The sequence below is a fragment of the Nitrospira sp. genome (genome assembly GCA_029194675.1).
GTDB lineage: Bacteria > Nitrospirota > Nitrospiria > Nitrospirales > Nitrospiraceae > Nitrospira_D.
The window spans coordinates 922,402-1,276,149 of the sequence record JARFXP010000002.1; the positions used below are offsets into that span (position 1 = coordinate 922,402).

The window sequence follows — 353,748 nt, forward strand, 5'->3', positions numbered from 1 at the left end:
TAAGCGAACATCGATGCCCGGACTTTGGGCTGGTTTTGCGGCCGGCAAACTGGATGTCGATTTCTCGTTACCTGGTGGTGCCACCTTGTGACCAGAGGGACGGTCGGTCGGATCGGAGGATTTGGGCGGTGAGGCTTGGTCACGATTGTTCTGGGTTGCGAGCCCATCGGGGTCAGGGGTCGGTGAAGCCGGAGGATTCTGAGACTCACCCAGGCCTTCTGCCTGTGAAAGCGGCGTAAGGCTGAACTCGCTCTGACTTGCCGGCGGCTCCGTGGCCGATTGCGGTTGGCCACATGGTTCAGGGGATTTGCCGGAGGCTTGCTCCCCGGCACCAGGCGGGCAGTTCGCGCTATCGTTTGAGGCGGATGGCCACAGGGGCAGTGTCGATGCACCCCAGATCAGCGCGATGATGAACAAGGCCCAATGAAGCAGCCGGCGTCTCAGGATCGTTCGATCGCTGGGCGGCACCAACACGAGTCCAGGATAGCCTTTCTTGGCCATGCCTTCTCCCGAAGGAATCCTTGGTCGGAGTATATCAGTGTGTCAAAAAGCTGTCTCGTGCTCTGGATTTTCACCGCAGCTGTCGTGGTGAGGGAACCGCGGAGCTCTGAATACTGAGCCAAACGGTCGTCCTCAGCTGCGTTGCCATTATAGATAGCCTCTTGTCCTTCCCAACTTCAAGCTCTTATAGTAGGTCGACAGGGAATATCATTGTCACCCAGGAGGGCGAGCGAACCATGCCGTCGGCTGAAAGTGCTTTCGCCATTGTGGACATCAACGGTCCATTTCGTGAGCCGCGTGAGCAAGTATTTTCCTACGATTATTCGATTCAACGGTCCACGTGGGCGACGCCACATGGCGTGCGCGTGAAGGTATCAATACCGGATGAACTGGAGGTGCTGAAGCGTCGCCTCTTCGGGATGGTTGTCGGCTCGCCGGGCCAACAACTGGTGGTGAGCAACATCCTCTCAAAAACGATTGCCGACTGGAAGATGCGGGTGGCTGAAGGGGAGGGAATGCTGACGGAACGACGCGACGTGATGCTGGCGCCATTTATCGGGCCGCTCGCGCATCTGTTCCCGAAGCTAGAGGTGTTGTTTGAGGCGAATCAATCGGTGATCCGGGAAGAAGTGAGGAGACGCACAGGCATCTGACTCCTTGCGGGAAAAGATGTGAGCCGGATTCCTCAGAAAATTCTTCGGTAGTGTTTCGAGTGGACGCCTGATTCGTCCGCGAAACCGAGCGATCCCTTGTCCGGGCTACCGGTATCATTCAGGTCGATACGGTAGTGGCCGCGGACTTGCTCCATGGCCACCTCGAACGGAACGGCGTTCGGGTAGAGCGTCCCAGGTGCATGGGCCCCTCGCGCCAGCGTACGGATCGTATCCTCTCCCGCGAACTGCTTATCTGAGAAGATAAAGATGTCGGCGATGGCGTGATCGCCGAGTTTGTGGCCTGGTGTGGTCGAGGGGAGCTGTTCACTGAGTGCACCATCCAGACGTGCTTGTTTGAGGCGTTTCAAGAGGCCGACGATCTGACTATCCGTCGCTTGAGAGGGAACGACCAACCCCAGGGTGTTCATATCCAGGATGGTCGTCTGGACTTTGAACATGACAGGCGCCGCTTCCGGATCCTCGATGACTGGGACATTGGGACCTTCAGTGCCGGTCGCCTGTTTGTTCTTCGAGCTGGGGACGATCAGGGCGACGAACAACCAGAGTCCGATGAGGATGCCGAATACCACGAGTAACGGATGGGCACCGGCACGTTTGCCCTCTTCGTAGGGCTCTTGGTTTTTCGTCATGGAACGCGATCTCCGATGTGCGGTGTGGCGTCCGACTGTGGGCTCTGCAGCCGTCGTTTGGCTTCATCCCACAGCTCGTCCATTTCGGCCAGCGTCATGTCTGTCAATGACCGGCCCTTATCTGCAGCTTGTGCCTCCACCAGATGGAACCGATCGATGAAACGGTTCGTGGATCGACGCAGGGCATCTTCAGGATTTGCCTTCAGAAAACGGGCGAGATTCACGAGGGAAAACAGAATGTCTCCCAGTTCTCCTTCGATTGCCTCCCGCTCGCTGGGCTGATGAGACACCGGTTCGGTCTCGGTTGGAATCTGGGCCAACGCCTCCCGCAGTTCGCCGATTTCCTCGACCACTTTTCCGAAGATCTGTTCCAGACCGGCTTCACTCTGTGGCCAGTCGAAACCGACTCGGGATGCCCTTGCTTGAATTTGATAGGCCCGCAGCAATGCCGGCAAGGTCTTCGGCACTCCTTCGAGTGCGGACTGCTTTGTCCCCGCAGCTTCCCGTTCGGCACGCTTGATCTCTTCCCATTGACTCAAGACCTGGTCGCTGTTCGAAACATCCCTCGATTGGTCACCATTCCCGAATACATGGGGATGTCTGCGGATCAGTTTCGTAGCGAGCGTATCGAGAACATCCTCGATGGTAAACGATCCAGTTTCCGAGGCAATCTGACTGTGAAAGATGACTTGTAAAAGAACATCGCCGAGTTCCTCTCGCAGTTTCTGCTTGTCACGCTGGTCGATTGTCTCGAGGACTTCATAGGCTTCTTCTAGCAGATAGGGTTTCAGTGACTCGTGTGTCTGCTTGCGATCCCACGGACATCCGTCCTGAGCGCGAAGCGCCGCCATGATCTCAATCACCTTGGTAAATCGCGTCGACATCGGCTGTGGACCTGTCCAAACGTCTGGGGAAAATTGAAGGTTCTCGCCACTCTATACCGAGAACGGCTGTTGCTTCAATGGCGGCTATCTAGAGGAGGCCTTGACGGTGGGCATGAGTAGACTGAAAATGTGCGCGTGTTGTTCTTGTGCCTTATGCGCCGGGATGGGATGTGAGCCCGTGCAAGGATGGGCGTTATGCTGATCCGCATAAGAACCCGTCACAAATGGTCACACAGTCGTGGCCAATTGAAAATGCAGCTATTGTTGCGTATTGTTCACGAACAGTTGTGGCGTGTTATGCGGCTAGAAATTGGCAGATCCAGCTCTTATGCGGATCGGCCTAAACATTGTTAGAGCGCTGGTTCACCGGAATGAAGATCCGAGCGCACTGGAGGTTTTCGCTATGAGCTTCCTCAAACGCCTCTTCGGAGGCGAGTCTGCCCGAAAGATACCTGGCGCTGTGTTTTCGGTGTCTTCGGCCTCGGTACGTAGCCATAATATCCAGGCCGTGCCGCAGCTACTCGACTCGCTTGCAGCGCTCACTGCAAAACACAGTACGCCGCACTTCGCCGAAGTCACTTTTGATGGCTTTGATCATGACCCTCGCCCGATTGATGAGATTCCAGAGGTAGCCGCATGGGCACGGCTGGTTCAGGAAACATACCCCGACTGGCTCCAGTGGCTGACTCCAGGAGCTATGCTGCGACATCTTATGTGCATCGTTCCGGGGCTTGCGGAGCATCTGCCGAATGGGCAGGTCTCACTCAACTTCGGTGCTCCAGGATTTCAGGCTTTGCTACCAGCAGGGGCAAACGCCGCCGCTAGCCGACTCAGGAACCTAGGGTGTACTGAACCATTGATCTTGGAAGTGTTCCTTCCTGCCATCAATCTGAATCGTACATCGGCCCTCTTGGGGCAGAATCAGCTTGGGAAGCACTATCAAGTTGTGGCTTTGTAAACGTCTTTGACTTTCCCGGCGCTACCCAGCAAGGCTGGCCAGTGCTCTAACTACCGGTTGCACCGATCGCGCGTCTACCGTAGGTTCTCCACCGTATGGTCGAGCAAGCTCCAGAGATGAAGTGCCTTCGTTGTGCGGCATCCCTGCCGCGCGTCGGTGACCCGGACCGTTCGGCAAAGAAGTATGAAAATATTTCTCGCTCCAATTCTCACTATGGCCTTTCGTGAAGCGTTTCAACGCTGATCACCGTCGCATGTCTTCGTGCGATCGCCTACGAGGTACCAAAGACGGCAGCGCACCGAACATCTCGTCCATCGGCATGCTCGTCAAGAGCACCAAGTTGAGCTGGTGCGGAGGCTCATAAAACTTGCCCCTTAAAGAGTGATGGTATAGACTGACATCATGATTCTCATACGCTTTCCAAATCCGGAATCAAAACGCGCCGCACTTGGTCGACTTGCCGGTCGTTTCCGTTTCAAGAGTTGGGCGAGTGGCGAAATGTTGGTGCCGGAGGATGCTCTGCCGTTTCTCGCGGTGGAGGGGATCGTATTCACCGCCGAGGGACCGCCCACTTATGAGCAGAATGGTTCGGCGTTTCGAGGTTCTCCTGCCGCTGCGTTTTAATGACGGTTCCGCAGTTCCCGACAACGCGATTGCCGACACATTGCTTGAATTGGAACAACAATTCGGGGCCGTGTCGTGCGACACTCAAACCATTCGCGGACAGTGGCGGCACGAGAGCCAGAGTTATCGGGATGACCTGATTCGTGTCTATGTCGATGCGGACGATGAACCGAAAAATCGGCAGTACTTCATCGAATGCAAAGAACGGCTCAAGATCAGATTCCAACAGATCGACATTTGGATGACGACCTATTTGATTGAAGTGATTTGACGAAAGAGATTTTCGCCTCACCATTCGAGACAGTCGCCCCACTTTCCAGCAGGAGACGTCCTTTCTTCGTCGGTCTCCACCAGCGAATTCAAACCGCGCCGCAATTGAAGCTTGTGCCGCAGCGCCCGTAACCACATGAGAAAATCAACGGGTTCCTCGCGAAGGACCACACCACGCATCTGGAGGTCCGTCACGGCTTGCGACCGAATAGACCCTATGATAGGGTACCGGCACCATCTAGGAATGTGGGGGAGAGAGGAACATGGCAGAGGAAGAGCACGGATTTGTCATTCGCGATCGGCGGGCCAGCGGAGGAGCCGAGGCCGCTCCAACGGCAGCTTCGCCCTCAAAAGAGACAAAGCCTTCGGCTGCAGCACCGACCGAGCCATCCCAAACACCTCCGTCACCTCCGGTCACGTTCTCGTCCTTTGTCATCTCACTGGGCTCGTCATCGCTCATGCTCATGGGCGAGCAATTGGATCCTCACCAGGCAACGATACCCGTCAATCTGCCGCAGGCCAAAGAAATCATCGATCTCTTGTCTGTCTTGGAAGGCAAGACAAAAGGCAATCTGACCTCTGATGAGCAAACGGTCCTGCGCGACATGCTGTACGCCCTTCGTATGAAGTATGTCACGCTGGCCCCACCAAAGTAGAATCCTATCGCTTGATTCTCCGTCCCGCGAGCTCTCTGACTGCTGCAAATTGTGCAGCAGGCTTTGAGACTGTCTCGCAAGTCGGTTATAGTGCTAAAAACCCCTGTTTCTTGTGCCGACGGTGGCCGAAGGACGAGTGAATGTCTGAGCTGAATCATCCCATACCGACAGTAGGATCTGCTTCCGAAGGAAGTGCCGCAGGTCACCTCATCCCAGTCGGCAGTCACCGGCGTCGTGCTTCGGACAGCCAACTCAAGCAGCCTGACCGGAAACCGCGCCATCTTCGCCCTGTCTGGATCGTCTTGATTCTTCTCGTACCCTGCGTGGCCCTCACGCTGTATTACTCACAAGTTGTTGCGCCTGGCTCCGAAGAGAGCGGTTTCTTCCTACCGACGACCAGCTACGCACTGGTTCTCCTCCTGGTCAATTTGGATCTGATCGGCTTCGTGGTGCTGGTACTTCTATTGTCCAGGAATCTGATCAAGGCGTATTTCGAACGGCGGCACCGTCTCGTCGGGTCAGGATTTCGTACCAAGCTCATCGCTGCGTTTATCGGGTTCTCACTGATTCCGACGCTGCTCCTGGCCTTCGTCGCGAGCGGGCTGGTCAACAAGGCTGTCGATGTCTGGTTCAGCGAGCACATCGAGAAGGTCATGAAAGACTCGTATGAGGTGGCTCGTATGCAGCACGCGGGGCATGTCGCGCTCGCGGTCAACAGCGCACGAGCCATCGCTCAGGAACTGTTCCGCGAAGACATGCTGACCTCGGTACAGCGTGATCTCTTGATCGCCGCGATGGCTCGGAAACGGATGGAATACGGCGTCGCCGGGATCGAGGTGTTTTCGAGCAAGATGGAGACTCTCACCAAGACACTTGATAGTGAAATTCCGTCGGGGGTGTTGGATCTGCCGATCAGTCAGCTGGTCTTACAAGTCATTAACGGCAAGCAAGAGTTTACCTCTGTCCAGGAGGCCCAGACGGGACGGTTGGTGCGCGCCGCCATCCCGGTGGCCTCCGGAAGCCGACGCGGTGAGTTAGAGGGCGTCGTGGTCGTGGAAACCTACGTCCCTGAATCCCTGTTGACCAAGATGGAAGGGATCGGTCGTCAATACACGGCGTACAAACAGATCAAGGCGATGAAAAACCCCATTAAAGCCGGGGCGTACTTTTTTGTTGCCGTCGTGGCGGTGTTGATTCTCTTCAGCGCGACCTGGTTCGGCTTCTATGTGGCGCGCGGGATCACCGTTCCGATCCAACGATTGGCGGAAGCGACCGAAGCAGTCGCCCAGGGCGATCTGTCGGTGCAGATCGATGCCAAGGCTACCGATGAGATTGGGACGTTGATCGAGTCGTTCAATCGGATGACGCAGGATCTGCAGGGGAGTAAATCGGAGCTGGAGGAAGCCAACCTGACGCTGCGGAACACCAATGTCGAGCTGGATCGGCGCCGCGCCTATATCGAAACGGTGGTGGATACGATTGCTGCCGGTCTTTTGTCCATCGATCGGAACGGAATGATCACCACCTTCAACCCTTCCGCAGAGCGAATCTTAGGGTTGGATGCCGACCGCTTCAGAGGACGGTCGGCCAATGAGGTGTTCAAGGAGTTCGGTCTCGACTCGTTCCAGACCGCCTATGATCGTATGCTGGCCGATGAGCGCGACGACTTGGACCTGGAAGGACAATTGGATATCCAAGGGAAACTGATCACGATTGGTCTGAAAGGGTCTCGTATGCGGGATGAAGCGAACAAAGACTTAGGGTTTGTGTTGGTCTTTGAGGATCTGACCGAGTTGATTAAGGCGCAGAAAGTTGCGGCTTGGCAGGAGGTCGCGAAGCGCGTCGCTCATGAAATCAAGAACCCACTGACTCCTATTCAACTATCGGCTCAGCGGTTACGCAAGAAGTTCTTCGAACAATCTCCCGATCTTGACCGGGTGTTTGATGACGCCACCAATGTCATCATCAACGAAGTCGGGAGCCTGAAACAGATGCTGGACGAATTTTCAAAATTCGCCCGCCTGCCTGCTCCGCAAATGACGCGACAATCGTTGCACGAGGTGGTACGGGAAGTGGCGACCCTCTATCGCGAGGCCCAGAAGGATATTGAGTTGATGGTGGACCTCGACGAGGATCTGCCGTCCATCAATTTCGATCGGGAACAACTGAGACGTGTGTTCGTCAATCTCTTCGACAACGCGGTTCAAGCGATGAATCAGAAGGGGCGGCTGTGGGTCGGCACAAAGTATGATACGAAACGCCGCCGCGTGATCGTCACCGTGGCGGATGAGGGGCCCGGCATTGCTCCTGAGGATCAGGAACGGTTGTTTGTGCCGTATTTTACTCGTAAGAAGACGGGAACCGGGTTGGGGCTGGCGATCGTCCGTCGGATCATCACGGACCATGAGGGACAAATCCATGTCGGAAACAATCACCCGAAGGGCGCCGTGTTTACGTTTGACTTGCCCGTATAGGGTAGACCGCTGGGGATAGGGGTAAGGAGCGAGGGGTTATGTCGGCATCGATTCTAGTGGTGGACGACGAGGAAGCGATTCGCACGTCCCTGCGAAGCATCCTGGAAGATGAAGGGTATGACGTGTCGGTAGCCGCCAATGGGGTTGAGGCGCTGAAAATATATGGAGCCGACCCGCCGGATCTCATGATTCTGGACATCTGGATGCCGGAGATGGACGGGCTGGAGACCCTACGGCGGGTGAAAGAATTTGTGCCCACCACGCAGGTCATGATGATCTCCGGGCATGGATCCATCGAAACGGCCGTGAAAGCCATCAAGCTGGGTGCATACGACTATATCGAGAAGCCTTTATCGTTGGAAAATGTCACGCTCCGTGTCAGGCACGCGCTGGAGCAGTTCCGATTGGCGCAAGAGAATCGGTCGCTGCGGACCAAGGTCCAACAAAAGTTCGAGTTGGTCGGGCAGTCTCCGGCCATGCAGCGGCTACGGGAGCTCATCGAAACGGCAGGCCCGACGAACAGTCGGGTGCTGATCGGAGGCGAGAATGGAACTGGGAAGGAATTGGTCGCTCGAGCCATTCATACGCACAGCACCAGATCGGACCATCCGTTCGTGGCAGTCAATTGTGCGGCCATCCCTGAGACATTGATTGAGAGCGAATTGTTCGGTCACGAAAAAGGCTCCTTCACCGGAGCCACATCCATGAAGCGCGGTCAGTTCGAGCAGGCCGATGGAGGGACGCTGTTTCTGGATGAAATCGCCGACATGAGCCTCAATACGCAGGCGAAAGTGCTGCGGGCGTTGCAGGAACAGCAGTTCACGCGAGTCGGCGGGACCAAATTGATGAAGGTTGATGTGCGGGTGCTGGCGGCTTCCAACAAGGACTTGGAAAAGGAAATCGGCAAGGGACAATTTCGGGAGGATCTGTACTATCGCCTCAACGTGGTTCCGATCGTCGTGCCTCCACTGCGGGAGAGGCGAGAAGATATCCCGGCTCTTGTTCGACATTTCATGAAGACGCATGTCGAGGAGCAAGGGTTGCGGATGAAGGAAGTCTCGCCGGAGGCGATGGCCGTGTTTCAGCAGTACGAATGGCCCGGGAATATTCGTGAGCTGAGGAATTTGATCGAACGGCTCATGATCATGGTGCCGGGGTTTGTGATCGACGCCTCACAAGCCACTCTGTCGTTACAAGGACGAACCGTCGGCGTGATCCCGGCAGGCAATCAAACGCCTAGCTTGGTTCTTACAAAATCCTACGACTCGCTTCGAGATGCCCGGAATGCCTTCGAAAAAGAATACATCGGTCGAAAACTTCGGGAACACCACTGGAATATTTCACGGACCGCTGAAGATCTCAAGATCGAGCGAAGCCATCTTCACCGGAAGATCAAGTTGCTCGATGTGGAGATGCGACCTGAGAGCTAGGACGGCGACGGGACAGGATCAGCGTCCCGCGCACGTGGGGCAGATGAGATCCTGGAACTTCGTCTGAGGATGAGCCTGCACGTACTCGTTCAGGGCGGCCTCGGACATGTGCGTGGGATGAGATGTTCTACATGATGGGCACACGGGTATCAGTTGTTGTAATGTGGCGATGTCGCGAACGGTGCGGTCGAGGTCAGTGATGGTTTTTGTGACCTCTTGTTCCCAGCACCTTCTCGCATCCGTTTCTTGCTTGAGCTTGAGAGCAGATTTCACTCGTGCAAGGAGCTCTACCTGCTCGACCGGCTTTCTGATGTAGTCCGTCGCCCCGGCATCGAATGCCGCCTGGAGCCAATCCCTTTGGTTCCGTGCCGTCACGATGATGATCGGAACCCCTACAAACGCATCGATGGCCTTGATGCGGCGGCAGGCCTCGACGCCATCCATGTCCGGCATCTTGATGTCCATCAAAATCAGATCTACCGCGAGACCATTTGCGCCGCGATGGTCGAGGTCCAAATGCGTAAATGCATCGCGAGCGGAAGAGACGGTGATCAAGTCCCGATACCCGGAGCTCTTCAGGAGATGATGGAGCAGTAGCCGCTCGTCAGGCGAGTCATCGACGATCAAAATGGCCACCACACCCTCCTTCGCCAGCTCGTATGCTCGAAGAGTCCACGCTGATACGTATAACAGTATAGGACGTATTCTTACAGCGGCAAGGAAAAAACAGAAGGCAGGGAACAAGGAAGTGTCTTCGAAACGATTCCGATGGGTGCGTGTAATCCCAAAATGATAATGTCCGGTTTCACCAAAGTAGAAATGTCCTCTTCGTTGATAGACTGCCCGTTCTTCAAAGGAGGACGGGATGGTGGGAGAGGACAGGGTGATGATGAGTGCCAAGGAGTTGCGGCGGATCCATGTGATTCGCCAGGTGCGGGACAAGCGGATCACACAACAGGAGGCGGGCACCATGTTGCGGCTGACGGAGCGTCAGATCCGGCGCCTTCTTGGGCGGGTAAAGGAGGAGGGCGACCAGGGACGTGTCCATCGGGGACGGGGGAAGCCGTCGAATCGGCGCATCGCGGAGCCGGTCAAGGCGAAGATGCTGCGGCTGTATGAGACACGCTATGGAGACTTTGGGCCGACGTTGGCGGCGGAGAAGTTGACGGAGCGGCACCGACTCGAGGTCAGCGACGAGACTCTGCGGCGCTGGTTGCGGGAGCGGGGGATTGATCATTTCGCACGCCGGAAGCGACCGCATCGCGCGTGGCGTGCGCGCAAGGCGCATGTCGGGGAACTGGTGCAACTGGATGGGTCCCATCATGATTGGTTGGAGGGGCGCGGCCCGTGGGGTGTCCTGATGGCCTACATCGACGATGCGAGCAGTCGCGTCTTTGCTCGGTTCTATGAGTACGAGGGCACGATCCCGGCGATGGACAGCTTCCAGCGCTACATTCGGCACCAGGGGATTCCGCTGGCCATCTATGCGGACAAGCATACGACCTACCAGTCGCCAGCTGAGCCCACGGTGGCGGAGCAGCTGGCCGGGGAGGCACCCCAGAGTCAGTTCGGACGGGCACTGGATGAGCTGGGGGTTGAGCTGATCGCGGCGCACTCCCCACAGGCCAAGGGGCGGGTGGAGCGGCTGTTTAAGACGTTCCAGGATCGACTGGTCAAGGAGTTGCGCCTCGCACGGATTGGGACCTTCGAGGCGGCGAACCGATTCCTGGAGGGCTATCTGCCGGTCTACAACCGCCGGTTCGCGGTGCGGCCGGCGCACGCAGTCAATCTGCATCGGCCGAAGCCGACGGCCCAGGTGCTGGAGCGAAGCCTGTGTATCAAGACATCCCGGTGTCTGCGGAAGGACTTCACCATTGCTCATGAAGGGCGGCTCTATCAGGTTCACGACAATCTCCGCGCCACTCGTGTGGTGGTCGAAGAACATGTGGATGGGACGATGCGGCTCACGCACCACGGACGGGCGCTCGCCTTTCACGCGATCGCGGCGCGACCTGTGTCGGCGGCAGCGGTCACGGCGGTGTCCCGATCGCAGCGCCCGATCAAACCGCCGGCGGATCATCCATGGCGCAAGCGATGGCGGCAGGAACGAGGACACCACCCGGCGGCGGCCGGAACATAAACCGGACATTTCTATTTGGGCTTGACACGATTCCGATGGGTGCGTTGACCTCCGTCGGACGCTCCGTTAAGATGCGCCCCCGAAGTAGGTTAAAGTTGCGGTTAAAGCTGAGTTGAAACGTAATTGCCGCGTTTCCCGCTCAGCCTCGGCCTAGGCTCAACTTCCCTTGTCTTTATGCTATGACGACCTATCGTGATGCAGGCGTGGATATCGATGCAGGCGATGAGCTTGTCGATCGCATCAAGCCGCTTGTTCGATCGACGTTTCGATCCGAGGTCCTGACCGACTTAGGAGGCTTTGGCGGCCTCTTCGGCTTCCAAGCCGGCAAGTACAAAGAACCAGTGCTCGTCTCTGGAACCGACGGGGTCGGGACAAAACTAAAGATTGCCTTCATGATGGATAGGCATGACACCGTCGGAGTCGATCTGGTGGCGATGTGTGTCAATGATATTGCCGTGAGCGGAGCGGAGCCGCTGTTTTTCCTGGACTATTTCGCGACCGGGAAGTTGTCTGTGTCGAAGGCGCAGAAAGTGGTCGCCGGCATCGCCGAAGGTTGCCGCCAAGCCGGGTGCGCCTTGATCGGCGGGGAAACTGCCGAAATGCCGTCATTCTATCCTGATGGGGAATATGACCTGGCTGGTTTTGTCGTCGGCGCAGTCGATCGACCGAAGATCATCGATGGTCGACACATTGTGCCTGGAGATGCAGTCATCGGCTTGGCCTCTACGGGCCTCCATAGTAACGGTTACTCGCTGGCCCGGCGAGTGCTGTTTGAACAAGCCAAACTGACCGTTGCCAGCCGTCTTTCTGAGATTGATGGGCCCATCGGCGAGGTTCTCCTGACACCCACCAGAATTTATGCGAAGCAGATTTTGGCGCTCGTCGAGCAATTTCCGATCAAAGGCATCGCGCATATTACCGGAGGCGGCATTACGGAGAATTTGCCACGCGTGTTTCCTAAGCGTGTGCGGGCGAGGATCGCTCGATCAACCTGGTCAGTGCCTCCAATCTTCGACGTGATTAGCCGTCTTGGGCAGGTCGATCGGGAAGAGATGTACCGGGTTTTTAATATGGGCATCGGGTTGATTCTCGTGGTACCGCCCGATTCAGTGTCCGGAGTGCTGGCTCGCGCCACAGCGTTGGGCGACCGAGGCTGGCAGATCGGCGAAATCGTTTCCTCCACCGGGGAGGAGCCGGAGGTCGAGTATGTCGATTAGCCGAACGACCCCATTGCGAGTGGCGGTACTGGCATCCGGTCGAGGCTCCAACCTGCAAGCCATCGTCGATGCGATCGAAGCGGGTCAGGTACAGGCTCAGATTGTCGCTGTCATCAGCAATAAGAAGGACGCGGTCGCACTGGAACGGGCTCGGAAGCACGGACTAACCGATATTTTCGTCGATCCCAAACCCTTTGTCGGACGTCCAGACAGTCGTGAAGCATACGACCGGTCACTACTGGAAATACTTCAGCGACACGAAGTCGAACTTGTCTTGCTCGCAGGCTACATGAAAATCGTCACGGCGGTGCTGGTCAATGCCTATGCCAACCGCATGATGAATATTCATCCCTCGCTGCTGCCGTCATTTCCTGGATTGGACGTACAGAAGAAGGCCATTGACTGGGGCTGTAAGCTGGCCGGATGTACCGTGCACTTCGTGACGGAAGGCGTGGACGAAGGGCCGATCATCATCCAAGCAGCCGTGCCGATCCTCGACGATGACACACCCGAAACACTTGCCGCCAAAATCCTCGTGCAAGAACACAAGATCTGTCCCCGCGCCGTACAACTCTTTGCCGAGGGGCGACTTCGTGTCGACGGTCGGCGGGTCTTCATCGATGATGCCAAGCCGGACGGAGAGGCACTCATCAGTTCTGCGTAATGGATCTCGTATGACTATGACCATTACTCTTCATGGCCATGGCCTAGGCAACCTGCAAGGGCTTGCACCGTCAATGGTGCATTCCCTTCCGAGCGATTGTTGACCAAGACATAGGCTCGTCGGTTTTCGCTTACCGCCTGCTGGATGAGAGTTACAGTCTCTTTTCGCATCTGAGGCAACACCCCCACGGTCTTGTCATAAGGCTCGGCTCGTCTTTTGGCTGCTTCGTAACTCATCTTGAGCGGCGTGAGCAGACGGATGACAGTGAACGGCGCTGTGAAACGCTCTTCCATCCGTTTGTGCTGGTGCAGCAACGGTGGCATGTAGGACCAGTGATTATAGACGTGTGCTATACCATGGCTGTCTAAAACTTTCCGATAGTCCAGTCCGAGCAAACCAGGATTGCGGATCTCGATCGCATACCGAAAGTCATTTGGTAGCTGACCGAAGAACCGATCGAGCCGTGAGCAAAACTCGCCTGTGGACATCCCGTGTTGTTGGAACTCGAAGAGGAGGGGGCCCATGTGCGGCTCAAACTTAGCCTCGCGGTATGGCGTCAGGACCAGTTCGTTGAATAGCTTCGCATCGAGAAATCGTGGATTCGGTTGTCCGGCTTTGAGGCCGTAGCGGGCTTGTCTGGAGAAGCTGGGAATGGTGATTTCCTCCCAGACTTTGAAACACATCTGGAAGTCTTCTGGAATCTGGTTTAGGTAATGCCGAAGCTGATTTGCGGTCGGTGGGCGATAGAAGGTTGAATCATTCCCGACCGTGCGAAAGAGCGGTTCGCCGTTGTAGAGGTATTGACAATACTCTCCTAGACATTCCCTCGCAAAAGTCGTCTTGGTGTACTGTCGTCGATAAACCTGGCCTTGCCAGCCTTCGTAGGTCCACGTTGAAGTACCGAATCGAATCAAGGAAGAGAGAGGCATGAGGGCGCGATTGTACTGAAGAAGTGTGGAAGAAACTAGAATTAACCTGGAGTCCTGAAACGCAAGCGGTTCCTTGGTCTGAGATCCAACTTGATCCCATGGTCTCAGCGGCTCGTGAAACAAAAACGGGCAGGGTCATCCTTCCCTGCCCGTCATACAGTCCCTTGGGTTTTTGATACCTTATTTGACTTCGGTCAGATGCGTGAGAGCAGTTTCGGCATGCTGCGTGGCAACGTCGGCGTGGCCCGCTTTCCCATGCTCAATGGCTTCGTTCAGATGCGTAATCGCTTCGTTCAAATGGGGGTTTTTGCCTCCCCTCTCGGCATAGTTCCGCGACTTTTCCGCATGTGTCACAAGCGCATCAGCATGGCCCTGTTTGCCGTGGTCCACCGCTTCCTTCGCGTGCGCGACGGCGTCCTTGACGTTACCGGCTGGGGACGGCTGAGCGTTCAACGTAGGCACACTTGCGAACGTTGCTAGCGCAATAATAACGATACCGCGGTAGAGTGTACTGGTCATCTTCGCCTCCCTTTTGGTTAGACTCACTGCCTGACAGTACCGCACTTAAACTCAACGCACCTTGTCGCGGTTCACCTCTCTGAGATCACTGGCGTGAGACTGTGAGATGGTATTTGGTGGAGGGCAGGGGAGTTGAACCCCCGACCCCTACGTTGCGAACGTAGTGCTCTCCCAACTGAGCTAGCCCCCCACCCGTGGGATGTTTGGGACCGTGACCAAGAGTCCCGCAGGGTTTGCTGCATAGGAGCATGCAGTCTTGTTGCTGCGGTCGAAGAACGGGGAGGAATAGAAGGTCACGCTTCCCGTGGGGCATTATACACAACCCGTTACTGAGACTCTACCAGTACCTTGATCGCACACGAACGAGGAACCGGTCGAACGTGTGCCGATCTGGGACCTGCTGTCGGAAGCCGATGCAGATCGCGGGTCGGTCGGACCAGGCCGCTTGCTCTCTCCTTTAGCGGTAGATAACGGTCACGCGCTTGAGGAAGTCTTCCAGCTGTACGATGTGCTGTTCGATCGTCAAGCGGTCCTCCAGTTTTGCCGCGCGTTCCATTGCCGCTCCGATTTCGGTAATTCGATCGAAACCGAAGCCGCCTCCGTCGCCTTTCATGCGATGGCCCAGAGTCTGAACGGTCCTGAAGTCCTGCTTCAGCAGCGCATCTCGAATTGTCCGGACATCCCTCCTCCGGTTATCTAAGAAGATCGGCACAATACTTTCAAGATCGCGACTGATCTCCATCGTAAGTCGGTCTGTTGGTTCCGGATGTGAGGCGTGCATCGCTAGACGACGTGTTCCTTGTACGCCCGAAGCACTTCCAATAAAGTGGATTTTTTGACGGGCTTCGTGAGGTGTGTGTTGCAGCCAGCTTCAAAGATGCGGGCTCCTTCTTCCTTGAGGGCCAATGCAGTGAGGGCGATAATCGGCGTGGGTGGGAGATCATGATCCCGTTCCCATGAGCGGATTGCTTTTGTCGCGGCATAGCCGTCCATCACGGGCATTTGCACGTCCATCAAGATGACGTCGTAATGCACGGACTTGAATTTGTCCAGCGCGACGGCGCCGTGTTCTGCCACGTCGAGGAAATAGTCTGGCTGTTTCAGGTATGCCCGAACCAGCAGTTGGTTGTCGGGAGAATCTTCAACCAACAATACGCGCAAAGCCCGCGTAGCAGCGGTCGACGGTGGTGCTGTGGCGTCCACACCTGTCGGCGGCGTTCCTTTAGTCCGGCCAAGGGCGATCCCGATTGATTGCACGAGGTCGGCCTGCCGGATGGGCTTAATCAGATAACCGCCAAGGCCGAGGTCATAAGTCCGTGCGATATCATCCGCCCAATGATCGGAGGTCAACATGATGACGGTCGGGCAACTCCCGTTAAGCGCGGATTTCAGCTGTTCCACAACATGGAAGCCGCTCATCTCAGGCATGCGGCAGTCGAGGAGCAATAGCTCGTACGCATGTCCTCGTTCAGATGCATGGCGGAGTTCGTCCAACGCGGTCATCCCGTCGCCTGCTTCCGTAACCTGAGCCCCCCAGGTACTCAGCAGTTCTCGGAGTATGAGGCGGTTGGTGGGGTGGTCGTCCACGACCAGGACTCTGACACCAGCAAGGTTGATCTCGGTTGCGGATTTCTGCTGGGGCGGTTCTGTTTGAGTCTGAAGCAGGATGGAACAGTGAAAGGTGCTCCCTGTTCCGACCGTACTCTCGGCCCAGATCCGCCCGTTCATACCTTCGACGAGGCGTTTGGTGATCGCAAGACCGAGTCCTGTCCCTCCGTACTGTCTGGTCGTTGAGGCATGTGCCTGCGTAAAGGTATCAAAAATCGAGACGAGTTGTTCGGAGGGAATGCCGATTCCCGTGTCACTGATGGAAAACCGAATGGCACCGGCAATATTCCGCTCAGGATCGTTCGTAACACGAACGACAATGGAACCCTTGTCGGTAAATTTGAGGGCATTGCCGATCAGATTGATCAATATTTGCACCAGTCGTGTCGGATCACCGACCAAATGACAGGGTACATTCCGCTCCACATGGCAGGCAAGCTCAAGACCTTTCTCGTTGGATCGCATCGCCAATATATCGATGGTTTTGTCGATGACTTCGTTCAGGTCGAATCCGATGGACTCCAGCTCCAAGCGGCCGGCTTCGACTTTGGAGAGGTCCAGAATGTCGTTGATAAGATTCAAGAGTGTGCCACCCGCACGTCTGAAGATACGTAGGTACTTCCTTTGGTCAGGTGTGAGCGGCGTATCCCAGAGGAGATCGGCCATGCCGATGATGGCATTCATAGGGGTGCGGATCTCGTGACTCATGCTGGCGAGGAACTCACTCTTGGCACGGTTGGCCACTTCGGCGGCTTCTTTGGCGACACGGAGGGCTTGTTCCACTTCACGCCGTTCGGCCGCTTCTAGAGCAAGGGTCGCCGTGGTTGCGAGTAGGCTGACGAGGCGTTGTTCAAATCGACTCCACCGTCGGGGCGCGCCGACGGACTCGGCACAGAGTGCGCCCACGAGCCGTCCATGTTGCCTGACTGGCGCGCTCAACATGGCTTCTATACGGAAACGGGATAGGTACGACGGTGCCAGTTCCATGAATCGTGAATTTCTGAAAGCATGGTGAACTGCGATGGTGTGATACTGACGTGCCGGAGATCGAAGGTAAGCACGCCAGCGCGAGGACTGGAACACGAATGTAGGGTTGGAATGTTGTCGGCGGGATGTGCACACGTCGATCAGTTCGATGGCAGATCGCTCCTTTGTAAACAACCAGATGCTGGCGCGTTTGACTTGCAACAAGCTACAGCACGCCTCTGAAATAGCGCGAAACACACGGGTCATGTTGCCGCCGTTCAAAGCCTGATGCTGCGCCAGTTTGTGCAGGCTGTCTTGATATTGCTTGAGCAGCGTGGTTGCCCTTTGCTCGAATGAGAGGCGCGTTCGTTCGGAGAGTTTCCGCTTGTGGGGAGCGGAGACGCGCCTGGTTGCAGAGCGGGAAGTCCGAGAAAGGTTCCTGGTTACCGCTGCTCGGTTGTGTGGTCTTCCACGTGGATGGCGTGACCGTGACATGGGGCGTCAATAGTCGGGGAACAGCTTTGACCGGTTTTAGTCGTCGTGTGAGTCTCGGACCAATGAGAGAATGCTGGCCGACTTAGTCCGATTGCGTCCATCTTGTTTCGCTTGATAGAGAGCCTGATCTGCGGCTTTGATGAGATCGGTAGGAGAAGCATTTCTATTGGGAATAGTGCAGGCATACCCGACGCTGATTGTCACGAGTTCTTCATCGGCATGCTTCATGCCTAGCGATTCGACTCGACGACGCAGGCTTTCCGCGACTTGTGCCGCGCCGTCGAGGCCGGTGCCGGGCAAGACCGTGACAAACTCATCTCCGCCATAGCGGGCAACCAAATCGCCGGGACGATTCACAGAGCTGGAGATTGCCGCAGCGACCTGTTTGAGACATTCATCGCCGGCCGTGTGCCCCTTGGCGTCGTTATAGGTCTTAAATCGGTCAATATCGAACATAATCAGAGACAACGGCGTTGACTCGCGTGCCGCTCTCCGCCATTCCTGGTCCAGAAAGTCATCGAACTGACGTCGATTGGTGATACCCGTCAATCCGTCCAAGCAGGAGAGACGGAGCAACATCTGATTGGCTTCTTGGAGCTGGCGCATGACCTCGAGGAGTTCTTGTTCACGCGCACGGCGGCGGTCGATTTCGTGGACAAGCCGGAGCACCGACCGCACTCTGGTCAGAAGCTCGACCTTGTTGACCGGTTTGGCGACGTAATCCATGGCTCCGGCGGCAAACGCAAGCTGAAGATCGACCGGATCCGTCTTGACGGTGACCATAATAATCGGAGTATCTCGGAACCGGTCAGCGGCTTTTATCTGGCGACAAGCTTCGATGCCGTTCATCTGCGGCATCAGGATATCCATGAGGATCAAATCGACTCGCGCAGCGCCTTGCTTACCTCCGTCCAGGCCGAGCTGTCCGAACGCGGCGGCGGCCGAATCCGCCGTCAAAATGTTTTCATAGCCGGCAGTCGACAGAATGGCCTGCAAGAGTAACCGATCATCTGCAGAGTCGTCGACGATGAGAATGCTCATACATTCACCAGCCTTTGACAGGGAAGCTTGCGGGATCGTAACAGCTAGTCTTGATAAACACCAGGATAAAGCTTTTTGAGGCAGGGTTGGCAGAGTCCGTGGCTAAACTCAGCTTCGGAATGCTCGCCGATATACTCTTCGAGTTGTTGCCAGAACCCGCCGTCATTGCGGATTTTCTTGCAGGAGGCGCAGATTGGGATCAGCCCGCGAAGCACTTTGACTTCGCGGAGGGCTCGTTGGAGTTCCTCATTGCTGCGGCGAAGCTCCTCCTCCCGTTCCTTCCGGCAATCCATTTCGTTCTTCAGTGTGAGCGCCGAGGACACGCGGGCGAGTAACTCCACCTCATTCACGGGTTTGTTGATGTAATCCATCGCACCGGCCGAGAAGGCTTCTCTCAGATTGTTGAGATCATTCTGGGCCGTCACCATGATGATCGGAATGTCTCGAAGGTGAGCCTGCTGCTTGATTTGTCGGCAGGCCGATACGCCATCGATGGCAGGCATGAGTACATCCATCAGAATCAAATCGATATCAATTGATACCTTCGTGCCGCCAAGGTTCAAAGCCGTAAAAGCTGCCTCGGCCGAATCGGCCACGAGAACATCATGATGACCGGCCTTAGTCAGAATAGACCGAAGTAATAGACGCTGGTCGGGAGAGTCATCAACTATGAGGATCGCCATACCACTACTTAACGGCCAAGAGCGAACGAAACTGAAACTGCCAGGTGATAGGATTCAGTATAGCTGATGATTCAAGAGATGAATCAGGTGAGCTTGCTTTTCACCAGGTCGCTGACTTGCTTGCCGTCGATGGACTGTCCGGCGAGGCGGGCCATAACTGCCTTCATGACTGTTCCCATATCTTTGAGTGAGCGGGATCCGGTCTCCGCGACAGCCGACGCGACAATGGTCTCGATCTCTTGAGGGGAAAGCGGTTTGGGGAGGTACGACTCGATAATTTCGATTTCCTTCCGTTCTTTGGCAGCCAGTTCCGTCCGTTGAGCTTTTTCAAATTGTTCGACGGATTCCCGACGCTGTTTTACGAGGGTCGTCATCACGAGGCTCATTTCCGCATCATCAAGGTCCCGCTTCAGTTCGACTTCTTTGTTCAGGATGGCGGCTTTGATCATACGGATGACATCCATGCGCAGTTGATCGCGTGATTTCATTGCGAGCTTGAGGTCTTCGGTCAGACGGTCGGACAACGACATGGGATGCCTCACGGGTTAGGGACTGAACTGAAGTGGAGCATACGCGCTTGGTTTTAGCGAGTCAACGAGATGAGTTGGAAAGTGTTCAGACCAGAAGTGATATGATGTGGCTCGAATCGTATAGCGATCATGACGAAAGGGAGGAGTAGTATGCCAAAGAAGGTGACATGCCGGACAGGGCAGAGCCATGGGTTGATCGTGACTGGAATGGGTCTGTTGCTACTAGGTACTGGAGGCTGCGCCGGCGAAGCGGCAAAGCCTTCGCCGACAGTGACGCAGGACCAGGTTCGAAGCAATGCCGACAAAGCGTTCGAAAAGCTCAAACAAGAGGAGAAGAATCATGCTGTCGACTCCCGAGCCGTTCCTTACTGAATAGTGTTGATCGCCCGACGTGAGAGTTGTCGCAAGGGTTTCAACAGCGGCAGTTCCCATAACAATCGGTGGTGGGCGCGTTGTTCCACTTCGCGAGGCTCGTGAAAGGTCCTGAGGAGTGTCGCCGAGACGATCAAGCGAAGCAGACCTGACAGAAAGAAGATAAACGGGAGATTGGAGGGAGGATCCAGAGTCAACGCCCCAATTTGCAGGTTGGCTGGGACGGTGCCGATCAGCCAGCTTCCGATGACTGTTCCCATGCTCCACCCGATGGCGTTGACGATGCTTGAAACCGCGACCGCCTTGGCGCGATCCGTCGGCTGTACCGCATCAAAGACATAGTTGTTCAGTCCAAGTCCGAGTCCCGCCCACACCACGCCTCCGAAAAAATTCACTGTGATCAGGAATACCCACGTCGTCCCGCACAGATACAGCATCGGCAAGAACGCGACGAGTAGCCCGGTGAAAGAGAGCAACGCCTTATTCCCAAAGCGATCGCCGAACTGTCCCCAGGCCGGCAAAGTCAGGAATTGCCCGATGATGCCGGCGGCCAGCCAGGTTCCATATTGCCAATGAGCGAGATGGAGATCCTGGAGCAGGTAGATGACAAAGAACGGACCGGCAACCAGCACGGCAGAATGCATGAGCCCAGAAAACAGTAGGAAGCGGCGAAAGTTTTCAGACATGTCGGTACGGAGAAAGACCAAAAAGCCTGTTGGGTTGCTGCTCGACTCATGCGGTGGTAAGTCGCTTACCTTCCTCAGTAAGAGAGCCGACGCGCTACGGCAGAGTCCGGCTATGAGGAACATCACGGCAAAGCCGACCCAAAGGAGTTGCTGTTGCTCGAAAAAGCTCAATAGAGCCCCAGCCAGGCAGAGAGCAACAAAACTGGTCATTGCAATGGTCCGCGCTCGCCTGGCGAAGTACATGCCTCGTTCGTTGGGCTCGAGCAGGTCAGTGATGAGACTATTCCATACAGGAGAGGTGAAATGCGTGAAGGTGAAGTACACGGCGACCGCTGCGATGAGCAGCCACGGTCCTTGATGAGGCCAGAGCAACGGTAGCGCAAGAATGGGGATCCAGGCGACTGATTGCCCGATGATACCCCAAAAAACTTGAGAGGCTCGGCTGGAGAACCAGTGGCAAACTTTGACGGAAACCAACTGAGCCCATGTGCCCAAGAGTTGGGGAATGGCGGAGAGGATGCTCAAGTGGAATGGTGTCGCGTGGAGGAGCAGGGCAAAGGCCGAGAGATACTGCTCACCGGCGCCTTGGGCGACGGCTTGGAACAGCCCGTCACGAACGCCAAATCGCCGACCGGATTCGTGTGGGTGTATGGAAGTAGGATGGTGGTTGCCAGGAACCTGCTCTGACGAATGTAATAATACTGGTTGGACCGTCATAATCCGAAAGCCAAGATCACTCTACCATAGAACAGAAGGCGCACAAGGATTCATCGGAACATGGCGGGTAGCAATTGACCCCTGCAATGCCCCTCAGTACGATACCTCCCTGACTGATGATGTTTCGGCAAGAATATTTACCAAAGGCTCGGTGGCTGATTGAGGCAATAGCCGTATCATGCAGTGAATCAGGTCGGCACGATGCGCGTTACGAGCAAGGATGTTGTGCCTGTCTCGTCTCAGGATGAGAAATAGGTGAGATAAATTCATGAAGAAAGGGACTTATGGGAGAGCGCGTGAGGATTACCGACTCTGAAAAGTTGAGCTTACTGTATGAACGGTTTCGGGATGTCTGTTTGGTTGAAAAGGAGGTTTGGAAGGAAATCTTCATGCCTCGCGATATAGCACAGGGTCCGGTTCGGACGAACATTCAGGATCGATATGAGGTTGAGATTGACGATCCTGAGATCGAGGCTGCTCTTGATGCAAACATTACTCTCGGAGCGGCCGCCCTGTGGGCGGCCGTCCAGGAGTATCGTCAACACATTGAGTTTTACCGAGTGCGTTGATGTTCATTAGGCCGATAGTTGCTGTAAGGCTGCGATCCGCTCCTCAATCGGCGGATGAGTGGCGAACAGGTGCATGAATCCAGATGTCTTACCCGAGATCTTAAAAGTCGCCAGGGGATCCTGCGTGCCGTATTCAGGTTGTGCTCTCGTGACCCACCGATTGATCCCTTCCAAGGCCGAGATCATTGCGCCCTTGCCATACACCCGCGCGGCGAATGCGTCCGCACCAAATTCCCGCCGACGGGAATGCCAGCTGATCACCAGCATGGCCAGAAATGACAAAACAATTTGGAGGAAGATATAAACCACAAAGGCGAGGAAAGGATTTCCCGCACTCCCTTCCTCTCGGTCTCCCTGAGGTTGCCCAACCAGTTGTGCCAGGAAGTTGCTGATATAGTAGACGAACGTGTTCATCAATCCCGCAAGCACGGTTGTCGTAAACATGTCTCCGTTATAGACGTGTCCCATCTCGTGGGCGAGAACCGCCTTGACCTCATCCTCTTTGAGATTCTGCAACAGACCGGTAGAAACAGCCACCATCGAATTGTTCTTACTCGGGCCCGTGGCAAATGCATTGGGGTCCGGCGACTCATACACCCAGACCTCCGGCATGGTGATGTGAAGCCGTTGAGCAATCTCCTGGACGGAGCCGTAAATCACATGCTCGGCATGTGACCGTGGCTGAGTGATTTGCTGACAGCTCAGCATAGCTCGCGCCATCTGCTTGGAGAATGCCAAGCTGATGAACGCGCCACCGAACCCGATCACCAAGGACCAGACCAATAGCTGCTGATTGAAGACTCCCCGCACATCGATTCCGAACGCCGGCAGAACCACGTTTATCAACAGATTGGCCGTGAACGACAGCGTGATATAGATCAAAAAATTTGCAATCAGGAACAGGCCAATACCTTTAAGCCACTTCATTGATATCCTCCTTCGCGATAAGCTTTCGCCTACGCACTCAACCAAAGACAGAACCGGCCATATTATACACAAACTGTTCTTCAGAGTTGCAGTCTTCAGCGATCATTGATTTCATCAAATAAGAACGTGTTGCCGAAAGTCAAGACGTTCGAAGTCGCTGAAAGTACGGGGTAAAGTTGACCCATCTCAGTTGTTCCTGTTAGAAAGTTCTCATGGAGGTTATTCGAAAGTCTTTTGATGCGTTTGGTATGGTGGGATGGTTCATTACTGCGCTCGTCGCAGTCGTGCAGGCCGCTGAAGGCTCAGAGCCTGGCCCACCGACTGTCGTCCCAATTTCGCCTGATGGGGTCCAGCGCGCCACGGTCATTCTTGACAGCTATTCCTATTCGCCGAACCATCTGGTTGTGGAAAAGGGGAAGCCGGTTGAGCTGACTCTGACGAGCGTCACGACCATTACGCCACATAACTTTATCATCAAAGATCCGGCCAACAGCTTGTCGGTTGAACAGGACGTCGGAGCCGGGAGGACTGTCATGGCCAGATTCGTCCCGACTCAGCCTGGCCTCTTTCCGTTCTTTTGCGATAAACGATTGTGGCCCATGCCCAGTCATCGGGACAAAGGGATGGAAGGATTACTGGAAGTCAAGTAATGGCTCTCTCCGCGACGACCGCTACTTCCAAACCTGAGCTGCTTCGCGACCTTCTCAAACAGGTCTCGCGTCTATTCTACACGACATTGGTTGTCGTGCCGGCGAATGTGCGTGATCAAGTGAGTTTGGCCTATCTCTTTGCTCGGGCCGCCGATACGATTGCCGATGCGGAACTGATCGACCGATCGCGTCGTCTAGGTTTTCTCAACCGCCTCAGAGAGCAATTTGTCGGTGATCAGATCGATTGGACACAGATCCTTACGATTCAGCAGGCTATGGGGCCGCTTCAACAAGATTCGGCTGAACGAATCCTGCTCGAGCGGCTGGACGAGTGTTTCCGGCTCTTCCTCGACTTTTCGTCGGACGACCGACGTCGGATTCAGCGGGTGATGACGACCCTGACGCAAGGAATGGAAATGGATCTGGGCACGTTCCCTGGAAATTCCGTGGCGGATCTCACCGCGCTCAAGACGCTCGACGACTTAGACGGCTATACCTATCACGTAGCTGGATGTGTAGGTGAGTTCTGGACCTCCTTGATGTGTGCCCATCGGAAGGCGTTGGCGAACTGGGATATTCAACGGATGTCAGAAGTCGGGGTTCGATTTGGAAAGGGGCTGCAACTGACGAACATCGTCAAAGATATCGCCCATGATCTGCAGAAGGGTCGTTGTTACATTCCCGAAATGATGCTCGCCGAAGCGGGGCTTCGGCCTCGAGATTTATTGGATCAGCACAATCTCCCTCCTTTCAAACCTGTGCTGAGCAAACTCGTTCGTCTGGCGGTCGAGCACCTTGATCAGGGCTGGCTCTATACGATGGCGATTCCGCGTTCTGAAACCCGGTTACGGCTGGCTTGCATGTGGCCGATCCTCTCTGCCGGGGAATCGCTCAAGCTGGTCATGCATTCCCCTGATCTTTTGAATCCCGCCGTAAAAGTCAAAATTCCGCGCAGCAAGGTCTATCAGATCATGGTCATGACGACTGGCACGGTTGCCTGCGGATATGCTGGGACTGCTTACTGGGGATATTTGCGGAAGCAGATTGTGTGAATTGCTGCATCATCTAAGCTCTGCCTTCTTCTGGGGTGGGTGGCCGGATGCTTCTCAACTGCGCCAGCACGAGAGTCTAGCCAGTCTTCTTCTGTGGCTCCAACAGCTTGTCGCCCTTTTTGAAGACGGCATAGATCGCTTGTGAGGGACATGCGTCCAGGCAGAGCCGGCAACTTTCCAGGCAGCGGGATGGATCGAACTTGTAGGGCGGCGTCGAGAGCCAGGCGCCGGTCGGGCAAATGGGGACACAGATTGCCTGGTGTGTGCAGCGGTCGGGATGGCGGACGAGATGATCACGAACGACCAACATGGGTTTGACTCCTTCAAAGAGACCTTGCGAGAAGATCTCGAACATGTTTCTATTCGGGAGGCTGCTCACTTCCAATCCTTCACGAGTTCTTTGAGCCGTTCTTTGAGCTCAGGTATCTGTTCCAGGTTATTGTGAATCGCACCCAGAATCTTTTCCAGCCTGGCGACTCTCAACGTTTCCTTGTCTTTCTTCGCTAATCGATCGTACTCCTCATAAGCTGCTTGGTGTGCCGGTTCCAGTTGTGCGCGAGCATCGACGAGAGCCTGTCCGAGTGTCCAGGGTTCAGGTGAAAGCGCGGAAACAACGGTAAAGGTTGCATCGCTACAAACAATCACGGCGGCACCGGGTTTTCCGGTCAAGGGAATCACAGCCTGGATGGCTTTGCCTTCGAACGATTTCCAGTCCAGCAGCAGCCCTGGAAACCGTTTTGTGAAGGCCACCTTTTCCATGTTGGCCTTCCATTTGTCTTCTGTCGGCATGGAAATGATCGTAGGGAAGTCCTATGGCGTCTTGATGAGGGCCAATCGTTCCGGAACCGGATGATCAGGCATGAGCAATCGCGTGACGATCTCGCCCTTCAGAACATGCCGTTCCATGATCTCGGTGACGTCGGCTTCTGTACCGACCCAGTACCACACTCCCTCAGGATAAATCACCACACTGGGCCCCAGATCGCAATGGTCCAGACAGCCGGCTTTATTGGCTCGAACAAGACCTTTGAGATTCAACCGTTTTGTTTCATTCTTGAAATGCGCGTGGAGTTTTTCCGAGCCTAGGTTTGCACAACAGCCGCGCGGGTCGTCTTTGGGACGCTGGTTTGTACACACGAAGATGTGACGTTGAAATGGTGGCATAGCGATGTAGCAACTATACCCGCATGGTGAGAGTATTGAGCCGTTCCATCAGTAGCATGACATCCCGGCCGTTTAGGAACGGAGATTGCTGTTGGGTTTCCTTCAAGATAGCCATGATTTCCTGTAACCTCAATGACGCGTGTCGGAACTCATCGGCGTTCGAGATCTCCGACCCTTGACCAGCGCTCAGTTTGTCGAACTCGGCCCGGATATCGCGAAAATCCCGCTGCAAGTTCTTGTGAACCGAGCAAGTGACACAATACCATTTCGGGTTCTGCTCTGATGACGGCGACAGACGATCGTAGGGACGGCCGAAAAAGTCTTTCCCCAGCGAAAATTTTGTGAGCGGCCCCCCGGAGGTTCCGCAAGCCTGACACGATCCGTTTCCGGAGTCCATCCACACCTCCATAAGAGACACTGAGAGTTTGTATTTTACAACAGGCCTTTCCAGACTGTCCACGAGCAGATGGTGCGGCAGGCAACTGATTACTCCGGGTATCGAGGTATAATGACATCATCAGGCTTGCAGCACTCCTAGCCGGAAAGGGGGAACCTATATGGTCATCGGCGTCCCAAAAGAAATCAAGGATCACGAGTATCGTGTCAGTCTTACCCCTGAAGGTGCAGCGACATTGTGTCAAATGGGGCATGAGGTCTGGCTCGAACCGTCCGCCGGACAGGGCAGTGGATTTAGCGATGACGAGTATCGCAAGGCCGGTGCCACGATTGCCAATTCGAAGAGCGAGGTATTCAAGAAAGCTGATTTGATTCTGAAGGTCAAAGAGCCGTTGCTTTGTGAGTGCCATCTGTTTCGTCCGGGCCAGGTCCTGTTCACCTACTTACATCTCGCCGCACTGCCGGATGTGACCAAGGCGCTTCTGAGTAGCAAGATTACGGCTATCGCGTATGAAACCACCGAGTCGAAAGACGGCAGTCTTCCGATACTCAAGCCGATGAGTGAAATCGCCGGGCGGATGTCTGTGCAGATCGGCGCACGGTATCTGGAGACAATCCACGGGGGGCGAGGTGTCTTGTTGGGAGGGGTTCCGGGAGTGGATCCGGGCAAGGTCGTCGTGCTTGGTGCTGGCGTAGTGGGAAGCTCGGCGATTCGCATCGCGGTCGGAATGGGAGCTCAGGTGAGGGTGATCAATTTGGATGTTGAACGGCTGCGGTATCTCGATGATCAGTACCAGGGGCGGATTATCACGTGCGCTGTGAGCTCCGCTACCATTGAAGAGGCTGTGTGCTCAGCTGATCTTGTCATCGGCGCCGTGCTGATCCCCGGCGCCAAGGCGCCCAAAGTGGTGTCGCGTTCGCTGGTCTCTCGGATGAAGCCTGGGTCGGTGATCGTGGATGTTTCGGTCGATCAGGGCGGTTGTGTTGAGACGACGAGACCGACGACTCACTCGGAGCCCGTCTATGTCGTCGATAGGGTTGTTCACTATTGTGTGGCCAATATGCCTGGAATCGTCCCTCGTACGTCAACCTATGCCCTCACCAATGCGACGTTGCCGTATCTGCTGCGACTCGCGTCGGAGGGCATAGAGCACGCGATTCACGCTGATCCGGGATTAGCCAAGGGAGTCAATCTCAAGGATGGGAAGGTTACTCATCGAGCAGTGGCGGAAGCTCACGGGTTGCCTTTTACCCCTGTCTTGTAAGACAATCACGCTTCATTTTCTTGCTCGGTCTTGTCGGGGCGTAGCGCAGCCCGGTAGCGCACTGCGTTCGGGACGCAGGGGTCGGAGGTTCAAATCCTCTCGCCCCGACCAAACCAAGCTTGCTCGACCCGGAGCCTATTCTTCCCATTAAGGCGACGGGATAAAAACCTCCAGTCATTCTCAACTTTCCTCTCCCAAACCGCATTTCGCCTGAGTTGCCTGCCCATTAACTCATGTCGTAAATTCCTTGAGTTGGATTCTTCATAAAATCTCTGCCCTGGGCACAGTTCTGGCTTGGAATTGTAAAACGCGTGACGCATCGGCAGAGGTGTGAGAATATCCGCTCAGCAATCTTGTAAGTGGCTGTTTGCGTTAATGGATTTTGGTAGGGCCAGATGACTCAATCGGTTGATGAACCGCCGGTTCGAGTACGTATCCTCGTGCTTGGTCATGTGCAGGGGGTGGGATTTCGTGCGTTTGCGGCAAGGGCAGCGGCAAGGCTTGGTCTATTAGGGGGCGTCCGCAATCTCGACGATGGTCGAGTCGAGTTGGACGTGGAGGGGAGAAGGTCAGTGCTCGAAGCACTTGTACGTGAATTGAAGACCGGTCCTCCTGCCGCCCATGTCACAAAAATTGAGACGGAGTGGAGTGCCGCGACCGGGCGGTATTCCAACTTTAGTATTTGGTATTAGCAAACGAGGAATCATGAGTCGACCGCATGACGAGGACTCCGAGTTGAGCGAAGCTCGAAGGCAACCCGTCGACGACATGGACGCCTCAGAACCTGCGAGCGCACCTGATCAGGGCGAACGGGAAACGGGTCGATCGGAAGGTCTTGACACCCTGAAGAGCTACTTGCGGGAGGTTCGGCGATCGACCCTGCTGACCTTCAAACAAGAACAGCAGCTGGGTAAGCGGGTCATGGCCGGCGATGAGCAAGCTCGGCAACAGATGATCGAATCGAATCTGCGACTGGTCATCAGCATCGGAAAGCGTTACATGCACCGCGGGTTTCCGTTTTCCGACATCGTGGAAGAAGGTAATTTAGGTTTGATCAAAGCCGTCGAAAAATTCAATTACAAGCGTGGGTTCCGGTTCAGCACTTATGCGTCTTGGTGGATCCGTCAGTACATCGAACGGGCGATCATTAATCAAGGCAAGCTGGTGCGGTTGCCGGTGCACGTCGTAGAGCGACTCAATCGCTATCTCAATCGTGTCGAGCAGTTGGTGCAGGAGCTTGGGCGGGAGCCGCGGGCGGCCGAAGTGGCCGTCAAGATGAAGATGTCGGAAGAAGAAGTACTAGATTTGAAACAGTTGGTGCGCACAACCTGTTCACTCGATAGCCCGCTCAACGACCGCACTGATACCTTCCTGCGCGATGTAATCGAGGATCCGGTTGGACTCGCACCCGATGAGACCGCCGACGGGATTCGGCGGAGGACGGAACTGATGGCATGGGTAAGGGAGTTGCCTGAGAAAGAGCAAACTGTTATTGTGTCACGGTTCGGGCTCGACGGAGATGAAGCGAAGACGCTCGAGGAAATCGGACGTACCATGGGGTTGACTCGTGAGCGGGTCAGGCAGATCGAGATGGCCGCGTTGGTTCGGCTTCGCAACACCATCGAGCGAAAGACTATGACACAGGCAGACTTGCTCTAACCCCGTGACCGTCGTCAACTATCAAGCTCTCATTCGAGAAGTGCCGGACTTTCCGAAGCGCGGCATTCTATTTTATGACATCACCACGCTCCTGAAGAATTCTGCCGCGGTTCAGAGCCTTGCCGACCAATTGACGACTCGGTATCAGGATCGAGGGATCACCAAGGTTGTAGGGATTGAGTCCCGGGGGTTTATTTTCGGCGGGATTCTCGCCTCGCGTCTCGGGGCCGGATTCGTCCCGGTTCGAAGGCCTGGAAAACTTCCGGCTGATTGTTATGAAGTAAAGTATAGCCTCGAGTACGGACAGAACAGCCTTACGGTGCACCGTGACTCGATCGAAATTGGAGAGCATGTGTTGATTGTCGACGACCTGTTGGCGACTGGAGGAACGGCAGAGGCGACGGTCCACCTTGTCCGTCAGCTTGGCGGTACGATTGTCGGACTCGATTTTCTGGTTGAGCTGAAGAGCTTGAAGGGACGCGATAAACTCACCGGCTACGATGTCCATTCAACCATCACCTATCCCTAGGTTTTCAACGCATCTTTCGCCGCCTCTTGTTCATAGGGCACAGACCGTGATATAGAAACCGAGGTTTTTGACCCTCCAATTACCTATTCTATTTCTGGAGCCGACCGTCCATGGCAACGAAAACCCAGGCGAAGAAAAAGGGCGAGGCGAAGTCGAAATCTACCGCCAGCACGGACAAGAAGCCTCAGCCGGTGATTGCAGAAGCGGCTGCGGTGCTCAAAGCGACGGCCGAGGGCGAAACAGAGGTGCCGGTGCGGCCAAAGGAGACGGTAAAAGAGCGGGAAGCACGCGAACGGCGACAGGAAGTGCTTCACAAAATGCTCATCGGTAAACGCCAAGAGATTATTAAAGAGATCGAAGAGAGCCTTGGACAGTCCCTGACCGAAGATCAGCAGCGACGCCTGGAGTCTGCGCGTGATGTCGGCGACCAAGCCTTAATGGATCTTGAGCGCGAACTCGGTATTTCCTTGATGGAGATGCGTAACCGACGACGGCAGTCGATCGACGAAGCCCTCACCCGGCTACACGAAGGGACTTACGGGATTTGTGCCGAATGTGGGGTCGAGATCAGCGAGAAACGTCTCCAGGCGGTCCCCTTCGCCAAGCTGTGTGTGGAGTGCCAATCGCGTGTGGAATTGCTGGAGAAGATCGAACGCGAAGAAGAGCGCGACTAGCTCCAAAGAATTTCTCCCCTGCGGCACCCTGCATCCTTCTCTCCCCATCATGAACGGGCAGACTCCACCACGAGCGGTCGTTCTTGCCAGTGGAGGGTTGGACTCCACTGTTACAGCGGCCGTCGCACGGCGTGACGGGTACGCGCTGCATCTCCTCACCATTGCCTACCGACAACGTCACGCAGTGGAGGTTGAGCGGTCGAGACAGGTGGCGACGGCTCTGGGAGCTCACCAACACGTGGTGATCGACGTCGATTTGAGGGCGATCGGGGGATCGGCCCTGACCGGTGATATGTCGGTGCCGAAGCATCGGACTGAGTCTGAACGGAACCGAGATGTGCCCGTTACTTACGTGCCGGGGCGAAACCTGATTTTTCTGTCTCTGGCTGCGGCCCACGCGGAAGCGCTGGAGGCTTCAATCGTCTATTTCGGCGCAAACGTGATTGACTATTCCGGTTATCCCGACTGCCGCCCGGAATTCATCAAGGCCGTGGAAGCAGCACTTCAAGCGGGAACAAAGACAGGCATGCAGGGCATGGGTATCGAGATTCGAGCGCCGCTGCTCCGGATGACCAAGGCAGAGATCATAAGACTTGGCCTAACTTTGAATGTTCCCTTCCATCTCACGCATAGCTGTTATGACCCTATTGGACCGATCGCCTGCGGTCAGTGCGACAGCTGTCTGATTCGGAAACAAGGATTTGCGGAGGCGGGAGTTGTAGATCCGATTCAGTATGCGGTATGTTGAACCGTTCGTTCCTTCGGGTAAGCGGTCAGCTTCTATGAAGTCATCACGGATGTTGTGGGTAAGCCTTGTTGTGCTGGTCGTTGGGGCGGCACCAGCGTGCAGCCAAGACAGGGGAGAACCAAAGGGAACGGGAACCGTGGCCTCTGCTCCGGCTGAGTTGCGGGAAGGGGAGCAGAAATTCAACGCCAACTGTTCAACCTGCCACGGCATGGGCGGAGTCGGAACCACCCAAGGCCCACCGTTTCTTCACAAGGTCTATGAGCCGAATCATCACGGCGACGCGGCCTTTCAGCGAGCGGCGGCCAACGGAGTCAAGGCTCATCATTGGCAGTTCGGCGATATGCCGAGGATCAATGCGGTTAAACCGGAGGATGTGGATCAAATTACCAAATACGTCCGCTGGCTCCAGAAACAAGCCGGCATTTTTTAAACCGCTTGAGTTCTAACTCCAAGTGCAACACTGCCAGCCCAGATGGGCTCTGGTGTTGCCATGCACACGAGATCGTACCGACACCTGAGTGCCGAAGAACGTGAGACCTTGAGCCTGGGGTTGGCCCAGGGGCATTCGCGCCGAACGATGGCGCGGATCTTGGGCCGTGCCCCCAGCGCCGTGAGTCGCGAGGTGGCCCGGAATGCGACACGAGGCCGTCCCTCTCGTGCCTGTACGGCGCAGAGCCACGCGGATACCCGAGTTCCCCATCCCCGGCGACCACGTAACCTCCTAGACCCGTGGCTCTGGCAGTGTGTCCGGACCCACCTGAGCCGAGGCGGTTCGCCTGCACAGATTGACCCCGGTTGTCAATAGTGGACGCCATGAGTTGCCGCCTCACGCCGCCAGCTGTTGACGAGCCCACTGCTGGGCAAACACCGCGGGCGAGCAATTTCCCAGCCTGGAATGCCGACGCTGACGGTTATAGAAGAAGAGCTCGATGTACTCCGTGATCTCTCGCCGAGCCTGCTCCCGTGTTTCATACCGCCGGTGGTGCACCAGCTCATTCTTGAGCGTTCCCCAGAAACTCTCCATCGGCGCGTTATCATAGCAGTTGCCCTTCCGACTCATAGACGGGGTCAGGCCGAACTGCCGCAATTGCGCTTGATAGTCCTGGGCACAATATTGAGAGCCGCGATCAGAATGATGAATGAGCCCCGGGGCCGGGCGCTTGGTGTCGAGAGCGTTCCTGAGCGCCCCCTGCACCAAGTCCGTCGTCATCCGCGCCCCCTCGCATGCCCAACCACCTCACATGTATACAGATCTTTGATCCCCGCCAGATACAACCACCCTTCTGCGGTGGGGATATACGTGATGTCGGTGACCCAGGTCTCGTTCGGGCGCGTGGCGACAAACGTTTGGGCCAAGACATTCTCCGCCACCGGCAGCGAGTGCTTTGAATCCGTCGTGGTCGTGAACCAGCGCACCTGTTTGCAACGTAGTCTCAGTTTCTTGCGTAGCCGTTTGATGCGTCCGACCCCAGCGGGGAACCCATCCTCACGCAATTCCGCTTGGAGACGTTCCGGCCCATAGGTCTGCCGGGTGCGCACATGCGCGGCCTGGATCGCCACTTCTAGGCGCGCGTTCTCCTGAGCGCGCTTCGAGGGACGGCGCGTGCGCCAGGCATAGTACCCACTTCGGGACACCTCCAGCACCCGACACAACACACTCAGGGGATACTGGGGCCGCAGCGTCCTCATGAGCGCGTACCGGGCAGCTGCGCCTTGGCAAAGTACGCGGTGGCTTTTTTTAAGATGTCGCGCTCCATCCGCGCCTCGGCCAGGTCGCGCTTCAGCCGAGAGACCTCGGCCTCCAGCTCTGTCACGGGCCGTCGGCTCTCCCCCAGCGTCGCGAGCTGACCGCGCCGGGCTCGACACACCCAGTTCTCGAGCGTCTTGCCCGACATGGCCAGGCGTCTTGCTACCTCTGGAATCGTCAACTTCTGTTCCAGGACCAGCTGCACCGCTTGCTCACGGAACTCCTTCGTATACTGCTGTCGCGGAACTCGTTCCATCTCACACCTCCAGACCTCAGATCATAGGTTGAAGGCGTCCACTTTTTCGAGCCTAGCACAGACATTGCCGGGCGCCTCCGATACACGTATCCTGACGATAGGCGGAAGCGACTCTCGACGGAGACGATCGATGCGGGCCTGTACGGATTGCCGCGCGGCACCCTGTGCAGCGAACGGCGGGCGGCCCTGCGGCAGGCGCACAAGGCCCGTCGGCCTCGGTCGCGGGGAACTGATCGACGCGGCCACATCCCGCACATGACGCCGATTGCCGTCCGCCCTGCGGAAGTGGCGAGCCGCACCGTCCCCGGCCACTGGGAAGGCGACCTCATCAAGGGGGCCCGACACGCCTCGGCCGTGGGCAGCCTCGTGGAACGAACGACGCGCCTGGTTATTTGGGCCCGCATGGCGGGCACCGATGCGGACAGTGCCCGCGAGGGATTCACCAGGAAACTCCGGCACGTGCCGGCCCCGCTGCGCAAGACGCTGCCCTACGATCGGGGCAAAGAGATGGCGGAACACGAGCGCCGGGCCCAGCGGCTCGCCAGTCACGTGTTCTTTGCCGATCCGCACAGCCCCTGGCAACGCGGGACCAACGAGAACACCAATGGCCTGCTGCGGCAGTATCTGCCCACGGGCACAGACCTCTCGGGCTATACGCAGCGCCAGCTGAACGTCATCGCGCATCGGCTGAACACGCGCCCAAGACAGTGCCTCAACTTCGCCACGCCGCTGGAGGTGTTCACACAGCTGCGTCATCATTCATCCGTTGCACTTGGAACTTGAAACCGCCCCGCGAAACCTTGGCCTATTCCCTTCCTGATCCCCCCTCTGATTGTTCACGGTAAACGCCGGTCAGTTATGCTCGCGTTCATTCGTTAAGAATGAGTACGCATGATCCTATAAACGGCAGTTGAAGCAGCGGCCTGCTCGGGGATAGCCTGGCTGGCAGCGGATTGGGGGCACATTTCTTCGTACGAAGGGAGTCCCCCAATGGGTGAGGCATCACGCAAGGCCGTGGCAGGACAGAAGGGGGCGCTTGCGCTCGAGACGTGTGGGGGGCGAATCCACGTGGAGTGGGACCCTGCTGCAGCCGTGACCCCACTGGGACAACTGCCGTTCTGCATTGAGTGTCTCAAGGTGAGGGGCCTGTTCGAGGCCTGGGTGGCGGACTGCCCGCTCGCCTCCCACAGCCACCACGCATCGGCTACACGCACCGTGCTCGCCACCTTGCTGCTGGCGATCCTCGCCGGCCACCACCGCTACGCGCCTAGCACGGCGATGCGCCATGACGGCATCCACCCGAGGCTGTTGGGTGTTGCCGGATTCGTCTCGGAGGATACGGCGCGACGGGCGCTTGCCCGGATGGACGAATCATCGGGCGTGGCTTGGCTCGATCGGCACCTGGCGAAGACGCCCCACCCGTTGCTGACGACGCCGTGGTTCTGGATCTGGATACAACGGTGAAGGGCCTGTATGGGAAGCAGGAAGGGGCCGTCGTGGGCTACAACCCAAAGAAGCCGGGGCGACCGTCGCACAGCTATCACAGCGCATTCATGGCAAACACCCGGCTGGCCCTGGTGGTGGACGTGCTGCCGAGCGCCCCGATGCATCACCTGCCGAGGCTCTGGGCGTGGCTGGATGCCTTGCCGAAGGAGGCACGCCCCGCCATGTTGCACGGGGACGTGGCCTTTGGCAACGCATCGGTGCTCCGCGCGGCCGAGGCTCGAGATCAGCCGTCTCTCACCAAGCTACGCGTCACGAAGCATGTGAAGGCCTTCATCAAGACGCTCTTCCGCTCCACTGCGTGGGAGGAGGCGGGGCAAGGTTGGGAAGGGGTCGAAGATACGCTGCGGCTGTCAGGCTGGAGCCGAACACGGCGGGTCATCGTGCTGCGCCGCCCCCTTACCGGCGAGCTGCTCATGACCGGGACGGACGCCGATCAATCGCGGTTCGACTTCATGGAGAGCGAGGTGCCGACCAAGCGCTATGAGTATGCCGTGCTGGTCACCTCAACCCGGTCCTGTCAGCGGTCATGCAATAATCCCCAGATGCGGTCAGTGAATTCTCCCCACCCTTATTAAGAAGGAGGAGAGAGATGGAGCTTGACGAGACCAACGAGACAACGATCATGCGGCCCCAGGTGGATCCCGCTGGGGAGGCATGCATGGTGGATGAGGCACGGTGGGCAGAGATCCGACGGTTGTTTGACGAAGCACGAGTCTCTATTTCGGAGATCGGGCGGCGCGTGGACTTGGATCGCAAGACGGTCCGCCGCAGTCTGCGGCAGCCGACATGGCAGCCCTACCAGCGGGCCGTGGTGGCAGCGATCTTGCTGACGGCTCATGCCGACTGTGTGCGGGCCCGGGCGCCGCAGGTCGGGTACTCGGCGCGGATTCTCTATCAGGCACTGCGGGCGCATCACGGCTCCCCTGGCAGTTATGAGACGGTGAAGCGGTTCGTCGCGCCGCTGCGCGAAGTCCAGCTGCAAGCGGACCGGGCGTTGCTCCGGTTTGAGACGCCGCCCGGCCAGCAGAGTCAGATTGATTGGGGCCAAGCCACCGTGCCCTTTCGTGCGGGCCCCGTCGTGATCCACGTGTTCGTGCTCACATTGGGCTTCAGCCGCCGTGGGGTCTATCACGCCTGTGCCGATGAGCGACTGGCGCAATTTCTGGAAGCCCATGAACGGGCCTTTGCGCATTTCGGCGGCCACACGCGGGAACATCTGTATGACCGGCCGCGGACCGTGTGCTACGCGGATGAGACGGGACGACGGATCTGGAACCCCACATTCAACGCCTTTGCCGACGACTGGGGCTTCGAACCCCGTGTGTGTCGGCCCTATCGGGCACAGACGAAGGGCCAGGTCGAATCGGGCGTGAAGTATCTGAAGCGGAATTTCCTACCGGGACGGACGTTCATCGATGTGGTGGACTTCCAGACCCAACTCGATGAATGGACCGCGACGAGCGCCGATCAGCGCCTGCATGGCACGACGCATGAGCAACCGATCGTGCGGTTCGAACGAGAACGCGAGCAGCTCGTCCCCCTGGCGGGTCAGCAGAGTTTTCAGCAGGAAGCCCGTGTCTCCCGGATCGTGGCCGACGACTATCTGGTGAGTCTGGACACGAACCGCTATTCCGTCCCGTTCCGCTTCATCGGGCAGCGGGTGGAGGTGCAGCGACGGGGCGAGCGGGTGCCTATCTTCTCTCGCGATCGCGAGGTGGCGACGCATCCCGTACTCTCAGGCCACCACCAATTTGGCATCCTGCCGGAGCATGGCCCCGGCGCCATCGCGCGGCTCCCGCGCCAGCGGCGCTCGACCATACACGAGCCGGGCCCACGTGCTGGGTCGCTGCCCGAGGTCGAGAGCCGGGATCTGGCCTGCTACGAGGCGCTGTGTGGGAGCGCCGCGGCGCACGAGGTGCAGCCATGAACGCCGCGCCACTGGACCGGCTCCGTGAACAGCTGACGCCGCTGCGGCTCTTGCAGAGCCGCGAACGGCTCGACGCCCTCTTACAGGAGGCGGCGACGAAGGAGCTCTCGTATGCCGACTTCCTGGATCAGGTCCTGGGCGAAGAAGTCGCCGCAAAAGCGGAGAAGAACATCACGATGCGGACCAGTCTCGCCCGCGTTCCGTTCGTGAAGAGCCTGGAGGCCTTCGATTTCGCCTATCAACCCTCGCTGGATAAGAAGCAGCTCCAGCAGGTGGCGACGTGTCACTGCATTGAGCACGGCGAGAATGTCGTGATCCTCGGGCCACCCGGCGTGGGCAAAAGCCATCTGGCGATTGGGGTCGGGCTCAAAGCCATTGCGCAGGGCTATCGCGTGTTATTTACGACGGCGGCCGCGATGATTGCCCTGCTGACTCGCGCGCAGCTAGAGAATCGGCTGGAGGACAAGCTGAAGTTCTACACCATTCCGCGCCTCCTGATCATCGATGCGATTGGCTATTGGCCGATGGACCGCACGGGGGCGAACGTGTTTTTCCAACTCATCTCACGCCGCTACGAGAAGGGGCCGATGATTCTGACCAGTCATCAGAATTTCGGCGCCTGGGGGGAGGTGTTTGGCGACCGCGTGCTCGCGACGGCGATCCTGGATCGGGTCCTGCACCACGCCATCACCATCAATATCCGCGGACATTCGTACCGACTCAAGGACAAACTCAAAGCCGGACTCGTGCGAATGGAGGAGGCTTCAACGACGACGTAACCCCAGTGTGGGGAATTTTCGATGACCATAACTGGGCACATTTGGGTGCCCCTTGACAGACTGCGGAGCAGTGGACCGATGCCGACCGCCTGCGGGCAATTCTCACCCGCGCGTTCGCCAGATTCATGCTCTCACCCGCAGGGCCTCCGACCTTGTTGATCTCACAACCTGCGCCGACAGGACACGTTGACCGCCGTTTTTAGGATGATTGTTCTGTTCATTGTATTGTGCGATGACGTAGGCTCCTAACTCAGGTCTGAGCGAGATGCTTTTTCTCGTCGTACCCTTGTCGATGTGGAGAATCACGACTTCGCCTGTTTCCCGATCTTTTACCGACACGTTCCAGGACTGTGAGGATTGTTCGTCGACTTTCATCACATCCCCTCGGATAATCTTGCCTGACCGTACATCGGGTTTGTCATAGACCGTTCTGTCCGTAGAGAGAGCGAGCGTAGATAGGCTGATACAGAACATGAGGGTAAGACATGTCATTCCTATGGCTTTTGACAGAAGACGCATCATTGAACCCTCCCCTTCACATAAGTAGTCAAAAAAACATCTACTTTTACCAAGAAACGTACCAGATGAAGAGACAATTTGAACCTGGCAGAATCCCTAGTGTAGGCGAGAGGGAATAGTCATCAGTCTTCAAGTCCGCACGCCATCATCACCTCCTTCGGGATTGTGACGGCGCAACCTTCGCGTCTGATCACCGAAAAACCAGGGACTTGACTATTTTTTCTTTGGTGCTGTGTTCTTGAGTCTTTGGAGTTCGGCGTTCTGCTCATCCACCTTCTGCTGGAGCGCTTTCAGTTCTTCCTTGAAGGTTTGCAGCTCGGCGTCATTTTTACCAGGAGGTAGTGTTTGAACAGGGATCGATTGAGGCGGTTGTACGACTGGCGCCATGCCTGAAGGGACCGGCTGAGCCGTAGGAGCAGGAGATGGAGGAGCCGCAAGGATTCTGGCCAGCAGTTGATAATCAATCGCGACAGACTGATCCTCGGACTTGCCGATCCATTTGGATCGGTCATAGACATCCGGCCGTACAGCCGACTCCGGCAAGAAGGTCACTGCTCGGTCACGGAGACCATCGGTGTCCGGAAGCGGGCGTGGGTCTTTTTCTGGGGCTTTAGACTTTTTCCCTGGGTTGTATCGATACTGAGTCAACGTAAAATGCAGCGAGAGGCCGTCCGCGAAGAGGTAGCCGGATGTGGTTTCTCTATTTTGGCTGACCTTCGGGGCCTGTGATATTTCCGGAGCGGAGTAGATTCGGAATCCCACTCGCTGATTAGGAGTCGCTTGAGCGAGAGCGGAGACAATATGAGGAGTGAGGAACTCTATATCAGCCTCGGAGAATGTCCGCACATCGTTCAAGTTCGTAGAACGCGACGCCTTGCCGAATAACAGCAACAGTCCGGTCTTTTCTTTCGTATGCACACCGCGCAAGATATCTGCGACGGTCATCTTCGACAATTTGATGGGATGCGCGGCTTGGAATGAAGTGTCTAAGCCGTTCTCAAGGAACACAGTGCCCAGAGAACTCTCATGAATAGGCGTCTGGACAGGGCGAGAGCCGGCGCAACCAACAACCACGAGACTCAAACTCCCCAGAATCAGAAAGCCCAGAGTCCGCTTGAAGGACGAACGATTAGTGTATCTAGTGTTTCTCATAACCTCGCGGCGAAAGTCGGTTCTTGGCGCGTAGTGTAGCAGGAATATTCAGCAAAACAAAGGATCGTGGTTCCGGTTCTACTGCTCAGCCAAGCCCGGTATTACCAGTGGCGCGATCAATTTTTCACGAACGCTACGAAGGCGTTCGAGGTCACTCGGCGGAGGGACCGCCGAACGCACCGCTGCACGAGCATGCTCGGCTGAAGGACTGGTCGAGGAACTGACGTTCCGTTGGATGGAAACAATCAAGAGCCGGAACCGATCGTCTGGAATCCGGCTCTTGTTGAACAAGTGACGTGCTCGTTCATGTGCGCTGGTTAGTACTGCAACTGCAACGCCACGTGGAATGAAGGGACCCTATTTCCGGTCGCATCCGGACTAAAATTTCCTGTGAGCGCCCCCTTGGTCTCCAAGTCGCCGTACCGGCCGTACACGGCAATCCGCGCATTGTGGCCGGAGACGATGTAGTTCAGGCCATACTCATATTCCTGCCGCATAGCGCTGTACGTCGGACTGATGCTCGTGAACCGAAAATAGGGTTGGAACCGTCCGATGCCGACTTCCTGTGGAATCAGGTACAACCCATACACCGTGTACGAGAGTCCATCGAAGACGCAGAAGCACGTGGTAGGCTGGGTAAATGCATTGGCCCCATAGTTGGCGAAAAACTGCTTGAATTCGCTGTTGAACGTAAACACCCCCAGGTTGTTCGGAAGGACCTTTTCGAACAACACGTCGACGGAAATCCCGGTGAAATCCGACACATTCCCGGTGGCTAAGTTTCCGGCTCCATCCTTTTGATACTGCACGTTCCCGGCGATGGCCAGGATGTCTCCGGCCGTGCCGTAATAGGTGCCGCTCGTGTAGTAGCCGGGGTTGACTTCATCATTGAGCAGGTTCCACTGTAAGCGGCCCGTGTACATCATCGTGTTGCTCGGATTGGGTCCGTTCCGCAACCCTTGCGAGACGCTCGTCACATACAACAGGTGCGTCCCAAAGGAGGGGTGAATCTTGCCCCAGAAGCTGACGCCATTGTCACGCCCATAGAGGCCGGCTCCACCGTTACTGGCGTTCGTTCCGTTGAAATTGGCGCTGTAGTCGGCGGGGAAAAGCGGCGTTCTGAACCCATCGAAGGTGGCATGATAGAAGGGCCCGTTCAACTCGCCGCGCTCGCTCGGGAGCAACAGCCGCCCGACCCAGATGTTGACCTTCTCATTGAACTCAAACTTGCCGATCGCATCGAGCAAACCGATTGAAGAGTTGCCGCCAAAGTTCTGAGCTCCACCTACAAATGGACCAGACCCGCCATTCGTATTACAGTCAAAGCAGTCCGTGTTGAACTCAAATTTCACATACTTATGGATCTGCCCGTTGATGTAGATACGCGCGTTGTTGATGGCGAAATTATTGCTCCAGTCCTGACCGTTCAGTGACCCATTTTCAATGGTATTGAAGCTGGTACGAATACCCATGCCGATGGAGATCCACTTGTCATCATCGGCCTTGATCGTGCCGGCGGCATAGGCATGGGGCAGCGTAGCCCCCATTCCAGCCACCAGGGCTGCGATGACTCCAGCGATTACAAACCTCGCCCACCGCCTTCTACAATGGTTCTTCATACTGATGCCCTCCCTTAGGTGAGTGATAGAAATGGTAGCTCACATCAGTTGAATTACAAAATGAAATGAGAAAGTTGTCGCGGAGTATGGCTAAGTCTTCGCAAGATCGCAAGAAGTTATACGAGCTCGGTAGATTTTTACGTATCGCTCAGGGTGATACCGTCGTTCAGTCAGGGTTTCCCCGATAGAGTGCATTACGGCGTAGCGCAATGATTGCTATCACAGGTGGAAGAATAGAGTACGGACGACGACACCCGCTTCTGGGAGTTGCATGCTCATCCCCGATCACAGTTTTCAGTCGGCAGGCGAAAGCGCTCTTTGCACGGATTTGAAGTCGCTGGGAAACGTATGCAGTGTTTCAAATTACATCCGTCTCATCACCTGTGGGATCCGTGCCCCTGTCATGGTGGCTCTCCTTGAGGGTCCATAACCCGGCCGGATCAGGAGCGACAAAAAGCGGACAGACGATGTGCTGCCTACATCCATTCTCGATCCCGATCCTGATCTGGAGTATCATACAGGGCCGGGCGGCAGAGGCACTTCTGGTTCCATAGGGGCAGCCGTCGTCGAATTACAGACTGTTATGTTGCTTCAGACAGCAGATTGCAATGAACAGTAACTATGTCCGAGCACTGATTCCGCTGATTCTGACTGCGACTTTCCTTCTCGACGTGTTCATGCCGTGGGGTTATGCAGTCTGGGTCGTTGGAGATGTCTTCGGCGTATTATTGACCCTCGGGATTGAGTGGCCGATGGCTCCATATGTTGTTGCGGCCACCGGGACTGTCCTCGCGTACATGGGGCACACACTCTCTCCTCCAGTCATCGCGGTAGACATTGCCGGCTTCAATCGCGTCGTGGGCATAGCCCTTCTGTGGATTACGGCCTGGCTCGTGGCGCGAGCGAGAAGGGCGAAACTCGACGATGCTACCAGACGACTGGGGGCTATCGTGGAGAGTAGCAGCGATGCCATTCTGAGCGTGACGCCTGACGGTTTCGTAACCACGTGGAATGGAGGCGCAGAGCGTATCTTCGGGTATACCGCTAACGAGATGATCGGCCGTTCGATCCTCACGATTATTCCAGCCCATCTCCATCGGGACAGAGCCCGGCTGCTGGCCACGGTGCGCGGAGCCCATGACATTCAAAGCTATGATGCAGTACGGTTGACCAAGGACGGCCGATGCATCGATGTGTCGGTCACATTATCGCCGCTCAAGGATTCCGTCGGTCAGTTCGTGGGGGTCTCGAAAGTCATCCGGGATATCAGCGACCGGAAGAGAGGGGAGGGCCTTCTGAGACAAGCGCACGAAGCATTAGAAATGAGGGTTCAGGAGAGAACCGCCGAATTGAGCGCCGCCAACCATTCCCTACGGATACTTTCTAGCCGACTGATGCAAGTGCAGGAAGAGGAGAGAAGTCGTCTGGCGCGCGATCTGCACGACGAAGTCGGACAGTTGCTGACGGCACTGAAGATCGACCTGCAAGACATCCGGCATGGTGAGGCCGAGAAGGCCCGTTTCGGTTCTCTCACGGATAGCCTAGAGCTGGTGGACCGCCTGCTGACTCAAGTGCGGACTCTGGCGCTGGATCTCCGACCGTCACTGCTTGACGATCTGGGTCTGGTGTCAGCGCTGCGCTGGTATGCGAACCGGCAGGCGGCGCGTAATGGATGGACCCTTTCGCTCTTGGTCGAGGGAATGGGCGGGCGAGTCCCGGTCCCCATTGAGGTCACCTGCTTTCGGGTTGCCCAGGAGGCGCTGACCAACGTCGCAAAATACGCAAGGGCCAAGATGATCGATCTTGCGTTGCGTCGGCAAGATGGGGAAGTCATGCTCATCATTCAAGACGACGGTGTGGGATTCGACGTGCCGTCAGCCAGACGGCGGGCACAGGGCGGAGAAAGCGTCGGGCTGCTCGGTATGGAAGAGCGTGTGCGGTTAGCCGGCGGCAGCTTGGTCATCTCATCAGCCCCGGGGGATGGGACCAGGCTCGAACTGTGCTTCCCGCTCACAGAGCAGGAACAGGCCAAGCCACATGTAGCGGTTGAGGTCATATCGTCATGAGCCACCTCCGGATTCTTCTTGTAGAAGATCATGCATTGGTCAGGGCCGGCATGAAGGCTCTCCTGCAAAAGATCGAGGGTACCGAGGTTGTCGCGGACATGGGCGATGGGCTGGAGGCCGTCAAGTATGTGCAAACGGCCACTCCGGATCTTGTTCTGATGGATATTGCGATGCCCGGATTGAACGGCCTCGATACCACTGCCCGGATCGTCAAAGAAGCGCCGACCACGCGTGTGATTCTGCTGTCGATGCATGCCAATGAAGAATACCTCAGGCAAGCTTTGCAGGTGGGTGCTTCTGGCTATCTGTTGAAAGGCGCAGAATTGGCTGAACTTGAGTTGGCCCTCAAGACGGTCGCCAGGGGTGAGAAGTACCTGACCCCGGCCGTGGCGAAATACGCCATCGAGGCCTACCGAGAAAAGTCTGAAGGTCCGATCGGTCCGCTGGCGAAACTGAGCATGCGCCAGCGCGAAATCCTCCAGCTCATCGCGGAAGGGCAAACCACAAAAGACATCGCCCAACGCTTGAACTTGAGCGTGAAAACCGTGGAAACCCACCGAAGCCAATTGATGGAGCGGCTCGATATTCACGATGTGCCCGGGCTCGTCCGCTTCGCGATGCGTGTCGGATTGATTCAGCCCGATTCCTAGTCATACGGTTGTTGGTTTATTTCGCGGGTCCTGCCATGGCGAACAGCCTCATCGGCTCCCGCCATTTCAGTACACTCGGCGGTCTCTCTCGGGGATCTCCGACCATTCTTTCAGGATTTTCCCGATGGGTGTACGCCCTCTTTTGTGAAATGCTCTGCCCTCGAACATGGGCAAAGTGATTCGCGCGGCATTCTAATGAGGACCAGATGTCGGCGAGGATTAAGAGGATTACATTGAGAAAGGAGAGGAGAGATGAGACGATAGTCTCGCCAGGTCGTCAGGCGTGGCAAGGCCCTTGGTGGCCGGCCTTTTGGCGTAGTGGGTCCGTAAGCATCAGCCGAAAGTTTGCAACTCACAGCATAACACAAGGAGTGATGCCACATGGAAACGAAAGTGCCCGAGGGTTCGAAGGACGTCAAAGAAGCAGAAGTTCCTACCGGAGCAGTTGGATCGTCGCGAAGAGAATTTCTGGGACAGAGCGGGCGAGTCACGGCCGGAATCGGCGTGGCCGCGCTCTTGGGGAACCTGGGCAACTATGCGCTGTCCTATGCGGCCGGCGGACCACCTATCAAAATCGGCGTGCTGCACTCACTGAGCGGCACGATGGCCATCAGCGAAGTGTCATTACGCGATGTCGTGCTGATGGCGGTCGAAGAAATCAATAAGGCGGGCGGCGTGATGGGGCGGCAGATAGAAGCCAAGGTCGTCGACCCCGCGTCGAACTGGGACCTGTTCGCCGAAAAAGCCAAGCAACTCCTCCTGGAAGATAAAGTATCGGTGGTGTTCGGCTGCTGGACATCGGTCAGCCGGAAATCAGTCTTGCCGGTCTTTGAAAAGAACAACGGGCTGCTCTTCTATCCTGTCCAATACGAGGGTGAGGAATGTTCACGCAATGTGTTCTACACCGGGGCGGCGGTTAATCAACAGGCGGCGCCCGCGGTGGAATACTTGATGAGCCCCGAAGGGGGGAACTACAAGAAGTTTTATCTCCTAGGCACCGACTACGTGTATCCTCGTACGACGAACAAGATTCTGCGTGCCATGTTGTTGGCGAAGAAAGTGCCTGCCTCCAATATTGAAGAAGAATATACTCCGTTCCATCACCAAGACTATCAAACCATCTGCGGCAAGATTAAGAAGTTTGCCGCGGGTGGCGGAGCTGCCGTCGTCAGTACTATCAATGGTGACAGCAATGTGCCGTTCTATAAGGAATTCGGTAACCAGGGACTACGTGCAGAAGATGCGCCGATCATGGCCTTCAGCGTCGCCGAAGACGAACTGCGCGGAATGGATACCAGCGCGCTTGTCGGGCATTTGGCGGCGTGGAACTACTATCAAAGTGTGGATACGCCGCAAAACAAGAAGTTCGTGGCGAACTTCAAGGCCTACTGTAAGAGGAATAACCTGCCGGATGGAGAAAACCGCGTCACCGACGATCCGATCGAAGCCGCGTATTTCGGCGTCTATGTGTGGAAGCAGGCGGTCGAAAAGGCTGGTTCTACCGAGGTGGACAAAGTCCGCAAGGCTGTCTATGGGCAAAAGTTCCTGGCCCCCGGCGGCCAGATCATGATGGATGAAGCCAACCAGCACACGCATAAACCGGTGCTGATCGGCGAAATCCTGAAGAACGGTCAATTCAAGACCATTTGGCGTTCCAAAGGATTGGTGAAGCCGGAACCGTGGAGTGAGTATACAAATCCTGAAAAGGGCTGCGATTGGATTAATCATCAAGGAACCTATCAGAAGAAATAAGAATCGAGACGCAGGGCAGCTCCTGTTCCGTGAACCGTTCCGACATGGGGCCTGTCTGTAGGTAAGGGCTGGAATCTCTATAGCGGAGGTTTCAGCCCCCTACCGGTTGTGCCTGTCGTCAAGGTTTCCGTAGGGAGGATTTGGTGATGAGCCTGGCCGGCATCCCGAGAAATCTACCTCTACTGGTTTTATTCCTTCTCTCACCGATCGGGCTTGGTCTCCAGTCGACGTTGGCTGCCGGCGAAACAGACCTTGCAGCTTCAACTGTAGTCTCCTCCCCCGACTCAATCGAACAGGCGCTCCTCGACGTGAAAAGTGAAGATGCGGCGGTCCGCAGCAAGGCGGTCGCGGTCCTGATTGAAAAGGGCGATGCGAGCCTCGTCCCCAAACTTGATGAGATCCGAGCGGAAGCCGACCGGGCGGTCAGGATCGCTATCAAACCGGTGATCGATCTGCTGAAGAACCATGCAAATCTGACCAGTGAACAACCGGATACCAGACGCTCGGCCGCCGCCGATCTGGTAGGGACGGGACGACCGGAGGCCATCACCTGGCTGGAGGAGGCTGCCGCAAAGGAAACAGTCTGGTGGGTGAAGTATACGATGGAAGAGGCCGCGCAGTTGATCCAACTCCGTTCGCAAGATTCCGCCGTTCGTTTGGGGGCAGTCAAGAAGCTGGGTGAGCACCGCAGTCAGAACAGCCTGTCGTCGCTCCAGGAATTTGTCGAAGCGGGCAGGCAAAGTGGGGCGACCGATGAACAACGGACCTTAGCGGCGGCAGCCGAAACCGCGATTGGACAGATTAACTCATGGGGTTGGTGGGCCAACGCTATCGAGACGTTGTTCCGGGGCATCAGCCTCAGTTCGATTCTCTTGATCATGTCCCTGGGTTTGGCCATCGTCTTCGGCTTGATGGGTGTGATCAATATGGCCCACGGCGAGCTGATGATGATCGGGGCGTATGCCACATTCATCACGCAACAGGCTTTCATCGGCTGGTTTTCTCCCGATGTGTTCGATTGGTATTTCCCGGTGGCCTTGCCTGTCGCCTTTCTGTCGGCCGCCTTGTTCGGATGGGTGCTCGAAGCCACCGTGATCCGCTTTCTCTATGGGCGCCTGCTTGAGACACTGTTGGCAACGTGGGGCGTCAGCTTGATCTTGATGCAGGCGGCGCGGGTGTACTTCGGAGATTTGACCGCGGTGATCGCCCCGCAGGCCCTGCGCGGGGGCGCCCAAGTGATGGTGGGGGTCTATCTGCCCTACAATCGAATCTTCATCATCATACTCTCGATCATGTGTGTCCTCGGGATTTACTTCTTGCTCTTCCGATCGAATCTGGGGATTCGGGTACGAGCGGTCACCCAGAATCGCAATATGAGCGCCTGTCTCGGCATCCCGACCAGAAAAGTGGATTCGTATACCTTCGCCTTCGCCTCCGGGCTGGCCGGTATCGCGGGCTGGGCTCTTACGATGGTCGGCAATGTCGATCCAGGGCTTGGGCAGAACTACATCGTCGATGCCTTTATGGTGGTCGTGACCGGAGGGGTCGGCAAGCTCGCCGGGACCATCTGGGCTTCCTTAGGCATCGGAGGGCTGAACAAGCTGATCGAGCCGGTCAGTGGCGCGGTCTACGGCAAAGTCTTTATACTGGTCGGGGTGATTTTATTCCTCCAGTGGCGGCCGCAGGGCCTGTTTGCGGCCAAAGGACGGAGTGCCGATGCCTGAACCAGTGGGCACGCGCCAAGGCAGCCGCGAGACGATGGTGTTTTACGCCGTCGGGGTTTTGTTCCTGATCGTCGTCCCCCTCCTGAACCTGGTGCCTGCTGAAGATTCCTGGTTGCACATTTCTGATTTTCGTCTCAATCAGTTCGGCAAATTTTTGGCCTTTGCCATTCTGGCCCTCGGACTGGACCTGATCTGGGGCTATTGCGGGGTCCTCAGCATGGGGCAGGGAGTCTTTTTTGGGCTCGGCGCCTATTGCATGGGCATGTATCTAGCCCTGCAGATCGGGAAGGAAAGTGTGTACGGCAGCGAACTCCCAGACTTTATGGTGTGGACCCAGGTCAAAGAACTCCCCTTGTTCTGGTACCCGTTCAAGAGTTTCTGGGGTGGGTTCTTAGGGGCCATTCTCGTTCCGGTCCTCTTCGCGACGATCTTCGGGTTTCTCGCCTTCCGTAGCAGAATCAAGGGGGTGTACTTCGCGATCATCACGCAGGCCTTGGCGTTTGCCGCCTGGCTGGTCTTCAATCGGAACGAGACAAGGCTCGGGGGGACGAATGGATTGACGGATTTTAAACAACTGCTCGGGTTCCGGCTCTCGGATCCGTCGACGCAACGGGGGCTCTACATCCTGACGGTCCTAGCCCTGGCCGCGTCCTATCTGTTGTGTCGCTGGATCGTGGCCTCGCGCGCCGGGAACGTGCTGATCGCGATCCGCGACAGCGAGTCACGGGTCACATTTTCGGGGTACACCCCTTGGGTGTACAAGCTCTTCGTGTTTGTCGTGGCGGCAGGGCTTGCGGGACTGGCGGGCATGCTCTATGTGCCGCAGGTGGGCATCATTACCCCGGCTCAGATCGGGGTCCTGCCGTCCCTTGAGGTCGTCATCTGGGTGGCGGTCGGCGGGCGCGGCACGCTGATCGGGGCAATCTTGGGTGCGGTGGCCGTTAACTATGGCCGCAGCGTGCTGACCAACTATTTTCCGGAGGCCTGGCCGTTTATCTTAGGCGGACTCTTTGTGATTGTGGTGACGATGTTCCCGGACGGACTTCTAGGGATGATTCGGAAGTTGACCGAGCGAAAGGAGACACGCCGGCCTCTGATCAAGGCAGAAGGGGGGACGACGGCGTGACGGACGGTGATCTGATCCTCAACTGTGAAAACGTGGTCGTCGACTACGACGGGTTCAAAGCGCTGAACAACTGCAATTTCAGCGTCCACTACAACGAGCTCCGCGTCGTAATCGGGCCGAATGGCGCCGGGAAAACCACCTTGCTCGATGTGATCTGCGGGAAGACCAAGCCGGCATCCGGTAAAGTAATGTTCGGCAAGGGCATCAATTTGGTGGGCAAGAATGCGGAAGACATCACGAAGCTCGGTATCGGGCGGAAGTTCCAAGCGCCATCGGTCTACGGCAACCTGTCAGTTTGGCAGAACTTGGATCTGTCGGTGAAGCGGTCGAGCAGGGGAGTGTTCCCCAACCTAGTTGGAAAATCGTCACCAGCGGAACGAGAGCGGATCAGTGAGCTGTTGAAGACGATAGGATTGACGGAACATGCCCACGACCGCGCCGGTTCCTTATCGCACGGTCAGAAGCAGTGGCTGGAGATCGGCATGGTGATTTTGCAGGACCCGTCGCTGCTGTTGGTCGACGAGCCGGTCGCCGGCATGAGCGACAAGGAAACGGAGCAGACCGGTCAATTGTTGACCAGGCTGTCGGAGCAGCAGGCGATCGTCGTGATCGAGCATGACATGGATTTTGTGAGGCAGATCGCCAGGATTGTCACGGTGTTGGCAGAGGGCACGGTCATCTGTGAAGGTACGGTCGAAAAAGTGCAAGCTGACGACCATGTTCGAGAAATCTACCTTGGCCGGGCCAAGGTCACGCATTAGCTTCAGCACGAAGACGATCGGCTATGGCACAAGAAACAACAAGTTTGACGCTGGCGCTTGACAACGTCAACGCGTACTACGGTGAGAGTCATATTCTTCGGAGCGTTTCGTTTACGATCGAACCGGGAGAGGTGGTGTGTCTGATGGGCCGAAACGGGGTCGGCAAGACGACCACGTTGAAAACACTGACGGGGTTGCTCCCGATACGTGGGGGAAAGATCACGTTCGACGGAGTAGATATCACTCATGACCGCACGGATCTTCGAGCGAGGAAGGGGCTGGCGTACGTGCCGCAAGGCCGAGAGATCATTCCACATTTGACGGTGCATCAGAATCTGCTCCTCGGCTACTGGAATCGGCCAGCTATCAGCGGCGATGTTTCTGAGAAAGAAGCATTCGATGAGGTCTATCATCTCTTTCCCAAGTTGACCCAGATTCTTCACCGGCCAGGCGGGGTGTTGAGTGGCGGCGAACAACAGCAGCTGGCGATCGGAAGGGCGATCTTGTCCAGTCCCAAGCTTCTTCTTTTGGACGAGCCGACGGAAGGGATTCAACCGTCAATTGTCGATCAGATCGAGGACGTCATCATCGGCTTTAAGCATTCACGCCGCTTCGCGATTCTATTGGTAGAACAGGGACTCCACTTTGCCGCCCGACTTGCTGAGAAGTATGTGGTGATGGCCAGGGGAGCAGTGATGGCGCAAGGCAAGAGCACGGAGTTGAATGCCGACATGGTGCGACAACATTTGACTGTATAAACATAAACAGAGGAGGAGAGGCACTGGACACAGTTTCTCGTCTTGTGGTAAATACTGGCCCGTACGGGTAAGAGTTCAATACCATCGCGACAATGTTTTGTCGTGTGGTACACGGGAGAGTAACAATTCCCAACCTAAGAGAGGTGGGGACAACGGGCCTGGTTTTGGGAAATCTGCCCTGTTATAAGAGACACCCCTCTCATCTCCCCCTCTCTGGATGTACTAAGATCAATATCGCCAGAACAATAACGATTTGTTGGATGGAAACAATTTAGACACAAGTCCTAGCCTGACAAAGGAGGTCTTTATGCATCTAAGCCCAAGAGAACAGGACAAGCTGATGATTTATGTGGCGGCGCAGCTTGCGGCTGATCGCAAGAAGCGAGGTCTCAAGCTCAACCACCCGGAAGCGGTTGCGTACATGACTGCGGCAGTGTTGGAGGGGATTCGAGACGGAAAATCTGTGGCAGAGCTCATGACCTATGGGACACAGATACTGTCTCGTAAGGATGTGATGCCTGGCGTGCCGGAGATGATTCCTAATTTTCAGATCGAAGGGACTTTTCCTGATGGGACTAAGCTCGTGACCGTTCACAACCCGATTCCATAGGTTTTGGCACATTCACATGGTACTCCACGTGGATAAAAGACCCATGAAGAAAGCATGAAGAGTGTTCATATTATTGTAGTAGAGCGCACGGGGCATGAAAGGAGTGAAGTAACATGAAAGCGAAAGACCCACAGGACTCTGGAGACGACAAGGAAAAACGAAGTACTTCCGAAAAAACCGGACCGTCGCGGCGGCAATTTCTCGCCCAGAGCGGGCGCGTTGCGGCAGGAATCGGGGCGGTCTCACTATTGGGAAATGCTGGGCAACAGGGCATCGCCTATGCCGCGAATGAATCGCTGATCACAAAGGTCGGTGGGGCAGGAGGAGCGAAAATGAAAAAACATGACGCGCCGCAGAGATCGAAAGAAGCCTTATCGGCCGCGGTGAAAGCCGAGCTGTCTGCCCCGATCGTACCCGGCGAGATTATGACGGTGGCTGGTGATATCGAGATCTTAAGAGGACGAGAGACAAAAGACATGACGGTCAAGAACCTGGGTGATCGACCAATTCAAGTCGGATCTCACTGTCACTTCTTCGAAACCAATCGTGCGCTCAAGTTTGATCGTGAGCAGGCCTTCGGGTTCCGACTCTGCATTCCTGCCGGTACGGCGGTCCGGTTTGAACCGGGTGAGGAAAAAAAGGTGACGCTCGTGGCCCTTGCAGGCAACCGGCTTGCCCAAGGTGTGAACGGATTGACTGAGGGATTGTTGGATGATCCGAAGGTCAAGGCCAAGGCTGTCGGTCTCGCTGCTGAACGTGGGTTTGGGAAAGGAGGCGCACGGTGAAAATTTCACGCAAACATTACGCATCCCTGTACGGTCCCACGGTCGGCGATCGTGTCCGGCTTGGGGACACGGATCTCATCATCGAAGTCGAAGAGGATCGGATCATTCCAGGAGAGGAAGCGGTCTTCGGCGGCGGGAAGACCATTCGTGACGGGATGGGGCAGTCCGCCCGAGCCACGAGCAGCAGCGGCCAGCTGGACACAGTGATTACCAGTGCGCTCATCCTCGACTACACCGGGGTCATCAAAGCCGACATCGGTATCAAGGACGGCCGCATCGTTGGCATCGGTCATGCCGGAAATTCCGACCTCATGCCCAATGTCACGCCCGGCATGGAGATCGGTCCTGGCACGGAAGCGATTTCGGGAGAAGGCCGTATCATCACAGCCGGCGGCATCGACACGCATATCCACTTCATTTGTCCACAGCAATGCTGGGAAGCGCTTTCCGCCGGCCTCACGACGATGATCGGCGGCGGGACCGGTCCTGCGAACGGAACCGCCGCGACGACCTGTACGCCTGGGCCATGGAACATTCATCGCATGCTGGAAGCGTCCGAGGGCATTCCTATGAACCTCGGTTATCTCGGCAAGGGCAACGCGTCTCGGCCTGAAGGATTGAATGAACAGATCGAAGCCGGTGCAATCGGGCTGAAGCTGCACGAAGACTGGGGTACCACCCCGGCCGCGATCGACACCTGTTTGAGCGTGGCCGAGCATTACGATGTGCAGGTGGCGCTCCATGCGGATACGCTCAATGAAGCCGGTTTTGTTGAGGACACCATCAGGGCCATCAAGGGAAGAGCGATCCATAGCTTCCATACGGAGGGCGCAGGTGGCGGTCATGCGCCGGACATCATTAAGATTTGCGGCGAGCCGAATGTGCTGCCCTCTTCGACCAATCCCACGAGGCCATTCACCGTCAACACGATGGATGAGCATCTTGACATGTTGATCGTGTGTCACAATCTGAATCCACGAATCCCCGAGGACGTGGCGTTTGCGGAATCACGCATCCGTCGTGAGACTATTCAGGCGGAAGACATTCTTCATGACATGGGCGCGATCAGCATGATGTCCTCCGACTCGCAGGCGATGGGCCGCATTGGGGAAGTCATCACCAGAACGTGGCAAACTGCTCATAAGATGAAGATGCAGCGGGGACACCTCACCCCCACCAGCGGGAAAGATTCCGCCCAGAACGACAACTTCCGGGCCAGACGTTATGTGGCGAAGTACACGATCAATCCGGCCATCACACACGGTATTGCTCATGAAGTCGGTTCCGTAGAGGTGGGGAAGATCGCCGACCTCGTCATCTGGAAGCCGGAGTTCTTCGGCGTGAAGCCGGAGATGGTGTTGAAGAGCGGCTTCATCGCCCAAGCGCAAATGGGCGATCCCAATGCCTCGATCCCGACGCCGGAACCGACGATCAGTCGACCGATGTTCGGCGCATTCGGTCGTGCTCTGTCCAGCACCAGCTTCACCTTTGTGTCGCAAGCGGCTTTGGACCATGAGATTCCGAAGCGGCTTGGTTTGCAGAGGCGGATCGCCGCGGTCAAGAATATCCGTGGTATGAAAAAGCGCGATCTCAAGCTGAACGATGCGGTGCTGAAAGTGGAAGTGAATCCGGAGACGTATCTTGTGACGGCAGATGGTGTGCCGCTCACCTGCGAACCGGCGATCGTGCTGCCGCTGGCGCAACGGTACAATTTGTTTTAACGAACAGAGCAGCTGGTTCGACTATCGGTCACAAGGGATTGTGATGGTAGTCGGCCGGCTGCTTTTGTTTTTCGATATTCAATATGAATACACCCGCGTTACTGGAAGGGCTTCGGTTCGTCGATACGTTTTTCCCCTCCGGTGGCTATGCGTTTTCCTCTGGGCTAGAAGCGGCCATCCAAGGCGGCGCCGTCAAGACCTCCGATCAGTTCGCCAGATACATTGAAGATTTGCTGCGAGGCGGCATGAGCCGCCGGGAAGCTCTTGCCACAAAACAGGCAAATCGAGCGGCATCGACGGGATCTCTGAATGCAGCGGCCCACATCGATCGGGAGTTGGATGCGACAAAGCTCGGTCGTGAGTCACGGTTGGCGAGTCGTCAGATGGGACGGCAAGTGATCAGGGTTGCGGCGGATCAGATCCTGGCGAAACCGATCCTTAGCGAGTATCGTGATGAAGTAGAAGCTGATCGAGCCCCTGGTCATCTCGCGGTGACGTTCGGGCTCACGATGGGCACGTGTGACTGGAGCCCAGAGGAAACTGCGGCTGCCTTCTTGTACCAAACTGCCGTCGGCTTCATATCTGCTGCCATGCGGCTCTGTCCCATCGGCCAACATGAGGGGCAGCGCATATTGGGCGAATGGCTTCCGTTGATTGAACGGATCAGTCGAGAGGTTGACTTAGATACAGCGATGAACTCGTGGTCGCCTATCCAAGATATTTATGCGATGCGTCATGGCTCTCTGGAGTGGAGGCTCTTTCGGTCTTAATCTGCGAAGCCGACGCGCATCGTTTCTACTAGAAAGGCATAGACCCGCAGTTGATGGCCTTTGGCCTCATCTACCTGGTCGTGGGATTATCATGCATGATCTAAATCGTGAACACAGTCATAATTGGACTCCAACTCAAGCGCGAAAACAAGGTATTCCGGTCATTGGTATTGGAGGCCCCGTTGGATCGGGGAAGACGGCGCTCGTCGAAGCGCTGTGTCAGAGATTGCGTGACCGGTATAGCCTCGCCGCGGTGACCAACGATATTTTCACCAAAATCGACGCGGAAATCCTGACCAAACGCGCGGCGTTGCCGGTCGACCGGATTCTTGGTGTTGAGACCGGTGGATGTCCCCACACAGCCATCCGCGAAGATGCCTCGCATAACCAAGAGGCCATCGATGATCTGCTTCGGCGTCATCCTGATGTTGAGTTGATCTTCTTGGAGAGTGGGGGAGACAACCTTGCGGCGACCTTCAGCCCTGAACTGGTGGATCATGTCATCTATGTGATCGATGTGTCGGGAGGTGACAAGATCCCTCGTAAAGGTGGACCAGGGATCACTCGATCGGACTTCCTGGTCATCAACAAAATGGATTTAGCCCCACATGTGCGTGCCGATTTGTCCGTCATGGATCGGGATACCCGCCGGATGCGCGGTGATCTTCCCTTCGGGTTCACGAATATCCTTTCCGGCGAAGGGTTGGATACCGTCGTCGCCTGGGTGGAACAACGCATACCTCAACGAGCCAGGCGTTCATGACCGTGCCAATTCGGGAGGGGAAACGAAAGAGTGCGTCTCGGAGGACCGCCGCTTCTCCAGAAAGAAAATCTTCTGAGAGAAGAACGCCTTCGCGAAAACGAAATACCCCTGGACGGTTTGCGACGGAATTGGTCGGACGGGTCGGCGAGCTCAAGCTTGCATACGCGAAGCTCGAGCAGCGAACCATTATCTCGTACTCCTATTTCACGACGCCTTGGAAACTGCTCCCTCCCATTTACCTTGATGATACCGGAGCTGCCTACACGCTATTGGTCAATCAGTCCGGCGGCCTGGTTGGAGGAGACCGTCTTTCCATCGATATGAGTTTGGACAAGAAGGCGCATGTGCTGATCTCCGCGTCTTCTGCCAACCGCGTCTATCGGACCGAGGACAAGGTATCTGACCAGCACATCACCATCACTATCGGGCCGGACGCAGTTTTGGAATGGTTTCCCGAACATACGATTCCCTTTGCCGGTTCACGATTTCGACAGATTCTTCACGCCACGCTGGCGCCGGGTGCCACTCTTCTCTTGTGGGACGCCGTCGCTTCTGGACGCATCGCCAGAGAGGAACGATGGGCCTTTACCGATCTGGAGAACGAAATCCGAATCACGACGGCATGCGGCCGCTCTCTGCTTGAGCGATACGTCATTAACCCGGCCACGGACTTAGGTCGTGTTGGACTGGCGGAAGAATGGAACTACGTTGCCTCGTTCTATGTGGTGAACGATGCTATGGCATCTGAGGTCTGGAGCCGATTGGAGTCGAAGATCGTACCTATCTTGGATGAGCGGCCAGGTCATGTCTTGGGAGGAGTCTCAACACCTAGCGTTCCAGGGCTCGCAATCAAATTGCTGGCTCGAAAGGCTCCTGACCTTACCTACATGCTCGATGCCTTATGGGCGGTCATCCGCGAAGAGGTTTTGAATCTCCCGCCTGTGTCGTTGCGAAAATACTAGCCAGCTAACTCGTTTGCAACCGCTATAGTCGCCGCGCTTGGTCGGCTTGGTCGAATGTTCAAGTCGACCAGAATCCGTTAACCTATAAACCTATGAACCTATAAACGGCAGTTGAAGCAACGGCCTGCTCCGGGATAGGCTTGCTGGCAGCGGAGTGGCGGTACATTGTTTCGTACGAAGGGAGTCACCCAATGGGTGAGGCACCACGCAAGGCCATGGCCGGACAGCAGGGGGCGATTGCGCTCGAGACGTTTGGGGGGCGAATCCACGTCGAGTGGGACCCTGCTGCAGCTGTGACTCCACTTGGCCAGTTGCCGTTCTTCATCGAGTTTCTCAAAGTGAGTGGCCTGTTTGAGACCTGGGTCGCGGATTGCCCGCTGACAGAGCTTCAGCACCTGGACGAACAAATCGGCCAGCGCCGTCAGATGCTGTTTCCGAAAGTCGCTGAGCGTCCGGAAATCCGGCCGCTGGTTCGCCGCCAGCACCCGAAAGGCCACATCCTCCAGTTCCCGCGCAATCTACCGCGACGCCGGAACTCCAACAGCGTAGGCATAGAGCAGCACCTTCACCAGCAACTGCGGATGATAGGGGGCCGTGCCGCGCGTCACCCCGCCATAACTCGCCAGGATGGGATCGCGGTTCAAGGTCTCCACCAGATCCGTCACGAAGTCCGCCAGGTGGTCCTCCGGCAACCAGTCGCGCGGCGACGGCGGCAACAGCCACAGGTCGTCGGGTTCGTAGGGGCGAAAGGTCCGAGTCGTCATCATGCAGCCGCCTCATTCCTCACTACGTAGATACACACATTCGTGGCCGCACACAAGTGCGTGAGCTAATGTCGGACAGGCTCCTAGTCTGGATGAGTTGAGCAAAGATGAGGCAGATCGTCTATGGGCTGAGGAATCGCAACGACGATTGGACCAGTATCGTGCAGGCGAGGCCAAGACTGTTTCAGCAGAGGCAGTCCATGCCAAGGTGAATAAGCTCTTGCGATGATGCCGCACGAGAGGGATGGTCATCTAAAACCGATGGACCCGACCGACACTGCTCACAATTACGATGCCATCGCATCATGGTGGCTTCAACAACTGAAAAATTCGACGTACGGTGTGGAGGCGATAGAACGCACGCTTACATTCATCGGGTCAGGGCGACACGCATTGGATATCGGGTGTGGATGTGAGGGGCGATTTCTTAGAATACTCTTGGAACGAGGATTTGATTGCGCCGGACTCGACATCTCGCAGGAAATGATTGCATTGGCAAAGCAACGTTATCCCGCAGTTTCGTTTGTGACGGGTGATGTCTGTACATGGTCACTGCCACGGCAGTATGACCTGATCACGGCATGGGATAGCCTCTTTCATCTTCCGTTGAAATCGCACGAGCCGGTTCTTGAAAAATTATGAGCCGGGTTGACACCGGATGGCGTGCTGCTGTTCACCTGTGGCGATGGGAAGGAGCCAGGATGCATTCAGGGAGAATTCGGCGGCAAACGATTTGAGTACAGCTCGTTGGGTGTTGCTGAGTTTGTTCGATTGCTACATCATGGCGGCTGTACGATCCAACATCTTGAACATGATCAGTACCCGTTGAATCACGTGTACATTGTGGCCAAGAAATTGTAGACCATCAACGCAAATATGACCTCTGTTAGAGTAATGGCGTAAACCTGCAATCTGGATTTGAATGGAGTCTCAATCTCTCCATGCTGCTCGTTCAACGTTATCACTGAAACACTTCTACCGTGCCCTCTGCGGAAAATCTGATGCTGGCGGCTGAGCTGGAGCAGGAGGTGGAGAAGGAAACTGGAATGGCTGACGTGCCCGCTGAGGGAAGTCTGGTGCTGGCGGCTGAGCCGGGGCGGGAGGTGGAGAAGGAAGCTGGAATGTCTGATTGTTCAATTGAAGGGGAGGACCAGTGTTGAACCCAGGACTTACCGGTGGCTGCACCGTGATGATTCGCTCACCATTAGGCAGATTGGTCGTGCTTTCGACGTTTCCTTGATCATCCTTGTACACTTGAGTGCCGCCTTCGGAACCCAATACCTGATTCAAACGTTCCCTGGCGCTAGGCTGCTGAGATGGCTCCTCCCCCCCGCCAAGCAACAGGCTTGGCCATCCGGTTCCGATTATGATAATGAGGCAGACAGCGATTCGATACATTGAGGTCATTATACTACTGACCTGCGATTTATCAAGGCGCCTAAGTTGCTGAGGGAAGGTTTATGACATTAGCGGAAAAATCGGATAGAGAAATTTCGGCTATCGCCGATCCGATCATGGATAATTTGATGGGAGGCTCTACAGAAATTAACCGCAGGCTCGTTCACGAAGGATTGTGATCTATCGAACTACATCGATGACAGAGGGAATGCAGAGACCCCCCTACGTGTCTTGCTACGTTCCGTGCATCGGTTTAGGATTGAGTAAATTGCATGGACAATCAGACCAGGGTTGTGCAGAATCGCTTCTCTGCATTCTTGTTACAAATCCTGATGGTTCGACCAGCGATCTGTTATGAGTCACCCGCTAGATTTTGTCACCGTTGAAGGACTCCTTGCCTATGGTCGTGCCCTTGCTCAACGAGCATCGGAGCGAGGCCTCATCGTTCCTCCTCCGATAGAAGCCTCCGGTGAGGACGTTGGTCGTGTCCACACCAAGATGGAACAACTCCGCTCGTTCGTCGAGCGTTCCAAGTCCGGGTTTGCAACCGCTGGAGACTATCGGTCGGCTCGGGAAGGTTTGATCGATGATCCGCTGGTGTTCTTTGCCGCCTGGAACGTGCTTCTTGCGGAAGGCTCGCTCCAGCAGCTACTCCGATCTACAATCGGGGCGGTAGCCAAACCGACCTATCGGCGCCCTGTTGCCATCGTGCCCCGTGCGCAGCTCACACCCACGCTGGCAGAAGGCCGCATTGTCCTTGAACTGGGCGACGACCGATTTTGGTTATTGCCACGGGATCTGGGCGATCGAACATTGTTCTTCACGATGCGCCACGGTGTCTCGCAGGTGGACAGCAAGACTCATCGCGTCGGATGCCGTCTGCCGAACCAATTGGACCGGGAACGGGGGGTGGCCAAAGCCGACGCAGTGGGGACAGCGCTCGCCCGCATGATCGGCGTTGTGGGACAGCAGCTCGACTTTCTGCACCTTACCAACTACCTCGATCCTCGTACGTTCCTTCATTGCATCAGCCGGAGCCCGAATACCAGACAACTGTACGAACGGGTGTCTACAGCATTGCTGCAAGGAACCTCTCCGTCCGAACCGATCGCCGAGCCGGCTCTCGAATCGTCGGATTTCGGTTGGGTCACGGGATTGGAGAAGTCCCTGGAGGTCGAAGAAGCGGCGCGCGTGTTCGGCGTCGAGATATCCACGGCCAAGCGACTGATGAAAGATCCGCTGTATTGTTATCCGGGTGGTAATTCTTTCTTCGACCTCTATGTCGACGTCATCGATGGTCTCCACCGATTGGGCTATGCGCAAAAGGGCAAAGTGGCCTGTCTCTATACCCACAGTTCCACCCTGCGTGCGTTGATGATCTATTTGGATCCGCGGCCGTTCCATGAAGCGTTCAGCGAGTTCAGCGACTACAAGGAAAGCCAAGACAATGTCGTGCTGCTCACGCTCGAACAGGGCCGCTTATCCGGCTACTCGACGGCGGTTGGGCTGTCCGAGCGAGAGAGGGTTGTGCGCAACACGTGGGTGGCTGTAGAGAATGCGAGGAAAGATCGCGTGACGCTCAAGCCCCGAACACTCAAGCGGATCGTGGCCCTCGTGTCCGGGGGTGATTTCGCCGGGGCCGGTGCGGCATTAAAGGAATTGCACGTGACCGGCCAGCGCTTGGGATTGGAGGTCTATTTCGTCCGGCACGGCTATCTCGGTCTGGCCAACAATTGGATTGAACGAGTCACCGAAGCGCACACCCGCGGCATGAGCAGCCATCCGAGCAGCCCCATCGGCAGCAGCCGTTTTGAGGAATTCAAGCAAGAGACGGTGTTGCAGGTGGCCATGCGGCACCTGGAACCGTACCTGCGTGACGGCGTCTTGGTGGTGTTGGGCGGCGATGGTAGCATGCGGGGCGCTCGAGCCATTTACGAAGGATTCGGAGCGCAGGTGGTCGGCATTCCGGGCAGTATCGACAATAATATTGAAGGTACGATTTCTCTCGGATTTCAGTCCGCCGTGGCGTTGGCGGATCAGTCGATTGAATCCCTCAAAGCCACCAGTGCCGCGATGGGCACGGTGTTCTTTGTGGAGGTCATGGGTGCTGGGTCAGGCCATCTGGCGCTGGCCTGTGCGTATCAGGCAAGAGCCGAAGGATTGTTGGTCAATGAACATCCCGACCCGAATGCCTATATCGATGACGTGATCCTCGGGACGCTCAAGCGGACATTGGGAGTGCCGAACAAGAGCCACTTGTTCGTCGTCGCCGAACGTACGCCGCATCGGCATCACAAGGATGGTGGCGTCCATGGTCTTGTCGACTATGTGGGCGGTGTGATCGCCCGATGGCCGGAGCGGCATGCTTCACCAGGTCACTATCCGCTCACACTCGCCACCAAAGCCACCATCCTTGGCCACACCCTCAGAGGCGCCCGGCCCATACCGGAGGACAAGGTGATGGCCCAACATCTTGCTCATGAGGCGGTGCACCGACTGATCGAGTCACCCGAGGACATCGTCGGATGTCTCTTGGCCTACCGTGAACGGGGATCAATCGGGCCGATTCCACTTCATGCCGTGACACCCAAGCAGTTCGACTGGGACGTCTTCAGTCGGATGCATGGCAACACTCACATCTCATAACCCTCAGCATGCCCCATCGAAGAAGCTCCACCCTCAATGGGTTGACGTGAGTCCATACTGAGAGTCGTTTCCCCCCGGTCGCCATGTCCCGCTCACCGGATATCGAAAACCTTGAAATCAGTTGCCTGAAAACCGATCTCACGATACCCATAATCAGAGCGCTGGTTTCCGGCGTGAGGTACGGTTTCACGATCAACGTCAGGGAGGATGTGTCCATGCATATTGTCATCGTGTCAGCAATCGTCGTCGGGTTGGTCTATCTGCTATGGGAGATCAGACCGTAGCGCTCGTCTCCACGTGAAAGCGCCGAGTGCGCTCCGTCGAGACGCATATTCTTGCAAGGCCTTCAGGGGGCAACTTGCTGAGGGCCAGAGTTTTTCTGCTCCATTTCTTGCCCTGCGCTTCCGTATTCCTGCAGGGTCCCAGAGTCTCAAACCATGAAATAGGTTGTTCGAAACCTGACGTCGCGATAGTTCAGACTGAACACAGGTTTCCGGTGCCGCTCGCGGCAGCGTCAGGCTCGGTTAGACTGCTTGCTCGCAGGGCGGCACAAAGACATGGAGCGGGAAGATGTTACCGTCTTTGACGGTCTCTTGTTCCAATCGAAATCGTGTAAAAGCGTCGATAAGACGGTAGGCCAATTGGTCAGAGACCGCGGCCAGAATCATTCGGTTGGTCGTAGAGGCAAGAAAGAACTGACTGGTGGACCGAAGGGGCTACAAGAACCTGACGTCCGGCTCGACAAGGGCAGAGGCGATACGCTATAAATGATCTGCCCAACGACCTCGTAGGAATATCAACCCAGGACGGTTTATGCAAGAATACGCCGCGTATTACGGGACTGCCTGTCTCATCTTTTCCGTCTATCTCCTCATCAAGGGGTTCATTGCTGCCTCAAGACAGCGAAGTGAAGATCATTCCACGACGCTGGTTCCGGCCTATCTCTACGGAATCTTGGCGTCGATTCTGCTGACCGTTGGTTTGGGATTTTTTCGCCCGAGCTTGCCCTGGTGGGGATATCGATTGATTTTCCCCGGTACGACCATGCTCTTTCCTGCCATCATCTATCTCCGGGGTCGGCGACCTCCGAAACCCAATCTCGATCACGTCGACGCATAACGCCTGTCGCGTTCTTGTCGAACGTGGTGAACACCTTCTCTACTTGGCGATCGTAATGCTCGGTACGCCGGCCCTAGAAATCTCGGTGACGGTCATCTGGAACAGTTGCGACAAGAGCTTGAATGCTTCGCGGTTCCAGCGCGCCTGTGGCCCGGTCGTATTGACGGCGTAATAGTTCCCATGGGATTTCATCACGAGATCCAATCCCGTCGGCGCCGACGGCGACACGATCAGGTCCAGCGTCTTGACGGGATTCTCCGTCACCTCAGGAGTACGGGGATCTTTGTCGACATGGTACTCCGGCTCTTCAGCGATGGATTCCCCAAGAAAGTTCAACATGGCGTTGAAGCTTCGCAATCGAAAGTCGCCTCTGATCGGCCAATCCCCGCCAAAATGCCCCGGGCGAATATCAAAGGTCACGTCGTGACCGAGTCCCTGTTCGTTCTCATGCTGCAAGCGGAGCCGTTCTTCCTTGGACAGCGAATCGGGGTCGTAATTAGTGATCAGCGTGCCGCCTTCAATTTGTTTCCGCAACGTGTACGTCTTGTTCTGCCGGTTATACTCCACCTGGTATTCCTGTTCGAGCGCTTTGAATCCTTCCGCCGTGACCGAGTCGGCGGGGATCGTCCACTTTCGTTCGATCATCATCGGTTCCACATGGAGGCTGTTGTGATCTTGAATGGCCGAGAGATGGAGGACCTCCCGCCGGAACATCTCGTAGCCGATCTTATCGGACGGATCATTTCGATAGGCAACAACTCCGTCATTGTGTTTCACCCGGAGCTCCTTGGCCATCAGTCGGAGGAGGAGATCGATATCGACGCCCTGCCGCAGGAGCAGCGTCAGTTTTGATTCGTGAAACGGGGTGAGCAAGCGCTTGGTAAACTCTTCTCCTTCGATCGGCGCGATGCTGATGGTCGGATTCTCGGCTATGGTTCCCATGATGAGGGGCATGATCTGCGTACTAGCCAAACCAGCGAGAGCCGGGGTGGCGCCGGCCGTGAGACGAAAATCGAAGGTCGCCGCAATGTTGGAGACGCCGGAAAAGTGAATCGGCTGATGGTGCTGCGCTCTGGCGATGTTCACGAGCAGTTGCTTGGATTGTGACTCGGTAATGGCATCATCATAGGCGATCACGGCGCGATTCAAGGTGATAGGCGAGAGACAGCCTGACAGCAGCATCTGACAAGCGACACACACGAAGGCGAACAGCCTAGAGATCGAAATCACTGGTGTCATCGGGGGATGGTCTCGCTTCGAGCAGTGGGCACGACCGGACGTGATTTGTACCATATCCCCTGAGCGATGCCTAGCACCAGATTACAGGCGGACCATCGGAGTCATTTACGTGACGGCGGGATGCGGTTCGGAGCTACCGAGCCGTTGGACAGTCATCAGAATCGGGACATTCTGGCGCAACGTCATGCCTGCCTCCGGCTGGATTGTTTGTTCTTCGACCGAGCGCAAACAAATTTTCGATGCCATGGTGGCCAAAATCAGCAGGCCTTCCAGCTCCGCAAAGGACTCTCCGAGGCAGCGGCGTCCACCGGCACCGAACGGGATATAACTGAACGGTGGGCGGGTGCGGTTAGCCGCTTCTGAAAACCGCTCAGGGTCAAATCGATCGGGATCAGGGAACCATCGCGCATTGCGGTGCAGGCTCCAGGGGCTGATGAACACCCATGCACCGGGCGGAAGCACCGCCCCGGATGGAAGTCGGTCCTCTCCATGGTTGACACGGGTGTGCAAGGTCCAGGCGGGAGGGTAGAGCCGAAGCGACTCGTCCCAGACCATTTTCGTATATCGTAGGCGCGGCACATCCGCGGCGGTTGGAAGGCGGTCACCGACAACCTCGCTCACTTCGCGAGTCAGTCGCTCCCGTACCGGCTGATGTTGCGACAGCAAAAACCAGGTCCAGGTGAGCGCATGAGCGGTGGTTTCGTGGCCGGCCAGCAAGAACGTCACAAGTTCGTCACGGATCTCTTCATCACTCAACGGGCGACCTTCTGCATCTGTTGCAGCGAACAACAGCGACAGCATGTCCTCATTACCTTGACGAGTTACCGTCCGTCTTTCGTCGATCAATCGGCGTATCATCGCCTCTATCGAGCGGAAACCACGGGTGAACCGGCGATGAAGTTTTGTCGGAACCCACAGAGGAGTTAAACTCGCCAGCAGAGAGTCATATTGTCGCTTGATCAAGCTTTGGCCGGCCGCGATGGTCTCCCGTATCGTCGTGGCTTCAGTACCGACTTCGAGTCCGAAGAGTAGACGCCAGATCACCGAGAGGGTGAGCTGTGCCATCGCCTGTCCGATATCGATCGTCGTTCCATCTTGCCACTGTCCCACGAGGTCGTGAGCCTTGCCCGTGATCAGGTCGGCGTAGGCCGTGACATGGTTTCCGTGAAAGAAGGGTAGGAACAGTCGCCGCTGACGATGATGGGTCTCGCCCTCCGTGTGGAGCACGCCCTGACCGAAGATGCGCGATTCGGCCGGGGCGACCGGAGCCTTCCGATAGTTGTCCTGATTCGTCACCAGCACATGCTTGACGTCGGCGGGATGGTTCAGTACATACATGGCGGCATCACGCTGCCGCAACAGCAGTTCGACGACAAGACCCATCGGGAGCTTGACTACGTCGCCGTAGGCCTGACAACGCAAGAGAAAATCGAGCGTGTCACGACGAAGTTCGGGGAAACATCCCCACCAGCGAGAGACCGGTGGACCGGAAAGGGTTGGTGCTGACATCGTCTGATCGATGATGTTGCCTACGCCGCGCTCATGAAAAATACCGTATGTCTGGTTGCCGCTGTCAGTGGGTTCGAGCTGGAACCTCTGCTTCCACTTTCATCTCCTCACGAATCGTGGACAGTGCGATCAAGGACAGCACGGCACAGAGACTGACATACCATCCAGGGGCAAACGCACTTCCGCTCCGCTCCATAATCACCGTGGCGATCAACGGTGCGGTGCCTCCGAACAGGGCCGAGGCAATATTGTAGGAAATCGAGAGGCCTGTGTAGCGGTGCGCGACTGGAAAGAGAGTCGCCACGATGGCAAAGAACGGCCCCATATAGGCCGACACGAACAGCGTAATGAGGACTTGGGCCGTGACGATCAGTGCAAGATGACCGCTGCTCAGCCAAGCGAAGAACGGAACTGTGCCGAGGGCAAGACCTGCGGCACCGGCGGCCAGTACCGATCGATGCCCGACTCGATCGGAGAGCTTGCCCATGAACGGAATCAGCATCGCCAACAGAGCCATGCACATCGTGTTGATCAGCAGTGTCGTTTCCATCGGAAGGTCGGTGACTTTGATCAGATAGCTGGGGAGAAACACATAGAAGATGTAGAACCCGACGCCATGTAACAGAACAAGACCAATCACTTGTAGAAGCGGCGCGCGGTGCGATACAAGCAACTCACGGACCGGTGACGAGGACACCACACCTTCTTGTTGCAGCCGTTCAAAAGCCGGCGACTCGGGAATGCGCTGCCGAAGATACCAGCCGACCAACGCGATCACACTTCCAGCCACGAACGGGATGCGCCATCCCCATTGCTGCAGTGCTTCCGATGAGAGGCTTGCAGTCGCCACGGTGCCGACAGCGGAGCCCAGCAGCGCACCGATCTGTGCACTGAACCCCGCCCAACTGCCGATGTAACCTCGCTCGGTCGACGACGCATGTTCAACGAGAAATGTGACCGAGCCGGTGAATTCGCCGCCGACGGACAGGCCCTGAAGAAAGCGAAGGGCTGTAAGCGCGAGCGGTGCGGCAAGACCGATCTGGACATAGGTCGGCAATAAGCCGACCAAGCAGGTGGGCAACGCCATCAGAATGATGGACCAGGCCAAGGCCGCGCGTCGTCCTCTGGTATCGCCCCAGTACCCGAACAGTAGCGCACCCAGTGGCCTGGCGAGAAAGCCGACGGCGAACACACCGAAGGTGGCGATTAACGACAACGACGGATCCGAAGCAGGAAAAAAGAGACGAGACAAGACCGGTGCGAAATATCCAAAGAGGGCAAAGTCATACCACTCCAGCACATTACCGATCGCACCGGCCAAGACCGTTCTCCGCAATGATTTTGGTCCGTCTGAACCCAAGAACAGGCACCCTCGTACAACAGGGCCACATTGCCGCGGCCACCATAGCATGAATGGATAGTCCGACGCCTGTGAGATGCTTTCACAGTGAGGCGGGGAGACCGGGTTGCTTCGTTTTCATCCCACCAAGTTGGTATCAACCTCACCGGCTCAACGATGGATACTGGTGGGGATCGCTCCGACCGCCAACATGGCAAAGCTACGTTGCATGGCTCTGACTCTCGTGAGGTAAGCTTTCACATCATGGTCACCGCAGCGCTGGTTGGCCAGGAGACGAAAGTTCCGCTTTGCGTAGTCACGGCCCGCCCCGGCACCGCAGAGATGGATGACCGCGGCCAGGTCCTGCTTCTGTTGGAACGTCGCCGGTCGATCTCCAACCGCTTTCGCTACGTGACGGTCAAGATAGGCGGCGGTCATCTCGATTGCGTGGCCCGGCATGACCCTGGTGTAGAGGCTGTTGAACCAGCAGGAGTTGAAGTTGTGCCAAGGCCCGTCTTCGACGACCACATGGTTGTGGATACAATAACGCTTCCCTTCTTGAAACGTGCCGTCGGTGATTTGCAACATGCCCACTGCCGTCGAGGCCGGTTGGTACCAGTCTAGGGGATTCGACGAGACGAATCTCCACCGCCAGTAGGTTCGCGCCACGGGATTACCGGACCCCTCGGCTTGGGCTAAGGCGGCGAGCAGTTCGGGTGTAATAATCGCTGTCGAATGTGCCTCAAACAACACGCCGTATTCTCGCCACGTTTCGCGGGGACTCTTCGTGAGCGCATTCTCCACCGGAAAGAACAATTCTGTCGGTTTGTAGAACGTGTGATAGGCCCAATTGATACCCAACAGGATCACGAAGAGAAGGAGTGCAGTGATTCCCAACCGCGTCATGGGTGGCGTTCGGCCGACGGCCCGGAGAAACAAGCAGAGATTCTGCCACTGCCGGTGAGCGAAGCGCGCCATCGACCTCAATGGATGAGGATGGCGGGGGCGAGGATGGGTGTGGCGGCGACGAGGCATGTCGGCAGAGTAACAGAAAACAGATGAATTCTTCCTGTCAGAGGTGGGGGGTGGATGGATGCAACAGTTCTGTGAGACGCTGAATGTGTGAACAATCTTGCATTGTAGCTTGGACGGCGTCAATATGGCCGAGACATGACTGACTCATCTCATCCACGGTGCGCATGTTTGTTTGTGGGAGGTTTGTATGCAACGACTTGCGGTCTTGAGTGTTGCGTTGGTGGTTCTCCTGATATCGCCATCTGTGTTTTCCCAATCCTTCACTGACAAGGCCAAGAAGGACAGTGCGGTCGAGATGAGTGATGAGGACCCTGCGATGCAGAAGGCCATGGAACGCGCCCGGACGGGCTTGGAAGATTTTCTTCGAAAAGCCGGGTCACCGCCGCCCAACACCGACCAGTATTCGGTCAAGGTCAGAGTGAGCGAAGGCGACAACCATGAATATCTGTGGGTTTCCAATCTGAAAGGACAAGGAGATCTCTGGTCTGGACGGATCGACAACCTCCCGATAATCCGCTCAGTTAAGAAGGGACAGTCGTACTCATTCGCCAAGACGGAGATCGTCGATTGGACGTACATCGATAGGAGTAAGAAGAAGGTTGTCGGCAATTTCACCACCTGCGCGCTCCTCACCAAGGAGCCGCCAGGGGTCGCAGAATCCATTCAGAAGCAATATGGCCTCGAATGCGATCGTTGATGTCGCATATCTAAAATCTCTGACGTTCCATCGTTTCCGATGAGCAGATCTGTTCCGTTAAGCGGCCTGTCCGGCTGATCCCTTCCTCAAGTCATACCAAGCCCCTAATTACCGTCTGCCTGGGGAGGGATGGTGAGAGGATGAAACTCGGTCACGGCGTCGCCATCTCCGCAAGTCCTGATAAGGCTGTGGCTTGAGTTGCCACTCCACTCGTACATCCGGCGACCTGATCGTTCCTCTGCGTGTCCTTACTTCCGACGTATCCAGTCATTTGAATGCGAGCGTAAGTATTGGAAATCACGTGCTGTTATGTCAATCTAGTAACACGGTGTGATGCACGGTATCTCTTGCGTGGATCTATTGATTGATGGAACCGACACGAGTCTATAAACGGTCATCTTCTCCGGCCTCGCCGGGGCTTGTTTCTATCGAGGCTGCCGATCCATTTCAAACGAGGAGTCAGCCCAAGCCGGATGCAAAGAAACAGGCAATCCGCGATCACTTTGATGCCTATGCCGGTCAACGAAGCTTTTGGGAGCAGAAGGCTACGGCCTATCATGAGGATCAGGCTCGCTATTTCAGATTCCTCGTACCCGAAGGCTTGCACGTGTTGGAGGTTGGTTCGGGCTTGGGTACTCTGCTCGCCGCCGTGAAGCCCGCTCGCGGGGTCGGCATCGATTTGAGTTCGGAGATGGTCAAGGAGGCGGCTCGGCGTCATCCCATGCTGGAGTTTCGAGTCGGGGACGCAGAAACCTTGGAGCTTAACGAAACGTTCGACGTAATCATTCTTGCCGATCTGGTCGGCCATTTGATCGATGTCGAGGCTGCGCTACGGCGACTGCATCAAGCCTGTAAGCCGCAAACACGAATCATCGTGTCCTGCTACAACTATCTGTGGGAGCCCCTTCTTCAGCTCTGTGAAAAAGTCGGCATGAAAATGCCGCAACCTGAGCAGAGTTGGCTGTCGCCGGCTGATATCGCCAACCTCCTGTACTTGGCCGATTTCGATGTGGTGAAGGTTGAACGGAGGTTGTTATTGCCCAAGTCCGTTCCGCTTCTTTCTTCTTTATGCAACAACCTGCTCGCCTATCTTCCGGGTTTCCGCGCGTTGTGCCTGAGCCACTATGTGGTGGCACGGCCGCGCCTCCGAAGGCCGGAGCGTCCATACTCGACGACGATTGTGATTCCTTGCCGGAATGAACGTGGAAATATCGACGCGGCGCTCAAGCGGATTCCACGATTCGGCGGCCGCCAACAGATCATTTTTGTAGACGGACATTCGAGCGACGGGACGCCGGAGGAGATTCGACGCCTCATGGCCAGCTATCCGGGCAAGGAAATCAAGCTCTTGGTACAAGACGGCAAGGGGAAAGGCGACGCGGTGCGCAAAGGCTTTGCGCATGCCACCGGTGACGTGCTCATGATTCTGGATGCGGATCTGACGGTGCCACCGGAAGATCTTCCGAAATTTTACGATGCCATTGCAAGCGGAAAGGGCGAGTTCATCAACGGTTGTCGCCTCGTCTATCCCATGGAGTCGCGGGCCATGCGGGTGCTCAACCTGATCGGCAACAAGTTTTTCGGCATGGCCTTCTCTTGGATCTTGAACCAGAGGATCAAGGACACTCTCTGTGGGACTAAAGCCCTGTTCCGACACGAGTATGAACGAATCGCCGCCAATCGGCACTACTTCGGCGACTTCGACCCGTTCGGGGATTTCGACCTGTTGTTCGGGGCCTCGAAACTGAATCTGCATATCGTGGAGATTCCGATTCGGTATCATGCCCGGGTCTATGGCAACACCAATATTCAGCGATTTGCCCATGGATGGTTGTTGTTGAAGATGATGGTCTATGGATTCTTTCGCCTGAAGGCCGTGTGATGTCCGAGAAGATCCTGCATCGGCATCGGGCCGTGTGGCAGCAGAAAGCTGTGCTTCGGCGGTTGTATGAAGGCTGGTATGGGGAGATCATCGCTTGGTTGGTGCCAGGGCGCACAGTCGAGATTGGTGGAGGCACCGGCAATCTGAAAGCTTACGTGCCGGGAGTCTATTGCAGCGATGTGATGACACTGCCGTGGTTGAACGTGGTCGCCGATGCCCAGCGACTCCCATTTCAGTCCAAGTCGTTGGGCAATCTGGTCCTGTTCGACTCGTTACATCATATTGAGAATGTCTCCCTCTTTTTCGATGAAGCGCTGAGAACTCTCCGAATCGGCGGCAGGGTCATCGTCATGGATCCATATGTCTCGTGGGTGTCATGGCCGATCTATCGGTGGTTGCATCAGGAGCCGATGGATCGTACGGAAGATCCTCTCGTCCTCAAGCCTCCGCGGATTGACCGCCGACCGTTTGACGCTAATCAAGCAGTTGCGACGATCTTGTTCGAGCGCGACCAACCTCGCTTCCAGTCACGGTACCCAGGATTCTCCGTCCAACATATCCGACGATTAGCCTGCGTCGCGTACCCACTCAGCGGTGGATTCGACCATCCGTCTTTCCTGCCGGAATGGTTGGTGACACCGATTCTCCAACTGGAACGAACTCTGGAACGGGTGGGTTGGCTTCTCGCCTTTCGGATGCTCGTAGTGATCGAACGTCGATCGTAGAGCTGAATCGGCTTCGATGCCGCGTACTGCCGGGCGGCCACCGGATGCTTGCAAGGTAGAAGAGACCACCTCTATAATGCACCGCGCTGCTGAATGGATGCTTTAACTTTCTGGAGGAAACAGAGTGATCATGAGCGAGCGAACGTTGGCCATCATCAAGCCTGACGCGGTCAAGAAGAACGTCATTGGGGACATTATTCATCGGTATGAACAAGCTGGATTAAAGCCGGTCGCCATCAAGCTGATTCACATGTCTCAGTCGGCGGCTGAAGGATTTTATGCCGTGCACAAATCGCGCCCTTTCTTTGAGAGCCTCTGCACCTTTATGTCTTCTGGACCTGCAGTCGTCCTCGTGTTGCAGGGGGACAATGCCATCAAGAAGAATCGCGAGCTGATGGGGGCGACGGACCCAGCAAAAGCCGATGCCGGGACTATCCGAAAAGCGCACGGGGCGAATATCGAATTCAACGCCGTGCATGGTTCCGACTCGCCGGAAACCGCGCAGTTCGAGATTGGATATTTCTTTCCCGCCATGGAGATTCTCCGCTGACCGTCCGGTGTTAGAGCGCGAGGATCTCCTCGCGCTCTCCGCCTCTGACCGGTACGATCGTTCCTTGACAACGCCAGTCGGCCCCAACTACCATCCGGAAGAATCTTTCAGGTTAAGTTTGAGGCTGAGCAGTAGGTTCCCTTTCCTTAACCTCAACCTCTATCACTGATTTCCCCAAATGGAGCCGACATGATTCCATCCGACTTACGATTTCACAAAGAGCATGAGTGGATTCGCGTAGATGGGAAACAAGCAACCGTGGGCATCAGCGACTTCGCGCAGGATGCCTTGGGCGATATCGTTTTCTTGGATCTGCCCAAGGTGGGCGCCTCAGTCAAAGTCGGTCAACAGATCGGCGAAATCGAATCGACGAAGACGACGTCCACGATTTATACGCCGGTGAGCGGAACGGTGAGCCAGATTAATACCGCCCTTAAAGATAATCCTGAAGTGGTGAATTCCGACCCCTACGGTAAGGGTTGGATCGCCGTGATCGAGCTTGCCGATCCTGGAGAAGTCGATCAACTGATGACGGCCTCGCAGTACGAAGCATTTCTCGCCGACCAGAAGAAAGGTTAAGCTCAGGTTGAGGCTAAGCTTCTACTTCCCCTGCGGACTTCTTGGACCTCAACCTGAACTTCTATCTTTGGCATTTCGTGCCACGCTCACACAGGACTTATAGGGCTTCATGCTCATCCAACGCTTACTGAAGGGGTGATGGGGCGATGGAAGCCGTCGGGGACTGTGCCATTCACCACATTCAGAAGAGGGGAGGTGCATGATCAAATCCCTGCTTCTGAAACTCGGTATGCTGTCCATGACAATCGGTGTGATTTTCTGGGTCCGATGGGCTCCACAACCGCCGATTCAGGGCATCCCATCAGCTGCCGACAAGCAAGTCGTCGCTTCCCTGGCTACGGAATTAGAAGCGCGGGAAGGCCGGACGGAAGGCCCGTCTAGTCGAAATGTACAGGGTCCGAACATTAAGGCTGTCGCACAGAAGGAGCCATCAAAAACGGCGATCCATTCACGTCTCGACCTCAATCGTGCGAGTGCTCGTGAGCTTGAGTCGTTGCCGGGAATCGGAGCGGTAATGGCTCAACGTGTGGTCGCTTTTCGCACATCAGTCGGAGGCTTTCGTACAGTCGAAGATCTCCGTGAGGTTAAGGGGATTGGGGCAAAAACATTTGATCGTCTCAAATCCTTAGTGACGGTCTCGACGGCGAAATCCTAGTAGTGACGGAGCAACAAAGACGATGAAGGTGGTAAACCAGCAAGTGGAGCTGATCCAGCGCGGCGCTGTAGAGGTCATTCAACAGGTTGAGCTGGAGGCGAAGCTCAAGAAGGCTCTTGCCGAGAGTCGCCCGTTACGCGTTAAAGCGGGATTCGATCCCACGGCGCCGGATCTCCATCTTGGGCATACGGTTCTGATTCATAAATTGAAGCACTTTCAAGATCTCGGTCATCAAGTCATCTTCCTCATCGGCGATTTCACCGGCATGATCGGCGACCCCACCGGCGTATCCGAGACTCGCAAAGCATTGACCAAGGAACAGGTGCAGGAGAACGCCAAGACCTACCAACGGCAGATCTTCAAGATTCTTGACCCGGCGAAGACCCTGATTGAGTTCAATAGTCGATGGATGAAGGAGATGTCGGCGGAAGGGTTGATTCAGCTTGCCGCCCACTATCGGGTCGCACGGATGATGGAACGGGACGACTTCCATAAACGCTTTGAGGAGCAGAAGCCGATCAGCGTCCATGAATTCCTCTATCCGCTCGTGCAAGGGTACGATTCCGTCGTGCTCAAGGCCGATGTGGAACTGGGTGGCACGGATCAAAAATTCAATCTGCTGGTGGGGCGTGAATTACAGCGGGACTATGGCCAGGAATCCCAGGTCGTGATCACGATGCCGTTGCTGGAAGGAACGGATGGTGTCAAGAAGATGAGCAAGAGCGTCGGAAACTATATCGCGCTGGAGGACAAGCCGGGCGATATGTTCGGAAAAGTCATGTCGATCAGCGACACACTCATGTATCGGTACTACGATCTGCTGACGACGGAAGATCTGGGCCGAGTCAAAGCCATCCACCCGATGGAAGCCAAACAGGCGCTCGCCGAATTGATCGTGGCGCGCTATCACGGAACGGAAGCCGGGCAACAGGCGAGAACCGAGTTCCAGCAGAAATTTCAAGCCAAGGAGTTTCCGGATACGCCGGATGTGCACGTCGTATTGCAACTGAATGATATGCAGGAGAAAGATCAAGAGTGCGGTCAGATCAGGCTTGCCAAGTTGATTGTGAAAACTGGTTTGATTTCTAGCGGCAGTGAAACGAGGCGATTGATCATTCAAGGTGGAATTGAAATAGACGGCGTGAAGGAGACAAATCCGGATAAGTTAATCGCTTTTGAACTTCATCAACAGCGCCGTCTTAAGGTTGGGAAGAAAAAGTTCGCCGTTGCGGAATTGAGACCTTAAAGCGAAAGAGTCATTTCCTTGACTTGTGATGGAAAGCCAGCGTACGATCCGTCCCAACGAGCGGGTGTAGCTCAGTGGTAGAGTCCTAGCTTCCCAAGCTGATTGAAGGGGTTGCCCAAGTCATTGATGATTTGGGCAATCCCTCCTTGCTTCAGTCACATAGCCAATTTTGTTGTAGTTTGACTTCGTACCAATTCACCTCGATTCAGTCCATTTTGTCGCTCCCATTAACACCGTAATAACACCTCGCCACACCGGCAGGATAGGCAGACCCTGCCCCCGTCATCGGTTTAGGTTCCATATTGGAGTTGTAGCACCAGGAGAAAAGGGACTAATGTCGATTGGTAGCGCATTGCAAGAAACTTTCACTCTGACCAATTGACTTTCTCCGTGCGGCAACCGCCTTAGGAGGCAGGAACGTTTGTCGTGCATTTGTAGCAGCATGGTAGTGGATCCAGATTCAGACAATCACAACTGACAGCCCCCGTGGGGGTCGTAATTTTTCCGACCGGTCCGAGGCTTTCACGTCCATCTGTCAAAATATACAGGGAAAGAAAAGCGGTTGGAGCCGCAAGCACAAACCCTTCCCTCTTTGCGGGTCAGTCATCAGGAGTGTCAGGAGTTCTCAGACAAAACACGGAGCAGTCGATTTTCCTCGGCTATATGCGTATCCTTCCGACGGTTCAAAGATACAAACTAGCTAACCGAGCGGAGGTGAAAGTATGAGCGTGCTCTCAGTATTGAAGCGCGAAGCCAGAAATACAGGAGCCGTTGCTCTCTATCTATTTATTTCCCTTGGGTTCTTTACCACCCTCGGCAAGTTGGTGCTCGCCACCTATCAGATTGAATACTATCCCTTGCTGCCGACGGTGATCGGGACTCTTGCTCTGGCAAAGGTTGTGGTACTCCTCGACCTGACCCCTTTGGCCATGCGTCTTGAGACGGGGCATCCCCTTTGGGTGGCAACATTCTACAAAACGCTGTTCTATTGTGTCATCAGCGCCCCTGTGTTGATCTTGGAAAGGATCTGGCACTTTCACGAAGAGGCCGGTTCGTGGGGAGTAGCGATCGCCCTGACCTGGGAACATGCAGATCACAACCGCGTATTAGCTAAAGTTCTCATTGTCGGCTTCGTCTTTGGCTGCTACCACCTATACCATGGAATAGACCATCGTTTGGGAAAAGGCCAACTCTGGCACATGATCTTTAGCCGAGCAGGATAAAGGCGGATACATATTTATAGGCCCCTCGAATAACGATTCTTGGATAGGGGAAAGTTTCACGGAATGCGGATTGGGCAGTTTGCTCTTACTACCATATTCGGGAGGCGCTTCATCATGCAAAACTCCATCACGAAGACGCTGTGTCGTACTGCCATCTTGGTCATGTTGGCTCTATCAGCGAATTCCCCCTCTGCATTAGCTGGCGAACTGGCCGGCGCAACACTGCCTGACACACTCAAGTCAGGCGACATAACACTGAAGCTGAATGGTTTTGGCTTAAGGAAAAAGGCAATGATCAAGACCTCTGTTGCGGGACTTTACCTCGAGTCACCTCGAAAGATGCAGAAGCAATCCTGACCGCTGACCGGGAGAAAGCCATTCAAGTGCATTTCCTGCGCAACCTGTCAAAAGCCCAACTTGTCGATGCCTTTAAGGAAGGTTTCGAGGCGAATGCGAAGGATAACACAGGGCAAAGAGCCGAATTCGACAAGATGCTCGCGCTGATCACGGATGTGAAGGAAGGCGCCACACGGACATTTGCATACATGCCGGGAAAGAACTCAACGTTGCAGATCGGTAATAAGGGGATGGAGGGATTTCGCTGGAAAGGGCTTTGCCGACGTTGTCTTTTCAATCTGGCTGGGGCCAAAACCGACCTCGGAGGACCTGAAGAATGGCATGCTCGGTATGTAATTGGAAAAGAGTGGAGCCGGTGACCCGGATTGAACGGGCGACCTGCGGTTTACGAATTTCCGTACGTGAGGGAACATCCGTGCTCCTTCAGGGCAGCATCCAGGTGGGTTCGCACATCACGCCACATATCTTCGGAAGGGGCTGTCTCAGCCCAACCAAAAAGACGAGCGCCCGGTTCAAAGGCCCAGCGCTGCCGCTCCTCAACGTAGAGCACTCTAATGATATCCCGAATTACATGTTCAACATCGAGACGGTTCACCGTGAGAATCAGCCGGGACCGATCTTTGTTGTCTTGCAGCTCTTCTTGAGAGGCACCAATAGTCCGTCCAGGCATTGGGATTTCCAACCAGGCGGTCTCAATGCGTCCCCGATCCTTGTCCTTCACGGTGACAGAGCGAGTCTTCACTGCGTCTAGGGCTGCCTCCCAGACATTGTCGAAGGAGCACACCGCATCCCGCGTGTGAACGCCACTCATGGAGGTGCAACTGCAAAGGAGGGCATACGCAACGAGGAGGACAGCGCGATGAGAATTGTAATATTGCATACAGGCTCTCGCGTCAGCTTTTATTTGGTGCCCTTCAACGCGTCCCGCAACGGGCTCGCGGAAATCTTATCACCAGGCGGTTTCAAGTTCCAAGTGCAACGGGTGAATCATGGCGCAAGTGCGCATAGACTTCCAGGGGCGTGGCAAAGTTGAGACATTTGCGGGGGCGCGTGTTCAGCCGATAGGCGATGGCATTCAACTCCCGTTGGGTGTAGCCCGACAGGTCGGTGCCGTTCGGCAAGTACTGACGGAGCAGGCCATTCGTGTTTTCATTGGTGCCGCGTTGCCAGGGACAATGGGGATCGGCAAAGAAGACGCGGATCGTGAGACGCTGAGCCAGCCGTTCGTGGGTGGCCATCTCTTTGCCCCGGTCATAGGTCAGGGTCTGGCGCAGTGCGACAGGCACGTGCTGGAGCTTCTTGGTGAAGCCGCGATAGGCGCTCTCCGCATCCGTCCCCTCCATTTTTGCCAACAGCACCAGGCGGGTTGTCCGCTCGACCAGCGTGCCGACGGCCGATCCGTTGCGAGCGCCTTTGAGCAAGTCGCCTTCCCAGTGGCCCGGCACCGTCCGGGTAGCCACCTCGGCGGGCCGCTCGGTGATCGGCGTCATGTTGGGAATCTGGCCGCGGCGGTCGGCTCCCCGCGTGCGTGGCCGACGCGTCTTGCGTGCCTGAGGCAGGGCCGCCAGCAATTCGGTCCGCAAGGCACCACGCGGCAGCACATACAGGCCAGCATAGATGGTTTCGGCGGACAGCTGCTTCCTTATGTCGCCAGGATAGGCGCGGCGAAGCCGCCCGGCAATCTGCTCCGGCGAGCAGCCCGCCGTCAGCTGCCTCCGTACATACTGCCACAACCACGGATCGAGAAGTTTCCGTGGTTGCCGTGGGTGATGAGCGCGGGTGGCCGCGTGGCTCTGCGCCGTACAGGCTCGATAGGGACGGCCTTGTGTCGTATTGCGGGTCACTTCGCGGCTCACGGTGCTCGGGGCACGTCCCAAGATCCGCGCCATCGTTCGGAGCGAATGGCCCTGGGTCAGGCCCAGACTCAAGGTCTCACGTTCTTCGGCACTCAGGTGCCGGGACGATCTCGTGTGCATGGCAACACCGTAGCCCATCTGGGCTTGAAGTGTTGCACTTGGAGTTAGAACTCAAGGGGTTAAATGTCATACGTGTCGGGGAATGGTTACGAGAGAAGCCTGTCAGGCGTGCGGATGGAAGCGCGAAGATGCCGGTCTGCCGGTTTCTATTCAAACGATTAACCACGATCACATGACGCTCACCCATATGTTCAACGTCGCACGGAGTCCGCAATTCCGACTTGTGACAGATAATCCGGCTGCACACGTGCCGAAGCCCAATCCTCAGAATGAACGGGATCGGATTGCCACTCCTGACGAATGGGAACGGCTCAAGACCACACTCGCCCCCCACCTACGGAGGCTTTTGACCGTGGCTTACGATGTGGGACCACGGAGGGGAGAGTTGCTCAAGCTGGAATGGCCTGACGTAGACCTGCGTCGGAAGGAGTTCACCTTGCAACGGACGAAGAACGGCGAGGTTCGGGTTGTCCCGATGACTCCGGCTGTCCATCAAGTGTTCTTGGAACTAAGGCAGGAGCGACGACTAGACACTAATCGGGTGTTCCTGTATAACGATAAGCCAATCGAACGCATTGGAACGGCTTTTAAAGCCGCCTGTCGTCGGGCAGGGATCACAAACCTGAGAGTTCACGACTTCCGCCATACGGCCAGTACGAATCTGAGGCGGGGAGGGGTGGACACGGCGACTGCGATGAAGATTGTCGGTCACAAGTCGGACCGGATGCATCGGCGGTATAATACGATTGAGCCGGAAGACTTGCACAAGGCTGCTGTGAAGCTCCATATGTTCAGGGCTAACACGGTAATAACACCTGAACCAATGGCTGTCGGTGCCAAAACTGCAAGTGTGCGACATATCGAAGCGAGCGGGCGTAGCTCAGTGGTAGAGTCCTAGCTTCCCAAGCTAGTTGTCGTGGGTTCAAATCCCATCGCCCGCTCCAAACCTGCCATTGTCCTTCACCGGGATTTGAACCCAGGACAAGGGGATTTCGAAAGGGGTGAGCCCCTTTCGTGGAGAGCGTGCGAGGGGGCTGGCCCCCTCTGCAGGAGCCGGGAAGCAAGGTTCAGGGCTGAACCGGCGACGGAGTGCGGTTCAAATCCCATCGCCCGCTCCAAACTTTCAAGTACTTTGGTTATAGTGTCCGCCGCCAAAATTTTCTCCAGCACGGTTTTAGTCACGATTCCGTTGGAAATCCGACCATCCCGTCCAATTTTGAACCAGCTATGAGAAGTTCAATTCTCGTGACCCCATCTTAAGAGGGATTGGAGTTTTCCTGCACAGGCTGTTAGCAATGCCGCGCTACTTTTTCAAGGCTCAGGTCTGGCTTCACTTAGGGAGACACACATGCATTTGAAACGGATTCAGAATCACGTTCTTACCTTATTGCTTCTCGTCGGTCTTTCTGCTTGTAGCGACGGTGGGGACACGTCGACCCCATCTGCTACAGCGCCCCCTGCATCCCCTGCAGAGGGGCTTTGGACCGGGACCACCAACACCAACCGTACTGTGACGGGGGTTGTCCTCGATGACGGCGTCTACTGGTTCCTGTATTCGATGGTTGGCGATCCTTCGCTCATCGCGGGTGTGGTCCAAGGGGAGAGCAGCTCACAAAATGGTACCCTGACGTCTTCAAACGCCACGGACTTCAGTGTGGAGCGAGGAATATCACCAACACTCATTGCCACGGTCGATGGTAGCTATACGATGAAGCAACGTTTGGACGGGACGATTGTCTATCAGAACAACGCGCAGGCGCAAGACTCCTTTACGACGACATACGAGAGGGATTATGAGTCGGCCCCAGATATCAACGCAGTGGCGGGGACTTATACCGGACTGGTGGCTGTAGGTGAAATCGTGTCCGTTACCGTATCCGCCACTGGAGACATCACTGGTCACTCTATTACCGACCTCTCTCCTACTGGATGCACCTTCAGCGGTTTATTTAAGCCGCGAATACACGGAAATGTTTTTGATGTGACTATCACATTCAACGGAGAGGGTGGTTGTAGTAACGGAACCACTACTGTGAAGGGAGTTGGATTTTTTCATGCAGGAAAACTCTACAGCGCCGCATTGAATAGTGACAAGACGAACGGAGTTGTGTTTATCGGTACGAAGTCGTAATCGATAGCGCGCGAAACGGCACGTTCTCTTTTGGCGGCGGGCTCCGCTTCGACGATGCTCATTTTGGAAGCCGCCGCCGGTTTCGTCCTGGGTAACGCACAATCTTCGCGTCAAGGAAGACCAACGGATGTGACCTCCCTCATCGATCAATGCGGTCCTCAGTTTTCGATCTTTCCCAATCAAAACCTACCAGAGCGACAGCTTGTTTGATCCTTGGCGGGCCAGTTGCCGCTGGGCGATACCTCGCATAAGATCCACCGATGTTGCGCCAATGTCGTCGCGCTGACTTCATGAAAGGGGTGACCAGGATGCACAAGCAGATGATTGTGCTTTGCGGGATGGCATTTATCGGTGGGACATTCGGTGGTGTGATTAGTAGTCACTTACTCTCACCAAGACCAGTTGAAGCGCAGAAGCCGAATGGGGTGAACGCCGAGGAGTTCCTATTGTTGGATGCAAAAGGAAGAGCTCGAGCCGGTCTTGGGTTGGATGCGAATGGCGAAGTTGGGCTCGTTCTCAGGAGCAAAGACGGCAACCGTACCCTGACCCTCTCTCCTGACGAGCAGTCGGTCATCAAACTGGTCGAGCGAGGAGGTCGGATCATATGGGCGGCGCCGTAGCCTTTTGTGGAGGGATGAAGCCGTCAGACCGCCTTACGGACAAGCCCTGAGCGCAAACATCGGGTGCACACCCGGATACGCCGATGGCTCTTGCCGACCAGAGCACGAACGGTCTGGATATTAGGATTGAACACTCGCCTGGTTTTATTGTTCGCGTGACTGACATTATTGCCCGATACAGGCTTCTTTTGGCAAATCTCGCATTGTAATGCCACAGTCGTACTCCCTTCTCACTGAGTGGAGCCCACGGATTTACAGCCGTAGCCCTGTTGAATTTCCGGCGACATCTCGCCGTAGGCGGATGAAATCAAAGTTAACGTGCGGATAGTACCATAGCCTGCCGAACGCTCACAAGCGGCAGGCGCTTCTGCGAAGGAGTTGGAATAAAATCTGAGCATGATCAAGCTTGACAAGTTTTGCTGCTCTCTCCTATTGTGCTGCCCATCATAAATAACTCCGAAGTAAGGGAAGAGGGTGTGAATCCCTCGTGGTCCCGCCGCTGTCAATGGGGACGAAACCCGTCATGCCACTGTCTTGAGGCGTGAAAGGTGAAGCGTTACACGTAAGACGCAAGGGAAGTAGATCATCCTTTTACGTCTTATGTTTTACCTCTCATGCTTTAGATGGGAAGGCCGGGGAGTAGGATGAACCATGAGCCAGAAGACCTGCTCGGAGAATTGACCATCGTTCCCTCGAGGCTGGGGAACGGGTGAGGATGAGAAGCGGGTGCAATCCTCAAGGTCTATTCAGGCCTTGGGGATTTTTCTTTTGAGCCGATGGGTCAGATATCGTGGGGTTGCGACAATATGGTTGATGGTTATGCTGGCGGTGTTTTCTGCACAGACTGCTGAATCCGGGCAAGGAGATCACGGTGAAATGAAGCGACGGCAACAGGGAATCCTCACCGGCATGCCTTTTATGGCGCATGTGTCGTCACGATCATTTGTGGACGATGCCGGAAGGAATATCTACTTGGCAAAGCCGCCTGTCCGGATTATCTCTTTAGCCCCCAGCGTTACAGAAATGGTGTTCGCCATCGGCGCAGGAGACCGGCTGATCGCCGTCACGGATTTTTGTGATTTCCCGCCCGAAGCGGCGGCCAAAACAAAAATCGGATACTCCAATCCCAATCTCGAAACGGTTATGGCGCTTCAACCGGACCTTGTCCTGGCGCCGAAGGAATTTCTCAGGCCGGATGTTATCGCGGCGTTGGATCAGCTCAAGGTGCCGGTGTTTGTGATGGCCGCGACGACGATCGAAGATATTCTTTCGCACCTCGGCACACTCGGACGGATGTTAGATCATCCGGCTGCTGCAAACGATTTGACGATGAGTCTGAGACAGGAACTCGTCGCGATCAAGTCACGAACGGAGAAAGCACCGCCGGTCCGCGTGCTGTATGTCCTCAATAGTCAGCCGTTGATCACGGTCGGGCCTGGGAGTTTCATCGATCAGTTGATCAGACTCGCAGGTGGTATCAATGTCGCGGCCAGGAGTGCCACACCTTATCCGCGTCTGAGCATGGAAACGGTGTTATCGGAAGACCCTGAGGTATTGATCTTTCCGGTGGGGCAGGCCGAAGGAATTTCCGAGAGTGAACAGCGAACTTGGCGGCAGTGGACTGGGATGACTGCGGTCAAAGCCGGACGGCTGCGCCAGATTCCCTCCAGTATTGTGAACCGCCCAGGACCGCGTATCGTGCAGGCGCTACGGATGTTAGCCGAGATCGTGCATCCGGAACTGGATCTGTCCTCGTCGGTGAATCGGTAAAGGGGTCATATGGCCACACCGACTTCGCAACTCGCGCCGGCCGATTCGTCCCCGATCGTTTCTCCTCCGTCGACGAAAGACGGGGCCGAGCAGCTGCAGCAATGGAAAAGCAGCGGAGCGATCCTGACGTTTCAGCGGTGGGTTGCGATCATCGGTAGCCTCATCGTAGCGAGCTTGGCTGTGTGCCTGTTGTGCCTTCAGTTCGGGGCGACAAAGCTTGACATGGGGACCGTCCTGTCGGCGTTGAGTGGATGGTCGGGTGGTGGAGCGCTCGATAAGACGGGAACCGATACCTCCGCCGCGATCATGCTCCATATTCGTCTGCCCCGTGTCTTGACGGGTTTTCTCGTCGGAGGCAGCCTTGCGGTAGTGGGTGTGGCGCTGCAAGCCTTGCTCAGAAACCCCCTGGCGGATCCCTACGTCCTTGGCGTCTCAAGCGGAGCAGCATTGGGAGTGTCGTTAGCCATGCTGTTCGGCATCGGCACGACACTGACGTTTCTGCCTGGGCTGCCTCTCTTCGGGTTTGTCGGGGGGTTGTTATCCCTGGGGGCGATGTATCGATTGGCTCGCTCGCGGGGGCGCTTGCCGATTCAGAGCATGTTGTTGGCCGGCGTTATTCTGAATGCCATGCTGACTGCGTTGATCATGTTCATCACATCGATTATGGACCCAAATCGGTCGGCCGGACTCATGGCGTGGTTGATGGGCTCACTGACGGTGTCGAACTACGGCATACTGTCGATGTTCGCTTTGTATGTGGTGGGAGGAGCCTCTCTCCTTCTGCAGAAGGCTCAGATACTGAATATCCTGACCTTCGGCGAGGAGACGGCGCGCTCATTGGGTGTTGAGACGGAGCGAGTAAAAAAGCAATTGTTTTTCCTCGCTGCTCTGTTGACGGGAGCGGTCGTATCGGTGAGCGGCATGATCGGCTTTGTCGGCATGATCGTGCCGCACGCGGTCCGCATGCTGGTCGGGTCCGACCATCGCGTGCTGTTGCCGGCGTCGCTGCTCGCGGGAGGAATGTTTCTCGCGGCTGCAGACACGGTCGCTCGCACCATTCTGGCACCGAGCGAAATTCCAGTGGGGATTGTCACCGCTCTCACTGGTGGCCCGATGTTTCTCTACCTGCTTCTATGGCGAAAGGATCAGTTGGTGTGATCGGCTCGAATGAGCGGCAACTCTCATGGGCAGCATCGACCGATGCGATCGCCCATGGTGCGTCCCGGTTCGCCTATGAAATCGAGTCCGTTCGATTTCGCTATCATGCGGGATGGTCGTCTGGCGCCGACTGGATTCTCAATGACGTGTGTTTTCAGGTCAAGGCTGGAGAAGTTCTCGGCATCGTTGGGCCAAACGGGTCAGGAAAGACCTCGTTGCTCAAAATACTGGCAAACGTCCTCAGTCCACAGCAGGGGATGCTCCGCTTGTTTGGGGACGACCTTGCGACGTTGACTCCACAAGATACGGCTCGTCTCATCGCCCATGTTCCTCAGGATACCCAACAGAGCTTTCCGTTTACCGTCGCGGAGACGGTCGTGATGGGACGATTCGCTCAGCGGAGACACACCTTGTGGTCTGGAGGTTTCGGCTGGGAAGACGAGGCGGATATTGCCGTCGCTGCTCAGGCTATGGCTACTGTCGACATTGCCCATCTTGCGCAGTGTCTGGTGCCGGATCTTTCCGGCGGCGAGCGACAACGGACCGTGATCGCCCGTGCCTTGGCTCAATCTCCGATGGTCCTCTTGCTCGACGAACCCACGGCGTTTCTCGATTTACAGCACCAAATCGACATCTGTCGGGTCATACGACAGCTCAAGGAGGAACGAGGGTTCACCATTGTGTTGGTCTCCCACGATTTGAATCTTGTGAGTCAGTATTGCGACCGAATTCTGTTGTTGGATCGCGGACGAGTGGTACGGCTTGGTTGTCCCGAAGCGGTCATTGAGCCGGAGACATTGGAAGCCGTGTATCGATGCCGGGTATTGGTGGATCGGCATCCGGGAACCGGCTTGCCTCGAGTGACACTTCCTGGACGCTGTCTGTCCAGTGGAGCATGATGTGAGTATAGGCAAAATCGCACTGCTTCATTTGGAGACGGTTCCCGGGGCAGTCGAGCAAAATCGGTACGTGATTGTCGAGGCGATCAAACACGCCGCCGGAAAAGGTGCCGAGTGGATCGTGACACCGGAACTCGCGGTCTGCGGGCTTCAGTTCGCACATACCGTCGGCTCTGATTGGATACAGCCGCAACCCGATCCTTGGATGCAGCAGGTCTGCAAACTGGTAAAGACATTGAAACGAACCGTATTTCTGGGGTGCCCGGAGCGCGACGGCAAGCGGTTCTACAACTCGGTGTTTGTCATCGGCCCGACAGGCGAGATCCTTGGTAAACATCGCAAGATTAACGTAGCGAGCGATTCGCTGTCGTGGTCGAGCCCCGGCGATACTGTCGCTCCGATCGAGTGCGATGGGATCAAGGTTGGCGTACTTGTCTGCAGCGACGTCTACACGTCGAATATCGCCCGTGCGCTTCAATTTGAAGGCGCGGAGATCCTCGTGTCTCCTGCCTCATGGGGCCCGGGGATTCACGGTCCGAATGGGGAATGGGAGCAGCGGACCCATGAAACTGGACTCCCGTTGATCGTCTGCAACCGAACGGGCGCAGAGAAGACCCTGGATTTCTGGAATGCTCCGAGTCTGGTCGTACAGAACGGCACGCGGCTGCTCGCACACACGTCCAAGAAATCCGCCGTGCTGACGTTCAACTGGGATTTCGACAACATGGCCTTGCGTTCCTCACGATACGCCATCGATTATGTCCGAAATTGAGGCAAGGGCTTTCGGATGCGTGACTGATTGTAATTGCCAGGAAGAGAGGCACCCCTCTCCTGCGTAGGAAACTGGGTGCACAACAATTATTCTGGGGGGATTCTTTAAGACTATACCGTCAGCGACGGGGAAGATGGTGCAAATCCATCACGGTGCCGCCACTGTAAGCGGGGAGTGACTCTGCAATATGCCACTGTGTGCCTTGGCACATGGGAAGGCGCAGAGAAACGACGAGCCGCAAGTCAGGAGACCCGACTGTCAGGACTATCGACGCCCTTCGAGTCAAAGGGAGGTTTTCATGTTGCGGTTTTCAGTCCGTCGTGTTTTTCGTGCCTGTGCCTTCATTCCGTGGACAATCGCTCTCGCCTGTCCTGTATCGGCCGAGCAAGTCACCACGAGCGATCATCCGGATGTCGATGTTCCGGAGGTCATCGTCAGCGCGACCAAAACCCCACAGTCGCCCAAACAAGTCACGAGCGCCGTGGAAGTCATCACCGGGGAAGACATGCAGCAGCGAAATATCAGAACTGTTGCAGAGGCGCTGCGTTGGGCCCAGGGCCTTGCCGTCTTTCAAAGCGGAGGCCCCGGCACGCTCGTGAACGTACGGAGTCGTGGAGGCACACCTGAACAGACGCTTGTTTTGATCGACGGGGCGATCGTCAACAGCGGCACGACCGGCGCGTATGATTTTGCCAACCTGACGTCCGACAACATCGAAAACATCGAAATCTTGCGCGGCAGCCAGAGCATGCTCTGGGGATCTGACGCTATGGGCGGGGTCATCAACATTACGACCAAGCGGGGACGCGGCAAGCCCAACATCTCCGGTTTTGCTGAGTACGGCTCGTTCGTTTCGATTCGAGAAGGAGCCGGTCTGACCGGCAAAAAAGGTCCGGTGGATTTCTCCGGAACGATCACCCGTTGGGATACGGCCGGGTTTTCCGCGATCAATTATCGGCGTGGAGCGGCTGAACGCGATGGCTACCACAACTGGCAAGGATCGGTCAGGTTTGGGGCGGATCTTCCCAAGGATGGACGGCTGGAATTTAGTTTCCGCTGGCTGGAGGGCATTGTCAATTTTGATGGATTCGCGTTTAATCCGGTGACCTTTGCATCCGATCCTGCCGATGTCTTAGGAGCACAATCGAACAGTACACAATACATCTTCGGAGGCCACTATGCGCAGCCGGTTACCTCATGGTGGTCGCAACGGCTGACCTTGTCACGAGCGACTGAAAAGCTTGTGAGTTTCGGGGGAACGCTCGAACGGAACGTCGTGACCGACGGCGATTTCGTGCCGATTGGATTCCCGTTCAGCTCTCAAATTGAAACCGCCAGCAACCGGATTGAATGGCAGCACAATATCCAGGTCGGCAAACCGTTGTCGCTGACGGCAGGTTATCAGTTTCGCGAACAGAAAGGTAGCAATACGGATCTGCTCACGCAGACGGCTACCTTTACGGATAAGACCCTCAGCAGCAATGCGGGATTCGGCGAAGCCCAGTTGAATCTTTGGGATCGTGTATTTGGAACCGCCGGTATTCGGTATGACGCGTACAACGTCTTCGGAAGTGCCACAACCTATCGCGTGACTGGGGGGTACTTGCATCGCGAAACCGGCACGAAACTACGCGGCAGCTATGCGACGGGATTTCGAGCACCCACGATCAACGAGTTGTTCTTCCCGGGGTTCGGAAATCCGAACTTGCAACCGGAGAAGAGTCAAGCGCTCGACGCGGCCATCGAACAAACGTTCCCCGATGATCGAGGCTCGATCAGCGTAGGGTACTTTTGGACTCGCTATCGCAATCTCATCTTGACGGTATTCGATCCGACCGAATGCACGGCTCCTGGCTCATTTGGGTTCTGCCCTCAGAATGCTGGATTGGCTAGGGCGGAAGGAGTAGAAGTCAGCACGAAGGTGAAGTTGTTGCGCGACAGACCATGGATGAAAAACTTGGATCTGCTTGTCAATTATACATACGCGGCCACGCAGGATCTCAGCAGTGGTTCGGATACGCGTCTTCCCAAGTGGCCGCTCAACCAAGTTTCGACGATCATCAGCTATCAGCCCATTGAAGGTCTGCTTGCCAGATTGGAGGGGCGCTACGTGGGTCAGCGGTTTAACAACACTGGGAATCAAGGATCGATGCCGTCCTTCGTGGTTTGGAATCTAGCCGCAAGTTACGATGTCACGAAGCAGATCCAGGCATACTTGCGTGCCGACAACATCTTCAACGAAGAGTACGAAGAGATTCTTTACTTCGGCACGCCGATCCGCTCTATCTTTGGGGGTGTGCGGATCTCGTACGATTTGCCCCTGTAGCTTCGCATGAACCATTTGGTGACTGTCAAAGGAGAGTATCCATGATTCTGGCTCGCCGGTCATTGGTATGCCGAGCGTCACCGTGATGCCTTAGGGCGAGGGACGATTCAGATAAAGGCTATCTGAATTTCAACAAGGGTATAGCGAAATGGACGTCCATTCTCAATTGCTTGTCTGGGGGATCGATAGAAAAGCGTGGGCTCATGGCTGGATCTGGTCAGTCGTGAGCCATGCGATCGTGGTTACCACGCTGGTCATGTCGGTTCAATCAATACAAGTGGAGCAGGAGACCTTTCAGTGGAACATAGACATAGTGTCGAGCGGATCATTCGCCTCTCAGCCAGCCAAGGCCTCAACGCCGTCAGTGGAGGCTCAGTCGAGCAAAGAGTCTGTCCAGACATCGTTACAGGAAGACGCCTCCCCTCGGGCGGCGACATCCGCCTTGCGACGAATGGAGCACAAACCGCATACAGAGCAACATATGGTGGCAGTATCGGCGGCGCGATCGAATCTTTCGATTCAGACGCGATCCTCATCCTTGGCGAGTAGGTCGAAGGAGCCGGTGCTGGAATCTTCGGCCATGCGAGAAATGAGAGAGCCTCAGCACGCCGAGGTATCGACCAGCCGGTCCGAAGTCGCTGAGCCGCCCTCGGACTCGGTCCTTTCCGGGCAGTCTGCGGGCGAGACACAGATCGCCTCTGCTCCATCAGACCCGAGTTCCCTTGAATCCAATGAGAAACGACCGTCGTCCGATCCCGCGCAAGGTTCAGAGACGTCTGCATCGCCCCCGCAAGAAGCGTTGTCGAATGAACGTGCTGTGATGGTTTCGCGCTCTTCGTCCGCAGGGGAAGCGAAAAGGTCGGATTATGGATGGTTGGCGGCAGCGATACGAGCACGGATCGAGGAGATCAAGCGGTATTCCGAGCAAGCGCGATCCAACGGGTGGGAAGGCCGTGTGGTGGTGGCAACTACGGTAAAGGCGGACGGCCGCCTCATGGATATCCGCGTGGTAGAAAGTTCCGGCAATGGCAGTCTTGACGAGGATGCCAAACAAATATTGCGAGATACCTCACCGGTGGTTCTCTCCCAGCCGCTGGAAGCCGCGCAAGTGACCGTGAGAGTCCCCATTGTGTTTGGATTGCATCGATGACTGAAGAAGGGGAGACGCCGACATGCTGACCGAATCCCGATTGCCCGGTTGCCGTCGTGCATCGGGCGACATGGCCGGATCAGCACATTCTGGCGGGCACGCTCGGCGATATCCGGGACAAGGTCCGGGCAGCTGGCATTCGCTCCCAGTCGATGGTACTGGTTGGACGAGTGTTGACAACCAGCGATTTTGCCGAATCGAGACTCTCTGATCCCGGCTTCACGCATCGGTTTCGAAAGGCCGTTTCTGAGTTCAGGAAGCAGGTGAAGCCCATGCCGAATAATGTAAGGACGTCGCACGGGAATCAATCCGAGGATCAGGCGGACTGTGAAATGAAACCCCATATGATCTCTCGTCTCGTGATTGCTGGCACATCGAGTCATGTTGGAAAAACCACAGTGACGGTGGGACTCATCCGGGCCTTGCGCGCGCGCGGTTTGCGCGTCGTTGTCTTCAAGTGTGGGCCAGACTATCTGGATCCGACCTATCATGCCCGTGCCGCCGATGACACCTGCCATAACCTCGACGGTTGGATGATGGGGCGCGAGGCAGTGATTGAAACGTTCTTGCGAGTCTCGCGTGATGCCGACATCGCCGTCATTGAAGGGGTGATGGGCTTATTCGATGGGGCGTCGCCGACCGATGACGAAGGATCGACAGCCGAAATTGCCAAGTGGCTCAACGCTCCGGTTCTGCTGGTCTGTGACGCCTCCGGCATGGCGCGAAGTATCGTTCCCTTGTCTCGAGGGTTCGAGTCCTATGACAAGGACCTCCGTTTGGCCGGGATCATCTGCAACCGCATTGGAAGCCGTGGCCATTTGGAGTTGCTGCGCACGGCCATGGCTGGATCGCTTCCGGTTTTTGGAGGTCTACCACAAGAGGACGCATTGGTCTTTCCGGAACGGCATTTGGGTCTGATGACCGCCGCGGAGAACGCGGTGCCGGAGCGCATCTTGTCCGCCTGGGGCGAACGGGTCGCCGCCTGGTGCGATCTCGACGCCATCATGGCCCTATCCCAGGATGCGCCTCTCTGCGCATCTGTCGAAAGACCCGCCGCGGTGGACTCCTGTTCCCGCATTGGACTTGCATTCGACGAAGCCTTCCATTTCTACTATGAAGACAATCTCCGTCGCCTAGAATGCCTTGGTGCCCAGCTCGTGCGCTTTTCTCCCATCCATGATGAAGGGCTTCCTGAGGTCGATGGTCTCTACTTTGGCGGCGGTTACCCAGAAGTTCACGCCGCAGCGCTTTCTGGGAATGCCTCGATGCGCAAGGCTGTCGCCGCCTTTGCGTCGGCGGGTAAACCCATCTACGGCGAGTGCGGGGGGCTCATGTATCTGTCGAGCGGCATCCGGACCCTTGATGGCAAGCGACATGAAATGGTCGGCTTGATTCCCGGTGAGGCCGTGATGCGTGATCGACTCCAAGCCCTGGGCTATGTGGAAGTGGAAACACAAGGCACAACCCTGTTGGGTCCACCCGGCCTGCGATTTCGAGGACACCAATTTCGTTATTCCGACTTCCTTGTTCAAGCGGATGTGGACTGTCTATATGCAATTCGTCGGAGGCGCGGTGGAGAGGTCCTGCGCGAAGGGTATCGGGTCGGCAATACGCTCGCGTCCTATGTGCATGTCCACTGGGCTTCGAACCCCCTGGTCGCAAAGGGCTTCGTTCATGCGTGCCTTGCCCGCCGCAGGGAAGATGTCATGAAAAGGCCGGCCGGAGAATGAAGGTAGGGTGAAATACATGCATCAGGAGCAGTCGGCCAAGGAACATACAGCTCGGATGCAGCGCCTCAAGGCGTCGGTTGATCGGCGCATCGAGGAGGCGCAACGGGAGCAGGGGCTCTTGATCGTCTATACCGGCGCCGGTAAGGGGAAGACGACTGCTGCGCTGGGGATGGTGTTGCGCTGCATCGGCCATGGCCGTAAGGTGGCGGTGGTGCAGTTCATCAAGGGCGCCATCGACACTGCGGAAGAGCGTGCTTTGAAGTTTTTTGGGGATCAAGTCATCTTTCTCCGGATGGGAGAAGGCTATACCTGGGAAACTCAAGATCGTGCGCGGGACATGCAGTTCGCACGACAGGCCTGGAAGACGGCTTGTGAATTCCTGCGCGATGCCTCCTATGCCATGGTCGTTCTGGACGAGTTCAATATCGCGCTGCAGTACGACTATGTCCACCTTGAAGAGGTGCTGTCGATGCTTCATGATCGTCCACCGATGCAACATGTAGTGATCACCGGTAGAGGAGGACCAGCGGCGCTCCTGGAAGAGGCCGATCTGGTGACGGAGATGAAGCAGGTGAAGCATCCCTTCCGAAGAGGCATCAAGGCACAGCCGGGGGTTGAATTGTGAGAGGACCGATCCAGAAAACCTGTGAGCACTGCGGACAAGCGTTTGAATGCGGCGGCTACCAGTGTTGGTGTGGCAAGCTCGGCATTACTGAGCCACAGATGGTTTGGATCGCAACACGCTATAAGGAATGTCTCTGTCCCATCTGTTTGGGAAAAATCGCGACCGGTGAGCTGGGGATTCGGCCATCATGAACGAGCGATGTCACGGAGTGCCCTGAGTCATGCGGGTTGAAGGTCGGTTTTCGAATGCAGAGCGTACGGCGGTGTACCGCGCGATCTTCGAGCGCCGTGATGTCCGCCGCAACTTTCTGCCGACGCCGATTCCGGATCACATTTTGAAGCGTGTGTTGACCGCTGCTCACCATGCCGGGTCGGTTGGATTCATGCAGCCCTGGGATTTTGTGGTGGTCAGGGATCAAACAACCAAGCGTGCGGTGAAAAGATTGTTTCAGCAAGCCAATGCCGAAGCCGCAACACGCTACCAGGGAAAACGCGCTGCGCTCTACCGAAACCTCAAGCTGGAAGGGATCGAGGAAGCCCCGATCAATATCGGCGTGACTTGCAGCCGTCAGCGTGGAGGTCCCCATGTGCTGGGTCGCTCCATGGTGCGTGACACGGATCTCTATAGCACTTGCTGCGCCATTCAAAACCTGTGGCTGGCCGCACGTACGGAAGGTATCGGAATGGGCTGGGTCAGCATTCTCGATCACAGCGCCTTGAAACGCGTGTTGAGAGTGCCCAAGTCGGTCAAAGTACTGGCGTATCTTTGTCTGGGGTATGTATCGAACTTTGCAACACAGCCGGATCTGGAAAGCGCCGGATGGCGAGAGCGGATTCCACTGGACCATCTCATTCACTATGAGTCCTGGGGCCGGACAGTGACTGAACGTAAGGGGAAACGGTGATGCGGATTACGAAGGTCTATACCAGAACAGGCGATGCAGGGAAAACGAGATTAGCCGGTGGACAGCAAGTATGGAAGGACAGCTTGCGCGTCGAAGCCTACGGGGCGGTGGATGAACTCAATGCGTCGATCGGTGTGGTACGGGTCATCAACGCCGACACGAAAGAAGAAGTTCAGGCAGCCCGACAACTCGAAGAAGAGTTACGCTGGGTGCAAAACAAACTGTTCGACGTCGGAAGCATTCTTGCCACGGCGCCAGGTCAGACGTTCAAGAACATGCCGCAAGTGGCGGCGCAGGATGTTTTGCGCTTGGAAAAACTGATCGATCGCTGTCAAAAAGATTTGGAGCCGCTCAAAGAGTTCATTCTGCCTGGAGGTGGAAAAGTGTCCGGTTTTCTCCATCAAGCAAGGACAATCTGCCGCAGGGCCGAGCGGGTCTGTGTCGCCCTATCAAAATCTGAACCGGTCGATTCCACCATCATTAAGTTCGTCAATCGACTGAGCGATACGCTGTTCGTCTTGGGTCGTTGGGTGGCGAAGACGCAGGGTGAGCCGGAGTTCTTATGGGAGCGCGATGTCGCAAAGAAAGCCGAGTAAGCGTCGATCGGCGCGACGAGCAAGAGGCCGCATCATACTCGTGCTTGGTGGAGCGTCGTCAGGAAAGAGTGAGGCCGCTCTCCAACTAGCCGGCTCACGAGGGCCGCGTGCATTCATCGCCACGGGGCAGGGGTTGGATGATGAAATGGCGGCACGGATCGCTCGGCACCAGGTCAGACGGTCGACGGATTGGGAGACCGTTGAAGAGCCGCTCGAAGTGGAGGTCTGGTTTGCCAAGCAGGGCTCTCGGTACCGGACGATTCTCTTCGATTGCGTCACGCTGTGGTTAAGTAATTTGGTCGGAACCGGACTAAAGGAATCGGTCGTTCTCGCCCGAGTTGAAACACTCTTGCAGAGGATGCGTACCGCATTGGCCAGGGTAGTCATCGTCAGCAATGAGTTGGGCCTCGGGCTGGTTCCGGCTGAGCCGTCGGCGCGAGCATTTCGTGATCTTGCCGGACGGGTGAATCAGAAAATTGCCGTCGGAGCGGATGAAGTCCATCTAGTTGTCGGTGGAATATCGCTTCGCTTGAAGTGAGTAGAGGAGCCGTTATGTCGATCCAGGACCTGTGCCGTCGAATTCAGCCGCTCGATGGAAGTTTGTATGCGAACGCAAAGCATCGATTGGATCGATTGACCAAGCCGCCCGGCAGTCTCGGGCGTCTGGAAGAATTGGCGGCGTCCTACGTCGCCATCACCGGCGAGCTGAAGCCAAATGTTCCGCGCGCCGTCGTATTTACCTTTGCCGCCGATCATGGAGTGGCTCTGGAAGGGGTGAGCGCTTATCCGCGGGAAGTCACGCCTCAAATGGTGTTGAATTTTCTACGGGGTGGAGCAGGAGTGAATGTGTTGGCACGGCATGCCGATGTGGACGTGAGAGTCGTGGATATCGGCGTCGATTATGAGTTCGGCGCCGTACCCGGTCTTCTTGATCGAAAAGTCATGAAGGGTACGCGCAATCTAGCGATCGAGCCGGCGATGACGCGTGACCAAGCCGAACAAGCTGTGATGGTCGGAGTCGAGCTGGCGACTGAGGCCGTGCGAGAAGGATTCGGCCTGATTGGGACAGGTGAAATGGGTATTGGCAATACGACGCCTAGCTCCGCTATCACGGCGGTGATGACCGGTCGGCCTACAGCAGAAGCGACTGGACATGGGACCGGCATCGACGAATCAAGCCGTCTACACAAGGTGACGGTGATTCAGCAGGCGCTGGACCTGCATCGCCCTAATCCAGCTGACGCGCTCGACGTCCTGACGAAGGTCGGGGGCCTAGAAATCGCGGGATTGGCCGGGCTGATACTTGGTGCGGCGGAGGCGCGGGTGCCTGTTGTGTTGGATGGATTTATTGCCGGTGCAGCGGCGTTAATTGCCGTCGGGCTTCAGCCATTGTGCCGTGAGTATCTCATCGCCTCCCATTATTCGGTCGAGCGGGGCCATCGCATAGTCTTGGACCATCTGAGATTGAAACCGCTGTTGGATCTCGACTTGCGTCTTGGAGAAGGGACGGGGGCTTGTCTGGGGATGGATCTGGTCTGTGCCGCGATCAAGATCTATACGGAGATGGCAACGTTCGATGAAGCCGGCGTGTCGGAGCGCAACACATGACGACCCTGGTTCGGCCGTTCCTCTTCGCATGGCATTTTTTAACCGCGGTCCCGCTCAGTAGACATCATCATGAACCCACCGCGATGGAATTGGCCTCATCGATGGCCTGGTATTCCACCGTAGGCCTTCTGATCGGTGGGACATTGGTATTGGCGGACACTGTGTTGACGAAGCTGTTTGCGTCGGAGATCGTGAATGTATTGTTGATCGTGCTGCTCATTGCCTTCACTCGCGGGTTACATCAGGACGGCTTGGCCGACACGTTTGACGGTCTTGCCGGTGGAAGAACACCAGCCGATCGCCTGGCTATCATGCGTGATCCGAGGATCGGGGCGATGGGAGCGACCGGCCTTTTTTTGTCGTTGATCCTCCGCTACGCAGCACTCATGGCCCTCCCACATCCTCTCCGTGTGCCGGCTCTTGTCTGCATGCCGGCGCTCGGCCGTTGGGCAATGGTCATCCTAGCCTGGCTATCTCCTTATGCAAGGACAGAAGGTGGCTTGGCGGCACCGTTCCTCGTTCATTTGTCCTTACTTCACGTGCTGGGATCGACATTCGTACTTGCCACAGCACTCATTCTGGCGTTCGGTGTCGCCGGGGCAGTAGTCATATTGGTCGGCAGTAGTGCCGTGGTCGTTACGGTTCAGGCAGGTTGTCGGTCCTTGTTCGGTGGGATTACAGGAGATACGTTAGGCGCGACAAACGAACTTGTGGAGATCATTTTCTTGCTTGTCGTTCCGCTGGTGTTCGTCCTGTCATGACGGGAAGTGAGCTTCTCCTCGCAGCAGGTGTCGATGCCGTCGCCGGGGATCCTCGATGGTTTCCCCATCCCGTTCGTGCGATGGGAATAGTGATTGCCTGGTGCGATGAACATGCGGGAAAGCTCTGTCGTCATTCCTATGCCTTGCGCACATGCGGTCTCTTGCTGGCTCTCGGTTTGCCGTTGGGTGTATTCGCGCTCTCTCGCGAAGCCGTCACCATGGCTGATGGTATAGCCTGGTGGTTTGGAAGTCTCTTGTCGATCGCACTCGGATGGACCACACTTGCTGGCCGGGATTTGTGGGATCACGTTCATGAGGTAAAGAGGCGACTTGATCAGAACGACCTCTCAGGAGCTCGTCAGGCCGTCAGCAGGATCGTCGGGCGGGATACCGAGCGGCTGTCGGAAGAGGAAGTTGTTCGGGCAACGATTGAAACAACAGCTGAAAGCACGAATGATGGAATAATTGCACCGTTGTTTTATCTCGTTGTGGGTGGAGCGCCTCTCGCGCTCGCCTACAAGGCGGTGAGCACGTTGGATTCGATGATCGGACACAAGGACGAACGACATGTCGATTTTGGCTGGGCATCCGCTCGACTCGACGATGTGGCCAACTGGATCCCAGCCCGTCTGTCTGCTGTCCTTATTCTCCTGGCTGCTGGTCTGGTCCTAGGCGGCAGTACGCCTATCAAAACAGGATGGCATGTGCTTTGGCGTGACAGCGGGAGTCATCCTAGTCCGAACAGCGGATGGCCGGAGGCGGCGATGGCCGGCTCGTTGGGAATTCAATTGGGAGGAATCAATTACTACGATGGCGTGCCCAACGAACGACCAGTGATCGGAACAGGCAGACGTCGGCTTGTTTTGAAGGATCTCACAATCGCATCTCGGATCATGATTGTCGCGTGTTTGCTGGGTGTCATCCTTGCGGTAGGAACGGTGTGGCTCGTCTGAAGCGTCGAATTCATGGCGGCAATGTTTACGCAGCCTCGCGTGAACTTGGCCTGGGTCTCGCCAAGCTCATTGACTTTAGCGCCAGTATCAACCCACTGGGGCCATCCCCACGCGTCTGGCGTGCCATCACCAATGCTCGTCACCTACTGACTCATTATCCCGACCCGGATTGTTGGGAACTTCGTCAGACACTCGCCAAGTTGTGGCAACGATCTCCGGCGCACGTTGTGATAGGAAACGGTTCGACGGAATTGATCGATGCGCTTCCTCGCGCACTCCGGATACGGCATCTCCTGGTTGTGCAACCCACTTTCTCCGAATATGCAGCATCGATGGCACGAATCGGTGGCCGTGTCAGCGCTGTATGCGCTACGCGCACTGAGCGGTACGCGCAACCGATCGATGGTCTCTGCCGCCTGATAGAGCAGAGGAGGAATGGATCGGACGCCTTTGATGGAGTCATGCTCTGCAACCCCAATAGTCCTAGTGGCCAAGCATGCTCTGTTGATGATGTTCAACGATTGGCACGAGCCGCTCAACGATGTGGTGTTTGGTTGGTGATCGATGAAGCGTTTGCCGATTATTGCCCAGAACGGTCATTCATTCCCCAAGCTTCCTCATGGCCGCGTGTCGTGATCTTGCGTAGCCTGACCAAGTTCTACGCCTTACCAGGTTTGCGGATCGGCTACGCAGTTGCACGGCCTTCCGTGATCGAGTTGTTACGTAGGCAAGTACCGCCATGGTCGGTGAATGCCCTGGGGCAGGTGGCTGCGCTTGCAGCCTTGGAGGATTCGGCCCATGCTCGAAAGAGCATGCAGTTTATGACAAAAGAACGAGAACGGTTTGGAAAACTGCTTGCTGCCTTGCCCGGCTGTTCAGTGATGCCGACGCACGCCAATTATTTCTTTATGGAGTTGCCTCGTGGCCGGCACGTGCGTGAGGTGACCGAGCAGTTGCGAAATGAGGGACTGCTGATTCGCGATTGTTCATCTGTTCCAGGATGCAACGCTCGTTCGATCCGGCTTGCCGTACGATCCCGACGAGAGAATGACCGGCTCATCCAAGTCTTGTCGAATCTGCTTCACCACGAAGCGTTGTGATGAAGGAGACTTCTACACGCGTCAGCACTCGACATCACGTGATTGGACACACCCTCGTGATCAATCTCGGAGGTCGGAGACGTGTCCTTTCATCCGCACCGCAAGGTGGTGGATTCAGGTCTGCTTCACACATCATCAACCATCAAGTTGAGGCGAACCCAAGCATGAATAAGCACTTTCCCAATCCAGCTCGTTACCTGCGAAAGCTGTCTTCACAGCTCAAGGTTGGATACTGCACTGTCGGACTCATGACCGCCGTACCGATGACACAGCTGGTCACGTCCCGAGTTTCGGCAGGCGAACTCTGGGTAGAATGTTTCGCCACGGTCGGAGTCACGAATGCGGTCCGTGCCGGAGAGTGGCCACAGTACCTCGCTCATCGAAAGGACACAAATTCGACGAGAGTCGGAACGATCAATCTCATCCTCATCACGAATGGTAGTCTCTCGACCTCCGCCATGGTCGGCACGGTGCAGGTTGCCACGGAGACAAAAACAGGCGTCTTGCGTGACCATGCCATACCGAGTTGTAAAGGGAGAGACCTCGCAACCGGGACCGGTACCGATGCGGTTGTCGTTGCATGCCGGTTGCGCGGCGAAGGACTACTACATACCTACAGCGGGACCCACACGATTTTCGGCGCGCTGGTCGGAAGAGCGGTCTCCGATTGTGTCTCCCGCGGCTTAGCCAAGGCAAAGAAGTGGCAGGAGCCTCACCAATGAAGGCGCGAGCGCTTGCAATCCTCGGTACCGGCTCAGATGTAGGGAAGAGTTTGATCACAGCCGGAATCTGTCGCCTGCTTCATCGTACCGGTGTCCGTGTCGCACCATTCAAAGCCCAAAACATGTCGCTGAATTCGTTCGTCACTCCTGAGGGCCGTGAAATCGGTAGAGCTCAGGCTCTGCAAGCAGCGGCGTGCGGCATTCCACCGCATGTCGACATGAACCCGATCCTCCTCAAGCCGGAATCCGACAACTGCTCACAGGTTGTTGTCCTGGGCAAGGTGTTTGGGAAGCGTGAGGCATCGGCGTACTTCGACTGCCGACAAGAGCTCTGGTCTGTGGTCGAAGAAAGCTACGCTCGGTTGGCAAATCAGTACGACGTGCTCGTCATCGAGGGAGCCGGAAGTGCCGCGGAGGTCAATCTCCGTGAGCACGATCTGGTCAATTGGCCAGTTGCCAAATTGGCTGATGCTCAGGTCGTACTGGTTGCCGATATCGATCGGGGTGGGGTCTTTGCGCAAGTTCTTGGAACCTTAGATTTGCTGGACTCGAACGAACGCACCAGGGTCCGAGGGATCATCATCAATAAATTCCGTGGTGATGCCAGGCTATTCGCCGATGGGGTGAAGTTCTTGGAAGCACGAAGCGGGCTGCCGGTCTTGGGAGTTGTCCCGTTTCTTCGTGATCTGATGCTCGATCAAGAAGATAGCCTCGATCTCGATCGGAACTTACAAACACGCTTTGCATCCGACCGACTCAATGTTGCCGTCATTTTACTGCCGCATATGAGCAACTTTACCGATTTCAATATCTTGGCATCTGAAGCAGATGTCGCATTGAAGTATGTGACTTCGCCCTCGATGCTTGCCGAAGCCGACATCGTGATGATCCCCGGGAGCAAAAATACGCTGGCAGACCTTTCCTATTTGAAGGAAAAAGGATATGTCCCCGCACTGGACAACCATCTACATAGGCGGCGAGAACTGATCGGTGTCTGTGGTGGCTATCAAATGCTCGGTCGCCGGATTTCGGATCCTCACGAGGTCGAGCAAAGCGGTACAAGCTGTGGACTGGGTTACTTGAATACCGAGACAGAGCTCAAACAAGTCAAGCGCACCACACAAGTCGAAGCAAGTGCGGAGGGCCGCTTCGCACAAGCGGAGACCGTGGCCCGTGGGTATCAGATCCATATGGGCGTCACGCGACGGGTGAACGAACTTCCATGTTTTAGAGTTCGCAGCCAATCAGTACTGGGTGAGGAAGCCCGCCTGTCGATCTCTACGAGCGAAGAAGAGTTCGATGGAGCCATTCGAAAAGACGGCCTTGTGTGGGGCACGTACATCCATGGAGTGTTTGATGAGCCTGGCTTTCGCCGAGCCTGGCTCAATCATGCTCGTGTCAGGAAAGGGCTTCCGCCTCTCGACGAGCTCGTCTCAAGGACAGTCACGGCACGATCACAGGGTGAACTTGATCGGTGGGCTGATCACGTCTCTCATAATCTCGATTTAACCTGCCTCATCGGATATCTCCACACATAAATTCCGGCAGTAGACAAAGGAACCCCGCTCGACATTTGTCGTCTAGTTCCTTCCAAAATGGTCCACGGATTCCCGCGTCGGTATCGGCTCCAATTTCTCCAAAGGAGTGCCGATATTCACCGTTTTCTTGCCAACTATCAGCAAGTCGCTACACTGCTTGAGAACAGCACGAAATCGGCTTTGTAAGGATAGGGAGAGATGCTTGCACGCGAGAATGTCGCTGATGCCGCGTATCCGGTGTGCCCAGCAAACAAAGAAGCGCGTACGCGTCGGCTGATATGCACAACAGACAGGAGAAGGAGGAGAACCGGCTGTGCAATCGGTGGGGTGATGTCGGTGCATTGAGGACAGCGTGAACATTTGTTGAAGAGAAGGGAAGAGGTTTATGAGCAAAATCATGGTTGTCGACGACTCGTACGCAGAACTGCAGTTGATCGAGTCGTATCTTAAAGCCGCCCAACACACCGTTGTATCATTCACGACCGCGGATGGGCTGGAGGACAAGATCGTCTCTGAAAAACCGGACCTCATCGTCTTGGATGTGGTCATGCCTGGCCGGAATGGGTTTCAGGCATGTAGGGATTTGAAAACCGATGCCCGCTTCAAGAGCATTCCGATCGTGCTCTGCACCTCGAAGGGACAGGCAAGCGACAAGTTCTGGGGGCAGCAACAGGGGGCTAACGGTCATGTGGTGAAGCCCTTCAAATCTGAGGACCTTCTGCAAGCGGTGAAACTTGCGCTGTGTTGAGAGAACCGATATTGTCGGAACCGCGAAACAATGATTTCCATCGATGAGTTGCCTCAAGTTCATTCAGATTCAGTCCTAGTACAGACACCACCCAATAAATCATTGAGGGTTTGCCTGGTTACATTGGGAGGAAAAACCTTCGCCATAGACTTACGCCAGGTTATCGAGGTCTTCGAGCCCGAGTCGGTCACGCCTGTACCAGGAATGCCTGCTTCGCTGGTAGGTGTTACCAATCTACGTGGAACCATCATTCCGCTTGCGGATGTGAGAGCTGCCTTGGGCGTATCCGTTTCCGTCCTTCCGAAATATGCTGTTGTTGTTCGTCATGGGACTCAACAGGTCGGTATCCTGGTCGAAGATGTACCGGAAATTCGCAGCTTCCAATCTGACGATCTAGTAACCCCCTCGGTTCGTACTGCAGACAAAAGACTCCCCTTGTTTTCTGGGCCCTTCACAACAGAGAAGAAACCGAGCGCCTTATTGGAAATGTCGCAACTGTTGGCCTTCATAGAAGAGAGGGCCAATGCCCAAAATCCATAGCGTCATATTATGGACAATTGTGCCGGCAAGGTAAGTCTTATCACGAGCAGCGAGCAGGAGGAGAGTCATGACGAAGGTTAGAAAGACGTGGAAATGGCCACCTCGTGCATGGTTTAAAAACCTGAAAGCCCTGCATAAGATCCTTGTCGGGTTTTCCGTCATCATTCTCGGCATGATGGCAATTGGTCTGATCGGTTTGATGGGTCTCAGCCAACTGAAGGGCCAGCTGAGTTCCATTTATGACGAATCAACCGTGGGGGTTTCGCAGGTCGCGGTGAGTAGTACCAACCTCAGCCTCTATCACAATGCGTTGTTGAGCGTTGCGGAGCAGAGACAAAAGAGTGATTTCGACGAAGCCATCATTCCCCTCGCCGAATTGAAGAGACGCACTATGACGCCGATTGAGACCTATCAGCCGTCCGCGGCGCACGAGACGGCGGATGGCCGCCGTGACGGACAAGAGTTGGACGTCCTCATTTTTGCGTTGAGAGAATACTTCGCATCGGCTGAAACCGCAGTGGGAGCGTTGAACGATAGCTTTGACCCATCGCTCACGGATGAACAACGGCAGTCGATGAGGGAACTGGGGATTACGGTGCTGTCGACGGAAGTGGCGTTGTGGCACGGCCGATCGATATGGCGCTTCCAATGGGTGGCACAGCTCATTCGAGACTTGGCGAGTGAATTGAATGATAGCGGGCAAAGCAGGGCCGTATACCTCACCAAGGTCATGCTCGGTGCAGCAGTTTCGGCACTCCTCCTGGCGATCGCTATAGGATATTTCCTTGCGCGCAGCATTGTAAGAGACATCATCCATGTAGCCGACGTCGCTACACAGGCTGCCGCTGGAAATTTGCGCGCGCGCGCAAGATTGGAAAGCGACGATGAGATCGGTCAGATGGCCGAGGCGTTCAACATCATGTTGGATCGAATCACGACACTGGTCTCGACGGAAGAAGAGCGGGACAGGATGCAAAAACAACTCGTGCAGTTCCTTGTGTTGGTGTCAGATGTCGGGAAAGGGGATTTGACTAAGCGCGGTGAAGTGACAGCCGATATGTTTGGAAATCTGGCGGACGGATTCAATCTCATGATTCAGCGCTTTTCGCAGTTGATGAAGCAAGTGCGCCAGGCAGCGGAACGTGTCAATACCTCTGCGAGCAAGCTGAGGGACAATGCCGGACAGATGGCCGGGACCGCCAAACACCAAGCTGACGAATCGATCAAGGCGCTCGGCGCGGTCGAACAGCTGGCGTCATCGATGCGCCAAGTGACCGAGACAGCGGGAGCGTCGTCCGAAGCGGCCCGCCAAGCCTTACAGGCCACCGAAGCCGGCCGGCTCGCGGTGCAGGAAACTGTTCAAGATATGCAGCGCATTCAATTGGCAGTCCAACGTATGTCGAAACAGATCAAGGCACTCGGCGACCGTTCATTGGAAATTTCACAAATCGTATCAACCATTCGGGATATCGCCAATCAAACCAACCTGTTGGCTCTCAACGCTGCGATTGAGGCTGCCGGTGCAGGTGAGGCCGGAGCACGCTTCGCCGTGGTCGCCGATCAAGTGCGGAAGCTCGCGGAAAGCTCGACGCAGGCGACACGCGAGATCGCGGACTTGGTGAAGGTCATCCAGAGCGAAACGCAACATGCGGTCGTTGCCATGGAGCACGAGACTCAGGCGGTCGAGGCCGGATCGGCTTCGGCCTTGCGTACGGACGATGTGTTTAAGGAAATTTCGGCGATTGCTCAACGGTCCGCAGAACTTGCCCAGCACATAGCGGCATCGGCGGCTGCCCAAACGGTTTCAACCGACCAGGTCGGGCGTTCGATCAAGGACTTTAGCGGAGGTGCCGTTGCAACACAAAAGGCCACCGATTCGGCACGCACGACGGTAGAGGACATGGTGACGTTGGCTGAAGGTCTGACTACTTCGGTATCACAGTTTAAGCTGGCCTGAGAATCTCCCTCATCCGCTGAGCGAGGAGAGCCTTCTGGTGTAACGAGGGACCGATGAGCTCGGAGTTCGACAGGCAGAATCTCATCAGCATTTTTGTCCTTGAAGCATCGGATGGGCTGGATGCCCTGACTAAAGCATTGCACCCTCCCGACGGTGCTGTTCCCACCGCTCAAGACCTTGCCGACCAATACATTGTCGCCCACCGGATTTGCGGAGCCGCTGCGCTGTATGGTTTCAGCGGAGTCGCTCAGCTGGCTGAATACTTGGAGATGCTACTTGAGCAAACGACGCCGATTTTGCCAGCTGAATGGGACCGAACGGTAGACTCGATGCGGAACATTACGCAAAGCCTTCAGAGAATCGTTCGAGCCATCGGACAAGGGGGCGTTGAGGATGCAGAAGCCGTAGAACACTGTTGGGCGTCGATAAAACAACGAGAAGGAAAACCAGACAATGAAGCGGCGTTCATGTCTTCCGCCCCGACAATCGATGGCGACTATCTGTTCCCCGGACTCGATGCCGAAATCTTATCTTATTTCGTACCCGAAGCTGAGGAGTATCTCGGCACCATTGACGAGCTGATTCGTATCCTTCGTGAGAAGCGGGATGATGCAGACTCGATTTACCGGCTCTTTCGTGCGGTACATACCCTGAAAGGCTCAGCCTACACCGTAGGCTTCCAAGCCATTGGAGATGTCGCTCGTCCGATGGAAGATTGCATGGTCGCGGTTCATGAACATCGCCTTCCCCTCAGCAATGACCTTCTTGGCATGCTTGCGAAGGCTGCGGAATTGATTCGGCTCATCCTTCGTCATGAACCAGCGAATGTGCAACTACTTCGGCACGATATACCGCTTGTTCTCAATCGTTTTAGCGAGGTGGCTGACAGTACAGCCGCCCCACCTGCACCGACAACTCCTTCCGACGGCCCAGTTACGGGTAGCCCAAATCCTGTCCAGCGTGAGCCTGTTGTTAGCACAGAAGTGCCGACCGCGGCCTTATCAGATAGATACTTTATTCCGGATTTGGATCCGGAAGTGTTCTCCTACTTTATCCCTGAGGCCCAGGAGTATGTGGAGCTCTTGGAAGCCAATCTCTTACGATTGGACAAGGAGCCTCAGAACAGGGAACTGATCCATCAGCTCTTTAGAACCGCTCACACCTTGAAAGGCTCAGCCTATACGGTTGGTTTTCAATCAATCGGTGATCTTATCCATCACGTCGAAGACTTCATGGGGTCGGTGCGAGATGGGAGCATCAACGTGTTACCCGGGCATACGGATCTTATGCTTCGGGCTATCGATGTTGTACGAGTACTGATGCGAAGAGACCTCAGCAAGGTGGACGACACGGGGCAACGATTCGAGGCTGCGCGAACCGAACTGAGACGATTGGATCAGGGTGCAGCAAGTGAGACGACGCCCACACATCAACCAGATGACGCCTCCAGTTCAGCGACCGCGGGACAGCCCGGAGGTGACGACCCTCGATCGCGGGATGATGGAGTTCCGAACGAAAAATCGCGAGAGGAACGTGAAGTCATCCGTGTCAGTCACGCGCGGCTGGAGCGATTGATGAACCTCGTTGGAGAACTCGTCATTGGACGTGGAAGATTGGAACAACGATTGCGAGTCTTGGAGCAACTGTCACAGCAAGTCTTGGTGTTCAAGAGCCGTTTAGTGGATTCCGTCCAATCCTTCGCCGACAAGCACACCTTTAGCTATCAGGACACATCCAGTACTGTAACCGCGTCTCCGAGTCAAGGACTTCCCGTATTCGGCGATTTCGGCAGTCTTGAGCTGGATAAGTACGATGATTTCAATATTTTGGCTCGGCGTATCGGGGAGGTCACCACCGATATCAGTGAGTCGATGTCGCAGCTGGATGGATCCATCCAAAGCGCCCATGACGAGATGACCCGACTGCAACACTTGACGCTGTTGATGCGAGACGAAATCGCCCGTGCCCGCATGGTTCCGATCGGGACACCGTTTACGAGGTTTCGTCGAGCGGTCAGAGAAATCGCCCGAGTTTCAAACAAGGAAGTGTCCTTGGTCACATCGGGCGAGCAGACGGAAGTTGATACCGGAGTCGTGGAACGATTGGTGGATCCATTGGTGCATTTGGTCAGGAACGCTGTCTATCACGGAATTGAGCCGACGGCCGATCGAATCGCGAAGGGGAAACCGGCCGTTGGAACGGTCTACCTCCACGCGGCTCATCGTGGGAATTCGGTCGTCATCGAGGTGGAAGATGATGGAGCAGGGTTGGATCTGGATAAAATACGGGCAAAAGCCGTCAGGACCGGAATCGCACAATCCCACCAGATACAAGCGATGTCGGATGCGGACCTCTTTCAGTTGATTTTCTTGCCCGGTTTTTCAACAGTCGACAAGGTAGGGGACCAAGCAGGTCGAGGCGTAGGACTGGACGTGGTCAAGCGAGTCATTGAAGGCATGAACGGGCATATCGAGGTGGAGTCTGAGCCTGGTGTCGGCACCAAATTTACTTTGAATCTCCCTCTCACCCTCCTCATCGCCACCGCGTTGTTCGTGCGGGTCGGTACCGAGAAATATGCGATTCCATTGCTGAGCATTCAGGAAGTTACGATGCCGACGCTATCCGCAGTACGGGAGGAAGGTAATCGTAAGCTCTTACAGCTCGACGAACAAGTTATTGAATTACAATCTCTCCATCACATCCTTCGCCGTGAACCGGGAAGCGTCGATTGGACGATGCCGGTCGTGATCGTCCGAACGGCTGCTGGCCCTATGGGCCTTGCAGTCGATGAACTGTTGGGCCGCCAAGAAATCGTCATCAAGCCGCTCGGACCACTGAAACTGTTGGAGCATTCGTTTTTCGGAGGGGCGACCATTGATCCAGAAGGACGGATAGTTCTTGTTATCGATCCAAGCCGTTTGATGTCGAGAGGAACGAAAGAATCGACTGCTCACGCTCCCTTTTCCAAGACCACACCACTTCCGGAACCGTCCTTACTACAACAGGAGATGTCGTCGCATAAGTCCCAAGAGGCCCGTCTGCTCTTGATAGATGATTCGTTAAGCATTCGAAAGTTCGTTGGAAGAATGTTGGAGTCCGCCGGATATCCGTTCGATACGGCCGTTGATGGCGAAGATGGGCTCCGAAAGGCATCGACGACAAATTATCGGATGATCCTCACCGATCTTGAAATGCCGAAGCTCAACGGATTCGAAGTTATTCAAGCTCTCAGAAGTCGTCCGGAAACCAGGCAAACGCCGATCGTTGTCATGACGACGAGGGCACGGGACAAACATCGGCAGATGGCGATGAGCCTCGGTGCCAGTTCATACGTCTCCAAGCCGGTAGATGAACGGATGTTGCTGCATGAGGTTGAACGGTGGCTTGGAAAGGCTCCGGCGCTGCGCAAGTAACCTTGCGGAAATACTTGTATCAATTGACGAAATGCAACTTGTTACTGAAAATGGGCAAGAAGGACTTGGCATGGGCGTCCAGGAAGCGATGACGGGAATTTCGTCGCCAGCTTTTTCATCACGATTTCTCATTGTGACAGTAGGCGAACGGTATCTGGCGTTGAATGCTGAATCTATTTGTGGGTTGATGACTCTCGAAGAGACCGGAAATGTTGAAAACCCGACGGTTCACGGTATGGTGTACGGTGCCATCAATCTCGCCGATCGATTGAGCGTACCGCATGATCAGGATGGGGCGAACGCCCGTGTCGTGCTACTTTCTGAAAGAGAAGCGCGTGCGAGCATTCGAGTCACCACGGTGCAGGGACTTCTTGAATTCCCACTATCTCAAGTCCTGCCGCTTCCTATGCAGTTCCGCGGCCCGGAACGGCACTGGTACCGCGGCATGATCCTATTCTCAAGAAGCATTGCGTTGGTGCTGGACACCACGTGGCTTCTTGATGAGCGGATGTCGGGCTTAGAAGGCAATTGCGGGCCAGAACGGACTCGTGAGCTTGTGGCGGATCCGAAGATTTCGGTGAACCATAGCCCGACATGCTGAGAACCGGCCAAAAGCATCAGCGGGAAACGTCGCGTCAATCATGGCAGCTGTTGGTGTTTTCGGTGGGTGGTAGACGACTTGCCGTGAAGACATTGGATATATCAGGCATTTTTCCGTGGAATGAATCAATCCCGATCGCTGGTCGAACACCTTTTGTCACGGCGGTGGTTCGCCAGGGGCAGACCGTGCTACCGGTATTCGATCTGGCTGCGTCCCTTCACCTTACTGTGCAAGGAAGCAGTCCCTTGTGTCTGAGGGTAAAGCATCCCCTCGGAGAAATGGCGATGTGCATTGATGAGGAGATTCCGGTTCTTCATACCTTTGATCCTGCCGCGCTTCAAACATATCAAGGTAAAGATTTGCCGGCCGAAGGTAGCTATACCAATGGCTTGGACGAGATCCCGATTCTCTCGCTATCACGACTTGGGTCGACTGTGTGACGATTCCCCGTGTTCCGGGACGGACGAAAGGTGCAGGCATGCCGAAGATCTTAATCGCCGATGACAGCATCGCAGTTCGCAAAGTTGCGGAGCGACTGTTGACCGAGGCCGGCCTCGGCGTCACTCTTGCGGCAAACGGAGAAGAAGCATTGGCCTATTTAGCAAAGGAACGGCCGGATGTTGTTGTGTCCGACGTCATCATGCCGGATAAGAGCGGGTATGAAGTCTGTGCCTTTGTCCGTGGAAACGCAACCCTCGCCGCGACGCCCGTACTGCTCATCTCGGGAATCGTGAACGATGAAGTGACCAGGCAGGCCGAGTCTTGCCACGCGAACGGAGTATTGAAGAAGCCGTTTCAAGGTACATCCCTAAAGGATCGAGTCCTCGAACTGATAGCAAAACGGCAGGAACCAGCAGCGGCCACGGTCGCCGAGCCGGCTTCCGTTCCCGCCGCGGCTCCCGCTGAGAAGATGATGCCTATGTCAGACCAACTGCAGCAGAGTCTGCGTCAGGAGACCGGCAAACTCAAAGAGTTTGAAGAACAGTTCCGGGCAGAACGGGTTCGATCAGAGGAACTGACCAGGCAACTGGCTGAGTCCACAGCGCAGCTCGCCAGAGCCAAGGAAAGCGAAGCGCAGTTGGCAACCGAGCGCCAACGCGCCGACGATCTGCAAGAATCACTCGTTAAGGTTGAAGAACAGTTCCAGGCCGAACGAGTTCGATCAGAGGAACTGATCAGGCAACTATCTGAGTCCACAGCGCAGCTCGCCAGAGCCAAGGAAAGCGAAGCGCAGTTGGCAACCGAGCGCCAACGCGCCGACAATCTTCAAGAATCACTCGTTAAGGTTGAAGAACAGTTCCAGGCCGAACGAGTTCGATCAGAGGAACTGACCAGGCAACTATCTGAGTCCACAGCGCAGCTCACTAGAGCCAAGGAAAGCGAAGCGCAGTTGGCAACCGAGCGCCAACGCGCCGACAATCTTCAGCACACACTCGCTAAAGTCGAGCAACAACTATCAAGAATCCCTGAGCTGGAATCGGCACTGAAGGCGGAGCAGGATGCGGTCGAAGCCTTCAAGCAGGAGGCCGTGAACTGGCAAAAAACTTCCGTTCGAATTGCAGAACTGGAGTCTGCTCTGAACGCTGAACGGGCGGCGGAGGAGCAACTTGTGCAACAACTGGTTGATTTGGAGCAGGTGTCGATCAGGGCAAGAGACGTGGAAGCAAAACTCGCGAATGCGGAACAGCAGAATGGTGAACTTCACCAGAAAATTCGTGACCTCGAAGTCGAACTTTCGACGGAACGGCGGAAGAGGGAAGAGACAATGGGACAACTTCAAGATTTGGAGAGAGTGGCGACGAGAGTTCAGGAAATGGAAGGGCTTCTGGCCGCAGAACGAGATCGCAACGGAATACTCGCTCGGCAAGTCGTTGAAGCCGAACAAGCCGCTGAGAGTGCCACAAAACGACTTGAGGAAATGGCACGCAAGTTAAGCGAGATTGCAGGATTGGCTTCCCAACTCGGACATGGGAGGGGATAATCCTGAGCCGGTCATCTGAACATCTAGTGTGGTCTTGTTGAAGGGCCGAAACCGATGTCCGTTGAAAGCGAAAGTGCGTTCCAGAAAGAACTGGTTGAACTGTTCGTTCAAGAGGCACAGGAATGGCTCCAGCAAATTCACGTCGCACTCGATGAACTACAGCAAACTCCCCCTTCAGAACGCCATCGTGTCTTGGCTCAGATGATCAAGGTCGGCATTACGAACCTCGGCGGATCTGCAGCCACGATCAACTTGTGCGATGTCGAGCGCGCCAGCTTCGCGGCCCTTCCCTTCGTTGAAGCCGTCCAAGACCCTTCCGTGCCAATCTCAACTGATGACTTTATCGCCCTGTGCAAACAGCTGGGGCACGTCCATGGAGCCCTGACTCGAGCGACAGGTCTGGAATTTGATGAGGAACAGGTACCGGCTTACGACGAAGACCCTCCAAGAATGATCTCGACGAAAGAATTGCTGATATTGCTCCGTGGATTGCAGGCTCAGCGCACGGCATCCGACACATTCCATCGCAATGTGGTTCAGACGATGGTGGCCCAGACGGAGGGATTGATGGGGTGCGGGGTCGAACAATGCAATGTGGCTTCCATCCGGGAATTTCTTGACCGGTCAGCCGAAGGAGATCAAGGCTTTCTCCAAGTCGTTCGACAAGAACTTCCTCAGCTAACGGCTGTGCTTCAGGCCCTCAAGCATCATAGCGTCGTCCCTGGCCCACTGTCTTCCGACCTGCATAATGCGGTTGAACGTGCCGCGCAGCTATGGTCTGCCGCTCAACAGGTCAATGCCTCCCATGCGATGGTGTTTTTTATGGGATTGCATAGCTTCCTCACGGTTGTGATGCAGCGTCGTGTGGTGGTAAATGCCGACAACTATGACGCAATCCATTCACGTTTGACCCAGAGCGTGAAGGGAATTGAGGAATGGGCGGAAAGCGGTCGGGCTGAGCGGATGGCGATACAAGGCGTATTGCCCCATTGAATGAGTCTCAGATCCGAGGCTTCCCTCCGGCTGGGATGCCGAAACGAAAAAGGACATACGAGTGCCACTTGTCGATGCGCTACAAAATCATAGTCTGATTCAAGATTCCGCCTACGAGACTCATTGGGGACTGCGTCTTCGCCCGTTTGAGAATGTACCGGATCCGAAGTTTTATGTCCCATCGGCCAAACATGAGGCAGCAATGGAACGAATGCTGTACGGGATCCAGGCCCGTAAAGGGATCGTGATGCTCACCGGTGAGATCGGAAGCGGGAAGACCCTCCTCAGTCGTGCCATGATTCTCAAGCTTCCTCGATCCCGGTATGAGATCGGACTGGTATCGAATCCGACTATCCCAGGGAATGAATTTCTCGGTGAGATCTTGTTTCAACTCGGGTTGGATCCCCACGGAACGCGAGTGGAGCAGTTGCGTCGCTTGAACGATCAACTGCTTGCCAACTACCATCGAGAAGTGGACACGGTTGTGGTGGTGGATGAAGCCCAGGCCATTGAACACGATCGCTTGTTTGAAGAGCTGCGCCTCCTTAGTAATTTCCAGTTAAATGATCGGTTTCTCATCACCCTCGTGCTCGTAGGACAGCCGGAACTGCGGGACCGTATCGCCCGCATTCCGCAGCTTGCTCAACGGGTGGCCATACAACACCACATTGAATATTTGGATCGCGCCGAGACGAAAGCCTATATCCTGGCTCGTCTCGCTGCTGCCGGGGGCGAGCTGCCGATATTCTCACCCGGTGCAATTTCCTCCGTCTATCATCGCACCGGTGGTGTGTGCCGATTGATCAACTCACTCTGCGACTTGTGTCTCTACTTCGGGCGTGTTTCAGAAGTGCGTCAGATCAAACGCGCGTTGGTGGAGAAAATCGCGAATGAAGTGCTACATCGACGACACAATACCGGCGCATGGGTGATGTCTTGACGACCTGGTATCAAGAGGCAGAATACGCGTTGGGCGGGATAGCGACCGCTGTTCTGGAACATCGGTCCATATCACTGGAACCACTTGAAGCCCTTGCAACGGGCGTCGTGTCATCGCTGCAGCGCAACGATGAGCTGGTCGTACAAGCCCTAGCGGGAGCATTCGGATCACCTCTCATCACCAATCTGATCAATGTGGCCATACTGGGAACCAAGGTCGGAATCGGTCTCGGGTACTACGGAGAAGAGCTGCACCGGTTGGCCCTAGCGGGATTTGTCCACGATATTGGATTGTTTGCCGTGCCGAAACCCTTACTCACCAAGTCCGGCCGTTTGACCCAGGAAGAGCGGGAACTCATCGAGGGGCATCCTGAGCTGGGATATCAAGTTGTTGAGAAGTGCGGACCGGCGTATCACTGGTTGGCACAATTGACGCGTCAAGCTCACGAACGCTTCAATGGGCAGGGATACCCCAATCGACTCGCTGGAAGAGCGGTCAGTGAAATGGCTCAGATCTTGGGTGTGGTCGACGTATTCGATGCTTTGGTGAGCGAGCGCCCCTATCGCCGTCGTCTGCTTCCGCACGAAGCGATCAAGGAACTTCTGGTCGCTGAACGAAAAACCTTTCCTCGAGAAATCCTGAAGGCGCTCGTCGAGCAGTTTTCGGTGTACCCGCTTGGGACGACAGTGCGATTGACGAGCGGAGAAGTAGGAACAGTGACCAACGTGAATAGCCGTTATCCACTTCGCCCGGTCGTGCGGATGGATGATCAGCGGGAATATGAAGGAAGTGGTGCTTGTGAGATTGATTTGAGCCGCACGCCAGCAGTATCGATTGCGGAGATTCTACAGCCTCCTGTCGTCGGACGTATCACATTTTCGAAAGCACCCCCCAAACCGGTAGCGTCTGTTGTGCCGACCGCTGTTTCTGATTCCTTCACGTCGCTGCTCGAAAGCCTTGACGCGGTTGCGTTGACACTGCAGGGCGTGGTGGACACCAAGAAAACCTCGTTGAAGCCACCGGATGTCGATACGGATATGGATGCCATGACGGGGATCGATCGCCCGTTTCGCTAGCAGATCGACCTCAAAGAGCCCCCCCTCCTTCTACTCTTTGCTCTAGAGATCCGGATGGTTATAATGGCAACCCTAACTTCCGGATGTCTTGACGATCGCGAAGAGAATCAGGTGCCGAAGCTCATCAACGTTCATCATCCACAGCAGGCGATGCAGCTGGCTCAGGAGTACGTAAAAACGTACATCCTCATGCCGTCCAGTCTTCTAGGCCTCATCTGTATGATCGGCGCGATCGGAGGTCTGGGATACCAGTGGCTCTCAACCAAGGGCTATACCTTTGAGACCTTTTATCAGAGTTCGGGGTTGTTTCTATCGGGCGTAGGCTTGGGAACATTGCAGACGCTCTATCAACGGCATCTCTTGCGGGAGTTCCCCGAAGTTCTGGCGGCGCGTATGAAAGAAGGACTGAATCGGCAGAGAGGCACGCTCAAGAAGAGGTCGGATGCGACGACCATCAAGCATCCGGGGCGTCAGTTCGTTCCGCTCGCATATTTGCTGGGCGCGATGGTCTTAATCGGAGGGACCATTGCTGCGTATGTCTACGGCAGCGTGAGCATAGTTCCGGCGCTCTTGATGCCCTGGGCCGGGTTTTATTGGACAAGGCTGTTCTTGTGGCGGAGAGTGATCAAGGTAGGAAAACCCGAGAGGTGAAGTTTTAGCTCTTTTTAGAACGGGCTGCTTTTAATCGAGGAACTCGACCTGCCGAATCTTTCAGCTGCGTTTCAAGGGCCACCACGCGCTGCTCCAAATCCCGCACGAGTTGTTTCAGCTCTGGGAGCCGAAAGATAGTGCCCTGAACTCTCAGTGCTTTTTCCCGCGGCATTGCCGGGATGCCTCCGACGATCTGGTTCGATCCCAAGCTACGATTGACTCCTGATTTCGCCGCAATCATCACTTGATCGCCGATGGTCAGGTGATCGGAGAGACCGGCCTGGCCGCCGATTACCACATGATGGCCGATGGTTGTGCTGCCGGCGATGCCTACCTGCGCGACGAGAATGCTGTGCTCTCCGACTGTGACATTGTGGGCGATCTGGACGAGATTGTCGACTTTGGTGCCCTGCTTTATCAGGGTCCGCCCGAACGTTGCGCGGTCGACCGTCACATTGGCTCCCAGTTCAACGTCGTCTTCGATGACAACGCTGCCGAGTTGCGGGATCTTATGATGCCGGCCTTGATGCTGCACGTATCCGAACCCGTCGGCTCCGATCACGGTTCCGCTGTGCACGATCACTCGCGCACCAAGTGAACAGCTCTCGCGAACGACGACATTAGGGTACAGCACGCAATCGTCCCCGATCGTTGAATCCGATCCTACGAAGACCCCCGGACAGAGTGTGACGCGATTGCCGATCGTCACGCGGTCGCCCAAAGTCACAAAAGGCCAGATAGAAGGATCGGTTCCGATCCGCACATCGGCTCCCTGTATCACCTGTTCGGCAATGCCCCGAGGTGCCTGGTGCCGGACAAAAAAGGTCTGTGCGACGCGCGCGAAGGCCAACATCGGATGGTCCACGACGATTTGCGGCACAGCGAGATCGGGCAAATGGCGATGAACCAGTAGCGCTGCTACACGAAGGGCTGCCGCCGCCTTAGACATTTTGTCGTTGGTGATGAATGACAACGCGTCTGGATTGGCTTCGCCGAGACTTGTTAAGCCGCAGATCGGTGTCTGGCTGTCGCCGTGGAGCGTCCCCCCGACGACCTCTTGGATTTGAGCCAATGTGATCGGAGAAGGCGGTTGGGGCTTGCTCATCGGGTCACGACTTTCTTCTTCCCGGACGTAACGGCGGCTGTCTTCTTCGGCTTCCCGGCGGAGGCGGGCTTTGATGGAGCCGCCTTCTTGGTGGACGAAGGCTTGGCCGCCTTGGTCGTGGTCGACTTGGTTGATTTTGACTTGCTCGCAGCGGTCGCGGGTTTGGCCGACTCTGGCTTGGACTCAGGCTTCAGTTCAGCGAGCCGCCGCTGAACATAGGCGGCCACGGTACCAACGGTACTTAACCCTGGGAGGTCTTGATCTGGGATTTGAAGTTTGAATCGTTCCTCGATCTCGAAGAGCAATTCGATGGTGGCCACTGAGTCGAGGCCCAGATCATCTCGGAGATGATGAGACTCGGTAATCGACGCAGGGTCTCGTTTAAGATAGCTGGCTAAGGCCTGAGTAATTTTAGAGGTAATCGCGGGATCGACGGGTTCAGTCATTATGGGTACTCCTTCAAATGGAATGAGGCTTTTCGCATGTGAATTCCGCGAGTGGTCCTCGATATCGTTCAACTGTTCTTACGCCACAAATTTTTTCAAGACGACCGTGGCATTGTTGCTGCCGAATCCGAATGCGTTCAAGAGGGCGTAACGAATTCTTCGTTCCTGCACGGCATGCCGGATCCCATCCAATTGGCAGGCCGGATCCGGTTCCTCGTAATTCGCAGTGGGATGAATTTGTCCGGTGTGTATTGAAAGGGTCGTCGCCACGGCGCCGATCGCGCCTGCCGCCCCCAAGGTATGGCCGATCAGTGACTTCGTGGCATTGACGGCGATTTTGTCCGCGCGATTCTTAAAAAGAATCCTGACCGCTTTGGTCTCAACGGCATCGCCGATCGTCGTGGAGGTCGCATGGGCGTTGATGTAGTCGACCTGATCAGGACCGATGCCGGCAGAGTCTAGACCGATCTTCATGGTCATGGAGATTTCCTGACCATCCTCCTGCGGAATAACCATGTGATAGGCTTCGCTGGTCGCGGCATATCCGGCAAGCTCAGCATAGACTCTCGCTTTCCGCTTCTTGGCATGCGCCCATGATTCCACGACTAATGCGGCAGCGCCCTCTCCCATGACGAATCCATCTCGGTGTCGATCGAACGGACGTGAGGCTCGTTCCGGAGCATCGTTAAACTCGCTGGAGAGAGCACGCAAGGAACAGAATCCGGCAAAGACCAACGGAGTAATGCTCGCGTCGGCTCCGACGGCGATAATGACATCGGCTTGACCGCTGCGAATGCATTGAAGGGCTTGACCAAGAGCATGGGCACTGGAGGAGCAGGCCGTCGAGATCGTGAGGTTCGGTCCTTTGGCTCCGTGTGCCATCGCGACGATGCCCGAAGCGGAGTTCAGCGTGATCGTAGGAATGAAATTGGGATGGACGCGGTGTGGTCGTTGAGTTTTAAAGAGCTGCGTAATTTCACGCTCTCCCATCACCATCCCGCCCATACCGGCTCCGACGATGACGCCGACGCGATGGGGAGACTCCTTGGCCATGCTCAGATCGGCATCGGCGAGCGCTTCTTTCGTAGAGACCAAGGCGAATTGCGCGTAACGATCCACGCGGCTCGCTTGCGTAGTCGGCAAATACTGCTCCGGTGAAAAATTGTGGACTTGCCCGGCAACTCGCGAACGATAGCCGGACATCGGAAACCACCCTAGGGAAGGGATCGCCGTAATCCCAGAACGGCCCGCGAGGGCCGCCTTCCAGAATTCACTGACGCCGATCCCGATGGGAGATACTACCCCAAGACCGGTAATCACCACGCGCGAGGCCATGTTTCTCCCTCCTTATGGGCGCACACGGCGCCTTTCTTACCGGAAGACCGAGGTACAGTCAACTAGGAAACCTCTCTTCAATGTCTAACCTTCAATAATAGATAAAGCCCGAAGCTGAGGAACAGCGCATTGGCCATCCAACCGGCCAGCATGGGAGCCAAAGCGCCTCCTCGTCCTAGCGCGATGGCGACGGAGTGCGTCGTCCAGTAGCAGAATCCGACGATGAACGCTTGTCCGATACCCATGGCCATATTTCCACCGCGGACTCCGCTTCGCCGCAAACTTAGCGCAATCCCGACGAGCACCATCACGACGGTCACCAATGGGAATGCGACACGGCCGTAGTAATCCGTCAGCAGACGGGCGAACGAGAAACCTTCATGCCGAAAGCGCGCGAGGTAATTCCGGATTTCTTGAAACGTCATGGTTTCTGAGTTCCCCACAAGTGAGGAAGAGAAATCATCGGGAATCAGCGGAAGGTTGATCGCATGTTCCGTAAACAGTGACAGCTCGACGGTATCGTCCGATTGGAATCGGCGATGATTTCCGTTCAGCAGGATCCAGCCCTGAGGAGTATAGCGGGCTTCAGCCGCTTCCGTCATCCGATCGAGCTTAAACGGCGGACGAAAATAAAAGATTCGTACGCCTCGAAGGACTTTGCCCGCGACATCGATCTCATTGACTTCCATCAGGCCGTCGGCGCTGATACGGGTCCAGGGCTGGACGGCTTTGACGGTGACAGGAGCCGGTCTTTGTTCGATTTGGACCACCCGGACTTCTTCGGCTTTCTCCGAAGCGAGCGGAATGACGGTCGAGCTGAAGAGAAAGAGAATTACAGACACGCCGCCGGCAAACAGGAGAAACGGCGAGGTCATCCACAACAAACTGATCCCGCAGCTGCGCATAGCGGTGATTTCGTTGCTGCGGGCGAGAAGACCAATCGTCAGTAGGGTCGCCACAAGAATGGCGAACGGGGCGACTTGAAAGGAAATTGAAGGGATCTTCAACGCAAAGTACGTCAGGATAGGGAGGATGCCGGACTCATACCGAAGAAACCGGCGGACTTTTTCAAAAAAATCAATGACCACGTAGATCGTCACCAAGCCGGAAAAACAGATTCCAAAAATTTTCATGTACTCGCGGAGGATATACCGAAATAGAATCGTCATGATGCTAGCGTTTGCTCATCCGTAAGAAGAGGGCGATGGTGATCACAACGAATATGACATTGGGCAGCCAGGCGCCCCAAAAGGCATGCAGGATCAAGGCTGTCACCAGGAAATCGCAACCGACATTCAGAATATAGAACGCGATGATGATGCCCACGCCAACGGCGAATCCGCCCATACGACCGGACCGTTTCGACACGATTCCGACCGGTACTCCCAGCAGACAGAATATAAGCGATGCGGTTGGGAACGCCAGGTCTTTGTAATATTCCATGAGGCGGCGAAGCGCGCCGGCATCTTTGCCGCCGGTTTCTGCGAGGCGGACCATAATTTGATCGTAGGACGGACGTTCCTCTGTCGCAGAGTAGCTGCTGAGGTTCAGGTTGATCTTGATGTCGTAGCTCGTGAAAGCAATCCGTTGGGATTGATCGACCTGGGGCGGTCGGCTATGAATCATGCCGTTCTCCAATCGGAGTGCGACGTGGTCATGCTCAGAATCCATGAAGATATGGTACTGTTCCGCCACGATGACTCGTGGTTCATTCGGTAGGCGTTCATCCGAGATAAAGATGCCGGGAGCGGGACGTCCCTGCTCTCCTTCTGGGACATAGATCATCATGTTCGGAATCGGCTCGTTGAAGGTCCCACGTTCCAGGGCGAGGGCGAGTTGATCTTTCAACAGATTGAGAGCGACCTTCTTTAGGTTCAGGGAACTCCATGGCTGCCCCCATTGAGACAATATCAATGTCAGCGTAAAGACACACACCGAGAAGAGGAGTACCGGCTGCGAGAGACGAAACAGGCTGAGCCCGGTGGCGCGCATCGCGATCAGTTCCTTGTCAAAAGACAACCGGCCAAATGCCGTAACCGATGCGATCAGGCCCGCGATCGGAAGCGTGAGCACGAGCCCCGAAGGGAGCAGCATGGCGATCACTTTGAGAACTGCCCAGAAACCGACCCCCTTGGACACCAGCAGTTCGACAAGACGCAAGAGTTCCTTGGTCAACATGACAAAGCAGAGCGCGCCGAGGCTGAGACCAAACGGAGAGAGCAGTTCCGTGAAAATGTAGCGATCGAGCAGCGTTCGTAAGATCACAGAATGTCTGGATCGGAGAAATGTTGAATACTATAAGGTGAGTCCTTCTTGCCTGTAAACACAGGAGCAAATCTTCACCTTAAAGATTCGCTTGACACAGCCTGATGCCTATGTTACATGCAGCGCGACTTTCCCTCAAATGATGGGTTCCGTGAGCGATGCATCATTCCTTCAGGTGCCCGTCCCATCAACCATCCCGATTCTTGCCCAATCTATTTTCAACTTTAATGCAGGGTCGATTGAGTGGAGTCGCTACGTAACCAGTCGTAGTTGTTGACAAAAGGAGGGCTTCTGTGAAGACAAAAGGAACGGTCAAGTGGTTCAACGATCGAAAAGGGTTTGGATTCATCCGGCTGGATAGCGGAGAAGACGTCTTCGTCCATTACTCCGCTTTACAAGGAGAAGGTTTCAAGACTCTCAAGGAGGGGGAAAACGTCGAGTTTGACATCGTACAGGGAGCCAAGGGTCCTCAAGCGGCCAATGTGCTCAAGGCGGCGATCGCCGCGTCCTAAGTCGTCAGATCTTCCATTTGGCTCGGTAGAAGGGCCGATCATCCGGCAAGAGTGGTCGGCGCTTCTACGGGAGTGCTGCACTGTCTGATTCAGCCATTTCCTAGACAAAAACCATTGACACTGCTAGCGTTTGGCTGTTCTGTTCCTGGAGGTATCGTTGTGCCATCGGATCGAAGTCGAGTTCTTCAACAAGCTCAGTTCCTGGCGTCCCGCGGACAGTACGAAGCGGCCATAGCCGAATGGAAGCGGTTGGCCACAGAAACCCCCGCCGACGGCACCGTTCATAATACGATCGGTGATTTGCAATTGAAGCGAAACGCTTCAGAGGAAGCTGCCGCTGCATTCTTGCAAGCGGCCTCAGCCTTCCGAGCCGAAGGCGCTACTCTTAAGGCAATCGCTGCCTTTAAAAAAGTCCTTAAATGCGATCCCTCTCGATACGAAGTCTATCGCCACCTTGGAGATCTGAACGTTGAACGCGGACTCATCAGCAGCGCGGTCCAGGATTACCTCACCTTAGGGAAGTACTACCTGAAAGGACGTCGAGGAAAAGACGCGCTCGAAATCTACAAGAAGATCGTCCTCCACGATCCATCGAATCTCGACGCGCAGCAGCGCGTTGCAGAACTCTGTGTCCAGGAAAACCATGGGGATGAAGCGACCAAAGTGTATCTCCAGTTGGGCCGGGAGCGATCGGCGCAAGGGAGGTACGATGAGGCGAAAGACGCCTATCTCGCCGCACTCAGGATCGATCCTGCGAACAACGAGGCCGCCCAATTCGTGGAGAGCATGAAGAAGGGTGGAACCGGGTCGAACAAACCGGTCAAACCAGGATCCACCGCGTCGGTGCAGAAACCATCCGAATCGGTCGATTTGCTGGCCGAGGCCGTTCGCCGCATTGACGAAAAGCAGTATGCCGGCGCGGAAGCGATCTTGAACCAAATGCTCACACGGGAACCAGGGAACCCCCAAGTCTGTCAACTCCTGGCTCGATTGCATTTGCAACGCGGGGATGTGCAAGTGGCGCTGGGGGAATATCGCTTCTTGGCTGGCGCAGCGTTGCGGGCGCATGACAGCACTCTTGCTGAATCGTTGATTCAGGAGTTCTTGTCTGTTGACCCGAACTCCGTCCCCTTACTGGAACTGAACGGGGAACTGCGCGAAGAGCAAGGTGATAGCGGGGGAGCCGCACAGCAGTATGCGAAGGCCATCGAACTCTTGTTGGAGCATCCCGAGCCCGGCATGGAAAGTCTGCATGAAGAGCTCTTCGAAAAGGTACGATCGCTGTCCGGGGATGAGGCATTCGTGAATCGGCTGGCGATGAGGATGAGGGGAGGATCCACGGCAGATCAGAGCGGGCCTGCTCAAAATGAGTCTGTGCCGGAAACGTCGTTGGACCTCGTATCTTCTTTAGCAGACAATGATGAATCTTTTCCGGTTCATCCGGAAGCTATTCAATCGGCTAGTCCAAGTGATCAGGCTCAGGAAGACTCGGAATTCGCTCTGACAGGTGCTGCGCCAGACGACATCGGTCCTTTTGCAGGGATCGACGAGACGCAAAAGGCCGAAGACCCAGTATTGTCGGTTTCACGCTCAGCCGAGCACTCCGTCATTCAGACTACCGTGGAATCGGCTGTTCCCGATCAACCAATTATTCCTCCCAAGCCGGCAATAAAGGAACCGCCGCCGGATTACGAGGCGCACTATGCGTTGGGCGTGGCGTACAAGAACATGGGATTGTACGAAGAGGCAAAAGAAGAGTTTCAGGTGTCGATGAGCAGCGACTCGTTTTATCTCGATTCGGCGTTAATGACGGCAGTCTGTCTCAAAGAGGAGCGCCTCATCGCTCAGGCAATTCTAGGACTAGAAACGGTCTCGGCTGATCCTCGGTGCCAAGGGGCCAAAGGGCAGGCCATTCGTTACGAGTTGGGCTCCCTGTATGAAGCAGAGGAACAGTGGGAAAAGGCCGTGCACGCTTACCAATCCATCCCCTCCTTTCATGACGTCCCACAGCGACTGACTGCGTTAAAGGGAAGACAAGGGGGAAGGGACGACGGTTTTCGATATGCATCGTAGAGTCCGACACCATTCCTCGATCACATCCTAGTGCACTCGATTCGGCGCCGGTCTGCCTCCTAATACGGCTGCAATATTGTCGAGACAGATGAATCCCATGCGAACGCGAGTCTCGAGTGTGGCTGATCCCAGGTGTGGAAGCAGGACCACATTCGGCAGCGATATCAAACGGGCATGGACCGTCGGTTCGTGCTCGTAGACATCCAGCCCTGCACCCGCGATCGTTCTTGCCTCAAGCGCCGACACCAAGGCAGACTCGTCGATGACAGGACCTCGCGACGTATTGATTAGGTAAGCAGTCGGCTTCATCAGGGCCAGCTTGCGTCGCTCGATGAGATGCCGAGTGCTCTCGGTGAGCGGGACATGGAGCGAAAGAAAATCACACTCCGCGACCACTTCATCTAGGGGGCGCCAAACCCACGAGACGCCGGGAGGACTGCAAACACTCTGACAGCCCGCATAGATCACCGGCATCCGAAACCCGGCCGCCCGTTGCGCGACCGCCTGTCCGATCCGTCCCATGCCGACGATGCCCAGCGCCTTCCCGGACACGTCGGCGCCCAGCATCTGTGTCGGTGTCCATCCGGGCCAGTGACCGGTACGAACCCAGGTATCTCCTTCAACAACCCGCCTCGTCAGCGCGAGCAAGAGAGCCCAGGTCAGGTCAGCGGTGGCATCAGTCAGCACGTCTGGTGTATTGGTAACGACGATGCCGTGCTGGGCCGCGGCGGCAAGATCGATATTGTTGTAGCCGACTGCATAGTTGGCGATGACTTTCAATCGTTTGGCCTGGGACAGCAACGAGGCATCGATACGATCCGTCAGTGTGCAGATCACCGCCTGCGCCTGGGCAAAGCCTCGGCACAGCTCTTCCTCCGTCGGCGGCCGATCTGTCGGTTCGGTAAGCATCTGATACTGTCCGGAGATTGCGTTCAGCACCGGGCGAGGCAACAGGCGGGTTACGTATAAGGTCGGGCGTTCCATGAGCCTCTCCATTGTAGGAGAATTCGTAGGCGACCGACAACGACTCTGGTTCTTCGAAGTGTTTGCGAGCTAAGATGCAGAACTATCTATGATGGCTTTACCCACCTTGATATTGCCGACAAGAGCGCACGCAGTCGCCCGTGATCTTCGCGCTCTGTTGGGAGCCGAGAAAGTCAAAGATGACGTGCCCACGATCACGGCCTATGCCGTGGATGCCAGCATCTATCGCGTTCCTCCCCAGGCGGTCGTCCTTGTTGAATCAGAAGAGGACATTGCTGCCACCGTTGCCTATGCGGTGACACGGGGTATCCCTCTTACGCCTCGGGCAGCCGGGACCAATCTGACCGGTTCCGCCATCGGCTCAGGCATCATTCTCGATGTGTCGCGTCTCAATCGAATCCTTGAAGTGAATCAGGAAGAGAGGTGGGCCAGGGTCCAGCCCGGGATCGTCTTGGCGGAGTTGAACAAGCAACTCGGCTTGCAGGGGCTGTTGTTTGGGCCGGACCCGTCAAGCGGGGACATGTGCAAGCTGGGCGGCATGATCGCCAATAATTCTTCTGGACCTCATACCTTGCGCTACGGCTCAGTAAAGGACAATGTCCAGGGTCTCCGACTCTGCCTCACCTCGTCAACGTGGATTGAGGCGCGAGCCTATGCCTTCGATGATCCGTCGTTAGAGCGCCTCCTGACAACCGTGCCGGCCTTGCGTGACGTGCTGGTGATGACACAGACCCATGCAGAACTGATCGCCGTGAAGCGGCCCACGGTCAGCAAGAATAGTTGCGGGTACAATCTCTTTGGGTTGGCCGACGGGCTCGCACGGGGCTCGTTCGATCTCCCGAAGTTATTCGTCGGCAGCGAAGGGACGTTGGGTGTCGTGAGTGAAGCCAGGCTCACGCTGGTCGACAAGCCCAAGGCTACGTTGACCGCGCTCATTCACTTCCGGAGTCTCGATGAGGTCGGTGAGGCGGTGCCCCGACTGCTGACGTTGCAGCCAAGCGCTTTAGAAGTCATGGATGCCAATACGCTCAACTTAATCGGTCGAGGGAAGCATGGCATTCCGGCTGATGCGGCAGCGACATTGCTGGCCGAATTGGATGCCGATTCCCTCGAGATCGATCTTCGAGAGCGGGCTGAAACCATGGCCACCGTCTGTCGGCCGTACAAGCTGGCGGCGGAGCTGACGCTGGCGTTCGATATCGAACGTCGAGAGCAGCTCTGGAAAGCGCGGAAGGCGCTGTACCCGACCCTCTATCGATTTGATCCCAAAAAGAAGCCGATCAATTTTGTCGATGATGTCGTCGTGCCGGCTGAACGCATCAGCGAGCTGATCCGATACCTGGAAGACTTCTTCGAAGGGCAGCGGGTACCCGTGGCGATCTTCGGCCATATAGGAAATGGGAACGCGCACATTGTTCCCCTGTTGGATGTGAACGATCGTGGCGACTTCGAGAAGATGGTGAGCGCCTATCAGGAGATCCATACGACCGTTCTGAATCGGTTCGGCGGCTCGATTTGCGGTGAACATGGCGACGGCCGTGTTCGTGCCGAGTTCGTCAAGACCATGTTTGGTGCGGAACTCTACGATCTCTTTGTGCAGGTCAAGAAGGCATTTGACCCAGGGAATGTGCTCAATCCCGGTATCAAGCTGAGCGAGACCCCCTTCACGGAACATATCGATTACACCAGATTGTCCAAATCCTGCGCGACCTGTGCCAAGTGTAACTCGGTCTGCCCCGTATACGATGTCTTTCAATCCGAGGACATGAGCTCACGTGGCTGGTTCGAGATCGTGACGGCTAGGGATTACAGCTATCTCAATTCCAAACGGGTGGTGGAAGCTTGTCTGAACTGCAAATCGTGCCGCACCATTTGTCCCGCGGGAGTGGACGTATCGGACCTGATTCTTCAGAAGCGGGCAGAGCATCCAAACCGGTTGGCGGGTTGGATCTTCAAACAACAGGCACGCGGAGCAGCCTTTGAACCGTTCTTGCGGTTCCTGGGGAGCACGCAGAACATGTGGGACCGTCCCTTCTTCAGGAAACTGCTGGAACGGATCACGACACCGATCATGAAGGCATTGGCTCCAACGGCACGCTTGCCCCACGATCTTGTGTTGCCGAAACTGGCCTCACGGCAGTTGCGCGAACGGTATGCGCATTTGATTCCCAGTGGAACAGACTCCTTGCCGACTCGTTCCGTGGCCTATTTCCATGGCTGCGCTGCCAACTATTTCGATGACGGAGTAGGGGGTGCCGTCATCGAGGTGTTGAAGAAACATGGGGTAGAACCGGCGCTGCCGCCACAACGTTGTTCCGGGACCCCGGTTCAAACCTACGGGCATGTCGAGCTTGCACGTGACGGGGCCCGATTCAATCTTCAGTCGTTAGCCCCCTACAAAACGGTTGTGACCGGCTGCGCCTCCTGCACGCTGATGCTGAAAGATTACCCCTCGCTTTTTTCAGAAGGGACCGAGCGGCAGCAAGCCGAAGAACTGGCCAAGAAAGTCGTGCATATTTCGGAATTCGTCGCCCGCTCACCGCAGCATCCTTCTATGGCCAAAGCCGACGGGATGACGAAACACGTCACCTATCATTCATCCTGCCATCTACGGGCAGCCGGGGTGACGAAAGAGCCACGACAGGTGCTGTCATCATTGCCCGGGGTCAGTTTTGTTGAAATGCAGGATGCCGACCGTTGTGCGGGAGGCGCGGGCACCTACCTCATAAAAGATTACGATACGTCGAAAAAGATCTTTGAACGAAAGGCCCGCGCGATTGCACAAGCCGGCGCGAACGTTGTGGCGACGAGTTGTCCGGCCTGCATGATCCAGCTCAAGAATGGAGTGAGGGACTCGGTGGAGGTAAAACATGTCGCCCAGCTCCTGCAAGAAGCTTATCAGGCGGCAGAACGTGAACAGAGCTGAGTCCATTCTCCCTGATCGTGTAGAGTACGCGCCAGACTCACAGTGAGAAACGAGAGATTCGGTCAACTCATTGAGGATTAGATGGTTTCGGTACAGATTTTGGGCCAAACCTTACGTGCGGCCGTCGATGAAAACGAGCTCGACGTGCCGGTTACCGACGTGACCACCGTGAAGCAACTCATTGAGGCGAACCAGGCGCAACTGGGCGGGTTGCTTCAATTCCTCAAGAGCCGCGAAACGCTCATCACCATCAACAAGAAGATCGGAACGGAGGATTCCCTCGTCCGAGACGGTGATGTCGTCAAGCTCTCGTTCCAATCCCGCTCGTCCTACGACGGCACTCGGGACATTCCCACGTGAGTACTCACGTCTGCTGGGCCGTTCGCCTCACACAGAAACTCCGTACGCTGCGTTGTGTCGTCCAGCATGACCTTGCATCATCCCGCATTGCTTGAGAACATAGCTGCACCGACTATGAGGTACTGAACCACGAGAGGGGGAAGTGAGATGAGACGGCGCTGCTACTGGTCTTGGTGTATCGCTGTATTCTTGGTCGCCCTCGCCGGCTGCTCGTTCGTCACCACCGCCTATCGGTACGCCGACCGAATCATCCTCTGGAAGCTCGACGACTACTTCGACCTCAATCGTAACCAGCGTCATGATCTAGCACAACGCCTTACCCCTTTACTGAAGAGGCATCGGCACGAGGCCTTGCCGCAATATGAAACGTTCCTTCGAGAGATCGGTCAGCGAGTCGAGCGGGGGCTCACGAGTCCGGATATCGACTGGGCCTATGCCACCTACGATCGTCTGCGCACGGACCTCCTTGAAAGGGTTGTAGACGACAGCGGGATCTTTCTTGCTTCGGTCAATGTTCGGCAGGTGCGAACGTTTGAATCGGCCTTGGAGAAGGATAACGTCAAAGTCATGCGCCTCGTCCAGACTCCTGTGCCGGAGCGTCTGTACAAGCGGGCCGAGTCCATCCTCGATTGGCTGGTAGACTGGTTAGGGCCGCTAGACAAAGAGCAGCGGGCGCAGATCCGCGAATGGAGCCTCGCGCTCCCCGATGGGCAACCGATATGGGTTGCCTACCAACAACAACGCCAGCAGGAACTCTTGACCCTCATACAACAGGCCCAGACTCCCGAACGGATAGCCCGAGAACTTCGTACCATGCTCGTCCACTACGATCAGATCGCTCCCCAGTCCTATAAAGATGCTGTCAGCCAGATGCGCACGGCCGCCAAAACGATGGCACTGGCCATCGATCACAGTGTGACTCCCGAACAGCGCCGCCACGCCGTCGCCAAACTCCAACGCCTCATCGACCAGATCCACGATCTCCAAGCAGAGTAGCCTTTTCTCCTATGGGAAGAGGCTTTCCTTTCATGAGCGCGACAGATCAGGGTCCAGCGGCTGCGCGAGCACACCTCCTTATCCAGGATGGCTGTGCTGTGCCTGTCATTTCTGAACTACTCATGCTCGTCTTTCTCGCTGATCGCGCTTGTACAGACCGAAACCCCGTAATACAGTGGCCTCATACAAAGACATGAGGAGTAGTGATGCCGTTCACCGTCCGCATTGACGTAAAAACTGAACGATTGATTCAACGGCTGGCTCGCAAGCGAGGTCGGAGTAAATCCGAGGTGATCAGAGATGCCATCGATATCCTGGCGAAGCGCGCGCAAGAACAGGAAAAGGCCGAACGTCCTTATGAGGCCGTGCGGGATCTCATCGGCAGTATACGCGGGGGCCCATCCGATTTGTCCGAGCGAACAGGCGATCGGTTCCTGAGGATGCTCCGAGACCGGCATCGCCGGAGCTGAATATGGTGCTGGTAGATGCCGGACCTCTGATTGCTTTGATTCATGCCGACGACCAACATCACGGGCGTTGCGTGGCTGCCTTCCAGGAACTGACCGAGCCCTTAGGGATTGTCTGGCCCGTGCTTACCGAAGCGATGTACCTCCTCAGCTTTTCCTGGAAAGCGCAGGCCCTTCTCTGGGAGATGCTCTATCATGGTGTGATCCGGGTGCTCACTGTGGGGGACAAGGACGTGTCCTGTATGAGAGTACTCATGAAGAAATATAAGGATTTACCGATGGATCTGGCCGATGCCGCGCTGGTGGCTGTCGCAGAACGAGAAAGAATCCAGCGAATCTTCACGCTGGACCGCCGGGACTTCGAGGTGTATCGACCAGCCAAGCTGGGCCGGTCTATTCTGCTACCGAGCTAGCCGCGTCGCAGCAGTCGGGTATCGTCTATCCTTCTCACCCGTGATTTCTTTGAGGGAACCGGGTAAGCTCCGGCGGCCCACACAATTCCGATGCACGACACGACACACCGAAATCCATTTCCACTGTCTGCGCAAGTTCTGGTCGCTGTGGTCTGTGGCGCGACTCTTGGCGTGGTCTTTGGCCAGGAACCTTATCTGATCGGCCTGGGTAACGAGCAGCTTGGGAAACTTGGCCTCTGGGTGGTCTGGATCCTCAAGACACTCGCGGTCCCGCTCATCTTCGTTGCGATCCTCGATTCCTTGATCAAAACGTCGCTTCCACTGCGCCAGGGGATGAAGCTGCTTACGATTTGTTTCATCAACGTCTCCGTGGCAATGATGATCGGTCTTGCCATTATGAACATCTGGCAGCCGGGGAAAGCGTGGCAGGGCCATGTTGAAGACTTGCTCCAGGTGATACCTGGAATGAACCTCACCCCGACATTCACCCCATCGGAGCATCCACTCGAAGACCTGCTGGCTTATATTCCCCGTACGATTGGTGATCCGTTTGCGAGCAATAACATCATTGGCGTCGTGCTTCTCGCTCTCGGACTCGGGCTGGCGCTGCGGTGGGCGCGGAGTACGACCGGCCATGCTGGCGTCGTGATCGATCACGTGGCCGATGCCATTGAGCGCGCCTATGGCCGGCTGGTGACGCTTCTCTGGTGGATCATCCTGGTCGTGCCGTTCGCGGTGTTCGGTGTCGTCGCCCAGGTCGTCGGCAGGTCAGGTATCGAGGTCTTCTCTGTGCTCTGGATCTTCCTCGCCGCCATGCTCCTCGGCCTTGCGGTGCATGCGTTGCTCTACTATCCGCTCGCCGCATGGTGGGTGGGGAAGAAACCGCCGATGGTCTATATCGGGCAGGGGGTCGATGCCATCATGACCGCCATGTCCTGCAATAGTAGTCTGGCGACCGTGCCCATCACGCTTCGCTGTCTCGAACGGATGCGGGTCTCCTCACAATCGGCGCGCCTCGCGGCCTGTGTCGGGACGAACCTCAACAACGATGGCATCACCCTCTACGAAGCGATGGCTGCGCTGTTCCTAGCCCATGCCCTCGGCTACGACCTGCCGATGTCGAAACAAATTGTGATCGTCGTGGCCTCCATCATCGCCGGCGCCGGCGTGGCCGGCATTCCCGAAGCGGGCATGATCGTGCTGCCGCTCGTCCTATCCGCCGCCGGTCTTCCGGACCAAGTCATCCTGGCCGCCATTCCTCTCATCATGACCGTGGACTGGATCATCGCCCGGGCCCGCTCCGGCGTCAACGTTATGAGCGACATGCTCGTTGCCATCCTACTCGACGTCGGACAGTCGAAGCCGGCAGCAGTCCCCAACACAAGATACCATCGCTAAGACAAGCGCTACCGGACCATGCTCATGGCGCGCACCGGTGAAGAACGACTCATCATGGGGTGCGCCATGCGGGATTCTGCGCGCATAATCGTGGAGGCTTCCTTGCGGGCGAGCGATCCCCAGACGACGAATATCACACCCAAGACTTTGAGCGAGTCGTCGCCTTGCGGGCTCGCACGCAGGCGATTGCTCGGCATCTGACCGAGTTTTTGAAAAAGACCGGTCGCTACGCCAAGACAATCGTATTCTGTGTGGATCAGGAACATGCTGCAGAAATGCGCCAAGCCCTGACCAATCTCAATGACGATCTGACCCGGCAGCATGCCGACTATGTCTGCCGGGTGACAGCCGAAGAAGGAGATATCGGACGTGGACACCTCGGACGATTCCAAGAACCGGAAAAGGATACTCCGGTCATCCTCACGACCTCGCAACTCCTGACGACCGGTGTCGATGCACCGACGTGCAAGAACATCGTGCTGGCTCGTGTGGTCAACTCCATGACTGAGTTCAAGCAGATGATCGGACGGGGCACCAGGGTGCACGACGACTATGGCAAGCTTTACTTTAATATTCTGGACTACACCGGATCAGCTACGCGCCTTTTTGCCGATCCGGACTTCGATGGCGATCCGGTTCTGATCACGCAAGAGGAGATGAGTGAAGCCGGCGAACCGAAGACATACAAGATCCTCGAAGAACAGCCGGTCATGGCTGAGACAGAGGAACAATTTCAGATTTCAAATGAGCAGATCGCAGATGACGGAGAAGGGGAGCGACGAAAGTACTACTTTGGCGGAGGGCAACTCGAGATTGTCGCGCATATCGTCCATGAGCTTGATCCAGATGGGAAACACTTGCGCGTGGTCAAGTTCACGGATTACACAGCAGAGAAAGTCCGCACGCTGTATCGGAATGCCTCCGATCTTCGAACGCAATGGGCTGATCCGGAACAGCGGGCTGAAATCATTCAACGATTGGCCGATCGGGGCATCGATTTCGACGATCTGGCACAAGTCGCCGGTCAGCCGGACGCCGATCCGTTCGATCTGCTCTGCCATGTGGCCTTCAATGCACCACTTCGGACCAGACGGGAACGAGCAGACAGGCTCAAGAAGGAGAAGAGAGACTTCTTTGATCAGTACGGATCGCAAGCAAAGGAGATACTCACGGAGCTGTTGGAGAAGTATGCGGAATACGGCACTGCGCAGTTTGTGATTCCCGACGTGCTCAAGGTGCCGCCGATCTCCGATCGTGGCAATGTCGTGGAGATAGCCGGATTCTTCGGCGGACCGGAGCAGCTCCGAGCGGCCGTCAATCAATTGCAAACCTTGCTGTATGCAGCATAATGTATCGCAAATCTTACATCTCAGAATTATCGGCGATCTGAAATTTTGCATTTGAAATCTGAGATTCACCTAGGGCCTGTTGACATTCAGCTCCCCCCCGTGGCATTGGTGTGGCCTTGTTCAACACCCCCCGGAGGGAAGATGGCGAGATGTGAGCTGCGAGATGACCAATGGAGGCGGATTCAAGCGTTGTTGCCGGGCAAGGCGAGCGATCCCGGGCGGACAGCAACTGATAATCGCAAATTTGTGGAGGCGGTGCTCTGGATCGCTCGGACCGGTGCGCACTGGCGTGAGCTACCAGAGCGCTTCGGCGTCTGGAACAGCGTGTTCCAGCGGTACAACCGGTGGTCGAAAGCATGTGTGTGGGAACGGGTGTTCCGCGAACTATCGGGCGACCCAGATTTCGAATACGTGATGATCGATTCCACCATCGTCCGCGCTCACCAGCACAGCGCGGGCGCAAAAGGGGGACTCAAGAGACGGAAGCCATTGGCCGTTCAAAAGGCGGTCTGACCACCAAAATCCACACCGCTGTCGACGGTCTGGGCAACCCGCTGCGCTTTATCTTGACGCCGGGACAGGCGTCGGATTACACACAGGCCGAGCCGTTGCTGCAGGGCTTGCCCGCTCAGCACGTCATTGCCGACAAGGGATACGACAGCAACACGATCGTTGAAACCATCGCGGAGTCCGGCGCGAAAGTCGTCATCCCGCCGCGCTCCTGCGTGAAGGATCCGCGCGCAACCGACTTCGCTATGTACGCCGAGCGTTACCGCATCGAATGCTTCTTCAACAAGCTCAAGCACGACCGTGCCGTCGCAACCCGCCACGCCAAGCGTGCACGCAACTTTGCAAGCCTCATCTATCTCGCCGCGTCCATGCTGTGGATGAAATGAATGTCAACAGAACCTAGGCAACCATGAAATATAAATCCTTCGAAGACCTGCCTGTATGGCAAGCTGCCATTGAATTAGCTCGCGACACATACGCACTGACGGAGCATCAGGCATTCCGTGGTCATGCTGGATTACGGGACCAATTGGAGCGAGCCGCACTGTCCGTTTCGAACAACATCGCCGAAGGCTTCGAGCGCGGCAGCACGAACGAACTCCTTGCCTTTCTTTACATCGCCCGAGGATCGTCCGGCGAAGTCCGTTCCATGTTGTGTCTCGTGGAACGCATTCCAAGCTTCTCCCCGCTGAAATCTGAAGTTTGTAATTTGAGATCGAGCTGCCTCAGCATCTCCAGGCAGCTCTATGGCTGGATTGAGCAACTCAAGAATTCCGATATTTCCGGCCAACGGCATCTGAACGACAAAGTGCGCAGCCGTACTACTGAGCGTAAAGAGCGCGACGCTTTCCTCGACGAACTCGACCGCATCCGTCAATCCAGTGCGAAGCGTTCTGATCTCTGAAATTTGAGATTCCGCCATGCCCAAGACACCTTCTGCTCCTCTGACCACTACCCAACAACTTGGTTCACTCATTAAGTCCGCGCGCGACATCATGCGGAAGGACAAAGGGCTCAACGGCGACCTCGACCGTCTGCCCATGCTCACCTGGATCATGTTTCTGAAGTTCTTGGATGATCTGGAACAGATCCGCGAGACCGACATGAAGCTCGCCGGCAAGCGCTTCCGTCCCGCCATTGAATCGCCCTATCGCTGGCGCGACTGGGCCGCAAAGCCCGACGGCATCACCGGCGACGAGCTGATCAAGTTCGTGAACAATGACGAAGCCATCGGTCCCGACGGCAAGAAAGGCCCAGGTCTCTTTTCCTATCTTCGCAGTTTACAAGGCGCCAACGGCGGCGACAGCCGCGACGTCATCGCAACGGTCTTTCGCGGTACCATCAACCGCATGATCAACGGCTATCTCCTGCGTGATGTGGTGAACAAGGTCAACGGCACCCCACGCGCTGTCGTCCGTTTCATGGTTGCCGTCACCGATCCGAGATTGGGCGAGACCGTCCTCGACCCCGCCTGCGGAACCGGCGGCTTTCTCGTTGAAGCGTTTGAACATTTGAGAAAACAGTGCAGGCGTACTGAGCATCACGCCGTGCTGCAAACAGAGAGCCTCCTAGGCGGGGAGGCAAAGCCGCTGCCCTATCTGCTTGCACAAATGAATTTGCTTCTGCATGGGTTGGAAACGCCGCAGATCGATTCACTTAATAGCTTACGATTTCCCTTGAAGGAGATCGGTGACAAAGATCGAGTGGATATCATTCTTACCAATCCACCCTTCGGCGGCGAGGAGGAACGCGGCATCCTCTCGAACTTTCCCGAAGACAAGCAAACATCTGAAACCACCTTGCTTTTCCTACAACTCATCATGCGTAAACTCAGGCGATTGCCAAAGCCAGGCCGCGCCGGAATCGTTGTTCCTAATGGTACCTTATTCGGTGATGGCGTCTGTGCTCGAATCAAAGAAGAACTGTTGAAGGACTTCAATCTCCACACGATCGTCCGGCTGCCCAACGGCGTCTTCGCGCCTTACACAGGGATTCCAACAAATCTGACGTTCTTCGACCGCTCAAGTCCGACAAAACATGTCTGGTATTACGAACAGCCACTCCCAGAAGGCCGAAAGAACTACACCAAGACTCAGCCGATTCAATTCGAGGAATTTGCCGACTGCATCGCCTGGTGGAATAAACGCAAAGAGAACGACCGAGCCTGGAAAGTCCCAGCCGCCGACATCCTCAAGAACGGCTGTAATCTCGACATCAAGAATCCACGTGGCAAAGTTGACTTAGAGCATCTGCCACCAGAACAACTAGCCGACGATATTCTGAAGAAGGAATTGCGCATAGCCGAGATCATGGGCGAAATCAAGGCTCTTTTGAAACAGGATGGCGTATGAGCAAGTGGTCGATGACGCCTCTATCAGAAGTGCTCACTCCTTATCAAAAGTACATCGAAACTCCAGAGCCAAAGGAATATCCGAAGTTGTCCGTAAAGCTTTACGGGAAGGGGGTTGTTCTGGATGCTCCTGCAGATGGAACCACTCTTAAGATGAAGCGTCACCAGATCGCTAAGAGTGGGCAGGTTATCTTGTCTGAAATATGGGGCAAGAAGGGTGCAATTGGGTTTGTGCCTCCCGAAGGACATGGAGCTCTGTGCACGAGCCATTTCTTCCTTTTTGATGTTAATGAGTCTAGGTTGGAACCAAAGTATCTACACGCCATTTTTACAGCGAACTATCTGCAAGATCAGTTGAATGTTGAAGCCAAAGGAACTACTGGTTATGCAGCGGTAAGGCCAAAGAATCTTCTCGATGCGGAAATCCCTCTCCCCCCGCTTCCCGAGCAGCGGCGGATCGTGGCGCGGATTGAATCCCTGGCAGGGAATATTGAAGAAGCTCGCTCGCTTCGCACTCAAGCAACACAAGAAGCTGAGATGCTCATGGTATCTGAAGAACGTAGAATTTGGCCAGACTCTGTGCTTGGTGAGGCAAGAACGCTTGGGAGCGTCACTGCTTATCTTGCCCGGGGAAGACAGTCGGAGCAGGGCGAATCAAATCACTTTTTGATTAAAACTCAGCATGTTCAGCAAGGACGTTATATCCCATCTCTGGTTCGCCTTGCGGCGCATGTTGCCCAAAAGGTACACCCAGATGCTTTTGTGCAGCCTGGGGACATTCTGATCGCGTGCTCAGCAGCCGGATGCCTTGGACGTGTTGCGCGTTTTTTGGAGGAAGGTCATGCTATTTCGACCGATACGCATGTCGCGATAGCTAGAGCAAACTCGGCCCTTGTTAATGGTGATTACCTCTATAAGTACTTGAATGGGGCGCAGGGCCAGCATCAGTTACGCAGTCGAGAACGAGGAGACTGGCAGCGTGAAAAGATCAGTTTTCGTCTTACCGAATCGAATTTGAATGACCTTCGGCAGGTCCCGGTCCCAATACCACCTCTGTCAGAACAGTGTAGCATCGTAGCCTATCTTGACAGATTGCAAGCCAAGGTGGACACGCTGAAGAAGTTGCATGCCGAAACTGCCACTGAACTCGCTGCGCTTATGCCCTCCATACTCGACAAAGCGTTCAAAGGGGAACTTTAGGATGCCGTGCTTACCTTATGAAATCATGGAGGCAATGATTCAGTGCTTTGGTCGATGCTTTCATTACAAGGATCGCATGGCTGCCTTTCTTAACTACTGTGAGGTTCCACGACCACTTGCCAGCAAACATCGCGAGGAGTTCAAGTTTACGTGGGCGCGCAAGCTATTGACCGAGCTAGGAGAGACTGAAAACGGTCACGTTCTCCAGCGAAAAGTCCTCACCGGTCTATGCCAATTGAGAAATGTTCCAGATGACAAGGTTCTTGACCGCGCGGCCGCTTTGGACGCACTGTGTGTGCTCAAAGACCTAGGGAAGGTCTGATTTATTCTCCTCGCGAGATGTGCTACGGATAGCGCAGCACTGAACGGGAGGCGCATCCGATGCAACAGCAGACATTTGCCGAGGTCACGTTTGAACCGTATCGCAAGCCCACTCGCCGCGAGCAGTTCCTGGATGAAATGAACCGTGTCGTGCCGTGGGCGGACCTGGTGGCGGCCATTGAGCCGGTCTATCCCAAGGCCGAAGGCCCCGGGCGGCCACCGGTGGGCGTCGAGCGCATGCTGCGCCTCCATTGTCTGCAACAGTGGTTCAACCTGTCGGATCCGGCCGTGGAAGAGGCGCTGGACGACTCACGGGCGATGCGGCAGTTCGTGGGCATTGATCTGGGCCGCGAGCCCGTGCCCGATGAAACGACGATCTGCAAGTTTCGGCATCTCTTGGAAGCCCACCAACTGGGCGAGCGGCTCTTTGCACGGATCGGCGCGTATCTGGCAACCCACGGCATAAAAGTCAGTCGCGGGACCATCGTGGATGCCACCATCATCAGTGCGCCCAGTTCAACCAAGAATCGCCAGAAGGCGCGGGATCCGGAGATGCATCAGACGAAGAAGGGCAATCAGTGGTACTTCGGCATGAAAGCGCATATCGGTGTGGACAGCCAGACCAAGCTGATTCATTCAGTGGCCGCGACTGCCGCGAATGTGCATGACAGCCAGGGGTTACCGAAGTTGCTGCATGGACAGGAGACGCGGGTGGGGGGCGATGCCGCGTATAGCGGGCAGCGCGACGTGATTCGACACCACGCCCCCAGGGCTAAGAGCTTTGTGCAGACTAAAGCGCATCGCCATCGGCCCCTGAGTGAGACCGAGCGGGCCCGGAACCGCACGAAGTCGAAGGTGCGGGCGAAAGTCGAACATGCGTTCTTGGTGATCAAGCAGATCTTCGGGTGGGCCAACGTCCGCTACCGGGGGTTGGCGAAGAACACCCACTGGCTGTTCATCAGTTGCGGCTTGGCGAATCTCTATGTGACGCGCCGGCAGCTGCTGGCGGAAGCCTCGTGAGCCCGTGTGCGAACGGAGTCATGGGCAGCCTGACAGAGCGGGCGAGCCCCGAGAAAGACGATCCCGGACCAGCGGATTCCCACCTGATGGCCAGTAGTGATTCCCCCAGGGACAGATTGCTTCGTGCAACTGTGAATTAATCAGACGTTCCCTAGCGATGCAACATGATCTGATTGCTCGGGAGGAGTTGGATAAAGGTATTGTCAAGAAGCGATTAGCTGAGGAGCAGAACCGAGTTGTGCAAGAACGATCAAGAAAGCTGGAAGCTCTTCGGAAATCATTTAACTCTGCTGTTGTTTCATCAAATCGCCAAGAAGCCGGGTATTCTCTTGAAGATATCCTGAAGGATCTGTTTGCTTTATTTGAGGTCGAATATCGCAAGCCATTTAGAACGGTGACCCAGCAGATTGATGGACACTTCAGCTTCCAAGGTTTTGATTACCTTGTGGAAGCCAAATGGCGGCAGAACCAACCTGTAGAGCAAGAGCTTGGCGCCTTTAAGCATAAGATAGATGGCAAGCTGGAAAGCACACGAGGATTCTTTGTTTCGATACCAGGCTTCCGAGAGGAAGTTATCGCTCAATTTAATGGACGGGGAGCTAATGTGATCCTAATAGACGGGCGCGATTTAGTACACATTCTTGAAGGTCGGATTGATCTTCGCGATGCCCTTAAAAGAAAAATTGAGAAGGCTGCGCAGGAGGGAATTGTTTTCGCTCCTCTGTACGAAGGGTAACTGTTTGTCTCGGGAACGGTGGAGTTGGATTTGCATAAGTCGATTCGATAGTCGCTTGTCTCTAAGAACAGTGTTCTATGGCCGAAGTGCTCGTATCAGAACGTCAGCCGCGGAAGAGGTCGTGGATCTGACCGATCGGCTTGAGGCGGTGATCCGTAAGACGAAGATGCAGCTAAAAAAGGATGGGGTCTGATCTTGAACTGTGCCTATGCTTCTCTGATGCAACTCCACAGCTTGTGGCTTCACACGATTCCACGGCGTATGTCGACTACACCAAGGGACGCCGCCTGTTATTCCCGCATCTGAAACCGTCGACGGAAACCATTTCCCTTCGGCTGCCCAAGTCGCCGCTCGACCAACTCGAGACCTTGGCCAACAAGCGCGATGTACCGTATCACCCCCCCTTGAAGCTGTTTGTCCTTGAACGCGTGCAGGCTGAACTTCGCCCGCGACCTGCCAAGACTTCGTGACGTTGGCCCGATGCTCACGCCTAGAAGGCGAGCAATCACCGGCGATCTCGAAGCCGCTTTGTATTCAGTTCGATGATGAACGAGGGTGTGTGAAGGCCGGGCCTATCGCCGTAGGAAGGCGATCCAGCGCCACAGGTTCAACAGACTGGCGAGGGACGCCGCGACGTAGGTCAGCGCGGCTGCGGTGAGAATGCTGCGAGCCCCCTGCTCATCTTCAGGCGACAGATACTGGCCCTGCCGGAGGACGGGAAGGGCACGCTTGAAGCTGGCGTCCCACTCGACGGGAAGCGTGAGGAGATGGACCAGCGTGGAGATTCCCATCGTCGCCATTCCGGCCATCATGACGACCACACTCGCGACCGGCGTTCGAGCCACGGCCGCCGCGACCGGAATCCCCATCATCAGAACCGCTCCGACCTTTTCCGCGCCCTGCGCGACCCGTACGAGCTTGGTGCGCTCTGCGAGCGGCTGGTAACCCAGGTGATCTTGAATGGCATGCCCGACCTCGTGGGCAGCGATCGTAATTGCCGTGAGAGATTTCCCATCGAAGATAGCAGGCGTCAGGCGAACCGCTTTGATGACAGGATCGTAGTGGTCGCCGGTCTCGGTCGGTTCGACTTTGATGTGCTGCAGGTCGAACCGATTGAGCAGATGCCGGGCCAATTCTCCCCCGGTTCCTGGAAAGTCGGCACGGGGCGCACTATGCTTGGCAAACACCCGCCTGGTCCAGAGTTGCGGCCCAACAAGGACCAGGCCGACGACGATCAAGAATAGGACGAGACGCACCATGGATCTTGATCTCCTCACAACGCTTGTCGGCCGAAGCACCCGGCCAAGGCTCTGGGCCAACACGGTTGTGGGATGAGCTCCCTCTTCATACAGGCTAACACAATTGAAGACAGGAACCGAAAATTTGGCTACAATTCCCTCCCATAGAGAGATGAACGAGTTCCTTTTACCCATGCACTGATGATAGGAATTGTTCTCTATGCCTGATCGGTCCGATTTTAGCTTTTTCGAGTCGCTCACCGGTGACCACCGTCGACGGTTCTACGAAGACCATCGGTTGCTCGCGCTGTTCATGATTCTCATCTTGTTGCTGGCGCCATTTGCCGGGCTCTATGTGACGGGCCTGCTCGGATCGGTGGTCGGCGTGCTGTTGTCTGTCGCTGCCTATTATCTGACGCCCCCTCTCTGGATCATGCTCGATCTCCAATAGCCCCATCGCGTCAGAGGGGTTCTGGAGGCAGAAAAAGTAGACCGGACCTTCTTTGAATGGCCATAGGGGCGAAGCATGAACCGCATCTATGACGTCATTGTGGTCGGCAGTGGACCGGCCGGGTCTTGCACGGCATGGCGGCTGGCGAAGGCGGGAGTGTCGGTCGCCGTACTCGAGAAAGCTGCGCTGCCGCGGTACAAGACCTGTGGTGGCGGGATCGTTGGACGGGCCATGAACGCGTTACCACTGGATGTGCGCCACGTGGTCGAACAGGACTGTCATACGGCGCGGTTAAATTTTCTCGATGCAGGACTGTCTTTCACAACGCATCGACCGACTCCCATCGTCTCGATGACAATGCGAGACCAATTCGACTATGCCCTGCTTTCCGCTGCTCAAGAATCCGGAGCTGCCGTTCATCAACGCTGCGCCGTAGAAGACGTCTTGTTCCACGGCGATTTTGTCATGCTCGTCACCAACGGAGGCGCGATGCAGGCCAAGTTTGTCGTGGCAGCCGACGGGGCGCTCAGCACGGTCGTGCGAAAAATGAGTCTGGTAGACGGGCACATCCTGATTCCGGCGCTTGAGTACGAAGTGACGGTTCCTCATAACCGGTTGGACGCATTTCACGGCACAGCGAGATTTGATTTTGGATTGCTCGCCCACGGGTATGCCTGGGCCTTTCCCAAGAAAAATCATCTGTCGATCGGTGTGCTGTCGATGGTCGAACGTGGAAGCGATCTCAAGCGGCCAATGGTGCGCTATCTCGACCTGCTCGGCTGTGGTTCCGTCACGCAGGTCGCGCGTCAGGGGTTTGTCATTCCCATCCGACCACGAGGACAGTTCGTCGAGAAGCGCATCCTGTTGATCGGAGATGCCGCAGGCTTTGCCGATCCTGTCACCGGGGAAGGCATCTCGTTCGCCGTTCGAAGCGGCCTGATGGCAGCCCAATCGTTGATTGACGGGCATCTGGAAGAGGAGCCTGTACGACAGGTGTATACCAGTTCACTGACTGAAACGATCCTTCCTGAACTGCAAAGAGGACGATTGCTGGCCCGACTGCTGTACGATTTTCCGCGCACCAAATCCTGGGCGTTTTCTCAACTGGGGCAGCGCCTCTGTGAAGCGGTGACGGACGTGATGGCCGGGAAGAGGCAGTATCAAGACTTGTCGCTCAAGCCACGAACCCTTCTCCGGCTGCTATCGCCAAAATGGTTGCGGAACTCCGCCCACAGGCCTGCTCGGCCACGCGATGATCGAGCCTGACAGAGGGTCGAGCAGGGACGGGAAGTTTTGTCCTGTCCTTGGAATCAGAAGCGCACTGACAGCCCCGCGATGACGTGATGCGAGTCATAAGTGGTCTTGAATGTTTCAGTGGCGGGGGCCGGCTGGTTGTTCTGATAGTCCAATTGGGTGGTGAAGTGCGTGAAGCGATATTGCGCGAACGCCCCGATTCGTTTCGTGATCATGACGGTTGCTCCGGCGTCGACTTTGGCGCCGACGGAAACGTCGGTAGAGCTTTGTCCGCCCGGCTGAACAAACGTGTTTTGACCAGCGTAGGTAATGAACAGCGTAGGTCCGGCGGCAATATACGGCTGCACACGCCCATGGACGAATTGTTCATCTCGAAGGAGCGGGAGCCGTAGACGGAGCACGTCGAAGCCGATTCCCCATGCCGGCAAGCTCCAATTGGCATCTACCGTGGTGTTGCCTCCGGTACCGGTCACGCCAACCTGTTGTCCCGGGGGCGTCTTGAGGTCGAAGAAGAAGACATCCAACCCGAATCCAAGCCAGTCCATCTTCCTCTTATCCAGCCAGTACCCCCCACGGCCACCGGCCGTCCAAGTGTTGTGTACGTTGAGGTCCTGGTAGGTCGTCGTGGTCCCTAACGTGCTGGTCACGGTCAAGTCCGCGTTTTCGGTCCAGACGGCCCCCGCGTAGGCATCAACATACCATTCAGCTGATCCGTCCGTTGGGCATACCAGAAGCCCCACATACAGCGCGAGACCAAGAAGGCCGATGATCTTTCGATTGATCATGATCGTGCTCCCCCTGTGAGTAAATCCTCTTGGCCACAATTACATACCGATAGCAGTTTCTTGGCCAGCACTATTCAATTTTTTGAACGTGGTTTATGACACGATAGGCGCGTTGTGGCCAGTTTCGCTGAGTGACACAGCAACCGGAGCCCTAGGGAACGTCTGATTAATTCACAGTTGCACGAAGCAATCTGTCCCTGGGGGAATCACTACTGGCCATCAGGTGGGAATCCGCTGGTCCGGGATCGTCTTTCTCGGGGCTCGCCCGCTCTGTCAGGCTGCCCATGACTCCGTTCGCACACGGGCTCACGAGGCTTCCGCCAGCAGCTGCCGGCGCGTCACATAGAGATTCGCCAAGCCGCAACTGATGAACAGCCAGTGGGTGTTCTTCGCCAACCCCCGGTAGCGGACGTTGGCCCACCCGAAGATCTGCTTGATCACCAAGAACGCATGTTCGACTTTCGCCCGCACCTTCGACTTCGTGCGGTTCCGGGCCCGCTCGGTCTCACTCAGGGGCCGATGGCGATGCGCTTTAGTCTGCACAAAGCTCTTAGCCCTGGGGGCGTGGTGTCGAATCACGTCGCGCTGCCCGCTATACGCGGCATCGCCCCCCACCCGCGTCTCCTGTCCATGCAGCAACTTCGGTAACCCCTGGCTGTCATGCACATTCGCGGCAGTCGCGGCCACTGAATGAATCAGCTTGGTCTGGCTGTCCACACCGATATGCGCTTTCATGCCGAAGTACCACTGATTGCCCTTCTTCGTCTGATGCATCTCCGGATCCCGCGCCTTCTGGCGATTCTTGGTTGAACTGGGCGCACTGATGATGGTGGCATCCACGATGGTCCCGCGACTGACTTTTATGCCGTGGGTTGCCAGATACGCGCCGATCCGTGCAAAGAGCCGCTCGCCCAGTTGGTGGGCTTCCAAGAGATGCCGAAACTTGCAGATCGTCGTTTCATCGGGCACGGGCTCGCGGCCCAGATCAATGCCCACGAACTGCCGCATCGCCCGTGAGTCGTCCAGCGCCTCTTCCACGGCCGGATCCGACAGGTTGAACCACTGTTGCAGACAATGGAGGCGCAGCATGCGCTCGACGCCCACCGGTGGCCGCCCGGGGCCTTCGGCCTTGGGATAGACCGGCTCAATGGCCGCCACCAGGTCCGCCCACGGCACGACACGGTTCATTTCATCCAGGAACTGCTCGCGGCGAGTGGGCTTGCGATACGGTTCAAACGTGACCTCGGCAAATGTCTGCTGTTGCATCGGATGCGCCTCCCGTTCAGTGCTGCGCTATCCGTAGCACATCTCGCGAGGAGAATAAATCAGACCTTCCCTAGCCGGGTGGCTTTCCAATCGCGGTCCAGTGCGGTATCCTCCCGGGACGCATGAACGAGAGGAGCCTTGACTGAGCTTCAAGATTTTCTCCTGCGTGTCCCGCATGTTTGGTAGATCTTCGAATCACGTTGCCGGCTGTCTACTTGTAACGTGTAGTGGACTCTGGACTGGATGCAGCACCACCCCTGTGGCTCAATCTGACCGTGACCGAGAGTCACAGACCGTGTTCCATCAGTTGGCCGGTCTGGAGGTCGCGTCGGATCGTTTGTACCAGGCGGTCGCGGACCAAGCCGATGTTGTGGGGTTCAGCCACCAGTTGGAGGTCGAGTCTGACCTTGCCGATCCGTTCACTTCATCAGAGATGGAGCGCATCGCGCAGTCGTTTGTGCGTTCGCTCAAAGTCATGCTGTTCGATCTGGCCCCGGCCAATTTCTGGGAGCACCATCTCGCGCAATACTATGCCTCAACATTGTCGGCTCCAGAAGCCAGGCGGTTGGTCAGGAGATATGGCAGCGAGCTCCTCACCCCGACGTCCAGGGTGCAGGAACTTCGTTGGAATTTTGTGACGCACCGCCTGCCGGACCTTTTGCCGGTGGTGCGGGCACAGTCACAGCGGCTCCACATCTCGAATGAGGCGATGGCACCGACGCTCTTGCCGGGAGACCATGTAATTGCGCATAGGGCTGCGTATCATGCAGCCGAACCTCAGCGCGGAGATATAGTCGTCTATCGCTATCCGGACGAGAATGGAACGCTCTTTCTCCACCGCGTGATCGGGGTTCCCGGCGATCGGATCGATATTCGTGATCAGGTGGTCTCTGTGAACGAAGAAGCCGTCGCCGAATCCTATGTGCAACATACGGACCGATCCAGTATGGTCGGAAACGTCCGTGATAACCTCGGGCCTATGATCGTGTCTCCCGACGCCTATTTTGTTCTGGGTGACAACCGGGAAGAGAGTCTGGATAGTCGCTTCTTGGGACCCGTCAGCAAGGAGCACATTCTAGGGCAGGTGCGGTTCATCTACTGGTCGGTTGATCCCAGCACGAGGACTCCTCGTTGGGATCGTCTCAATCAACCGGTGCAGTGATTGTGGCATGGAGGCCTAGCACGAGATAGATGACACCACTAATCCCAGTGGATCATATCCGACGCTGCCTTGTCGCAATGGTTCAAGATGCTGGCGCTTGCCATAGTGTCTATGACGCCTATTGACGTCACCTGAGTGGGTTTCACCGTGCTCGGAATGTGCGATCCCTTGCTTGCCGCTTGCTCGATGCTGCTTGGTGGAGCGGCTGCCTACGTCATCCTTAGCATCGCCGAACGAATGCGCTCGCCCGACCAAGGACCAGTCAGGGTGCGATGGCTGAGCATCGGTGCCGTCGCAGCCGGCCTTGAAATATGGGCGATCCACTACGTCGGCAATCTGGCGTTCTGTCCGCCGGTCTCGGCAACCCAGGACTCAGCGCTCGCCGTTCTTTCCCTCCTGTCCGCCGGGGCGACAGGAGCCGTGGCTGTGCATATGATCAGCAGTCATGCCGACTGTCGAATGCGGCTCGTCTCCGGAGGGATGCTGATGGGTGCTTGCATGATCCTAACCCATTTCTCCAGCATGCTGGCGGTCCACCAGCCGATCGATCTCCAGCATGACGTGCTGCTCTTTGTGCTGTCGGTTGTCGGAATTGTGGCACTGAGCATCATCGTCCTCGCACTCGGGGCCTGGAATATCGCGTACGGAAACTGGCGGGTGACGGAAAAGGCGAGTGCCATGGGATTTGCTCTTTCCGGCTCTCACCTCATCGGCATGATGCCGACGTACGGTATTTCCAACGTGACGACCAGTGCTCCGCCGCCGGGAATCGAGGTGGATCTACTCGCGGTTGTGGCCGTATCGCTCTCGACACTCCTGGCCATCATCGATCGGCAAGTGACGGCGGCATCCAGTCTGGCGCGTGATAGCCATGCCCGGATGACCGAGGCCATCGAGAGTGTTCCCCAATGGTTTGCTCTGTTTGACCCGGACGACCGTCTGGTCATCTGTAACCGCAAGTATCGCGAAGTGGTGTCGGGGAGAGGGGCCGAGGTACAGCTCGGCGATTCGTTCGAATCGATCATTCGCCGTATGGCCGAACGGGGCGACATCCCCGCTGCGATCGGGGATGTCGAATCCTGGATACGGAAACGCCTCGACATGCACCACAATCCTCAAGGGCTCTACATGCAATACCGTTCCAGCGGCGAGTGGATCCAGATTAACGAACGGAGGACGCACGACGGAGGCATTGTCTTCATCGCCACCGACATTACGGCTCTGAAACGTGCGGAACAGGCTGCCGAAGATGCCAAGGCGCGGTTAGCGGATTCGTTGGCGTTGGTGGAGGCCGCGAAAGCCCGCATGCAGGAAGAACTGAATGTCGGCCGGGATATTCAGCGGAGTATGCTCCCACGCGTATTTCCGGCTTTCCCGGATCGGAAGGAGCTGGAGCTCTATGCGGTGCTCGAACCGGCCTTGGAAATCGGAGGCGATTTGTACGATTTCTTTCTGGTCGATGACCATCGGCTCTGTTTCGTCATCGGCGATGTGTCGGGCAACGGAGTCCCTGCTGCGCTGTTCATGGCGATGACCAAGATTATGGTGAAAACCAGGGCGGCCTCCGATCCCTCACCGGCCAGTATCGTCACTCATGTGAACGATGCGCTCAGCGCGGAGAACGATTCTTGTATGTTTGTCACCCTGTATCTGGGCATCTTAAACCTCCGCGACGGCACACTGCTTACCACGAACGCAGGTCATAATCCTCCTCTGTTGAAGCGACGAGATGGACAGTTCGAATGGTTGACGGCTCAAGACGGACCCCTTGTCGGTCCCATGCCTGGCATCGCATTCAAGGAGAGCCTCATCCAATTGGGACCGGGAGATGAGCTCTTCTTGTACACCGATGGGGTTACCGAAGCAGACAATAGATGGCGCGAATTGTTCGGCAAAGACCGGTTGAAAACGGTTCTCGACCAATCCATGGCTGTTTCAGTGGTCGATCGGATCGGTGATGTCATGAAGGCGGTGAAGACCTTCGCCGGTGATGCGCCTCAGGCGGACGATATCACCATCTTGGGGATACGGTATCTCGGCGTCGCCCCGTCCGATGTGGCGGTCAGCGTGTTTCGTCAGACCATGCTCAACCAATTGGCGTCCATTCCTACGATACAGCTGGCGTTTGAGCGATATGTGGGTCAATGGGAACGGGCCAAGCCGCTGATCCCGACACTCAACATGGCGCTGGATGATCTCCTCAACAACATCGTGCAGTATGCCTTCCCGAATGACCCGACAGAGCACACCATTGTGGTGGAAGGCGAAGTGCGCGATGAGTGCGTGGCCTTGACCATGACGGATGACGGGATTCCCTTCAACCCTTTAACGGTCGCCGCGCCGGATCTGTCGCTGCTCCTGCACGAACGCGAGATCGGCGGTTTGGGAATTCATCTGGTGCGCTCTATGTTCGACGAGGTGACGTACCATCGCAACGTGGGCTGCAACGTCTTGACCGTGAAAAAGAAGTTCGTATCTAAGCCGTCGGTCTCTATGAGACATCCTGATCAAACCGGAATCAGGGTGTTCGAAGGTGGATGGAAGTCGTCACAACCAGGCCGAGACTCAACGAGCATGGCCATGAGCGTCACATCACACCGAAGCGGTGATGTGATGATCGTCACCCCGCAGAACCGCTTCGACACGAGCAGCGCACCGGCGGTCGAGCGCATCCTGACGGAATATATCGAACGCGGGGAACGGCGAATAATCCTGGATCTCTCTCGAATTTCGTACATCTCATCTATTGGACTACGAGTGATCTTGAAAGCCGTCATGACCATGACCCGAACAGGCGGAAGAGTCGTACTGAGTGGAGGGAACGACCACGTCGCCACGGTGCTCCAATTGAGTGGAGCGCTGATGATGAGCCTCCATGCCCCCACGCTGGAAGACGCCGTCTCGAAGGTCCGGGGGCCACGCTAATGGCCCCTTTCGATCGACCAAGGTACAGTGAAGGGTTGACGCCCCGTCCAGGATATCGTCCGGATGGAAGGTGGGAAAGTATCGATGGTATGATGGGGCATCCTATGGCAATAGCGGGTCCAGGTCGAATAAGACAGCCGCTGTGAACGAGATTGTTGGAGGGGAGACAAAGAAAGAAGGAGTGCACCCATGGAACAAGAGACCCGACACACGTTGGCGATGACCTCTCGCGAGAACGCCGGAGTTACCTTCGTCAAGATGCAGGGTAGCCTTTCCGCCACCACGGCCGAACAAGGAATCCAGGAGATGAAAAGGATCCTGGACACCGGTACGAAAAAGGTCGTCATCAACCTGGCTGATGTGGACTATATCAGCAGCGGCGGCATCAGGGTCCTTATTCTGGCGGGCAAGCAGCTCAACAACGTTCAAGGGCAGATGAAAATTGCCGCAGCGAAGGGGATGGTCAAAGAAGCTCTTCAGGCAAGCGGTTTTGATCTGCTAAGCCGCGTGTATGGTGAAAATATTCAATTGTGCAACACGGAAGAAGAGGCTGTGGCCGCTTTTTCAAGCTAGAAGTCTCGATCCTTAAGGAGTCGGGACATTGTGCTCCGTCCTTTCTCTCGCTCGTGCGCATCGGTTCCTCTTTCCCTGCTTCCGACGGCTGTCGCCTCGCTTACGATCGAGCCTCTTCAAATCGTCGATTATTTCAGGTGCTACGTCGTGATCCATGCCCCGCGACGATCCTGACAGGAGCAAATCTTCCCGAGCCGGTGCTCGGCGACTCATCGAACAGACGCCGAAGGCATTAGCCGGATTGGCCGCCATGAGTGGAGTGGCGTATCTTGCCGGATCGATCTACACGAAAGCTTATTTTTCCGAATTTGGAGCCTCATGGATCTTAGAGGAGGTTCCGGCGGCGACCTATTTTAGCCAAAGCTGGGTGCCGTTGTTATTGATGCTCTACTTCGGATATCTGGCTACGACGAATCTCGCGGTGATCGGGAGTCAAGATGACGTGACGGAAAGCTTTCAGTTCAAGCTCTCCGTGGTCTTGGTTCGGCATGGTTCATGGTTCTTGTTCGCGCTCATAGTGATAACCCCGTTCCTGAGCACATTCGGCTATGTCATGGCTGCTATCGTTCTGTCGATTATCGGTGTTGTCGCGATTCTGCTCTTGTTCAGTTCAGCGCTCGAGCTGGTCGTGGTACGGTTCAATACAACGGGCCGGCTCATTGATCTGTCGATGGCGTACATCGCATTCGCCGTGGTTGCTGTCGCTCTGTATGTGGTCCCTGGGCAGCTCGGTCTGAATTGGGCACGGGTCGACCAACAACCAACATCCTCGCTGCTCACAGTATACCTGCGTAATGATCCTGAAACGGAGTATCGGCTGTTGTTCTCGGTCGGGGAACGCCTGTACGTGTTTCCGTCGAGATTCGAAGAGGCCTATCCCCCTGTCCAAGCCACTGCCATCGCCAATGTCGGCTTCGTGCCTCCTCAGCGGTAAAGATCAGTTGTACAATCGAACCAGTGGAGATTACACTTCTGTTCCATGGTTAATCTGCATCTCCTTGCATCAACACCTACACAGGACTGCGGAGTGATGCATCACTGCTAGCGTTTATGAAAAGGTTTTCATCTACCTCTAATGGTCTTCTCATGTTCCGTGATTATGTAAATATGGTATGTAAGAATGAGCTGAAACTGCAACCGCCCACGGCGCCTGAACCGTGACGTACGAGGCGATGATTCAAGCACAAGGAGGACAGTATGAAAGAAGTGACAAAGGAACTGACCGTACCCACATCCGTGATTCCCGGTCCGGCGAAACGAGGACCTCAGCGGTTGTCACCCAACCATCTTCTGGAATTGGTCACCCGGTTGTGTATCTTCAAGGCTGAGCGTTGGGGGCGTCGGGCGCGCTTTTACGAGCGGCACCGCGATTATTTCCCCCGGTTGTCCTCCGGTCAATTCGTCAATCGGTGCCGTGAATTGGAAGCGAGCTACCGAGCGCTCGCACAGATCATGTTCCTTATTCCGACAGAGAAGCGGTTAGTTCCGATACGCCCATTGACGCTGTCGAAGCTATAGGAGCAGCAGGTCTCTGTCCGATTACCTTGCCGCACATATGGGAGCGGGCAGGTGTCGGATGCCCTGTCCGCTCAGTTGTGGGGCCGACCCTCTTTGATACCGTGATTCCTGTCCGGCTGACTGAGAATCGATCTCCACTCCGGTACGTGGTTCCAACCACTGTGCTCACCGATCTGCCGTGCTGATGATCTCTGAGAACCTACTCGGACCAGGTCTTGCGCTATCGCCTCATTCAACGTAACATCCAGCCTCCGGTGAAGCCCCACGGCTTGACAGCCGTGATCCCTGGGTGATTCTTTGGCGACACCTCGCCAAAGGCGGGTGAGTTGCCCTTCCACTCTCCACGATTTCACGATCGTGGAAGACAGAAAGGCCGTTGAGTACGATATGAAACATGGCTCGCCCTCAGAGTCCGCTCTTCCGACCGTCACAGGATTTTCACCAGGCTTCGTCGCCTTGGGAATTGAAGCGCCATTGCTCGCGACACTGGAAACACTGGGCTACGAAGAACCCACCCCCATTCAAGGCGAAGCGATTCCGCCGCTTCTCGCCGGCCGAGATCTGCTTGGACAGGCGGCGACCGGCACCGGCAAGACGGCCGCCTTCGCGCTACCGATGCTGCAGTTGATCAGTCATGCAGCGAGGGTACGCCCGTCTGCTCTTGTGCTCGTACCGACCCGCGAGTTGGCGATTCAAGTTGGGGAAGCAGTGCAACGGTACGGAAAGGAGTTACGGGTGAGCGTGCTACCGGTGTACGGTGGCCAGGCCATCGGGCCGCAGTTGCACGCACTGAAGCGAGGAGTCGATGTGGTCGTCGCCACACCGGGCCGCGCACTGGATCATATTCGTCGTGGCACGCTGAAACTGCAGGAGGTGCGGATCGTCGTCCTGGACGAAGCAGACGAAATGCTCGACATGGGGTTTGCAGAGGATCTGGATGCAATCCTGGCCGGGACGCCCAAGACCAAACAGACCGCCCTGTTTTCAGCGACAATCCCTCCAAGAATCCGCGCGATCGCCCATCGGCATCTGCAGAATGCGATCGAGATCACCATCGCTAAGGAACCGGTCAAGGCCGGCACGGCCCCACGCGTCCAGCAGATGGCCTATATCGTCGCGAGGCCTCATCGAGCGGCAGCGCTCGCCCGTGTGGTCGAGGTGACAGGCGCGAACTCCGCGCTGGTCTTCTGCAGAACCAGACTGGAAGTCGATGAAGTGACGGCAATGTTGGCCGGCCGTGGTCATCGAGCTGAGGCCATTCACGGTGGCATGAGCCAGGGGCAGCGTGACCGTGTCATGCAGGCCTTCAAGGCCGGGCAAGCCCAACTACTGGTGGCGACCGATGTGGCGGCGCGTGGGCTGGATATTCCGCAGGTATCTCACGTCATCAACTACGACCTTCCATCCTCCGCTGAAGTCTATGTTCATCGGATCGGGCGGACCGGACGGGCTGGTCGGGAGGGTGCCGCGATCACCATCCTCGATCCCCGTGAACAGCGCTTACTACGAACGATTGAACAGCATACGAAAGCTCGGGTCACGGTTTTGCCGATCCCGAGCGTGGCCGATCTTCGTGCCAAGCAGTTAGATCGGGTGCAAGGCGCAGTTGAACAGATGTTACGCGATGGCCAGCTGGATGCGTTCAAGCATCTCGTCGAGAGGCTCTCCGCCCATCCACCGGTAGAGGTGGCGGCAGCGGCGTTGAGGCTACTGGCTCGCGCGCAAGGGGGCGAGCGTCAGGAGCAGGAGATCCCTGCCATACCTGTCAGGCAACCGGAATTTGGACGTCCGATTCGAGAGGCACGGCATTCGATTGGTCGGAGTCACGGTGGATCGGCTGGAGCGGAACGTCCGCCGATAGGACGGTCGCGACAGGGCGGGCGAACGGTCGAGATGGCACGGCTGTATGTTGGGGTGGGGCGTGAGGCAGGCATCAGACCCGGCGATTTGGTGGGCGCGATTGCCAACGAGGCGAGAGTCAATTCCAGCCTCATCGGTGCCATCGAAATCGAAGATCGGTTTTCCATCGTTGATGTACCGGCCTCCATGGCCTCGGATATTATCGAAACACTCGGTCGCGTGCGCATCAAGGGCCGCAGAGTGCCCATACGACTGTTTCGTGACTAGCTTGTGTGATCACGAAAGGCTGTCTATCATGACCGACTATCATGAAGGATTCCGAGCCCTTCGTCCCTGCCACCGTCACACTCCCTGAGATTACCGTTAAAGCGGTCCTGTTGTCGATCATCCTGGCAGCGGTCTTGGCGGCAGCCAATGCCTACCTAGGTTTGTTTGCCGGTATGACGGTGTCCGCGTCTATTCCTGCGGCGGTCGCTTCTATGGCGATTCTGCGGTTGTTCCGCGAGTCAAACATTCTCGAAAACAACCTCGTTCAAACCGCGGCTTCGTCGGGGGAAGCATTGGCGGCCGGTGTCATCTTCACGATTCCTGCACTCCTGCTGGTCGGATATTGGTCTGAATTTCACTACTGGCAGACCGTTCTCATCGCTGCGGTCGGTGGTTTGCTCGGTGTGCTCTTTACAATTCCGCTGCGGCGGGCATTGATCGTGACGGCGGGTTTGCGGTTCCCAGAGGGATTAGCCACAGCGGAAGTCCTCAAGGTCGGCGCAGCGGAACGGAGTGGAGCCGGGCCAGGCGGATCATTAAAGGGTTTTCGGTCCCTGTTGTCGGCTGCTCTTCTGGGTGGCCTGGTGAAGTTCGACGAGAGCGGCCTGCGCCTGTGGACCGAATCGCTGGAAGGGGCTACCCAAGTTGGGCGCACCGTGTTCTATGCAGGACTCAATCTTTCGCCGGCGCTTCTTGCAGTTGGATTTATCATCGGTCTCCAGACAGCGGCGGTGGTCTTTCTTGGAGGGGTCATCGGATGGGTGATCCTGATGCCCGCTTATGGACTCATCCATGGGCTACCACCTGATCGGACAGGACTGGCGGCGGCGATGTCGATCTGGAGCGGGCAGATTCGATATGTTGGTATCGGAGCGATGCTGACCGGCGGGCTGTGGACACTCACGAAATTGCGTGAGCCGGTCTGGAAGAGTCTTCTGACGCTCCGAGCAAGTTACCGGAGAGTCCAGGTTAAGGCTCAGGTTGAGGTTAATGAGCCTCTGAAGGGCGAAAACATACTCAGAACGGAGCAGGATGCTTCATTCCTGTGGATCGTCGTGCCATTTGGCCTCTCGCTCCTGCCGATGGCCTGGATCTATTCAACGGTCGTAGACAGTCCCCTTCTCGGTCTGCTGATGACGATCGTGATGGCACTGGCCGCCTTCCTTTTCTCATCGGTCGCCGCCTATATGGCTGGAATGGTCGGAAGTTCCAGCAACCCCGTCTCAGGTGTGACGATTGCTACTATTATGATCGCCGCTCTGCTACTCGTGCTCTTCATGGGAGCCGGACATCCGACAGGACCGGCGGCCGCACTGGTCATCGGAGCAGTCGTCTGCTGCGCCGCCGCGATGGGCGGAGACAATCTCCAAGATCTCAAAACAGGTCAGCTGGTCGGGGCGACGCCATGGAAACAGCAAGTCATGCAAGTAGTCGGAGTGGTGACAGGCGCTCTCGTCCTTGTGCCGGTTCTGTCTCTCCTGCAAGCCAAGTATGGAATCGGCGAACCGACGAGCAGCCATCCACAGTCCCTCAGTGCGCCGCAGGCAACCCTAATGGCTAACCTCACAAGAAGCGTGTTCGGAGCTGGATTGCCCTGGCCTCTTGTAGGACTGGGTGCTGTGATCGGGATTCTGATCATTCTGGCAGATCGACGGCAAGAACTCCGTGGCAGTGCATTGAGGTTACCCGTGCTTGCCGTGGCGCTCGGGATCTACTTGCCGCTGAAACTTTCGGCGACTATTTTTCTGGGTGGCGTGATCGCGGCCTTGGCACATAGGCGCATGGGTGGAGGGCAAGAGTCGTCGCAGGGGGGATTGCTCTTTGCGGCCGGACTGATCACTGGGGAAGCCTTGATGGGGATCATGCTTGCGATGCCGATCGCGCTCGCCGCCCTGTGGCCAGACTTCAGTGCCGATCCATTTACGATGTTTGCCGTTCCTCCGTTCGGCGGGTGGCCTGGTCTTGTCATGGTGGCCGTCGCAGGATTCGCGCTCTATCGGATGGTGGTGGGGCGTGAACGGACCACGCGGACATCCTCATCCAAAACTGCGTCGAAGGATCACTCATCGAGTGAGACACCGCGATGAGTATCACAGCAAGGCCGGACACAACTTCCTAAAATCGTCGTCCCTTGGTATGCTACATCGCACCGGGTGCATGTGGCACAAGCCCATTCGTCAGGAGGTGAACATGAAGGTATCGACGAGGTTCATTGAGTTATTGCGCATGATCGGTCGTCTCTGGACGGATCTTCCGCTCTTGGTTCGGCTACTCAAAGCGTGGAAGGATGGCAGCTACAGCGGGCTCTCGGTGCGTACGCTCGCATCGTGTGCGGCAGCCCTACTCTATGTGCTGAGTCCGGTGGATTTGATTCCGGACTTTGTTCCGGGGATTGGATTGATCGACGACGTTACGGTACTGGCGTTGTTGCTCCATAACCTCGCACAGGATCTTGCGGCGTTTCGAGTATGGGAGCAGAGCCGCGTCAAGGTATGACGGTCTCACGTGACCGTCACTCCGACGACCAGCCGTCAGAGTCGGTGATATCGTGGCCTCCTATCCCGATCACAGCAAGGAGCATGAGCAGCCGGTTGAGAGGCGACCTGGCGGTACTTATCCTATCAAGTCGGAGTTGAGCTGATTGAGGGGACGTACGGTGAAGGCATTCACTTCGTTATACACGGTGAGGCGGCCGCCTTGTCGACGCCGGGTAAACATACCTTCGACAATGACCTGATCCCCATTCTGAACTTGGACTCGGCTGGTCACTTTAAGCGTGCCGTCGTCGTCGGCCAGTAGAAACCTGAACGTCGGTTCACCTTTCTGATCGATGACCAGTTGCACATCCTTCACCGAACCGATCACCACCACAGCTTTATGATCATACACCTCGGGATGGGCCACGAGATCGGCCATCTCCAGCAAGTTGGCGCCGGCAAGAGGCGCGAACAGAAAGCTCACGAAAACAGCCAGTGGTGCCCGGAGTCTGCACCACATATGAACTAGGGTGTTGCTTGCCATAATCGGGGCGTATTGTACCGAAGATCACGGCAAGTACAAGATAGGCAATCACCTTACTCAAAGGTCTCCAGTTCTGTAACGGGGTGGCGGAGTGATGGGCTGAGGCGTAATTCAGCGGAAGGTATTGAGCCTGTGCGACGTATTGGAGGGGGCAGGGTCGTCGTCCGGCTGTTGCAGAGTCTCTGTCTTCTCCATGGTCACAGTCGGTGCGATTTGCATGGAAGCCGACAGAGATTGTCGACCTTGCTCACACTGTGAGTGTCTCGGCCTCCGGCAAACACACCGACGCTCACGAGGAATGCGAGCGCAACGGCGATTCCCTTTATATCCACTTCATCTATTTCCAGAGAAAGGTTTTTCTCTAACCGGTGACGTGACGGCATAGGTCCTGTATGTGCTAAACAAGGAGGTTGTGTTCTGTGTACCCTTCCCACATCGAACAAGCCACAAGGAAGAACCCTAGCGGTTTCTCTGCTTCGCCTTGGCGGTTGGCACGGCACCTATCGGGTCTTCGGGCCAATGGTGCTTGGGATATCGGCCGCGTAATTCTTTGCGGACATCTTGATAGGCCCTCTTCCAAAAACCACCAAGATCTTGGGTGACCTGCACCGGCCGTTTGGCAGGCGACAGGAGATGTAAGATCACAGGAATCTTTCCGTCCGCTACGCGCGGCGTGTCCTTGCAGCCAAACATTTCTTGGAGCCGCACCGCCAACACTGGAGACTCGGTTTGCTCGTAATCGAGTGGAAGGCGGGAGCCGCTCGGAACAAGGATATGGGTGGGAGCCAGACGGTCAAGACGACGCTGTTGTTCGTGCGTCAGTAAGGCGTGGAGCGGCGCGGTCAGATCGAGTCGTTTCACCCGATCGAGGGTGGTGATGCCGGTCAAGTAGGGACCAAGCCACTGATCCAATGTCTGAAGCAATGCCTCGTCGGAAAGATCGGGCCATCCTGATTGAGAACCATCAATACGTCTCAGCCACATGACGCGAGCGCGCCACTGTTGAAGCAGATGGTCGAACGATAGAACTTCAAGATAATATTTAAGAATACCTTGTAAAATGGCGCCCCTTATTTTATTTGTATCGGGTGACGAGACGGCCTCCTCTACAAGAATCATCGCTCCGAGTCGTTGGCGGCGTACGGCTCGTACCGCGCTGACGGCCTCATCCCAGGCAATCTCTTCTTCTTCAACCAACCGGTCATGGTAAAGCGATTCAATATCTTTTACTGTGATCGGAACCGCGAGATTGATCTCGGACCACTGATCGCCCCCATCCAGGTCGGCGATCACCAAGAAGGGTTCGACGGTCAAGGAATCGGCGGTCCTAAACCGTGCGCCTCGGCCATTCACAAGGCGGTAATGCCCCGCACGGTCCGCCTGCCGTCGCGCAATTCGATCAGGGTAGGCCAGTGCAACTAAGCGCCCGACCGAGGTTGAACGATCGTATCCATTGTCTTCCGACTCATGGGATGACTCATTGATGAGCCGCCTCCGCCACAGATGAGTGGTTCGCCTCACTCGGTCAACCGCGGCTCGATTCACCACAAGCCCAATGGAATCGTACTGCCCCCGCAGAACATCCATCCTGATCCGCAAGTCGGTGTTCTGCCGTTCGCGTGGTCCCTGAAGAATGTCTCGTTCACCCAACAGCGCCGCCACCTCGCAAGCGAGATCGGCAAGACCCAATGGCACTGCCCGAAGCATCATGTGCGCGAGGCGGGGATGCAGCGGAAGGTCGGCCATTCGTCGAGCATGGTCAGTCGGTCGGCCATCGGCCGAAAAGGCTCCGAGTTGGATCAACAAATCTCTGGCCTGAGCTACCGCCCCGGCAGGTGGAGGAGTGAGCCACGACAATTCCGACGGATCATGAGCGCCCCACTGGGCAAGATCGAGCATCAGAGGAGTGAGATCTGCCTCGAGAATTTCCGGTGGACGACGCGGAGCAAGCAGAGCCTGCTCTTTTCCGGTCCATAGCCGGTAACACATGCCCGCTTCAAGTCGTCCGGCCCTGCCGCGACGCTGTTCAGCAGAATCTTTTGTGATGCGAATGGTCTCCAATCGAGTGAGACCGGAGCGAGGATCGTACCGTGGAATACGTACCAGGCCTGCATCGATCACCACGCGGATACCGTCGATCGTCAGACTGGTTTCGGCGATGGAGGTGGCAAGCACGACTTTTCTCCGTCCGGGAGCTGTCGGCCGAATCGCTGCATCTTGCATGTCCTGAGGAAGATCGCCGTGCAGCGCCGCAATCTGTACGGAATGGTCTAGGTTGGAGTCGAGCAGTAGTCGTTCGACTCGGCGAATGTCTGCCATCCCCGGGAGGAAGACTAACAGACTACCGTGATCTTTTATGAGTGATTGACGGATGCGCTGCGATACAGCCACGTCGATCCGTCCGGTAAGCGGCTGATCAAGGTACTGGGTCTCGACCGGAAACATCCGGCCTTCGCACGTGATGAGGGGAGCTCGACCCAACAGTTCGGCTACCGGACCACAGTCCAGAGTGGCCGACATGATTAAGAGACGAAGGTCGGGGCGGAAGAGGCGTTGAGCTTCGAGGCACAGGGCAAGTCCCATGTCCGCTTGCAGGCTTCGTTCATGGAACTCGTCGAACAGCACGATGCCATAGGATTCCAGCGACGGATCTTGTTGAAGCAACCTGGTCAATACCCCTTCAGTGACCACCTCGATTTTAGTCGTCGGCCCGATCTTGGTTTCGAGGCGCATCCGATAGCCGACGGTCTCCCCGACCTGTTCGTGGAACTCTTCCGCCATGCGACGAGCGGCGGCTCGCGCGGCAAGCCGCCGGGGTTCGAGCAGCAAGAGGTTTTTACCCGACAACCAGGGCTCGTTCAGGAGCGCCAAGGGGACGCGAGAGGTCTTGCCGGCTCCTGGCGGGGCGGTCAGCAATGCATTCGGGCCGGCTTCCAATGCTCGGCGGATTGACGGCAGGACATCTTCTATTGGAAGTGTGGACATGACGTGATAGGGTCACAAATAGAGCTGTACTGTATCAGAACATGACGATAGGGATGAATGGCGAAACGTCCAGAACATGAGGAAGAACCGATGGCGCCCTATCGTTGGAGCCACAACAAACCGGCAAGCCCTGGCTGGTACTGGTTCCGCGGGCTGGCCCACGAAGCCGACCCGTTTATCGTGCTTGTCGATCAAGCGGGAGAGTTCCAATGGCCGGACGGCGGATTTCAAGAGGTATCGCTCGCCACAGGCGAATGGGCTGGCCCAATCGAGGAACCAGAAGAGTAGATCGAGGCCCTACCTAAAAGGGGACAGAGAATTAGGGGTTTCGTCCATTGACGAACGACAGGATGAGTCATAGCTTCAGTATATATTAGGAATCATCACGGGGATGATGGATGACGAAGGAAACGGTCGAGCCACATCTGTTTATTATTCTGGGGGCGACAGGAGATTTAACGCGACGGAAACTGCTGCCTGCATTGTTTCACTTGCGAACCTACGGTGAGCTGGAGAAGCAGAATACGCTCATCGTCGGAGCCGCATTGCCCGAAATGAGCGCGGACGCGTTCCGCTTGTGGGCTTATGAGGGGTTGCGCAATTCAGGAGTTTGTAACGCTTCTGATCTCCGGCGATGGTGCGAAGACCAGCTGTACTATCAGGCCCTGCGGGAAGGCAAATTGTCGGACTACCAAGCCCTCGCGGCGTTTATCGCCCGCCTTGAAGTTGCCAGGAATCTGCCTCAAAATCGTATTTTCTATCTGGCGCTTCCCCCGACGATCGTGCCTGAAACCTTAGAATTACTCGACCAAGCTGGCTTGCTGAAAAGCCGCGGGTGGGTGCGCGCCGTCTTGGAAAAACCCTTTGGTCACGATTTTCATTCTGCCCGTGCGCTCAATACCCTGTTACACCGTTATCTGGACGAATCGCAGATTTATCGCATCGATCACTATCTCGGCAAAGAGACCGTGCAAAACTTACTCGCCTTTCGCTTCGCGAACCCCATTTTTGAGTCGCTGTGGAATCGCAATACGGTGGAGAGCGTGGAAATCACCGTCGCTGAAGACCTCGGTGTCGAACATCGCGGAGCCTACTATCAAAAAGCCGGTGCCTTCCGTGACATGGTGCAGAACCATTTAACGCAACTATTGACCGTCGTAGGCATGGAGGTGCCGACTTCCTTCGAAGCTTCCGAGATCCGGGCTGAAAAACTGAAAGTCCTTCGCTCTATTTCACCGATTCGTTCACAGGACGTGATCTTCGGCCAATATACGGCGTGGGATGTTGCCGGCCAGAGGATTCCCGGCTACCTGGAAGAACCAGGTGTACCTTCAGACTCGACCACCGAGACATATGTGGCGCTGAAGTTGGAGATTCACAATTGGCGCTGGAGGGGAGTGCCGTTTTATTTAAGAACTGGAAAACGGCTTCCTCGCAAGATCACGCAAGTGGCCGTCACCTTCCGAGCGGCGCCCACGCAAGTCTTTCGATCTTTGGAGCCGGGTAGTTTGAATTCCAACAAGCTGTTGATCACCTTGCAGCCGGGTGAAGGCTTCTCGCTCTGCTTTTCCGTGAAAACTCCTGGGCGGCCCTTCAAGTTTACCGATCGAGCGCTGGGATTCGACTATGGTCAGGGATTCGGCGGCGAGTTACCGGAAGCCTACGAGACGCTATTGCGTGACGTCATGATCGGTGACCAGACATTGTTCGTCACCGCAGACTTTACGGAAACAGCCTGGCGACTCTACGACCCGCTTTTGATCGGTCCCCGACCAGTGCATCTCTACACCGCCGGATCGTGGGGCCCAAAGGAAGCGGACGCGCTCGTGGAACGGAACGGTCTGAACTGGCAATTGGGTTGGTAGGCTCTCCAGGCATTGGACAGACGGCACTCCGTTGCCGTATTACTAGGACGCATGCCTCCCGGCATGCCGATCACCACCAATATTCCGCAACGGATGGACCGGTTGCCCTGGGCACGCTGGCACTGGTTGGTCGTCGGAGCGCTGGGGATCACATGGCTGCTCGACGGGCTTGAAGTATCGATCGTGGCCTCACTCGGCCCGATGCTGACCCACCCTGACACACTACATCTCACACAATCGGAAGTAGGACTCACGGCCTCCGCCTACCTGGCTGGTTCGGTCCTCGGCGCGCTCGTCTTTTCATATCTCACCGACCGCCAAGGACGAAAAAAATGGTTCATGATCACGTTGGCGCTCTATCTCACGGCGACGGTTCTGACGGCGTTCTCATGGGACCTGATGAGCTTCATGTTCTTCCGATTCCTGACCGGAGCCGGTATCGGAGGCGAGTATGCAGCCATCAACTCCGCCATTGATGAATTGATTCCCGCCCGAAATCGAGGCCACACCGATCTGGCGATCAACGGAACCTGGTGGCTTGGCTCAGCGGCCGGCGCCTTGATGACACTGCTCCTGTTGAATCCGGTGTTCTTCCCAGAGTCCATCGGATGGCGGCTCTGTTTTGTCCTCGGTGCCGTGCTCGGAGTCGCCATCATTCTTGTTCGGCGCGTCATTCCAGAAAGCCCTCGCTGGCTCATGACCCACGGTCGCGTCCCCGATGCGGAAGCCATTGTGTCACAGATTGAACAGCAAGTGGCTCTGGATCGAAAAACCAGGCTGGCGGAGCCTCAAGGCACGATCACAGTACATGCCCGTCATCACGCGACGATCGCGACCGTGGCACGAGAGCTCTTTCAGGCTTATCCTCGACGCACAGTCTTAGGCATGGGGCTGATGATCACGCAATCGTTCATGTACAACGCCGTGTCGTTCACGTATCCATTGCTGTTGACGAAATACTATGCCGTGTCGACTGCCGACATCGGTCTCTACATCCTCCCGTTCGCACTCGGCAATTTTTTGGGGCCACTCTTGTTAGGTCGTCTGTTTGATACGGTCGGCCGCAAACCGATGATCAGTCTCACGTATGGTATCGCCGGTATCCTCTTGGGGTTTACGGGATATCTGTTCTGGGCAGGTTCTTTGACGCTCTCCACACATATGCTGTTATGGTCCTTGATTTTCTTTTTTGCATCGGCCGGGGCAAGCGCCGCTTATCTGACGGTGAGCGAGGTGTTTCCGATGGAGATCCGGGCGATGGCGATCGCCTTTTTCTTCATCGTGGCACAAGGCGCCGGTGTGGCGGCGCCGTGGCTCTACGGGATGCTCATCGAAACATCAATCACAAGCGTCTTCTACGGATATCTCTTAGGTGGAGGCATGATGCTCGTCGGTGCGGTGATTGAGCTGTGGTTGGGAATCAATGCGGAAGGGCAGTCGCTCGAGCAATTGGCGCCCCCATTATCCGTGCGAAAGTCTACCGAGGTGGGATGAGTCTCAGTCCAGATTGCTGAGTCATCAAGGAAGCCTTTCTAAGGCTGTCTCCAGTGCTTGGAAATCGTTCATGCGTGCTACTGATGTAGTGGGAACTTGTGTAAGGAGAACACCATGAACAACACGATGACCGCGGTACATGACAGCCGAATGGTCCTTACCGACCAACAAGGCAAAATCGTCTTCGACCGAACCACGACAAACCCGCAACTGGACCACTCCGAAAGGCTGGCGTTCGACCGAGACGCCCGACTCTATTGCGGCGGCGAACGGGGACAGATCTTTCCTCTCCCTCCAAGATCGCTCCTTGGAACAAGCTGACGACACGGGCGGTTTTTGCTTGGGAATGGCCTTCAAAGAAGAATATGTTCTGCTAGGTGTCCCCTTGGATTGTTACCTGTATCTGTGCTACATCCTCATGCGACTGAAGGCGTTTTGAGCGAGTTTTCATAAATGCCGGTCACATTACGGAGGGAGCCGACCTATGGGGCTTATGGATCAATTGGGACCAGCAGTAGGTGGGCTGCTGGGAGAACAAGGAGGACACATTCCTCTTCTACAGGCGGTAGCGGGACTACTCGGATAAGGACGGCAGAATCGGTGGACTAGCAGGTCTTGTCCAGGTCTTTCAGGAAATGGCCTGGGCGGCATCGTGAATTCCTGGGTGAGCACAGACTAGAATCTGCCCGTCACACCGAGCCAGATCGATCAATGTTCGGGAGGCAACCTGCTGAGCCAAATTAGCGAGTCAAGCCGGACTCTCCTCTGACTCGGCTGACTCCAAGCTTGCCGGGCTTCTTCTTGATCTCGTCGACAAGCTGGCATCGAACGGAAAGATCGAAGCCGGTGGACTCGATCAGCTGCTGAAACTCGTGCATGGCAGGTAACGACCTGAGGCCTTGAACTTCCCATCATACCGTTATGATCAATCAATTTGGATTATGGCTGCGTCTCATTGCTGTTCTTTTTCTTCTTGATCAATGGCCTCTTGGCGTTGTCGCTTTTCCGGAAGAAGGGCAACGAGATGGTGCCGCTGTGGAGATCATCAAGGGCAATGACGGGGCGTCCATGGTCCTCATCCCTGCCGGACCCTTTCTCATGGGCAGCAACGATGGTTTGCCGAACGAGCGCCCGGAACATCATGTCACAGTCGACGCCTATTACATCGATCAATTTGAAGTCACCGCCGGCCGCTACCAGAAGTTTGTCGAATCGGCCAAGCGCGGCTTGCCGCCGATGTGGGATGATGAAGCGGCTCGGACCCTGAGCGACCTCCCTGCCGTGGGGATGTCGTGGCCTGACGCAGTGGCATACTGCACATGGGCTGGTCGTCGTCTTCCCACTGAGGCGGAATGGGAGAAGGCTGGGCGTGGGACGGACGGTCGACGCTATCCGTGGGGATATATGCAGCCATTTGTTGATATCGCAAACTACAATCGAGGGATGTGGGTCAATGAAGCGACGACCTTGGTTCCGGTCACCAGCGGTCTCGCAGGAATGAGTGTGCGACACGGTCTGAAGGAAGGTGGCAAGAGTCCATATGGGCTGGCTCATATGGCCGGCAATGCGGCGGAATGGGTGGCTGATTGGTATGACCGCGAATATTACCTCAAAAGCCCAGAGCAGAACCCGACCGGTCCAGCGGCTGGTGAGAAGCGCGTGATGCGAGGCGGATCTTGGGCCGACTTGCCGGTCGCGCTGCGCGTGACTGCTCGATTTTCAGCTGAGCCGGATTTTGAAGATCGCACGATCGGCTTCCGGTGCGCAGCGGATGCCGATAAGTAACCTCTTCTCCCTTCAAACGCAGCGATTTGTGGTGCGAGGCTACCTTGAGCATACGATGCCGAATTGGTACGGATCCCGACTCAGCGCTCTGGCTCTTGAGAAGATGGCGTCGTATCTTCAGCGTCAAACCGAAGGGAGTTCGGTCCCTTGAGGATCATGCGGGTGATCTATCGTTTGCGAAGCGGAGTGACGTTTCCGGAAGCGCCGCCCTGAATCTTAAACGCGTCGGTGTCCTGGCCTCCCAACTGTTTGTCGAGCAACGCGTTCACGGCGTCATCGCCTTTGAGTCCTTCAAGTTTGATTTTCAGACGAAGGTTGTTCGCGCTATCGGCATTGATGAGGGCTTGCTCCAGTGAGATCTTGTTCGTTTTGTATAATTGAAACAGCACGTGATCGAAGGTTTGGCAGCCTTCGTCCACTCCCTGTTCCATCGCTTCTTTCAACGTATCGACCTCCGCTTTTTTGATCAGATCCTTGATGCGCGGCGTGTCCAGCATGATTTCCAAGGCGGGGACACGTTTGCCGTCGACCGACGGAATCAATCGCTGTGAGATGATCGCGCGAAGATTCAGGGACAGTTGCAGGTAGATCTGAGCATGGCGTTCGACGGGAAAGAAGTTCATGATGCGTTCGATCGCCTGGTTGGCGTTGTTGGAGTGCAGAGTGCCAATGCACAGGTGCCCGGTCTCGGCGAAGGTAATCGCCGCTTCCATGGTTTCCGTATCGCGCACCTCACCGATCAGAATCACATCCGGAGCTTGACGGAGTGTATTCTTCAGCGCGTTTTGGAAGGTCAAGGTATCGAATCCGACCTCGCGCTGGGTGATGATGGACTTCTTGTGCTGATGAACAAACTCGATCGGGTCTTCCACGGTAATGATATGGCCCTGGTGGATGGTGTTGCGATAGTCGATCATGGCTGCCAATGACGTCGACTTCCCGGAGCCGGTTGCGCCCACCACCAGCACGAGGCCACGTTTGGTCATCGCGATATCTTTGATGATCGGGGGGAGTTGCAACTGTTCGACGGTCTGAATATCCGCTTTGATGTGACGGAAAACCAATCCGACATTACCCCTCTGCCTGAAGATGTTGACGCGGAACCGACCCAACTCTTTGTAATAGAGCGCCAGGTTCATCTCCATCTTCTCTTCGAATTCACTTCGCTGTTGCCCCCGCATCAAGGCCAATGCCAGTGCTTCGAGCTGTTCGTTGGTGAACGGGGGAGCGTCGGTCGGCTGAGTGGCGCCATGGACGCGGTAGATCGGCGAGGCGTCGACGGTCAAATACAAGTCCGAGGCTTCGCGGTCCACCATGACTTTTAGGAGACTTCGAACATCCATCGGATGTGCTCCGCCTTGTGTGCGTGCTAAGCCACTCCGGCCATCGGCGCACCGAAAAGATTGGGGTTCATGCTGCGGGACTGTGCTTCGGCCTTATGGACCATTCCCCGCGTCGCGAGATCGACCAACGCCATGTCCATCGTTTGCATGCCGTCTTTTTGGCTGGCCTGCATGATCCCCGGGATTTGGTGCAGTTTGGCTTCCCGGATGAGATTGCGCACGGCCGTTGTCGCAACCATGATTTCGAGTGCGGCGACGCGTCCGCCGGCTTTCTTCTTCAGCAACGTTTGGGTGATGACGGCTTCCAACGCCTCCGATAGCTGGGTCCTGATTTGCGCCTGCTGCGCCGGCGGGAATGCGTCGATGATGCGGTCGATCGTTTTGGGCGCGCTGGATGTGTGGAGGGTGCCAAAGACCAAGTGCCCGGTTTCTGCGGCGGTCAACGCCAACTGGATCGTCTCCAAGTCCCGCATTTCGCCAACCAGGACGATATCCGGATCTTCGCGAAGCGCCGACTTTAGAGCGTTGGCGAAGGACAATGTGTGAACACCGAGCTCGCGTTGATTGACCAGGCATTTCTTGGATTTGTGGACAAACTCGATGGGATCCTCGATGGTGATGATGTGACCTTCAAACGTGTTGTTCAGATAGTCCACCATGGCCGCAAGCGTGGTGGACTTCCCTGATCCGGTCGGTCCGGTCACCAAGATCAATCCCTTTTCCTTGTCGCAGAGTTGGCGAAGAATCGGCGGCATGCCGAGTTTTTCCAACGGAAGAATGGTGGTCGGAATATTCCGAAAGACGGCGCCTAACCCACGCTGTTGCACGAACACGTTGACGCGGAAACGGGCGATGTCCCCGAGTTCGAACGAAAAGTCACATTCTCGCTTTTCTTCGAAGGTCTTCCGCTGAGCGTCATTCATCATGTCGTAGATGAGGGCGTGTGTTTCTTCGGGAGTAAGGAAAGGATGGTCGAGCTTTTTCAGATCGCCGTGAATACGAATCATCGGGGGTTCGCCGGCACTGATATGACAGTCGGAGGCGCCTTCCTTTACTGAGAAGGTAAGCAGCTTGGAAATATCCATCGCCCGTGATCCTCGGTGTTATGGGTTGTTCGTGAGGTAAAAATCTTCTGTGCATCATGCCATAGCAAAGCCTGAAAGCAAGAAAATAGCCGGAAGGCGCGTGCCGATGAGGAGGTCGATTAGAGGAGGCCGGTCTCACGACCCGCGAGGTCAAGCGCATGAAGCGCTTCGTCAATCTGCTCGGTCGTGTGTTCCGACGTCACAGTGAAGCGTATGCGGCTGGTTCCAGCCTGAACGGTCGGCGGGCGGATTGCGGAAGCGTAGATTCCATGAGTGAGCAGTCGTTCGGCTAATGCTGATGCAGTGGCTGCGTCGCCCACCAGGATCGGCAGAATTGGACTGACGGTCTGCGTCATCCGAAAACCGAGCTTCTGCATTCCATTGAACAGCCGTTGTCGATTCGACCAGAGCCTCATCCGACGTTCTGGTTCGCGCTGAATGACCTCGATCGCAGCCGCGGCGGCCGCCGCGATGGCGGGTGGAAGCGCTGTTGCAAAAATGAATGGACGGGTCACGTTGACTAAATACTGAATCAAGTCGTTGGGCCCGACGATGTAGGCCCCATGGTTTCCCAGTGCTTTACTGAGCGTCCCCATGTGAAAGGGGATTCGTTGTTCCAGACCGAAATGTTCGATCGTTCCCCGGCCGGTCGGCCCCATGATGCCGGTCCCATGGGCATCATCGACATACAACGTCGCTTCATATCGCTCGGCCAGCGATACCAGATCCGACAAAGGAGCGAGGTCGCCATCCATGCTGAATAGCCCTTCTGTGATGATGACAGTGGGACGATTCGCTCGCCGCCGTCGAAGCAATGACTCCAGGTGCGTACAGTCTCGATGGCGGAATATCCGAAAATCGGCTCGGCTCAATCGACATCCATCGATGAGACTGGCATGACACAATTTATCCGCTAGGATCAGACCTCCTTGCCCGATGAGGTTCGGAATGACACCGATATTTGCTAAATAACCGGCTCCGAACAACAGGGCGGCTTCCGTCCCTTTAAAGGTCGCAAGGGAGGTCTCGATGCGCATATGGGGAGGGAGAGTTCCACTGACCAGTCGAGAAGCTCCGGACCCAGTCCCATACTGTTCCGTTGCATGTATTGCGGCGCCGACGACTTCCGGATGGGTTGCAAGTCCCAGGTAATCGTTGGAGGACAGCAAGATGACCTCGCGTCCCGCATATTGGATGGTCGGCCCGGTGCCTGACTCCAAAGGAGACAATCGGCGCATAAGCGATCGGTCAGCGAGTTCTTTGAGCTTGCTTCGAAACATGCTGATTTGAAACTTTCTTTAGAGCCTCACAGGTCGTGACCGTACAACGAGTGTATTCCGACTGCATTGACAAGCAGAATTCATCCTTAGTATAAGACAAAAGTTCTGGAGCAAATAGTCTGGTCTCAACCGTGAAGTGATGATTTCTGATGACCTACCGAATTAAAGTTCCGCCTCGGACATTGCCGGTGGATGAAGCTCACCTCGTGAGTGGGCTTGAGCACTGGGTGCTCGGACTGGCGAACTACCGCTGGTCGATTTTGGTCGGGTTCCTGCTTCTCCTTTTGATAGGGGGGGGGATGTGGGGTGTCTTCTGGTATGATGCACAAAATGCCGACAAGGCTCAGGAGCTGGAACGAGAAGCGACACTCCATCTCTTTACACGTGCGGCCAATGATCCGCAGAAGGCGGCCGCCAACCTGAAGGAAGCAATTGCCCTGTATAAGAGGATACTCGACGAGTATCCTCGAACTCCGACGGCCCCACTCGCACAGTTTAGTCTTGGAAATGCCTATCTTCAGTCCAACGACCTCGCGTCAGCGATCGAAGCCTATACCCGGTTTATCTCCACGTATGGGGCTCATGTGTCGCTTCTTGGGCTCGTACAGCAAAAACTGGGGTATGCCTATCTGCTCAAGGGAGATCTGGATCAAGCGGCCAAGGCCTATTCGACGATCCTCGAGATCCCCGGCGCGATGAATCGGGATTACGCGCTCTTTGAACTTGCCAGGTTGGAAGAGAATCGCCCTAGACTGGATGAAGCCTTGAAGCGTTATCAGGATCTGATGAAGACCTTCCCGAATTCTCCCTTGACGAGCGAAGCCGCCATGCGTGTGAAGGTGATCGAAGCCAAGAAAACTCCCGAGCTGTCACCCACTTCAGCAACTCCTGCTCCTCCTGCTTCCAGCCCTTCGAAGCCATCCAAGCCGTAGACAAGCTTCTTCCCTCGGAGAGCGGAGCTCCTCACTCGTTCAAGACCGGTGCGTCCTAACGAGTGATCACCAGGAACTCCCCCGCCTTAATCGCCGGATTGGACAGATTGTTCAACGCTTTGAGAGTTTTAAGCGGAATATGAAATCGTCGAGAGACTTTCTCAAGCGTGTCACCCATGCGGACCCGGTATCGGCGGGCAGCATCGGTCTTGACACGCTGACTGCTGACATGCAAGGGAGGGAACTTATGGGTAGGGACTCGGTCGATCAGTTCGACTACTTTGGCGCTCGTTCCCACTGGGACCTTGAGATGATACGCCGAGTCATCAGGAGGTGTCGCATCTCGCCGCAGCTCTGGATTCAGTAACCGCAGCTCGGCGTACGGAATCCCTGTCACATTGGCAATCGCGCGGAAGTGCAAGGGGCGGGTCACCATGACCTCTTCAAATTGGTGAAGAGGGACCGGATCTTGATTGAAGCCGTATTGGTCGGGGTTCTTCGCAATAATTGTCGCAGCCATAATCCGGGGAACGTATTGCTTTGTCTCCCGCCGAATAAGTTTTGTTTTTGAGATTTCTGAAAAGGACTCCGCCTGAGCCTTCTGAAGGGCTCGCAGGACCTTCCCTTCGCCGGCATTGTACGCCGCCATCGCCAAGGGCCAAGCGCCGAATAAATCATAGAGGTCTCGCAGGTACCGCGCCGCGGCGACAGTGGATTTGATAGGGTCACGACGTTCGTCAACATAATGATCGATCCGCAACCCATAGAGCTGTCCAGTGCCTTTCATAAACTGCCATGGACCTGTGGCTTTTGCTCGTGAATAGGCGTAAGGGTTGAAGCCGCTCTCAACAAGGGAGAGATTCACAAGGTCGCTCGGAAGGTCGAATTCGGCAAAGATGTTTTCGACCAGCGGACGATAGCGGCTGAAGCGCAGGAGCCATTGCTCAAACCTATTTCGAATTGAGGTGTTGAAAAAATGAATGTGGCTTTGCACGGTCTGATCGATGACGACGGGGATGTTGTACACCGGACCTTGAGTATCGACACTCGTCGCGTCCGGAGTGTCTAGAGCGGCCTTACCAGGTGTCTCGTCAGGTTGCTCTGCAATACCGTCCGCCGATGGGAGGTCGGGAGGAGAAACCGTCAGCTCAGGCTCTAAAGGGACCAGGTTTGAGTCAATGCCATCATCTTCTTGGGGTGATTCTATTTCACCGGCAGGATTACCTTGTTCACCAACAGGACTACCCTGGTCACCGGCAGAATTACTCTGCGCCCGCGCCTCAAATGCGGGCAACAGCAGAGTGGCACTGAGTACGGCCGCGATTGTCGCTTGAGTCCCCCGCAGTCTGACACACATTGTCATCATGGATAGCCTCGATCGCATCAAAGATTATCGATCCACCACATACTTGTCAAGAAATTGAGCGGGCAAGATGCTGGTGCTTTCGTGGCATGCCAAGAGAGGAGAAAACGGTGTGCGGGGGAATTTGAGACGATGTTTTGATGTTCTATAGCGTCATCGCAAGAGAAAAACTCCTGACGCAGGCTTCGTTTACGCCGATCGATTTCTTGACAGCCTCCCGGCGCAAATGATAGCGTACCGGCTCTCCCAGTGGAACCCCATCAGAATTGCATTGTCAAGGAGGATCGATCAATGTTGAAGCGGTATCTCTTGGCTCCTGGCCCAACGCCCGTCCCTCCGGAGGTGTTGCTGGCGATGGCTCGTCCGATGATCCATCATCGCGCACCCGAGTTCGATCCGATATTCGCGGAGGTCCGCGAAGGACTCAAGTGGTTGTTTCAAACACGGAATGATGTCCTGATGTTGGCGGCATCCGGAACAGGTGGCATGGAAGGGGCAGTTTCAAACTTTTTATCTTCTGGCGACAAGGCCTTGTTTGTCAACGGGGGCAAGTTTGGAGAGCGCTGGGGCAAAATCTGTAAAACCTTTGGAGTCCAAGCGAACGAGATCAAGGTTGAATGGGGACATGCGGTGAATCCTCAGCAAGTTGCTGATGCTCTCAAAAAAGATCCTTCGATCAAGGCAGTGTATGTGCAAGCCAGCGAAACCTCGACGGCCGTCGCTCATGATGTCAAGGCGCTCGGTGAGCTTATCAAGGGCTATGACAATACGATTTTGGTGGTCGATGCCATTACAGCCCTGGGTGTATTTGACATCAAGACTGATGCATGGGGTCTGGATGTCGTGATCACCGGCTCCCAGAAGGCCCTGATGCTGCCTCCCGGCATGGCGTTTGTCAGTGTCAGCGATAAGGCGTGGGCCTTAGCCGACAAGGCTAAAAATGCCGCCTTTTATTTCAACTTCAAAAAGGAACGTGAAAACCAGGTCAAGAATCAGACCGCATTTACGCCGGCCGTCTCGCTTATTATCGGACTTCAAGAGGTCTTTCGAATGATGAAGACGGATGGGCTAGAAAAAATATTTGCACGGCAGGGTCGGCTGGCTCTGGCGATGCGAGAAGGTGTGAAGGCTGCCGGGATGACTCTGTTCCCAAAGGAGTCGCCCAGCGATGCCTTGACGGCGGTGTGTGCTCCTGATGGAATTGACGGACAGGCGATTTATAAGAATCTCCGTGTGCAATACGGCATGACCGCGGCCGGTGGACAAGATCACCTCAAGGGGAAGATATTTCGACTATCTCATATGGGATATGCGGATTCTTTTGACGTGATCGCGGCACTAGCCGCTACTGAGATGGTCTTAAAAGGGCTCGGCCATCCGGTGAAGCTGGGAAGTGGTGTCGGAAAAGCGCAGGAAATCTTGATGGCAAAGTAATCACGGCGAGGATGCACATGGTTGCAGCGGGAATGAAAATTTTGATCAGCGACAGCTTGTCGAAACAAGGCGTCGATGCGCTCGAAAAGGCGGGATTCACCGTGGTGGTGAAATCTAAAATGCCGAAGGACGAGCTGTTCAAAGAGATCAAAGACGCCGACGGACTTATCGTGCGATCCGGCACCAAGGTGACGGCGGAACTGATTGCTGCAGCGGAGAAACTCAAGGTCGTCGGAAGGGCAGGGTCCGGCTTGGACAATGTCGACACCCCTGCTGCCACCCGCCGGGGCATAGTCGTCATGAACACACCGGGGGGCAACACTGTCACCACTGCCGAGCATACGATGTCGATGATCTGTGCGATGAGCCGGCGCATTCCCCAAGCCACTGCGTCAGTGAAAGCGGGCAAGTGGGAAAAGGACAAATTCATGGGCGTCGAGCTCTACAACAAGGTGCTCGGCATCATCGGCGCTGGACAGATCGGCAGTCACTTGACCAAGATGGCGCAAGGTATCGGCATGAGTGTCGTCGCGTTCGATCCCTACCTAGCGTCTGAACGAGCCGAACGAATGGGCGTGACGATGTTGGACCTCGATGCACTCTTCCGGCAGGCGGACGTGATTTCGGTCCATACACCGCTCACGCAGGAGACACGCGGGATCATCAACGCAGAGTCCATTGCCAAGATGAAGCCCGGCGTGCTCATTGTGAATTGCGCCAGGGGTGGCATCATCAATGAGCCCGATCTGTGTGAAGCATTGAAAACAAAGCGCGTCGCCGCCGCCGCCTTCGACGTGTTTGAAGAAGAGCCGGTCAAGCCGGACAATCCGCTCCTCGCCTTGGATAACTTCATCTGCACCCCGCATATTGGAGCCCAGACGACCGAGGCTCAGGAAAACGTCGCGATTGGAATTGCGGAACAGATTGTCGACTACTTTACCAAGGGAGTGGCCAAGGGTGCGGTCAATATTCCGTCGGTCGCTCCGGAATTATTGCCTCGGTTGCAACCCTTTCTGACGTTGGCTGAGAAGCTCGGCGTCCTTCAAACTCAGCTTGTTCAGGGAGGAATCGAACGAGTTATGGTGGAATACAGTGGGGAGGTCGGCGCGCTCTCACTCGCGCCCGTGACCATCGCCGTCCTCAAGGGCCTGCTCACCCCTATTATGGAACACCCAGTGAACTATGTGAATGCCCCTATCGTGGCGAAAGAGCGAGGTATCGAAGTCAAGGAAATTAAGAGCACGGATGCCGGGGATTTCACAAGCTTGATCCGGGTTCGGGTCGAGGCCGGCAAGGTCTCACACCAAGTTGCAGGGACGCTGTATCACAAAAAAGAAGCCCGCGTCACGGAGATCGACCAATTTAAAGTTGAAGTTGTGCCAGAGGGGCATATGTTATTGATTCACAATGTCGATCGTCCAGGGGTCATCGGTATGGTCGGAAAGGTACTGGGAGATCGGGGAATCAACATCGTGCGGATGCAGTGTGCCTTGGAGAAGCGGGGAGGGGATGCGTTGCTGATCATCGGTTCCGATACGGAGTTCTCATCTGCGGTCCTGGATGAGATCCGGTCGAGCTCGAATATTCTGTCCGTCAAGGTCGCCAACCTCTCGTAACGATTATCGCGACCAGGTTATTATGGCCTCTGCTCCTCCTCTGCGTAGGACTTCTCCGGGGCAGTTCCCTCTTTTCCGCGAGCACTCACTGGTTCCAGTCGGGATGGCCACCATCCTTCCGGAAGCCGCGCGCCGTGTTCGGCATCTGGAAGCCGAATTGTTGGCGTACTTCAATCGATTTGGGTACGACGAAATTATCCTTCCGACATTCGAGTATCTCGATGTGCTGGCGCCAGGCCTCGAATCAACGCTGTTAGAGAACTCCTACAAGATTGTGGACCGGACGACCGGCCGTATTCTGTTGTTGCGGCCCGACGTCACGGCTCAGATTGCCCGCACGGTGGCGATGGGCATGGTGGGCGTGCATTTTCCGTTGCGCTTGTCGTACCGGGCCACCGTCTTTCGGTATGAACCGGAACATGCCGGCCGGGATCGAGAAATCTTTCAGGTAGGCGTCGAGTTGATCGGGGCGGATGATCCATCCGCCGATAGTGAAATCATCATACTGTTGATCGAGTGCCTACGGCAGGTCGGACTGCGTTCGTTCAAGATTTCCCTGGGGCATGTTGGGTTTTTCAAAGGTCTCCTCATCCGTGCGGGACTCTCGCCGGAAGGGCGGAAGCGAGCTGAGCAAGCAGCATCACGAAAAGATGTACCGAGGCTTGGGGAAATCCTGTCGCAAGAGCGGGCGACCAAACGGTCGGCTCATAGAATTTTGGAAGCGCTGGAACTTTGCGGACAAGCTGAAGTGCTATCGAAAGGGCGCGCATTGGCGAAGGGTGAGAAGTCGTTGGTCCAAGCATTAGATCGGCTGGAGAATGTTTATCGGTTGCTCTGCACAACCGGATTTCAAGAGGCCGTCTTGCTGGATCTAGGAGAATTCCGAGGATTCGACTACTATGACGGCATTGTCTTTGATGTCTTTACCGACGGGATTGGGGTGGAGTTAGGCGGCGGTGGGCGCTATGATCACCTCATCGGACGATTCGGTCGGAACCTTCCGTCAACCGGGTTTGCTCTCAGTGTGGACCGGCTCTTCCGTGGGCTGAATCTTTCCGAGACGACGAAGTCTGTGGATCCGGAGGTCTTGGTCATAGCGCCCCGAAGGTTGTCGACGCGACTGGTTTCGGTCGCGCAACAACTTCGCCGGGGTGGGATACGAGCGGTTCAACGATCCGTGGATCCATCGGGACGGGGCTTGATCGGTGCCGCGGTCAAGGCCGGTCTTGAAGCAGAAATCGATACTATCATCGTGGTCGGTGCGGACAGCCTTGCATCCGAACAGGTCGTCGTCCTTCATCAGGGCGACCGCCCGCGCGTCGCGGGATCGAGCGGCCGCGCTCATGTTCGCAAGAGGACCATGTCGGTCGCTGGTCTCATCGCAAGTTTGCGTGCCGACCTCGAAGGGGCGTTATGAATTCCCTCGGGACGGTGGATCTCTCGCAACCTAAACTACCGCCGCAGAACTTGGAGGCGGAGCAATCGGTGCTCGGCGCCATCCTCCTCGATAACGTCGCCATGCCGAAGGCGATGGAACTGCTGGTGGAGGAGGATTTCTATCGAACGGCCCACAAAAAAGTCTACCAAGCCATGCTTGAGCTGTCCGACACCGGAGAAGTGATCGATCAGATCACGCTGACGGAGCGATTGAAATCGCGCGGTGAACTCGAGACCATCGGAGGCGCGGCCTATCTGGCTGAACTCGTCCAAGTTGTTCCCAGTTCCGCCAATATACGGTATCACTGCAAAATCGTCCGAGATAAAGCCGTACTCCGCGAGTTGATCAGTACCTCCACCGAGGTGCTGACCAGGGGCTATGAAGGCACCGCCTCAATCGATGACCTGCTCGATTTTGCCGAGCGGTCGGTCTTCAGTATTGCGCAAGGCAAACTCGAACGGTCGTTCAGCCCGATCAGTCAGGTCATTAAGGAAAGTCTGGATGTCATCGATAAGCTTTCGAAGCGAAAGGAACACGTCACGGGAGTACCCACAGGGTACTACGACCTCGATGATATTACCGCGGGGCTTCAGGCTTCGGACTTGGTGGTGGTCGCCGGGCGGCCGAGCATGGGTAAGACGAGCCTCGCCTTGGGGTTTGCGACGCATGCCGCCATTCACGCCGATGCAGTAGTGGGGATCTTCAGCTTGGAAATGTCCAAGCCGCAGATCGTCCTTCGTATGCTCAGTTCTGAAGCGAGAGTCGATTCCCATGCGTTGAGGACGGGGAAACTTCAAAAGGAGGATTGGTGGCGATTGGCGGAGGCGGCCGGCCGATTAGAACAAGCACCGATCTATATCGACGACACGGGCGGCATTACCGTCCAACAGATGCGCGGCAAAGCCCGCCGACTCAAGGCCGAGAAAGGTCTTGATCTTCTCATCGTGGATTACCTCCAACTCATGCAAGGGCGAAGCGACTCGGAGTCTCGTCAGCAAGAGATTTCCGATATTTCCCGCTCATTAAAAGCATTGGCGAAGGAATTGAACGTGCCGGTTGTGGCCCTGTCCCAGTTGAGTCGTGCGGTGGAGGCACGTAAGCCTCCAATCCCCATGCTGGCCGATCTGCGAGAGAGCGGTGCGATCGAACAGGATGCCGATGTGGTCATCTTCATTTACCGCGAAGACGTGTACGATCAGAATTCGGAGCGCAAAGGGATTGCCGACATCATCGTTAGTAAACATCGTAATGGTCCCATTGGGAAAAAGGAGTTGTTTTTCCAGGACCGATTCGCCAAATTCGAAAGCCTCGATCTTCGAGAAGCATAGCCGGAGAGTCATTTGCGCATCGCCTTGACACTCGGTATAATCATCTTATTCAGTCGCCCTCCACTTGTCCTGACGTAAGGTTATGCGAAACACACGAACGGTCTTGTACGGTCTGTAATTCAGACAGAATGGTATGCCCATGTTCATGTTGAGGACGATGCTGCTCTCGCTGTTTCTCTCCGGTGCCCTTGTCGCCTGCGCAACCTCCCCCCTGTCACAAACAACGCCTCCTCCACCCGCCACAGAATTGGCACCTCCAGCATCGGCACCCGAGTCGGATGCCACCTACCATTTTATGATGGGGCATCAAGCGGAACTCGCTCAGGATCTCGATACCGCGTTAAAGGAATATCATACCGCCCTGAAAGTCGACCCCAAATCTCGCGAGGTTAAATCTCGTTTGGCCGCTCTGTATTTCGCATTGGGTGATGTGCCTCAAGCGGTTCAGTACGCGGATGAAGTCGGAGAAGGAACGGGACAAGAACCGCAAATGCTGACCCACATGGCCGGTATCTTAGCCAGTGCGGGGAAGCCGGAGCGTGCGTTGGAGCTACTGGACAAGGGCATCGAACGCGATCCGGAAAGAGGTGAATCCTACTTTCCAAAGGGACTCATTCTCTTGAACCAAAAACGAATTGCGGAAGCGGAACAGGTCGTTAAGAAAGGGTTGCAATATACCTCGGATTCGCCGATCGGCTACTACTATTTGGGCCGCATTTCGATAGAAGCGGGCAATACCGAACAGGCCGTGGCCAACTTCGATCGGGCCATCGCGGTAAACCCGGCGTTCGAGCCCGCCTATTTAGCCCAGGCGTCAGTCCATGAATCACGTCAAGAGAAAGGCAAAGCCATCGCCGTCCTCCAAAAGTATCTCAACCAGGTGAATCCTCGGAACCGGGATATCCGACAACACCTCGTCCAGTTGTATATTGCGACCAAAGACTATGCTGGCGGTCTTGCAGAACTCGAAAAGCTGCTGGAGGACAACCCCGGTGACCTGGATGCGCAGTTACGCATGGCGCTGATCTATGGGGAGAAAAAGGAATTCGCGAAGGCGATCAGACAATTGACCGAGATCTTAATGGCCAAGCCAGCTGAACTTAAAGTGAGAGATTACCTCGGGTATTTATACGAAGAGACCAAGGATTTTCCAAAGGCGATGGAAACCTATCGCTATAATATTCATCTGGATCCAAAATTCGCCGACAGCCATATTCATCTGGGCATTCTCCTCTATCGCCTCAAGCAATTCCCGGAAGCGGTGACTCATCTCGATGAAGCCGTCCGTCTCACGCCGGCACAGCCTGAACCGCATATCGTCCTAGGGCTGGCACATTTCCAAAGCGAGCAATTCGAAAAGGCGTCACGGGCGTTTGAAGAGGGGATTCGGCACAATCCGAAGAGCGCCGATCTGCATTTCAACCTCGGCACGGCCTACGACAAGCTGAATCGGTTTGACGATGTGGAGCGTGCGATGGAAACCGCACTCTCCCTCGACCCGCATCACGCCGATGCCTTGAACTATCTCGGCTATAGTTATGCGGAAAGAGGCATTAAGATCGATCAAGCCTTGTCCTTGACGAAACGTGCGGTGGCGCTCAAGCCCGAGAACGGCTACTACGTCGATAGTCTTGGATGGGCCTTTTACAAATCCGGCATGCTAGCCGAGGCGCTCTCGGAGATCAAAAAAGCCGTGGCGATGGTCGGCGATGATCCCGTCATTTACGAGCATTTGGGGGAGATTTATTTGAAGCAGCGGAAGGTTGCCGATGCTCGCGAAGCCTGGCTCCACTCACTGGAGATCGACCCCTCCAATGAAAAGCTGCTCCAACGCTTCCGCGAGCAGGGCCTGGCCAATCCGGCCTATGAAAACCGTATCCAGCAAGCCAAACGCCGCGTATCAGAAAAAGCCCAGACTCAGCAAGCCATTCCTTAAGCTTTTCCCCACCGATCCTTTCAATAGAACATCCGGATCCTCACCAATTTGCTGAAAGCGGCATTACCACTTTGATGCCGAAGATGCCACATCGGTACAAGTCCGAGGGAATTGCCAATTCTTGGCACTCCGAAGCACATTGCGGAAGGATAACGGGCTAATTACCGATCCATCGCCTGCTGATTCTTTGTAAGTTGTTGCATAATCAAGGATCAATGCTAGGCTAGGCCTTGTCATTGATCGGCACCAAACCTGCTATGGCAACCGGTAGGCGGCAACATGAGCGCCGCGATGATTAACGGGGCCGTCAGTGAACCATCAACAAGGAGGCGGTACGATGTTTAAGTCGCTCCGTAAACAAGAGGGGTTCACCCTCATTGAGTTGATGATCGTCGTGGCGATCATCGGGATCCTGGCGGCCATCGCCATCCCCAACTTCCTGCAGTATCAGCTGAAGTCTCGGCAGTCAGAGGCGAAGACAAACCTTCAAGCGGTCCGCACATCAGAATTATCTTTTGGTGGTGAGCGTGGGTGCTTTCCTGGTATTGCAGCATATGGTGTGGTATTGCCAGCAGCCAACACTAAGACGATTCCATTTGCTTGGCAAAATGCGGCTCTTCCTGCTCCTCGTCCTGCTGGTACAGTGTGGTGCACGGGCGCTGGCGCAGTCTTTACGGGCAACTTCTCTGATATCGGGTTTGCTGCTTCGGGTAACGTGAATTTCTACTATGCCGTGCAAGCCCAGAACGCTCCTGGTCCTGGGCTGCCGATTGCGGCGTGCACACTTGCTGCGGCCAACGCGAACGGAAACGCGGTCGGTGGTGAGGTTGGGTTTATTGTGACCGCCAGTTCAAACTTGGACGGCGATGGAAACGTCTCGTACTGGGGAGGGAGCAATGACAACGGGGCAACCGACTGTACAGTGGGTGTCTACTAAGCAATTAGTGTGACATCTATGGCCTGGCCCGCCGGTGTGACAATCGGCGGGCCAGGCTGTTTCCACCGATAATTTCTCATGGCCTCTTCTTCTGTTCCTCAGGCAACCTCAAACTATACAGTCCGTGCTGCTCCAGCTGCATTTCTTATATTTTGGTTTGCTTTAGCTCTTGGCGTTATTATTAAGCTGCAACACAATTTAGAAAACCGGATTGATCAAGGCCTTACTCAGATCGAAGAACTAGCTCAACTGCCTCGCGGAGAGTATCTCAAGCCAGCACTGTTGGGATATCACCACCTCGGGGCAGATGTCCTGTGGCTTCGACTGCTGCAGGTACTTGGAAAGAAACGAAACACGGCAGACGAATATGAGTGGATTTATCATGGGCTCGACGTCCTCACCACTCTCGATCCACAGTATGACTACGCGTACTATGTCGGCGGTGTCGTACTGACCAACTTAGCCAATCGTGTTGATCTCAGCAACCAGCTACTTGAAAAAGGGGTTAAGGAGAACCCGCGTGAATGGAGCATCCCTTTCCTACTAGGCTACAACCATTACTTCATCCTTGGAGATGCAGCTAAGGCTGCCGAATACATAGCTGCCGCGGCGCAGCTACCAGGCGGCCCAGCGTATCTGTCTGGCCTTGCGTCACGCATGTACGCAGAGGCGAACAACCCTGACACAGCGCTCCAATTTCTTGAAGCGCTGTGGCGACAGACACAAGACGAGGGCATGCGCGAAGTCATAGCAAAACGGGCAAAAGAAGTCATGATCGAACGGGATATTCGCTTGCTGGAATCAGCAGCGCAACAATACAGAGTCGCACACGGACACCTTCCAGGAAAGCTGCATGAACTTGTGATCAACGGTCATCTCAGACAGCTTCCTCAAGAACCATTCAATGGGTCGTACGAACTAGATCCCGAGACTGGCAAGGTCACAAGCTCGACCCATCCTGACCGACTGAAAGTCTTCAGACTAGACAAGCAGGGTAAGGTATAAAGCTGGGTCAGAAATCATGGATGAAGTAGCCCAACTCATCGTCCAAGTCCAAGATTTTCGTAAGGTGTTCCGTGTCGGCTTTTGGGGCCAACGGGCGACGGCAGTTGATGGATTGTCGCTTGAGGTACGGCGTGGTGAAGTCTTTGGTTTTCTCGGCCCCAATGGCGCTGGGAAAACGACAACAATCAAAATGCTGATGGGGCTGATTTATCCGACTGGGGGAACTGCAACTCTATTTGGATTGCCCGTTGGCAATCCATCCGCAAAGGCCAAAGTCGGCTTTCTTCCGGAATCACCGTATTTTTATGATTATCTCACCAGCCGAGAATTCTTGCGATTCTATGGTCACCTCTTTGGGCTGGTGGGATCTGCGCTCGAAAAACGCACTGACGAATTGTTGGAACTAGTAGGCATGACACATGCCCGCGATCTGCAATTGCGGAAGTTCTCGAAAGGCATGTTGCAGCGCGTAGGGATCGCCCAGGCCTTAATCAATGATCCGGAGCTGGTCATCTTGGATGAACCAATGTCAGGACTGGATCCAATCGGGAGGAAAGAGGTACGAGATTTGATTCTGCGCCTCAAGGAGTCCGGCAAGACCGTGATGTTCAGTTCTCACATCCTGCATGATGCGGAACTGCTGTGCGATCGTGTGGCGATGATCATGAAGGGGAGATTGGTCGCCTGTGGGCTGGTCAGCGATTTGGTCGGACAGAGTGCCACGCAATCCGTGGAGATGGTCGTCGAGAGGCTCAATGCCGATGGCATGGAGCACTTACGTCCCTTCGCCAAGAAGCTCTTGACGCAGGGGACTCAAACGCTGATTGTGCTGAAGGACCAGCATCAAGTCAGGCAGGCTCTCGAAGTCGTGCGAACAGCCAAAGGCGAATTGGTCTCGCTGACTCCTCATCGCAGCTCTCTGGAGGATCTCTTCATCCGAATGGCCACGGGACTGGAGTCTCGCCTGCAGGAGGCGGCATGAAAGTCTGGTCGATCGCCTTCAACACCTTCCGGGAAAACCTTCGGGATAAACTTCTGTACAACCTCATAATCTTCGCCCTGTTGATGATCGGAAGTTCGCTGATTTTGGTGCGGCTCACGCTCGGGGAGTTTCAGCGCCTCATCTTGGACATTGGGCTCGGCAGCATCAACTTTTTTGGTGTCCTGATCGCCATCTTCATCGGCATCGGCCTCGTGAGTAAAGAAATCGAAAAGAAAACCATCTATACGATCGTTTCCAAGCCTGTCGCGCGGTATCAATTCCTTTTAGGAAAGTATCTGGGGCTCACTTTCACACTCTTCATCAATACAGCCATCATGGCGGCGGGATTGTTAGCGGTCTTGTCCTTTCAGGACGTTCCCATTCATGCCGTTTTGTTCAAGGCACTCGGGATGATTGTGCTGGAGTTCATGGTCATCACAGCAGTGGCGCTGCTGTTTTCCACCTTCTCAAGCGCGACACTCAGCGCGATCTTTACTCTGGCCATTTACGTAATCGGCCACCTGACGCCTGATTTGAAAGCGTTCGGTCAGAAAATGGAAGGCACAGGACGGACGGTGCTGGAGGGCATGTACTATATCCTGCCTAACCTGGATCGATTCAATCTAAAAGGACATGTGACTCATCAGCTTGAGGTGCCGGCTGGCGATCTGCTGATGATCGCGGCCTATGGATTGGCCTATACAACCTTTCTCCTCATGCTCGCCTCGGTCATCTTTCAGCAGCGGGACTTTCGCTAAGCCCATATTCTCTCATCCATTCCCTTGGTTACATAGTTTTTAACTATTAGTGGTGGCCTTCATGACAAGAGAATATTCCAGCTCAATAATTGATTACGGGAATTTACTTCAAGCTGAACTTTCATGTTAGCTGGTAACCGCGCCTTCTGATGCGGACGAGACGTGTCTGGCATATTTCGCCATCACGCCAGAAGTATACCGTGGTACCGGTGGTTTCACCTTTTTCAGTCGAGCGAGGATTTCCTTCTGCGAAAGGGCTACGTCCAGGCGACGTTTGGGAATATCGAAGGTGATGGCATCGCCGTTCTTGACCGCAGCGATGGGCCCGCCCTTAATGGCTTCAGGGGCTACGTGCCCGGCCATCAACCCATGTGTCGCTCCAGAGAATCGGCCGTCGGTAAGCAGCGCAACGGAGTTGCCGAGTCCGGCGCCGACGATCGCGGCTGTTACCCCTAACATCTCACGCATGCCCGGTCCACCTGACGGGCCTTCATACCGAATGACGACGACATCACCTGGTTTGATTTGTCCCGCCTTGACCGCCACGAAGGCATCTTCCTCCCGGTCGTACACCTTGGCTCGTCCTTGGAATTTCATCATCGAGTGGCCAGCCACCTTGACCACACAGCCCTTCGGTGCCAAGTTGCCCTTCAGAATGACAAGGCCGCCCGTCGGTTTAATGGGATGGGAGAGGGGACGCAGGACTTGTTGTTCGGGTGCTTCACGAGCCTGTGATGCCTCTTCACCGATTGTTCGACCTGTGACGGTGGGTTGATTCCCATGAAGGAGTCCTGCCTCCAGCAATCGCTTCGCCACCAGCGTTGTGCCGCCTGCCGCATAGAGATCGGCTGCAGCAAAGCGGCCGCCGGGTTTGAGGTCGGCGAGCAACGGGACTTTGCGATTGATCTTGTCGAAGTCGTCGATGCTCAGCTTGATTCCGGACTCACGGGCAATGGCAAGGAGATGCAATATGGCGTTTGTCGAACCTCCTGTCGTGGCGACGGCGGCAATGGCATTCTCCAACGACTTGCGGGTGATAATCTGACGCGGGCGCAGATCCTGCTTCACGAGCTCCATCACCATCTTGCCGCACTCATACGCAACATCGTCTTTCCGGCCATCCATGGCGGGAACCCCATTGAGACCCATCGGTGAAATGCCGAGGAATTCAAACGCAATGGCCATGGTATTGGCCGTGAACTGGCCTCCACAAGCTCCTGGCCCAGGGCACGCGTGATCTTCCAAGTCTTTCAGCTCGGCGTCTGTCATCTTTCCCGACGCATGTTTGCCGACTGCTTCAAAGACATCCTGAATGGTCACATCATGCCCCTGAAATTTTCCCGGCATGATCGAGCCGCCGTAGAGCATGAGCGACGGCACGTTCAATCGAGCAAGGGCCATGACCGTCCCAGGAATCGTTTTGTCGCAACCCGACAGGGCGACGACGGCATCAAACAAATGTGCACGCGCAACGAGCTCGATCGAATCCGCGATGACCTCGCGACTGATCAGGGACGCCTTCATCCCTTCCGTTCCCATCGAGATCCCATCGGATACCGCGATGGTGTTGTATTCGATCGGAGTTCCACCAGCGGCTCGAATGCCGGCCTTCACTCGTTCTGAAAGCCGCCGCAAGTGAAAATTACACGGCATGACCTCGATCCATGTATTGGCCACACCAACGAGAGGTTTCGACAGGTCGTCGTCCGTAAAGCCGACGGCTTTTAACATGGCCCTCGCCGGGGCCCGAGCTGGCCCACTCAAAAGATCATGGCTCTGAAGTTTCGCTTCTTTGTGCATGGTCCTTCCGGCTCGTGTCACTGTACAGACATGCCGCTGGGAGGGGTAGGCGACACACCTTCATGGGGATTCTTACCGTATGGGTAACCTCCATGAGGATTGCCACCATGCGGATAGGCGCCATATGGCAGTGCGCCTCCATGCGGGGTGCCGGACCCCTTGTGCTGCTGCATCACCTTGTCATGCTCGGAGTTTTCCTTCGCACGTTGTTCTGGGGTCAGCAGACTCATCACCTCGCGACGTGTCTTGATGGAAGTCATCCGCAGGCCGACTTGCAAATCTTCGCTTTGCTTCAGCTTGGTTTCGATCGCGGCGAGATCGGATTTCTCTTCATCGGTTAGCGCTCTCAGTTCACGTTCCGCGATTTGGATATCGGCTTCGGCCTTGATACGGGCTTTGTCAAGATTGAGCTGGATATCCTTCAGTTTGGTGACCTGGTCGGCGGTGAGTCCGATGTCCTTTTCGTGTTTCAATAGATGGCGGATCAGGTGACCGGTCCCGCTGTGCATCATCCCTTTACCATAGCCATGTCCTGCTCCAGCGCCATGCACGGCTCCACCATGGCCATAGCTCGGATCATTTGCCCAGAGGCTTGGTATGCCCACCATCAACAGACATGCCGACGTTATAGCAACACCAGCCGTGGTCTTGGTTATAGACGTCATGAATTCCTCCTTGGTTGAGAGACCTCCAAGTCAAAGCTTGCCATAGCAGTCAGCGCAACGCAAGCGAGTCTGTCGACTCAAAACCATTGTCGACGCCGATTGTATTCTCAACGCCGTTGGGCACTGTAGAGAAGCTCCGTTCGCGGATCCGGATGCCGTTCCTTGCTCAAACGTTCATACAGTATCCGTTCATCTTCGCTGATACTGGCGGGCAGGACAATTTGCAACGTCAGAAAAAGATCGCCATGCCCGCCTGTGGCGGAGGGAAGCCCCTTCCCCTTGAGCCGGAGTTTCCCGTCGGCCTTGCTGCCTGGTGGAACTTTGACTTTCACCGGCTCGGCTAAGGTGGGAGCGGTGACCTCTGCTCCAAGAATGGCTTCCCAAGGATAGATGGGCAGGGTGACATGTAAGTCCGAACCTTGCCGACGAAAGATGGGATCGGAGGGAATGACCACGTGAAGATATAGGTCCCCGCGTTTTCCACCATTTGTTCCAGGCTGGCCCTTTCCGGCAACTCTGACGCGCGTTCCCTCTTGAACTCCAGCAGGAATCCGCACTTCTATGGTTTTGTATTCGGACATCATTCCGGTTCCCTGACAGGTCGCGCAAGATCGGCCGCGCACGGTACCACTCCCTTGACAGGTCGAGCATGCCCGGGGTTCACGCAGATTTACACGTTTGGTGACACCGGTTAACACTTCACGCAATCCCAACTGGACTTCAGCCTCGATATCCTCTCCCGGCATTGCGGCATTGCGTCCGGCTCCGCCGCGTCCGCGGTTTCCGAAGAGGTTCTCAAAAAAATCGGAGAAATGCTCACTTCCGGATTCGCCACTGCCTTGACTGGTGTGGCCTCCTTCGAACTCCCATGGTCCGCCAAACCCTTGTGTTCTGGCCTGCTGACGAGCTTTCTCGAAGGCTTGAGCTTGATCCCAATCAGCCCCGTACTGGTCATACTTCTTCCGCTTATCCGGGTCAGTCAGAACCTCCTGTGCCTCGTTGAGCTCCTTAAATTTCTTTTCCATCTCGACCTTCTTTGCACCCGCGTGGAGATCGGGATGATACTGACGGGCCAGGCGTCGAAAAGCCTTTTTGATATCGTCAGTCGAGGCGGTTCTGGGGACGCCCAGGATGTGATAGTAATCGCGTGGAGTAGTTGCCATACGTGCTCTGAGACGAGAAACGCGATGGTACGGATCAGCTTACGGAGTATAGAAACGGTTTGCAAGGGCCGAAGGGGTCAACGAGCGGTCGAAGTTTTCGCCCGGGCCATAAGTTTACAGTAGGAGCAGGTCTCGGCCGTAGTCGGTTGGCCACAGCTGGAACAGGGGTGCAGTGACGAGCGATCTTTTTCCGCAACGGTCGTGGGTGTCTCGGTCGTGAGAGACTTTTCAAGAAACCCCCAGTAAAACATCTGCTTGGTGCCGGGCGACTCGGTTTCCAGGCGATTCAAAACCTCCTTATAGAGGAGCGTGCGCGCTCCTTGCGCCATTGGACACTCCTCAACAACATAGTCGATCTTATTCAGGACGCAATAGGCTGCCAATTCGCGCTCAGTCAAGCGATACAGAGGCTTCACTTTCTTGGCGAATCCATCGACGGAGGCGGGAAGGCTGGGACCTTGTTTTTCAAGGTATTCGGTCTGCCAATGCAGCACGTTTCCGAGCAGCCGAGCCGCTTCATCATCCAAATTATGTCCCGTCGCCATGACATCGTACCCATGCCGGATTGCCGCATGGTTGAATTGATAGCGTTTGATCGTGCCGCATGTCGAGCAAGTCGGACGGTGGGCCATGATGGCCAGCTCGCGAATGCCGGCGCCTTCTTCTCGGTCGACCGTATGAACATGGAGCACGGCGCCGTATCCTGCGGCCACGGTTTCGGAAAAGTGCACGACTCTTTCTCGTGATGATTCGGAATAGCCTCCGATCCCGAGGTTCACATACAGCGCATCGGTCTTATAGCCCAACTTCAGAAGAATATCCCAGAGAGCCAAACTATCCTTGCCGCCTGAAACGGCGACAAGGAGACGGTCAGTTTTTTCGAACATCTTCTGAGATCGAATCGCTTTGTGTACCTGGTCGTACACAAAACTGTTAAAGCAATTCTTGCAGAATGCTGCATGGTGGCGGGGTAACTTGAGGACTGCTTTGGTCTTACATTTCGTACAGTTCATCGCTCGGATCATACGGCGTAGCCGAGGTGATTGCAAATCGGTACCGCCACGGCATGAAGCGAGATGCTGAACGATCGGATGCTGAACGATCGAATTGGGCAAGCACCAGTGTCACAAACCAAAAAAAATCTCCTGCACGATTGATCTCCGAATCATGATCCGCTATGAAGATACTGGTGGGAGAGGAGCTATAAAAAGGCGGTAGGGGTAAGGGGCGAAGAGCTATAAGTTTACATAATATCTCTTATCAGACTATGACATTTGAGCTACTCGGCCGTGTGCATAAAGAACTTTCAATTACCGGACAGGCGATCTACGAGACTATTCTCTCGATTTCTGAACTGGTCAACCGAAAGGTTCAGGTTATTCGTCTCCATTGGCAGGCTTCCATTTTGCTGCAGCAAATTGACGATGTCACTGCCAAAGTCGGCCAACAAATCGTTGCGCAGGTTTCTGAGCGACTGCTATACCAGAATCACCCCGATTCAGTTGTCGGTGCAATCGATCAGATGCTTGCTGCTACCACTTCACGCGTTCAAGAGTTGAAGCAATCGTTGAAGGAGGTTGATGCCCAGATACGTGATCTCAAAATCGAGACGGTCCATCAGGACCTGCTCTCCCTCCAACGTGATTTGGCGCTTCGTTCTGGAGGGATTGAACGGTTGACCATCGTTCGAGGCGCTGCCGCGGCCGGACAGCCGCTCAGTGCGCTCCCACTCTATTCCTCTTCCTCCGCTTACGTGGTCGTGGTATTTCGAGGGCCTTTTCTGTTGGCTCCAACCAACGATCTCCTCTTCCGACCCGGTGACATCGTGGTCTTGATCGGTGCTCAAGCCGAACTCGATCAACTCGTCTCATGGTTTACCGGTCAACGCCCCCTGACAACGTCGCTCACAAGATCGGCCTATGAGAGTAGGCACACCGACAGAGATCGGCTACAATAACACTCGATGTCAGCTGTCGCATTCCCACGATCACGCGTTCTGCTCGCTTGTGGTTCTCTCCTCTTTTCCTGTGTCATAGGCGGCGGCCGAGCCGAGGCATTATCGGCCGACTCACCCGGCCTTCGTATGCTAGAGGAGATCCAGACCGTCATTACAGAACTTGCGGAACAGACCAAACCTTCCGTCGTGAACCTGTTTCCCATCACCAGAGCAGGTAGGCTTCGCGGAGGGCCCGGCGAGCGTACGCCGAATGCGTCAGGTTCCGGCTCGGGCCTGATTGTCGACGATGAAGGCCACATTGTGACGAACAACCATGTGATCGGCGATGCGACTGAAATCGAAGTGCGGTTTTCCGATAAGACGATGCTCAAGGCTCATGTGATCGGTAAAGATCCGGATACCGATTTAGCGGTGCTCAAAGTAAACACTGATCGACGGCTGCCCAGTGCTCGCTTCGGTGATTCTGCCGGCGTCAAGGTCGGCCAATGGGTGTTGGCCGTCGGGAATCCGTTCGGGCTGGACCAGACCGTGACGCTCGGTGTGGTCAGCGGCATTGGTCGCGAAAACATCAACCTTTCACGGTATGAAAACTTCATTCAGACCGACGCCTCGATTAACCCTGGAAATTCCGGGGGGCCGCTCTTTAACCTCCGAGGTGAGGTGATCGGTATCAATACGGCGATCATCAATTTTGCCCAAGGTATTGGATTCGCCATTCCCTCGAATATGGCCAAGCAGGTTATCGAGCAGTTACTGGCCAAGGGCAAGGTCATGCGGGGTTGGCTCGGGGTCGGAATTCAGCCGCTGACGGCTGACTTGGCGAAACAATTCGGAGTGGCTGAAGGCGAAGGAGTACTGGTGAACGAAGTGTTCGAGAAAGACCCTGCAGCCCTGGCTGGGATCAAACCGGGCGATGTCATCGTCAGGATCGACGGTGTCGTCGTTGATTCACCGAATAAACTGTCTCGTCTCATCGCGACGGTGACTCCGGGCGCGAAGTCAAAGATAGAAATAGTCCGGGATCTGAAACGCTTGACGATGGACGTGCCCCTCACCGAGCGGCGGGATACCTCTGTTGTTGCATCGATTCCTCAACCAGAGGAGAAGCTAGGAGTCAGACTTGGTCTTGACCTCCAAGACTTGACGGCCGCCCTGTCGGAGCGGTTCAAGCTCGGTGAGGCGAAAGGCGTGCTGATTGCAAAGGTTGAACCCAACAGCCTTGCTCAAGCCGAAGGCCTCCGCGAAGGCGACCTCATCAAAGAAGTCAATCGCATGGAAGTGTCCTCCGTAGTAGAATTTAGGTCAGCGATTGCGCGGTTCAGGCGTGGCGATGCATTGTTGCTCCGTGTACTTCGTGAAAACCACGCATTTTATGTCGTGCTTAAACCCTCCGACTGAAGATTTCAGTGGGCCGTGGCGGCTTGTCCTTCCGCCTTATGTCGCTCGATGACCCGTGCAGCCAACTCTCGTGGCACTTCATCATACTGCGCGAAATCCATGACATAGCTGCCCCGTCCCCCGGTCATGGCGTTGAGGGCCGTCGCATATCGAAGCAGCTCAGCAAGCGGAACCAACGCTGTAATTTGTTCCGCATGGTCTTGCGCGTTCACAGCCACGATCCGCCCCCGTCGGGCGCTCAAGTCGCCCATGACAGCTCCGACCGCGTCGGTCGGTGTATCGATTTCGATCGTCATGACAGGCTCAAGTAACACCGGATGCGCCGTCTCGATCGCTTTCTTGAAGGCCATCGATCCCGCGATCTTGAACGACATCTCAGATGAATCAACTACATGATAGGATCCGTCATAGACGGCCACCTGCACATCAACGACCGGAAAGCCGCTCAACGGTCCATCCTGCATGGCTTCGATGACCCCTTTTTCAACGGCGGGAATAAAATTTCGAGGAATCGCTCCTCCGACCACGCGATTCTCAAATGCATACCCGTTACCGCGCGGGAGCGGCGCCACTTCAAGCCAGCAATCGCCGTATTGTCCGTGCCCGCCGGTTTGCTTCTTGTACTTGCCCTGTGCCTGTGATTTCGTCTTGAGCGTTTCTCGGTATGGGACCTTCGGTGTATGTAAGACGACATCGGCTCCGAACTTTCGATGGAGCTTCTCGAGCGCCAAATCGATATGGAACTGCCCCATGCCGCTGAGCACCATTTCCTTGGTTTCGGCATTGCGCGCAAATTCCAGCGTAGGGTCTTCTTCGATGAGCTTGTGAAGGCCAAGACTTACCTTATCGATGTCCGTCTTGGACTTGGCTTCAATCGCGAACGACAGGATCGGCTTTGGTAGGCTCAGCATGGGGTAACAGATGGGAGCATTTTCCTGACACAACGTGTCACCGGTATGCGTGTCTTTGAGTTTTCCGATGGCCACGATCTCTCCCCCTCTTGCAGAGTCGATGGCCGTGTGACGTTTGCCCAAGACCGTGTAGAAATGGCCGAGTTTCTCCCGCACATGTTTTGAAGCATTCAGCACGGTCGCATCGGCATGGATTGTTCCCGACAAGACCCGGCAATAGGACAACCGACCGATGAATGGGTCTATGATCGTCTTAAGGACATAGGCTGAAAACGGTTCCTGCTGACTCCCCTTCCGTTCACACACTTCATGAGTCTCTGGGTGGATCCCTTGCCATGGATGAGCCAGGCCACGCTCGGAGGGGGCCGGCAATAAGGTCACAATGGCGTCCAGCAGAGACCAGACTCCTACATTCTGGGTTGAGGAGCCGGCATACACGGGAAGAAATTGATTTGTGTGGATGTCGCGGCGGAGCCCTTGTAGGAGATCTTCCTGGCTTAAATCGCCCTGAGTCAAGTAGGTCTCCAATAAAGTTTCCCCGCTCTCCGCGACTGCCTCCACGAGCTGCTTGCGCGCTCCGCTGAGAACTCTTTCCAGGTCACTTGAAATCGGGAGGTGTTCGACTTGGGCGGAACTCGGTCCAGACCGCACAAGCTTCTCATGCCGCACATCAATGACACCGTGCAAATTCACGCCAGGGTTGACCGGCACCGTCATAGGGATGGGAGCACGAACAAGCTGCTGGCGGCAGATCTCCAGAACGTTCTCGAACGAGGCGCCTTCCTTATCAAGTCCGTTCACGAACACGAGACAAGGAAGATCCAATTCTTTAATTCTCGCCCACAGTCGTGCCAGCTCCGTCCTCACCCCCATGGTTCCGCTCAGAAGCAGAATGACCGCATCAACGGCCTGCAGGGCGGCAAGCGGTTCTCCAAGAAGATCAAGGGCGCCCGGAGGGTCAATTAAATTGATGCTGGTGTGATTCCACGAGAACTGAAGGAGACTGGTGCTTGTCGAATTACGATGGCGAAGCTCTTCCGGCTCGAAATCAGAAACGGTAGTACCCTGTGTCACAGAACCGAGCATGGGGATCGCTCCACCGGTATACAGCAGGGCCTCACTGAGCGAGGTCTTTCCCGCGCCGGCACTGGATACGATCGCCACGTTTCTGACGGGCTCCAGACGGGCTGTTTCCATAGTCTACCCTCCTTGTTAAGTCGGGATTTAGGCCATTCGCTTCCTCATATTGCTCGGGGCCGTTGGTTCGGCCGGCAGATTTCAGAGGCGCTCGCACTCATTGCTTTGTCCTGTCATCCATCCTTCGTCGGCAAAGCTCACGTACCGACCATCTCCAATAATCAGATGGTCCAATACGCGGATCCCCAACAGTTTGCCTGCCGTTGCGAGTCGATCGGTCAGTTGCCGATCCTCCGGGCTTGGAGTCGGATCTCCGCTGGGATGATTGTGAAGAAAAATGACGGCGGCGGCCGATTCACGCACCGCGAGCGCAAAGACTTCACGTGGATGCACAATGCTGAGCGTGAGGCTTCCCTCTGAGACCGTGGCCTCTCTGATCACGATATTTTTTGCGTCCAGCAGCACAACTTTGAAAAGTTCGTGCTTCACATCGCGGAGTGCAGGGTGAAAATGTTTGAACAGATCCGCACTTGAGGAAATACGAGTGCCGGTGGACATTGGAACGGCCAGCGACCGTCGCCCCAATGCCAATGCAGCCTTGAGTTGGGCTGCCTTGGCGGGACCAACACCGGGGATGGCGCAGAGTTCTTTAGTGCCGCAGGCCGCCAACCCTCTCAGCCCACCTACCCGGTCGAGGAGTTCGATGGCTACTTGTACGGCGGACGAATCGCGGCGGCCGGTTCTCAGGAGGATGGCGAGAAGATGGGCGTCGGATAAGGCCTCAGATCCCTTGGCAAGAAGACGCTCACGTGGACGTTCGGTTTTTGGCCAGTATGCAATCCCTTTTCTCGGTCCCGTGTCTGCCACGAAAACCCTCAGATGACAAAAAATTGACGGTCTGGACGCTTTTGTACCGACAAATAAGTGAAAATTACCCGCCTGAGGCAAATACGTAATTCATAACTCGTTGAAATATTGAAATACGACAAATTGGTGCAGCTCTTGCTTAACTTTACCGACAGCTGTGAACGTAACCACCTTGGGAGGGATCAATGGAATGTCCGAAGTGCAAGGGTATGATGATGTTGGAACGGTTCTCTGATTTCTTTCTCGTGTTCTATGCATGGAAATGTATCAATTGCGGCGCCATTATTGATCGCACCATCTCTAACAACCGTAGAAAGAGTCTCGCCGCCCGCGAATCTCAGACCGTCGCGGCTCGGTGAATTCATACTTCGAGCTCGGAGCCTTGGTCCTTTCTGAGGACCTGCAGGGACTCGCAGGCCGATCGTGTCTTCCTTGATCTACCAAGAGAGGACGATCGTATTATAGTCTTCCGCAAGCAGACGGTCAAAAGAGTACCGATGATCTTCCTCGAATCAATCGCGGCTCATACCGTCAGCCATCCCTTCCGCATTTCTTGACCCCTGCAAAAACGCTATGTTAGAGTCTGACGCTCACGACGATGTTGTCTCGCATGCGTGTAATCGCCGGGACCCTCCGAGGTCATCGACTCTACGGGCCTCGAAAATTGGCTCTTCGTCCAACCTCCGACCGAGTTCGAGAAGCCCTGTTCTCCATTCTCGGTAATCGGCTTACGAACAGCCGGTTTTTGGACCTCTATGCGGGGACCGGAGCCGTGGGGATCGAAGCCGTAAGTCGTGATGCTGAGCACGTGACCTCCGTCGAGTCGAACCGAAATGCATTGAAACTGCTACGGCAAAATCTGGATCTCTGTCATATTGGTGGTGATAAACTAGCCGTGCTGGGTGTGACTGTCCAACAATTTCTGAACCGTCCCGATGAGTGGAGCGGTCCTTATGATATTGTCTTTGCCGACCCACCCTATGAGGAGGCATTGGAGCTTCCATCATTATTTGCTAAGTCCAGGTCCGATGAACTGTTTGCCCTGGACTCGTGGCTGGTCATCGAACATGCAGCAAAGAACGTCTTACCCATGTGGCTAGGATGCACCACGTTTTTGCGCCTCTATCGCTACGGTGATACCGCTTTGTCCCTCTACTCGCACTCCCACGCTGTACAGGCATGAAAATCGGTATCTATCCAGGCACATTTGATCCCATTACGCATGGCCACACGGACATCATCACACGCAGCCTCCGTGTGTTCGACAAGGTGGTGGTGGCCGTCGCCCCGAATCCCTCCAAACATCCACTCTTCAATTTGGCGGAACGCCTTGATATGGTAAAGCTGGTCATGAAGGATGTAGGACATGTCGAGGTGACACCGTTCGACGGGTTGCTCGTCGATTATGTCGAGCGTTCAGGTGCCCATGCGATCATCCGTGGCTTGCGTGCCATTTCCGACTTTGAACATGAGTTTCAGATGGCGCTCGTCAACCGAAAACTTGCGAAGACGGTGGAGACCGTGTTCTTAATGCCCAGCGAAGAGTACTCGTATTTGTCCTCGACCATCATCAAAGACGTGGCACAGCACGGTGGAAGTTTAATCGACTTTCTTCATCCGGAAGTAGCTCGGCGCCTACAAGCTCGTATCAGGAGTCTCAAACCATGAGATTGGCAGCACGTGTAGGTCGTATTGCACCTTCCCCGACGCTGGCCATGGCTGCAACCGCCAAGGCCATGGCCGCGCAAGGACTGGACGTCATCGACTTTTCAGCCGGCGAACCGGATTTTGACACGCCGGAACCGGTGAAGGCCGCAGCAGAAGCGGCTATGCGCGAGGGATTTACCAAATACACCCCGTCGTCCGGGATCGATGAGCTGCGGGGAGCGATTACCGACAAGCTCCAGGCTGAACTGGGTCTTCGGTATGAAAAATCTCAAATCCTCGTCTCTTGCGGAGCGAAGCATTCGCTCTACAATTTAGCAGAAGCCTTGCTCGAAGCAGGTGACGAGATCATCATTCCGATCCCCTACTGGGTTTCCTATTCGGATCAGGCACTTCTCAACGATGCAACACCGGTCCTGTTGCCGACCAAGGAGGAGGACGGTTACGCAGTCCATGCATCAGAGTTGGAACGACTCATTACACCGAGAACTAAAGCCATCATCGTGAATAGCCCGTGCAACCCTACCGGCGCAACCTATGATCGGGCGACGCTGGAACAGATCGCCTCAGCCGCGGTCCGGCATGATCTGCTTGTCATTTCAGATGAGATTTATGAAAAAGTGCTTTACGATGGGGCCACGCACCGCAGTATTGCCTCATTGGGATCGGAGATTGCCGCCCGAACGGTCATTATCAACGGGGTATCGAAATCGTATGCCATGACAGGGTGGCGAATCGGATACGCGGCCGGTCCAAAAGATCTGATAACGGCGATGGCCAATATCCAGAGTCAGAGCACCTCGAATCCCTGCTCGATCTCACAGAAGGCCGCAGTCGCCGCCTTGCGCCTTGGGGATTCCTTCACTCGCAACATGGTGGAAGAATTTTCCCGTCGTCGAATCACCATTGTGGAAGGATTGAACAAGATTCCGGAAGTGTCCTGTCGAATGCCGAGCGGGGCTTTCTATGCCTTCCCGAATATCAAGGGTGTGTTGGGGAAGCGCGGTCCCTCGGGTGTACTCAAGACTCCCAATGATGTGGCTCATTATCTCTTGCATGATTCCCGAATCGCGGTCGTTCCGGGTGAACCCTTTGGAAGCCCGGAGCATCTCCGGCTGTCCTATGCGACCAGTATGACGAACATTACCCGAGGCCTTGAGCGACTGGAGCAAGCGTTCGCGAAGTTGGGATAAGTGAGGGTTGGTTCATCTAGCGCTGTGCAAAGCTAAGAGGGAGGGAAGCGGTGCCGATTTACGAATATCAGTGTGACGGCTGTTCGTATCGTTTTGAAGTGAAGCAGAGCATCAAAGACGATCCGCTCTCAATATGTGAGCGGTGTGGAAAAGCGGTCAGGCGGCTGATTTCATCGCCTGGAATCATGTTTAAAGGAAGTGGCTGGTACGTCACCGACTACTCCGATAAACTCAAACCGCCGTCAATCTCAGGTAATGAAACCGGTACGACGAAGACGGAAGAGAAGAAGGAGCCGACCCCTTCAGCGCCGACGCCCACAACGGCTTCAGCTCCAGCCGCGACGCCGGCGGCATCTGCCGGCTCGTCACCAACCACATCCAATACGACGACGTCTTCCTCTTCACAATAGGAAGGAGGATCGAGGGCTGTTATCGGATGCCGCCTGCCTTCGGAGCCGAGCTTTTGTTGGTCGGTGCCTTGGGGGCCGTTTGGGAAGCTGGTCTGGTCGTGCCCCTCGCAGTGGGTTTCGCCAGTTTTTTATGGGGCGATGCTTTCGGCGCCATCGCTTTCAACGCCCTCGCGCGGGTCGCCTCCAACTGATTTTGAAGACTGGTGATCATTCCGGTTTTCTCCCGGTTGATGCGACTCAGTTCATCGACCTGCCCCAGCAACTCCTGTTTGATCTTGGACAAGTCGGTGACCTGGGCCTGAAGCTGAGTCGTCTCCATCGTCAGGGTTTGGATCTCAGAGCGCAATTGTTCGATCTCGGCTTGCAAGGCTGGAGGCCAATAATCGCATCCCACAAGACCTAGTACGAAGCTGAAACCGACAACTGTTCGGATTAACCGCATCGGATGACATTTCATGACGCCTCCCATCTCATCAGAAATGATCGCTGCACACAAAGTGTTGGTATCATTGTGGGAGGGTATTCTAACAGATCATATGAATTGGCTAAGAAAAAGAACGGCCCCGGCTGTTTGGATCTAGGTTTACTAGGGTAAGTAGATCTATGTCGGCAGCGGGCGGGATACGATCGACGAAGTTGCTGAATCGGTTGTTCGCGGATGGTGGACGGTCCGATTTATATCTTGAGAGCCCGGTGAGCGATGTCCGTCCGGAAGTGGCATCCCTCAAAGGAGATCGTCTTCACGACTCGATAGGCCTCGCGTTGTGCCTCGGATAACGTTTGCCCTCGACCGAGAACGCCGAGGACGCGGCCTCCAGCTGTCACGATCTCATTCCCCTTCTGTGCTGTTCCCGCATGAAAGACCACCGAGGAGTCCGACGAAATGGTTACCGGGGGGAGTCCAGAGAGTACCATCCCCTGTTGATAGGAACCGGGGTAACCTCCCGACGCTATCACCACGCAGACCGTCGCGTCCGGATGCCACTTGACGGAAAGTTGGTCAAGACGATGTTCAACTACCGATTCAATGACGTCGAGAAAATCGGTCTTGAGCAAGGGGAGCACAACTTGTGTTTCAGGATCGCCCATACGAGCGTTGAATTCGAGCACGTAAGGTGTTCCATTCACCACCATCAGTCCTGCATACAGCACACCTTGGAATGGCGAGCCAAGCCTGGCCATGGCGTCCACCATCGGCTGCAAAACCTCGCGACGGACTCGATCTTGGATTTCGACTGTTCCTAGCGGCGCCGGGCAATAGGCGCCCATCCCGCCGGTATTTAGGCCTGTGTCACCATTACCGACCCGCTTATGATCCTGTGCCGGCGGCATCGGCACCACGGTCTTGCCATCGGTAAACGCCATGATCGTCAGTTCCTCGCCGTCGAGAAACTGCTCGACCAGTACCTGTTTGCCGGCTTGGCCGAACACAGCCTTCTCCATTGAATCGATGATCGCTTGGCGAGCCTGGTCACGAGTGGTCGCAATGATGACGCCTTTTCCTTGCGCCAACCCGTCCGCTTTGATCACGACCGGTAACTCCTGCCGCTCGACATAGGAGAGCGCGTCCGTGATCTTTTCGAAACTCTTGGCGTGAGCCGTCCGAATCTTCGCTTGTGCCATGACCTCCTTCGAGAAGGTCTTGCTGGCTTCCAAACGAGCGGCGTTCCTGGTCGGCCCAAACACTCTGAGCCGAGCTTTGCGAAATTCGTCAACGATGCCCAACGCAAGCGGTGCTTCAGGCCCGATCACTGTCAGATCAATCTTCTCTCGAAGTGCGAAGTCTTTCAGACCGGCAACGTCGTCCGATCGAATTGAGATACATTCCGCCAGTGACGCAATCCCCGCATTGCCGGGGGCACAGTAAAGGACCGGCTTGCGGGGACTCTGCGCAAGTTTCCATACCATCGCATGCTCGCGCCCCCCACTGCCGACCACAAGTATTTTCATCGATTCTCTTTAGGTAGGAAAGATAAAGAGGCTGCTCAAAATGGCCTGTCGCAAGGCCGCAGGAAGCTCGGACACCGAGGCGTACGTTTTCTGGTACGTTGAGGTGGACGGGCGACCGAGAACGCAGCGAGAGACCATTTTCAGCTGTCGATCAATGGCGGAAATGCCGCATGCCCGTCAAAATCATCGCCATCCCATGTTCATCCGCGGCCTTGACCACTTCTGTATCTCGGATCGATCCGCCCGGTTGAATGACGGCCGTAATGCCGACTTCGGCTGCAGCATCCAGGCCATCGCGGAACGGAAAGAACGCGTCCGAAGCCATGACACAGTCTTTAATCGGTATTTGCGCTTTCATGGCCGCCAACTTCACGGAATCTACGCGGCTCATCTGTCCTGCCCCGATGCCGATGGTCTGGCCCGGCTTGGCATAGATGATGGCGTTGGACTTGACGTGTTTGCAGACTTTCCACGCAAACGCACAAGCGGCATATTCTTCATTTGTCGGCTTACGGATGGTCGGCACTGCAAGCGTCCGAAGATCCGACAAGACACCGAGGTCCCGATCCTGTACGATGAGCCCGCCGACAAGTTTTTTCAGATCGAACCCTTCCTGCTTCACCTTTGTCAGCGGGCCCACATCCAACAAACGCAGATCCTTCTTTCGCCTCAATTCGGCCAATGCCTCTTCAACAAACCCTGGAGCGATCACGACCTCAACAAACGTGGAGGTGATTTCCTTGGCAGCAGCCAGATCCACCGGCCGGTTGAAGGCAATCACGCCGCCGAAGGCAGACACGGGATCCGTCTCTCTGGCCTTGACGTACGCCTCCACCGGCGTCTCACCGAGCGCCACACCACAGGGATTATTGTGCTTGATGATCGCGACCGCAGTCTCTTCATACTCCTTCACCAACTCGAGCGCGGAATTCGCATCGAGGAAGTTATTGTAGGACATCGCCTTGCCGTGCAAGATCTTCCCACGAGAAACAGAAGGTTCCTTGCTGTCCAATTCTCGGTAGAACGCGCCTTGCTGGTGAGGATTCTCCCCGTAGCGGAGGGATTCAGCCAACTCAAACTGAAGCGACAACACTTTCGGGAACTTGACCTCCCCGCCTTTCACATGTTTCTCCAGATAGCCGGCGATCAATCCGTCATAGCGTGACGTATGCTGGAAGACCTTCATCGCCAACTCACGACGCAGCGCCGGTGTCACCGCCTTGCTGTTCACCGCCTCCAGTACTCGCGAATAATCGGCTGGATCGACGACGACCAACACATCATCATGATTCTTGGCCGCCGACCGCAACATGGACGGGCCGCCGATATCGATATTTTCGATGGCATCCTCGAAACGGCAATCGGGCTTGACGATCGTGGCTTCGAAGGGGTAGAGATTGACCACCACCACATCGATCGGGCCGATCCCATGTTGATTCATCTGCTCGACATGCGCCGGAAGCGACCGGCGTCCCAGCAAGCCGCCATGAATCTTGGGGTGCAACGTTTTCACCCGACCATCGAGAATCTCCGGTGATCCCGTATAGGCCGCGACATCCGTGACGTTCACTCCCGCGTCGCGCAACGCTTTGGCTGTTCCTCCCGTGGACAAAATTTCCGCGCCAAACGCTTCCAGCCCCTTGGCCATCTCGATGACTCCGGTCTTATCTGAAACACTGATTAACGCCCGCTTGATGCCGGCCATGTGAGTACTCCTTAAAAATCGTGTGTGAGGTGGAAGAGCTCCGTCGACTACGAAAGGCGGGCGAAGAATAGCAAATGGGTGGGGTAAGTTCAAGGCGACATGCAGCCGACTGTCCTATCTGAAATAGAACTTCTATCGACCGTGACGGGGTCGGCGGAGCCGGTTGAATCCCGGCCCGCTCCTTGTCTGGCATACTCCCGTACATCGAAGTGGAAGTACGGCATTTACCAGCCTCAACCTCGACAAACGTGTCATTGACGTTGGTGCTATAATTCAAGTAATGTCTCCTCGGCGATGAGGAATCCCCACGCATCCCCTTACATGACCACTTACTATGGAGGTACGCTATGCTGGCTGGTCGGCTGGTGAAACTGATCGAGAAGAACTCCGAACAGCTTGCTCATGAGCTCAGCGAGAAAGTGTGGAGTTCTCACCGCTGTAGCGATCTGCGCAAGGTCCCACCAAACGAACTCCAAGCCCGCACCCGTGAGATCTACCAGAACTTGAATAATTGGCTGATGGATATGACGGAGGCTGAAATCGAGCGCCGCTACACAGAGCTGGGCGCCCGTCGGGCCTCGCAAGGTGTCGCCTATAGCCATTTCCTCTGGGCGATCACCGCGACCAGGGAGCACATGGTGGCCTTTGTCCGGCGTGAAGGGTTGTCCGACAGCGCGGTCGAGTTGCACGGTGAGTTGGAACTCATGCAGGTGCTCAGTCAGTTTTTTGATCGCGCGCTGTACTATACGGCTCTCGGGTATGAAGGAGAGCGGGCTCGCATCGGAACGAACCTTCGCAGACGGAGGGACGATCATCAGAAAGTGCGTACGTAAGGTTCTGCGCGAGCGAAATTCGTGATATCCACCACATCTACGGGTTCGCAGCCTGAAGGATGAGCCCATACCTACTTAACCGAGCTGTTCTCCCAGTAATGCTGACCTCCTGTAGCCCGTAATTGCCATTGGTACAGAAAACTCTCGATCTCGCTTGAGGCGCTTCACCATTCAGCGCCTAAGCGATCAATAACGATCTGATGCACCACGGCATACATCCCTAGCGTCGAGAGGAACACCGCCGCTTCCGCGATGTCAAAGGGATCGATCTTTTCGCTCTGCTCGATGTCCGCTGGAGATGCGTCTACCAACTCGTCTGCAACAGCCCCTGGACAGATGGCGCTGACTTTGATGTGGTAGGGCCGGCCTTCGTCGGCCAATGATTTGGTCAATGCCATGATGCCGTGTTTCGAGGCGCTATATGTCCCGGTGCCAGCCCAGGCTTGCACACCAGCCACGCTCGACATGTTGATAATCACTCCGCCGCCCTGCTGCTTCATCTGTCGGAAGCCGGCCCGGCAGCAGAGGAACGTGCCGCGCAAATTGACGCTCATCACCTGATCGAATGCCTCGGTGCTTGTGTCAGCCAAACGCCCCCCACCACCGATACCGGCATTGTTCACAAGAATATCGATCCGACCATAGCGATTAACCGTATCGGAGATCAGTCGTTCCACCTGCTGCTCGTCAGCAACATCGGTCTGAATCGGCCACGCCTCCCCACCCTGCTTCTTGATTTGTGAAACGGTCTGCTCACACAATGCCAACCGTCTCGCGGTTACGACGACCTTTGCCCCTTCCTGGCCAAACCGAAGGGCAATGGCCTTTCCAATTCCGCTGCTGCTGCCGGTGACGATCGCAACTTTGTCCTTCAGTCGTGGCATGTCAGTCATCTCTACCCGTTGTAATAACCAAGCCGTGGCCTTTCGAGATCGGGACGAACAGCCACAACGATCACCATTCCAACTTGGCATCCATCGTGATCGTTGTGTTCAAGAGCCGAGAAATCGGACAGCCGGTCTTAGCCGTTTGCGTGGCCTTGTTCCAGGCCGCTTCATCGGCCTTGGGCACCTTGCCTTTGACGCTCAGAGCGATGTTTGTCACGGTCCAGCCGGCCTCCACCTTATCGAAGGTGACGGTGGCCGTCGTTTCCAGCTTCTCCGGAGTCAGACCGGCCTCGCCCAATTGAGCCGAGAGCGCCATGGTGAAGCAACCGGCATGGGCGGCGGCGACCAGTTCTTCAGGATTTGTCCCTTTGCCGCTCTCGAACCTCGTCGAAAACGAGTATTGTGTCTGTGATAAGACTCCACTTTCCGTAGAGACCGTACCCTTGCCGTTCTTCAAATCACCTTGCCATACCGCAGATCCTGTGCGTTTCATAATAATTCCTCCATAAGTTAATGATGAGTTAATGATTGTCGAAAGCCGACAGGAAAGTCCATTGCGTCTTTCGGTTGACCGGAACTCACGTCGGCAAAACGATTCTGGGCATTCTGAAGCGTTAGACTCGGAAGGCGTCCTCTGCGACGATTCCGTTTTGCTGCAGCAACCAGGCGATAAGCGCGTAGATTTCATCGGGAGTGAGAGACTGAGGCGCGTTGAAGGGCATGGCCCGACGGAGATAGTCGTACAAGGTCGTCGTGTAGGGCCAATAGCTCCCGATCGTCTTGAGCGGCTTGGATGTCGCCAGACTGTTCTGTCCGCCCACCAGCACATCATTCGGTCCTTCCTTACCCGTCGGCCCATGGCAGCCGGCGCATTTCACTGCGTAAATATGCCTCCCCTGCTTTACAGTGCCAGAGCCCGGAGGCAATTCTTGGCCATTCGGCGAGACATCGATGTTCCAGGCTTGGATGTCTCGAATCGTCGCAGGGCGCCCCAGTCCATAACCCGGTTCTTGCTGATCAGCCGACGCGACCGCCGGTGTGACTGAAAACGTGAGGCTCATGAACATGGCAGAAAGGACCGGCAGAAATTTATGCATATGTATTCTTCACAACACCATCCCCTCCGATCTTCCAACTTTGAATACCGTTGTAATGGTAGCTGGAATGGGTGCCTCGTACCCTGATGAGCGATTCGCGGGTTGGCTGCTGGTATCCCGTGACATCCGTGCATCGACTCTGAATGATGGTCTCTTGACCATCCCATTTCCATGACAGACGAAAACGTGTATGACACTTGGGTAACACAGGTTCTTGTAGGCGTGCTGCCTGCCAGGTCCTCCCAGCATCAATACTGACCTCCACTGTTGTGATGCATCCTCGCCCGCTCCAGGCCAGTCCCTGAATTTCGTGGAAACCAGGTCGTAGCTGCTGTTGCCCGGAAGGTCTCGTGATAACGGACTTGGCCTCCATGACGAGGCTGAACTGATAGGCTTTCCCATCCGGCATGAGGTCCGTGTATTTCGCCGTCTCCCATCTCGTCATGAATGGGGCCGATCCGAGCTTCAACCGCCTCAGCCACTTCACATTGATGTTGCCCTCGAAACCTGGCAAGAGCAGCCGCAGGGGATATCCCTGTTCCGGCCGCAACGCTTCGCCATTCTGGCCATAGCACACCATGGCTTCGTTCAGCACTTCATCGGTGAGCGGCACACTGCGAGCTAGTGCGGCCGCATCTCCCCCTTCAGCCAACATCCATGTCGCTTCTCGCTGAATCTCTGCCGCTTCCAACAATGTCGAGAGTTTGATGCCGGTCCACTCACTGGTGCTCGTTAAGCCATGCAGTTGCTGGACGGTCAAATCCTGCGCCTCATCCCACCCATCTCGGCTGTTACCTGAACATTCAAGGAAGGCGATGCGGGAGACAGACGGAAATCGCTTCAGCTCCTCGACCGTGAAGATCATCGGCCGGTCCACTAGTCCATGCACCAGCAGGCGATGGCGGGACGGATCGATGGCCGGCACACCATTATGGTGCCGTTCAAAATGGAGGGAAGACGGGGTAATGACTCCTTGCAGGTCCTGGAGCGGAGTGGTCGAAGAGGCGCTGGCGACTAAGCGCGTCGGCTTTTCAAAAGGCGATCGCTCACCATAAGGGCGCGGCGAAGCACCAGGCACGTGCGTGGGATCGATCGGTTCACTTCGCTCTTCGGCTTGCACGCCCGACAGCGCCGCCGATGTACCCATTGCCAGCAACGAGGCGCCGCCAGCCAGGAACTGACGCCGGTTTAACGATGGCGAGGCCGGCGTTCGATTCGATGTCTCGTTGTCACCCCGCGTTTCCTCGCTCATCAACGATTGCTCCTTTATCCGTCCATACAAGCTGCAACGCTTCTGCCGAGCCTTTAGATCTGCTCAGATGCCAGCCGGAGCCCCACTTCGTCGAGGTGCCTCAGGAGGTCCGCCGGATCTTGGTACACTCGATAGGCACCAGCCCGCTCCAGTTCGTCTTGTCCATAGCCGCCGGATAAGAGGCCGACCGAAAGAGCAGAGGCACGTCGAGCCGCCAACAAATCCCAGACGCTGTCGCCCACGATGACACAACGACTCATCGGCACGTTCAACCGCTTCCCTGCCTCTAAAAAGAGATCGGGATCGGGTTTGGCAAACCGAACATCATCCCGCGTAACGATAGGGACATCCTGGGCAAGTTTCAATAGCTCGAGGGCGTGGCGGGCGTTCTCCATCCGTCCGCTGGTCGCAATGGCATGCGGAACGCGATGGCGCGCTAAGGTGGCCAAGAGCTCATGTGTGCCAGGCAAGACACGAAGGGAAGATGTCTGCCTGGCATAGGCCTCTCGGTGAACCTTCTGGATCTGCTGTGCGTCCTCTTTCGAAACAGGTCGGCCGGTTTCACGCAGCAACGCATGGAGCATCAGACCACCGCTCATACCGATCTGACGATGGATGCGCCAGACGGGTAATTCGATGCCGACCGCCTGTGTGGCCTCTCTCCACGCCAACACATGTTGATACACGCTGTCTATCAGAGTCCCGTCAAGGTCGAAGAGAAACGCCACGCCAGCCGGTTCCATAGTACCCCCATACAGAGAAATTGACTGATGACCTCTTTCTCGCTCAATCGATTCGTTCTTGGACCATCTGCTCCAGTTGAGCAAGAAACGGACGCTGACCCGGAAGGATCTTTCGATGTGCGGTGGAGAGGTCAAACCATTCGGCGCGATCGACCTCTGGAAATTCTTGAAGCGTTCCAGACTTCGGTGGCCACTCCATCCGGAAACTGGTGCTCCGAATCGACGTCGTGTCGAGATCGCCGGCCACTGCCCAGACCGAAATGACTTTCCCGCTTGGTTGGCGCAGAGGCATCAGAGGAACAGTCTCGCCATGAACTTCACAACCTGTTTCTTCGTGAAATTCCCGCTTGGCAGCCTCCAGCGCATCAGCACCTTCCTCATACTCGCCCTTCGGAATCGACCAGGCCCCATCATCCTTCTTTGCCCAGAAGGGACCGCCGGGATGGACCAGCAGTGCTTGGATCGCGCGGGTGCGTAATCGATAAAGCAGGATCCCCGCACTCTGCTTCTTCGCCATGTCTTGGCTTACACCGAACGGGGTCACAATTCCAGCGAGAAAATTGAAGCAGGAGCTTGAAGACTCCGTCAAAGAAGACATAGGCTCCGAACAGATAGAAGAGCGCGAGCAAGGTGGCAACCGGCATGAAGAACGCAACGATGCCGAGGAGAATACCGAGCAACCCACGGAGCATGATGGCCCACCAGCGGAGGGGAATTCTCTCCAGTTCATCTTCGTGTAGGATGGCAGGGGTACAGCATATCGTTCCTACGTCCATGATGAAGCTGATGAATTCCCCTGTTGTTCTATCCTTCTTAGAGATTATAGACCGGGATGCGTGATGAGATAGGCGCTGTACCGGTGCCTTCTCAAGATCGTCCACCGTGATTCCCATACGGCGGCCATTCGCAATCCTCTCGAATGGTTGATAGAGGCCCTTCACCTCAACAGTGCCTGTGCAGCCGCCTGCTTGAGTGGCAAATCTTAGCCTAGTACATTTATTATCAAATGTGGTACCGTGACGCCTCGCACCCTAGTCGTCACATCATCCACAGCGGACTGAGCTCATGAGGCGTGCGGGGATTCTCACCGGCGGTGTCGTTGCCCTGATCCTTCTCCCCCGTGGTGTGCATCCCACCCCCCGCCAAACCTATCAAGCTGTACATGACCAGTCACAGGTTCACGAATCCGGTGATCATCATGAGCAATGATTTGACAGGTCTCCCTCATATGGGAGACCTCAAGCAAGCCTTCAACGGAACCACCGCATCGAATTGCTGATGTAAGGACTGAATACACTATGAGCACACTAAGCAGATGGTTGCAGCCCCCCCCAAAGGATTCTCTCGAGCAACAATACCAGGAGCTTGCCAATCTATTACGGGCCAAGGAACGGGCGCTGGAGACAACGTCACACGATTTGAAAGTGAAGACTGCAGCCTTGCAGGTTCTCGAACAGAAGATCATGTCGTCCGAGACACAGTTCTCGTCAGCCCAACGAGAGCTGACCGCCCGCGGTGAGCAACTGAAAACGCTCGAAGCAGAATCGGCTGTACGGTCGAAACGGCTGACGGACGTGGAAGCTGAAGGAGTTGCGGCACGCCAACGCGTGAGTGAGCTCAATTCGACCGTTGCTGCCCTGGTCAACGAACTTCGCGGGGCTCAACAGGCTTGTCAGACTGCCGAACACACGCACGAGGTCTTGAAGGAGGAAATCCGGGTCCTGCGAGAGCATATCGCCCAACTCAACGAAGGCCTCGCCGACCGAGACCGTCTCCGTGCTCACCTGGAGAAACTGGAGTCAGTGCAGGACCGCGTCCATCAGTTGGAGGTGGAGCTGAGTGGTCGGGAAGCCGCCCATCGGGGTACGCTCCTGCAGTTCGAAGGGGCCATGGCGGAGCGAGACCGGCGGATCAGTGAGTTCGAGGCGACTGCGGCCGCCCAAAGGGACGAACTGCACGGGGCTCAACAGGCTTGTCGGGCCGCCGAACACACGCACGAGGTCTTGAAGGAGGAAATTCGCGTCCTACGAGACCATATTACCCAACTCAACGAAGGCCTCGCCGACCGAGACCGTCTCCGTGCTCATCTGGAGAAACTGGAGTCAGTGCAAGACCGCGTCCATCAGCTGGAGGTGGAGTTGAGTGATCGAGAAGCGGCCCATCGGGGTACGCTCCTGCAGTTCGAAGGGGCCATGGCGGAGCGAGACCGGCGGATCAGTGAGTTCGAGGCGACTGCGGCCGCCCAGAGGGACGAACTGCACGGAGCTCAACAGACCTGTCGGGGCGCCGAACAAGCTCAGGAGGTCTTGAAGGAGGAGATCCGTGTCCTGCGCGAGCATATCGCCCAACTCAACGAAGGGCTCGCCGATCGGGACCAACTCCGTGCCCAGGTCAAGAAGTTGGCGTCGATGCAAGACCGCGTCCATCAGCTGGAGGTCGAGCTGAGTGATCGGGAAGCCGCCCATCGGGGCACGCTCCAGCAGTTCGAAGGGGCCATCGCGGAGCGAGACCGACGGATCAGTGAGTTCGACGCGAGCGCGGCCGCCCAGCTGGACGAGCTTCGCGGGGTGCAGCAGGCCTGTCGGGCCGCCGAACACACGCACGAGGTCTTGAAGGAGGAAATTCGCGTCCTACGAGACCATATTACCCAACTCAACGAAGGCCTCGCCGACCGAGACCGTCTCCGTGCTCATCTGGAGAAACTGGAGTCAGTGCAAGACCGCGTCCATCAGCTGGAGGTGGAGTTGAGTGATCGAGAAGCGGCCCATCGGGGTACGCTCCTGCAGTTCGAAGGGGCCATGGCGGAGCGAGACCGGCGGATCAGTGAGTTCGAGGCGACTGCGGCCGCCCAGAGGGACGAACTGCACGGAGCTCAACAGACCTGTCGGGGCGCCGAACAAGCTCAGGAGGTCTTGAAGGAGGAGATCCGCGTCCTGCGAGAGCATATCGCCCAACTCAACGAAGGGCTCGCCGACCGGGACCAACTCCGCGCCCAGGTCAAGAAGTTGGCGTCGATGCAAGACCGTGTCCATCGGCTGGAGGTCGAGCTGAGTGATCGGGAGGCCGCCCATCGGGGCACGCTCCAGCAGTTCGAAGGGGCCATCGCGCAGCGAGACCGGCGGATCGAAGAGCTGGTGCCCGTCACCCATCTCCTTCGCGAGAAGGGAGCAGAGATCAAGGAATGGGATAAAAAATACGCGCGCACTGTTCAAGAACACAAGACAGAAATGACAAAGCTCCAAGAGCAATGCGCGGCACAGGAACAACTCCGTGAACAACTTCTGCTCAATGAACAACAGCTGCATGAACGAGACGAGCAGATCGCGAGTCTCCAGCGTCAGCTACAGGATCTTCAAGCGGAGCGTCACAAGCTATTACAAGAGGTACAGAGCATTCCAGGGAAAGATGAGCAGATCGATCGCCTGCAAAAACGATTCAGAGAACTGCGAACGGCACTTCGTGCGAACACAGCTCCAGCAACCTCAGGGCCTCGTCAGTCAAGCCAGAATGGCGCTGTGTCGAATGCTCAAGGCAGACAGCCCAAAGTCAGTAAGAACGTTCAGGAGGACGATCTTAAAAAGATCTGCGGGATCGGACCGGTCTTCGCTGACACCCTCAATAAAATGGGCACCCGCACGTTTATCCAGATCGCTCGTTGGAAACCAGAAGACATTGAAAAAATCGCAAAGAAGCTCGATGCCGACCCAGAGCGCATTAAACGGGAAAATTGGATCGCTGACGCCAAAAAGCAACACTACCGAAAATACGGGGAACGGGTCTAGCAACCTCACATGACACGGTTCTTTGCCGGCGTCTCTATGAGATCCTCCCCTGTCTGGCCCGCAAAATCAAATCCTTCAACCAACCGGCTGTGGCAATGACCGACCATGGCGACACGTTCTGTGTGGATGGCTTCATCGTCTAACCGCTCAAGTGGTCAGCCCTGGCCGGGTAGCAAAGAGAACCGGTGCGCCCTTCTGCTGAGTCTGCTTGACTGGTCGAATCTCACCCTAGTACACACATCATCAATTGTGGTACCGTGCCGCGTCGCACCCCAATAGGCACATCATCTACAGCGGGCTGTTCTCATGAGGCGTGCGGGGATCATCATCGGCGGTGTGGTGGCGCTGATAGTCCTCGCCGTGTTGTGCATCCCGAGGCATCTTTCCTCTCCGTCACGGCTCACGGCCGTGACTCACGCCAGTGTTCACGCCGGCATCGAACAGGGCAGTTTGGTGCTTCGCGGTTCGTTGCCCACTGAACGCAGTAGGGCCACTATTGTGGCGCAGGCTCATGCAGTCGCTGCGAAAACGCGAATGCGTGTGATCGACCAGTTCATCGTCGATAAGCAGGTCAAAGCGGCTGTGTGGGTGGACCAGGTTCCGCAACTCTTGCCGATCTTGGGTTTGATGGCCAAGCGGGGTTCCATCATCATCGATGGACGTTCGCTGGTCGTGACCGGTCAGGTTCCCGGTCATCGCGAAAAGGCTGAGGTATTACAGGCCATGGCTCCGGCGATACGGGCGGGCTTACGAATTGAAGACCGTGTGGTGGTGATGCCGACGACATCACCTCCTCCCACCGCCGTTCCCCTGTCGGCGCTACAGCTGTTGCTGAATCAGGTCCTGGCGAAATCCTCGATCGAATTTGAGCCCAAGAGTGCCACGATCACGACCAAAGGACAGATGGTGCTGGACCAAATCATCGTTCTCTTACGAAGAGCTTCCGACACGCCGATTGAAATCGGGGGCCATACCGATACCGTTGGTGAGGCGGAGTACAATATGCAGTTGAGCCGGCGACGTGCCGAAGCGGTGAAGCAGTACTTGACCAGTCACGGGCTCACGAATCCGTTTACCACCATCGGCTATGGTTCGACACGCCCCCTCACCCATGGGAGCCAGCAACCGGGCCTCCAACAGAATGAACGGATCGAAATACTGATGTAAGGACGGAATGACCTATGATTACACTCATGAGTCAGATGGTCGGATGTCTCCTCATCGCAGCTGGTATCGGTCTCGCGGTCGGTTGGTTGTTGCGGGGGCTTCCAAAGAATTCGATCGAGCAACCATACGAGGATCTCGTCAAACAATTGAGAACCAAGGAACAGGTGTTGGAGACGACGTCGCACGATTTGAAGGTAAAGACCTCGGCGATGCAAGTTCTCGAACAGAAGCTCATGTCGTCCGAGATGCTGTACACCTCAGCCCAACGCGAGCTCACCGCGCGCGGCGAGCGGGTGAAGGCGCTCGAAGCAGAATTGTCTGTACGATCAAGACGACTGACGGACTTGGAAGCTGAGGGAGTCGCGGCACGCCAACGTGTGAGTGAGGTCGATGCGAGTGCTGCTGCCCAGGCTGAAGAACTGCGTGCGGCCCAACAGGCCGGGCGTGCGACCGATCGAGCCCGCGAGGTCATGGAACAGAAAATTCGTGCCTTGCGAGAACATATCGCCCAACTCAACGAAGGCCTCGCCGACCGGGACCGACTCCGAGCTCAGATTGAGAAGCTGGGATCGGCGCAAGACCGCATCCACCAACTGGAGGTGGAACTGAGTGATCGTGAAGCCGCCCATCGAGGCACGCTCCAGCAGCTCGAACGGTCTATCGCTGAACGAGACCGTCAAATCGGCGAATTCGATGCGATCGCGGCGGCCCAGGCTGAAGAACTCCGTGCGGCCCAACAAGCCTGTCAGACGACCGATCAAGTCCGGGAGGTTATGGAGCGGGAAATCCTGGTGCTGCGAGAGCATATCGCCCAACTGAACGAAGGCCTCGCCGACCGGGACCGACTCCGAGCCCAGATTGAGAAGCTGGGATCGGCGCAAGACCGCATCCACCAACTGGAGGTGGAACTGAGTGATCGTGAAGCCACCCATCGGGGCACGCTCCAGCAGCTCGAACGGTCTATCGCTGAGCGGGACCGTCGAATTGAAGAGCTTGTGCCGGTCACCCACCTCCTTCGTGAGAAGGAGTCAGCGCTCAAAGAAAGAGAAAGAGCGTACGCGCGCACTGTTAAAGAACACGAGGTGGAGGTGGCAAAGCTCCAAGAACAAAACGCTGCACAGGAAGAACTCCGTGCGCAGCATCTGCTCGACGAGCAACAGCTGCATGAACGAGACGAACAGATTGCGAGCCTTCACCGTCAGCTGCACGACCTTCAAGCGGAGCGGCAAGGTCTATTGAGAGAGGTGCAGGGTATTCCAGGGAAAGAGGAGCAGATCGAACACCTGAAAAAACGCCTCAAGGAAATGCGGCCAGCACTCAGCACTAAGACACCTACGGCAATCGGAGCGCCTCGTCAGCCCCGCCAGAATGGAGCCGAGCCAAGTCCTAAAGCAGGACAGCTCAAGGTGGGCAAGGACATTCAGGAGGACGATCTCAAAAAGATCTCTGGGATCGGGCCTGCCTATGCGAACACTCTCAATAAAATGGGCACCCGCACCTTTATCCAAATCGCTCGTTGGAAACCGGAAGATATCCAGAAGATCGCCAAGAAGCTCGATACCGATCCTGAGCGTATAAAACGGGATAATTGGATCGCTGACGCCAAGAAGCAACATTACCGAAAGTACGGTGAACGTCTCTAGCAGGTTGCGGGAAAAGCCTTCGTTCGTCCTTCGAGAACCTCAGGACGAACGGAGCGGTCATTGTGAATATACTGAGATTCTCCGTTCGTGCTGAGCCTGTCGAAGCACACAAATCGAGTTTCGCACATTCCCTGTCCAAGCGGCCTCGGTCCAACCAGGCGAGTTTCTCCTCCACTACCTCCTGAATGACTTGACTTCGGCTCGGAAAGGCGGCTTGCTCCACGAGAGTATCGAGGTGTTCCAGGGTGGATGCATTGAGGGAGATCGCAATTGTGGACCTTGGCATGTCGCATCTCCAAACATGCCCATGTGTCATACCTCTGTCAGGGTCAAGCACTGTATCCGAATCACGCCAGAGCCCAACGCCAGCGCTCAGCGAATTGTTATGCCTGTATCTAAGCTTCGATAATGTCTTTTTTCGTGCTTTGGATAAAGGCGACCACTTCGTCGCGTTCCGCCTGTGGAACTTGAAACGCCGCCAGCGTGGCATGGAGGTGCTCCAAAAATGCCGACCAGTCGCTTTCGCTGATTCGCATACCCGCATGGGAGATTTTCATATCGCGTCCGGTGTAGTAGAGCGGGCCTCCAGCACTCGCACAGAGAAAATCAATGAGGAGCTGTTTCTCCCGCTTGAGACCATCCGCTCCGCGATGCTGCCAGAAACGGGCCAGTTGCGGATCGGCTTGCAGGCGCGGCAACAGGTCGTTGCAAACTGCCGCGATGGCGTCGTAGCCGCCAAGGCGTTCATAGAGAGTTCTCTTACTCATTGCTTTATCTCCCTCTGGTTAGAAATGGGCCCAACGCCCGCGTTCAGCCGCGCCGAGGGCCGAAGACCCGATGGAACCCGAGCGCGCAACGCGAAGGCGTCGGCTGGAACGCGTTGTTGGGCGCCAAGCGTTTCTTCATATGGGTTTGCCCGAGGCATGACTTGAAAAGAACGTGATGACGTGCCCAGCCGGCTCGCGAACCGTAAAGACTTCGTGATCAATCTGCGGTCGAGCCTCGATCGGCGAGGGAGAGAGCCCCAAGGAAACGAATCGCTTATGGGTGTCTCGCAGGTTGTCAACCATGAGATCGAACGGAGCCTCGCCTGGGACGATCTTCTCTCTCTTCATCATGATCAAGTGTGTTCCACCCCGCATCTCGTAGACCGACACGTCTGGCCCATCGAATATGGGGCGCATCCCGATTGTGCACATGAACTGAGCAGTTTCAGTCATGCGATCGGTGTGCAGCACGACGTGTGCTACGCCTACCGGAGGGTGTTGGTCAGCCTCACTCATGTTCTTGTGCCGCCCAACTATGGAGTATACTGACCGGCATAGTACGCCGCTACTGAGTTCCACCTCCCGCACAATTCTTGCGTTGGTTCCTAGACTGGTCACCTCTGTCCACAACGCAGCGTTGGCGTGTTATACAGATCGACGGGGAATAAGACGGGGAATAAAAGGGGAGAAGTCCCATTGTTCAGGAGGGCGTTTCCACCTCTGAAGGTCAGGGCTTCCGAGGCCGTCCCCGCGAACGGAAAGTGGATTCCAGCCTCAGCGTGGCTGTAACCCCCCGCTGCCAGCTTGGCGTTCCATACGGTCGGCCCCGCGTGACTGAGCTCCGCATCGCCTCTAGCTCGGCCGAGGTCTCAGGACGATTCACCCACTTCAGCCAATCCGCTGGTTGAGCGACCGGCCACTCAGACAGGCTCGGCTTGCCCCTGCGCTCTGCCTGGTGGAGCCGTTGCCACAGGCTGGACCACGGCCACTCCTCTGCCCTCTCCGCCAACTTCGCACGCACAGGGTTGCGCTCCACATACCGGCAGACACTCAGCAGGTGCTCATCCTTCTGAATAGGGAATGACTTGTACGTCCCTTGATAGAGATGGCCGGCGCCAACGCTCTGCCGATGCAAGTGCCATCGTCGCACATGTGTCGTGGTCAACCGACGCATGAACTCACCCACCTGGCCCTCCTCTTGCGGCCAGAGCACGAAATGCCAGTGATTGGGCATCAGGCAATAGGCCAGGATCCGTATCGGGACCTGGGAGAGCGTGTCCGTCAGCACGCGTTGGAACGCGTGGTAATCCTCCTCGTCGTCGAAGATTTGTGCACGGGCATTGCCCCGATTCAGGACATGAAACAGCATGCCGCCCGGGGTGCGTCTGGCTGTCCGAGGCATGGCCGTACCGTAATCGACAAGCCGACTCGCAGTTAATAATGGGACTTCTCCCCTTTTTCTCCAAGGCGTTCCAGAGTAGACTCATCAAGGGATATCGCAATTGTGGGCCTTGGCATGTTGCACCTCCGAGCATGCCCATGTGTCATATCTCTGTCAGGGTCAAGCACCATATCCGAATCACGTCGGAGCCTAAGGGCCTGCCGCTCAGCCGCGAGCGGCGTCTATTTATGGTTGCGACCTCCAAGGCACGTATTCGTGCTGCTTGTCGGCTGCAGCGGTGGGTTAGGCTGTGATCCGCACGTTGTCGTGCAGAAACTCTGGCGCAAAGTCAGCGCCGTTGGGCCAGACGAGCGTGTGAAACTCCCGATGAACCGTGAACGCTTTGAAGTACGCGAGATCGCGAAGCGGTTCGAACATGGGACCACGCAGCGCTGGACCGAGGTCAATCTCTCCGACCGTGCCGTCACGAAACCGAAGCCACACAACGTGTTCGCCAACGTACCGCGCCTCTAGAACGTGATAATCCATCGTGTTACTCCAAGGGCTCAATCCGATTCAGTGGCCTCCCCTGCCGGGCCAGCTCCCAGTTGGCCGACAATTCTGGCTTATGAAGGGCCGCCCATTCAAGAACGTGTCGAAGCGCTCGTGGAGGAAAATTTCCGTGAACGGCTCCGGATTCGATTTCTATCGAAATCTCGTGCTCCCCGTAGACCGCGTGGAAGTGCGGGACTCCATGTTCACTGTAGAACATCCCGATTACGATGCCGAGAAAACGTGAAATCTCCGGCATGGGTCCGCCAAAGGCCTCGCTGTTGCAAGGACTGTCTTTTCATCGAGCCTAACGCCAGCGTTCAGCGACGGGCCGAGCGAAGCGAGGACCGTCGGCTGGAACGCGTTGTTAGCCGCCGTTCCGCGAACTTGTGAAGAACGCTTGAGATGAGTGTTTGATACGGCAACCCTTCGCTCAGAGCCAGCTTCTGAAGTTCCTTCAGATCTTTTGAAGAGATGCGAATATTGATTCGTGCGTCTTTCTTAAATGTGGCTGCCGCATAGCGCTTGTGACGCGCAATCTCTTTCTTAGCCTCAGGAACGCGCCTTAGCTTCCCGGACTCATATGCGTCAAGAATCTCTTTCTCTTCTTGATCAAGTGTTTTCATCTGATTCATCTACGTACTCCCTCGTGGCTTTGCGGCTGGGGATGACTGTTTTCAGGAAGATCTCTTCTTCCGACTCCATGAACGGCACCAGGTATGCCTAGTCGTTGATGATCACGACCGAACTATTAAATATACCGACCGGCATAGTACGCAGATACCGCGTGCCAACTCCCACGCGGTTCTTGTGTTGGTTCATGGACGTGTCACCTCTATCCTCAACGCAGCGTTGACGTGTTATGCAGACCAGCATGATTCCGTTATGGCTGAGAAAAACTTAACCCTTGGATCAGCGCATAGGCTGGACTCCGTACACCTTTGCCGCCCCGATTGAGGACGGGTGGCATATTCTCAACAAATCCGCCGACTCCTTCAATAGAATCTCCTGTCTTTCATTGAGCCGAGCGACAACTTCCGACAACACGGCGATGGCGGTATTTTCCGCTATGAGAGGAGTTTTTCTACAGGCCTAACGTTTGAGCTGAGGCGAGGGTCGGCTCCAGCGAAGGGTTAGTCAGCGCTGGTACCTACGCTCCGAGTCTCACATGGACTCGTCCGATGACCAATGGACAGCCCGAATCTCCCAGCCGCTTGCGGTTCGTGTGAGGACAACGAGTTCGGCACCCGACAGCTTGATCTTGCGATTGTGGAACTTGCCCTGCGAGACGGTTACAGAGTGAACCCAGGCAGTTTGGCCCGAAACAGTTGTCTCTGACTTGGTGACCTTGGATGGAACCGCCTTAGCGAACTCAATGTCGGCGCTGAGGTGATGGCGCAGATATTCTTGCCGGGACTCGAGGTGACCGCCCTCGAGGATGACCGCATCGGTTGCGAGCAACTCCTGAACGGCCTGCACGTCGCCGCGGCGTAGTGCTTCATGAAACGAGCGCACCGCCGCTTGAGCAGCCAGAGCATCGGGATCGGATTGCTGCGCGAAGATGCTACCAGCCACCGAGAGGCAGCAGCTAGAGATGACAAGCCAAAGCAGTCGAGGTTTGCTCATACGAAATGTCTACGCTGCCTAACTTGAAGTAGACCCCCGAAGAAGTAGGCCCCCGAAATGGTGTAGTTGTACACACCGTCGCGGCACAAGTTAGCTGGAACGTTCTGCGATGTCAATCAGTTCGCCGCAGCCACAGAAACAGGGAGCAGGGCGTTATACACCTCATAGTTCATGCCCCGACGGCAGCTCCTAACGGACGTCCCATGACCGTGCACGGTACGTCGAATGAGCACCTCGTCAAGAAAAGGTTTCTGACACTGAGGGTTCCCCACAAATTTCATGGCATCAGCGTGTTCTGAAGGCATCACCGGTTCTCTGCCACTGGCGGAGTGGCGCCAACAGGTCATGGCGTGTGAAGTGCTCCCGTGCACGCCTGACCACCTGCATGCCTAACGCGATCACAGACACCGTCAAGCGGCGGTGGGTGCTGTTGGCTTGATACCGCCTATGATAACCCGCATTCACCGTGGCATGGCCCACGAGTCACACCGCGAGCTGAGCGAGCGCGGCGATGAGGAGCAGGATCGTGAATCGGTTCGCCTGCGTGGTCTGGCTCAGGCGTAAGCCTACGCCAAAGCGGGCCTCCTTTAAGTCCCGGAAGGCTTCCTCGATCTGCATCCGTTTCCGATAACACGCAACCAGTTGGTCAGCACGGTGGCTGGCCAGGCACTCAGAGACGGCCAACAGCCAGGGCTCTCGATGACAAGCGGCCTGCTTGCGGCTGGAGGAGGACCGAACCTTATACCCCAACCGCGAGCGATGGATGCGGTGTTTCCGTGGCTCCTTCACCAGGACTAACTGACCGCGCACGGGATGAGACTCGACCAATTCACAGCACCCCAAGCGTGGCGGCGTGGCGGTCGCATCGTCGTCGAGCGACTTGCTGCGCACCCAACCTGTGGCCTCAGGGAATCGAACATGATTGCGATTACGCACGCGCCCTACAAAGGTCCAGCCGATCCGTTCGACCTCTCGAAACCAGGGGGCGCGAAAGCCAGCGTCCGTCACCACAATTGGTGTGATGCCAGATGGTACCAATCGGTGGAGCCTGCGCAGGAAGACCCGATGAACCTGTGGATTCGTGAGCCAGCCCAGCGGGTGGACCTCTTCATACACGGTCAGGGCGCGCCCGCCGACAGGGACGGCCGCGCGCAGCAGTTGCCACCGTCGGTCGGCCGTCAGATCCGACCAGTCGACGAGAAGGATTGGCTGAACCTGGGTGCCCAGGATCCACCGAGACAGGGCGCCATAAATCATGGCACGTTCATGCTGCAACGGCCGGTTGCTCAGGAGGCGATCCATCCGCTTGATCGCATGCTTGACCGTCGTGCCACTGCGGCGTGCGCGGCCTAACGCGGTGACCGTCAACCGTCCGCCGTGAATCAAGGCCTCCACGGCTATAAACAGCACCGTCAGCCGTGTGGCATGCATCGATGCACAGGTGGTCTTCAGGTCGCGTCGAACCATCTTGATGGCCTTCATCGTGTGTTCCCTCTCTAGGTTGTGGTGCCTAAGGAGGCAGAGTCCATAGCAGGTTTCCGCTTGTGGGCCGAGTATTTTTCACGTAACCCCATCAATGTACGAACCTTTTTGTGGGGAGCCCTCAGTTTCTGACACCTTTTATCCCTGACACACCATGAACGAGAAGCCCAGTACGACCAGTATGCCACCTAACACCGGCAGATGCACAAGGATCGTCCATGGCCCAGCAGCGCATGAATGAGCCAGGCGGAGAGCACGACCGAGCAGGGTGACAACTGGGGGTTATGAGATGAGCGGCATGGGGACGCCTGAATGCCTGAGGGGTACCACATCGTTCGCAGTGTCCACTCCCCAGCGCCGAGTTAGCTTCCAGTGGGTTTGAGCCGCAATCGTGGAGGTCGAGAAACAATCGGATGACCAGCTTGTTTTTCCTTCTTTCTTAGATCACGACAGATCGTCAAGAGATCATAATTGAATACTGCAGCATGCGCTTCTCGTGTCTTGCGCACTTCGTCCACTATTGGATCGGGTTTCATGACTCGATACCTCCCAGTTCTTCCGGTGAGCAGATGATGGGACACTCGTAGCCGAGCTTCTCAATCGCGGCTTCAATCCGCGCTTTCGCTTCCGCGTTATTGATGTGGCGGAAATTCCAGGTCAACAGGAAATCCATTCCATGGACGGTCGCTACCGCGATGTGTAACGCATCTTCAACGCTGGATTCGGGAATCAATCCCCCATCAATCAAATGCCTGGCCACTGACTCAGCGGCATCGTTCATCTCCAGAATAGGCAGTCCACCGAGAACGTCCGATCGCCTTTGCGCTGCGGCGGCATCACCCGCTTGGGCTTCCTCCACGACCAGGACGGAAATGTAGATCTCATACCGCGCTCTCGCCTCATTCCACCACTCCTGAGTGATGGTTTGCCGGGCCGCCGTGATAATATCCCGGCTTGGTCTGGCCGCGTAGTAGCTAATCACGGACGTTTCTACGTACACTGAAGCTGCCATAATAAGCCGAGTTTAGCAGCAAGTGGCTGCTGGAAGCGAACATAAGAGGTCTCAGTTCGCTTGCACGCGTCCGGTGGGAAAATAAAAGGTGTTAGGAACCTGTTGTGCTCTTTGGCCGTCCGCGCGGTCTGAGGGTTGCTTCCAACTCGCGCCCGTCCGCAAACGCTACCTCATTATTCTTCGCGTCGCGGATCTTGCTGGACGGCCTTTTCGCGGAAAATAAGCGGTTGGGCATCAGACAGTAGGCCACCGTACGCCTGGGGAAACGATCGTGCCCTTCGCCAAGCACCTTCTCGAAGGCCTGATAGTCGGCGGGCGTTTCGAACAGTGGCAGTCGGCCATTCGCTCGGTTCAGGACATGATAGATCATCCCTCCGACGGTAGCGGACGGCCAATCGCCACGCACGGTGCGCCGAATGATCACCTCTGTCACAAAAATGTACCTGACCCCTTTTATTTACTCTCTGCTTCCCCAATGTTCTTCGACCGGCGAGATTCATCCTCATCCATAAGTAGCCACAGCACGAACGCGGCGTTAGCCGCTGCGCCAATGTTGCTCGGATTGAGTTTTAGAACATCCCTGTATTCCTCGATAACCTGCTTCGCTTCAATGTGCGCGAGTGTGGGGTTTGGCCCGCAACGCCACCGCATCTCCCGCACATAGGCCTTATTAAACTTCGCGATCTCAAAGGTCGGATCCTGCTCGGTAACGCAAACGAGCAACTCGTACTTCTGTTGTGGCTCGGCAGATAGGAGGCTTTCCGCAAACAGGTAGACAGCAGAGGTCGTCGCTCGGTGTGGATCAATGGATTTCGCCTTAACGAGGTGGCCATGTGACACAGCGTGCTCCCCTAGTGAAGACCAGCTGACCGCGCTGGTGACATGCGCGTCAAAGAGGCAGTGCTTGCGCCAGTACGCGTCGTCCGGCAGGAGAGTTACATCTTCCGGCAGAAGTGTTGCGGAATCGAGAGCCTGCTCGGCAAAACGACGTGCTTCATACGTCGGCACAGGCCGATGGCCGAGAAGTTGCGATAATAGGGAACGAAAGAGCAGCATATTTGCGTAGCCCAGTTTTGCTCTTACCGCCAGGACCTCATGACGCGCCGCTGTTGGCCGGACGTAATACAGGAGTCGGAACAGATTCCTTGCTAGAGTGTCGCTTGCCGTGTCGAGTGCTCGCCACAACCGAAGAAAGCGTGACTTCGGGTAAGGGTTCACGAGCGGGTTGAATGGCTCGAAATAGCGGCAGGACTCAAGGTACAGTTGACCAGCTTCCTCATAGGCGCGCAGAGTATTAGACCGGGCGTAGTCTTCCGCCTCGTGGTAGTAGGCAACTGCTTTATGCCTACGCGTGGGGAGCAGTGAAATCTTTTGTTCTACGTCTTGCCGGATTTGCTGGTACACCTTGGTCACAACACTAAAGTAGATTTGCTCGATTAACTCTTCGTACTGGCCAACAGAGAACCATGGGTACTCTGTGACCGTGTAGTGGATGGGCTTAGCGAGCGTCTCGGAGCTGTCTGTTCGACCGATCCGCACGGTTGGTATCACAACTAACTCCCACTCATCAGAATCTTTCTCAGACGCTTTTCTGTTTTGCGCGTGGTAAACCCCTTCGATGTGGATGTGCTGATCGGCATGCCGCTCCTCTCCACTCTCGGCCTCCTTTTCCGCGGGCTGTGCCTGAGACTTCCGATCCGGGGACAAGAAGAACATGAGCCGTCCCACTCGCTTGTTTAAGAGTACAGCGAGATCGTGTCGAAGCCAGCTCATTTTCTCCACCATGAGAGAAGCAGGCTTGTGTTCCTCAGACGAAACTGGAGAGAAGTGACCTAGGGAGCAGGTGTAACGAATCGGGCGACGGGATTCCTTCAGCCAAAGGCTGTACAGGATGGCCAAGAAGGTCAGCAACAGCGCGAGCACAAGACCAACGGTAACAAACTCCTTCCATGGGGACGTACGCGATGACAACCAGTCTTGAAGCCAGTTTGGAAGCTGGGGACTTACGTTGCTCAACCAAGTCAAAACCGCGAATACTGCCCCGAATTTTCCGAGGCGCCCCAATCTGCGCCTTCGCTTCAGGCCGTCCTCAAGCCCCTCGAGTTTTTCGAGGAGATCGGCAGCGGGAAAAAGATCCGACAGTTTCACTGCGCTCCCTCCGTTATTACAACGCAGTCACAACACTGGTATACGCAATGCTCGCTCCCGCCATACTAGCAGTAGTACGCAAGACGTACTTATGAGAGAGACGCCCCCTGCACGGCAGATTTTCCACCGATCGGATGCATCCGTCAAGCGCGGATTTTCAGCGTCACCTTCTCAATACTGTTATTTCGTCGATTCTTCGTCGATTCATGGAGACCGTTCACTATGTCGAGGAGCACTCATGATAAGATGGAATTCTTGCTAATGGAACTGGCCGCGCGCTATAGGATGATTTTGCACGCGTTGACTTCCCCTCATCATCTCCATAGAATCCTCTGCCATGGCTTCGTCCTTCGTGCACCTTCATCTCCACACCCAATTCAGTCTCCTCGACGGCGCCAATCAGATTGAACCGCTAGTCCAGCAGATCAAGTCTTTCAATCAGCCGGCTGTGGCAATGACGGACCATGGCAATATGTTCGGCGCGGTCGAGTTTTATCGTAAAGCTAAAGAGGTGGGCGTCAAGCCGATCATCGGCTGTGAAGCCTACATGGCGCTCGGCAGTCGACATGCGAAGAAAGACAGTGGACTCGCGCACAATGACTATTATCACCTGATTCTGCTCGCGAGAAATCTCACCGGTTATCAGAATCTCATCAAACTCGTCAGCAAAGGATACCTTGAAGGATTTTATTATAAGCCACGTATTGATAAGGAGCTGTTGAATCTACATCACGATGGAATTATCGCCCTTTCCGGCTGCCTGAGTGGCGAGATTCCCTATCTGATCGGTCAGAAAGATATGGATGGCGCGATGACGGTGGCCGGCGAATTTCAAGAGATCTTTGGAAGGGACCACTTCTACCTCGAGGTACAGGCAAACGGGCTTGATCATCAGCGGGTGGCCAATACCGGCTTGATGGAAATTCACAAGAAACTCGGGATTCCGCTAGCGGGCACGAATGATTGTCATTACTTGAAAAAGGAAGACGCGCGGCCGCATGAACTGATGCTGTGCCTGCAGACGGGAAAGACGGTCAGCGATCCCAATCGGATGAAGTTCGACACGGATCAACTGTACGTCAAATCAACTGAGGAAATCGCTCCGGCATTCGCAGAATTTCCCGGCGCCGTGACGAACACCTGCCGCATCGCCGACCATTGCGAGCTCGACCTCCCACTGAACAAGACCTATCTCCCGCAGTATCGCGTCCCAGATGGGTTCAAGGATCGAGAGTCCTATTTGGAACATCTCGCCCTCGTCGGATTGAAGGAACGGCTAAAAGAAAGGCCCAGCCGGGTTGCTTCCGCTGTCTATGATCAGCGCCTTCGGGAAGAACTGATGGTCATCTGCTCGATGGGATTTGCAGGCTACTTTCTCATTGTCTGGGACATCATCCGCTTCGCTCGATCACAAGGGATCCCAGTCGGGCCTGGGCGAGGTTCGGCTGCCGGCAGCCTTGTGGCCTATGCCCTGCGCATTACCGACCTCGATCCGCTCGTCTATACCCTCTTGTTCGAGCGTTTCTTGAACCCCGAGCGCGTCTCTCTTCCCGATATCGATATGGATTTCTGCATGGATCGCCGTGGGGAAGTGATCAACTACGTGGTGGACAAGTATGGCACCGACCATGTCGCTCAGATCATTACGTTTGGCACACTCGGCGCGAAGGCCGCGATTCGCGATGTGGGACGCGTGTTGGAAATGCCGTATGCCGACGCCGACAAAGTTGCCAAGCTCGTCCCCAACCAATTGAACATGACGCTGCAACAGGCTTTGGAGACAGAGCCTCGCTTACGCGAGCTGGTGGAGACAGACCAGAAGGTCAAAGAGCTCATGACCAATGCGCAATCCCTCGAAGGTCTGGCCCGCCATGCTTCGACCCATGCGGCGGGCGTCGTGATTTCCGAAGGGCCGCTCACCGACCACGTACCCCTTTACAAGGGCGCCAACGACGAAATTGTGACCCAGTACTCGATGGGAGACGTCGAGAAAATCGGGTTGGTTAAATTCGATTTTCTCGGACTCAAGACCCTCACGATGATCAGGCGTGCCGAGACTCTGATCAACGACACGCATCCCGAGGCACCGCAGCTCCTGATCGATCAAGTGCCGTTCGACGACCCGGCCACATTCGCGCTGTTGAGCTCCGGAAAAACAACGGGACTATTCCAATTGGAAAGCTCGGGCATGCGGGATCTCCTCACCGGACTGAAACCCGACCGGTTCGAAGACATCATCGCCATTATCGCCCTCTATCGCCCCGGACCGATGGATCTCATCCCTGATTTCATCAAGCGAAAGCAGGGCAAGGTACCGATTACCTATGAGCTTCCAGAATTGGAGCCGCTCCTCAAGGAGACCTATGGTGTGATCGTCTATCAGGAACAGGTGATGGCGATCGCCAACAAGATGGCCGGTTTCTCGTTGGGCCAAGCCGATATTCTTCGTCGTGCGATGGGCAAGAAGAAGCCGGAAGAGATGGAAAAGCTCCGCGCCAAGTTCCTCGATGGCGCGAAGCAGAAGAAGATTCCTGAGAAGAAGGCCGAGAAGCTCTACGAGCTGATTCAAAAATTCGCCGGATATGGCTTCAATAAATCACATGCGGCTGCTTATGCCGTTGTGTGTTACCAGACGGCCTACTTAAAAGCCCACTACCCGACCGAGTTTATGGCGTCCCTCATGACGACCGACATGGGCAACCAGGACAAGCTGGTTGGCTATTTCACCGAATGTCGGGATCTGGGCATCAAAGTGCTGGGTCCGGACGTGAATGCCAGCCAAACGCACTTTGCCGTCGCCGGCGGGGCAATCCGGTTCGGTTTGGCCGCGATCAAGAACGTCGGTGAGGGGGCCGTGGAGTCGGTCCTGGAGGTGCGGATTCAGGGCGGCCCCTTCGGATCGTTCTTTGACTTCTGCCGGCGGGTCGATCTCCATAAAGTAAATAAGCGCATGTTGGAAGGCCTCATCAAGGCCGGCGCGTTCGATTCCACCGGCGCCAAGCGAGCACAACTGATGGCGGTGCTCGATCAAGCCGTGGAAGAGGGTGCGGCTGCTCAGCGTGAGCGGGAGCTCGGACAAATCAGCATCTTCGGAGAGGAGCTGAATGGGCAAGCCGACTCAACGGCCTTACCGACTCCCCCGCTGCCTCCGCTTGCGGAATGGGATCAAGCGCAACGATTGAAGTATGAACGGGAGCTGACCGGGTTCTATATTTCAGCCCATCCCCTGGCCCGCTACGAAGCGACCCTGAGTGCCTTATCGACCACAACGACAGTGGGATTGAAGGAATGCCCCGACGGCGGCGAGGTGAAGATCTGCTGCATCATCGCCACGGTCAAATCGATGCTCACCAAGAAGGGCGATCGAATGGCCTATCTCACGGTAGAAGACCTGCAAGGGACCACTGAGGTGATCGTGTTCCCCGATTTGTTCAGGACTGCGGGTGAGTTGATTGCACCGGAACGGATCGTCCGCATCACCGGCACCATCGATCGGGGAGACAAGGGTACAAAAATTCGGGGGAGTAAGATCGAACTGTTGGCTGAGGTCCAGGCGCAGTCCATCAAGCGTATCCGTATCAGCCTCAGTGATCGGCCGGAGGTGCGTGAGCAGTTGCCTCGGTTGCTTGACGTCTTTCGACGGCATCCCGGTAGTACCTCGATCTCGATGTCGTTTCGAACCGACGGCACCTTGGAAGCCGAGACTGCTCCCCTCCCTCATCTCACCGTCTGCCCGAGCGACCATTTTGTCTCAGATGTTGAGGAAGTGCTAGGCAAAGGGACCCTCTCTTTGCTATCTTAGGAGTTGCCAGTTGGTCAATTTGGCCGATCGTTGTACGGAGTTGAACAGGACTATGCGCGATTACCTCGAATTTGAAAAGCCGATCCGAGAGATCGAAGAGAAGATCGAGAAACTTTCTGCCACGGCCGCCAACGGGAAATCGTCCGTCCAAAACGACATTCGCAAACTTCGTGCGAAGCTTGCGCAAACCGAACACGAACTCTACAAAACTCTGTCCCCCTGGCAACGAACGCAGCTGGCCCGACACCCTCAACGTCCCAGCACACTGGACTATATCAATGAGCTGACGAGAGACTTTCTTGAGTTTCATGGCGACCGTGTGTTTGGAGACGATCGGGCCATCGTGGGAGGATTTGCCCGATTCAACGACCGCCCTGTGATGATTATCGGCCATCAAAAAGGCAAGACTCTCAAAGAGCGCATGCAACGGAACTTCGGCATGCCCAACCCGGAAGGGTATCGAAAGGCGCTGAGGCTCATGAAAATGGCGGAAAAGTTCAACCGCCCGATCATGACCTTTATTGATACGCCTGGTGCCTATCCTGGTATCGGTGCCGAAGAACGTGGGCAAGCCGAAGCCATCGCCCGCAACCTGTTTGTCATGTCTCGATTGACCGTGCCGATTATTTCCGTGGTCATCGGCGAAGGAGGGAGCGGAGGTGCCTTAGCCCTCGGCGTCGCCGACCGCATCCTGATGCTGGAACATTCGGTCTATTCGGTCATTTCACCTGAAGGCTGTGCTGCGATTCTTTGGGACAGTCCGGAAAAGGTTCCCGATGCCGCCTCTGCATTGAAAATGACCGCACAGGATCTGATTGAGCTCGGGGTGATCGACACGATTGTTGCCGAACCGCTGGGTGGTGCCCATCGCGAGCCGCGAGCCGTCTGCAGCCTGGTCGGAAAGGCGCTGACCAACCAACTGTTCGATCTACTTGATCTGCCCGTCGAACAACTCATTGCTCAGCGGGATCAGAAATACCGAAAGATGGGGTCCGTCACGGGTCTTCTCCCACATCAAGCCTGACCGACGTCATCATCGTCGCTTCCTTCCTCTACAGAAGTCCTGTTTCCCGAAAGCGCTGTTCGATTGCAGCGAGAATCCGCTTTGCCAGCGCCTGCCGACAAGCATCGAGCACCGCCGCTTCGAGATAGCGATCGACCGTTCGCGGTAATTTCCTCCACCATGCGAGCGCGGAGATGCGAGCTTGTTCGGCAGCAGCAGGCTCGCCTTTGAGGATGCGGTGAATCTCTTGCTCAAAAAATTCCACATGGACAAGTTCGTCCTCGCGGATCGAGACCAAATCCGGCCGCAACGTGACGAGTAATGTGGCGAATTCAAGTCCCAGCGACTCATACCCGTAGAGCTGAACGGCCAACGCGGGCCATTGTTTTGGCACGGTGGGAAGCCGTTCCCGTTCGCGAGGCCGGCGACCGATCATGGTTTCAAATTGTGCCAGATGTTGCTGCTCATCCTCCTCGTGTTTTCGGAGAAAGGCATAGACGTTCGGGGGAACATCTTGTAAACGCGCCGACCGTACCGTCCAAAGCGCCATGGCCTCGGCTTTGAGAAACCGTTCCAAGAGAGCGGTCTCGCACGCCGGTGGGAGACGAATGGACGTAGCCGCGTCGGACGACATGATGGCCCCATAGTACGCACACTCCGGCTGAGTATCCAAGCTGTCTTGGAAGGGAGGATGAGGAGGGTTGACTGACACTCATCATCTGTGTACATCTTACGCGCAGCTGCTCACTGGACCGACTGCTGACTCCGGCACAAGGGGTTTCGATTTGGTTAACCCATGAGGCAACACCTATGACAGGTCCTACCGGTACAATGTCTCTGGTCGCTCAACGAGTTGTTCTCTGCGTGTTCGCCGTGACCATGCTCTTGGAAGTCGGCTGTGTCAGTCGGCGTACGTACGATAGAGTCAAGGCGGAGACGTTGGAACAGACCCAAGCCTTGGAAGCCGTACGAGAGGACGTCAGAGAGTTGGACCGGGAGATCGCGGGATTGCAGGCCTCGAATCGACGAGAAGACGCCGCCAGGTCCGAGTTGCAGGCCGCCATTCAGCGGGAAGACGAACAGTTGCCGATCATGAGACAGCGAGCGGAGGACACCCTCGCGTCGCTGAAAACACAGGTGGCAACCTTAATGAATCAGAGTTGGGATCTGGCGCGCAAGATAGTGGACATTCGTCAGGAGAGCACCTCCTTGCGAACCAAGGTGGCTCAGTACAAGGAGGAAATGGCACAGGCCCAATCGGCGACGTTGATGGCATCAAACGCGAGCAGGCCGTCCGTACCCCAGCCCGCCATGATGGAACCGACTCCCTCTACGGTACCGACCAATTCAAGTGCGGCATCACCACAACTGGAACAAACCGATCCGACTCCTCCAAGTCCACCTCCCGTCAAACCGACAGCGCCCTCACCTTCCGTGAAGGTTGACCCACCTTCGACAAACCAGTCGTGGATCGAAACGATCGTCAACTGGTTCTCCAAAATCTGGAATTGGCTATTCGGCTAAAGACCTCGACTGCCGTCCATCGCTTCAGCGAGCGTTCCGTCACGTCAGGGAAGCATCCTGCGCACGAAGCACATCACAGGTTGTTTCATGAGATTCTTGAACCTATCGCGTCGTGTAGCCGCCGTTGGCGAAGATGGTTTGTCCGGTAATCCACCAGCCGTCAGTCGCCAGGAATTTCACGATCGGCACGATGTCTGAAATGTCGGTGAGTTTGCCGTTCATGCTCTGGGACTTGTGGTATGCCACGGCTTCCGGTGATTCGGCAGGATAGAAAAACGGCGTATCCATCGGGCCTGGTGCCACGCTCGCCACGGAAATGCCGCGAGGGCCGAACTCTTTGGCCGCGGCACGGGTAAAGTGTTCCACCGAGGCCTTGGAGCCGGCGTAGGTGGAATAGAGCCCGGTAAAAGCAGCCAGTAGTGAGGTCAAGATCGTGATGATTTTTCCACCATCGTTCATCCGCTTGCCGGCTTCCTGTATGAAAAAATATGCGGCTTTTGCGTTGATCGCAAACATCTCGTCGTAGTCCTTCTCGGTCGTCTCGACAAGCGGCTTCTTGAGTACCTTGCCGACCGTGTTGACCGCGATGTCAAGCCGTCCATACCGTCTGATCGCCTCGTCGAACAGTTTCACAACATGGTCGACTTTCGTCAGGTCGCCTTGAACGGCGACAGCTTTGCCTCCAGATGCTTCCACAGCCCGTACGGTCTCATCAGCAGGAGCTTTTGTAGATGCGCTGTGGTAGTGAACCACGACTGATGCACCGTCTGCACCGAGCGTCCTACTGATGAGTCCACCAAGATTCTTTGCTCCTGCTCCGACAACGGCCACCTTTCCTTGCAACATTCTATCCGCCATACCTGACCTCCATTGATAAGAATAACGCTCTGATGCCGAGAGTCTGCCTTTCCACGCAGCATATGTGACGTCTCAAATTTATGAAGTCGACACAGATTATACATGCACTGTTCCGGGGGGAAGCAATGGCAGGGAGTCGCTGTTTGCTTGCAGGAGACATGGAGGTCAATTGATGTGGATGTGTCGACTGAGACCTTGAAGGGGTGATGTTCATTCGGCTCGCGCTCTTCCGTTTTCTGCCATCCACATAACCGCTCCTCTGCCGGCAAGACGCCCCGTAGCCAAACATGCCGTCAAAAGGTAGCCTCCCGTCGGTGCCTCCCAGTCCAGCATTTCACCCGCACAAAAGACGCCGGGGAGCGAACGAAGCATCAGCCTCGCATCAAGCGCCTCGAACGAGACGCCACCGGCCGTGCTGATGGCCTCTTCCAGCGGGCGTGGGGCTACGAATGTCAGCGGCAGTGATTTGAGCGCTGCGGCCAAGCGAGCAGGATCCGTAAACACTTCTTGGGGTATCACCTCGCGGAGGAGGCCAGCCTTGACTCCCATGATACCGGCACATCGTTTGAGATGCGTCGCGACCGTACGTGTACCACGCGGCTTTGAAAGATCTTGTGCGAGTCGCGGTAGTGATCGATCCGGAACCAGATCGAGATAGACCATCGCAGTGCCAGTCTGTTCGATGACATCCCGGACATGGCTTGAGACTGTATAGATGATGCCTCCTTCCACACCGGCCTCGGTAATGACGAACTCCCCCATGCGACCAATCACGGTACCGTCGACTGCCTTCACCATGACGTGAACCGTCTTCACCGGATGTCCGGCGAACTTCGTCCGAAAGTGCTCGCTCCACGGGACGTCAAATCCACAGTTGGCCGGCTTCAGTGGTACGATCGGTACCTTCTGTTCAGTCAGAATGCGAACCCACGCGGCATCGGAGCCGAGATGCGGCCAACTGCCCCCGCCCAGCGCCAACACGACAGCTTTTGACCGAACACTTTGCGACCCTTGCGGACTGGCGAAGAGAAGCTTCCCGTCTTGATCCCACCCGCACCATCGATGTCTGACATGGAACTGTACGCCGGCTTTTCGCAACCGGCACAGCCACGCGCGCAGGAGCGGCGCAGCCTTCAGATCAGTTGGAAAGATCCGTCCGGAGGTACCGACGAAGGTTTCCACGCCCAGCTCACGAGCCCAATGTCGCAGAGCTGCCGGGGGAAATGATCTAATCGCCGGTTCGATGAGCGCCCGGCGAGTGCCATAGCGAGAAAGGAAGGACTCCATCGGCTCCGAATGGGAGAGATTCAAGCCGCCTTTTCCTGCCAGTAGAAACTTTCGGCCCACCGACGGCATCGCATCATAGAGCTCAATGGTGGCGCCAGCAGTCACCGCCGCTTCTGCCGCCATGAGCCCGGCGGGACCGCCGCCGATCACCACAACTCTAGACATCCAGCTCTCAATACTTTGTGATGAGGAATGTTGATCAATTCACCTACATGCATTCAGTGGAGATCGTTAACCGTAGGAATTTACCTACGGATGAACACAACTACACGACTACACCGTGCTCGAACATAACTGAACACGTTCGTAGCGTGTGATCGACGTTTTTCGAGATTTTGCATTGATTCCATCATGGCCTGACTCTTGCTGGCATGCAACATCTCCACAGCGATGGCCATCGCAGCGAGGAAAGGATGGATGTTCTTGTGTTCACTATTAAACGTAGGAGGAATCCTCATGCGTAGTAGAGCGACATGTGTTGTGGCACTTGGTCTCGCCGGACTGTTATCCGGCGCGGCTGAACCGGCGGGAGCCGCCGAAGACCTGTCGGAACGAAACAACTTGCACGTGATCAAACCGACCCGTCCTCGCTTTCCAGATGATGTGTTCAGCCGCATGTTTCCAGGCTTGCCGCCCTATGCCCCCGCGACCGAGGAAGCGCGAGAGCAGGCGAAACAGCTGGGCGTCAAAGGTGGAGTCATCGATGCCCTGGATCTCCTCACGGATCCGAAAGAGTCGATTGTGAATCCTGGCCCAAACAACCCCGATAATCCAAATATGACGGCTGGAGTGACGTTTTTCGGGCAGTTTCTGGATCACGACCTGACCCTCGCGTTGAAAGCGCCGCTGCTGGAACCCACCCCTCCCCGACGGACCACCAATTTCCGGAGCGCCGAGTTTGATCTCGACAGTGTGTATGGCGACGGCCCGGAGGGGTCACCGGATCTGTACGACAGCAGTTCAGGCGACATCAAATTCCGCGTCGAAGCCATTCCTGGTTCGGAACAAGTGTCGCGAAAAGGTGCGATGCGATACGACCTTCCACGCGATCCGAACAACAACGCGATCATCGCAGACAGCCGGAACGATGAAAATCTTGTCATCAGTCAATTTCACCTGGCCATGCTGAAGTTTCACAATGCCGTCGTCGATCGATTGCGCGCCGATCCGGCACAGGCCAATCGTTCGGCCAAGGACATTTTCAGAGAGGCGCGTCGTCAGGTTCAATGGCACTACCAATGGATCATCGTCAACGAGTTCTTGCCGCTGACCATCGGACAAAATCGGACGGATGAGATTTTGCGGAACGGGCCGCGGTTCTACAGGGTCCATGACCGAACTCAAGACTCACTGTTCCGTAGCCCGAGGCGAGAGCCGTTGATCCCAGTGGAGTTCGCCGTGGCCGCCTATCGCTTCGGCCATTCGCAAGCTCGTCCCAGCTATCGGCTCAATTTCGGAGCAGCTCCTGGCAGCGAGTTCTTCGCCTTCATCTTCGATGATTCTGCCGATCCCAATGATCCCGATCCCAATGATCCCGATCCCAACGACATGCGTGGCGGCAAGCGAGCCCCGCGTCGGTACATCGACTGGCAGACGTTCTTTAGGTTCGACGAGAACTTTAAGCCCAACAAGCGGATCGACAGCAAGCTCTCAACCCCACTGATGCTTCTGCCGGGATCACGCGGTCCCGCTCCCGGTTTACCGAATGACGGAGTCCAGTCACTGGCCTCGCGTAATCTCATGCGCCACGTGAACTTCGGCATTCCGTCGGGACAAGCGATTGCGCAGGTGATGGGAGCTCAGGTTTTGACTCCGGTACAACTTGCGGACCTTGCCCCCTTCGGCATGGAGCGGAGTACCCCGCTCTGGTACTACATTCTGAAAGAGGCGGAGGTTTTCGAGCATGGTTTGCGATTGGGACCTGTCGGAAGCCGCATCGTCGGCGAAGTCTTCATCGGCTTATTGCAAGCTGATAAAGACTCCTATCTGTCGGTGAACCGGAACTGGAAGCCGACCTTGCCATCCGCCAAATCCGGCGATTTCGAAATCACTGATTTGCTAAATTTCGCCGGTGTCGTTCCTCCGCTCTAGATCCTGCCTCATCTTTGCTGTTGGGTACCCTCTCCACAGAGGGTACCCAACTCATATACATTCAGAGATCGGTTTCAGGCGTTTTCTCGTCAGATGCGCAGGAATCACACTCGGCTCTGCGCAAACGATACTCGACGACGCCTTTCCGGCTATCCAGTTGAATCAAGCAGCAGTCGTCGAGCATCCGTTTAAGCTGTTTTCGTCCACGTTGTACGCGGGATTTCATCCCGGACAGGGAAATACCCATGCGTTTGGCCGCAACCTGCTGCGTCAGCCCCTCAAGCTCCACGAGGGTGATCGCGTCTCGATAATCCTGGGACAATCGTTCAATCATCGGGCGAAGACAACCGGCGAGTTCGGCCCGAAGCTCACCTGCATCGCCTTGACGAGTCATTTCTGAGATCGTAGGAATTTCGTTCAATACTTCAAGTTCAGAACTCAATCCAGCCGGCACCTCTCGTTGTCTTCCTGGCTTCCGGTAATGATCGATGATCGCATTCCGCGTGACCTGATAGACCCATGAGATGACCCGGCGAGGGTCGTTCACGTTGCCGATCTGTCGATGGACCCGCACAAACACGTCCTGCAAAATGTCGTCGACATGCCCCTCATCGTTTATACGTTTGGCGATGAATGCACGGAGGCCATCACGAACAAGTTGCCAGAGTTCTTCCGTCGTCTTTATCATGATGGCCTCTCCACCCTCCGCATCCGTACGGTACTGCTCCGGCTTAGGCTCCGCAAGTAGCCGGCTCTGAAGCACCTACCTTCTTTGGCACGCAGCACCCTGTTTGACTCAGTCGTCCTGTGGCCTCCAATTGCTCATGGACCGCAAAGATCTCCCAAGCATTGCCATCGGGATCGGTAAACCAGAGCTTATCCTGTCGTGCAAAGCAACAGGCGACGTTATCTTCCACTCTTTCAAGTATGCCTTCATGTTGCAAACGGGTCTTCCATTCCATGATTTCCTCGACTGTCTCGACCTCGATTCCCAAATGATCCACGGTACTCACCTCCCCAGTGGAGGACACCAGCGAGAAGTTCAACGCCGGAGTCCTCAAGTCAAACTTGGCATAGTCCGCTACCTGTTTCTGCGACGACACCCCAAACACTTTTTCATAGAACGCCACCGATCTGGACACATCACGGACATCGAGCGAAATATGGGGACGCATGGGAAACCTCCTCGTTATCGAGCTACGGGTCATTCCGCACTCATCCCTATAGACGAAGGAGCTCAGAAAAGGACGCAGCTATGACAAAAGGAGCATTGTGTAACAAAGGAACAGAGTAGAAAGGGGCAACCGTTGTGGGGTCACGTCGTAGGGGGCGTTTCGTAACCACGAGGTACGCGGAAGGCCTTCTGGTTACGGGACCGAACCAGGTAGTTGGAGGCGCGGCCAATGTTTTACGAGACACGCCGTGCGAGGTCTGCGGCTTATTCACGGTCAATCGGACGCGACGCGGCTACGGCACCCTAATTACTTTGAGTTCCGAGCATTGAATTTTGAGTTGAAACTCAACAGTAAAAACTCGAAACTAAAAACTGCTTATATCCTGACCACACACCAGAGGCGAGGATCTCTAGAAAGGCCTGTATGTCCTATTCAAGCCACCTACGCAAGCTCGCCACGTCGATCTGGGATGCCCAACTACACCATCCCTTTGTCGTGGCTCTCGGTAACGGAACACTGCCTGAACATAAATTCAAATATTACATTCTGCAGGACGCACGGTTTCTTGGCGATCTGGCGCGTGTGTTGTCTGCCGCCGCACTGAAGGCCCCTGATTCGGAATCGGCTTGGCGGTTCAACAAGTTGGCCGAGGAAACGATTGTCGTCGAGCGGAGCCTGCATGAGAGCTACGGAAAGAAATGGGGGCTGACGGCCAAACAGATGACATCCGTGTCGATGGCACCGACGACCTATGCCTATACCAGACACATGCTGGCTGTCGCGGCTTCAGGCACCGCGGCAGAGATCACGGTCGTCGCCCTCCCTTGCGCCTGGGTCTACTGTGTCGTCGGACAACACCTGTTACGGAAAGGTCCGCCTGCCAAGAATCATCCCTACCGCGATTGGCTGATGCTCTATGCCTCGCCGGAATTTGCCGAAGTCCAACTCTGGATGCGAAAGAAAGTCGATCTGTGGGCCAAGACCGCCGGCAAAGAAGAAAAGCGGCGGATGGAAGACTCCTTCATCATCAGCTCACGGTACGAATGGATGTTCTGGGACATGGCGTGGAACGAAGAGAAGTGGCCGGTGTGATCTCATTCATTCGGCAAAGGGCTCAACGATGAGTCTTCATGACGAAGGATTCCTATCTCACGAACTAGATGCAGTCCGTGTGGCTATTCGCAAACACCATGCTAAACACTTTGACCTGACGACACGCGTCAACATATTCTGTCAGGAAACACGAGCACGGATGGGTGTATACAATCGGGACCCGCAACAACTCATCGCAACATGCTTGATGTTGAAAATCTTCGAGGATGTCCAGGGTGCCCTACTACTTCTAGAGTCCGGACTTGGTTCTCAAAGTAGGTCTTTGCTCCGTGTCGCAACTGAAGCCTTAATCATTCTCGCTAAAGTCGTTGGCTCGGAAGAGTTCTTCAAAGCCTACGTTCTAGCTGGCCAACGTGAGCGCCTAAAATTGCTGATGGCAATCAAATCGAATCGACTTTATGGAAGCGAAGATATCCAGAAAGACATAACTCCAGGACTTTTAGAGCAAGTCAAGAAGAGCTTCGATGGAACGGAGAACAAGAATCTCGAACGGTGGGCGAAGGACGTAAAGCTCGACGTTATGTATGACATCGTCTATCGACTCTTTTCCCAAGACGTGCACACTCATCCACGACGACTAGAAAAGTACCTGATCATCCGAGCAGATGGTGAAATTGGCCAGATCGGATGGGGAGCTGGCATCGGCGAAGATATTTCTATCGAGATAGTGGAAGCGGCCAAGATCTTATTGCTCACAATGGACGCTATTGGCCATCTCTTTCAACTCCAGATTAAGGAAGAGATCAAGAGTTTTTGGGAGGAAATCAAAAGATTAGTCGAACTCAATAATAATGATGGCAGACCTGAACTTTCCTCTTCTTGATACCTATCGTTTGGTTTATGAGTTCGGTGGAAGCTGGCTATCACCCAGTGTGATGTCTTGCCGATAGGCGCCCGCTATAACTTTTGCCTGGCCCTAGCCAACGCCAGTGCCATAGCACCGACCGGTTGAGGAGTTCGTGCAGTTACCTGACCGGATGCTGATGGTCCACGACCGCGCGAGTCACGTGTAGCTTCGCTTCCAGATTGTGTCGAACCAGATGGGCGGCTTGCCGTATCCTCCAGACGCATGGTCAGGGCAATACGCTGGCGCTTCAGATCGACATCGATCACCTTCACCTTGACGACCTGTCCCGGTTTGACCACCTCGTGTGGATCTTTGACAAATTTATTGGCCAGCGCGGACACGTGCACGAGCCCGTCCTGATGCACGCCGACATCGACGAAGGCTCCGAACGCCGCCACATTCGTGACGACTCCCTCCAACACCATGCCGGGCTGTAAGTCACTCACAGACTCGACTCCCTCACGGAAAGTCGCTGTCTTGAATTCTGGACGAGGATCTCGGCCTGGTTTTTCCAGCTCGGTGAAAATGTCACGGACTGTCGGCAAGCCAAATGTCTCATCGATAAAGTCAGCCGGCGACAACTCTTTCAAGACCGCCGGCCGGCGCATCACCTCGGCAATCCCCGTTTCCAACCGCGTCAGAATACGTTCGATCACGGGATAGGCCTCTGGGTGCACGGCGGACCGATCTAAGGGATTGTCGCCGTCAGGGATGCGCAGGAAACCAGCCGCCTGCTCGAAAGTTTTTTCGCCAAGACGCGGCACCTTGCGGATCGCAGCACGGTTTGGGAACGGTCCGTTCGCATTCCGATAGTCTACAATATTCCTGGCCAGTGCCTTGTTGAGGCCCGAGACCCGTTCCAATAACGGCATCGACGCCGTATTGACGTTCACGCCGACGGCATTCACGCAATCTTCGACCGTGGCATCGAGCGACCGCGCCAAGGCCCGCTGATCGACATCATGCTGATATTGTCCAACTCCGATCGCCTTCGGCTCAATCTTAACCAGCTCGGCCAGCGGATCCTGAACGCGCCGAGCAATAGACACCGCGCCTCGCAGGCTGACATCCAATGCGGGGAACTCCGCCGCAGCAAAGGCAGAGGCCGAATAGACTGACGCGCCTGCTTCACTTATCACGATTTTCGCAACCTTCGGTTCGGGGCTTTGGGCTGCAACCAGTTTAATCACCTCGCCTGCCAACTTGTCTGTCTCCCGGCTCGCCGTGCCGTTTCCGATTGCCAGCAATTCCACGCCGTGGCGAATGACCAGACGAACCAACGTCTCTACGGCTCTCTGCCAATCGTTGCGAGGCTGATGCGGATAGATGGTCTCTGTTTCCAATAATTTTCCGGTCGCATCGACCACCGCCACTTTGCAACCGGTGCGAATACCGGGGTCCAGGCCGAGGATGGCCTTTGGGCCGGCCGGTGCTGCCAACAACAGTTCATGGAGATTCCGCGCAAAAATCTTGATCGCCTCGGCCTCGGCCGCTTCGCGCAACTGCACGAACAGTTCGGTACTGAGCGTCAGGTGAAGCCTTACACGCCAAGTCCATTCGCATACGCCGACCAGCCATTTGTCCGCAGGTCGGCCGCGATCCTCGATACCGGCATGAGCCGCGATCATTGCGACGCAGGGATGGGGGACAACCGCCTCAAGCGCCTCTCCCAGCCCTAACTCAAGCTTCAACACCCCAAGGGTGCGACCTCGGAACAGCGCGAGCGCCCGATGCGATGGAATAGTCTTGATCGGTTCAGAATAGGCATAATAGTCTCGAAACTTTTCCTCTTCAGCCGTTTCCTTGTCTTTCATCACCGTCGAGGTCAGGACCCCTTCATCCCACAACCGGGCCCGCAACGCGGCCAGCAACTCGGCTGTTTCCGCGAACCGCTCCATGAGAATATCCCGCGCTCCTTCCAACGCAGTTTTGGCATCGGGCACATTGATCGCCTCCACCCCTTCGGCGGCCGGCACGACGCGAATGTACGTGAGCGCTTCTTGCTCGGGATGCAGCATAGGATCGGCCAACAGACCATCGGCCAAGAGCTCCAGTCCTGCTTCGCGTGCGATTTGTGCACGCGTGCGCCGCTTCGGTTTGAAGGGCAGGTACAGATCTTCGACGGCTTGTTTGGTGGTCGCGGCCTCAATGCCGGCACGCAACGCATCTGTGAGCTTGCCTTGCTCCTCAATCGAAGTCAGGACGGCAGCACGCCGCTCCTCCAATTCACGCAAATAGCGCAGCCGATCTTCCAGTGAACGTAGTTGCGTGTCATCTAAGTTTCCTGTTACCTCTTTCCGATAGCGCGCGATGAAAGGAACTGTGGCTCCTTCGTCGAGCAGCGTTATCGCTGCCGAAACTTGATGGACCCCAACACTGAGCTCCTTAGCGATGAGGGGTACAATCTTGAGCTGCGCCGCGTCCGTTGAAGTCTGAGTCGTTTCAGGTGTCATCGGTATCAATCGCCTATGTTTCCGAGCGCGTCAGAATTCCGTGCTCTCTGAGAGTTAGAGGGTAAGCAAGGCATCCTGGGAAAGAGACGGTCCAAGCTCAAGAGGGACATGACAGGGAATTCGTAGACAAGGTCAAGTTAGTGAGCAAGCGTTCCAAAAGCGGCGAACAGTCGCCCGGTAAGATAATAGGTTCCTTGAGCGTCTCCCACATGCTTGCGTCGCAAGAAGTCGTTCAAGACTCGTCCATCAGCAGCCTTGTGTCTGTCGGGATGACTGAGGTTCATCCTGTACCGTTTAATCCCCTCTGAAACCGAACTGACGAACACGACGGTCCCATCAAGGTCCACTTTCTCGACGACGCCGACGTGTGTGAGCGGGTCGTTCGGCAATCCGTCGCGGTTGAAATCCCAGGTGTTGTGGAAAAAGACCAGGTCACCTGGATGGACGGTAGGGCCGTAGTGAATCCGGCCATGTTCCACCACATGGGTAAAAATGCGCCCGACCCCGTTGCCTCCATCAAGCTCCCCCAGCCCACCATACAAGTCGACACGCTCCGAGGCGTATACGCCTCGAACGAAACCTGAACAATCCGGAGCATAGTTCCGGCCCCCAACCTGAATCCGAGACTGTCCGACAAACCGCACCGCCGTCTTCGCCAGCGCCGTCTGTCGCGGAACTGCCTTGGCCATGGTGCAGCAATGCGCTCCGCGCGTGCCCAGGGTGGGAGTCACGCTCCTCTCATCTTGTACCGGCGGACGTCCAGTCGTGGCACAGCCAGAGAGCACGCCTGAAACCAGCAAGACCAGAAGGCCGATGAAGAGCGAGTGACTGTGGCCAGCCGAACTCATTATGCATTAGTATACAGACCCGCTGCCGTAAGACAATACCTGCGTACCGTTCAGCTCTCCCTTCAACTATCCTCCCGCACTTCCCACTGGTCCGCCTGGTTCAGTCATGCGCCACGGATCGAGGAGTTCGGCGAGGCGTCTGTCGGGTAATACTTTTTGGTCTTTGGCGACCTGCCTCACCGTCTTTCCAGATTTATACGCCTCCTTCGCCAATTTTGCCGCTGCCTCGTAACCAATCTCTGGAGCCAGGGCAGTACACATCGCCAGGCTTTCTTCGATGAGACTCTTACAACGGTCTTCGTTTGCCTGGATCCCTTCAATACACTTGACCGAGAAATTGTTGGAGGCTGTTGCGAGAAGTTCGATGGATTGCACCAGGTTGTACGCCATGACCGGCATCATCACGATGAGTTCGAAATTTGCCGCCTGGCCGCCTACAGTTACCGTCACGTCGTTGCCGATGACCTGCGCGCAGACCATCGTGACGGATTCGGCGATCACCGGATTGACTTTGCCCGGCATGATCGACGAACCAGGTTGCGTCTCGGGCAAATTGATTTCGCCGAGTCCACAGCGTGGCCCGGACCCAAGCCAGCGAATATCGTTGGCGATCTTCATGAGACTGACTGCCAGGGTCCGTAGGTGTCCACTGGCTTCAACTAACGAATCCTGCGCCGACTGCGCCTCAAAATGATTCTTGGCTTCTTTGAAGAAGCAGCCGGTTTCCTTGGAAATGATCGCCATGACCTTGGCGGAAAATTTCGGATGACAGTTCAAGCCTGTGCCGACGGCCGTCCCGCCCAATGCAACTTCGCTCAAAGCCTCCTGCGCTCGCATGACCCGCTGGATGCCAAGTTCGATTTGTCTGGCGTAACCTCCGAATTCCTGGCCGAGACGAACCGGCGTGGCGTCTTGCAAGTGTGTGCGCCCGATCTTCACGATCTTATCGAACTCCTTGGCCTTGCCCTTCAATGCCTTGTGCAATCGAGCCAGGGCCGGCAACAGCTGCTGCTGCATCATTTCTGAGGCGGCGATGTGAATGGCAGTCGGAATCACGTCGTTGCTCGACTGCCCAAGATTCACATGGTCGTTCGGATGGACCAATTTGCTGCCGCGTGCGCCGCCGAGTAGCTCAGTGGCGCGATTGGAGATGACCTCATTGGTGTTCATGTTGGTCGACGTACCGGACCCAGTCTGAAAAATATCGACAGGAAACTCGGCATCCCATTTGCCATCGACCACTTCAGTCGCTGCCTGCTTGACGGCCTCCGAGGGTTGCCTACCCAGCAAACCGAGGGAGTGGTTGACGGTGGCCGCAGCCCGCTTGATCATTCCCATAGCCCGAATAATTGCCCGCGGCATCCGCAGCGAGCTGATCGGAAAATTCTCAATGGCGCGGGCAGTCTGTACACCATAGTAGGCCTCGGCTGGAACAGCCAGTTCCCCCATGGTATCTCGCTCAATTCGAGTCGTTGCCGGCGGCTTATTCTGATCCTTTTTCATGCCCAGTGCTCCATGTGTAAGAGGTTCGAACTCCTTGCGGGCGTCATGATAAACTCAGCTCGGCGACTTTCACAAGGGCATGCCTCCCTGACTTCTCCACATGTCACGGTCGAGGCCTACGCAGGCTATACGCGGGTTATCAGTTATACGGTGAAGAAACGCCCCGTCCGTTCACACTCGATGGGTCCGCTTATCCGTGGAGGAGATTCTCGGTCGCTGGTACCGCGAGGCGCATGGCTGCTTTCGCATCCACGCTAGCGACACTCAGCGATACGTGCTGCGGTATGACTTACACGAAGAAGTCTGGGAATTGGTGATGCAGGAGCGGAGCACGAACAAACTAAGAAGGCCCACCTGACCAGGTAGGCCTTCGCGATAACCAACGAATCAAACCATTGCTCCCCCTATCTTGCCCCAGTATAGCCAGCAGAGTGACGTTCCCTCTCTCAGATCATCAAATTCGAGTGACTTCTCTCTCGACTCTTTTTGCCGTATTCGTCCTTGGTGGGAACAAGTACGCTGGTTCGCGTTTGACGATCCTGAACAAGTGCATGATGTCTATCCCCATACCTGTCAATGCAAGACACCATCCACCGACGATCATCCACCAGGCCGACGAAAACATGTCGGAAGGCTGGTGGAAGTCGAAGACGGCCACGACACCCCCGAGCGCCAGCATCATTCCAACCGTCATCAGCGAATAGATTAGAGTTGTCATCTTCGCCTCCTTATTTGTGCATGACAGTTATCAACGCCTCCTCTGCATGTGGCCATAGGCGGCGTCGGCCAAAGTTAGGATGATCCTGGGGAGGAACTCTACTCGTTTTCTTCAAATAGGCAATCCCGTAAGATGCCCCTGTCGAGTAGATCCAATCGGACCTTCATGCTCGATGTCCCGAAAGGCCCGATAAGCGATGGCGGGAACCAACAATCCGACTCGCTCCGGGCAAACTGACCCTCCCCTGCCCTCACAGAGCAGAGCACTTCAGCAGGATTAGCTGGATTAGGGATGGTAGGTGGGCGTCTCGGAAACCTCGTAACTTATCGAGCAAGGATCTGTTGGTTTCCCCAGTGGCTTTCGCTTCGCGAGTGCACTAATTTGCAAGACTGAAATCTACTGTTTCAGCAGCATGGTGATGCAGGCGATCCGCACAAACCCCAGGAAGTTCGTGGCAGAATACTCCCAACGGATGAGCAAGCGCCGCTTCCGTTGGAGGAGTCGAGCCAAGTCCAGAACCGTTCCACGAGCCACCAGGGATGTTCACAGTGTTATGAAGTGTTAAGAATTGTTAAATAGATTCTAGAGTTTCGTTCCATGACGTGAGGCTCACGTCATGGGCTATGACACCAACAGAGCCTTGCTCTCCGTCATCATCGGCATCGGTGTTGGTCTGTTTTGCCTCGATCTGTACCTACCAAGCGGCATCAGTACCGGAGTGCTCTATGGCGGACTGGTTATCCTCTCGTTTCTCCTGCCGTACCGGAAAGGCCCACTCATTGCAGCGGCAGTCTGTTCCATACTCGACTTGGCCGGTACCGATCTCGGCTTAACCATTGTCGGCGTACCCCATTGGATGGGCGTCGTCAATCGTCTGTTCAGCCTCACGGCGCTTTGGCTACCGTTGCTGTTTTTTTTGCATCGCCGCAGAGCCGAGAACGAACTTCGGCAAGCGCACGACGAACTCGAGGCACGAGTGCAAGCGCGGACACAACAATTGGCCACTCTCAATCAATCCTTGATCACCGAGATTGCCGACCGCAAAGAGACGGAACAATCGCTGCGCGCCAGCGAAGCCGCACTGCAAGCCAGGGAACGGCAACTTCAGCAGAATCGGGAGGAGTTACGAGCGCTGGCCGGACAGCTTCTCACGGCGCAGGAAGAAGATCGTCGTCGGATCTCCCGCGACTTGCACGACCACATCAATCAACGGCTTGCGATGCTGACGATGGATCTGCGACAGCTAGAGAAAGGTAGGTTTACCGATCATGACCATCTACGGGATGAGATTCGCCGGGTGTCCGAGTGTCTAACCCTCGTTTCCGACGATGTGCGCCAAATGGCCTATCGCTTTCATCCATCCATTTTGGATGATTTGGGGCTGACAAAGGCCGTGCGCGGCCTTGTGGATGACTTTTCAACCCACACAGGTATCCAGAGCGCCTATGTGCACAATGATCCCGTTGCGGCACTGCCGGACGAAGTCACCATCTGCATCTATCGGATCGTGCAGGAAAGTCTCAGCAACGTTGCTCGGCATGCCCAGGCTTCACAGGTCGAAGTGGAGGTGATGTGCGACGAGGAGACGATCGACCTGTCCATTCGCGACAATGGGGTAGGGTTCGATCTCGAACAGTCGAGCAAACCCGGCGGGCACCTGGGATTGCTGAGCATGAAGGAGCGAGTACGCTTGGCGCAGGGCACGTTGGTGGTGGAGTCGACACGAGGACACGGCACCCATATCCGAGTTGCCATCCCGCTGACTCAAGGAGGACGGCATGTCTAAGCCGCGCGTGCTGTTGGCCGACGATCATCTCCTAGTCTTGGAGGGATTTCGTCGAATTCTCGAAGGACAGTATGAGTTGGTCGGCGCCGTCGAAGACGGGCGCGCACTCTTGGATGCCGCAGAGAAGCTTCAGCCCGATATTGTGATTCTCGATGTGTCTATGCCGTTGCTGAATGGTATTGACGCGGCGGCTCAACTGAAGAAGATCTGCCCAAGTACGAAAATCATCATTGTCACCATGCACGCAGACAGGGAATATATCCGGTCCGCCTTTGAGGCGGGAGCATCGGCCTATGTGCTCAAGCGTTCGGCGGTGGATGAATTGGACCAGGCTATTCGAGCGGCGGTTGCGGGACATTCCTATATTACCCCGTTGATTACCAAAGACATGCTCGATGTCTTTCTCTCAACAGCATCGGACACGCCGGGTGAGACGCAGCGCCTCACCACTCGTCAGCGGGAAGTTCTGCAACTGCTGACCGAGGGACGGACGGCAAAGGAAATTGCGAATATTTTGAACATCTCTTCACGGACGGTTGAATTTCATAAGAGCCAGATTCTGATGCAGCTCAATCTCCAGACCACCGCGGATTTGATCAAATACGCGCTGACCCACGGTATCGTGCCGACATCCTAGGGAGTTTCCTAGTCTCAGCTTCCCTTTAACCAGTCTCGTAATATTTCCAATCTCACCTTCGGAATTTCCGAGTTCCTCCCCTTCGGATCTGTGCGTTATAACGCTGTACATGATGAAGCATTACGGATTCGTTAAAAAGGTTTGTCACCCTGTGTCAGATTCTTTACTAGGGCCGTCGTAACGAATGACCAGCAATTCTTCCGAGAGATAGAAGATAGAGATAACAGAGGAAAGATAGAGAAGTACAGGAGGCAGACGTATGAACCAGCTTGTCCTCATTGCCCTTCGCAGGCCTTACACCTTCGTCGTCATGTCCATTCTCATCATGTTCTTAGGGACCAAGACGATTCGCCATATGCCGACCGACGTCTTCCCGAATATCACGATTCCCGTCACCTCCGTGGTCTGGATCTATTCCGGCATGATCCCGCCGCAGGTGGAAGGGCGCATCACGTACATGTTCGAACGCTTTTTGACCTCGACCGTCGAAGGCATCAAGTATATCCATAGCCATTCCTATTACGGCAGCAGCATCACCAACATCTTTCTCCAGGACGGAGTCGATGTGGGCAGAGCCGAAGCGGATATCGTGGGCATCGCGCAAAATGTCGTCAAGGCTCTGCCACCCGATATTTCTCCGCCCATGGTCATGCGTCTCGCGCCGTCTTCCATCCCGGTGGCCATGCTCGAAATCAGCTCCGACGATATGACGCCCGCGGAGCTCTACAATCTCACCTACATGCGAATTCGCCCCCTGATGGTCACCGTCCCTGGGATCGTCCTCCCGCACCCATACGGGGGGCAGGACATGCAGGTCATGGTCAACCTCGATCCGCAGAAAATGCTCGCTCGTCACCTCACGCCGTCCGATATTCACGATGTCCTCATGAAGCAATATCTCGTGCTGCCGTCCGGCGATATCAAGATCAAGCAGACCGACTGGGTCGTCCTGACGAACGCGTCACCGTTGAAGATCGATGATTTTGCGAACATTCCGATCAAGCGGGAAGGCAACGCATACGTCTACCTTCGCGACGTGGCATCGGTGCGCCTCATGGGCCGAGTTCAGCAGAACATGGTGCTCGTGAAAGGCAAGCAAACCGTCATCCTCGTCGCGATGAAGAGTACGGAGGCCTCGACTCTCGACGTGGTCGAGGGGATCAAAAAGATGATCCCGCGGGCCGAACGAGTCTCTCCAGAGGGCGTGAGGATCCGGCTCTTGGACGACGCCTCGACCTTCGTGAAAGATTCGATCTCCGACGTGCTCCATGAAATGTTGACTGCCGGCGCGCTGGTCGGCCTCATCGTGCTGCTGCTGCTCGGCTCCTGGCGGGCAACCGTTATCGTCTGGGTTTCGATCCCGCTATCCATCTTAACTGCGATCATAGGTCTGCATTGGCTCGAGGAGACGATCAACGTCATGACCTTGGGCGGGTTGGCGCTCGCTGTCGGCATTCTGGTCGATGATGCGACCGTGATGATCGAAAACATCGATCGCCATCTCGAGATGGGCAAGCCTTTGGAACAGGCCATCATCGACGCCGCCAATCAGATCGTCGTGCCGACGCTCGTCGCCACCCTCTGCATCGCGATCGCCTGGTTCCCGCTCTTCGATCTCAGCGGTGTCGCCGGTTATCTGTTCAAGCCCATGGCGGAGGCCGTCATGATCGCAATGATCGCCTCCTTTATCTTCTCGCGCACGCTAGTGCCGACCATGGCGAAATACATGATGAAGAGTCATCATGGCCAACCACATGAGCCCCATGGGCACCAACCCCATGGACAGCCAGCCGCAGAACCATCGCGGAACCCCTTCGTCCGTTTTCAGCAGGGGTTCGAACGCCGTTTTAACCGGTTCCGCGAGAGCTATGAGACGCTGCTCAAACGGATGATCGCTCGCCGCCGTGCCTTCGTCACCGTTTCGCTCGCCGTCGCGGTCGGCTCGATGGGCCTGTTTTTCTTCCTCGGTCGCGACTATTTCCCGGAGATCCGGTCGGGGGTTATTCAGATGCACATGCGAGCGCCGCTCGGGACACGTATCGAGGTGTCAGGACGCATTACCACGCTCGTCGCCAACAGCATCGAGGAGTTACTGCCCAATCAGGTCGAAAACATCGTCAGTAACTGCGGCCTGCCGGTCGGGCCGCACAATCTCGCGTTCATTCCGACGCCGACGATCGGCTCTCAGGATTGTGACATGACGATTCTCCTACATGATGAAAAATCGCCGGTGTGGGACATCCGGAAGACGCTCCGCAAGGGCTTGAAAGAGCGGTATCCGGGGACCGAATTCACGTTTCAGCCGTCCGATCTCACCGCCAAGATTCTCAATTTCGGCGCGCCCGCGCCGATCGACGTGCAGGTCAACGGCCCGGACACGTACCCCAGCTACGAATACACCCTGAAATTGGCCGACGAGTTTCGCCGAATCCCCGGCGCGAAGGACGTGGTGGTTCACCAGACGATGCGCACGCCGACCATGATGGTCGAAGGCAACCGCACGTTCGGACTCAACGTCGACAGAACCCTGAGGGACATGGCCGAAAATCTCCTCATGACGACCGCCGGCAGCCAACAAATCGATCAGATCTATTGGCTCGACCCCAGTACCGGCATGTCGTACCTGATCAATGTCTATACGCCGCAGCCGTTCATCAATAGTGTCAATAGTCTCAAGACCGTTCCGGTCGATTCCTCAAACGACCTTAAGGGTGAAGTCCAGTTGCTCGGCAATTTGTCCGACCTGATACCGGAGGGAACGCCGGGCGTGATCACACATGGCAACATCATGCCCCTGTTCGACATCTATGTCTCCGTTGAAGATCGCGACCTCGGCGGGGTGCTGGCGGATGTTCAGAAAGTCGCCAAGAGCATGGAGGACGAGAAGCCCCGCAGTGCGGAGGTCGAAATCCACGGCCAGGCCTCATTGATGTACGACGCATATGCCGAGCTGATTTTCGGGCTGCTCGTCGCGATCATGCTGATCTATCTGTTGATCGTCGTCAATTTCCAATCCTGGCTCGATCCCTTCATCATCATCACCGCCTTGCCCGGCGCGCTGGCGGGCATCGCCTGGGCCCTGTTCCTCACCCATACGCGTCTGTCGGAGCCCGCGCTGACCGGTGCCATCATGTGCATGGGCACGGCGACCGCCAATTCGATCCTCGTGGTGTCCTATGCGCGCGAGATGCTTCAAGAGCACGGCGACGCATTACGGGCCGCGATTGAAGCCGGAACGACCCGCTTCCGTCCCGTGCTCATGACCGCAGCGGCCATGATTTTCGGGATGGTCCCCATGGCGACGGGCTATTCGCAGAACGCGCCGCTGGGTCGCGCCGTCATCGGCGGCTTACTCATGGCCACGCTCTTCACCCTGCTTTTCGTACCCTGCGTGTATGCCATCATTTACAGCCGGCGTACGGCTAAGCTACCGAAGGAGATCATATGATCGCGACACTTGTTCGATCACGTATCGCCATTGCAGCCATTATTCTGTGCGGACTCTATCTCGGCTATCGGATACATGAGGCCCAAAGCGAAGCCGCCTTGCTGCGCGACAGGACGCTCGCAGAGGCCGTCCCCACCGTCGCGGTCGTTTCTCCCAAGCCGACTCCGAAGTCCGAGGCCATTGTGCTTCCCGGCAACATCGTCGGCTGGTACGAAGCGCCGATCTACGCGCGCGTCACGGGCTATGTGAAGATGTGGTACAAGCGCTACGGAGACGAAGTGAAAAAGGGCGATCTCCTCGCCGAAATCAACACCCCGGACCTCGATGCCGAATATCTACAGGCTCAGGCGGATTTGCAATCCGAGCGCGCCAAGTATCGGCTCGCCGAGGTGACCGCGAATCGCTGGATCGCGCTGCGCCCGAATCATGCGGTGTCCGAGCAGTCGATCACGGTGCAGGAACAAAACTTGAAATCTCAGGCCGCGGTGGTCAGGGCAGCGGAGCAAAAGGTCAAGAACATCGAGGCGTTCATCGGGTTTAAAAAGATCATCGCGCCGTTTGACGGTGTCGTCATCCAACGCAACATCAATGTCGGCGACTTGGTCAGTAAAGAGGGCAACCTCAGCACCCCCAATGCGAAAAGTAACCTGTTTACAGTGGCCGTCGTCGATAAGTTGCGTCTCTTTGTCAATGTGCCCCAGACGTTCGGGCCGTTTCTTCGTTCAGGCTTGACGGCCGACGTGACCGTTGCGCCGTTGCCTCACCGGCATTTCAACTTCCAGTTTCTGACCGTCGCCAAGGGGTTCGATATAGGCACGCGCACGGCGACCACTATTTTCACGATCGAGAACGAGGACCGTGCGCTCTGGCCCGGCACCTATGCCCAGGTCCACATGACGACGCCGATCGATCAACAAGCCTTCATCCTGCCGTCCTCCGTGTTGATCTATAAGGAGCATGCCACACAAGTGGCTGTGGTGAATGAGGATGACCATGTGCGCTTGCAAACAATCACCGTGGAGAAACTCTTCGACAACATCATCCAAGTCTCAGAGGGGATTGGCCCGAACGACCGCATCGTGAACAACCCCAGTGCCGCGTTGCTCGAAGGCTCCAAAGTGCGCATCGTGACGCCGGAGCTCGGGTACGACCTCAACCCAGCGGAAACGTCCACATGATAGAAGATCCCATGACGAGGAATAGGCTCCACAAACTGAAGCCCTCGCATCAATAAGATTGGGTTGCCGCATATCGATTTGACACCCAACTATGAACCGCTTCAACTTGTGGTGACGTGGTAGAGGGCGCGAGGAAATTCTATGCGCAGGAGCCGAGTCATGGGGTTGAGCCTAGCTCATCGAGAGGCACAAGACAAGATCTGACCCCATTTGTTGTCAGACTCTTCCATTCGCGACTCTCCTCCGGCTTCGCGCCGACACACCCCGACCCTTTTATTTTTCGCCTCAGGACCCACATCTGGTGAGGAGCGCCATACGTACTCGACGCAGGCCGCGTCTTCAGCACCGCGGCGTGCGAAAAGAGTGGTGTTTCCCTTGACCGGAGCCTTCGAGATGGGCGACCCCTTTTCTATCCACTCACGATAGACCCCTATTTCAATCTGGGTCGCTCGGTTGCCCCGAACATGGGCCGGGGGCACGGAGGCACCGCGAAGAGCGGGGCGCGGTCCGGCTGGCCGACCTGACTACGGAGGCGACGGCAGGGAGAACGGCGCTGCATCCTGCTCGCACACCGTTCCCTCGGGCGGCAGTGCGCCGCCCAGGAGGAAATCGACCGCGTAGTTATAGGCGCATGTGCTCGGGTTGACCAGAGCGGTATGGCCGTTTCCCCTGACCGTGAGCAACCGGGCGTAACCCAGCTGCTCGAGCATCTTCACGGAGCTCGCATACGGGGTCGCCGGGTCGCCGGTGTTGCCGATGAGCAGGATCGGGTTCGCCCTTGGCGTGTTCCACGGCCCCTCGTAGACTCGAAGCGCGCGGGCGGGCCAGGTGGCACAGGGCTCGTCCTGCCACAGGATGGGGAGGCCGATCGGTCCCGAGCGCTGGAGGACGAACGGCTCGAGGTTGATGTAGTCTGCGGGATCGCGGGGGCTCGGGGTCTCGGCGCACTCCACCGCCATCTCCTGCTCCGGCCCCGCGTACCGCTCTTTCATGCGCTTGGGTGGCTGTTTTAAGGCGGGCGCGTCCGCCTGCGCTGAATTGACGCCTCCCGCCTGCGCAACCGCCTCGAGAATGACCGCAAGCCCTCCCCACCCAGGAACGTCCAGGTCCGAAAACTTCTCGTTCGCGAACGGTTGAACGATGAAGAGACCCTCGCTCATTATGGTGAGCACCCTGCCGTAGGTAATGATGGTGCCCGACGGAAACGTGATCGGACCCTCGCGCAACCGTTCGAGGAGCGCGCCCCATTTCTTCTCGGTCGCCCTGGCGCTGCCCGCGGTGAACGCGCAGTTCTCCTTGGGCGCCTGCCCGCACAGCGTGAGGAAGGCATCGAGCGACTTCTGGAGCCCGACGTCCTGGCCCAGGCGGAGCATCGTGGGGAGCGCCGGGGTCTTGTCCCCGCCGGCCAGCCAGATCTCCGGGGCCGCGTTGCCGTCCAGCACAAGCCTGCCGACCGCGTGCGGAAACAGGTTCGCGTAGGTGGCGCCCAGCATCGTGCCGTAGGAAATGCCCCAGTAGTGGAGCGCGCTCTCGCCGACCGCCTGGCGCAGCAGGTCGAGGTCGCGCGCCACGTCGGCAGTCGACATGTGCGAGAGCAGCGCGCCGTTCCGCTTCGCGCAGCGCTCCCCGGCCTCGGTCCACTTGTTGATGTACGTCAGCTGCTGCTGCAGTCCGATCGGGATGGAATTGGCGAACTCGCCGAGGAACGCGTCTTCCTCATCCCCGCTCGCGAAGCACTGCACGCCCGAGCTTTCGCCGGTGCCGCGCGGATCCCAGCTGACGATGTCGAAACGTTGCCGCAGCGTGGCCGGGAAGAAAGTGAACCATGCGGGAAGGAAGACCGTGCCCATGCCGCCCGGACCGCCGGGGTTGAAGAACAGCGTCCCGATGCGCGTCGACTGGTCGTCCGCCGGGTGCATGATGACCGTCAGCTTGATAGACTTGCCCGCGGGGTCGTGGTAGTCGAACGGAACCTTCACCGTGGCGCAGAGAAAACCTCCGACGGCCCTGCCTGCGCTGCCTTTCGGGCATTCCTTCCAGTCGAGCTCCGGGACGGCGGGTGGAGCTGCGCCCCGTGAGTCGGCGGTTGCCGGTGAGCAGATGGCGAGTCCGGCCACCGCGAGCGCCACGGTCATCAGGAGTCTCCCCGCCGCGGATTGTGCGCGCACCGACGGTCGCACATCGGGCTGGATCGAACCGGGTCGGAGAGTCATCTCAGTGTCCTCCCTCGGTTGTGGTGCCGAACAGCGGATGGCTTGCTTCGTCTAGGTCTTACTTGCGACGGCCGATTCGACTGGCGGAAGTCGGTCAGGAGTATATACCGCCTCGACGGTATTGTCGATCATGACCAGTCGATTCCGGACCAACGGCGGCGAGGAGATTCGAGCCACCAGTGGGGACCGCCCGCGAGCAAATTGACAGATCGCTCGAACGGAATGAAATAAAAAGGGTCGGGAATCTTTTCTTGACAAGCTTATGCCGCTTTTAGTACAAACCCTCCCATGCCACGCCGTCCGCGCCTCGCAGCCGGAGATTTCGCCTACCATGTCCTGAATCGTCGTGTCGGACGTCTGTCGCTGTTTGAGACACGAATCGACTATGTCGCCTTCGAGAAGATTTTGGCGGAAGCGCATGCCGCCTCCGGAATCCGCATCGCCGCCTATTGTCTGATGCCGAATCATTGGCATCTGCTCCTCTGGCCGAAACGCGATGGAGAACTCTCCGAGGTGGTCCGCTGGATCACCGTGACGCATACCCAACGATGGCACGCTCGCCATCAGACAGCGGGCACTGGCCCGGTCTACCAGGGCCGGTTCAAATCGTTTCCGATACAGGCCGATGAGCATTTCCTCGCAGTTGCCCGTTATGTGGAGCGCAATGCGTTGCGGGCGAGAATGGTCAAACAAGCCGAAAATTGGCAATGGTCCAGCTTGTGGCGCCGAACGCAGGGGGACCCGAAGCTGACCGCATGGCTGAGCGACTGGCCGATAGACCGCCCACGGAATTGGGTGGCGCGGGTGAATCGTCCTGAAACCGGCGAGGAACTGGAGGCCCTTCGAGTGAGTGTGCAACGCGGCCGCCCCTTTGGCGAAGAAGCCTGGGTGAAACGGATGGCGAAACGATTCGGAATGGAATCCACGTTACGACCCCGCGGGCGCCCGAAGGGCTCGTAAACACAGTCTGCCGATCCGTTAGGACTTCTTGTAGTTGATGACCTTGCTACAGGAAAGCACAGCGTGGGTGATCTCGATGTTCAGCCTCTCCCCTACCCTTTCAACAGCCAGACATTCTCTTTGGCAGGTCCTTTCCCCTTCAACCCACCGGCAACCTGCGTGGTGGCAATGAGTGTGAGATCATACGTCGTGGCGTAGTGCCGGTGGACCTCCTCATCGCTCACAGAAAACGGAGGACCTTCCATCAGGCTCTGATCGTAGTCGTAGCAAATAAGTAATTGGTGCGACTTCTTAGTAACTTCCGTGAGGTGTGCTGTGTATCGCTTGCGCATTTCTGCTGGAAACGCCACCAATGCGGCCCGGTCATAGACGGCATCAACTGGGCCGAGCATCTTTCCAGACACCGCAAAGATATCGCCGACAAAGATGTCGAGATTGTTCGCGCTCCACTGCTCGACGTTGCCGGCTGTCGCTCTGTTCGGTTGCACGCCAAGTTCCATAAATAATTGCTCAATCGCGAGTTGACTCAATTCAGCTCCCACCACACGATAGCCATGGGACAGCAGCCAAGAAATATCCAGTGTCTTTCCACACAAGGGGACAAAGATCCGACAGCCTTGGGCTACCGATAGCTCATGAAAATGTTTGACGAGGAGTGGATTGGCTTGGTCTTCGTGGAAGCCAATTTCATTTTTCTCCCACCGCTGATGCCAAAAACTTGGGTCCATGTTCATCCCCTTTGTACAGAACAATTGAGCAACTGATCAGCTTCGTATCCACTGTCGAATTGGGCACTGGCATGAGATATTTGATGTTGGTTCATCAATTGTCAAGCGTCATCCAGCTCAGCTTCGGGGTGTTATCTCTCGATCATCCTTCAGTCTTTCTCACTTCTCTGGTAGATACACCTTCTTAGTTACGGTACACTCTTCCGCATAACACGATGCGCCTTGATACCGGAGGCCACACGATGCCCGAACCCGATATCACCTCTCTTCTCCCTCATGCACAACTCGTTCAAATGGGCACTGCACACTGGGTGTCGCACATCCTCTACGTCACCGCAAAGTTGAGCCTGGCAGACCATCTGGCCAAGGGACCGACCCATGCAGATGACTTGGCCGCTGTGACGAACACCCATCCCCCTTCCCTTGGTCGTTTTCTGCGGACGCTTGGACACCTAGGACTCGTAACCAAGGACAGCGCAGACCGCTTCACGCTGACCACTCTCGGTGCGGCATTAAAAAGCGGCGCCCCTGGTTCAGCACGCGCGGCGATCCTGACATTGGCGAGCCCGATCATGACGCAGGGATGGGGACATCTGCTTGAATCAGTCCAGACCGGAAAACCTGGGCTGGAACAGGTCACGGGCATGCCCATCTTCGACTGGCTGGCCCAGCATCCCGCAGAAGCCTCCCTCTTCAGCGAGACAATGGTGAGTTTCCACGGAGCGGAACCATCCGCCGTGGCGGACGCGTACGACTTCTCCGGCATGCGTACGATCGTGGACGTCGGCGGAGCGACGGGCAATCTGTTGGCCACTATTCTGAGCCAGCACCCCAAACCGCGTGGTATCCTGTACGATCTTCCCCACGTTACCCGCGACGCTCCGGCGCTTCTTCAGTCCCGCGGCGTGGCCGGTCGGGTGACGATTGAGTCCGGCAGTTTCTTCGATCGCGTACCCACCGGCCATGATACGTATCTGCTTTCACACATCATTCACGATTGGACCGAAGCTCAGTGTCTGACGATTCTTGGCCATTGCCAGCGAGCCCTCGCACCGGCCGGTCTGGTGCTGATCATCGAGATGGTTCTACCGGAAGACAACACGCCGCACCCGGGAAAGATGCTCGACATGATGATGCTCGTCGGCCCCGGCGGACAAGAACGGACAATCCCGGAATATCGCCAACTCCTCGATAAGGCCGGTCTTCGACTGACGAGGGTTGTGGCCACGAATTCAGCCGTGAGCATCGTGGAGGCGATGAGCGCCTGATCGATACGTTCACGGGTTCTTCCGCTTCGACGGCTTGCTCACCTTCTGCACCATTACGATCACACGGATGTGCGACTATGCCGCCTGGAGGAGGTGCGAAAATTTTATGCGACTCGTTTACCGGCACTGGGATTCACACATTGGTTGGATGTTGAAGGTTGACTGTCACTTCAAGCTGCCGATTCCTGGAAGGTGAGGGGAAAACACTGCGATGGACCACGCCGCGACCCACACTCATCCAATTCTTGCAAGCCCGCAAGAATCGGGAGTGGCAGAAACCTGCCATCTAGAGTTTGCAGTCACACCTACCTGAGCGGACACCATCGCACGCCCTACAGAGTCTTCGGCCACAGGGAACTCAGCTCCGGATACTTCGCGCGATAGTCGGCGTGGCTAGCGCGAATGACTTTCAGCGCTTCCTCCCGTCCATACACGCTCGTGATTTCCACCTTGTGATGCGTCGTGCCCGGCGCGCTCTTATAGGTGAGAAAATAATGTTGCAAGCGATCCATGAGCGGCTTCGGACATTGCGAGATGTCCGTGAAGTTTCCGTACACCGCATCGTCCCGCATCACGGCGATGATCTTGTCGTCGGCTTCGCCGCCATCAGCCAGGCTCAACCCGCCGATCGGCAGCGCCGTCAGGAGGATGTCGCTGTGCGGAATGCTCTTTTCCGATAACACACAGATGTCGAGCGGATCGCCGTCCCCGACCATGTCCTTGCGGCGGGCTCGCTTCGCGAAGATGCCGGCCACCTGGCTTCCAGAGTACGTCTGCGGAATAAGCCCATAATAGACCGGGCAGAAATTAGAAAACCGCTGCGGCCGGTCTACCTTGAGAAAGCCGCTGTTCTTGTCCACTTCATACTTGACCGTGTCGGTCGGGACGATTTCGATGTAGGCCGTCACCACGTCCGGGGCTTCCTCCCCGATAGACACGCCGTGCCACGGATGCGCCTTGAACATCAGCCCAAGCAGACGTTGAAACGGATCGCTCCCTCTGCCTATCTCAACCGCCTTGCCTGTGTCCGTTTCTTCTCCCTTTCTCCTCTTCTCTTTCATGTATCCTCCGCATTTACCGACCATCCCAGAGACATGCGACTTCCTTCAATCGCACGCTAGTATCTCCCAGGAGGTTAGTAGGGAGCAATGGTTTCTCGGCAAGGGACTTTACCAGGGCTCCCGCAATCGAGGCATACAACTCGCACATTTCGCAAGGTCAGAAGGAGCGAGAACAGAGCTGAAAGTCTGTTTCAGCACCCTATATACCGGCATACCACTCATACCCCTGATCTTCCCAATAGCCTCCCTTCCCACCACCGATGCCGGCAAGGGACTCGACCAGCTCGATCTTCATGACATACTTCGCCTGTTTGTACCCGAGCTGTCGTTCGAAACGGAGACGAAGCGGAGCGCCGTGTGGAATATTCAATGGTGCACCATTTAGTTCATAGGCTAGAATGGTTTGCGGATGATAGCAGTCAGCCACCGCCATGCTCTCGTAGTACGCAATCCCTTCGTCATCCACATCGGCGCAGTGGAACACAGCATAACGGGCAGTCGGCAACGGTTCGACTTGGCGCATCAAGTCGGCGACCGGAATTCCGGTCCATTTTCCGATGGCGCTCCAGCCCTCCACGCAGTCATGCCGGGTGATTTGTGTTCGTGAGGGCAATTCTTTCAGCGCGGCCAACGACCAACTTCTCGGCGTCTGCACCAAACCGACCACCTCCAACGTCCATTCAGAAAAATTCTGTGCGACATGCTGAGCGTACTCTTCCGTGCCGGGCTCGGTGTTGCCGTTGGCTGGAAAGATCTTCGAGATGTCGGCCTCGCGGTATTCTTTTGCCAATGCGTCTCTGGGAGTGACCGCCCGTTGCGCTGCTTCGGTCCACCGCTCGGCTTTGCGGAGGATAGCCGTAAACCAGCTGCTCTGCGTGAGGTTATCGCAACCGGAAAGCGCAACCAGGCTCGCGGCACCCAATGTTCCCCTGAGTAAGCTGCGTCGTTCCATCGTATGTTCATGCTTCATGGCCCACTCCATCATTATTCTTAACGATAAACCACCCCGTGACCATCGAGCGGATATTGTTAAGAAACCCAGTGAGAATCACCTGTACGACATGAATGGCAATAAATCCGACGAACAAAAAACAAGCGATAAAGTGGATCGTTCTCGCTCCCTGACGTCCTCCGAAGCTGGCGAGCAGCCAAGGAAAGGCGGTATCGATCATCGGCGACATCGCGAGCCCGGTCAGCACAATCACCGGTGCCACGATGAACAAGATGCTTGCATAGGCCAGTTTCTGAAGGACGTTATACCGCTTGGCTTCATTACCGGTGGGATGCCGAAGGATCAGATGATCTTGGATCGACTTACCGATACCACGGAGATCCTTACCGGTCGGAGTCAGATCGCGTGTGGCATGTCGACTCGCCAAGGCATAGGCGATGAAAATCACACCGTTGATCACAAAAAGCCAGGCAAAGAACAGGTGCCATTGTCGCCCCATGGCGAGCCACTTAGCGCTTGGTATGGTCGCCCAGGCTGGGAAGGCCCGACCTGATCCATTCGAGTAACCGAACAGGCCCGTCGTATCGAATGGATGTCCCATGATCGTTGTGACGCCGTGCATTTCACCACTGTCAGTTTGTACAGGTCTAATTGAGAGCAACGAACGGTCACGATCGGAACGATCGCCCCAGTAGAGAGCCGGATGGGCGTTGAAGATTTGCAGACCGCTCATGATCAGGATGATGAGGAACGGAACATTCAGCCAGTGGCTGATCCGCACCGGTAGCCGATGGCGGTACACACGTTCGATCGCAGGAGGAGAAGCAACCCTGTGGTCACTTGCTGCCGACGGCGCCTCAGGCACTAACGGTTCTGCCATCGGCATCTGCTCCCCTTCCCGACCGACGACTTCTTCAGATTCAACAAGTCCCGCCATGGCCCACCTCCTCATTTCAACCATGCACCACATATCGGTTTGTCGGAAACAGAGGAGGTTCCTTACAGACGATGGGTGGCCTGTGTGGAAAAACACAACGGCCTGCGATCGGATTTCCCGACCGCAGGCCGTGGCAAGAAACAACGAGCGTGGCTCTCTATTTTAATAACCTAAGACTCCCTTCATGTCGCCTTTCATCGCATCTTGCGCGGCTTTCATGTCGTTTTTCATGGCATCCTTTGACGCTTTCATCGAATCGGTCTTTGCCTTCATCTCTCCTTTCATCTCACCCTTCATCGTGCCAGCGCTTCCTTTCATGGCATCAGTGCCGGACTTCATTTCGCCCTTCATGGCGTCGACATCAGCCTTCATGTCGCCTTTCATCTCGTTGGCCATCTTCCCCATCTCGTCGGCGAAGGAATAGACGCTTGCGCACATCACACATGCGATCGCTGCAAGTGAGACCATCATCTTCTTCATTGAAAACCTCCTGGTTGGGATTGGTGGACTGACATGATGAGGGAGCTGTATCCGATTATTCATGCACCTTGGTTTGCTTCTGGACCTCCGGCCAATTGGTATCAGCCTTCTGAACATAGCCGGGAATATCCGAGAGCCACCGAGAACGGACCGCTTCACTGTAGTTGAGATACAGCTTATCACGGACAACCGTAAAAGCCGCCGGATCAATCACAGCCTTGTACCCTTTGGCCATCCCATAGGCGCAGTACCCACCATACTGCGGAGCATACTTGGTCGGATCAGCAGCAAAGGTATCCCGATGAACCGCTGAAGCAAACTGGAAGGTCGAGCCCTGAAAATCAGCACGAAACTCCTGTAATCCCTTCACCGGCTTCATCTCTATGAAATAGGCGATCGGATCATAGCCATCGATAGCCAGGTTGTTCCGCTCAAAGAACTCTCCAGCATAGACAGTAACCGACCACAGCATTATTTGATGGAGAGTTACGGACAGTACGATCGAGTATCGTTTCATTATATAGCCTCCCTTGATAATCCATAGGATGAAGTCAATTGAGGAAAGAAACTCTTACACAGACATCAAACGAGACAGCAGCGTAGGACATCAACCACCCGCTGGTGACGGACGTGCTCGCTCAGCAAAGACTTGCCGCAATCGGTTAGAATCGGATGGTTGTTCAACGACTTTGGGCAGTAATCCCACCACGTCCCGCACCGTCGCAATCTGTTTCACATAGGTCTCGCAGCCGGCACAGATCGCCAAATGCATGGCGATTTGACGCTTCCGCTCGTCCTCGACCTGTTCATCGAGATACAGCGAGGCCCCCTGCGCGATCTCATGGCAGGCTATCACTGAGAAAGTCGGCTGCCCCCCTTCCCGTGCCATCGTAAAGACCCTCCTTCAGTGCTTATGACTGGGTCGGTCCTTCCGGCATTTTCTTACACGGCAGATCGTCGTCCCTCCAGATAGGTCTCCACCACCTGGCGTACCCGCTCCCTGGCTCGATGCAGCCTGACGTACAGGTTCGTTTCGGTAATCTTCAGGATTTCGCAAACCTCCCTTGCGTCGACTCGCTCGACATCACGCAAGATTAAGACGTCCTTCAAGGTCCGTGGCAACGCCTCAATGGCCCGATTCATGGCCTCGACCGCCTGCTGTGATGCCAGGAGCTTCTCCGGTGTCTGATCGTCCCAGGGCTGAGGCGGGAAGGCCCAGTGGCCGGCCCATTCGCCAGACTGGCGAAACCGAGATGGATCAACCGCTTTGTCGCTGTCGTCGACGGCAGACTCGAAGGAGGAGAAAGTCGTGTGGCGCTTTTCGCGCACTCCTCGATCCTTGGCCTTGTGGATCATGATCCCAAAGATCCAAGTCCGAAGTGATGACCGGCCTTCGAATCGATCCAATCCATCAATCACCGCTATCCAGGTGTCCTGGACAACTTCTTCTGCCACTTCCCGATCCGCTACATAGCCCATTGCCATGCGGATCAACGCTCCATGGTGTTTGTTGACCAACTCGTCGAAGGCTCTTTCCTCTCCCTTCCGAAGCCTGGCGATCAGCTGTTGCTCGGCATCGATTACCACTGTCCTCATCGATAAGGGCTGGGTCACAAGAGACGAAGGGCCCACGAATGGTTCTGTATAGGTCGTGGTTGCTGCGTTCATGATCGGCCTCCAGTTTGGAGCAGTTCCGTCACAATAGCCGGAGCGCTCATTAGGATGACGTGTTTGCGAAGGAGGTTATTCATCACCTCAACTCCTCTCATGTCGATGTGCTCGAGGTGGGAACAATCCAAATGCACGACCTTCCGGTTTCGAATATACGAGCGGCATTCTCTATCAAGTAGCACCGCCCATTGACCCGTAATCTTGCCTTCCAATTTCAGGAGCATATCGCTCCCGCTCTCCCGAACCTTCGTGATCTTCAACATCGTCTCCTCATCTCCTTCAGCTTCAATTCGATGCCAGGCTATTGAGCAAGCGAGATGCCGCACAGCGATACGAGACCGACGTCGTTTTAAGTAGTTGAATGGTTTATGGTTTGTGATGGGTATTTCGAGGAGGATCGAACATCACAGAAGCGGGCATTCCCAAAATATTGGGATCGTCACGAAATGTTGGGAGTGGTGGGAAATGGTAGATCTGATGATCTGTCGATCGACGATCTTCTGATAGTCAATAGCTCATCAGATCGGCAGATTCCGCATTTCACGCTTCACGAGGAACGACCTGAGGTAGGCCTGGAAATGCGCAGTTTCTTCATGCGGGCCTCCAGCGTGGTTGGGTTTAATCCGAGAATTTTTGCCGCACCGTTCTCACCGCTGACGCGCCAGTTGGTGTGTCCCAGCACATCGAGGATGTGGTCTCGTTCCATTTCTTCCAGCGTCATCGTCTTGGCGGATCCGCCTTTCCCGTTCGATGATGAGAGCCAGTCGATCGGCTCCAACTCAAGTCCTTCACTGAGGATCACGGCCCGCTCGATCACGTGCTCCAGCTCCCGGATATTGCCGGGCCACTGATATCGCTGAAGGGCCGTGACCATCCGCTCGGGAATCCGGTCAATCTTCTTCCCGAGATTTGCGGCGAGCTTGCGGACAAAATACTGCGCCAACAATGGAATGTCTCCGTCACGTTCGCGCAGCGCAGGCAAATGAACAGGAAACACGTTGAGGCGGTAATACAGATCGGGTCGGTAGTGGCCAGATTTCGTCAGGTACTCAAGATTTCGGTTTGTGGCAGCGATGACGCGCACATTCACCTTGAACGTCTGCGTGCCACCCACCCGTTCAAACTCACCCTCTTGCAAGACACGTAAGAGCTTGGATTGCAGATCCAACGGCAACTCGCCGATTTCGTCAAGGAAGATCGTCCCCTTATCCGCCACTTCAAAACGGCCGACTCTCTTTGTTAACGCGCCGGTAAACGCGCCCTTTTCATGGCCGAAGAGTTCGCTTTCAATAAGACCGGCCGGAATCGCTGCGCAGTTGACCTTCACCAGCGGCTTGTTTTTGCGCGGGCTCAGATTGTGGATAGCCCGTGCAATCAGCTCCTTGCCGGTGCCGGTCTCCCCGGTAATGAGGACTGTCGAATCCGTGGGTGCCACGCGCTCCACATTTTTCAAGACCTTCTTGAGTGAGGTCGATGAGCCGATCAGCTCCTCAAAATTGTGGCTTCCCTTAATCTCTTCCTGCAAATACACGTTGGCCGCTTCGAGCCGTGCTTTTTCCTGCTCCATCAACATCTGTTCAGTAATGTCGATGAACATGGTACGGGTGTATGTTCCGGTAGAATTGGGACGGGACCACCACCTGATCCACAGCGGCTTGCCGTTGTCCTTCCGACGGAGTTCGAGTACGACACCGCCCGTGTCGATTCCGCTGCCGATAGAATCGAACGCCTGTTTGAGGCGGTGCTGTGCTTCCGGTGTATCGGGGATAAACGACTTCCCGTAGGTCCCCTCCACCTGGTCCGGCGTTATACCCAGGATTTTGAGCGCAGTCCTGTTTGCGCGGATGAATTTCGAATCCAGTCCTTCATTCACATAAGCGATCGGCGCCTCGTCGAAGAGATCACGGAGGCACTCCTGATTGTCTTTGAGCTGCGCATCCATCCGTTCCCGTTCCAGTTCGGCGCCGGCCCGAACGCCGAAGATCTTGAAGACCGACAGCACACGCGGATCATCGTGCATCGGCTTGGTATCCATCACGGCCAGGTGACCCATCACCGTGCCGGAACAGTCCGATACCGGAATTGCCAAGTAACTCTCGACGCCCAGTTTGGCCAGGTCTTCCCGATGCCCAGGAAAGCAGTCTTGGACTTTCTCCGGAAACAAACACACCTCGCCGGCCAACACACGCTCGCAGGGGGTATGATGCAGGTCGTATTCGAAGTTGTGGAGGAACCCATCCCCTTTCCAGAAAGCGAGCGTACGCACGCGCGCCCGATTGCCCTCGACGAACTTGGACACGAACGCATATTTGGTCTGGAGAGCCTCGGCCAGATTTCTGACCAGGGACGGGAAAAATGCGGCTCCGGTCGCCGCCGCCGTGCCTTCATCGATCTTGCGCAACGTCAAGTCGCTCTTGCGCAGGGCAAGTTCGAACCGCAGCCGTTCGAATTCGGCGGCGGCGCGCATAGCGAAGATGCCTAGGATGGAGGTCGCGCGCACGTGGTCTGGCATCGGGCGAGAATCCATGATAGCCAGATGCCCGACGACACGGGCGGAGGCATCCACGACCGGAACTCCGCAATAGCTCTCGACGCCGATATCCTGGATCAACTGCACATGGGGATAGAGCTCGCGGAGCTTGCTCGGATGGTGCACGCACCGGCTTGTCAAAACCGTCTCACAGGGGCCTCGGGCCGGGATCTCGAACGGCGGCAGCGACTGGCCTTTGCCCCATCCCGCTTTGGAGCGGAACCGGCCATCGTCTTCGTTCAGTTCCGAGATATACGCGTAGTCTACTCCGAGCCAGGTCGCCAACTGCTGCACGAGAGTCGGGAAAAACTGCTCACCGACTTTGGCCCCCACTCCTTCGAGGATCCGACGAAGGATCGTTCCAGTCTCCGTTGTGTCGTCGGCTATATGGTTCTGAGGTGCAGCGGATTCACGTTCAGAGGGCGGCATCATATTCACCCACCGATGGAGTGACCGGGGGAGGAATCACGGGAACGGAGTCTAACACCGAAGGGGAAAATGTGGCAACGCAAGCGGCTGTGATCCGGGCATGAGTCTGCCGCTCCCCATTCAAGAGCCTGACGCGGGTGCCCCACCGCCGGTACAAAGGAGCGGTATCGTGGATCGTTGATAGTGCATGGTAAGGCTAATTTGGTATACTAGGGCTCCGTGGCGCGTCGCCTTTCCTGGAGGCTCACATGGTACGGAGCAACCACGAGCAACCCTACCGAGAGCGTGCCTTAAAATTATTCCCTTGGATCTGTGCTCACTGCGGACGAGAGTTCGACGGCAAGAAACTCAGCCAACTCACGGTCCACCACAAGGACCATAACCATCATAACAATCCCCCGGACGGCAGCAACTGGGAGTTGCTCTGTCTTTACTGTCACGACAATGAGCATCAGCGCGATCAGGTAGGTGGCGGGTCACATGACTCTCAGTCGAGGCCGGAAACGGATCGACCGTTCACACCCTTCGCCAACCTGCTCAAACGCAACACCGCAGCCTGACCAACCCGGCCCAACTTCCTGCTCCCAAAGCAGGAACGCTAAAACTGAGGGTCTCGCGAACGAGTGCTTTTCAAACCGGTAGGAATGTAACAAGGGGTCGGAGGCCTACGCCGATCCGACCCCAGACTCTCCGCCCGGCTTTCTGCCATTCTCCGCTAGCTAGAACCTCGATGCCGTCAGCGTCACGTCCGCGCCTGTCCACGCTCGGTGGAAGCGTGTGTCCACTGCGGCCGCCTCGGTGTTCTTCTCCTGCGCCCGGAGCGCCTGCGCAAGCCCAAACAGGGACCAGCCGTTCTCGGGGAAGCGACGAAGGTCCTCGCGATACACCTTCTCGGCCTCGGCATGACGTCCCGCTTTCAACAGAGCGGCGCCGAGCGAGTGCCGAATCGGGTAGTACCACTTGGGCGGTTCGAAGTAGAGACCCCCGTCCTCGATCTTGGCCGCCTCCCGGAAGTGGTCGATGCCGGCGTCGAGGTCACCACGGCGAGTCGCGAGCTCTCCGGACAGGGCGTGCACGGCGATCGAGAGCGCGGTCTTGCCTTCAGCACCTTCGGGTGTCGCGGCGTCGATCGTCGTCACCGCATCCAGCGCGGCTTGCACCTCTGCCCACTCTCCTTTGGCGGCATGCGCCACGCCTCGTGCGTAGGATGCCATGGCGTACGAGAAGCGGATGTCCTCCGGCGGAAGCGGCTCGGCAAGCACCGCGTCCCATTTTCCGAACGTCGTGAGCGTGAGCGCGTGGTACGGCAGCATTTCCTGCAGCATCCCGACCTGGCGCGCGGCGTCGAGGTTCACCTTGGAGGTGAGTGTATTGGCCGCCTCAATCGCTTGCGCACTGCGGCCCGCCATGGTGGAAGCGAAGGCAAAAAAGTGGATGTTGTGCGGGTAGTATGCGAGCGGATAGACGCCCATCGGGCGCTGGCCTTCGATGAACTCCTCGTCCGTATGGATGGCATGGTGGTTGGCCTGCACGGCATCATTCCACCGTCCGACGCGGATGAAGATGTGCGCGGGCATGTGGACCATGTGTCCTGCGCCTGGCATGAGCCGAGCCAGCCGTTCGGCGCACGGCACCGCAGCCTTCGGGTTCACCGCCTCGACCGCGTGGATGTAGTAATGACAAGCACCAGGATGATTGGGATTGTGCGTGAGGACCCTCTCGAGCTGGTGGACGATGTCCTTGGTTTCAGGGTAGGGAGTGCCGTCGGGGCGCCAGTAGTTCCACGGGCGGAGGTCCATCAGCGATTCGGCGTACAGGGTCGCGGCGTCGAGATCCTTGGGGTAGGTCTTAGCGACCTGCCCCATCGCGCGCGAATATGACGTGTCCAATCTGGCACGATCGGCCGGTGGGTCCACCTCGTAGCGCTGCGCGAGCGCCTCGATGTACGCGCGCTCCTGCGCCGTGGCGCGGGACTTGAGCGTCAGCGCTTTCTGCACCGCCGCATACGCCGCAACTCCGCTTGCCTGGTCCATGGGAGCATTGACATGCGGCCCGTAGGCAAGCGCGATCCCCCAGTAGCACATGGCGCAGGTAGGATCGAGCTCTCCGGCGCGCGTGAACGAGCGGATCGCTTCCGCATGATTGAATCCGTAGACAAGCCGCAGGCCCTGATCGAAGTACTGTTGTGCGGCCGTGACTCGGGTAGAGATGCGTTTGTGGTGAGAGCCGAGGTCCGTATAGAGGGGGACCGTGTCAGACTGGCTCGTCGGCGGTGCAGACTCGTCCATCGATTCTGTGGCCCAACTGGGAGCAGCCCAGGTGAGTAGAGCAGCTGCGGCAAACACAATGATGCGGGTGGACTTCATGGCGTCCTTCCTTCCAGTCAACGCGAGTAATCCTAATGGTTTCATGGCAGCCTCCTTCATGGCAGCCGGATTGTATCCGGCTTTATATTATTCTGCTGGATGCAAGAATAGAGTGAGAGCTCTCGCTTCCTTTTGAAATTCCACATCACGCCCGAATACCGATGACTTCCAGATATTCTGCAAACACGGTGGTGCAATCGGCCCCGGCTCGATTGTGTGTGGTCCAGAGCGATTCGAGATCCCGGCGCAATTGAGCTTGGCCTTCGGCATCGAGCGACGCGAATGCCCGATTCGTGGGCCCATAATAGAGGCGAAAGACCTCCACGACCTCCGACGGTGGGAAGGGATAGGTGAAGAGGTATTGCCGCCTCGTGAGGTTGAGTTCCGAGAGTCCGTGGCCAAGCCTCTCACGGACGGTGGCTTCGTCGCCCCACAGAACGGGCGATGGCATCCCGGACGGCGCGATGAATTTCGAGACGGCCTTGAACATCTGCCCGATGAATCCTTGCGGCGTCCAATTGGCCATGGCAATGGTACCTCCCGGCACACACACTCGCAGCAATTCCTTAGCGACGAGGTCGGGTCGCGGGGCAAACATCGCGCCGATCAGACTGGTCACCACATCGAAGCTCGCGTCATCGAACGGAAGCGCCTCGGCATCGGCCTCCTCAAAACGGGCCTTCAACCCCTCCGCTTGCGCGCGCGCCTGCGCCCGCTCCACTAAGTTGCTTGCGATATCGACGCCGGTCACTTCAATACCGTCTTTCGCCGCCATCAGCGCCAGTTGACCAGACCCACAGGCGACGTCCAGCAACCGGCATCCCGGCGCGATATTGAGCCGGTCATAGAACTCTCGCGCGCCGCCTTCCATATACCGTGAAAAGCGATCGTAGTCTCCGGCGGTCCAGATCGATTTGAGCCGAGCCTTGACACTGTCTATTTCCCCAATCGCTGCATTTGTCATAACGGCCTCCTCCTTGTTTGATCGATGTACGGCACTGTCTCATGTGCCACGCTGTCTCTGTTCGCACTATACCGAACATGCGCGACGGCGTCTTATCAGCGCGTCTGGTTCTCTTAGCAAGAGCATGCTAAGCTGCGGCTCGTTTATCCAGGCGTCCGATTTGCTTAGCAGGGACCCCGTACTCCTAGCCATCGATATGGATGTGCTCTCTGAAGTCCTGAAAGCCGTGAAACTGGACGGCGCGGTGTTCTTCAACGGTGAATTTTCATCGCCGTGGTGCGCACGCGAGCCCGACGCAGGCACGTTGGCATCGTATCTCCCCACCCGTTCGAAGCACGTCATTATCTTTCACCTGATCACCGAAGGCCGAGGCTACGTTCGCATCGAAGAAAATGGTCGGGCGGTCCCCCTTGAAGCTGGCGACATCGTCATCCTTGCGCAAGGCGATGCGCACTTTATGGGCAACGGCCCTTTCGTCACACCGATCGACAGCACGGAGCAACTGCGGCAGGTGCTGACAGAAGGACATGTGATTTCCCATTCCGGAGGCGGGGGAGAGCTCACCAAGTTGATCTGCGGCTACCTGACTTGCGATCCACGACTCAGCCAAGTCTTCCTAGCCGGACTCCCACCGATCGTCAAGGTCCATATCCGTGACAGCCCATCAGGACAGTGGTTGGAAGACACCTTTCGATATTCCATCGATCACGCTGAGGTTTCCGGCCCAGGAGGCGCCGCTGTCATCGCCAAATTGTCGGAGGTGTTGTTCGTGGAAACGTTGCGACGGTACATCGCGAAGTTGCCGCCGTCACATACAGGTTGGTTGGCCGGCGTCCGCGATCCGGACGTGGGAAAGGCGCTGGCCATCCTGCACAAACAGCCGGCTCAACCCTGGACGATCGCCTCGCTGGCGAATGAGGTTGGTGTGTCTCGTTCCGTGTTGGCCGAACGATTTCGGCACTATCTATCAGACACGCCGATCGGGTACCTGACGCGCTGGAGGCTGCAGCTCGCCGCTCAAGTATTGTGTTCAACCGCCAAGAGTGTGGCTGAAGTGGCAAGCGACGTGGGATATGAGTCCGAACCTTCCTTCAATCGCGCTTTCAAGCGGCAGTTTGGGGTGCCCCCGGCACGGTTCCGCAGCCACGTGAAGCGGACTCACGCTTCCTCTGTCGCTCCCGATTAACGAATCGGGTCGGACGGCTCACCGCTAGGTAGTTCTACGCCGCGAGAACACCCTGTGGACATTCGTCCCGGGCAAATTTCATCTGGAGCTGTACCAAGTTTCTTCGCGAACATTCTGGAAAACTGTTGTTGCCGATAGGGCAAACTGCTTCTCCGGCTGCCACTCACCCGCAGGAGTCGATTTTCCCGCCTCAAGAAACCTGCACAAGCCTCCTCAACCAAGATTGGTCCGCTGACCGGAACCAGCTTCAAGCGATGACGGACATCATGGATAAGATCAGGCTGTATGCAGCAGGGATTATTGTCGGGGCAGCGGTGTTGATTTATGCGGTCCTCACGACCGTGAGCAACACACATCCTCCAGCAAACGATCTACGAGCGGCATACGAGACCGCCAAATAACGTACGCGCCGACGAGCACATCGTTTCTGATGCTGACGGGCCGACGAACAATGGTCGTGTGAGAGCTGGGGGTGTGTCTGCCTTCCGCTTTCGATGAAAGTGGAGAGCCGTGAGATGATTGCGGGGCAGAGGTGCGCCTCAGACTCCTCTGCTCGTCGCAAGCACATCGCCTTTCGGCTGGTGGCTTCACTGCACCGTCGAACCAAGAGACCAGTGTCACGACTCCGTCGCAACCTCCTGACCCGCCTACCATCCCCTCTCACCATCCTTTACTTGTATCAGGGATTCCCCGTCCAACCTCTTAGGCACTGTCGCGGTAGACCGTCTCGGGTGAGAAGGTCGGAAATCGTCATTCAGCCTCCTTCCCATCGTGGACTCTGTTGAATCTTCGACGGTCCCTCGTTCGACGCCCCACATCTCATGGCAGTCTGAGACAAATCCCCATGCTGCCCCTATCATGCACTTATCAATATGTTCAACTAGGGCTTCACACCTGTTGTTAATACGTATGGCATCATAGTATACTTCGCGCCCGAAAAGACTTCCGAATCCTGAACCATGCATATGGGTCATCGGTCTGTGCGGATGTTGTTTAATTTGCCGACGAGAATGACTGCGGCTGGAACAATTTCCTTGGAGGATAACCGTCACTTGGTGATGTGGGAGTTGGCTTCCCCATCCTATTCGTTCCACATAATTCATATTTCAAGGAGATCTCATGAAGAACACGATGTTTCTCGTCCTGTTGTCTGTTCTATTCGTCAGCCTGGGCTTCGCTGTCAGTCTCCCACTTCCCTCTTCCTCAGTGCCGACCATATCAGGCACCGCTGCTCCAACATCATTAGGTCCCGATTGCCGGATAACCACTTGCTGACACCGACCTGCAGATCGGTGGCCGATGCGGGAATCTATCCCGCCCTGTGTCCTTGGGCTGAGTAGAGCACAGAGTTTTAGCTCATCGCGATGGCACAGCACTGGGCTTGCCTAGGCCGAAGCCCGCGAAGTATCACCGTTCCATTTTGAGACAGATTCCTGTTCACACCACAATAATGAGGTGAAAACATATGAAGACGTATTTGATGAAAATCGCCACGCTCGGCACCCTTAGCATCTTGCTGACAAGCCCCGTGGAGGCGAGCGATCCGCACTGGGATCACACAACCTTGAATCAAGATCCAGGTCAGGGGGCAGACGGGACGTACTGGGCAACATTTGAGAGTCAATCGGGCTCGAATAATTCAGCTGCGTTTAAGTACCCATATGCTGAATGTGCAATCGGGCCCCATCAGTCGCCGATCGCGATCAACCTGACCTCTAATCCGATTCCGATCATCGTCAACCCCAAAACCCAGAGCTCCGACAACAACCCGCCAGCCGAACCAGAGCGCCATGCAGATTCCTTGCTGGTACGGTACGTGCCCTCGATCAGCAGTACGGAAGGCTCTAACATTTCGACGGACGAGGGGAATGTCTATGTCTTTCGGAACACCGGCCATGCGGTGCAAGTCTCCTTCTCAAAAGGCTACCCCGGGAGATTGGTCATCGGAAAAGATGTCTATCCGCTTGTCCAGTTCCATTTCCATACGCCGAGCGAGCATATCATCATAAAGGGTCAGTATCCTGCCGGGAACCAGTACGGGGGTGAATTGCATTTCGTGCATCAGCGTGAGGACGGCAAGCTTGCCGTGTTAGGAATCTTCTTGGACGCACAAGCCTCTGCCGCAGAGAACCCGATTTTGAAGAAGATCATTGAGAATACCCCACCGGAATACGACGCGTTTAACAAAACCGGCGCTGGGCTGCGGTTAGATCCATCGAAGTTGATTCCGATGGAAAGCGAACATGTCTTCACCTATGCAGGCTCCTTGACAACGCCACCCTGCAGCGAAGGAGTGAGCTGGTATGTCTTATCCGAACCACTGAAAGTGGACTCTAACCAGATTCGACAACTCCAAGGGTTTTTTAAGTCAGGTGAGATTCCCTTGCCGAATAACCGCATCGTTCAAAACACCAATTCGCGCACTGTGGAAATCCACAAAGGTCCGCAGGTCGATCACGACTGAGACTACCACATGGGAAGATAGGAAGAAGTCCATCCGGAGAGAAATGACCGTTATGATCTTTGGATATTACGATAGTCTGACGCCATGGTGATGGCGTCTACGAGAAGTAACGGGTCGGACGCCTTTCCCGTTGCGGAACGGCATCCGGCCCTCTTTCACGCGCCCATCATCAGGTGCAATACACCATACTACGACCCCCCTGACTTTGAAGAAGTCGTAAGAAATCAGTGCGGCAAACGGGAAGAACATAAGTTCGAACCTGAGAAAAGAAAAGAAACGGTTACGAGGGCGACGCTGTATTTTCTCCTCCGGTACCCAGGGGAGATCAACCGAACAGCGAAAGAGTACACGCAAGATCGTATCGTCACACTCTTCACATGGCATAAGACCTTCCTCGTGGATGACTACGAACGGCATTGCAACCAGGCGATCTTCGAGCAACAAGACAACCGCAATCCGCTCATCGACCATCCCAAGTGGGCGGCCAAGATCGATTTTCGGCTTGGCTCAGGTGCGGAATAACAATCCCGACCTCTCCCGTCGCATTACGTCTTGAGTCGTCGATAGGAGCGCGCTACACTCTACCCCCTGTCATTGCCGGTCATCCGAGCCCTTTTGAGAGGAGTAGATATGAGCACACCTATCCTATTATTACCGCCGATCTTCATCATGGGCGCAACGCTGGTCATTTCTCCACCGATCTTCGCACAGAGTTTTCCTCCCATCGTGAAACAGAAAGTTGAAGCAGCGCAGAGGCAGGTGAAAACAATCGGCATGGAAGAGTATCGGAATCTAGTTGAGAATCCAAGTGCCGCCGTGATTGTGGACGTACGAGAGCCGCACGAGTACGCCGCAGGGCATGTACCTGGAGCAATCAATATTCCTCGCGGCCTGCTCGAGTTCAAAATCTGGAGCCATGTCGGCTTTCCAGCGAACACCGAAATGGACCGTCCTCTCATTTTGCAATGTCAGAGCGGCAGTCGCGCCTCCCTTGCGGCACAATCGCTTCAAGGTCTGGGGTTCACGCAAACGACGGCCGTCGTCATGAACCTCGACGAGTGGCAAAAGGCCGGCCATCCATTTACAAAATAACCTATCCTCGTCCCAGAACACGTTCACCTCTCTTTCAGACGAGCATGTATCGCCTTATGCTATGGAGCACGTCATGACCCCAGACACTTCCCTCCGAGTGATTGCCCGTGTCAGGGCTAAGACTGAGCACGTCGCACAGGTTCGGGAAATCTTATCTGCTCTTGTTGAACCGACACGCGGCGAATCGGGATGCCTCAGTTACGAGCTTCTGAGGAATAGTGCCGATCCAGCCGGGTTTGTGTTTGTTGAGAAATGGGCGAGTGCACCGGAAGAACGTGCGCATTTCGCCACTCCGCACGTCTCCGTTGCGCTACAACGGTTGGTGGGACTTCTGGCCGCCGAGCCGGAGATCTGTCGGTACAGTCCCCTAAAGTGAGGCAACGCATTGGCATCAATTGCGTCAAGCTCTGTTCACGCGTATGACGCGAGAGGGACGGCTGAGTTTCCTTTGGTATATGTTCGGCAGCAGATCGGCAGCGATGTGACAGGCCTCGTTATAACACTGATTAATGGTTAAGCGTCTGGTAACAACTTGTACATCACATCGGTACGCAGCACATACTTCTCTCCACTCCGTACGACAGCCCCTTCATGCCAGATGGAGTGGAGGAAGACCAGCGCCGCTCCCGTCATCGGCTTCACAGTCAGGTAGGGACATCCTCGAACCACATGCTCCATGTCCGCAAAGAACCTCGTTTCGCCCCCGCTCATTTCGTCGTTCAGATACATCAAGAACGTCACCTCGCTTTTCTGGGAGGTTTCAAGCGACATGTATGAGCCGTCCCGATGTGGCTGAAAGGTCTGCCCTGGGCGATATCGGTAAAACCGCCAGCGTTCGTTGAACCCAACCAGGCGACGACTTTCGACCACTTCGGGAAGCCATGGCGCGGCGCGGCGGAACAACGCGTCCGCCAGAGGTTTGTCATCGACCAAGACGCGCTCATTGCTTCTAACTCCCTCGGCGACGACACCGCCGACGGTTCCAATCTCGTAACTGAAACTCTCGCTCCGTCGAATCAGCGACTCACACTCGTCTCTCGATAGAAACTCGTGTAGTACGAACACCTTGCCAGGATCGAGCTCTTCCTTGTTCATCACGACTTCCTGCGATCTGCTCACCGAATGGTCGTGGGAGTTGCCGCTCACAACACTACCGCAAGCTGCGCAATCGTCAAATGGTTTTCAGGCATATGACAGACGCGCGATCGAGCAGCTCTTCGCCATCCATTGCTGCAGTGCTATACTGCACGGCCATGAAGCCGATCACACCGGATACTGAACTCTCCATAACTTTTGAAAACCAGCGCGCGATTGTTTCTCCCTGGGGAGCCTCGTTGCGACGGTACCTGCTGATCAACGACGGCGGACAGGAAACGGATGTCCTGTGGGGTTATTCTGGTGGTAGGGGGAAGCGAGGTGGACAGGGCGACGTACTCATCCCGTTTCCCGGCCGCGTCAGAGATGGACGCTATACGTTCGAGGGGCAGTCACTGCAGCTCGAATGTAACGACAAGGAAGGTCCGAATGCCATTCACGGATTCGTTCGCAGTCTGCCGTGGCACGTGCAGGAAGCTCACTCAAACAAGGTGACGTTTGAGATTCGTCTCGACGCTGATACATATGCTGAACGAGGCTATCCCTTTTCACTTGCCGTATGGGTGACGTATGAACTCGGCGTCTCCGGGCTCACCTGTTCATTCACCGCGAAGAACGTAGGGCAGCAAGCAGCGCCGGTCGGAGTTGGATTTCACCCATATTTCACTATTGGAACGGCCTTGATCGACGAGGCTGAGGTGCAGATCCCGGGGACCGCCTATTTAGAATTCAACGAGCGGCTCGTTCCGACAGGGGCGATTCTGAGCGTGGCCGACACGCAATGGGATTATCGACGATTTCGTGCAATCGGCCGTCAACGCTTCAACCATTGTTACGTACGGCTCGAACGCGGCGCACAAGGAATGTCCACCGCGTCTCTGCGACATAGCGCCGGCGGTTGGGTAATCGACATTACGATGGACAGCTCTTTTTCCGCGGTGGTCGTCTATACCGGAGATGCCATTGCAGACGCTCCACGAGCCGCGCTTGCCATCGAACCGATGACCTGCGCGAGTGATGCGTTCAATCATCCGGAATGGGGACTGAAGCGGCTTGTTCCCGGTGAGGCATTCTCTGGACGCTATAACGTGCGGCATCGAGCCATAGGAAATGACCCTCTGGGCCCTCGGCATCAACCTTTGTTTCGGCCATGATTGACGCTCGCGGGATTCGTCGAACAGGCGAGTCAGACGACGGCTTGCGCCGACGGCTCGGGTCTTGATGCCTCGGCGGGGACTATCGCTCAGGCAATCTTCCTGAGGTTGGAAGGCCTGCCGCTGATAAGATCGCGGTAAAGCTGGAGAAGCTTGAACTGCAGCTCTTCGAACGATTCCCCTTGAACCTGCTGGTCAGGAGAAACCTGCAGACAACCGCGCCACTTACCCTGATCTTGCCAAATCATGTATTTCGTCATGTCGCCGAGTATAACTGCCATCTGGAGTTTCGAATAGAATTTTGCAAGTTTTCACCGAGGCGCGCAATGGAACGAGACAGAAGCTCCTCTGTGCGAGGCTGACTCCTCGCTCGACCGGGCTTTCTGAGAATACGTGCATGGTTCTCAATACTGTTGATGCACAAGCAGTGACGTTTCAACAAGTATTCGCAAACCGACTATCCTTTCGAGTGGCGACGGCCGGGTCCGGCGATCGCTTAATACTCTGCCTGCATGGGTTTCCAGAATCCGCCGTCTCATGGCGGTATCAGATAGGACCACTGGCAGAGGCAGGATATCTGGTCTGGGCTCCTGACCTACGCGGATATGGCGGTACAACACGCCCACCAGGCATGGAAGCCTATCAAATTGAATCTTTGCTGGACGATGTCACCGGGCTGCTCGATGCCGCTCAAGTTCAACGCGCCATTCTAGTGGGACATGATTGGGGTGGAATCATCGCCTGGTACTATGCGATGCGGCACGCTGGCCGTGTGGAAGCCCTAGTGGTTTCGAACGCGCCCCACCCGGCCTGTTTTGAACGGGAAGTGCGACACTGGCGTCAGTTGCACCGTTCCTGGTACATGCGCTTTTTTCAAATTCCCTGGCTTCCCGAATCGGTCCTGTCGGTTGGCCATGGTTATGTGATCGGTGGGATCTTTGGGCGTATGACGATTTATCACGAGCAGATGCCTGACGATCTCGTTCGGCTGTATCGACGGCAGGCTTGCGAGCCGGGAGCACTCACGGCCATGGTGAATTACTATCGAGCGGCCTTACGCGGCGGCGGAGCAATGCGTCAACGAAGTTTGGGGTATCCTACTATTGCCGTCCCCACGTTAGTGATCTGGGGTTTGCAAGATCACGCGCTCGTCCGTCAGAATCTTGATGGACTGGATAATTTCGTCACTGATCTGACGGTGGTGAAGGTCGCCGACGCCGGACATTTCGTGCATGAAGACAAGCCTGAGCTGGTCACGCGTGAGATGCTGACCTGGTTGGATCTGAAAAGGGTGTAGATATAGGATGGGCTGCAACGTCATGAAAGGACTTTCTTCGTTGGACTCCGGGCTATTCTCACTGGCACACTGCACTGCCACCCAGCAGGGAGTATGATCGATCTTGCATCACTCACTCGTCATTCTCGGATCTGGTTACACCGCCAAATTTCTCCTGCCGCTTGCCCAGCATCGCTACTCGCATGTCTTCGCCACCAGTCGGGATCCGGATCGGCACCTCACACATCTGAGCCCTAACCAACGGATCGGATTCGATCTGACACGGCCTGAGACATGGCAGGCGATTCCAACATCGGCCGATATCCTGTGGTGCTTTCCCGCAGTACCGACCGAGCTGGTGCAGCGGTTCGCTGACGCCGCATCTCTACGAATGCGCCGCTTGGTGATACTCGGTAGTACCTCCGCCTACGGCGACTGCGCCTCAGCCGAGTATCCTCCACCATGGATGGATGAAACAGACAGGGTTGACCTGACAAAACCTCGCGTACAAGGCGAGGAACTATTGCGGAAGACGTATGGAGCCATCGTGTTGCGAGTGGCAGGAATCTATGGCCCTGGCCGCAATCCTATCGACTGGATCAGAACAGGACGAGTGACCAAGTCACGCAAGTATGTCAATCTGATTCACGTTGAGGATCTGACATTGTCCTGCCTTGCAGCCATCATGCACGCTGACCCCAGCGAAATCTACAACGTCAGCGATGGAAATCCGAGGACCTGGATGGAGATCTGTCAGATGGTCGAGCAACGATGGGATATTCGAGCTGCTGACTCTCAGGATGGCGACTCACCAGGGAAGCGCGTGTCAAACAAGCGAATGTGCGAGTTACTGAAATTGCATGACACAACTCTGCGCTATCGGGATTTATTCGAGACGCTCGAACTGATGCAACGGAATCGTCTCAACGAAGCAACGCCATCACGGTGAAGCACACGAGCAAGTTGTTCGTTGCGTGGGCGACCATGCCGGGAATCAGGCTCCCTGTCCGTTCGTAGACCCACGCCCAGAGGAATCCACTCCAAAAGACGCTGAGGAATCCAATCAGGCTATAACCGTGGGCCAGTGCAAAGAGAGTCGTACTGATCAGCGCGGCAGGAAGGAATTCGAACCGGCGGCGAAACATCGCGAACAGTAGTCCACGAAATGCCAATTCCTCGAAGATCGGCGCAAACACGACGTACTCGATCACGCTCACGGCCATGACTGGAGGAGTCCCCCACACAAGCTCCTGATCAAACCATTCCGTCCAGTGATCATTCAAATTCAGGAATTCGGCGGCCTGTCCCATGACCCATTCTCCCCACAGTCCGGCTGCGACCACCGCGAGGATGACGCATGCCAGGCGTCGATGGTTCTCACGCCCAATCCTTAGACCGAAGCCGTCTCGAAAAGTCAGACCGGCCGGCTTGAGCAATTGGACATACGCAAGGATAAGCAGCGGTAGGCTGGCCAAGGGAATGGCGAATGCGCGCAACGCTTCATGCTGAAATAACGAAGTAGACAGAATAACTACGGTCGTGACGACTTCTAAAGCACCGCCGCGGAGGATGACCGCGGCGGCGGTTCCTCCAGGCCAAGGGGGTGGAACGCCGGGTACATGGAGACGCAGGCTGTCTATCCCCTGTCCCCGCCGTCCGACAATACCCACAAGCATGATCGACCCAATCACCAGGCAAATCAATTCGAACACGATCAACGGGCTGATCCATCGTTGCCCCCGATCCTCCCTGAGCAAGCTCTGCTCTTCAACCGTCACCAGCAGATCCTGATCGTCCGCACGTCGTGCCAACCTCGCGGCAAGATGATCATAGAACCATCCTCCCGGCAACGCCTCGGCCAACGTGGCCTGTAATTCCGCTTCATATGTCCTATCAAGTGGCTGTGATCCATACGCAGCTTCTATCAGTTGTTCGAATAACAATGCAGACGGCCCACGGCTTTGCCACCCTTTGCTTTCAGCGAGTGCCGCCGTTTCTTGCCCGGACTCCCCGAGTAGGATAGCCAGCCGAAGTTTGGAGAGAGGATCATCGGTTGTCTCAACCAGTTCCCGGTACCACTGGATAGCCTGCCTCCTCGCTTCATCCTGGCTGTCCATCGTCCAATCAGCCAGCCATTGCTGCCATTGCGGCGCTCGACGAAGGCTGTCTTGTGCGTCCAACATACGGCTGACCATCAGATCAAGCGCGCGATCCGGCTCTTCAAATTGCTGGAGTTTTGGAGAAGTCACCGAAAACCACAGAATGGTGCCGAGCGCCGCGACCAGGATGCCGGCGCATACCCCGCTCACAGCCAGAGACCATCGAGAACGATAGGGCGAGGTCGATTGTTTGGGAACCGCCGGCTGGTCGGACGGCGGAAGCTCCGGCAATTGTTGGATTGAAAGGGCCTGTTCGCTCATGAATTGCCGACTATACCATTGGCCGTCACCCGCTGAATCCCCTCAAAGTAACTATCGGACACTTCCGATAGGTATTTCTCACATAGCCTTAGCCATCATACTTGGCTATACTAACCGCGCGATTTAAGGAGCCTATTTGCTATGGAGAATTTTCTCGCCCCACGACGGCTACTGCTGGGGCCGGGCCCCAGCATCGTGCATCCTCGGGTACTAGAAGCCCTGGCAACTCCGCTTGTTGGACATCTGGATCCGGTTTTCTTACAGGCGATGAACGACATCCAAGCGCTCTTGCGCCACGTATTCTCGACGAGCAATCAATTTACAATTGCCGTCTCAGGGACTGGGTCAGCCGGTATGGAAGCTGCGGTCGTGAATGTCGTCGAGCCGGGCGACGCAGTTATCGTGGGCATCAACGGTGTGTTCGGGACCAGACTCGCGGCAATCGTGGAGCGCTGCGGAGGGAAGGCTATTCGAGTGGAAGTTCCGTGGGGGCAGGTGATCGAACCGGATGCGATTGCCGCGGCGCTCCAGCAGTCGAGTTCGGTCAAGGCCGTTGCGTTGGTGCATGCTGAAACTTCGACGGGGGCATGGCAACCCCTCGAACCGATCAGCGCTCTGTGTCGCAAGTACAATGCCCTGCTGATCGTCGATGCGGTCACCTCGCTTGGTGGAATCCCTGTGGAAGTCGATCGGTGGGGCATCGATGTTTGCTACAGCGCCACGCAAAAATGTCTGAGTTGCCCACCCGGCTTGGCTCCCCTTACGTTAAGCGAACGCGCACTGTCCATCGTCAAGAATCGCCGTTCTCCCTGTCAAAGCTGGTATTTTGACCTGTCCCTCATTGCGGATTACTGGACGGAGCGCAACCGTGCCTACCATCATACGGCACCGATTTCGATGCTCTATGGCCTGCGGGAAGCATTGCGTCTGATCGAGGAAGAGGGGCTTCCAGCCAGGTTTGTCCGCCATCAACTAAATAGCCGGGCGCTGCTCGCAGGACTGATGGCTCTCGGTCTCGACCCATTGCCTCCCCCTGATCAGCGGCTTCCGACGCTGATTTGCGTCACCGTTCCAGCGCATATCGATGAGGCAGCGGTCCGCTCCCAATTGCTGGGGATGTTCGACATCGAAATCGGAGGAGGCCTTGGCCCACTCAAGGGAAAGGTCTGGAGAATCGGACTGATGGGAGAATCATCGACTGAGGCCAACGTTCTGACCCTGTTGAACGCAATGGAGGAGATCGGTATTTGTAGCGGTTGGGTCTCAACTCCCGGCGCCGCGCTGCAAGCCGCTGCGCATATCTATAGTAGAGGCGATAAGTTGTGATGATTGCCATTCATCAGGCGCGCCTCATCGATGGGACGGGAGACCTTCACGACAAGGCGACACTCGTCGTGCGCGGCACAAAGATCTTGGCGGTCGGCCCAAGCAACGAAGTTAGAATTCCCAAAGGAGCAGTCCGTATCGACGGTCGTGGCCTTTCAATTATTCCAGGACTCATCGACTGTCATGTCCATCTTTGCTTGGGCGGAGAGCCGGATGTCGTCGGCACGCTCGAATCAGAGCAGCCTTCCTATACGTTGCTGAAGTCGGCCATACATGCGAAGGCGACGATCGACGCCGGATTTACCACAGTGCGCGATGTTGGATCCCGGGATCATTCTATCTTCACGCTGAAACAGGCCATCGAATCGGGCTTGATGCCTGGGCCACGCATCATCGGCGCAGGACGCGCCATCTGCATGATCGGTGGCCACGCACGGTTCATCGGCCAGGAAGTGGAAGGCACTGAGCAGGTCAGGCGGGTTGTGGCGGAACAGGTTGCAGCCGGTGCAGGGGTCATCAAGATCATTGCCTCGGGGGGAGTGCTGACGCCCGGCACTTCGCCGGACGAGGCCCAAATGACGATGGAAGAGTTAGCGGCAGCGGTCGATGCGGCACAGCAAGCTGGGAGAAGAGTCGCCGCCCATGCCCACGGTGCCGCCGGAATGAAAAACGCGATCAATGCAGGGGTCCGGTCGATCGAACATGCCACTTTGTTGGATGACGAGTCGGGAGCGCTCATGAAGCGCTATGGAGTCTACATGGTCCCTACCCTTTCGGCTCTGGCTACGACGGCGGCCTGTCGGCCAGGCTGCGGCATTCCCGAAAGTGCATTGGCGAAAGCCAAAGCCATGACCAGGCGGCACCAGGCCAGCTTCAAAGCAGCCCATCGAAGCGGCATCGCCATCGCCATGGGTACCGATGCCGGAACCCCATTCAATTACCATGGAGACAACGCGCAGGAGCTTGAACGGATGGTTGCTTTTGGCATGACGCCAATGGAAGCCATTGTCGCCTCGACCGCCACGGCTGCCCAGCTCATCGGGATTCAGGATTCAGTCGGAACACTGATCAAAGGAATGGAAGCTGATCTTGTGATCCTGAAAGGGAACCCACTCAGACGGATCGGGGTGCTGCGGGACCGGGACAAGATTGTGGGCGTGATGAAAGCGGGCAAGTTCGTGGCAGGAGCGCTCTCACAAATGTAAGACGTAAGGGGTTAGGGGTGAAGCGACAATAAGGATCAGCCGAGTGGCGCGAGTTTCGGAGGCTGTATCATGTGCGAGCTAAAGCTCAAAGAGCTCACAGTGGATGCCGCCGGCACGGAGCGCCTGCGGCAGGAAGCCCATGAATCTGTCCAGCGCTGCGCGGCAGCCGATAGACGAGAACATAGGGAACTCGCCCGGGCTGCGAGCTATAGACGTGAATGGTAAAACGTTACGCGCGAAAAGTTTAGATCCTTCTGCAACTCGTCCAAGCTTTTCCCCTGGGTATGTACTCCTGGAGTCCCAGGCACAAAATCCACATACAAGTTTGCTTCTGCTGGATCGGGCGGCCCCGCCTTTCCTGACCGGGAACCTGCTGTTATAGGCTTAGCAAATCCTGCGCTGTCGTGGTCTTGCCTGCTTTCTAATGACGAGTTGAGGCTATGGCAATTAGGCGCTATATTACACACGAAATTTATTGCTAGGAGGTTTCACTATGGCCGTCGCGTACAAGAAAGATGAACTGCTCAGCGCGTCGAAAGTCGCTCGGTGCTTTGGAGAAGTATTGGCCGATCTGAGCGAGAAGCGCCGTCGTCGCGTGGCTGTCGTCAAAAATAACCATCTGGACACCATTCTCCTTCCCGTCGAAGAGTACGAAACCATGGCAGAGGCCCTTAGCCTCCTGGAACATCTCGAGATCTACCGCCGGAACAACGCCTTGCGCTATAGCGTCACGCTCCCGGCGGACGCAGCTGACGACTTTCGCCGCCTCGATGGGTCCCTGAAACAACCGGTTGCCAAGCAACTCAAGAAGATCGAGACATCTCCCCCTCCTTGGTGAGCATCGTGGAAATAAAGCCGGCCTAGACCTCACAGGCGACTACACGCTCTATGCGGCGAAGAAGGGCATCAGAATCGTCTGCCGTATCATCGAGCAAGAGGTGATCGTGGAAATCGTGGCGATCGGCAATCGCGAAGAACTGGCGGTGTATCGCAGCGCCCAGACCTGACAAGCCATGGCATCGTCATCAGGGCTCATATTATTTGACCCATTCCAAGCGTCCAGGGTACTCTAAGCCTGTCGATTCCCGGAGCAATCGAGATGCCGAAAGTGCTGCACCCGCATGTCACCATGGACGCCGCAATCTGTGGCGGACGTCCACATGTCGCAGGAACCCGCTTCTCCGTCCATCGTGTGGTCGAGTACGTGCTGCGTCAAGGCGTCACGCCGGAGGAACTGCGAGCAGCATTCCCCCATCTCACGCTGGGAGCCATCTACGACGCCCTTGCCTACTACTACGACAACAGGGACGAGGTCGACGCCGAAGCGACCGCCGATGCCGCGCTGGACGTCGAGCGTGGGTGAGATCCCGCGTCCCGCTCACCTTCCACCCGCTCCGACTGTCGCATGAAGCTGTACTTTGACGAACACATTCATCCCCTCGTCGCCGTCATGCTGCGCGAACGGGGAATCGATTGCCGTACCACTCAAGAAGCCGACCATCTTGGACGAAGCGACGAAGATCAATTGCGCTATGCCACGGCACAGAGGCGCGTCCTCGTCACCTTCGACCGGCGAGACTTCTTGATTCTCGCCCGCCAGTGGGCCGTCATAAACCAGAGTCATGCCGGACTCATTCTGTCCACACAATGCCCTGTCCCGGAATTGGTTCGCTATCTGCTTCGCTGCCATACCCGTCATCAGCACGAAGACCTCACCGACCACATCCTCTGGCTACAGAACTACAAAGAACCGCTCAGCCTGTAACGGCCGCCGCGTCCTGCTCGCCTCGTCACGCTGTTTGATGGGATAAACTCCGTCGTCTCCCGCGGTGCCTGTCCCAGTTCATCTTGTTGGACGTGCCGCGGATATACGGCCTCGGCTTTGGTGATGCACAGAACAAGACCCCAGAGAAATTCGCCGATTTCACAAGGGGTGGGCTGCTGGACAAGGCGATCTAGTCCGACCCCGGCCTGGGATTGATGGAACCAATTACAACGCCTTTGGGCTTCCCGGTCTTGGACGATGGTGTGCAGACAGTTGGCGTCATCGCCCCCTCACTAACCTGCGCGTACCTCCTGCCGTCATCCTGACGCAGCACGAATAAAAGGTATCCGACCCCCATTTAATCCAAGCCCCATCGCCTCAAACGGTACATGGCGTCGGACGATCCGGACTTTGAGCGTAAGGCGGCGGATATCATTGGGCTGTATTTGAATCCGCCCCAGCATGCAGCCGTCTTCTGTGTCGATGAGAAGACCGCGATCCAGGCGCTGGATCGGCTGGATCCCGTGCTGCCGCTCTCGCCCGGACGGGCGGAACGGCACGGTTTTGAATATGCCCGACACGGGACGCTGTCGCTCTGCGCCGCGTTTGACACGCGCAGCGGCACGGTGCTCGGCCGCACCGCGGAGCGGCATACCTCGGCCGAATTCGTCGCGTTCTTGACCGAACTCGTGGCCCATCAACCGTGCGGGCAAGCGCTGCACGTAATCCTCGACAATCTCTCCGCGCACAAGACCAAGCTGGTGGAGGCCTTCTTGCGCGACCATCCGACGATTCGCTTGCATTTCACGCCCACGTACTCCTCCTGGCTCAACCAAGTGGATCTGTGGTTCGCCAAGATTGAACGGGAGGTAATCACCCGCGGTATCTTCACATCCCAACAGGATCTGAAGCGGAAGCTCCTGCGATATATTCGGCATTACAACAAACGGGCGCAACTCGTGAAGTGGAAGTATGCTGATTCCCGGCATCGAATCACTCCCACTTTGTCTGTTACAGGCCACTAGTACGCCGTCTCAAGACTCGTAAGTGGATTCTTAAAGCACGGCGGCCTTCCATAGGTCTCTAACGCCACACCTGAATACGACACTGAAACGATCCAGACCCGTTGCCTGGAGCGTTATCGTTGGTGCGAAGGATGAGCGGCAGGGCGTTCTGATGTGGATATGCACGGCGGCTGAGCCCCGTTCCTACATAAAAGAACGGTTCTGTGCCGAAGCGTCCGACCAGAGAAAATGGATGGGCATCCGGTTGATTGATATAGGGAGAGGCCGGATTCGACTCAATTCTGTCCATCCATCCTTCAGGCCCATTGACGCCAGTGAACCATACGCCGGCCCAGACGGTTCCCGACCCAGAGAGCTCAAACTCATCCCCAGGCTGCAGTGTTACTCCCGTTGCCACTCCAGCCGACGATTCTGGCACCGACACCATCCTATTCTCGATCAGAGTTTTCTGCGTCCATAGCGTGATAGTGCGTTGCGCAACAGCACCCATGTTGCCGGACGGAATATTGATCCATTCATTCTGGGTCGAAAGATACGAAACACCAATCGTATAGCTTCCGACGACATTCCCAAAACTGGGAGCACGACGGGTGATAAGCCGTTGTTGGCCTGGGTCCAGTCTGGTGAGACCCGGTTCGCCTGCACCCAGCAGATTATCTAAATTTTGACCCTGCGGTCCGCGGACCCACACATACAGTTGCTGAAACTCGGCTGGATACTCTCCGATGTTCCTGACCACTACACTCATATCCAGTGGACCACCAACGTTGGTATTTCCAGAGGGTTGGAGATCGATCCCCTGGGTGACCACCAGATCGAGATAGGGAGGGGCATAAGGAGGCCTCTCTCCCCAATTGTAGACGTCTGTAAAAAAATATCCTCGATAGGTCTTATAGGTGGTTTGTGAGTCTGTTGTGATGGCTTGTACGCCGACGGCTGGAGAGACTGGAACGAGTTCACATTCCTCGTCCGGGCGATTCGGATCATAGATGTAAAGCTTCTTTGGGTTTGTTTCGAATCCATAGCACAGCACCTGGTGTCCTGCTGTGGGACCTCCTGCCATACTCCATAGGCCTAGCATGGCAGGACGTCCCATCATGATCTGACGACGTACGATTTCGAACTCGCTGTTGATTGCCCAGTTGTGAAAGTCGTTCGGCCCAAACCATGGGAACACCACCCAGCGGGTAAACATGAGGCTGGTCAACAAGCTATTCATTTGCCTGTCAAAAATATAGGTCCGCAGTCGGGATCCCTCAGCTGGGAGCGGCTGATTATTTGATTCAGGGGCAGGGGGCAATACCTTTGTGCTATGCGTGGGGATTGGCAGACCGGCCCGCCAATAGTCGAGCGCCGACATGCTCATACCACCACATAGCCCCTCAGTCTGCACACCATTGATAACCCCCGGTAGAATGCGATTAACAAAATCATTACGGAAATGATAGCCATGGCGCTTTGGGTGGAATGCGAGCTTAGGCATGGTAGGTCCCTTTCTCTATAGGGTGGAAGATGTGCGAGTCAGTACTAGTTGTTAATGGCCTTGGTTCACTTGTACGAGTGGCCCTGATTTCCTCGTAGCTAAGTAGCAAACAGAAGCATCTCCCGAAAGGGGTTTAGGTTACCGTAACAGATGCACGGAAATTCCCGCTTACTAGCTATATCCAGAAATTCGTACCGTCCCTCAGTCATTGCACTTAGGATCCAATTGGGCCGTTGCAATCATGGTTCATCTTATGGGGCTGACTCCACATGGAAAAACAACGCGCAATGGTCTGACCAGAGTCGTTCGATTGGTCCTCCTCCACTCGGAATTCCTCCTGGCGCATTCTCGGCGCAATTTGGCACAGGCAGCACTTCAGGCTTCTTTATGTAGGCCCTCTGCTTGGATGGGAAAATGGCCTCCCTCCCCACTAGTGCTCCCATGACCTCCGGCGTCCATGTTGCCACTCGAAAATCTGGAAAGTGAGCCTTTACATCACCCTCACCGAGATTGAAATCTCCTACCAAAATAGGCGCATAAAGACGCGCTGGTGAGGAAGCTGCAAACCGCTTTTCCACGGTAGTGACTAACGATGTCACATTTTCGACTCCTGGCTTCGGTGTCATAATGGGCGAGTGGACCCAGCTAAAATGGACATTATACAGGTGAATAAAATTGCGCGGCTGACTAATCAATTCGAACCGGCTGAAGGCCGCATCGAACGCTCCGTCCGGTGATCCACCTTGACGCTGGACCCATGTAAACCCACTTGGTGTGGGGCGGTCGCACTTGTCAACCTGAGGAATACCGTCTATGAAATTTGTCACATCTGTGCGACCTGGAGCCATGTTACAAGCTGGTAAGCTGCGTCGTAGGTGTGGTCCGATGATTTGGCCATCGTCATGAGGGACTGCATCAGAAAAAGCTGTTGCAAGGTCATTACGGAGCCGCGAGGCTCGGTAGAGCAAGGCCCTGGTCCCCCACACTTGACATCCACCCAACACGCCACCGCCTATGCCACAGTCTCCTAATGCCCCGTGTACTTTAGAATCGACTAGATACGCAATCCGGTATTGTTCCCCTGTCGCGTCGCGAATCGCATCAAGCAGCAGATCTAACGCCGTATAATCCTGGATTGTTTCGAAATTGGTTGGACACCATATCCATCCGACTGCTTCTTGTAGAGGAATAATATCGGGCCTATTCCCCGTCTCTTTCATCCAAGTAGCAATCCGACGAAAGCGATCCTCCCACCGCACTCCGGTTCGACAGGGAACATCCACCACACCGCGGAGGTTGATCGTGAGAATGGAAATACCAAGAGATTTGTCTGCAACCCATAGTTCATTCCATGCCCCACCCACTCTTATGTCACTTCCCTGCCTGATGAATTGGATGCCCTGGGCAGGCGTGACGCCACAGAAGGACCCACGATGGCAGATATCGCTTGCCTCCCCTGGTCCAAACACGCCATTCTCATCTTGGCCCCAATCGAGAATGCCTAGATGCATGTATTCTTTAGCCCCCCACTTCCCTGACCCAAACCACACGGACCCATACTTACTGACGCAGCGAACTCCTCGGTCTGTAATGCTGGGATCAAGTAGTTGCGCGTGGTATTCATGGAAGTGCTGGCCACAGGTTTTGATCTTTGAAAGCAGCTGATAGGAAGTAGTATCAACACGTTTCCATACTTCTTTCCACACACCATCAAGATGAATTTCATTGGGAGCAGGCCAGTTTCCAACGATTTGCTTCAGCCTAATAATAGTTGTTTGATCAGTTGTGTTATCAAATGTGTGGGGAGGATAGGCATTGCCAAATTTTTCCCCATTTCCGAAAATATCAGCCACCCCAATATGCGGCAACTCTGCACTGTTAAAGGCATAACCTACGTGGCGATAGGTTCCCTCTCCCCAGTCTCCTTCCCCATACCAAGCGAAATCGTACTGGGCGGGTACAGCTGGATTTCTGGGGGGCCACATTTTCACTTTGACGCATCGAACTCCTCTCCCGCGTTGTCCATTTGCTGTATAGACTTCATACGTAAGGAGATGAGGCCCACACGAGAACTGAGAGAATGGGCGAGGTTGTGAGGGAAACTCACGCTGGGCCAAAGCTGGAGAAACATAGGAGACAAAAACTATCAGCCCTATTAAAGGCCAACTGATGCTACTCATAATGAAAGCGATTGGTTTTTTCATTAAAGTCGACGCTAAGCTACTTCACACGCCCTCATTTCTTGCTGACCTGAGCTGTGTGATTGGCACAGTAATACGTGGCTCCACTTCTTTGGACAGAATCTGTAAGCTCATAAGTAGCGCCTGGCTATCTGCATCTACTCTACGGCGTCATTGGCCGTGTTGTCTGACTCATGAAATACTCTTGATGCAGCGATATACGCTCGTGCCAGGGGACAATTAGGGGGACAAATTCGTTTATTACGCATTCTTGACTTTCTTGATACCAAATGATGGGGAAATCGTTGTCCAGAAGTTGGACAGATCTACTGAACTCGTCTACTGGAGAAGCCTTCGCTTCCCAAAGGAAGATTTGCCGTCAATGAGTGAGGCTCTGTCCAAGGCGGAGGGTTTCAGAGGAAAGGTCTCCGTTTCCCCATCGATGATAGGCCTTTACGCAAGCCTGATAGTACCGTCGCGCATCGGCTTGGCGGCCTTGCGCCATGAGTAACGGAATCAGCCATTGATAGAGAGGTTCGGCCAGAGGATCGATTTCGATGGCTTGTTCGAGAGACTGAATCGCTTCTTCCACTTTTTCTGCAGCTACAGCCTTGTCGCAGTGGCGGTTCACGAAGCGAACGAATCTGGTTCGTTCTTGATCTCGCCGAGACTCAGCCCAAGCCGGAATTTCCTCAGGCCCGAGGAAGGGGCCGTTGTAGAGCGCCATGGCTTGCCCGTCTTCGCGGTTGGAGTGCTTGTCGAACGCCCACACATCGACCCAGCAGAGGTTCGGATTCAGCGAGATCTTGCCGTCTTGCCACTGAATGACATCGTCAACGGAAAGAAGTTTGCGCAAACGGGCGATCGATTTTTTGAAGTTCTCCTGAGCCGTGTCTCCATCGGCCTCTGGCCAGAGTGCATCGACCAAGCGGGACACCGGCACGTCGTGCCCGCCGAAGGCAATGATCGCAGCCAGTAATTCCAGCAATCGATGGGGCGCCTTGCGTTGTTTCCCCAGCGGCTTGCCGTCCACCTCCACCGCCAGTTTCCCGAACGTCCGAATCTTGATCCGCCAGGGCCAGGCGTCGATCAACCACGCCCCCGGTGGGGGGGCGAACCGACGTTTCTTGATCATGCGTTGCACGAAGGGTACGTGGATCCCGGCATTCAGAGCCTTGGCGCATAGCTGTGCCATCATTTCTGGCTGGCATCCTGTATACTGCATCAAGCCTGACGCCTCTCCGATCGCGAAGGCTTTCTGGAGCGCAGCGAGACCCGACGCCTCATCATCCCGATCAAAAGCCAGTTGCGCGGTCAGCATCCATACTCCGAACCGAATGACATCACTCTGCATCCGATCACCGATCTCTATGACCCGTTCAATCCATTGTGTCGCCCTATCCTGTTGACCAAGCTCACGTAAAGCATGAGCCCTGATCACTCCATTGACGCCCTCACCAAACATGTTTCCGCCTGCCGCTGCGATCAACTCGGTTGATAGTTGGATATGTTCTAACGCTTCTTGAAAATCGCCCCGTAAAAGCTTGAACCACGAAAAGAAGTGTTCAAAATGGGCTCGATGAATTCCCCCAAGTCGTTCAGTGGCGGCATCGACTTCTCGCAAGAGCGCTTCCGCGGCAGACAAGTTCCCAGCCAGTAATTCCCCGGCCACCCCTTGGCTGATGATGAGACCGTCCCACACATGAAGGCCCGATCGGCTCCCCAACTCTCTTGCCTTTTCGACGTGCATACGGCATAGATCGAATTCGCTGTCGAACCAGGCAAGGGTTGCGTTGGTCGCATGAGAAAAGATGGCAGTGATCGGATTCCACTGGCGCCCATACGAGTGGGGAGAGGATTGTTCCAGACTTGCTCTGGCCGCAGCGATATCCCCGAACCACAGATAATAGATTTCCGTCATGTACCGGGAGCCGGTTTGCATGGCCGGCGGCAGTTGCTCGCTCAGACTGACCGCCCGATCCAACCACCTCCTCGCATCACTCCTGTGCGGCTGGGTTTGCATGATGGCACCCGCCATGCAGTCTGCAACGTGAGCTTCGACCTCAATAGATGGATAGGACGCACCTTCTGTGTGGATGCTCGGGAACAACTCCAATAGTCTTGTGATCCGACCAAGGCCGGTCCACCGTATCAAGACCGCCCGGACCGCTCCACACCACGACAACAAGGCGCCAACCTGTTCATCCTGCGCGCAAAATTGCGCCAGCGTATTGTCAAAGATTTCGTACGCTTCGTCCGGGTTGAATGACACCCTGGTGGTTGCCAGCCAGAAATTCAGCCAGGGGATTTCGTCGCGCACCGATTCAGGCACGCTGCGTATCCACATCTCCAAAGTTTGACTACGTCCTGCCTCGATCAAGCCGTTCGCCTGCGCCAGAATGACCGGCACCAGCCCTTCCCAATCTTCCGCTGCCTGGAGCAACAGCACCCCGTCCTCGATGCGACCGGTGCTCACGAGCAACTCCGCCGCTTTCCGCTGGAGCGATCGGAATTCAATGGGACCCAAGACCTGCTGCGCCCGATGCAGGAGAAAATCCCGGAAGAGTGGATGGTACCGATACGACGGGTCTGCCCCCTGACGACGCTCGGTGAAATAGCGCCCGGCATGCAGCGCCAAGAGGATGGCGCCGGCGTGAGGCAGATTCGACAATCGTTCCGCCAGCGGCACGCTGATATCGGACAGGACTGATGTTCTGAGTAACAACTCTTGTTTGTCAGGCGTGAGCCGTTCCATGATCTCACTGGCCAGGTATTGAAAGATGGCCTCCGGGGCATCTCCCATACGATCCAGGGCCGTGGCGTAACGGCTTTTGACATGCTCCAGCGTCAGCATTAGTCCTGCTGCCCATCCTCCCACTCGATGGTAGACCTCATCAACAAACTCTTTTATGGTGCGGTCTGCTTTCCGTTTTAAATGCAATTGGATAAGTGCCTTTGCTTCGTGCCTAAAGAGGTTCAGCGGTTCAGCACCGATCTGAGTCATTGTTTGATTAGATTGCAGAGACGCCATCGGCGGTGGAGGATCCAGACGGCTCATCACAATAATGGAGACGTGGGCCGGTACCTCCTGGAACGCATGGGGTAACAATTGATGCAGCACGGACTGATCTGGTACCTCTTGATAATTATCCAGTACCACGACGCAGCGTCGGGGCATGCGCGCACAGAGCTCTTGAAAAAACCGCCGGGTGAAGGTTGGCAGCCCCAGCGCATACTCCGGGGTCAGGGCCGGCAGCGGTTTTCGAAATCTCGGCGCCAACGTCCTAGCACCGAGGCTGAGAAAGTGAAAGAAGGAGGACGGATCGGCGTCGGATTCATCCAGCCGATACCAACAGACCGGCAAACGCCGCGCCTTCAGGTAACTCGCTATCAGCGTGGTCTTTCCTGATCCGGCCGGTGCCGAGACCCAGGTAATAGGATGCGTTCGAGCATGGTCGAGGAGCCGAAAGAGTCGTGGCCGTTTAAGCACCACCGGGAGCGTCGGCGGGGTCAGTTTGGCCAGCCTGGTCTTTTGGCTCTTTCTTCGTTGCGTCACGGTTACCCAACACCCGAGGATTCGAGGAGGGCCTAATCTTCCACAGCATCCCCAGAAACACAAGTCCACGGCTCATGTGATGATTGATTCTTCGTAACTGAAGCTGTTAGATTCCATCGCCTCTGTGCGATGTTTTGATTTGTTTTCCAACTTCAACCAAATCTCTCGTCTCTCCCGCATAGCAACTATCGGTGTTCGCCGACTACTTTTTTGGTTCTTGCTTTCCTGACCGTTGTTTCGAGTCTTTTTTTCCTCAAGCTGGTCTCGCCGATGGATTCCGCAATCCGTTTCACGATGCTGCGGCCATCGCCCAGGGCAATGCCTTCGCGGCGCAGGCGGACAATGCCTCGGCAGTCTTCTACAATCCAGCCGCAATGACGCACCTGCGTAATGCGGGCTAGGTCGGGCCTCACAAAGGAATGGGCTGCGGGGTGAGACTGCCCAGTCCTCTCTCGACCTGGGACTTGCTGTACGGACGGAGCAATTCCTGTGCTGTCGTCGGTGCGAACCCTTCAATCCACAGAACGGTTCAGCACTATGGTTCTTCGAAACCGCTGGGCGGCTACTGCGCCAACTGAATACTGACCACGATCGCACCCATGACGTCATTAAGCTTGAAGTCCCGCTTCGGGCTGTCGGGATGGGCATTGTGGCAACCGGCACAAGACTGAGTGACGGCCAGATCTGCATAGACCGCTTCAAAATATCGGGTATCACCGACATTCGTGACGCCCTTGTAGGGACGATCGGGATTCGTCACGACGGCGCCGAGTCCGATACTTTCAAGCGCGTTCGCCACCACATTGCGTTTGTTGATCGGCCAAGAGCTGATCAGCCGGTACTGCACCCCAAGGCCCTTCTTGCCGACGAGGCGTCCGGATTCCTTGAGGAATTGGATCGGAAGCGGCATGGTGTTTTTTTCCTCCCATTTCTCCGACACCGCGACGACCCCTTTCGTTTGCATCCGTTCCACGGCATGCTTGGTATACACCTCGCGGTCAGCCTCGACGACCGCGTGGATGTAATCGGCCACTAGCTCGATCGGGATGTTGACTGATGTGGTTTCAGGCAAAGCGCGAGCCGTCCACAGCACCGTCGCGCCTCCTATTGCACATCCCAGTACGGCTCCGCACAGCAATCTCTTGGAGGATGTCATAGAGACCTCCTTGTTGTGCGCGCGAATGGACCACCTTTCCGGCCACACCTCGCGAGCAGATGAATTGTGCTACGATCGTAAGACGAGCGGTTGTGGGCGTGACTGGACGGATGAGGATGATTACCGGATCAGTGCGGCAACGATCATGAGGGGAGCGGACGGATTTTATGGAGCAGTGCGGGTTTGAAAAATCTCCATGCCGTTCGACAGTCCGACGCAGCCATTCCCGCATCACATCACCTGGGTAGTACGCGTAGGCGAGAACACCTCGCCCACTCATTTCGGCAGAATACTCATATCTTCTCATCGCGCGGAGGACAAATAGAGGGACACATTGGACCGGAAAACATTTCTACCTCGGCTTGCGCTTGCTACTACGTAGAAATGGCAAACTCCGTGCCCTTGCCGACACGCCACGCTTCAATCCGCTGAACAGCACAACCACCGTATAACTCACTCCGTTTTGCAGAAACTCGCACAGCCAGACCTGGCCCTCCTCAGCCGACCGACTAGAACAGACCGAATCCGAACCGATACAGGTGAATCCAATCTGATTCGGGTGACGCGCCCACGAGTTCGTGACCCCACCGTATTTCATTTTCGCCGGACGGCCACAGAGCAACCGTGAGTTCATGTTCCGATCATCGAACTCTCATCCGCGTCAGTTCAAGGTCATCGACTTCTCAATACTGCTCCGTATTCATGCCACCACGCACACACCAGACATAAGTGCGGCCATGCTCGTAGCGCCTGCGGTGTGCATCGATTGCATGTGATCGATCATTGCTTTGTCTCCAAGTGTCTTTTTCATAGCATGCGAATTTGGACACATAGGGGGACACATTGCCGTTCCAGCCCTTCATTTTGTTTTGAGGGAACGCGGCATGAGATATGAGTGCCAATTTTTTGACGGCGACTGCTGACGGGGCAGAGTCAGGTGCGCTTTTGCTAAAAACAAACAGGATGGTCATAAGCTGAAGAGGATTAGCGGATTAAGATGCCGAAAGGTTCTTGGCGAGGTGTTGCATTTCCACGGAGGGTTCTCTTCCAGCCATGACCACTGCCTTATGATAGCGAGCTAAGACATGGTTGGCTTCGTCCAGGCGCTCTAAGTTGAGGAGAAATCTGATCAAGTGTGGATAAATCGGCTCAGCCAATGGATCGGCTTCCAGTCCATTTTCCAAACAGGTTAATGCTGCTTCATCCTGTCCCCCCATCTTCTTCCACTCACTCACGTGCTGTATTGATCGTTCAAACTGATGTCTGAGGCGTTCTCTGCTGTGATCGGCCCATTCATAAGCACCATCTACTTCGAGGAATGGCCCTCGGTACAGGGCAATCGCCTGCTCATAGCGTCGGCTTTTTGCATCGAGTGGAGCCTGTCGATGCATGGAATCGTCAGCGCCGTTGAGCAGGGTCTGAAATGCCAGGGCATCCACCCAGCACACTTGTCGATTCAACGACACCCTATTTCCCCCGACTTGGATGAGGCCGTCGTGATTTAGCAAACGGCGGAGGCGTTGAAGCGTCTTATGAAAGGTCTCCTCGCCCGCGTCGCCCTCTGCATCCGGCCACAAGGCATCGATCAGCCGTGACGTGGGAATGTCCTGGCCACCAAAGGCAATCATCGCCTTGAGCAAATTCAGTACGCGGTACGGCGCTTTTCGGCGCGGCGGCAACGGCCTGCCATCTACACGAATCTCAAAGCGGCCCAGCGTATAGATTTTGACGGGCCAGGGCCAGGTCTCGTTTGCCAAAGCATCGGCGTTGGGGACCAGTCGGGTTTTACGAATCAGATCCTGCACGTAATCAACCTCAATCTTCGCTTCTAACGCCCTGGCACAGAGGTGGGCCATGTTTTGCGGCACTAACCATGGAAAGAAACTGAACCGACCTTGCCTGCCAATGGCGAACGCCTTCCGTAGGACCGCTAGCGCTGCCTCTTCGTGCCCCCGCTCGAATGCAAACTGTGATTGGAACAGATTTCCCATAAATTGGAGCAGGCGGCTTTCCATGTCTTTCGCAACAGACAGCGCTTGTCCCAGATATTTGTCCGCCTGCTCCTCTTCACCGAGGCCCTGTAATAATTCAGCAGCTGCGCAGCTGAGAAGCGCTTTGGGATAAGGGCTTCCTCCTAATCCTTTTACTTCCAACCCTTCCTTGATGAACTCCCACGCCTTTCTCAGATCTCCTTTAACTCTCATAATCCATGCCCGCAAATACATGTAATTCGCACGCATTATATGAGCGGGGTGCGTCACTAAGGGAGCACTTTGTTTGCGGTATTGCTCAGCAGAAATCACATCTTTCCGAAACAGCGAAGCGTAGATACCTGCTGAGAGTAGAGCCACGTCAAGCACATACACCCCGGTTTTCTTGGAGATCGCGAGCCCCTGCTCAACGAGACGCAAAGATTCCTCCGGATCTCCGCGGCTCCAGTCTACCATCACTCTGTTTGCATAATAGACCACGCGCATCAAGGGCGGGCTGGTTTCGGATTCGGCGGCAGATTTCAAGATTCTCGAATATTTGTCGGCAGACTCTATATCGCCGAGCCACGTTAAGAAACTGCCCAAAACAGCTACGAAAAAAGAATACTTCTCCACGTCTGGCACTTCCTCAAGAACATGCTTTGCGCGATCAATCCACGGTGCAATAAATGAGGATTGCGGTCGTCTCCACATCAATGCCGTCACCATGGAAAACGTGAACTGGATCTCGATCTCCTTTGAAGGGAAGGATGCGTCAGGCGATACTGTCTCCAACATGATATCGATCCAGCGATCGAATCGGCTGTTATCGATCCATGAGAATTGGATCGACGAGATGATGCCGGCTAACGTCAGCAGCTGGCCTGCCCTATTGCCGTGCGCCTTGAACAGCTCGAACGCTTTCTCAAAAATTGCTTCGCTCTCGACTGGAGCAACCGGCAAGCGGCAAGCGGCCAGCCAATAGGAGAGCCACGGTTCTTGCTCGAAATAGGTGGTCGGCACCTGCGCAAGCCATCGTTCCAACGTTTGGCTGCGCCCCTCCTGGAGTAACTCCGGACCGCGAGCAAGCACAAGCTGAATGAGTTCTCGGATCTGGCCGGCCTCCGCATACAGCGTCACAGCATCTTCAACTCGCCCCGCTTCTTCCAAGATGGAGGCCGCCGCTCGTTGAATTTCCGTCACTTCGTCGGCGCGCAGAATGGCTTTCCCGCGAGCGCGCAAGAATTCTCGAAACAGCGGATGGTACTGGTAAAGATACTCGGTTTCAGCCCGCCGTTCGGTGAAATAGCGGGATTGATAGAGCTTGGCTAGAATGTCGCCCGCCATCGTGTTTCCGGTCAGCCGGGTGGCCATGGCCGCCGTCATGTCGGGCAGAAAGGCCGTCTGTATCAAAAACCTTTGCATCTCCGGGCTGAACCGCTGCATCACCTCTCGAGCCAAGTAATCGAAGATCACTTGAGGACTCTCCCGTGAACCGATGGGTTGCTGCGCGCGGTCCGCTTTGATCTGTTCCAGCTGGAGCACCAGGCCTGCCACCCATCCTTGCAGTTTGTCATGCAATGTCATGAACGTAGGTTTTGGCGCCTTCTTTGATCCCATGTGCAACCGCACAATGGCTCGTGTCTCGGATTTGGTGAGCCGCAGATCCTGTTCATCAATAGAGTGGATCTGCCGAATCGCTTGCAGCCGTGCGAATGCCGGTGGCGGCAACGCGCGACTCATCACCACCACGCCGATCTTTTCAGGTAATGCCTCAATCCCCAGCGCCACCGTCTCATGAAGGAGAGAATCCACGGGCACTTCCTGATAGTTGTCGAGAATCAGGAGCGCGGGTCGCTTGAGTCGCGCATAGAGGTGTTCGAAAAACCGGCGGGTGAACGTCGGCAGTCCTTGCAAGTATTCGGGGGTCAGATGAGGAAGAGGCCTTCGATATCGCGGCGCCGCCTGCTTAGCCACAAGACTGAGATAATGAAAGAATGTGGCAAGATCGCGATCTCCTTCGTCCACCTGATACCACAAGGGGCGGATCTTGCGGGCGCGGAGGTAGCTCGCGACAAGAGTCGTTTTGCCGAATCCAGGCGGCGCATTGATCCAGATGACAGGTCGCGTGCGTGCTCGATCGAGCAGCCGATACAACCGGGGACGTTCTACTATTGCAGGAAGCCTAGGCTGGCTAAGTTTAGCTAGAAAAATAGACGGCTTGCCGGACCGAAGCACCCGTGCCATTTGGCATCCTCGCACTGATCGGCCACAAGGCGATCCCATCATGGCACGGCTGCCCCAGCAACGCAACATGAAACATTGACTCCTTATAGATAGTTATCTTAGCGACTCGTATTCCAAACTCTGAGCACCCGTATTGAGTCTATGCCAGTAGGTCAAGATGCGGATACCATATTGCGGAACACGCATACGGTGTTTGGTTCTACTGAGTGATGTTCTTGTCATTCTGCTTGGAAACCCCTCAGTTGTCCGTGCCGACGGGATCCGCAATCCCTTCCAGGGGGCAGCCGTCATCGCACAGGGAAATACCTTCTCCGCCCAAGCGGACGACCCTACGGCAGTCTTTTATAATCCCGCCGGGATGACACAGCTGCATGGCGTTCAGCACACGGCCGGCGTGCAATTCGTGAGCGTCAACACCTACTTCACGAGCCCGACCGGTGTTTCGACCAGAAATGAGCAACATGGAAGATTTTTAGGCCTTTTGACCTGTAGATCAGAGGCAGGCTTCTTCGGCAGGAAGGCCTTGGGAATTGATGTGGCGTACCAGGCTCTTCTGTTCGAGTCTCGAACCGTCACCGGCAATCCGAATCCCACGGTGAACGGCACCTACCAGACCACCACCCACGCCGGCTCGATTACGATGCGGGGCAACTTCTAGCAGGCCTCAGAATGTTCAACGTGAAGTGAATGTCAAACGAGTCCGGCAGCTTCTCTACGATCCAACCATCAGAGTTTTTCTAGTTCGTGACGAAATTGTTCAGGCGTGCAATCGATCTCGCGAAGGATTTCACGAATCAAGGGGCGGGCCAAGTCGCTACCCGAATGATGCGGCAGCGTCGTTGTGCGTCCATCGGGATGACGGTAAAAGACATGGCTCCCTTTCTATCTGACCATGGCAAAACCCAGCCGAAGCAGGACCTTTTCCATCTTTTGGGAATCGACAATGGGCAGCCGGCTCACCCGGCGACCTCGATTTGCTGGAGTCCGACAAACCGTGGCAGATCTTCACCGGCATCTTGAGATTCTTCAAGACATAATCCAAGCACCTCTTTCAGGTTCTTCTGCAATTCGTCCAAACTTCTCCCCTGCGTATGTGCCCCTGGAATCCCAGGCACAAAGCCCACATACAAGTTTGTTTCCGGGTCCCATTCCAAGTATGCAGTAAACGTCTTCATGCAGCACCTCCCTCACGGCGCTTATCCCTGTACCGACTTGGCAACGATAGCAGATCACGTCGGAATAGTGGAGAGGGAAGGTTGACCCTTGAGCGGCACTAGCGTCTCTCGTAGAACAGCTCCAGCGCCGAGGCGATGCCATGCGTACGACCGTTGCGAAAGGCCGTTTCGAGACGATTTCGCAGTGCTCGAATCCCGCTCTCATCGCCGCGCTTCGTCACGCCCTGTGACACCATCATCTCCAACGCCACTTCAACCAGGCGTTGTTTTCGCGCCTCCATTTCATCCGTCACGAAGTCACCCATGATCGCTGACGCGCGCGTAGTGACCACATGCTCCAGAAATGAGTCGTATCCCTGCTCGACCACAGTCTGTTCTCGGATAGTGACCAGCTCCGCCTTCACCCTCTTCACATCTTTCATCAAAATCGCGAACAATTCTTTCCTGCCTTCGTCGAAGAGCTTCTGCTCCATTTCATCGAGGATAACGCCGGAATCGACCCTTTCAGCGCGCGGCTCATCCCCCCAAGACAAACGGTCGTAGCTTCTCCTTTTTTCAGGGTCTCCGACGATCTCATACGCGATATTGATCTCTCTGATCCGCTCGTCCGTGTCCGCTCTGTGAGGATTCCGGTCTGGATGGTTTTCAAAGGCCAGCTTTCGATAGGCCTTCTTGATGTCATCGTCAGATGCTTCTCGAGAGACGCCGAGTACCTCATAGTAATTCATCCGTGGCATGGGAAGGACTATAGCATGCGGTTTCGCACGCTTCACCCGCCTCCTTCGAAGCCTTGAAGTAGGAGAACACGTTTCAGTGAGGCGTCGCCGAAGAACCAACAACCACGTCTGCCAAGCCGTGTGGCTCCGCCTTGACAGTGATGGAGAACCTCCTTAGCCTTGCGCAGCGCGAGCGGTTTATCTGGTTTTCAGGTCTACTTGGTCCATCTCGTCAATTTCGTAGCGTGACTGGGAGGACGCTATCTCTCCGACTAGCAAATTGTCTTGGTGGAGCGGCGTCACGCCTTATCAATGGCTCGTCCTCTTCGTAGCCTGGCTGGGCTGGGTCTTCGATGCGATGGACGCGACGATTTATGCCATTGTTTTGCATCCGGCCTTGCACGATTTGCTGTATACGGCTGGTGGCCCGCCGACCGCTGAGCAGATCGGCTGGTACGGCGGCATCATCTTTTCCATTTTCCTGATCGGCTGGGCGATCGGCGGCATCACGTTCGGCGTTCTGGCTGATCGATTTGGCAGGACGAAGATCCTCATCGCCACGATCATCATTTACGCCGTCTTCACCGGCGCCGCTGCATTGGCGGAAACCTGGTGGCATCTTGCAATCGCCAGATTTCTCACCGCGCTCGGCATCGGCGGGGAATGGGCGGCAGGCGCTGCCATCGTGGCTGAGACCTGGCCTGAAGAAAAACGCGCCAAAGCGGCGGGGATTCTCCAATCGGCTTGGGCCGTGGGGTTCTTTTTAGCCGCCACGATGAATCTCACGTTGAAGGAGACCTATGGGTGGCGCGGGCTGTTCGTGATCGGTGTTCTTCCCGCATTTATCGCCCTCTTCATCCGCTGGTGGGTCAAAGAGCCGGAACGTTGGTCCCATGCACATGAGAAACGCGCTATCCCGCTGACAGCTATCTTTGATGGTGATTTACGGCGAGCCACGTTGGTGGGTACCACGCTAGCCTTTGTCGCGGTATTCGGTCTCTGGGGTTCGACATATTGGGCGCCGACCCTGATTCGTGAGTTGCCGGATCTAAAGGGACAAGACCCTGTGACGCTCACCAAATACGTCAGCTACGCCACGATGGCTTTGAACGCCGGAGCGATCTTCGGCTATCTCGGCTTCGGCCCGCTTGCCGAGCGCTTCGGCCGGCGGCCGGTGTTTGCCCTGATGTGCCTGGGAAGTCTTATCATGCTTCCGGTGACTTACTTAACTCCTTCAAGTTACACCGGCGTCTTGATGCTCTTACCTATTTTAGGATTCTTTAATAATGGGATTTTCAGCGGTTTTCCGATCTATCTGCCGGAGCTCTATCCGACGAAGGTGCGGGCCACCGGAGCGGGATTCTGTTTCAACGCGGGACGTGTTCTGGCATCAGCCTCTCCATTTTTAACTGGCTGGCTCGTCACAACACTCGGGTCTTTTGGCCGCGCAGCTAGTACCATTGCCTTAATCTATCTGCTTGGATTAGCTGTCCTTTTATTCGCTCCAGAGACAAAAGGCCGGCGCTTACCAGACTAGCTTTTCTGTAGTCCTTGACTTTCCATTCTCACAGCTTATCTAACGACCATGGATACAAAACAGACTCCCCGAATGCTTACCCATGACGAGAGAAAAGCGGCCGAAGCGGCTTTTGGAGGCCGGCCGTTTAACCCAGAGTGGTCCCAATCTGCCAGAAAGGTCTATGAAGGGCTGATCCATGCTCTTCCAGCTCTGCCGGATGAGACTGTTGTGACACATGATCAGAACGCTGCAAGCAATGATTTGTCTACCGAAGCGGCTCCAGCGTTACCAACCACAGAGGAACCGAAACTCGAAGGCCCGATTGATCCGGGCAAAGCGCTCGAAGCACGGACCGACATTCCAGCCAATCAATTGATCACAAATCGCCAACAGGCGATTCAAGCCGGATTCCTGATCGATGTGTCGATGGATGCGCAAAAACTCGGACTGACCTTCCCTGTCACTGTGACGAAACCTCTCTGGGAAGTCGGGATCGCGCCTGGTGAGTCGATGTCGGATGAGGAGAAAGCTGAGCGATTGCGCGATGTGTTGATGGCGTTTCGACTTCGCATTGCCAGCCAGACCACACTCTCGCCGCTGATCGACTTTCCGGCGATGCTGGCCCTGCCGCCCGGCGGCGTGCCGCAGCCGGTGCCGTTGTTCGCGTTGATTCAACCGGACGAACAAAACCGCGCGGCCGCTACTCTTCTCCTGCCAAACGAAGTTTCCGCGACGATCATTCCGATGAACTGATCCGTCTCAGGCTCTCTTCAACTTCACCCGCCTACGCAGGAAGCCACGGCTGTCAAGCCGTAGGGCTCCACAGAGTCAAATCCAACTGCGGAATTCGGGTTCATAATCGACGCGGCGAATCCATGGTCCAGAGCATCATGACATCGCGAACTGCAGCATTCTCATCAACGAGTCTTCTTACCTGCGGGAAGAGGGCGCCTCATTATGCGTCTCGAAGTGCCTCCAGGTTGTTCTTGATGTGGCGGCCTACGATTTGCGGACTGCTACGGTTAGGCAGTCATTAGAGTTTCAATCCTCGCCGCCCTTGCGATCGGGCGATGGCAAGACCCGCCTACCCAAATGATTCGAGCCGTGCTCAGCAATGATGCATGGACAGTGGCCATGAACGGACCGCAGCATGTGGGAGAAGCTATGCATTAAAACAAGGCGTGACCCTATATCACTGCACTGACCAAACATTATCCCAACGCCTTCCGGGCCCTACGTGAAGGTCTGCTGGATGACTCCTGTTCCTTGTCATCGCGAGGTTTTGGAACAGCGAGCGCTTCGGTCTCCGCAGTACGCCGATTCTTGCGAACCAACGGAACGGCCATGAGCACGGCAGAACGGAACCTGTGTGAGATAAGGACTTTGCCATCCCGCTGGCCTTCGACGATCCTTTCTCGGGAAAGTCTCGCTCCACACGAATCTTCGCCCCGCCTCTTTCGCCGGTCGTGGCGCCGCGTGATAGCCCGATGCGAGCTGTCCCCTACGGCCTCAACCAGTTGGGGTCTACTTCAGAGAGTGCGGACGCCTAAAACTTAGGCAAGATGCTGAACAGACCATGATTCGCTGTGATGCGTGATCGCCACTCGACTTGTTCACAAGGTTATCCCCAAAACATGGGGACGACGGGCTACCTTTCTCCAGGAATTCTCAGCGGCGTATGTCGTGGTCAATAATCGTTCAGAAAGAAATGCGCCGTTTACAACCAGCGCCTCAGCTGACACATTGAGACAATTGTGCCTACAGACTCCACGTGCCGAGTGAGCCGCCCCTGGAACATCTTCAATGGGGGCTTTTCCCTCTGACTCACTCACAAAAGAACGAGCGCGGGTGTCATTGCGCCTCTATTTTGGTTTGTATCAAAAGCCAAAATTGATCATGGCGGATGAGCCTGAGTTGCCGCTTGCAGCGTAGCCCCTGTCTCGTCGGCTCTCCGTTGTGTGGTACTGGCCGCACCGTCGTACCACCTGAAACCGGTTCATTCGTGGGAACAAGGCTGGACCAGTTCAAAGCACATCATTAAGAGCGCCGTCGGCGATGATGATTTTTCGCTTTTTGCGGAACGGGGCGACATTGGGGGTGAAGTTGGCGAAAATATCCCAACAGGTGGAATCCATGTATGCGTCGAGTGTCTGGTGTTCACGGCTGATGACCGCATCCAGTTCCGCACGATCGGCAACGAGGGGACGGCAGTCGCTCATGAAATGCCGGAAGCGCACGGCCTGCAAAGCCGTCTTGTCGCTAAAGATGAAATTCATGTGCGGATCGTGCTGGCGGCTGACGTCCTCCAGGTAAACGGCCTTGCGGGCATGACCATCAAACTCGGTGAGGAGTGCGTCGAAGCGTGTTGACAGGTAGTCCCAGAGTCTCCGCTGCAATTCCTCAGCCTGCGGTTCCTTCCCCTCCGCATCGATCCGCTGGCTGAAGATGGTCCCCTGGCCCTCGCGCTTTCCGTGATCCTTGGCCTTCACGTAGCGGTGCGGAATGAGAGAGGCAAACTTCTCCTGACCGAACTCGTCGATGTGGCTGTAGACGTACCCGGCAGCCATGCACAGCGAGGCGTAGTGAAAGGCGCCATCGATCAAGAGGCGTGCCCAGGAGTAGTAGAGTGCGCCACGGTAGGGTTTGATGATGTAATCCGGTGTCTGATTCTTGCGCGCCTGTTCTTGAAAGCCATGGTCGTCGTGGTCGTAATCGTAGAGCGTTTCAAAATCGAGCAGCGTCTTGTCATCGTCCATGTATTCATTCAGGAAGAAGTAATCCTCGCCCACACCAGCGGCGGGCAACCACGCTCGGTTGAACACCAGATGTGCTTCATCACCGAACTGGTTGCTGATCTTCGCAAGGTCGCCATCCGTTTTTGCGCGGAGACCAAACAGCGCCTTGAGCAACCCCTGACGGAGACGGAACGCGTCTTGCTCAGGCATGCTGACACGGTAGCGTTCCTGAGCCTCAATGGACCAAGCGAAGTACTCTGGGTTCACTCGCATGAAAGCATGCCGGAGCGCTGGGTCGAGCGCACCGAGCCCAGTGGGCGACGGATGAATATCTTTACTTGTTCTGGCCCGCCGTTGGTTCCTCATACAGGTCTTTTCACATCATACATGTTCGTACGGCATTCAATTGCGGTAGCCCACAGGAAGATGACGGGCGAGATCACGGCTATCGTGAAGGACGCGGGCCACTTCGATGACGCCGTCCTCACGGCGGCGATAGAGAAGGAAATGTCGCGGCTCCTTGATCCTTGCGCCAACCGATCTGGTCCGGCTCAGCGCAAGATGGTACGTCCGTGCCCCTTCGACCAGGAGGTCGGGACGTGCCTTAGAGCCTGGCCGCTCAGGGTCGGCTTCGAGATCGAGCAACGCTTGCCCGATGAAGGCCCGGTAGCGTAACGATGCAGCCATGCCGAATTCCTGCACGCTCCGTTTCAATATGGCGGCAATGTCACGGCGGGCAGAGCCGGTAATGTGAAACGGACTGCGTCGTGTTTTAGCCACGCTTTCGCTCGGCGGCGAGGTCGGCTGAAACTTCTCGGTGAATGTGATCCAGGAACGAATCGATCTCTTGCTCGGAATTCAGGGTCACGTACTCGCCGCGGTCGAGTTGATCGAAGCCTTCCTTGGCGGCGGCGCGGAGCCATTCGATTTTGGCTTTATCTTCCTGCTCGCGCTGCTCCAGGAGCCGGAGACCTTCGCGCACCACCTCGCTGGCATTGCTGAAACGCCCAGATGCAATCCCGGTCTCGATGAAGTGGTCAAAATGTTCCGTCAGGTGTACGTTGCGGGTTGGCATGATGCTGCCCCTGTTGTGTTGCAGTGTAGCAGGAATGGCAAAAAGTGCCACTATTGGTTATGTACCATGATCATGGAGTCCATTTCAAACCGGGACAACCCTGAGTGATATAGCCGATTGATCAAGAGACGAAGGAAATACCGAAGGGGCGCGACGTGAAACCGCGACGTTTCCCGCCAATTGTACGGGGACCCCCCATCGGGATGACGATAAAAAACATGACTCCCTTTCTGTCAGAACAGACATAAAAGGTATCCGACCCCTTACCTCTTCGCTGATACCCTCTGTTGCGGCATGCCTTGTAAAGACGTACAGTAGAGGGCGTCTGAACTTTGTCGGCTTCTTGTAATCGTCATTGGAAATCCAGCCGTTGGAGTAGTCCGATGCCCTTTCGTCTGATCGATGGGCGGCAGGTCCACGGTTTTATGCTGTGGCTCAAGTTCAGCGATGGGGTCGAAGGTGAAATTGATCTCCGAGACGAACTGGACGGCCCCATCTTTGAGCCCTTAAAGAATATCGAAATGTTCAAGCAGTTCCGCATCGATCCCGATCTCCATACTCTGGTGTGGCCCAACGGAGCCGATTTTGCGCCGGAGTTTCTGCATGACAACGTCCGGGTCACCGCCTAATCTCCGCCACTACACTGGGTCTCGAATCTACCCTGCGTCCCCACAGCCGCCCCGCCAAACTTAAGTAGAATGTCCCACTGCTGTCCAAAATAATGTGTTCCTCAGTGTCCTTCCCGCGTCAATAGCGTGTGTGAGACGGCTTGGGGTTCGGTTCTTGGACGAGGTTCCCCCTGCTGCTGTCCAAGATCATGACGCAAAGAGCCGCGCTTGCGTGGGGGCGGGCATCGACAGCGGCCGTTCAAACGGCGCATCAAGCCACGCCCAGAGATCTCGATAGGTTAGCCGGTTAAAGCGGAGCAAGGCCGCGAGGTTCGAGAGACTCCAGGGCCACGTGGACTTCAGCTGCAGAAACTTCAGCAGCAGCATCGCGATCAGGGCGATCCAGATTTGGACCTGCACCGCATTCTCACTCGTGCCCACAAACGTCTTGATCTTCAGATGCTGTTTGATTGCCTTGAACAAGAGTTCGATCTGCCACCGCTCCCGATAGATGGCCGCAATGGTACTGGCGGCTAGATGCAGAAGGTTGGTCAGGAAGGTGAGCCGTCGGTGGTGCTGCTCATCCCAGATGATCACCTGCCGCAAAGGGACCGGGCACCGGTCGGCCGCATGCAGGCCGGTGAGGCGAATGATCTCATCGACCAACACCGGACCACGGGCGGGGACGGGACGCCGCTCCAGCACGTCATAGAGCATGTTGGTGCGTGGACGGGTGACAAATCCCACCTCGCCGACCGTCCAGCGATGATACAGGGCATAGTCGAGGTACCCGCGATCGATCGCCACGATGGTGCCGGGGGCAAAGGTGAGCGGCTGGGCAATCCGGACATCGTTGGTATCGCCATCGGTCACCAGGGCCCAGCAGGGCAAGCAGCCCTGATGATCCAGCTGCAGATGGAGCTTCACGGCGCCCTTGGTCCGCTGAAATCGAGCCCAATCGAACACGGTGGCACAGAGCTCAATAATCGTCGTGTCCAGAGTCCGGAGTGGATGCGTGAACCGGAACCGGCGGCGCGTCAGGGCCGCGACCGCCTGACATCGCGTGAGGATCTGATAGAAGACCGTCTCGTACAGTTGCCATGGGCGATGCGCATTGGCAGACGCGAGCGTCGAGCGGGTCGGCGTCCGTCGGACGCCCAAGTGGACCAACTTACCCAGCGCGGTGGCCAAGCCGCCGCAGATCTCCCGGAGCGAGTGCGCGCTGCCCATCTGACAAAAGAGCATGGCCACAAAATGGTCCCAGCAACTGAAGCCTTTGGCCGCTCGTTCAGCCTCATGGTGTCGCACCGCTCGTGCGAAGTCCGTGCGATCAATCAGGGCGAGAATTTGCGCAAAGCAACTGGCGACAGCTACCATACGGCACCTCCGGCTTGTGGGTGGCACGGCGCGGGTACGCCGTGAACGGATGTTGGTTGAACAACCCATCCTACTCACAAGCCGGAGGCATGTTGAAAACTTATTTTGGACAAGAGTGAGCCTGTCCCATTTTTCCGTTCCGATTGTGTGACGGGTTAGGCCGCAGACCGATAGACTTGCCGGATCCTCTGGTCGATCTGTTCTGTGTACTTCGACAAATACTCGTCGAGGGACTTTCGTTGTCTCCCCGAGAGCGAAGAATCACCCTCTAGGGGCTGGAGGGCGGGCCACTCGAGCCGAGTGAAGTCGCGACCGGGGGGAATCTCGACATGTATGTGCGGAGGCGGGTGATCATTCGTGTGTACAAGAACGCGTATACCAGCATGCTTCGGAAATGGCCTCAGGACGCCGACGCCACGTACGTCGAGAACAAGGAAAGTAGGCGCAGTAGAACGCGCTAACCCACTGAAGAGAAACTCCGTAGGCACGGGTTTGGTGCGTGGCCGGGGACCTGTGATGGTCAATTTGGCCTTACCAATACCAATACTACTGGGGGTCAACTTAAGAACGGGCTCGGAGCACTTCATTCTATTGGTGGCGATGCGACACCAGTCTGTGAAGGCAGAGGGTGTGAGACATTTCGCGAAGTCTTGGTATCCGGGTCCTTGCGTCTGCATCCACTGCTTGACTTGATCACGAACTGTGGCTGGCTGGCGTCGCAGAGCCGTTCGAAACGCATGTGCATTGGATAAGGCCTCTTCAATAGCCGTTGCGCCGCGATCGTGAAAGTAGTGACGGTATAGTTCGTCTTCGGAAATGAGTTCACCACGCGAGCAGGCTACTTCAGAGAGGAAGTGAAAGCGCTCGTGCTGCAGCAAGATCGCACTCGCAAGGTCGAGGAACTCTCTGGAAAGACCGCGTCCTGATGCGGACGCTAACATTGAGGCAACTGAAAGAATCCCGCTGGCGCGGAGGTAGATGCCCCACCCGTGAGCGTAGAAGTGGAAGGGTAGATAGCATGCCAGAACGTCGATCGCAGCCGGTAGGCCTTGCTGTGCCGCTGGAGTCTCTCCTTCAATAACAAGTATGCCATCTGCGGGAAACGAAGTGCCTTCGCCGGGCTCGATCCAGTCGGGTACGAGGTTCCGAGATATCGGTGGTAAGCCGGGCGGAAGTCCCTCCACATCGGCGTCGGTATCGGGGGGTGAGACAGATGTGGGTTGGGGCATCTGCCCCGAAGGCGGAAAGAGGGATTGGATAGCCTCGACGAGTTCGTGAGTAGCCATGATTTCTGCGGCCTAATGTTCACGTTAACTGGAGGAGGGGGTGCGCAGCGTCCCCCGAGGTCCGGTTGAACGTGTTGTTGGGCATCTTGCTACGCCCAAGCATTGTGTTTCTCGCACCAATCGTACAGGAACATTATTTGTTCTAGCTCATAGATGCCATGCTCTAATGGCCACGTGACAAATCGTGCAGTTGTGCCAGTAAGGGCTGTAACGACTGCTTTGCTCGCTAGGAGTTCGTGCGCAATGAAGTTACGATGCTCGACAGCGCTTTCCGACAAAGGGACGAAGCAAAAGATCGGGGTCAGACTTTGATGTCTTGACTATCTTGGGGAAACAGTCGCCACCACGCCCCTTGCCACCGCGATTTGCCTCACAACTCGTGGATCAACGTCTGGTGTGGCTTCCCTTGTTTCGTCGCCATCAGTCGCAACGCAACCAAACAGGCATGGTGACAGGCGGAAGGCGATCAAGTGCTTGGCCAGCCTGTGCCAGGCCGACCTACTCGACACATATGTCTCAGTTGTTCGTCTGAAAGCTCGGGTTTATCCGAGACGTCAATCCATGAATCGGGAATATGCTTCATGCTCATTGCCACCGACTTACGCGTGGCCTCCCACTTTCGTTTCATGGTGAGAGACCCACCCAGCGGACTTGGCCTTTGACGAGCATCGGCAACACGCTTTGTAGTTTCGGTACCAACAGTCGAAGGTCTTTTAAACGGTTGGTTGGAGCCTGTAGCACGACCATGGCTATGGTGAACTGCGAAAGGTTCTGCTGGAAGGAGAGATTCCGGTCAACGGTCACGAACACATCAAACTGTTCCTGAGCGAGTGTCAGCAGTTCACCGTTCTTGATGCCCGCCCATCCCGCTTGCGAGACGGTCACAACCTCATGTCTCGTGATCTCCTTGGCAAACCGGCGGTCAACGCACTCGTCCAGTAGAATTCTCACGAGGCGACGGGGAGCATCCGCGCTTTTGCTTCTTCCAGAAAGGCGATCACTTGCTCCCGCGTGACAGTGGGAAAACCTTCTAAGAAGTCGTCGATCGTCTCGCCGCCTTCCAGGTATTCAATGAGCGTTTGTACCGGCACGCGTGTCCCCGAGAATACTGGAGTACCGCCGAGCACTTCGGGTGATGTAGTGATGAGCGGGCGCTTGGGAGCCAACATCGCTGTCTCCTTCGTTGTGTCCCGCGATTCTATGCCAGCCCTCTGAACAAAGCAATTTCAAGGAGACCTTGGAGCAACAATGGGCACTGTCCTCGCGCACCATGCCATATGCATTTGCGCACCATACTCTCTCAACGCTGCCTGTATATCCAGGCCCGCGCGCGAAAGATCAAACGGACCCAAAGATGAATTGGGGTCACATCTTGTTCTGTGCATGACATTACTCAGTAGTCAGCAATTAAGACAACACCGATGCCAATGAAACCCGCATGGAATAAAGGTAATAAGAATCTTGTGTGGTCAAAATATCCGTCTTCTGAGTAAGTTCAGCAAGGCGACAGAGGAACGTAACAAGATCCTACCTTCCCGTTTCGCAGTCCAACCAAACCTCCGGTCCCGATAAGAGAATTTGGCCGCACACTCTACATCAAGAACAACCGCCTGCGGAATTCAGGATTCTTCATGGCCTCTGCACAACCACCATGACCAGGTTGCTGACAGAATCTCGGATTAACTCCATCAGTGGCCCTGGATAGACTCCTAACAACAAAATTATCGAGGCGACGAGCCCCAGAGAGAAGACGGCGGTCCAACTTGCTGCCTCGGTCGACTGCACGGCCCGCCCTTGAGGGATGGTGGCTGGTGTCGGCTCTTCGTCGAACAGCGTCACGATCAATCGAAGATAATAGTACAGGCTGATGACGCTGTTCCCAATCAGCGTCATCACGAGCCACCAAAGGCCGGCGTCAACACCGGCTGCAATCGCATAAAACTTCCCGATGAATCCCGCCGTCACCGGGATACCGGCCAGGGACAACAAGCTCAGTGTTAACATGGCGGCCAGCCAGGGACGAGCCCAAAACAATCCGCGATAATCCTCGAAACGTTCTGCGTCCCCTCGTTCGCTTGAGTACACCGTCACCACACCGAAGGCACCTAACGTCATGACACAATAGACGACCACATAGAAGGTGACGGCTTCAGCGGCTGCAGAGCCACCGGCCAGCAGAGCCACGAGCAGATACCCGAAGTGTGCAATCGAGGAATAGGCCAAGAGCCGTTTGACATTCTGTTGGAACAGCGCGAGTACATTCCCCGTGACCATCGAAGAAACGGCGAGAAGGCCGAACAGATGTGCAAGGGTGTCGATTTCCAAAGCCCCCACATCGGTTGCAAAGCGAAGCAGCAGCGCCATGACCGCTCCCTTGGACACCGTCGCAATGTAAGCCGTAATGGGAGTCGGGGCTCCCTGGTAGACATCCGGAATCCACATATGAAACGGCGCCAGCCCGAGCTTTAATGCGATACCGACAAGGACCAGCACAAAGCCTCCCAGCCAGAGTCCTGGAACTGTTTGCGACATTTCCACCACCCTACCCACCCCGCGAAACGTCATGGAGCCGCTTTCGAAATAGAGAAGGGCCATGCCGAACAGCAGGAAGGCTGAAGCGGATATGGAGAGCAGAAGGTATTTCACAGCTGCTTCGAGTGGGCGGCGCCTGGTCCGTAAATACCCGATCAAACTGCACAGGGACACACCGAGCAGTTCGAGCCCGAGAAAAAAGGACACCAAGTGCGCAGAAGCTGTCAGCACCAGTCCGCCGAAGGTGGCGAGTAAGAGGAGCAGGTAGTATTCTTCCACTCCTTCCTGCTCAATGAAATGAAGCTTCAAATATCGGTACGACAGTGAGATGACGACCATCGTCGCGCTCAGCAAGAGTCCCATGTAGAACAAGGCATACTCATCCACGATCAGCAACGCCGTCACGGCTCGCGGTGTCGAGGTCGACGCCCAGGGCAGAGTGGCAAGGGTGAGCAGACACGACACGAACGATAAGAGGGCGATCGTCGCATGGTGTCGTCTGACGGCGAGTACGAGCATCGTCACAATGGAGAAAGCACCGAGATCGAGAATGGGTGAAAGGGCGATGAAATCTTGTAGCGTCACGGTGCACTCACGTGAGAGGTGACGATGTTGGACGAGGGCAAGAATTTCGATGGTGGGTGAGTCAGATTGGATGATGGCGGCGCCGGCTGTACGAGCGTTTGCATAACCGGCATCGTGGTGGTCAACAGAGGCCTCGGATAGAGTCCAAGCCATACTTGTAGTGCTGCAATGAGCAGCAATGTTCCAAACGCGATATTCGATAGGTCCGGTTCAATATGGGTTTCCCGTTGCCGGCCAAAGAATGTGCGTTGCATCATGGCAAGGGAATAAATTGCGGCCATGACCATGCCGATCGATGCCAGGATGGTCAAGAATGGCTGGGAAGCAAAGGATCCGAACAGAACGAGAAATTCGCCGATAAAATTTGCCAAGCCCGGCAGGCCGAGAGAAGCAAGCGCAAAGAACAGCGCCATCGCCGCTACCCGTGGAATCGCTCCCCACAATCCCCCCATCTGTCGCATGTCCCTCGTATGGAGACGCTCTTGCAGCGCGCCTGCCAACATGAAGAGAGCGCCGGTGCTCAGCCCATGTGCCACCAATTGCATCACCGCTCCTTGCAGCGCCAATTCCGCCCCTGCGAAGGCGCCGAGCAGGAAGAAACCCATGTGGCTGATGCTGCTGTAGGCCACCAGTCGTTTGATATCCGTTTGGGCACAGGCCAACACAGCCCCGTAGAGAATGCCGATCGCGCCGAATCCCATTGCAATGGGGGCGAACTCATTGATCGCGTCTGGAAACAACGGGATCGTGAAACGGAGCAATCCATAGGCGCCGGTTTTCGCTAACAGCCCGGCGAGAATGACACTCGCGCCGGTGGGAGCTTCTGTGTATGTGTCAGGCAGCCACGGATGAAAGGGCGGAGCCGGCAGCTTCACCGCGAAGCCGATGAAGAAAGCCAGCATCAGCCACCAGCCCATCTCGTTTTTCAGCGCCAGTCCCATCAGATCGGCATAGTCGAAACTGGGTCTTCCAGTCACATTTTGATGCAGTACCGCCAGGGCGATGATCGCGACGAGGAGGAGCAGGCTACCCGCCTGAGTAAACAAGAAGAACTTGAACGAGGCGTGCCGGCGCTGCTCATGTCCCCAGATGGCGATCAGGAGATACATGGGTACCAGCATAACTTCCCAGAGGACAAAAAATAGAAACAGATCGATCGCTAGGAAAACCCCGATGACCCCGCCCAGGACCAGTAGTACGTTACAGTGAAAGAATCCGACCCGAACTTGGATTTCTGTCCAAGAAGCGACGATAGCGATGAGACCGAGGAAGGCCGTCAAGAGGATGAGCACCAAACTGAGACCATCGAGACCGAGATGCAGACTGATGCCCCACAGGGGAATCCAACTGGTTTGACTTTCCAAGAGCCATGAACCGTGGCCTGAGTCCTGGAACCGGTAGTCTTGGCTCCATAGCAGAAGGGCCAGGAAAAGATCGATGGACAAGGCACCGATTGCGATCCAGCGAGCGGCGTGGCGGGACCACTGCTGCACCATCCACGCAAGTGGCGCGGCCAGTAGAGGAATGAGTATGAGCAGCCAGAGGACCATACGATTTAGCAGGATGCTGAAACACTCAGTTGATGCCAAAAATATGACCGGAAGTTTCCGTTCGGAACTAACGTCGGAATAACTCCAGGATGCTCAAAAAGACCGTCCAGCAAGGCCGCAGCGAGCGAAGAGGCGAGGCGTACGCTGCGGTACGTTGAGCCTCTGAGCGATGCGAGAACGAAGCTGGCGGCCTTTTTCAGCATCCTGTTACATCGCAAAAAGACCGAGTAACACAAGCGCGCCGACAGCAACGGTTGCGGCATACCAGCGGACGTGACCCGTTTGAGTTCGACTCAACGAAACATGGAAGTATTCAGCTGCAACAGCTAGTGATTCGTAACCCCGGTCAATGATCTCACCTGATTCACGGGTAAGATGGAGCCACGGCTGTACGATCAGTCCGTCATACATTCGATCAAAGCCCCACCCTCCTTGCCACAATATCACCAGCATACGACCCAATGATGTCCCCGCGAGTCGATCAGCGAAGTTGGCTCGTGGAAGGAACAGGACTGCTGCCAGCCCGATCCCGAGCAGTGCTGAGAATGTGACGGCGATTTGTTCACGAGCCTCAATCGACTCATCCATCCCTGGTGCTGTCTCAATCGCCGGCAGGACATGGGACAGGTACCGGCTAAACAGAGGCAGGTCACCAAGCGTGCGAGGTAACTCGAGAAAGCCGACCGTTATAGCGAAGAAAGCCAGCACCACCAGAGGAACACGCATCGCAAGACCTGGTTCTCCGCTCGGTGACGTGCGGACCTCTCCAAAAAAGACCCGAAAGATCAACCGGAAACTATAGAGTCCGGTGAGCAGCGTCCCGAGTAACGCGCCGAACCAGATCCAACGATGGCTCAAGGGTGAGGACCAGGCAGCCCACAAGATCCAGTCCTTGCTGTAAAACCCGGATGTGATGAAGGGGACACCGGACATCGCGGCGGCCCCGAGAAGGAATGTCCAAAACGTCAACGGCAGCCGGCGCCGGAGACCGCCCATCCGGAAAATGTCCTGCTCATGTCCGAGGCTGTGGATGACGGATCCAGCCGCTAAGAACAGCAAGGCCTTGAAACAGGAATGGGTCAGAAAGTGAAAAAGAGCGGCAGACCAGGATCCGACGCCAAGCGCAAGAAACATATATCCGATCTGGCTCATCGTCGAATAGGCGAGCACCCTTTTGATGTCGCGTTGAACGAGCGCGCTGCAAGCAGCGAGCAACAAGGTCAGCAGGCCGATCACCGCGACGGCCTCCAGCACCGGCGGCGCGAGCGCAAAGAGTTGATGCATGCGAGCAATGAGGTAGACACCCGCCGTCACCATCGTTGCCGCATGGATGAGTGCGCTGACCGGAGTGGGACCGGCCATCGCGTCCGGCAACCACACTTGAAGCGGCAGTTGCGCCGACTTCCCGACCGCCCCGGCCAAAAATAGAACGGTCACGATAATGGCAACGTTCGAGCCCACCGGCCAAGCATCAGCGGCCAAAGTCTGGACCTGTTGTATCGACAAGCTTTTCAGTTGAGTAAAGAGGATGAATAAGCCGACAGCAAAAGCCGTGTCTCCGATGCGAGTCACGATAAAGGCCTTCTGCGCGGCGGCACCGTATTCCGGTTCGCGATACCAAAAACCTATCAAGAGGTAGCTGCACAGCCCCACACCTTCCCAGCCGAGGTAGAGCAAAAGCAGATTGTCTGCCAGCACCAACGTCAGCATGGCCGCCACGAACAGATTCATATAGGCGAAAAACCGCGAGTACCCTTGATGGTCCTCACCCTCCCGCCCCGCCGGCGCCGAGACGCCCGCTTCCCCGGTGCCGGACATGTATTCGACCGAGTACAGATGGATCAAAAAACCAATACCGGTGACGACCGCCACCATAAGGAGTGAGAGAGCGTCCAGGTACCAAGAGACTCCGACGGTCATCCCGGAAGTGTCGATCCAATTCCACAGCGTTTGATGGTAGGAAGGAAGATCGGGAAAGCCTCGGAGGAAAGCTGCGCCGACGAGTGCGGTGATGAGGGCCGCCGTGCCCACCGAACCGCAGCCGACCCACGTGACCTGTCGACGAGAAAAACGCTCTCCGAACAGGGCTAACACCAGAAAGCCGGCGAGCGGTAGGGCTGGAATAAGCCAAAGCAGACGAAGCATAGTGTTTAGTTATGAATGTTTTGTTTTAAGTTGTCGGGCCAAACTCAAAACCAAAAACTCAACACTCAAAATTGTTGTCACCCTTTCATCTCGCTGAAAGCATCTGCGTCCAATGTCTGGAACCGGTACGACAGCTGGAGCACGATACCGAGTGCCACGGAGACCTCAGCCGCCGCCAGCGTGAGGATGAACAAAAACATGACCTCGCCGTCTGCCTGTCCCCAGCGAGCTCCCCCGGCAATGAACGCCAGACTTGCTGCGTTCAGCATGATCTCGAGCGACAGCAACATGTAGAGAATGTTACGTCGACTCAAGAGACCGACCAATCCGAGGCAAAAAAGCATGATGGCCAGCACCAGCGCATGCGTAGTGAGCATCAACGAGACTCCTTCGGCACACGACGACCCAAGTGATAGGCGCCGATCAGACCAGGAAGCAACAGCATCGAAGCTAATTCCACCCCAATGACATAGGGCCCATAGAGGATGATGGATACGCCTTTCTCACGGGTTTCCATGAAGTCGATCGGCAGATGATCCCCGGCAGCAATGAGATATCCCACTTCACCAAGCAGCACCAGGGCCAGCACACTTGGTCCCACCCATGTTCCCGGCGTGAGCCAGCTCTTTTCCTGCTCGGCAGCGAGCGGCCCTAAGAGCATCACCACAAAAATGAAGAGCACCATAATGGCACCGCCGTAAATAATGATTTCCAGCGCTGCGGCAAACTGAGCACCAAGCAAATAGAAGATCAGAGCCAGCGCGATCAACGCCACGACCAGATAGAGCAGCGCGTGGACGGCATGCACATGTGTGATGACGCGCACAGTCGCCAGTAAAGTGACGGCGGCAGCGATGTAGAAAAGAACTTCCATAGGCTCCCATCAGTGCTGGGTGCTGAGTCCTGAGTGCTGAGTTTTCGGAACCGTGACGGTTCCTGCTCAGCGCTTCTTCATGGCATCAAACTTCTCACATCCACCGGTGAGAGTTCGTTTTCACCTTGGCCCTTGTCTTTATCGCGCACCTTCACGCCAGCGACTCGGTAAAAGTTATAGCCGTGATACTTGCCGGTGCCGCTGATCAAGAGGTCTTCCTTCTCATAGACCATGTTTAGACGTGCATACTCGCTCTGTTCAAAATCCGGGACGAGCTGGATTGCATAGGTGGGACAGGCATCTTCACAATATCCACAATAGATGCAGCGCGAAAAATTGATCCGAAAGAATTCCGGGTAGCGGCGCTCATGAGCGGTCGGATCTTCAGCGGCCTGTAGCGCGATGCAATCAACGGGGCAAGCAACTGCGCAGAGATGGCAGGCGACGCAACGTTCTTCTCCGTCGGGATCTCGGGTCAGTACGATTCGCCCTCGCCAGCGTGGAGGCAAATAGGGTCGTTCTTCCGGATATTGAACCGTGACAGGTTGTGTAAATGTCCGCTTGAAGACGATCCATAACCCCAGGAGCAGATCGCGTATATATCTCCAAGCTTTCATCATGAGTAAGGCTGTTCTGAGTGTCTGCTGCCTCGCTCACACAATGTGTGGCCCACACTCACTGCGACACATTGATCCCTCTTCATCCGGCCTTCCAAAGAACCACGGCTCCTGTAACAAGGAGATTGATCAATGCGAGCGGCATCACGACCTTCCAGCCGAACGACAACAGTTGATCAAAACGTACCCGGGGCCAGGTCGCTCGAATGAGGAAGATCAGGACAATGAAGACGGCAGTCTTCAAGAAAAACCACACCACCGACGGCAACCAAGGTCCGTGCCAGCCGCCGAAGAAGAGGATCACGATCATCGCCGATAGCAGGATGACGCTGAGGTATTCGCCGACAAAAAACATCCCGAATTTCATTCCGCTGTACTCCGCATGGTAGCCCGCGACCAGCTCCGCTTCCGCTTCCGGCATGTCGAACGGCGTGCGATGCGCTTCAGCCAGTCCAGCCATAAAAAAACCTAGAAAACCAAGAAATTGGGGAACGACAAACCAAAGATGCCGTTGCGCTTCCACAATGTCGCTGAGGTTGAACGACCCTGCCAGGAGCACAGTTCCCATCAACGACAGCCCCATAAATACTTCATAGCTCAACAGTTGCGCGATGGCCCGAAGGCTGCCGAGAAACGCGAACTTGCTGTTGGATGCCCACCCTCCGATGATCACGCTGTAGGCGGCAAGGCTCGACATGGCCAGAAAAAACAGGATGCCCATGTTGAGATCGGCGACCACGAAGCCGGGAGTGATCGGCACGACAGCGAACGACATTAATGCGGTGATGACGACGATGGCCGGTGTGAGCACGAAGACCGCCTTATCCGCGAAGGGCGGAATCCAGTCTTCTTTCGTGAACATCTTGATCATATCCGCGAGTGATTGTAGGAGACCGCCGGGCCCTACACGGTTGGGTCCGTACCGTTCCTGCCAGATTCCCAGCAGTCGACGTTCAACCCAGATCAGCAACCCCGCCAGCGTGAGAACCCCACCGAGGATGACGACGATCGTCAGCGCGGTGCGGCTCCAATCGATCACGCGACCCTCCGCTTCCGTCCGGTCTTGATCGCCTCAGACAGATCGATCCACGCCGGCAATTTCCCCCCAGATACATCAGGTACAAGGGATAGGCCTGCAGTGCCGGCCGGTATCGAAGGGTCGAAGTGCACGGCAAGGCGATAGGTCGTTCCCTGCAACGCCAATTCAATCGTGATTCTGTCTTCAAGGCTTAGCCGCGCTCCATCTGATGGATGCAAAGCCACGAACGGTTCTGAAATCCGTTCAGCGATCGCCGGAGATTGATTACTGAGCTCGTCGCTCCCAAAAACCGCTGACAGCGGCAAGAGCAGCCATCGATGCGGGGTAGACTGAAAAGGACGCGGAATGGCGGTGAACCAAAAGGGCGCCTTCGTCGCCACCGGCTCGATCAGCCGCAGACCTGGCATTTCATCACGCAGCGGACCGCCGACTTCGGCTTGGTATTTGTTCAAGGCTTGGATGGAATTCCATCCGGGAGCCCAGAATTGTGGAATCAGCGGTGAGGGAACCGGTCCTCGGTACCCTTCCATTGAAAAGGCCAGCGGAGTATCGGGGTCGGTTGGGGGCGGAGGCTCGTGGACAGTCAGATGGGACAACATAGACGTGCGCCCGCTATACCGATCCGGCTGCCGCGGAACTTTTTGGCCCGCTACACGAAAACCGGCGGACGGTGCCACCTCTCCAATCCGTGCCAGCTCAGGAACAGCCGCTGCTGTCGCGGAGACCGCATCGTCGAGGTTGCGCCAGGTCGCCACTCCGGATACGCCATCGGTCTCCTGTGATGCCGCACGGGCGAGATCTCTCAGCCACCGCCAACTTTCCGTGACGTCACCATCCGGTACAAACACTTGGTAGAACCGCTGGGCCCGCCCTTCTTGATTCACGAGTGTTCCATCGGATTCCGAGTATGTGGCAGCCGGCAGCAGCACATCGGCATGCTCCGTCGTGCAATGCTCGAGGGAATCGATCACAATGACTGTTTTTGCGGCATCAAAGAAGGCATCGACTTTTGCCTGCTCCGTGCGTCGGTACAGGTCGTTCTCCAGCACGATGACCGTATCGGCCTTTCCCTGACTGATCGAGTCGAACGCTCCATTCAAACTTTCGCCGCCCAGCAACACGAGACCTAAGCTATTACAATCCGGGAGAACGAAACTGAGACGCGGCTGCTTTCCTCTCTGGTGCAAGGCCCACGCGACATTGGCAGCAGCTTCGATCGTCGCGTGGGAGCCGCTTCCCGTGCCGGCGATGATCAGCGGCCGCTTCGCGTGGGTCAGTGCGTCGGCGATGCGCTGAGCGAGGTCGCGCACCTCGTTGGTGAGATCCTGAACGGACGGCGCATCATTTCCGATTGTTCCAGCGACGGCGAATCCTAGTCGTGCGATGTTGTCTGGTGCGCCGAAATAAGTTTCCGTCGCATAATCATGGAACCAGGTGCGCCGATAGCCGGCCACGAACAGAGGACCTCGCCTGTCTTGCATAGCGTTACGCACCGCCGCCTCGTCCCATCGAGGTATTTTCAGTTCATCGACTCGTTCCATCGGTTGTTGTCGGACTGACTGCAGAAGGGCGAGCGCCAATCGGGGCGCGTCGTTCAAGAGGTCTTCGCCAAGGACGAGGACTGCGTCTGATTGTTCTGCTTCGTGAATGGAAGCGGAGGGCACCGGTCCCGTCCGAAGAATGGTGAGAATGGTGGAAAGGAGCTTGTGTTCGCGCTCATCAATCCCAAGAAAAAACTGATGCGGCCCGACCAATGAACGAAGCGCCACATTGGCCTCTAGCGAGGCACGAGGCGAGCCGATTCCAACGGTCCCGCGAGCGCGTCGTAAGCGGTCCGCTGCGACCCCGAGGATTTGCGGCACTCCTTCCGGCTTTGCCGGCTTGGTGCGGTCGAGTTCCGGCCGCGACAGGGCTCGCTTGATCCGGTTGTCACTGTTGACATACCCGTAGCCGAATCGGCCTCGATCGCAAAGAAAGTACCCGTTTACTTGACTGTTAAACCGATTCATGACCCGACGCAGAATGCCGTAGCGTTCACTCGCAGTGGTGTTGCAGCCAAGGCTGCAATGAGGGCAGATCGATTGGGCTGATTGGAGGTCCCACTTCCTCGTATAGTGATGGAACAAGGTTTTGTCGGTGAAGACTCCGGTAGGACAGACCTCCACGAGATTCCCGCTGAATTCATTCTCCAACGTCCCGTCCCGTTCCCTGCCGAAGTAGAGTGCGTCATGCGCACCGAAGACATTGAGGTCTCGCCCGCCCGCGTGGTCTCGGTAGAATCGTACGCAGCGGTAGCATTGGATGCACCGGTTCATCTCGTGCCTAATGAAAGGGCCGAGATCCTGATTACGATGAGTCCGTTTAGGAAACCGGTAGCGACGGTAAACATGCCCTGTCATGACCGTCATGTCTTGCAGATGACACTCCCCTCCTTCGTCACACACCGGGCAGTCGTGGGGATGATTCACCATGAGCAACTCAATGACCGAAGCGCGAAAGGCTTTCGCTTCGGGATCGTCGATCGAAACACGAGTGCCGTCGGAAGCCGGAGTCATGCAGGCCATCACCAGCTGTCCGCAGCGATCCTGTTCGTCTTTGAACTGTTTGACGGCGCACTGACGGCAGGCACCGACTGATCCCATCGCCGGGTGCCAGCAAAAGTACGGCAGGTTCAGCCCGATTCCGAGGCAGGCGGCGAGCAAATTTTGCCGTTCATCGACCCTGTAGGCCCGGTTATCGACAATGATGGAAGCCATACAATTAGACCAGGACCCTCAGTTGCGTGGGCTTGTTACTCCAGGGACATCGCCCCAAGCTGATATGCCGTTCGAAGTCGTCGCGAAAGTATTTCAATGCCGATTGCAACGGGGCCATCGCACCGGGCGCGAGAGCACAGAATGTATGACCGGGACCGAGCACCTTGGCATGCATCTCCAGCAGCGCCAGATCATCATCGGTGGCGAGTCCTTCCTCGAAGGACTCAAGTATCCGCGCCACCCACGGCAATCCTTCCCGGCAAGGCGTACACCACCCGCAGGATTCACGAGCAAAAAACTTTTCTAAATTCAGCACGAACCCCACTGGGCAGGTTTGGTCGTCAAGCACGATCATGGTGCCGGTTCCGAGGCGGCCGACCTGGGGCGGGATCGAAGAATAGTCCATGGGGAGATCGAGGTGTTCCTGGGTCAGAAATGCCGTGGAAGCGCCGCCGGGTAACAAGCCCCGGAAGCTCACCCCATTGAACATCCCGCCGGCGTGCTGTTCCAATAACTCACGTGCCGTCGTGCCGAGCGGCAATTCCCACCATCCAGGATGCGTGACGCGACCGCTTATCCCGTAGATTTTTGTGCCGCCGTCCTTACTACGGCTCAAACCGTGATACCAAGCAGAGCCATGGTTCACGATCTGAGGAAGGTTGTATAACGTCTCGACGTTCTGCACGATCGTCGGTTGCCCCCACAAGCCGACTGTCTGTGGATATGGAGGTTTCGCTCGAGGAATCGCTCGTTTGCCTTCCAGCGCATTGAGCAGCGCCGTTTCCTCTCCACAGATGTAACGGCCCGCGCTGGCATGGAGATGGAGGTCAAAGCAAAATGTTGTCCCAGGAAGAGGCTTGCCGAGATACCCTTCCGCATAGGCCTCCGCAATGGCTTGGGTCAGTCGCTCTGCAGACCGATGATATTCCCCGCGCAGAAAAATGAAGCCGACCTCCGCTTCTAAAGCATAGCCGGCGATGATCATGCTTTCCACGAGGCCATGAGGCTCACCCTCCAAGAGGACACGATCCTTAAACGTGCCCGGTTCCATTTCGTCGGCATTCGCGACGATATACTTCGGTTTCGGCGCATCGGACCCCATCGGCACGAAGCTCCACTTACTGGCGGTTGGAAACCCAGCCCCACCCCTGCCCCGCAGTCCTGCTTCGGCGACGAGCCGTTGCAAATCTTGAGGCGCGATCCCCGCGGCGAGCGTGTGTAGGCTGCGATACCCACCGGCTTTGACGTATTCCCCCAGCAATCGCGGGGTGCCGTCTGGATGGATGTACTGAGTGAGTGGACGTTCCATGTTGATTAGCGTGAGGTCCTGAGTTCGTCGTCTTGGGTTTTTCTAAGCGAAAACTAAGAACCAACAGCTCATAATTTGCCACCTGACTCTATTCGTACTTCTCCACGATGGTTTCAACTTTCTCGGGCGTGACGTTGCCGTACAGATCCTGATCGATCATCATTGCCGGCGCCCGTTCGCAATGTCCCAAACACGCGATCGGCAGGAATGTCAGGCGCCCGTCGCGCGTCGTCTGCCCCAGTTCGATTTCATAGCTTTTCTGGATCTGAGCGCGAACCTGTTCGTACCCCATGATCCAACAACTGATACTGTCGCAAATGAAGGCCATATGCCGACCGACGGGTTTGCGAAAGATGAGGTTGTAGAACGTCGCGATGCTGTCGACGTCCTCGCCCGTCATACCGAGGAATTGCGCAATGTCGAGGAGCGAATCATCCGAGATCCACCTACGTCGCCGCTGTACGATGAGCAGGGCGTCGATGGCGCCCGCCCGTTTGTCGGGGTAGTGTTTCAGTGCCTCTTCAAGCTCGCGGCGTTCAGTGTCGGTCAGCATAAAATTGGTCGATCTCGTCTATTTCGTCTGTCTGGTCTATCTTGTGGTTCGGACGAGACAGACCAGACGACCAGACAGACAAGATAGACATTTTCACCGATCCACATCCGACAACACGTAATCCATACTTCCGAGCACGGCTAAGAGGTCCGACAACAGTTCGCCACGCGCGATGAGCGGCACCATCTGAATGTGTGCGAACGAGGGGGTGCGGATTCTCGTTCGGTACGAGACCTGAGCCCCATCACTCGTCAAGTAATAACTGGTCTGGCCTTTTGACGATTCCGTGGGAACTTCCGCCTCGCCGGGTGGGAGCACCGGCCCCCAACTCACCCCTAAAAAATGATGGATGAGCATTTCGATATCGTGCATCGTGCGCTCCTTCAGCGGCGGGGTCGCGAGCGGATCGAGTGACTTATAGGAACCGGTCGGCATGGAGTCGAGGCACTGGCGAATAATCCGCAGCGACTGGCGCATCTCCAAGACGTGCACCACCGCTCGATCGTAACAATCCCCGTTTGAAGCGACCGGGACTTCAAAGTCGAACTGATCATAGCCGGAGTAAGGACGAACCTTGCGCAAATCCCAAGGCAAGCCGCAAGCACGCAACATCGGACCGGTGGCGCCCCAGGCGATGGCGTCTTCGAGTGAAAACGCACCGATCCCGACGGTCCGCTCTTTGAAAATCGGGTTGTCCATCACGAGGCGTTCGTACTGATCGAGTCGGCTTGGAAACCATTCGACGAACTGATGAACCAGTTTGTCCCACCCAATCGGGAGATCCTGCGCGACTCCGCCGATGCGGAACCAGTTCGGATGCATACGGCCACCGCAAATCGCTTCTGTGATCGCATGGATTCGCTCCCGATCGTTGAACATATAAAAGACCGGAGACAAGGCGCCGACATCCTGCGCAAAGGTGCCGTACCAGACGAGATGGCTGGCGAGCCGATAGAATTCGGACATCATGACGCGGATGGTTTGTGCTCGTGTCGGCACTTCAATGCCAGCCAGCCGTTCGACCGAGAGGCAGTACGGCATCTCGTTCAGCACGCCCTGGAGGTAGTCCACACGGTCGGTATAGGGAATGAACGTATGCCACGTCTGCCGTTCGGCGATTTTTTCCTGGGCTCGATGGTGGAACCCGATATCAGGCACGATGTTGATGATTTCTTCACCCGCGAGCTGTGTCACGAGCCGGAGGACGCCGTGTGTGCCGGTATGGGCAGGGCCGAGATTGATGAACATATAGTCGAAGTCCGGGTCGTGATGTGTGCGGGACAAGCCCCACTCCTCGGGCTTGAATTGCAGCGCTTCCTGCGTCATGACGAGCTTCTCCGGCGGAAATTGGAACCGACCCATCTCTGTCCCACGCGCGGGATGATCCTTGCGAAGCGGATGACCCTCCCACCAGGGAGGCATGAGGAGACGCCGGAGAAATGGGTGACCATCGAATTGAATGCCGAACATGTCGTAGATCTCTCGCTCGTACCAATCGGCGTTGGGCCACAGATCGACGATCGACGGGAGTGAAAGGGTCTCACCGTTGAGCGGCACTTTGATGCGGATCGATTGGTTCCGATCAAATGAAAAGAGGTGATAGAAGACGGTAAAGACACTGATCGGCAATCCTTCATGGTGCCGACGTAGCCGTTCATCCGTCGCACTCAAGTCGAACAGCATGGAAAAAGGACGAGGAATTTCAGATTTTAGATAGCGGAGCGTCTCAGGCAGACGGTTCTTCTCGATCCAAATCGTCGGAATCTCGTCCTTTGTGTGTTGCACTGCTGTCAGAAATCCTTCCGAACCGAAGCGACCTTCAAGCTCCGCCACCACTCCGGTCCGTTCACCCGTCGAAATATCTTTCATGGCTGACGATCGTGGGGTCATGATTTCGGATTCGAAGGGTCGACTGATTGTCCTGCAAAGTGAGGGGACAGCAGATCGGTCCGAGGTAACACATCGATGGCAGGATATTCTCGCTGACGAGTCCGCTCCTCTCGTTTCTCATCCCGCATCGATGGCATAATGGGTTTCTGGACCTCTTGCGGACCGAACCACCAGCTCAACGGCCGGCGCTCCGATGCGACCTTGTTCTGTAGGAGCAGAAGGCATTCCATAAAGGCATGCGGTGACGGAGGGCACCCTGGCATATAGACGTCCACCGGCAGGAATTTGTCGACACCCTGTACGACTGAGTAGGCGTCGAACATGCCTCCAGAATTTGCACAGGATCCCATCGAGATCACCCAACGCGGCTCCATCATCTGTTCGTACAGCTGCTTGATGACCGGAGCGACCTTCATGAACACCGTTCCAGACACGACCAACACGTCGGCCTGGCGTGGCGATCCTCGTACAACTTCTGCGCCAAACCGGGCAACGTCGTATACGCTGGTCAGACTCGTGGCCATTTCGACGAAACAGCAAGATAGGCCGAAGTTCAACGGCCAGAGTGAATTCGTTCGTCCCCATGCCAGTAGATCTTGAAGTCTGGCGAAGAGGACAGACTGACCGACAACGGAAGTCAACGAGCCGTCGCCGCCGTCTTTCGTGCGCACACCCTCAAGCCTTCCATTACGCCACCCTGTCATCGCGCCGCTCCTTGATCTTTGCTATACGGAGGCGATGGACAGGCGACCGTTGATACTGTGCATTCCAGTCCAGCGCTCCAGTGATCCATAAATAGGCGAGGGCCGCCAAAAGAATAGCGACAAAGATCGTCACTTCAACAAAGCCAAGCCAGCCGGTTTCCGGCACGGCTATCGCCCAGGCATAAAGAAAAGCCGCCTCAACATCGAAAATGACGAAGAACATGGCGACCAAGTAATACTGCACCGGCGGGCGAACTTGAGCGTTGCCGGTCGGCCTAATACCAGATTCATAGGGAATGACGGTCGCGCTTTCGGATCGCCGTTCGGATTTCTTCCAGTGACGCTCACCAAGCAACGCTGGGAATCCCAACATGACGACAATCACAAGGCCTACACCTAACCCGTAGATGCAGATCTGCCAAATCATCGTCGCGCCGTTGATGGACATGCGCCTATGGTCACTCCTGTCAATCTAATGCGGGGGTGATCGCTGGTGAGAATATGTTCAAAAACAAGGGAAAAAGTCAGATGCGTTCAGCCTTGATTAATGGCCCTACGGGGTAGGCTCTTTCAGCCGTTCTCCAGACAAGACGATCGTACGTAGTTGGATTACCAGACTCAGCGACCGGTAAGCTTTATTACCAGATCCCTCTCCTCCGATTCCGTCTTGATCTCTCCGTTCAGCCGCACATCGAGCAGTCGGTCAAGGATCTTTTTGAACTGCGGACCTGGTTTCAATCCCATCATCTTGAGATCGGTGCCGGTCAGAATCGGTTTCACCTGCTGATAGGTCGTCAGAAAGGCCGAGACCTGCCGTTTGACTGTTTCTCCTTTGCTCTTCGCCATGAGGAGCAACAGCGTCTCATCGGATAGTCCCGACAAGAGATGGTACACTTCCGCCGGTTTGAGCGATCGCTTCGTCGCAAGCTTCCGAATCACCGTATGACAGCCCACGTGGGCCATTTTGAGTCCGGCCGCTTCCTGCTCGGAAAAGGGAAATCGTTTGAGCACGTCCTTCACGGCACGCTCCGGCAACAGCGCCAGAAGCCCCATCATGTAGGCTAACCAGGTTTCCATCTTCCGATCTAAGTAGAGTAGCCGGTACCAATCGACGGCTTCCTCGAGTGCGGCCAGTAACCTGTTCAACCGGTCTGACCAACTCAGCTTCGGATGGATGAACTTCAGGAGATTTACCTCCGCCAATCGTTTGATCGCCTGTTTCGGCTCCCGCTCGCCCAGCAGCAGTTTCAGTTCCTCCAGCAGACGATGGCCGGATAATCGTTCAAACAGATTCATCTTGACGGCGCCGGCGATCAACGCCGCTGTGTCCTTTCCCAAACGAAACCCGAACCGGGATTCAAATCGGATAGCTCGAAAGACTCGGGTCGGATCTTCAACGAAACTCAGCCCGTGCAAGACTCGGATGACCTTGTCATTCAGATCCCGTTGCCCACCGTAGAAGTCGAGCACATCCCCGAAACCCTTTCCGTTCAACCGGACAGCGAGCGCGTTCATGGTGAAATCTCGACGATAGAGATCTTTCTTGATGGAACTTTGCTCCACTGTCGGTAGGGCGGTCGGATATTCGTAGTATTCCGTCCTTGCGGTGGCCACATCGAGTCTGAAGCCATCCGCCGACAGCAAGATGGCCGTGCCGAATCGCTCATGCACCTTGACCCGCGCCTGCAGCATTTCACCGAGCTTTCGCGCGAAGGCGATTCCGTCGCCTTCGACCACAAGATCCAAATCCAGGTTCTCGATGCCAAGTAATAGGTCTCGCACGCAGCCGCCGACGACAAAGAGTGGGACCTCGCAACGGTCAGCCAATTGACCAGCCTCTTCCAGCACCGTCACCAGACGCTGCGGCAAGCGACTCCGCAACAGCCTCTTGACGTTGCGACGCGACCCTCCACTCTCAGCCTCGGTTTCGCTCGGTCGCATCGTCCGCATTCGAGCCACCTTCAGCACATCGTCGTGCAGGGTCCGCAACAGATCCGTCCTGGTAATGACGCCGACGATTTTCGCGTCTGTGATGATCGGCACAAACCGCTGGTTTCGCTCGATCATGGCCGTTTCGATCTCATGAAACGGAGTGCCCGGCTGTGCCATATAGGCATCGGTCTGCATGATGTCACGCACGGCCAACTTGTCGAGCCGATGAAACAAGGCTTTCTGAATCGACTCGCGACTGACGAGCCCGGCGTAATGATCATTTTCATCCAGGATGGGAAAAACATTAAGCCCATAGGCCGTCATCCGCTGTCCCGCTTCAATCACGCTGGTATCGACCTCGATCGCTTTTACCGGGTGGGTCATGACATCCTGGGCCAGCAGAGTCGGGCGATAGTGTGTGGTCAGCAGGTGAACGATCCTCTCTTTGACTTCCGCAAGCGTCCGTCCTTTGACTGCGGCGGCCGCCGCCACGGCGTGGCCTCCTCCTCCGAATTCCCGTGCGACCCAGCCGACGTCGATCTCAGGCCTGCGGCTTCTCCCGATCACTTCCACTCGATCTGCCATCATCACTGCCACAAGGACGGCATCGACACCCTGTAATTCGGCCAGTCTATGCACCACGCCGGCTGCTTCTCCGCGGCAGCGATCAACCGTGCTCGTGGCCACCAGGACCTTGCGACCTTCCAGGTAATGCACTTCGCTGTGTTCCAACAAATCGTTCAGCAGCGCGACGGCATCAGGATCCAGAGGACGGTGCAGGATCTTCGCCACCATATTCAGGTCCGCACCGGCTGCGATGAGAAACGCTCCGGCTTCAAAATCTCGGCTGGTCGTGGACGTAAAGGTGAACGATCCGGTTTCTTCATAAAGGCCCAGGGCCATCACGGTTGCCTCAAACGGCGTCACGGGGATATGCCACCGTCGGAGCTGCTCGATGAGAAGTGTCGTCGTCGCTCCGACCGATGCAATGATCGATTGCTTCGAACAACCGGCGCAGGATGAGTCCGGTTCGACATGATGATCAAATACGACCACCTCGACTGCTGGATTCCCGATGCACGATTTGAGCGCTCCGATTCGGTCGGAGTCCTGCGTATCGACCAGCACCAGCTTGGTGATCTGCGAGAGATCGATATCTTTGAGTTTCGTGATGTCGAGATCGTGCACAGCAAGAAAATTACGGACAGTCTCCTGGCCCCCGGCCGGCAAGACCAGCTTGGCATCCGGAAAAAGTTTGCGCGCGGCGACCATAGAGCCAAGCCCATCGAAATCCGCGTTGTTATGCGTGGCAATGACATCCATGCGCGCATTTTAGCAGGGTCCTTGGAGACACGAAATGCCGCACTCCTTCATGAATAGAACAGTTCCGCCGAAAACGAAAGCATAGGCAACAAGTTACCGGATATCTTGAAAAAATGCGCGAGGGAGAATCGGCAGGCGAAACTCAACATGAAGGATAATCAGCAGGACGCGAACGAAGCTTCGAAAGATACCCATTTTGAGAAATTTCCGGGCGTCGGTGATGACAGGCGGGAACAGGAGCAAGGGATCTGTTTCCTTGATGATTTTCTCACAGAACGCGACATCTTCGAGAATCGGCTGGTTAGGAAACCCGCCGAGTCGTTCAAAGAATTGTCGGCGAACGAACAAGGCTTGATCGCCGTAGATGATCCGGCTGCGTGTGCATCGAAAGTTGTCTAAGAATGAAATAACTCGCAGCCGCCAGTCGTCACCAGAGAACTGGTGCATGAAGCCGCCCGCCTGAATCGCCTGATCGCTCTCCATGTCATTGAGACGCTGGATGGCGCCGTCCGGCAACACCGTATCAGCGTGGAGAAAGAGCAGCCACTCGCCGTTCGCCTGCTTTGCGCCGACATTCATCTGTGAGGCACGACCCTTAGAGGAGGAGAGAAGACGAACAGTGCTGAGTGCTGAGGACTCGCCTCGCTGAGCGGGCGAAGCGGGCTGAGGACTGAGCGCAAACTCTGAGACAATCGCACAGGTGCGATCGATGCTGCCGCCGTCCACCACAATGACTTCGAATTTGCCTGTCTGCGCGAACAATGTGCGCAACGTGCACGGCAATGCCCTTTCCTCATTGTAAGCAGGAATAATGACGCTGATCATGGCGAACACCAATCAGGCAAAAATGTCCGCACATCGCGCGCCCAAGCCCTGGCATCTTCATCGATGCTCTCGAACAGATCGCAGAGGGTGAGGACCATGGCGTCGGTCAACGCGAGATAATGCTGCGCCCATCGCCTGAGCGACTCAGGGTCCGTCTCGCCTCGTTCGATCGCCCGCTCGATTTGGCGGCGGCCGAACCCATGGTGCGCTTCTTCCTGCTTGAGGAGAAGGCGGCGAAGCGGCCCGAATGGCGCGGCCCGTTTCACCAACCCTTGTTCAATACGTGTGAGGATGGCTTCGCCCAAACCTTCGAGGACCACTTGCTCGGCAAGGAGCGTCTCCATGAGATCGCGGCGAGCCAGCGCATCGTCCAGAATCCTGCGATATTCTTCCAAGGCCGGAAGAAACGGCGCATCACGGAGGTGTTTCGGTGCAAGCCACGCAATGGCCCCCTGAAAGACCCGTGCATGCAGCGCTTCTTGTTTGGCCTGGCTCAGAAGAAATCGACGCGTTCCGGAATCCTCAGTCAAGGCGGCTTGGGCCTTTGCACAATCGTGGGCCATCCGTTCACCATGTTCCAAAAACGTCAGGAGCCTGGCGATGGGCACCCTCTCATCATGACTGACCAGCATGGGAAGGCTCCTTTGGTGGGATGCCATTCAAGCTCCAATCGTAGTCGAGATATTCGATACGGTACTCCACTCGCGTTAGGTCTTGAAACAGTTCCGGATCGTTCACATAGCGGGCGATGTACGCCAAGACTGATCCTGCAGCCCTCGTGAAATCGTCGTCAAACCACTTGAAGATCATCGAAAGTGATGCAACTTTCTGCGCGCGGTCGAAACGATTGCGCGTGGGATCGTTAATAAACTCCCTGGCGACACGATCGAGCTGGCGTTCGAGCTGATCCGGTTCATATACCCATGCCTGGAGCTTCGGGCAGGAAGTGGACGCGCACACAATCGCGAAATGTATCCGCGGTTCCTGAAACTGCTTGATCAGCACCTGCCGTTCCAGATCGTAGAGATTGATGCCGGCTCCCCCAACTCGATAGTCCCGCCCGATGAAGTAGCGATAGCGCCCCACATAGCTCACCGGCGAGTAGTGATCGAGGATGCCCTTGATCGCGAAGGCGTTGTACACATTGATCCAGAAGGCCAGCCGCTCATCGCGCGTGACAAATGCGTTGGGATCAACTCGGTCCAGCTGCGCAAGATAGGCCGGCAATCGATCATCCAATTGAATCGCCGGGTAGTCAACGACTCCATTACTCACATGTGCATCCAATACTCGACTCAACAGTCTGTGCGAAAATTCATTGGCTGGAATAGGTTCGGCTGGTGTGAACGTTGCTGGAACGGTTGAGCAACCAGTGACCACAATGACCAGGCTCAGTATGATCCACCGCATCGCAACCCTCTCTTGGCTCACCACGTAACCGGTGTTTCCCAGGCTGCGATCGGATGTCGCAGTACCGACCCGATAACTCGTCCATCTACTCTGTTGCAGGATGACCGATCGGAACACCGTTGAATCTCTCGTCGATCGAACCGGGCCAGTATTTCACTGAGTGAAGATTCAAGAAGATTTCCAACCGTAGGAAGCGACAAGCACGGCGCCACATTTCCTGACGCATCGATTGCAATACTGTATCTTCCCGCATCGCACCGCTTTAATGCTTCTCCACGAAGCCATGCGCTATTGTCCTTCGCGTATTGCCGGAGATAGCCAGGAGGCAGGAGATCTTGTTCAAGCAATCGCTCGAAGACCAGCCGGGCCTGTTGACGGCCATACATCAACGTCGCGTCCTGCTTGCCATACAACCCCACACCCCAATGGTAGGCGCCGACAACCGGCAAGAAACCCCGTTGCTTGGCGAATGCAACAATATCCTTTACCTCATCCCGATTGATTTCGCTGAGGATACAGATCAGGAATTTCGGGTGGCGATAGTGCTGGAGAAGATCAAGGCCGGCAAGGACCGCGTTAAGTTGGTCCGCACCCCGGATACGTTCGTACTTGTTGCGATCTAAGGTGTCGAGGCTGATCGAGAGGGATACCGAAAGATCGTCGAATTGTCGCACAAAGCGCGGGGTCAGCTTGGTTCCATTCGTGATCAATGTCAGATGAAACCCCATCTCAACTAAATCTTGAAGAATGTCGGGCAACTCACGGCGTAGAAGCGGCTCGCCTCCTTGCACAAACACAAAACGTAGTCCATCCCTGTAGAGCCCGGTGAAGACATTCCGGATCTCTTGCCGTGACATCTCATACCGGCCAACATTCAACGGGAGATTGCAGTAGCCACAGGAAGAATTACACCGAAGGTTCACTTGAAACACGGCCAACAGCGGACGCCTCAGAACCAGATTCGTCAATCCGCCCCACAAAGCTCGGTGGAGACTCGGCCGTTCACTCTTCCCGCTAGAGTCTCCGCCGATTTGCTCCGTCGTGCGGTGCTGTGATCGTTCAATGTGTATCAGCATGATCAGGCCAGGTGACGATCGCCGTGCAGTTTTGCTCAACAATGTGCCGTTTTTTCTCCGGTCTCATGGAAATGCAGTGTTTTCCAGCAGCAATTGTCTGTAACTGACCAAGAGTCATCATTTCCATATCTCTGTCAATCGGCACGCACTTTGCTGCCCACTCGAACAATTCACATCGTTTGTACGAGGAGGTGCTCAATGAAGAGTCAACTCATGAATATCCTCCCGAGTGTCCTGGGAGGTCTAGCCGTTCTTTCTCTGGATATACCGTCCGCGACAGCCGCAAGCTCAAAGGACGCGAAGCAGTCGGGCGTCTATTCGTCAGCCTCAATGGAGGTGGGGGCTTCAACACGGAAATCTCCCTCCTCCACCTCTGCTGACCGGTCGGACCGTAAGCCGGGTCCGGCATGGAAGACAATTGGCGGAACCGTAAAATATATTAAGGGCAATGTCTACACGGTCGAAGACTTCGAAGGGAATCACATTCAGGTCTACGTAAGTCGGGAAACCAAGCAATTGCGCGGCAGCAAGAAGGTCGGTGACCTCGTGCGCGCCGAAATCACCCGCAACGGTTTTGCCAACTCGATTCAGTAATACCTGTATCCACTAAGCGGGCCGACTAGGATTCACACCGGCCCGCTTGTCTTGGACTCAACCATTCCCTATTTCACCGGCCTTTGACGAAGGTAATATCGCCGTAATAGGCAGTCGCTCGTTCTTTCGTATTGTCCGTATCGCTCATGATCGCCACGCCGTTGATCATTGGTGGCTCTTCTCCAAAGGCTTTTTGATAATCCTCATAGATGTTCCGTTCTTCGTCCATCCAGGTGCCGACTTTTTGTGGTCCGCTTTCGACGACCACCATTTTGACGAAATCCGTATAGGCATTATCGATGATGGTGTCGACCGGCGCCTTTCTTTCCCAGACATAGTTGATCGCGCTGATGGGAATGTCTCCGAACAACAGCCGGCCGGCCTTATACTTGAGTTTTTTCCCCACACTCACCTTGTCCGGGTCGTATTCGAAGGTAATGTAGAGTCGAGCCGGATAATCGTCGCTGTCTTTTCGCGTGACATCGCTGGTCTGGAGCAGATTTTCGACTTTCCATTGCCACCGCACGATAGGGAATTCCTTCGGATCTATTTTGACCTGTTTGGTCAGCCCCGAAGCCGAGGCTTCGCTCACCGCTTTTACGACCAGCCTGCCACCATCCTTGACGACTTCATACTGTGTTTGCTTCGGGATCTTGGTGAAGGTCAGAGGTGTCCATCCGTCCGGGAGTGCCGCTCCTATGGCAGCCTCCGAAAACTTGCCAATCTCCAATGTCGAGGTATTTTGAGCCCAGACAAGGCTGTTGGCGCTGGATGACATGAGCATCGCCCAAGCAAGGAAACTAACCGACGCCATCACCCGTCCTGTCATCATCGCCTCATCCACGCGAACAGCTTCATGAGGAAGTGCTTCGTTCCCTGAGTGAAGTGCGCTTTTCGCCAGAGATTCACCACCTTTTTATTCACCTCGGCCTGGGTTGGATAAGGATGGATGGTACTGGCTATCGTTTTGGCCCCCGCCCCTCCCTTCATGGCGACAGAGAATTCGCTGATTATGTCGCCGGCATGGGCCGCCACGACCGTCGCGCCAAGAATCTTGTCCGTTCCTTTTTGAATGTGAATCCGCGCGAACCCTTCGTCCTCTCCATCCAGGATTGCTCGATCAACTTCATCCAATCCATATGTATAGGTTTCAGCCTCGATCCCCTTTTCCTTTGCGTCTTTTTCGTACAGGCCGACATGGGCGAGTTCCGGTTCGGTGAACGTACACCAGGGCATGTTCAACGACTCGACACTGGCGTAGCCCAAGCCCAAGGGGTGAGGGAACAGCGCGTTTTGGATGATAATTTGTGCCATGGCATCAGCGGCATGTGTAAACTTATAGCGTGAGCAGACATCACCGGCCGCGAAAATCTTGGGGTTGGTCGATTGCAATCGGGCATTCACCCTGATCCCATTCTTATCGTACGAGACTCCAGCGGTCTCCAAACCGATCCTCTCCATGTTCGGAATCCGACCGACCGCGACGAGAATCTCGTCGACGATGACATCGTACTGTCGGCCATGCGAATCGACTGTCAGACGTTTACCGCCTTCGGTCTTTTCCACCTTCAGATATTTTCCGCAGCAGAGCAGCTTCACACTATCGCGAAGCATCTGTTGTTCAACGATACCCGCTGCATCTCGATCCTCGTTCGGCAGGATGCCATGCATCGCTTCGATCAGATAGACGTGGCTCCCAAAGCGGGCGAAGGACTGCGCCAGCTCGCATCCGATAGGTCCGGCCCCGATGACACCGAGACGCTGCGGCAGCTCAGTCAGAGAAAAGATGGTTTCGTTCGTCAGATAACCGGCTTCCTGAAGGCCGGGGATATCGGGTATGGCCGCTCGCGCACCAGTACAAACAGCGGCTTTCGCGAAGGTGAGAATCCGATTACCGGACGGACCTTCCACTTGGACCGTTTCAAAACCGAGAAAACGTCCGCTGCCGATATACACGTCGACGCCCAGTTTGGCATACCGGTGGGCTGAGTCGTTCTGGCTGATGCGGGCCCGCAATTTCCTCATGCGCGCCATCACTGCGCCGAAGTCATACCTCACGCCGGCGGGAATATGGAGGCCGAACTCCGCGGCCTTCCGTAAGTCGGCCCAGGCTCTGGCTGCTCGAATCACTCCCTTTGACGGCACACATCCGACATTGAGACAGTCGCCACCCATCAGATGCTTTTCGATTAAAGCGACCTTCGCTCCAAGGCTCGCGGCGATGACGGCCGTGATCAATCCGGCGGTCCCCGCTCCGATCACGACGATGTTGTAGCGGCCTGTCGGCTCAGGATTGACCCAATCGGCAGGATGCACATTGGCGACGAGCGCTTGATTATATTCGTCGTCCGGAAGCATCAGAGATTGGTCATGCTCACTCATTCCGATAACTCTTGAAACGGGTTGCGTGGTCATAGCCTGACATCCTTTGGTGCAGATCGTCAATCGACGCGATATGCATCACGCTAGTTTCGCTGCAATCCGCTTATACACGACAATCGCGTAGACCCCGATGAGCATCCCCACGGCTACGGAAAAGTTGGCATCCTGGAATACCAACAAGCTGTCCCGATTTTCTTTCATCGCGGTTAATGATAGGAAGCGCCCGAGATTGTAATGGAAGAACGCCCCGTTGGCTAACGCGATACCGACTACGAGAGAGATCTTACCCAGATTCAAACTGCTGGACTTACGCTGATTCGAAACTGAGGTCGCCATCGCGGCGTCGTGGCGTATCATGGTGGCTCCCTCTGTATTCTGTCAATGAGAACGCTGCTTGCCTGTCCGTCCGCCTAGGCCGGAGAGCCTTACATGTTCAGGGATGAGCAGAATCTGCGCGATATGGTGAATCGTTGGCTTTCCACCTCGCAGTCGGCGAGTCCCGAGGTGGAGTCCATGGCTTGACAGCCGTGAGCTTCTGCGTGAGGAGCGGATCAGGATACGACCAATCCTGCGTATTGCGTGGTAGCGAAGGAAACCGGATTGAGAGAAGGGCAATCCGACCCGTTATGGGATCGAGATCCCGCTATGCAAACGAGCTTCTGATACGGGCACACTAGGAATAACCCCAGTAACCAATTGGATCGTCGGGTTGGTATGATGTGTATATGAAATTCGTCCGGTGGGTGCTCATTTTTACGACAGCCACTTTCTTATTTGGTGCCGATGGAGAGGCAGGAACAATAGTGCGCGATTTCAGCGGTGACGCCATGCAACGCTACGACAGCCGCATGATGTCCTCACCGCTTCAGCGCATCCCGCCGGTGCTGGGATTGTCATCTTGGCCGTTTATATCCTATCTCCCGGCCCCCTCTCTCACAGTTGTCAACGTCCAGATCAACCTTCCGACTCCGGCCCATACTCCGATACCGCCTGCCCCTCCCCCGGCCCGTCCAAAATTTTGGATAAACCGATGCGGGATCTTTGTGGAGGTGGAGATGAGTCCGACGACGAACCTAATGGAAGAAGAGCAAAAGCCCTGTTCCCACTGACCGCCGTAGGCCAATACTTAAGAAATCCTCAAATGTTTAGCGAATGGAGAGACAATACTGCTCCAATTGCTGGGCAAATACGAGAAATTGGTCTCCTCCCTGTCGGCGATAGTCCTCCTTCGGCACCCCCTCTTGCCGTTCCCGCCGAACCTGTTCGCAGGCGCGACGCTCCGCTCGATCGATCTGCGGCTGCAATCGAGCCTGTTCGTCCAAAGAACGACCTGCCATGCTTTCTTGCATGCGTTTCAACGTCAGGTAGTGATCATAGAGTCTTGGCTCCTTCTGAACGGGTGAGGCTTCAGTTTCGGCTGAATACACGGCTCCAGGAGACAGCAAGAGCATGCATAGAACCATCGCGCACATGTTGTACCTCTTCATGCGAGCCGAATCCCCTGTTGAGCCGGGATCATATCGATCAGCTCAAAATTAGTCTGGACGGGGGTCAAAAACCTCCATTGGGTAAGGCTTGGCGCAGCAACGCCGCTTCGCCGGCCATTTGTAGCGACGAAGGAGTCAACCTTGTCTCCATGATGAGCGAGGAAAAAAATTAATGGCCCGCCAGCGCCGGAAATAACACGCGCACCATCCTAATACAGGCGGGACCGATCGTCACGATAAACATGCTTGGGAAAATAAAGAAAATAAGGGGAAATAAGAGTTTCACGGGCAACTTTGCCGCCAGTTCCTCCGCCTTGAGACGGCGCTTTGTCCTCATTGAATCAGCATGGACTCGGAGAGCCTGACCGATGCTGGTTCCAAACCGATCCGTCTGAACCAGAAGGGCCACTAAGTTCCTGACTTCTTCGAGGTCGGTACGATGGGCAAGATTCCGCAGTGCCGCCTGACGCTGCACCCCGGTTCTCAGTTCCTGCGACAGGATATTCAACTCATCCCCTAGAGCCGGGTGCGCCTGACTGACCTCCGCTCCTACACGCGCAATCGCTTGATCCAACCCCAAACCCGCCTCCACACACACCACCATCAAATCCAACGCATCGGGAATGGCCCGTTGCAATGCATCTTGTCGATCAGCGATGACGCGCTTCAACCAGATCAAAGGAGCGTAATATCCACATGCCGCAAGGCAGACATAATAAAAGAGCAAGGTGGTGGTGCTGGGAAAACCAAGAATTTTCACTGGAATCATCGTGAACAAGACAACCAGCACAACGGCCAACAACAGTTTCGAACCGATGAAGAAGACCGGAGTCTTTCTGCTGCGATAGCCGGCAGTAACTAAAAGGCGACGCGTGGCTTTTGTTTCCTCCGCATCGGAAGGTTGGTTCCATTTTGCAAACCATTCGAGCAAGGCCTGCAACTGTGCTTGAGCAGCGTCAAGGATGTTTCCAGAGGATGGCCCTTCTGCGAGACTTTCCTCATGATTCTCAGCGCGTCGGCGCCAGACCTCTAAGACCTCTTTCCGTTCCAAATACAAATACAATGCCGTTCCCAACAGCATCACCACCAGAAATGTCACCAACGCTGCAACAAACGGGAGTTCCATGCGTCGCTCCTTAGACCTTGATGGTCACCATCCGTTTCATCACCAGCGCCCCGACAACCATCATGATGCTCCCGACGGTCGCCAGGTTCCGACCGATAGGATCTGTAAATAATAAACCCATATAGTCGGGATTCATCTTGAACAGCAGCACCCCAACTACAATGGGAAGTCCGAAAAGGACGACCGCAGACATTCGTCCTTCCGCAGAAAGCGCCTTGACTCGTAGCTGCAACTCAAATCGTTGACGGATCAATCCGGCCAGCGAATCGATGATCTCCGCCAGGTTTCCCCCGGTTTCGCGCTGAACAAGGACCGAGGTGATGAAAAACCGCAAATCGACACTGTCTATCCGATGCGTCATGTTATCGAGCGCCTGCGGGAGCGATACACCCATCGACACCTCATCAAAGACTTGTCTGAACTCTTTGCCGATCGGATCAGCAGCCTCTTCTCCGACCATTTTGAGACCAACAGAAAAGGCATGGCCAGCCCGCAACGCCCGCGAGATAAGTTCCAATCCCTCCGGAAGCTGCCGTTCGAACATCGCAAGCCGCTGGTTCTTGCGCCAAAGAAGATAGGCATAGGGAACGGCACCCAACAAGATGGCGAACAGGAGCGCGAGCACGGTTGTCTGCCCCATTGTCAAGGCCAGCAACAATCCGCTCACCGCAAGCACCGCAGCTGCCAGTACAAATACCCCCAATGGGGTCCTACAGTCTGCCTGTTGATGAAGCACTCTGAATGGCTGCAGTCTCCTGGCTCTCTTGAGCAGGTCGTTCAACCAGGGAATCTCGCTCAGCGACTCCTTGCGCACTATTTCCAATTGCGCGGTCTCGATCGGTGAAGACCAGTTCTGAATCCGTTCGACCGCGCGATCTACTCCCCGTGGCGCCATCATACGGTACGCCGTTGTGCAGGCATACATGAATAGGAGGATTGTGCCAAAGATACCGAGGCCGATCAGCGCCGTTAACATTCGTACACCTTCGTTGGGTCAAAGACAGTCGATGGAAGAACAATGCCCCCGGCAGCCAACCGTTCCGCAAACTTGGGCCTAACACCGGTCGCTTTGAAACGCCCTTTGACTTTCCGGTTCTCATCCAGGCTGGTTTGCTGGAAGACAAACAGCTCTTGGAGCGTGATCAGATCACCCTCCATACCGACAACTTCCTGCACACTGACAACCTTTCTCGTACCGTCCGATAAGCGAGCAATCTGGATGATCACGTCCAGTGCCGATGAGATGTAGTGACGCATTGCCTTTGGTGCCAGGTTGAAGCCGGCCATTGATACCAACGTTTCAATTCTTGTGAGGGCATCCCGGCAGGAGTTGGCATGGACGGTCGTCAACGAGCCGTCATGACCGGTGTTCATGGCCTGCAACATGTCCAAACTCTCGGCACCACGGACCTCGCCGACGATGATGCGGTCCGGGCGCATGCGAAGGGCGTTCTTCACGAGTTCACGTTGCGCGATCTCACCCTTCCCTTCGATGTTCGCCGGACGCGTTTCTAGGCGGACGACGTGTTCCTGACGCAACTGCAACTCGGCAGCATCTTCAATCGTCACGATTCGCTCATTATTGGGGATGAATCCGGAGAGGATGTTCAATAAGGTGGTTTTCCCGGTTCCGGTTCCACCGGAGATCAGGACGTTCAAGCGGGCCTGGACAATGGCCTTGAGCAGTTCTCCGATCTCTGGAGTGAGAGACCGTTTTTCGGTCAAGTGGTGCAGCTGCAGCGGGTCTTTGCTGAATTTTCTGATCGAAAGCGACGGGCCGTCGATGGCCAGCGGCGGAATAATCGCGTTCACGCGGGAGCCGTCGGCCAATCGAGCATCCACCATTGGCACCGATTCATCGATTCGTCGCCCAATGCATGACACAATTTTTTCGATGATTTTCTTCAGATGTGCGTCGTCCTTGAAGCGAATCGGCGTGAGTTCGAGTCGCCCGAATCGCTCGACAAAGACTTGCTTGTGTCCATTGACCAGAATGTCGTTGACGGTCGCATCCGCCAGCAGCGGCTCCAACGGTCCCAATCCCTGCACTTCATGGAGCACATCCTGCGTAATCTGCGCCCGTTCTCGTTGATTCAGCGGGACCGACTCTTGTTGAAGGAGTTGCTCGATCAGCTTGCTCAACTGATCGGTCACGGCCTCCTGCGACATCTTGCCGATGGCATTCATATCGACGAGATCGATCACGCGTTCGTGGAGGCGGTCCTTCAAGTCATGATAGTGGGTACCCAATTCAGTTCCATTCATAGATTTCGTCGCCAGCATGATACCTCCCGATCTCAGTTACCTTTCCTCACTCCACCACCCCTCACTACCTTCCTACGACGGAGGGTTTGCGCCCCACTTCCATTCTGATACTCGAAAAGCACCGGCCCAGGAACGACAGGCCTTTCGCCTGTCCCTTCGACAAGGCGGCACCTTCGGCATGTTCACCGATGAGTTGTCCGGCTCCTCGCAGATACCACTGCGCGATGGGAGTTCTTGAGGCCATGACGGCCAGCGGTTTCCCGTGGCTGATCGCCTCGCTGGCCGATTCATAGTCGTTTGGGATCAGTCCGGCCATGTGAATGCCCAACAGCGTCTCGGTTTCGGCCACGAGGTCCTTCTGGTCCTTTTCGTAGCGGTTGACGACCAACGCAATTTTGGTGGGGGGATAGTGTGCCGCGAAGAGAACGTCCAATAACCGTTTCGTTCTCCGTATCACCGGCAGGGAAAGCGTAGTCACCATGATGACCTGATCGGCACTGTCGAGCACCTCCCTGACTGAAGGTTCGAGGACATGGCCGCAATCGATGAACACATGCCTGTGGATTGATCGGAGAAGAGACATCACGCGCATCATGCTTCCCGGCTCGAACGTGAGGTCATCGTAGACTTCACAGCCTGAAGCAAGAAATTGCAGTCCGGACGGATGCCGGACCAACGTACTGCGGAGGATCGTTTCGTCCAATCGTGAAATATCTTTCGTGAGGTGCGTCAGTCCTTGGGAGGCAGGCAAGTCAAGAAACAACCCGAGATCCCCTCCGTGGACGTCCAAATCTATCAATGCGACGGGCTCATGATGCCGGGTCTGTTGCACGGAGACGGCGAGATTCGTGGCAACGGTACTTGTCCCGAGACCGCCTCTCACGCCAATGACGGCGATCACTTTTCCGGCCTGCATCTCCAAACCAGACGTCTTCCCGGCAAATCGCTCTTCGAACCGCGCCAGAGCCGGTTCTACATCCTGTCTCGTGAGTGGCTGTGGCAGGAACTCCTTAACACCGACCCGGAATGCTTCCAACAGCAGCTGAGAATCCACGCGCGAGGCAGTCAGAAAGATTTCAAGGTCCGGTGCAGCGCTCAGCAATTGACGAATATGGTCAAATGTGTGCTGAGGGCGAAATTCATCCAGCTCAAGCAACAACATATCGACCGCACCGGTCCCCTGGCCCTTGGCAATCAAGTAATGCAGCCTGCGCGAGACCATGTCTTCAAACGTTCGGCGAACCTCTTCGTTCCGACAATCGATCGACACTGCTATCAATCGAGCCATGCGAGTTGTACTCCTGAGTTAGAACTACTCTACGAGCCCTGGAATCGTAGACAGGACCGGACCGTATGGAGGACCGCCCCCGGTCGTATTCCCTTCGAAGATATTGCACAAGACGGTTGCTGAGATCCGCGCGTTCGGATTGCCTTGCACATTGGTAATCCGGGCTTCGGCATACCCCACGATCGGGAGGGGACCGTTTGGAGGCGTGCAGGCATCCGATTGATAGACCGGGACAAACACGTCCCAATTGCCGTTGGCATCCTTCTTGGCGTTGTAGAGCTGGATCAAATTCGGGAAAGCGCTGTTGACTTGTCCATTGATAAAATTGAGTGTGTCTCCAGGAGCGGTTCCCGGAGATTGATAGGAGCCGGTGCGCAACCCATCGATAATGTTCCTCAACGTGTTCGCATTGGCGGGAGACTGATCGAACGTATGCCAGGCGGAACAGGCTTGCGGAGTCCCATCATTGGGATAGAACTTGATTGCATCCCCACAACCAAACTGGGTGAAGTAGTATGTTGAAATACCGAACGGTACGTCCAGCTGGCCAGGGGCGGTTTGACCGACTGCCGTCATATCTGCCGTCGCGACGGCACCGACACTGACGCTCGTCAACCCGACCACGCTCGCGAGAAAGGTGCTGATCGCGCCATTGGCCGACGAATCACGCCTCGCCCACACTCGTACGGCCTTCGGTTGGTTCACGGTGGCGGTATGAATTCTGGTCGCCGGATTCCAGGTCCCGATTGCGATGTCTGCTGCGTTGATAGCAATGGGAACGCCGGCTGCGGAATTCGCCACAGCAGTGGCTTGTACCGCGTTGGTTACGACGGCCCGATCACCGCTTGTGAGAACGTAGATCTGTTGTTGGGCCGGCGTCATGCCTTCATAAATGACCCCGAGCGCACGGGTCCCGGCCAGCGCTGCAGCGTCCGCCGTGTTCTGCAATTCATTTTTCGCGACAAGCGCATGACCGATGTCGATCGCAGCCGCCGCCACAGCCAGCAGGACCACGAGAAAAATGGCGGTCATCGCAGCCACCGCTCCCTGTTCATTGCCCAGCGGATCGACCAACCTTTTCGGTTTGACATTATTCATGACGCATCACCACCTGGGTCGTAATGATGAGGGGGTTTGGAATTCCAACAACTGCAGGGATATATGGAATCAGAAAGTTGTACGAGTACTGCGCTGTCACGGTCAGCATGTTCGGATTGGAGAGTCCAACACCAGCGGGGGTAAAAGTCACATCCGCCTGCTTGATGCCGGTTCCTGTGAGATAGTTGTTCGCAATCGTGGTGATGTCGCTGCTTGTTCTCTTTGGCGGCCCCTGCACGATGCCGGCGCGCGCTCCTTCACGCGCCGCATTCGTGACGATTTCGCGCCCATACATCATCATGCCGAATTCAATAATGCCGAACAGGATCAAGAGAAACACCGGCAGCAGCAGTGCAAATTCAGCCGCCACCACACCCCGCTCATTCAGCTTTCGCATGCCTGTGGTCATGCTGGCCTCACTGCCCGGTTATTTCGTTTGCACGCCGCTCGACACAATCGAGCGTTGAAATTCAGCATCGGGTTTTTCAAAGCTCTTCCGGTAGGTTCCCCTTGCCGTGGCGTTGGCGGCTCCGTCCTGCCCTTCAACCGGATCGAGTTGCTCTCCGGCGGCTGGGTTCAAGACCTGGCTCGCCCTCATCTGTTGATAGGCCGTTCCCCAGTTGGGACTGATCGTCGTCGGCGCACAGGCTCCGGCCATCAATCCTGCCGTTGCCGTCAAGATCCATATGAGTCGTGTCATGGCTTTCTCCTTCTTCAGTCCAAGGGACAAGGGATCGCACATAGATTTACGGCAGCAAATGGCCGACGCGACCATCCATCGCGCTGCCTGTGCTGATGCTGTTGGACAATATTTCCGCCGCCGGCGACCGTTGTCCTGCCTTGCCGCCGTAGCCGCTTTTTTCGGCAAACCCCATCAAGTAGAACTCAAAGTCGTTCGGCTCCACGTAATAATCTGTCGGCAGCGTTTGCGCGGCCATATCGAGCGGCTTGACCAAGTGCGGCGTCACAATGATCACCAATTCCGTTTCGCTCTTCTGGAACGAACTGCTCCGGAACAAGGCACCTAAGATGGGAATCTCACCGAGGACTGGAACCTTTTTCACCGACTCCCTGACGTTGTCACGCAACAACCCACCGATGGCGAAGCTCTGCCCATCCGCCAATTCGATCGTTGTCGCCGCTCGCCTGGTTGTAATGGCCGGCACCACGAATCCTTGCGTTCTCAAGGCATTCGTAAAATCAAGCTCTGACACTTCCGGCGCGACGTTCAAGCTGATGTGCTTGCTGTTCAAGACATTCGGCGTAAAGACCAACCCGACACCGAATTTCTTGAACTGGATCGTGACCAGGCCAAAGGCTTGTGGTACGGGAATGGGAAATTCGCCTCCGGCAAGGAAGGCTGCTTCTTGGCCGTTCAACGCCATCAGGGTTGGCTTCGCCAAGACTTTCAACAGATTTTCTTCCTTGAGCGCGTCCACAAATCCTATCCAAGAGATACTCCCGGTGTTGAATCCAAATGCACCTTGGATCGCCTGAGTAATTCCTGAACCTATGGTAGCCATTTGACCAGCCGGATGAGCCAAGCTCGCGAGGCTCGTCAAGTTAGCCAGCACCGATACGACAAAGAAATCATTGCCGACTCCGACAAAATTCACCCCGAGCCGTTTGATCAACTCGCGGTTCATTTCTGCCACGCGGACTTCCAGCATCACTTGTTGAACACCGCCCACCTGCATGGCATTCACGATCTTCTTCGGTGCATAGGCCTCAGCCATGCTCAACGCACGGTTCAGATTGTTGGAATTCGAGGCGGTTCCGGAGAGTGTGATGTGATCATGATCGGAAGTGACCAGGATGCCGCTTTCATCCGGCAAGGTCTTATGAAGATTCTCTTTCAGACGGGTCACATCCGGAGCGATCATCACGTCATACATCCCCATCATCTTGCCGCTCTCATTCCAAAGTGTCAGATTCGTGACTCCTATGGTCTTGCCTGTCAGATAGATCTGTGTCGGAGAGAGTACGACGGTGTCGGCCACGTCAGGATTGGCCAACGACGCTCGTTTGATCGCCACAGGCAGATCCAGCACCTTCGACTTGCCCATGGTCAACTCGAGCTTCTGGGGCTCGCGCTGTTCTGCAACTCCTCCAACCGGGTCCTGCCCAAACGCTTGAGCCCCAGCTGAGATCCCAAGTGCCAACCCCATGATCGTGATCGCATTGCGTAATTTCATCGGATGTATCCTCCAGACGTTTTCCCAACATCCCGGAATTTAGAACTTCACCGCGTTCACCGATGTCCCCTTGATCACTTCGACCGTCACAGTCTGCAGATCAGCTGGCACCTTGGTCCCTGGTGGTTCGGGATAGATCTTGAGAAAGTTCAGGACTTTCTTCGGAGCATAGGCTTCAGCCACGGCCAGTACCTGACTCAGGCGCGCCTCACTGGACACAGTCCCAAATACAGTCACATGGTCGTGGGTTCCCCTCAAACGAATATTCGTCTCATCCGGCAACAACTCTGCAAGCTGCTGCTTCAACCGAACCAGGTCCACTCCGACATCAAGATCCAGGATGGCGAGCACCTGGTCGTCCTGCCCCCACAGCGTAAGATTGGTTGTTCCATAGCCCTTGCCGGTCACATAGATCTGTTTCGGACTCAACACCATGGCATCGGCGATATGCGGATCAGCCAACGATGCCCGCTTGATCGCCACAGGCATGCTGACCACGGTCGACTTTCCGACCACCAGGTTGACCTGCTGTGGTTCTTTTGATAACGAGACAAGTTGAATGTCGTTGTTCTTTGCCACGACGACCGAAGGACCCGTCAGAAGAACCCCGCTGCAAACCATGCCAACTATCCATTGCGCGTGATTGCCGAGTCGAAGATGTGTAAGCCGCATACCCATGCCTCCCTGACTCCTAGAACTTAATTTCCTTACGAACATCGCCTTTAATGATTTCGATCCGGATGCCACCATCGCCGTCGTGGACTTTTTTCGCCTGAAAGGAGCTGAGAAGCGCCCCGACGTTGGCGCCTTTGGTCAACACGCGCTCGCTATTCAACGGGTTGCGCAGGGCCAACCTTAACCGCCCCTGCGTCGAAGCCAGTGCCAGCTTCTCGGCCTCTTCCACATCGACCTCGACGGTGATGACCTGAACCGGCTTCGGCTCTTCATCCTTCCCCTTCCGCTCCATCTGAGTGCCGGCCGCCAGCACCTTCACATTCTCCAGGATGGTCTTGGAAATGGCATGCTCCGGCTTTCCAGGAGTCGGTTCGATCGTCACCATGACATCCACACGATCAGCCGGTTTGATGAAGCCTGCGACTCCGATCACATCATCGACCTTTACCGACATGGCCCGCTTGTTCACATCGGTCACGGCAGCAACTCCCCCGCCGGTTGTCCCGAGGGGTGCCAGCTTCGATTCCAAGAGCATCTCGTTTCTCTTCACATCCACCAACAACACTCGGTCTTTGATCGAGTCCAGCGTCGTAAAGTGTCCTTCAGGAATGGCACCGGTTGGAATCTCCTGCATCAGCATCATCTCGGGAGCGAGTTTCGTCCCCCAGGGAATATCCGCATTCGCCACCAAGACCTGCACATTCTTGGTCATGGACAATGGCGCCGCCAGCAACCGGTTCTTCTCGTTCTGCAGCCACGAGAAAACGAGGAAGCTGGTTACGACGCCCAGCACCAACGCCAATCCGAAAAACACCAGAGGCCGATACCGCTTCATTGCCCCTCCTCCTCTTCAATCGATGCCATCCGATTGCTGCCCTGATTTGCGTTCATGGTTCTCACTGCTGCTTGACCAACCATAGATGAATTCCGTGTGAGGCCTATCCCCCGAAGGGCTGGACCCCTCCGAGAAAAAGTAGGGTACCGGCGCCAATCGCCAACGCGTACCGAAGCCGAAACGGCAATTGTAAATCCCCTACCCCAGTCGTTCCCCCAGTCATGAATGCGCCATACGTGGCGAACGCTAATTTCTTGGATGTGGCGGCGAGGCCCCACTGATAGCTCATGGCACCGAGCGCATAGAGCCCTCCGACTAAGACTGAAAGCGCGGCGACGGAGAGCGCTCCAAATGGACCGAGCATTGAGCCGACCGCCGCCATCAATTTCACATCGCCCGCTCCAATGGCTCTGCAAGCATAGGGAAGTAGAAACAGTCCCATACCCACGCCAAGGCCGGCCAAGCTAATCAACGCGCTGTGCAGCCCACCCATCCATGCCTGCACGAGAATGCCGAAGCCCATTGCCGAAAAAGTGAGCCAGTTCGGGATGCGAGCCCATCGAAGATCTGTATAAATTGCCGTGATCAGTAGTGATGTTAGAACGATGATCAGCATGGATGGCATCATGGTCTCTCGAATCTCCCGCGCATCACCTTCCGCTTCGCGGCCCTGGATGGATTGGTTAGCCCGATGTATCATCGGGCCAACCAATGTTCCTCCCTCTAATTAGCTAGCACGCACCACCACCGACGCAGGTCGCGGCCCTCTGAATGGCCTGCCCGATGTTGGTGCCTAGCGCTTGACTCGCAGCAGCCATCCCGAGAACAACCACCGCCAAGAGCAGAGCATATTCAGCAGCCGAAGCACCTTCTTCTTCCTTCACGAACTGGCGAATTGCGTTCAACATGATTTGCACCTTTCATATTGTTTAAAGTTTGAGTTTATTGCTTACGAACTACTCTGCACATTCATTTCTTGTCCGGCCTTGGCTTGCGACCGTTTACGCCATCAAAAACTTTCTCACCTCCTTCGTCTTGGCCATCAGTTCGCAGCAAAGTCGGATCCTCATTGGTCTAGTGCATAGCAAGTCGCCAGCCAGATCATCCGCCGCTCAAACTGATTGTATTTTCAGCACAAACCGGTTTGTCCTTCATGGGCTGCGGTATTCCTGCCTCAGGCGAGCCCCCACCGAACATGGTGCGGATGAGGCTCCGGCGCCGCAGCTAACGAACCAGAACGGCAGCATCAAAGCGAATACGATTGGGAAATTTGGTTTTGTTTGACCATCAGGCAGCATCGCGGCATGCTGTCCGTACACCATCGCTCAATCACACTAGAGGGGTTGGACGTGATGACAGATATGCAATCTTTGAAGGTATTGTTCACTGCCGGTGTTATTGTGGGAGTTTCCACCCTCACCGGATGCAGCGGAACAAAAGATCAGCTCGCGTCGTCATTCGATATGGCGGAATATCGGAAGATGATGGAAGAACAGAAGAATCAACAGGAACGCCTGGCGGAGGCCTCCCCCTCAACCCCTGAGATGACGGTAGAAGAGCATGAGCGCCGGGGAGATCTCGACGCGCAGGCTCGGAATTATCCAGTGGCAAGTCTTCACTATGACAAAGCTTTGAAGGCCGATCCTACCCGCAACTCAGTCAGACTCAAGCTGGGGCAGATGTTTTTGCAACAAGGGCTTCTCGATCCCGCTCTGACACAGTTTCAGGATTCACGAACCCGTGAGCCCGAGTCTGCAGCGGTCCATGAGGGCATGGGGCAGATCTATCTGCTGCAGGGCAAGTTGGCGGAAGCGGAGAAGGCCTTGACCAAGGCCATCACGCTCAACCCATCCAACTGGCAATCTCATAACCTCTTGGGTCTCGTGTACGACCAGGAAAAGCGCCATACCGACGCCATTGCGTCCTATCAGACGGCCCTGACCTATCGACCGCGCGAGCCGAGCGTGTTGAATAATCTGGGCCTCGCCTACGCGCTGAGCGGCAATTACGAATCCGCCATCGACGCCTACGAGCAGGCCATTGCAGCCGGTTCTCGCTCTCCAAAGCTCTATAACAATTTGGGCGTCGCCTTTGTCCAGCGCCGCCGTTATGTCGATGCGCTCAACACCTTCAAAAAAGCGACGGACGAACCACGCGCCTATAACAACCTCGGTGTCGCCCTCCTCGGCGTCAGCAGTACAAAGAAAGCTGTCGCCTGCTTCGAGAAAGCCATAGAACTCAGCCCGCAGTACTATGAGAAAGCATCGGAGAATCTTCGGATTGCCCGCCAAGCAGTTCCCAACGCCGCTAATGGGACGGCTACGTCGAATATGCCTGACACCAGCTCTTGCCCATAATAGAGGTGGGACCGTCAGCGAGTGTGCCCATAGCGTTACTTATTTGATTCGAAAAGCTGTTGCAGTTCCATTCTTCGGGCTGGGTTCAAGCCGTAGATCTGATGGCTTGGTATGCTTCCTCTCCGGATAAGCCAGTCCCTTCCGACGAGGTCATTGAGAGCTTCCCTCACACCCATCCGATCGACAGTGGCTCCATACGCGCGAAGCCACCAGTTCTCAATTCCCTCGGCTGTATCTTTCGCGTCCGGATGGGAACAGAGATACCTCAGTAGCAGCCATACCACTCTGTTGCTGGTTGGAGACTGATCCGGCCTTTCCACAGTAGCCGGTCACCAGCACGATTAATGCCGAGCCACGCATCCATGGAACATCGCGGAATCTTGAGAAATGCTACGTCGACTCATCTCCCTGCGGCAATCATTCCTCAGGCAACGCACTGCCACACGTCATCCTAAGCCGCAGAAAAACTACGACGATCGAGGCCGTGCTTATGGAGCAACCGTTGGAAAGCGCGGCGCTCTTTTCGCGCGGCGCGTGCGGCTTTGGAAATATTCCCCTGATGGGTGGAGAGCATCTGACTCAGATATGCCCGCTCGAATTCGTCGATCATCTTGATCTTCATAGCCTGAAACCCGCACTGATCGATCACGATTCCCTCTGGCACACACGTCACTGCTGATCCAGTCGGCTCATGATCAGGCAAGTCGAGGTCCTGACCTTCAAGTGCATCGCCCATCGCCATCGCTGCCGCGTGATGGATCACGCTTTGCAACTCCCTCACATTACCCGGCCATGCATAGTTCATCAGTTTCTTTATGGCGTCGGTAGACAGTTGGACATCTCCCTTGCCAAATTCTTCGGCAGAGCGCTTCAAAAACTGCCTCGCGAGCTCCGGGATGTCTTCCCTTCTGTCACGCAGTGGAGGAAGCACCACGGACAACACATTCAAACGATAGAACAGGTCTTCGCGGAATTGGCGTGCTTTGACCAAGTACCTCAAGTCCGTATTCGTCGCGGCCACGATCTTCACATCGACGACTCGACTCTTCGTTGAGCCCAGTGGTCTAAACTCCTGATCCTGAAGCACACGCAGGAGTTTGCTTTGCGCCACCATATTGAGACTATTGATTTCATCGAGGAACAAGGTCCCACCGTCTGCCTCATGAAACAGCCCCTGTTTCTCGACGAGTGCGCCGGTGAATGCCCCCTTGCTGTGACCGAACAACTCGTTTTCAACCAGCTGATCCGGCAAGGCCGCGCAATTCACCGGCACGAACGGCTTCCCGCTCCGCTCACTCGAATAATGAAGCGCCCGTGCAAACAATTCCTTGCCCGTTCCAGTCTCCCCTGAAATCAGCACCGTCGATTTGGATCTGCTTAGGAGTGGAATCTTACTCTTCACTTGAAGAAAACACCGGCTGGTTCCGATCAACTTTTCTTCCCAATGAGACATGCTTGCATCTCCTCCCCCGCCGAAACTCTCAGTAGAGCCGCGAATGTACCCTCTTGACCTTCTAAAAAGGGACAGATAGTTCGACCTGTTCGACCCAGCCATAGCCTCCGTTCTGGTGCGCTCCACACGGATACTACACCTCAATGACCTTCTGTTCGCAGCGGCTTATTTGACCGAAGCTAGAACGGATTCGACCTTCTGCCCATACCAAACTGGGAGGGGGACCAGTATACAGACAGGTTAGTACTTTGGGAGGAGTCACCTGCCGTACCCATGAGTATCTGTAGGAGTGTTGATTCGTACCTCCACAAGCATTTCGCCGCGAGTGCTGGAAGCCAGTCCCTACCGCAACGTTTGTCGGATAGCGATAAGACTTCGTGCTTTGGCAAGAAATCCAGGCAAAGCCTGCCGACCGGCATGTGTGACTGGGATCAAGCAGCCGCACTCTTGGTTCTGGTTCTCAGGAATTACTGGATTTCTATTCGTGTATTGCTACCTTCAAAAGATCGTCCATGAGGTAGCTGTGAAGATCGGATCGATCGTTGGAATAGTCGGCGGCCTCAGCGGTCTGTCCCTGCTCCTGTTCATGACAGTGCCCTTCAGACCAACCGTACCACCTTGGCAGCCCTCCGTTTCAGAAACGAATTCACAGGTAGTCGCCACGGTTGGGACACGCTCTATCACGCTGGCGGAGGTTGAACAGACTGTTGCTCTACCACTGTATCAAGTGGAAGAGCAGCGGACAAAGCTGCTGCTTGAGTCGACCCAACATTTGATCGAAGAGGAATTGCTGGCGACCGAAGCGGCTAGAGTAGGCATAACCGTTCCAGAACTCATCGAGAGAGCGAACAAGTCTGAAACGGTAGCAAGAGTGGCCGATCTCCCACGGCCAATCCGTCAGGAAGGAAAGTCGTCGCAGCAACACCCGCCGTCACCTGCCTTGCTTACTTCAGAGGAAATGTCGGGAGTTCGGCGAGCGCTATTGGTTCAGTTACGTCGAAATGCAGAAATTCGCGTGAATCTCCCCCAGCCAGAACTCCCCGTGCTGAACGTCAGCCCCGACGACGATCCCTGGACCGGCACAGCCCAGGCACCGGTGACGATTGTCGAGTTCTCGGATTTTGAATGTCCCTATTGCAAGCGCAGTGTGGCAGTGCTGAAGGAACTCCTGGCAAAATATCCAGGCAAGTTGAAGCTGGTGTACCGTGACTTTCCCGGGCCGAATCATCAACAGGCTCTGTCGGCAGCCCAGGCAGCCCAGTGTGCCGCAGAGCAGAGTCGGTTTTGGGTATACCATGACGCCTTGTTCACCCGACAAGCACCGACAACCGCGTGGAATTTTTCCTCTCTCGCCGAGGACCTAGGACTGCACCAGTCGCCATTCAACGCTTGCATGAAGGAAAACCGTTACCGCGAAGAGGTGTTGAAGGATCTGCGAGATGGGCTGAAACTCGGCGTGACGAGTACCCCGACCTTCTTCATTAACGGACGTCCGTTGGTCGGCGCACGGCCGCTGGCGGATTTTCAAGCCATCATCAACCCACTTCTCGGCACGCGCGCTTCGCCATAAACTCTCTTGTAAGATCCGGCGATGCTGGACTACTCTCATGACAGGAGGGTCGATCTATGGAAGAGAGTCGCCTTACAAGGACCAAAGAACAATGGGCTCGGGCTCGGCGAGGCGGAGAAGAACGAGAAGTCTTTTATGACGGCGATGATCGTTTACCTCCAGGCCAACATCTCGTCGACAGCTTTCCTGTACTGGACCTAGGCTTCAAGCCGGAGATTCCATTAGGCGACTGGAGGCTCAGCATCGGCGGATTTGTCGCTGACCCGCTTGTCTTGATATGGGAGCAATTCCTGACACAACCTCAATTTAAAAGCCGGTCGGACTTCCATTGCGTTACTTCATGGAGCCGTTATGACAACGACTGGGAAGGCGTGAGCTTCAAACACATCATTTCCGTCGTGAAACCGCTGTCGCTTGCGCGATTTGTCCTCTTCAAGTCCTACGACGACTACACGACGAACCTCCCGCTTGAGGCCTGTGACGATGACGATGTGCTGCTGGCCCATAGCTGGAACGGCAAACCCCTGTCCCGGGACCATGGGGGGCCGGTACGCGTGATCGTTCCGAAACGCTATGCCTGGAAGGGTGCGAAGTGGGTCAAGGACATTACGTTTTCGGATAAGGATGAGAAAGGGTTTTGGGAAGTCCGCGGGTATTCCAACCGCGCGCTCCCGTGGAAGAACGATCGTTACGGATAGTGGTTATTTCTTGATCCACCCACCCGGACGTTCAATAAAATTTCCCGGCTTAGCATTCTGAATGAATTTATCTCCGGCGAGCGTTTCTACCGTTTGGACGCTGATGAGGTTTCGCTTTGCGATATCTTCATAGGCCTGCCGCCGCTTCTGATTGACGCCCACTAGCACCGCTTGAGCTTCAGCATTGGATGGGTCAACCGCCCCCAGATAGCCGTTACTCTTCTCCCCGACCACCCCCTTTCCTTTCGCTTCATCCAACAGTCCGCTCTCGTTCGACAGGATCTGATCCAAGTCTTTGTCGACTTTCAGTCGAATCTCATGATCAATCTTCACATTGAGATTGATCGTGATCGGTTTCTCCGGCGCGGCAACCTCCCCTCGTGGAGTACAAGCAGCTAAGGTCAGGAGAAACATGAGCCACACCGACACGCCGACGCCTATCCGTATGGTTCCGCTCTGCATGGCTCGATTCATAATGACCCTTGTCGTTTGTACTTTCTTTCGGCGGTCCCGTGGATATCCTCGACCATGCGAAGGCTTTTGAGGAGCGTGGGGATGTGCTCCTGCACAGTCAGGTTGAAGTGAATCGGGGGAGTATTCCTGAGATCCGGATTCCTGCCTTCCAACCGAGCATTCAGGTCCAACATTCCGGTTTCGCCGTATTGCACATCGGCGCGCAACAGCGAGTACTGAAAGTTATTGAGCGCTTGCGCGACGAGCTGAAGTTGCCGATCTGATTCTGAAAGCATCTTTGAAGATTCGAGGGTCGATGCGTACCGTATGGTACCACCGGGAGGCTGTGCCTCGATCACTCCGTCTTTCACGATGATCCCACCCGCCGTGATGGTAACAGGAAGGGTCCCGTGGAGTGTTCCGGTTCCCTCTAGTCCCTTCTGTTGTTCCACGCTGAGAATTTTTGCGAGATCAAGATTCTGCAGAGAAAACGTCGTTGTGACCGGTGGCTTGGTCAAGTCTACCACAGTACCTGGATTACTGATCGTTCCTCCGAATATTTCACACTGGAAGTCACCGACATCGACAATCGGCAAATCATCCGACAACTTCCATCTTATCTGGTAGGAAGCCGTAAGATCGGCGACATCTACACCGCTCTGTACTGCCGCCACGAAGATCGAGGCCGGTTGTGTCATGACAATTGACTCAAACCCCTGGGTAGATACCATCAGCGTGGTGTTCAAGCCCTTCACGGCATAATCGGAGTAGTGACCGGACAGGTTCTCGGCCACTACCTTCGCGGTCGCTGATACCGCATTCATCATATTGATCCGGTCAGGGAAGCCGCTCGACCAGGACGCATCGACGGCGGCCGTGAACATTCCATCGATGAGATCGGTTGAAGGGGGAAGACCCATGATCATCCGACTGAGCCGCTGATCGGTGTCGTTGAACGTCAGCGGACCGATGACACCGTGCATGACTCCTTGCGCCTTCTGCAGCGGCTGTTCGATCCTGGCGGTCATCAACCCCGCGTGCATCGGGGTATCGACTCGAAGGTCGGCCCTGATGCCGTTCTGATCAGCCGAAAACGTAACCGCCCAATCACTCGTTGAAGGCCACCAAGAACCCTGTTCCGGACTCACCCCGGCGACCGACAAGGTCCCCTGCGCAGCCCATGCCGCCTTGGTCGTTTCTGCCTCCTGAAGTCTCAAGACGCCTTGCGCGATGTGAAAGTTTTGACCACTTAGTCTCACCGTTGGAGCCCGAACCGTCGCGATCATCGCTCCCCCACTGCAGTGGATCGTCGTCAGATCGCATTCAACTGCCAGCGGTTCCGACAGATTCAACGTAACATTTGAAATGAGTGTGGGGCCATGTCCGATCTGTTTCGCCGTAATTGAAGATGGCGGTAATAGCACTCCACGTATATATGTCCGAGCCAACTTTACCGTCCCCTGAACTCCTCCTATCGCCTCTTTCGCTGAAAACCGATCGGCAATGGCCTTCGGAAGGATCCCCTCCAGGTAATAGGCTCCTTCGACGGACACCAACTCATTTCCAAGGCCCTCGGCGCGGGTCGTTTCGAACTGCGCAACCAATGGTCCCGGTATCCGACCGTACGTCACATGCAACGGTCCTTGCGCAACCGTACGTATGGGGGTTTCCTTCCAATAGAAAGTCCCTTGCACAGGTTTCTTGTTCTCAATCCGCACCGGCTGATCCCCAGGAGGAAGTATCAAGCGAACTGCTTCGGGGATAATGCGCGGTTGGGTATTGATCGTCGCGGTCAGTACGACACTGGGACTCAGGGCCCAGTCGACCTGAGTGGCATTCCCTCCGAATCTACCCGCATAAGCGACCGCAATATCCTTGGCCACGCCTTTCAGAGCCGGCAGCGTGACATTGACTCGCATCGTGCCGTCCAGATGTGTGCGTTCGTCTTCCCACAAAGAGCTGAGTGCGGCCTCCGCATCGGCAATCCCAGACCAGTCTATCGCCACCTCTCCCGTCACCTTCTCCAGCTCCGACCCGATCGGGACAAGGAGTGCGATGAATGGAGCAAGTTCTTGTACATTGACCTGAAAGCTCCCATTGATTTGAATCTCTGAGCCGTTTGGACGTGCTTGTGACCGCAAGGAAACAATCGGCGCCGCTTGCGATCGTTGCGACGCCAAGGTCACCGACCAGGTACTGGCGGAATGCCCTACTACGACGAGGCCGTAAGATGCGGTATCACGTCCACGAAACGCGAGGTGACCTCCCAGCTCTCTGCCGATATAGGTCAGATTCCCATCAATCGTCACTCTACGAAGCGGCCCCGTCGCCTGCTCACGAAAAATGGTGAGATGATCCAGCTGCAACTCGTCGAACGGGAGGATCGGGAGATTGCGTAAGAGATCCCCCGCCGTCAACAGCCGCCACGGTGATTCCATGTCACCAAGCCGCTCCGTATCCTTCGCATCTTGTGCGGAGGGATCTGTGGACTGCACGTTCAACACATGGATTGCCGTGTCTCGCAAGACGATGCGACCGACACGCCCGTGAAGGAGCTGGGCCGGGTCATAGCGGATCTCCGCATCCGTCAGCGAGACCATCAGTCGTTCCTGGCCCAAATCCTGCTGAAACGAGACGACAGGAATGCGCGTGCGCCCCCAGCCCGGATAGCCGAGCTGGAGGATGACGTTGCGGTACCCATAGTCACGAAGTCTATTCGCTAAGAGATAGGAGGCACCCAACGGCAACAGCAAATAGCAGCTCAAGAGCGTCACCAGCCCAAGCAAAACGGCAATTTGGTATCGTTGGGACAGCATGGATTCCCTGATCAGCCTTGAGAGCCTGCCGACGGTTGTCAAACAAACTCTCACTCCCTGTCAAGAGGTCCGAACGGCTCTGCCGTAAGCCACGGTCCGATCGGCCTATTTTTCTTCGCGTCATGATGAAAGAAAATGGAGGGCCGGACGCTGTCTCACGATACCCCCGCTGGAGCTGTGTCGACCGCGAGTTGAGTGCCGACGGTCATCATTTCAAGCAGAAGTTCATATGCAGCAATTCGTCTTGTGCGACTGTGACTTTGCCGCCTTGTTGACAATTGCCATGACGCTCCACGATCTCTCGGTGATTCGCAGTATCATTGAGGCCGCCACCGGCCAAGTAATATGGAGTGTTCGTGACGGAGGAGAACGGATGGGGCGGAATTCATCCCGAAGTCGGTGGAGGATCAGCAGCCGGTTCCTCGCACTTCTTGCAATTCAAAAGGGTACCCAAATACTGATCCCGTCCGTCGGCGGTGAGCACCCAAGGGCGATTCGTGAATGGGGGTTGGTGCCGGACGTGTTGTCCATGACCACAGGCCAGATCCGCCACCCAATCTCCGTACTCATCCTGATGATACCCGACGATCGGTTGCTGCATACTGTCAACATTCCTCAACATAAGTGATGGAGAAGGATCTTAGCGTTTTTCGAATGGTAGCTCGGGGCGATGAGCAGCGGCAAAGTAGGCCCACTGCTGTTCTTCATTCTGATCAAAGCTCCCAACGAACACGACATTACGATCGAGATGGCGAAATTCCGACAGGCTTGTGTGACAGTCCTGTGAATCGACTATGCGCGCATCGTACTGTCCGATCACATACACCATGCCTTTTGGCGCGTGATAAATGTTCCGCCGACCCACATGCCCGGTATCGGGAAACAACTCGGTTGTCGAGGAACAGCCCCCTGGACCTCTGACGTTCAAGGTGAGATTAAATCGTGGGAGAAATGGGTCTGTTGCTGTTCTAACGATAGTCAGTCGAAGTTGCACTGAAGGAATTACTACGGAGGCGGGCTCAGGAGTCTTGCTGTTGCAACCCACAACCAGCAGCATCACACTCCCCACCACCGTAGCCCACAGTCGCTCTCTCACTTGGGTGTAGGCACCTTGGCCGCTGCCCCAATCGCGTCGAGGCCCTCCTGGGCGCAAGCATCATCCAGATGGGCACCCGGTGCTCCACCAACACCGATTCCCCCAATAATCTCTCCACCGATCTCGATGGGGAGCCCTCCACCCAGTATCAGGATCTCGCCATTCATGTCACGAAGGGCCTGCAACGTGGGAACTTTCGTGATGAGATCGGCTAACTCGCTGGTAGGGCGTCGCACACTTGCTGCCGTATAGGCCTTCTTCCGGCTGCTATCTACTGTATGCGGCCCCGCACCGTCGGCACGTCCCATCGCGCGAAGGACGCCGCCACGATCCACCACGGAAACGCTCACTCGATATCCATCTTTCTTGCAGGCCTCTAATGCTGCGTGAACCGCCTTGTTCGCTGCTCCAAGCGGCAACACGGACTCCTTTGGCATCTCGTCGGCAAAGATCACGCAAGGTGCGGTAAAACCTAACAGCGACAACATCACCGTGTATGCAATGACCGGCCAGCCATTTCGGTTCGGTATAAAGAATGCCATCGTACTGAGTCCTCCCAACATATCCAGCACGTTCAGACTACGGATACCTCCGAACTCTGTCAAGAGAGCAAGAAGCAGACGGTTCAGTTATCGCTCCGATGTGGCAACGGCTCATTTGTGGCGAGAGGAGTGGGCTACTCCGGTCGTAATCGGTACTCCGGAGTCTCGTATTGGCACTCGAACGGGTTCCCGATGCAAATCCCCCACGACCGTTTGTCTCCAGCCATTCGAAGCTCAGTGCGCGATCGACATTCCGACAATCTACCTTCTCAACTTTCATCGGCGCCGACCTCACTCCCCCGACTGCTGAATCAACTTGGCAACAAGCCCGGTCCATCCTGTCTGATGACTGGCCCCGATACCGGCACCGGTATTGCCATGAAAATACTCGTAGAAAAGAATGGCGTCTCGCCAGAAAAGATCTTCGTGGAGTTTGTTCGCGCCTCCGTAAACCGGACGTCGGCCGGTTTTATCGCGGAGGAAAATATGAGTCAGCCGGCGCGACAGTTCGGAAGCCACCTCGTTTAAGGAGACGAATTGACCGGAGCGTACCGGATACTCCACCCTGTACTCATCCCCAAGATAGTAGTGGAACTTCTGCAGCGATTCGATCAGGAGATAGTTGACCGGAAACCAGATGGGGCCTCGCCAATTCGAATTCCCCCCGAATAACCCCGTGCTTGATTCGGCAGGTTCATAATCGACACGATAGTCTCTGCCCAGGATGGAAAGCACATAGGGATGGTCCTTGTGGTAGCGTGAGAGCGCCCGGATGCCGTACGGGGAGAGAAATTCTTCTTCGTCGAGCATGTACCGCAACACCGACTTGAGTCTTGTGGGGTTGACCAGAGACAAGAATCTCCGTACTCCCCCGTCATGTGAATGGGTCTCGACGTGAGCGCTGAAGTCCGGGCGATTTTCGATGAACCACTGCATGCGGTGCTTAAACCGTGGGAGGCTATCGACTAACTCAGAGTCCAGTGTTTCTACGGCGAAAAGCGGGATCAGTCCAACGAGAGACCGGACCTTAAGCGGAAAGGTTCGTCCATCTGGAAGATGCAGCACATCATAGAAAAATCCGTCTTCTTTATTCCAGAGCTCGATTTTTTCCCCGCCGATGTTGTTCATGGCTCGGCAGATGTAGACAAAGTGCTCAAAGAACTTGCTCGCGACATCTTCATATGCTCGATTTTCGCGAGCCAACTCGAGTGCGATCGAGAGCATATTGAGACAATACATTCCCATCCAACTTGTCGCGTCCGACTGTTCGATATGGCCACCGGTCGGCAACGGAGCGCTCCGATCAAAGACGCCGATGTTGTCGAGTCCCAAAAACCCACCTTGGAAAATATTCTTTCCCTCGGCATCTTTTCGATTGACCCACCACGTAAAATTCAACAACAGTTTATGGAACACTCGTTCGAGGAAAACCCGATCACCGACTCCTCTTCGTTTCCTCTCGATCTTATAAACTCGCCATGCAGCCCAGGCATGAACCGGCGGGTTGACGTCGCCAAACGCCCACTCATATGCCGGAATCTGACCGTTGGGGTGCATGTACCATTCTCTGAGCATCAGAATGAGCTGTTCTTTCGCGAATGTTGAGTCAACAAGGGCGAGCGGAATGCAATGGAATGCCAGGTCCCAGGCCGCATACCAGGGATACTCCCATTTGTCCGGCATAGAGATCACGTCGGCATTGTAAAGGTGTGTCCAGTCGGAGTTCCGTCCATGGAGACGTTCATGGGGAGGGTCCGGCATCCCTGGATCGCCGACGAGCCAGCGTTTCAGGTCATAATGGTAGAACTGTTTGCTCCACAGTAAACCTGCGAACGCCTGCCGTTGTACCAGCCTTGCATCCTCGGAGAGATCAGCCGGAGCCAGTTCATCATAAAACTCATCGGCTTCATGAATACGTTGTGCGAAGAGTTCATTGAACGCTTGAACTTTAAATCCAACCACCTCGGTTCGATTGGTCAGATGCAGGCGAATGATCTCCGATGCTCCTCGGGACAGTGATAACTGATACTGGGCGGCAGCCTTTGAGCCGACCTTCTCAGGATTGATCGCATCTGTTCGACCGTGGACTATGTAGTCATGAAAACTATCCTTCACGTACTTAGCGCCATCTTGATCACCGTATAATCGGCGCGTATTTGTCTCATTCTCAGTAAAGAGCAGCTGAGGCTTTCCTTCACACCAGAGGCGACGTTCTCCATAATACTCGTGATCCAATTCAATTACGCTCATCCCATCGACAGCTTTTCCTTCACGCACTCTCGGCCGACGAGCATCGATTCCCCACGACCAAGTGTTCCGAAACCAAAGAGTGGGTAACAGCGTTAATTCGGCACAATCCGGGCCTCGGTTCGTCACTTGAATACGGATAAGAAGCTCCTCCGGCGTCGCCTTCGCATATTCCACCACCACATCGAAGTAGCGATGCTCATCGAAAACTCCGGTATCGATCAGCTCATATTCAGGCTCTTCACGTCTCCGACTTCGATTTTCCTCTACGAGCCTGGCATACGGAAATTCCGCCTGAGGATACTTATAGAGATACTTCATGTACGAATGTGTTGGCGTTGAATCTAAATAGAAATAATGCTCTTTTACATCTTCCCCGTGATTCCCTTCGCTACCGGTCAAACCGAACACGCGCTCCTTCAGAATGGGATCGCGTCCATTCCAAAGAGCGACGGCAAAACAGATATATTGGTGGCGATCTGAAATTCCGGCTAGTCCGTCTTCGTTCCACCGATAGGCGCGGGAACGCGCATGATCATGAGGAAAGGCTTCCCATGCCGTTCCGTGGGGACTATAGTCCTCACGCACCGTTCCCCAGGCACGTTCGCTCAAGTAAGGCCCCCACCGCTTCCAGTGCTGCTTGCGAACCGCATCTTCGCCAAGCCGTTGCTGCTCAGCGTCTTGAAAAGCTTGAGAACGAGAAGATGTCCGAGCTGTTTTCTCCACTGGACCTCCTTACCGTACGCACGAGTTAGAAGGGCGAAGACGCTACGATGCACCGCCCTGCGGACAAGAAACTAGCCGGTGTTCGCTGGACGCAAAGACCTGGACTCATTCCTCTTTTCGGTCTCTCGTATGTTTATCTGAGGAACGTATTAGTCGTGACTCGTGCCGAAAGTGGGAGTCTTACACGAGTCGTCGTGCTAGAGGAAACACTGAATAATTTTGGGAGATCGCACTGAAAAAAACCGCTAGGTCGAGGAGATCGAGTGCTTAGCTCCAGATCACTCGTTCCTGATTTAGCAGATATTCAATGACTTCGATACTGTTCCGCATCTGGATTTGGGCCTGTTCAGACATAGGGAGCACAGCCCCGACCAACTTGCCGGACTCCATATCCATGAGCGAGGGGATGCCTTCACCCGACGGCTTTTCAAGATTACTGCGGAAGCTAGCCAAGGGAGACCTCCTGGTTGAATCCTTCTCGGCGCGCTTGTGACGTTACTTTAATTGAGGAATGAACCGGAAGGATTCGTGCTACACAGACAGCATACCATACGCATTCCCCCAGATCAGAGGCACGCTCTAACTCATTGTTTCAACTGTGGTTATTAGCGATTTTGCGCGGGGATCAGAAGCGGAGGAAGCGCTCCAAGGTAACGAAACGTTCCGCGATTGACCAAAGTCGTGTCTGGCTTCAGTCGAAAGTCGTCATGTTCGGCATCTACAAAATGTGGATCGGTAGTTATGTCCGACTCAGCCTGGAGTTCCGGCGCATGAATGTTCGGCGACCCGGCTCGCATGTAGTTCACCTCATTATTGAACAACGCGTTGTACGAGATCTTGGTCTGACTCGACGCGGCAATAAGAAAGCCCACTTTATTGAGGCTCAGAATATTCCCCGATGCCTCAATCGTGGACAAACCCAGGAATGCCGCTCCACCACCATTCTTAACCAGAGTATTACTCACCAAAACCGCTTTTGCCTGGTCGCCGATCACGACGGCCTCGAACAAATTTCCGGTGATGACGTTGCGCTCAAGCCGAACCGAAGACTTGCCGGTCACATTTACACCATGGTCGTTATCATGGATAAGATTTCCGATCAGAAGGACCTGAGAATCAGAAAAGTGCACGCCCGTCGTCTCACTCCCCCCGATCACACAGTCTTCGATACGAACATCTTCTACTTGTTGACCGAAGACCATTCCTTTCACATGAACCTGACGCAGCGTGATGCGGTTTCCGTTGAAAATGCCGAGGGCATGCCCTCCATGCTCCTTGATCGTGAGGCCGCTGATCTCAATATCCGTCGCCCCATACGGCCATTTACCCACATGCAGCACACCGACCAGCTCATCTTGTCCAAGCAAGACGACTTTGTCGACTCCCGCTCCGACAATCTTGACTTTCTCTTTGCTATGAACGGTCAAGTCTTGAGCGTAGGTCCCTGCCTTGATCAGCACCGTGTCGCCCTTCCCAGCACTATCGACTGCCTCTTGAATCGAATAGAAATCCCCCGATCCGTCGAGTGCAACGGTGATCGTCCGTGGACTAGACAGCACGGCATCGGTCTCGGCAACACCAGACTCGGAACCGATGAAACACCAAACGGCTACGATAAGGAGGACTCGTCGCACACCGAAATTCTTACAAGCGGAGAACCAAGGATGTCAATCGCGGTTTCTTGCCGAACCGATCACGTGATAAGCTCCGCCGCCATGATCCTGATCGGACTCACCGGAGGCGTCGCCACTGGAAAAAGCACCGTGGCGAAGATGTTCAAGAAATGCGGTGCCATCGTGATCGATGCCGATGAATTGGCGCGTGAGGTTGTCCAGCCAGGCAAACCGGCATGGCGAGACATCATGCGCCGATTCGGAAAGTCCGTCTTGAACTCTGACAGAACGATCAACCGGCAAGTCCTCGGGCAGATCGTGTTTCATGACGGAACAGAGCTTCGAAAGCTGGAACAAATCATCCACCCTCGTGTAGCCCAGGAACAGGCCAGACTCACCAGACAAGCGGCCCAAAGCAATCCGCATGCCGTCGTAATTTACGATGTCCCTTTGCTCTTCGAAGCCGGTATCGATAAGCGGGTAGACAAGACAGTCGTCGTGACAGCTGATCGCGAAACCCAGATCATGCGACTGAAAAAGCGGAACGGCTTCACCCGAACCGAGGCTCTCCGACGAATTCGCAGTCAGATGCCGCTCGCGATGAAACGACTTCGTGCAGACTACGTACTCGATGGAACGAAGCATCGACAAAGACTTTCTAGGGACGTCAGCCGACTTTTTGAAAACTTTCGCTCCCTGTGACAGGCTGTTTGCTTTCCGGAGAATTCCCTCCATCTGCCTCTTGCTATGAAGCCACAATAACGTCCTACCTTCTGCTTCCTTCGCTGTGATACAGTCAATGACCATGCATACCGTCGTTATTATTGGATCCGGTCCGGCCGGACTCACTGCAGCGATTTATGCTGCGCGTGCAAACCTCGCTCCCCTGCTCGTCGAAGGTTGGCAAGCGGGTGGACAGCTCACGACGACCACAGAAGTCGAAAACTACCCTGGTTTCGCAAAGGGCATCATGGGGCCGGAGTTAATGAAAGAGATGCGCTCCCAAGCAGAGCGGTTCGGAACGGTCTTCAAAACTGGAGATGTCACATCGGTTGATCTCAAGACTCGGCCTTTTCAAGTCGTTGTGGATGGTGAGGAAACCCTTGAAACCAAGACGTTGATCATCGCGACCGGCGCCTCTCCGATCACACTCGGTCTCTCAAATGAAAAGCGCTTGTGGGGTCATGGTGTGTCGAGTTGCGCGACCTGCGATGGGTTTTTCTTTAAAGGCAAAGAACTCGTTGTCGTAGGCGGCGGAGACAGTGCAATGGAGGAAGCGACGTTTCTCACCAAGTTCGCCACCAAAGTGTCGATTGTTCACCGTCGTGACAAACTTCGCGCTTCCAAAATCATGCAAGGCCGGGCCATGAAGAATGAAAAAATTACCTTTGTCTGGAACAGCGTCGTCGAAGATGTTCTTGGACAGGATGTCGTGTCTGGTGCCCGCATCAGAAATATCATCACCGGAACAGTCTTGGATTTGCCTTGTGCCGGGTTCTTTTTGGCGATCGGCCACCGCCCGAACACAGCGCTCTTCGCAGGCCAGCTGAAGATGAACCACGCCGGCTATCTCATAACCAATCATGGAACAGCCACCGATGTCCCTGGTGTGTTTGCGGCCGGGGATGTGCAAGACTCCCATTATCGCCAAGCCATTACCGCGGCCGGTACCGGCTGCATGGCTGCGATCGACGCCGAGCGGTTCTTAGAAACTTCAAGCCAAGGTTGAGGCTAAGGTTGAGCTTTCACGGAAAAAAAGATCTTACACCTTAACCTCGACCTCAACCTATCTCCAGTATGCGTTGTGTCATCGCCCATTACCACGAGCTTGCTCTTAAGGGAAATAATCGAGATTACTTCGAGCGATGCCTCATTAAGAACATTCGGACTGCTCTCAAGGATGTCGGAATTCGGCAGGTCGAGAACCTTCACAGTCGAATCCGGATCTGGCTCCCGCTAGAAGCCTCTCCCGGTGTGGTTCGAGACCGGCTCAGACTTGTATGCGGGATCGCCAACTTTTCGCTGGGCCGTGTGGTCCCGCTCGAATTAAGTGATCCCAATCTGGATGCACTCACCACGGCTGTCCTCGAAGAGATTGAATCACACTCCTTCACCACGTTCAGGGTCACAGCCAAACGGGCCGACAAGCGTTTGGCTTTGACTTCAATGGATATAGAAAAAGCGCTCGGTGCAGCGGTCTGTAACAGAACCGGCAAGAAAGTCAACTTGAAGAATCCTGACTTGACCATTTATGTCGAACTCCTATCGAATGAAGCGTTTTGCTCGGCGGAAAAGATCGAAGGTCCCGGCGGTATGCCGGTCGGCGTAAGCGGAAAGATCGCCTGCCTGATTTCGGGGGGGATCGACTCACCTGTGGCCGCATATCGCATGGTGAAACGCGGCTGCCTTGCTTCTTTCATTCATTTTTCTGGACGGCCATTGGTCAGCCGAGCTTCGGAAGAAAAAGTTCACGAACTTGTGCGGAACCTCACCACCTTTCAATACGAATCGCGTCTCTATGTGGTTCCCTTTGGAGAGATCCAACGCGAAATCGTCCTCAGTACGCCCGCTCCATTTCGAGTCGTGCTATACCGGCGAATGATGGTGCGGATCGCCGAGGAACTGGCCAGAAGAGAGCAGTGTTGGGCGTTAGTGACCGGCGATAGCCTAGGCCAAGTGGCTTCTCAAACGCCTCAGAATTTGTGTGCGATTGAAGAAGCAGCGGAGCTGCCGATCCTCCGTCCACTGATCGGCATGGACAAACGCGAGATCATCGACGAAGCCAGACGTCTCGGTACCTACGAGACGTCAATAGAGCCGGACCAGGACTGTTGCAAGCTATTTGTGCCTCCCCATCCGAGTACCAAAACTCGCCTTGACGATGTGCACAAGGTTGAACGTTTGATCGATGTCTCCACCTTGGTCAAACGAGGGGTGGAGAAGGCGGAGTTGACCGAGTTCTCGTTCCCCTCCTCAACTGCGTAACTCGTAGACTTATTCTGTTTGGAGCCGAGGATCATGAAGTCACGTGAAGCCTGCCTTGACTCGACGCCGGTCCCTATGCCCCGCTCGTGCACGACGGTGCCTCTGTTCGGTGCCGGGTCTCGGTCCGGTGGGTTTGGTCATCTGAAAGGTGGCCACCGCCCTTTACTACATCAAGTGCCCAATCCGTGATTGTACGATACAGTGAGAGGCCCAGTGCAGTTGCCTGCACCCGATGGGTTTACATAGAGTTCACCGCCCATGGTTGATAAACCGAGCGGGGTAGCTACGGTCGCCATCAAGGCCACCGAGGTAATGGTTGGAAAGTAACGCAACCGAATCCTAGGCACAGGCTCTCGCTCGCTTCTCATGAGGGGGGGAGGGCTGGTGCGGGGATCCCCGGATCTCACTCTACCCTCTCCCCAGTTTCTGGGAATAAGCCTGTGGACAAAACTCATTCCTATCGCCCGAAGAGGCGAGATACAACTGCAACGAGCTTCTTGCCTAGTTTTTAGTCATTGATACGGAATGAGATTCAGACACCATATCTTGGGGTGTTATCGTTTCATCAACATTTCCAACTAATTCGAAACGTTTTATGAAAAAGTCTTGCGATCGTCTGAGCCCTGTTGACAGGAAGGGAGCAAGCATGTTACCAATGGTTACATGCTGAAGCCGAGAGACCTTAAACGTATTCGAGAAGGATTAGGGCTCACACAGCAGCAACTTGCTGATGCCTTGCACACCACGCGGGTATCAGTGGCGAGGTATGAGACCGGCATGCGGAAAATTCCCGGTGTTGTATCGGTGGTGCTGGATCAATTGCGACGGAAAACCGAGATTCCCATGGCCGGCCTGGTCGCAGCCGGCTCACCCATCGAGCCGGTGTCGCAAGCGGAACTCGTGGACATACCACCGAGCATGTTGCGAGGCGGTGAGACCTTCGCCCTAAAGATAAAGGGCGAGTCAATGAAAGATGACGGGATTTTACCCGGCGATCTGGTAGTCGTGCGCAAACAGGAAACGGCTAAAAACGGGCAAACCGTCGTCGCCTTGGTCAATCACGAAGCCACGATCAAGACATATTTCAAGAAGAGTGGGCGCATTGAACTTCATCCGGCCAACGACCAGATGCAGCCGATTATCGTCCGGCCATCGGACGAGTTTCATATCGAAGGCATTGTCATCGGTGTCATTCGACATTGCGCCGTCTAATCACTCGAAAGGAGCAACGATGATCGCGACAGAGCGAACAACCCTAATAAAAGACCACTTGATGGATTTGGAAAGAACGGTGGCAGCACTGGACAACAGATTGCAGAGCATCCAGTGGGGATTGCAACTAAGCACTATAGGATTACTGGTAGAGAGTTTTCGAAGCGTAATGCGATCCAAGCAGAGAAGCCGGTTCATGTCGACAGTCTGTAATCAACATATACGTTCGAATACAAAGCTGGCGAGTCATGACGGTCCAAGAACATAGCTCACCATCAACGACGACAGGACCCTGTTCTGATTGTGGAATCGTGGTCGAACGGCGGATGGAATCGATCGACGGCTTTACGCATTCCATGGTCCAGCTTTGCCCAACCTGCTGGAATGCATACCGACAGCGGCAGGTATTTGCCGGCGGATGCTGCGGGTAGGAGAAGGCCGTGGTATGAGAGGCACAGAAGCAAGAGGAGGAACTGCGCAGTTGCCGGTCACAGGCGGGGAAAGTCTCCGTCACAAACTCTCGTCACGGTCCAGGCCTGCGAAAGCTGAAACAGAAGGTCCATCCATCCATGTGGTTCCGCTGAATCCATCTGATCGGCTGACTGTGTTGTATGGTCATCCGGCTGCCTCACGAATTGCCTCACAAACGCTCGTCGATCGCGCCCTGTCCGGGCAGCCAGTCGTGTTTCTGGGTGGAATCCACGCGTTCGACACGTTCATCATCGGAAGACTAGCTCGCAGCCGCCGCCAGCAGCCTCGGAAAGCGCTGGCGATGATCCATGTGGCGCGAGCCTTCAGCGCGCGGCAATTGGAACGGCTGATGTCTCAGTGTTTGGTTGGCGCCTTGGAGCGTTATCAAGCTCGCACGGCAGTGATATCCGGCCTGCTTGAAACGCTATGTGCCGGCGGCCTGACAGATCACGAAGTCAGGCGGCTTACGGACCGAATGATCGAATCGGTGGGACACTTGACGCTGCAAGGATTTTCGTTGCTCTGCCCCTGTCCCTCCGTTCCGATGCCGATGGCTCCAGCCTATCGGCTGTTTACCATATTGCGCTCGATGAGCAACCGTTGCATCCATGTGTATGAGGTGCAGAGGAAAGTAGTGACAGAGGAAATTCCGTTGGAAGCCATACCCGTCTATACAGAGCCTTGAGAGTGAACACGAACTACTCTACCGAAACGAAAACCCAACTCGTCGTTGGTGTGAAATCATTGCAGTTCGTCGGTTAATGACCCAGTGTACCGCTCCTGATTTCTTGGACACGGTTGTAGCCATACTCAACCCGATGGCTTGGTCGGCTCGCTCGGTGATCGGCGCTCCTGGGGCAACTGGGTGTGTCAAGTTTGTGCGAGCGTCCGTCGATCGTTCTGCTTGCATGGACTCTCGGCGTCGTCACGCGGCCTCCTGAGTCGTGAGCAGATCGCGGCGCACCTGAGCCAGAGAGCGAAACCCATGCCGTTCGACCAGCCACTGCTCATTATCCTAAAAACGGCGGTCAACGTGTCATGTCGGCGCAGGTTGTGAGCTCAACAAGGTCGGAGGCCCTGCGGGTGAGAGCATGAATCTGGCGAACGCGCGGGTGAGAATTGCCCGCAGGCGGTCGGCATCGGTCCACTGCTCCGCAGTCACTTTGAGGGTCCGCAGAAAGGCCGCCAAGTTCGTCAGCACGGCTTGGATGGCTGAGTGCTTCGCGTGCAGGCTGGTGATGGTCAGGCGCGTGTGTCCGGCGTGGTGGGTTTGCGTGGCGACGCCATGCAACAAGAGCGGTCGACTGGAGATCGCCTCACAATGGTTGTGCGGCTGGGCGAGCCGCACAACCAGCGTCCACCAGGTGGAGATCCGTGCCACCATCCGTGCCATGAGCCGGCAGCGCGCCAGCTCCTGCGTGGTGAAGCCGCCCCAGCCCCATTGATTCTTCAGCTCGTCAAAGGTGTTTTCGGCATCGGCCCGATCGCGATAGAGCTGGGCGAGGGCGAGGATCTCGTACCGGGTTGAGGTGACCAGCACGGCATACTCATAGCGCTTGGTCGGCACCTCGCTCTCCATGAAGTCGAACCGCGATTGATCGGCGTCCGTCCCGGTCATGAGCAGCTCGCCAGTAAGGGGGCGGCGCAGCACGATGACACGCCGTGTTCGGCTCCAGCCTGACAGCCGCAGCGTATCTTCGACCCCTTCCCAACCTTGCCCCGCCTCCTCCCACGCAGTGGAGCGGAAGAGCGTCTTGATGAAGGCCTTCACATGCTTCGTGACGCGTAGCTTGGTGAGAGACGGCTGATCTCGAGCCTCGGCCGCGCGGAGCACCGATGCGTTGCCAAAGGCCACGTCCCCGTGCAACATGGCGGGGCGTGCCTCCTTCGGCAAGGCATCCAGCCACGCCCAGAGCCTCGGCAGGTGATGCATCGGGGCGCTCGGCAGCACGTCCACCACCAGGGCCAGCCGGGTGTTTGCCATGAATGCGCTGTGATAGCTGTGTGTCAAGGGGCACCCAAATGTGCCCAGTTATGGTCATCGAAAATTCCCCACACTGGGGTTACGTCGTCGTTGAAGCCTCCTCCATTCGCATGAGTCCGGCTTTGAGTTTGTCCTTGAGTCGGTACGAATGTCCGCGGATATTGATGGTGATGGCGTGGTGCAGGACCCGATCCAGGATCGCCGTCGCGAGCACGCGGTCGCCAAACACCTCCCCCCAG

334 protein-coding genes, 3 tRNA genes, 5 pseudogenes and 2 riboswitches (1 of these 344 only partly in view) are annotated in these 353,748 nt (G+C 55.9%); of the genes and pseudogenes, 184 read left to right on the forward strand and 158 right to left on the reverse strand.

Annotation, left to right across the window (positions count from 1 at the left end; translation table 11 throughout):
* On the reverse strand, positions 1-501 hold the 5' portion of the coding sequence (locus P0120_13280; protein ID MDF0675293.1) for a hypothetical protein. Its footprint begins 291 nt before the window's first position; only the first 501 of its 792 coding nucleotides appear in the window; it begins with the start codon at positions 499-501; its stop codon lies off the left edge, out of view.
* 236 nt (positions 502-737) lie between these two features.
* Between P0120_13280 and P0120_13285 the strand changes: the two genes are divergently transcribed.
* Positions 738-1,154: a hypothetical protein gene (locus P0120_13285; GenBank protein ID MDF0675294.1), complete on the forward strand. Its 417-nt coding sequence runs from the start codon at positions 738-740 to the stop codon at positions 1,152-1,154.
* A gap of 32 nt (positions 1,155-1,186) precedes the next feature.
* Here the strand turns inward: P0120_13285 and P0120_13290 are convergent, their stop codons facing one another.
* The gene (locus tag P0120_13290; protein ID MDF0675295.1) at positions 1,187-1,804 is read right to left on the reverse strand and encodes a hypothetical protein; all 618 of its coding nucleotides are present in this window, start codon (positions 1,802-1,804) and stop codon (positions 1,187-1,189) included.
* A complete protein-coding gene (mazG, locus tag P0120_13295) occupies positions 1,801-2,688 on the reverse strand; it encodes a nucleoside triphosphate pyrophosphohydrolase (GenBank protein MDF0675296.1) in 888 nt (295 codons plus the stop codon). The genes P0120_13290 and mazG overlap by 4 nt, the downstream gene beginning before the upstream one ends.
* A 403-nt stretch (positions 2,689-3,091) precedes the next feature.
* On the opposite strand from mazG, the gene P0120_13300 reads away from it, so the two are divergent.
* The 5 genes from P0120_13300 to P0120_13320 all read left to right on the forward strand — a co-directional run bounded on the left by P0120_13300 (position 3,092) and on the right by P0120_13320 (position 9,100).
* Positions 3,092-3,646 (forward strand): hypothetical protein, encoded by a 555-nt coding sequence (locus P0120_13300; GenBank protein ID MDF0675297.1) that lies wholly within the window; start codon positions 3,092-3,094, stop codon positions 3,644-3,646.
* 574 nt (positions 3,647-4,220) lie between these two features.
* Positions 4,221-4,541: a hypothetical protein gene (locus P0120_13305; GenBank protein ID MDF0675298.1), complete on the forward strand. Its 321-nt coding sequence runs from the start codon at positions 4,221-4,223 to the stop codon at positions 4,539-4,541.
* Positions 4,542-4,803: 262 nt separating this feature from the next.
* Positions 4,804-5,196: a DUF1844 domain-containing protein gene (locus tag P0120_13310; protein ID MDF0675299.1), complete on the forward strand. Its 393-nt coding sequence runs from the start codon at positions 4,804-4,806 to the stop codon at positions 5,194-5,196.
* A 140-nt stretch (positions 5,197-5,336) separates the two neighbouring features.
* Entirely contained in the window at positions 5,337-7,670 is a 2,334-nt protein-coding gene (locus P0120_13315; GenBank protein MDF0675300.1) for an ATP-binding protein, read from the forward strand.
* Positions 7,671-7,708: 38 nt separating this feature from the next.
* Complete coding sequence (locus tag P0120_13320; GenBank protein MDF0675301.1) at positions 7,709-9,100, forward strand: sigma-54 dependent transcriptional regulator; 1,392 nt, start codon at positions 7,709-7,711, stop codon at positions 9,098-9,100.
* 18 nt (positions 9,101-9,118) lie between these two features.
* Here P0120_13320 and P0120_13325 read toward each other — a convergent pair whose 3' ends face one another.
* Positions 9,119-9,736, reverse strand: coding sequence for a response regulator (locus tag P0120_13325; GenBank protein MDF0675302.1), 618 nt, complete (start codon positions 9,734-9,736; stop codon positions 9,119-9,121).
* A 229-nt stretch (positions 9,737-9,965) separates the two neighbouring features.
* Between P0120_13325 and P0120_13330 the strand changes: the two genes are divergently transcribed.
* The 3 genes from P0120_13330 to purN all read left to right on the forward strand — a co-directional run bounded on the left by P0120_13330 (position 9,966) and on the right by purN (position 13,121).
* Positions 9,966-11,240 carry an ISNCY family transposase gene (locus P0120_13330; protein ID MDF0675303.1) on the forward strand — a complete coding sequence of 425 codons (1,275 nt, stop codon included), beginning with the start codon at positions 9,966-9,968 and terminating at the stop codon, positions 11,238-11,240.
* 179 nt (positions 11,241-11,419) lie between these two features.
* The gene (purM, locus tag P0120_13335) at positions 11,420-12,457 is read left to right on the forward strand and encodes a phosphoribosylformylglycinamidine cyclo-ligase (GenBank protein MDF0675304.1); all 1,038 of its coding nucleotides are present in this window, start codon (positions 11,420-11,422) and stop codon (positions 12,455-12,457) included.
* On the forward strand, positions 12,447-13,121 hold the full coding sequence (purN, locus tag P0120_13340; protein MDF0675305.1) for a phosphoribosylglycinamide formyltransferase: 675 nt from the start codon (positions 12,447-12,449) through the stop codon (positions 13,119-13,121). The genes purM and purN overlap by 11 nt, the downstream gene beginning before the upstream one ends.
* Before the next feature lie 23 nt (positions 13,122-13,144).
* On the opposite strand, the gene P0120_13345 is transcribed toward purN, so the two are convergent.
* From P0120_13345 to P0120_13355, 3 genes are all read right to left on the reverse strand, one after another.
* Positions 13,145-14,050, reverse strand: coding sequence for a DUF72 domain-containing protein (locus tag P0120_13345; GenBank protein ID MDF0675306.1), 906 nt, complete (start codon positions 14,048-14,050; stop codon positions 13,145-13,147).
* A 180-nt stretch (positions 14,051-14,230) separates the two neighbouring features.
* Positions 14,231-14,569: a small metal-binding protein SmbP gene (smbP, locus tag P0120_13350; GenBank protein ID MDF0675307.1), complete on the reverse strand. Its 339-nt coding sequence runs from the start codon at positions 14,567-14,569 to the stop codon at positions 14,231-14,233.
* Positions 14,570-14,683: 114 nt separating this feature from the next.
* Positions 14,684-14,759, reverse strand: a tRNA-Ala gene (locus P0120_13355).
* Between the two features lie 192 nt (positions 14,760-14,951).
* Here P0120_13355 and P0120_13360 point away from each other — a divergent pair.
* On the forward strand, positions 14,952-15,269 hold the full coding sequence (locus P0120_13360; GenBank protein MDF0675308.1) for a hypothetical protein: 318 nt from the start codon (positions 14,952-14,954) through the stop codon (positions 15,267-15,269).
* Between the two features lie 83 nt (positions 15,270-15,352).
* On the opposite strand, the gene P0120_13365 is transcribed toward P0120_13360, so the two are convergent.
* The 4 genes from P0120_13365 to P0120_13380 form a co-directional block, all read right to left on the reverse strand.
* Entirely contained in the window at positions 15,353-17,410 is a 2,058-nt protein-coding gene (locus tag P0120_13365; GenBank protein ID MDF0675309.1) for a response regulator, read from the reverse strand.
* 264 nt (positions 17,411-17,674) lie between these two features.
* On the reverse strand, positions 17,675-18,679 hold the full coding sequence (locus tag P0120_13370) for a diguanylate cyclase (protein ID MDF0675310.1): 1,005 nt from the start codon (positions 18,677-18,679) through the stop codon (positions 17,675-17,677).
* A gap of 44 nt (positions 18,680-18,723) precedes the next feature.
* Positions 18,724-19,362, reverse strand: a complete 639-nt coding sequence (locus tag P0120_13375; protein ID MDF0675311.1) for a response regulator — start codon at positions 19,360-19,362, stop codon at positions 18,724-18,726.
* A gap of 83 nt (positions 19,363-19,445) precedes the next feature.
* The gene (locus P0120_13380; protein MDF0675312.1) at positions 19,446-19,892 is read right to left on the reverse strand and encodes a GatB/YqeY domain-containing protein; all 447 of its coding nucleotides are present in this window, start codon (positions 19,890-19,892) and stop codon (positions 19,446-19,448) included.
* A 150-nt stretch (positions 19,893-20,042) separates the two neighbouring features.
* On the opposite strand from P0120_13380, the gene P0120_13385 reads away from it, so the two are divergent.
* Positions 20,043-20,264 carry a hypothetical protein gene (locus tag P0120_13385; GenBank protein MDF0675313.1) on the forward strand — a complete coding sequence of 74 codons (222 nt, stop codon included), beginning with the start codon at positions 20,043-20,045 and terminating at the stop codon, positions 20,262-20,264.
* Here P0120_13385 and P0120_13390 read toward each other — a convergent pair.
* Positions 20,258-21,667 carry an MFS transporter gene (locus P0120_13390; protein ID MDF0675314.1) on the reverse strand — a complete coding sequence of 470 codons (1,410 nt, stop codon included), beginning with the start codon at positions 21,665-21,667 and terminating at the stop codon, positions 20,258-20,260. The genes P0120_13385 and P0120_13390 overlap by 7 nt on opposite strands.
* A gap of 296 nt (positions 21,668-21,963) precedes the next feature.
* Here P0120_13390 and P0120_13395 point away from each other — a divergent pair, with 296 nt between their 5' ends.
* A complete protein-coding gene (locus tag P0120_13395; GenBank protein ID MDF0675315.1) occupies positions 21,964-22,236 on the forward strand; it encodes a hypothetical protein in 273 nt (90 codons plus the stop codon).
* A 6-nt stretch (positions 22,237-22,242) separates the two neighbouring features.
* Here P0120_13395 and htpX read toward each other — a convergent pair whose 3' ends face one another.
* Positions 22,243-23,163: a protease HtpX gene (gene htpX / locus P0120_13400; protein MDF0675316.1), complete on the reverse strand. Its 921-nt coding sequence runs from the start codon at positions 23,161-23,163 to the stop codon at positions 22,243-22,245.
* Positions 23,164-23,375: 212 nt separating this feature from the next.
* Here htpX and P0120_13405 point away from each other — a divergent pair, with 212 nt between their 5' ends.
* Both P0120_13405 and P0120_13410 read left to right on the forward strand, forming a co-directional pair.
* Positions 23,376-23,813, forward strand: coding sequence for a cupredoxin domain-containing protein (locus P0120_13405; GenBank protein ID MDF0675317.1), 438 nt, complete (start codon positions 23,376-23,378; stop codon positions 23,811-23,813).
* Entirely contained in the window at positions 23,813-24,865 is a 1,053-nt protein-coding gene (locus tag P0120_13410; protein MDF0675318.1) for a phytoene/squalene synthase family protein, read from the forward strand. Before P0120_13405 ends, P0120_13410 begins: the two co-directional genes overlap by 1 nt.
* A 76-nt stretch (positions 24,866-24,941) precedes the next feature.
* On the opposite strand, the gene P0120_13415 is transcribed toward P0120_13410, so the two are convergent.
* From P0120_13415 to P0120_13430, 4 genes are all read right to left on the reverse strand, one after another.
* The gene (locus tag P0120_13415; protein MDF0675319.1) at positions 24,942-25,175 is read right to left on the reverse strand and encodes a hypothetical protein; all 234 of its coding nucleotides are present in this window, start codon (positions 25,173-25,175) and stop codon (positions 24,942-24,944) included.
* A 65-nt stretch (positions 25,176-25,240) separates the two neighbouring features.
* On the reverse strand, positions 25,241-25,654 hold the full coding sequence (locus P0120_13420; protein MDF0675320.1) for a hypothetical protein: 414 nt from the start codon (positions 25,652-25,654) through the stop codon (positions 25,241-25,243).
* A gap of 21 nt (positions 25,655-25,675) precedes the next feature.
* Positions 25,676-26,029: a (2Fe-2S) ferredoxin domain-containing protein gene (locus tag P0120_13425; protein MDF0675321.1), complete on the reverse strand. Its 354-nt coding sequence runs from the start codon at positions 26,027-26,029 to the stop codon at positions 25,676-25,678.
* 13 nt (positions 26,030-26,042) lie between these two features.
* Positions 26,043-26,426 carry a hypothetical protein gene (locus tag P0120_13430; GenBank protein MDF0675322.1) on the reverse strand — a complete coding sequence of 128 codons (384 nt, stop codon included), beginning with the start codon at positions 26,424-26,426 and terminating at the stop codon, positions 26,043-26,045.
* Between the two features lie 160 nt (positions 26,427-26,586).
* Between P0120_13430 and ald the strand changes: the two genes are divergently transcribed.
* From ald to P0120_13475, 9 genes and pseudogenes are all read left to right on the forward strand, one after another.
* Positions 26,587-27,690: an alanine dehydrogenase gene (ald, locus tag P0120_13435; GenBank protein ID MDF0675323.1), complete on the forward strand. Its 1,104-nt coding sequence runs from the start codon at positions 26,587-26,589 to the stop codon at positions 27,688-27,690.
* A gap of 34 nt (positions 27,691-27,724) precedes the next feature.
* Positions 27,725-27,801, forward strand: a tRNA-Pro gene (locus P0120_13440).
* Between the two features lie 284 nt (positions 27,802-28,085).
* Positions 28,086-28,382, forward strand: a complete 297-nt coding sequence (locus P0120_13445) for an acylphosphatase (protein ID MDF0675324.1) — start codon at positions 28,086-28,088, stop codon at positions 28,380-28,382.
* A gap of 13 nt (positions 28,383-28,395) precedes the next feature.
* On the forward strand, positions 28,396-29,349 hold the full coding sequence (locus tag P0120_13450) for a sigma-70 family RNA polymerase sigma factor (protein MDF0675325.1): 954 nt from the start codon (positions 28,396-28,398) through the stop codon (positions 29,347-29,349).
* Positions 29,350-29,353: 4 nt separating this feature from the next.
* Positions 29,354-29,878, forward strand: coding sequence for an adenine phosphoribosyltransferase (locus P0120_13455; protein ID MDF0675326.1), 525 nt, complete (start codon positions 29,354-29,356; stop codon positions 29,876-29,878).
* Positions 29,879-29,988: 110 nt separating this feature from the next.
* Positions 29,989-30,552 (forward strand): TraR/DksA family transcriptional regulator, encoded by a 564-nt coding sequence (locus P0120_13460; GenBank protein ID MDF0675327.1) that lies wholly within the window; start codon positions 29,989-29,991, stop codon positions 30,550-30,552.
* Between the two features lie 49 nt (positions 30,553-30,601).
* On the forward strand, positions 30,602-31,300 hold the full coding sequence (queC, locus tag P0120_13465) for a 7-cyano-7-deazaguanine synthase QueC (protein ID MDF0675328.1): 699 nt from the start codon (positions 30,602-30,604) through the stop codon (positions 31,298-31,300).
* A gap of 34 nt (positions 31,301-31,334) precedes the next feature.
* Positions 31,335-31,730 (forward strand): cytochrome c, encoded by a 396-nt coding sequence (locus P0120_13470; GenBank protein MDF0675329.1) that lies wholly within the window; start codon positions 31,335-31,337, stop codon positions 31,728-31,730.
* 60 nt (positions 31,731-31,790) lie between these two features.
* A pseudogene (locus P0120_13475) lies at positions 31,791-31,934 on the forward strand (helix-turn-helix domain-containing protein).
* A gap of 192 nt (positions 31,935-32,126) precedes the next feature.
* Here the strand turns inward: P0120_13475 and P0120_13480 are convergent.
* A pseudogene (locus tag P0120_13480) lies at positions 32,127-33,303 on the reverse strand (IS3 family transposase).
* A gap of 21 nt (positions 33,304-33,324) precedes the next feature.
* Entirely contained in the window at positions 33,325-34,062 is a 738-nt protein-coding gene (locus tag P0120_13485) for a hypothetical protein (GenBank protein MDF0675330.1), read from the reverse strand.
* Positions 34,063-34,293: 231 nt separating this feature from the next.
* Here P0120_13485 and P0120_13490 point away from each other — a divergent pair, with 231 nt between their 5' ends.
* From P0120_13490 to istB, 4 genes are read left to right on the forward strand one after another with little or no spacing between them, the layout of a single operon-like run.
* Complete coding sequence (locus P0120_13490; protein MDF0675331.1) at positions 34,294-34,767, forward strand: hypothetical protein; 474 nt, start codon at positions 34,294-34,296, stop codon at positions 34,765-34,767.
* Positions 34,764-35,384, forward strand: a complete 621-nt coding sequence (locus tag P0120_13495; protein ID MDF0675332.1) for a hypothetical protein — start codon at positions 34,764-34,766, stop codon at positions 35,382-35,384. The genes P0120_13490 and P0120_13495 overlap by 4 nt, the downstream gene beginning before the upstream one ends.
* A gap of 14 nt (positions 35,385-35,398) precedes the next feature.
* Positions 35,399-36,736: an IS21 family transposase gene (gene istA, locus P0120_13500; GenBank protein MDF0675333.1), complete on the forward strand. Its 1,338-nt coding sequence runs from the start codon at positions 35,399-35,401 to the stop codon at positions 36,734-36,736.
* Positions 36,733-37,515, forward strand: coding sequence for an IS21-like element helper ATPase IstB (gene istB / locus P0120_13505; GenBank protein ID MDF0675334.1), 783 nt, complete (start codon positions 36,733-36,735; stop codon positions 37,513-37,515). The genes istA and istB overlap by 4 nt, the downstream gene beginning before the upstream one ends.
* Before the next feature lie 123 nt (positions 37,516-37,638).
* On the opposite strand, the gene P0120_13510 is transcribed toward istB, so the two are convergent.
* The 3 genes from P0120_13510 to P0120_13520 all read right to left on the reverse strand — a co-directional run bounded on the left by P0120_13510 (position 37,639) and on the right by P0120_13520 (position 40,805).
* Positions 37,639-38,037, reverse strand: coding sequence for a hypothetical protein (locus P0120_13510; GenBank protein ID MDF0675335.1), 399 nt, complete (start codon positions 38,035-38,037; stop codon positions 37,639-37,641).
* Positions 38,038-38,247: 210 nt separating this feature from the next.
* The gene (locus P0120_13515) at positions 38,248-39,186 is read right to left on the reverse strand and encodes a hypothetical protein (GenBank protein ID MDF0675336.1); all 939 of its coding nucleotides are present in this window, start codon (positions 39,184-39,186) and stop codon (positions 38,248-38,250) included.
* Positions 39,187-39,503: 317 nt separating this feature from the next.
* Complete coding sequence (locus tag P0120_13520; GenBank protein MDF0675337.1) at positions 39,504-40,805, reverse strand: hypothetical protein; 1,302 nt, start codon at positions 40,803-40,805, stop codon at positions 39,504-39,506.
* Between the two features lie 608 nt (positions 40,806-41,413).
* Between P0120_13520 and P0120_13525 the strand changes: the two genes are divergently transcribed.
* The 13 genes from P0120_13525 to P0120_13585 all read left to right on the forward strand — a co-directional run bounded on the left by P0120_13525 (position 41,414) and on the right by P0120_13585 (position 55,253).
* Positions 41,414-42,871, forward strand: a complete 1,458-nt coding sequence (locus P0120_13525) for a PAS domain S-box protein (GenBank protein MDF0675338.1) — start codon at positions 41,414-41,416, stop codon at positions 42,869-42,871.
* A complete protein-coding gene (locus P0120_13530) occupies positions 42,868-43,521 on the forward strand; it encodes a response regulator transcription factor (GenBank protein MDF0675339.1) in 654 nt (217 codons plus the stop codon). Before P0120_13525 ends, P0120_13530 begins: the two co-directional genes overlap by 4 nt.
* A gap of 381 nt (positions 43,522-43,902) precedes the next feature.
* The gene (urtA, locus tag P0120_13535; protein ID MDF0675340.1) at positions 43,903-45,273 is read left to right on the forward strand and encodes an urea ABC transporter substrate-binding protein; all 1,371 of its coding nucleotides are present in this window, start codon (positions 43,903-43,905) and stop codon (positions 45,271-45,273) included.
* Positions 45,274-45,419: 146 nt separating this feature from the next.
* Positions 45,420-46,997 carry an urea ABC transporter permease subunit UrtB gene (gene urtB / locus P0120_13540; GenBank protein MDF0675341.1) on the forward strand — a complete coding sequence of 526 codons (1,578 nt, stop codon included), beginning with the start codon at positions 45,420-45,422 and terminating at the stop codon, positions 46,995-46,997.
* Positions 46,990-48,123, forward strand: a complete 1,134-nt coding sequence (gene urtC, locus P0120_13545) for an urea ABC transporter permease subunit UrtC (GenBank protein ID MDF0675342.1) — start codon at positions 46,990-46,992, stop codon at positions 48,121-48,123. Before urtB ends, urtC begins: the two co-directional genes overlap by 8 nt.
* Positions 48,120-48,884 carry an urea ABC transporter ATP-binding protein UrtD gene (gene urtD, locus P0120_13550; protein ID MDF0675343.1) on the forward strand — a complete coding sequence of 255 codons (765 nt, stop codon included), beginning with the start codon at positions 48,120-48,122 and terminating at the stop codon, positions 48,882-48,884. Before urtC ends, urtD begins: the two co-directional genes overlap by 4 nt.
* A gap of 23 nt (positions 48,885-48,907) precedes the next feature.
* On the forward strand, positions 48,908-49,642 hold the full coding sequence (gene urtE, locus P0120_13555) for an urea ABC transporter ATP-binding subunit UrtE (protein ID MDF0675344.1): 735 nt from the start codon (positions 48,908-48,910) through the stop codon (positions 49,640-49,642).
* Positions 49,643-49,949: 307 nt separating this feature from the next.
* Positions 49,950-50,252 (forward strand): urease subunit gamma, encoded by a 303-nt coding sequence (locus tag P0120_13560; protein ID MDF0675345.1) that lies wholly within the window; start codon positions 49,950-49,952, stop codon positions 50,250-50,252.
* A gap of 332 nt (positions 50,253-50,584) precedes the next feature.
* On the forward strand, positions 50,585-51,037 hold the full coding sequence (locus P0120_13565) for an urease subunit beta (protein MDF0675346.1): 453 nt from the start codon (positions 50,585-50,587) through the stop codon (positions 51,035-51,037).
* A complete protein-coding gene (gene ureC, locus P0120_13570) occupies positions 51,034-52,758 on the forward strand; it encodes an urease subunit alpha (GenBank protein MDF0675347.1) in 1,725 nt (574 codons plus the stop codon). Before P0120_13565 ends, ureC begins: the two co-directional genes overlap by 4 nt.
* A gap of 83 nt (positions 52,759-52,841) precedes the next feature.
* Positions 52,842-53,528 carry an urease accessory UreF family protein gene (locus tag P0120_13575; protein MDF0675348.1) on the forward strand — a complete coding sequence of 229 codons (687 nt, stop codon included), beginning with the start codon at positions 52,842-52,844 and terminating at the stop codon, positions 53,526-53,528.
* Between the two features lie 91 nt (positions 53,529-53,619).
* Positions 53,620-54,291, forward strand: a complete 672-nt coding sequence (gene ureG, locus P0120_13580) for an urease accessory protein UreG (GenBank protein ID MDF0675349.1) — start codon at positions 53,620-53,622, stop codon at positions 54,289-54,291.
* A complete protein-coding gene (locus P0120_13585; GenBank protein ID MDF0675350.1) occupies positions 54,288-55,253 on the forward strand; it encodes an urease accessory protein UreD in 966 nt (321 codons plus the stop codon). The genes ureG and P0120_13585 overlap by 4 nt, the downstream gene beginning before the upstream one ends.
* A 98-nt stretch (positions 55,254-55,351) precedes the next feature.
* On the opposite strand, the gene P0120_13590 is transcribed toward P0120_13585, so the two are convergent.
* Complete coding sequence (locus P0120_13590; protein ID MDF0675351.1) at positions 55,352-55,750, reverse strand: hypothetical protein; 399 nt, start codon at positions 55,748-55,750, stop codon at positions 55,352-55,354.
* Between the two features lie 21 nt (positions 55,751-55,771).
* Positions 55,772-56,020: a hypothetical protein gene (locus P0120_13595; GenBank protein ID MDF0675352.1), complete on the reverse strand. Its 249-nt coding sequence runs from the start codon at positions 56,018-56,020 to the stop codon at positions 55,772-55,774.
* A gap of 222 nt (positions 56,021-56,242) precedes the next feature.
* On the opposite strand from P0120_13595, the gene P0120_13600 reads away from it, so the two are divergent.
* The 4 genes from P0120_13600 to P0120_13615 all read left to right on the forward strand — a co-directional run bounded on the left by P0120_13600 (position 56,243) and on the right by P0120_13615 (position 60,061).
* Positions 56,243-56,659, forward strand: a complete 417-nt coding sequence (locus P0120_13600; GenBank protein MDF0675353.1) for a class I SAM-dependent methyltransferase — start codon at positions 56,243-56,245, stop codon at positions 56,657-56,659.
* A 6-nt stretch (positions 56,660-56,665) separates the two neighbouring features.
* Complete coding sequence (locus P0120_13605) at positions 56,666-56,878, forward strand: hypothetical protein (protein ID MDF0675354.1); 213 nt, start codon at positions 56,666-56,668, stop codon at positions 56,876-56,878.
* A gap of 140 nt (positions 56,879-57,018) precedes the next feature.
* The gene (locus tag P0120_13610; protein MDF0675355.1) at positions 57,019-57,177 is read left to right on the forward strand and encodes a hypothetical protein; all 159 of its coding nucleotides are present in this window, start codon (positions 57,019-57,021) and stop codon (positions 57,175-57,177) included.
* A 592-nt stretch (positions 57,178-57,769) separates the two neighbouring features.
* Positions 57,770-60,061 carry a 6-phosphofructokinase gene (locus P0120_13615; protein ID MDF0675356.1) on the forward strand — a complete coding sequence of 764 codons (2,292 nt, stop codon included), beginning with the start codon at positions 57,770-57,772 and terminating at the stop codon, positions 60,059-60,061.
* A 524-nt stretch (positions 60,062-60,585) separates the two neighbouring features.
* Here P0120_13615 and P0120_13620 read toward each other — a convergent pair.
* On the reverse strand, positions 60,586-60,729 hold the full coding sequence (locus P0120_13620; protein ID MDF0675357.1) for a hypothetical protein: 144 nt from the start codon (positions 60,727-60,729) through the stop codon (positions 60,586-60,588).
* A 145-nt stretch (positions 60,730-60,874) separates the two neighbouring features.
* Here P0120_13620 and P0120_13625 point away from each other — a divergent pair, with 145 nt between their 5' ends.
* Positions 60,875-61,180, forward strand: a complete 306-nt coding sequence (locus tag P0120_13625) for a hypothetical protein (protein MDF0675358.1) — start codon at positions 60,875-60,877, stop codon at positions 61,178-61,180.
* A 39-nt stretch (positions 61,181-61,219) separates the two neighbouring features.
* On the opposite strand, the gene P0120_13630 is transcribed toward P0120_13625, so the two are convergent.
* The 4 genes from P0120_13630 to P0120_13645 form a co-directional block, all read right to left on the reverse strand.
* Positions 61,220-62,419, reverse strand: coding sequence for a hypothetical protein (locus P0120_13630; GenBank protein MDF0675359.1), 1,200 nt, complete (start codon positions 62,417-62,419; stop codon positions 61,220-61,222).
* 105 nt (positions 62,420-62,524) lie between these two features.
* Positions 62,525-63,928, reverse strand: coding sequence for a cytochrome P450 (locus P0120_13635; GenBank protein MDF0675360.1), 1,404 nt, complete (start codon positions 63,926-63,928; stop codon positions 62,525-62,527).
* Between the two features lie 64 nt (positions 63,929-63,992).
* Entirely contained in the window at positions 63,993-65,249 is a 1,257-nt protein-coding gene (locus P0120_13640) for an MFS transporter (GenBank protein MDF0675361.1), read from the reverse strand.
* A 189-nt stretch (positions 65,250-65,438) separates the two neighbouring features.
* Entirely contained in the window at positions 65,439-66,245 is an 807-nt protein-coding gene (locus P0120_13645) for a transglycosylase SLT domain-containing protein (protein ID MDF0675362.1), read from the reverse strand.
* A 244-nt stretch (positions 66,246-66,489) separates the two neighbouring features.
* On the opposite strand from P0120_13645, the gene P0120_13650 reads away from it, so the two are divergent.
* The 9 genes and pseudogenes from P0120_13650 to P0120_13690 all read left to right on the forward strand — a co-directional run bounded on the left by P0120_13650 (position 66,490) and on the right by P0120_13690 (position 74,575).
* Complete coding sequence (locus P0120_13650; protein MDF0675363.1) at positions 66,490-66,999, forward strand: DUF2314 domain-containing protein; 510 nt, start codon at positions 66,490-66,492, stop codon at positions 66,997-66,999.
* A 367-nt stretch (positions 67,000-67,366) separates the two neighbouring features.
* A complete protein-coding gene (locus P0120_13655; GenBank protein MDF0675364.1) occupies positions 67,367-68,881 on the forward strand; it encodes a glycosyltransferase in 1,515 nt (504 codons plus the stop codon).
* The gene (locus tag P0120_13660; protein ID MDF0675365.1) at positions 68,881-69,606 is read left to right on the forward strand and encodes a methyltransferase domain-containing protein; all 726 of its coding nucleotides are present in this window, start codon (positions 68,881-68,883) and stop codon (positions 69,604-69,606) included. The genes P0120_13655 and P0120_13660 overlap by 1 nt, the downstream gene beginning before the upstream one ends.
* Positions 69,607-69,736: 130 nt before the next feature.
* Positions 69,737-70,156, forward strand: a complete 420-nt coding sequence (ndk, locus tag P0120_13665) for a nucleoside-diphosphate kinase (GenBank protein ID MDF0675366.1) — start codon at positions 69,737-69,739, stop codon at positions 70,154-70,156.
* 189 nt (positions 70,157-70,345) lie between these two features.
* Complete coding sequence (gcvH, locus tag P0120_13670; GenBank protein ID MDF0675367.1) at positions 70,346-70,735, forward strand: glycine cleavage system protein GcvH; 390 nt, start codon at positions 70,346-70,348, stop codon at positions 70,733-70,735.
* 199 nt (positions 70,736-70,934) lie between these two features.
* Complete coding sequence (locus tag P0120_13675) at positions 70,935-71,390, forward strand: helix-hairpin-helix domain-containing protein (GenBank protein MDF0675368.1); 456 nt, start codon at positions 70,935-70,937, stop codon at positions 71,388-71,390.
* A gap of 22 nt (positions 71,391-71,412) precedes the next feature.
* Positions 71,413-72,636: a tyrosine--tRNA ligase gene (gene tyrS, locus P0120_13680; GenBank protein ID MDF0675369.1), complete on the forward strand. Its 1,224-nt coding sequence runs from the start codon at positions 71,413-71,415 to the stop codon at positions 72,634-72,636.
* A gap of 722 nt (positions 72,637-73,358) precedes the next feature.
* Positions 73,359-73,859 carry a hypothetical protein gene (locus P0120_13685; GenBank protein ID MDF0675370.1) on the forward strand — a complete coding sequence of 167 codons (501 nt, stop codon included), beginning with the start codon at positions 73,359-73,361 and terminating at the stop codon, positions 73,857-73,859.
* 162 nt (positions 73,860-74,021) lie between these two features.
* Positions 74,022-74,575: pseudogene (locus P0120_13690) on the forward strand (chalcone isomerase family protein).
* Between the two features lie 26 nt (positions 74,576-74,601).
* Here P0120_13690 and P0120_13695 read toward each other — a convergent pair.
* Both P0120_13695 and P0120_13700 read right to left on the reverse strand, forming a co-directional pair.
* A complete protein-coding gene (locus tag P0120_13695; protein ID MDF0675371.1) occupies positions 74,602-75,027 on the reverse strand; it encodes a hypothetical protein in 426 nt (141 codons plus the stop codon).
* A gap of 151 nt (positions 75,028-75,178) precedes the next feature.
* Positions 75,179-76,192 (reverse strand): IS30 family transposase, encoded by a 1,014-nt coding sequence (locus P0120_13700; GenBank protein ID MDF0675372.1) that lies wholly within the window; start codon positions 76,190-76,192, stop codon positions 75,179-75,181.
* Positions 76,193-76,274: 82 nt separating this feature from the next.
* Here P0120_13700 and P0120_13705 point away from each other — a divergent pair, with 82 nt between their 5' ends.
* The 4 genes from P0120_13705 to P0120_13720 all read left to right on the forward strand — a co-directional run bounded on the left by P0120_13705 (position 76,275) and on the right by P0120_13720 (position 78,943).
* Positions 76,275-77,090: a site-specific integrase gene (locus P0120_13705; GenBank protein MDF0675373.1), complete on the forward strand. Its 816-nt coding sequence runs from the start codon at positions 76,275-76,277 to the stop codon at positions 77,088-77,090.
* A tRNA-Gly gene (locus P0120_13710) sits at positions 77,062-77,136 on the forward strand. Before P0120_13705 ends, P0120_13710 begins: the two co-directional genes overlap by 29 nt.
* 404 nt (positions 77,137-77,540) lie before the next feature.
* The gene (locus P0120_13715; protein MDF0675374.1) at positions 77,541-78,323 is read left to right on the forward strand and encodes a hypothetical protein; all 783 of its coding nucleotides are present in this window, start codon (positions 77,541-77,543) and stop codon (positions 78,321-78,323) included.
* A 308-nt stretch (positions 78,324-78,631) separates the two neighbouring features.
* Positions 78,632-78,943 (forward strand): hypothetical protein, encoded by a 312-nt coding sequence (locus tag P0120_13720; protein ID MDF0675375.1) that lies wholly within the window; start codon positions 78,632-78,634, stop codon positions 78,941-78,943.
* Between the two features lie 23 nt (positions 78,944-78,966).
* Here P0120_13720 and rpmB read toward each other — a convergent pair whose 3' ends face one another.
* Positions 78,967-79,158, reverse strand: a complete 192-nt coding sequence (gene rpmB, locus P0120_13725) for a 50S ribosomal protein L28 (GenBank protein ID MDF0675376.1) — start codon at positions 79,156-79,158, stop codon at positions 78,967-78,969.
* Between the two features lie 202 nt (positions 79,159-79,360).
* A riboswitch (cobalamin riboswitch) is annotated at positions 79,361-79,631 on the forward strand.
* 188 nt (positions 79,632-79,819) lie between these two features.
* Here rpmB and P0120_13730 point away from each other — a divergent pair.
* From P0120_13730 to P0120_13865, 28 genes are all read left to right on the forward strand, one after another.
* A complete protein-coding gene (locus P0120_13730; GenBank protein MDF0675377.1) occupies positions 79,820-80,713 on the forward strand; it encodes a cobalamin-binding protein in 894 nt (297 codons plus the stop codon).
* A gap of 9 nt (positions 80,714-80,722) precedes the next feature.
* Positions 80,723-81,871 (forward strand): iron ABC transporter permease, encoded by a 1,149-nt coding sequence (locus P0120_13735; protein ID MDF0675378.1) that lies wholly within the window; start codon positions 80,723-80,725, stop codon positions 81,869-81,871.
* Positions 81,868-82,770 (forward strand): ABC transporter ATP-binding protein, encoded by a 903-nt coding sequence (locus P0120_13740; GenBank protein MDF0675379.1) that lies wholly within the window; start codon positions 81,868-81,870, stop codon positions 82,768-82,770. The genes P0120_13735 and P0120_13740 overlap by 4 nt, the downstream gene beginning before the upstream one ends.
* 1 nt (position 82,771) lies before the next feature.
* Entirely contained in the window at positions 82,772-83,542 is a 771-nt protein-coding gene (locus P0120_13745) for a carbon-nitrogen hydrolase family protein (protein MDF0675380.1), read from the forward strand.
* A 99-nt stretch (positions 83,543-83,641) separates the two neighbouring features.
* A riboswitch (cobalamin riboswitch) is annotated at positions 83,642-83,816 on the forward strand.
* Positions 83,817-83,840: 24 nt separating this feature from the next.
* On the forward strand, positions 83,841-85,868 hold the full coding sequence (locus P0120_13750) for a TonB-dependent receptor (protein ID MDF0675381.1): 2,028 nt from the start codon (positions 83,841-83,843) through the stop codon (positions 85,866-85,868).
* Between the two features lie 148 nt (positions 85,869-86,016).
* Positions 86,017-87,018 (forward strand): TonB family protein, encoded by a 1,002-nt coding sequence (locus P0120_13755; GenBank protein ID MDF0675382.1) that lies wholly within the window; start codon positions 86,017-86,019, stop codon positions 87,016-87,018.
* A 56-nt stretch (positions 87,019-87,074) separates the two neighbouring features.
* The gene (locus tag P0120_13760; GenBank protein ID MDF0675383.1) at positions 87,075-88,748 is read left to right on the forward strand and encodes a cobyrinate a,c-diamide synthase; all 1,674 of its coding nucleotides are present in this window, start codon (positions 87,075-87,077) and stop codon (positions 88,746-88,748) included.
* Between the two features lie 16 nt (positions 88,749-88,764).
* The gene (gene cobO, locus P0120_13765) at positions 88,765-89,373 is read left to right on the forward strand and encodes a cob(I)yrinic acid a,c-diamide adenosyltransferase (protein ID MDF0675384.1); all 609 of its coding nucleotides are present in this window, start codon (positions 88,765-88,767) and stop codon (positions 89,371-89,373) included.
* A gap of 220 nt (positions 89,374-89,593) precedes the next feature.
* Positions 89,594-90,277 carry a 5,6-dimethylbenzimidazole synthase gene (bluB, locus tag P0120_13770; GenBank protein ID MDF0675385.1) on the forward strand — a complete coding sequence of 228 codons (684 nt, stop codon included), beginning with the start codon at positions 89,594-89,596 and terminating at the stop codon, positions 90,275-90,277.
* A complete protein-coding gene (locus P0120_13775) occupies positions 90,277-90,873 on the forward strand; it encodes a cob(I)yrinic acid a,c-diamide adenosyltransferase (GenBank protein ID MDF0675386.1) in 597 nt (198 codons plus the stop codon). The genes bluB and P0120_13775 overlap by 1 nt, the downstream gene beginning before the upstream one ends.
* On the forward strand, positions 90,851-91,411 hold the full coding sequence (cobU, locus tag P0120_13780) for a bifunctional adenosylcobinamide kinase/adenosylcobinamide-phosphate guanylyltransferase (protein ID MDF0675387.1): 561 nt from the start codon (positions 90,851-90,853) through the stop codon (positions 91,409-91,411). Before P0120_13775 ends, cobU begins: the two co-directional genes overlap by 23 nt.
* A gap of 14 nt (positions 91,412-91,425) precedes the next feature.
* Positions 91,426-92,481: a nicotinate-nucleotide--dimethylbenzimidazole phosphoribosyltransferase gene (cobT, locus tag P0120_13785; protein ID MDF0675388.1), complete on the forward strand. Its 1,056-nt coding sequence runs from the start codon at positions 91,426-91,428 to the stop codon at positions 92,479-92,481.
* Positions 92,478-93,242 carry an adenosylcobinamide-GDP ribazoletransferase gene (locus P0120_13790; GenBank protein MDF0675389.1) on the forward strand — a complete coding sequence of 255 codons (765 nt, stop codon included), beginning with the start codon at positions 92,478-92,480 and terminating at the stop codon, positions 93,240-93,242. The genes cobT and P0120_13790 overlap by 4 nt, the downstream gene beginning before the upstream one ends.
* On the forward strand, positions 93,239-94,195 hold the full coding sequence (gene cbiB / locus P0120_13795; GenBank protein ID MDF0675390.1) for an adenosylcobinamide-phosphate synthase CbiB: 957 nt from the start codon (positions 93,239-93,241) through the stop codon (positions 94,193-94,195). The genes P0120_13790 and cbiB overlap by 4 nt, the downstream gene beginning before the upstream one ends.
* Entirely contained in the window at positions 94,183-95,295 is a 1,113-nt protein-coding gene (gene cobD, locus P0120_13800) for a threonine-phosphate decarboxylase CobD (protein MDF0675391.1), read from the forward strand. Before cbiB ends, cobD begins: the two co-directional genes overlap by 13 nt.
* The gene (locus tag P0120_13805; GenBank protein MDF0675392.1) at positions 95,295-96,017 is read left to right on the forward strand and encodes an adenosylcobinamide amidohydrolase; all 723 of its coding nucleotides are present in this window, start codon (positions 95,295-95,297) and stop codon (positions 96,015-96,017) included. The genes cobD and P0120_13805 overlap by 1 nt, the downstream gene beginning before the upstream one ends.
* On the forward strand, positions 96,014-97,555 hold the full coding sequence (locus tag P0120_13810; protein MDF0675393.1) for a cobyric acid synthase: 1,542 nt from the start codon (positions 96,014-96,016) through the stop codon (positions 97,553-97,555). Before P0120_13805 ends, P0120_13810 begins: the two co-directional genes overlap by 4 nt.
* A 385-nt stretch (positions 97,556-97,940) precedes the next feature.
* The gene (locus P0120_13815) at positions 97,941-98,303 is read left to right on the forward strand and encodes a response regulator (protein ID MDF0675394.1); all 363 of its coding nucleotides are present in this window, start codon (positions 97,941-97,943) and stop codon (positions 98,301-98,303) included.
* Positions 98,304-98,333: 30 nt separating this feature from the next.
* Positions 98,334-98,843, forward strand: coding sequence for a chemotaxis protein CheW (locus tag P0120_13820; protein ID MDF0675395.1), 510 nt, complete (start codon positions 98,334-98,336; stop codon positions 98,841-98,843).
* A gap of 67 nt (positions 98,844-98,910) precedes the next feature.
* Complete coding sequence (locus P0120_13825) at positions 98,911-100,800, forward strand: methyl-accepting chemotaxis protein (protein ID MDF0675396.1); 1,890 nt, start codon at positions 98,911-98,913, stop codon at positions 100,798-100,800.
* A gap of 53 nt (positions 100,801-100,853) precedes the next feature.
* Positions 100,854-104,213 carry an Hpt domain-containing protein gene (locus P0120_13830; GenBank protein MDF0675397.1) on the forward strand — a complete coding sequence of 1,120 codons (3,360 nt, stop codon included), beginning with the start codon at positions 100,854-100,856 and terminating at the stop codon, positions 104,211-104,213.
* The gene (locus P0120_13835) at positions 104,173-104,814 is read left to right on the forward strand and encodes a chemotaxis protein CheW (protein MDF0675398.1); all 642 of its coding nucleotides are present in this window, start codon (positions 104,173-104,175) and stop codon (positions 104,812-104,814) included. Before P0120_13830 ends, P0120_13835 begins: the two co-directional genes overlap by 41 nt.
* Complete coding sequence (locus P0120_13840) at positions 104,808-105,254, forward strand: chemotaxis protein CheW (GenBank protein MDF0675399.1); 447 nt, start codon at positions 104,808-104,810, stop codon at positions 105,252-105,254. Before P0120_13835 ends, P0120_13840 begins: the two co-directional genes overlap by 7 nt.
* Before the next feature lie 38 nt (positions 105,255-105,292).
* Positions 105,293-106,795 carry a response regulator gene (locus P0120_13845; GenBank protein MDF0675400.1) on the forward strand — a complete coding sequence of 501 codons (1,503 nt, stop codon included), beginning with the start codon at positions 105,293-105,295 and terminating at the stop codon, positions 106,793-106,795.
* A gap of 54 nt (positions 106,796-106,849) precedes the next feature.
* Positions 106,850-107,788, forward strand: coding sequence for a hypothetical protein (locus P0120_13850; protein ID MDF0675401.1), 939 nt, complete (start codon positions 106,850-106,852; stop codon positions 107,786-107,788).
* Between the two features lie 61 nt (positions 107,789-107,849).
* Positions 107,850-108,728, forward strand: a complete 879-nt coding sequence (locus P0120_13855) for an AAA family ATPase (protein MDF0675402.1) — start codon at positions 107,850-107,852, stop codon at positions 108,726-108,728.
* Positions 108,713-109,804 (forward strand): HD domain-containing protein, encoded by a 1,092-nt coding sequence (locus P0120_13860; GenBank protein ID MDF0675403.1) that lies wholly within the window; start codon positions 108,713-108,715, stop codon positions 109,802-109,804. The genes P0120_13855 and P0120_13860 overlap by 16 nt, the downstream gene beginning before the upstream one ends.
* Positions 109,805-109,867: 63 nt before the next feature.
* A complete protein-coding gene (locus P0120_13865) occupies positions 109,868-110,455 on the forward strand; it encodes a hypothetical protein (protein MDF0675404.1) in 588 nt (195 codons plus the stop codon).
* A 4-nt stretch (positions 110,456-110,459) separates the two neighbouring features.
* On the opposite strand, the gene lpxD is transcribed toward P0120_13865, so the two are convergent.
* From lpxD to P0120_13890, 5 genes are all read right to left on the reverse strand, one after another.
* Positions 110,460-111,560, reverse strand: a complete 1,101-nt coding sequence (gene lpxD / locus P0120_13870; protein MDF0675405.1) for a UDP-3-O-(3-hydroxymyristoyl)glucosamine N-acyltransferase — start codon at positions 111,558-111,560, stop codon at positions 110,460-110,462.
* Positions 111,557-112,006 carry an acyl carrier protein gene (locus P0120_13875; protein MDF0675406.1) on the reverse strand — a complete coding sequence of 150 codons (450 nt, stop codon included), beginning with the start codon at positions 112,004-112,006 and terminating at the stop codon, positions 111,557-111,559. Before P0120_13875 ends, lpxD begins: the two co-directional genes overlap by 4 nt.
* 78 nt (positions 112,007-112,084) lie before the next feature.
* Positions 112,085-113,341, reverse strand: coding sequence for a beta-ketoacyl-ACP synthase II (gene fabF / locus P0120_13880; GenBank protein ID MDF0675407.1), 1,257 nt, complete (start codon positions 113,339-113,341; stop codon positions 112,085-112,087).
* A 77-nt stretch (positions 113,342-113,418) separates the two neighbouring features.
* Entirely contained in the window at positions 113,419-114,510 is a 1,092-nt protein-coding gene (gene lptG / locus P0120_13885; GenBank protein MDF0675408.1) for an LPS export ABC transporter permease LptG, read from the reverse strand.
* Positions 114,511-114,514: 4 nt separating this feature from the next.
* On the reverse strand, positions 114,515-115,606 hold the full coding sequence (locus P0120_13890) for an LptF/LptG family permease (protein MDF0675409.1): 1,092 nt from the start codon (positions 115,604-115,606) through the stop codon (positions 114,515-114,517).
* A 293-nt stretch (positions 115,607-115,899) separates the two neighbouring features.
* On the opposite strand from P0120_13890, the gene P0120_13895 reads away from it, so the two are divergent.
* Both P0120_13895 and P0120_13900 read left to right on the forward strand, forming a co-directional pair.
* Complete coding sequence (locus P0120_13895) at positions 115,900-116,118, forward strand: cold shock domain-containing protein (GenBank protein ID MDF0675410.1); 219 nt, start codon at positions 115,900-115,902, stop codon at positions 116,116-116,118.
* Between the two features lie 159 nt (positions 116,119-116,277).
* Positions 116,278-118,191, forward strand: coding sequence for a tetratricopeptide repeat protein (locus P0120_13900; protein ID MDF0675411.1), 1,914 nt, complete (start codon positions 116,278-116,280; stop codon positions 118,189-118,191).
* Between the two features lie 27 nt (positions 118,192-118,218).
* Here the strand turns inward: P0120_13900 and P0120_13905 are convergent, their stop codons facing one another.
* Positions 118,219-119,175, reverse strand: a complete 957-nt coding sequence (locus tag P0120_13905) for a D-glycerate dehydrogenase (GenBank protein MDF0675412.1) — start codon at positions 119,173-119,175, stop codon at positions 118,219-118,221.
* Positions 119,176-119,263: 88 nt separating this feature from the next.
* Here P0120_13905 and P0120_13910 point away from each other — a divergent pair, with 88 nt between their 5' ends.
* The 8 genes and pseudogenes from P0120_13910 (at position 119,264) to P0120_13945 (ending at position 127,980) form a co-directional block, all read left to right on the forward strand.
* Complete coding sequence (locus P0120_13910) at positions 119,264-122,101, forward strand: FAD-binding and (Fe-S)-binding domain-containing protein (GenBank protein ID MDF0675413.1); 2,838 nt, start codon at positions 119,264-119,266, stop codon at positions 122,099-122,101.
* A gap of 81 nt (positions 122,102-122,182) precedes the next feature.
* A complete protein-coding gene (locus tag P0120_13915; GenBank protein ID MDF0675414.1) occupies positions 122,183-122,461 on the forward strand; it encodes a hypothetical protein in 279 nt (92 codons plus the stop codon).
* A 147-nt stretch (positions 122,462-122,608) separates the two neighbouring features.
* Entirely contained in the window at positions 122,609-123,457 is an 849-nt protein-coding gene (locus P0120_13920) for a DUF6279 family lipoprotein (GenBank protein ID MDF0675415.1), read from the forward strand.
* 206 nt (positions 123,458-123,663) lie between these two features.
* Positions 123,664-123,927, forward strand: a complete 264-nt coding sequence (locus P0120_13925; GenBank protein MDF0675416.1) for a ribbon-helix-helix protein, CopG family — start codon at positions 123,664-123,666, stop codon at positions 123,925-123,927.
* A 2-nt stretch (positions 123,928-123,929) separates the two neighbouring features.
* A complete protein-coding gene (locus P0120_13930; GenBank protein MDF0675417.1) occupies positions 123,930-124,337 on the forward strand; it encodes a PIN domain-containing protein in 408 nt (135 codons plus the stop codon).
* A 90-nt stretch (positions 124,338-124,427) separates the two neighbouring features.
* Positions 124,428-125,735, forward strand: a complete 1,308-nt coding sequence (locus P0120_13935; GenBank protein ID MDF0675418.1) for a dicarboxylate/amino acid:cation symporter — start codon at positions 124,428-124,430, stop codon at positions 125,733-125,735.
* Positions 125,736-125,794: 59 nt separating this feature from the next.
* Positions 125,795-127,084, forward strand: coding sequence for a type I restriction-modification enzyme R subunit C-terminal domain-containing protein (locus P0120_13940; protein MDF0675419.1), 1,290 nt, complete (start codon positions 125,795-125,797; stop codon positions 127,082-127,084).
* Positions 127,085-127,225: 141 nt separating this feature from the next.
* Positions 127,226-127,980: pseudogene (locus P0120_13945) on the forward strand (IS5 family transposase).
* Positions 127,981-128,111: 131 nt separating this feature from the next.
* Here P0120_13945 and P0120_13950 read toward each other — a convergent pair.
* Complete coding sequence (locus tag P0120_13950; protein MDF0675420.1) at positions 128,112-128,516, reverse strand: hypothetical protein; 405 nt, start codon at positions 128,514-128,516, stop codon at positions 128,112-128,114.
* Here P0120_13950 and P0120_13955 point away from each other — a divergent pair.
* The 6 genes from P0120_13955 (at position 128,515) to P0120_13980 (ending at position 133,691) form a co-directional block, all read left to right on the forward strand.
* A complete protein-coding gene (locus P0120_13955; GenBank protein ID MDF0675421.1) occupies positions 128,515-129,945 on the forward strand; it encodes a class I SAM-dependent DNA methyltransferase in 1,431 nt (476 codons plus the stop codon). The two genes, P0120_13950 and P0120_13955, sit on opposite strands and share 2 nt — an antisense overlap.
* Positions 129,942-131,144 carry a restriction endonuclease subunit S gene (locus tag P0120_13960; GenBank protein MDF0675422.1) on the forward strand — a complete coding sequence of 401 codons (1,203 nt, stop codon included), beginning with the start codon at positions 129,942-129,944 and terminating at the stop codon, positions 131,142-131,144. Before P0120_13955 ends, P0120_13960 begins: the two co-directional genes overlap by 4 nt.
* 76 nt (positions 131,145-131,220) lie before the next feature.
* Positions 131,221-131,466 (forward strand): hypothetical protein, encoded by a 246-nt coding sequence (locus P0120_13965; protein MDF0675423.1) that lies wholly within the window; start codon positions 131,221-131,223, stop codon positions 131,464-131,466.
* A 59-nt stretch (positions 131,467-131,525) separates the two neighbouring features.
* On the forward strand, positions 131,526-132,485 hold the full coding sequence (locus P0120_13970) for an IS5 family transposase (protein MDF0675424.1): 960 nt from the start codon (positions 131,526-131,528) through the stop codon (positions 132,483-132,485).
* A 187-nt stretch (positions 132,486-132,672) separates the two neighbouring features.
* Positions 132,673-133,221 carry a restriction endonuclease gene (locus P0120_13975; protein MDF0675425.1) on the forward strand — a complete coding sequence of 183 codons (549 nt, stop codon included), beginning with the start codon at positions 132,673-132,675 and terminating at the stop codon, positions 133,219-133,221.
* Between the two features lie 182 nt (positions 133,222-133,403).
* A complete protein-coding gene (locus tag P0120_13980; GenBank protein ID MDF0675426.1) occupies positions 133,404-133,691 on the forward strand; it encodes a CopG family antitoxin in 288 nt (95 codons plus the stop codon).
* A 102-nt stretch (positions 133,692-133,793) separates the two neighbouring features.
* Here the strand turns inward: P0120_13980 and P0120_13985 are convergent, their stop codons facing one another.
* A complete protein-coding gene (locus P0120_13985; GenBank protein MDF0675427.1) occupies positions 133,794-134,480 on the reverse strand; it encodes a zinc metallopeptidase in 687 nt (228 codons plus the stop codon).
* Between the two features lie 199 nt (positions 134,481-134,679).
* Here P0120_13985 and P0120_13990 point away from each other — a divergent pair, with 199 nt between their 5' ends.
* Positions 134,680-134,910 (forward strand): hypothetical protein, encoded by a 231-nt coding sequence (locus P0120_13990; protein MDF0675428.1) that lies wholly within the window; start codon positions 134,680-134,682, stop codon positions 134,908-134,910.
* A gap of 75 nt (positions 134,911-134,985) precedes the next feature.
* Positions 134,986-136,176 (forward strand): geranylgeranyl reductase family protein, encoded by a 1,191-nt coding sequence (locus P0120_13995; protein MDF0675429.1) that lies wholly within the window; start codon positions 134,986-134,988, stop codon positions 136,174-136,176.
* Between the two features lie 44 nt (positions 136,177-136,220).
* Here the strand turns inward: P0120_13995 and P0120_14000 are convergent, their stop codons facing one another.
* Together P0120_14000 and P0120_14005 are read right to left on the reverse strand one after the other, a co-directional pair.
* The gene (locus tag P0120_14000) at positions 136,221-136,949 is read right to left on the reverse strand and encodes an outer membrane beta-barrel protein (protein MDF0675430.1); all 729 of its coding nucleotides are present in this window, start codon (positions 136,947-136,949) and stop codon (positions 136,221-136,223) included.
* 306 nt (positions 136,950-137,255) lie between these two features.
* Complete coding sequence (locus tag P0120_14005) at positions 137,256-138,215, reverse strand: IS5 family transposase (protein MDF0675431.1); 960 nt, start codon at positions 138,213-138,215, stop codon at positions 137,256-137,258.
* Positions 138,216-138,474: 259 nt separating this feature from the next.
* Between P0120_14005 and lepB the strand changes: the two genes are divergently transcribed.
* The 8 genes from lepB to P0120_14045 all read left to right on the forward strand — a co-directional run bounded on the left by lepB (position 138,475) and on the right by P0120_14045 (position 149,016).
* Positions 138,475-139,377, forward strand: coding sequence for a signal peptidase I (lepB, locus tag P0120_14010; GenBank protein MDF0675432.1), 903 nt, complete (start codon positions 138,475-138,477; stop codon positions 139,375-139,377).
* Positions 139,378-139,512: 135 nt separating this feature from the next.
* Positions 139,513-142,302: an anti-sigma factor antagonist gene (locus P0120_14015; GenBank protein ID MDF0675433.1), complete on the forward strand. Its 2,790-nt coding sequence runs from the start codon at positions 139,513-139,515 to the stop codon at positions 142,300-142,302.
* Between the two features lie 189 nt (positions 142,303-142,491).
* Complete coding sequence (locus P0120_14020; GenBank protein ID MDF0675434.1) at positions 142,492-142,875, forward strand: STAS domain-containing protein; 384 nt, start codon at positions 142,492-142,494, stop codon at positions 142,873-142,875.
* Between the two features lie 154 nt (positions 142,876-143,029).
* Positions 143,030-143,809, forward strand: coding sequence for a hypothetical protein (locus tag P0120_14025; GenBank protein ID MDF0675435.1), 780 nt, complete (start codon positions 143,030-143,032; stop codon positions 143,807-143,809).
* A 263-nt stretch (positions 143,810-144,072) separates the two neighbouring features.
* Positions 144,073-144,393 (forward strand): hypothetical protein, encoded by a 321-nt coding sequence (locus tag P0120_14030; protein ID MDF0675436.1) that lies wholly within the window; start codon positions 144,073-144,075, stop codon positions 144,391-144,393.
* A 357-nt stretch (positions 144,394-144,750) separates the two neighbouring features.
* A complete protein-coding gene (locus P0120_14035; protein ID MDF0675437.1) occupies positions 144,751-146,520 on the forward strand; it encodes a DEAD/DEAH box helicase in 1,770 nt (589 codons plus the stop codon).
* 41 nt (positions 146,521-146,561) lie between these two features.
* The gene (locus P0120_14040; protein MDF0675438.1) at positions 146,562-148,607 is read left to right on the forward strand and encodes an oligopeptide transporter, OPT family; all 2,046 of its coding nucleotides are present in this window, start codon (positions 146,562-146,564) and stop codon (positions 148,605-148,607) included.
* Between the two features lie 103 nt (positions 148,608-148,710).
* A complete protein-coding gene (locus P0120_14045) occupies positions 148,711-149,016 on the forward strand; it encodes a YkvA family protein (GenBank protein MDF0675439.1) in 306 nt (101 codons plus the stop codon).
* A gap of 117 nt (positions 149,017-149,133) precedes the next feature.
* On the opposite strand, the gene P0120_14050 is transcribed toward P0120_14045, so the two are convergent.
* Both P0120_14050 and hrpB read right to left on the reverse strand, forming a co-directional pair.
* Entirely contained in the window at positions 149,134-149,481 is a 348-nt protein-coding gene (locus P0120_14050) for a hypothetical protein (protein MDF0675440.1), read from the reverse strand.
* A gap of 519 nt (positions 149,482-150,000) precedes the next feature.
* A complete protein-coding gene (hrpB, locus tag P0120_14055; GenBank protein MDF0675441.1) occupies positions 150,001-152,526 on the reverse strand; it encodes an ATP-dependent helicase HrpB in 2,526 nt (841 codons plus the stop codon).
* A gap of 57 nt (positions 152,527-152,583) precedes the next feature.
* Between hrpB and P0120_14060 the strand changes: the two genes are divergently transcribed.
* The 4 genes from P0120_14060 (at position 152,584) to P0120_14075 (ending at position 156,206) form a co-directional block, all read left to right on the forward strand.
* On the forward strand, positions 152,584-152,814 hold the full coding sequence (locus P0120_14060; protein MDF0675442.1) for a hypothetical protein: 231 nt from the start codon (positions 152,584-152,586) through the stop codon (positions 152,812-152,814).
* A gap of 110 nt (positions 152,815-152,924) precedes the next feature.
* Entirely contained in the window at positions 152,925-154,391 is a 1,467-nt protein-coding gene (gene zwf / locus P0120_14065; GenBank protein MDF0675443.1) for a glucose-6-phosphate dehydrogenase, read from the forward strand.
* A 63-nt stretch (positions 154,392-154,454) separates the two neighbouring features.
* Complete coding sequence (locus P0120_14070; GenBank protein ID MDF0675444.1) at positions 154,455-155,885, forward strand: MFS transporter; 1,431 nt, start codon at positions 154,455-154,457, stop codon at positions 155,883-155,885.
* Positions 155,886-155,999: 114 nt separating this feature from the next.
* Positions 156,000-156,206, forward strand: a complete 207-nt coding sequence (locus tag P0120_14075; protein ID MDF0675445.1) for a hypothetical protein — start codon at positions 156,000-156,002, stop codon at positions 156,204-156,206.
* 419 nt (positions 156,207-156,625) lie between these two features.
* Here the strand turns inward: P0120_14075 and P0120_14080 are convergent, their stop codons facing one another.
* Entirely contained in the window at positions 156,626-156,763 is a 138-nt protein-coding gene (locus P0120_14080; protein MDF0675446.1) for a hypothetical protein, read from the reverse strand.
* Positions 156,764-156,806: 43 nt separating this feature from the next.
* Between P0120_14080 and P0120_14085 the strand changes: the two genes are divergently transcribed.
* Positions 156,807-157,670, forward strand: a complete 864-nt coding sequence (locus tag P0120_14085) for an SUMF1/EgtB/PvdO family nonheme iron enzyme (GenBank protein ID MDF0675447.1) — start codon at positions 156,807-156,809, stop codon at positions 157,668-157,670.
* 167 nt (positions 157,671-157,837) lie between these two features.
* On the opposite strand, the gene P0120_14090 is transcribed toward P0120_14085, so the two are convergent.
* The 3 genes from P0120_14090 to bioF all read right to left on the reverse strand — a co-directional run bounded on the left by P0120_14090 (position 157,838) and on the right by bioF (position 161,378).
* Positions 157,838-159,013 carry a PilT/PilU family type 4a pilus ATPase gene (locus P0120_14090; GenBank protein MDF0675448.1) on the reverse strand — a complete coding sequence of 392 codons (1,176 nt, stop codon included), beginning with the start codon at positions 159,011-159,013 and terminating at the stop codon, positions 157,838-157,840.
* A 26-nt stretch (positions 159,014-159,039) separates the two neighbouring features.
* Positions 159,040-160,098 carry a type IV pilus twitching motility protein PilT gene (locus P0120_14095; GenBank protein ID MDF0675449.1) on the reverse strand — a complete coding sequence of 353 codons (1,059 nt, stop codon included), beginning with the start codon at positions 160,096-160,098 and terminating at the stop codon, positions 159,040-159,042.
* Between the two features lie 119 nt (positions 160,099-160,217).
* Entirely contained in the window at positions 160,218-161,378 is a 1,161-nt protein-coding gene (bioF, locus tag P0120_14100) for an 8-amino-7-oxononanoate synthase (protein ID MDF0675450.1), read from the reverse strand.
* Positions 161,379-161,527: 149 nt separating this feature from the next.
* Here bioF and P0120_14105 point away from each other — a divergent pair, with 149 nt between their 5' ends.
* The gene (locus P0120_14105) at positions 161,528-162,310 is read left to right on the forward strand and encodes a tetratricopeptide repeat protein (protein MDF0675451.1); all 783 of its coding nucleotides are present in this window, start codon (positions 161,528-161,530) and stop codon (positions 162,308-162,310) included.
* 55 nt (positions 162,311-162,365) lie between these two features.
* Here the strand turns inward: P0120_14105 and P0120_14110 are convergent, their stop codons facing one another.
* On the reverse strand, positions 162,366-163,676 hold the full coding sequence (locus P0120_14110) for a transglycosylase SLT domain-containing protein (GenBank protein ID MDF0675452.1): 1,311 nt from the start codon (positions 163,674-163,676) through the stop codon (positions 162,366-162,368).
* 288 nt (positions 163,677-163,964) lie between these two features.
* On the opposite strand from P0120_14110, the gene P0120_14115 reads away from it, so the two are divergent.
* The 9 genes from P0120_14115 to P0120_14155 all read left to right on the forward strand — a co-directional run bounded on the left by P0120_14115 (position 163,965) and on the right by P0120_14155 (position 175,107).
* Complete coding sequence (locus tag P0120_14115; protein ID MDF0675453.1) at positions 163,965-165,107, forward strand: alanine--glyoxylate aminotransferase family protein; 1,143 nt, start codon at positions 163,965-163,967, stop codon at positions 165,105-165,107.
* A gap of 17 nt (positions 165,108-165,124) precedes the next feature.
* On the forward strand, positions 165,125-166,723 hold the full coding sequence (gene serA / locus P0120_14120) for a phosphoglycerate dehydrogenase (protein MDF0675454.1): 1,599 nt from the start codon (positions 165,125-165,127) through the stop codon (positions 166,721-166,723).
* A gap of 103 nt (positions 166,724-166,826) precedes the next feature.
* Positions 166,827-168,140 (forward strand): ATP phosphoribosyltransferase regulatory subunit, encoded by a 1,314-nt coding sequence (gene hisZ, locus P0120_14125; protein MDF0675455.1) that lies wholly within the window; start codon positions 166,827-166,829, stop codon positions 168,138-168,140.
* A complete protein-coding gene (gene dnaB / locus P0120_14130) occupies positions 168,137-169,489 on the forward strand; it encodes a replicative DNA helicase (protein ID MDF0675456.1) in 1,353 nt (450 codons plus the stop codon). The genes hisZ and dnaB overlap by 4 nt, the downstream gene beginning before the upstream one ends.
* A gap of 157 nt (positions 169,490-169,646) precedes the next feature.
* Positions 169,647-171,425, forward strand: a complete 1,779-nt coding sequence (locus P0120_14135) for a tetratricopeptide repeat protein (GenBank protein MDF0675457.1) — start codon at positions 169,647-169,649, stop codon at positions 171,423-171,425.
* Positions 171,426-171,762: 337 nt separating this feature from the next.
* Positions 171,763-172,362: a prepilin-type N-terminal cleavage/methylation domain-containing protein gene (locus P0120_14140; GenBank protein ID MDF0675458.1), complete on the forward strand. Its 600-nt coding sequence runs from the start codon at positions 171,763-171,765 to the stop codon at positions 172,360-172,362.
* A gap of 78 nt (positions 172,363-172,440) precedes the next feature.
* Positions 172,441-173,367: a hypothetical protein gene (locus tag P0120_14145; protein ID MDF0675459.1), complete on the forward strand. Its 927-nt coding sequence runs from the start codon at positions 172,441-172,443 to the stop codon at positions 173,365-173,367.
* A gap of 16 nt (positions 173,368-173,383) precedes the next feature.
* On the forward strand, positions 173,384-174,349 hold the full coding sequence (locus tag P0120_14150) for an ABC transporter ATP-binding protein (protein MDF0675460.1): 966 nt from the start codon (positions 173,384-173,386) through the stop codon (positions 174,347-174,349).
* The gene (locus P0120_14155) at positions 174,346-175,107 is read left to right on the forward strand and encodes an ABC transporter permease (GenBank protein MDF0675461.1); all 762 of its coding nucleotides are present in this window, start codon (positions 174,346-174,348) and stop codon (positions 175,105-175,107) included. Before P0120_14150 ends, P0120_14155 begins: the two co-directional genes overlap by 4 nt.
* A gap of 126 nt (positions 175,108-175,233) precedes the next feature.
* Here P0120_14155 and ilvD read toward each other — a convergent pair whose 3' ends face one another.
* The 4 genes from ilvD to P0120_14175 all read right to left on the reverse strand — a co-directional run bounded on the left by ilvD (position 175,234) and on the right by P0120_14175 (position 179,748).
* The gene (ilvD, locus tag P0120_14160; protein MDF0675462.1) at positions 175,234-176,907 is read right to left on the reverse strand and encodes a dihydroxy-acid dehydratase; all 1,674 of its coding nucleotides are present in this window, start codon (positions 176,905-176,907) and stop codon (positions 175,234-175,236) included.
* Between the two features lie 17 nt (positions 176,908-176,924).
* Positions 176,925-177,572, reverse strand: coding sequence for a Spy/CpxP family protein refolding chaperone (locus tag P0120_14165; GenBank protein ID MDF0675463.1), 648 nt, complete (start codon positions 177,570-177,572; stop codon positions 176,925-176,927).
* A 107-nt stretch (positions 177,573-177,679) separates the two neighbouring features.
* Entirely contained in the window at positions 177,680-178,735 is a 1,056-nt protein-coding gene (locus tag P0120_14170; GenBank protein MDF0675464.1) for a J domain-containing protein, read from the reverse strand.
* Between the two features lie 77 nt (positions 178,736-178,812).
* Positions 178,813-179,748, reverse strand: coding sequence for an ATP-binding protein (locus tag P0120_14175; protein ID MDF0675465.1), 936 nt, complete (start codon positions 179,746-179,748; stop codon positions 178,813-178,815).
* A gap of 254 nt (positions 179,749-180,002) precedes the next feature.
* Here P0120_14175 and P0120_14180 point away from each other — a divergent pair, with 254 nt between their 5' ends.
* Positions 180,003-180,692, forward strand: a complete 690-nt coding sequence (locus P0120_14180) for a TrkA C-terminal domain-containing protein (GenBank protein MDF0675466.1) — start codon at positions 180,003-180,005, stop codon at positions 180,690-180,692.
* 126 nt (positions 180,693-180,818) lie between these two features.
* Positions 180,819-182,090 carry a Do family serine endopeptidase gene (locus P0120_14185; protein MDF0675467.1) on the forward strand — a complete coding sequence of 424 codons (1,272 nt, stop codon included), beginning with the start codon at positions 180,819-180,821 and terminating at the stop codon, positions 182,088-182,090.
* 5 nt (positions 182,091-182,095) lie between these two features.
* Here P0120_14185 and fusA read toward each other — a convergent pair whose 3' ends face one another.
* Positions 182,096-184,198, reverse strand: a complete 2,103-nt coding sequence (gene fusA, locus P0120_14190) for an elongation factor G (GenBank protein MDF0675468.1) — start codon at positions 184,196-184,198, stop codon at positions 182,096-182,098.
* A gap of 81 nt (positions 184,199-184,279) precedes the next feature.
* Positions 184,280-185,005: a DNA repair protein RadC gene (gene radC / locus P0120_14195; protein ID MDF0675469.1), complete on the reverse strand. Its 726-nt coding sequence runs from the start codon at positions 185,003-185,005 to the stop codon at positions 184,280-184,282.
* Between the two features lie 185 nt (positions 185,006-185,190).
* Between radC and P0120_14200 the strand changes: the two genes are divergently transcribed.
* From P0120_14200 to P0120_14220, 5 genes are all read left to right on the forward strand, one after another.
* Entirely contained in the window at positions 185,191-185,364 is a 174-nt protein-coding gene (locus P0120_14200; protein ID MDF0675470.1) for a hypothetical protein, read from the forward strand.
* A gap of 251 nt (positions 185,365-185,615) precedes the next feature.
* Positions 185,616-186,188, forward strand: a complete 573-nt coding sequence (rsmD, locus tag P0120_14205; protein ID MDF0675471.1) for a 16S rRNA (guanine(966)-N(2))-methyltransferase RsmD — start codon at positions 185,616-185,618, stop codon at positions 186,186-186,188.
* Positions 186,185-186,673 carry a pantetheine-phosphate adenylyltransferase gene (gene coaD, locus P0120_14210; protein MDF0675472.1) on the forward strand — a complete coding sequence of 163 codons (489 nt, stop codon included), beginning with the start codon at positions 186,185-186,187 and terminating at the stop codon, positions 186,671-186,673. Before rsmD ends, coaD begins: the two co-directional genes overlap by 4 nt.
* A complete protein-coding gene (locus P0120_14215) occupies positions 186,670-187,863 on the forward strand; it encodes a pyridoxal phosphate-dependent aminotransferase (protein ID MDF0675473.1) in 1,194 nt (397 codons plus the stop codon). Before coaD ends, P0120_14215 begins: the two co-directional genes overlap by 4 nt.
* A 50-nt stretch (positions 187,864-187,913) precedes the next feature.
* Positions 187,914-188,273, forward strand: a complete 360-nt coding sequence (locus P0120_14220; protein MDF0675474.1) for a zinc ribbon domain-containing protein — start codon at positions 187,914-187,916, stop codon at positions 188,271-188,273.
* Positions 188,274-188,292: 19 nt separating this feature from the next.
* Here P0120_14220 and P0120_14225 read toward each other — a convergent pair whose 3' ends face one another.
* From P0120_14225 to purH, 3 genes are all read right to left on the reverse strand, one after another.
* Positions 188,293-188,730 (reverse strand): hypothetical protein, encoded by a 438-nt coding sequence (locus tag P0120_14225; GenBank protein MDF0675475.1) that lies wholly within the window; start codon positions 188,728-188,730, stop codon positions 188,293-188,295.
* A 218-nt stretch (positions 188,731-188,948) separates the two neighbouring features.
* Positions 188,949-190,223: a phosphoribosylamine--glycine ligase gene (purD, locus tag P0120_14230; GenBank protein ID MDF0675476.1), complete on the reverse strand. Its 1,275-nt coding sequence runs from the start codon at positions 190,221-190,223 to the stop codon at positions 188,949-188,951.
* 151 nt (positions 190,224-190,374) lie between these two features.
* Positions 190,375-191,928 (reverse strand): bifunctional phosphoribosylaminoimidazolecarboxamide formyltransferase/IMP cyclohydrolase, encoded by a 1,554-nt coding sequence (gene purH, locus P0120_14235; GenBank protein ID MDF0675477.1) that lies wholly within the window; start codon positions 191,926-191,928, stop codon positions 190,375-190,377.
* Between the two features lie 347 nt (positions 191,929-192,275).
* On the opposite strand from purH, the gene P0120_14240 reads away from it, so the two are divergent.
* Positions 192,276-192,761: a hypothetical protein gene (locus P0120_14240; GenBank protein MDF0675478.1), complete on the forward strand. Its 486-nt coding sequence runs from the start codon at positions 192,276-192,278 to the stop codon at positions 192,759-192,761.
* 164 nt (positions 192,762-192,925) lie between these two features.
* Here P0120_14240 and P0120_14245 read toward each other — a convergent pair whose 3' ends face one another.
* From P0120_14245 to P0120_14270, 6 genes are all read right to left on the reverse strand, one after another.
* On the reverse strand, positions 192,926-193,645 hold the full coding sequence (locus tag P0120_14245) for an SDR family NAD(P)-dependent oxidoreductase (GenBank protein MDF0675479.1): 720 nt from the start codon (positions 193,643-193,645) through the stop codon (positions 192,926-192,928).
* Between the two features lie 70 nt (positions 193,646-193,715).
* Entirely contained in the window at positions 193,716-194,141 is a 426-nt protein-coding gene (locus P0120_14250) for an OsmC family protein (protein MDF0675480.1), read from the reverse strand.
* Between the two features lie 121 nt (positions 194,142-194,262).
* Positions 194,263-194,745 (reverse strand): cytochrome c, encoded by a 483-nt coding sequence (locus tag P0120_14255; GenBank protein MDF0675481.1) that lies wholly within the window; start codon positions 194,743-194,745, stop codon positions 194,263-194,265.
* Positions 194,738-195,997 (reverse strand): sulfite dehydrogenase, encoded by a 1,260-nt coding sequence (gene soxC, locus P0120_14260; GenBank protein ID MDF0675482.1) that lies wholly within the window; start codon positions 195,995-195,997, stop codon positions 194,738-194,740. Before soxC ends, P0120_14255 begins: the two co-directional genes overlap by 8 nt.
* 53 nt (positions 195,998-196,050) lie before the next feature.
* Positions 196,051-196,740 (reverse strand): HAD family hydrolase, encoded by a 690-nt coding sequence (locus tag P0120_14265; GenBank protein MDF0675483.1) that lies wholly within the window; start codon positions 196,738-196,740, stop codon positions 196,051-196,053.
* A gap of 43 nt (positions 196,741-196,783) precedes the next feature.
* Positions 196,784-197,257, reverse strand: a complete 474-nt coding sequence (locus P0120_14270; GenBank protein ID MDF0675484.1) for an NUDIX domain-containing protein — start codon at positions 197,255-197,257, stop codon at positions 196,784-196,786.
* On the opposite strand from P0120_14270, the gene P0120_14275 reads away from it, so the two are divergent.
* From P0120_14275 to P0120_14290, 4 genes are all read left to right on the forward strand, one after another.
* Positions 197,256-197,480 carry a hypothetical protein gene (locus tag P0120_14275; GenBank protein ID MDF0675485.1) on the forward strand — a complete coding sequence of 75 codons (225 nt, stop codon included), beginning with the start codon at positions 197,256-197,258 and terminating at the stop codon, positions 197,478-197,480. The genes P0120_14270 and P0120_14275 overlap by 2 nt on opposite strands.
* 558 nt (positions 197,481-198,038) lie before the next feature.
* Positions 198,039-200,522 (forward strand): hypothetical protein, encoded by a 2,484-nt coding sequence (locus P0120_14280; protein MDF0675486.1) that lies wholly within the window; start codon positions 198,039-198,041, stop codon positions 200,520-200,522.
* Positions 200,523-200,828: 306 nt separating this feature from the next.
* The gene (locus P0120_14285) at positions 200,829-201,689 is read left to right on the forward strand and encodes an OmpA family protein (GenBank protein MDF0675487.1); all 861 of its coding nucleotides are present in this window, start codon (positions 200,829-200,831) and stop codon (positions 201,687-201,689) included.
* Between the two features lie 14 nt (positions 201,690-201,703).
* Positions 201,704-203,332: a hypothetical protein gene (locus P0120_14290; protein ID MDF0675488.1), complete on the forward strand. Its 1,629-nt coding sequence runs from the start codon at positions 201,704-201,706 to the stop codon at positions 203,330-203,332.
* Between the two features lie 395 nt (positions 203,333-203,727).
* Here P0120_14290 and P0120_14295 read toward each other — a convergent pair whose 3' ends face one another.
* The 12 genes from P0120_14295 to P0120_14350 all read right to left on the reverse strand — a co-directional run bounded on the left by P0120_14295 (position 203,728) and on the right by P0120_14350 (position 212,300).
* The gene (locus P0120_14295; protein ID MDF0675489.1) at positions 203,728-204,099 is read right to left on the reverse strand and encodes a group 1 truncated hemoglobin; all 372 of its coding nucleotides are present in this window, start codon (positions 204,097-204,099) and stop codon (positions 203,728-203,730) included.
* A gap of 135 nt (positions 204,100-204,234) precedes the next feature.
* Positions 204,235-204,615 carry a hypothetical protein gene (locus tag P0120_14300; protein MDF0675490.1) on the reverse strand — a complete coding sequence of 127 codons (381 nt, stop codon included), beginning with the start codon at positions 204,613-204,615 and terminating at the stop codon, positions 204,235-204,237.
* A gap of 211 nt (positions 204,616-204,826) precedes the next feature.
* Positions 204,827-205,501: a transposase gene (locus P0120_14305; protein ID MDF0675491.1), complete on the reverse strand. Its 675-nt coding sequence runs from the start codon at positions 205,499-205,501 to the stop codon at positions 204,827-204,829.
* A 282-nt stretch (positions 205,502-205,783) separates the two neighbouring features.
* Entirely contained in the window at positions 205,784-206,029 is a 246-nt protein-coding gene (locus P0120_14310) for a DUF2442 domain-containing protein (GenBank protein ID MDF0675492.1), read from the reverse strand.
* Between the two features lie 4 nt (positions 206,030-206,033).
* Positions 206,034-206,291, reverse strand: coding sequence for a DUF4160 domain-containing protein (locus P0120_14315; protein ID MDF0675493.1), 258 nt, complete (start codon positions 206,289-206,291; stop codon positions 206,034-206,036).
* 61 nt (positions 206,292-206,352) lie between these two features.
* Positions 206,353-206,667, reverse strand: coding sequence for a hypothetical protein (locus P0120_14320; GenBank protein MDF0675494.1), 315 nt, complete (start codon positions 206,665-206,667; stop codon positions 206,353-206,355).
* Positions 206,668-207,196: 529 nt separating this feature from the next.
* Positions 207,197-207,658: a nuclear transport factor 2 family protein gene (locus tag P0120_14325; protein ID MDF0675495.1), complete on the reverse strand. Its 462-nt coding sequence runs from the start codon at positions 207,656-207,658 to the stop codon at positions 207,197-207,199.
* A gap of 483 nt (positions 207,659-208,141) precedes the next feature.
* Positions 208,142-209,140, reverse strand: a complete 999-nt coding sequence (locus P0120_14330) for an IS4 family transposase (GenBank protein MDF0675496.1) — start codon at positions 209,138-209,140, stop codon at positions 208,142-208,144.
* Between the two features lie 362 nt (positions 209,141-209,502).
* Positions 209,503-209,676, reverse strand: coding sequence for a hypothetical protein (locus P0120_14335; protein MDF0675497.1), 174 nt, complete (start codon positions 209,674-209,676; stop codon positions 209,503-209,505).
* Positions 209,673-210,152, reverse strand: a complete 480-nt coding sequence (locus tag P0120_14340; GenBank protein ID MDF0675498.1) for a type II toxin-antitoxin system VapC family toxin — start codon at positions 210,150-210,152, stop codon at positions 209,673-209,675. The genes P0120_14335 and P0120_14340 overlap by 4 nt, the downstream gene beginning before the upstream one ends.
* A gap of 91 nt (positions 210,153-210,243) precedes the next feature.
* Positions 210,244-210,585 (reverse strand): hypothetical protein, encoded by a 342-nt coding sequence (locus tag P0120_14345; GenBank protein ID MDF0675499.1) that lies wholly within the window; start codon positions 210,583-210,585, stop codon positions 210,244-210,246.
* A 20-nt stretch (positions 210,586-210,605) separates the two neighbouring features.
* Positions 210,606-212,300: a hypothetical protein gene (locus tag P0120_14350; protein MDF0675500.1), complete on the reverse strand. Its 1,695-nt coding sequence runs from the start codon at positions 212,298-212,300 to the stop codon at positions 210,606-210,608.
* 337 nt (positions 212,301-212,637) lie between these two features.
* Here P0120_14350 and dnaE point away from each other — a divergent pair, with 337 nt between their 5' ends.
* Both dnaE and P0120_14360 read left to right on the forward strand, forming a co-directional pair.
* Positions 212,638-216,102: a DNA polymerase III subunit alpha gene (dnaE, locus tag P0120_14355; GenBank protein MDF0675501.1), complete on the forward strand. Its 3,465-nt coding sequence runs from the start codon at positions 212,638-212,640 to the stop codon at positions 216,100-216,102.
* 52 nt (positions 216,103-216,154) lie between these two features.
* Positions 216,155-217,126, forward strand: a complete 972-nt coding sequence (locus P0120_14360; GenBank protein MDF0675502.1) for an acetyl-CoA carboxylase carboxyltransferase subunit alpha — start codon at positions 216,155-216,157, stop codon at positions 217,124-217,126.
* 28 nt (positions 217,127-217,154) lie between these two features.
* Here P0120_14360 and P0120_14365 read toward each other — a convergent pair whose 3' ends face one another.
* Complete coding sequence (locus P0120_14365; GenBank protein ID MDF0675503.1) at positions 217,155-217,739, reverse strand: hypothetical protein; 585 nt, start codon at positions 217,737-217,739, stop codon at positions 217,155-217,157.
* 176 nt (positions 217,740-217,915) lie between these two features.
* Between P0120_14365 and P0120_14370 the strand changes: the two genes are divergently transcribed.
* Entirely contained in the window at positions 217,916-218,629 is a 714-nt protein-coding gene (locus P0120_14370; protein MDF0675504.1) for a hypothetical protein, read from the forward strand.
* 102 nt (positions 218,630-218,731) lie between these two features.
* Here the strand turns inward: P0120_14370 and P0120_14375 are convergent, their stop codons facing one another.
* Both P0120_14375 and P0120_14380 read right to left on the reverse strand, forming a co-directional pair.
* A complete protein-coding gene (locus P0120_14375; protein ID MDF0675505.1) occupies positions 218,732-219,487 on the reverse strand; it encodes an SDR family oxidoreductase in 756 nt (251 codons plus the stop codon).
* A 210-nt stretch (positions 219,488-219,697) separates the two neighbouring features.
* The gene (locus tag P0120_14380; protein ID MDF0675506.1) at positions 219,698-220,939 is read right to left on the reverse strand and encodes a TIGR03862 family flavoprotein; all 1,242 of its coding nucleotides are present in this window, start codon (positions 220,937-220,939) and stop codon (positions 219,698-219,700) included.
* Positions 220,940-221,230: 291 nt separating this feature from the next.
* Here P0120_14380 and P0120_14385 point away from each other — a divergent pair, with 291 nt between their 5' ends.
* On the forward strand, positions 221,231-222,865 hold the full coding sequence (locus tag P0120_14385) for a heme peroxidase family protein (GenBank protein MDF0675507.1): 1,635 nt from the start codon (positions 221,231-221,233) through the stop codon (positions 222,863-222,865).
* A 61-nt stretch (positions 222,866-222,926) separates the two neighbouring features.
* Here P0120_14385 and sigZ read toward each other — a convergent pair whose 3' ends face one another.
* Both sigZ and P0120_14395 read right to left on the reverse strand, forming a co-directional pair.
* Positions 222,927-223,553, reverse strand: coding sequence for an RNA polymerase sigma factor SigZ (gene sigZ / locus P0120_14390; protein ID MDF0675508.1), 627 nt, complete (start codon positions 223,551-223,553; stop codon positions 222,927-222,929).
* Between the two features lie 43 nt (positions 223,554-223,596).
* Positions 223,597-224,040, reverse strand: a complete 444-nt coding sequence (locus P0120_14395) for an ArsI/CadI family heavy metal resistance metalloenzyme (protein ID MDF0675509.1) — start codon at positions 224,038-224,040, stop codon at positions 223,597-223,599.
* 423 nt (positions 224,041-224,463) lie between these two features.
* Between P0120_14395 and tenA the strand changes: the two genes are divergently transcribed.
* The gene (tenA, locus tag P0120_14400; protein MDF0675510.1) at positions 224,464-225,132 is read left to right on the forward strand and encodes a thiaminase II; all 669 of its coding nucleotides are present in this window, start codon (positions 224,464-224,466) and stop codon (positions 225,130-225,132) included.
* Between the two features lie 28 nt (positions 225,133-225,160).
* A complete protein-coding gene (locus P0120_14405) occupies positions 225,161-225,976 on the forward strand; it encodes a DUF5677 domain-containing protein (GenBank protein ID MDF0675511.1) in 816 nt (271 codons plus the stop codon).
* Between the two features lie 74 nt (positions 225,977-226,050).
* On the opposite strand, the gene P0120_14410 is transcribed toward P0120_14405, so the two are convergent.
* The 4 genes from P0120_14410 to P0120_14425 form a co-directional block, all read right to left on the reverse strand.
* Positions 226,051-228,453 carry a Tex family protein gene (locus tag P0120_14410; protein MDF0675512.1) on the reverse strand — a complete coding sequence of 801 codons (2,403 nt, stop codon included), beginning with the start codon at positions 228,451-228,453 and terminating at the stop codon, positions 226,051-226,053.
* A gap of 137 nt (positions 228,454-228,590) precedes the next feature.
* Positions 228,591-229,184 carry a CHAP domain-containing protein gene (locus P0120_14415; GenBank protein MDF0675513.1) on the reverse strand — a complete coding sequence of 198 codons (594 nt, stop codon included), beginning with the start codon at positions 229,182-229,184 and terminating at the stop codon, positions 228,591-228,593.
* Between the two features lie 183 nt (positions 229,185-229,367).
* Entirely contained in the window at positions 229,368-230,804 is a 1,437-nt protein-coding gene (locus P0120_14420; GenBank protein MDF0675514.1) for a class II fumarate hydratase, read from the reverse strand.
* Between the two features lie 454 nt (positions 230,805-231,258).
* Complete coding sequence (locus P0120_14425; protein ID MDF0675515.1) at positions 231,259-231,522, reverse strand: hypothetical protein; 264 nt, start codon at positions 231,520-231,522, stop codon at positions 231,259-231,261.
* 616 nt (positions 231,523-232,138) lie between these two features.
* Between P0120_14425 and P0120_14430 the strand changes: the two genes are divergently transcribed.
* The 4 genes from P0120_14430 (at position 232,139) to P0120_14445 (ending at position 238,571) form a co-directional block, all read left to right on the forward strand.
* A complete protein-coding gene (locus tag P0120_14430; GenBank protein ID MDF0675516.1) occupies positions 232,139-233,308 on the forward strand; it encodes a sensor histidine kinase in 1,170 nt (389 codons plus the stop codon).
* Positions 233,301-233,945, forward strand: a complete 645-nt coding sequence (locus tag P0120_14435) for a response regulator transcription factor (protein MDF0675517.1) — start codon at positions 233,301-233,303, stop codon at positions 233,943-233,945. The genes P0120_14430 and P0120_14435 overlap by 8 nt, the downstream gene beginning before the upstream one ends.
* A 259-nt stretch (positions 233,946-234,204) precedes the next feature.
* Positions 234,205-237,393, forward strand: a complete 3,189-nt coding sequence (locus P0120_14440) for an efflux RND transporter permease subunit (GenBank protein ID MDF0675518.1) — start codon at positions 234,205-234,207, stop codon at positions 237,391-237,393.
* Positions 237,390-238,571 carry an efflux RND transporter periplasmic adaptor subunit gene (locus P0120_14445; protein ID MDF0675519.1) on the forward strand — a complete coding sequence of 394 codons (1,182 nt, stop codon included), beginning with the start codon at positions 237,390-237,392 and terminating at the stop codon, positions 238,569-238,571. Before P0120_14440 ends, P0120_14445 begins: the two co-directional genes overlap by 4 nt.
* 524 nt (positions 238,572-239,095) lie before the next feature.
* Here P0120_14445 and P0120_14450 read toward each other — a convergent pair.
* Complete coding sequence (locus P0120_14450) at positions 239,096-240,706, reverse strand: alpha/beta hydrolase (GenBank protein MDF0675520.1); 1,611 nt, start codon at positions 240,704-240,706, stop codon at positions 239,096-239,098.
* 366 nt (positions 240,707-241,072) lie between these two features.
* Between P0120_14450 and P0120_14455 the strand changes: the two genes are divergently transcribed.
* Entirely contained in the window at positions 241,073-241,744 is a 672-nt protein-coding gene (locus tag P0120_14455) for a transposase (protein MDF0675521.1), read from the forward strand.
* A gap of 92 nt (positions 241,745-241,836) precedes the next feature.
* Here P0120_14455 and tmpT read toward each other — a convergent pair whose 3' ends face one another.
* Positions 241,837-242,472: a thiopurine S-methyltransferase gene (tmpT, locus tag P0120_14460; GenBank protein MDF0675522.1), complete on the reverse strand. Its 636-nt coding sequence runs from the start codon at positions 242,470-242,472 to the stop codon at positions 241,837-241,839.
* Positions 242,473-242,714: 242 nt separating this feature from the next.
* On the opposite strand from tmpT, the gene P0120_14465 reads away from it, so the two are divergent.
* On the forward strand, positions 242,715-243,740 hold the full coding sequence (locus P0120_14465; protein MDF0675523.1) for a methyltransferase: 1,026 nt from the start codon (positions 242,715-242,717) through the stop codon (positions 243,738-243,740).
* A gap of 332 nt (positions 243,741-244,072) precedes the next feature.
* Here P0120_14465 and P0120_14470 read toward each other — a convergent pair whose 3' ends face one another.
* The 9 genes from P0120_14470 to P0120_14510 form a co-directional block, all read right to left on the reverse strand.
* Positions 244,073-244,801, reverse strand: coding sequence for an inorganic pyrophosphatase (locus tag P0120_14470; protein MDF0675524.1), 729 nt, complete (start codon positions 244,799-244,801; stop codon positions 244,073-244,075).
* Between the two features lie 199 nt (positions 244,802-245,000).
* Complete coding sequence (locus tag P0120_14475) at positions 245,001-245,771, reverse strand: molybdopterin-dependent oxidoreductase (GenBank protein MDF0675525.1); 771 nt, start codon at positions 245,769-245,771, stop codon at positions 245,001-245,003.
* Positions 245,761-246,690: a cytochrome b/b6 domain-containing protein gene (locus P0120_14480; protein ID MDF0675526.1), complete on the reverse strand. Its 930-nt coding sequence runs from the start codon at positions 246,688-246,690 to the stop codon at positions 245,761-245,763. Before P0120_14480 ends, P0120_14475 begins: the two co-directional genes overlap by 11 nt.
* A gap of 162 nt (positions 246,691-246,852) precedes the next feature.
* Positions 246,853-247,170, reverse strand: coding sequence for a hypothetical protein (locus tag P0120_14485; protein MDF0675527.1), 318 nt, complete (start codon positions 247,168-247,170; stop codon positions 246,853-246,855).
* A 55-nt stretch (positions 247,171-247,225) separates the two neighbouring features.
* Positions 247,226-247,687, reverse strand: coding sequence for a YHS domain-containing (seleno)protein (locus P0120_14490; protein MDF0675528.1), 462 nt, complete (start codon positions 247,685-247,687; stop codon positions 247,226-247,228).
* Between the two features lie 90 nt (positions 247,688-247,777).
* The gene (locus tag P0120_14495; protein ID MDF0675529.1) at positions 247,778-248,059 is read right to left on the reverse strand and encodes a zf-HC2 domain-containing protein; all 282 of its coding nucleotides are present in this window, start codon (positions 248,057-248,059) and stop codon (positions 247,778-247,780) included.
* A 53-nt stretch (positions 248,060-248,112) separates the two neighbouring features.
* A complete protein-coding gene (locus P0120_14500; protein ID MDF0675530.1) occupies positions 248,113-248,838 on the reverse strand; it encodes a sigma-70 family RNA polymerase sigma factor in 726 nt (241 codons plus the stop codon).
* Positions 248,835-249,104, reverse strand: a complete 270-nt coding sequence (locus P0120_14505; protein MDF0675531.1) for a hypothetical protein — start codon at positions 249,102-249,104, stop codon at positions 248,835-248,837. Before P0120_14505 ends, P0120_14500 begins: the two co-directional genes overlap by 4 nt.
* Before the next feature lie 284 nt (positions 249,105-249,388).
* The gene (locus P0120_14510; GenBank protein MDF0675532.1) at positions 249,389-251,803 is read right to left on the reverse strand and encodes a sigma 54-interacting transcriptional regulator; all 2,415 of its coding nucleotides are present in this window, start codon (positions 251,801-251,803) and stop codon (positions 249,389-249,391) included.
* A 245-nt stretch (positions 251,804-252,048) separates the two neighbouring features.
* Between P0120_14510 and P0120_14515 the strand changes: the two genes are divergently transcribed.
* Complete coding sequence (locus P0120_14515) at positions 252,049-252,360, forward strand: YajD family HNH nuclease (protein MDF0675533.1); 312 nt, start codon at positions 252,049-252,051, stop codon at positions 252,358-252,360.
* Between the two features lie 159 nt (positions 252,361-252,519).
* Here P0120_14515 and P0120_14520 read toward each other — a convergent pair whose 3' ends face one another.
* The gene (locus P0120_14520) at positions 252,520-254,211 is read right to left on the reverse strand and encodes a hypothetical protein (protein MDF0675534.1); all 1,692 of its coding nucleotides are present in this window, start codon (positions 254,209-254,211) and stop codon (positions 252,520-252,522) included.
* A gap of 100 nt (positions 254,212-254,311) precedes the next feature.
* Entirely contained in the window at positions 254,312-255,130 is an 819-nt protein-coding gene (locus P0120_14525; protein MDF0675535.1) for a class I SAM-dependent methyltransferase, read from the reverse strand.
* Positions 255,131-255,290: 160 nt separating this feature from the next.
* On the opposite strand from P0120_14525, the gene P0120_14530 reads away from it, so the two are divergent.
* The 6 genes from P0120_14530 to P0120_14555 all read left to right on the forward strand — a co-directional run bounded on the left by P0120_14530 (position 255,291) and on the right by P0120_14555 (position 260,248).
* Positions 255,291-256,316 (forward strand): AraC family transcriptional regulator, encoded by a 1,026-nt coding sequence (locus tag P0120_14530; GenBank protein MDF0675536.1) that lies wholly within the window; start codon positions 255,291-255,293, stop codon positions 256,314-256,316.
* A gap of 266 nt (positions 256,317-256,582) precedes the next feature.
* Complete coding sequence (locus tag P0120_14535; GenBank protein MDF0675537.1) at positions 256,583-256,717, forward strand: hypothetical protein; 135 nt, start codon at positions 256,583-256,585, stop codon at positions 256,715-256,717.
* A gap of 1,064 nt (positions 256,718-257,781) precedes the next feature.
* Positions 257,782-258,780: a carbonic anhydrase family protein gene (locus tag P0120_14540; GenBank protein MDF0675538.1), complete on the forward strand. Its 999-nt coding sequence runs from the start codon at positions 257,782-257,784 to the stop codon at positions 258,778-258,780.
* 84 nt (positions 258,781-258,864) lie between these two features.
* Positions 258,865-259,302, forward strand: a complete 438-nt coding sequence (locus P0120_14545; GenBank protein MDF0675539.1) for an endonuclease — start codon at positions 258,865-258,867, stop codon at positions 259,300-259,302.
* A gap of 108 nt (positions 259,303-259,410) precedes the next feature.
* The gene (locus tag P0120_14550; GenBank protein MDF0675540.1) at positions 259,411-259,872 is read left to right on the forward strand and encodes a rhodanese-like domain-containing protein; all 462 of its coding nucleotides are present in this window, start codon (positions 259,411-259,413) and stop codon (positions 259,870-259,872) included.
* Between the two features lie 73 nt (positions 259,873-259,945).
* On the forward strand, positions 259,946-260,248 hold the full coding sequence (locus P0120_14555; protein MDF0675541.1) for a putative quinol monooxygenase: 303 nt from the start codon (positions 259,946-259,948) through the stop codon (positions 260,246-260,248).
* 137 nt (positions 260,249-260,385) lie between these two features.
* Here P0120_14555 and P0120_14560 read toward each other — a convergent pair whose 3' ends face one another.
* Positions 260,386-260,967 carry a 2OG-Fe(II) oxygenase gene (locus P0120_14560; protein MDF0675542.1) on the reverse strand — a complete coding sequence of 194 codons (582 nt, stop codon included), beginning with the start codon at positions 260,965-260,967 and terminating at the stop codon, positions 260,386-260,388.
* A gap of 158 nt (positions 260,968-261,125) precedes the next feature.
* Here P0120_14560 and P0120_14565 point away from each other — a divergent pair, with 158 nt between their 5' ends.
* Entirely contained in the window at positions 261,126-262,121 is a 996-nt protein-coding gene (locus tag P0120_14565) for a hypothetical protein (protein ID MDF0675543.1), read from the forward strand.
* 89 nt (positions 262,122-262,210) lie between these two features.
* Here P0120_14565 and P0120_14570 read toward each other — a convergent pair whose 3' ends face one another.
* Positions 262,211-262,369, reverse strand: a complete 159-nt coding sequence (locus tag P0120_14570; GenBank protein ID MDF0675544.1) for a hypothetical protein — start codon at positions 262,367-262,369, stop codon at positions 262,211-262,213.
* Between the two features lie 149 nt (positions 262,370-262,518).
* Between P0120_14570 and P0120_14575 the strand changes: the two genes are divergently transcribed.
* A complete protein-coding gene (locus P0120_14575; protein MDF0675545.1) occupies positions 262,519-263,418 on the forward strand; it encodes an alpha/beta hydrolase in 900 nt (299 codons plus the stop codon).
* A gap of 103 nt (positions 263,419-263,521) precedes the next feature.
* Positions 263,522-264,346: a hypothetical protein gene (locus P0120_14580; protein MDF0675546.1), complete on the forward strand. Its 825-nt coding sequence runs from the start codon at positions 263,522-263,524 to the stop codon at positions 264,344-264,346.
* Here P0120_14580 and P0120_14585 read toward each other — a convergent pair.
* A complete protein-coding gene (locus P0120_14585; GenBank protein MDF0675547.1) occupies positions 264,321-265,817 on the reverse strand; it encodes a type II CAAX endopeptidase family protein in 1,497 nt (498 codons plus the stop codon). The two genes, P0120_14580 and P0120_14585, sit on opposite strands and share 26 nt — an antisense overlap.
* A 141-nt stretch (positions 265,818-265,958) precedes the next feature.
* On the opposite strand from P0120_14585, the gene P0120_14590 reads away from it, so the two are divergent.
* The 7 genes and pseudogenes from P0120_14590 to P0120_14620 all read left to right on the forward strand — a co-directional run bounded on the left by P0120_14590 (position 265,959) and on the right by P0120_14620 (position 271,138).
* A complete protein-coding gene (locus P0120_14590) occupies positions 265,959-267,143 on the forward strand; it encodes an alanine--glyoxylate aminotransferase family protein (GenBank protein MDF0675548.1) in 1,185 nt (394 codons plus the stop codon).
* The gene (locus P0120_14595) at positions 267,143-268,348 is read left to right on the forward strand and encodes an amidohydrolase family protein (protein MDF0675549.1); all 1,206 of its coding nucleotides are present in this window, start codon (positions 267,143-267,145) and stop codon (positions 268,346-268,348) included. Before P0120_14590 ends, P0120_14595 begins: the two co-directional genes overlap by 1 nt.
* Positions 268,349-268,417: 69 nt before the next feature.
* Complete coding sequence (locus P0120_14600) at positions 268,418-268,573, forward strand: hypothetical protein (protein ID MDF0675550.1); 156 nt, start codon at positions 268,418-268,420, stop codon at positions 268,571-268,573.
* A 268-nt stretch (positions 268,574-268,841) separates the two neighbouring features.
* Positions 268,842-269,186, forward strand: a complete 345-nt coding sequence (locus P0120_14605) for a hypothetical protein (protein ID MDF0675551.1) — start codon at positions 268,842-268,844, stop codon at positions 269,184-269,186.
* Positions 269,187-269,456: 270 nt separating this feature from the next.
* Complete coding sequence (locus tag P0120_14610; protein ID MDF0675552.1) at positions 269,457-269,711, forward strand: DUF433 domain-containing protein; 255 nt, start codon at positions 269,457-269,459, stop codon at positions 269,709-269,711.
* 42 nt (positions 269,712-269,753) lie between these two features.
* Positions 269,754-270,113, forward strand: coding sequence for a DUF5615 family PIN-like protein (locus tag P0120_14615; protein ID MDF0675553.1), 360 nt, complete (start codon positions 269,754-269,756; stop codon positions 270,111-270,113).
* A gap of 377 nt (positions 270,114-270,490) precedes the next feature.
* A pseudogene (locus P0120_14620) lies at positions 270,491-271,138 on the forward strand (IS630 family transposase).
* A gap of 58 nt (positions 271,139-271,196) precedes the next feature.
* On the opposite strand, the gene P0120_14625 reads toward P0120_14620, so the two are convergent.
* From P0120_14625 to P0120_14635, 3 genes are all read right to left on the reverse strand, one after another.
* Positions 271,197-272,357: a hypothetical protein gene (locus tag P0120_14625; protein ID MDF0675554.1), complete on the reverse strand. Its 1,161-nt coding sequence runs from the start codon at positions 272,355-272,357 to the stop codon at positions 271,197-271,199.
* 515 nt (positions 272,358-272,872) lie between these two features.
* A complete protein-coding gene (locus tag P0120_14630; GenBank protein MDF0675555.1) occupies positions 272,873-274,612 on the reverse strand; it encodes a hypothetical protein in 1,740 nt (579 codons plus the stop codon).
* Between the two features lie 568 nt (positions 274,613-275,180).
* Positions 275,181-278,357, reverse strand: a complete 3,177-nt coding sequence (locus P0120_14635; GenBank protein MDF0675556.1) for a BTAD domain-containing putative transcriptional regulator — start codon at positions 278,355-278,357, stop codon at positions 275,181-275,183.
* Between the two features lie 191 nt (positions 278,358-278,548).
* Here P0120_14635 and P0120_14640 point away from each other — a divergent pair, with 191 nt between their 5' ends.
* The gene (locus P0120_14640) at positions 278,549-278,758 is read left to right on the forward strand and encodes a hypothetical protein (GenBank protein MDF0675557.1); all 210 of its coding nucleotides are present in this window, start codon (positions 278,549-278,551) and stop codon (positions 278,756-278,758) included.
* A gap of 161 nt (positions 278,759-278,919) precedes the next feature.
* Here the strand turns inward: P0120_14640 and P0120_14645 are convergent, their stop codons facing one another.
* Together P0120_14645 and P0120_14650 are read right to left on the reverse strand one after the other, a co-directional pair.
* Positions 278,920-279,513: a DUF3365 domain-containing protein gene (locus tag P0120_14645; protein ID MDF0675558.1), complete on the reverse strand. Its 594-nt coding sequence runs from the start codon at positions 279,511-279,513 to the stop codon at positions 278,920-278,922.
* A gap of 992 nt (positions 279,514-280,505) precedes the next feature.
* On the reverse strand, positions 280,506-283,730 hold the full coding sequence (locus P0120_14650) for a BTAD domain-containing putative transcriptional regulator (protein ID MDF0675559.1): 3,225 nt from the start codon (positions 283,728-283,730) through the stop codon (positions 280,506-280,508).
* A gap of 157 nt (positions 283,731-283,887) precedes the next feature.
* Between P0120_14650 and P0120_14655 the strand changes: the two genes are divergently transcribed.
* Positions 283,888-284,388 carry a hypothetical protein gene (locus P0120_14655; protein MDF0675560.1) on the forward strand — a complete coding sequence of 167 codons (501 nt, stop codon included), beginning with the start codon at positions 283,888-283,890 and terminating at the stop codon, positions 284,386-284,388.
* A gap of 298 nt (positions 284,389-284,686) precedes the next feature.
* On the opposite strand, the gene P0120_14660 is transcribed toward P0120_14655, so the two are convergent.
* Together P0120_14660 and P0120_14665 are read right to left on the reverse strand one after the other, a co-directional pair.
* Positions 284,687-284,905 (reverse strand): type II toxin-antitoxin system HicB family antitoxin, encoded by a 219-nt coding sequence (locus P0120_14660; protein ID MDF0675561.1) that lies wholly within the window; start codon positions 284,903-284,905, stop codon positions 284,687-284,689.
* Positions 284,906-285,003: 98 nt separating this feature from the next.
* Positions 285,004-285,678: a DnaJ domain-containing protein gene (locus tag P0120_14665; GenBank protein ID MDF0675562.1), complete on the reverse strand. Its 675-nt coding sequence runs from the start codon at positions 285,676-285,678 to the stop codon at positions 285,004-285,006.
* Between the two features lie 223 nt (positions 285,679-285,901).
* On the opposite strand from P0120_14665, the gene P0120_14670 reads away from it, so the two are divergent.
* Both P0120_14670 and P0120_14675 read left to right on the forward strand, forming a co-directional pair.
* Entirely contained in the window at positions 285,902-287,158 is a 1,257-nt protein-coding gene (locus P0120_14670) for an MFS transporter (protein MDF0675563.1), read from the forward strand.
* A 210-nt stretch (positions 287,159-287,368) separates the two neighbouring features.
* On the forward strand, positions 287,369-287,893 hold the full coding sequence (locus P0120_14675) for a hypothetical protein (protein MDF0675564.1): 525 nt from the start codon (positions 287,369-287,371) through the stop codon (positions 287,891-287,893).
* A 1,271-nt stretch (positions 287,894-289,164) separates the two neighbouring features.
* On the opposite strand, the gene P0120_14680 is transcribed toward P0120_14675, so the two are convergent.
* From P0120_14680 to P0120_14690, 3 genes are all read right to left on the reverse strand, one after another.
* The gene (locus P0120_14680) at positions 289,165-290,085 is read right to left on the reverse strand and encodes a hypothetical protein (protein ID MDF0675565.1); all 921 of its coding nucleotides are present in this window, start codon (positions 290,083-290,085) and stop codon (positions 289,165-289,167) included.
* 192 nt (positions 290,086-290,277) lie between these two features.
* Positions 290,278-290,655 (reverse strand): type II toxin-antitoxin system RelE/ParE family toxin, encoded by a 378-nt coding sequence (locus tag P0120_14685; GenBank protein MDF0675566.1) that lies wholly within the window; start codon positions 290,653-290,655, stop codon positions 290,278-290,280.
* Complete coding sequence (locus P0120_14690; GenBank protein ID MDF0675567.1) at positions 290,648-291,001, reverse strand: type II toxin-antitoxin system ParD family antitoxin; 354 nt, start codon at positions 290,999-291,001, stop codon at positions 290,648-290,650. Before P0120_14690 ends, P0120_14685 begins: the two co-directional genes overlap by 8 nt.
* A gap of 332 nt (positions 291,002-291,333) precedes the next feature.
* On the opposite strand from P0120_14690, the gene P0120_14695 reads away from it, so the two are divergent.
* Entirely contained in the window at positions 291,334-291,579 is a 246-nt protein-coding gene (locus P0120_14695; protein ID MDF0675568.1) for a DUF2442 domain-containing protein, read from the forward strand.
* A 186-nt stretch (positions 291,580-291,765) separates the two neighbouring features.
* Here the strand turns inward: P0120_14695 and P0120_14700 are convergent, their stop codons facing one another.
* The 21 genes from P0120_14700 to P0120_14800 form a co-directional block, all read right to left on the reverse strand.
* Complete coding sequence (locus P0120_14700) at positions 291,766-292,935, reverse strand: IS4 family transposase (GenBank protein MDF0675569.1); 1,170 nt, start codon at positions 292,933-292,935, stop codon at positions 291,766-291,768.
* A gap of 1,910 nt (positions 292,936-294,845) precedes the next feature.
* On the reverse strand, positions 294,846-295,172 hold the full coding sequence (locus tag P0120_14705) for a DUF5615 family PIN-like protein (protein ID MDF0675570.1): 327 nt from the start codon (positions 295,170-295,172) through the stop codon (positions 294,846-294,848).
* Positions 295,169-295,390, reverse strand: coding sequence for a DUF433 domain-containing protein (locus P0120_14710; GenBank protein ID MDF0675571.1), 222 nt, complete (start codon positions 295,388-295,390; stop codon positions 295,169-295,171). Before P0120_14710 ends, P0120_14705 begins: the two co-directional genes overlap by 4 nt.
* A 460-nt stretch (positions 295,391-295,850) precedes the next feature.
* Positions 295,851-297,338, reverse strand: coding sequence for an NADH-quinone oxidoreductase subunit N (locus tag P0120_14715; GenBank protein MDF0675572.1), 1,488 nt, complete (start codon positions 297,336-297,338; stop codon positions 295,851-295,853).
* Positions 297,335-298,888 (reverse strand): NADH-quinone oxidoreductase subunit M, encoded by a 1,554-nt coding sequence (locus P0120_14720; GenBank protein MDF0675573.1) that lies wholly within the window; start codon positions 298,886-298,888, stop codon positions 297,335-297,337. The genes P0120_14715 and P0120_14720 overlap by 4 nt, the downstream gene beginning before the upstream one ends.
* 207 nt (positions 298,889-299,095) lie before the next feature.
* Positions 299,096-301,033 (reverse strand): NADH-quinone oxidoreductase subunit L, encoded by a 1,938-nt coding sequence (gene nuoL / locus P0120_14725; GenBank protein MDF0675574.1) that lies wholly within the window; start codon positions 301,031-301,033, stop codon positions 299,096-299,098.
* Between the two features lie 77 nt (positions 301,034-301,110).
* The gene (nuoK, locus tag P0120_14730; protein MDF0675575.1) at positions 301,111-301,410 is read right to left on the reverse strand and encodes an NADH-quinone oxidoreductase subunit NuoK; all 300 of its coding nucleotides are present in this window, start codon (positions 301,408-301,410) and stop codon (positions 301,111-301,113) included.
* A complete protein-coding gene (gene nuoJ / locus P0120_14735) occupies positions 301,410-301,907 on the reverse strand; it encodes an NADH-quinone oxidoreductase subunit J (GenBank protein MDF0675576.1) in 498 nt (165 codons plus the stop codon). The genes nuoK and nuoJ overlap by 1 nt, the downstream gene beginning before the upstream one ends.
* A 77-nt stretch (positions 301,908-301,984) precedes the next feature.
* Complete coding sequence (gene nuoI / locus P0120_14740) at positions 301,985-302,524, reverse strand: NADH-quinone oxidoreductase subunit NuoI (protein MDF0675577.1); 540 nt, start codon at positions 302,522-302,524, stop codon at positions 301,985-301,987.
* Between the two features lie 82 nt (positions 302,525-302,606).
* Positions 302,607-303,563: an NADH-quinone oxidoreductase subunit NuoH gene (gene nuoH, locus P0120_14745; protein ID MDF0675578.1), complete on the reverse strand. Its 957-nt coding sequence runs from the start codon at positions 303,561-303,563 to the stop codon at positions 302,607-302,609.
* On the reverse strand, positions 303,560-306,319 hold the full coding sequence (nuoG, locus tag P0120_14750) for an NADH-quinone oxidoreductase subunit NuoG (protein ID MDF0675579.1): 2,760 nt from the start codon (positions 306,317-306,319) through the stop codon (positions 303,560-303,562). The genes nuoH and nuoG overlap by 4 nt, the downstream gene beginning before the upstream one ends.
* A gap of 4 nt (positions 306,320-306,323) precedes the next feature.
* Positions 306,324-307,628: an NADH-quinone oxidoreductase subunit NuoF gene (gene nuoF / locus P0120_14755; GenBank protein MDF0675580.1), complete on the reverse strand. Its 1,305-nt coding sequence runs from the start codon at positions 307,626-307,628 to the stop codon at positions 306,324-306,326.
* An 88-nt stretch (positions 307,629-307,716) separates the two neighbouring features.
* On the reverse strand, positions 307,717-308,181 hold the full coding sequence (gene nuoE / locus P0120_14760) for an NADH-quinone oxidoreductase subunit NuoE (protein ID MDF0675581.1): 465 nt from the start codon (positions 308,179-308,181) through the stop codon (positions 307,717-307,719).
* 93 nt (positions 308,182-308,274) lie between these two features.
* Positions 308,275-310,050: an NADH-quinone oxidoreductase subunit C/D gene (nuoC, locus tag P0120_14765; GenBank protein MDF0675582.1), complete on the reverse strand. Its 1,776-nt coding sequence runs from the start codon at positions 310,048-310,050 to the stop codon at positions 308,275-308,277.
* Positions 310,051-310,067: 17 nt separating this feature from the next.
* Positions 310,068-310,775, reverse strand: coding sequence for an NADH-quinone oxidoreductase subunit B (locus P0120_14770; GenBank protein MDF0675583.1), 708 nt, complete (start codon positions 310,773-310,775; stop codon positions 310,068-310,070).
* Complete coding sequence (ndhC, locus tag P0120_14775) at positions 310,759-311,223, reverse strand: NADH-quinone oxidoreductase subunit A (protein MDF0675584.1); 465 nt, start codon at positions 311,221-311,223, stop codon at positions 310,759-310,761. The genes P0120_14770 and ndhC overlap by 17 nt, the downstream gene beginning before the upstream one ends.
* A 170-nt stretch (positions 311,224-311,393) precedes the next feature.
* Positions 311,394-314,030, reverse strand: a complete 2,637-nt coding sequence (locus P0120_14780; protein ID MDF0675585.1) for a CBS domain-containing protein — start codon at positions 314,028-314,030, stop codon at positions 311,394-311,396.
* Positions 314,031-314,123: 93 nt separating this feature from the next.
* Complete coding sequence (locus P0120_14785; GenBank protein ID MDF0675586.1) at positions 314,124-314,855, reverse strand: TIGR04283 family arsenosugar biosynthesis glycosyltransferase; 732 nt, start codon at positions 314,853-314,855, stop codon at positions 314,124-314,126.
* Positions 314,852-315,487 carry a hypothetical protein gene (locus P0120_14790; GenBank protein ID MDF0675587.1) on the reverse strand — a complete coding sequence of 212 codons (636 nt, stop codon included), beginning with the start codon at positions 315,485-315,487 and terminating at the stop codon, positions 314,852-314,854. Before P0120_14790 ends, P0120_14785 begins: the two co-directional genes overlap by 4 nt.
* Positions 315,471-316,265, reverse strand: a complete 795-nt coding sequence (locus tag P0120_14795; protein MDF0675588.1) for a DUF547 domain-containing protein — start codon at positions 316,263-316,265, stop codon at positions 315,471-315,473. The genes P0120_14790 and P0120_14795 overlap by 17 nt, the downstream gene beginning before the upstream one ends.
* A gap of 17 nt (positions 316,266-316,282) precedes the next feature.
* A complete protein-coding gene (locus P0120_14800; protein ID MDF0675589.1) occupies positions 316,283-317,341 on the reverse strand; it encodes a radical SAM protein in 1,059 nt (352 codons plus the stop codon).
* A gap of 198 nt (positions 317,342-317,539) precedes the next feature.
* Here P0120_14800 and P0120_14805 point away from each other — a divergent pair, with 198 nt between their 5' ends.
* The gene (locus P0120_14805) at positions 317,540-317,935 is read left to right on the forward strand and encodes a hypothetical protein (protein MDF0675590.1); all 396 of its coding nucleotides are present in this window, start codon (positions 317,540-317,542) and stop codon (positions 317,933-317,935) included.
* A gap of 73 nt (positions 317,936-318,008) precedes the next feature.
* Here P0120_14805 and P0120_14810 read toward each other — a convergent pair whose 3' ends face one another.
* From P0120_14810 to P0120_14820, 3 genes are all read right to left on the reverse strand, one after another.
* Positions 318,009-318,767: a DUF3047 domain-containing protein gene (locus P0120_14810; GenBank protein MDF0675591.1), complete on the reverse strand. Its 759-nt coding sequence runs from the start codon at positions 318,765-318,767 to the stop codon at positions 318,009-318,011.
* On the reverse strand, positions 318,764-320,317 hold the full coding sequence (locus tag P0120_14815; protein MDF0675592.1) for a mercuric reductase: 1,554 nt from the start codon (positions 320,315-320,317) through the stop codon (positions 318,764-318,766). Before P0120_14815 ends, P0120_14810 begins: the two co-directional genes overlap by 4 nt.
* Positions 320,318-320,395: 78 nt before the next feature.
* Positions 320,396-320,674 carry a hypothetical protein gene (locus P0120_14820; GenBank protein ID MDF0675593.1) on the reverse strand — a complete coding sequence of 93 codons (279 nt, stop codon included), beginning with the start codon at positions 320,672-320,674 and terminating at the stop codon, positions 320,396-320,398.
* 368 nt (positions 320,675-321,042) lie between these two features.
* On the opposite strand from P0120_14820, the gene P0120_14825 reads away from it, so the two are divergent.
* Positions 321,043-321,426 (forward strand): hypothetical protein, encoded by a 384-nt coding sequence (locus tag P0120_14825; GenBank protein ID MDF0675594.1) that lies wholly within the window; start codon positions 321,043-321,045, stop codon positions 321,424-321,426.
* 36 nt (positions 321,427-321,462) lie between these two features.
* Here the strand turns inward: P0120_14825 and P0120_14830 are convergent, their stop codons facing one another.
* The 13 genes from P0120_14830 to P0120_14890 all read right to left on the reverse strand — a co-directional run bounded on the left by P0120_14830 (position 321,463) and on the right by P0120_14890 (position 332,194).
* Positions 321,463-321,789 carry a hypothetical protein gene (locus P0120_14830; GenBank protein MDF0675595.1) on the reverse strand — a complete coding sequence of 109 codons (327 nt, stop codon included), beginning with the start codon at positions 321,787-321,789 and terminating at the stop codon, positions 321,463-321,465.
* A 184-nt stretch (positions 321,790-321,973) separates the two neighbouring features.
* Positions 321,974-322,930 carry a type II secretion system F family protein gene (locus P0120_14835; protein MDF0675596.1) on the reverse strand — a complete coding sequence of 319 codons (957 nt, stop codon included), beginning with the start codon at positions 322,928-322,930 and terminating at the stop codon, positions 321,974-321,976.
* Between the two features lie 10 nt (positions 322,931-322,940).
* Positions 322,941-323,906, reverse strand: a complete 966-nt coding sequence (locus tag P0120_14840) for a type II secretion system F family protein (GenBank protein MDF0675597.1) — start codon at positions 323,904-323,906, stop codon at positions 322,941-322,943.
* Entirely contained in the window at positions 323,900-325,213 is a 1,314-nt protein-coding gene (locus P0120_14845; GenBank protein MDF0675598.1) for a CpaF family protein, read from the reverse strand. The genes P0120_14840 and P0120_14845 overlap by 7 nt, the downstream gene beginning before the upstream one ends.
* 46 nt (positions 325,214-325,259) lie before the next feature.
* Complete coding sequence (locus P0120_14850; protein ID MDF0675599.1) at positions 325,260-326,483, reverse strand: cellulose synthase operon protein YhjQ/BcsQ; 1,224 nt, start codon at positions 326,481-326,483, stop codon at positions 325,260-325,262.
* A 24-nt stretch (positions 326,484-326,507) separates the two neighbouring features.
* Complete coding sequence (locus P0120_14855; protein MDF0675600.1) at positions 326,508-327,581, reverse strand: pilus assembly protein TadG-related protein; 1,074 nt, start codon at positions 327,579-327,581, stop codon at positions 326,508-326,510.
* Positions 327,574-327,990: a TadE/TadG family type IV pilus assembly protein gene (locus tag P0120_14860; GenBank protein ID MDF0675601.1), complete on the reverse strand. Its 417-nt coding sequence runs from the start codon at positions 327,988-327,990 to the stop codon at positions 327,574-327,576. Before P0120_14860 ends, P0120_14855 begins: the two co-directional genes overlap by 8 nt.
* A gap of 18 nt (positions 327,991-328,008) precedes the next feature.
* Entirely contained in the window at positions 328,009-328,281 is a 273-nt protein-coding gene (locus P0120_14865) for a hypothetical protein (protein ID MDF0675602.1), read from the reverse strand.
* Between the two features lie 46 nt (positions 328,282-328,327).
* Positions 328,328-329,776, reverse strand: a complete 1,449-nt coding sequence (locus tag P0120_14870) for a type II and III secretion system protein family protein (protein MDF0675603.1) — start codon at positions 329,774-329,776, stop codon at positions 328,328-328,330.
* Between the two features lie 39 nt (positions 329,777-329,815).
* Positions 329,816-330,448 carry a pilus assembly protein N-terminal domain-containing protein gene (locus P0120_14875; protein ID MDF0675604.1) on the reverse strand — a complete coding sequence of 211 codons (633 nt, stop codon included), beginning with the start codon at positions 330,446-330,448 and terminating at the stop codon, positions 329,816-329,818.
* Positions 330,449-330,467: 19 nt separating this feature from the next.
* Positions 330,468-331,286: a Flp pilus assembly protein CpaB gene (cpaB, locus tag P0120_14880; GenBank protein MDF0675605.1), complete on the reverse strand. Its 819-nt coding sequence runs from the start codon at positions 331,284-331,286 to the stop codon at positions 330,468-330,470.
* A gap of 103 nt (positions 331,287-331,389) precedes the next feature.
* Positions 331,390-331,986 carry an A24 family peptidase gene (locus tag P0120_14885; protein ID MDF0675606.1) on the reverse strand — a complete coding sequence of 199 codons (597 nt, stop codon included), beginning with the start codon at positions 331,984-331,986 and terminating at the stop codon, positions 331,390-331,392.
* A gap of 31 nt (positions 331,987-332,017) precedes the next feature.
* Complete coding sequence (locus P0120_14890; protein ID MDF0675607.1) at positions 332,018-332,194, reverse strand: Flp family type IVb pilin; 177 nt, start codon at positions 332,192-332,194, stop codon at positions 332,018-332,020.
* Between the two features lie 444 nt (positions 332,195-332,638).
* Between P0120_14890 and P0120_14895 the strand changes: the two genes are divergently transcribed.
* The gene (locus tag P0120_14895; protein ID MDF0675608.1) at positions 332,639-333,643 is read left to right on the forward strand and encodes a tetratricopeptide repeat protein; all 1,005 of its coding nucleotides are present in this window, start codon (positions 332,639-332,641) and stop codon (positions 333,641-333,643) included.
* 451 nt (positions 333,644-334,094) lie between these two features.
* Here the strand turns inward: P0120_14895 and P0120_14900 are convergent, their stop codons facing one another.
* Positions 334,095-335,096: a sigma-54 dependent transcriptional regulator gene (locus P0120_14900; GenBank protein ID MDF0675609.1), complete on the reverse strand. Its 1,002-nt coding sequence runs from the start codon at positions 335,094-335,096 to the stop codon at positions 334,095-334,097.
* A gap of 523 nt (positions 335,097-335,619) precedes the next feature.
* Between P0120_14900 and P0120_14905 the strand changes: the two genes are divergently transcribed.
* Together P0120_14905 and P0120_14910 are read left to right on the forward strand one after the other, a co-directional pair.
* On the forward strand, positions 335,620-336,666 hold the full coding sequence (locus P0120_14905) for a thioredoxin domain-containing protein (GenBank protein ID MDF0675610.1): 1,047 nt from the start codon (positions 335,620-335,622) through the stop codon (positions 336,664-336,666).
* Positions 336,667-336,722: 56 nt separating this feature from the next.
* Entirely contained in the window at positions 336,723-337,364 is a 642-nt protein-coding gene (locus tag P0120_14910) for a sulfite oxidase-like oxidoreductase (GenBank protein ID MDF0675611.1), read from the forward strand.
* A 3-nt stretch (positions 337,365-337,367) separates the two neighbouring features.
* Here P0120_14910 and P0120_14915 read toward each other — a convergent pair whose 3' ends face one another.
* The gene (locus P0120_14915) at positions 337,368-337,838 is read right to left on the reverse strand and encodes a YnbE family lipoprotein (protein MDF0675612.1); all 471 of its coding nucleotides are present in this window, start codon (positions 337,836-337,838) and stop codon (positions 337,368-337,370) included.
* A complete protein-coding gene (locus P0120_14920) occupies positions 337,835-340,633 on the reverse strand; it encodes a YdbH domain-containing protein (GenBank protein MDF0675613.1) in 2,799 nt (932 codons plus the stop codon). The genes P0120_14915 and P0120_14920 overlap by 4 nt, the downstream gene beginning before the upstream one ends.
* 229 nt (positions 340,634-340,862) lie before the next feature.
* Here P0120_14920 and P0120_14925 point away from each other — a divergent pair, with 229 nt between their 5' ends.
* Positions 340,863-341,261: a hypothetical protein gene (locus tag P0120_14925; GenBank protein ID MDF0675614.1), complete on the forward strand. Its 399-nt coding sequence runs from the start codon at positions 340,863-340,865 to the stop codon at positions 341,259-341,261.
* 12 nt (positions 341,262-341,273) lie between these two features.
* Here the strand turns inward: P0120_14925 and P0120_14930 are convergent, their stop codons facing one another.
* The 5 genes from P0120_14930 to P0120_14950 all read right to left on the reverse strand — a co-directional run bounded on the left by P0120_14930 (position 341,274) and on the right by P0120_14950 (position 346,878).
* Positions 341,274-341,729, reverse strand: coding sequence for a hypothetical protein (locus P0120_14930; protein ID MDF0675615.1), 456 nt, complete (start codon positions 341,727-341,729; stop codon positions 341,274-341,276).
* Positions 341,726-342,271, reverse strand: coding sequence for a heme-binding protein (locus P0120_14935; GenBank protein ID MDF0675616.1), 546 nt, complete (start codon positions 342,269-342,271; stop codon positions 341,726-341,728). The genes P0120_14930 and P0120_14935 overlap by 4 nt, the downstream gene beginning before the upstream one ends.
* Positions 342,272-342,562: 291 nt before the next feature.
* Positions 342,563-345,244 (reverse strand): glucosidase, encoded by a 2,682-nt coding sequence (locus tag P0120_14940; protein MDF0675617.1) that lies wholly within the window; start codon positions 345,242-345,244, stop codon positions 342,563-342,565.
* Positions 345,245-345,511: 267 nt separating this feature from the next.
* Entirely contained in the window at positions 345,512-345,697 is a 186-nt protein-coding gene (locus P0120_14945; GenBank protein MDF0675618.1) for a hypothetical protein, read from the reverse strand.
* 152 nt (positions 345,698-345,849) lie between these two features.
* Complete coding sequence (locus tag P0120_14950) at positions 345,850-346,878, reverse strand: pectinesterase family protein (GenBank protein ID MDF0675619.1); 1,029 nt, start codon at positions 346,876-346,878, stop codon at positions 345,850-345,852.
* Between the two features lie 30 nt (positions 346,879-346,908).
* Here P0120_14950 and coaE point away from each other — a divergent pair, with 30 nt between their 5' ends.
* From coaE to P0120_14975, 5 genes are all read left to right on the forward strand, one after another.
* Entirely contained in the window at positions 346,909-347,559 is a 651-nt protein-coding gene (coaE, locus tag P0120_14955; GenBank protein MDF0675620.1) for a dephospho-CoA kinase, read from the forward strand.
* Between the two features lie 97 nt (positions 347,560-347,656).
* On the forward strand, positions 347,657-348,586 hold the full coding sequence (gene trxB / locus P0120_14960; protein ID MDF0675621.1) for a thioredoxin-disulfide reductase: 930 nt from the start codon (positions 347,657-347,659) through the stop codon (positions 348,584-348,586).
* 68 nt (positions 348,587-348,654) lie between these two features.
* Complete coding sequence (gene thiI / locus P0120_14965; GenBank protein MDF0675622.1) at positions 348,655-349,842, forward strand: tRNA 4-thiouridine(8) synthase ThiI; 1,188 nt, start codon at positions 348,655-348,657, stop codon at positions 349,840-349,842.
* A 663-nt stretch (positions 349,843-350,505) separates the two neighbouring features.
* Positions 350,506-351,054, forward strand: a complete 549-nt coding sequence (lexA, locus tag P0120_14970) for a transcriptional repressor LexA (GenBank protein ID MDF0675623.1) — start codon at positions 350,506-350,508, stop codon at positions 351,052-351,054.
* A 445-nt stretch (positions 351,055-351,499) separates the two neighbouring features.
* Complete coding sequence (locus P0120_14975; protein MDF0675624.1) at positions 351,500-352,210, forward strand: hypothetical protein; 711 nt, start codon at positions 351,500-351,502, stop codon at positions 352,208-352,210.
* Between the two features lie 351 nt (positions 352,211-352,561).
* Here the strand turns inward: P0120_14975 and P0120_14980 are convergent, their stop codons facing one another.
* Positions 352,562-353,536, reverse strand: coding sequence for a transposase (locus tag P0120_14980; GenBank protein MDF0675625.1), 975 nt, complete (start codon positions 353,534-353,536; stop codon positions 352,562-352,564).
* 52 nt (positions 353,537-353,588) lie between these two features.
* On the reverse strand, positions 353,589-353,748 hold a 160-nt coding region (locus P0120_14985), incomplete at its 5' end, for an ATP-binding protein (protein MDF0675626.1).

Coding starts and splice junctions, on each gene's coding strand:
- P0120_13790 (MDF0675389.1), top strand. CDS start 92,478: ATGACGACCCTGGTTCGGCCGTTCCTCTTCGCATGGCATTTTTTAACC.
- P0120_13320 (MDF0675301.1), top strand. CDS start 7,709: ATGTCGGCATCGATTCTAGTGGTGGACGACGAGGAAGCGATTCGCACG.
- gcvH (MDF0675367.1), top strand. CDS start 70,346: ATGATTCCATCCGACTTACGATTTCACAAAGAGCATGAGTGGATTCGC.
- P0120_14840 (MDF0675597.1), bottom strand. CDS start 323,906: ATGTTAACGGCGCTGATCGGCCTCGGTATCTTTGGCACAATCCTCCTA.
- nuoG (MDF0675579.1), bottom strand. CDS start 306,319: ATGGCTTCCATCATTGTCGATAACCGGGCCTACAGGGTCGATGAACGG.
- P0120_14295 (MDF0675489.1), bottom strand. CDS start 204,099: ATGAGTAAGAGAACTCTCTATGAACGCCTTGGCGGCTACGACGCCATC.
- P0120_13815 (MDF0675394.1), top strand. CDS start 97,941: ATGAGCAAAATCATGGTTGTCGACGACTCGTACGCAGAACTGCAGTTG.
- P0120_13375 (MDF0675311.1), bottom strand. CDS start 19,362: ATGGCGATCCTCATAGTTGATGACTCTCCCGACCAGCGTCTATTACTT.
- P0120_14770 (MDF0675583.1), bottom strand. CDS start 310,775: ATGACAGGGTGGCGTAATGGAAGGCTTGAGGGTGTGCGCACGAAAGAC.
- P0120_14790 (MDF0675587.1), bottom strand. CDS start 315,487: ATGCTGGTCAGTCATGATGAGAGGGTGCCCATCGCCAGGCTCCTGACG.
- P0120_14140 (MDF0675458.1), top strand. CDS start 171,763: ATGTTTAAGTCGCTCCGTAAACAAGAGGGGTTCACCCTCATTGAGTTG.
- P0120_14825 (MDF0675594.1), top strand. CDS start 321,043: ATGAAATTCGTCCGGTGGGTGCTCATTTTTACGACAGCCACTTTCTTA.
- P0120_13365 (MDF0675309.1), bottom strand. CDS start 17,410: ATGACCCGTGTGTTTCGCGCTATTTCAGAGGCGTGCTGTAGCTTGTTG.
- P0120_14095 (MDF0675449.1), bottom strand. CDS start 160,098: ATGGATATTTCCAAGCTGCTTACCTTCTCAGTAAAGGAAGGCGCCTCC.
- smbP (MDF0675307.1), bottom strand. CDS start 14,569: ATGACCAGTACACTCTACCGCGGTATCGTTATTATTGCGCTAGCAACG.
- P0120_14255 (MDF0675481.1), bottom strand. CDS start 194,745: ATGCATAAATTTCTGCCGGTCCTTTCTGCCATGTTCATGAGCCTCACG.
- P0120_14795 (MDF0675588.1), bottom strand. CDS start 316,265: ATGCGGTGGATCATACTGAGCCTGGTCATTGTGGTCACTGGTTGCTCA.
- P0120_13930 (MDF0675417.1), top strand. CDS start 123,930: ATGGTGCTGGTAGATGCCGGACCTCTGATTGCTTTGATTCATGCCGAC.
- fusA (MDF0675468.1), bottom strand. CDS start 184,198: ATGGAAACAGCCCGTCTGGAGCCCGTCAGAAACGTGGCGATCGTATCC.
- nuoI (MDF0675577.1), bottom strand. CDS start 302,524: ATGAAAGCTTGGAGATATATACGCGATCTGCTCCTGGGGTTATGGATC.
- P0120_13735 (MDF0675378.1), top strand. CDS start 80,723: ATGGCCACACCGACTTCGCAACTCGCGCCGGCCGATTCGTCCCCGATC.
- P0120_14625 (MDF0675554.1), bottom strand. CDS start 272,357: ATGAATAGCTTGTTGACCAGCCTCATGTTTACCCGCTGGGTGGTGTTC.
- P0120_14170 (MDF0675464.1), bottom strand. CDS start 178,735: ATGGCAACTACTCCACGCGATTACTATCACATCCTGGGCGTCCCCAGA.
- P0120_14320 (MDF0675494.1), bottom strand. CDS start 206,667: ATGAATCAGATGAAAACACTTGATCAAGAAGAGAAAGAGATTCTTGAC.
- P0120_14340 (MDF0675498.1), bottom strand. CDS start 210,152: ATGGCAGCTTCAGTGTACGTAGAAACGTCCGTGATTAGCTACTACGCG.
- P0120_14060 (MDF0675442.1), top strand. CDS start 152,584: ATGGCGAAACGTCCAGAACATGAGGAAGAACCGATGGCGCCCTATCGT.
- P0120_14365 (MDF0675503.1), bottom strand. CDS start 217,739: ATGTCGTCCGACGCGGCTACGTCCATTCGTCTCCCACCGGCGTGCGAG.
- P0120_13310 (MDF0675299.1), top strand. CDS start 4,804: ATGGCAGAGGAAGAGCACGGATTTGTCATTCGCGATCGGCGGGCCAGC.
- P0120_14380 (MDF0675506.1), bottom strand. CDS start 220,939: ATGTCTAGAGTTGTGGTGATCGGCGGCGGTCCCGCCGGGCTCATGGCG.
- soxC (MDF0675482.1), bottom strand. CDS start 195,997: ATGAGCGAGGAAACGCGGGGTGACAACGAGACATCGAATCGAACGCCG.
- P0120_14710 (MDF0675571.1), bottom strand. CDS start 295,390: ATGTTGGCTCCCAAGCGCCCGCTCATCACTACATCACCCGAAGTGCTC.
- P0120_14645 (MDF0675558.1), bottom strand. CDS start 279,513: ATGACATCCTCCAAGAGATTGCTGTGCGGAGCCGTACTGGGATGTGCA.
- P0120_14975 (MDF0675624.1), top strand. CDS start 351,500: ATGAGAGGCACAGAAGCAAGAGGAGGAACTGCGCAGTTGCCGGTCACA.
- P0120_14890 (MDF0675607.1), bottom strand. CDS start 332,194: ATGTTGAACGCAATTCGCCAGTTCGTGAAGGAAGAAGAAGGTGCTTCG.
- P0120_13625 (MDF0675358.1), top strand. CDS start 60,875: ATGCAAGAATACGCCGCGTATTACGGGACTGCCTGTCTCATCTTTTCC.
- P0120_14045 (MDF0675439.1), top strand. CDS start 148,711: ATGAAGGTATCGACGAGGTTCATTGAGTTATTGCGCATGATCGGTCGT.
- P0120_13850 (MDF0675401.1), top strand. CDS start 106,850: ATGTCCGTTGAAAGCGAAAGTGCGTTCCAGAAAGAACTGGTTGAACTG.
- P0120_14505 (MDF0675531.1), bottom strand. CDS start 249,104: ATGTTGAAGATCACGAAGGTTCGGGAGAGCGGGAGCGATATGCTCCTG.
- P0120_14310 (MDF0675492.1), bottom strand. CDS start 206,029: ATGGATTATCACGTTCTAGAGGCGCGGTACGTTGGCGAACACGTTGTG.
- ald (MDF0675323.1), top strand. CDS start 26,587: ATGGTCATCGGCGTCCCAAAAGAAATCAAGGATCACGAGTATCGTGTC.
- P0120_14800 (MDF0675589.1), bottom strand. CDS start 317,341: ATGCTGATACACATTGAACGATCACAGCACCGCACGACGGAGCAAATC.
- P0120_13285 (MDF0675294.1), top strand. CDS start 738: ATGCCGTCGGCTGAAAGTGCTTTCGCCATTGTGGACATCAACGGTCCA.
- P0120_13925 (MDF0675416.1), top strand. CDS start 123,664: ATGCCGTTCACCGTCCGCATTGACGTAAAAACTGAACGATTGATTCAA.
- lpxD (MDF0675405.1), bottom strand. CDS start 111,560: ATGAGCAAGCCCCAACCGCCTTCTCCGATCACATTGGCTCAAATCCAA.
- P0120_14470 (MDF0675524.1), bottom strand. CDS start 244,801: ATGAAAGAGAAGAGGAGAAAGGGAGAAGAAACGGACACAGGCAAGGCG.
- P0120_13330 (MDF0675303.1), top strand. CDS start 9,966: ATGGTGGGAGAGGACAGGGTGATGATGAGTGCCAAGGAGTTGCGGCGG.
- P0120_13420 (MDF0675320.1), bottom strand. CDS start 25,654: ATGCCGACAGAAGACAAATGGAAGGCCAACATGGAAAAGGTGGCCTTC.
- P0120_14450 (MDF0675520.1), bottom strand. CDS start 240,706: ATGACCGTGGCGCTCGCGGTGGCCGGACTCGCCATCTGCTCACCGGCA.
- P0120_14515 (MDF0675533.1), top strand. CDS start 252,049: ATGGTACGGAGCAACCACGAGCAACCCTACCGAGAGCGTGCCTTAAAA.
- P0120_13635 (MDF0675360.1), bottom strand. CDS start 63,928: ATGTCAGCACCAACCCTTTCCGGTCCACCGGTCTCTCGCTGGTGGGGA.
- P0120_14330 (MDF0675496.1), bottom strand. CDS start 209,140: ATGAAGGCCATCAAGATGGTTCGACGCGACCTGAAGACCACCTGTGCA.
- P0120_14650 (MDF0675559.1), bottom strand. CDS start 283,730: ATGGCACGGGTGCTTCGGTCCGGCAAGCCGTCTATTTTTCTAGCTAAA.
- P0120_14830 (MDF0675595.1), bottom strand. CDS start 321,789: ATGTGCGCGATGGTTCTATGCATGCTCTTGCTGTCTCCTGGAGCCGTG.
- P0120_14545 (MDF0675539.1), top strand. CDS start 258,865: ATGGTGATGGCGTCTACGAGAAGTAACGGGTCGGACGCCTTTCCCGTT.
- trxB (MDF0675621.1), top strand. CDS start 347,657: ATGACCATGCATACCGTCGTTATTATTGGATCCGGTCCGGCCGGACTC.
- sigZ (MDF0675508.1), bottom strand. CDS start 223,553: ATGATAAAGACGACGGAAGAACTCTGGCAACTTGTTCGTGATGGCCTC.
- P0120_13775 (MDF0675386.1), top strand. CDS start 90,277: ATGCGGATTACGAAGGTCTATACCAGAACAGGCGATGCAGGGAAAACG.
- P0120_14000 (MDF0675430.1), bottom strand. CDS start 136,949: ATGATCAATCGAAAGATCATCGGCCTTCTTGGTCTCGCGCTGTATGTG.
- P0120_14835 (MDF0675596.1), bottom strand. CDS start 322,930: ATGGAACTCCCGTTTGTTGCAGCGTTGGTGACATTTCTGGTGGTGATG.
- P0120_13450 (MDF0675325.1), top strand. CDS start 28,396: ATGAGTCGACCGCATGACGAGGACTCCGAGTTGAGCGAAGCTCGAAGG.
- P0120_13290 (MDF0675295.1), bottom strand. CDS start 1,804: ATGACGAAAAACCAAGAGCCCTACGAAGAGGGCAAACGTGCCGGTGCC.
- P0120_14360 (MDF0675502.1), top strand. CDS start 216,155: ATGCGCGATTACCTCGAATTTGAAAAGCCGATCCGAGAGATCGAAGAG.
- P0120_13825 (MDF0675396.1), top strand. CDS start 98,911: ATGACGAAGGTTAGAAAGACGTGGAAATGGCCACCTCGTGCATGGTTT.
- P0120_14555 (MDF0675541.1), top strand. CDS start 259,946: ATGACCCCAGACACTTCCCTCCGAGTGATTGCCCGTGTCAGGGCTAAG.
- P0120_14175 (MDF0675465.1), bottom strand. CDS start 179,748: ATGAACTGTACGAAATGTAAGACCAAAGCAGTCCTCAAGTTACCCCGC.
- P0120_14395 (MDF0675509.1), bottom strand. CDS start 224,040: ATGCGTCCCCATATTTCGCTCGATGTCCGTGATGTGTCCAGATCGGTG.
- P0120_14720 (MDF0675573.1), bottom strand. CDS start 298,888: ATGGTCCTCTGGCTGCTCATACTCATTCCTCTACTGGCCGCGCCACTT.
- P0120_14105 (MDF0675451.1), top strand. CDS start 161,528: ATGACCTACCGAATTAAAGTTCCGCCTCGGACATTGCCGGTGGATGAA.
- P0120_14370 (MDF0675504.1), top strand. CDS start 217,916: ATGACAGGTCCTACCGGTACAATGTCTCTGGTCGCTCAACGAGTTGTT.
- htpX (MDF0675316.1), bottom strand. CDS start 23,163: ATGAAGTGGCTTAAAGGTATTGGCCTGTTCCTGATTGCAAATTTTTTG.
- P0120_13490 (MDF0675331.1), top strand. CDS start 34,294: ATGGGTGAGGCATCACGCAAGGCCGTGGCAGGACAGAAGGGGGCGCTT.
- P0120_14405 (MDF0675511.1), top strand. CDS start 225,161: ATGAGTCTTCATGACGAAGGATTCCTATCTCACGAACTAGATGCAGTC.
- P0120_13700 (MDF0675372.1), bottom strand. CDS start 76,192: ATGCACACGAGATCGTCCCGGCACCTGAGTGCCGAAGAACGTGAGACC.
- P0120_14305 (MDF0675491.1), bottom strand. CDS start 205,501: ATGCCTCGGACAGCCAGACGCACCCCGGGCGGCATGCTGTTTCATGTC.
- P0120_14680 (MDF0675565.1), bottom strand. CDS start 290,085: ATGCCTGAGCAAGACGCGTTCCGTCTCCGTCAGGGGTTGCTCAAGGCG.
- P0120_13810 (MDF0675393.1), top strand. CDS start 96,014: ATGAAGGCGCGAGCGCTTGCAATCCTCGGTACCGGCTCAGATGTAGGG.
- P0120_14185 (MDF0675467.1), top strand. CDS start 180,819: ATGCTAGAGGAGATCCAGACCGTCATTACAGAACTTGCGGAACAGACC.
- nuoF (MDF0675580.1), bottom strand. CDS start 307,628: ATGGAACGTCCACTCACTCAGTACATCCATCCAGACGGCACCCCGCGA.
- mazG (MDF0675296.1), bottom strand. CDS start 2,688: ATGTCGACGCGATTTACCAAGGTGATTGAGATCATGGCGGCGCTTCGC.
- P0120_14075 (MDF0675445.1), top strand. CDS start 156,000: ATGAACAACACGATGACCGCGGTACATGACAGCCGAATGGTCCTTACC.
- P0120_14240 (MDF0675478.1), top strand. CDS start 192,276: ATGCTGGCTGGTCGGCTGGTGAAACTGATCGAGAAGAACTCCGAACAG.
- P0120_13960 (MDF0675422.1), top strand. CDS start 129,942: ATGAGCAAGTGGTCGATGACGCCTCTATCAGAAGTGCTCACTCCTTAT.
- P0120_13865 (MDF0675404.1), top strand. CDS start 109,868: ATGGCAACCCTAACTTCCGGATGTCTTGACGATCGCGAAGAGAATCAG.
- P0120_14385 (MDF0675507.1), top strand. CDS start 221,231: ATGCGTAGTAGAGCGACATGTGTTGTGGCACTTGGTCTCGCCGGACTG.
- P0120_13660 (MDF0675365.1), top strand. CDS start 68,881: ATGTCCGAGAAGATCCTGCATCGGCATCGGGCCGTGTGGCAGCAGAAA.
- P0120_13485 (MDF0675330.1), bottom strand. CDS start 34,062: ATGATGACGCAGCTGTGTGAACACCTCCAGCGGCGTGGCGAAGTTGAG.
- P0120_14090 (MDF0675448.1), bottom strand. CDS start 159,013: ATGGATGTTCGAAGTCTCCTAAAAGTCATGGTGGACCGCGAAGCCTCG.
- P0120_13600 (MDF0675353.1), top strand. CDS start 56,243: ATGATGCCGCACGAGAGGGATGGTCATCTAAAACCGATGGACCCGACC.
- P0120_14525 (MDF0675535.1), bottom strand. CDS start 255,130: ATGACAAATGCAGCGATTGGGGAAATAGACAGTGTCAAGGCTCGGCTC.
- P0120_14900 (MDF0675609.1), bottom strand. CDS start 335,096: ATGTCTCATTGGGAAGAAAAGTTGATCGGAACCAGCCGGTGTTTTCTT.
- cobT (MDF0675388.1), top strand. CDS start 91,426: ATGTCGATCCAGGACCTGTGCCGTCGAATTCAGCCGCTCGATGGAAGT.
- P0120_13805 (MDF0675392.1), top strand. CDS start 95,295: ATGAAGGAGACTTCTACACGCGTCAGCACTCGACATCACGTGATTGGA.
- P0120_14165 (MDF0675463.1), bottom strand. CDS start 177,572: ATGACGTCTATAACCAAGACCACGGCTGGTGTTGCTATAACGTCGGCA.
- nuoE (MDF0675581.1), bottom strand. CDS start 308,181: ATGCTGACCGACACTGAACGCCGCGAGCTTGAAGAGGCACTGAAACAC.
- P0120_14935 (MDF0675616.1), bottom strand. CDS start 342,271: ATGGCATTCTTTATACCGAACCGAAATGGCTGGCCGGTCATTGCATAC.
- bluB (MDF0675385.1), top strand. CDS start 89,594: ATGCGGGTTGAAGGTCGGTTTTCGAATGCAGAGCGTACGGCGGTGTAC.
- P0120_13460 (MDF0675327.1), top strand. CDS start 29,989: ATGGCAACGAAAACCCAGGCGAAGAAAAAGGGCGAGGCGAAGTCGAAA.
- nuoC (MDF0675582.1), bottom strand. CDS start 310,050: ATGAAAGATATTTCGACGGGTGAACGGACCGGAGTGGTGGCGGAGCTT.
- P0120_14225 (MDF0675475.1), bottom strand. CDS start 188,730: ATGAAATGTCATCCGATGCGGTTAATCCGAACAGTTGTCGGTTTCAGC.
- P0120_13720 (MDF0675375.1), top strand. CDS start 78,632: ATGCACAAGCAGATGATTGTGCTTTGCGGGATGGCATTTATCGGTGGG.
- P0120_13425 (MDF0675321.1), bottom strand. CDS start 26,029: ATGCCACCATTTCAACGTCACATCTTCGTGTGTACAAACCAGCGTCCC.
- P0120_13875 (MDF0675406.1), bottom strand. CDS start 112,006: ATGACTGAACCCGTCGATCCCGCGATTACCTCTAAAATTACTCAGGCC.
- P0120_13685 (MDF0675370.1), top strand. CDS start 73,359: ATGAGCGTGCTCTCAGTATTGAAGCGCGAAGCCAGAAATACAGGAGCC.
- queC (MDF0675328.1), top strand. CDS start 30,602: ATGAACGGGCAGACTCCACCACGAGCGGTCGTTCTTGCCAGTGGAGGG.
- P0120_14155 (MDF0675461.1), top strand. CDS start 174,346: ATGAAAGTCTGGTCGATCGCCTTCAACACCTTCCGGGAAAACCTTCGG.
- P0120_14110 (MDF0675452.1), bottom strand. CDS start 163,676: ATGATGACAATGTGTGTCAGACTGCGGGGGACTCAAGCGACAATCGCG.
- P0120_13595 (MDF0675352.1), bottom strand. CDS start 56,020: ATGATGACGACTCGGACCTTTCGCCCCTACGAACCCGACGACCTGTGG.
- P0120_14895 (MDF0675608.1), top strand. CDS start 332,639: ATGACAGATATGCAATCTTTGAAGGTATTGTTCACTGCCGGTGTTATT.
- ureG (MDF0675349.1), top strand. CDS start 53,620: ATGCATGATCTAAATCGTGAACACAGTCATAATTGGACTCCAACTCAA.
- P0120_14780 (MDF0675585.1), bottom strand. CDS start 314,030: ATGGATGTCATTGCCACGCATAACAACGCGGATTTCGATGGGCTTGGC.
- P0120_14025 (MDF0675435.1), top strand. CDS start 143,030: ATGCCCCGCGACGATCCTGACAGGAGCAAATCTTCCCGAGCCGGTGCT.
- fabF (MDF0675407.1), bottom strand. CDS start 113,341: ATGGCCTCGCGCGTGGTGATTACCGGTCTTGGGGTAGTATCTCCCATC.
- tyrS (MDF0675369.1), top strand. CDS start 71,413: ATGAAGGTGGTAAACCAGCAAGTGGAGCTGATCCAGCGCGGCGCTGTA.
- P0120_14490 (MDF0675528.1), bottom strand. CDS start 247,687: ATGAAACGATACTCGATCGTACTGTCCGTAACTCTCCATCAAATAATG.
- P0120_13305 (MDF0675298.1), top strand. CDS start 4,221: ATGAGCAGAATGGTTCGGCGTTTCGAGGTTCTCCTGCCGCTGCGTTTT.
- P0120_14810 (MDF0675591.1), bottom strand. CDS start 318,767: ATGATGACAGGACGGGTGATGGCGTCGGTTAGTTTCCTTGCTTGGGCG.
- P0120_14150 (MDF0675460.1), top strand. CDS start 173,384: ATGGATGAAGTAGCCCAACTCATCGTCCAAGTCCAAGATTTTCGTAAG.
- tenA (MDF0675510.1), top strand. CDS start 224,464: ATGTCCTATTCAAGCCACCTACGCAAGCTCGCCACGTCGATCTGGGAT.
- P0120_14030 (MDF0675436.1), top strand. CDS start 144,073: ATGAAAGAAGTGACAAAGGAACTGACCGTACCCACATCCGTGATTCCC.
- P0120_13445 (MDF0675324.1), top strand. CDS start 28,086: ATGACTCAATCGGTTGATGAACCGCCGGTTCGAGTACGTATCCTCGTG.
- P0120_14285 (MDF0675487.1), top strand. CDS start 200,829: ATGAGGCGTGCGGGGATCATCATCGGCGGTGTGGTGGCGCTGATAGTC.
- P0120_14070 (MDF0675444.1), top strand. CDS start 154,455: ATGCCGATCACCACCAATATTCCGCAACGGATGGACCGGTTGCCCTGG.
- P0120_13730 (MDF0675377.1), top strand. CDS start 79,820: ATGAAGCGACGGCAACAGGGAATCCTCACCGGCATGCCTTTTATGGCG.
- P0120_14080 (MDF0675446.1), bottom strand. CDS start 156,763: ATGCACGAGTTTCAGCAGCTGATCGAGTCCACCGGCTTCGATCTTTCC.
- P0120_14315 (MDF0675493.1), bottom strand. CDS start 206,291: ATGCCGGAGATTTCACGTTTTCTCGGCATCGTAATCGGGATGTTCTAC.
- P0120_13410 (MDF0675318.1), top strand. CDS start 23,813: ATGGCTCTCTCCGCGACGACCGCTACTTCCAAACCTGAGCTGCTTCGC.
- P0120_13560 (MDF0675345.1), top strand. CDS start 49,950: ATGCATCTAAGCCCAAGAGAACAGGACAAGCTGATGATTTATGTGGCG.
- P0120_13390 (MDF0675314.1), bottom strand. CDS start 21,667: ATGACGGTCCAACCAGTATTATTACATTCGTCAGAGCAGGTTCCTGGC.
- ndhC (MDF0675584.1), bottom strand. CDS start 311,223: ATGTCCATCAACGGCGCGACGATGATTTGGCAGATCTGCATCTACGGG.
- P0120_13750 (MDF0675381.1), top strand. CDS start 83,841: ATGTTGCGGTTTTCAGTCCGTCGTGTTTTTCGTGCCTGTGCCTTCATT.
- coaD (MDF0675472.1), top strand. CDS start 186,185: ATGAAAATCGGTATCTATCCAGGCACATTTGATCCCATTACGCATGGC.
- P0120_14805 (MDF0675590.1), top strand. CDS start 317,540: ATGAAGAGTCAACTCATGAATATCCTCCCGAGTGTCCTGGGAGGTCTA.
- istB (MDF0675334.1), top strand. CDS start 36,733: ATGAACGCCGCGCCACTGGACCGGCTCCGTGAACAGCTGACGCCGCTG.
- ilvD (MDF0675462.1), bottom strand. CDS start 176,907: ATGCACAAAGAAGCGAAACTTCAGAGCCATGATCTTTTGAGTGGGCCA.
- cobU (MDF0675387.1), top strand. CDS start 90,851: ATGTCGCAAAGAAAGCCGAGTAAGCGTCGATCGGCGCGACGAGCAAGA.
- P0120_14335 (MDF0675497.1), bottom strand. CDS start 209,676: ATGAAACCCGATCCAATAGTGGACGAAGTGCGCAAGACACGAGAAGCG.
- serA (MDF0675454.1), top strand. CDS start 165,125: ATGGTTGCAGCGGGAATGAAAATTTTGATCAGCGACAGCTTGTCGAAA.
- P0120_14605 (MDF0675551.1), top strand. CDS start 268,842: ATGGCCGTCGCGTACAAGAAAGATGAACTGCTCAGCGCGTCGAAAGTC.
- P0120_13315 (MDF0675300.1), top strand. CDS start 5,337: ATGTCTGAGCTGAATCATCCCATACCGACAGTAGGATCTGCTTCCGAA.
- P0120_14290 (MDF0675488.1), top strand. CDS start 201,704: ATGATTACACTCATGAGTCAGATGGTCGGATGTCTCCTCATCGCAGCT.
- purD (MDF0675476.1), bottom strand. CDS start 190,223: ATGAAAATACTTGTGGTCGGCAGTGGGGGGCGCGAGCATGCGATGGTA.
- P0120_14245 (MDF0675479.1), bottom strand. CDS start 193,645: ATGCCACGACTGAAGGACAAAGTTGCGATCGTCACCGGCAGCAGCAGC.
- P0120_13525 (MDF0675338.1), top strand. CDS start 41,414: ATGAACAGTAACTATGTCCGAGCACTGATTCCGCTGATTCTGACTGCG.
- P0120_14410 (MDF0675512.1), bottom strand. CDS start 228,453: ATGACACCTGAAACGACTCAGACTTCAACGGACGCGGCGCAGCTCAAG.
- P0120_14325 (MDF0675495.1), bottom strand. CDS start 207,658: ATGAGCAAACCTCGACTGCTTTGGCTTGTCATCTCTAGCTGCTGCCTC.
- P0120_13755 (MDF0675382.1), top strand. CDS start 86,017: ATGGACGTCCATTCTCAATTGCTTGTCTGGGGGATCGATAGAAAAGCG.
- P0120_14420 (MDF0675514.1), bottom strand. CDS start 230,804: ATGAAAAAGGATCAGAATAAGCCGCCGGCAACGACTCGAATTGAGCGA.
- P0120_14855 (MDF0675600.1), bottom strand. CDS start 327,581: ATGAATAATGTCAAACCGAAAAGGTTGGTCGATCCGCTGGGCAATGAA.
- P0120_13950 (MDF0675420.1), bottom strand. CDS start 128,516: ATGGCGGAATCTCAAATTTCAGAGATCAGAACGCTTCGCACTGGATTG.
- P0120_14845 (MDF0675598.1), bottom strand. CDS start 325,213: ATGCTGGCGACGAAATCTATGAATGGAACTGAATTGGGTACCCACTAT.
- P0120_13655 (MDF0675364.1), top strand. CDS start 67,367: ATGGAACCGACACGAGTCTATAAACGGTCATCTTCTCCGGCCTCGCCG.
- cpaB (MDF0675605.1), bottom strand. CDS start 331,286: ATGAAGCGGTATCGGCCTCTGGTGTTTTTCGGATTGGCGTTGGTGCTG.
- P0120_14570 (MDF0675544.1), bottom strand. CDS start 262,369: ATGATTTGGCAAGATCAGGGTAAGTGGCGCGGTTGTCTGCAGGTTTCT.
- P0120_13995 (MDF0675429.1), top strand. CDS start 134,986: ATGAACCGCATCTATGACGTCATTGTGGTCGGCAGTGGACCGGCCGGG.
- P0120_13630 (MDF0675359.1), bottom strand. CDS start 62,419: ATGACACCAGTGATTTCGATCTCTAGGCTGTTCGCCTTCGTGTGTGTC.
- P0120_14250 (MDF0675480.1), bottom strand. CDS start 194,141: ATGAAACGCACAGGATCTGCGGTATGGCAAGGTGATTTGAAGAACGGC.
- P0120_14785 (MDF0675586.1), bottom strand. CDS start 314,855: ATGATCAGCGTCATTATTCCTGCTTACAATGAGGAAAGGGCATTGCCG.
- bioF (MDF0675450.1), bottom strand. CDS start 161,378: ATGTTTCGAAGCAAGCTCAAAGAACTCGCTGACCGATCGCTTATGCGC.
- dnaE (MDF0675501.1), top strand. CDS start 212,638: ATGGCTTCGTCCTTCGTGCACCTTCATCTCCACACCCAATTCAGTCTC.
- P0120_14445 (MDF0675519.1), top strand. CDS start 237,390: ATGATCGCGACACTTGTTCGATCACGTATCGCCATTGCAGCCATTATT.
- P0120_14885 (MDF0675606.1), bottom strand. CDS start 331,986: ATGATACATCGGGCTAACCAATCCATCCAGGGCCGCGAAGCGGAAGGT.
- P0120_14925 (MDF0675614.1), top strand. CDS start 340,863: ATGCAGCAATTCGTCTTGTGCGACTGTGACTTTGCCGCCTTGTTGACA.
- P0120_14115 (MDF0675453.1), top strand. CDS start 163,965: ATGTTGAAGCGGTATCTCTTGGCTCCTGGCCCAACGCCCGTCCCTCCG.
- P0120_14860 (MDF0675601.1), bottom strand. CDS start 327,990: ATGACCACAGGCATGCGAAAGCTGAATGAGCGGGGTGTGGTGGCGGCT.
- P0120_14565 (MDF0675543.1), top strand. CDS start 261,126: ATGAAGCCGATCACACCGGATACTGAACTCTCCATAACTTTTGAAAAC.
- P0120_14575 (MDF0675545.1), top strand. CDS start 262,519: ATGGTTCTCAATACTGTTGATGCACAAGCAGTGACGTTTCAACAAGTA.
- P0120_13985 (MDF0675427.1), bottom strand. CDS start 134,480: ATGGTGCGTCTCGTCCTATTCTTGATCGTCGTCGGCCTGGTCCTTGTT.
- P0120_14590 (MDF0675548.1), top strand. CDS start 265,959: ATGGAGAATTTTCTCGCCCCACGACGGCTACTGCTGGGGCCGGGCCCC.
- P0120_14475 (MDF0675525.1), bottom strand. CDS start 245,771: ATGAAGCATGAACATACGATGGAACGACGCAGCTTACTCAGGGGAACA.
- P0120_13935 (MDF0675418.1), top strand. CDS start 124,428: ATGCACGACACGACACACCGAAATCCATTTCCACTGTCTGCGCAAGTT.
- P0120_14510 (MDF0675532.1), bottom strand. CDS start 251,803: ATGATGCCGCCCTCTGAACGTGAATCCGCTGCACCTCAGAACCATATA.
- P0120_13345 (MDF0675306.1), bottom strand. CDS start 14,050: ATGCCTCTCTCTTCCTTGATTCGATTCGGTACTTCAACGTGGACCTAC.
- P0120_14815 (MDF0675592.1), bottom strand. CDS start 320,317: ATGAGTGAGCATGACCAATCTCTGATGCTTCCGGACGACGAATATAAT.
- P0120_14430 (MDF0675516.1), top strand. CDS start 232,139: ATGGGCTATGACACCAACAGAGCCTTGCTCTCCGTCATCATCGGCATC.
- P0120_13405 (MDF0675317.1), top strand. CDS start 23,376: ATGGAGGTTATTCGAAAGTCTTTTGATGCGTTTGGTATGGTGGGATGG.
- P0120_14615 (MDF0675553.1), top strand. CDS start 269,754: ATGAAGCTGTACTTTGACGAACACATTCATCCCCTCGTCGCCGTCATG.
- P0120_14875 (MDF0675604.1), bottom strand. CDS start 330,448: ATGCGGCTTACACATCTTCGACTCGGCAATCACGCGCAATGGATAGTT.
- tmpT (MDF0675522.1), bottom strand. CDS start 242,472: ATGGACCCAAGTTTTTGGCATCAGCGGTGGGAGAAAAATGAAATTGGC.
- P0120_14850 (MDF0675599.1), bottom strand. CDS start 326,483: ATGGCTCGATTGATAGCAGTGTCGATCGATTGTCGGAACGAAGAGGTT.
- istA (MDF0675333.1), top strand. CDS start 35,399: ATGGAGCTTGACGAGACCAACGAGACAACGATCATGCGGCCCCAGGTG.
- P0120_14520 (MDF0675534.1), bottom strand. CDS start 254,211: ATGAAACCATTAGGATTACTCGCGTTGACTGGAAGGAAGGACGCCATG.
- P0120_13385 (MDF0675313.1), top strand. CDS start 20,043: ATGCCAAAGAAGGTGACATGCCGGACAGGGCAGAGCCATGGGTTGATC.
- P0120_14560 (MDF0675542.1), bottom strand. CDS start 260,967: ATGAACAAGGAAGAGCTCGATCCTGGCAAGGTGTTCGTACTACACGAG.
- P0120_14465 (MDF0675523.1), top strand. CDS start 242,715: ATGCCCGAACCCGATATCACCTCTCTTCTCCCTCATGCACAACTCGTT.
- P0120_14265 (MDF0675483.1), bottom strand. CDS start 196,740: ATGGAACCGGCTGGCGTGGCGTTTCTCTTCGACCTTGACGGGACTCTG.
- P0120_14200 (MDF0675470.1), top strand. CDS start 185,191: ATGGAATGTCCGAAGTGCAAGGGTATGATGATGTTGGAACGGTTCTCT.
- P0120_14040 (MDF0675438.1), top strand. CDS start 146,562: ATGAAGGATTCCGAGCCCTTCGTCCCTGCCACCGTCACACTCCCTGAG.
- thiI (MDF0675622.1), top strand. CDS start 348,655: ATGCGTTGTGTCATCGCCCATTACCACGAGCTTGCTCTTAAGGGAAAT.
- P0120_14135 (MDF0675457.1), top strand. CDS start 169,647: ATGCTGCTCTCGCTGTTTCTCTCCGGTGCCCTTGTCGCCTGCGCAACC.
- P0120_13920 (MDF0675415.1), top strand. CDS start 122,609: ATGAGACGGCGCTGCTACTGGTCTTGGTGTATCGCTGTATTCTTGGTC.
- P0120_14180 (MDF0675466.1), top strand. CDS start 180,003: ATGACATTTGAGCTACTCGGCCGTGTGCATAAAGAACTTTCAATTACC.
- P0120_13615 (MDF0675356.1), top strand. CDS start 57,770: ATGAGTCACCCGCTAGATTTTGTCACCGTTGAAGGACTCCTTGCCTAT.
- urtC (MDF0675342.1), top strand. CDS start 46,990: ATGCCTGAACCAGTGGGCACGCGCCAAGGCAGCCGCGAGACGATGGTG.
- P0120_14480 (MDF0675526.1), bottom strand. CDS start 246,690: ATGGCGGGACTTGTTGAATCTGAAGAAGTCGTCGGTCGGGAAGGGGAG.
- P0120_13515 (MDF0675336.1), bottom strand. CDS start 39,186: ATGAGAAACACTAGATACACTAATCGTTCGTCCTTCAAGCGGACTCTG.
- P0120_13970 (MDF0675424.1), top strand. CDS start 131,526: ATGCAACAGCAGACATTTGCCGAGGTCACGTTTGAACCGTATCGCAAG.
- P0120_13695 (MDF0675371.1), bottom strand. CDS start 75,027: ATGAGTGGCGTTCACACGCGGGATGCGGTGTGCTCCTTCGACAATGTC.
- hrpB (MDF0675441.1), bottom strand. CDS start 152,526: ATGTCCACACTTCCAATAGAAGATGTCCTGCCGTCAATCCGCCGAGCA.
- P0120_13415 (MDF0675319.1), bottom strand. CDS start 25,175: ATGTTGGTCGTTCGTGATCATCTCGTCCGCCATCCCGACCGCTGCACA.
- P0120_13980 (MDF0675426.1), top strand. CDS start 133,404: ATGGGGTCTGATCTTGAACTGTGCCTATGCTTCTCTGATGCAACTCCA.
- urtA (MDF0675340.1), top strand. CDS start 43,903: ATGGAAACGAAAGTGCCCGAGGGTTCGAAGGACGTCAAAGAAGCAGAA.
- P0120_14375 (MDF0675505.1), bottom strand. CDS start 219,487: ATGGCGGATAGAATGTTGCAAGGAAAGGTGGCCGTTGTCGGAGCAGGA.
- P0120_13585 (MDF0675350.1), top strand. CDS start 54,288: ATGACCGTGCCAATTCGGGAGGGGAAACGAAAGAGTGCGTCTCGGAGG.
- P0120_13820 (MDF0675395.1), top strand. CDS start 98,334: ATGATTTCCATCGATGAGTTGCCTCAAGTTCATTCAGATTCAGTCCTA.
- P0120_13300 (MDF0675297.1), top strand. CDS start 3,092: ATGAGCTTCCTCAAACGCCTCTTCGGAGGCGAGTCTGCCCGAAAGATA.
- P0120_14655 (MDF0675560.1), top strand. CDS start 283,888: ATGCGGATACCATATTGCGGAACACGCATACGGTGTTTGGTTCTACTG.
- P0120_14275 (MDF0675485.1), top strand. CDS start 197,256: ATGTCTTGGCTTACACCGAACGGGGTCACAATTCCAGCGAGAAAATTG.
- P0120_14920 (MDF0675613.1), bottom strand. CDS start 340,633: ATGCTGTCCCAACGATACCAAATTGCCGTTTTGCTTGGGCTGGTGACG.
- nuoL (MDF0675574.1), bottom strand. CDS start 301,033: ATGCTTCGTCTGCTTTGGCTTATTCCAGCCCTACCGCTCGCCGGCTTT.
- P0120_13530 (MDF0675339.1), top strand. CDS start 42,868: ATGAGCCACCTCCGGATTCTTCTTGTAGAAGATCATGCATTGGTCAGG.
- P0120_14455 (MDF0675521.1), top strand. CDS start 241,073: ATGCCACGCCGTCCGCGCCTCGCAGCCGGAGATTTCGCCTACCATGTC.
- P0120_13830 (MDF0675397.1), top strand. CDS start 100,854: ATGAGCTCGGAGTTCGACAGGCAGAATCTCATCAGCATTTTTGTCCTT.
- P0120_13565 (MDF0675346.1), top strand. CDS start 50,585: ATGAAAAAACATGACGCGCCGCAGAGATCGAAAGAAGCCTTATCGGCC.
- P0120_13990 (MDF0675428.1), top strand. CDS start 134,680: ATGCCTGATCGGTCCGATTTTAGCTTTTTCGAGTCGCTCACCGGTGAC.
- cbiB (MDF0675390.1), top strand. CDS start 93,239: ATGACGGGAAGTGAGCTTCTCCTCGCAGCAGGTGTCGATGCCGTCGCC.
- P0120_14145 (MDF0675459.1), top strand. CDS start 172,441: ATGGCCTCTTCTTCTGTTCCTCAGGCAACCTCAAACTATACAGTCCGT.
- P0120_13860 (MDF0675403.1), top strand. CDS start 108,713: ATGGGTGATGTCTTGACGACCTGGTATCAAGAGGCAGAATACGCGTTG.
- P0120_13965 (MDF0675423.1), top strand. CDS start 131,221: ATGGCTGCCTTTCTTAACTACTGTGAGGTTCCACGACCACTTGCCAGC.
- nuoK (MDF0675575.1), bottom strand. CDS start 301,410: ATGCTCACTACGCATGCGCTGGTGCTGGCCATCATGCTTTTTTGCCTC.
- P0120_13520 (MDF0675337.1), bottom strand. CDS start 40,805: ATGAAGAACCATTGTAGAAGGCGGTGGGCGAGGTTTGTAATCGCTGGA.
- P0120_14005 (MDF0675431.1), bottom strand. CDS start 138,215: ATGCAACAGCAGACATTTGCCGAGGTCACGTTTGAACCGTATCGCAAG.
- P0120_14085 (MDF0675447.1), top strand. CDS start 156,807: ATGATCAATCAATTTGGATTATGGCTGCGTCTCATTGCTGTTCTTTTT.
- zwf (MDF0675443.1), top strand. CDS start 152,925: ATGACGAAGGAAACGGTCGAGCCACATCTGTTTATTATTCTGGGGGCG.
- nuoJ (MDF0675576.1), bottom strand. CDS start 301,907: ATGGAAGTTCTTTTCTACATCGCTGCCGCCGTCACTTTACTGGCGACT.
- P0120_14500 (MDF0675530.1), bottom strand. CDS start 248,838: ATGAACGCAGCAACCACGACCTATACAGAACCATTCGTGGGCCCTTCG.
- purM (MDF0675304.1), top strand. CDS start 11,420: ATGACGACCTATCGTGATGCAGGCGTGGATATCGATGCAGGCGATGAG.
- lexA (MDF0675623.1), top strand. CDS start 350,506: ATGCTGAAGCCGAGAGACCTTAAACGTATTCGAGAAGGATTAGGGCTC.
- P0120_14020 (MDF0675434.1), top strand. CDS start 142,492: ATGGAACAAGAGACCCGACACACGTTGGCGATGACCTCTCGCGAGAAC.
- P0120_13845 (MDF0675400.1), top strand. CDS start 105,293: ATGCCGAAGATCTTAATCGCCGATGACAGCATCGCAGTTCGCAAAGTT.
- P0120_14540 (MDF0675538.1), top strand. CDS start 257,782: ATGAAGACGTATTTGATGAAAATCGCCACGCTCGGCACCCTTAGCATC.
- P0120_14865 (MDF0675602.1), bottom strand. CDS start 328,281: ATGACACGACTCATATGGATCTTGACGGCAACGGCAGGATTGATGGCC.
- P0120_13715 (MDF0675374.1), top strand. CDS start 77,541: ATGCATTTGAAACGGATTCAGAATCACGTTCTTACCTTATTGCTTCTC.
- P0120_14435 (MDF0675517.1), top strand. CDS start 233,301: ATGTCTAAGCCGCGCGTGCTGTTGGCCGACGATCATCTCCTAGTCTTG.
- P0120_13380 (MDF0675312.1), bottom strand. CDS start 19,892: ATGTCGTTGTCCGACCGTCTGACCGAAGACCTCAAGCTCGCAATGAAA.
- P0120_13910 (MDF0675413.1), top strand. CDS start 119,264: ATGATGGCTTTACCCACCTTGATATTGCCGACAAGAGCGCACGCAGTC.
- hisZ (MDF0675455.1), top strand. CDS start 166,827: ATGGCCACCATCCTTCCGGAAGCCGCGCGCCGTGTTCGGCATCTGGAA.
- purN (MDF0675305.1), top strand. CDS start 12,447: ATGTCGATTAGCCGAACGACCCCATTGCGAGTGGCGGTACTGGCATCC.
- P0120_13840 (MDF0675399.1), top strand. CDS start 104,808: ATGCTGAGAACCGGCCAAAAGCATCAGCGGGAAACGTCGCGTCAATCA.
- P0120_14270 (MDF0675484.1), bottom strand. CDS start 197,257: ATGGCGAAGAAGCAGAGTGCGGGGATCCTGCTTTATCGATTACGCACC.
- rsmD (MDF0675471.1), top strand. CDS start 185,616: ATGCGTGTAATCGCCGGGACCCTCCGAGGTCATCGACTCTACGGGCCT.
- ndk (MDF0675366.1), top strand. CDS start 69,737: ATGAGCGAGCGAACGTTGGCCATCATCAAGCCTGACGCGGTCAAGAAG.
- coaE (MDF0675620.1), top strand. CDS start 346,909: ATGTCAATCGCGGTTTCTTGCCGAACCGATCACGTGATAAGCTCCGCC.
- P0120_13650 (MDF0675363.1), top strand. CDS start 66,490: ATGCAACGACTTGCGGTCTTGAGTGTTGCGTTGGTGGTTCTCCTGATA.
- urtE (MDF0675344.1), top strand. CDS start 48,908: ATGGCACAAGAAACAACAAGTTTGACGCTGGCGCTTGACAACGTCAAC.
- lptG (MDF0675408.1), bottom strand. CDS start 114,510: ATGACGATTCTATTTCGGTATATCCTCCGCGAGTACATGAAAATTTTT.
- P0120_13370 (MDF0675310.1), bottom strand. CDS start 18,679: ATGAGCATTCTCATCGTCGACGACTCTGCAGATGATCGGTTACTCTTG.
- P0120_14910 (MDF0675611.1), top strand. CDS start 336,723: ATGGAAGAGAGTCGCCTTACAAGGACCAAAGAACAATGGGCTCGGGCT.
- P0120_14700 (MDF0675569.1), bottom strand. CDS start 292,935: ATGGTAGCTGTCGCCAGTTGCTTTGCGCAAATTCTCGCCCTGATTGAT.
- P0120_14495 (MDF0675529.1), bottom strand. CDS start 248,059: ATGGCACGGGAAGGGGGGCAGCCGACTTTCTCAGTGATAGCCTGCCAT.
- P0120_14550 (MDF0675540.1), top strand. CDS start 259,411: ATGAGCACACCTATCCTATTATTACCGCCGATCTTCATCATGGGCGCA.
- P0120_14660 (MDF0675561.1), bottom strand. CDS start 284,905: ATGAAGACGTTTACTGCATACTTGGAATGGGACCCGGAAACAAACTTG.
- urtB (MDF0675341.1), top strand. CDS start 45,420: ATGAGCCTGGCCGGCATCCCGAGAAATCTACCTCTACTGGTTTTATTC.
- P0120_14485 (MDF0675527.1), bottom strand. CDS start 247,170: ATGAAGAAGATGATGGTCTCACTTGCAGCGATCGCATGTGTGATGTGC.
- P0120_14595 (MDF0675549.1), top strand. CDS start 267,143: ATGATTGCCATTCATCAGGCGCGCCTCATCGATGGGACGGGAGACCTT.
- P0120_14425 (MDF0675515.1), bottom strand. CDS start 231,522: ATGACAACTCTAATCTATTCGCTGATGACGGTTGGAATGATGCTGGCG.
- P0120_14820 (MDF0675593.1), bottom strand. CDS start 320,674: ATGATACGCCACGACGCCGCGATGGCGACCTCAGTTTCGAATCAGCGT.
- P0120_14300 (MDF0675490.1), bottom strand. CDS start 204,615: ATGAGTGAGGCTGACCAACACCCTCCGGTAGGCGTAGCACACGTCGTG.
- P0120_14280 (MDF0675486.1), top strand. CDS start 198,039: ATGAGCACACTAAGCAGATGGTTGCAGCCCCCCCCAAAGGATTCTCTC.
- P0120_14870 (MDF0675603.1), bottom strand. CDS start 329,776: ATGAAATTACGCAATGCGATCACGATCATGGGGTTGGCACTTGGGATC.
- P0120_14915 (MDF0675612.1), bottom strand. CDS start 337,838: ATGAATCGAGCCATGCAGAGCGGAACCATACGGATAGGCGTCGGCGTG.
- P0120_13575 (MDF0675348.1), top strand. CDS start 52,842: ATGAATACACCCGCGTTACTGGAAGGGCTTCGGTTCGTCGATACGTTT.
- P0120_13430 (MDF0675322.1), bottom strand. CDS start 26,426: ATGGACTCCGGAAACGGATCGTGTCAGGCTTGCGGAACCTCCGGGGGG.
- P0120_14695 (MDF0675568.1), top strand. CDS start 291,334: ATGCCCTTTCGTCTGATCGATGGGCGGCAGGTCCACGGTTTTATGCTG.
- P0120_14585 (MDF0675547.1), bottom strand. CDS start 265,817: ATGAGCGAACAGGCCCTTTCAATCCAACAATTGCCGGAGCTTCCGCCG.
- P0120_14600 (MDF0675550.1), top strand. CDS start 268,418: ATGTGCGAGCTAAAGCTCAAAGAGCTCACAGTGGATGCCGCCGGCACG.
- P0120_13705 (MDF0675373.1), top strand. CDS start 76,275: ATGGTTACGAGAGAAGCCTGTCAGGCGTGCGGATGGAAGCGCGAAGAT.
- P0120_13675 (MDF0675368.1), top strand. CDS start 70,935: ATGATCAAATCCCTGCTTCTGAAACTCGGTATGCTGTCCATGACAATC.
- P0120_13905 (MDF0675412.1), bottom strand. CDS start 119,175: ATGGAACGCCCGACCTTATACGTAACCCGCCTGTTGCCTCGCCCGGTG.
- P0120_14535 (MDF0675537.1), top strand. CDS start 256,583: ATGGATAAGATCAGGCTGTATGCAGCAGGGATTATTGTCGGGGCAGCG.
- P0120_14440 (MDF0675518.1), top strand. CDS start 234,205: ATGAACCAGCTTGTCCTCATTGCCCTTCGCAGGCCTTACACCTTCGTC.
- P0120_13955 (MDF0675421.1), top strand. CDS start 128,515: ATGCCCAAGACACCTTCTGCTCCTCTGACCACTACCCAACAACTTGGT.
- P0120_14215 (MDF0675473.1), top strand. CDS start 186,670: ATGAGATTGGCAGCACGTGTAGGTCGTATTGCACCTTCCCCGACGCTG.
- cobO (MDF0675384.1), top strand. CDS start 88,765: ATGCATCAGGAGCAGTCGGCCAAGGAACATACAGCTCGGATGCAGCGC.
- purH (MDF0675477.1), bottom strand. CDS start 191,928: ATGGCCGGCATCAAGCGGGCGTTAATCAGTGTTTCAGATAAGACCGGA.
- dnaB (MDF0675456.1), top strand. CDS start 168,137: ATGAATTCCCTCGGGACGGTGGATCTCTCGCAACCTAAACTACCGCCG.
- P0120_13510 (MDF0675335.1), bottom strand. CDS start 38,037: ATGATGCGTCTTCTGTCAAAAGCCATAGGAATGACATGTCTTACCCTC.
- P0120_13915 (MDF0675414.1), top strand. CDS start 122,183: ATGGTTTCGGTACAGATTTTGGGCCAAACCTTACGTGCGGCCGTCGAT.
- P0120_13645 (MDF0675362.1), bottom strand. CDS start 66,245: ATGGCGCGCTTCGCTCACCGGCAGTGGCAGAATCTCTGCTTGTTTCTC.
- P0120_13470 (MDF0675329.1), top strand. CDS start 31,335: ATGAAGTCATCACGGATGTTGTGGGTAAGCCTTGTTGTGCTGGTCGTT.
- P0120_13610 (MDF0675355.1), top strand. CDS start 57,019: ATGCTGGCGGCTGAGCTGGAGCAGGAGGTGGAGAAGGAAACTGGAATG.
- P0120_13620 (MDF0675357.1), bottom strand. CDS start 60,729: ATGATTCTGGCCGCGGTCTCTGACCAATTGGCCTACCGTCTTATCGAC.